Origin of the sequence: Citrobacter sp. RHB35-C21, assembly GCF_013816515.1 — a bacterium.
Taxonomy (GTDB): domain Bacteria; phylum Pseudomonadota; class Gammaproteobacteria; order Enterobacterales; family Enterobacteriaceae; genus Citrobacter; species Citrobacter braakii.
Genome location: NZ_CP057147.1, coordinates 3,561,013 through 4,022,385, shown reverse-complemented (window position 1 = coordinate 4,022,385; position 461,373 = coordinate 3,561,013). Strand labels below are relative to the sequence as shown.

At 52.8% G+C, this 461,373-nt stretch carries 418 protein-coding genes, 8 tRNA genes, 1 other RNA gene, 4 pseudogenes and 1 other annotated feature (2 of these 432 cut by a window edge); of the genes and pseudogenes, 207 read left to right on the top strand and 224 right to left on the bottom strand.

All coding sequences use genetic code 11. From position 1 onward, the window contains the following. A protein-coding gene (locus HVZ39_RS19585; RefSeq protein WP_047498299.1) for an APC family permease crosses the window boundary here: on the top strand, positions 1–1,218 show its 3' portion. 171 nt of this gene lie to the left of the window's left edge; 1,218 of the gene's 1,389 nt are visible here — the last part of the coding sequence; the start codon falls outside the window, past its left edge; the stop codon is at positions 1,216–1,218. A gap of 165 nt (positions 1,219–1,383) precedes the next feature. Next, a complete protein-coding gene (locus HVZ39_RS19580; RefSeq protein ID WP_049281633.1) occupies positions 1,384–1,947 on the top strand; it encodes a DJ-1/PfpI family protein in 564 nt (187 codons plus the stop codon). 49 nt (positions 1,948–1,996) lie between these two features. Here the strand turns inward: HVZ39_RS19580 and HVZ39_RS19575 are convergent, their stop codons facing one another. Together HVZ39_RS19575 and HVZ39_RS19570 are read right to left on the bottom strand one after the other, a co-directional pair. Beyond that, positions 1,997–2,743, bottom strand: coding sequence for a class I SAM-dependent methyltransferase (locus HVZ39_RS19575; protein ID WP_047417017.1), 747 nt, complete (start codon positions 2,741–2,743; stop codon positions 1,997–1,999). Between the two features lie 15 nt (positions 2,744–2,758). After that, on the bottom strand, positions 2,759–3,016 hold the full coding sequence (locus HVZ39_RS19570; RefSeq protein ID WP_016151932.1) for a YjhX family toxin: 258 nt from the start codon (positions 3,014–3,016) through the stop codon (positions 2,759–2,761). A 1,318-nt stretch (positions 3,017–4,334) separates the two neighbouring features. On the opposite strand from HVZ39_RS19570, the gene pepT reads away from it, so the two are divergent. From pepT to foxA, 7 genes are all read left to right on the top strand, one after another. Continuing rightward, positions 4,335–5,591 (top strand): peptidase T, encoded by a 1,257-nt coding sequence (pepT, locus tag HVZ39_RS19565; protein WP_016155790.1) that lies wholly within the window; start codon positions 4,335–4,337, stop codon positions 5,589–5,591. Then, a complete protein-coding gene (dcuC, locus tag HVZ39_RS19560) occupies positions 5,588–6,949 on the top strand; it encodes a C4-dicarboxylate transporter DcuC (protein ID WP_016151934.1) in 1,362 nt (453 codons plus the stop codon). The genes pepT and dcuC (HVZ39_RS19560) overlap by 4 nt, the downstream gene beginning before the upstream one ends. Before the next feature lie 527 nt (positions 6,950–7,476). Then, positions 7,477–8,112 carry a DUF2913 family protein gene (locus HVZ39_RS19555; RefSeq protein ID WP_046275632.1) on the top strand — a complete coding sequence of 212 codons (636 nt, stop codon included), beginning with the start codon at positions 7,477–7,479 and terminating at the stop codon, positions 8,110–8,112. Positions 8,113–8,203: 91 nt separating this feature from the next. Beyond that, positions 8,204–8,443, top strand: coding sequence for a hypothetical protein (locus tag HVZ39_RS19550; protein WP_153646534.1), 240 nt, complete (start codon positions 8,204–8,206; stop codon positions 8,441–8,443). Between the two features lie 208 nt (positions 8,444–8,651). After that, positions 8,652–10,232, top strand: a complete 1,581-nt coding sequence (locus tag HVZ39_RS19545) for a methyl-accepting chemotaxis protein (RefSeq protein ID WP_181632862.1) — start codon at positions 8,652–8,654, stop codon at positions 10,230–10,232. 279 nt (positions 10,233–10,511) lie between these two features. After that, positions 10,512–11,495, top strand: a complete 984-nt coding sequence (locus tag HVZ39_RS19540; RefSeq protein ID WP_032931274.1) for a helix-turn-helix transcriptional regulator — start codon at positions 10,512–10,514, stop codon at positions 11,493–11,495. Positions 11,496–11,616: 121 nt separating this feature from the next. Continuing rightward, positions 11,617–13,725, top strand: coding sequence for a ferrioxamine B receptor FoxA (foxA, locus tag HVZ39_RS19535; RefSeq protein ID WP_181632861.1), 2,109 nt, complete (start codon positions 11,617–11,619; stop codon positions 13,723–13,725). Positions 13,726–13,831: 106 nt separating this feature from the next. Here the strand turns inward: foxA and HVZ39_RS19530 are convergent, their stop codons facing one another. The 4 genes from HVZ39_RS19530 to HVZ39_RS19515 all read right to left on the bottom strand — a co-directional run bounded on the left by HVZ39_RS19530 (position 13,832) and on the right by HVZ39_RS19515 (position 17,939). Next, complete coding sequence (locus HVZ39_RS19530; RefSeq protein WP_223307927.1) at positions 13,832–14,341, bottom strand: hypothetical protein; 510 nt, start codon at positions 14,339–14,341, stop codon at positions 13,832–13,834. A gap of 184 nt (positions 14,342–14,525) precedes the next feature. Further along, positions 14,526–15,620: a 4Fe-4S binding protein gene (locus HVZ39_RS19525; protein WP_181632860.1), complete on the bottom strand. Its 1,095-nt coding sequence runs from the start codon at positions 15,618–15,620 to the stop codon at positions 14,526–14,528. A gap of 218 nt (positions 15,621–15,838) precedes the next feature. Further along, positions 15,839–17,227 carry a diguanylate cyclase gene (locus HVZ39_RS19520; RefSeq protein WP_016151942.1) on the bottom strand — a complete coding sequence of 463 codons (1,389 nt, stop codon included), beginning with the start codon at positions 17,225–17,227 and terminating at the stop codon, positions 15,839–15,841. A gap of 79 nt (positions 17,228–17,306) precedes the next feature. Beyond that, positions 17,307–17,939 carry a LysE family transporter gene (locus tag HVZ39_RS19515; protein ID WP_016151943.1) on the bottom strand — a complete coding sequence of 211 codons (633 nt, stop codon included), beginning with the start codon at positions 17,937–17,939 and terminating at the stop codon, positions 17,307–17,309. Between the two features lie 273 nt (positions 17,940–18,212). On the opposite strand from HVZ39_RS19515, the gene yahO reads away from it, so the two are divergent. After that, positions 18,213–18,488 carry a DUF1471 family periplasmic protein YahO gene (gene yahO / locus HVZ39_RS19510; RefSeq protein WP_016151944.1) on the top strand — a complete coding sequence of 92 codons (276 nt, stop codon included), beginning with the start codon at positions 18,213–18,215 and terminating at the stop codon, positions 18,486–18,488. Positions 18,489–18,520: 32 nt separating this feature from the next. Here the strand turns inward: yahO and prpR are convergent, their stop codons facing one another. Then, positions 18,521–20,131, bottom strand: a complete 1,611-nt coding sequence (gene prpR / locus HVZ39_RS19505; protein ID WP_181632859.1) for a propionate catabolism operon regulatory protein PrpR — start codon at positions 20,129–20,131, stop codon at positions 18,521–18,523. A 251-nt stretch (positions 20,132–20,382) separates the two neighbouring features. Here prpR and prpB point away from each other — a divergent pair, with 251 nt between their 5' ends. From prpB to prpE, 4 genes are all read left to right on the top strand, one after another. After that, positions 20,383–21,264: a methylisocitrate lyase gene (gene prpB, locus HVZ39_RS19500; RefSeq protein ID WP_016155797.1), complete on the top strand. Its 882-nt coding sequence runs from the start codon at positions 20,383–20,385 to the stop codon at positions 21,262–21,264. Between the two features lie 64 nt (positions 21,265–21,328). Next, on the top strand, positions 21,329–22,498 hold the full coding sequence (prpC, locus tag HVZ39_RS19495) for a 2-methylcitrate synthase (RefSeq protein ID WP_016151947.1): 1,170 nt from the start codon (positions 21,329–21,331) through the stop codon (positions 22,496–22,498). A 37-nt stretch (positions 22,499–22,535) separates the two neighbouring features. Beyond that, positions 22,536–23,987, top strand: a complete 1,452-nt coding sequence (locus HVZ39_RS19490) for a bifunctional 2-methylcitrate dehydratase/aconitate hydratase (protein WP_181632858.1) — start codon at positions 22,536–22,538, stop codon at positions 23,985–23,987. Positions 23,988–24,026: 39 nt separating this feature from the next. Beyond that, complete coding sequence (gene prpE, locus HVZ39_RS19485) at positions 24,027–25,913, top strand: propionate--CoA ligase (protein WP_016151949.1); 1,887 nt, start codon at positions 24,027–24,029, stop codon at positions 25,911–25,913. A 44-nt stretch (positions 25,914–25,957) separates the two neighbouring features. On the opposite strand, the gene HVZ39_RS19480 is transcribed toward prpE, so the two are convergent. The 4 genes from HVZ39_RS19480 to HVZ39_RS19465 form a co-directional block, all read right to left on the bottom strand. Next, positions 25,958–26,230 (bottom strand): YceK/YidQ family lipoprotein, encoded by a 273-nt coding sequence (locus HVZ39_RS19480; RefSeq protein ID WP_016151950.1) that lies wholly within the window; start codon positions 26,228–26,230, stop codon positions 25,958–25,960. Positions 26,231–26,385: 155 nt separating this feature from the next. Beyond that, positions 26,386–27,639: an MFS transporter gene (locus tag HVZ39_RS19475; RefSeq protein WP_046275623.1), complete on the bottom strand. Its 1,254-nt coding sequence runs from the start codon at positions 27,637–27,639 to the stop codon at positions 26,386–26,388. 52 nt (positions 27,640–27,691) lie between these two features. Next, positions 27,692–30,775, bottom strand: coding sequence for a beta-galactosidase (locus HVZ39_RS19470; RefSeq protein WP_181632857.1), 3,084 nt, complete (start codon positions 30,773–30,775; stop codon positions 27,692–27,694). A 121-nt stretch (positions 30,776–30,896) separates the two neighbouring features. Next, complete coding sequence (locus tag HVZ39_RS19465; protein ID WP_016155802.1) at positions 30,897–31,979, bottom strand: LacI family DNA-binding transcriptional regulator; 1,083 nt, start codon at positions 31,977–31,979, stop codon at positions 30,897–30,899. Positions 31,980–32,143: 164 nt separating this feature from the next. Between HVZ39_RS19465 and HVZ39_RS19460 the strand changes: the two genes are divergently transcribed. Next, positions 32,144–32,752: a class I SAM-dependent methyltransferase gene (locus HVZ39_RS19460; protein ID WP_181632856.1), complete on the top strand. Its 609-nt coding sequence runs from the start codon at positions 32,144–32,146 to the stop codon at positions 32,750–32,752. On the opposite strand, the gene HVZ39_RS26785 is transcribed toward HVZ39_RS19460, so the two are convergent. Then, positions 32,749–32,874, bottom strand: a complete 126-nt coding sequence (locus HVZ39_RS26785; RefSeq protein WP_256434452.1) for a hypothetical protein — start codon at positions 32,872–32,874, stop codon at positions 32,749–32,751. The two genes, HVZ39_RS19460 and HVZ39_RS26785, sit on opposite strands and share 4 nt — an antisense overlap. Positions 32,875–33,184: 310 nt before the next feature. Here HVZ39_RS26785 and HVZ39_RS19455 point away from each other — a divergent pair, with 310 nt between their 5' ends. The 3 genes from HVZ39_RS19455 (at position 33,185) to HVZ39_RS19445 (ending at position 34,663) form a co-directional block, all read left to right on the top strand. Further along, complete coding sequence (locus HVZ39_RS19455; RefSeq protein WP_019076120.1) at positions 33,185–33,430, top strand: DUF2543 family protein; 246 nt, start codon at positions 33,185–33,187, stop codon at positions 33,428–33,430. A gap of 86 nt (positions 33,431–33,516) precedes the next feature. Beyond that, on the top strand, positions 33,517–33,993 hold the full coding sequence (locus HVZ39_RS19450) for a cold shock domain-containing protein (protein WP_016151966.1): 477 nt from the start codon (positions 33,517–33,519) through the stop codon (positions 33,991–33,993). A gap of 295 nt (positions 33,994–34,288) precedes the next feature. Next, on the top strand, positions 34,289–34,663 hold the full coding sequence (locus HVZ39_RS19445; protein ID WP_202633421.1) for a hypothetical protein: 375 nt from the start codon (positions 34,289–34,291) through the stop codon (positions 34,661–34,663). Between the two features lie 146 nt (positions 34,664–34,809). Here HVZ39_RS19445 and HVZ39_RS19440 read toward each other — a convergent pair whose 3' ends face one another. From HVZ39_RS19440 to HVZ39_RS19430, 3 genes are all read right to left on the bottom strand, one after another. After that, on the bottom strand, positions 34,810–35,331 hold the full coding sequence (locus HVZ39_RS19440) for a hypothetical protein (protein WP_181632855.1): 522 nt from the start codon (positions 35,329–35,331) through the stop codon (positions 34,810–34,812). Positions 35,332–35,350: 19 nt separating this feature from the next. Further along, positions 35,351–35,656 carry a putative quinol monooxygenase gene (locus HVZ39_RS19435; protein ID WP_101700596.1) on the bottom strand — a complete coding sequence of 102 codons (306 nt, stop codon included), beginning with the start codon at positions 35,654–35,656 and terminating at the stop codon, positions 35,351–35,353. Positions 35,657–35,791: 135 nt separating this feature from the next. Beyond that, positions 35,792–36,604, bottom strand: a complete 813-nt coding sequence (locus HVZ39_RS19430; RefSeq protein ID WP_046275638.1) for a DNA-binding transcriptional regulator — start codon at positions 36,602–36,604, stop codon at positions 35,792–35,794. Between the two features lie 193 nt (positions 36,605–36,797). Between HVZ39_RS19430 and HVZ39_RS19425 the strand changes: the two genes are divergently transcribed. The 9 genes from HVZ39_RS19425 to mmuM all read left to right on the top strand — a co-directional run bounded on the left by HVZ39_RS19425 (position 36,798) and on the right by mmuM (position 46,965). Beyond that, complete coding sequence (locus HVZ39_RS19425) at positions 36,798–38,462, top strand: bifunctional 3-(3-hydroxy-phenyl)propionate/3-hydroxycinnamic acid hydroxylase (RefSeq protein ID WP_049282020.1); 1,665 nt, start codon at positions 36,798–36,800, stop codon at positions 38,460–38,462. Position 38,463: 1 nt separating this feature from the next. Next, positions 38,464–39,408 carry a 2,3-dihydroxyphenylpropionate/2,3-dihydroxicinnamic acid 1,2-dioxygenase gene (gene mhpB, locus HVZ39_RS19420; protein ID WP_016151972.1) on the top strand — a complete coding sequence of 315 codons (945 nt, stop codon included), beginning with the start codon at positions 38,464–38,466 and terminating at the stop codon, positions 39,406–39,408. Positions 39,409–39,436: 28 nt separating this feature from the next. Then, positions 39,437–40,303, top strand: coding sequence for a 2-hydroxy-6-oxonona-2,4-dienedioate hydrolase (gene mhpC, locus HVZ39_RS19415; RefSeq protein ID WP_181632854.1), 867 nt, complete (start codon positions 39,437–39,439; stop codon positions 40,301–40,303). A gap of 9 nt (positions 40,304–40,312) precedes the next feature. Further along, positions 40,313–41,122, top strand: a complete 810-nt coding sequence (mhpD, locus tag HVZ39_RS19410) for a 2-keto-4-pentenoate hydratase (RefSeq protein WP_016151974.1) — start codon at positions 40,313–40,315, stop codon at positions 41,120–41,122. Next, positions 41,119–42,069, top strand: a complete 951-nt coding sequence (gene mhpF, locus HVZ39_RS19405; protein WP_181632853.1) for an acetaldehyde dehydrogenase — start codon at positions 41,119–41,121, stop codon at positions 42,067–42,069. Before mhpD ends, mhpF begins: the two co-directional genes overlap by 4 nt. Beyond that, positions 42,066–43,079: a 4-hydroxy-2-oxovalerate aldolase gene (gene mhpE, locus HVZ39_RS19400; protein ID WP_181632852.1), complete on the top strand. Its 1,014-nt coding sequence runs from the start codon at positions 42,066–42,068 to the stop codon at positions 43,077–43,079. The genes mhpF and mhpE overlap by 4 nt, the downstream gene beginning before the upstream one ends. Before the next feature lie 68 nt (positions 43,080–43,147). After that, positions 43,148–44,359, top strand: a complete 1,212-nt coding sequence (gene mhpT / locus HVZ39_RS19395) for a 3-(3-hydroxy-phenyl)propionate transporter MhpT (RefSeq protein ID WP_016155816.1) — start codon at positions 43,148–43,150, stop codon at positions 44,357–44,359. 274 nt (positions 44,360–44,633) lie between these two features. Next, entirely contained in the window at positions 44,634–46,037 is a 1,404-nt protein-coding gene (gene mmuP, locus HVZ39_RS19390) for an S-methylmethionine permease (RefSeq protein ID WP_032946968.1), read from the top strand. Beyond that, on the top strand, positions 46,024–46,965 hold the full coding sequence (gene mmuM / locus HVZ39_RS19385) for a homocysteine S-methyltransferase (protein ID WP_181220770.1): 942 nt from the start codon (positions 46,024–46,026) through the stop codon (positions 46,963–46,965). Before mmuP ends, mmuM begins: the two co-directional genes overlap by 14 nt. Positions 46,966–47,034: 69 nt before the next feature. Here mmuM and fbpC read toward each other — a convergent pair whose 3' ends face one another. The 6 genes from fbpC to HVZ39_RS19355 all read right to left on the bottom strand — a co-directional run bounded on the left by fbpC (position 47,035) and on the right by HVZ39_RS19355 (position 54,829). Beyond that, positions 47,035–48,081 (bottom strand): ferric ABC transporter ATP-binding protein, encoded by a 1,047-nt coding sequence (fbpC, locus tag HVZ39_RS19380; RefSeq protein WP_046275613.1) that lies wholly within the window; start codon positions 48,079–48,081, stop codon positions 47,035–47,037. 11 nt (positions 48,082–48,092) lie between these two features. Then, complete coding sequence (locus tag HVZ39_RS19375) at positions 48,093–50,171, bottom strand: iron ABC transporter permease (RefSeq protein WP_047357661.1); 2,079 nt, start codon at positions 50,169–50,171, stop codon at positions 48,093–48,095. Positions 50,172–50,240: 69 nt separating this feature from the next. Then, on the bottom strand, positions 50,241–51,272 hold the full coding sequence (locus HVZ39_RS19370; RefSeq protein WP_016151983.1) for an ABC transporter substrate-binding protein: 1,032 nt from the start codon (positions 51,270–51,272) through the stop codon (positions 50,241–50,243). Next, the gene (uhpC, locus tag HVZ39_RS19365; protein ID WP_181632851.1) at positions 51,269–52,573 is read right to left on the bottom strand and encodes an MFS transporter family glucose-6-phosphate receptor UhpC; all 1,305 of its coding nucleotides are present in this window, start codon (positions 52,571–52,573) and stop codon (positions 51,269–51,271) included. The genes HVZ39_RS19370 and uhpC overlap by 4 nt, the downstream gene beginning before the upstream one ends. 85 nt (positions 52,574–52,658) lie before the next feature. Further along, the gene (locus tag HVZ39_RS19360; RefSeq protein WP_053389831.1) at positions 52,659–54,200 is read right to left on the bottom strand and encodes an MASE1 domain-containing protein; all 1,542 of its coding nucleotides are present in this window, start codon (positions 54,198–54,200) and stop codon (positions 52,659–52,661) included. Next, positions 54,200–54,829: a response regulator transcription factor gene (locus HVZ39_RS19355; protein ID WP_029139427.1), complete on the bottom strand. Its 630-nt coding sequence runs from the start codon at positions 54,827–54,829 to the stop codon at positions 54,200–54,202. The genes HVZ39_RS19360 and HVZ39_RS19355 overlap by 1 nt, the downstream gene beginning before the upstream one ends. A 256-nt stretch (positions 54,830–55,085) precedes the next feature. On the opposite strand from HVZ39_RS19355, the gene tauA reads away from it, so the two are divergent. From tauA to tauD, 4 genes are read left to right on the top strand one after another with little or no spacing between them, the layout of a single operon-like run. Then, positions 55,086–56,048 carry a taurine ABC transporter substrate-binding protein gene (gene tauA / locus HVZ39_RS19350; RefSeq protein ID WP_049042255.1) on the top strand — a complete coding sequence of 321 codons (963 nt, stop codon included), beginning with the start codon at positions 55,086–55,088 and terminating at the stop codon, positions 56,046–56,048. Between the two features lie 14 nt (positions 56,049–56,062). Next, entirely contained in the window at positions 56,063–56,830 is a 768-nt protein-coding gene (gene tauB, locus HVZ39_RS19345) for a taurine ABC transporter ATP-binding subunit (protein WP_016155825.1), read from the top strand. Next, entirely contained in the window at positions 56,827–57,657 is an 831-nt protein-coding gene (gene tauC / locus HVZ39_RS19340; protein ID WP_016155826.1) for a taurine ABC transporter permease TauC, read from the top strand. Before tauB ends, tauC begins: the two co-directional genes overlap by 4 nt. Continuing rightward, positions 57,654–58,505, top strand: coding sequence for a taurine dioxygenase (gene tauD / locus HVZ39_RS19335; RefSeq protein WP_049042258.1), 852 nt, complete (start codon positions 57,654–57,656; stop codon positions 58,503–58,505). The genes tauC and tauD overlap by 4 nt, the downstream gene beginning before the upstream one ends. A gap of 78 nt (positions 58,506–58,583) precedes the next feature. Here tauD and hemB read toward each other — a convergent pair whose 3' ends face one another. Further along, positions 58,584–59,558 carry a porphobilinogen synthase gene (gene hemB, locus HVZ39_RS19330; RefSeq protein ID WP_181632850.1) on the bottom strand — a complete coding sequence of 325 codons (975 nt, stop codon included), beginning with the start codon at positions 59,556–59,558 and terminating at the stop codon, positions 58,584–58,586. A gap of 510 nt (positions 59,559–60,068) precedes the next feature. Here hemB and ehaB point away from each other — a divergent pair. Next, positions 60,069–62,993 (top strand): autotransporter adhesin EhaB, encoded by a 2,925-nt coding sequence (gene ehaB, locus HVZ39_RS19325; protein WP_181632849.1) that lies wholly within the window; start codon positions 60,069–60,071, stop codon positions 62,991–62,993. Between the two features lie 90 nt (positions 62,994–63,083). Continuing rightward, a complete protein-coding gene (gene iprA, locus HVZ39_RS19320) occupies positions 63,084–63,707 on the top strand; it encodes a hydrogen peroxide resistance inhibitor IprA (RefSeq protein WP_047357670.1) in 624 nt (207 codons plus the stop codon). 1 nt (position 63,708) lies between these two features. Here the strand turns inward: iprA and ampH are convergent, their stop codons facing one another. Then, positions 63,709–64,866 carry a D-alanyl-D-alanine-carboxypeptidase/endopeptidase AmpH gene (ampH, locus tag HVZ39_RS19315; RefSeq protein ID WP_016151995.1) on the bottom strand — a complete coding sequence of 386 codons (1,158 nt, stop codon included), beginning with the start codon at positions 64,864–64,866 and terminating at the stop codon, positions 63,709–63,711. A 383-nt stretch (positions 64,867–65,249) separates the two neighbouring features. On the opposite strand from ampH, the gene sbmA reads away from it, so the two are divergent. After that, positions 65,250–66,470: a peptide antibiotic transporter SbmA gene (gene sbmA, locus HVZ39_RS19310; RefSeq protein WP_016155831.1), complete on the top strand. Its 1,221-nt coding sequence runs from the start codon at positions 65,250–65,252 to the stop codon at positions 66,468–66,470. Positions 66,471–66,486: 16 nt separating this feature from the next. Beyond that, positions 66,487–67,590: a DUF1615 domain-containing protein gene (locus HVZ39_RS19305; RefSeq protein ID WP_181632848.1), complete on the top strand. Its 1,104-nt coding sequence runs from the start codon at positions 66,487–66,489 to the stop codon at positions 67,588–67,590. Here the strand turns inward: HVZ39_RS19305 and HVZ39_RS19300 are convergent. Beyond that, positions 67,575–67,898, bottom strand: a complete 324-nt coding sequence (locus HVZ39_RS19300) for a DUF2755 family protein (RefSeq protein ID WP_016151998.1) — start codon at positions 67,896–67,898, stop codon at positions 67,575–67,577. The genes HVZ39_RS19305 and HVZ39_RS19300 overlap by 16 nt on opposite strands. A gap of 264 nt (positions 67,899–68,162) precedes the next feature. On the opposite strand from HVZ39_RS19300, the gene HVZ39_RS19295 reads away from it, so the two are divergent. After that, the gene (locus HVZ39_RS19295; RefSeq protein ID WP_019076140.1) at positions 68,163–68,384 is read left to right on the top strand and encodes a DUF2754 domain-containing protein; all 222 of its coding nucleotides are present in this window, start codon (positions 68,163–68,165) and stop codon (positions 68,382–68,384) included. Between the two features lie 25 nt (positions 68,385–68,409). Here HVZ39_RS19295 and ddlA read toward each other — a convergent pair whose 3' ends face one another. Further along, complete coding sequence (gene ddlA, locus HVZ39_RS19290; protein ID WP_131405659.1) at positions 68,410–69,504, bottom strand: D-alanine--D-alanine ligase; 1,095 nt, start codon at positions 69,502–69,504, stop codon at positions 68,410–68,412. A 301-nt stretch (positions 69,505–69,805) separates the two neighbouring features. Here ddlA and HVZ39_RS19285 point away from each other — a divergent pair, with 301 nt between their 5' ends. The 5 genes from HVZ39_RS19285 to adrA all read left to right on the top strand — a co-directional run bounded on the left by HVZ39_RS19285 (position 69,806) and on the right by adrA (position 74,639). Beyond that, complete coding sequence (locus HVZ39_RS19285; protein ID WP_181626408.1) at positions 69,806–71,002, top strand: multidrug efflux MFS transporter; 1,197 nt, start codon at positions 69,806–69,808, stop codon at positions 71,000–71,002. Between the two features lie 249 nt (positions 71,003–71,251). After that, positions 71,252–71,494 carry a sigma-S stabilization anti-adapter protein IraP gene (locus HVZ39_RS19280; protein ID WP_016152002.1) on the top strand — a complete coding sequence of 81 codons (243 nt, stop codon included), beginning with the start codon at positions 71,252–71,254 and terminating at the stop codon, positions 71,492–71,494. Between the two features lie 104 nt (positions 71,495–71,598). Beyond that, positions 71,599–73,014, top strand: a complete 1,416-nt coding sequence (gene phoA, locus HVZ39_RS19275) for an alkaline phosphatase (RefSeq protein ID WP_181632847.1) — start codon at positions 71,599–71,601, stop codon at positions 73,012–73,014. A 97-nt stretch (positions 73,015–73,111) separates the two neighbouring features. Next, complete coding sequence (gene psiF, locus HVZ39_RS19270) at positions 73,112–73,432, top strand: phosphate starvation-inducible protein PsiF (protein ID WP_003830956.1); 321 nt, start codon at positions 73,112–73,114, stop codon at positions 73,430–73,432. Between the two features lie 91 nt (positions 73,433–73,523). Then, entirely contained in the window at positions 73,524–74,639 is a 1,116-nt protein-coding gene (gene adrA, locus HVZ39_RS19265; protein ID WP_181633711.1) for a diguanylate cyclase AdrA, read from the top strand. 17 nt (positions 74,640–74,656) lie between these two features. On the opposite strand, the gene proC is transcribed toward adrA, so the two are convergent. After that, entirely contained in the window at positions 74,657–75,466 is an 810-nt protein-coding gene (gene proC / locus HVZ39_RS19260) for a pyrroline-5-carboxylate reductase (protein WP_016152005.1), read from the bottom strand. A 148-nt stretch (positions 75,467–75,614) separates the two neighbouring features. Between proC and HVZ39_RS19255 the strand changes: the two genes are divergently transcribed. The 5 genes from HVZ39_RS19255 (at position 75,615) to ppnP (ending at position 78,300) form a co-directional block, all read left to right on the top strand. Further along, on the top strand, positions 75,615–76,070 hold the full coding sequence (locus tag HVZ39_RS19255) for a YaiI/YqxD family protein (protein ID WP_016155837.1): 456 nt from the start codon (positions 75,615–75,617) through the stop codon (positions 76,068–76,070). A gap of 185 nt (positions 76,071–76,255) precedes the next feature. Continuing rightward, on the top strand, positions 76,256–76,801 hold the full coding sequence (gene aroL, locus HVZ39_RS19250) for a shikimate kinase AroL (protein WP_016152007.1): 546 nt from the start codon (positions 76,256–76,258) through the stop codon (positions 76,799–76,801). 26 nt (positions 76,802–76,827) lie between these two features. Continuing rightward, positions 76,828–77,019 carry a protein YaiA gene (gene yaiA / locus HVZ39_RS19245; RefSeq protein ID WP_016155839.1) on the top strand — a complete coding sequence of 64 codons (192 nt, stop codon included), beginning with the start codon at positions 76,828–76,830 and terminating at the stop codon, positions 77,017–77,019. A 247-nt stretch (positions 77,020–77,266) separates the two neighbouring features. Next, positions 77,267–77,944, top strand: coding sequence for an AroM family protein (locus HVZ39_RS19240; RefSeq protein WP_016155840.1), 678 nt, complete (start codon positions 77,267–77,269; stop codon positions 77,942–77,944). 71 nt (positions 77,945–78,015) lie between these two features. Then, positions 78,016–78,300, top strand: coding sequence for a pyrimidine/purine nucleoside phosphorylase (gene ppnP / locus HVZ39_RS19235; protein WP_016152010.1), 285 nt, complete (start codon positions 78,016–78,018; stop codon positions 78,298–78,300). Positions 78,301–78,350: 50 nt separating this feature from the next. Here ppnP and rdgC read toward each other — a convergent pair whose 3' ends face one another. Continuing rightward, positions 78,351–79,262 (bottom strand): recombination-associated protein RdgC, encoded by a 912-nt coding sequence (gene rdgC, locus HVZ39_RS19230; RefSeq protein ID WP_003021479.1) that lies wholly within the window; start codon positions 79,260–79,262, stop codon positions 78,351–78,353. A 91-nt stretch (positions 79,263–79,353) separates the two neighbouring features. On the opposite strand from rdgC, the gene mak reads away from it, so the two are divergent. Further along, positions 79,354–80,262, top strand: a complete 909-nt coding sequence (gene mak / locus HVZ39_RS19225) for a fructokinase (protein ID WP_046275382.1) — start codon at positions 79,354–79,356, stop codon at positions 80,260–80,262. A 27-nt stretch (positions 80,263–80,289) separates the two neighbouring features. On the opposite strand, the gene araJ is transcribed toward mak, so the two are convergent. The 3 genes from araJ to sbcD form a co-directional block, all read right to left on the bottom strand. Next, entirely contained in the window at positions 80,290–81,462 is a 1,173-nt protein-coding gene (gene araJ, locus HVZ39_RS19220) for an MFS transporter AraJ (RefSeq protein ID WP_032931035.1), read from the bottom strand. A gap of 187 nt (positions 81,463–81,649) precedes the next feature. Then, positions 81,650–84,796 (bottom strand): exonuclease subunit SbcC, encoded by a 3,147-nt coding sequence (gene sbcC / locus HVZ39_RS19215; protein WP_181632846.1) that lies wholly within the window; start codon positions 84,794–84,796, stop codon positions 81,650–81,652. Next, positions 84,793–85,995, bottom strand: coding sequence for an exonuclease subunit SbcD (gene sbcD / locus HVZ39_RS19210; RefSeq protein ID WP_047357681.1), 1,203 nt, complete (start codon positions 85,993–85,995; stop codon positions 84,793–84,795). The genes sbcC and sbcD overlap by 4 nt, the downstream gene beginning before the upstream one ends. A 190-nt stretch (positions 85,996–86,185) precedes the next feature. On the opposite strand from sbcD, the gene phoB reads away from it, so the two are divergent. The 5 genes from phoB to malZ all read left to right on the top strand — a co-directional run bounded on the left by phoB (position 86,186) and on the right by malZ (position 93,356). Next, the gene (gene phoB, locus HVZ39_RS19205; protein ID WP_003021496.1) at positions 86,186–86,875 is read left to right on the top strand and encodes a phosphate response regulator transcription factor PhoB; all 690 of its coding nucleotides are present in this window, start codon (positions 86,186–86,188) and stop codon (positions 86,873–86,875) included. 50 nt (positions 86,876–86,925) lie between these two features. Further along, the gene (gene phoR / locus HVZ39_RS19200) at positions 86,926–88,221 is read left to right on the top strand and encodes a phosphate regulon sensor histidine kinase PhoR (RefSeq protein WP_047357682.1); all 1,296 of its coding nucleotides are present in this window, start codon (positions 86,926–86,928) and stop codon (positions 88,219–88,221) included. Positions 88,222–88,626: 405 nt separating this feature from the next. Then, positions 88,627–89,946 (top strand): branched-chain amino acid transporter carrier protein BrnQ, encoded by a 1,320-nt coding sequence (gene brnQ, locus HVZ39_RS19195; protein ID WP_016152017.1) that lies wholly within the window; start codon positions 88,627–88,629, stop codon positions 89,944–89,946. An 80-nt stretch (positions 89,947–90,026) separates the two neighbouring features. Continuing rightward, a complete protein-coding gene (proY, locus tag HVZ39_RS19190; RefSeq protein WP_016152018.1) occupies positions 90,027–91,400 on the top strand; it encodes a proline-specific permease ProY in 1,374 nt (457 codons plus the stop codon). A gap of 138 nt (positions 91,401–91,538) precedes the next feature. Continuing rightward, positions 91,539–93,356 (top strand): maltodextrin glucosidase, encoded by a 1,818-nt coding sequence (malZ, locus tag HVZ39_RS19185; protein ID WP_181632845.1) that lies wholly within the window; start codon positions 91,539–91,541, stop codon positions 93,354–93,356. Here the strand turns inward: malZ and HVZ39_RS19180 are convergent. After that, on the bottom strand, positions 93,350–94,252 hold the full coding sequence (locus HVZ39_RS19180; protein ID WP_016152020.1) for a LysR family transcriptional regulator: 903 nt from the start codon (positions 94,250–94,252) through the stop codon (positions 93,350–93,352). The two genes, malZ and HVZ39_RS19180, sit on opposite strands and share 7 nt — an antisense overlap. Positions 94,253–94,525: 273 nt before the next feature. Between HVZ39_RS19180 and HVZ39_RS19175 the strand changes: the two genes are divergently transcribed. The 5 genes from HVZ39_RS19175 to HVZ39_RS19155 all read left to right on the top strand — a co-directional run bounded on the left by HVZ39_RS19175 (position 94,526) and on the right by HVZ39_RS19155 (position 101,946). Further along, a complete protein-coding gene (locus HVZ39_RS19175) occupies positions 94,526–95,167 on the top strand; it encodes a hydrolase (RefSeq protein ID WP_003021513.1) in 642 nt (213 codons plus the stop codon). A gap of 173 nt (positions 95,168–95,340) precedes the next feature. Beyond that, positions 95,341–95,886, top strand: coding sequence for an antibiotic biosynthesis monooxygenase (locus tag HVZ39_RS19170; protein ID WP_016152022.1), 546 nt, complete (start codon positions 95,341–95,343; stop codon positions 95,884–95,886). 21 nt (positions 95,887–95,907) lie between these two features. Then, positions 95,908–97,776, top strand: a complete 1,869-nt coding sequence (locus HVZ39_RS19165) for an amidohydrolase (protein WP_016155848.1) — start codon at positions 95,908–95,910, stop codon at positions 97,774–97,776. Between the two features lie 136 nt (positions 97,777–97,912). Continuing rightward, positions 97,913–100,555 carry a DUF2339 domain-containing protein gene (locus tag HVZ39_RS19160; RefSeq protein ID WP_181632844.1) on the top strand — a complete coding sequence of 881 codons (2,643 nt, stop codon included), beginning with the start codon at positions 97,913–97,915 and terminating at the stop codon, positions 100,553–100,555. Beyond that, positions 100,552–101,946, top strand: coding sequence for a DUF3999 domain-containing protein (locus HVZ39_RS19155; RefSeq protein ID WP_181632843.1), 1,395 nt, complete (start codon positions 100,552–100,554; stop codon positions 101,944–101,946). Before HVZ39_RS19160 ends, HVZ39_RS19155 begins: the two co-directional genes overlap by 4 nt. A gap of 48 nt (positions 101,947–101,994) precedes the next feature. Here the strand turns inward: HVZ39_RS19155 and HVZ39_RS19150 are convergent, their stop codons facing one another. Both HVZ39_RS19150 and acpH read right to left on the bottom strand, forming a co-directional pair. After that, entirely contained in the window at positions 101,995–102,597 is a 603-nt protein-coding gene (locus HVZ39_RS19150) for a peroxiredoxin (protein WP_003021524.1), read from the bottom strand. Positions 102,598–102,765: 168 nt separating this feature from the next. Further along, positions 102,766–103,350, bottom strand: coding sequence for an ACP phosphodiesterase (acpH, locus tag HVZ39_RS19145; RefSeq protein ID WP_181632842.1), 585 nt, complete (start codon positions 103,348–103,350; stop codon positions 102,766–102,768). Between the two features lie 217 nt (positions 103,351–103,567). Here acpH and queA point away from each other — a divergent pair, with 217 nt between their 5' ends. From queA to HVZ39_RS19110, 7 genes are all read left to right on the top strand, one after another. Further along, a complete protein-coding gene (queA, locus tag HVZ39_RS19140) occupies positions 103,568–104,638 on the top strand; it encodes a tRNA preQ1(34) S-adenosylmethionine ribosyltransferase-isomerase QueA (RefSeq protein ID WP_181632841.1) in 1,071 nt (356 codons plus the stop codon). A 55-nt stretch (positions 104,639–104,693) separates the two neighbouring features. After that, complete coding sequence (gene tgt, locus HVZ39_RS19135; RefSeq protein WP_130714924.1) at positions 104,694–105,821, top strand: tRNA guanosine(34) transglycosylase Tgt; 1,128 nt, start codon at positions 104,694–104,696, stop codon at positions 105,819–105,821. Between the two features lie 22 nt (positions 105,822–105,843). Then, positions 105,844–106,176 carry a preprotein translocase subunit YajC gene (gene yajC, locus HVZ39_RS19130; RefSeq protein ID WP_003021544.1) on the top strand — a complete coding sequence of 111 codons (333 nt, stop codon included), beginning with the start codon at positions 105,844–105,846 and terminating at the stop codon, positions 106,174–106,176. A 27-nt stretch (positions 106,177–106,203) separates the two neighbouring features. Continuing rightward, positions 106,204–108,051, top strand: a complete 1,848-nt coding sequence (secD, locus tag HVZ39_RS19125) for a protein translocase subunit SecD (protein WP_003021547.1) — start codon at positions 106,204–106,206, stop codon at positions 108,049–108,051. A gap of 10 nt (positions 108,052–108,061) precedes the next feature. Further along, positions 108,062–109,033: a protein translocase subunit SecF gene (gene secF, locus HVZ39_RS19120; RefSeq protein ID WP_003021550.1), complete on the top strand. Its 972-nt coding sequence runs from the start codon at positions 108,062–108,064 to the stop codon at positions 109,031–109,033. Positions 109,034–109,202: 169 nt separating this feature from the next. Continuing rightward, complete coding sequence (locus HVZ39_RS19115; protein WP_016152028.1) at positions 109,203–109,568, top strand: VOC family protein; 366 nt, start codon at positions 109,203–109,205, stop codon at positions 109,566–109,568. A 23-nt stretch (positions 109,569–109,591) separates the two neighbouring features. Then, positions 109,592–110,284, top strand: coding sequence for a YafY family protein (locus HVZ39_RS19110; RefSeq protein ID WP_016155852.1), 693 nt, complete (start codon positions 109,592–109,594; stop codon positions 110,282–110,284). Positions 110,285–110,329: 45 nt separating this feature from the next. On the opposite strand, the gene HVZ39_RS19105 is transcribed toward HVZ39_RS19110, so the two are convergent. Beyond that, positions 110,330–111,214 carry a nucleoside-specific channel-forming protein Tsx gene (locus HVZ39_RS19105; protein ID WP_016152030.1) on the bottom strand — a complete coding sequence of 295 codons (885 nt, stop codon included), beginning with the start codon at positions 111,212–111,214 and terminating at the stop codon, positions 110,330–110,332. Positions 111,215–111,512: 298 nt separating this feature from the next. Continuing rightward, positions 111,513–112,052, bottom strand: a complete 540-nt coding sequence (locus HVZ39_RS19100; protein WP_181632840.1) for a DUF3251 domain-containing protein — start codon at positions 112,050–112,052, stop codon at positions 111,513–111,515. A gap of 153 nt (positions 112,053–112,205) precedes the next feature. Between HVZ39_RS19100 and nrdR the strand changes: the two genes are divergently transcribed. The 6 genes from nrdR (at position 112,206) to pgpA (ending at position 116,309) form a co-directional block, all read left to right on the top strand. Beyond that, complete coding sequence (gene nrdR, locus HVZ39_RS19095) at positions 112,206–112,655, top strand: transcriptional regulator NrdR (protein ID WP_016152032.1); 450 nt, start codon at positions 112,206–112,208, stop codon at positions 112,653–112,655. A 3-nt stretch (positions 112,656–112,658) separates the two neighbouring features. After that, positions 112,659–113,762 (top strand): bifunctional diaminohydroxyphosphoribosylaminopyrimidine deaminase/5-amino-6-(5-phosphoribosylamino)uracil reductase RibD, encoded by a 1,104-nt coding sequence (ribD, locus tag HVZ39_RS19090; protein ID WP_181632839.1) that lies wholly within the window; start codon positions 112,659–112,661, stop codon positions 113,760–113,762. An 86-nt stretch (positions 113,763–113,848) separates the two neighbouring features. Beyond that, the gene (gene ribE / locus HVZ39_RS19085; RefSeq protein WP_016152034.1) at positions 113,849–114,319 is read left to right on the top strand and encodes a 6,7-dimethyl-8-ribityllumazine synthase; all 471 of its coding nucleotides are present in this window, start codon (positions 113,849–113,851) and stop codon (positions 114,317–114,319) included. A gap of 19 nt (positions 114,320–114,338) precedes the next feature. Then, on the top strand, positions 114,339–114,758 hold the full coding sequence (nusB, locus tag HVZ39_RS19080) for a transcription antitermination factor NusB (RefSeq protein WP_000801129.1): 420 nt from the start codon (positions 114,339–114,341) through the stop codon (positions 114,756–114,758). 77 nt (positions 114,759–114,835) lie between these two features. Next, the gene (gene thiL, locus HVZ39_RS19075; protein ID WP_181632838.1) at positions 114,836–115,813 is read left to right on the top strand and encodes a thiamine-phosphate kinase; all 978 of its coding nucleotides are present in this window, start codon (positions 114,836–114,838) and stop codon (positions 115,811–115,813) included. Then, positions 115,791–116,309 (top strand): phosphatidylglycerophosphatase A, encoded by a 519-nt coding sequence (gene pgpA, locus HVZ39_RS19070; RefSeq protein ID WP_016152036.1) that lies wholly within the window; start codon positions 115,791–115,793, stop codon positions 116,307–116,309. The genes thiL and pgpA overlap by 23 nt, the downstream gene beginning before the upstream one ends. A 100-nt stretch (positions 116,310–116,409) precedes the next feature. Here the strand turns inward: pgpA and yajO are convergent, their stop codons facing one another. Genes yajO through xseB form a run of 4 tightly spaced genes read right to left on the bottom strand, consistent with a single transcriptional unit; the run spans position 116,410 to position 120,470 of the window. Further along, positions 116,410–117,384 carry a 1-deoxyxylulose-5-phosphate synthase YajO gene (gene yajO / locus HVZ39_RS19065; protein ID WP_094760932.1) on the bottom strand — a complete coding sequence of 325 codons (975 nt, stop codon included), beginning with the start codon at positions 117,382–117,384 and terminating at the stop codon, positions 116,410–116,412. 56 nt (positions 117,385–117,440) lie between these two features. Beyond that, positions 117,441–119,303, bottom strand: a complete 1,863-nt coding sequence (gene dxs, locus HVZ39_RS19060; RefSeq protein ID WP_181632837.1) for a 1-deoxy-D-xylulose-5-phosphate synthase — start codon at positions 119,301–119,303, stop codon at positions 117,441–117,443. 24 nt (positions 119,304–119,327) lie between these two features. After that, positions 119,328–120,227 (bottom strand): (2E,6E)-farnesyl diphosphate synthase, encoded by a 900-nt coding sequence (gene ispA, locus HVZ39_RS19055; protein WP_016152039.1) that lies wholly within the window; start codon positions 120,225–120,227, stop codon positions 119,328–119,330. Continuing rightward, a complete protein-coding gene (gene xseB, locus HVZ39_RS19050) occupies positions 120,228–120,470 on the bottom strand; it encodes an exodeoxyribonuclease VII small subunit (protein ID WP_016152040.1) in 243 nt (80 codons plus the stop codon). 208 nt (positions 120,471–120,678) lie between these two features. On the opposite strand from xseB, the gene thiI reads away from it, so the two are divergent. Then, on the top strand, positions 120,679–122,127 hold the full coding sequence (thiI, locus tag HVZ39_RS19045) for a tRNA uracil 4-sulfurtransferase ThiI (protein WP_005125147.1): 1,449 nt from the start codon (positions 120,679–120,681) through the stop codon (positions 122,125–122,127). Between the two features lie 99 nt (positions 122,128–122,226). Here the strand turns inward: thiI and HVZ39_RS19040 are convergent, their stop codons facing one another. Genes HVZ39_RS19040 through panE form a run of 3 tightly spaced genes read right to left on the bottom strand, consistent with a single transcriptional unit; the run spans position 122,227 to position 124,802 of the window. Next, entirely contained in the window at positions 122,227–123,306 is a 1,080-nt protein-coding gene (locus HVZ39_RS19040; protein WP_181633710.1) for a hypothetical protein, read from the bottom strand. Between the two features lie 31 nt (positions 123,307–123,337). Further along, positions 123,338–123,928: a protein deglycase YajL gene (yajL, locus tag HVZ39_RS19035; protein WP_016152043.1), complete on the bottom strand. Its 591-nt coding sequence runs from the start codon at positions 123,926–123,928 to the stop codon at positions 123,338–123,340. Continuing rightward, on the bottom strand, positions 123,891–124,802 hold the full coding sequence (gene panE / locus HVZ39_RS19030) for a 2-dehydropantoate 2-reductase (protein WP_016155860.1): 912 nt from the start codon (positions 124,800–124,802) through the stop codon (positions 123,891–123,893). Before panE ends, yajL begins: the two co-directional genes overlap by 38 nt. Positions 124,803–124,976: 174 nt before the next feature. Between panE and HVZ39_RS19025 the strand changes: the two genes are divergently transcribed. Beyond that, positions 124,977–125,468 carry a YajQ family cyclic di-GMP-binding protein gene (locus HVZ39_RS19025; protein WP_003831002.1) on the top strand — a complete coding sequence of 164 codons (492 nt, stop codon included), beginning with the start codon at positions 124,977–124,979 and terminating at the stop codon, positions 125,466–125,468. 94 nt (positions 125,469–125,562) lie between these two features. Here the strand turns inward: HVZ39_RS19025 and HVZ39_RS19020 are convergent, their stop codons facing one another. Then, a complete protein-coding gene (locus HVZ39_RS19020; RefSeq protein WP_016152045.1) occupies positions 125,563–126,927 on the bottom strand; it encodes an MFS transporter in 1,365 nt (454 codons plus the stop codon). A gap of 182 nt (positions 126,928–127,109) precedes the next feature. Here HVZ39_RS19020 and tssD point away from each other — a divergent pair, with 182 nt between their 5' ends. Genes tssD through HVZ39_RS19005 form a run of 3 tightly spaced genes read left to right on the top strand, consistent with a single transcriptional unit; the run spans position 127,110 to position 128,382 of the window. Continuing rightward, entirely contained in the window at positions 127,110–127,592 is a 483-nt protein-coding gene (gene tssD, locus HVZ39_RS19015; protein ID WP_046276105.1) for a type VI secretion system tube protein TssD, read from the top strand. Positions 127,593–127,603: 11 nt separating this feature from the next. Further along, entirely contained in the window at positions 127,604–128,053 is a 450-nt protein-coding gene (locus HVZ39_RS19010) for an STM2901 family protein (protein ID WP_047357696.1), read from the top strand. Next, positions 128,053–128,382 (top strand): DUF1493 family protein, encoded by a 330-nt coding sequence (locus HVZ39_RS19005; RefSeq protein ID WP_047357697.1) that lies wholly within the window; start codon positions 128,053–128,055, stop codon positions 128,380–128,382. Before HVZ39_RS19010 ends, HVZ39_RS19005 begins: the two co-directional genes overlap by 1 nt. Before the next feature lie 59 nt (positions 128,383–128,441). Here HVZ39_RS19005 and cyoE read toward each other — a convergent pair whose 3' ends face one another. The 7 genes from cyoE to HVZ39_RS18970 all read right to left on the bottom strand — a co-directional run bounded on the left by cyoE (position 128,442) and on the right by HVZ39_RS18970 (position 135,793). Next, on the bottom strand, positions 128,442–129,332 hold the full coding sequence (gene cyoE, locus HVZ39_RS19000; protein ID WP_003831005.1) for a heme o synthase: 891 nt from the start codon (positions 129,330–129,332) through the stop codon (positions 128,442–128,444). 11 nt (positions 129,333–129,343) lie between these two features. Further along, complete coding sequence (locus HVZ39_RS18995) at positions 129,344–129,673, bottom strand: cytochrome o ubiquinol oxidase subunit IV (protein ID WP_003831006.1); 330 nt, start codon at positions 129,671–129,673, stop codon at positions 129,344–129,346. After that, positions 129,673–130,287: a cytochrome o ubiquinol oxidase subunit III gene (locus HVZ39_RS18990; RefSeq protein WP_003831007.1), complete on the bottom strand. Its 615-nt coding sequence runs from the start codon at positions 130,285–130,287 to the stop codon at positions 129,673–129,675. The genes HVZ39_RS18995 and HVZ39_RS18990 overlap by 1 nt, the downstream gene beginning before the upstream one ends. Continuing rightward, a complete protein-coding gene (gene cyoB, locus HVZ39_RS18985) occupies positions 130,277–132,268 on the bottom strand; it encodes a cytochrome o ubiquinol oxidase subunit I (RefSeq protein ID WP_003831008.1) in 1,992 nt (663 codons plus the stop codon). The genes HVZ39_RS18990 and cyoB overlap by 11 nt, the downstream gene beginning before the upstream one ends. 19 nt (positions 132,269–132,287) lie before the next feature. Continuing rightward, positions 132,288–133,235 carry a cytochrome o ubiquinol oxidase subunit II gene (gene cyoA / locus HVZ39_RS18980; protein ID WP_003847580.1) on the bottom strand — a complete coding sequence of 316 codons (948 nt, stop codon included), beginning with the start codon at positions 133,233–133,235 and terminating at the stop codon, positions 132,288–132,290. Between the two features lie 459 nt (positions 133,236–133,694). Continuing rightward, positions 133,695–135,170: a muropeptide MFS transporter AmpG gene (gene ampG / locus HVZ39_RS18975; RefSeq protein WP_047357698.1), complete on the bottom strand. Its 1,476-nt coding sequence runs from the start codon at positions 135,168–135,170 to the stop codon at positions 133,695–133,697. Between the two features lie 44 nt (positions 135,171–135,214). Continuing rightward, positions 135,215–135,793, bottom strand: a complete 579-nt coding sequence (locus HVZ39_RS18970; protein ID WP_016152050.1) for a lipoprotein — start codon at positions 135,791–135,793, stop codon at positions 135,215–135,217. 306 nt (positions 135,794–136,099) lie between these two features. Between HVZ39_RS18970 and bolA the strand changes: the two genes are divergently transcribed. The 9 genes from bolA to fadM all read left to right on the top strand — a co-directional run bounded on the left by bolA (position 136,100) and on the right by fadM (position 146,519). Continuing rightward, positions 136,100–136,417 carry a transcriptional regulator BolA gene (bolA, locus tag HVZ39_RS18965; RefSeq protein ID WP_016152051.1) on the top strand — a complete coding sequence of 106 codons (318 nt, stop codon included), beginning with the start codon at positions 136,100–136,102 and terminating at the stop codon, positions 136,415–136,417. 344 nt (positions 136,418–136,761) lie between these two features. Further along, a complete protein-coding gene (gene tig / locus HVZ39_RS18960; RefSeq protein WP_003021622.1) occupies positions 136,762–138,060 on the top strand; it encodes a trigger factor in 1,299 nt (432 codons plus the stop codon). Between the two features lie 247 nt (positions 138,061–138,307). Next, positions 138,308–138,931 carry an ATP-dependent Clp endopeptidase proteolytic subunit ClpP gene (clpP, locus tag HVZ39_RS18955; protein ID WP_003021624.1) on the top strand — a complete coding sequence of 208 codons (624 nt, stop codon included), beginning with the start codon at positions 138,308–138,310 and terminating at the stop codon, positions 138,929–138,931. Positions 138,932–139,057: 126 nt separating this feature from the next. Next, positions 139,058–140,332 carry an ATP-dependent protease ATP-binding subunit ClpX gene (gene clpX, locus HVZ39_RS18950; RefSeq protein WP_003831013.1) on the top strand — a complete coding sequence of 425 codons (1,275 nt, stop codon included), beginning with the start codon at positions 139,058–139,060 and terminating at the stop codon, positions 140,330–140,332. Between the two features lie 184 nt (positions 140,333–140,516). Continuing rightward, the gene (gene lon, locus HVZ39_RS18945) at positions 140,517–142,871 is read left to right on the top strand and encodes an endopeptidase La (protein WP_016152052.1); all 2,355 of its coding nucleotides are present in this window, start codon (positions 140,517–140,519) and stop codon (positions 142,869–142,871) included. 208 nt (positions 142,872–143,079) lie between these two features. Then, a complete protein-coding gene (gene hupB / locus HVZ39_RS18940) occupies positions 143,080–143,352 on the top strand; it encodes a nucleoid-associated protein HU-beta (protein ID WP_003021629.1) in 273 nt (90 codons plus the stop codon). Positions 143,353–143,619: 267 nt separating this feature from the next. Then, positions 143,620–145,494, top strand: a complete 1,875-nt coding sequence (gene ppiD / locus HVZ39_RS18935; RefSeq protein WP_016152053.1) for a peptidylprolyl isomerase — start codon at positions 143,620–143,622, stop codon at positions 145,492–145,494. Positions 145,495–145,640: 146 nt separating this feature from the next. Continuing rightward, positions 145,641–146,015 (top strand): helix-hairpin-helix domain-containing protein, encoded by a 375-nt coding sequence (locus HVZ39_RS18930; RefSeq protein WP_181632836.1) that lies wholly within the window; start codon positions 145,641–145,643, stop codon positions 146,013–146,015. A gap of 105 nt (positions 146,016–146,120) precedes the next feature. After that, positions 146,121–146,519: a long-chain acyl-CoA thioesterase FadM gene (gene fadM, locus HVZ39_RS18925; protein WP_016152055.1), complete on the top strand. Its 399-nt coding sequence runs from the start codon at positions 146,121–146,123 to the stop codon at positions 146,517–146,519. Between the two features lie 107 nt (positions 146,520–146,626). On the opposite strand, the gene queC is transcribed toward fadM, so the two are convergent. Further along, entirely contained in the window at positions 146,627–147,322 is a 696-nt protein-coding gene (gene queC / locus HVZ39_RS18920; RefSeq protein ID WP_003021638.1) for a 7-cyano-7-deazaguanine synthase QueC, read from the bottom strand. A gap of 64 nt (positions 147,323–147,386) precedes the next feature. Continuing rightward, the gene (locus HVZ39_RS18915) at positions 147,387–149,087 is read right to left on the bottom strand and encodes an SgrR family transcriptional regulator (protein WP_181632835.1); all 1,701 of its coding nucleotides are present in this window, start codon (positions 149,085–149,087) and stop codon (positions 147,387–147,389) included. Positions 149,088–149,304: 217 nt separating this feature from the next. Between HVZ39_RS18915 and cof the strand changes: the two genes are divergently transcribed. Further along, positions 149,305–150,123 (top strand): HMP-PP phosphatase, encoded by an 819-nt coding sequence (gene cof, locus HVZ39_RS18910; protein WP_047416875.1) that lies wholly within the window; start codon positions 149,305–149,307, stop codon positions 150,121–150,123. Positions 150,124–150,173: 50 nt separating this feature from the next. Here cof and HVZ39_RS18905 read toward each other — a convergent pair whose 3' ends face one another. After that, positions 150,174–151,229 (bottom strand): PLP-dependent cysteine synthase family protein, encoded by a 1,056-nt coding sequence (locus HVZ39_RS18905; protein WP_094168793.1) that lies wholly within the window; start codon positions 151,227–151,229, stop codon positions 150,174–150,176. Positions 151,230–151,345: 116 nt separating this feature from the next. Here HVZ39_RS18905 and decR point away from each other — a divergent pair, with 116 nt between their 5' ends. From decR to amtB, 5 genes are all read left to right on the top strand, one after another. Further along, positions 151,346–151,804, top strand: coding sequence for a DNA-binding transcriptional regulator DecR (gene decR, locus HVZ39_RS18900; protein WP_016152059.1), 459 nt, complete (start codon positions 151,346–151,348; stop codon positions 151,802–151,804). 44 nt (positions 151,805–151,848) lie between these two features. Beyond that, positions 151,849–153,621, top strand: coding sequence for a SmdA family multidrug ABC transporter permease/ATP-binding protein (locus tag HVZ39_RS18895; RefSeq protein WP_181632834.1), 1,773 nt, complete (start codon positions 151,849–151,851; stop codon positions 153,619–153,621). Continuing rightward, positions 153,614–155,392 (top strand): SmdB family multidrug efflux ABC transporter permease/ATP-binding protein, encoded by a 1,779-nt coding sequence (locus HVZ39_RS18890; RefSeq protein WP_016152061.1) that lies wholly within the window; start codon positions 153,614–153,616, stop codon positions 155,390–155,392. The genes HVZ39_RS18895 and HVZ39_RS18890 overlap by 8 nt, the downstream gene beginning before the upstream one ends. A 256-nt stretch (positions 155,393–155,648) precedes the next feature. Beyond that, positions 155,649–155,987, top strand: coding sequence for a P-II family nitrogen regulator (gene glnK, locus HVZ39_RS18885; RefSeq protein ID WP_003021657.1), 339 nt, complete (start codon positions 155,649–155,651; stop codon positions 155,985–155,987). A 31-nt stretch (positions 155,988–156,018) separates the two neighbouring features. Next, the gene (gene amtB, locus HVZ39_RS18880; protein WP_008783954.1) at positions 156,019–157,305 is read left to right on the top strand and encodes an ammonium transporter AmtB; all 1,287 of its coding nucleotides are present in this window, start codon (positions 156,019–156,021) and stop codon (positions 157,303–157,305) included. 49 nt (positions 157,306–157,354) lie between these two features. Here amtB and tesB read toward each other — a convergent pair whose 3' ends face one another. Continuing rightward, complete coding sequence (tesB, locus tag HVZ39_RS18875) at positions 157,355–158,215, bottom strand: acyl-CoA thioesterase II (protein ID WP_016152062.1); 861 nt, start codon at positions 158,213–158,215, stop codon at positions 157,355–157,357. Positions 158,216–158,427: 212 nt separating this feature from the next. On the opposite strand from tesB, the gene HVZ39_RS18870 reads away from it, so the two are divergent. Next, positions 158,428–158,997: a YbaY family lipoprotein gene (locus HVZ39_RS18870; RefSeq protein ID WP_016152063.1), complete on the top strand. Its 570-nt coding sequence runs from the start codon at positions 158,428–158,430 to the stop codon at positions 158,995–158,997. Between the two features lie 31 nt (positions 158,998–159,028). On the opposite strand, the pseudogene HVZ39_RS18865 reads toward HVZ39_RS18870, so the two are convergent. Next, a pseudogene (locus HVZ39_RS18865) lies at positions 159,029–159,352 on the bottom strand (MGMT family protein); the annotation flags it as partial. Positions 159,353–159,502: 150 nt separating this feature from the next. On the opposite strand from HVZ39_RS18865, the gene ffs reads away from it, so the two are divergent. The 3 genes from ffs to HVZ39_RS18850 all read left to right on the top strand — a co-directional run bounded on the left by ffs (position 159,503) and on the right by HVZ39_RS18850 (position 160,263). Next, positions 159,503–159,599, top strand: an RNA gene (ffs, locus tag HVZ39_RS18860) — signal recognition particle sRNA small type. Between the two features lie 197 nt (positions 159,600–159,796). Further along, positions 159,797–160,048: a hypothetical protein gene (locus HVZ39_RS18855; RefSeq protein WP_047501909.1), complete on the top strand. Its 252-nt coding sequence runs from the start codon at positions 159,797–159,799 to the stop codon at positions 160,046–160,048. Further along, a complete protein-coding gene (locus HVZ39_RS18850) occupies positions 160,045–160,263 on the top strand; it encodes a hypothetical protein (protein ID WP_016152066.1) in 219 nt (72 codons plus the stop codon). Before HVZ39_RS18855 ends, HVZ39_RS18850 begins: the two co-directional genes overlap by 4 nt. 59 nt (positions 160,264–160,322) lie before the next feature. Here HVZ39_RS18850 and HVZ39_RS18845 read toward each other — a convergent pair whose 3' ends face one another. Then, entirely contained in the window at positions 160,323–161,750 is a 1,428-nt protein-coding gene (locus HVZ39_RS18845) for a PLP-dependent aminotransferase family protein (protein WP_029139437.1), read from the bottom strand. Between the two features lie 87 nt (positions 161,751–161,837). On the opposite strand from HVZ39_RS18845, the gene HVZ39_RS18840 reads away from it, so the two are divergent. Further along, positions 161,838–162,467, top strand: coding sequence for a membrane protein (locus tag HVZ39_RS18840; protein ID WP_016155872.1), 630 nt, complete (start codon positions 161,838–161,840; stop codon positions 162,465–162,467). A gap of 64 nt (positions 162,468–162,531) precedes the next feature. Further along, on the top strand, positions 162,532–162,885 hold the full coding sequence (locus HVZ39_RS18835; RefSeq protein WP_003831033.1) for a DUF1428 family protein: 354 nt from the start codon (positions 162,532–162,534) through the stop codon (positions 162,883–162,885). Positions 162,886–162,936: 51 nt separating this feature from the next. Here HVZ39_RS18835 and HVZ39_RS18830 read toward each other — a convergent pair whose 3' ends face one another. After that, positions 162,937–164,490, bottom strand: coding sequence for an EAL domain-containing protein (locus HVZ39_RS18830; protein ID WP_103928974.1), 1,554 nt, complete (start codon positions 164,488–164,490; stop codon positions 162,937–162,939). A gap of 188 nt (positions 164,491–164,678) precedes the next feature. Between HVZ39_RS18830 and HVZ39_RS18825 the strand changes: the two genes are divergently transcribed. Together HVZ39_RS18825 and ykgO are read left to right on the top strand one after the other, a co-directional pair. Next, the gene (locus HVZ39_RS18825; RefSeq protein ID WP_181632833.1) at positions 164,679–164,939 is read left to right on the top strand and encodes a type B 50S ribosomal protein L31; all 261 of its coding nucleotides are present in this window, start codon (positions 164,679–164,681) and stop codon (positions 164,937–164,939) included. Position 164,940: 1 nt separating this feature from the next. Beyond that, positions 164,941–165,081: a type B 50S ribosomal protein L36 gene (ykgO, locus tag HVZ39_RS18820; protein ID WP_005125190.1), complete on the top strand. Its 141-nt coding sequence runs from the start codon at positions 164,941–164,943 to the stop codon at positions 165,079–165,081. A gap of 78 nt (positions 165,082–165,159) precedes the next feature. Here ykgO and HVZ39_RS18815 read toward each other — a convergent pair whose 3' ends face one another. The 6 genes from HVZ39_RS18815 to acrA form a co-directional block, all read right to left on the bottom strand. Continuing rightward, positions 165,160–165,630, bottom strand: coding sequence for a YlaC family protein (locus HVZ39_RS18815; RefSeq protein WP_016152071.1), 471 nt, complete (start codon positions 165,628–165,630; stop codon positions 165,160–165,162). Between the two features lie 116 nt (positions 165,631–165,746). Next, positions 165,747–166,298, bottom strand: a complete 552-nt coding sequence (gene maa / locus HVZ39_RS18810; RefSeq protein ID WP_016155874.1) for a maltose O-acetyltransferase — start codon at positions 166,296–166,298, stop codon at positions 165,747–165,749. Between the two features lie 180 nt (positions 166,299–166,478). Then, positions 166,479–166,697 carry an HHA domain-containing protein gene (locus HVZ39_RS18805; protein WP_002892050.1) on the bottom strand — a complete coding sequence of 73 codons (219 nt, stop codon included), beginning with the start codon at positions 166,695–166,697 and terminating at the stop codon, positions 166,479–166,481. A gap of 27 nt (positions 166,698–166,724) precedes the next feature. Then, complete coding sequence (gene tomB, locus HVZ39_RS18800; RefSeq protein ID WP_019076175.1) at positions 166,725–167,099, bottom strand: Hha toxicity modulator TomB; 375 nt, start codon at positions 167,097–167,099, stop codon at positions 166,725–166,727. A gap of 487 nt (positions 167,100–167,586) precedes the next feature. Then, positions 167,587–170,736 (bottom strand): efflux RND transporter permease AcrB, encoded by a 3,150-nt coding sequence (acrB, locus tag HVZ39_RS18795; RefSeq protein ID WP_016152073.1) that lies wholly within the window; start codon positions 170,734–170,736, stop codon positions 167,587–167,589. Positions 170,737–170,758: 22 nt separating this feature from the next. Beyond that, positions 170,759–171,952, bottom strand: coding sequence for a multidrug efflux RND transporter periplasmic adaptor subunit AcrA (gene acrA, locus HVZ39_RS18790; protein WP_047416860.1), 1,194 nt, complete (start codon positions 171,950–171,952; stop codon positions 170,759–170,761). Between the two features lie 141 nt (positions 171,953–172,093). Here acrA and acrR point away from each other — a divergent pair, with 141 nt between their 5' ends. Both acrR and mscK read left to right on the top strand, forming a co-directional pair. Further along, on the top strand, positions 172,094–172,744 hold the full coding sequence (acrR, locus tag HVZ39_RS18785; protein WP_047416857.1) for a multidrug efflux transporter transcriptional repressor AcrR: 651 nt from the start codon (positions 172,094–172,096) through the stop codon (positions 172,742–172,744). Positions 172,745–172,871: 127 nt separating this feature from the next. Next, the gene (mscK, locus tag HVZ39_RS18780) at positions 172,872–176,237 is read left to right on the top strand and encodes a mechanosensitive channel MscK (RefSeq protein WP_047501900.1); all 3,366 of its coding nucleotides are present in this window, start codon (positions 172,872–172,874) and stop codon (positions 176,235–176,237) included. 74 nt (positions 176,238–176,311) lie between these two features. Here the strand turns inward: mscK and rsmS are convergent, their stop codons facing one another. Next, a complete protein-coding gene (gene rsmS, locus HVZ39_RS18775; RefSeq protein ID WP_181632832.1) occupies positions 176,312–176,473 on the bottom strand; it encodes a pleiotropic regulatory protein RsmS in 162 nt (53 codons plus the stop codon). Positions 176,474–176,487: 14 nt separating this feature from the next. Beyond that, entirely contained in the window at positions 176,488–177,015 is a 528-nt protein-coding gene (gene priC / locus HVZ39_RS18770; RefSeq protein ID WP_016152078.1) for a primosomal replication protein N'', read from the bottom strand. Positions 177,016–177,084: 69 nt separating this feature from the next. Here priC and HVZ39_RS18765 point away from each other — a divergent pair, with 69 nt between their 5' ends. The 8 genes from HVZ39_RS18765 to hemH all read left to right on the top strand — a co-directional run bounded on the left by HVZ39_RS18765 (position 177,085) and on the right by hemH (position 185,252). Further along, a complete protein-coding gene (locus tag HVZ39_RS18765; protein ID WP_181546133.1) occupies positions 177,085–177,462 on the top strand; it encodes a DUF454 family protein in 378 nt (125 codons plus the stop codon). A gap of 193 nt (positions 177,463–177,655) precedes the next feature. Beyond that, on the top strand, positions 177,656–178,207 hold the full coding sequence (apt, locus tag HVZ39_RS18760) for an adenine phosphoribosyltransferase (protein WP_006685676.1): 552 nt from the start codon (positions 177,656–177,658) through the stop codon (positions 178,205–178,207). Positions 178,208–178,325: 118 nt separating this feature from the next. Further along, positions 178,326–180,254, top strand: a complete 1,929-nt coding sequence (gene dnaX / locus HVZ39_RS18755) for a DNA polymerase III subunit gamma/tau (protein WP_181632831.1) — start codon at positions 178,326–178,328, stop codon at positions 180,252–180,254. Further along, positions 179,587–179,651, top strand: a sequence feature (DnaX frameshifting element). Its footprint overlaps the gene before it by 65 nt. Before the next feature lie 58 nt (positions 180,255–180,312). Next, positions 180,313–180,642, top strand: a complete 330-nt coding sequence (locus HVZ39_RS18750) for a YbaB/EbfC family nucleoid-associated protein (protein ID WP_003021764.1) — start codon at positions 180,313–180,315, stop codon at positions 180,640–180,642. Next, positions 180,642–181,247 carry a recombination mediator RecR gene (gene recR, locus HVZ39_RS18745; protein ID WP_016152082.1) on the top strand — a complete coding sequence of 202 codons (606 nt, stop codon included), beginning with the start codon at positions 180,642–180,644 and terminating at the stop codon, positions 181,245–181,247. Before HVZ39_RS18750 ends, recR begins: the two co-directional genes overlap by 1 nt. Positions 181,248–181,357: 110 nt before the next feature. Then, the gene (gene htpG, locus HVZ39_RS18740) at positions 181,358–183,232 is read left to right on the top strand and encodes a molecular chaperone HtpG (RefSeq protein WP_137352724.1); all 1,875 of its coding nucleotides are present in this window, start codon (positions 181,358–181,360) and stop codon (positions 183,230–183,232) included. Positions 183,233–183,464: 232 nt separating this feature from the next. Then, positions 183,465–184,109, top strand: coding sequence for an adenylate kinase (gene adk, locus HVZ39_RS18735; protein ID WP_003021773.1), 645 nt, complete (start codon positions 183,465–183,467; stop codon positions 184,107–184,109). A gap of 180 nt (positions 184,110–184,289) precedes the next feature. After that, the gene (hemH, locus tag HVZ39_RS18730) at positions 184,290–185,252 is read left to right on the top strand and encodes a ferrochelatase (protein WP_016152084.1); all 963 of its coding nucleotides are present in this window, start codon (positions 184,290–184,292) and stop codon (positions 185,250–185,252) included. Here the strand turns inward: hemH and aes are convergent. Next, the gene (gene aes / locus HVZ39_RS18725; RefSeq protein ID WP_181632830.1) at positions 185,249–186,208 is read right to left on the bottom strand and encodes an acetyl esterase; all 960 of its coding nucleotides are present in this window, start codon (positions 186,206–186,208) and stop codon (positions 185,249–185,251) included. The genes hemH and aes overlap by 4 nt on opposite strands. Before the next feature lie 152 nt (positions 186,209–186,360). Between aes and gsk the strand changes: the two genes are divergently transcribed. Beyond that, positions 186,361–187,665, top strand: a complete 1,305-nt coding sequence (gene gsk, locus HVZ39_RS18720; RefSeq protein WP_181632829.1) for an inosine/guanosine kinase — start codon at positions 186,361–186,363, stop codon at positions 187,663–187,665. 45 nt (positions 187,666–187,710) lie between these two features. Here gsk and ybaL read toward each other — a convergent pair whose 3' ends face one another. Continuing rightward, a complete protein-coding gene (gene ybaL / locus HVZ39_RS18715) occupies positions 187,711–189,390 on the bottom strand; it encodes a YbaL family putative K(+) efflux transporter (RefSeq protein ID WP_016152087.1) in 1,680 nt (559 codons plus the stop codon). A gap of 224 nt (positions 189,391–189,614) precedes the next feature. After that, on the bottom strand, positions 189,615–190,835 hold the full coding sequence (locus HVZ39_RS18710) for an MFS transporter (protein ID WP_181632828.1): 1,221 nt from the start codon (positions 190,833–190,835) through the stop codon (positions 189,615–189,617). 297 nt (positions 190,836–191,132) lie between these two features. Here HVZ39_RS18710 and ushA point away from each other — a divergent pair, with 297 nt between their 5' ends. The 3 genes from ushA (at position 191,133) to HVZ39_RS18695 (ending at position 193,664) form a co-directional block, all read left to right on the top strand. Further along, positions 191,133–192,785 carry a bifunctional UDP-sugar hydrolase/5'-nucleotidase UshA gene (gene ushA / locus HVZ39_RS18705; protein ID WP_181632827.1) on the top strand — a complete coding sequence of 551 codons (1,653 nt, stop codon included), beginning with the start codon at positions 191,133–191,135 and terminating at the stop codon, positions 192,783–192,785. Between the two features lie 289 nt (positions 192,786–193,074). Continuing rightward, positions 193,075–193,296: a type II toxin-antitoxin system prevent-host-death family antitoxin gene (locus tag HVZ39_RS18700; RefSeq protein WP_016152090.1), complete on the top strand. Its 222-nt coding sequence runs from the start codon at positions 193,075–193,077 to the stop codon at positions 193,294–193,296. After that, positions 193,293–193,664, top strand: coding sequence for a type II toxin-antitoxin system death-on-curing family toxin (locus tag HVZ39_RS18695; RefSeq protein ID WP_016152091.1), 372 nt, complete (start codon positions 193,293–193,295; stop codon positions 193,662–193,664). Before HVZ39_RS18700 ends, HVZ39_RS18695 begins: the two co-directional genes overlap by 4 nt. A 275-nt stretch (positions 193,665–193,939) precedes the next feature. Here HVZ39_RS18695 and ybaK read toward each other — a convergent pair whose 3' ends face one another. From ybaK to HVZ39_RS18645, 10 genes are all read right to left on the bottom strand, one after another. After that, positions 193,940–194,419: a Cys-tRNA(Pro)/Cys-tRNA(Cys) deacylase YbaK gene (gene ybaK / locus HVZ39_RS18690; protein WP_016152092.1), complete on the bottom strand. Its 480-nt coding sequence runs from the start codon at positions 194,417–194,419 to the stop codon at positions 193,940–193,942. 200 nt (positions 194,420–194,619) lie between these two features. Continuing rightward, positions 194,620–195,414, bottom strand: a complete 795-nt coding sequence (locus HVZ39_RS18685) for a TraB/GumN family protein (RefSeq protein ID WP_046276076.1) — start codon at positions 195,412–195,414, stop codon at positions 194,620–194,622. 202 nt (positions 195,415–195,616) lie between these two features. Further along, entirely contained in the window at positions 195,617–198,118 is a 2,502-nt protein-coding gene (copA, locus tag HVZ39_RS18680; RefSeq protein WP_049042603.1) for a copper-exporting P-type ATPase CopA, read from the bottom strand. Positions 198,119–198,264: 146 nt separating this feature from the next. Beyond that, positions 198,265–199,035 carry a heme ABC transporter ATP-binding protein gene (locus HVZ39_RS18675; protein ID WP_181632826.1) on the bottom strand — a complete coding sequence of 257 codons (771 nt, stop codon included), beginning with the start codon at positions 199,033–199,035 and terminating at the stop codon, positions 198,265–198,267. Next, entirely contained in the window at positions 199,032–200,024 is a 993-nt protein-coding gene (locus HVZ39_RS18670; protein WP_207388536.1) for an iron ABC transporter permease, read from the bottom strand. The genes HVZ39_RS18675 and HVZ39_RS18670 overlap by 4 nt, the downstream gene beginning before the upstream one ends. Positions 200,025–200,075: 51 nt before the next feature. Then, positions 200,076–200,699: an anaerobilin reductase gene (gene chuY / locus HVZ39_RS18665; RefSeq protein ID WP_016152097.1), complete on the bottom strand. Its 624-nt coding sequence runs from the start codon at positions 200,697–200,699 to the stop codon at positions 200,076–200,078. Continuing rightward, positions 200,699–201,193: a heme utilization cystosolic carrier protein HutX gene (gene hutX / locus HVZ39_RS18660; protein WP_016155886.1), complete on the bottom strand. Its 495-nt coding sequence runs from the start codon at positions 201,191–201,193 to the stop codon at positions 200,699–200,701. The genes chuY and hutX overlap by 1 nt, the downstream gene beginning before the upstream one ends. A gap of 3 nt (positions 201,194–201,196) precedes the next feature. Next, positions 201,197–202,543, bottom strand: a complete 1,347-nt coding sequence (gene hutW, locus HVZ39_RS18655; protein ID WP_181632825.1) for a heme anaerobic degradation radical SAM methyltransferase ChuW/HutW — start codon at positions 202,541–202,543, stop codon at positions 201,197–201,199. 18 nt (positions 202,544–202,561) lie between these two features. Next, positions 202,562–203,386, bottom strand: a complete 825-nt coding sequence (locus HVZ39_RS18650; protein WP_016152100.1) for an ABC transporter substrate-binding protein — start codon at positions 203,384–203,386, stop codon at positions 202,562–202,564. Positions 203,387–203,388: 2 nt separating this feature from the next. After that, positions 203,389–205,533, bottom strand: a complete 2,145-nt coding sequence (locus tag HVZ39_RS18645; protein WP_181632824.1) for a TonB-dependent receptor — start codon at positions 205,531–205,533, stop codon at positions 203,389–203,391. 290 nt (positions 205,534–205,823) lie between these two features. On the opposite strand from HVZ39_RS18645, the gene cueR reads away from it, so the two are divergent. Further along, positions 205,824–206,234 (top strand): Cu(I)-responsive transcriptional regulator, encoded by a 411-nt coding sequence (gene cueR, locus HVZ39_RS18640; protein WP_029139441.1) that lies wholly within the window; start codon positions 205,824–205,826, stop codon positions 206,232–206,234. Here the strand turns inward: cueR and HVZ39_RS18635 are convergent. Genes HVZ39_RS18635 through HVZ39_RS18620 form a run of 4 tightly spaced genes read right to left on the bottom strand, consistent with a single transcriptional unit; the run spans position 206,231 to position 210,453 of the window. Next, positions 206,231–206,947, bottom strand: coding sequence for a DUF3142 domain-containing protein (locus HVZ39_RS18635; RefSeq protein WP_047358025.1), 717 nt, complete (start codon positions 206,945–206,947; stop codon positions 206,231–206,233). The genes cueR and HVZ39_RS18635 overlap by 4 nt on opposite strands. After that, positions 206,917–209,061, bottom strand: coding sequence for a hypothetical protein (locus tag HVZ39_RS18630; protein WP_181632823.1), 2,145 nt, complete (start codon positions 209,059–209,061; stop codon positions 206,917–206,919). The genes HVZ39_RS18635 and HVZ39_RS18630 overlap by 31 nt, the downstream gene beginning before the upstream one ends. A 19-nt stretch (positions 209,062–209,080) precedes the next feature. Further along, on the bottom strand, positions 209,081–209,539 hold the full coding sequence (locus HVZ39_RS18625; protein ID WP_016152105.1) for an NfeD family protein: 459 nt from the start codon (positions 209,537–209,539) through the stop codon (positions 209,081–209,083). Beyond that, positions 209,536–210,453, bottom strand: coding sequence for an SPFH domain-containing protein (locus tag HVZ39_RS18620; protein ID WP_016152106.1), 918 nt, complete (start codon positions 210,451–210,453; stop codon positions 209,536–209,538). Before HVZ39_RS18620 ends, HVZ39_RS18625 begins: the two co-directional genes overlap by 4 nt. Before the next feature lie 134 nt (positions 210,454–210,587). Here HVZ39_RS18620 and fetA point away from each other — a divergent pair, with 134 nt between their 5' ends. Together fetA and fetB are read left to right on the top strand one after the other, a co-directional pair. Beyond that, positions 210,588–211,265: an iron ABC transporter ATP-binding protein FetA gene (gene fetA / locus HVZ39_RS18615; protein WP_019076194.1), complete on the top strand. Its 678-nt coding sequence runs from the start codon at positions 210,588–210,590 to the stop codon at positions 211,263–211,265. Beyond that, a complete protein-coding gene (fetB, locus tag HVZ39_RS18610; protein WP_181632822.1) occupies positions 211,252–212,031 on the top strand; it encodes an iron export ABC transporter permease subunit FetB in 780 nt (259 codons plus the stop codon). The genes fetA and fetB overlap by 14 nt, the downstream gene beginning before the upstream one ends. Before the next feature lie 78 nt (positions 212,032–212,109). On the opposite strand, the gene HVZ39_RS18605 is transcribed toward fetB, so the two are convergent. From HVZ39_RS18605 to tesA, 3 genes are read right to left on the bottom strand one after another with little or no spacing between them, the layout of a single operon-like run. After that, complete coding sequence (locus HVZ39_RS18605) at positions 212,110–212,964, bottom strand: co-chaperone YbbN (protein WP_016152110.1); 855 nt, start codon at positions 212,962–212,964, stop codon at positions 212,110–212,112. A 58-nt stretch (positions 212,965–213,022) separates the two neighbouring features. Continuing rightward, the gene (locus tag HVZ39_RS18600; RefSeq protein ID WP_094760906.1) at positions 213,023–213,793 is read right to left on the bottom strand and encodes an SDR family oxidoreductase; all 771 of its coding nucleotides are present in this window, start codon (positions 213,791–213,793) and stop codon (positions 213,023–213,025) included. A gap of 28 nt (positions 213,794–213,821) precedes the next feature. Beyond that, the gene (gene tesA / locus HVZ39_RS18595; protein WP_181632821.1) at positions 213,822–214,448 is read right to left on the bottom strand and encodes a multifunctional acyl-CoA thioesterase I/protease I/lysophospholipase L1; all 627 of its coding nucleotides are present in this window, start codon (positions 214,446–214,448) and stop codon (positions 213,822–213,824) included. Between tesA and ybbA the strand changes: the two genes are divergently transcribed. The 6 genes from ybbA (at position 214,416) to HVZ39_RS18565 (ending at position 221,641) form a co-directional block, all read left to right on the top strand. Continuing rightward, a complete protein-coding gene (ybbA, locus tag HVZ39_RS18590; protein ID WP_016155897.1) occupies positions 214,416–215,102 on the top strand; it encodes a putative ABC transporter ATP-binding protein YbbA in 687 nt (228 codons plus the stop codon). The two genes, tesA and ybbA, sit on opposite strands and share 33 nt — an antisense overlap. After that, positions 215,099–217,513 (top strand): putative ABC transporter permease subunit YbbP, encoded by a 2,415-nt coding sequence (gene ybbP, locus HVZ39_RS18585; RefSeq protein WP_181632820.1) that lies wholly within the window; start codon positions 215,099–215,101, stop codon positions 217,511–217,513. Before ybbA ends, ybbP begins: the two co-directional genes overlap by 4 nt. A gap of 187 nt (positions 217,514–217,700) precedes the next feature. Further along, complete coding sequence (locus HVZ39_RS18580; RefSeq protein WP_047416825.1) at positions 217,701–218,834, top strand: porin; 1,134 nt, start codon at positions 217,701–217,703, stop codon at positions 218,832–218,834. A gap of 245 nt (positions 218,835–219,079) precedes the next feature. Continuing rightward, a complete protein-coding gene (locus tag HVZ39_RS18575; RefSeq protein ID WP_016155899.1) occupies positions 219,080–219,910 on the top strand; it encodes a MetQ/NlpA family ABC transporter substrate-binding protein in 831 nt (276 codons plus the stop codon). A 62-nt stretch (positions 219,911–219,972) separates the two neighbouring features. Then, a complete protein-coding gene (gene sfbB, locus HVZ39_RS18570) occupies positions 219,973–220,989 on the top strand; it encodes a virulence-associated ABC transporter ATP-binding protein SfbB (protein WP_046276103.1) in 1,017 nt (338 codons plus the stop codon). Next, positions 220,982–221,641, top strand: coding sequence for a methionine ABC transporter permease (locus tag HVZ39_RS18565; RefSeq protein ID WP_003831085.1), 660 nt, complete (start codon positions 220,982–220,984; stop codon positions 221,639–221,641). The genes sfbB and HVZ39_RS18565 overlap by 8 nt, the downstream gene beginning before the upstream one ends. Here HVZ39_RS18565 and mnmH read toward each other — a convergent pair whose 3' ends face one another. From mnmH to ppiB, 5 genes are all read right to left on the bottom strand, one after another. Then, positions 221,642–222,727, bottom strand: coding sequence for a tRNA 2-selenouridine(34) synthase MnmH (mnmH, locus tag HVZ39_RS18560; RefSeq protein ID WP_080858970.1), 1,086 nt, complete (start codon positions 222,725–222,727; stop codon positions 221,642–221,644). Between the two features lie 97 nt (positions 222,728–222,824). Further along, positions 222,825–223,892: a 5-(carboxyamino)imidazole ribonucleotide synthase gene (gene purK / locus HVZ39_RS18555; protein WP_046276063.1), complete on the bottom strand. Its 1,068-nt coding sequence runs from the start codon at positions 223,890–223,892 to the stop codon at positions 222,825–222,827. Continuing rightward, positions 223,889–224,398: a 5-(carboxyamino)imidazole ribonucleotide mutase gene (gene purE, locus HVZ39_RS18550; RefSeq protein WP_016152120.1), complete on the bottom strand. Its 510-nt coding sequence runs from the start codon at positions 224,396–224,398 to the stop codon at positions 223,889–223,891. Before purE ends, purK begins: the two co-directional genes overlap by 4 nt. Before the next feature lie 173 nt (positions 224,399–224,571). Beyond that, a complete protein-coding gene (gene lpxH, locus HVZ39_RS18545; protein WP_046276062.1) occupies positions 224,572–225,294 on the bottom strand; it encodes a UDP-2,3-diacylglucosamine diphosphatase in 723 nt (240 codons plus the stop codon). 2 nt (positions 225,295–225,296) lie between these two features. Further along, complete coding sequence (gene ppiB, locus HVZ39_RS18540; protein ID WP_003021875.1) at positions 225,297–225,791, bottom strand: peptidylprolyl isomerase B; 495 nt, start codon at positions 225,789–225,791, stop codon at positions 225,297–225,299. 173 nt (positions 225,792–225,964) lie between these two features. Here ppiB and cysS point away from each other — a divergent pair, with 173 nt between their 5' ends. Continuing rightward, positions 225,965–227,350, top strand: coding sequence for a cysteine--tRNA ligase (gene cysS / locus HVZ39_RS18535; RefSeq protein ID WP_181632819.1), 1,386 nt, complete (start codon positions 225,965–225,967; stop codon positions 227,348–227,350). A 90-nt stretch (positions 227,351–227,440) separates the two neighbouring features. On the opposite strand, the gene HVZ39_RS18530 is transcribed toward cysS, so the two are convergent. The 3 genes from HVZ39_RS18530 to folD form a co-directional block, all read right to left on the bottom strand. Beyond that, complete coding sequence (locus HVZ39_RS18530) at positions 227,441–227,965, bottom strand: metal-dependent hydrolase (RefSeq protein WP_181632818.1); 525 nt, start codon at positions 227,963–227,965, stop codon at positions 227,441–227,443. A 123-nt stretch (positions 227,966–228,088) separates the two neighbouring features. Then, complete coding sequence (ybcJ, locus tag HVZ39_RS18525) at positions 228,089–228,301, bottom strand: ribosome-associated protein YbcJ (RefSeq protein ID WP_016152124.1); 213 nt, start codon at positions 228,299–228,301, stop codon at positions 228,089–228,091. A 1-nt stretch (position 228,302) separates the two neighbouring features. Further along, on the bottom strand, positions 228,303–229,169 hold the full coding sequence (gene folD, locus HVZ39_RS18520; RefSeq protein WP_003021887.1) for a bifunctional methylenetetrahydrofolate dehydrogenase/methenyltetrahydrofolate cyclohydrolase FolD: 867 nt from the start codon (positions 229,167–229,169) through the stop codon (positions 228,303–228,305). 575 nt (positions 229,170–229,744) lie between these two features. On the opposite strand from folD, the gene fimA reads away from it, so the two are divergent. From fimA to sfmF, 6 genes are all read left to right on the top strand, one after another. Beyond that, entirely contained in the window at positions 229,745–230,299 is a 555-nt protein-coding gene (gene fimA / locus HVZ39_RS18515) for a type 1 fimbrial major subunit FimA (protein ID WP_181632817.1), read from the top strand. Positions 230,300–230,376: 77 nt separating this feature from the next. Next, positions 230,377–230,910 (top strand): type 1 fimbrial protein subunit FimI, encoded by a 534-nt coding sequence (fimI, locus tag HVZ39_RS18510; RefSeq protein ID WP_047358036.1) that lies wholly within the window; start codon positions 230,377–230,379, stop codon positions 230,908–230,910. A 41-nt stretch (positions 230,911–230,951) separates the two neighbouring features. Then, complete coding sequence (fimC, locus tag HVZ39_RS18505) at positions 230,952–231,644, top strand: type 1 fimbria chaperone FimC (RefSeq protein ID WP_016152127.1); 693 nt, start codon at positions 230,952–230,954, stop codon at positions 231,642–231,644. A 7-nt stretch (positions 231,645–231,651) separates the two neighbouring features. Then, a complete protein-coding gene (locus HVZ39_RS18500; RefSeq protein WP_181632816.1) occupies positions 231,652–234,273 on the top strand; it encodes a fimbrial biogenesis usher protein in 2,622 nt (873 codons plus the stop codon). 49 nt (positions 234,274–234,322) lie between these two features. Continuing rightward, positions 234,323–235,285 (top strand): type 1 fimbria D-mannose specific adhesin FimH, encoded by a 963-nt coding sequence (fimH, locus tag HVZ39_RS18495; RefSeq protein ID WP_230675908.1) that lies wholly within the window; start codon positions 234,323–234,325, stop codon positions 235,283–235,285. Beyond that, positions 235,278–235,814 (top strand): fimbria assembly protein, encoded by a 537-nt coding sequence (sfmF, locus tag HVZ39_RS18490; protein WP_181632815.1) that lies wholly within the window; start codon positions 235,278–235,280, stop codon positions 235,812–235,814. Before fimH ends, sfmF begins: the two co-directional genes overlap by 8 nt. A gap of 49 nt (positions 235,815–235,863) precedes the next feature. Here the strand turns inward: sfmF and fimZ are convergent, their stop codons facing one another. The 3 genes from fimZ to fimW all read right to left on the bottom strand — a co-directional run bounded on the left by fimZ (position 235,864) and on the right by fimW (position 238,785). Continuing rightward, a complete protein-coding gene (gene fimZ, locus HVZ39_RS18485) occupies positions 235,864–236,496 on the bottom strand; it encodes a fimbria biosynthesis transcriptional regulator FimZ (RefSeq protein WP_016152131.1) in 633 nt (210 codons plus the stop codon). A 587-nt stretch (positions 236,497–237,083) separates the two neighbouring features. Continuing rightward, a complete protein-coding gene (locus HVZ39_RS18480) occupies positions 237,084–237,806 on the bottom strand; it encodes a hypothetical protein (protein WP_046276057.1) in 723 nt (240 codons plus the stop codon). A gap of 385 nt (positions 237,807–238,191) precedes the next feature. Next, positions 238,192–238,785 carry a fimbria biosynthesis transcriptional regulator FimW gene (fimW, locus tag HVZ39_RS18475; protein WP_016155913.1) on the bottom strand — a complete coding sequence of 198 codons (594 nt, stop codon included), beginning with the start codon at positions 238,783–238,785 and terminating at the stop codon, positions 238,192–238,194. Between the two features lie 36 nt (positions 238,786–238,821). Here fimW and HVZ39_RS18470 point away from each other — a divergent pair, with 36 nt between their 5' ends. Next, positions 238,822–239,001 carry a hypothetical protein gene (locus HVZ39_RS18470; RefSeq protein ID WP_016152134.1) on the top strand — a complete coding sequence of 60 codons (180 nt, stop codon included), beginning with the start codon at positions 238,822–238,824 and terminating at the stop codon, positions 238,999–239,001. Between the two features lie 39 nt (positions 239,002–239,040). Continuing rightward, positions 239,041–239,117, top strand: a tRNA-Arg gene (locus tag HVZ39_RS18465). An 8-nt stretch (positions 239,118–239,125) separates the two neighbouring features. Here HVZ39_RS18465 and HVZ39_RS18460 read toward each other — a convergent pair. Then, positions 239,126–239,416 carry an Hpt domain-containing protein gene (locus HVZ39_RS18460; protein ID WP_249419241.1) on the bottom strand — a complete coding sequence of 97 codons (291 nt, stop codon included), beginning with the start codon at positions 239,414–239,416 and terminating at the stop codon, positions 239,126–239,128. Between HVZ39_RS18460 and HVZ39_RS18455 the strand changes: the two are divergent. Next, a pseudogene (locus tag HVZ39_RS18455) lies at positions 239,394–239,675 on the top strand (molecular chaperone TorD family protein); the annotation flags it as partial. The gene HVZ39_RS18460 and the pseudogene HVZ39_RS18455 sit on opposite strands and share 23 nt — an antisense overlap. A 240-nt stretch (positions 239,676–239,915) precedes the next feature. Here HVZ39_RS18455 and uspF read toward each other — a convergent pair. Then, entirely contained in the window at positions 239,916–240,344 is a 429-nt protein-coding gene (uspF, locus tag HVZ39_RS18450) for a universal stress protein UspF (protein ID WP_016152141.1), read from the bottom strand. 528 nt (positions 240,345–240,872) lie between these two features. Here uspF and HVZ39_RS18445 point away from each other — a divergent pair. Then, positions 240,873–241,967, top strand: coding sequence for a NapC/NirT family cytochrome c (locus HVZ39_RS18445; protein ID WP_181632814.1), 1,095 nt, complete (start codon positions 240,873–240,875; stop codon positions 241,965–241,967). Between the two features lie 20 nt (positions 241,968–241,987). Continuing rightward, positions 241,988–244,432 (top strand): trimethylamine-N-oxide reductase 2, encoded by a 2,445-nt coding sequence (locus HVZ39_RS18440; protein WP_181632813.1) that lies wholly within the window; start codon positions 241,988–241,990, stop codon positions 244,430–244,432. A 69-nt stretch (positions 244,433–244,501) separates the two neighbouring features. On the opposite strand, the gene HVZ39_RS18435 is transcribed toward HVZ39_RS18440, so the two are convergent. The 6 genes from HVZ39_RS18435 to cusR form a co-directional block, all read right to left on the bottom strand. Further along, a complete protein-coding gene (locus HVZ39_RS18435; protein WP_155574041.1) occupies positions 244,502–245,305 on the bottom strand; it encodes an MBL fold metallo-hydrolase in 804 nt (267 codons plus the stop codon). Positions 245,306–245,385: 80 nt separating this feature from the next. Next, positions 245,386–245,637: a membrane lipoprotein lipid attachment site-containing protein gene (locus HVZ39_RS18430; RefSeq protein ID WP_019076216.1), complete on the bottom strand. Its 252-nt coding sequence runs from the start codon at positions 245,635–245,637 to the stop codon at positions 245,386–245,388. A gap of 14 nt (positions 245,638–245,651) precedes the next feature. Beyond that, positions 245,652–246,158, bottom strand: a complete 507-nt coding sequence (locus HVZ39_RS18425) for a hypothetical protein (RefSeq protein WP_047358081.1) — start codon at positions 246,156–246,158, stop codon at positions 245,652–245,654. A 368-nt stretch (positions 246,159–246,526) separates the two neighbouring features. Continuing rightward, positions 246,527–246,853, bottom strand: a complete 327-nt coding sequence (locus HVZ39_RS18420) for a copper-binding protein (protein WP_181633709.1) — start codon at positions 246,851–246,853, stop codon at positions 246,527–246,529. Positions 246,854–247,101: 248 nt separating this feature from the next. Next, a complete protein-coding gene (locus tag HVZ39_RS18415; RefSeq protein WP_181632812.1) occupies positions 247,102–248,553 on the bottom strand; it encodes a Cu(+)/Ag(+) sensor histidine kinase in 1,452 nt (483 codons plus the stop codon). Then, positions 248,543–249,226, bottom strand: coding sequence for a copper response regulator transcription factor CusR (gene cusR / locus HVZ39_RS18410; RefSeq protein ID WP_016152149.1), 684 nt, complete (start codon positions 249,224–249,226; stop codon positions 248,543–248,545). Before cusR ends, HVZ39_RS18415 begins: the two co-directional genes overlap by 11 nt. Before the next feature lie 195 nt (positions 249,227–249,421). On the opposite strand from cusR, the gene HVZ39_RS18405 reads away from it, so the two are divergent. The 4 genes from HVZ39_RS18405 (at position 249,422) to HVZ39_RS18390 (ending at position 255,708) form a co-directional block, all read left to right on the top strand. Then, positions 249,422–250,804: an efflux transporter outer membrane subunit gene (locus HVZ39_RS18405; RefSeq protein ID WP_181632811.1), complete on the top strand. Its 1,383-nt coding sequence runs from the start codon at positions 249,422–249,424 to the stop codon at positions 250,802–250,804. Positions 250,805–250,836: 32 nt separating this feature from the next. Further along, a complete protein-coding gene (gene cusF, locus HVZ39_RS18400; RefSeq protein WP_181632810.1) occupies positions 250,837–251,184 on the top strand; it encodes a cation efflux system protein CusF in 348 nt (115 codons plus the stop codon). 76 nt (positions 251,185–251,260) lie between these two features. Continuing rightward, positions 251,261–252,553 (top strand): efflux RND transporter periplasmic adaptor subunit, encoded by a 1,293-nt coding sequence (locus tag HVZ39_RS18395; RefSeq protein WP_016155926.1) that lies wholly within the window; start codon positions 251,261–251,263, stop codon positions 252,551–252,553. Positions 252,554–252,564: 11 nt separating this feature from the next. Then, positions 252,565–255,708 carry a CusA/CzcA family heavy metal efflux RND transporter gene (locus HVZ39_RS18390; protein WP_181632809.1) on the top strand — a complete coding sequence of 1,048 codons (3,144 nt, stop codon included), beginning with the start codon at positions 252,565–252,567 and terminating at the stop codon, positions 255,706–255,708. Between the two features lie 51 nt (positions 255,709–255,759). Here HVZ39_RS18390 and rclR read toward each other — a convergent pair whose 3' ends face one another. Continuing rightward, positions 255,760–256,614 carry a reactive chlorine-specific transcriptional regulator RclR gene (gene rclR / locus HVZ39_RS18385; protein WP_047415069.1) on the bottom strand — a complete coding sequence of 285 codons (855 nt, stop codon included), beginning with the start codon at positions 256,612–256,614 and terminating at the stop codon, positions 255,760–255,762. Between the two features lie 235 nt (positions 256,615–256,849). Here rclR and rclA point away from each other — a divergent pair, with 235 nt between their 5' ends. From rclA to HVZ39_RS18355, 6 genes are all read left to right on the top strand, one after another. Next, on the top strand, positions 256,850–258,175 hold the full coding sequence (rclA, locus tag HVZ39_RS18380; protein ID WP_103765983.1) for a reactive chlorine resistance oxidoreductase RclA: 1,326 nt from the start codon (positions 256,850–256,852) through the stop codon (positions 258,173–258,175). 163 nt (positions 258,176–258,338) lie between these two features. Further along, a complete protein-coding gene (gene rclB, locus HVZ39_RS18375) occupies positions 258,339–258,575 on the top strand; it encodes a reactive chlorine resistance periplasmic protein RclB (RefSeq protein ID WP_049282516.1) in 237 nt (78 codons plus the stop codon). A gap of 11 nt (positions 258,576–258,586) precedes the next feature. Next, a complete protein-coding gene (gene rclC, locus HVZ39_RS18370) occupies positions 258,587–259,147 on the top strand; it encodes a reactive chlorine resistance membrane protein RclC (RefSeq protein WP_075846848.1) in 561 nt (186 codons plus the stop codon). Positions 259,148–259,725: 578 nt separating this feature from the next. Continuing rightward, positions 259,726–260,412 (top strand): PilZ domain-containing protein, encoded by a 687-nt coding sequence (locus HVZ39_RS18365; RefSeq protein WP_016152158.1) that lies wholly within the window; start codon positions 259,726–259,728, stop codon positions 260,410–260,412. Positions 260,413–260,436: 24 nt separating this feature from the next. Then, the gene (locus tag HVZ39_RS18360) at positions 260,437–261,024 is read left to right on the top strand and encodes a helix-turn-helix transcriptional regulator (RefSeq protein ID WP_346011485.1); all 588 of its coding nucleotides are present in this window, start codon (positions 260,437–260,439) and stop codon (positions 261,022–261,024) included. 101 nt (positions 261,025–261,125) lie between these two features. Continuing rightward, entirely contained in the window at positions 261,126–261,893 is a 768-nt protein-coding gene (locus tag HVZ39_RS18355) for an EAL domain-containing protein (RefSeq protein WP_181632808.1), read from the top strand. 189 nt (positions 261,894–262,082) lie between these two features. On the opposite strand, the gene HVZ39_RS18350 is transcribed toward HVZ39_RS18355, so the two are convergent. The 3 genes from HVZ39_RS18350 to HVZ39_RS18340 form a co-directional block, all read right to left on the bottom strand. Beyond that, entirely contained in the window at positions 262,083–271,415 is a 9,333-nt protein-coding gene (locus HVZ39_RS18350) for an autotransporter outer membrane beta-barrel domain-containing protein (RefSeq protein ID WP_181632807.1), read from the bottom strand. Between the two features lie 196 nt (positions 271,416–271,611). Next, positions 271,612–272,190 carry a LuxR C-terminal-related transcriptional regulator gene (locus HVZ39_RS18345; protein WP_181632806.1) on the bottom strand — a complete coding sequence of 193 codons (579 nt, stop codon included), beginning with the start codon at positions 272,188–272,190 and terminating at the stop codon, positions 271,612–271,614. Between the two features lie 618 nt (positions 272,191–272,808). Then, a complete protein-coding gene (locus HVZ39_RS18340) occupies positions 272,809–273,984 on the bottom strand; it encodes a DnaJ family molecular chaperone (RefSeq protein WP_016152164.1) in 1,176 nt (391 codons plus the stop codon). A gap of 245 nt (positions 273,985–274,229) precedes the next feature. Between HVZ39_RS18340 and pheP the strand changes: the two genes are divergently transcribed. The 5 genes from pheP (at position 274,230) to HVZ39_RS18315 (ending at position 280,281) form a co-directional block, all read left to right on the top strand. Then, positions 274,230–275,624, top strand: coding sequence for a phenylalanine transporter (gene pheP / locus HVZ39_RS18335; protein ID WP_032931079.1), 1,395 nt, complete (start codon positions 274,230–274,232; stop codon positions 275,622–275,624). Positions 275,625–275,789: 165 nt separating this feature from the next. Beyond that, on the top strand, positions 275,790–277,031 hold the full coding sequence (locus HVZ39_RS18330) for an MFS transporter (RefSeq protein WP_047358056.1): 1,242 nt from the start codon (positions 275,790–275,792) through the stop codon (positions 277,029–277,031). 15 nt (positions 277,032–277,046) lie between these two features. After that, positions 277,047–278,075: a sugar phosphate isomerase/epimerase family protein gene (locus tag HVZ39_RS18325; RefSeq protein ID WP_181632805.1), complete on the top strand. Its 1,029-nt coding sequence runs from the start codon at positions 277,047–277,049 to the stop codon at positions 278,073–278,075. Continuing rightward, positions 278,072–279,223, top strand: coding sequence for a Gfo/Idh/MocA family oxidoreductase (locus HVZ39_RS18320; RefSeq protein ID WP_181632804.1), 1,152 nt, complete (start codon positions 278,072–278,074; stop codon positions 279,221–279,223). Before HVZ39_RS18325 ends, HVZ39_RS18320 begins: the two co-directional genes overlap by 4 nt. Before the next feature lie 77 nt (positions 279,224–279,300). After that, positions 279,301–280,281, top strand: coding sequence for a LacI family DNA-binding transcriptional regulator (locus tag HVZ39_RS18315; protein WP_016152169.1), 981 nt, complete (start codon positions 279,301–279,303; stop codon positions 280,279–280,281). A 3-nt stretch (positions 280,282–280,284) separates the two neighbouring features. On the opposite strand, the gene HVZ39_RS18310 is transcribed toward HVZ39_RS18315, so the two are convergent. The 4 genes from HVZ39_RS18310 to HVZ39_RS18295 all read right to left on the bottom strand — a co-directional run bounded on the left by HVZ39_RS18310 (position 280,285) and on the right by HVZ39_RS18295 (position 283,316). Beyond that, positions 280,285–281,529, bottom strand: coding sequence for a mechanosensitive ion channel family protein (locus HVZ39_RS18310; RefSeq protein ID WP_016152170.1), 1,245 nt, complete (start codon positions 281,527–281,529; stop codon positions 280,285–280,287). Between the two features lie 64 nt (positions 281,530–281,593). Beyond that, complete coding sequence (gene nfsB / locus HVZ39_RS18305) at positions 281,594–282,247, bottom strand: oxygen-insensitive NAD(P)H nitroreductase (protein WP_181632803.1); 654 nt, start codon at positions 282,245–282,247, stop codon at positions 281,594–281,596. 119 nt (positions 282,248–282,366) lie between these two features. Further along, on the bottom strand, positions 282,367–282,735 hold the full coding sequence (locus HVZ39_RS18300; RefSeq protein WP_016152172.1) for an MmcQ/YjbR family DNA-binding protein: 369 nt from the start codon (positions 282,733–282,735) through the stop codon (positions 282,367–282,369). Beyond that, positions 282,735–283,316, bottom strand: coding sequence for a TetR/AcrR family transcriptional regulator (locus HVZ39_RS18295; RefSeq protein WP_016152173.1), 582 nt, complete (start codon positions 283,314–283,316; stop codon positions 282,735–282,737). The genes HVZ39_RS18300 and HVZ39_RS18295 overlap by 1 nt, the downstream gene beginning before the upstream one ends. Before the next feature lie 189 nt (positions 283,317–283,505). Between HVZ39_RS18295 and HVZ39_RS18290 the strand changes: the two genes are divergently transcribed. Both HVZ39_RS18290 and HVZ39_RS18285 read left to right on the top strand, forming a co-directional pair. Beyond that, on the top strand, positions 283,506–284,618 hold the full coding sequence (locus HVZ39_RS18290) for an MBL fold metallo-hydrolase (RefSeq protein ID WP_016152174.1): 1,113 nt from the start codon (positions 283,506–283,508) through the stop codon (positions 284,616–284,618). A 17-nt stretch (positions 284,619–284,635) separates the two neighbouring features. Continuing rightward, positions 284,636–284,977 carry a RamA family antibiotic efflux transcriptional regulator gene (locus HVZ39_RS18285; RefSeq protein ID WP_003021996.1) on the top strand — a complete coding sequence of 114 codons (342 nt, stop codon included), beginning with the start codon at positions 284,636–284,638 and terminating at the stop codon, positions 284,975–284,977. Between the two features lie 21 nt (positions 284,978–284,998). Here the strand turns inward: HVZ39_RS18285 and HVZ39_RS18280 are convergent, their stop codons facing one another. Then, positions 284,999–285,247, bottom strand: coding sequence for a DUF1158 domain-containing protein (locus HVZ39_RS18280; RefSeq protein ID WP_016152175.1), 249 nt, complete (start codon positions 285,245–285,247; stop codon positions 284,999–285,001). 66 nt (positions 285,248–285,313) lie between these two features. Beyond that, the gene (locus HVZ39_RS18275; RefSeq protein ID WP_019076232.1) at positions 285,314–286,432 is read right to left on the bottom strand and encodes a YbdK family carboxylate-amine ligase; all 1,119 of its coding nucleotides are present in this window, start codon (positions 286,430–286,432) and stop codon (positions 285,314–285,316) included. 169 nt (positions 286,433–286,601) lie between these two features. Here HVZ39_RS18275 and HVZ39_RS18270 point away from each other — a divergent pair, with 169 nt between their 5' ends. Continuing rightward, positions 286,602–287,306, top strand: coding sequence for a GNAT family protein (locus HVZ39_RS18270; RefSeq protein WP_047358061.1), 705 nt, complete (start codon positions 286,602–286,604; stop codon positions 287,304–287,306). Between the two features lie 75 nt (positions 287,307–287,381). On the opposite strand, the gene HVZ39_RS18265 is transcribed toward HVZ39_RS18270, so the two are convergent. The 4 genes from HVZ39_RS18265 to HVZ39_RS18250 are packed head-to-tail and all read right to left on the bottom strand — an operon-like array spanning position 287,382 to position 292,149. After that, positions 287,382–288,890, bottom strand: a complete 1,509-nt coding sequence (locus tag HVZ39_RS18265; RefSeq protein ID WP_181632802.1) for an FGGY-family carbohydrate kinase — start codon at positions 288,888–288,890, stop codon at positions 287,382–287,384. Between the two features lie 32 nt (positions 288,891–288,922). Beyond that, complete coding sequence (locus HVZ39_RS18260) at positions 288,923–290,341, bottom strand: L-fucose/L-arabinose isomerase family protein (protein WP_181632801.1); 1,419 nt, start codon at positions 290,339–290,341, stop codon at positions 288,923–288,925. 37 nt (positions 290,342–290,378) lie between these two features. Continuing rightward, entirely contained in the window at positions 290,379–291,326 is a 948-nt protein-coding gene (locus tag HVZ39_RS18255; protein WP_016152180.1) for a transketolase C-terminal domain-containing protein, read from the bottom strand. Further along, positions 291,319–292,149 carry a transketolase gene (locus HVZ39_RS18250; protein ID WP_016152181.1) on the bottom strand — a complete coding sequence of 277 codons (831 nt, stop codon included), beginning with the start codon at positions 292,147–292,149 and terminating at the stop codon, positions 291,319–291,321. Before HVZ39_RS18250 ends, HVZ39_RS18255 begins: the two co-directional genes overlap by 8 nt. 316 nt (positions 292,150–292,465) lie before the next feature. Between HVZ39_RS18250 and HVZ39_RS18245 the strand changes: the two genes are divergently transcribed. Next, positions 292,466–293,416 (top strand): sugar-binding transcriptional regulator, encoded by a 951-nt coding sequence (locus HVZ39_RS18245; protein WP_047358065.1) that lies wholly within the window; start codon positions 292,466–292,468, stop codon positions 293,414–293,416. A gap of 82 nt (positions 293,417–293,498) precedes the next feature. On the opposite strand, the gene HVZ39_RS18240 is transcribed toward HVZ39_RS18245, so the two are convergent. The 6 genes from HVZ39_RS18240 to HVZ39_RS18215 form a co-directional block, all read right to left on the bottom strand. Continuing rightward, positions 293,499–294,587, bottom strand: coding sequence for an ABC transporter permease (locus HVZ39_RS18240; protein WP_016152183.1), 1,089 nt, complete (start codon positions 294,585–294,587; stop codon positions 293,499–293,501). A 1-nt stretch (position 294,588) separates the two neighbouring features. Further along, the gene (locus HVZ39_RS18235) at positions 294,589–296,115 is read right to left on the bottom strand and encodes a sugar ABC transporter ATP-binding protein (protein WP_181632800.1); all 1,527 of its coding nucleotides are present in this window, start codon (positions 296,113–296,115) and stop codon (positions 294,589–294,591) included. Next, the gene (locus HVZ39_RS18230) at positions 296,115–296,723 is read right to left on the bottom strand and encodes a DUF2291 family protein (protein ID WP_181632799.1); all 609 of its coding nucleotides are present in this window, start codon (positions 296,721–296,723) and stop codon (positions 296,115–296,117) included. Before HVZ39_RS18230 ends, HVZ39_RS18235 begins: the two co-directional genes overlap by 1 nt. An 11-nt stretch (positions 296,724–296,734) precedes the next feature. Then, a complete protein-coding gene (locus HVZ39_RS18225) occupies positions 296,735–297,676 on the bottom strand; it encodes a D-ribose ABC transporter substrate-binding protein (protein ID WP_016152186.1) in 942 nt (313 codons plus the stop codon). Between the two features lie 117 nt (positions 297,677–297,793). Further along, positions 297,794–298,456, bottom strand: a complete 663-nt coding sequence (gene entD, locus HVZ39_RS18220) for an enterobactin synthase subunit EntD (protein ID WP_047415103.1) — start codon at positions 298,454–298,456, stop codon at positions 297,794–297,796. A 50-nt stretch (positions 298,457–298,506) separates the two neighbouring features. Next, on the bottom strand, positions 298,507–300,780 hold the full coding sequence (locus HVZ39_RS18215) for a TonB-dependent siderophore receptor (protein ID WP_181632798.1): 2,274 nt from the start codon (positions 300,778–300,780) through the stop codon (positions 298,507–298,509). Between the two features lie 253 nt (positions 300,781–301,033). On the opposite strand from HVZ39_RS18215, the gene fes reads away from it, so the two are divergent. The 3 genes from fes to entF are packed head-to-tail and all read left to right on the top strand — an operon-like array spanning position 301,034 to position 306,387. Next, entirely contained in the window at positions 301,034–302,251 is a 1,218-nt protein-coding gene (gene fes / locus HVZ39_RS18210; protein WP_181632797.1) for an enterochelin esterase, read from the top strand. 30 nt (positions 302,252–302,281) lie between these two features. After that, on the top strand, positions 302,282–302,500 hold the full coding sequence (locus tag HVZ39_RS18205; protein WP_053388568.1) for an MbtH family protein: 219 nt from the start codon (positions 302,282–302,284) through the stop codon (positions 302,498–302,500). Then, complete coding sequence (entF, locus tag HVZ39_RS18200; protein ID WP_181632796.1) at positions 302,497–306,387, top strand: enterobactin non-ribosomal peptide synthetase EntF; 3,891 nt, start codon at positions 302,497–302,499, stop codon at positions 306,385–306,387. Before HVZ39_RS18205 ends, entF begins: the two co-directional genes overlap by 4 nt. A gap of 45 nt (positions 306,388–306,432) precedes the next feature. On the opposite strand, the gene fepC is transcribed toward entF, so the two are convergent. The 3 genes from fepC to fepD are packed head-to-tail and all read right to left on the bottom strand — an operon-like array spanning position 306,433 to position 309,247. Beyond that, a complete protein-coding gene (gene fepC / locus HVZ39_RS18195) occupies positions 306,433–307,254 on the bottom strand; it encodes an iron-enterobactin ABC transporter ATP-binding protein (protein ID WP_016152192.1) in 822 nt (273 codons plus the stop codon). Beyond that, complete coding sequence (gene fepG / locus HVZ39_RS18190) at positions 307,251–308,243, bottom strand: iron-enterobactin ABC transporter permease (protein WP_016152193.1); 993 nt, start codon at positions 308,241–308,243, stop codon at positions 307,251–307,253. Before fepG ends, fepC begins: the two co-directional genes overlap by 4 nt. Continuing rightward, a complete protein-coding gene (fepD, locus tag HVZ39_RS18185) occupies positions 308,240–309,247 on the bottom strand; it encodes a Fe(3+)-siderophore ABC transporter permease (protein WP_047358072.1) in 1,008 nt (335 codons plus the stop codon). The genes fepG and fepD overlap by 4 nt, the downstream gene beginning before the upstream one ends. 109 nt (positions 309,248–309,356) lie before the next feature. Here fepD and entS point away from each other — a divergent pair, with 109 nt between their 5' ends. After that, a complete protein-coding gene (gene entS, locus HVZ39_RS18180; protein ID WP_181500120.1) occupies positions 309,357–310,595 on the top strand; it encodes an enterobactin transporter EntS in 1,239 nt (412 codons plus the stop codon). A 58-nt stretch (positions 310,596–310,653) separates the two neighbouring features. Here entS and fepB read toward each other — a convergent pair whose 3' ends face one another. Continuing rightward, positions 310,654–311,610, bottom strand: a complete 957-nt coding sequence (fepB, locus tag HVZ39_RS18175; RefSeq protein WP_016152196.1) for a Fe2+-enterobactin ABC transporter substrate-binding protein — start codon at positions 311,608–311,610, stop codon at positions 310,654–310,656. A 187-nt stretch (positions 311,611–311,797) separates the two neighbouring features. Here fepB and entC point away from each other — a divergent pair, with 187 nt between their 5' ends. The 7 genes from entC (at position 311,798) to HVZ39_RS18140 (ending at position 319,210) form a co-directional block, all read left to right on the top strand. After that, positions 311,798–312,973 (top strand): isochorismate synthase EntC, encoded by a 1,176-nt coding sequence (entC, locus tag HVZ39_RS18170; RefSeq protein WP_016152197.1) that lies wholly within the window; start codon positions 311,798–311,800, stop codon positions 312,971–312,973. Positions 312,974–313,006: 33 nt separating this feature from the next. Further along, positions 313,007–314,617, top strand: coding sequence for a (2,3-dihydroxybenzoyl)adenylate synthase EntE (gene entE, locus HVZ39_RS18165; protein ID WP_181632795.1), 1,611 nt, complete (start codon positions 313,007–313,009; stop codon positions 314,615–314,617). 13 nt (positions 314,618–314,630) lie between these two features. After that, entirely contained in the window at positions 314,631–315,488 is an 858-nt protein-coding gene (locus HVZ39_RS18160) for an isochorismatase (RefSeq protein ID WP_181632794.1), read from the top strand. Next, positions 315,488–316,243 (top strand): 2,3-dihydro-2,3-dihydroxybenzoate dehydrogenase EntA, encoded by a 756-nt coding sequence (gene entA / locus HVZ39_RS18155; RefSeq protein ID WP_181632793.1) that lies wholly within the window; start codon positions 315,488–315,490, stop codon positions 316,241–316,243. Before HVZ39_RS18160 ends, entA begins: the two co-directional genes overlap by 1 nt. Positions 316,244–316,245: 2 nt before the next feature. After that, a complete protein-coding gene (entH, locus tag HVZ39_RS18150; RefSeq protein WP_029139447.1) occupies positions 316,246–316,659 on the top strand; it encodes a proofreading thioesterase EntH in 414 nt (137 codons plus the stop codon). A gap of 184 nt (positions 316,660–316,843) precedes the next feature. Further along, entirely contained in the window at positions 316,844–318,949 is a 2,106-nt protein-coding gene (gene cstA / locus HVZ39_RS18145) for a pyruvate/proton symporter CstA (RefSeq protein WP_016152202.1), read from the top strand. Between the two features lie 63 nt (positions 318,950–319,012). After that, positions 319,013–319,210 (top strand): YbdD/YjiX family protein, encoded by a 198-nt coding sequence (locus HVZ39_RS18140; RefSeq protein WP_019076244.1) that lies wholly within the window; start codon positions 319,013–319,015, stop codon positions 319,208–319,210. 104 nt (positions 319,211–319,314) lie between these two features. On the opposite strand, the gene HVZ39_RS18135 is transcribed toward HVZ39_RS18140, so the two are convergent. Continuing rightward, complete coding sequence (locus HVZ39_RS18135) at positions 319,315–320,403, bottom strand: oxidoreductase (RefSeq protein ID WP_016152204.1); 1,089 nt, start codon at positions 320,401–320,403, stop codon at positions 319,315–319,317. A gap of 132 nt (positions 320,404–320,535) precedes the next feature. On the opposite strand from HVZ39_RS18135, the gene HVZ39_RS18130 reads away from it, so the two are divergent. Beyond that, entirely contained in the window at positions 320,536–321,696 is a 1,161-nt protein-coding gene (locus tag HVZ39_RS18130) for a pyridoxal phosphate-dependent aminotransferase (RefSeq protein ID WP_115190838.1), read from the top strand. Here the strand turns inward: HVZ39_RS18130 and HVZ39_RS18125 are convergent, their stop codons facing one another. From HVZ39_RS18125 to dsbG, 4 genes are all read right to left on the bottom strand, one after another. Then, complete coding sequence (locus tag HVZ39_RS18125) at positions 321,697–322,314, bottom strand: ParB/RepB/Spo0J family partition protein (RefSeq protein WP_016155950.1); 618 nt, start codon at positions 322,312–322,314, stop codon at positions 321,697–321,699. Next, positions 322,299–323,522, bottom strand: coding sequence for a phosphoadenosine phosphosulfate reductase (locus HVZ39_RS18120; protein ID WP_181632792.1), 1,224 nt, complete (start codon positions 323,520–323,522; stop codon positions 322,299–322,301). The genes HVZ39_RS18125 and HVZ39_RS18120 overlap by 16 nt, the downstream gene beginning before the upstream one ends. Positions 323,523–323,671: 149 nt before the next feature. Continuing rightward, positions 323,672–324,592: a LysR family transcriptional regulator gene (locus tag HVZ39_RS18115; RefSeq protein ID WP_181598468.1), complete on the bottom strand. Its 921-nt coding sequence runs from the start codon at positions 324,590–324,592 to the stop codon at positions 323,672–323,674. A 204-nt stretch (positions 324,593–324,796) separates the two neighbouring features. Continuing rightward, positions 324,797–325,543, bottom strand: a complete 747-nt coding sequence (gene dsbG, locus HVZ39_RS18110; RefSeq protein WP_181632791.1) for a thiol:disulfide interchange protein DsbG — start codon at positions 325,541–325,543, stop codon at positions 324,797–324,799. A 374-nt stretch (positions 325,544–325,917) separates the two neighbouring features. On the opposite strand from dsbG, the gene ahpC reads away from it, so the two are divergent. After that, positions 325,918–326,481: an alkyl hydroperoxide reductase subunit C gene (gene ahpC / locus HVZ39_RS18105; RefSeq protein WP_004859485.1), complete on the top strand. Its 564-nt coding sequence runs from the start codon at positions 325,918–325,920 to the stop codon at positions 326,479–326,481. A gap of 154 nt (positions 326,482–326,635) precedes the next feature. Beyond that, positions 326,636–328,201 (top strand): alkyl hydroperoxide reductase subunit F, encoded by a 1,566-nt coding sequence (gene ahpF / locus HVZ39_RS18100; RefSeq protein WP_016152210.1) that lies wholly within the window; start codon positions 326,636–326,638, stop codon positions 328,199–328,201. A gap of 249 nt (positions 328,202–328,450) precedes the next feature. On the opposite strand, the gene uspG is transcribed toward ahpF, so the two are convergent. Together uspG and rnk are read right to left on the bottom strand one after the other, a co-directional pair. Then, on the bottom strand, positions 328,451–328,879 hold the full coding sequence (uspG, locus tag HVZ39_RS18095; RefSeq protein WP_016152215.1) for a universal stress protein UspG: 429 nt from the start codon (positions 328,877–328,879) through the stop codon (positions 328,451–328,453). A gap of 187 nt (positions 328,880–329,066) precedes the next feature. Beyond that, complete coding sequence (gene rnk, locus HVZ39_RS18090) at positions 329,067–329,477, bottom strand: nucleoside diphosphate kinase regulator (RefSeq protein ID WP_181632790.1); 411 nt, start codon at positions 329,475–329,477, stop codon at positions 329,067–329,069. A 275-nt stretch (positions 329,478–329,752) separates the two neighbouring features. Here rnk and HVZ39_RS18085 point away from each other — a divergent pair, with 275 nt between their 5' ends. Beyond that, positions 329,753–330,583, top strand: coding sequence for an alpha/beta hydrolase (locus HVZ39_RS18085; protein ID WP_181632789.1), 831 nt, complete (start codon positions 329,753–329,755; stop codon positions 330,581–330,583). Positions 330,584–330,679: 96 nt separating this feature from the next. Continuing rightward, complete coding sequence (locus tag HVZ39_RS18080) at positions 330,680–331,303, top strand: flavin reductase family protein (protein ID WP_131380900.1); 624 nt, start codon at positions 330,680–330,682, stop codon at positions 331,301–331,303. A gap of 41 nt (positions 331,304–331,344) precedes the next feature. On the opposite strand, the gene rna is transcribed toward HVZ39_RS18080, so the two are convergent. From rna to citC, 8 genes are all read right to left on the bottom strand, one after another. Further along, positions 331,345–332,151: a ribonuclease I gene (gene rna, locus HVZ39_RS18075; protein ID WP_181632788.1), complete on the bottom strand. Its 807-nt coding sequence runs from the start codon at positions 332,149–332,151 to the stop codon at positions 331,345–331,347. Between the two features lie 110 nt (positions 332,152–332,261). After that, complete coding sequence (gene citT, locus HVZ39_RS18070) at positions 332,262–333,725, bottom strand: citrate/succinate antiporter CitT (RefSeq protein WP_016152219.1); 1,464 nt, start codon at positions 333,723–333,725, stop codon at positions 332,262–332,264. A 25-nt stretch (positions 333,726–333,750) separates the two neighbouring features. Then, positions 333,751–334,656 (bottom strand): triphosphoribosyl-dephospho-CoA synthase CitG, encoded by a 906-nt coding sequence (citG, locus tag HVZ39_RS18065; protein ID WP_016152220.1) that lies wholly within the window; start codon positions 334,654–334,656, stop codon positions 333,751–333,753. Then, entirely contained in the window at positions 334,625–335,179 is a 555-nt protein-coding gene (citX, locus tag HVZ39_RS18060; RefSeq protein ID WP_181632787.1) for a citrate lyase holo-[acyl-carrier protein] synthase, read from the bottom strand. Before citX ends, citG begins: the two co-directional genes overlap by 32 nt. A gap of 3 nt (positions 335,180–335,182) precedes the next feature. Beyond that, complete coding sequence (gene citF, locus HVZ39_RS18055; RefSeq protein WP_047359500.1) at positions 335,183–336,715, bottom strand: citrate lyase subunit alpha; 1,533 nt, start codon at positions 336,713–336,715, stop codon at positions 335,183–335,185. Between the two features lie 9 nt (positions 336,716–336,724). Beyond that, positions 336,725–337,633: an aldolase/citrate lyase family protein gene (locus HVZ39_RS18050; RefSeq protein WP_046274582.1), complete on the bottom strand. Its 909-nt coding sequence runs from the start codon at positions 337,631–337,633 to the stop codon at positions 336,725–336,727. Continuing rightward, positions 337,630–337,926 carry a citrate lyase acyl carrier protein gene (gene citD, locus HVZ39_RS18045; RefSeq protein WP_003831276.1) on the bottom strand — a complete coding sequence of 99 codons (297 nt, stop codon included), beginning with the start codon at positions 337,924–337,926 and terminating at the stop codon, positions 337,630–337,632. The genes HVZ39_RS18050 and citD overlap by 4 nt, the downstream gene beginning before the upstream one ends. Next, complete coding sequence (gene citC, locus HVZ39_RS18040; protein ID WP_016152224.1) at positions 337,923–338,999, bottom strand: [citrate (pro-3S)-lyase] ligase; 1,077 nt, start codon at positions 338,997–338,999, stop codon at positions 337,923–337,925. The genes citD and citC overlap by 4 nt, the downstream gene beginning before the upstream one ends. Before the next feature lie 389 nt (positions 339,000–339,388). On the opposite strand from citC, the gene dpiB reads away from it, so the two are divergent. Further along, positions 339,389–341,050 (top strand): sensor histidine kinase DpiB, encoded by a 1,662-nt coding sequence (gene dpiB, locus HVZ39_RS18035; protein WP_046274583.1) that lies wholly within the window; start codon positions 339,389–339,391, stop codon positions 341,048–341,050. Next, positions 341,019–341,699 (top strand): two-component response regulator DpiA, encoded by a 681-nt coding sequence (gene dpiA / locus HVZ39_RS18030; RefSeq protein WP_016152226.1) that lies wholly within the window; start codon positions 341,019–341,021, stop codon positions 341,697–341,699. Before dpiB ends, dpiA begins: the two co-directional genes overlap by 32 nt. A 149-nt stretch (positions 341,700–341,848) precedes the next feature. Here dpiA and dcuC (HVZ39_RS18025) read toward each other — a convergent pair whose 3' ends face one another. Beyond that, entirely contained in the window at positions 341,849–343,231 is a 1,383-nt protein-coding gene (gene dcuC, locus HVZ39_RS18025) for an anaerobic C4-dicarboxylate transporter DcuC (protein WP_016152227.1), read from the bottom strand. A 451-nt stretch (positions 343,232–343,682) separates the two neighbouring features. Between dcuC (HVZ39_RS18025) and pagP the strand changes: the two genes are divergently transcribed. Together pagP and cspE are read left to right on the top strand one after the other, a co-directional pair. After that, the gene (gene pagP / locus HVZ39_RS18020; RefSeq protein WP_101699806.1) at positions 343,683–344,246 is read left to right on the top strand and encodes a lipid IV(A) palmitoyltransferase PagP; all 564 of its coding nucleotides are present in this window, start codon (positions 343,683–343,685) and stop codon (positions 344,244–344,246) included. Positions 344,247–344,435: 189 nt separating this feature from the next. Next, positions 344,436–344,645 carry a transcription antiterminator/RNA stability regulator CspE gene (gene cspE, locus HVZ39_RS18015; protein WP_000034825.1) on the top strand — a complete coding sequence of 70 codons (210 nt, stop codon included), beginning with the start codon at positions 344,436–344,438 and terminating at the stop codon, positions 344,643–344,645. A 51-nt stretch (positions 344,646–344,696) separates the two neighbouring features. Here cspE and crcB read toward each other — a convergent pair whose 3' ends face one another. After that, positions 344,697–345,080, bottom strand: coding sequence for a fluoride efflux transporter CrcB (gene crcB / locus HVZ39_RS18010; protein WP_003831281.1), 384 nt, complete (start codon positions 345,078–345,080; stop codon positions 344,697–344,699). 90 nt (positions 345,081–345,170) lie between these two features. Here crcB and HVZ39_RS18005 point away from each other — a divergent pair, with 90 nt between their 5' ends. Beyond that, a complete protein-coding gene (locus HVZ39_RS18005; RefSeq protein ID WP_019076256.1) occupies positions 345,171–345,959 on the top strand; it encodes a deaminated glutathione amidase in 789 nt (262 codons plus the stop codon). Positions 345,960–346,087: 128 nt separating this feature from the next. Continuing rightward, positions 346,088–346,291 carry a twin-arginine translocase subunit TatE gene (tatE, locus tag HVZ39_RS18000; protein ID WP_016152230.1) on the top strand — a complete coding sequence of 68 codons (204 nt, stop codon included), beginning with the start codon at positions 346,088–346,090 and terminating at the stop codon, positions 346,289–346,291. A gap of 76 nt (positions 346,292–346,367) precedes the next feature. Here tatE and lipA read toward each other — a convergent pair whose 3' ends face one another. The 10 genes from lipA to HVZ39_RS17950 form a co-directional block, all read right to left on the bottom strand. Further along, on the bottom strand, positions 346,368–347,333 hold the full coding sequence (gene lipA / locus HVZ39_RS17995) for a lipoyl synthase (protein ID WP_003022702.1): 966 nt from the start codon (positions 347,331–347,333) through the stop codon (positions 346,368–346,370). Positions 347,334–347,539: 206 nt separating this feature from the next. Continuing rightward, a complete protein-coding gene (lipB, locus tag HVZ39_RS17990; RefSeq protein WP_181598463.1) occupies positions 347,540–348,181 on the bottom strand; it encodes a lipoyl(octanoyl) transferase LipB in 642 nt (213 codons plus the stop codon). A 96-nt stretch (positions 348,182–348,277) separates the two neighbouring features. Further along, entirely contained in the window at positions 348,278–348,541 is a 264-nt protein-coding gene (ybeD, locus tag HVZ39_RS17985) for a DUF493 family protein YbeD (RefSeq protein WP_003022706.1), read from the bottom strand. 106 nt (positions 348,542–348,647) lie between these two features. Further along, positions 348,648–349,859: a D-alanyl-D-alanine carboxypeptidase DacA gene (gene dacA, locus HVZ39_RS17980; protein ID WP_003022711.1), complete on the bottom strand. Its 1,212-nt coding sequence runs from the start codon at positions 349,857–349,859 to the stop codon at positions 348,648–348,650. A gap of 142 nt (positions 349,860–350,001) precedes the next feature. Beyond that, positions 350,002–351,111 (bottom strand): endolytic peptidoglycan transglycosylase RlpA, encoded by a 1,110-nt coding sequence (gene rlpA / locus HVZ39_RS17975; protein WP_181632786.1) that lies wholly within the window; start codon positions 351,109–351,111, stop codon positions 350,002–350,004. 10 nt (positions 351,112–351,121) lie between these two features. Beyond that, complete coding sequence (gene mrdB / locus HVZ39_RS17970; protein WP_006685529.1) at positions 351,122–352,234, bottom strand: peptidoglycan glycosyltransferase MrdB; 1,113 nt, start codon at positions 352,232–352,234, stop codon at positions 351,122–351,124. 2 nt (positions 352,235–352,236) lie between these two features. After that, on the bottom strand, positions 352,237–354,138 hold the full coding sequence (mrdA, locus tag HVZ39_RS17965) for a peptidoglycan DD-transpeptidase MrdA (RefSeq protein WP_016152233.1): 1,902 nt from the start codon (positions 354,136–354,138) through the stop codon (positions 352,237–352,239). A gap of 30 nt (positions 354,139–354,168) precedes the next feature. Beyond that, entirely contained in the window at positions 354,169–354,636 is a 468-nt protein-coding gene (gene rlmH / locus HVZ39_RS17960; protein WP_003022725.1) for a 23S rRNA (pseudouridine(1915)-N(3))-methyltransferase RlmH, read from the bottom strand. Between the two features lie 3 nt (positions 354,637–354,639). Continuing rightward, on the bottom strand, positions 354,640–354,957 hold the full coding sequence (rsfS, locus tag HVZ39_RS17955; RefSeq protein ID WP_003022728.1) for a ribosome silencing factor: 318 nt from the start codon (positions 354,955–354,957) through the stop codon (positions 354,640–354,642). A gap of 254 nt (positions 354,958–355,211) precedes the next feature. Next, a complete protein-coding gene (locus HVZ39_RS17950; protein WP_046274589.1) occupies positions 355,212–355,823 on the bottom strand; it encodes an adenosylcobalamin/alpha-ribazole phosphatase in 612 nt (203 codons plus the stop codon). Positions 355,824–355,919: 96 nt separating this feature from the next. Here HVZ39_RS17950 and cobD point away from each other — a divergent pair, with 96 nt between their 5' ends. Then, entirely contained in the window at positions 355,920–357,014 is a 1,095-nt protein-coding gene (cobD, locus tag HVZ39_RS17945; RefSeq protein ID WP_181632785.1) for a threonine-phosphate decarboxylase CobD, read from the top strand. On the opposite strand, the gene nadD is transcribed toward cobD, so the two are convergent. The 4 genes from nadD to leuS are packed head-to-tail and all read right to left on the bottom strand — an operon-like array spanning position 356,989 to position 361,853. Next, positions 356,989–357,630 (bottom strand): nicotinate-nucleotide adenylyltransferase, encoded by a 642-nt coding sequence (gene nadD / locus HVZ39_RS17940; protein ID WP_087121840.1) that lies wholly within the window; start codon positions 357,628–357,630, stop codon positions 356,989–356,991. The two genes, cobD and nadD, sit on opposite strands and share 26 nt — an antisense overlap. 1 nt (position 357,631) lies before the next feature. After that, on the bottom strand, positions 357,632–358,663 hold the full coding sequence (gene holA / locus HVZ39_RS17935; RefSeq protein WP_181632784.1) for a DNA polymerase III subunit delta: 1,032 nt from the start codon (positions 358,661–358,663) through the stop codon (positions 357,632–357,634). Beyond that, positions 358,663–359,256, bottom strand: coding sequence for an LPS assembly lipoprotein LptE (lptE, locus tag HVZ39_RS17930; RefSeq protein WP_181546041.1), 594 nt, complete (start codon positions 359,254–359,256; stop codon positions 358,663–358,665). Before lptE ends, holA begins: the two co-directional genes overlap by 1 nt. Before the next feature lie 14 nt (positions 359,257–359,270). Further along, complete coding sequence (gene leuS, locus HVZ39_RS17925; protein WP_142417695.1) at positions 359,271–361,853, bottom strand: leucine--tRNA ligase; 2,583 nt, start codon at positions 361,851–361,853, stop codon at positions 359,271–359,273. A gap of 235 nt (positions 361,854–362,088) precedes the next feature. Here leuS and HVZ39_RS17920 point away from each other — a divergent pair, with 235 nt between their 5' ends. Next, positions 362,089–362,571: a zinc ribbon-containing protein gene (locus tag HVZ39_RS17920; protein ID WP_003022748.1), complete on the top strand. Its 483-nt coding sequence runs from the start codon at positions 362,089–362,091 to the stop codon at positions 362,569–362,571. Positions 362,572–362,620: 49 nt separating this feature from the next. Here the strand turns inward: HVZ39_RS17920 and HVZ39_RS17915 are convergent. From HVZ39_RS17915 to miaB, 12 genes and pseudogenes are all read right to left on the bottom strand, one after another. Next, a pseudogene (locus tag HVZ39_RS17915) lies at positions 362,621–362,812 on the bottom strand (type VI secretion system tube protein Hcp); the annotation flags it as partial. Between the two features lie 194 nt (positions 362,813–363,006). Beyond that, positions 363,007–363,423, bottom strand: coding sequence for a hypothetical protein (locus HVZ39_RS17910; RefSeq protein ID WP_181632783.1), 417 nt, complete (start codon positions 363,421–363,423; stop codon positions 363,007–363,009). Positions 363,424–363,594: 171 nt separating this feature from the next. Continuing rightward, positions 363,595–364,530 carry a pyrimidine-specific ribonucleoside hydrolase RihA gene (rihA, locus tag HVZ39_RS17905; protein ID WP_080858997.1) on the bottom strand — a complete coding sequence of 312 codons (936 nt, stop codon included), beginning with the start codon at positions 364,528–364,530 and terminating at the stop codon, positions 363,595–363,597. Positions 364,531–364,646: 116 nt separating this feature from the next. Next, a complete protein-coding gene (gene gltL, locus HVZ39_RS17900; RefSeq protein WP_003022754.1) occupies positions 364,647–365,372 on the bottom strand; it encodes a glutamate/aspartate ABC transporter ATP-binding protein GltL in 726 nt (241 codons plus the stop codon). Further along, positions 365,372–366,046, bottom strand: coding sequence for a glutamate/aspartate ABC transporter permease GltK (gene gltK / locus HVZ39_RS17895; RefSeq protein WP_003022757.1), 675 nt, complete (start codon positions 366,044–366,046; stop codon positions 365,372–365,374). The genes gltL and gltK overlap by 1 nt, the downstream gene beginning before the upstream one ends. Continuing rightward, positions 366,046–366,786: a glutamate/aspartate ABC transporter permease GltJ gene (gene gltJ, locus HVZ39_RS17890; RefSeq protein WP_016152241.1), complete on the bottom strand. Its 741-nt coding sequence runs from the start codon at positions 366,784–366,786 to the stop codon at positions 366,046–366,048. The genes gltK and gltJ overlap by 1 nt, the downstream gene beginning before the upstream one ends. Positions 366,787–367,074: 288 nt before the next feature. Next, complete coding sequence (gltI, locus tag HVZ39_RS17885) at positions 367,075–367,983, bottom strand: glutamate/aspartate ABC transporter substrate-binding protein GltI (protein ID WP_016152242.1); 909 nt, start codon at positions 367,981–367,983, stop codon at positions 367,075–367,077. 357 nt (positions 367,984–368,340) lie between these two features. Further along, entirely contained in the window at positions 368,341–369,879 is a 1,539-nt protein-coding gene (lnt, locus tag HVZ39_RS17880) for an apolipoprotein N-acyltransferase (RefSeq protein ID WP_181632782.1), read from the bottom strand. A 24-nt stretch (positions 369,880–369,903) separates the two neighbouring features. Further along, entirely contained in the window at positions 369,904–370,782 is an 879-nt protein-coding gene (corC, locus tag HVZ39_RS17875; protein WP_005121418.1) for a CNNM family magnesium/cobalt transport protein CorC, read from the bottom strand. 162 nt (positions 370,783–370,944) lie between these two features. Next, positions 370,945–371,412 (bottom strand): rRNA maturation RNase YbeY, encoded by a 468-nt coding sequence (gene ybeY / locus HVZ39_RS17870; RefSeq protein ID WP_003835559.1) that lies wholly within the window; start codon positions 371,410–371,412, stop codon positions 370,945–370,947. Beyond that, positions 371,409–372,455 (bottom strand): PhoH family protein, encoded by a 1,047-nt coding sequence (locus HVZ39_RS17865; RefSeq protein WP_019076268.1) that lies wholly within the window; start codon positions 372,453–372,455, stop codon positions 371,409–371,411. Before HVZ39_RS17865 ends, ybeY begins: the two co-directional genes overlap by 4 nt. Before the next feature lie 191 nt (positions 372,456–372,646). Further along, on the bottom strand, positions 372,647–374,077 hold the full coding sequence (gene miaB / locus HVZ39_RS17860; RefSeq protein WP_103766019.1) for a tRNA (N6-isopentenyl adenosine(37)-C2)-methylthiotransferase MiaB: 1,431 nt from the start codon (positions 374,075–374,077) through the stop codon (positions 372,647–372,649). Positions 374,078–374,222: 145 nt separating this feature from the next. Here miaB and ubiF point away from each other — a divergent pair, with 145 nt between their 5' ends. Next, positions 374,223–375,398 (top strand): 3-demethoxyubiquinol 3-hydroxylase, encoded by a 1,176-nt coding sequence (gene ubiF / locus HVZ39_RS17855; RefSeq protein WP_181632781.1) that lies wholly within the window; start codon positions 374,223–374,225, stop codon positions 375,396–375,398. A 103-nt stretch (positions 375,399–375,501) separates the two neighbouring features. Here the strand turns inward: ubiF and HVZ39_RS17850 are convergent. From HVZ39_RS17850 to nagB, 12 genes are all read right to left on the bottom strand, one after another. Continuing rightward, positions 375,502–375,576, bottom strand: a tRNA-Gln gene (locus HVZ39_RS17850). Positions 375,577–375,612: 36 nt separating this feature from the next. Next, positions 375,613–375,687: transfer RNA gene (locus tag HVZ39_RS17845), tRNA-Gln, on the bottom strand. 43 nt (positions 375,688–375,730) lie between these two features. Next, positions 375,731–375,807: transfer RNA gene (locus HVZ39_RS17840), tRNA-Met, on the bottom strand. Positions 375,808–375,828: 21 nt separating this feature from the next. After that, a tRNA-Gln gene (locus HVZ39_RS17835) sits at positions 375,829–375,903 on the bottom strand. Between the two features lie 37 nt (positions 375,904–375,940). Further along, positions 375,941–376,015: transfer RNA gene (locus HVZ39_RS17830), tRNA-Gln, on the bottom strand. A 23-nt stretch (positions 376,016–376,038) separates the two neighbouring features. After that, positions 376,039–376,123, bottom strand: a tRNA-Leu gene (locus HVZ39_RS17825). A gap of 8 nt (positions 376,124–376,131) precedes the next feature. After that, positions 376,132–376,208 (bottom strand) — tRNA-Met (locus HVZ39_RS17820). Positions 376,209–376,430: 222 nt separating this feature from the next. After that, positions 376,431–378,095: an asparagine synthase B gene (gene asnB, locus HVZ39_RS17815; protein ID WP_003835552.1), complete on the bottom strand. Its 1,665-nt coding sequence runs from the start codon at positions 378,093–378,095 to the stop codon at positions 376,431–376,433. Between the two features lie 252 nt (positions 378,096–378,347). Further along, the gene (gene nagD / locus HVZ39_RS17810) at positions 378,348–379,100 is read right to left on the bottom strand and encodes a ribonucleotide monophosphatase NagD (protein WP_005121413.1); all 753 of its coding nucleotides are present in this window, start codon (positions 379,098–379,100) and stop codon (positions 378,348–378,350) included. A gap of 157 nt (positions 379,101–379,257) precedes the next feature. Continuing rightward, entirely contained in the window at positions 379,258–380,478 is a 1,221-nt protein-coding gene (locus HVZ39_RS17805) for an N-acetylglucosamine repressor (protein ID WP_016152247.1), read from the bottom strand. An 8-nt stretch (positions 380,479–380,486) separates the two neighbouring features. After that, a complete protein-coding gene (gene nagA, locus HVZ39_RS17800) occupies positions 380,487–381,635 on the bottom strand; it encodes an N-acetylglucosamine-6-phosphate deacetylase (protein ID WP_032931096.1) in 1,149 nt (382 codons plus the stop codon). A 60-nt stretch (positions 381,636–381,695) separates the two neighbouring features. Continuing rightward, on the bottom strand, positions 381,696–382,496 hold the full coding sequence (gene nagB / locus HVZ39_RS17795; protein ID WP_003022803.1) for a glucosamine-6-phosphate deaminase: 801 nt from the start codon (positions 382,494–382,496) through the stop codon (positions 381,696–381,698). A gap of 342 nt (positions 382,497–382,838) precedes the next feature. Here nagB and nagE point away from each other — a divergent pair, with 342 nt between their 5' ends. Both nagE and glnS read left to right on the top strand, forming a co-directional pair. Then, complete coding sequence (nagE, locus tag HVZ39_RS17790; protein ID WP_016152249.1) at positions 382,839–384,788, top strand: PTS N-acetyl glucosamine transporter subunit IIABC; 1,950 nt, start codon at positions 382,839–382,841, stop codon at positions 384,786–384,788. A gap of 187 nt (positions 384,789–384,975) precedes the next feature. After that, the gene (gene glnS, locus HVZ39_RS17785) at positions 384,976–386,643 is read left to right on the top strand and encodes a glutamine--tRNA ligase (protein ID WP_181632780.1); all 1,668 of its coding nucleotides are present in this window, start codon (positions 384,976–384,978) and stop codon (positions 386,641–386,643) included. Positions 386,644–386,701: 58 nt separating this feature from the next. Here glnS and HVZ39_RS17780 read toward each other — a convergent pair whose 3' ends face one another. The 3 genes from HVZ39_RS17780 to HVZ39_RS17770 are packed head-to-tail and all read right to left on the bottom strand — an operon-like array spanning position 386,702 to position 391,163. Next, the gene (locus tag HVZ39_RS17780) at positions 386,702–387,985 is read right to left on the bottom strand and encodes an extracellular solute-binding protein (protein WP_181632779.1); all 1,284 of its coding nucleotides are present in this window, start codon (positions 387,983–387,985) and stop codon (positions 386,702–386,704) included. Positions 387,986–388,018: 33 nt separating this feature from the next. Beyond that, the gene (locus tag HVZ39_RS17775) at positions 388,019–390,127 is read right to left on the bottom strand and encodes an ADP-ribosylglycohydrolase family protein (RefSeq protein WP_181632778.1); all 2,109 of its coding nucleotides are present in this window, start codon (positions 390,125–390,127) and stop codon (positions 388,019–388,021) included. 34 nt (positions 390,128–390,161) lie between these two features. After that, the gene (locus tag HVZ39_RS17770; protein ID WP_181632777.1) at positions 390,162–391,163 is read right to left on the bottom strand and encodes a LacI family DNA-binding transcriptional regulator; all 1,002 of its coding nucleotides are present in this window, start codon (positions 391,161–391,163) and stop codon (positions 390,162–390,164) included. 636 nt (positions 391,164–391,799) lie between these two features. Between HVZ39_RS17770 and chiP the strand changes: the two genes are divergently transcribed. Together chiP and chiQ are read left to right on the top strand one after the other, a co-directional pair. Then, a complete protein-coding gene (gene chiP, locus HVZ39_RS17765) occupies positions 391,800–393,206 on the top strand; it encodes a chitoporin (protein WP_016152254.1) in 1,407 nt (468 codons plus the stop codon). Between the two features lie 49 nt (positions 393,207–393,255). Beyond that, a complete protein-coding gene (gene chiQ, locus HVZ39_RS17760; protein ID WP_094760692.1) occupies positions 393,256–393,588 on the top strand; it encodes a ChiQ/YbfN family lipoprotein in 333 nt (110 codons plus the stop codon). A 51-nt stretch (positions 393,589–393,639) separates the two neighbouring features. Here the strand turns inward: chiQ and HVZ39_RS17755 are convergent, their stop codons facing one another. From HVZ39_RS17755 to ybfF, 9 genes are all read right to left on the bottom strand, one after another. Next, positions 393,640–394,935, bottom strand: a complete 1,296-nt coding sequence (locus HVZ39_RS17755; protein WP_181632776.1) for an MFS transporter — start codon at positions 394,933–394,935, stop codon at positions 393,640–393,642. 53 nt (positions 394,936–394,988) lie between these two features. After that, entirely contained in the window at positions 394,989–396,128 is a 1,140-nt protein-coding gene (gene tcuB, locus HVZ39_RS17750) for a tricarballylate utilization 4Fe-4S protein TcuB (protein WP_016155982.1), read from the bottom strand. After that, positions 396,115–397,518 carry an FAD-dependent tricarballylate dehydrogenase TcuA gene (gene tcuA / locus HVZ39_RS17745; RefSeq protein WP_181632775.1) on the bottom strand — a complete coding sequence of 468 codons (1,404 nt, stop codon included), beginning with the start codon at positions 397,516–397,518 and terminating at the stop codon, positions 396,115–396,117. The genes tcuB and tcuA overlap by 14 nt, the downstream gene beginning before the upstream one ends. Positions 397,519–397,615: 97 nt before the next feature. Then, positions 397,616–398,542 (bottom strand): tricarballylate utilization LysR family transcriptional regulator TcuR, encoded by a 927-nt coding sequence (gene tcuR, locus HVZ39_RS17740; RefSeq protein ID WP_047501718.1) that lies wholly within the window; start codon positions 398,540–398,542, stop codon positions 397,616–397,618. A 128-nt stretch (positions 398,543–398,670) separates the two neighbouring features. Further along, a complete protein-coding gene (fur, locus tag HVZ39_RS17735) occupies positions 398,671–399,117 on the bottom strand; it encodes a ferric iron uptake transcriptional regulator (protein WP_003022836.1) in 447 nt (148 codons plus the stop codon). Beyond that, positions 399,110–399,196, bottom strand: a complete 87-nt coding sequence (locus HVZ39_RS17730) for a ryhB-regulated fur leader peptide (protein ID WP_049259739.1) — start codon at positions 399,194–399,196, stop codon at positions 399,110–399,112. The genes fur and HVZ39_RS17730 overlap by 8 nt, the downstream gene beginning before the upstream one ends. Positions 399,197–399,406: 210 nt before the next feature. Continuing rightward, a complete protein-coding gene (gene fldA / locus HVZ39_RS17725; protein WP_003022839.1) occupies positions 399,407–399,937 on the bottom strand; it encodes a flavodoxin FldA in 531 nt (176 codons plus the stop codon). Between the two features lie 155 nt (positions 399,938–400,092). After that, on the bottom strand, positions 400,093–400,380 hold the full coding sequence (gene ybfE / locus HVZ39_RS17720; protein ID WP_003022842.1) for a LexA regulated protein: 288 nt from the start codon (positions 400,378–400,380) through the stop codon (positions 400,093–400,095). A gap of 128 nt (positions 400,381–400,508) precedes the next feature. Then, on the bottom strand, positions 400,509–401,282 hold the full coding sequence (gene ybfF, locus HVZ39_RS17715; protein WP_181632774.1) for an esterase: 774 nt from the start codon (positions 401,280–401,282) through the stop codon (positions 400,509–400,511). Positions 401,283–401,476: 194 nt separating this feature from the next. Between ybfF and seqA the strand changes: the two genes are divergently transcribed. Both seqA and pgm read left to right on the top strand, forming a co-directional pair. Next, the gene (gene seqA, locus HVZ39_RS17710; protein ID WP_016152261.1) at positions 401,477–402,019 is read left to right on the top strand and encodes a replication initiation negative regulator SeqA; all 543 of its coding nucleotides are present in this window, start codon (positions 401,477–401,479) and stop codon (positions 402,017–402,019) included. A 24-nt stretch (positions 402,020–402,043) separates the two neighbouring features. Further along, complete coding sequence (gene pgm / locus HVZ39_RS17705; RefSeq protein ID WP_016152262.1) at positions 402,044–403,684, top strand: phosphoglucomutase (alpha-D-glucose-1,6-bisphosphate-dependent); 1,641 nt, start codon at positions 402,044–402,046, stop codon at positions 403,682–403,684. A 71-nt stretch (positions 403,685–403,755) separates the two neighbouring features. Here pgm and potE read toward each other — a convergent pair. The 7 genes and pseudogenes from potE to kdpF all read right to left on the bottom strand — a co-directional run. Further along, positions 403,756–403,971: pseudogene (gene potE, locus HVZ39_RS17700) on the bottom strand (putrescine-ornithine antiporter); the annotation flags it as partial. 15 nt (positions 403,972–403,986) lie between these two features. After that, complete coding sequence (kdpE, locus tag HVZ39_RS17695) at positions 403,987–404,664, bottom strand: two-component system response regulator KdpE (protein WP_016152265.1); 678 nt, start codon at positions 404,662–404,664, stop codon at positions 403,987–403,989. Beyond that, positions 404,661–407,345 (bottom strand): two-component system sensor histidine kinase KdpD, encoded by a 2,685-nt coding sequence (kdpD, locus tag HVZ39_RS17690; protein ID WP_019076279.1) that lies wholly within the window; start codon positions 407,343–407,345, stop codon positions 404,661–404,663. The genes kdpE and kdpD overlap by 4 nt, the downstream gene beginning before the upstream one ends. 10 nt (positions 407,346–407,355) lie before the next feature. Beyond that, positions 407,356–407,922: a potassium-transporting ATPase subunit KdpC gene (gene kdpC / locus HVZ39_RS17685; protein ID WP_016152267.1), complete on the bottom strand. Its 567-nt coding sequence runs from the start codon at positions 407,920–407,922 to the stop codon at positions 407,356–407,358. An 8-nt stretch (positions 407,923–407,930) separates the two neighbouring features. Continuing rightward, positions 407,931–409,979 (bottom strand): potassium-transporting ATPase subunit KdpB, encoded by a 2,049-nt coding sequence (kdpB, locus tag HVZ39_RS17680; protein WP_101699821.1) that lies wholly within the window; start codon positions 409,977–409,979, stop codon positions 407,931–407,933. Between the two features lie 20 nt (positions 409,980–409,999). Continuing rightward, positions 410,000–411,679 (bottom strand): potassium-transporting ATPase subunit KdpA, encoded by a 1,680-nt coding sequence (gene kdpA, locus HVZ39_RS17675; protein WP_181632773.1) that lies wholly within the window; start codon positions 411,677–411,679, stop codon positions 410,000–410,002. Next, positions 411,679–411,768: a K(+)-transporting ATPase subunit F gene (gene kdpF / locus HVZ39_RS17670; RefSeq protein WP_001670793.1), complete on the bottom strand. Its 90-nt coding sequence runs from the start codon at positions 411,766–411,768 to the stop codon at positions 411,679–411,681. Before kdpF ends, kdpA begins: the two co-directional genes overlap by 1 nt. A 308-nt stretch (positions 411,769–412,076) precedes the next feature. On the opposite strand from kdpF, the gene HVZ39_RS17665 reads away from it, so the two are divergent. The 3 genes from HVZ39_RS17665 (at position 412,077) to HVZ39_RS17655 (ending at position 414,930) form a co-directional block, all read left to right on the top strand. Then, positions 412,077–412,283 carry a YbfA family protein gene (locus HVZ39_RS17665; protein WP_003022870.1) on the top strand — a complete coding sequence of 69 codons (207 nt, stop codon included), beginning with the start codon at positions 412,077–412,079 and terminating at the stop codon, positions 412,281–412,283. 124 nt (positions 412,284–412,407) lie between these two features. After that, positions 412,408–413,826, top strand: coding sequence for a deoxyribodipyrimidine photo-lyase (phrB, locus tag HVZ39_RS17660; protein ID WP_181632772.1), 1,419 nt, complete (start codon positions 412,408–412,410; stop codon positions 413,824–413,826). A gap of 159 nt (positions 413,827–413,985) precedes the next feature. Beyond that, positions 413,986–414,930: an Rpn family recombination-promoting nuclease/putative transposase gene (locus HVZ39_RS17655; protein ID WP_181632771.1), complete on the top strand. Its 945-nt coding sequence runs from the start codon at positions 413,986–413,988 to the stop codon at positions 414,928–414,930. Positions 414,931–414,979: 49 nt separating this feature from the next. Here the strand turns inward: HVZ39_RS17655 and dtpD are convergent, their stop codons facing one another. After that, the gene (dtpD, locus tag HVZ39_RS17650; RefSeq protein WP_016152272.1) at positions 414,980–416,461 is read right to left on the bottom strand and encodes a dipeptide permease DtpD; all 1,482 of its coding nucleotides are present in this window, start codon (positions 416,459–416,461) and stop codon (positions 414,980–414,982) included. A 289-nt stretch (positions 416,462–416,750) separates the two neighbouring features. Here dtpD and ybgI point away from each other — a divergent pair, with 289 nt between their 5' ends. The 8 genes from ybgI to nei are packed head-to-tail and all read left to right on the top strand — an operon-like array spanning position 416,751 to position 423,046. Then, entirely contained in the window at positions 416,751–417,494 is a 744-nt protein-coding gene (gene ybgI, locus HVZ39_RS17645; RefSeq protein WP_181633707.1) for a radiation resistance protein YbgI, read from the top strand. 15 nt (positions 417,495–417,509) lie between these two features. Continuing rightward, positions 417,510–418,166 (top strand): 5-oxoprolinase subunit PxpB, encoded by a 657-nt coding sequence (gene pxpB / locus HVZ39_RS17640; RefSeq protein WP_046274709.1) that lies wholly within the window; start codon positions 417,510–417,512, stop codon positions 418,164–418,166. Further along, positions 418,160–419,092 carry a 5-oxoprolinase subunit PxpC gene (gene pxpC / locus HVZ39_RS17635; RefSeq protein WP_016152275.1) on the top strand — a complete coding sequence of 311 codons (933 nt, stop codon included), beginning with the start codon at positions 418,160–418,162 and terminating at the stop codon, positions 419,090–419,092. Before pxpB ends, pxpC begins: the two co-directional genes overlap by 7 nt. Beyond that, positions 419,082–419,816 carry a 5-oxoprolinase subunit PxpA gene (gene pxpA, locus HVZ39_RS17630; RefSeq protein WP_104651690.1) on the top strand — a complete coding sequence of 245 codons (735 nt, stop codon included), beginning with the start codon at positions 419,082–419,084 and terminating at the stop codon, positions 419,814–419,816. The genes pxpC and pxpA overlap by 11 nt, the downstream gene beginning before the upstream one ends. Before the next feature lie 55 nt (positions 419,817–419,871). Then, on the top strand, positions 419,872–420,594 hold the full coding sequence (locus HVZ39_RS17625) for a DUF969 domain-containing protein (protein ID WP_019076288.1): 723 nt from the start codon (positions 419,872–419,874) through the stop codon (positions 420,592–420,594). After that, a complete protein-coding gene (locus HVZ39_RS17620) occupies positions 420,591–421,586 on the top strand; it encodes a DUF979 domain-containing protein (RefSeq protein ID WP_047359479.1) in 996 nt (331 codons plus the stop codon). The genes HVZ39_RS17625 and HVZ39_RS17620 overlap by 4 nt, the downstream gene beginning before the upstream one ends. Positions 421,587–421,595: 9 nt before the next feature. Beyond that, entirely contained in the window at positions 421,596–422,240 is a 645-nt protein-coding gene (pcp, locus tag HVZ39_RS17615; RefSeq protein ID WP_019076289.1) for a pyroglutamyl-peptidase I, read from the top strand. Between the two features lie 14 nt (positions 422,241–422,254). Further along, positions 422,255–423,046 carry an endonuclease VIII gene (gene nei / locus HVZ39_RS17610; RefSeq protein WP_181632770.1) on the top strand — a complete coding sequence of 264 codons (792 nt, stop codon included), beginning with the start codon at positions 422,255–422,257 and terminating at the stop codon, positions 423,044–423,046. Here nei and HVZ39_RS17605 read toward each other — a convergent pair. Together HVZ39_RS17605 and HVZ39_RS17600 are read right to left on the bottom strand one after the other, a co-directional pair. Continuing rightward, the gene (locus tag HVZ39_RS17605; RefSeq protein ID WP_181632769.1) at positions 423,043–424,089 is read right to left on the bottom strand and encodes an AbrB family transcriptional regulator; all 1,047 of its coding nucleotides are present in this window, start codon (positions 424,087–424,089) and stop codon (positions 423,043–423,045) included. The genes nei and HVZ39_RS17605 overlap by 4 nt on opposite strands. Positions 424,090–424,263: 174 nt before the next feature. Next, positions 424,264–425,547: a citrate synthase gene (locus tag HVZ39_RS17600; protein ID WP_016152281.1), complete on the bottom strand. Its 1,284-nt coding sequence runs from the start codon at positions 425,545–425,547 to the stop codon at positions 424,264–424,266. A gap of 697 nt (positions 425,548–426,244) precedes the next feature. On the opposite strand from HVZ39_RS17600, the gene sdhC reads away from it, so the two are divergent. The 8 genes from sdhC (at position 426,245) to sucD (ending at position 435,889) form a co-directional block, all read left to right on the top strand. Next, positions 426,245–426,649: a succinate dehydrogenase cytochrome b556 subunit gene (sdhC, locus tag HVZ39_RS17595; protein ID WP_016152282.1), complete on the top strand. Its 405-nt coding sequence runs from the start codon at positions 426,245–426,247 to the stop codon at positions 426,647–426,649. Continuing rightward, the gene (gene sdhD, locus HVZ39_RS17590; protein WP_005122550.1) at positions 426,643–426,990 is read left to right on the top strand and encodes a succinate dehydrogenase membrane anchor subunit; all 348 of its coding nucleotides are present in this window, start codon (positions 426,643–426,645) and stop codon (positions 426,988–426,990) included. Before sdhC ends, sdhD begins: the two co-directional genes overlap by 7 nt. Then, complete coding sequence (sdhA, locus tag HVZ39_RS17585) at positions 426,990–428,756, top strand: succinate dehydrogenase flavoprotein subunit (protein WP_003022919.1); 1,767 nt, start codon at positions 426,990–426,992, stop codon at positions 428,754–428,756. The genes sdhD and sdhA overlap by 1 nt, the downstream gene beginning before the upstream one ends. 15 nt (positions 428,757–428,771) lie before the next feature. Then, positions 428,772–429,488: a succinate dehydrogenase iron-sulfur subunit SdhB gene (gene sdhB, locus HVZ39_RS17580; RefSeq protein ID WP_003022921.1), complete on the top strand. Its 717-nt coding sequence runs from the start codon at positions 428,772–428,774 to the stop codon at positions 429,486–429,488. Positions 429,489–429,723: 235 nt separating this feature from the next. Further along, positions 429,724–432,525: a 2-oxoglutarate dehydrogenase E1 component gene (gene sucA, locus HVZ39_RS17575; RefSeq protein WP_016152283.1), complete on the top strand. Its 2,802-nt coding sequence runs from the start codon at positions 429,724–429,726 to the stop codon at positions 432,523–432,525. Between the two features lie 14 nt (positions 432,526–432,539). Beyond that, the gene (gene odhB / locus HVZ39_RS17570) at positions 432,540–433,763 is read left to right on the top strand and encodes a 2-oxoglutarate dehydrogenase complex dihydrolipoyllysine-residue succinyltransferase (RefSeq protein ID WP_016156001.1); all 1,224 of its coding nucleotides are present in this window, start codon (positions 432,540–432,542) and stop codon (positions 433,761–433,763) included. Between the two features lie 90 nt (positions 433,764–433,853). Further along, complete coding sequence (gene sucC, locus HVZ39_RS17565; protein ID WP_003022927.1) at positions 433,854–435,020, top strand: ADP-forming succinate--CoA ligase subunit beta; 1,167 nt, start codon at positions 433,854–433,856, stop codon at positions 435,018–435,020. After that, positions 435,020–435,889, top strand: a complete 870-nt coding sequence (gene sucD / locus HVZ39_RS17560) for a succinate--CoA ligase subunit alpha (protein WP_181632768.1) — start codon at positions 435,020–435,022, stop codon at positions 435,887–435,889. Before sucC ends, sucD begins: the two co-directional genes overlap by 1 nt. A 94-nt stretch (positions 435,890–435,983) precedes the next feature. On the opposite strand, the gene HVZ39_RS17555 is transcribed toward sucD, so the two are convergent. From HVZ39_RS17555 to otnK, 8 genes are read right to left on the bottom strand one after another with little or no spacing between them, the layout of a single operon-like run. Continuing rightward, positions 435,984–436,637: an aspartate/glutamate racemase family protein gene (locus HVZ39_RS17555; protein WP_181632767.1), complete on the bottom strand. Its 654-nt coding sequence runs from the start codon at positions 436,635–436,637 to the stop codon at positions 435,984–435,986. Beyond that, complete coding sequence (locus HVZ39_RS17550; RefSeq protein ID WP_016152289.1) at positions 436,634–437,053, bottom strand: heme-binding protein; 420 nt, start codon at positions 437,051–437,053, stop codon at positions 436,634–436,636. Before HVZ39_RS17550 ends, HVZ39_RS17555 begins: the two co-directional genes overlap by 4 nt. 5 nt (positions 437,054–437,058) lie before the next feature. Further along, positions 437,059–438,405 carry a bile acid:sodium symporter family protein gene (locus HVZ39_RS17545; RefSeq protein ID WP_047359475.1) on the bottom strand — a complete coding sequence of 449 codons (1,347 nt, stop codon included), beginning with the start codon at positions 438,403–438,405 and terminating at the stop codon, positions 437,059–437,061. Between the two features lie 21 nt (positions 438,406–438,426). After that, positions 438,427–439,239, bottom strand: a complete 813-nt coding sequence (locus tag HVZ39_RS17540) for a 3-keto-5-aminohexanoate cleavage protein (protein WP_181632766.1) — start codon at positions 439,237–439,239, stop codon at positions 438,427–438,429. 28 nt (positions 439,240–439,267) lie between these two features. Further along, entirely contained in the window at positions 439,268–440,044 is a 777-nt protein-coding gene (locus HVZ39_RS17535) for a TIM barrel protein (RefSeq protein ID WP_181632765.1), read from the bottom strand. After that, the gene (locus tag HVZ39_RS17530) at positions 440,025–440,831 is read right to left on the bottom strand and encodes a DeoR/GlpR family DNA-binding transcription regulator (protein ID WP_046274719.1); all 807 of its coding nucleotides are present in this window, start codon (positions 440,829–440,831) and stop codon (positions 440,025–440,027) included. Before HVZ39_RS17530 ends, HVZ39_RS17535 begins: the two co-directional genes overlap by 20 nt. Before the next feature lie 9 nt (positions 440,832–440,840). Next, on the bottom strand, positions 440,841–441,485 hold the full coding sequence (locus HVZ39_RS17525; RefSeq protein ID WP_016152294.1) for an aldolase: 645 nt from the start codon (positions 441,483–441,485) through the stop codon (positions 440,841–440,843). Then, a complete protein-coding gene (gene otnK, locus HVZ39_RS17520; RefSeq protein WP_181632764.1) occupies positions 441,482–442,738 on the bottom strand; it encodes a 3-oxo-tetronate kinase in 1,257 nt (418 codons plus the stop codon). The genes HVZ39_RS17525 and otnK overlap by 4 nt, the downstream gene beginning before the upstream one ends. A gap of 371 nt (positions 442,739–443,109) precedes the next feature. Here otnK and HVZ39_RS17515 point away from each other — a divergent pair, with 371 nt between their 5' ends. Continuing rightward, on the top strand, positions 443,110–444,003 hold the full coding sequence (locus HVZ39_RS17515) for a PocR ligand-binding domain-containing protein (protein ID WP_181626328.1): 894 nt from the start codon (positions 443,110–443,112) through the stop codon (positions 444,001–444,003). Here the strand turns inward: HVZ39_RS17515 and cobA are convergent. Then, the gene (cobA, locus tag HVZ39_RS17510) at positions 443,982–444,770 is read right to left on the bottom strand and encodes a uroporphyrinogen-III C-methyltransferase (RefSeq protein ID WP_019076302.1); all 789 of its coding nucleotides are present in this window, start codon (positions 444,768–444,770) and stop codon (positions 443,982–443,984) included. The two genes, HVZ39_RS17515 and cobA, sit on opposite strands and share 22 nt — an antisense overlap. Before the next feature lie 405 nt (positions 444,771–445,175). On the opposite strand from cobA, the gene HVZ39_RS17505 reads away from it, so the two are divergent. Then, positions 445,176–446,078: a LysR substrate-binding domain-containing protein gene (locus HVZ39_RS17505; RefSeq protein ID WP_016152298.1), complete on the top strand. Its 903-nt coding sequence runs from the start codon at positions 445,176–445,178 to the stop codon at positions 446,076–446,078. Positions 446,079–446,160: 82 nt separating this feature from the next. On the opposite strand, the gene cobO is transcribed toward HVZ39_RS17505, so the two are convergent. The 10 genes from cobO to glmS all read right to left on the bottom strand — a co-directional run bounded on the left by cobO (position 446,161) and on the right by glmS (position 457,314). Continuing rightward, the gene (cobO, locus tag HVZ39_RS17500) at positions 446,161–446,763 is read right to left on the bottom strand and encodes a cob(I)yrinic acid a,c-diamide adenosyltransferase (protein WP_016152299.1); all 603 of its coding nucleotides are present in this window, start codon (positions 446,761–446,763) and stop codon (positions 446,161–446,163) included. A gap of 9 nt (positions 446,764–446,772) precedes the next feature. Continuing rightward, positions 446,773–448,425 (bottom strand): class I fumarate hydratase, encoded by a 1,653-nt coding sequence (locus HVZ39_RS17495; protein ID WP_016152300.1) that lies wholly within the window; start codon positions 448,423–448,425, stop codon positions 446,773–446,775. 58 nt (positions 448,426–448,483) lie between these two features. Continuing rightward, positions 448,484–449,485, bottom strand: a complete 1,002-nt coding sequence (gene glsA, locus HVZ39_RS17490) for a glutaminase A (protein WP_181632763.1) — start codon at positions 449,483–449,485, stop codon at positions 448,484–448,486. 125 nt (positions 449,486–449,610) lie between these two features. Then, positions 449,611–450,915, bottom strand: coding sequence for a dicarboxylate/amino acid:cation symporter (locus tag HVZ39_RS17485; RefSeq protein ID WP_181632762.1), 1,305 nt, complete (start codon positions 450,913–450,915; stop codon positions 449,611–449,613). 168 nt (positions 450,916–451,083) lie between these two features. Next, positions 451,084–451,401, bottom strand: a complete 318-nt coding sequence (locus HVZ39_RS17480; RefSeq protein WP_016152303.1) for a DUF4387 domain-containing protein — start codon at positions 451,399–451,401, stop codon at positions 451,084–451,086. Next, complete coding sequence (locus tag HVZ39_RS17475; protein ID WP_016156013.1) at positions 451,398–452,768, bottom strand: acyclic terpene utilization AtuA family protein; 1,371 nt, start codon at positions 452,766–452,768, stop codon at positions 451,398–451,400. The genes HVZ39_RS17480 and HVZ39_RS17475 overlap by 4 nt, the downstream gene beginning before the upstream one ends. A 3-nt stretch (positions 452,769–452,771) precedes the next feature. Continuing rightward, a complete protein-coding gene (locus HVZ39_RS17470; protein ID WP_016152305.1) occupies positions 452,772–454,013 on the bottom strand; it encodes a methylaspartate ammonia-lyase in 1,242 nt (413 codons plus the stop codon). Beyond that, complete coding sequence (locus tag HVZ39_RS17465) at positions 454,013–455,458, bottom strand: methylaspartate mutase subunit E (protein WP_016156014.1); 1,446 nt, start codon at positions 455,456–455,458, stop codon at positions 454,013–454,015. The genes HVZ39_RS17470 and HVZ39_RS17465 overlap by 1 nt, the downstream gene beginning before the upstream one ends. Before the next feature lie 18 nt (positions 455,459–455,476). Next, complete coding sequence (gene glmL / locus HVZ39_RS17460; RefSeq protein WP_016156015.1) at positions 455,477–456,865, bottom strand: methylaspartate mutase accessory protein GlmL; 1,389 nt, start codon at positions 456,863–456,865, stop codon at positions 455,477–455,479. Then, positions 456,865–457,314: a methylaspartate mutase subunit S gene (gene glmS, locus HVZ39_RS17455; protein WP_016152308.1), complete on the bottom strand. Its 450-nt coding sequence runs from the start codon at positions 457,312–457,314 to the stop codon at positions 456,865–456,867. The genes glmL and glmS overlap by 1 nt, the downstream gene beginning before the upstream one ends. Before the next feature lie 1,218 nt (positions 457,315–458,532). Between glmS and cydA the strand changes: the two genes are divergently transcribed. The 3 genes in view from cydA to cydX are tightly spaced (at most 15 nt apart) and all read left to right on the top strand, a layout consistent with a single transcriptional unit that may run on beyond the window. Further along, a complete protein-coding gene (gene cydA, locus HVZ39_RS17450) occupies positions 458,533–460,101 on the top strand; it encodes a cytochrome ubiquinol oxidase subunit I (protein WP_016152309.1) in 1,569 nt (522 codons plus the stop codon). A gap of 15 nt (positions 460,102–460,116) precedes the next feature. Then, positions 460,117–461,256: a cytochrome d ubiquinol oxidase subunit II gene (cydB, locus tag HVZ39_RS17445; RefSeq protein WP_016152310.1), complete on the top strand. Its 1,140-nt coding sequence runs from the start codon at positions 460,117–460,119 to the stop codon at positions 461,254–461,256. A 14-nt stretch (positions 461,257–461,270) separates the two neighbouring features. Continuing rightward, positions 461,271–461,373, top strand: the 5' portion of a protein-coding gene (gene cydX, locus HVZ39_RS17440) for a cytochrome bd-I oxidase subunit CydX (RefSeq protein WP_003022970.1). 11 nt of this gene lie beyond the right edge of the window; only the first 103 of its 114 coding nucleotides appear in the window; the start codon lies at positions 461,271–461,273; its stop codon lies beyond the right edge, outside the window.

The window sequence follows — 461,373 nt, the reverse complement described above, 5'->3', positions numbered from 1 at the left end:
TCCTATCTGCTGGCCCTGGCGGGCGTGCTGTTTACTGCCATCAGTTACGGAAAGCTGGTACGCCAGTTTCCACAAGCCGGTTCGGCCTACACCTATGCGCAAAAAGCGATCAACCCGCATGTGGGGTTTATGGTCGGCTGGTCGTCACTGCTTGATTACCTGTTCCTGCCGATGATTAACGTCCTGCTGGCGAAAATTTACCTTTCCGCGCTGTTCCCGGGCGTTGCGCCATGGATTTGGGTAGTGATGTTTGTAGCGATCCTCACCGCGGCCAATTTGAAAAGCGTTAATCTGGTGGCGAACTTCAATGCGCTGTTTGTACTGGTGCAGGTCGCGATAATCGTGGTGTTCATTGTTCTCGTGGTGCAGGGGCTGCACAAAGGCGAAGGGGTTGGGACCGTCTGGTCGCTACAACCGTTTATCAGCCAGAATGCGCATTTGATCCCGATTATCACCGGGGCGACCATCGTCTGCTTCTCGTTTCTCGGTTTTGATGCGGTAACCACGCTCTCTGAAGAGACACCGGATGCCGCGCGTACCATTCCAAAAGCAATTTTCCTTACCGCGCTTTACGGCGGACTGATCTTCATTGCTGCCTCGTTCTTTATGCAGCTGTTCTTTCCGGATATTAGCCGATTTAAAGACCCGGACGCGGCGCTGCCGGAGATTGCGCTGTACGTCGGCGGCAAACTGTTCCAGTCTATTTTCTTGTGTACGACCTTTGTGAATACGCTGGCGTCAGGTCTGGCGTCCCATGCCAGCGTTTCGCGTCTGCTGTACGTGATGGGCCGCGATAACGTCTTCCCGGAGAAGTACTTCGGCTATGTCCATCCGAAATGGCGTACACCCGCGCTGAACGTCATTATGGTCGGGATTGTGGCACTCTCGGCCCTGTTTTTTGACCTGGTGACCGCCACGGCGTTGATTAACTTTGGCGCGCTGGTGGCCTTTACGTTCGTTAATTTGTCCGTGTTTAACCACTTCTGGCGTCGTGAAGGGCGTAAGCATACCTGGCAGGAAAAGTTGCACTACCTGGTATTGCCAATGGTCGGCGCCGCCACCGTTGCCGTACTGTGGGTGAACCTGGAGGTGACATCGCTGACGCTGGGACTGGTATGGGCTGGCGTGGGGTTGGTGTATCTCGCCTACCTGACCGGACGTTTCCGCAAGCCGCCGCCGCAGTTTGACTCCGCGAAATCTGAGCAAGCCTGGGAGTGATAGAAACTTCAGGTATTAACAACAGGGCGCGCCGTCAGGGGCAACCCCCTTCAGACGTCCGGTGACGGCGTGTCCTGCGGTATTTATTAATGTCGTGAAATGCGTGGGCTATAGTAAAGATGGCCGTTATTTCTCATCATTAATAACCGTGAGCGGGGGATGTGAATGAAGAAGATACTGATGCTGGTCGGCGATTATGTCGAAGATTATGAAACGATGGTGCCTTTTCAGGCGTTGCAGATGCTGGGCCATCGTGTTGATGCCGTCTGTCCGGATAAAAGTCAGGGGGACTACGTTCAAACCGCTATTCATGATTTTGATGGGGCGCAGACCTACAGTGAAAAACCGGGTCATCGTTTTACGCTGAATGCGAATTTTGCCGAGGTGCGGGCCACCGATTACGACGCGCTGCTGATCCCCGGCGGACGTGCTCCGGAATATCTCCGGCTGAATCCGGATGTCATTAAGCTGGTGCAAGATTTCAACGCTGCCGGTAAGCCTATCGCCGCGGTCTGTCATGGACCTCAGCTATTAGCGGCGGCGGGGGTGTTAGAAAACCGGACCTGTAGCGCCTATCCGGCCTGTGCGCCAGAAGTTCGTCTGAGCGGCGGGCATTACGCAGATATCGGCATTGATCAAGCCCACGTGGATGGCAATCTGATTACCGCGCCTGCATGGCCCGCGCATCCGCAATGGTTGGCTAAATTTGTTGAAGTATTAATGAAGTAAGCAATGAAAAAAGTCGGTATAACCTGCCTGGTTATACCGACAGTAGATATTACCTCTGTATGAGTGCGAACACGCCCCAACCAATGTACTCCCGGGTGAAGGCTACGTGGCGTGCTGGTGAACTCCTCAGTTGCTCTCTGACTTCCGGGGCAAATTCATCGTCCGGATTTGCCTCCAGCCACCGGCGCATCGTCAGCCATTTGGCCGCCTCGTATCTGTCCCAACCCTCCTGGTCAGCCAGTACCATTTCAACCACGTCATAACCGAGCAGGTCGAAAGATGAAACGAGCTCTGGCAGAGAAAGAAAATCGGTCACTGAAGTCGCGCCGCAAGCCTGGGCGATCTTCTCCGTGGCGGGTATTTGACGCCAGTACGGTTCGCCGATGAGTATGATCCCACCTGGTTTGAGACTTTGTTCCAGTTGTCTGATCGTTCCAGCGACGCCGCCGGCAATCCAGGTCGCACCAACGCAGGCGGCAATATCGAATTTTTCTTCGGCGATATAACCTGTTGCATCGGCATGAATAAAACGCACGTGCTCATTGACACCTAACTCTTTGGCCCGCAGGGTGGCTTGCTCACTGAACAGCCGGCTCATATCGATACCCACGCCGGAAATACCGTGATCGCGTGCCCAGGTGCACAACATCTCACCCGAACCGCTGCCGAGGTCCAGAATGCGTGTTCCCGGTGCCATCCGTAAAACCTGGCCTAACGTGGCGTATTTCTGTGCGGTGAACGGATTATGAATGCGATGTGCGCTTTCGCTGATGGTAAAAATCTTCGGGATATCCATCTCTCTCTCTCTCCTTTAGCGATTATCAAGTTGGGCGCGAACGTTGTTCAGGCCGGTCGTATTAATACGGTAGGGCTGACCATTGACGGATTTGATCAGTTTCTTGGTTCTGAGCTTTTTGAACACCTCGAGCGTGCAGTCGCAGAGCAGCAACCCTTCACGGCTATAGCATTCGACGGAAGTGACGCGGCCAGAGGCATCGCGGACGTGAGCAATACGGCCACCTTTGGCGAGAACGTGTAAGGTACGTTGTTCCTGACGGGATAAATTCATACTGGAAAACCTGTTTAATCATCATGTGCAAAACGTGCAAACACACAGCGGTGTCCGCATTCGAATTCGGCGCATTGATAACCAGTCCGGCCTGAAAAGGTCGGGAAGCTGATTATCAGATGATTACATTCTCCAGCATCAAAGCCTCGGGTTGAGTTGAAAGGTATTTACATGATGAATAATACCTGCAAGAAACAGTAGGGGAACCTCCTTGTAGTGGAAGTGTGATCTGTAACGAAAAATTGTATTTCTTTTATTTAATGACTTTTTAATTCTCGTTATGTAAATCGCATTTATTCATTAAATTAATTTAATGTTTCAGCGTCGCCAGAAACGCTATCGGTAGCCATACAGCATTGCTATTCTTTTTTTATCACCTCATTGATTAGTATGATTTACTCTTTTTGCTGGTTAATTTTGTTCTTTGATAAATGCTCCTTTATCATAATTGTGGTTTTAAATGAAATTTGCAATTTAATGTTTTTAAGAATTTTCTTAACGTGGCTAAGTGTGTATACTCGGTCCTGCAAGAAGCGCTTCTGTTATCATTAAAACTATAAGTATGTCCTTAACACCCGTATTACCTCTGCCCTGAATCTCTTCTCGGGGGAGAGGTTTTTTTTTGCCTTCATATTATTTGGCTTATCGTCATAAATGGAAATTTTAATATTATCGTTATTGATGTTCACATTATTGGTTACGCCGATTTAGCTCTACTGACCCCTACGGCAATATTGAAATAGTATCACCCTGAATCTATTTCATAGTGAATAGTATAGTTCTGGCTATGTTTATGTGGGTATTATATAGCTTTCCTTATAACTGCCTTTTTTTCAGCGCGATAGAAGTTTTTTGCTTTTGAGGTAATTGTGATTTTGTTCACGGATTTTAGTGCGCGAAGTGGCTATTTGTAGAGAGGTGCAAACGGTTGCATGTTGCTGATACAGTATTCGTTCATTAAAAAAATATAGCGATGGTATGTCTTATGCCAGTACAGAGTACAGGAATCTAAATGATTTCTATTATCTCATAGGTATAGGGATGCCGTTTATGACTTCTGTTAGCTTAACACCATGGGAAATAGCAGTAAAAACAGACAGGGAATATGATTTAATCAATCAGAAAGGAGTTTTTTAATCGCAGGTATAATCACTAGCCTTTTTATCTTCCTTTATATAAATCGTTGTCGTAATGCCCATAAAATCAGCGTTCTGGGATGAACGCTGATTTTATTTGGTTCTCAGATTATTTACTCCACGCTGCATGCAGAATACCTCTCGCAGTACCTCATAAATGATACATTAAAGGATCTCCTGGAATGGATATTGTTGAACGCTTTATTAACTACACGAAAATCAATACCACGACATCAAGGGAAAACGGCGCTAATGGGATAATGCCTTCTTCTCCTGGTCAAATGGAACTGGCAAAACTGCTTGCAGCAGAACTTGAAGCATTAGGAATGGAAAACATTGAGGTCAGGGATACCGCTATAGTGACGGCAACCTTACCTGCAAATACTGATGACACGATCCCGGTGGTCTCTTTTTTTGGTCATCTGGATACCAGTGCGGAACAGACCGCAGACACCAAAGCACAGCGCCTGCATTATCACGGTGGGGATTTATGCCTGAACAAAGAGCTGAATATTTACCTGCGCGAAAGTGAATTTCCGGAACTGAAAAATTATATCGGTGATGACCTGCTGGTGACCGACGGGACCAGTCTGTTGGGCGCTGATGATAAAGCAGCCATCGCCGCGATTATGAATGCTCTTGAGTATCTGGTCGCACACCCGGAAATAAAACATGGGCCGGTAAAAGTGGGTTTTGTCCCGGATGAGGAACAGGGCTTGCGTGGCGCAAAAGCGTTTGATGTTGCCGCGTTTGGTGCTGATTTTGGCTATACCCTGGATTGCTGCGGTATCGGTGAGTTTGTTTACGAGAACTGGAATGCGGGCGATGCGGAAATCATCTTTACCGGCCAGTCCGCACACCCGATGTCGGCCAAAGGTAAGTTAAAGAATTCGCTGCTGATGGCGCATAAGTTTATTGCCATGCTCCCAGGGGGAGAAGCGCCTGAATATACGGAAGGGCGCGAAGGGTATTACTGGGTAAAACAGCTACAGGGTAACAGTGCCCGCACGGTACTTAAGCTGGATATCCGCGATTTCAGTGAAGAAGGTTATAAGGCGCGTATGGCGTTTATTCGCCAGCTTGCCGTCAGCACCTGTGCCCTGTGGGGGGAAAACAGCGTGGTCTGTCATTTAGCCGATCGCTACGCGAATGTGTTGAACAGTTTGCAGGGGGATGCTCACTACCCGATTGATATTGCATTCCGCGCGTATCAGAAATGCGGCATAACGCCCGCACCTGTCGCCATGCGTGGCGGGTATGATGGCGCGGTACTGTCGCAGAAAGGATTGCCGTGCCCGAATATTTTTACCGGTGCTCATAACTTCCATTCAATTTATGAGTATCTGCCGGTGCGTTCTCTGCGGGCCGCCAGTGATGTGGTGGTGGCGGTGATTGAGGAAACTTATACTGAGTTCGCGCAGCGGAGAGCTCAGTCATGATTCAGGTGTTAATCGCACTTCTGGTGATCGTGGTGGTCGCGCGTCTGATTCTGAAAGGTTACCGCGCTGAACCGGTGCTCTTCATTGCGGGCTTAGTCTTGATGATTTGCACCGCGTTAACCGGATGGGGGTCCGTATTACCGAAGGGGGTTGCCAGTACGGGAATTTCCTTTCTCGATCCTTTCGAGGTAATGCGCGATCTCTTCAGCACGCGCGCCGCCGATCTCGGCCTGATGATCATGGCGTTAATGGGATTTGCGCATTACATGGATCATATCGGCGCAAATGAGGCGGTCGTGCGGGTAGTAACGAAACCCTTACGGGCGCTGCGTTCACCCTATGTGCTCCTCTTTTTCTCCTACCTGCTCGCCAGCCTCCTGCAGTTGGCCATTCCTTCTGCAACTGGGCTTGCCGTGTTGCTGATGGGGACGATGTTCCCCATTATGCTGGGGTTAGGGCTCTCAGCGGCCTCGGCTGCCGGGGTCATTGCTACTTCGCTTGGCGTGGCTTACACCCCGACGGCAATCGATGCTATCAGGGGCTCTAAAGCAGTGAATATGGATGTAGTGGAATATGTTGTTTACCACCAGGGACCCGCCGCGCTGGCAACGGTTCTGGTTGTCGGCGTGTGCCATTTTTTCTGGCAGCGGCATTGCGACCGTAAAGCAGGGACGTTACCGCGGGAAATCGGTAGCGCAGAAGTGACTGATTCAGGAAAATCCCCGGCTTTTTACGCACTGCTCCCCATGCTTCCGATACTGATGGCAGTAGGGTCATCCGAAATGTTCGTCAGGGGTATCAACCTGAATATTATCACCATTGTCCTCATTTCAATGACCATCTGTATGCTGATTGAATGGCTGCGAGTGCGTGATTTAAAGTCGGTCTGCGAAGGTTTCAGCCATTTCCTGAAAGGAATGGGCACTGCGTTTACCGGTGTGGTTGGACTGTTGGTTGCGGCAGGGGTTTTTGCTCATGGAATTAAAGTCATCGGTGCGATCGATCAGCTCATTCTGATGGCCGAACACGTGGGATTACCGCCGTTTGCCATGGCGGTAGTATTTGCGCTGGTGACGCTGGCCGCGGCTATCATTATGGGGTCGGGGAATGCGCCATTCCTCGCCTTCGTTGAGCTCATCCCGCAAATTGCCGCCAGTATGGGCGCTAACGCTGTTGCCATGATCCTGCCGATGCAGCAGGCATCGCATATGGGACGGGCCATTTCACCGGTATCCGGCGTCGTGATTGCCGTTTCCAGCGGAGCGAAAATAACCCCATTCGATGTGGTGAAGCGTACCGCCGTACCGCTGATTGTGGGGTTCGTTACTCACACCCTGATCATTGGTATTTTCTATTAACCGTACCAGCGACAAGCCAACTTCCGGTTCATTGAATCCGGAGGTTGGCTTTTTGAATTAGGCGAAATTTAAAAGCGTTAATATTACTGATACCTGTATAAAAAGCCTTGCCTGCTACTGTGAGGCTGACTGTCGCTCAGCGGAGGATAAAATGCGATTCCATTAGGATTTTTAATGGCTGTTTAGCGTTGGAATGGGTGTTTGTCTGGGGTGTCTGGTCAAAACTATCAGGATATTTCTTCTAATCAGCAATTTTTGAATTTTTATGATGATCATATTTTTAACAGTAGGTGGAATTGATAACCTGTGAGTATTATTAGTTTTTATCTTTATCGTATAATTCTTATTATTTATCGCTGAGCCATCCGGGCATCAATGATTAATAAGAGTGATGTGTTAAGTTTGCAATTTTATTACATAGGGATTAATTAATCTGGATCATATTTTGATGTTTTTAGTTGTAGTATTTTTTAAAATGAAATAATGCAAGATTTACATGTAATAATGATTTATTTGGGCAGGTTTAAGTGGTAAGGGATTCAGGAAAAGTTAGTACGTTACGACACCATTATCAGGATGACCTGGAAGCGTTTACCTGGAGTGCATTGGTAGCAATTGGTATCGCAATACGGGACCGTAAGATTCATTCTAAAATGTCAGAGCATCTTTTTATTATGCAATGGCTGGCCATCGCTAAAAAAAGAAAACTCTTCTCAAGGAACGTAGTCAATGAACTTCAATGGCTAATTGATGAAGGCAAGAAAAAAAGCCTCAATGCACAACTTAAATTTAAAATAGAATATCTATACTCGACTTCGAGTGGCGATGTATCGATGCAAAACGACTATTTTAAGTTTACTCATACGATTGAGGTGTTGAGAAATAATGGCTGGGAAAGCTTTCTGCTTACGCCAGAGAAATGGCGAGATCTGCATGAAAAGATTAAGGTAAGAGAAGGTAATTTTATTTTTATGGATGACACTCGGCTGCAGGCGTGTTTTGGCGTGCAGGGTGAGATTGTCAAACCCTTCTGTATCCGGGTATATGGCGATGTTGAGTTTGCAAAGTTAACGTTCATTAAACATAACCTTCCGGCTGAATTTGTAAAGCACGTTTCAAATGAGTTTTATCACTTCCATTTTCTTCTGGTAAGTAATGCTTAACTGACGATGTGAACAATGTGCTGTTAATACAAAGAATAGATTGATCAACTTGTAAATTTATCGGATAGAAACCACGCGCCAAGGACAGCGAATGTTTACTCGAAAGTTAGTGATTGCCAACGAATGGATAAGGTTGTCTGATATTCCAGACAGTGTGTCCATTTCTTTTCGGGGCGTTCTCGAGATAACTGAAAGTGCAGGTGTGCCAGACGCCAGCACGCCGTTGTTACGTTTAGAAAATGAAATGGCACCGATCACCGTCGATTCGTTGTCCTGGGTGCGGGTGCCTGTCGATAGTCAGAAAGACATTACCGTTTATATCCATAAATAATATTAATGTTGAATGGTTTTGGCCTTATTTTTGCCAATGTTAGAGGGCTGCTGTTTATCGCAGTATGTCCCCCTGAGTAATTAATTTACTACCTGAGAATGAATGCGGAAACTTTCTAATAATTAACCATTTTACAGGTTAAGGTATTACGTGATGTGTCGATAACAATTAAGTCGTAGAGGATTTTTATTGTTATGGAGATGTTTAAATGTTAAAGAATATGAGAATTAAAACCAGCCTGTTATTATTGCTGTTGTTATTTACCTTCATGCAGTTCTTTTCCAATGGATTTGAGTTGGTTGATCTCAAAGGAAATCAAAAAAATACGTTATTACTACATAATATTATTAAGGAGCAGGATACTCTGCATAAGGTCGTTGAGGCCGTTTATAAAGTCAGAAGCGTTCGTGATAATATTCAACAACATAATGCGACCGATGCCCGACAGACAGTGAATCAAATGCAAGAACAGATGGCGTATGCCAGAAAACAGTTCGATATTTTCTGGGGTATTCCTGGATTGACGGCTGACGATCCGCAAATCGGTAAAGTCATCAGAACGGCTTTTGAGCAACAAATGAATGCTGAGCAAAAGTCTATTGATACATTAAATCAGACGCTTTCCAGCAACAGTATTATTAATGCACAAGAAAATGCTAATGCGGAACTGCTCGCGGCTCGCAAAAATTTCGATAACGAAGTGACGAATTATTACAAATCAACAATGCTGATTGGTGAGAAGATCGTTGCACAAACACACGTTCAGTTTAATACCTCGATCCTGAAAGTATCCGTGATCCTGGTCATTACGGTACTTATCTTCTTTATCTGTAATTTCTGGTTGAACCGGACCATCATTCAGCCTTTAAAAATCGTATCTGAACATTTTGCGCGGATTGGTAAAGGCGATCTCAGCCATCCTGTTAAGGTATCGGGTAACAATGAAATCGGCGTACTGTGCTTAAATTTGCATAATATGCAAAAAGGCCTACGCGAGACTGTCAGCACTATTCGCGATGGCGTTGAGTCTATTAATATCGGTATGCAGGAAATTGCTTCCGGTAATTCCGATTTATCAACCAGAACGGAACAGCAGGCTGCGGCAGTCGTTGAAACGGCGGCCAGTATGGAACAGATTTCAGTGACAACAAAAAATAATACTGATAAGTCACATCAGGCATCCGTCATGACCAGCGAAAGCACGGAAATGGCATTGCGTGGCGAGCGTTTAATGAGTGATATGGTTGAGAAAATTCACCTGATCAGCCGTAATGCGCAAGGCGTGAACGAAATATCCAATGTTATTGATAGTATTGCTTTTCAAACCAATATCCTGGCATTAAACGCGGCGGTGGAAGCCGCACGCGCTGGTGAGTCCGGGCGTGGGTTTGCCGTTGTGGCGAGTGAAGTCCGAACGCTTGCTCAGCGCAGCGCCTCCTCGGCGAAAGAAATCAGTGAACTGGTTGCCAAAGCGGCAATTAGCGTTAAGGAAGGGGTAGAGATAGCCGAAAACAGTGGCGCCATGATGGCGGATATTGCGAAGGCAATACGCAACATTAATGTCTTAATGGAAGATATCTCTGGAGCCTCAGGGGAACAGAGTCGCGGCATCGAACAGATCCGGGTTGCGGTAACGCAAATGGAGCAAGTGACTCAGCAAAACGCCTCGCTGGTTGAGGAGATTGCCGCCACGACAGGCAGTGTGGAAGAGCAGTCGGCAATGCTATCCCAGGCTGTGGCGGTGTTCCAGGTGGAAGAAAACCAGCCTGAAATTCAGCATAATAAGTAGAGTACAAACTCGGCGGGTATCGTGGTGCGTTTGACGTGCCCGTTTATGACAGTGAGAAAGGTTGAGCTGCACACGGCTCACAGACCGCAGCTCATCAGGTGTCAATGTTGCCTGATGAGCTGCGCGAGAAGAATATCGGGAATGACGTTCTCCAGCGCGATTTGAAATCGCATACGTCATATTGATAATAATTCTCATTATTATTGTTGTGTTGTACAGGTAATGGTAATGTTGCTTCAGTTATCAACCGTTAATCCCATTTCCTGTGCAGAAGACAGCATGAACAACACCACCGCCCTGAATACGTCCAGACGCGTAGCCCGCACCTTCTCCGTCAGCGAGTTTATGGATTTTGGTGAGCGTTACGGGATCGATTACCGTTTTCCCCTGCTGGCGCAAAAGCCGGATTTGTCGTCTTGCAGCCCCGTTCTGCAGGGAGAGGTAGAGGAGATGACGCTCCCCTGCGGGATGTGTGTCACGCACTCTGATGTGCAGGTGCTACAACCCTACGAAACCACCTCCCGCCACAGCAGTCCTCTGTATATGCTGGTGGTTCTGGAAGGCTGCGTCATCCTGACGCTCAACGGGCAGGAGCATGTGGTACGTTCCGGGATGGCGTTTAGCTCACGCCTGAGCGAGCATCAGACGATGCGTGCCCGCCATCATGCTGACTGCAAACTGCGCACGTTATCGCTCGGTCTGTATCCCGACGGCGCGTGGCGCACGGGGTTGCTCGAATCGTTGATGCGTGAGTGGGAAAGATGCGAAACGCCGACGCTTATCTGGCAGGTGCCGGGGTTTTTACTCAGCGGCCTGCAGTATGCGCAGCGGAGCACGATCGGCCATGTTTCTCGCCAACTGATGCTGGAAGGGCTGATATTACAACTGTTCGGCCATGGCCTCAGCGTGTGTCAGGTCGAGAGTGGCAAGCGGCTTGCGGCAAGCGGTGAACAGCAGCGGCTGGAGGTCGTTCGTCGTCTGCTGGAGCAGAGTCCCGAGAATGACTACACCCTCAATGCCCTGGCCCAACGCGCGGCGATGAGCCCCAGCAGCCTGCGCAGCAAGTTCCGTGCGGCCTATGGCTGTTCCGTCTTTGACTACCTGCGTGATTGCCGTCTGGAACGCGCGCGCGGCTATTTACTGGAAGGATACAGCGTACAGCAGGCGGCCTGGATGTCGGGTTATCAACATGCTACCAACTTCTCTACCGCATTTCGGCGTCGTTACGGCTTTTCGCCTGGCGATGTGCTCAAACTTTGCTAATCCATTTTTACGTTTTTCGCACGTGCCTTCCCGACAATTTGGCACTGCGCATAGGCAACCTGGCATCCTGCATAGCTATCTCCGTTAGCAAAAAGGTAATAATTCTCACTTACAATTAGACATGCCTTTGGAGATATTCATGTTCGCGAAGACTCGGTTGGCGCTAGTGGTGGGATGGGTGACCGGTAGCGTGGCTTTTCCTCTGCTGGCGCAGGAAACAACAAAAAACGATACGGTGGTTGTCACCTCGCAAATGCAAAGCGGGGCCACGAAGCTCGCCACGCCGGATCTTGAAACGCCTCAGTCGGTATCGATCATTACCCGTGAACAGTTTGAAGAGCAGGGCGCAACCAGCGTGCGCCAGGCCGTGAGCTATACGCCGGGGGTGTACAGCAATCAGATTGGTGCCTCCAACCGCTTTGACTATATTGTGCTGCGTGGTTTCTCGGATGGTAGCCTGGACAACGTCTATCTCGATGGCCTGAAGATGATGGGGGACACCAACTCACACAGCTCGCTGGTGGTTGATCCGTGGTTCCTCGAAGATATCGAAGTGGTACGCGGCCCGGCTTCCGTACTGTATGGCCGTTCTTCTCCGGGCGGTATTGTCGCGCTGACATCACGTAAGCCGTCGTTTGATGCTGGCGGAGAAGTGAAACTGTTTGCTGGCAACAATAACCAGCGCGGCGCGGCGTTTGACGTCACCGGGGCGCTGGATGATAACGATCGCGTGGCGGCACGACTGAGTGGAATGACGCGTTACGCAGACTTGCAGTTTGGCCCATTGAAGGAAGAACGTTATGCGCTGATGCCCAGCCTGACCTGGCGCATCACCGACCAGACGCGTCTGGATCTGATGGCTTATCTGCACCGTGACCCGGAAGGCGGAAGCCACTCCGGTCTGCCGTATGACGGCACCGTGGTTCCACATTACGGGCAAAAGATCTCCAACACCTTTTACGAAGGCGAGGATGATTACGACAAATACGATCGCCGTGAAAACATGGTGGGCTACAACGTTGAGCACCTGTTTGATAACGGCTGGTCGGTGCGGCAAAAACTGCGCTACCTGCATACCGACGTTGAGCTGAATCAGGTGTATGCGGCGGGCTGGCTGAATGAAACCGAGCTTAACCGCGGCTACTCCGGCTCCGATGAAAAAATGTCAGCGATTACGCTGGATAACCAACTCGACGGCAGCTTTGATACCTGGCAGGTCAACCACCGTGTGCTGGTGGGGATCGACTATCAGGATCGCAGCAACAATACCACCGGTTACTACGGTGCATTCCCGCCGATTGACGCCTTTAACCCGGTATACGGCGCGCAGCCTGATTACATCAACATGTATGCGCGTGAGAAGCACAAGCTGCGCCAGACAGGCTACTATTTGCAGGATCAGATGTCATGGGATCGCTGGCGTATTACGCTCGGCGGTCGCTACGATCAGGTGAGCGTTTCTAACATTGATAAGATCAACGATACCCGTAGCGATCTGGACAAAAACAACTTCAGCACCCGTGCTGCGCTGCTCTATTTGTTCGATAACGGCTTTGCGCCGTATGTGAGTTATTCCACCGCCTTTACGCCAACCAGCTTTGCCGATGAGAACGGCAATTTGCTGGATCCGATGAAAGGCAAGCAGTGGGAAGCCGGGCTGAAATATGAGCCGGAAGGACTCAACAGTCAGTTCAGCGCGTCGGTATTCCGTATCAATCAGACGAATATTGCCACCAAAGAAGAGCCGACCGATCCGTACCGCTCGATTGGGGAAATTGAGTCTGAAGGGGTGGAGCTGGAGGCCATTAGCCAACTGACGGAGAGCTTCCGTCTGCAGGCGGCGTATACCTATACCGACATTCGCTATAAGAAAAGCAGCCCGGAAGAGCAGGGTAAGCGCGCAGTGTACGCACCGCGTAACCAGGCCAGTACCTGGCTGAGCTACGATGTGAAAAGCGGTCCGCTGGATGGCCTGACGCTGGGCTCAGGCGTGCGTTATGTCAACGGTATTGCCAGCGATCGCCTGAATACTCACACTCTGCCGTCCTACACGCTGGTGGATATGGCAATTGGCTACGACTTAACGAATATCGGTATTAAAGGGTTGAGCGCCCAGTTGAACGTCAACAACCTGACCGACAAGCGCTACGTTGCGGCTTGTAATTCGCTCTCATACTGCTACTTCGGCGCCGAGCGCAGCATTGTCGGCAGCGTTTCATGGAAGTTCTGAGTATCGTTTTTTAGCCGGATGGCGGCGCTGGCGTCTTATCAAGCCTACAGATGCGTGCAAATTGTAGGCCTGATAAGCGCAGCGCCATCAGGCTGGGGGATTGCGGTTATTGCGTAAAACCGTTTTGCATACAAATCTGCGCGCTGGTTCTCAGGGTAAAGGCGACTTTGTCTGGGTACTGGCTGTAATAGTTATGCTCTTCTTCCAACCCTTTCGCCTGCGCCAGACGTACCGTTTCCAGCGAGCAGGTACGGTAGATCAGGTCTTTATTCATATTGGTCTGCTTTTCACGCTGTTTATCTGCGGACAGCGCCAGCCAGCTCTCGGACAGCGAGTAATCGTAGACCACCCGGTTTCCTTTCGCCTGCACATTTTCAATGGTAATGAATTCGTCGATTTTCAGTCTTGGTTGCCCACGCATTTTTTTCTTATCTTCTGCTGCGGCATATTGGGCCAGCGCATTAATATCCATGCCTGCTATTTTCTGTTTATAGATATCGACATAAGCGGCGGGCTGCTGATAACGCTGAGCGTAAGCGTTTCTTAATTCTCCATCGCTTACCGTACAACCCGCCAGAAACAGAGGTAAAAGCAGCGCCAGTTTTATTTTAGTCATGATGTTTTCCCGTTCATTATTGTGGTCCCAGTCGCCCATAACATAATAGAAAAAATGATTACGGGTGATATTTAAGGTTGTATAAATGCGGACACGATGACACAAGTGCAATAGTCTTAAAATGGCGTTACAGGCAGGAAACCCTGCCAGAATTGGCAGGGGTTTTGAACATACTGGTAAAGAATTAATGGCCGATCATTTTTGCTTTCGGAATCAGCTGGAAATACAGGTGATCCGGCACCGGCGTATCCCAGACGTTGGCATAAACCGCGTAACCAATGGTGGCAAACAGAATCCCCAGCACCAGTATTGTCATGGCAATACCCGACAGTGCCGTTTGTCGCCATAACGCTTTACCGCTGCCTTTTGCACCCGGCGGTGTCTGCAGGGAAAAGCTCAATGTTGAAGCCACCGGGCAGGATTCAACACAGGTCATGCAGCCAGTGCATTCCACAGTACGCACCTGAATCAGTCTGTCGACCGGGATTTTCGATGGGCAATTTTTCGCGCATTTCCCGCAATCAATGCAACTGTCGGCGTTGCGGCGGATTTTAAACGGCGAGAACAGCGAGAACAGACCAAGCAGTGCGCCGTAAGGACACAGATAACGACACCAGGCGTTGCGAAAAAACAGGCTCAGGAGACTGATAACCACCACGGAGATGAGCGTGGCGGAGCCAATATGGCGAAAGAAATCGAGCATCTTCACATCGATGATGATTCCATAGGCTGACGTCAGAAAGTACTGAATCCCCTGGGCGGGCATCGACAGGGCGATATACAAGAAGAAACTCAGCAGCAGATACTTCAGGCTGAGCAGCGGGATATCCAGCCAGCGCGGTAGCGTAAAGTTACGACCGAATAATTTTCTCCCCAGATTACCGAGCAGTTCGGAAAGCGTCCCCACCGGGCATAACCATGAACAGAAGGCTTTTTTTAACAACAGGCTAATCAGGATAAACGCAACTAACAGCAGCATAGAGGCGGCATGGATGGGCGGAAGAAAACCGGTCTCTAGCGTATAGCGGAAATTCATCAAACCCGCTATCGGCAGCCATCCCTCAATACCGCCGGGCCTTGGAATATAAACGCTGGTGCCGGCGGTTTCGAAATAGCGGACCCAATACCAGAACGCCACGCCAATATAAATATTGATAGCCAGCAGGAGAAACTGGGTGGCTTTTCGCCAGCTGCTGGCGTTGCGCCAGTCATTCCACGGCAGTTTGCCCCCGGTCGTGCCTGGGCGGCGCTGCCAGCGCGTTCTCATCTTCCCGTTCATGGTTTTATAGTATCCCTCATATTTCCCCTTCTGCATTCAGAAGGCGTCATCACCGGGATATGCTAGCGCTATTCAGATTTGGTGTATTTGATTTGCATCTTATTACGCGGCTGTTATTTTCTTCATGCCAATATGCCTGAAAATAATAACAGCCCGATATTTATCACAGGTCAGATAAATACCCTGAACGGGGTATTTATTTCTCTGCTGGGCAACGATTATTCCTGATAAACCTCAACGCGGTCGCGGCCATTACTTTTCGCCAGATAAAGTGCGCGATCGGCTTTATCAACCAACTGTTTATAGTCGGGATGATAGTCATATTCGGCAATACCAATACTGACGGTAATAGAAAACGTTTCTGTCGCTGAGGCTGCCATGCGCATCTCGGCAATTTTCATACGCAGCGTTTCCAGAATAATACTGGCCTGTGTTTCATCTGACTCGACGAGCAGAATCATAAATTCTTCGCCACCGTAGCGGAACACGTAATCGCTGCTGCGGATATGATCGTAAATGACCGCCGCGACGTTTTTGAGCGTCAGATCGCCAGTATTATGCCCGAAGTTATCGTTAATTTGCTTGAAGTAGTCGATATCCAGCATCGCCAGGGTAAAAGGCTTACGCGTATGTAACGCCAGCGAGATCTCGCGCCGCATGATGGTCGGAATAAAGCGGCGATTAAGCAACTGGGTCAGCGAATCTTTACCATTTTCCTGCTTAACCAGCGCGTCGAACATTGAGGCGAGCAGGAAATGGATTTTTGCCGATAGCTGGCGTACATCCTGCAATAAGCTCATCCGCTCGGGTTCTGTCGGCTGATGCTGATGCGACAGGGTTGTTGTCAGACGACTGTCGATCTCTGCAATCAGTGATTCCATCTTATTCAGCAGATTGCTGTTGCCGAGGATATGTTTTCCCTTATGTGATAACCACATACCGAAGTCAGAATTCGCCAGAAACACCATCTCACCGAAAGGCATTCCGGTGGCGATGTTATAGATAAACTGGTTTTCCCAGTCGGTAAACGAACGGATTTGCCGCTCGCGCTCGACGTTAACGTCATCGTAAATAGTCTGTAGACGGTACTGCTCCTGCGTGTGCATAGAGTTTTGAAAACTGGGGGAATAGGAGACCGTCATGGCCTCCAGCGCAGTATCCATTGCCAGACTGCTGAAACAGATAGCATCGCTCAGCAAGGCGGGAGTGGAATCTGCCTTTGTTTTTAACACCCTGTACAGCTCATCTTTCAGCTTGCGCGCGCCGCGGTTAACCAGATCGATGGGCAGGCCGATACGGGCATGCACCACACCAATTTTGCGCTGTTTGGCCAGCAGTTGTGAGAGATCTTCGTGGGCGCTGCCAAGTACGCTGCGCAGCCAGTCAAACATGCTGCCGCTGAGGCGGGTACTGACCTGTTCTGTATTGAGGAACAATGCGCTCTCCGCATGGGAGAGCATATAGTCATAAAAAACGGTTACTAAATGGCGGATCTCTTCATCGCTTAACGATGTCAGGAGCGTGTGAACTTCAGGCGATGTTTGACGTAACAGCGCCTGCCATTCTGTAAGGAGTAATGTGTCGTTTACCGGTTCAACCTGTTCCATCTTACTGCCACTCAACGTGCGATTAAAAATTCAGGCGGTATTACGGACAATTACCTCACGATGGTCAAGTTAAACTCTCTTATCGATGGCTAATACCTTCATAAATAAGCCTGAGCGCGAAGACACCAATAATGGCGCCAATCACCCGGCTGGCAACCCGTTGGATTCGGCCATACGCACGGCGCACGGCGGGCAACGAAAACGCCTGGCTGAGAAAAATACGCCAGATAACGGAAGACAACACAATGCCGGCCCAGGCCATCAACCTGGCCCACGTTGGCGTGTCTGCGCTTAAGGTGACCGAGAAGATACTAATAAAAAACAGCACGGTTTGCGGATTAGATAAATCCGTTAATAACCCACGGCGGAAAAACACATACCAGGGGGCGGAAAGCGGCTGCTGTAGCGTTGGCATTTGCGGTGTAGCCTGATGCCGGATGCTGTTCCAGGCGAACCACAGCAGATAGGCGCCGCCGACAATCTTAATCAACGAAAAAATCTCTTCACACTGAGTGATAAGCGTCGCCATGCCAAAGAGCCCGAGGCCGGAGTAGAACGCATCGCCTAAGGCGACGCCCAGACCGGTTATCACGCCCGCGCGTCGCCCTGACGCCAGGCTGGTTTGCACCACCACAAACAGGTTCGCGCCGGGGTTAAAAAAAGTTAAAACAAACAGGCTGACGGTGAGTACGACGGCGTGCAGAGGTTCCATAGACAACAATTCCTCAGATTCTCATAAAGTTAACACTATAATTTCAGTGCGCTGCCTGTTCTGAGGATCAACTCACACTGGCTATTGAAACTTTGAACAGGTTGACGCGCTGCTACCCGGTGACCGGTTTTTTCTGCGCCGCAAAATCTCTATATATTCCTGCTGAATGTGGATTTTTTATCCAGGCTGGACTAGTTATTAATCATCCTTGAATCGCGTTATGTAATGTTCAGGGATCGATGATGGCGTAATAACAAAACCTGGAGCTGGTCTATGAAAACTGGAATTAAAGTACTTATTGGTGCATTAGCTTTTGTCGTGACCAACGCATATGCCGCGGAATTTATGACAAAACTTGAATTTGAAAAGGTTGAGTCGCAGTACACAAAAATCGGTGATATCTCAACGAGTAATGAAGTTTCTGTCTCAGACGCTAAAGAAGAGCTGCTGAAGAAAGCAGAAGAGAAAGGGGCCGATGTGGTGGTATTAACCTCCGGTCAAACGGATAATAAAATCCATGGCACAGCCAATATCTACAAGAAAAAATAATACGCTACTGTAAAAATCACGATACCCGCCGGTCATTGTATCGGCGGGTTTTCTTTTAATCTGCGCCAGAAGGTGGTTCGGCTTACCCCGAGATATCGTGCAGCCGCGGTTTTATCGCCATTGAATTGCGCCAGCACCTGCTGCGGCGTGAGCGATGAGGATACCTGCGGCGCGTCAGCAGCAACGGCCAGTTCCGGTAACAGCTGCTGCAGGAATTGTTCGTTCAGCTCCGGCTGCGGCTCGACGCTTAAAAACAGCGCCAGGCGCTCCATCATATTACGCAGTTCACGGATATTCCCAGGCCAGCCATAATTCAGTAACGTCGGTTGACTCAGACCCAGCCCCTTGCGCACAGGTTCAGAAAACGGCACCTCCAGTTCCGCCAGCGACTGTTTTAAAAAGCCTTCCGCCAGCGGCAGGATATCGGGCAATCGCTCGCGTAGCGGCGGTAGCGTGAGGCGCAAAATACTCAGGCGATAAAACAGATCGGTGCGAAATTCTCCCTGTTTTATCTCCTGCTCCAGATGACAGTGGGTGGCGCTAATCACCCGTACATCGACTGGAATTGGCTGATGTCCTCCGACCCGGGTGACCTCTTTTTCTTCCAGCACGCGCAGCAGTCGGGTTTGTAACGGCAGCGGCATTTCACCTATCTCATCAAGAAACAGCGTTCCGCCGTGGGCGATTTCAAACAGGCCCGCGCGTCCTCCCCGACGGGAGCCAGTAAAGGCGCCATCCTCATAGCCGAACAGCTCCGCTTCCAGTAATGATTCGGTGATTGCCCCGCAGTTGACGGCAACAAACGGCGGCGAAGGTTTACCGCGCCGGTTCTCCTGACGGGTGAAAAACTCACGATGAATTGCCTGCGCCGCCAGCTCTTTGCCCGTGCCGGTTTCGCCCTGAATCAGCACCGGTGCACGCGAACGGGCATAAAGCATAATGGTGTGCCGCACCTGTTCCATCTGTGCCGAGTGACCGCGCATATCCCCCAGCGCATAGCGGGTGCGCAGCGTATCGCCGGAAACGTACGGACCGTTTCTGCGCAGCGTCAGACGAGTCATATCGAGCGCATCGACAAAGGCCTGGCGCACGGTGGCCGCCGAATAGATAAAGATGCCGGTCATGCCTGCTTCTTCAGCCAGGTCGGTAATCAACCCCGCGCCGACGACCGCCTGCGTGCCGCTGGCTTTCAGCTCGTTGATTTGCCCACGGGCATCTTCTTCCGTGATATAGCTGCGCTGTTCAAGCTGCAAATTGAAGGTTTTTTGAAAAGCGAGCAGCGCGGGGAGGGTTTCCTGATAGGTAATGACGCCAATCGACGAGGTGAGCTTTCCCGCTTTGGCCAGCGCCTGTAGCACGTCAAACCCGCTGGGTTTAATCAGGATCACCGGAATCGATAAACGGCTTTTCAGATACGCCCCGTTGGAACCCGCGGCAATGATGGCATCACAACGCTCGGTGGCTAACTTCTTGCGGATATACGTCACCGCTTTTTCAAAACCAAGCTGAATAGGGGTGATGGTTGCCAGGTGGTCGAACTCCAGGCTGATGTCGCGAAACAGTTCGAACAGGCGCGTGACCGAAACGGTCCAGATAACCGGTTTGTCGTCGTTCACCCGCGGCGGAAGATGCGTATCAGCCATAACCATCCTAAAAAATAAGGCACCGAGTATTAGGGTTTAGTTGTGTTTCATGAATGTTGCAATGAAACGTGAAGGAACGTTTCATGAAACGATAGCTGACACGCTTTTGTGCAACAAAGATACAAAGATTTAATTTAATATATTGTTTTTAAAGGTAAATATATAAAATAATTAAAAATTAAAGTCTTTGGCATACCCCTTGCTTTAAATAAATCAACGAATGATAACAAGTTGATAACAAAGGACGGGATATGTCTCTACACTCCCCAGGGCAGGCGTTTCGCGCCGCGCTCAGCAAAGAAAACCCATTACAAATCGTTGGCACCATCAACGCCAACCACGCTCTGCTGGCCCAACGCGCCGGATATCAGGCGATTTATCTCTCCGGCGGCGGCGTCGCGGCTGGGTCTCTGGGTCTGCCGGATCTCGGTATTTCTACCCTTGATGATGTGCTAACCGATATTCGCCGCATTACTGATGTTTGCCCGCTGCCATTGCTGGTGGATGCGGATATCGGTTTTGGATCGTCAGCTTTCAACGTGGCGCGGACCGTGAAGTCGATTTCCAAAGCCGGTGCCGCCGCGCTGCATATTGAAGATCAGATCGGCGCCAAACGCTGCGGTCATCGCCCGAACAAGGCGATCGTCTCGAAAGAAGAGATGGTTGACAGGATCCGCGCCGCCGTGGATGCGCGTACCGATCCCAACTTTGTGATCATGGCGCGAACCGATGCCTTGGCGGTGGAAGGGTTAGAGGCCGCCATCGAACGTGCCCAGGCGTACGTCGAAGCAGGCGCGGATATGTTGTTCCCGGAAGCCATTACCGAGCTTGCCATGTACCGTCAGTTTGCCGATGCGGTACAGGTGCCGATCCTCGCCAACATTACCGAATTTGGCGCTACGCCACTGTTCACCACTGATGAACTGCGCAGCGCGAACGTCGCGATGGCGCTGTATCCACTCTCGGCCTTCCGCGCCATGAACCGCGCTGCGGAAAAGGTTTACAACGTGCTGCGCCAGGAAGGAACGCAAAAGAGCGTTATCGACATTATGCAGACGCGCAACGAGCTGTACGAAAGCATCAATTACTACCAGTTCGAAGAGAAACTCGACGCGTTGTATACCAAGAAGTAACCGTCGTAGCCGCCATCCGGCAATAAATTTGTACCCTACATATTATAAAAATGACGAGGACAACATGAGCGACACAACGATCCTGCAAAATAGTACCCATGTCATTAAACCTAAAAAATCGGTTGCGCTATCAGGCGTCGCCGCCGGAAATACCGCGCTGTGTACCGTAGGCAAAAGCGGTAACGACCTGCACTATCGCGGCTACGATATTCTCGACCTGGCGCAGCAGTGCGAATTTGAAGAAGTCGCGCACCTGCTGATCCACGGGAAATTGCCCACCCGTGATGAGCTCACCGCCTATAAAAGCAAATTAAAAGCGCTGCGCGGGCTGCCCGCAAACGTGCGTACCGTCCTGGAAGCGCTGCCTGCTGCCTCGCACCCGATGGACGTGATGCGCACCGGCGTCTCCGCGCTGGGCTGTACGTTGCCGGAAAAAGAAGGGCACACCGTCTCCGGTGCACGCGATATTGCCGACAAGCTGCTGGCATCGCTCAGTTCTATTCTCCTGTACTGGTATCACTACAGCCATAACGGCGAGCGTATTCAGCCTGAAACTGACGATGATTCCATTGGCGGCCACTTCCTGCATCTGCTGCATGGCGAAAAGCCGTCGCGAAGCTGGGAAAAAGCGATGCATATTTCGCTGGTGCTGTACGCCGAACACGAATTCAACGCCTCCACCTTCACCAGCCGCGTGATTGCAGGGACCGGATCCGATATGTATTCCGCGATTATCGGCGCGATTGGCGCATTGCGTGGTCCGAAACACGGCGGGGCGAATGAAGTATCGCTGGAGATCCAACAGCGCTACGAAACGCCAGACGAAGCGGAAGCGGATATCCGTAAACGCGTTGAAAACAAAGAAGTGGTGATTGGCTTTGGTCATCCGGTTTACACCATCGCCGACCCCCGTCATCAGGTGATAAAGCGCGTGGCGAAACAGCTTTCTCAGGAAGGCGGTTCGCTGAAAATGTACAACATCGCCGACCGTCTGGAAGACGTGATGTGGGAAACGAAAAAGATGTTCCCCAACCTCGACTGGTTCTCGGCAGTCTCCTACAACATGATGGGCGTCCCGACTGAAATGTTCACACCGCTGTTTGTCATCGCCCGCGTCACCGGCTGGGCGGCGCACATCATTGAACAGCGCCAGGACAACAAAATTATCCGTCCTTCCGCCAATTACACCGGCCCGGAAGATCGTGTCTTTGTCGCGATAGATCAGCGTTGCTAATGCAAAACCTCTAAATATAAAAACAGGAACCCTTGTTATGTCTGCACATATTTCGAACGTCCGCCCGGAATTTGACCGTGAAATCGTTGATATTGTTGATTACGTCATGAATTACGAGATCACTTCGACGGTAGCGTATGACACCGCGCATTTTTGCCTGCTTGATACCTTAGGCTGCGGCCTGGAAGCGCTGGAATATCCGGCCTGTAAAAAACTGCTGGGGCCGGTAGTCCCAGGGACTGTGGTGCCGAACGGCGTGCGCGTTCCGGGCACCCAGTTCCAGCTCGATCCGGTGCAGGCGGCGTTTAACATCGGCGCGATGATCCGCTGGCTGGACTTTAACGATACCTGGCTGGCCGCGGAATGGGGGCATCCTTCCGATAACCTCGGCGGCATTCTGGCTACGGCTGACTGGCTGTCACGCAATGCGGTAGCGGTGGGGAAAGCGCCGTTAACCATGAAAAAAGTGCTCACCGGAATGATTAAAGCCCATGAAATTCAGGGCTGTATCGCGCTGGAAAACTCTTTTAACCGCGTCGGTCTCGATCACGTCCTGCTGGTCAAAGTGGCCTCCACGGCGGTGGTCGCCGAGATGCTTGGCCTGAACCGGGATGAAATTCTCAACGCCGTATCGCTGGCGTGGGTTGACGGGCAGTCGCTGCGTACCTATCGCCATGCGCCAAATACCGGCACGCGTAAATCCTGGGCAGCTGGCGATGCAACTTCGCGCGCGGTACGTCTGGCACTGATGGCGAAAACCGGTGAGATGGGGTATCCGTCTGCGCTGACGGCGAAAACCTGGGGCTTTTATGACGTCTCTTTCAAAGGCGAATCGTTCCGCTTCCAGCGCCCGTACGGCTCTTATGTGATGGAAAACGTGCTGTTTAAAATCTCCTTCCCGGCCGAGTTCCACTCGCAGACTGCGGTAGAGGCGGCGATGACGCTGTACGAGCAGCTACAGGCTGCAGGGAAAACGGCGGCGGATATCGAAAAAGTGACCATTCGTACGCACGAAGCCTGTATCCGCATCATCGATAAAAAAGGCCCGCTGAATAACCCGGCGGATCGCGATCACTGCATCCAGTATATGGTCGCCATTCCGCTGCTGTTCGGGCGCTTAACCGCGGCAGATTATGAAGACGGCGTGGCGCAGGACAAACGCATTGATGCCCTGCGCGAGAAGATCAACTGCTTTGAAGATCCGGCCTTTACAGCCGATTACCACGATCCTGAAAAACGCGCCATCGCGAATGCCATCACCCTGGAATTCACCGACGGCTCACGTTTTGAAGAAGTGGTGGTGGAGTACCCAATCGGCCACGCGCGCCGTCGTAACGACGGGATGCCGAAGCTGGTCGAGAAGTTCAAAATCAACCTGGCGCGTCAGTTCCCGACCCGTCAGCAGCAGCGCATTCTGGATGTCTCCCTGGACAGAACTCGCCTGGAGCAGATGCCGGTCAATGAGTATATGGATTTGTTTGTTATCTGAAACCCGACTCATCAGGCGTAAGTTCAACAGGAGAGCATTATGTCTTATAGCGAGTTTTATCAACGTTCTATTACGCAGCCGGAGTCGTTCTGGGCCGAGCAGGCCCAGCGTATTGACTGGCAGCAGCCGTATACGCAGATACTGGACCATAGCAATCCGCCGTTTGCCCGCTGGTTTTGCGGCGGGACGACCAATCTGTGCCATAACGCCATCGACCGCTGGCTGGAGAAACAGCCCGAGGCGCTGGCGCTGATTGCTGTGTCATCAGAAACCGAAGAAGAACGCACGTTTACCTTTCGTCAGCTGTATGACGAAGTGAATGTTGTGGCAGCGATGCTGTTGTCGCTCGGCGTACAGCGCGGGGATCGGGTACTGGTTTATATGCCGATGATCGCCGAAGCGCACATTACGCTGCTGGCCTGCGCACGCATTGGGGCGATCCATTCGGTGGTGTTCGGTGGTTTTGCTTCGCACAGCGTGGCGGCGCGCATCGACGACGCCCGACCAGTGGTTATCGTTTCGGCGGATGCCGGGGCGCGCGGCGGCAAGATCCTGCCCTATAAAAAGCTACTCGATGATGCGATCGATCAGGCTCAGCATCAGCCGCGTCATGTGGTGCTGGTCGACCGCGGTCTGGCGAAAATGGCGCGGGTGGAGGGGCGTGACCTCGACTTTGCCGCGCTACGCCAACAGCATCTCGGCGCACGGGTGCCGGTTGTCTGGCTGGAGTCGAACGAAACGTCCTGCATTCTCTACACCTCCGGGACAACCGGTAAACCGAAAGGCGTCCAGCGCGATGTTGGTGGCTATGCGGTCGCGCTGGCGACCTCGATGGACACCATTTTCGGCGGCAAAGCGGGCGGCGTCTTCTTCTGCGCGTCGGATATCGGCTGGGTGGTTGGGCATTCCTATATCGTGTATGCCCCGCTGCTGGCGGGGATGGCGACGGTGGTTTACGAAGGGCTGCCAACGTATCCGGACTGCGGCGTATGGTGGAAAATTGTTGAGAAGTATCAGGTCAGCCGGATGTTCTCGGCCCCGACCGCCATCCGCGTGCTGAAAAAATTCCCGACCGCGCAAATCCGCAATCACGATCTCTCCTCGCTGGAGGTGCTGTATCTGGCGGGTGAGCCGCTGGATGAACCGACCGCCAGTTGGGTAACGGAAACGCTGGGCGTCCCGGTTATCGACAACTACTGGCAGACTGAATCCGGCTGGCCGATTATGGCTATCGCCCGCGGGCTGGACGACCGACCGTCGCGGCTGGGCAGTCCTGGCGTGCCGATGTACGGCTATAACGTGCAGTTGCTCAATGAGGTGACCGGTGAACCTTGTGCGGCGAACGAGAAGGGGATGCTGGTGATTGAAGGGCCGCTGCCGCCGGGCTGTATTCAGACTATCTGGGGGGATGACGCGCGGTTTGTGAATACCTACTGGTCGCTGTTTTCCCGCCAGGTGTACGCCACCTTTGACTGGGGCATTCGCGATGCCGATGGCTATTACTTCATTCTGGGCCGTACGGATGACGTGATCAACGTGGCCGGACACCGGCTGGGGACGCGCGAGATAGAGGAGAGTATTTCCAGCTATCCAAACGTCGCCGAGGTGGCGGTAGTTGGCGTGAAGGATGCGCTGAAAGGGCAGGTGGCGGTCGCGTTTGTTATTCCAAAACAGAGCGACAGTCTGGAAGACAGCGACATTGCCCATTCGGAAGAGAAGGCGATTATGGCGCTGGTGGATAGTCAAATTGGTAATTTTGGTCGTCCGGCGCACGTCTGGTTTGTGTCGCAACTGCCGAAAACACGCTCCGGCAAAATGCTCAGACGGACGATTCAGGCGATCTGCGAAGGCCGCGATCCTGGCGATCTGACGACCATTGACGATCCCGCATCGTTGCAGCAAATCCGTCAGGCGATCGAGGAGTAACGTCGTGTGATGCCCGGTGGCGCAATGCTTACCGGGCCTACGTGTTAATCAACTTTCTTATACGGCCCGTGATAGTAATCAAACGGCGCATAAACCGTATCGGCCACGAACGATAACGGCACATCAACAAATAACAGCGCTAAATCGAAATAGTTATAATCGTAAGCGCCCGGGTTTTTTAGTTTATCAATATCATGGCGCATTCCCACGTAATACGTATCTGAATCCTCGCCTGCCGTGCGCGCATCAATGCTGCCACATCCTGTAAGTAATACGCTGATAAAGAGCGTTGTTACCGCAACCGTCTTTTTGCTCATGCTATGACCTGGCTTCTCGCCCCGTTTTACCATAACGATAAAAAAGCGGCGTGTTGTCCTCGGAACTTAAACCACCAGGTCAGGACTCATCGTGTGAGGATGGCACATCGAAGGCCGGATAAACCACGTGAGTGGTGTATCCGGCAAAGAGGCTTTTACAGCGTGACGCTTTCGCGACGACGCAGCAGAGAAAACGGCCCCGGTCCACTTAGGGTAAATACGGAAATCAACGTGAAGCTCAGCGCAATTATCCCAAGCACCAGATACGCCCCCTGGAAACCAATGCTCTCATACATTTTTCCGGCCAGAACTGACATGAAAATCATTGCTAACTGTTTGAAGAAACAGAAGCACACCAGGTAAATTGTGGCCGAGAAGCGCACTTCAAACTGACTGGTGATGTATTTGAAGCAACCGACGATCAGGAACGGTATTTCAAACATATGCAGCGTTTTGAGAATGACGACCTCCAGCGCAGAGGTGGCGAAGGAGGAGCCGATGATCCGCACCGACATTATCGTACCGGCCAGCAGTAGGGCGTTCTTTCCGCCAATGCGGTTCACAATCAGCGGCGCAAAGAACATGATAGAGGCATTAAGTAATTCTCCCATGGTCGTGACGTAGCCAAACACACGGGTACCCTGTTCGCCGGTGGCAAAGAACGAGGTAAAGAAGTTGGCGAACTGCTGGTCAAACACATCATACGTACAGGAAACGCCGACCACGTACAGGGAGAGGAACCAGAGTTTCGGTTGTTTAAATAACTCCAGCGCCAGCTTCAGACTGAATGCTGAGTTGTTGGCGCCTACCGCATCCGCAACTTTTGCAGAAGAGGGGACATCTGTTTTTGAAAAGAGCAGCAGCAATGCCAGAATGACCGCACAGCCTGAACCTAACCAGAAGACAAACTGGTTATTGATGGTGAACATAATCCCGGCAATCGAGGCGCACAGCGCCCAGCCTACGCAGCCAAACATGCGCGCGCGACCAAATTCAAAATTGCTTCGGCGGCTGGCTTTTTCAATATAGGCTTCAATCGCCGGGGCGCCGGCATTGTAGATAAAGCCAAGGTAAATCCCGCCGACAATCGAACCCAGTAAAATATTAACCTGTAATAACGGGCCAAAGACGTAAATAAAGAATGGGGCAAACATTACCAGCATTCCGGTAATTACCCACAGCAGGTGTTTACGCAGGCCAAGCTTATCGGAAAGCAGTCCGAAAACAGGCTGGAATAATAACGAAAATAGTGAAATACAGGCGAAAATGATCCCGGTGTCACCTTTACTAATATGGTTTACATCGTGTAACCAGATAGGGAAGAAGGGGAAATAGGCACCCATAATGAAAAAGTAAAAGAAAAAGAAGAAGCCGAACATCCAAAAGTTAGTGTTTTTCAAATAATACATAATGGACTTCCTTACGATGAATGCGGGCAGGGGGGAACCTGCCCGATTATTATTATTTTTGACCCCAGACCAGCTGGTAGTGGTAGCGTCCGGCACTCAGCAGGAACTCTGGTGAAACGGAAGGACTCCAGGAGTCGTCACCGCCCACGCCCATATGGAAGCCATCAATATTGACCCAGGTACCTGCCTCCGGTTGCAGCAGATGGCGGTGGCTGGTTTCCATCAGTTGCTTCTGGCTAAAGCGGCTGATGTTGAACAGGAAGTCCCCTCGCCATTGATGCGCGCCGTAGCGTAGCTCACGCGTGTTGCAGCGCAGACCGTTTTCGCCAGGGAAAACATACGGGGTGTACATCTCATCAAGCGACAAATCCCAACGATCAAAACAGGCGGCGCTCAGGCGGTCCGGGTAGTTCTCATGTGGGCCGAGACCTAACCAGTTCACGCGCTCAGCGACCTGCGCCAACTGGCAGCTCAGGCCGATGCGGGCCGGATGTGGCGTGCCGCTGGCGACGTCGACATCCACCGTTATCTGCATTTCACCATTGCCGTTAATGCGATAGCTTTTTCGGCTGACGAACAGCGTTTCGCCCTGATACTGCCACGCATGTTCGGTGGCGATCAGTACCGCATGGCTTAGCGTGTCGGCAGCACAGTGCAGTAACGTTGCTTCGACCAGATAATGACCGGCGGCTTTCCAGCGTTCGACCCAGGCGTTAGGGTCGATGCGGGTTGACTCGCTCACGCCGATGTCGTTGTCCAGCGGCGCGCGGGTGAACTGGTCAGTAAGCGGGGTTAACAGCTGAGCTGCGTCGCCAATCCAGTACTGTGTCAGCAGGCCAGACTGACGGTCGAATTGCCAGCGCTTGTCGTTTACCTCAACAGTAAAGGTGTTTTCGCTCACGTTCAGCAGTGGTGCGGTACGGGCAATTGGCCGTGGCGCCAGGCTGAGTTTCTCTTCCAGCTTCCATTGCTGCCAGGCGCTAATGTGCCCGGCATCTGACCATGCGGTGGCCTGAGGTTGCTCTACGCGTACCGTTAGCCATAGCTGGCCGGCGGTTTCCGGCAGCGGGACATCTGGCAGGGTAATCACCTGGCGACTCTGTGGGGCGATATCCAGCACGATTTCTCCGGCGGCCAGCGGGTTGCCATCCTGGGCAATCGACCAGTGCAGAACTTCGTTATCGCTGTGGCGGAACAGATATTCGCTGGTTACTTCAATCTGCCGTTTGGGTCCCGGCAGCAGCGTAAACTGGAAAAACTGCTGCACATGTTTGGCCTCGTATAATGCCGGATGCGGGGTGCGATCGGCGAACACCAGGCCGTTCATGCAAAACTGACGATCGTTAGGCGTGTCGCCAAAATCACCACCGTAGGCAGACCATGCCTTGCCGTTCTCATCATATTTAATCAGCGACTGATCTACCCAGTCCCAGACAAACCCGCCCTGTAGGCGCGGAAATTGACGGAACGCTTGCCAGTATTTGGCGAAGCCGCCAAAACTGTTGCCCATGGCGTGGGCGTATTCGCAGAGGATCAGCGGACGCTGCTCGCCGGGCATCGACAGCCACTTTTTAATCGACCATTTGGGTACCGCGGGGAAGGGCTGATCCTGATCGACGCGGGCGTACATCGGGCAAATAATGTCGGTCGCCGTGGTATTTGCGCCGCCGCCTTCATACTGTACCGGGCGGGACGGATCTTCTGATTTTATCCAGCGGTAGAGCGCGTCATGGTTGGCGCCATGCCCGGATTCATTGCCCAGTGACCAGATGATGATGCTCGGGTGGTTGCGATCGCGTTGCACCATGCGCGTGACGCGCTGGCTCATGGCTGGCAGCCACGCGGGATCGTCGGTGAGGCGATTCATCGGCACCATGCCATGGGTTTCAATGTTGGCTTCGTCGACCACATACAGGCCGTAGCGATCGCACAGGGTGTACCACAATGGATGGTTCGGGTAATGGGAGCAGCGCACGGCGTTAAAGTTATTCTGCTTCATCAGCAGAATATCCTGCACCATCGTCGCCTCGTCCATCACCTGACCGTTGACCGGATGGTGCTCATGACGGTTGGTGCCGCGAATCAACAGCGGCTTACCGTTGAGTAACAGCAGGCCGTTTTCAATACGAACCTGACGAAAGCCGACATCACAGGCTTCCGCTTCAATCAGCACTCCGTCAGCGGTACGTAACTGGACCACAGCGCGGTACAGATTAGGCGTTTCGGCACTCCACAGCGCCGGGTTTTCGACGTTCAGACGCAGGGTAACCCGATCATGATAAGCGCCGCGTTCATCAATAATTTCGCTGCCGAGCGGGGAAGTCGTTTCGTGAGTGAGCGTTTCACCGTCCCACAATTGCAGGGTGACGCGTAAATCTTCGCTCTCGTTGTCCGCCACTCTGACTTCTGTTTCCAGCGTGGCGCGGCTGAAATCGTCGTTAAAACGGGTGTTAATGCGCAGGTCGCGGATTTGCGTAGTGGGCTTATGCAGCAAAGATACATCGCGAAAGATCCCGCTCATGCGCCACATGTCCTGGTCTTCCAGATAACTGCCGTCGCTCCAGCGCAGCACCATCACAGCCAGGCGGTTTTCGCCTGGCAGCAGATAATCGCTAAGATCGAATTCAGACGGCAGGCGGCTGTCCTGACCGTAGCCAACCCAGCGACCATTGCACCACAAATGAAACGCGGAATTCACCCCGTCAAAAATAATGCGCGTCTGACCTTCATCTAACCACGCGTCTTCGATATTAAATGTGAGCGAGTAACATCCTGTCGGATTCTGCGCTGGAACGTACGGGGGGTTAACCGGGATCGGGTAGGTGACGTTGGTATAAATTGGCGCGTCGTAACCGTCCATCTGCCAGTTAGAGGGGACGTTGATAGTATCAGCCTGTGGCAGATCGCTCGTCAGCCAGCTTTCCGGCACGGCCTCAGGCGCGGAAAACCAGGCGAACTGCCACTTGCCATTTAGCGAGCGTAACTGAGTTGATCGCTGATTGATGCGCGCATCATCCGCTGAGCGCCAGCTACAAAACGGCGGGTGCGCCTCCAGGCGGTTGAGCTGCGTGACGCCGGGATTTTCCCAGTCACGGCGGGCCAGTACAGCGGAGAGTGAATCTGTGTTCAGGTTCATAACGGTATCCTGTTTGAATTTGTTATTCGCTCACAATTTCAATCAAAATACGAATAAGCGATCCCAACTGTAAAGGATGGGGCGCTCAATGAGTGAACTGACTCACACAATTGTTATGCGTTCACAATTTAGGTGTGAGCTGCGAAACTTGCCGCGCTAGCTGGATCAGTGAGTCGGCCAGCACCTGGGGTGAGGGGGTTTGCGTATCGGGAGGCAGAACCGTATTGCGCTTAACCAGGGTTACGGGCAGCAGTTGGTTGCCCACGCTTGAGGTCCCGCGGGGAAGTTGCAGCAGTCTGTCGACGCTGGTTTCACCCAGTAACGGAAAATCCTGCCTGATGGTGGTCAGTGGTGGGATGTAGCAGGCGCTGTCTTCGGTGTCATCGTAGCCGATCACCGAGATATCAACCGCCACCCGCAGACCGAACTCACTGATTGCCCGCATCGCGCCCAGCGCCATTTGATCGTTAGCGACCAGCATGGCGGTGGGGAGATTACCACCATTAAGCATATGCAGCGTTTGCTGAAAACCTGACATCGCGCTCCAGTCGCCTTCCAGCTCCGCGGTGGGTTGCAGCTGGTAGTGTGCCAGATATTTATGCCACCCCGCATGGCGAAGCCTTGCCGAAACCGAAGTGTGTGGCCCGCTCAGCAGGGCGATACGCTGATGCCCATGCTGCACCAGATGTTCAACGCCGAGACGTGCGCCGTCGTCATGGGAGAAAATCACGCTGTTAATTGGCGTCTGATCTGAGACATCGAGAAACAGCACCGGCACCGTACCGCAGGCGGCAGCCACGGCAATGGCGTCTTCTTCATCCAGCGGGTAGTTGATGATAAGCCCGGTTACGCGTTGAGAAAGCAGGTTGTGGACTGCGGCTTTACATGCCTCAACGCCGCTACGTTCGACCATGGCGATCACCACGCTGGCCCCGGACTGGTCGGCGCGGGATTTTATGGCGGCAACGATTTGCGAGGGGGCGTGCAGGGCAAGGTTCGCCGTCACGACGCCAATCAGCGGCGTCTGTTTGCCCGCCAGCTGCTGTGCGACACGGTTGGGGATGTAATTGAGCTCCGCCATCGCGGCCTCAACTTTCTGTCGGGTTTTTGCGGAAACGTGGCTGGCCTGATTCACGACGCGCGAGACGGTCTGGTAAGAGACTCCTGCATGGTCTGCCACATCGTATAGCGTTACCGGTTTCACGTTTATCACCCCTGTCATGACGTTATCTGCGCGCTATGATGCCACAGCGGGACGGTTTTGGGGTATTTGCGCATTGGTTCTGCGAGGCGCATTCCAGGGTTGCAGATCGTGTGCTGGAGGATTTATCGTCGTGATGCTTAACAACATAAAAAAGTGAGGACATCGTGAGCGACTCTGCGGCAAACAACATTCTGTCCATCTACCAACGTCATGCGGAGGCCTTTGCCAGCCAGCGTTCACGCGCACTGTTCGAGAAAAGCTGGCTGGATAAGTTCATCACCGTGATGGGCGGACAGGGCAGCATTGTGGATATTGGCTGCGGCAACGGTCAGCCGATTGCTGGTTATTTTATTCAGCAAGGCTTTCCGCTTACGGGAATTGATGGTTCTGCGGCGATGCTGGCGCGGGCCCGGCACTCTTTTCCCGCACAGCGCTGGCTGGAGCAGGATATGCGCGAGCTGGGACTTAACGAGACTTTCGATGGTCTGATCGCCTGGGACAGCTTTTTCCATTTAACTCAGCAGGATCAGCAAAAGATGTTCCCGATTTTTGACCGACTCAGCCGTCCCGGCAGCGCGCTGATGTTTACCAGCGGGACGGAAAACGGTATCGCGATGGGGCAATTTGAGGGCGAGTCGCTGTTTCACGCCAGCCTCGCGCCGAATGAATACCGCGCATTGCTGTCAGCGCACGGTTTTGTGGTGGTAGAGATGGTGATGGAAGATCCGCACTGCGCCGGGCATACCATCTGGCTGGCGCAAAAACGTGGCTAATCGCCGCCAAAGGTGATGCGCTGAGTGGCGTTACGGATTTGCGTGATGTTCATGGTGTTTGCTCCACATGTTGGGTCAGTGGTGTCATCGTAGAGTGTTGCCCAGAAGATGAATGTGGACAAATGGGCGACTAGCGATGAGATTGGGCCAATAGCAGATGGCAGAGAACGATAATGTAATTAGAATTAAAGTAATTGAATATTTCCTTTGCGACTCTTTATTTAATTCGCAGCCATTATCTCGTACTGAAAAAAAACGTCATTTAAATAAGAGTAGATTTATTAAATACGAAGCGGCTCCAGAAAATAGTGTTGATATATGCAACGTATTGCAGCCAATAAAACATATCGCGAACCATGAAATAAGAATGCTATCATTCACACCAGACGCGGCAGGCAACTGCTGGCACACGCATTTACCCCGGAGCACCCGATGAACAACGACATTCCGCTAAAATTTTATGATATCGCCGACGAATACGCGACTGAAGCTGCAAAGCCGGTGAGCGATACAGAACGCGACGCACTGGCACTCTACTTCCAGCAGTTGATCACTCGTTTGATGAACAATGAAGAGATCAGCGAAGAAGCGCAGCAGGAGATGGCAACCGAGGCTGGAGTCGACGCACAGCGTATCGATGATATCGCGGAGTTCCTCAATCGTTGGGGTAACGAGTAGCCAAAGACATGGCCTGTGTTTTACACTGCGCGCAAATTGAGTAGGTATACTCTACAAGTAATAGGTTTAATCAGGCGGAAACAGCAATGAACGGAACAATCACAACGTGGTTTAAAGATAAAGGCTTTGGATTTATCAAAGATGAAAACGGCGACAACCGCTATTTTCATGTGATTAAGGTTGCTAATCCTGAGCTGATCAAGAAAGACGCGGCGGTGACCTTTGAGCCCACCACTAACAACAAAGGCTTATCTGCCTACGCGGTAAAAGTCATACCCGATAGCAAATACATCTATATCGCCGGTGAGCGTCTGAAGCTCACGGCGATCAAGTCTTACCTGGTCTACAGCGAAGAAGTCCCTGCTGAGACTCGTATCGACAAAGAAAATGCGGTGCTGTCCGTTGGTGTGCTGATGAACAGCATCCGACCGAAATCAGACGTGAAGCCTGGTGAAATGCGCACGCTGAAAAAGCTGGCCATCACCACCTTCCAGGGCACGACGCTGATCTTCTCGGAAGATGAAATCGATATCGACGAGACGGTGAAACTGCTTAAGGTCTGAAGCCCTTCAGAGTGAATGAAAACCGAAATCCTGCTCTTTTTTGAAGCGGGGTTTCGGTTTAGTACTGTGTGAATGGGGTGAATTGAGAATAGCTTTCTTTGACAACTCGAATCCCACTTGCAGCAGTATAAGAATTCTTTTGATTATATTGAATTGTTTTGTAAGTATTCCAGATGATACAGTTATCCCTTCAGTGACAAAGCCGAGGTCTGATGCTTACCTCATTATGAGGACATAAATAACTGTCGGAGTTGGTCACTTCGTAATGAGTTTATATGAATTTTTCGGGCGAAAGATGAAAATATATAAAATAGCGATCATTGTAGCAGGTTTGTTTATTTTGCAGGGTTGTGATAGTCAGGAAACGAAAGTTAAAAAGTTACTAAAGTGTGGTTTGGCAGTTAATGAGGTAGGTAATTCCCTGGCACAAGAAAATTACAAAAAAAACGGTGTCACTGCTATATTTGGACGCTCACCACCACATATTAGCTCTTATGACATGATGAGAATAGGTCAGGATGCCAGAGATGAGTTATGGATGAATGGCCGAAACCGTAGAGGAGAGGCCCAAAAAATAATTGAAGAGTATGAAGAGAGCTACTGTGTTGACATACACCAGGTTCCGGATGATGAAAATATTAAAAAATTAAAATTGATGTTGCGCATATGAAAAGAAGAAGGAGCGACTGTTGACGCTCCTCTTTATTGATATGACTCCGGCTTCATAATTAGGGATAAGAACTCTTGTTCGCTGACCATAGTTCTATTATTGAGAATATCCTGGCCTCTTTACAAGAGACCAGGGTCAGCATCTGGCTACTTAAGCTTGCCTCTCAATCCTTCATAGACATCCAGCGCTTTCTGCACATTTGCCTCATTCATCGATATCTCAGAGAAGTCGATAAACCAGGTACCGGAGCTGTGTTTGTTAATGACAAAGATTTTTTTGCCCTGAACAAAACGATACTCAACGTCGTATTCCTTGTTAAACGTTGAGCCAGCATCTGGGATGGTGAACGTTGTTGTTACACTCGAATTTTGTGGATCCCATTTTAAGAAGTTTGAATAAAGTGCAATCCAGTTATCAAGATTGCTTTTCGTGACATAGCCGAACTGATTAACGACATTCCCGCCGTTATAGATAACTATCATCGCATAATCGCCATCGTCGTCGAGGCGTAAAGTCCCATGGAAAGCATCATTATATTTAGGGGCTTTCGGCAACTGGATATCGATGCCCGTTTTGTACTGCGTCCAAGGGTAGTAAAAGGCTGGTTTGCCTGGTGTGGAGCATCCTGTTAAAAACATAATTAATAGTAATCCAAGTACTTTCTTCATTATCTATCCTGTTTCTTAATTATGATGAGACCGTCGGATTTACCACGTCATCCATCAGTATGTAACGTGCTTCCTGGCGCGTGTATTGATCGATTAACGGCACAAGTCGCCGGAAATGCTCACTGGCACAATGTTCATCGAGAGCCGCGTGGTTTGGCCATTCTTCGATAAAAATAAAATGCCCCGGATCTTTTTCATCAATATAGAGGTCATAAGCAATGCATTGCGGCTCTTTCTTCGTCGCCGATATTAGCTCACGGTACCAAGGGAGAACGGTTTCAATATACTCAGGTTTGATGAAATCTTCGGCAATGACCTTTAACATGCAGCCTCCTGGCAGAAAACGAATGCACACTATGTGATGAAGATATATTTAGGGCAAGACGCCACAGTGTTATATCGGTCGGTGAGTGAGTTATCTCAGCTATTAATCAGATGATCCGCTTAACTGTGATCCATCTCACCTCCCGGCAACCAAAATCTCCTGCGACTCAACGCCATCTTCTATCTGTTTCGCCACCTTTTGTAAGGCCGGAAGATGTTTTTCCGCGGCCTGTTCGATGGTCATGGCGCTGGCCATATACACCAGATTCAGGCAGCCGATTACCCGCTGTTCACTGCGAATGGGGACGGCGATGGAGGCGATTTTCTCCTCCTGATCCCAACCGCGAAAGTTCTGGCCAAAACCGTCTTTTCGCGCACGGCTCAAAATGGCGTCGAGCTTCAGCGGTTCGCGCGCCAACTGGAACTCATCTCCCGGTCGTGAAGCCAGCATTTCAATCAGTTCCTGACGTTCATTCTCCGGGCTAAATGCCAGCCAGGTCAGGCCGGATGCGGTTTTCAGCAGCGGCAAACGACGCCCGACCATCGCCCGATGAAACGACAGGCGGCTGAAGCGATGGGTGGTTTCACGCACCACCATCGCGTCCACATCCAGCGTGGAAACGTCGGTCGGCCAGATGACCTCGCGCAGCAAATCCCCCAACAGCGGGGCGGCGAGCGCAGAAATCCACTGCTCGTCACGAAATCCCTCACTGAGCTGACGGACCTTAATGGTTAAGCGAAAGCTGTCATCGGACAGACTGCGCCGGACGTAACCCTCATCCTGCAGGGTTTCCAGTAGTCGCCTGACCGTGGTGCGGTGCAAGCCGCTCAGCTCTGCCAGCAGGCCAACGCTGGCCCCGCCGTCGAGACGATTTAACATATTTAATAACATTAGTCCGCGTGTTAACCCGCGCACGGTTTTGTATTCAGTACCGTCGTCACTTTTCATATTTATTGACAAATCTACAGTTAAAACAACGTTGTGCACTTGGTGCACATCCAGGCATGTTTTGATTGTAGCGCAAAAACTCACTTCTATACTGACCGCACAATAAAAAATTATTCACATTCTTTTAACAAAAAAACAATTGCGCCTCACCAGGGTCTGCAATTGCATTTTGTCCGAGTAGTGAGGTTCTGAAATGACAACAATAAATCCAGATATCCAACCCGCTGTGCAGCACACCGTGCAGGTAGCGATTGCCGGAGCCGGTCCGGTAGGGCTGATGATGGCGAACTATCTTGGCCAGATGGGCATTGAGGTGCTGGTGGTGGAGAAGCTCGATACCCTTATCGACTATCCTCGCGCCATCGGCATTGACGATGAAGCGCTGCGCACCATGCAGTCCGTCGGTCTGGTCGAAAATGTTCTGCCGCACACCACGCCGTGGCATGCGATGCGCTTTCTCACCCCGAAAGGGCGCTGTTTTGCTGATATCCAGCCGATGACCGACGAATTTGGCTGGTCGCGCCGCAACGCGTTTATTCAGCCGCAGGTGGACGCGGTGATGCTGGAAGGGCTGTCGCGTTTTCCCAACGTGCGCTGCCTGTTCTCCCGAGAACTGGAAGCCTTCAGCCAGCAAAATGGTGAAGTGACGTTGAACCTGAAAGCGCCGGATGGCCAGCGTGAAACGGTGAAAGCTCAGTGGCTGGTGGCCTGCGACGGTGGGGCCAGCAACGTCAGACGTTCGCTGAATGTGCCATTTGAAGGCAAAACCGCGCCGAATCAGTGGATTGTGGTGGATATCGCTAACGATCCGCTCAGCACGCCGCATGTGTATCTGTGCTGCGATCCGGTGCGCCCGTATGTCTCCGCCGCGCTGCCGCACGCGGTGCGCCGCTTTGAATTTATGGTGATGCCGGGGGAAACCGAAGCGCAGCTCAGCGAACCGCAGAATATGCGCCAGCTTTTGAGCAAAGTGCTGCCGAACCCGGACAACGTCGAGCTGATCCGCCAGCGCGTATATACCCATAACGCACGTCTGGCCGAACGTTTTCGCATTGACCGCGTGCTGCTGGCGGGCGATGCGGCGCACATTATGCCGGTCTGGCAGGGGCAGGGGTACAACAGTGGCATGCGCGATGCTTTCAATCTGGCGTGGAAACTGGCGCTGGTGATTGAGGGCAAAGCCGGTGATGCGCTGTTGGATACCTACCAGCAGGAGCGCCGCGACCACGCCAAAGCGATGATCGATCTCTCGGTGACCGCAGGCAACGTACTTGCGCCGCCGAAACGCTGGCACGGCGCGGTGCGCGACGGGGTTTCCTGGCTGCTGAACTACATTCCGCCGGTCAAACGCTACTTCCTTGAAATGCGCTTTAAGCCGATGCCGCAGTACCACGCCGGGGCGCTGGTGCGTGAAGGCGACGCGAAAACCTCCCCCGTTGGCAAGATGTTTATCCAGCCGAAGGTAACGCTGGAATCAGGTGAAGTGACGCTGCTCGACAACGTCATCGGACCGAATTTCGCGGTGATCGGTTGGGGCTGTAACCCGCTGTGGGGCATGAGCGAGGCGCAGATCCAACAGTGGCAGGCGCTGGGGGCGCAGTTTATCCAAGTGGTGCCGGATACACAGATACAAACCGATCAGGATAACCACGACGGCGTTACCCGCATTGGCGATACGCAAAACCGCCTGCGCGCGTGGTTTGCCCAGCACAACGCCGCGCTGGTGGTGATACGCCCGGACCGCTTTGTGGCCGCCATCGCCATTCCGCAAACCCTGGGCAGTACCCTGAATAAACTGGCTTCGGTGATGACGCTCACCCGCGTTAATGCCCACATTCCCGCTGAAAAGGTGGCCTGATATGCACGCTTATCTTCACTGTCTTTCCCACTCGCCGCTGGTGGGTTACGTCGACCCGGCGCAGGCCGTGCTCGACGAGGTTAACGGTGTGATCGCCAGCGCCCGGGCACGTATTGCGGCGTTCGACCCTGAACTGGTGGTGCTGTTTGCCCCCGATCACTACAACGGATTTTTCTACGACGTGATGCCGCCGTTCTGTTTAGGCGTAGGCGCTACGGCGATCGGCGATTTCGGTAGCGCGGCGGGGGAACTGCCGGTGCCGACAGATCTCGCTGAAGCCTGCGCCCACGCGGTAATGAAAAGCGGCATCGATCTCGCCGTGTCCTACAACATGCAGGTCGATCACGGCTTCGCGCAGCCGCTGGAGTTTTTGCTCGGCGGTCTGGATAACGTGCCGGTGCTGCCGGTGTTTATTAACGGCGTCGCCACGCCGCTGCCGGGCTTTCAGCGTACCCGCATGCTCGGTGAAGCGATTGGCCGATTCGCCAGCTCGCTGAATCAGCGTGTGCTGTTTTTAGGCTCCGGCGGCCTGTCGCATCAGCCGCCGGTCCCGGAGCTGGCGAAGGCTGATGCCCATATGCGCGACCGCCTGCTCGGCAGCGGCAAACAACTGCCTGAAAACGAGCGCGAGCTGCGCCAGCAGCGGGTGATCAGCGCTGCTGAGAAGTTTGTGGCCGATCAAAACACGCTGCATCCGCTTAACCCTGTCTGGGATAACCGCTTTATGACGCTGCTTGAACAGGGGCGTTTGCAGGAGCTGGACGCGGTCAGTAACGAAGAACTGTCCGCGATGGCGGGCAAATCAACGCACGAAGTTAAAACCTGGGTTGCTGCCTTCGCCGCTATTTCTGCCTTTGGCAACTGGCGCAGCGAAGGCCGTTATTACCGCCCGATCCCAGAGTGGATCGCTGGATTCGGCTCCCTGAGCGCCACCACACAGAACTGAAACAGAACTGAATATGCAGGAGAACATCATGACTTACCAACCGCAAACCGAAGCCGCAACCAGTCGTTTTCTGCAGGTGCAGGAAGCAGGCGAAACGCTGCGTGTGCATTTCAATGACTGTGGGCACGGCGAAGAGACTGTCGTGCTGTTGCATGGATCTGGTCCGGGTGCGACGGGCTGGGCGAACTTCAGCCGCAATATCGAGCCGCTGGTGGAGGCTGGATACCGGGTGATCCTGCTGGATTGTCCTGGCTGGGGCAAAAGCGATGGCATCGTTAACCGCGGTTCGCGATCCGATCTCAATGCTCGCATCCTGAAAAGCGTGGTCGATCAGTTGGATATTCAGAAAATCCATCTGCTGGGCAACTCGATGGGGGGCCACAGTGCCGTGGCGTTCACCCTGAGCTGGCCGGAGCGTGTGGGCAAGCTGGTGCTGATGGGCGGCGGGACGGGGGGCATGAGCCTGTTTACCCCGATGCCGACCGAAGGCATCAAGCGCCTGAATCAGCTGTACTGCGAACCGACCATCGAGAACCTGAAGCTGATGATGGAGATCTTTGTCTTCGACACCAGCGACCTGACCGAGGCGCTGTTTGAGGCGCGTCTGAATAACATGCTGTCGCGTCGCGATCACCTGGAAAACTTTGTCCGCAGCCTTGAAGCCAACCCGAAACAGTTTCCGGATTTCAGCCCGCGCCTGGGTGAAATCAAAGCCCAGACCCTGATTGTCTGGGGACGCAACGACCGCTTCGTGCCGATGGACGCCGGCCTGCGCCTGCTCTCCGGGATTGCCGGGTCTGAGCTGCACATCTACCGCGACTGCGGGCACTGGGCACAGTGGGAACATGCGGATGCTTTTAACCAACTGGTGCTGAACTTCCTCGCACGCCCTTAAGGAACGGACATGACGAATCTTAATCTTGAGCAGTTAGCCGCCGATTTACGTCAGGCTGAGGAAAAAGGGGATGCTATCGCCCCGTTGCGTGAACTGATCGGCGTGGATAACGCCGAAGCGGCCTACGCCATTCAGCGTATCAATGTGCAGTATGACGTGGCGCGCGGGCGTCGCGTCGTCGGGCGCAAAGTGGGGCTGACGCACCCGAAAGTGCAACAGCAGCTGGGCGTCGATCAGCCGGACTTCGGCACGCTGTTCGCCGACATGTGCTACGGCGACAACGACACCATTGCGTTTGCCCGCGTGCTACAACCGCGTATTGAAGCGGAGATTGCGCTGGTGCTGAACCGCGATCTGCCCAATGCCGATACCACCTTTGACGAGCTGTACAACGCCATCGAGTGGGTGCTACCCGCGCTGGAAGTGGTCGGCAGCCGTATTCGCGACTGGTCGATCAAGTTTGTTGATACCGTGGCGGATAACGCCTCCTGTGGCGTGTATGTGGTCGGCGGTCCGGCACAGCGTCCGGCAGGGTTAGATCTGAAAAACTGCGCGATGAAAATGACGCGCAATAACGAAGAGGTTTCCAGCGGGCGCGGTAGCGAATGTCTGGGACATCCGATAAACGCCGCCGTGTGGCTGGCGCGCAAAATGGCCAGCCTCGGCGAGCCGCTGCGTGCCGGGGACATTATTCTCACCGGGGCGTTAGGCCCGATGGTGGCGGTGAATGCGGGCGATCGTTTCGAAGCCCATATCGACGGTATTGGTTCAGTTGCCGCCACCTTTTCAGCGGCGGTTACAAAAGGAAGTCAGTCATGAGTAAGCGTAAAGTCGCCATTATCGGCTCTGGCAACATCGGCACCGATTTGATGATTAAAATTCTGCGTCACGGCGTACGTCTGGAGATGGCGGTGATGGTGGGGATTGATCCGCAATCCGACGGTCTGGCACGCGCCCGGCGTATGGGCGTTGCCACCACCCATGAAGGGGTGACGGGGCTTCTTGCGATGCCAGAATTCGCTGAAATCGACATCGTGTTTGATGCCACCAGCGCGGGCGCGCACGTGAAAAATGACGCCGCGCTGCGCGCCGTAAAACCGGGGATCCGTCTGATCGACCTGACACCCGCAGCGATCGGCCCGTACTGCGTCCCGGTGGTGAACCTGGAGGCTAACGTTGACCAACAGAACGTCAATATGGTGACCTGCGGCGGGCAGGCGACCATCCCGATGGTGGCGGCGGTTTCTCGCGTGGCAAAAGTCCATTACGCCGAAATTATCGCCTCGATCGCCAGTAAATCTGCGGGACCGGGCACCCGCGCCAATATCGACGAGTTTACCGAAACCACCTCGAAGGCGATTGAAGTGGTGGGGGGCGCGGCTAAAGGCAAAGCCATTATCGTACTTAACCCGGCTGAGCCGCCGCTGATGATGCGCGACACGGTGTATGTGTTGAGCGAAGCGGCCTCCCAGCTTGAAGTTGAAGCGTCGATTAATGACATGGCGGCGGCGGTGCAGGCGTATGTGCCGGGCTATCGCCTGAAACAGCGCGTCCAGTTTGAAGTCATCCCGCAGGATAAACCGGTGAATCTGCCGGGTATTGGTCAGTTTTCCGGGCTGAAAACCGCGGTGTATCTGGAAGTGGAAGGTGCGGCGCACTATTTACCCGCCTATGCGGGCAACCTCGACATTATGACCTCCAGCGCGCTGGCGACCGCTGAGCAGATGGCGCAGTCACTCACCCGTCAGGCAGGAGAAGCAGCATGAACGGTAAAAAACTCTATATCTCAGACGTGACCCTGCGCGACGGCATGCATGCGATTCGTCACCAGTATTCGCTGGAAAACGTGCGCCAGATTGCCAAAGCGCTGGACGACGCGCGGGTTGATTCCATTGAGGTGGCCCACGGCGACGGTTTACAAGGTTCCAGCTTTAACTACGGCTTTGGCGCGCACAGCGATCTCGAGTGGATTGAAGCGGCAGCAGACGTGGTTAAACACGCAAAGATCGCCACGCTGTTGCTGCCGGGCATCGGCACTCTTCATGACCTGAAAAACGCGTATCAGGCCGGCGCGCGAGTGGTGCGCGTGGCGACCCACTGCACCGAAGCGGACGTGTCGGCCCAGCATATTCAGTACGCGCGTGAGCTTGGCATGGATACCGTCGGCTTTCTGATGATGAGCCATATGACCACGCCGGAGAATCTGGCGCAGCAGGCGAAGCTGATGGAAAACTACGGCGCGACGTGTATCTACGTGGTCGATTCCGGCGGGGCGATGAATATGAGCGATATTCGCGCCCGCTTCCGCGCCCTGAAAGCGGTGCTGAAGCCGGAGACGGAAACCGGAATGCATGCGCATCACAACCTGAGCCTCGGCGTGGCGAACTCGATTGCCGCGGTGGAAGAGGGCTGCGACCGTATCGACGCCAGCCTGGCGGGTATGGGCGCTGGCGCGGGCAACGCGCCGCTGGAAGTGTTTATCGCCGCTGCGGATAAGCTCGGTTGGCAGCACGGCACCGATCTGTATGCGCTGATGGACGCCGCCGACGATCTGGTGCGTCCACTGCAGGACCGTCCGGTGCGGGTGGATCGCGAAACGCTGGCACTGGGCTATGCCGGGGTGTACTCCAGCTTCTTGCGTCACTGCGAAGTGACGGCGGCGCGTTATGGCCTGAGCGCGGTCGATATTCTGGTTGAACTGGGCAAACGCCGAATGGTGGGCGGCCAGGAAGATATGATCGTCGACGTGGCGCTGGATCTGCGCAATAGAAAATAAAAATGATTACGCGGCTGGCAACGTATCAGCCGCGACTCACCTGCATCGTGACCTCAGAGGTACATCTTATGACTACCCGTACCCCCACATCTTACCGCCTGACGTTAACCGTCGGGCTTTGCTTTTTAGTCGCCCTGATGGAAGGGCTGGATCTACAGGCCGCCGGGATCGCTGCCGTCGGTATCGCCCAGGCGTTTGCGCTGGATAAAATGCAGATGGGCTGGATCTTCAGTGCGGGCATTCTCGGGCTGCTGCCCGGCGCGCTGGTGGGCGGCATGCTGGCCGATCGCTATGGCCGCAAGCGTATTCTTATTGCCTCCGTGGCGCTGTTCGGCCTGTTCTCGCTGGCGACGGCGATTTCCTGGGATTTCTCGTCGCTGGTGTTTGCCCGTCTGATGACCGGCGTCGGGTTGGGCGCGGCGTTGCCGAATCTGATCGCGCTGACCTCCGAAGCGGCGGGCCCGCGTTTTCGCGGTACGGCGGTGAGCCTGATGTACTGTGGCGTGCCGATTGGCGCGGCGTTAGCGGCGGCGCTCGGGTTTAGCGGTCTGGCCGCCGCCTGGCAAACGGTGTTCTGGGTTGGCGGAGTGATCCCGCTGCTGCTGGTGCCGCTGTTGATGCGCTGGCTGCCAGAATCACAGGTTTATGCCCAGCAAACGCAGGTGGCCGCCGCGCCGTTGCGCGCCCTGTTCGCACCTGCTACAGCCACAGCCACGTTGCTGCTGTGGCTGTGCTATTTCTTCACCCTGCTGGTGGTGTATATGCTGATCAACTGGCTGCCGATGCTGCTAGTGGAGCAGGGCTTTCAGCCCTCGCAGGCGGCTGGCGTGATGTTTGCTCTGCAAATCGGTGCGGCCAGCGGCACGTTAATTCTCGGGGCGTTAATGGACAAACTGCGCCCGGTGGTCATGTCGCTTCTGATCTACACCGGGATGTTGGCTTCGCTGCTGGCGCTGGGGACGGTGTCGTCATTGAGCGGTATGCTGATGGCCGGATTTGTGGCGGGGATGTTTGCCACTGGAGGACAAAGCGTGCTGTATGCGCTGGCTCCGCTGTTTTACAGCACGCAGATCCGCGCGACAGGCGTGGGTACCGCCGTCGCCGTTGGGCGTCTGGGGGCGATGAGCGGCCCGCTGCTGGCAGGAAAAATGTTAGCGCTCGGCACTGGAACGGTAGGCGTGATGGCAGCTTCTGCGCCGGGCATTTTACTGGCAGGGCTGGCGGTATTTTTCCTGATGAGCCGTAAATCGCAGATGCCGATCCCGACCAGTGGCTCATAAGCAATCGTTCGGTTGTATGAGTGGGGAGATACGGTTCCCACTTCCGGGTGAACGCCAGCCGGCGATGACGTTGCCAGAGTTTATGTAAAGCCTGGCAACGGAGGCGTTATGAGCTGGCGGCCCTTTTTATATTTGATAATTAACCCCCACCCGGTATTAAGCGCCCGGCGCGGTCATCTGCGTCTGGTGCAGGGTTGATTTTGCATTGTGTTAACAAACGCGGTATAACACACCTTCTTTGGATGTTTAGATGTCCATACGTTTGGAAGGTTATATGCAAACAACACAACAAAATGCGCCACTGAAGCGCACGATGAAAACGCGTCACCTGATTATGCTCTCCTTAGGCGGCGTGATTGGCACAGGGTTATTCTTCAATACCGGCTACATCATCTCCACTACCGGGGCCGCGGGAACGCTGCTGGCCTATCTGATTGGCGCGCTGGTGGTCTGGCTGGTTATGCAGTGTCTGGGCGAGCTGTCGGTCGCGATGCCGGAGACCGGGGCGTTTCACGTCTATGCCGCGCGCTATCTCGGCCCGGCGACGGGGTATACCGTGGCCTGGCTCTACTGGCTGACCTGGACCGTGGCACTTGGTTCGAGTTTTACCGCTGCCGGATTCTGTATGCAGTACTGGTTTCCGTTGGTGCCAGTATGGGTCTGGTGCGTGGTGTTCTGTGTGATTATTTTTGGCCTGAATGTTATCTCCACGCGCTTTTTTGCCGAAGGGGAGTTCTGGTTCTCACTGGTGAAAGTGGTCACTATCATCGCCTTTATTATCCTCGGCGGGGCGGCGATTTTTGGCTTTATCCCGATGCAGGATGGCTCGCCCGCGCCGGGGCTGAGTAATATCACGGCGGAAGGTTGGTTCCCGCATGGCGGCTTACCGATCCTGATGACTATGGTGGCGGTGAACTTTGCTTTTTCGGGAACCGAGCTTATCGGTATTGCCGCCGGTGAAACGGAAAATCCGCGCAAGGTGATCCCGGTGGCGATTCGTACCACCATCGCGCGACTGATTATTTTCTTTATCGGCACCGTGTTTGTGCTGGCGGCGCTGATCCCGATGCAGCAGGCGGGCGTGGAGAAAAGCCCGTTTGTGCTGGTGTTTGAGAAGGTAGGTATTCCGTACGCCGCCGATATTTTTAACTTCGTGATCCTGACAGCCATTCTTTCTGCGGCGAACTCCGGGCTGTATGCCTCCGGGCGCATGCTCTGGTCGCTGTCGAATGAACGTACGCTGCCAGCCTGTTTTGCGCGAGTAACGAAAAACGGCGTGCCGCTGACGGCGCTGTCGGTCAGTATGCTCGGCGGCGTACTGGCGCTGTTTTCCAGCGTGGTGGCCCCGGACACGGTATTTGTCGCGCTGTCGGCAATCTCCGGGTTTGCGGTGGTGGCGGTGTGGCTGAGCATCTGCGCTTCGCACTTTGTTTTTCGCCGCCGTCATCTGCAACAGGGTAAGGCATTGAGTGCATTACATTATCGTGCGCCGTGGTATCCGCTGGTGCCGGTATTGGGATTTGTGTTGTGCCTGGTGGCCTGTGTAGGGCTGGCATTCGATCCAGCGCAGAGAATTGCGTTGTGGTGTGGGTTACCGTTTGTTGCGTTGTGCTATGGTGCATATTTCCTTACTCAACCCCGTAACGCAAAACAGGAGCCAGAACATGTCGCAGAATAATCCGTTACGCGCTCTCCTTGAGAAACAGGATGTCCTGTTACTGGATGGCGCGATGGCGACGGAGCTGGAAGCGCGAGGGTGTAACTTAGCCGACAGCCTGTGGTCAGCCAAAGTGCTGGTAGAAAACCCGGAGCTTATCCGCGAAGTGCATCTTGATTATTACCGGGCGGGGGCGCAATGCGCGATCACCGCCAGCTATCAGGCGACACCGGCGGGCTTTGCCGCGCGTGGCCTGGATGAAGCGCAGTCGAAAGCGCTGATTGGCAAAAGCGTGGAGCTGGCGCGTAAAGCGCGTGAAGCGTATCTGGCAGAGAACCCGCAAGCGGGCACGCTGTTGGTGGCGGGATCTGTCGGACCTTACGGCGCGTATCTGGCGGACGGCTCTGAATACCGTGGCGATTACCAGCGCAGCGCCGAGGCATTCCAGGCGTTTCATCGCCCGCGCGTGGAAGCATTGCTGGATGCCGGGGCCGATCTGCTGGCCTGCGAAACTCTGCCGAATTTTGTCGAGATTGGCGCACTGGCTGCGCTGTTGACCGCGTACCCGCGTGCGCGTGCCTGGTTCTCATTTACTCTGCGTGACAGCGAGCACCTGAGCGACGGTACGCCGCTGCGTGACGTGGTCGCGTTGCTGGCGGATTATCCGCAGGTGGTGGCGTTAGGCATTAACTGCATTGCGCTGGAAAACACCACCGCTGCGTTGCAGCATTTACACGGCTTAACGGCGCTGCCGCTGGTGGTGTATCCGAATTCGGGCGAGCAGTACGATGCCGCGAGCAAAACCTGGCATCATCACGGTGAGTCTTGTGCGCAACTGGCGGATTATCTGCCACAGTGGCAGGCCGCTGGCGCACGATTGATTGGCGGGTGCTGTCGCACCACGCCCGCGGATATTGCCGCGTTAAAAGTTCAAGTTCAGGCTCGATAAGACGTAAGCCGCCATCGGGCATTTTTGCCGGATGGCGATACGGTATGAACCGGAAACATGGGTAACACTTTATGCCGCATCCGCCAGCACAAACATGCCGTACGGATGGATTTCGAGATAATACTGCTCGCCGACGTCCGGCTGCAGACGCGTAGCGTTGACCTGCAATAAAATCTCCTGTCCGTGCCACTCCACCGTGACCTCATATTGGGGTCCCATATACGCGACGTGGCGGATCACGCAGCGCTGGCTCTCTTCGCCGCGGTCGCTGAGGGTGATCGCTTCCGGGCGCACGCCTACCATGCCCTCGCCTTGATCGCTAAAGTGCAGTGGGCGCGGCAGATGATAGCCGTAGATATCAACGTATCTGTCGCTGAAGGTGGCCGGGAACAGGTTGGCATCGCCCATAAAGCTCGCCATAAAGCGGGAGGCGGGCTGGCGATAGAGATCCTGCGGCGAGCCGATCTGCATGATGTGTCCCTTGTTCATCACCAGTACGGTATCGGAAACCGCAAAGGCTTCGCTCTGATCGTGGGTGACGTACAGCGAGGTGATATCAAACTGCTTTTGCAGCTCGCGGATCTTGTCGCGCATACTGCGACGCAGGTTGGCATCCAGGTTACTTAACGGTTCATCAAACAGCAGTACTTTCGGTTTGAGGATCAACGCACGGGCCAGCGCCACGCGCTGCTGCTGACCGCCGGAGATCTGATCGACAAAGCGGTCTTCAAATCCTTCCAGATCCACCATCGCCAGCGCCTCTTTGACGCGGGTTTTCACCTCCGCGCGCGACACGCCGAGCATCTTCAGGCCATAACCGACGTTCTCCCCTAACGACATGTGCGGGAACAGGGCATATGACTGAAACACCATACAGATATCGCGCTGCTGAATAGAACGATGGGTAACGTCTTCGCCATCAATGAAAATTTGTCCTTCGCTCGGTTTTTCCAGCCCGGCAACCAGACGCAAGATGGTGGTTTTACCGCAGCCGGACGGGCCGAGCAGCGTTACCATTTGCCCCTGCGGAATAGTGAGATTGATATTGTCGATAACCGTGTTGCTGCCAAATCGTTTAGTGACGTTGCGCAGTTCAACGAAATTTTTCTGAGTCATAGTGCGCTCCATTACGCCTGGTTTTTGGCTTTTGAACGGGAGGTACGTGATTCACCGATCAGCCAGTCAAAGATGAAAATAATCGCCAGCATCACCACGATCAAAATGGAACCGTAGGCAATCGCCACGCCGTATTCGCCGTCTTCTACGCGGTTCAGGATGTAGGCCGTGGCCACGCGGGTATCCGGCGTGACGAGGAACACAATGGCGCTGACGGTGGTAATGGCGCGCACAAAGCTGTAGATCAGCGCTGAGAGGATCGCCGGGCGCAGCAGCGGCAACAGGATATGCGTAATGGTGCGCAGGGAACCGGCACGCAGACTGAGCGAGGCTTCATCCAGCGATTTATCGATTTGGCCTAAGCCCGCAATGCCCGCCCGGATACCGACCGGGACGTTACGCATCACCATTGAGATAATCACGATGGCGGCGGTGCCGGTGAGGTATACCGGGGCGCTGTTAAAGGCCAGAATGTACGACACGCCCGCTACGGTGCCCGGAACGGCAAAGCACAGCATAGTGGTGAACTCGATGGTCTTTTTGCCTTTAAACTGCTGACGCACCACAACCCATGCGATCAGCAGGCCGAAGATAGCGGTGATCGGCGCGGCAATCCCGGCGTAGAGCAGGGTGTCGAGCAGTGAAGGCCACGCGCCGTCGCTCATTCCCTGACCGAACAGTTTGGTAAAGTTCGCCAGCGTCAGGGTGTAGTCCACGCCCCAGTTTACGGTGAAACTGCCGTAGAAAATGCTGCCGTAGAGCAGGGCGTTAAAGGCAATCCACACCGCCAGCAGCGCGACCACGCTCCATACCAGCGTTACCGGCAGCGGCTGCACGTCGCCCCGATAGGATTTACCGGAAACGGTGACGTACGAGCGTTTACCAATCCACATGTACTGCACGCAGAACACCAGCAGCGAGAACAGCAACAGGAAGGCACCCAGCGTACTGGCGGCCTGGTAGTCGAGCTGGGAGCCGGTGATATAGAAGTAGATTTGTGTTGCCAGCACGTCAAAGTTACCGCCAAGCACCAGCGGGTTACTGAAGTCGGCCAGCGACTGCACCACCACAATTAAAAAGGCGTTTGCCAGTGCCGGTTTTAGCAGCGGGACAAACACGCCGTTAAAGGTTTGCCAGCGGCTGGCGCGCAGGGTGTATGACGCCTCCTCCAGCGACGGATGAATGGTTTTGATCGCCCCGTCGAGGATCATAAACGCCATCGGAGTGAAGGCCAGCACCTGCGCCAGCCAGATGCCGGTAAAACCGTACAGCCAGTTGGTGTTGGTCAAACCAAACCATTCGACCATAAATTCGGTGATGTAACCGGAGCGTCCCATCATCAGCGTTACACCTAAACCCACAACAAACGGCGGGGTGACGATCGGCAGAATCGAGAAAATACGTCCGATAATGGCGCTGCGTTTCGCGATTCGGGTGGTGTAGATAGCCAGCACCAGGCCAAAGAAGGTACAGCCGACGCCGACGGCAATCGACAGCATAATCGAGTTGAGGATCACCTGAATGATATGCGCCTGCGACAGCACATTCATAAACGCCAGCGGAGCAAATTCTCCGGCGTCGTTGGTGAACATCGGAATGAAAATAGCGATACTTGGCCAGACGATAAAAATACCGATCAGCGCGACAATCGCGGTGAGCGAGCCGATGACGAAACGGTCGCCGCCCAGCCATTCCAGACGGGTGAGCGCCAGGGTCATGATCGCGCCAAGTGCCACAAACAGCACGATGGTGGCATAGCCTAAGCCGCGCCCCTCAAGAGTCGCGCTGGCGACGATAAACGCCATACAGAAAAACGCCCAGCCCGCGTCAAAATAATGGCGGCTGCGCTGTTCGCGTCTGGCTTCATGGAACGGGCGCACCAGCAGCAGGCTTGGCAGCAGATACCAGAGCCAACTGATATTGAACTGTGACCAGCCGTAGGCGGCGAGAATTTCTTCGCGCGTCGACTCCAGCAGACCGTAGTCCAGGCTCCAGCTCGGCAGCAGGGCAAACGCCAGCCAGCCGAGTAAAATCCAAAGAAATATCGCATCCCGTTTTTTCACGGGATGGAGTGCAAGTGTGTGTGACATAGCGGTTCCGGTATTTCAGGCCGGATATGGCGTTAAGGCCTTATCCGGCAAATGAACGCAAATCTGGGGTTATTTACCCATCTTCACTTCGCTGACCCACTTATTGATCAGGGCTTTACGCACGTCGGTCGAGCCGTACTTATCCATGTCGTAATTGATAAGCTTCAGGTCGTCGAGCTTCAGCGAGTTAGGGGACGTCTCGGCGGTGGTGTTGGTCAGGATCTGATAGGATTTACCTTTCTTCCACGCCAGCTCCTGCGCGTCTTTCGACAGTACCCAGTCAACGAACAGTTTGGCGTTATCGAGGTTACGCGCGCCTTTCAGGATGCTGACACCGCCGATTTCATAACCGGTACCTTCGCACGGTGAGACAAGTTCCAGCGGTGCGCCCTGTTCTTTTTCCAGTGAGTAGTCGTGCAAGAAACCGATGCCGATAGCCGTTTCGCCACGGGCGGCGTTACGCGCCGGGGCAATGCCGGATTTGGTGTACTGGGAGACGTTGGCGTTGAGCTGTTTCAGGTAGTCAAAGGCCTGATCTTCCCCCCACAGCTGGGCAAAGGTCGCCAGTGCGGTATAGGCGGTACCGGAGCTTTGCGGATCAGCAATCTGGATTTCGCCTTTGTATTCCGGTTTGGTCAGATCCTTCCAGCATTTTGGCACCGGTAGGTTTTTCTCTTTCAGGCGCTGGGTATTGACGCCAAAGCCCAGAATACCGACATAAACCGCCGAGGAGAGGTTGCCTTTCACTTTTGCCGGATCGCGAAACTTCTCCATGATTTGTTCGAGGTTTGGTGATTTATACGGCTGCAGCAGCCCCATTTCACCGGCCTGAGACTGTGGATCCAGCGTACCGCCGTACCAGACATCCGCTTGCGGGTTTTTCTTCTCGGCATCCACTTTCGCCAGCGTACTGCCTGAGCCGTTGCGAATGAATGAAGTCTTCACATCATATTTTTCACCGAAGGCTTTGGTTTCGGTTTCGCACATTTCGTTGGTGGCGCTGCAATACACCACCAGACGACCCTGCGCCTGAGCTGCACTGCTGAAGGCTGCCAGCGTCAGAGCGGAGGCAATTAGGGTAGAGGTAAGCGTCAGTTTCATTGTTTTATCCTTTGACTGAGAGAAGGGGGAATGCCCGCAATGAGCAATGGCATCAGCAATAAACCCATAAAGACAGCGGCAACCGAGAGCAAACTGAACATTCCCGACCAGCCGTAGTGTTCTATGACCAGCGACAGCGGCCAACCCGCCAGCGCGGCCCCCAGATAGGCGAATAGCCCAAGAAAACCAGTAATTGAACCTGCCGCCGCCTTATGTCCGCATTCCACGGCCGCGAGGCCAATTAGCATCTGTGGGCCAAACACAAAAAAGCCCACGGTAAAGAAACACACTGCCAGTAGCGCGTAGTGGTGCACCGGCGCCAGCCACAGCGCGGCGACGGAGACCATCAGCCCCAGTGTGAACAGCAAAATCATTGGGGCACGCTGACCGCTGAAAAGCAGATCCGATCCCCATCCGGCAAACAGCGCCCCCAGCAAGCCGCCGACTTCAAACAGCATTACCGTGGCATTGGCGCTGAGCAGGTTCACACCGTGGCTTTCCGTCAGCCAGATGTTGCCCCAGTCGTTGAGCGCTATGCGGATCAAATAGACCAACACATATGACACGTCGAGTAGCCAGATCATCGGGTTCTTCAGCATGGTGGTGCGCAACATTTGCCACAGTCCCATCGGCGGGCTTTGCTGCTCCTGACGCAACTCCAGCGGGTCTTGCCGCCATTCCCCAACCGGGGGTAAGCCTTCTTCCCGGGGTGTGCCTTTCAGTTGCAGGGTGAGCCAGATGCCTAACGCCATGCTGATTATCCCCGGAGCCAGCATGGCTGCCTGCCAACCCCACCAGTGGGCGGCAAAGGCGCTAATCAGCGGGATGATGGCCCCTCCGATGTTGATCGACATATTCCAGCAGCCCCACCAGAAGCCGCGTTCGTTACGCGAGTACCAGTGGGTCAGTAGTCGGGCGCAGGGTGGCCAGCCCCAGCCCTGAAAAAATCCGTTCAGCGTCCAGACCACCAGGAGCAGCGTCAGCGATTCACCAAAGGCGAACAGCACGTTTAAAACGCCGGTGGCAAACAGGCCAATGCCCATAAACGCGCGCTGTCCGTGGCTGTCGTGCCATAGCCCGGCGGTGAATTTCGACAGGCCATAGGTCAGATAAAACAGCGATCCCAGCAGGCCGATATCGCCTTTATCCAGACCCAGATCCGTTTGCAGCGCCGGGAGGACGTAGTTAACGCTTTTGCGCGTCAGATAAAACGCGGCGTACCCAATCACCATACACATCAGCAGCCGGGGGCGTAGCGCCCGGTATTGTTGGTCTGTCTCGCGTGATGCACGTGTATGCATGGCAGCCTCCGTTTGTGCTGACTATAGGAAAGTGAAAGCAAAATGGGATGAGATAAAGTCCGCAGTGACTAAGACTTTTTCCTGGTTAACGGCTGATTTGTTGCAAATTTGTGGGCAGGTTAACAATTACCCGCGTGCCGTTGTTCGATTCGAGCGTCAGTTCGCCGCCAAGGGCGCTGACCCGCTCACGCATCCCCTGGATACCGAACCCGGGGATTTTCTCTGCGAGAATACCTACACCGTTGTCAGCGACGTGCAGAAACACGCGGTGTTCCTGCTGGCGCAGCGTAATCGACACTTCGCTGGCGTCGGCATGTTTACAGACGTTATTGAGCAACTCCTGCAGCAGGCGATACAGTGTGAAACGCACCGTTTCATTTTCTGGCGTATTTTCAAGCTGATAGTCAAACCAACAGCGAATGCCGCGTTCGGCAAAGGCAAATTCATTCACCAGATGATGCAGTGCATCTTTAAAGGCCAGTTCATCGAGCGCGGGCGGTCGCAGCTGGCGCAACAGTTGGCGGGTGGAGTGGTGAATGCGCCGGGCAAGGTCGTTGATCTGATTTGCCGCTTCAAGCGTTTGCTCGCGACCCGGCGCGCGCTTGACCAGTTGCGACTGAATTTGAATGGCGGTGATGTTCTGACCAATTTCGTCGTGTAGCTCCCGCGCCAGGCTTTTGCGCGTATTTTCCTCGGTGCGGATCAGTTGTTCGGTCAGCGCGCGTCGCGCTGCCAGTTCGGCTTCCAGACGCTGGCGATAATGGTGCAGGTTTTGCGCCAGATGCTGCTGGCGGCTGATAGCGATCCCCAGCCCTATGCCCAGCAGCGCCTGGGTGGCGAGGAAAATCTCCAGCTCCAGTAAATTGCTGAACCCGACGCCGATTTGCCGGGCGATGGTGATCATCATGCTGCCGAGCAGTCCGGACAACACGCCGCCCTGCCAGCCAAATTTCCACGCCATCACCACGTTTGGTAAGAACACTACGATTAGCAGCAGGCGCTCGATCTCAGGTGACAGCACCATCTGGGTACCTATGCCAATAATGAAAAACAGACTGCACCAGATGATAAGCGAGGTACGCAGGGGGGGATTGGTGGTATCCAGTCCGAGCAAATGATAGCGGTGCTGCTGGCGCAGAAATTCATAGATCAGATAGACAAACGGCGTCAGCAGCACGCCGCCGGTAAACGACGCCAGGCCAATTAACGTTGCCGGGCTTTGGATAAACGGTGAAAGCAGGAGGGTATTGAGCAATGACGTGATCGTCACCGCGGCCAACAGCAGCGTTAAGCGCTGCCAGTAAAGGGGGAAGCGGTGCCAGTATGACTGGCCGATACTCGCCGGTATCAGGCTAATCAACGGCGCAACCAGCAGGATATAGCCATTCACTAATTGCTCGCTGTGCAGCCAGAACAGCATCAGCACCGGCGGCAGTACCAGCGCGGGCCAGTAACGGCGAGAAAGCAGGATTAGCAGAGCGAGATAGACGCCGTGCGGCAGGAATAGCGCTGCCTGCTGGCCGTTGTGGGTCAGGTAAAACCCCAGCGTCCACAGCATCAGCCAGCCCGATCCCCAGGCCAGCAGAATAAACAGAGAAATAACCCCATGACGAAGGCTGCGTGACATTAATGCCCCGTCAGCAACTGGTGGTCGAGTGCAAAATGCACCAGATCGATGGTGCTGTGGCATTGCAGTTTGCCCAGCACGTTCGCACGATGAACGTGCACCGTTTTATGGCTGAGGTCGAGCTTGAAGGCGATCTCTTTTACGCTGTCGCCTTTGACCAGCAGATCAAACACTTCGCGCTCGCGTGGGGTCAGTACCTCCAATACCTGCGCGGGCTGTTCGCCGCCGCGTAGCGCCCGTAGCGCGTCGGCGCACAGGTAATGCCCGCCCATACCAACCGAACGTACCGCCTGCACCAGTTCCTCTGGCCCGCAGCGTTTGGTCAGATAACCGCTGGCACCGGCATCCAGTGCGCTTTGCACAAACGTGGGTGAGTCATAGATGCTGAGAATAATGGCGCGAAAACCGGGCTTCTGCGCCCGCAGTCGTTTTAACAGGCTCAGGCCATTTTCATCCGGCATGGCGATATCCATCACCGCAACGTTGACGTCATCATGCAGTAGTGCAGGCCACGCCTGGGCCGCGCTGCTGTACTGGCCAGCAACGTTGAGATCGTCTTCGAGACTGAGTAATTGCGCAAAGCCGGAACGCACCACCACATGGTCATCCACCAGCACAACATGAATCATGATCTTGCTCTCTTGCCTGACAATGGCATCTATGATGCCTGCCAGCGCCGCGCTGGCAATCCCCGTGGCGCGGATATGTAACGAATGTAACAAAATCGCAATAATTTGCCGGCCTGCAATCAAATGCATTTCCGGGCTAAGCATTGCCGCTTTTTTTCTAAAAACAGATCGCTATTAGCCAGAATTTTTAATTCCTTTATCAAATTGTGCCGCAACGAAATACTGCCCCCATAACAAGACAGGGGAGCAGACAATCATGGCTATTTCATCGCGTAACGCACTACTTGCCGCACTGGCATTCATCGCATTTCAGGCACAGGCGGTGAACGTCACCGTTGCTTATCAGACCTCCGCTGAACCCGCCAAAGTGGCGCAGGCGGATAACACCTTTGCTAAAGAGAGCGGGGCTACCGTTGATTGGCGCAAATTCGACAGCGGTGCGAGCATCGTCCGTGCGCTGGCATCCGGTGATGTGCAGATCGGTAATCTTGGCTCCAGCCCGCTGGCGGTCGCTGCCAGCCAGCAGGTGCCTATTGAGGTTTTCCTGCTGGCGTCAAAACTCGGCAATTCTGAAGCGCTGGTGGTGAAGAAAAACATCAGTAAACCGCAAGATTTGATTGGTAAGCGCATTGCCGTGCCGTTTATTTCCACTACCCATTACAGCCTGCTGGCGGCGTTGAAACACTGGGGTATCAAAGCAGGGCAGGTGGAGATTGTGAACCTGCAGCCACCCGCGATTATTGCCGCCTGGCAGCGCGGAGATATTGATGGTGCTTATGTCTGGGCGCCTGCGGTAAACGCGCTGGAAAAAGATGGCAAGGTATTAACCGACTCATCGCAGGTTGGCGAGTGGGGCGCACCGACGCTGGACGTGTGGGTGGTGCGCAAAGATTTTGCCGAGAAGCATCCTGAGGTGGTGAAAGCCTTTGCCAAAAGCGCCATCGACGCCCAGCAGCCTTATATCGCTAATCCCGATGAATGGCTGAAACAGCCGGAGAATATCAGCAAACTGTCGCGTTTGAGTGGCGTACCGGAGGCGGATGTGCCGGGCCTGGTGAAAGGTAACACCTATTTGACGGCACAACAGCAAACCGCTGAGCTAACCGGCCCGGTGAATAAAGCGATTATCGACACCGCGCAGTTCCTCAAAGAGCAGGGCAAAGTCCCCGCCGTCGCGACGGATTACAGCCAGTATGTGACCGATCGCTTCGTGCAATAAATAAGGAGGCGCTGATGCTGCAAATCTCTCATCTTGCCGCCAGCTACGGTGGAAAACCGGTGCTGGAAGATATCAACCTGACGCTCGATAGTGGCGAACTGCTGGTGGTACTCGGACCTTCTGGTTGCGGAAAAACCACGCTGTTAAATCTGATTGCCGGGTTTGTGCCGTATCAGCATGGCAGCATTATGCTGGCGGGCAACAAAGTTGAAGGTCCAGGCGCAGAGCGCGGGGTTGTGTTCCAGAACGAAGGCCTGCTGCCCTGGCGCAACGTGCAGGACAACGTGGCCTTCGGGCTGCAACTGGCGGGGATGGAGAAGCCCCAACGTCAACGAATCGCGCGGGAGATGTTGCAGAAAGTTGGGCTGGAGGATGCGGGAAAACGTTTTATCTGGCAGCTCTCTGGTGGTCAGCGTCAGCGCGTAGGCATTGCGCGGGCGTTGGCTGCCAACCCGCAGCTGTTGTTGCTGGATGAACCCTTTGGCGCGCTCGACGCCTTTACCCGCGAGCAGATGCAAACCCTGCTGCTGAAGTTGTGGCATGAGACTGGCAAACAGGTGCTGTTGATTACCCACGATATTGAAGAGGCCGTTTTTTTGGCAACGGAGCTGGTATTGCTGTCGCCAGGCCCTGGCCGGGTACTGGAGCGTCTGCCGCTGAATTTCGCTCGTCGCTTTGTGGCCGGAGAGCCGAGCCGCAGCATTAAGTCCGACCCGCAGTTTATCGCCATGCGCGAGTATGTGTTAGGTCGTGTCTTTGAACAACGGGAGGCATTCTCATGAGCGTGGTGATTAATGATAAACCCCGTCGCCAGCGCGCGCTGAACTGGCGCTGGCCGTTCTCGCGGCAGATTACCTTAAGCTTCGGTACGCTGGTCGTCATTCTGGCGGTGTGGTGGACGGTGGCGGCGCTGCAGTTAATCAGTCCGCTGTTTTTACCCCCGCCGGGCCAGGTTTTGCAAAAACTGATGGTTATTGCCGGGCCGCAGGGGTTTATGGATGCCACGCTGTGGCAGCATCTGGCGGCGAGCCTGACGCGTATTGTTATCGCGCTGCTGGCGGCGGTACTGCTCGGCGTTCCGGTTGGGATCGCTATGGGGCTGAGTCCGACGATGCGCGGCATTCTCGATCCGATCATTGAACTGTATCGTCCGGTTCCGCCATTGGCCTATTTGCCGCTGATGGTTATCTGGTTTGGCATTGGTGAGACCTCCAAGATCCTGCTGATCTATCTGGCGATTTTCGCCCCTGTAGCGATGTCGGCGCTGGCGGGGGTTAAAAGCGCGCAGCAGGTGAGAGTGCGTGCCGCACAGTCGCTGGGAGCCAGCCGTACGCAGGTGCTGTGGTTTGTTATTTTGCCGGGGGCATTGCCGGAGATACTCACAGGGTTGCGTATCGGGCTTGGCGTGGGCTGGTCGACGTTGGTGGCAGCAGAGCTGATTGCCGCCACGCGAGGTTTAGGATTTATGGTGCAGTCAGCCGGTGAGTTTCTGGCAACGGATGTGGTGCTGGCGGGGATCGCGGTGATTGCCGTTATCGCGTTTATTTTAGAACTGGGTCTGCGCGCGCTTCAGCGCCGCCTGACGCCCTGGCATGGAGAAGTACAATGAGTGAACGTCTGAGCATTACCCCGCTGGGGCCGAACATTGGCGCACAAATCACCGGTGCGGATTTGACGCGCCCGCTGAGCGATAATCAGTTTGAACAGCTTTATCACGCCGTACTGCGCCATCAGGTGGTGTTTCTGCGTGAGCAGGTGATTACGCCGCAACAACAGCGGGCGCTGGCGCTGCGTTTTGGCGATCTGCATATTCACCCTGTCTATCCGCATGCCGAAGGGGTTGAAGAGATTATCGTGCTGGATACTCATAACGATAATCCGCCGGATAACGACAACTGGCACACCGATGTGACCTTTATCGACACTCCGCCAGCGGGCGCGATTCTGGCGGCAAAAGAGCTGCCATCGACAGGGGGAGACACCCTGTGGACCAGCGGGATTGCCGCTTATGACGCATTATCTGAGCCGTTTCGCCAGTTGCTGAGCGGCCTGCGGGCAGAGCATGATTTTCGTAAATCCTTCCAGGAATATAAATACCGCCAGACGCCAGAGGAGCATCAGCGCTGGCTGGAGGCGGTGGCAAAGCATCCGCCCCTGCTGCATCCGGTGGTGCGCACGCATCCAGTGAGCGGGAAGCAGGCGCTGTTCGTGAATGAAGGATTTACCACGCGAATTGTCGATGTGACGGAAAAAGAGAGCGAGGCGTTACTGCGCTTTTTGTTCGCGCATATCACTAAACCGGAGTTCCAGGTGCGCTGGCGTTGGCAGCCCAACGATGTGGCGATTTGGGATAATCGCGTGACGCAGCATTATGCGAATGCGGATTATCTGCCCCTGCGGCGCATTATGCACCGGGCGACAATTTTGGGAGACAAGCCGTTTTTTCGGGCGGGGTGATTATCGGAGACGCTTCATTTACCGGGCCTACGACCTGTAGGTCCGGTAAAGCGAAGCCGTCATTAGGCAACAAAGTGATTAGCGCAGGATTTTTTTCTCAGCCAGATCCAGTGCGAAGTAGCTGAAGATCAGATCCGCGCCAGCGCGTTTGATCGAGCCTAAGCTTTCCAGCACCACTTTCTCTTCATCTATTGCACCCGCAAGGGCTGCAAACTTGATCATCGCGTATTCACCGCTGACCTGATAAGCGCCAATCGGCAGCTCGGTGCGCTCGCGGATATCGCGCAGAATATCGAGGTATGCGCCAGCCGGTTTGACCATCAAGCAGTCTGCGCCCTGGGCTTCATCCAGCAGCGATTCGCGGATCGCTTCCCGACGGTTCATCGGGTTCATCTGATAGGTTTTACGATCGCCCTTCAGCGCGGTACCTGCGGCTTCACGGAATGGGCCATAGAAAGAAGAGGCAAATTTGGTGGAGTAGGACATGATCGCGGTATCGGTAAAGCCCGCGGCATCCAGCGCCTGGCGAATCGCCTGTACCTGGCCGTCCATTGCGGCGGAAGGGGCGATGAAATCTGCGCCCGCAGCGGCGGCAACGACCGCCTGTTTGCCGAGATTGACAAGGGTTAAATCGTTATCAACGCCGTGCTCGCATAATACGCCGCAGTGACCGTGCGAGGTGTATTCACAGAAGCAGGTGTCGGACATGACGATCATCTCCGGTACGGTCTGCTTACAGATACGCGACATGCGCGCCACCAGACCGTCTTCTTTCCAGGCATCGCTGCCGGTGTCATCGGTGTGATGAGAAATGCCGAAGGTCATAACCGAGCGGATGCCTGCATTAGCAATGCGTTCAATTTCGCGCGCCAGATGCTTCTCTGGAATGCGCATCACGCCGGGCATGGCCTCGATAGCTTTGTAATCGTCGAGTTCTTCTTCAACAAAGATCGGCAACACCAGGTCATTTAAGCTGAGTGTTGTCTCTTCAAACATAGCGCGCAGCGCAGGTGATTTGCGCAGGCGGCGAGGGCGTTGGATTAGGTCTGTCATGGTATGCCTGATGTTTGTGGAATCGAAGTCCGTAGTATACCCGAACCTGAGGGTGGGTGGTTTACGAAAGTTGGCGTTATATCTGGATTTTCCATCGTGGAAGGCTGAATCATTAGAGCAATTTATTCACATTTATGGCAGGTTATTTATATTCATTATTTTGCTTGTTTCTGTTTTTATTATTTTAAATATCGATGCGTTTATTTGTGTAGGGCTGGTGATAATCCCTCTTTATTTATTGTTTATTTGTTTGGGTGTGTGGTGAGTTATTTGTTAATTATATGCTTCAGAGATGTGTTGTGCGGTATTTCATTGAAAGAATGAGTTTTTTTGTTTTTTGTGTCAGAGGTGAGGGTATTCGTAGTGTTGTCCGGTTTCGGACGACTAGCAAAGAATAATTGAACCTTTACTTTGTGAAACCGCATAATCGTCCCCGCGAAACATAAAATGTTTTCTTTGCATTGATAATTAATGGATCAACTATATTACGTCCCTGAGGAGGGATGACAAATGCACACTTGGAAAAAGAAACTAGTAGTCTCACAATTAGCATTAGCCTGTACTTTGGCAATCACTTCTCAGGCGAATGCTTCTACTGATATTTCTGGAACCACATACACAACGTTCACCCATTATAATGACGCATCACATGTTGATGACGTTTACTTCGATGGATATGTCGGTTGGAACAATTACGGCACTGATAGTATTTATAATGGTGATATTTATCCGGTAATCAATAACGCTACTGTCAACGGCGTTATTTCTACTTATTATCTGGATGATGGACTGTCAACTAACGGCAATTATAACAGCCTGACGATTAAAAACAGTACCATTCACGGTATGGTGACATCCGAGTGTATGACCACGGATTGTACTAACCGTACGGGTACCGACTATTACTACGACCGTCTGGCAATGAACGTCATCAACTCCACTATCGATGACAACTACGAACATTATACCTACAACGGTACCTATAATGACGTGGCTGATACGCACGTTGTCGACGTTTATAACCTGGGCACGGCTATCACTTTGGATCAAGAAGTTGATCTGTCTATCTCCAACAACTCTCACGTCGCGGGTATTACCCTGACTCAGGGTTATGAGTGGGAAGATATTGACGATAATACCGTCATCACCGGCGTAAACAGCGGCGAAGTGTTTAACAACACTATCGCTGTTACCGACTCTACCCTGACCTCAGGTTCCTGGTCTGATGAAGGAAGATCCGGCTGGTTTGGTAACACCAGCAATGCGAGCGACTACAACGGTAACGGTTGGAACGCGAATGATATCGCATTGGCGGTTATTGCTAATCCCAATGTAGATAACGCGATGCAGACCACCGCCACGTTTGATAACGCTACGCTGATGGGCGATGTGCTGTTCTCCAGCAACTTTGATGAGAACTTCTTCCCGAACGGCGCTGATACTTACCGCGATACCGATGCCGATCTGGATACCAACGGCTGGGATGGTACTGACCGTCTGGATCTGACCCTGAACCACGGCAGCAAGTGGGTTGGTGCGGCAATGTCCGTCCATCAGGTTGACGTTGATGGTGATGGCGTTTACGAAAGCTATGCTGAGGGTACTGAAGCCACCCCTACGCTGATTGATATCGCTGCCAACAGCCTGTGGCCTTCTTCAACCTACGGTATCGATAGCGACACATCCTCTTATGACGAAAATGGTCATGTGGTTGGCAATACCGTTTATCAGAGCGGTCTGTTCAACGTGACGCTGAACGGCGCTTCCCAGTGGGATACCACCAAAACTTCTCTGATTGACACTTTGAGCATCAACAGCGGTTCCGTTGTCAACGTGGGTGATTCTGCGCTGGTTTCTGACTCCATCACTCTGACCGGTGCTTCCGCACTGAACATCAATGAAGATGGTCGTGTTGCGACTAATACGCTGTCTATTGACAACAGTACCGTAACGATTGCTGATGATGTCTCTGCCGGCTGGAATGTGCTTGATGCCGCGCTGTATGCCAATACCATTAACGTCACCAACAACGGCGTTCTGGATGTGGGCAACAGCACCGGGAACGCGCTGCAGGTTGATACCCTGAATCTGACCAGCTACACCGACGCTTACAACCATGTTAATGCGGGTGTTTTCGACATCAACAGCGCTAACTATGTATTGAATGCTGACCTGACCAACGATCGTACCAACGATACGCGCCAGGCTAACTACGGTTATGGCGTGATAGCGATGAACTCTGATGGTCATCTGACTATCAACGGTAACGGCGATTCTGACACCTCAGGCGATCAGTCTGAAGTTGATAACTACGGTGATCACGTAGCAGCGGCAACCGGTAACTATAAAGTTCGCATCGATAACGCCACTGGCGCAGGTTCTGTTGCTGATTACAACGGTAACGAGCTGATCTACGTTAACGACACGAACAGCACCGCAACTTTCTCTGCAGCCAACAAAGCAGACCTGGGTGCTTACACCTATCAGGCTCAGCAGCAGGGTAACACCGTTGTTCTGCAGCAGATGGAGCTGACCGACTACGCGAACATGGCGCTGAGCATTCCGTCTGCCAATACGAATATCTGGAACCTGGAACAAGACACCGTTGGTACTCGTCTGACTAACGCGCGTCATGGTCTGGTAGATAACGGTGGTGCATGGGTGAGCTACTTCGGCGGCAGCTTCGATGCGGATAACGGCAACATTAACTATGATCAGGATGTTAACGGCATCATGGTCGGTGTTGATTCCAAAATCGATGGTAACAACGCTAAGTGGATTGTCGGTGCTGCGGCAGGCTTCGCGAAAGGTGACATGAGTGATCGTACCGGTCAGGTAGATCAGGATAGCCAGACTGCCTATATCTACTCTTCTGCTCGTTTTGCGAACAACATCTTTGTTGACAGTAACTTAAGCTACTCCCACTTCAACAATGATCTGTCTGCCAGCATGAGCAACGGTCAGTATGTTGATGGCAGCACCTCTGCTGATGCCTGGGGCTTTGGCTTGAAACTGGGTTATGACCTGAAGCTGGGTGATGCAGGTTACGTAACCCCTTACGGTAGCGTATCCGGTCTGTTCCAGTCTGGTGATGACTATAAGCTGAGCAACGACATGAAAGTTGACGGTCAGTCTTATGACAGCATGCGTTATGAACTTGGTGTCGATGCAGGTTATACCTTCGCCTACAGCGATGACCAGGCGCTGACCCCGTACTTCAAACTGGCCTACGTTTACGACGACTCTAACAACGATTCTGATGTAAACGGTGATTCTATCGACAACGGCGTAGAAGGTTCTGCGGTACGCGTTGGGCTGGGTACTCAGTTCAGCTTCACCAAGAACTTCAGCGCGTACACCGATGCTAATTACCTCGGTGGCGGTGATGTCGATCAAGACTGGTCTGCAAACGTTGGTGTTAAATATACCTGGTAAAAACTTTCTTGCAGAGAAATAAAAGGTAATTTTATTTAGAAATAATGCCCGTCACGCATTTGACGGGCATTTCTTGCAAGGAATTCGCACATGCTATCTTCAAATAAACCTCTTCTTGAGTTTGGTAAGCTTGATAAATGTTTAGCGAAATATGGTAAGCACTTTGAGTGTGATAACGACAAAGAAATAATTTTTTCCAGCGATATTAATAGTGACGAAACTTTTGTTATTTTAAGTGGTGTTGTTTCCTTACGTAGAGGGGAAAGCGTGCTGGTCGGGATTGCACAGGCGCCTTTTATTATGGGCCTTTCTGATGGTGTGATGAAAACAGATGTACAATACAGATTAATAACCGAAAATAATTGTACGGGATACCACCTGCCTGCTTCGCAAACGATAAATATAATTGAACAATGCCAGCTTTGGCGTGAAGCCTTTTGCTGGTTAGCATGGCAAAATTCCATGTTTGAGTTGCGCGATCTGCAGCTGATCGGCAATAACTCCTACGATCAGATCCGCGCGACGCTGATATCCATGATGAAATGGGACGACGTACTGCGTTCGCGTATCGGCGTCATGAACTATATTCACCAACGCACGCGAATTTCACGCTCAGTTGTCGCTGAGGTTCTCGCGGCATTGCGTAAAGGTGGTTACATTGAAATGAATAAAGGCAAACTGGTGAGCATTAACCGTTTGCCTTTTGAGTATTAAGTCAGGATGCAGGAATAACCTGCGGTTTATTCCCGCTCAGCTCTGCAACCAGATCGTTGATACCGTCGCTCATATTGGTAAATCGGGTTAGCGGAGAACGGGTTACCACGATAAATGCCCCGACGTTTTGCTGTGGGATCATCGCCATATAGGTAATGAAGCCGCCGCCGCCACCGGTTTTTTGAATAATTCCTGGTCGCCCATTCTTCGGCGCCATATAGACCCAGCCCAAACCCAGCGCATCGGCTCTACCCGGAACATCCATCCCTATCACTTTGGTTAACTGCGTCCGCTGATAAATCAGCGTCTGCATACGGTCGGCCTGCTGGCTACGATGGTAAAAATCAGATGAGAGATACTGCTGCATCCAGCGCATCATATCACCGGGCGTTGAATAAACACCACCGCTACCCATTGCCGCCAGGGTATTGTTGCAAGGACTGGCACCTTTTTCCGCGACCATCAGGCGTCTGCATTGATCGGGGGATGGGGTAAAGGTGGTGTCTTTCATCCCCAGCGGACGAGTAATTTTTTCTTCAAACAGCTGCGGATAAGGCTTTCCGGATGCGGTTCCCAGCGCATCGGCCAGCAGGTCAAACGCCAGGTTGGAATAAGAAGCCTGCGAACCCGGTGCGGCTTTAAGCGTGGCGGTTGAGAGATAGCTCCAGCGCTGTTCACGGGTTGGCCAGACAAACACCGGGCGCTTCGCCGCGCCGCCAGGCTGTTCGCGCGGCAGCGCGCTGGTATGCGTCGCCAGATTCACCAGCGTAATCGGCGTGCCCTGATAAGTCGGCACGCGCGCGCCAGGCGGCGCATATTTGCTCAATGGATCGTTGAGTTTAACCGTACCCTGATCGAGTAATTTCACCAGCATTTCGCTGGTCATTAATTTAGTAATAGAGGCAATTCGAATAACGGAATCCAGCTGCGGATGAACGTTATTGCCAGGGCGTGTTTCGCCGAAGCTGCGAAATACGCGCTGGTTACCATCAATCACCACGAGCGCCATCCCCGTAGCACCGCTGCCGTAAAATATATGGTCGGCATAACGATCGACGATATCAGAGGCGAAGACCGGATCGGTTATAGGCTGTGCCGCCTGGACAGATGTCAATGACGCCGCACACAGCGCGGCAGAAAAAAGCAGACTACGTTTCAACGGTGGTGTCCATGAGTTAGAGAAAGTGAAAAAGGATGTCGTGCGTATGCGTATTTATACTACTCATCGGCGTATTGCAAAGCGCTTATCAGCCAATGATAGTGTGAAAAACGTAACGATGAGTAAACGCGAGCGTTTCCCGGATTACGGATGTTCGCTTTTGTGATCTCACGCTGTGATAATCTGCACTTGCTGGAACGTTGTCGAGTGTGAAAATCACAGAAACAATTCTTCATACCCGGATGCGAACTAAGTGCCGCGGTTTTGGTCACACTTGTCGGTTTCAGCTTGTGTTTTTGGGCGTAAGCCGTCTGGCCGCCGCACTCCACGGTGGCAAATACACAGCAGTCGTCATAACGATAAGAAGTTAGCAGGAGAGCACTATGTTTAAGTCTTTTTTCCCAAAGCCGGGGCCGTTCTTTATTTCGGCATTTATTTGGGCACTGGTCGCCGTTGTATTCTGGCAAGGAGGTGGGGGAGCCTGGGTTGCGCATATTACCGGCGCGTCGGGAGACGTACCGATTAGCGCGGCCCGATTCTGGTCGCTGGATTACCTGATTTTTTATGCGTATTACATCCTTTGTGTTGGTGTGTTTGCGCTGTTCTGGTTTATCTACAGTCCGCACCGCTGGCAGTACTGGTCCATACTGGGCACGTCGCTGATAATTTTCGTGACCTGGTTTCTGGTTGAAGTTGGCGTCGCCGTCAACGCCTGGTATGCGCCATTCTATGATCTGATTCAATCCGCGTTGAGTGCGCCGCATAAGGTGAAGATTGAGCAGTTCTATCATGAAGTAGGCATCTTTCTTGGCATTGCGCTGATTGCCGTGGTCATTGGGGTGATGAACAACTTCTTCGTCAGCCACTATGTATTCCGCTGGCGTACCGCAATGAACGAACACTATATGGCGCACTGGCAGCATCTGCGTCATATCGAAGGCGCGGCGCAGCGTGTGCAGGAAGATACCATGCGTTTTGCCTCCACGCTTGAAGATATGGGGGTCAGCTTTATCAATGCGATTATGACGCTGATTGCCTTCTTACCTGTCCTGGTCACACTCTCAGCCCATGTGCCGGACCTGCCTATTGTTGGACATGTTCCTTATGGCCTGGTGATTGCCGCGATTGTCTGGTCGTTGATGGGAACCGGCTTGCTGGCGGTAGTCGGCATCAAACTTCCGGGGCTGGAGTTTAAAAACCAGCGCGTGGAAGCGGCTTACCGTAAAGAACTGGTTTACGGTGAAGATGACGCTAATCGTGCGACCCCGCCGACGGTGCGTGAACTGTTCCATGCGGTGCGCCAGAACTACTTCCGCCTCTATTTTCACTATATGTACTTCAATATCGCCCGCATTCTATACCTGCAGGTTGATAACGTTTTCGGCTTGTTCCTGCTGTTCCCGTCGATTGTTGCCGGTACGATTACGCTCGGCCTGATGACGCAAATCACCAACGTGTTTGGCCAGGTGCGCGGCTCGTTCCAGTATTTGATTAACTCCTGGACAACGTTAGTCGAACTGATGTCTATTTATAAGCGTCTGCGCAGCTTTGAACGTGAGCTTGATGGCCAGGATATTCAGGAAGTTACCCATACGCTTAGTTAATAAAAAAGGAGATGTTATGTCGACGGTTTCCCGTCTTTACCCCTTGTCCGGTCTGGCCGCTCTGGTGCTGGTGGGATGTAGTAGCCAACCCGCGCAGCCGCTAAAAAAAGGGGAGAAAGCCGTCGATGTGGCGAGCGTGGTGCGCCAGAAAATGCCCGCCAGCGTGAAAGACCGGGACGCATGGGCGCAGGATTTAGCGAAGACGTTTGAAAGCCAGAAGCTGGCGCCGACGGTTGAAAATATCTGTTCGGTGCTGGCGGTCGCGCAACAGGAGTCAAACTATCAGGCGGATCCGGCCGTTCCAAACTTAAGTAAAATCGCCTGGAAAGAGATCGACCGGCGCGCCGAGCGTATGCATATCCCGCAGTTTGTGGTGCATACCGCACTGAAGATTAACTCGCCAACGGGGAAAAGCTACAGCGAGCGTCTGGATACGGTGAAAACGGAAAAACAGCTTAGCGCCATTTTTGATGATTTTATCAATATGGTACCGATGGGGCAGACGCTGTTTGGTTCGCTTAATCCGGTACATACCGGTGGGCCAATGCAGGTCAGTATCGCGTTTGCCGAGCAGCACGCCGACGGGTATCCGTGGAAAATGGCGGGAACAGTACGTCAGGAAGTGTTCAGCCGCCGCGGTGGGCTGTGGTTCGGTACGTATCATCTGCTTAACTACCCGGCGAATTACAGCGCGCCAATCTTCCGTTTCGCCGATTTCAATGCAGGATGGTATGCCAGCCGCAATGCGGCTTTCCAGAATGCGGTCAGTAAAGCCAGCGGAGTGAAGCTGGCGATGGATGGTGACTTGATTCTCTACGGCAGCAGCGAGCCGGGCAAAACCGAGCTGGCGGTACGTAAACTGGCCGGGAAGCTGGGGATGAGCGAGAGTGAGATCCACCGTCAACTGCAAAAAGGTGACAGTCTGGCTTTTGAAGATACCGCGCTGTACGAGAAGGTCTATAAGCTGGCGGAAGCGAAGACTGGGAAAGCGCTACCCCGTGAAATGCTGCCAGACATTCAGCTGGAAAGCCCGAAGATTACACGTAATCTGACTACCGCGTGGTTTGCGAAACACGTGGACGATCGTCGAGCGAAATGTATGGGTCAGTCATCATTATGATGACGGCGGCGCCAGCGCACGAATGCCGCTATGGCGCCAAGAATCAGACTTCCGGCAAGGAAAGGGACCAGCCCAAAAAGGGTACCGACGCCTAAGCCAATTTCAACTCGTGGGCGTCCTGTCTCTTGCATTTGCAACTGCATCAGCTGTTCATAGATGCCGGGAGCGTGGGCCAACAGATTTAAAACCTGCGCGCCTGCCCAAAAGCAAAACAGCACAAATACGGCATACGCAATGTTGCCGGGCAGGGAGGAGGTATCCCGATGCTTGCCCTTAAACAGGGATTTTGAGAGCGTAAAATCAGCCATAAAGACCTCCGGAAATAACCTGCTTTTTTTGACGTGATGCCTGGAACTGACTGTGAGTCTGACAGGTGATCGGCAATGTCAATATCAGAATGATGGTAATTTCAGGTAGAGATTATTCCTGGATCTCGGTTTTTTGCTGATTGTCACAATTAAGTAACCTTAAGTGAAATCAAGTTACATTTCAGAAATTCCGCACAGGCCACAGACGTCTATGAGGAAATGTGCGAGGATGCGCTTTCACGTTGTATTTCCACCGGAGCCGTTATGAACCTGCCTGTTAAAATTCGCCGAGACTGGCACTACTATGCCTTCGCTATTGGGCTTATCTTTATTCTGAACGGTGTGGTCGGCTTACTGGGTTTTGAAGCGCAGGGATGGCAGACCTATGCGGTGGGGTTGGTGACGTGGGTGATTAGCTTTTGGCTGGCCGGATTAATTATCCGTCGCCGCGTGGAAGATGAAGAAGAAGCAAAGGATGCCCAATAGCTATCGATCAGGCATCCTGGCGGGTTTACATACTGGTTTTCAACGCGCTATCCGCCGCATGACGTTCCAGTGCCAGTTCGATCAGGCGAGTGATCAAATCGGTATAGCCTAAGCCGCTCGCCTGCCACAGTTTTGGATACATGCTGATGTTGGTAAAGCCCGGCAGCGTGTTGATCTCATTGATCACAACATCGTTCTCTGCGGTTAAGAAAACGTCCACGCGCGCCATACCGGCGCAGCCCAGCGCCTGATAAGCCTGAATAGCAATGTCGCGGATCTTATCGTTAATTTCCGGTGCGATCGCTGCCGGAACAACCACTTTGGCACCGTTATCGTCAATGTATTTGGTGTCGTAAGCGTAAAAATCACTGTTCAGCACGATCTCGCCACAGGTACTGGCCTGCGGTTGATCGTTGCCCAGCACCGCGCATTCGATCTCGCGGCCCTTGATCCCTTGTTCCACCACGACTTTATGGTCGAATTCAAATGCCAGCGCGACGGCCTGATTGTATTGCGCCTCGCTGGTCACTTTACTGACGCCAACGGACGAGCCCTGGTTGGCTGGTTTCACAAACAGCGGCAGGCCAAGGCGGGATTCCACCTCGGCAAAGCTGATGCGGTTGCGATTGGCGCGAGTGAGCGTAATAAATGGCGCGATGTTTAATCCGGCATCGCGCAGTAGACGTTTGGTCACGTCTTTATCCATACAGGCCGCAGAACCCAGGACATCAGAACCGACGAACGGCAGATTCGCCACGCGCAGCATACCCTGCAGAGAGCCATCTTCACCCAACGTGCCGTGTACGATCGGGAAAATAACATCGACCGTTGGCAGTGGCTGACCGTTTTGCGCATCGATCAACTGGTGCTCTTGTTTACCCGGGACCTGAGCCAGGCTGGTCGCGGAAGGACGCAGCGCAATATGCGCTGGATCATCTGAATTGAGCAGATAGTTACTGGCATCGCTAATGTGCCATTGTCCTTGCTTATCAATACCTAACAGCACAACGTCAAAGCGAGTCTTGTCGATGGCATCGACAATATTTTTTGCCGATTGCAATGACACTTCATGTTCCGCTGATTTACCACCAAATACGATTCCTACCCGCAACTTTGCCATCTTAAAAACCCATTCCATGAATGCAAAGCACATACATTACCACGACAAAACGCAGGTTTCCTCGGCTTCTGGCAGATTGTTTTGGTGGGCAACAAAGGAACAGATAAGCGCAAACGCGCAGAACGGACGCGGAGCATAAACCCCTGCTGATATTGTGGGGTTGATGTGAGGTATATCACAAATATGATGAGCGGGAAGATAAAATTCTAAACTGTGATATATCGCACCTGTGGACCCTTATTTGGCTAAGTAATTTGTTAAGCTACTCACAGTTTTCAGCTACTTATCGTTATGAGTCCCTATGGAATCCTGGAGAGTAAACCTCATTTCCGTATGGTTCGGTTGCTTTTTCACCGGCCTGGCAATCAGCCAAATCCTGCCTTTTTTACCGCTCTATATCTCCCAACTGGGGGTAAGCTCCCATGAAGCACTCTCAATGTGGTCCGGCTTAACGTTTAGCGTCACCTTCCTGATTTCAGCCATCGTCTCTCCGATGTGGGGGAGTTTAGCCGACCGTAAAGGACGCAAGCTAATGCTGCTGCGGGCCTCTTTGGGTATGGCGATTGCGATTTTACTGCAGGCCTTTGCCACTAACGTCTGGCAGCTTTTTCTGCTGCGTGGGGTCATGGGGTTAACGTCTGGCTATATTCCCAATGCGATGGCGCTGGTAGCCTCACAGGTTCCGCGCGAACGCAGCGGGTGGGCGCTGAGTACGCTCTCGACGGCGCAAATTAGCGGCGTTATTGGCGGACCACTGATGGGGGGCTTTATTGCCGACCACGTTGGCTTACGGGCGGTATTCTGTATTACCGCGGCTTTGCTGGTAGTGAGTTTTCTGGTCACGCTGTTCTTAATCAAAGAAGGTGTGCGCCCGACAATCAAAAAAAGCGAACGCCTGAGCGGGAAGGCCGTCTTTGCCTCGCTGCCTTATCCGGCACTGGTGATCAGCCTGTTTTTTACTACGATGGTGATCCAGTTATGTAACGGCTCAATTGGGCCGATTCTGGCGCTGTTTATTAAATCAATGGTCCCAGACAGTTCTAATATTGCCTTTCTCAGCGGGCTGATTGCTTCGGTTCCGGGCATCTCGGCGCTGATTTCTGCGCCCCGGCTAGGTAAATTAGGCGATCGTATTGGGACCGAGCGGATTTTAATGGCAACGTTAATCTTCGCCGTCGTGTTGTTTTTCGCCATGTCATGGGTCAATACGCCGTTGCAGTTGGGGATCTTACGTTTTCTGCTCGGCTTTGCCGACGGCGCGATGTTGCCCGCGGTGCAGACGTTGCTGGTGAAATACTCCAGCGACCAGATAACCGGGCGCATTTTTGGTTATAACCAGTCATTTATGTACCTCGGCAACGTAGCCGGGCCATTAATGGGAGCAACGGTTTCGGCAATGGCGGGCTTTCGCTGGGTGTTTATTGCCACGGCGTGCATTGTGTTAATCAACATCTGGCAACTGGCTATCGCGTTGCGACGTCGGCGCTGCGCACGCTGAGTACCTGATTAACAACGCTGCCCGTCAGCGTTGTTAATCCATCATTATGCATTTATATATCCAGGTGATTATTAATCCCCTTACCCTTTTATATGGAATAATTCTGCGCTAAGACACCTTCTCCCTTATTTTGTGTTGTGATTGTTTTCGCAAAACGTTTTATTTCTTATGAAAATACAACTTTCATCCACTAGGCAGTTGTGAGTCTTAATGATAACGTGGCCTATATTTGGTTAAGGGAATACGTAAATGAAAAATCTCGTCACTGAGTTGTTACTTAAGCTCGCCCAAAAAGAAGAAGAGTCGCAAGAACTGACGGCGCAGGTTGAAACGCTGGAGCAGGTAATCATCGAAATGCTGCGCAATATGACGTGTAACGATCGGCAAATATTTATTCGCCAAATTGAGGGGGCTTTGGCTGGAGAAGGCCGTATGCCTGCGTTTCTGACCAACGTTCATAACGCTGGCGAGAGTGTGCCAAAAGCGTTTTGAGTAATCCGTGGTGCGTCATCCACAAATTATCATAAAAGTGTCACATCAAATACTTATAGTCGCTTTGTTTTAATTTTACCGTATTTATACATGGAGAAAATAAAGTGAAACAAAGCGCACTCGCTATTGCCCTGTTACCTTTGCTGTTTACCCCGGTTATTAATGCAGAAACCTCTGCCATAGCGGTTATGGATAATCGTGCCGCTCAGGGTGATATCACCACGCCGGGCGGCGCCCGCCGATTGTCTGCCGATCAAACGGCGGCTCTGCGCGAATCTCTGAGCGATAAACCGGCCAAAAATATTATTTTATTGATTGGCGATGGGATGGGTGACTCAGAAATAACGGCCGCGCGAAATTATGCCGAAGGCGCAGGCGGCTTTTTTAAAGGGATTGATGCTTTACCGTTGACCGGACAATACACGCACTATGCGTTGGATAAGAAAACGGGTAAACCCGATTATGTGACGGATTCTGCGGCATCCGCGACGGCGTGGACCACCGGTGTGAAAACCTATAATGGCGCGCTGGGCGTTGATATTCATGAAAAAGATCACGCCACAATTCTTGAAATGGCAAAAGCGGCGGGGCTGGCAACGGGCAACGTTTCTACCGCTGAATTGCAGGATGCTACCCCGGCGGCGCTGGTTGCCCATGTGACTTCGCGTAAGTGCTATGGCCCAGGCGTGACACGTGAAAAATGCCCAACCAATGCGCTGGAAAAAGGCGGTAAAGGGTCAATCACCGAACAATTACTGAATGCCCGGGCTGACGTTACGCTGGGCGGCGGGGCCAAAACGTTTGCGGAAACCGCTGCGGCGGGCGAGTGGCAGGGTAAAACGTTGCGTGAACAAGCCCTGGCCCGCGGTTATCAGATGGTGAGTGATACCGCGACGCTGGCGGCGATTACCGAAGCTAATCAGGTTAAACCGCTGCTGGGCCTGTTCTCTGACGGCAATATGCCCGTGCGCTGGGAAGGTCCGAAAGCGTCTTATCATGGCAATCTGGATAAGCCGGTTGTGACCTGTACGCCAAATCCAAAGCGTGACGACAGCGTGCCAACGCTGGCGCAGATGACGGATAAAGCGATTGAGCTGTTAAGCAAAAATGAGAAAGGTTTCTTCCTGCAAGTGGAAGGGGCGTCAATCGATAAACAGGACCATGCCGCCAACCCGTGCGGACAGATTGGTGAAACGGTCGATCTGGACGAAGCGGTACAGCGTGCGCTTGCCTTTGCGAAGAAAGATGGCAACACCCTGGTGGTAGTAACCGCTGACCACGCACATGCCAGCCAGATTGTCGCGCCGGATACCAAAGCACCAGGTCTGACCCAGGCGCTGAACACCAAAGATGGCGCGGTCATGGTCATCAGCTACGGCAACTCTGAAGAGGAATCTCAGGAGCACACCGGCAGCCAGCTGCGAATTGCAGCCTATGGCCCGCACGCGGCGAATGTGGTCGGCCTGACCGATCAAACCGACCTGTTTTACACCATGAAAGCGGCGTTAGGACTGAAATAACCCGACGCCCGGCGGCAATACTTTTGCCGCCGGGTGGTATTTTTATCGTTAGCAGCCAAACTTACCTGTGTGTTGTCGTTCAGAAAAGAAGGATGCTATGAAAATTACATTATTAATGACGCTGCTTTTTGGTCTGATTTTTTTAACTACCGTCGGTGCTGCCGAGAAGACTTTAACCCCGCAACAACAGCGTATGACCACCTGCAATCAGCAGGCAACGGCGCAGACCTTAAAAGGGGATGCGCGTAAGACATATATGAGTGATTGCCTGAAAAACAGTAAATCTGCGCCGGAGGAAAAGAGCCTGACGCCGCAGCAGCAAAAAATGCGTGAATGTAACGTTAAGGCGACGGAGCAGTCTCTGAAAGGTGATGATCGTAATAAATTTATGAGCGCTTGCCTGAAGAAATCTGCGTAGCACTTACGGGTGAGCAGGTAAAATCGCTCACCCGAAATATCATACTTCCGCCACCAGACCCCTTCCTATAATTTGGGAAATTTGTTTCAGAATATTCCCAAATACAATGAATGATGAAAACTTTTATCAAAAGAAGGTCGTCCCGAATGAAGCATTTTTATCGCTTCATCAAAATGACCACCAACGTTCCGGTATGCGATTCGCCCGACGAATCAGGCTGCCGCGAGCGGTGGGATTGGGGGGGATGTTTTTCCCTATCGCGTCGGTATTAGTTGCTCAGCCCATTACCGGTGGCTGGTGGCTATTACTGGTGGGATGGGCGTTTGTCTGGCCGCATTTGGCCTGGCAGTTGGCCAGCAAAGCCGACAATCCTCTGCATAGCGAATTTACCAACTTAAAAGCCGATGCCATTCTTGCCGGTATGTGGATAGGGATTATGGGCGTAAACCTGTTGCCATCCACGGCGCTGCTGATGATTATCTGCATCAACCTGATGGGTGCAGGCGGGATGCGAATATTCATCGCAGGCGCCGTTTTGATGATGGTTTCATGCCTGGTGACGTTACAGTTAACCGATATCTCCGTCGCTTTTAGCAGTACTCAACTTAGCGTGCTATTGACGCTGCCGGTGCTGGTGATTTATCCGCTGCTGTTTGCCTGGGTCAGCTACCAGACGGTCATCAAGCTGGCGGAACATAAACGCCGTTTACAGGTGATGAGTACGCGAGATGGCATGACTGGGGTGTACAACCGCCGCCATTGGGAACTGTTACTGCGTAATGAATTTGATAATTGCCGCCGCTACCAGCGTGACGCCACGTTACTGATTATCGATATCGACCATTTTAAGAGCATCAATGATACCTGGGGTCATGACATTGGGGACCAGGCGATTGTCGCGCTGACCCGCCAGTTGCAGATGACCTTACGCGGTAGCGACGTGATCGGGCGCTTTGGCGGTGATGAGTTTGCGGTGATTATGTGCGGCACGCCGGCAACCAGCGCGATTGCGGCGATGTCTCGTGTTCACGAACGACTTGGCCAACTGCGTTTATCCTGCGCGCCGCAGGTTGCTCTGCGGATCAGCGTGGGGGTTGCGCCGCTGACCGCAGAAACCGAGCATTATCGAGAATGGTTAAAGTCGGCGGATATGGCGCTCTACAAAGCAAAGAATTCCGGACGTAACCGCACTGAGGCGGCGGCCTGACGTCCGGCGGTGTTAACTCAGGAGCGGCTGAGTTTTTCCGACTGCTCCATGCACTTAATCATCGCTTCAATCACTGATGAACGGAAACCACGTTCTTCCAGGACGCGTACCGCTTCAATGGTGGTTCCGCCAGGCGAGCACACCATATCCTTCAGTTCTCCGGGATGTTTACCCGTATCCAGCACCATCTTTGCCGACCCCATTACTGCCTGCGCCGCGAATTTATAAGCTTGCGCGCGAGGCATGCCACCCTGCACGGCGGCGTCCGCCATCGCTTCAATAAACATAAACACATAGGCCGGGGCTGAACCACTGACGCCAACGACCGGATGAATCATTGCCTCCGCAATGACTTCCGCTTCGCCAAAGCAGCGGAAGATATTCAGCACGTCGGCGGTGTCTTCTGGCGTGACTAAGGCGTTCGGCGTGACGGAGGTCATTCCGGCATTCACCAGTGACGGCGTGTTTGGCATCGCGCGAATGATTTTACGATCATGGCCCAGCGCGCGGGCGAGCTGATCGAGGGTGACGCCAGCGGCAATCGAGACGACCAGGGAGTCTTTGTTCAGGCTGGAGGTAATTTCGCTCAGCACTTTAATCATGATGCCTGGTTTTACGGCCCCAAAAACGATGTCAGCGATTTGCGCGACCTCTTGCGCAGACTGCGCCGCATTAATACCGTACTGGTCGTGCAATGCAGCGACTTTATCGGGGGAAGGGGTGTAGACCCAGATTTGTCCGGGGAGAACCTGGCCGCTGGCGATCATGCCGCCAAGTATCGCTTTGCCCATATTACCGCAGCCGATAAAACCGATTTTCTTGTCCATTTTGTCACTCCCTATGCGTGATATTCATTGTTTTACCTGGGAAAGCTAAGCTTAGCGCGGATTGAATATGTGCAGAAGGATAAACAGCACTTTGCCTGCAAGTAAAAGCACGCGACAATGTGCAACTGCACATCAGTGGGGAGAAATTATGACAATATGGGTGGATGCCGATGCGTGTCCGAATGTGATTAAAGATATTTTGTACCGCGCTTCTGAGCGCATGCAGATGCCGCTTATTTTGGTAGCCAACCAAAGTTTGCGCGTCCCGTCTTCGCGGTTTATCCGCACATTACGTGTTCCCGCCGGGTTTGACGTGGCGGATAACGAGATTGTGCGCCAGTGTAGTGCCGGTGATTTAGTGATAACGGCGGATATCCCGCTGGCGGCAGAAGTCATTGAAAAAGGTGCGGCGGCGCTTAATCCGCGCGGTGAACGTTATACCGAAGCCACGATCCGTGAGCGTCTGATGATGCGTGATTTTATGGATACGCTACGCGCCAGCGGTATTCAGACCGGCGGGCCGGACAGCCTTTCACCACGAGACAGGCAGCATTTTGCTGCTGAGCTTGATAAGTGGTGGCTGGAAGTACAGCGCAGAAAATAAAACGTGTAATTTATTATTTACACTTTATTCATGGTGAATTCTTGTTATAGTAGGGGTTAATAGGTATCGCTACCCTGTATGTAATTTTTTCTTTACGTTTTGGCGGTGTACTAGTTTGGTGATATGATTATATCTTTAACCGCATCAGATCCCGCTAGCTCGCGGCTCCCTGGGGAATTTCTGTAATGACGCAACCTCTTTATCTTGTCGGCCCCCGGGGGTGTGGTAAGACAACTACCGGTATGGCGCTGGCGAAGGCTATCGATTTCCAGTTTGTCGATACCGATCGCTGGTTACAATCGCACGTGCAGATGACCGTGGCGGAGATCGTCGAAAGGGAAGGATGGGAAGGGTTTCGTGCCCAGGAGACGAGCGCTCTGCAGGCCGTCACAGCCCCGGCGACGGTTGTTGCGACCGGCGGCGGCATCATTCTTACCGAATTTAATCGTCATTACATGCGCAGCCACGGCGTGGTTATCTATTTAAGCGCACCGGCATCAGTACTGGTTGATCGTCTGGAGGCCACGCCTGAAGAGGGATTGCGCCCAACCTTAACCGGTAAGCCGTTGACTGAAGAGGTGCAGGAAGTGCTCGCTCAGCGCGATGTTCTGTACCGTGAAGCTGCGCACTACATCGTTGATGCCACCCATAAACCTGCGCAGGTGGTGGAAGACATTCTTGAGATACTGGCGCAGGCAGCGCCACGGTTACAGGGCGGTGTCTATACTTAATGTTCATCCAGTGAAAAGGAAGAACTATGCCGACAAAACCACCTTACCCACGTCAAGCGAACATTGTTACGGTTGAAAAGGGGACGCCAGGCCAGACGGTAACCTGGTATCAACTTCGAGCCGATCACCCTAAACCGAATACGTTGATCAGTGAGCATCCTTCTGCGCAGGAAGCCATGGATGCCAAAAAACGCTACGAAGACCCCGATAAAACCTGATATTAAGCACCGTCCTGGCACGAGTCTGAAAAGTGCCAGGACGGGCGTTCATCACATTTTCTTAAATTTCGCCGTATACCGTTAAAATTGAAAATTAAGCAATAACAATCCAGTACCGGAATGATTTGGAATCTTTACACAATACACCGCCGATCAGCTGCTACGCTTTTGAGCATTTGTAGCGCAGGTCAGCGCCCGGCACTTGCCCGGGATTTCACAGCAAAGTAAGAAGATGGTGGAGCAACAAATGAGTGCGTCGTTGGCTATCCTCACGATTGGCGTGGTGCCGATGTGTGAGGTGTTACCGCTCCTGACGGAATATATCGATGAACAGCACATTACTCACCACAGTCTGCTTGGACAGATGCGGCGAGAAGATGTGATGGCTGAGTACGGCGTTTCGCCCGGTGACGAGCCTTTATTAACGCTGCTCAGCGACCACCAACTTGCGCATGTCTCACGCCAGAAGGTAGAGCGCTCGTTGCAAAGTATCGTGGAGGTGCTGGATAACCAGGGCTTTGACGTGATCCTGCTGATGAGTACCGCCTCAATCGCTCGCCTGACCGCCCGCAATAGCATTCTATTGGAGCCGTTACGTATTATCCCCCCGCTGGTGGCCTCGATTGTCGATGGGCATCAGGTCGGGGTTATTGTCCCCGTCACCGAATTGCTCAAAGCCCAGACGCAAAAATGGCAGGTGTTACAAACTCCACCAGTGTATGCCGTGGCGAATCCGATCGAAGGTACCGAACAACAATTGATTGATGCCGGGAAAGAACTGCTGGAGCAAGGCGCGGATGTGATCATGCTGGATTGTCTGGGGTTCAATCAACGCCATCGCGATTTACTGCAAAAATCGCTGGATGTCCCGGTTCTTCTGTCTAATGTGTTGATTGCCCGACTGGCTTCGGAGCTGCTGGCGTAATTTTGCGTGACAGGTGGAACGTCAGCCCCCTATATTGGTTCTCAACTTAATCACGAGATAGGGCCAGTTGTATGCTTCAAAGTAATGAATACTTTTCCGGCAAAGTAAAATCGATCGGTTTTACCAGCAGCAGTACTGGCCGCGCCAGTGTTGGCGTGATGGCTGAAGGCGAATATACCTTTAGTACTGCGGCGCCTGAAGAGATGACTGTCGTTAGCGGCGCACTGAACGTGCTGCTGCCGGGGGAAACCGAGTGGAAGGTGTATGCCGCAGGGGACGTGTTCAACGTACCGGGCAACAGCGAGTTTCATCTGCAGGTGGCAGAGCCAACATCCTATCTTTGCCGCTATCTGTAAGCATAGAAATGACGAATGGCGACATTGTGCCGCCATTCGGTAAGTACGGCTTAACGTTGCGCTTCGCCGCCTAATCCTTCCACCAGACTTTTAATCAGCGCCGCCAGTTCACCCGTCATCAGGATGAAATCGGCATCAAAACGCTGAGCATAATCTTCGCGGTCAATATCTTCGTTCTGATCGCGCAGCTCGTCGCTAAACTTCAAACGCTTAATAGAGCCGTCGTCACACATCACGAACTGAATGCGCTGCTGCCAGTCTAGGGCCAGTTTGGTGACCAGTTTGCCCGCTTCGATATGCACGGCGATTTCGTCGCAGACCAGATCCTGCTTTTTCGCGCGGATCACGCCGCCGTCTTCAAGGATCGCTTTTAGTTCAGCTTCATCCAGTAACTGGAATCCCTGTGCCGTTGTACCGGAACGAACCCATTCTGTCAGCGTCAGCTCAATGGGGTTTTCCATCGTCAGCGGAACGACCGGCAGCGAACCGAGACTCTTACGCAGCAGCGCCAGGGTATCTTCGGCTTTCTTCGCACTCGCGCAATCAACCATGATCAGATCGTTGACGGTATCGATCCACATCATCGTCTGGCTGAAACGGCTAAAGGCGCGCGGCAGCAATGAGTGCAGAACTTCATCTTTCAGCGAGTCTTTTTCGGTCTTCTTGAGTTTGCGACCTTGCTCAGCTTCCAGTTTGAAAATTTTGGCTTCCAGCGCCTGTTTGATAACCGGCGACGGCAGAATTTTTTCTTCTTTGCGGGCGCAGATAATAATTTGGCCATTGGCGGTATGCGTTAATGCATCGCTGTGCGATCCCATCGGCGGAACCCAGCCCATTTTTGCCATATCCTGGCTACCGCAAGGGGTGAACGTCATTGATGCCAGCTGTTTTTCCATCTCTTCGGCACGCAAAGAAACATCGCGGCTAAGACGGTAAACCATTAAATTTTTGAACCACAGCATGATAATTTCCACGGCCTTGTCGTTAAATCCAGCGGGCATGATAGCGAATTGTCGCTATGCTTGCATTGTTAATCGGGAAGAGGAGCAAACAGTGCGTATAGGTATCGATTTAGGCGGTACGAAAACGGAAGTTATCGCGCTTGGCGATGCAGGCGAACAGCTTTTTCGCCATCGCCTGCCCACGCCGCGTGATGATTATCGGCAAACGATAGAAACCATCGCCGCGCTGGTGGAGATGGCGGAAAAGGCCACCGGGCAGTCGGGAACCGTGGGGATGGGCATTCCCGGTTCAATTTCGCCTTACACCGGAGTGGTGAAGAATGCCAACTCGACCTGGCTTAACGGGCAACCTTTTGACAAAGACCTGAGTACGCGTCTGAATCGCGAAGTGCGGCTGGCAAATGATGCCAACTGCCTGGCGGTTTCTGAAGCCGTTGATGGTGCAGCGGCGGGGGCGCAAACCGTGTTTGCGGTGATTATCGGTACAGGATGTGGCGCTGGAGTGGCGCTGAACGGCCGGGCGCACACGGGCGGGAACGGTACTGCGGGCGAGTGGGGGCATAATCCGCTGCCGTGGATGGACGAAGACGAACTGCGTTATCGGCAGGAAGTGCCCTGCTATTGCGGCAAGCAAGGCTGTATTGAAACCTTCATTTCCGGAACCGGTTTTGCCACCGACTACCAGCGTCTGAGCGGTAAGCCGCTCAAGGGCAGTGAAATTATCAGTCTTGTTAATGCCCGGGATGCCCAGGCGGAACAGGCGTTGAGTCGGTACGAGCTGCGTCTGGCGAAATCACTGGCACATGTGGTGAATATTCTCGATCCGGACGTAATCGTGCTGGGCGGCGGAATGAGCAATGTCGACCGACTGTATCAAAACGTGCCAACGTTGATTAAACAGTTTGTCTTTGGCGGCGAGTGCGAAACGCCTCTACGCAAGGCGCTGCACGGTGACTCCAGCGGCGTGCGCGGCGCGGCCTGGTTGTGGCCGCAGGAGTAATGTTCGCGTTGCCGGGTAGCGCAGAGGCTATCCGGCAACGGGAGTCATCTGGGATACGCTGCGCTTCAGGCGACCGTAGAGCAGCAGCGACGACATTGCAGAAAACGACAGCAGCGCCGCCGGTAACGTCACGTAGTTGTAGGCAAAGCCCAGCGTCAGCATCATACCACCGCACCAGGCGCCAATCGCGCTGCCGAGATTAAAGGCAATTTGCCCCCCAGCCGCACCCAGCAGCTCACCCCCTTTAGCATTTTGCAGCAGCAAAATTTGCAGCGGCGCCGACAGGGCAAACAGGCCCGCGCAGCAAATAAAGGCGAAGATCAGCGACGCGGCTTTGATCCCGCCAAAGGCAAAGAGCAGCAGCAGAGCCAGCACAATTACAAAGTCGGTTATTACCGCAATACGCAGCGGCGTATAGCGGCCAGAAAGGCGACCGCTCAGCAGATTTCCCAACACCATCCCCAATCCTACCAGCATCATGATGAAGGTCATCAGCGCTTCGGAAAAGCCGGAGATGAACATCATGTACGGTTTGACGTAGCTGAACCAGGCGAAAACCCCGGCGTTACCAAACATGGTGGCGGAAAAGATGAGCCACGGGGCGGGGGTTTTCAAAAAGTGAAATTGTTCGCGCAGTTTCCCTTTTGCTTCATCGCTGATGTTGGGTACCCAAAAAGTTATCGAGACCATCACGGCGATATTAAAGACGGCTATCAGCAGAAACGTGTAGCGCCAGCTAAATTCCTGACTCAGCCAGGTGCCGATGGGAATACCAATCAGATTAGCAACGGTCATACCCGAAACCATGCCCGCGACGGCGGCGGTGACTTTTCCCGGACGGGCCAGCTTCGACAGGATAATCGCGCCAACGCCAAAAAACGCGCCGTGTGGAAAGCCGGAAACCAGCCTGCCCACCGCCAGCATTAAATATGAGGAGGAGAGGGTGAAGATGGCGTTGCCGATCACGCACAGCGTGACCAGAAACAGCAGAATATGCTTGAGAGAAAAGCGGTTGGAAAAGAGCGCAATAATAGGCGCGCCCAGCACCACGCCAAAAGCGTAAAACGAAATCATATGGCCAGCGGCAGGGATGGAAATTCCCACGTCCCGCGCCAGCTCGGTGAGTACACCCATGATGCCAAACTCGGCCATGCCCAGCCCAAATGTCCCCAGAGCTAAAGAGAAAATGACTTTTTTCATACCACCTGCCAACAAGAAAGACGCACGATATGCGCCATAGCGGCGAACGTTCGCCGCCAATAGAGATAGCTTGCGGATAAGCGAAGTGGAATGCCATTTCATATCCGTCTTTGTGTATTCACGATCGTGCTATGTGCCGTGCCGGATAGCGCTGGCGCATATCCGGCCTCCAGGAACTGAGATGCTATCAGGCATCAACTGCAAACATTTTATCGAGTTTGCTGTAGCCCAGTCCGTTGATTTTTTTGACCTTGATCTGCACCGGAATGCGTTCTTTCATCGCTTCAACGTGGCTGATGACACCAATGGTTTTGCCAGTGGCGTTGAGCGCATCGAGCGCATCCAGGGCGGTATCCAGCGTTTCGCTGTCCAACGTGCCGAAACCTTCGTCGAGGAACAGGGAGTCAATTCGCGTTTTGTGGCTGACCAGATCGGACAACGCCAGCGCCAGCGACAGACTCACGAGGAAGCTCTCGCCGCCGGAAAGCGTACGCGTGTCACGCACGGCATCGGCCTGCCAGGTATCAACCACTTCCAGCTCCAGCGCTTCGCTGGCCTTGCGCTGCAACAGATAGCGACCGTGCAGACGGGTCAACTGGTTGTTGGCAAGCCAGACCAGATTATCCAGCGTCAGCCCCTGGGCAAACTTGCGGAATTTATCTCCCTCTTTCGAGCCGATCAGCGCGTTCAGATAGCCCCAGTCTTCGACCTGCTGTGCGACTTTTGCAATCTCGAGCATCAGCGCCTGCTGCTGCTGGCGGTTTTCTCCATCCTGCTTGAGCTGCTGGCGAATTTCGCCCTGACGAGTGGTGTTCTCCCGTAGCTGCTGGGTGAGTTGCGCCAGCGCGTCGTGAAGATGTTGCACGGTGAGCGTGAGATCCACCCCGGTTGGTAGCTGTTGTTGATGAGTCGCCAGCGCCTGCTGCGCCTGATTAAGCAGCGTTTGCGCCTGCTGTCGCTGGCCTTCCAGTGATTGCTTCAATTGTTCAAGGCGGTTAAAGGTCTCTTCATCCAGCAGGGCGGCAACAAAGGCGTCGCGATCGGCAAAGATGCTGACCTGCAATGCGGTATCAAACTGCGCCTGAATTTCTGCAGCGCGCTGAACCTCCTGCGCCTCCTGCTGCTGTAAGGTTTGCCACTGCCCCTGTAAAGAGAGGCAATCGTCGTGCACCTGCCGCCAGTTTTCCAGCGACAGATTCTCAATGTTTTCACCAAGCGCATCGGTTTCAGGCAGCGTTTCCAGCACCGGCGCAAGCTGGGCGATTCGGGCCTGTAATTCAGTCAGTTCGTTCTGGCGCTGCTGCCACATTTGCGCTTCGTTCGCCCGTTCGCTCAGCCATGAGGCGACTTCACCCTCGGCCGGAAGGGACAGACCATGACGGGCCAGCTCGGCGGTTAACGTTGCCTGACGCTGGTCAATATGCTGCTGGAGCTGAGTAATCTGCTCTGTGTGTGCGGTGATTTGCGCCTGCAGGGTATGACGCAGACTCAGCTGGTGAAGCTGCTGCTCGTGCTCTTCCTGGGCGGCAAGCCACGGGGCGATGTCATCCTGCGGTTGCAGCGTCACGTTGAGGCTGTCGGTGACGGTCTGCCACTCTTGAGTAAGTGCTTGCTCTTCCTGAGAAAGCGTTTGTACTTCGCGTTCATCGTGCTGAAGTTGCTGGGTTATCGCCTCAAGTTGACCGCGTAGCGTTGAACCCTCATCGGCCAGCGTTTTGACCTCTTTTTCCAGCGCTTCACGCCGTGTCTGATTCACACTCAGTTCGAGCGTTTGATAGCGCTCAATCGCCGGGTGCGTGGTGGAGCCGCAAAGTGGGCAAGGCATGCCGGATTGCAATAATGCCCGCTGGCTTTCCAGATCTTTGATGCGGGCTTCCTGCTCGCAAATGATTCTCACATCGGCAAGCTGCTGATTTTTATCTTTATAGCGCTGACGCTTTTCTGTAAGCACCGCATTGCGCTGGGCCAGCTCCTGCTGACGCTGCACAAGCGTGGCGCGTAGCTGCGCCAGTTGCTTTTGCTTCGGGGCGATTTGCCCATGCAGATTACTCAGACGCTGGCGTAACTGACGAAGCTGCACATGTTGCGCCAGCGCTTCCGTTACCTGTTGTGCCGAAAGGGTCAGCGTGGAAAGCGCCAGCGCATCGAGCTTGCGCGTGTCGTTCTCCCGCAACTGCTGCCACTGGCGCAGTTGGGCGCTGGCGTCGGACTGTTGGGCCAGCAGCGCTTTCCATCCTGCCAGTTCGCTACTCCACAAACGGAAGCGGTCATGTTCCTTCAACCAGTCGGTTAACGTTTGCTGTCCGGCGAGCATAGCGGCCGACTGCGTTTGTGCCTGCTGACGAATACGTCCGCGCAGCGCTAAGCTGCTTTGTAAGCGAGCATTCACTTCCTGAATCTTCTGTCGCGTACGGTCAATCGTAGCCGTTTGTTCCTGGATTCGCTCCCAGTGTGGGCGTAACGCTCTGGCCGGGAGTGCCAGACTCAGCGCCGCCAGTTGCGGCTGCGCCTCTTCCTGCGCCTGAAGTGCAGCCTGTAATGCCTGCTGGTGGCGGTTTATCTCCGCCTGTAGCTCATTTTGCCGCATGAGCCAGTTGAGGTGCTGCTGCTGGGCTTGTTGGCTGGTAAGGTATTGTTTTTCTTCGTCAGTAAGTACCTGCAAACTTTCTGTCAGAGATTGCAGCTGTTCTGGCGCTAACAGCGCAACACCGCTGGCCTGGGCCTGCAGTTTTTCCAGTTCCGTACGCGCTGATTTGTGCTTTTCAAATACCATGGCGGAGATTTGGCCGTAGATCTCAGTGCCGGTCAGCTCTTCCAGCAGCTCGGCGCGCTCTTTCGGTTTGGCATTGAGAAATGCGGCAAACTGCCCCTGAGACAGCAGCATCGAACGGGTAAAACGTCCGTAATCCAGCCCGGTAAGCTCGGCGGTCATCTCCAGCTTATCTTTGACCTTATCGGCGAGGATTTTACCGTCGGAGCAGCGGGCCAGCTCTACGCGAGGGACCTGCAGATTGCCCTCCGGCTGATTGCGTGCCCGGTTCTGGCTCCAGAATGCGCGGTAGGCTTCGCCCCGCACCTCAAACTCGACCTCGGCCAGACACTCCGCGGTGTCGCGGGTCATCAGGTCGTTTTGCGACTGTGACACGGTATTCAGGCGCGGCGTTTCGTGGTACAGCGCAAGGCAAATTGCGTCCAGCAGGGTCGTTTTCCCCGCACCCGTTGGCCCGGTGATGGCGAATAACCCGTTGCTGGCAAACGGTTCTGCCGTAAAATCGACTTTCCATTCTCCCTTCAGGGAGTTGAGGTTTTTCAGGCGCAGGCTGAGAATTTTCATGCTTCAGCCTCCCCGGCGAGCGTTTGTAAGGTTGCGCTAAACAGCTGGTTAAGCCGCTCACGCTGCGGTTCTTCGAGTTCTTCCAGCGCCAGACGGCGGTCAAAAACCTCTGCCACGCTCAGCTCGCTTAACGTTTCACGTCGTTCATTGGCCATAATGCGTTCGCGCTGTTCTCGACTGCGGCGCACCAGTAGCACTTCTACCGGTAAATCTTCGGTTAAGGCCTGGATCTTACGTTGCATATCATGCAGGTAGTCGTCGGTGGTGATTTCAATATCCAGCCACACCGGTGGCTCTTGCTGCACGCCGCGCCACTGCTCAAGCTGGGTAGTAATGGCGGCTAAATCGCCTTTCAGTACCGCAAGCTGCTGCGTAACCGGCACGGTGAGATTTTCAACGGCGCTGAGTTTCCCCGCGTCAAAGCTCACCAGATGTACACATTTGCTTTTGCCGCACTCGTCAAAACTGAGGGCAATCGGCGAGCCGCAGTAGCGAATATGTTCCGTGCCGCCGATAACCTGCGCCCGGTGAATATGTCCCAGCGCGATGTAGTCTGCCGGTGGGAAGTTTTGCGCCGGGAAGGCGTCCAGCGTACCGATATAAATGTCACGTACGGCGTCGCTTTTACTGGCTCCGACGGTGGTCAAATGCCCGGTCGCAATGATGGGAAGATTGTGGTCGCCGCGCAGCGTGCAGGCATCCTGATACTGCTGCTGATAGTAGTCGGTGATTGCGCCCAGTAAATGCTGTTGTTTTTCTTGTCCTGTCAGCCCGGCTTGGCTGGTGATGATGTCGCGCGGACGTAAAAAAGGCACCGGACACAGGATCGCCCCCGGCGTACCGTCGCGTAGCGGCAGTATCTGCGGCCCATGACCAGCGCTGGCAACCACCGTGGTGTTGAGAAACGCCAGAATATCTCGGGATTCATTGAGTGTGGCGACGGAGTCGTGGTTGCCTGCCAGCACCACCAGATGACAGCCGGTTTGCTGCAGTTTGACGACAAAACGGTTATACAGCTCACGGGCATAGCTAGGCGGTGAGCCGGTATCGAAAATGTCGCCTGCCACAATAATGGCATCCACCTGCTGGGATTGTGCCGTTTCCAGCAGCCAGTCGAGAAAGGCCTGATGCTCGGCGGCGCGGCTCTTGCTGTAGAAATTTTGGCCCAGATGCCAGTCAGACGTGTGAAGGATGCGCATAAGAGTTCCATGACGGTAAAACAATGGCGGGGATTATAACCCTTCACGAGTGGGAATATCTTGTCTCCGGGCTGTCATAATTCGCCGGGCTGCGTTAAACCTGGACTATCTTTTCATAAATCTGTCATAAAACTGACGCATAATGGCACTGTATTGATGGCAAACGATTTAATTACAAACAGGGCAAATCATGGCGAGACGTATTCTGGTCGTAGAAGATGAAGCTCCAATTCGTGAAATGGTCTGCTTCGTGCTCGAGCAAAACGGATTTCAACCCGTTGAAGCCGAAGACTATGACAGTGCTGTGAACCAACTCAATGAACCCTGGCCGGATCTCGTCCTGCTTGACTGGATGCTTCCCGGCGGCTCGGGTCTACAGTTTATTAAACATCTCAAGCGCGAAGCGATGACGCGGGATATCCCGGTGATGATGCTGACGGCGAGGGGGGAAGAGGAAGATCGCGTCCGGGGGCTGGAAACCGGCGCGGATGACTATATTACCAAGCCTTTTTCTCCCAAGGAGCTGGTGGCGCGTATTAAAGCAGTTCTGCGTCGTATTTCACCGATGGCGGTGGAAGAGGTTATAGAAATGCAGGGGCTAAGCCTTGATCCCACCTCGCATCGCGTGATGACCGGCGAGGATCCGCTGGATATGGGGCCGACCGAATTCAAACTGTTGCACTTCTTTATGACTCATCCCGAGCGTGTCTACAGTCGCGAGCAACTCCTTAATCATGTCTGGGGAACCAATGTGTACGTGGAAGACCGGACAGTGGATGTGCACATCCGCCGCTTACGTAAGGCGCTGGAGCACAGCGGACACGATCGTATGGTGCAGACGGTTCGCGGGACGGGATATCGTTTTTCAACCCGCTTCTGACTGTCAAGAATCAGGGCCTGAAGGATTAGGCCGTATAGGGAGTAAGACGTTTGCTAGAACGATTGTCATGGAAAAGGTTGGTACTGGAGCTGATCCTGTGCTGCATACCGGCATTTATCCTTAGCGCTTTTTTCGGTTACCTGCCCTGGTTTTTACTGGCGTCGGTAACGGGCCTGCTTATCTGGCATTTCTGGAATTTATTACGTTTGTCCTGGTGGCTATGGGTCGACAGAAGCATGACGCCGCCGCCGGGGCGAGGCAGTTGGGAGCCGTTGCTGTACGGGCTGCATCAAATGCAACTGCGCAACAAAAAGCGCCGTCGTGAACTGGGTAATCTGATTAAACGTTTTCGCAGCGGGGCGGAATCGCTACCCGACGCGGTGGTGCTGACCACTGAAGAAGGCGGTATCTTCTGGTGTAACGGACTGGCCCAGCAGGTTCTGGGACTGCGCTGGCCGGACGATAGCGGGCAAAATATTCTTAACCTGTTGCGCTACCCGGAATTTACACAATATCTGAAAACGCGCGATTTTAGCCGACCGATCAATCTGGTACTCAATACCGGACGGCATCTGGAAATTCGCGTGATGCCCTATACCGATAAGCAACTGCTGATGGTGGCGCGCGACGTTACCCAGATGCATCAACTGGAAGGTTCACGACGTAACTTTTTCGCCAACGCCAGCCATGAACTGCGTACGCCGCTGACGGTGTTACAAGGGTACCTGGAAATGATGCAGGAGCATCCGCTGGAAGGGACGACGCGTGAAAAAGCGCTGCATACCATGCGCGAACAAACGTATCGCATGGAAGGGCTGGTGAAACAGCTGCTGACGCTGTCAAAAATTGAGGCTGCTCCGACGCTACTGCTGAATGAGAAGGTCGATGTGCCCATGATGCTGCGCGTGCTCGAACACGAAGCGCAAACGCTGAGCCAGCAAAAACATACGTTTACCTTTGATGTTGATAATAGCCTGAACGTGCGGGGTAACGAGGAGCAGTTGCGTAGCGCTATCTCGAATCTCGTCTACAACGCGGTGAACCATACGCCAGCGGGAACGCACATTACCGTACGCTGGCAGCATGTGGCGTCGGGGGCGGAGTTTTGCGTGGAAGACAACGGTCCAGGCATTGCCGCCGAGCATATTCCACGCTTAACCGAACGTTTTTATCGTGTGGATAAGGCGCGATCGCGGCAAACGGGCGGCAGCGGACTTGGCCTGGCCATCGTTAAGCATGCGCTGCATCATCACGACAGTCGCTTGAATATCGAAAGCGAACCAGGCGTTGGGACGCGATTTAGTTTCGTGATCCCGGAACGTTTAATTGCCAAAATTAACGGTTAAGGCGCATTCGTAAGATAATCTTTCCAAAAGCCAGCGCAAGCTGGCTTTTTCTATGCGGTCAATATAACCATCCTGAATTTTACGACGTTTGGTTGTTTTTTGTTCGAACTATTACCCATACCTTTTTCCATGAAATGGTGTTTTGTGCTAACCCCATTTTTCATATCGCTATATTGTTCTGGTTTTTGGATCCCACCTTGCTTTAAAACGTTATAAGCGTTTAAATTGCGCTCCAGGTGCTGTCATACCGACTGCATTTACGCGGTAAATCGAAAAACTATTCTTCGCCGCGCCAGTCTGGGAGTGTTTCCCGCTGGAATTGAGCAAAAATGCCGCTGTATTGTCCCCCAGGGAAAGGCAAAAATTTATTATTTTCAACACCACATCCACAGGCAGTAAGACTTTATGACCCATCAGTTAAAATCGCGCGATATTATCGCTTTGGGATTTATGACATTTGCACTGTTCGTTGGTGCAGGTAACATCATCTTCCCCCCAATGGTTGGTTTGCAGGCAGGTGAACACGTCTGGACTGCGGCTTTTGGCTTTTTGATTACCGCCGTTGGCCTGCCGGTACTTACCGTTGTCGCGCTGGCGAAAGTCGGTGGTGGTGTGGACCGACTGAGCACGCCTATCGGTAAAGTCGCTGGTTTGCTGCTGGCGACCGTGTGCTACCTGGCTGTTGGACCGTTATTTGCTACGCCGCGTACCGCGACGGTCTCTTTCGAAGTCGGGATTGCACCGCTGACCGGTGACTCCGCGCTGCCACTGCTTATCTACAGCGTGGTCTATTTCGCGATTGTGATTCTGGTTTCGCTGTATCCGGGCAAACTGCTGGATACAGTTGGTAATTTCCTGGCTCCGCTGAAAATCCTGGCGCTGGTGGTCCTGTCTGTCGCCGCAATCGTCTGGCCAGCAGGCCCGATCAGCAATGCGATGGAAGCCTATCAAACTGCTGCGTTTTCTAATGGCTTCGTGAACGGGTATCTGACCATGGATACGCTGGGCGCGATGGTATTTGGTATTGTTATCGTCAACGCCGCTCGCTCGCGTGGCGTTACTGAAGCGCGTCTGCTGACCCGTTATACCGTTTGGGCGGGTTTGATGGCGGGTGTGGGCTTAACGCTGCTGTATCTCGCGCTGTTCCGTCTGGGTTCAGATAGTGCAATTCTGGTCGATCAGTCTGCTAACGGCGCGGCAATTCTGCATGCGTATGTTCAGCACACCTTTGGTGGCGCAGGGAGCTTCCTGCTGGCGGCGTTGATTTTCATCGCCTGTCTGGTCACCGCTGTTGGCCTGACCTGCGCGTGCGCAGAGTTCTTTGCCCAGTACGTTCCACTGTCTTATCGTACGCTGGTATTTATCCTCGGCGGCTTCTCGATGGTGGTCTCTAACCTGGGTCTGAGCCATCTGATTCAGATCTCTATTCCGGTGCTGACGGCTATCTATCCGCCATGTATCGCACTGGTTGTATTAAGTTTTACCCGCTCATGGTGGCATAATTCTTCCCGCGTCATTGCACCTGCGATGTTTATCAGCCTGATTTTTGGTATCCTTGATGGCATTAAAGCTTCTGCAATTGGCGACGTGTTACCGGCCTGGACCCAGCGTTTACCGCTGGCGGAGCAGGGGCTGGCGTGGTTGATGCCAACAGTCGTGATGGTGGTCCTGGCAGTTATCTGGGATCGTGCAGCGGGTCGACAAGTGACCTCCAGCGCACACTAATATCACTGACAATAAGTTTTAACCACGGGGCTATTAACATGGCCCCGTGGTTTTTTATTGTGTTAACAGGTTAGGAATCGATGGAAAGTAATAACAAGCTAAAGCGTGGGCTGAGCACCCGGCACATTCGCTTTATGGCATTAGGTTCAGCAATTGGTACCGGGCTGTTCTACGGCTCGGCCGATGCCATCAAAATGGCGGGGCCAAGCGTGTTGCTGGCCTATATTATCGGCGGCGTAGCGGCGTATATCATTATGCGCGCGCTGGGCGAAATGTCCGTTCATAACCCTGCAGCCAGCTCCTTCTCGCGCTATGCGCAGGAAAACCTCGGACCGCTGGCAGGCTACATAACCGGCTGGACCTACTGTTTTGAAATCCTGATTGTCGCCATTGCCGATGTGACTGCCTTTGGTATTTACATGGGCGTCTGGTTCCCGGCCGTACCACACTGGATTTGGGTACTCAGCGTGGTATTGATTATCTGCGCCATCAACCTGATGAGCGTGAAGGTGTTTGGCGAGCTGGAATTTTGGTTCTCGTTCTTTAAAGTCGCCACCATTATCATCATGATTGTCGCCGGTTTTGGCATCATCATTTGGGGGATTGGTAACGGCGGACAGCCTACCGGTATCCATAATCTGTGGAGCAACGGCGGTTTCTTCAGCAACGGCTGGCTCGGCATGGTGATGTCGCTACAAATGGTGATGTTCGCCTACGGCGGGATTGAGATTATCGGGATTACCGCTGGCGAAGCCAAAGACCCGGAAAAATCTATTCCGCGCGCCATCAATTCCGTACCGATGCGTATCCTCGTGTTTTACGTGGGGACGCTGTTCGTCATCATGTCTATTTACCCGTGGAACCAGGTCGGCACTGACGGTAGCCCGTTCGTTCTGACGTTCCAGCATATGGGGATTACCTTTGCCGCCGGGATCCTCAACTTCGTAGTCCTGACCGCGTCGCTGTCGGCCATCAACTCTGACGTCTTTGGCGTGGGGCGTATGCTGCACGGTATGGCGGAGCAGGGCAGCGCGCCGAAAATGTTCGCCAAGACGTCGCGTCGTGGCGTGCCATGGGTGACGGTGATGGTGATGACCATCGCGCTGCTGTTTGCGGTGTATCTTAACTACATCATGCCGGAAAACGTCTTCCTGGTGATCGCCTCTCTGGCGACCTTCGCAACGGTATGGGTGTGGATTATGATCCTGCTGTCACAAATTGCCTTCCGTCGTCGTCTGCCGCCGGAAGAGGTTAAGGCGCTGAAATTTAAAGTGCCGGGTGGGGTTGTGACGACCGTCATTGGCCTGATTTTCCTGGTCTTTATCATCGCGCTTATCGGCTATCATCCGGATACCCGCATTTCGCTATACGTCGGCTTTGCGTGGATTATCCTGCTGCTTGCCGGCTGGGTTTTCAAGCGCCGTCGCGAGCGCCAACTGGCTGAAGCGCAGTAATATTTTTGCCGGGTAGCTTAATGTTACCCGGCAATTTTCTCCTCCCCCACACTCCTCCCCCAATAAACGTTAAGATGATGAGTGATCCTGCACTTCGCTATGGCAAGGTGACGTCATTATCATCAAAGGGGATACGTGATGTTGAACGCCTGGCACCTTCCGGTTGCCCCATTTGTTAAGCAAAACAAAGATCAACTGACGATTACATTATGGCTGGCGGGGGAAAATCCACCCCAGCGGGTGACGCTACGCGCAGAAAACGATAACGAAGAGATTTCGCTGGGTATGCACAAGCAACGCAGCCAGCCGCAACCGGGCGTGACCGCGTGGAGAGCGGCGATCGATCTCTCCAGCGGACAGCCTCGTCGACGCTATAGTTTTAAATTACTTTGGCTCGATCGTCAGTTGTGGTTTACCCCGCAGGGATTCAGCCGTTTTCCGCCTGCGCGTCTGGAGCAGTTTGCTGTTGATGTGCCGGATAACGGTCCGCAGTGGGCCGCCGATCAGATTTTTTACCAAATTTTCCCGGACCGTTTTGCCCGCAGCCAGTCGCGTGAAGCGGCTCAGGATAACGTCTATTACCACCACGCTGCCGGACACGATATTGTGCGGCGCGAGTGGGATGAACCGCTTACGGCCCAGGCCGGTGGCTCCACGTTTTATGGCGGCGATTTGGACGGCATCAGCGAAAAGCTGCCGTATCTGAAAACGTTAGGCGTCACGGCGCTGTACCTGAATCCGGTATTTACCGCGCCGAGCGTGCATAAATACGATACCGAAGATTACCGTCATGTTGATCCGCAGTTTGGCGGCGACAGGGCGCTGCTGCGCCTGCGTCACACTACCCAACAGCAGGGGATGCGCCTGATTCTCGACGGTGTTTTTAACCATAGCGGCGATTCACACGCCTGGTTTGACCGACATAATCGGGGAACGGATGGCGCGTGCCATAATCCGCAATCCCCCTGGCGCGACTGGTATCATTTCTCAGCCGACGGCGTCGCGCTCGACTGGCTGGGGTATTCCAGCCTGCCCAAACTGGACTTTTCCTCTGAAAGCCTGGTGAATGAAATTTATCGCGGCGAAGACAGTATCGTTCGCCACTGGCTGAAAGCGCCGTGGAGTATGGACGGCTGGCGTCTTGACGTGGTGCATATGCTGGGAGAAGCCGGTGGTGCGCACAACAACCTGCAGCACGTGGCCGGAATTACGCAGGCGGCGAAAGAGACCCAGTCAGAGGCGTATGTGGTGGGCGAGCATTTTGGCGACGCGCGCCAATGGTTGCAGGCCGACGCGGAAGATGCCGCCATGAACTATCGCGGTTTTACCTTCCCTGTATGGGGATTTCTCGCCAATACCGATATCTCATACGATCCGCAATTCATTGACGCCCAGACCTGTATGGCGTGGATGGATAACTATCGTGCGGGTTTGTCGCATCAGCAGCAGTTGCGGATGTTCAACCAGCTCGACAGCCACGATACCGCCCGTTTTAAATCTCTGCTCGGTAAAGACGTCGCACGTTTACCGTTGGCGGTGGTGTGGCTGTTTACCTGGCCTGGCGTGCCCTGTATTTACTACGGTGACGAAGTGGGACTGGATGGGAACAACGATCCGTTTTGTCGCAAACCATTCCCGTGGCAGCCTGAAAAACAGGACGCTAACCTGCTGGCGTTGTATCAGCGGCTGGCAACATTACGCCACCAGAGCCAGGCGCTGCGCCATGGTGGTTGTCAGGTGATTTACGCCGAGGATAACGTGGTGGTGTTTGTACGCGTGCTAAACCGCCAGCGTGTATTGGTGGCGATTAACCGTGGCCACGCCTGTGAAGTGGTCCTGCCAGCCTCGCCATTACTGAGCGTCAGTCAATGGCAGCACCAGGAGGGCAAAGGCGTGCTTGCCGAGGATATCCTGACGCTGCCGGCGATTTCCGCCTCGGTGTGGATGGGTCATTGATATAAGCGCGTAACATCCGGGCTTGCCAGCAGCGTTTCCCGCCACCAGCGCTGCGCCAGTCCATCGCGGTTATTGCGCCAGGCCATATAGGCCACGTCTTTTTGGCGAAATGAGATGACCGTTTTTTCCACCAGCTCGCCCGTGGCAAGCCACGGGTTAGCAATATGGCGGGGGAGAAATCCGCAGCCCAAGCCGGCCCGCAGTAGCATCACCTTACTGTGGAAATCATCAACGCGAATCTGCGCCTGCTCCTCCATCAGATTGGTTTGTAACGGATGACAAAAGCGGGCGCTGTCGCTAATAACAATCGCCCGGTGCAGGCACAACTGTTCGTTAGTCAGGCCATCCGGTGCTGCGGCCAGCGGATGCTCAGGCGCAACGACAAACACATTGTCCAGCGTGCCAAGCATTTTGTAGGACCAGGCCGCTGACGTAGGCGGTTCATTAATCGCCCCCAAAATAATATCTGCTCCATTATGCGTCAGCTCCTCCCAGGAGCCCGCCAGCGTATGGTGGGTGAAGTTAAGGCGGGTTTGCTTATTCAGCGCGTGAAATTCATCGATAATGGGCAACAGCGAGGCGAAAGGGAAGGAGTCGTCCAGCGCAATCGCCAGCTCTTTTTCCCAGCCTGAACTCAGCTGCACCGCCTGCTTTTCGAGATCTTTTGCCGCACTCAGCAGCAAACGTCCCTTTTCCAGCATCATCTGACCGGTGTCGGTAAATTTTGCCCGGTGACCGGAACGGTCAAGCAACTCGATATTCAAATCACTTTCCAGCTTTTGAATCATATAGCTGAGTGCTGCAGGGGTTTTAAACAGCGATTCGGCCGCCGCGGCAAATGAACCCTGTTTATCAAGTGCGTCGAGAATTAGCAAAACATCCAGATTGATGCGCATAAGCAGAAAATATCCTGAAAATTAAACCCCTCTGTTGTACCGAATGGAGAAAAACAATGCCAGTGAATAAATTAGATGAGTCATGCGCATTTTTTTGATGTTGTTTAGGATATATCGCAACACAAAATTAATAGTTTCACTGGATGGTAAGTTTTCTTTAATAACTCGTTAGAAATTTCCCGCTATACTCAACAAGCTTTCTGATTCAGGATCCTGCTGCTGACGGCAGATACAGACCGTTGCCTTTTAACTTATTGATTAAGAAGGTGTGCTATGTCTATTCGGGAACTGATTGACCCTCAAAACTCAACGCTTATTTTTATTGATCATCAGCCGCAAATGTCATTTGGTGTGGCGAATATTGACCGCCAGACTTTGAAAAATAATACCGTGGCATTAGCGAAGGCCGGGAAAATATTCAATGTTCCGGTGATTTATACTTCTGTGGAAACGAAAAGTTTTAGCGGTTATATCTGGCCGGAATTGTTAGCGGTTCATCCTGATGTTAAACCAATTGAACGCACCTCGATGAACTCCTGGGAAGATGCGGCGTTTGTGAAAGCCGTGGAAGCGACCGGGCGTAAAAAATTGATTATCTCCGCGCTGTGGACCGAAGTATGCCTGACGTTCCCGGCGCTGATGGCGCTGGAAGCGGGTTACGAAGTTTATGTGGTAACTGACACTTCCGGCGGCACATCCGTGGATGCCCATGAGCGTTCTATCGACCGCATGGTACAGGCGGGTGCCGTACCAGTGACCTGGCAACAGGTTCTTCTCGAGTACCAGCGCGACTGGTCCCGCAAAGAAACCTACGACGCCGTCATGGATCTGGTACGTGAGCACAGCGGCGCCTACGGTATGGGCGTGGATTACGCCTACACCATGGTGCATGGCGCGCCGGAACGTAAAGCCTAAATACACCTCATCCTTCATGTTGCCTCTTTGTAGGCTTCGTTTGCGTACCCCGGTCACTCACTTTGTCAGCTTCCGGGGATACACAATCTTGCCGCTTCGATGCGCCATGAATGATTTTGTGTATTGCTTCCGTGGCCTAAGCGGGCCTGTTTCCTCTCAACAAGGAACCCTTTATGGCGCAGAACAAACATGTGACGTTGGTGATTTCCCACACCCTGCTGCCTGAACAAGCGCAGCGGTATGAGCAGTGGCTGGGGAAAATCATGCCAGTGGCGGCCGAGTTTCCCGGTCATCTTGGGGCGAATGTGATTCGTCCTGCAGATGGCAACAATCTGTGGAACATCATTATCCGCTTCGACACGCTTGAGCATCTGTATAACTGGACCCAGTCCGATACGCGCCGCGTGCTGGTCGAAGAGATTGCCCCGCTGCTGGCGGAGGGGGATAAAACCGAAATCCGCACCGAAGCAGCGTTCTGGTTTACGCCGCCCGCGCCCCATGTACGTCAGCCCAGGCGCTGGAAACAGTTTCTGATAACCCTGCTGGTGATTTTTCCCAGCACCAATCTGGTGCCGTGGTTGACCGGCATTGTGCTGCCTGCCATGAAGGGCTCGTTACTCCTGCATCTGATCAATGATGCCTGTGTGGTTGCGCTGGTGGTCTGGTTCTGGATGCCCATCGTAACCCGTCTGTTTGCCGGATGGCTGAAAAAAGCCTGACCGGTTTCTCAGGAGATTGTTATGTCTCAAACTGCCACACTGATTCTGACTCACGGAAAAATTCATACTCTCGAAAGACAAAACCCGCAGGTCGAGGCGGTGGCGATCGCCAATGGTAAGATCCTGGCGACCGGTAGCCACGATCGCATCATGAGTTTTGCCACCGACGGGACGCAGGTTGTCGATCTGCAGGGACATACGGTGATCCCGGGCCTGAACGATTCGCACCTGCACCTCATTCGCGGCGGTCTGAATTACAACCTGGAATTGCGTTGGGAGGGCGTACCGTCGCTGGCGGACGCGCTACGCATGCTCAAAGAGCAGGCTGACAGAACGCCATCGCCGCAATGGGTGCGCGTGGTGGGCGGCTGGAGCGAATTCCAGTTTGCCGAACGTCGCATGCCAACCCTCGAAGAACTGAATGAAGCTGCCCCGGATACCCCAGTTTTTGTTCTGCACCTCTACGACAGAGCTTTGCTGAACCGTGCCGCACTGAAAGCAGTCGGCTACACCAAGGCGACGCCGGACCCGGCGGGTGGTGAGATTGTGCGTGATAGCAACGGTAACCCAACTGGGATGCTGATCGCCAAACCCAACGCCATGATCCTTTATTCGACGCTGGCAAAAGGACCAAAACTGCCGCTGGAAATGCAGGTCAACTCGACCCGGCAGTTTATGCGCGAGCTGAATCGTCTAGGGCTGACCAGCGCCATCGATGCAGGCGGTGGTTTTCAGAACTACCCGGAAGATTACGAGATAATTGAGCAGTTACACGCCAACAAACAGATGACGGTGCGCATCGCCTATAACTTGTTTACCCAGCGTCCGCAGCAGGAACTGGAAGACTTTGAACGCTGGACCGATATGCTCAAACCAGGGCAGGGGACCGACTTCTACCGTGCCAATGGGGCAGGGGAAATGCTGGTCTTCTCGGCCGCGGATTTTGAAGACTTCCTCCAGCCACGCCCGGATCTGCCGGAAGGTATGGAAGATGAGCTGGAGCGCGTGGTGCGCCACCTCGTGGAGCACCGCTGGCCGTTCCGGCTGCACGCCACCTACGATGAATCCATCAGCCGTATGCTCGACGTATTCGAGAAGGTGAATCGCGATATCCCGTTCAATGGCCTGCACTGGTTCTTCGATCACGCTGAAACGATTACCGAACGGAATATCGAGCGCGTAAAAGCGCTGGGGGGCGGGATCGCTGTTCAGCACCGTATGGCGTTTCAGGGCGAATATTTTGTCGATCGCTACGGCAAAGATGCGGTCAAACATACCCCGCCGGTGGCGAAAATGCTGGCGGCTGACGTTCCGGTAGGGCTGGGGACTGATGCCACCCGCGTGGCCAGCTACAACCCGTGGACAGCGCTCTACTGGCTGGTTTCGGGACGTACTGTGGGAGGGATGGCGATGTACGATGATAACAATCGCCTGCCGCGCGATGTGGCGTTGGAACTGTGGACGGCCGGTAGCGCCTGGTTCTCCAGCGAACAGGGTAAGAAAGGGCGCATCGAGAAAGACCAACTGGCCGACCTGGTGGTGCTGTCTAAAGATTACTTCAGTGTGCCGGAAGAAGAGATCAAAGGCATAGAGTCGGTGATGACCATTGTCGATGGCAAAGTGGTGTATGCGGCCGGGCATTTCACTCCGCTGGCGCCGCCGGCCATCCCGGTTGTACCTGACTGGTCGCCGGTGGTAAAAGTGCCGGGGCACTATCGCTCAGCGCCGCCTGCTGCGGCGAAAATTGGCGCAATGGTGCAGATGCACCAGTGTTGCGGCAGCTGCGGCGTACACGGTCATCAGCATGATATAGCGCGTAAATCGGCAATTCCGGTGTCAGATGACCGGGCTTTCTGGGGCGCGCTTGGCTGCTCCTGCTTCGCGTTTTAATCCCTCATCACAGCCCCTGGCCAAACCCAGGGGCTGATTGTCTATTCTGAAAAGCGGTTCATCGTGTTAACCGATATGGCGCAACTGCAACAATTTGTGTCATTCTGGTCTGTCTTTATACAGTGAAGGTGGAAACATGGATGAGCTGCTAACCCTTGGCTGCATTGTATTATTCTTCGCGCTGGTAGTGGTTCCCGGCCTCGCGATCGTGGCATTCAGACGCAGTGCGGCTGTACGTTCTGAGCTGATGGCCTTGCGCCGTCGGGTAGAGGAGCTGGAGCTGCGCGGTGTGGCGCAGACCAGCGCCGTTGAGCCAACGGCAGCAAAAGATATTGTTCCTGCCGATGCGCCAACGGCTGCGATGAGCAGCGTATCGCCGGAGCCTGTAACTGAGCCGCCTCCTGAGCCCGTTAACCCGTGGGCTTCACAGCCGAAGCCGGATAATGCGGCGGTATCTACGCCCGACGTCGAGCGGCCTTCTGCTTTTGGCGGGGTAATGTCATCGCTGGTGCGCTGGTTTATGCAGGGTAACCCGTTGGCAAAGCTCGGTATTTTGCTCCTGTTTTTGGGGCTTTCTTTCCTGCTGCGTTATACGGTCGAACATTCTTTGTTTCCGCTGGAGCTGCGTCTGGTGGCGGCCGCGCTGTTCGCTATTGTGCTGTTGGCGTTGGGCTGGCGGTTGCGGCATAAGCAACTGATTTATGCGCTGATATTACAGGGGGGAGCTACCGGAGCACTCTATCTCACTGTGTTTGGCGCGTTCCGGCTGTGGCAAATGCTGCCAATGACGCTGGCATTTGCGCTGCTGGTGGTGATTTGTGCGGCGAGTGTGGGGCTGGCTATTCTGCAAAAGGCGCTCAGCCTGGCGATGCTGGCAAGTCTTGGCGGTTATCTCGCGCCGCTGTTGCTTTCCACCGGCGGCGGCAGTCATATCGCGCTCTTCTCATTCTATCTTCTGCTCTCGGTCGGCATTCTCGCCATCAGCATCTGGCAGCACTGGCGGGAGCTTAATCTGCTTGGCCTGTTGTTCACCTTCGGCGTTGGCGGGGTGTGGGGCCTGGAGGACTATCGACCAGAGTATTACCTGAGTTGCCAACTGTTCCTGATCGCCAACACGATTATTTTTGGCGTGCTGAGCGTGGCGTTGTCGCTCCGGGCGCAGGAAAAAGGCAAACAGATAATTGACGGCGTACTGCTGTTTGCCCCACCGCTGATCGGTTTTGGAATGCAGTATGCCATTACCCGGCATATGGCTTATGGTCCGGCGCTTAGTGCGCTGGGCTACGGTGGTTTCTATCTGGTGTTAGCAAAGTTTGCGTTGCGCCGTTCCTCTTCTCTGGGGAGACCTCTGGTATTGTCCGCCCTGGCGCTCGGTGGTGCGTTTACCACGCTTGCTATCCCGTTGGCGCTTTCAGCCCGTTGGACGGCGATGGCCTGGTCGCTGGAGGGGCTTGGGATCCTCTGGCTGGGCGTGCAACAACAGCAACGACGCATGAGTTATAGCGGTTCGGCGCTGCTCGTGCTGGCCGTGGGGAGCGCGCTATGGGCGCTGGCGAACGGAACAACCGCGCTCTCAGTCATGCTGATTTTTGCCGTGCTCAGCCTCAGTTGGCTGGTTGCTGCATGGCTATGGCGCAACATTTGGATGCCGGGCAGTTGGGCGCTACTCGCTGGTGGTTTGGTTTTCTGGATTGTTGCGCTCGTTGCGGCATCGCAACTCGTTCTGAAACAGGAGCGGTGGGTACTGTCTGGCGTGCTGGCATTAATGGCGGTATCGAGCTGGGGCTGGCGAAGTATTGCGGGTCGCCTGGCGTGGCGGGAGCTGGATGCCAGTAAATGGCTGCTGTGGCCGATTATGCTGGTGATGCTGATGTATCAGATCGCTGTACAGCAGATTTTTGCGGCGGGCTGGCTGAATCTGGCCTGGTGCGCGGCGCTAATTGTTGCGGTAGCGCTGCTCTGGCGTGACGCACAAATATTACCGCCAATGCTTTCCAGACTGGCGCATTTATCGTTCTTCTGGATGATTTTACTGGCGCTCGCGGTTGAGCTGTTCTGGTTCGCGCAGGGGCTGCCGTGGGGAAGGGCAGCGTGGGGTAGCGGCCTGATGATGGCGGCTGGCGGGCTGCTTATTTTCCTGATTTATCAGTCTGTTCATCGACAAATCTGGCCGTTTCGCATCTGGCCGGCCCTCTATTCTGTTCAGGCGATGGTTCCCGTTGTGCTGGTGCTGGTCGGTCTGCTCGTGCTGACGAATTTACAAGATGGCGTGGTTTATCGTCAGACTTATCTGCCGTTGCTCAACCCGCTGGAAGAGGGCGCAGCTTTTGCCCTGCTGGGCTTGGTGGTGTTTTATCGCGCGTCTGAACGCTATTTCCCGGCGCAGCTTTCGGTATGTCGCCCATGGCCGGTTGTGGCGCTGATGGCGCTCAGCTTTTGGTGGCTCAATGGTGTGCTGCTGCGCGCATTGTCCTGGTATGGCGAGGTTGCGTGGCGTGTAGACGCACTATGGGATTCACGGCTGATTCAAACCTGTTTTGCTCTGTTCTGGATGCTGGCGGCATTGGTGGTGATGCTATGGGCGACCCGGCGTCGCTCGCGTCGGGAATGGCTGTGTGGCGCGGTATTGTTGGGGATAGTCATTGTGAAACTGATGCTGGTGGACAGCGCAGGAGGCGGCGGCCTGGCGCGCGCGGTTGCGTTTATCGGTGTGGCCATTCTGGTGTTGATTATCGGGTATTTTTCACCATTACCGCCCAAAGCTGGAGAAGAAAAATGAAATGGATGAAAGCGGTGTTATGCAGCGTACTGCTGGGCGTGACAGGCGCGGCGGTAAGCAGCGATGAAGTGAAAGAGTCTCCGGCGGACTACGTAACGGGGGTGACGCTGGAAACTACGGGCACATCGCCGTGGTATCGCCTTTCGCTACCTCCGGCGGTGTATCCGGGTACCGCCTGGGCGGATTTGCGCGATGTCCGGGTCTTTAACCATCTGGGGGAGACGGTGCCGTTTACTCTGGTGGCGCAGAAAACCCAGCCCGTTACGCCAGAGGCAGTGGCGCTGCGTTTTTTCCCGCTTGATATGTCACCGGTTGCGCCGCGTGAGGAGGGGCAACGAGGCGGAGACGCTATTGTTTTACGCTCGAAGAGCGGCATTGAAATTCATTTGCAAAGTGATGATGTCAAAGCGCTCGGCCAGAGCTATTTACTGACGCTCCCGGAAGAGACGAAAGATGCCTTTTCACTGGCGCAGTTACGCCTGAACTGGGACTCGCAGGCGGGCAACTGGCAGGGGAAAGCCTCGGTTTATGCAAGCAGTGATTTGCGCTACTGGCGACCCGTGCAGGAAGATGCGCCGTTAATGGATCTGACGCGTGATAACGATCGCCTGAAAATGGACACCATCAGCGCCAGCCTCACGCTTTCTGTGGAGGCGACTCGCTACCTGCTGGTGATCCTCGACTCGCAAAGTCCGGCGCTGACGTTAAACAGCGTGAGCGCGATAGCGGCCAGCAGCGAGCCGGAATCCGAGCGTATCGTGATTGAAGCCCAGGGGATTAAGGTTTCGGATGACGAAGCCGTCTGGCGATGGGCGCAGCCCCAGCCGCTGACCTCGCTTCGCATCGATCTGGAAAGTGAAGGTGTTTTACCGGTGGAACTGGCCTGGCGCAGCGCTGAAAAAGAGCCCTGGCAGCCGCTGACAAAAACCATGCTTTACAATCTGGACTGGAGGAGTGCGGAAGATATTCGTCTTTCCGGTCAGTTGGTTGAGGCCGTCCGGATGACGACCATTAACGCCCGGTTGCCAGAGAGGCTGCCTGAGTTGAGCGGCATGCGCGACAGTTATCAACTGGTGTTTAATACGCAGGGCAAAGGGCCTTATATGCTGGCGTGGGGAAACCGGGCGGCGAAAAAGGCAGATGTTGGTCTCGATATGCTGATCCCGGCGTCGCTGCGTAAATCGCAGGAGATAAATTATCTACCGTGGGCGACTCTTCAGGGGAGCGTGGCGCTTGGTGGTGAAGCGCGATTGACGGCAACGTCAGTAGCTGAGCAACAAAGCCAGTGGAAAACGCTGTTGGTGTGGGGGGCGTTAATTCTTGGGGTCGCCGTACTGGCGCTTATGGCGTGGCGAATCTGGCGTGAAGTGAAAAAGGGTAATCCGACATAAACCAATAAAAAAGGCCCGCATTTGCGGGCCTCTTACGATTCATGCCAATTACAGGCTGGAAACGTTCTCGGTCAGGTATTTTGCCACGCCGTCCGGAGACGCGTTCATACCTTCTTTACCTTTTTCCCACTGTGCCGGGCAAACGTCGCCGTGCTCTTCGTGGAACTGCAGCGCGTCAACCATGCGCAGCATTTCGTCGATGTTACGACCCAGCGGCAGATCGTTAACCACCTGGTGGCGAACAACGCCGTTAGCGTCGATCAGGAAAGAACCGCGCAGAGCAACGCCCGCTTCCGGGTGCTCGATGCCGTAGGCTTTCTGGATTTCGCGTTTGATGTCAGCAACCATTGCGTATTTCACTGCACCGATGCCGCCTTTGTCGACAGGGGTGTTACGCCATGCGTTGTGGACAAATTCAGAGTCGAAGGAAACGCCAACAACTTCCACGCCGCGCTTCTGGAATTCTTCGTAACGTTTGTCGAAAGCGATCAGTTCAGACGGGCAAACGAAGGTGAAGTCCATCGGCCAGAAGAACAGAACGGTAGTTTTACCGTTGGTATGCTGTTTGAAGTTGAAGTTTTCAACGATCTCACCGCTACCCAGTACCGCAGCTGCTGTGAAATCCGGAGCCTGACGAGTTACCAGTACCATATAATTCTCCTGCAATGTTAAGGGGTTTTTGGAACGCAACGCGGGCCAGTATAGAGAGTGTTCGGGAATAAGACAAAGAGGCGCTGGCAATCAATGAGACAGGTTTTGTCTATCAATCTTTTGCCGGATGGCGGCTACTGCTTATCCGGCGGCTAATACGGGCTGTAGTCAAAGGGTTTTACGCTGCGCCTGTTCCATCATTTGCGGATAAAACTGCCAGAATCGTTCCTCTAACGCATCGTAATGCGTATCCAGGTCATACCATGAGTCACGCAGGGCATCGAGTCGTGGGCGGCGGCTGGCCATGCCATTCAGGACGTTCTGGATAAAATCCATGTCCCGATAGCGCTCAAGCCATTTCTCTGACCATATATAGTTGTTTAAATTGATAAAGCGCGGTGGCGATTCAGGCAAAAAAATAGTGGTCACCTGGGTGCGAGCATAGCGCACAAAGTCCGCCAGCGGGAAGTCGGGGGATATTTCCGACCAGTGGCGTGACAGAAAATGATCCCACATTACGTCCAGCGTAATCGGCGCGACACGGCGCGTTTCGCTGCGAAACCACTCTTTGGCTTCACGCACCTGCGGCAGGTTATCGGTCATCACGTCGATACGACGGTGCATGAAGATGCCTTCCACCACGTCAGGCGAATAGTGCGTTTCCGGATTGCCCCGGACAAAGTCGGCCAACAAATTGCCGGAAAGCGAGCTGTCGGCAAGGTGAGCCAGATGCAAATGTGCAAGAAAATTCATATCCACTTCATCCTTCAAACTGCCTCTTTGTTGGCTGCCTTCACTCACCCCAGTCACTTACTTGAGTAAGCTCCCGGGGACTCATTCAGCTGCCGCCTCGATGCATCTTGAATGATTTTGTGTATAGATTATGTCTTTTAACTTGAGGGGTAAAGGTTGCAGGGAGGACGCCCCGGCACTAGACTACCCGCCTCTTATTTTAGTCTGAGTCAGTGTCATGCGCGTTACCGATTTCACCTTTGAACTACCCGAATCCCTGATTGCCCACTATCCGCAAGCTGAGCGCAGTAGTTGCCGCTTGCTGTCTTTGGACGGGCCGACGGGCGCGCTGACGCACGGTACTTTCACCGATTTGCTCGATAAGCTCAACCCTGGCGATTTGCTGGTCTTTAACAACACCCGCGTTATTCCGGCGCGTCTGTTTGGCCGTAAAGCCAGCGGCGGCAAGATTGAAGTGCTGGTCGAGCGTATGTTGGATGACAAACGTATTCTGGCGCATATTCGCGCCTCGAAAGCGCCGAAGCCGGGGGCCGAGCTGCTGCTGGGCGACGACGAAAGTATTAAAGCAACGATGGTGGCACGCCATGACGCGCTGTTTGAAGTCGAGTTTAACGACGAGCGCTGCGTACTGGATATCCTTAACGCCATCGGCCATATGCCGCTACCACCGTATATTGACCGTCCGGATGAAGATGCCGACCGCGAGCTGTATCAGACCGTGTATAGCGAAAAACCGGGTGCGGTCGCCGCGCCGACTGCGGGTCTGCACTTTGACGATCCGCTGCTGGCTAAGCTGCGCGATAAAGGCATTGAAATGGCGTTCGTCACGCTGCACGTGGGCGCGGGGACTTTCCAGCCGGTGCGCGTAGACACCATTGAAGATCACATCATGCACTCCGAATATGCGGAAGTGCCGCAGGATGTTGTTGATGCTGTGCTGGCGGCGAAAGCGCGCGGCAACCGCGTGATTGCGGTGGGCACCACCTCCGTACGTTCACTGGAAAGCGCGGCGCAGGCGGCCAAAAACGACCTTATCGAGCCGTTTTTCGGCGATACGCAAATATTCATTTATCCTGGCTATAAATATCAGGTGATTGATGCCCTGGTAACCAACTTCCACCTGCCGGAATCAACGCTGATCATGCTGGTTTCCGCGTTTGCTGGTTATAAAAACACCATGCACGCCTATCATGAAGCGGTAAAAGCGGAATATCGCTTTTTTAGTTACGGTGATGCGATGTTTATCACGTACAATCCGCAGGCTATTTCTGAGCGTGTCGGGGAATAAATCCGCGATATGAGTATTTAAAACGTCGGACTGTTTTTCTGACGCAGGAGTTAAGATGAAATTTGAACTGGATACCACAGACGGTCGCGCTCGCCGCGGCCGCCTGGTTTTTGATCGTGGCGTAGTAGAAACACCTGCTTTTATGCCGGTCGGTACTTACGGTACTGTGAAAGGCATGACGCCGGAAGAAGTTGAAGCAACTGGCGCGCAGATTATCCTCGGTAACACCTTCCACCTGTGGCTGCGCCCGGGACAGGAAATCATGAAACTGCATGGCGATCTGCACGATTTTATGCAGTGGAAAGGGCCAATCCTCACCGATTCCGGCGGCTTCCAGGTTTTCAGCCTGGGTGATATCCGTAAGATTACCGAGCAGGGCGTGCATTTCCGTAACCCGATCAACGGCGATCCGATTTTCCTCGATCCCGAGAAATCAATGGAGATTCAATACGATCTCGGTTCCGATATCGTCATGATCTTCGACGAATGTACACCGTATCCGGCCGACTGGGACTATGCTAAACGCTCGATGGAGATGTCTCTGCGTTGGGCGAAGCGCAGTCGGGATCGTTTTGATAGCCTCGGCAACAAAAATGCGCTTTTTGGCATCATTCAGGGCAGTGTTTACGAAGATTTACGTGATATCTCCGTTAAAGGTCTGGTAGACATCGGTTTTGATGGCTACGCTGTCGGCGGTTTGGCTGTCGGTGAGCCGAAGGAAGATATGCACCGCATCCTGGAGCATGTATGCCCACAGATTCCGACAGATAAACCTCGTTACCTGATGGGCGTCGGCAAACCAGAAGATCTGGTTGAAGGCGTACGTCGCGGTATCGATATGTTTGACTGCGTGATGCCAACGCGAAATGCCCGTAATGGTCATTTGTTTGTGACTGACGGCGTGGTAAAAATTCGTAACGCGAAACATAAAAGCGACACCAGTCCGCTCGATGCTGAGTGTGATTGCTACACCTGTCGCAATTATTCGCGCGCTTACTTGCATCATCTCGACCGTTGCAACGAAATATTGGGCGCGCGACTCAACACGATTCATAACCTTCGCTACTACCAGCGTTTGATGGCGGGTTTACGCAAGGCTATTGAAGAGGGTAAATTAGAGAGCTTCGTGACCGATTTTTACCAACGTCAGGGTAGACCAGTTCCACCTGTGAACGTTGATTAATTTTAATAATGAGGGAATTTGAATGAGCTTTTTTATTTCTGATGCGGTAGCGGCAACAGGTGCTCCGGCGCAGGGCAGCCCGATGTCTCTGATTCTGATGCTGGTGGTGTTTGGTCTGATTTTCTACTTCATGATCCTGCGCCCGCAGCAAAAGCGCACTAAAGAACACAAAAATCTGATGAACTCCATTGCGAAAGGCGATGAAGTGCTGACTAACGGTGGTCTGGTGGGTCGCGTGACCAAAGTAGCAGAATCTGGCTACATCGCTATCGCGCTGAACGACACCACTGAAGTGGTTATTAAACGTGATTTCGTAGCTGCCGTTCTGCCGAAAGGCACCATGAAGGCGCTGTAATTTATTGTTTTCCCAAAGGGAACTGCCGTGTTAAACCGTTATCCTTTGTGGAAGTATGTCATGCTGATCGTCGTTATTGTCGTCGGTCTGCTCTATGCGCTTCCCAACCTGTATGGTGAGGATCCGGCTGTTCAAATCACTGGCGTGCGCGGTGCCGCCGCCAGTGAGCAAACGCTGATCCAGGTCCAGAAAACGTTACAAGAAGATAAAATCACACCTAAGTCTGTGGCTCTGGAAGAGGGTGCTATTCTTGCGCGCTTCGACTCCACTGATACCCAACTGCGCGCACGTGAAGTGTTAATGGGCGTATTGGGCGATCAATACGTCGTGGCGCTTAACCTTGCTCCGGCAACTCCACGCTGGCTGGCAGCCATTCACGCAGAACCGATGAAACTCGGTCTTGACCTGCGTGGCGGCGTTCACTTCCTGATGGAAGTGGATATGGACACCGCGCTGAGTAAGTTGCAGGAACAAAATATCGATAGCCTGCGCAGCGATCTGCGTGAAAAAGGCATTCCTTATACTACCGTTCGCAAAGAAGATAACTACGGTCTGAGCATCACCTTCCGTGATAGCAGCGCCCGTGATGAAGCTATCTCTTACCTGAGCAAGCGTCACCAGGATCTGGTTATTTCCAGCCAGGGCAGCAATGCTCTGCGTGCGGTGATGACCGATGCGCGCCTGAGCGAAGCCCGTGAATACGCGGTACAGCAGAACATCAACATTCTGCGTAATCGTGTTAACCAACTGGGTGTTGCTGAGCCGGTGGTCCAACGTCAGGGTGCTGACCGCATTGTGGTCGAACTGCCAGGCATTCAGGATACCGCGCGTGCGAAAGAAATTTTGGGCGCTACCGCGACGCTGGAATTCCGTCTGGTGAACACCAACGTTGACCAGTCTGCTGCGGCATCCGGGCGTGTACCGGGTGATTCGGAAGTGAAACAGTCTCGTGAAGGTCAGCCGGTTGTGCTGTACAAACGCGTGATCCTGACCGGTGATCATATCACCGACTCCACTTCCAGCCAGGACGAATACAATCAGCCGCAGGTTAACATCTCGCTGGATAGCGCGGGTGGTAACATCATGTCCAACTTCACCAAGGACAACATCGGTAAGCCGATGGCGACCCTGTTCGTGGAGTACAAAGACAGCGGTAAAAAAGATGCCAACGGTCGCGCAGTGCTGGTGAAACAGGAAGAGGTGATTAACATCGCCAACATCCAGTCTCGCCTGGGCAACAGCTTCCGTATCACCGGTATTAACAACCCGAACGAAGCGCGTCAGCTTTCTCTGCTGTTACGTGCCGGTGCGTTGATTGCGCCGATTCAGATTGTTGAAGAACGTACCATCGGTCCTACCCTGGGTATGCAGAACATTAAACAGGGTCTGGAAGCGTGTCTGGCCGGTCTGGTGGTGTCTATCCTGTTCATGATCTTCTTCTATAAGAAGTTCGGTCTGATCGCGACCAGTGCGCTGATTGCTAACCTGGTACTGATTGTCGGTATTATGTCGCTGCTGCCGGGCGCTACGCTGAGTATGCCGGGGATTGCGGGGATCGTCTTAACCCTTGCCGTCGCGGTCGATGCGAACGTACTGATTAACGAACGTATCAAAGAAGAGTTGAGTAACGGGCGTTCGGTGCAGCAGGCCATCAATGAAGGTTATGCGGGTGCATTTAGCTCCATCTTTGATGCGAACATTACGACGCTGATTAAGGTCATTATCCTGTACGCAGTTGGCACCGGGGCAATTAAAGGGTTCGCGATTACTACCGGTATTGGTGTGGCGACGTCGATGTTTACCGCGATTGTCGGTACACGTGCCATCGTAAACCTGTTGTATGGCGGCAAGCGCGTCAAAAAGCTGTCAATCTGAGGAGTGCGAAGTGGCACAGGAATATACTGTTGAACAATTGAACCACGGCCGTAAAGTCTGGGACTTTATGCGCTGGGACTACTGGGCTTTCGGCATTTCAGGTTTCCTGCTGATTGCGGCCATCGTGGTGATGGGCGTACGCGGGTTTAACTGGGGTCTCGATTTCACCGGTGGTACGGTAATTGAAATCACGCTGGAAAAACCGGCCGATATGGACGTGATGCGCGATGCGCTGGAGAAAGCGGGCTTTGTTGATCCGCTTCTGCAGAACTTCGGCAGCAGCCACGACATTATGGTGCGTATGCCGCCAACTGAAGGCGCAGACGGCGGTCAGGTACTGGGCAGCAAAGTGTTGAGTGTGATTAACGAATCCACCAACCAAAACGCCGCGGTGAAACGAATTGAATTCGTGGGTCCGAGCGTGGGTGCAGACCTGGCGCAAACCGGTGCAATGGCGCTGATGGCGGCGTTAATATCCATCCTGGTGTACGTCGGTTTCCGCTTTGAGTGGCGACTGGCGGCAGGGGTAGTTATCGCTCTGGCGCACGACGTGATTATCACACTTGGGATCCTGTCGTTGTTCCATATCGAGATTGATCTGACTATCGTCGCATCGTTGATGTCGGTAATCGGTTACTCGCTGAACGACAGTATCGTCGTATCTGACCGTATTCGTGAAAACTTCCGCAAAATTCGTCGCGGTACGCCTTACGAAATCTTTAACGTGTCATTGACTCAGACGCTGCACCGTACGTTGATTACGTCCGGTACGACGTTGATGGTTATTCTGATGCTGTTCCTGTTCGGTGGTCCGGTACTGGAAGGCTTCTCGCTGACGATGCTGATCGGTGTTTCCATCGGTACTGCATCTTCTATCTACGTAGCATCGGCGCTGGCGCTGAAGCTGGGTATGAAGCGTGAGCACATGCTGCAGCAGAAGGTTGAGAAAGAAGGGGCGGATCAACCGTCAATTCTGCCTTAAACTATTAAGAGTGAAGATACTGGAATCCCGATCGCAAGGTCGGGATTTTTTTTGCCTGTGATTTGGTAGCAGTCCATTATCTTTTCCGGTCGCCATACTACTGACAGTATGCTGTCAGTAGCCCTGTCGTATAGTCCTTCTGAGATTACCCACACAGGCTGGAGGAAGTATGAATAACGTAATTAGCTGGTTTGAAATCCCCGTGGCACAAATGGAGCGCGCCATTGCTTTTTATGAGCCAGTGATGCAGGTTTCTTTGCGTCGTGAGAATATGGACAGCGCGGAGCTGGCCGTATTTCCACATCAGGATCCCGCTCCCGGCGGGGCGCTGGCTAAATTTGACGGTATTACGCCTTCAGCGCAGGGCGCTATTATTTATCTGCATACGGACGATTTGGCTGCAACGCTTAAACGCGTCGCCACCGCTGGCGGTCAGTGCGTGTTTGGTCCGCTCGAACTGGGGCAGGATATTGGCACTATTGCGCTGTTTACTGACAGCGAAGGCAATCGTGTTGGTTTACATCAACCCGCGTAATATTTTCAGGACTGAGGATTAAAATGACCAGACGCGCCGACCGCTTGTTTCAGATTGTACAAATCCTGCGTGGCAGGCGAGTGACAACGGCGGCGCTGCTGGCAGAACGTCTTGAGGTTTCTGAACGAACGATTTATCGCGATATCCGCGATCTCTCTTTATCCGGCGTGCCCATTGAAGGAGAAGTGGGCAGTGGATACCGCTTAATGGCGGGGTTTGATCTGCCGCCGTTGATGTTAACGCATCGCGAATCAGAAGCGTTAATGGTAGCGATTCGTTTGCTGAAAACATGGGGCGGGGATTCACTCTCACAGGCGCTGGAATCCGCGCAGGAAAAAGTGCTGGCGATATTGCCGCCAGAGTGTCGGCGCAGAGCCGAGCAAACGCGGGTTTTCGCGCCAGATTTTGGCAATCAGCCGCATTCACGCAGTGCTTTTGATCTCATACATCGCGCGGTTTCGGCGCAGCAGGTGCTGGCGCTGCATTATCGCGACGAGTCCGGGAATCTCTCCTGGCGCGACGTTCAGCCGCTGGGGTTATTTTTCTGGGGTGAGCACTGGTTGCTGGTTGCCTGGTGTGAGAAACGTGACGATTATCGCTGCTTTCGTGTTGATCGGTGTCTGAAGATCACGCCGCTCGACAGGCATTTTCGTGAATCTGCAGATCGCTCGCTAAGTGACTTTTTACGTAAAGTACGCTGTGAAGACCAGCCATAAAAAAGCCAGCGGTTAAGCTGGCTTGTCTGCGATAAATTGGCAGGATTAGAAGTTGTAACCTACGACCAGGTAACCACCCCAACCGGTAGAACGGACGTTAAAGTTGCCTTTATTGAAGTTCAGCTCTGCATCATCATTCCATTGACCCCCGTTGTGCCAGTAACGAGCGACGACGGAATAATGCCAGTGATCGTAATTCAGCGCCAGAATATGGCTGGAAGCGATAGAGTTGTTAGTACGCGCTTTATTGCCATTAAGATCGGAGAAATCATCGTCGCCCAGATCGGATCCCCAATCGAAGTTGGTAAAGCCAATGTAGCTAAGATTACCGCCCCACAGTTCAGTGATTGGTACAAAATATTTCACTTTGAAACGATAGCCGTCCCACTCGTTTTCGTTGGCTGCACCGTAGTTCTGCCACTGATATTTGGCATACACGTTAAGAGACAGGCTCATCGGCAGACCGGTATCGATATCGGTACCCAGACCCATATACCAGGTGCTCTGGCGGCCATCTTTGTTACGACCCATATCGTAGATGTAGTTATTGGCGAAGTACCACTCTTTGAATGGACCGAAGCTCAGGTCGGTGCCGGTCAGTTTATCGATGGAGAAGCGCGGTTCAATTTCCATAAACAGCGGAGAACCGTGGTTCCAGATACCTTTCGCATCAGTGTTACCACCAAAGAAGACAGGTGCATCCATGTAACCATAGAAATCGAACCAATCTTTTTTTGCAAAAGCTTCATATTCCAGGTAGGTATCGTTGCGAATCTGCGGTCCGAAACGGGTGTGGTAGCTACCCACCACGTTGACGCTCTGGTGCCACCAGTCGGACAGATATTGCGGTTTGTCATTTTCTGCAGCGTTGGCAGTAAAAGACGAGGAGAGCGCCAGCACTGCACCGGCTGCAAGTAATGTTTTTTTCATATGTATGCCACTGTTTGAAATCCCTTTCGGGAGTGAAAAAGGCGCAAATTGCGTTTCTAAATATTTCGTGTTTCTTCGGAGCCTATTATAAAAATCATTGTTCACAAAAATATGTGTTGTTTCACAGTTCTATCATTTACGTAATCGATTGCGTTCACGTTTGCTTACTTTAGGCGGCGAATTGTACTGGCTCCCATGAATGTTGCCAAGTTTTACCAGAAATATCGGTTATGTCAGGTGAGTAACAAAACGGGCCGGAGTGATGTTGCGGAACGCACAAAACGTCCCGCAAAAAAGTTTATTGATTAACAGGCTGGATGTCGTGGATACGAACAAATCCTAACTGGTCCGGAGAAAGGCCATTTATCTGCAGCGGAATGTCTACGTCGCTGGGAGCAAGGATACTTGCCGGGGCCGTTACCAATTGGTTCTGAACGTTCGTTTCCTGATAGTTATCCGTGGTGCCCTGAATTTGTCCATACTCGACGGTGGCGCTAAAGGCGGGTAAAGGCGTAGTGGATTCACCCTGAATACGTAATGTGAGCCGCGTGCCGTCGGCGTTCGGCGCAATATTGACAAGTGACATCCGTAACATGCCAATTTGGCTGTCCAGTCGGGCTGGTGTACTGGAACCCGGCAGCAGATAGGCTCCGCTGGTTGATTTGGCATTCAACATATTTTGTTGTGTAATTTTTACCGTTTCCTGATTTAGCTGTGTCATCTCTTTATTCAACGTGCTAACACTTTGATGCATCTGGCGTACTTCGCTTTGCTGTGCGCATGCGCTAAGACTAAAGAGACTTCCCACCAGGAGAATTCTTAGGTAACGTCTTGTCATTGTGATTACTTCCTTCATTGTCGCGATAGCATAATGGTAGTGCGCACCGAGCACGAAGGCATCGATCCTTTGTCTCAAAAGCGCTGCGCCTTTGTTGTCACGCCAGTTCAGGGTAAAATAGATTTCTGTTAACCACTGAGGACAGGACGCCGTATGCATTGCCCATTCTGTTTCGCCGTAGACACTAAGGTAATTGACTCTCGTCTTGTAGGCGAGGGCTCCTCAGTACGCCGCCGTCGGCAGTGTCTGGTCTGTAACGAACGTTTCACCACTTTTGAAGTGGCTGAACTTGTCATGCCACGCGTTGTGAAAAGCAACGATGTGCGTGAACCCTTTAATGAAGATAAGCTGCGCAGCGGCATGCTCAGAGCGCTTGAGAAACGTCCGGTCAGCTCAGATGACGTCGAAATGGCGTTGAACCATATCAAATCACAACTGCGTGCGACTGGCGAGCGTGAGGTGCCGAGCAAGATGATCGGCAACCTGGTGATGGAGCAGTTGAAAAAACTCGATAAAGTCGCCTACATCCGCTTTGCCTCGGTTTACCGGAGTTTCGAAGATATCAAAGAATTTGGCGAAGAGATTGCTCGCCTACAGGACTAAGCCATGCAGGATGAATTGTACATGGCGCGCGCGCTGAAGCTTGCTGCGCGCGGACGTTTTACCACTCACCCCAATCCCAACGTGGGCTGCGTGATTGTCAAAGATGGGGAGATCGTCGGTGAAGGGTATCATCACCGCGCGGGCGAACCGCATGCCGAAGTCCACGCTCTGCGCATGGCTGGAGAAAAAGCGCAAGGGGCGACTGCCTATGTAACGCTTGAACCCTGCAGCCATCATGGTCGTACCCCCCCGTGCTGCGATGCGCTGATTGCCGCAGGCGTGTCACGTGTGGTTGCAGCGATGCAGGATCCCAATCCGCAGGTAGCAGGTCGTGGTCTCTACCGTTTGCAGCAGGCGGGCATTGACGTCAGTCACGGGCTGATGATGAGCGAGGTTGAGCAGCTTAATAAAGGCTTTCTCAAGCGTATGCGTACGGGATTCCCCTACGTGCAGCTTAAACTTGGTGCGTCGCTTGATGGGCGTACGGCGATGGCCAGTGGTGAAAGCCAGTGGATAACCTCGCCACAGGCGCGTCGCGATGTGCAAAGATTACGGGCGCATAGCCACGCCATCTTAACCAGCAGCGCTACGGTGTTGGCTGACGACCCTCAGCTTACCGTGCGTTGGTCGGAACTTGGGGAGTCAACCCAGGCGAGTTACCCGCAGGAAAATCTGCGCCAGCCTATCCGCATTGTTGTTGATAGCCAGAATCAGGTCACGCCGGAACACCGTATTGTGCAACAGCCTGGAGAAACCTGGATTGCCCGGACAAAAGATGATCCTCGTAGTTGGCCGGAGACGGTGCGCAGCCTGAAGGTGCCGGAACATAACGGGCACCTGGATCTGGTGGTGCTGATGATGCAACTGGGCAAGCAGCAAATTAACAGCATTTGGGTTGAAGCAGGTCCAACGCTTGCGGGCGCGTTATTACAGGCCGGACTGGTCGATGAGCTAATCGTGTATGTTGCGCCTAAACTGTTAGGCAGCGATGCACGAGGATTATGTGTGCTTCCAGGCCTTGAGAAACTGGCTGACGCCCCCCATTTCAAATTCAACGAAATACGCCATGTAGGTCCGGACCTTTGCCTGCATTTAGTGGGCGCATGATCTCCCGGTTCGAAAGGGAAGCAGCGCACAGATTATTATGATAAAATCCGCCCCCCTGCGGGGTCTAGTGAATCCGAAGGAAGAATATGAACATTATTGAAGCTAACGTTGCTACCCCGGACGCTCGCGTCGCCATCACCATTGCGCGTTTCAACAACTTTATCAATGACAGCCTGCTGGAAGGTGCGATCGACGCCCTGAAACGTATTGGTCAGGTTAAAGATGAAAACATTACCGTCGTTTGGGTTCCGGGCGCGTATGAGCTGCCGCTGGCAGCCTCAGTACTTGCAAAATCCGGTAAATACGACGCGGTGATTGCGTTAGGTACGGTGATTCGTGGTGGTACCGCGCACTTCGAATATGTGGCTGGCGGTGCAAGCAATGGCCTGGCGCATGTCGCTCAGGACAGTGGCATTCCGGTAGCCTTCGGTGTTCTGACCACCGAAAGTATTGAACAAGCCATCGAACGTGCTGGCACTAAAGCTGGCAACAAAGGCGCAGAAGCTGCACTGACTGCACTTGAAATGATTAATGTATTGAAAGCCATCAAGGCCTGATTTTTGTAAGGGGAAATCCGTGAAACCTGCTGCTCGTCGCCGCGCCCGTGAGTGTGCCGTCCAGGCGCTCTACTCCTGGCAGTTGTCCCAGAACGACATCGCTGATGTTGAATACCAGTTCCTGGCGGAACAGGACGTAAAAGATGTCGACGTTCTGTATTTCCGTGAACTGCTGTCCGGGGTGGCGACTAACAGCGCGTACCTGGATGGATTAATGAAGCCTTATCTGTCTCGTCTGTTGGAAGAGCTGGGTCAGGTAGAAAAAGCCGTGCTGCGTATTGCGCTGTTTGAACTGTCTAAACGTAGTGATGTGCCGTACAAAGTGGCCATCAACGAAGCGATTGAACTGGCGAAAACCTTCGGCGCTGAAGACAGCCATAAATTCGTGAACGGCGTACTGGATAAAGCAGCACCTGTGATTCGCCCCAACAAAAAGTAATCCCGAGGCCGGCTGGATGGTGGAACTTGTTTCCGCTGCCCCCGGCTTTTTCTTTTTTTTCTGCTGAGGCATAACGTATGGCATGCGGCGAATTTTCCCTGATTGCCCGTTATTTTGACCGCGTAAGAACGTCTCGTCTTGATGTCGAAACCGGTATTGGTGACGATTGCGCACTTCTGAACATCCCTGAAAAACAGACGCTGGCGATCAGCACCGATACGCTGGTGGCAGGCAACCACTTCCTCCCCGAAATTGATCCCACCGATCTCGCCTGGAAAGCGCTGGCAGTGAATTTGAGCGATCTGGCGGCGATGGGAGCCGATCCTGCGTGGCTGACGCTGGCGCTCACGCTGCCTGACGTCGATGAAGCCTGGCTTGAAGCCTTCAGCGATGGCCTGTTTGAACTCCTCAATTACTATGATATGCAGCTGATAGGTGGTGACACCACGCGTGGGCCACTGTCGATGACGCTGGGTATCCACGGCTACGTCCCTGTTGGACGGGCCTTAAAACGCTCCGGTGCGAAACCGGGGGACTGGATTTATGTGACCGGTACGCCGGGCGACAGCGCGGCCGGGCTGGCGATTTTGCAGGATCGCTTGCAGGTGGCAGATGCAAAAGACGCAGACTATCTGCTTAAACGTCATCTGCGTCCAACGCCGCGTATTTTGCAGGGACAAGCCCTGCGCGATCTGGCCAGTGCTGCTATCGATATTTCCGACGGCCTGATTTCCGATCTGGGGCATATCGTCAAGGCCTGCGGCTGTGGGGCGCGGGTTAACGTCGATGCGTTGCCATACTCTACGGCATTTGCCCAACACGTTGAGCCGGAACAAGCCCTGCGCTGGGCGCTCTCGGGTGGTGAAGATTATGAGTTATGCTTTACCGTACCGGAAATTAACCGTGGCGCACTGGACGTGGCGCTGGGAAATCTCGGCGCATCGTTTACCTGCATTGGGCAGATGAGCGCGGACGTGGAAGGCATTCACTTTACGCGCGACGGAAAACCCGTCACGTTCGACTGGAAAGGATATGACCATTTTGCCGCGCCTTAAAAAAGATGTCGCCAAAAGCCGCCTGAGTATGCGCAATCCGTGGCACCTGTTGGCCACCGGTTTTGGCAGCGGGCTGAGCCCAATTGTTCCAGGCACGATGGGATCGCTGGCGGCGATCCCTTTTTGGTATTTAATGACGTTTCTGCCGTGGCAGCTGTATTCACTGGTGGTCATGTTGTCTATCTGTATCGGTGTTTATCTGTGCCATCAAACGGCGAAAGATATGGGCGTGCACGATCACGGTAGCATTGTCTGGGACGAGTTTGTCGGGATGTGGATAACCCTGATGGCGCTGCCGACCCACGACTGGCAGTGGGTCGCCGCCGGATTTGTGATTTTCCGTATTCTGGATATGTGGAAGCCGTGGCCGATCCGTTGGTTCGATCGCAACGTGCATGGCGGTACGGGGATCATGATTGATGATATTGTGGCCGGAATACTCTCCGCCGGAATTTTGTATTTTATCGGCCATCACTGGCCGGTAGGTATCATTTAAATAGGTTTGCCGGATGGCAGCGTAAACGCCTTATCTGGCCTGGAAACACGATGGCGGTTTCGTAGGCCCGATAAGCGTAGCGCCATCGGGCAATGCCAGATTATTTAAATCCGACCACCGGATGCTGTTTGTACGGCGTTTCCAGCTCGGCAATCTGCTCTGGCTTCAGCGTCAAATCCACCGCATTAAGTAACTCATCCAACTGTTCCTCGCGTGAAGTGCCGATAATCGGCGCAGCCACCCCCGGTTTGCTCAGCAGCCAGGCCAGCGCAACCTGCGCACGCGTTACGCCTAATTCCTCACTGACACCGGTCAGCCGCGCGGCAATTTGCGCGTCGTTTTCATCGCTCTCAGAGTATAAATTTTTACCGACTTCATCAGAAACCAGACGTGCGGTCGTTTCTCCCCAGGGGCGCGTCAGGCGACCACGCGCCAGCGGACTCCAAGGGATCACCGCGACGCCTTCCTGATAGCAAAGCGGCAGCATTTCGCGTTCTTCCTCACGGTAGATCAGGTTGTAGTGATCCTGCATGCTAACGAACTGTGCCCAGCCGTGTTGTTTCTGTAAGGCCAGCGCCTGAGCAAACTGAGACGCGTGCATGGATGAGGCGCCAATATAGCGAGCTTTACCGGCTTTCACTACGTCGTTAAGGGCTTCCAGCGTTTCTTCGATAGGCGTATTGTAATCCCAGCGGTGAATTTGCAGGATGTCCACATAGTCCATACCCAGGCGTCTGAGGCTATCGTCGATTGAGCGCAAGATTTGTGCGCGGGATAATCCTTCCGCTAAATCATCAACCTGGTGAAAAACCTTGGTGGCGACCACGACCTCTTCTCGGCGGGCGAAATCACGCAGCGCGCGGCCGACAATCTCTTCGCTGCTACCAGCGGAGTAGCTGTTGGCGGTATCAAAAAAGTTAATGCCGCCTTCAAGGGCGTGTTTGATTATCGGGCGGCTGCTTTCTTCAGGTAGCGTCCAGGCGTGATTGCCGCGATTGGGCTCGCCAAACGTCATGCAACCCAGGCAAAGGCGGGAGACCCGTAGGTCGGTTTTTCCTAAGGTGTTGTATTTCATTAATCCACTCCTGCTTAGCTCGTGATGAGTTAAGCATAGCAGGAGCGGGGAGGGGATTATGCCAGCCAGGCCTTGATTTTGGTCTCAATTCCGGCGGCATTAAGTCCCAGTTCGGCGCGAGCCTCGTCCTGAGTCCCCTGCGGGATGAAGAAGTCAGGCAGGCCAATGTTCAGCACCGGAACAGGCTTGCGATGGGCCATTAGCACTTCGTTTACGCCGCTACCAGCGCCGCCCATAATGGCATTCTCTTCGAGGGTGACCAGCACCTCGTGTTGGGCTGCCATTTCGAGGATCAACGTTTCATCCAACGGTTTCACAAAGCGCATATCAACCAGCGTGGCGTTCAGTGATTCTGCGACCTGATCGGCTTCCGGCATTAGGGTGCCGAAGTTGAGAATTGCCACTTTCGCACCGTGACGCTTCACGATGCCTTTGCCGATTGGCAGATGTTCCAGCGGCGCCAGCTCAACGCCCACCGCGTTACCGCGCGGATAACGTACGACCGTTGGACCGTCGTTGTAGTGATAGCCGGTGAACAGCATCTGGCGACATTCGTTCTCATCGCTTGGGGTCATAATGACCATTTCCGGGATACAGCGCAGGAAAGAGAGGTCGAACGCCCCTTGGTGGGTTTGTCCATCTGCGCCAACGATACCCGCCCGGTCGACGGCGAACAGGACCGGCAGTTTCTGGATGGCGACATCATGCAGTACCTGATCGTAAGCGCGTTGCAGGAAGGTGGAGTAAATAGCCACGACCGGCTTATAACCGCCAATCGCCAGACCGGCCGCAAACGTCACCGCGTGCTGCTCGGCAATCGCCACATCAAAGTAGCGGTCCGGGAACTTACGTGAGAACTCCACCATACCGGAGCCTTCGCGCATCGCCGGGGTGATCGCCATCAGCTTATTGTCTTTCGCCGCGGTCTCACACAGCCAGTCACCGAAGATTTTTGAATAGCTCGGCAGGCCGCCGCTGCTTTTCGGCAGGCATCCGCTGGATGGATCGAATTTGGGTACCGCGTGGAACGTAATCGGATCTTTTTCCGCTGGCTCGTAGCCACGACCTTTTTTGGTCATGATGTGCAGGAACTGTGGACCTTTGAGATCGCGCATGTTCTTAAGCGTGGTGATAAGCCCCAGCACGTCGTGACCGTCCACCGGACCAATATAGTTAAAGCCCAGCTCTTCAAACAGCGTACCCGGCACAACCATGCCTTTGATGTGCTCTTCGGTACGTTTGAGCAGTTCTTTAATCGGTGGTACACCGGAGAACACTTTCTTCCCGCCTTCGCGCAGCGAGGAGTAGAGTTTGCCTGAGAGCAGTTGCGCCAGGTGATTGTTCAGCGCGCCGACGTTCTCTGAAATCGACATTTCGTTGTCGTTGAGGATAACCAGCATGTCGGGCTTAATATCACCCGCGTGGTTCATCGCTTCAAATGCCATGCCTGCGGTGATTGCACCGTCCCCAATCACACAAACGGTACGGCGTTCCTTGCCTTCTTTCTCGGCGGCAACCGCAATACCGATACCTGCGCTGATGGAGGTTGAGGAGTGCCCAACGCTCAGTACGTCATATTCGCTCTCACCGCGCCATGGGAATGGATGCAAACCGCCTTTCTGCCGAATGGTGCCGATTTTATCGCGGCGGCCGGTCAGAATTTTGTGCGGGTAAGCCTGATGTCCCACATCCCAGATTAACTGGTCAAACGGGGTGTTGTAGACGTAGTGCAGCGCTACGGTGAGTTCCACCGTGCCCAGACCAGAGGCGAAGTGCCCGCTGGAACGGCTTACGCTGTCGAGCAAATAGCGGCGCAGTTCGTCGCAAAGCTTTGGCAGGCTCTCTTTTGGCAGCAGGCGTAACTCCTGAGTGGAGTCGACCAGCGCCAGGGTCGGGTATTTGGCTATATCAAAACTCATCGCAAGCTCATGGGATATGTTGGTTTATTTATCACGCTGGATTATGTAGTCCGCTAGCGCTTCCAGTGCCGAGGTATCGAGTGACTGTGCGGCCAGCAAACTTAGCGACTGGCGGGCATCCTCAATTAAATCCCGGGCTTTATTCTGGGCTTGCTCAAGACCCAGAAGTGCAGGATAGGTACTTTTGCCAAGCTGCTGGTCAGCACCCTGACGTTTACCCAATGTTGCAGTATCGCCTACCACATCCAGGATGTCATCCTGAACCTGGAAGGCCAGACCGATGCTTTCTGCGTACTTGTCGAGTATTGCCAGGCATTCTCGCCCTTTATCGCCTGCGCTTAACGCACCCAGACGCACGGCAGCGCGAATCAATGCCCCGGTTTTATGGCGGTGAATACGCTCCAGCGCATCCAATTCTACCTGATGGCCTTCAGCGTCCAGATCCAACGCCTGACCGCCGCACATACCGGCGATACCGCTGGCCTGGGCCAGTTCAGAGATCATCGCGATGCGGTCACGATCAGAAACTTCCGGCATCGGGGCGTCGCTGATAATGGAGAACGCCAGCGTTTGTAGCGCATCTCCGGCCAGGATCGCATTAGCCTCGCCAAATTTTACGTGGCAGGTCGGCAGACCGCGGCGCAGGTCATCGTCGTCCATCGCGGGTAAGTCATCGTGCATCAGCGAATAGGCATGGATACACTCGACGGCGGCAGCGGGAGCATCAAGCGTACTCAGGCTGACGCCAAACATCTGACCGGTCGCGTACACCAGAAACGGGCGCAGACGTTTACCGCCTAATAATGCGCCATATTGCATGGTTTCGACCACGGGAGTGTTCTGAAAGGGCAATGGCGCGATAAAACGGCTCAGTGCCTGGTTGGCCTGCTCAACGCAAGCCTGTAGCTGCTGCGTAAAATCCATTTACTCATTATCCGGTGTGAAAGGCGTAAGGGCGGCGTCTTCAGTATCTGACAGCAGGATTTGTACGCGCTGTTCAGCCTGCTGCAACTTGACCTGTCCCTGACGTGCTAACTGTACGCCACGTTCAAATTCGTTCAACGCTTCTTCCAGCGGCAGGTCGCCGCTTTCCAGACGGGTAACAATCTGTTCCAGGTCGCTCAGCGCTGTTTCAAAACTGGCTGGCGCTTCATTTTTCTTCGGCATAATGAATGTCTGACTCTCTGTATTGGCAGCACAAGGCTATGGTAACGGACTCGCACTGATAAGCAAATAACGCACAATGGTAAGGCGATGTGCACAGGATGACCATGATGGTGGTATACTTGCGCGCCTGGATGCAGCCGCAGGGTATGGGCTGCTGTATTTTTTCCCATTACAAGTCATTCAGACTTGCCAAAGAACCATTGCCGCCATGAAGTTTATCATTAAATTGTTCCCAGAAATCACCATCAAAAGCCAATCTGTGCGTTTGCGCTTTATAAAAATTCTGACAGGGAACATTCGTAACGTTTTAAAGCACTATGATGAAGACCTTGCCGTTGTCCGCCACTGGGATCACGTTGAGGTTCGCGCTAAAGATGAAAGCCAGCGCCTGGATATTCGCGACGCGCTGACCCGTATTCCGGGGATCCACCATATTCTCGAAGTTGAAGACGTGCCGTTTACCGATATGCACGATATTTTCGAGAAAGCGCTGGTGCAGTATCGCGATCAACTGGAAGGCAAAACCTTCTGCGTACGCGTTAAGCGTCGCGGTAAGCATGAGTTTAGCTCTATTGAAGTGGAACGCTATGTTGGCGGTGGACTGAACCAGCATATTGAATCCGCGCGCGTGAAGCTGACGAAGCCGGACGTGACGGTTAATCTTGAAATCGAAAACGACCGTCTGCTGCTGGTTAAAGGCCGCTATGAAGGTATTGGCGGTTTCCCGATCGGGACGCAGGAAGATGTACTGTCGCTGATTTCCGGTGGTTTCGACTCCGGCGTGTCCAGCTATATGCTGATGCGTCGCGGCTGCCGTGTGCACTACTGCTTCTTTAATCTCGGTGGCGCAGCGCATGAAATCGGCGTTCGTCAGGTGGCGCATTATCTGTGGAACCGCTTTGGTAGCTCGCATCGCGTGCGTTTTGTCGCGATCAACTTTGAGCCGGTGGTTGGCGAGATCCTGGAGAAAGTCGACGACGGTCAGATGGGCGTGGTCCTTAAACGTATGATGGTTCGTGCAGCGTCGAAAGTCGCTGAGCGCTACGGCGTACAGGCGCTGGTAACCGGTGAAGCGCTGGGCCAGGTGTCCAGCCAGACGCTGACCAACCTGCGCCTGATCGATAACGTTTCTGACACCCTGATCCTGCGCCCGCTTATCTCCCATGATAAGGAGCACATCATTAATCTGGCGCGTGAAATTGGTACTGAGGACTTTGCCCGTACCATGCCGGAATACTGCGGTGTGATTTCAAAAAGCCCGACGGTGAAAGCGATTAAAGCGAAGATTGAGGCCGAAGAAGAAAACTTCGATTTCTCTATCCTCGATAAAGTGGTTGAAGAAGCGAACAATATCGATATTCGTGATATCGCCCAGCAGACGCAGCAGACCGTGGTGGAAGTGGAAACCGTGAGCGGCTTCGGCCCGAACGATGTGATTCTGGATATCCGCTCTGTGGATGAACAGGATGACAAACCGCTGAAGGTTGACGGTGTGGACGTCGTTTCTCTGCCGTTCTACAAACTGAGCACCAAATTCGGCGATCTGGACCAGAGTAAAACCTGGCTGCTGTGGTGTGAACGCGGGGTGATGAGCCGTCTGCAGGCGTTGTATCTGCGCGAGCAGGGCTTTGAAAACGTGAAGGTATATCGCCCGTAGTGACTTTTGCCTGAGGGTGCTGCGCTTATCAGGCCTGCAAGCGGTATGTTTTGTAGGCCTGATAAATTGTTTACGCTGCCATCCGGCAATATAACAATATTATTCAAAACGGATGGGGAGCTTTTTCCCGTTCGACTCCCAGACACCCTGATAGACGCCGTCTTTTAACTCCAGCGTTATCTTCTCTTCCGATTGTTCAGCGGCAGAGGTCTTCAGTACATAATGTTGATTGTCGGCTGTGTCGCATTTACCGTTTAATTCAATCGGTGCGCCAAATTTCTGGTAAAAGTAAGCCCCTTCAAAAAAATCACTGTATTTGCAGTCGACCTTCAACACAATACGCATGCTTTTTCCCAACGTGCCGTACATGACCTTGCCGTCAATGCCGGGCGCTGGCGAAACCGGTGTAGATCTCTTTGCGGCAGTCAGATACTGGCCGTAAGGCGTGAGCTGATTATGCAGTTCAACGGTCGGGATTTTCGTGGTGAAATCGCCCAGTTCGTCACCCGCGCGATTGGCGTGGTTGCTACAACGTCCGTTCAGGAAAGCCAGATGGTCTTTTTGCAGGGAGAATTTGTCGATGTAGTACAGACCGTCGGTGTAGGTTGCACACGATGCGTAGAATTCGGCAAAGCCAGAATCTCCACCGTCTTCTTTTATTTGCTCCGGCTTTTGTGATTTCTGTGCGGCAACAAAGGTATCAATTTGGCTGCGGATATCTTTTCTGATACGGGTGTTTAATTCGGTCATCGTGGAGCGGGAAAAGAGGTCGTTAAGGGTAATTGTCGCGCCGTTGGCTAAATCGAAGCTGATCGGTACATTGTACGACTCGCAATACGCCCCGCAGCCTTCGACAAACATGTTGAGGGTCAACACTTTGGCGTCGCGATACTCAACCGTGTAGTCAAGGTTTGCGGTGGGATTCATCTCTGATTTCGCAAACTGATTCACGGTCGCTCGTGGATTATTTCCCGGTAGCTGATTGATAAAGCTTGTGAAAATATAATCGTTAATGCGTTTTGCAACCTGTGGGTTATCCGTTGAGGTAAACCACGGCACGCGATATTGCATCTCAGTGCTTGCGGGATAGCGATACTCAAGGCTCTCAATTTCAAGTTGAGTCGCACTGGCGTAGCCGGAAAGGAGCAGTAAAGCCACTCCGCTCAGATATCCTTTCATCATAATTCCTTGAATGCGAGTGGCCTGAAGATTACTCGTAGTAGTTATAAATTCCCGCTGCCATCACCAGTTGTGATGCCACTTCGTAAGCTTTTTCGCGACTCACCAGGAGATCAATGATTTTTAAACCGAAATCGATTGAGGTTCCCGGTCCCTGGCTGGTTAACAGATTGACGCGCGGATCCCATACGACGCGCTTATCCTGCCACTGGTCAGTGGGAATATTGTCTTTCAGCGCCGGAAAACCGGTCATGTTACCGATGGGAAAAATATCGTGTGGGACGAGGACTGTGGCGGCAGCGGCGCAAATTGCCGCGACAATGCGCCCGGAGCGATGAAACTGTTTCACGGTTTCGACAAGCAGAGGGCTGTCGCGAAAACACTCGGCGCCTTTAATACCGCCGGGCAGCACGATAATGTCGAAATCCCCGTCAGCAACTTCCACTAATGGTGCATCCGCCAGTAGTTTTACGCCGCGTGAGCACACGATCGTCAGGCCGCCATCGCTGGCGACGCTGGCGGTCGTGACCTTAATTCCGCCGCGAACCAGCAGATCGATAGTGGTGACCGCTTCGGTCTCTTCACTACCAGGGGCGAGACATACCAGTGCTTGAGCGCTCATACTCACTTTCCTTTCTCTTAACCATTTCAAACAGGCGGGCATTTTCCGGGACGGCGATGCCGTGCGCGCGGGCGCGTTTTAGCAAATAACCGGTAATGTAGTCGATCTCAGTATGGCGCAGGGCATGTATGTCTTGCAGCATTGATGAGATATTTTCCGCCGTACTGTCAATCACTTGCTCAACATAATAGCGTAAATCATCTGCTGATGTGTGGTGGCCTTCGCGTTCAATGACCGCCGCCACCTCCTCGCAGATGAGTGCTATTTTTTCAGGATGATGGCGTAACTCTCCATTCGAGCAATCCCATAATGCGGTCAGCGGGTTAATGACGCAGTTGACGGCCAGCTTGCGCCACAACTCAGCGCGAATATTGTTGTGCCAGGCGACGTCCGGCAGCACCTCTTGCAGGACTTCAGCCAGATAACTGAAATCACCGTCTTGTTCACGCGCCGGACCAATCCTTGTTGTTCCCTGAGCGACATGAATGATGACGTTGCCGTCACGGCGTGCCGCGTGGGTTGTGGTGCCCATCAATAGAGGTTGCTTAATGTTATGCAACTCTTCAATCGTCCCCATACCGTTGTGAATCAGCAGAATGGGAGTGGTGTCAGGCAGAATGGCGGCCAGGCCTTTGACCGCATCAGAAACCTGCCAGGCTTTCAGAGTGACAAGCAACAGGTCGCTTTTCGCCAAAAAATCGGGGTCGTTTGCCGTCAGGGATTCATTGAATACTGACCCATCCGTGTCGATCAGGTTAACGCTGCAATAGGGTTGCGGTACGCGTAGCCACCCCTGAACCTCATGTCCATGTTTGCACAGCGTGGTTAGCCAAAGCTGTCCTAACGCTCCACATCCCAGTACGGTAATTTTCATTCTTCCTCCTCACCTGCAACATCACCAGGTGTTAATCCATATCGGCCGTACCCCATTATTGTTCGCCGGTATCAGTACCACGTACAATTAAAGGATACAGCCTAGTATAGCGCTGTCTGTTGTGTAACTTTGCAGGTATTATGCTTCGCATCAAAAATGAAGGGAGAGGAAAAGATGCCATCTTTCGATATTGTTTCTGAAGTTGATCTTCAGGAAGCCCGTAACGCGGTAGATAACGCCAGCCGCGAAGTGGAGTCACGCTTTGATTTTCGTGGCGTTGAAGCGACTTTTGAGCTGAACGAGTCGAATAAGACGATTAAGGTGCTAAGCGAGTCTGATTTCCAGGTCAATCAGTTGCTGGATATTTTACGTGCCAAGCTGCTGAAACGTGGTATTGAAGGCACTTCGTTGGACGTACCAGAAACCTTCGTGCATAGCGGTAAAACCTGGTTTGTTGAAGCTAAGCTGAAACAGGGCATTGAAAGCGCGGTGCAAAAGAAAATCGTTAAGCTGATCAAAGACAGCAAACTGAAGGTGCAGGCGCAGATTCAGGGCGAAGAAATCCGCGTGACCGGCAAGGCGCGTGACGATCTGCAATCCGTTATGGCGCTGGTTCGCGGCGGCGATCTCGGCCAGCCGTTCCAGTTTAAGAACTTCCGCGATTAAGTCGTAATGCCTGATGGCGCTACGCTTATCCGGCCTACAGGTTGCACACGCTATTTGTAGGCTGGATCAAACGATAGTCGCCATCTGGCACTCTTCACGCCTGGCTGATGGCCTGTTCAACCTCAAATCGATTCGTCACTTTGCTGTCGATTTTCACGTAAGCCGAATGCTCTTTCGCAACAATTAACACTTCGCTTATCCCTTCTTTAGCCAGTAGACGCTGCTTAAGGGTGTCATCTGCGGCAATCTCAGGTGGGATTTCCACTCGCAGGCTACTGACATACGGCGGCTCTTTCATTGTGCTTGCCACCAACAACCAAACTGCCGCCAGAAGCGCGCCGGCCAGGAATACCGCCTGACCATCAAACATTTCGACCACCCAACCGCCGAGCGAACCGCCAATCGCCACGCCAAGAAACTGGCTGGTGGAGTAAACGCCCATCGCCGTGCCTTTATAGCCAGCCGGAGACTCTTTGCTGATAAGCGAGGGGAGGAGGGCCTCCATCAGGTTGAAGGCGAGGAAGAATATCTGAACGCCCGCAATCAGCCCCCAAAAACGCACGTTAGCGCTCCACAATACAATCTCTGCGATAAGGATCAGTAACACGCAGGCGAGGAATACGCGCTTCATCCGCCGCTTCACTTCTGCGTAAATGATGAACGGCACCACGGAAACAAAGGACAGCAGCATCGTCACCAGATAAATTTTCCAGTGCTCTGCGGCGGGGAAACCGGCTTTCGCCAGTTGGCCCGGTAAGGCGACGAAAGTGGACATCAACAAAATGTGCAGACACATGATGCCAAAGTTGAGCTTGAGCAGTTTGGGCTCCGCCAGCACTTTGCTGAAGCTGCCTTTTACCATGCCAGATTCGCGGTTCAGCACGTGGCTGGTGCTATTGGGAACGACCCAAATGGTTAGCACGATGCCGGTGGTTGCAAGAGCTGCAATCATCCAGAACAGCGCGTGTAGTCCCAGCGCATGGGTAACGATCGGTCCTAGCACCATCGCAATGGCGAAGGTGATACCAAAGCTGACGCCGATAAACGCCATCGCTTTGGTACGGTTTTGCTCACGGGTTAAGTCGGAAAGCAGCGCCATCACGGCGGCGGCAATCGCGCCAGAGCCTTGCAAAGCGCGACCGAGAATAATGCCCCAGATTGAATCGGAGAGGGCGGCAATCACGCTGCCGAGAACGAATACCGCCAGCCCGCCGACGATAAGCGGCTTACGACCGATGCGGTCTGAAAGCAGACCAAAGGGGATCTGGAAAACGGCTTGCGCCAGACCATAAATGCCAATAGCAAGGCCAATCAGCGCTTCACTGGCCCCCTGTAGCGCCATACCGTACGTGGTCAGAACCGGCAGAACCATAAACATGCCAAGCATGCGCAACGAGAATACGGTCCCTAAACCCCAGGTGGCGCGCAACTCACCGGGCGTCATTTTGTAATCGTTCATTCCCACCTCTGTATTAATTTCGCGCCTAGTGTAAAGCGGGGAAGGAGTGCGGTAAACCTCTACGATATGTGGAATTGTGTAGTGGGAAAATTGAAATAATTACAATTGCGACTAATTTACTTGCGATAATTACAGGTGTAGTCTTTTTGTGGTTATTTCTAATGGAAAGAGGGAAAAGGAAAATGGCGATTCCGGGCAATATGTGGATTTATGACGATGGTGGTGCGCTGATTAAGGGCGGGTGTGATGTAGAGGGAAGAGAATACAGTATTGAATTTAAAGGCTTTCATCACAATTTGTCTATTCCCACTGATAACGGTACAGGCAAGCCAACAGGCACACGCCAACATTCACCGATGATGATCATCAAAGAGTTTGACTACTCTAGCCCGTATTTATACAAAGCTGTCGCTTCTGGTCAGAATCTTAAGTCTGCAGAGATTCGTTGGTACAAAATCAATGATGCCGGTCAGGAAGTTGAATACTTCAATATGTTTCTGGAAGGGGTGCGGATTGTCTCCGTTTCTCCCTCGATGGCTGGTCCAGAGGACATGAATAATAACCATCTTGAAACCATAGAATTACGCTACGAAAAAATCACCTGGAAGCATTGCGACGGGAACATTATCTATACCGACGCATGGAATGACCGGCAGACGGCATAATGGGGGATTGAATGGACACAACTGAAGAGGCGAATGGAACCTATTGGTATCATGGTCACAGCAATCTGTCCGCTGGCGAATTGTTCGATCTCATCTTTCTGGAACAGTTTTGTGATGAGTTAGGTATTGGTATTGAATCGGGAGCCGCTATTCTGGCTGGTCAACCCTGGTTGAAGACGAGACAAAAACCTTCCGGGGCTATTGAAGGAACAAGTGTTGTTTCCAAATACGGGAGAATGCTTCTGAAAGATGCGCGGGTACCATTTGGTATTAAAGTCCCCACTCCGGTGGGGTTAAGGATACAAAGCACTAACAAACTCGCTGCTGTGATTGCTCGTTATGTACCCTGGCTTGGGTGGATTGGTCTTGTAAATGCACTTGTGCAAGTATCCAGAAAGACTCAGATAAAATACAACTTAATTGCTCGCTCTAAAGATCGCATTCAGTGGACATCATTCTAATGAGTATTCAAGACGATGTGTTAAAGCTTTTCAGGGAAGAAATACCTGGGTATTTGGATGAAAACTGGAAAGAGGTTCCTTTAGAACTCGACTCAGATTTGTTTGATGCCCCCGGTGATGATCTTCACAGTGCTCTGGATCGATATGAGAAAGAGTTCAAAGTCGATTTATCATGTGTGAACTGGAAACCTTATTATCCATGGCACAATCTGCCACTATTCACTAGATGGTTCAAAGCTAACCGGGAAGAAGTGGAAGCAACACGCATACCGCTAACCGTAAGGATGTTTGCTGAGTCGGCTGAAGCGGGGAAATGGCTTTATGACTGAATAACATCCCTGCCAATAAAAAAGGGTGCCGGAGGCACCCTTTTCGTATCAGCAGATCGTTACCAGACGTAAGTCAGCAGGTTCTGCGAGTTTGGCACCATAAAGTCAACGGACATCATCACGGAAAGCGCGGTAATGGCGATGATGGAGAAACCGAACAGCTTGCGTGCCCAGACCCTGTCATCTTCCACTTTATAACCGCGCAGCGCCATGCCCAACCACCAGACACTCACCGCCGCAGCAACAATCAGGTATTTATAACCAGCATAGCCGCCCAGGGTTAGCATCAGCGTGGCGATAGCAAACGCCACGATGTACAGCGTGATATGGTTCTTCGCGACCGAAATACCTTTCACCACCGGCAGTACCGGGATGTTGGCTGCCTGATAATCCTTAAAGCGGAAAATCGCAATCGCGTAAGAGTGCGGCATCTGCCACAGACTGAAAATAGCCAGCAGAATCAGCGCACCGCTATCGAACTCACCGGTTACGGCGCAGTAGCCAATCACCGGCGGCGCAGCACCGGAGAGTGAGCCAATCAGCGTGCCATAAACGGAATGGCGCTTCATGTACAGGCTATAGACGCCCACATAGACCACGAAGCCCATTACCCCCAGCCAGCAGGCCAGAGGGTTCGCGCCAAACCACAGCAGCATAAAGCCAGCAATACCCAGCAGGGTGGCGTATACCAGCGAGACCGCAGGGGAAATCAGACCTTTAACCAGCACGCGGTTTTTGGTCCTCTCCATCTTCCTGTCGATATCCCTGTCGATGTAGTTGTTAAATACACAACCCGACGCCACAACCAGTGACACCCCAACCAACGTGTAGATAAACAGGGGATAATCAATGCTGCCTTTCGAGGCCAGCAGGAATCCCCCAATCACCGAGATCAGGTTGCCAAAGATGATGCCTGGTTTTGTTACTTGCAGGTATTGCTTAAACATCATAATCGCCGCTCTTAGTGCATCATCATGTTGTAGTTAAGGTTCCACATAATCCAGATGGAGCCCACAACCAGGATGGCGATGATTAGCACAGTAAAGACAAAGGCTGTCATGTTCCAACCTTCATCAGATTTGCTATTCATGTGCAGGAAGCACACCAGGTGCACCAGAATCTGTACCACTGCCATTGCCAGAATAGTTCCCAGAATGACGGCAGGAGAGGCAGAACCTGTCATGACCATCCAGAACGGAATAACCGTCAGGATTATCGACAGGATAAAACCTGTCATGTAGGTTTTTACGCTGCCATGGGATGCGCCGCCGCTCTCGTTAGAATGACTCATTACATCGCCCCCATCAGATAAACAACAGTGAACACACAGATCCACACCACATCCAGGAAGTGCCAGAACAGGCTCAGGCACATGATGCGGGTACGGTTAGTACTGGTCAGGCCGCGACGAGCAACTTGCACCATCAGCACTGCCATCCAGATAAGACCGGAGGTGACGTGCAGACCGTGCGTGCCGACCAGCGCGAAGAACGCAGACAGGAAGCCGCTGCGATCCGGGCCCATACCGTTAACAATCAGGTGATGGAATTCATAGAGTTCCATCCCGATGAATCCGGCACCGAACAAGAAGGTCAACGCCAGCCAGGAGATAACCTGGCTCTTGTTGTTCTTGTACATGGCGATCGCCGCCATGCCGTAAGTAATAGAGCTGAATAACAGCAGGAATGTTTCAACCAGAACGAACGGCAGTTCAAAAATGTCCTTACCTGTTGGACCACCAGCGGTGCCGTTCACCAGAACGGCATAGGTTGCAAACAGAATAGAGAACAGAATGCAGTCGCTCATCAGGTAGACCCAGAATCCGAAGATCTTGGTCTGGCCTGCATCGTGGTGCCCGTGTTCGTGCGCGTGGGCAGTCGCGTGCGTTAAAGTATCAGTTGCCATTTTTCAGCCCTGCCTTAGTAATCTCATCGAAATGCTGGTTTTCCAGTTTTTCGACTTCCGGGACCGGCACGTAGTAATCCACGTCTTCATCAAAGCTTTTCACAATCCAGCTGATGATCATGCCTGCGAAGCTTGCAATCGCCAGCCACCAGATATGCCAGATCATGGCGAAACCAAACAGTGTTGCGAAGGCGGTAATGACGATACCGGCACCGCTGTTTTTCGGCATATGAATTTCTTCATAGTGCGCAGGCTGCTTGTACGCTTCACCTTTTTCTTTCATTTCCCAGAAGGCATCACGCTCATGAACGTGCGGCACAACGGCAAAGTTGTAGAACGGAGGCGGGGAAGAGGTTGCCCACTCCAGCGTACGACCACCCCATGGGTCACCGGTCAGGTCGCGGTTCTGCTCGCGGTCGCGAATAGAAACGAAGATCTGAATCAGCTGGCACAGGATACCCAATGCAATCAGCGCGGCACCGCAGGCGGCAACGACCAGCATCGGATGGAACTGCGGGTCAATCTGCTGGCTGAGGCGACGGGTCATCCCCATAAAGCCCAGCACATACAGCGGCATAAACGCCACGAAGAAGCCGATGATCCAGAACCAGAATGCGCGTTTACCCCAGGTTTCGTTCAGCGTGAAGCCAAACGCTTTTGGCCACCAGTAGGTCATACCTGCGAAGCATCCAAATACGACGCCGCCGATGATAACGTTATGGAAGTGCGCAATCAGGAACAGACTGTTGTGCAGCACGAAGTCCGCACCCGGAACCGCCAGCAGTACGCCGGTCATGCCGCCGACTGAGAAGGTAACGATAAAGCCAATCGTCCACAGCATCGCTGAGTGGAATACGATACGACCCTGGTACATGGTGAACAGCCAGTTGAAGATCTTCACCCCGGTCGGGATGGCGATAATCATGGTGGTAATACCGAAGAAGGCGTTTACGTTAGCGCCTGCACCCATGGTGAAGAAGTGGTGCAGCCAAACAACGAACGACAGAACGGTGATACAGACGGTTGCCCACACCAGTGAGGTGTAACCAAACAGACGTTTACGTGAGAAGGTTGCAGCGATTTCGGAGAACACACCGAAGACCGGCAGAACCAGAATGTACACTTCCGGATGGCCCCAGGCCCAAATCAGGTTGATGTACATCATCATGTTGCCGCCCATATCGTTGGTAAAGAAATGGGTGCCCAGATAGCGATCCAGGGTCAGCAACGCGACGGTAACCGTCAGGATTGGGAAAGACGCGATAATCAGGATGTTCGCACACAGCGATGCCCAGCTAAATACCGGCATCTTGAACATGGTCATTCCTGGCGCACGCATCTTAATGATGGTCACAAAGAAGTTGATCCCGGTTAGGGTTGTACCAATACCGGACAACTGGACTGCCCATATCCAATAATCGACCCCGACGCTTGGACTGTACTCTATTCCCGAGAGTGGCGGGTACGCCAGCCAACCGGTCTGTGCGAATTCACCCACGCCCAGAGACAGGTTAACCAGGATTACGCCGACAACGGTGAACCAGAAGCTCAGGTTGTTCAGGAACGGGAATGCAACGTCACGTGCGCCGATCTGCAGCGGAACCACCAGGTTCATCAGACCGATAACAAATGGCATTGCCACGAAGAAGATCATAATCACGCCGTGAGCCGTGAAGATCTGGTCGTAGTGGTGAGGTGGCAGGAAGCCCGCTTCACCTGCAGAAGCCAGCGCTTGCTGACTACGCATCATGATGGCGTCGGCAAAGCCACGAATCAACATGACGATTGCGACAATGACATACATGATGCCAAGACGTTTGTGGTCAACCGAAGTTAGCCACTCTTTCCACAGGTAGGTCCACTTACCGAAGTAAGTGATTAGGCCCAGTAAGGCCGCACCACCGATGATAATGGCAGCGATCGTAACCATGACAATTGGTTCATGGAACGGCACTGCATCCAGCGTCAATTTTCCGAACATCGTATTCTTCCTCGGCCCCTTAGTGAGCGGATTCCGCGTGGCTCATGTCCATGCCTTCCATTCCTTCGTGTGCGCTGTGCTCACCTTCGGGTTGGGTCATGTCCATGCTCTTACCGTGAGCCATAAATTTGTTAATAACGTCTTTAAACAAATCTGGTTTCACGTTGGAGAAGTATTCCACCTGGTTGTATTCGCTTGGCACAGCCACTTTTTCGAACGCAGCCATGTCGCTCATGGTGTTCGTGGACTGTTTAGCTTTAGCAACCCATTGGTCGAATTCGGCGCGGTCCTTTGTTGCGATAGCCTTGAACTTCATACCGGAGAAGCCTGGTCCGCTATAGCTTGCGGAGATACCATCATAAGTACCGACTTCGTTGGCGATCAGATGCAGTCGAGTCTGCATACCGGCCATGGCATAAATCTGGCTACCCAGACGCGGGATAAAGAAGGAGTTCATCACGGAGTTGGACGTCACTTTGAACTCAACCGGAGTATTCGCCGGGAAGGCGATTTCATTCACGGTAGCGATACCTTGTTCCGGATAGATGAAGAACCATTTCCAGTCCATGGAAACCACTTCAATGGTAATGGGCTTCTCGTCATGCGCCAGCGGTTTGCTTGGCTCAAGAGCGTGAGTAGTTTTCCAGGTCAGTACTGCAAGGAAAATGATGATTAAGATCGGCACCGTCCAGACCACAGCTTCCACTTTATTGGAGTGTGACCAGTTCGGGCTGTACTTCGCATCTTTATTGCTTGCACGATACTTCCAGGCGAAACCAACAGCCATCAAGATGGCAGGAATAACGACAATCAACATCAGGCCAAATGCCGTCAGTATCAGTGAACGTTGTTCCAGTCCAATCTGTCCTTTAGGGTCAAGCAGCGCAGAATTACAGCCACTGAGTAATGCAGTGCCTGCAATTAATGACAACCATCCCAAACTTTTATTGTATTTCCTGAGTCTCATTTAACGACCTCAATTCCACGGGACCGGGTGGCGTTTAAAGTGTGAGGGCATTTTACGGGAAGGTTACATTACTGTAAACATCCTTGGATCTGTGTTACTGGGTTCTGCCGGGCATGTCACATATGTTGCAATATATGTCGTTTTGACTTTAAGAACCTGTTGCAACATCACGTTATAACGAAAGCGGGCAAGCGGGAGACGTGCTGAGGGCAATTGGTATAACCAATACGAAAATAAAACAATTGTTTAACAATTGATTATCAATAAAAAGACAATTGAAGAACAAAAAATAAATCTGTAGTGGCTGAATCGAGTAAGGGAAATAGTATATATAAAAGGCGTCAATAATTTCCAAATTCTTTGGCGCACAAAATAACAAATAATATTTTTAATAATTGTTGTTTATTTAGCCGTTATAATTACGCAGGGTGATTACAACGGCGATATTAATGTGGGTTTTTACGCCAGGCGGGTTTTGCGCAGTGCCAGGTAATCCAGCAATCCACCAAAAACGACCCCGCAGACCGCGACCACCACCGAGATTTCCAGCAGTTCCGGCAGGAAGGAGAAGTGGGTGTAATCCAGCGCGTTCATGGTTAACAGCAGCAGCCAAACTACCAGCAGACAGCAGCCCGCAACCAACGTCATTAATGCCAGGCTGTACGCGCCACGAAATTCCGTGCGCGGAATAAAGCTCTCATTTTGCCAGCTATGTTCCAGAGTCTGACGACAAACCAGCAGCAGTATGAGGCCGGGGATAGCGGCAAACACAGAGAACAAATAAAACGTTGGCCACCCGTGCGCTTCAACAAACCAACCTGCTACCGGGCCAACGTAAACGCGACCAACGGCGGAAAGCGCGGAGAGCAGAGCGAACTGGGTCGCTGAGAAGGACTTATTGCACAGCGTCATTAATAAGGCGACAAACGCTGCCGTACCCATGCCACCACACAGGTTTTCAAAGAAGACGGCGGCGGCCATACTGAACATGTGTTTGTCAGTGATGGACAATAACCAGTAGCCCGCATTCGACGCCCCCTGCAGGATGCCGAAAATCAGCAATGCGCGAAACAGCGAAAGGCGTTGCATCAGGATCCCGCCGTACAGCGCGCCAACGATGGTTGCCAGCAGTCCGAGCGTTTTATTCACCACGCCTACTTCACCCGCATCAAATCCGACGCCGCGGATTAAAAAGGTTGTAGTCAGGCTCATGGCAAAGGCATCCCCGAGCTTATATAGAACGATAAGCAGCAGAATTAGCCAGGCGTTGTTACGACCAAAGAAGTCGCGCAGCGGGGCCACAACCGCTTGCTCCAGCGTTTTGGGCACCGGAATGGCATCAGTCGGTTCGGGCGCTAGCAGGGTAGCGATGATGCAAGGTATCAGCAGCGCCGCCATCAGCCAGTACATTCCTTGCCAGCCCAGCCAGCGGTCGGCCATCCACAGAGCCAGCCCACCGGAAACCAGCATCCCTAAACGATAGCCCAGCACGCTGATAGCCGCGCCGGTGCCGCGTTCTTCGGCGGGTAGCACGTCGGTTTTCCATGCGTCAAAGACGATATCCTGCGATGCCGAGCAAAACGCGATCACCACCGCAAGCGCGGCCATCCAGCGTAGCTGCGTGCCAGGCTCCAGAAAGCCCATCGCGGCGATAGAAATCAGTAACAGCACCTGAGTTGCCAACAGCCAGCCACGGCGTCGACCTAAAAACGGCGGCGTGTAGCGGTCCATTAGCGGAGACCAGAGGAACTTAAACACGTAGGCCTGGCCGACCAGAGAAAAGAAACCGATAGTTTTAAGATCGATATTCTCGACTGTCATCCATGCCTGAAGCGTACCCGAGGTCAGTGCGAGTGGTAAACCGGAGGCGAATCCCAGTATGAGCAGGATAGCTGAACGTGGTTGCTGAAAAATACGTAAGTAATGACTGGACATGGGCTTCTATAGGCCCGACGAACGCCGGGCCATATGGGCAGAAATTAACGAGCGTTCTGCTTGATGAAATCGTGAACGCTGGTGTCCTGAGACATATCAGCGATGGTATCGGTCAGCACGCTGTTAACGGCGTCAGCGATATTTTTGTTAGAGGCCTGCAGTGCGCCTTCAACAGAATAGCTTGCGCGGTAGTTTTTGGTCATCTTGTTGCCGTTAGCAGCGGTCGCAATGATGGCGATGTCTGCCTTGGTGGCGATGTTATAGCGCACGCTACCCTGGGACACGTCTGCATACAGCTGGCTAACAATGATTTGCAGGTTAACAGCACCGTTTGGCCCAATCATATAACCGCGTGCGGTCATCTGTTTTTCCAGTACTTCTTGCAGCAGGAAGCGCAGATCGCGGGACGCGGTCAGGGTAACAAGCTGGTTGTCACGGGTAACTTTTGCCAGCGCCTGATCCTGACGCTGGTCGGCACCGTTGATGCTAACGGTCACACCCATCAGGCTCGGGTCCTGCTGTGGCAGGGTAATTTTCGGGGAAACTTCAATAGTGGTCGGCGGCGTTGCGCATCCAGCTAACATAAACAGCGCGACAAACGGGACGAGGATTTTTTTAAACATGCCAGGGCTCTCAGCGAATCTAAATTGTATGGTTGGAGAAAATTCCCGCCATCATAACATCGCCAACGATGAGGGGAAGTGGGTAACGCATGTAAATTCATTGTGTTGTCAGTTTTATGTCTTTGTGGAGACCATAAACGGACTTTTTGCAATAAATCCAAGTGAGGATTTAGTGAACTTCATCCATTTGGCTGAGAAAATCAGACAAACGCTAATTTTTTGTTGCTAAGGTGTAATGAAAGCGGTAAAAGCGGCTAGTATTTAAAGGGATGGGTGACATCTCAGCGTTGTCGGAGGAAAAACTTCATGATGATTCGTGAGCAAATAGAAGAAAAATTAAGGGCAGCGTTCCAACCCGTGTTCCTCGAAGTTGTGGATGAAAGCTATCGTCACAATGTCCCGGCAGGTTCTGAAAGCCACTTTAAGGTTGTGCTGGTTAGCGATCGCTTTACAGGTGAGCGTTTTCTGAATCGTCATCGGATGATTTACAGCACCTTAACGGTGGAGCTTTCCACAACCGTTCATGCACTTGCCCTGCATACCTACACCATTAAGGAGTGGGAAGCGTTGCAGGATACGATTTTTGCATCGCCTCCGTGTCGTGGGGCGGGAAGCATCGCGTAAAAACGGATTTGCAACAACCGACGCTTTTCCAGTATGTTGCTACAGATTATGTGAAAACGGCCTGCGGGCCGTTTTGTTTTGTCTGAATTCTGGGGCAGTCGTACAGTATTCAGACAAAAATTAGCCGGGAATTGTGAAAAAAGCCGCAGCAACGCGCGATAACCGTTCTCGACTCATAAAAGTGATGCCGCTATAATGCGCGTCTTATTTTTCGGAATGTCTTCGGGATGATTCTGACGACAGGGAATGTGATTGCTTATGAGAACATCCCAGTTCCGCGAAGCCAACAACCTGTGCTTGCGGAGAAGAGTTGACCGAGCACTGTGATTTTTTGAGGTAACAAGATGCAAGTTTCAGTTGAAACCACTCAAGGCCTTGGCCGCCGTGTAACGATTACTATCGCTGCTGACAGCATCGAGACCGCTGTGAAAAGCGAGCTGGTCAACGTAGCGAAGAAAGTGCGTATTGACGGTTTCCGCAAAGGAAAAGTACCGATGAATGTTGTTGCTCAGCGTTATGGCGCGTCTGTTCGCCAGGACGTTCTGGGCGACCTGATGAGCCGCAACTTCGTTGACGCGATCATCAAAGAAAAAATCAATCCGGCTGGCGCACCGAACTACGTTCCGGGCGAATACAAACTGGGTGAAGATTTTACTTACGCGGTAGAGTTCGAAGTTTACCCGGAAGTTGAGCTGACTGGCCTGGAAGCAATCGAAGTTGAAAAACCGGTTGTTGAAGTCACCGACGCTGACGTTGACGTGATGCTGGACACCCTGCGTAAGCAGCAGGCTACCTGGAAAGACAAAGACGGCGCTGCTGATGCAGAAGACCGTGTAACCATCGACTTCACCGGCTCTGTAGACGGCGAAGAGTTCGAAGGCGGCAAAGCGTCTGACTTCGTACTGGCGATGGGCCAGGGTCGTATGATCCCAGGCTTTGAAGAAGGCGTTAAAGGCCACAAAGCTGGCGAAGAGTTCACTATCGATGTGACCTTCCCGGAAGAGTACCACGCTGAAAACCTGAAAGGTAAAGCCGCTAAGTTCGTTATCAACCTGAAGAAAGTTGAAGAGCGCGAACTGCCGGAACTGACTGAAGAATTCATCAAACGTTTCGGCGTTGAAGATGGTTCCGTAGCGGGTCTGCGCGCTGAAGTACGTAAAAACATGGAACGCGAGCTGAAAGGCGCTGTGCGTAACCGCGTTAAATCTCAGGCGATCGAAGGTCTGGTAAAAGCTAACGACATCGACGTTCCGGCTGCTCTGATCGACAGCGAAATCGACGTTCTGCGTCGTCAGGCTGCACAGCGTTTTGGCGGCAACGAAAAACAAGCTCTGGAACTGCCGCGTGAACTGTTCGAAGAACAGGCTAAGCGTCGCGTAGTTGTAGGTCTGCTGCTGGGCGAAGTGATTCGTACCAACGAGCTGAAAGCTGACGAAGATCGCGTTAAAGGCCTGATCGAAGAGATGGCTTCTGCTTACGAAGATCCGAAAGAAGTTGTTGAGTTCTACAGCAAAAATAAAGAGCTGATGGACAACATGCGTAACGTCGCTCTGGAAGAGCAGGCTGTTGAAGCCGTTCTGGCGAAAGCGAAAGTGACTGAAAAAGCCACTTCCTTCAACGAGCTGATGAACCAGCAGGCGTAATTCGTCGCTTATTTAGCACGAATTTCGTACGCAAGCCCGTCACCTTTTGGTGGCGGGTTTTTTTTTGTCACGGATTTTGCATGGGAAGAGTGCGAAAACAGCGTTTCAGTGTTAGCGTTACAACAAAAGATTGTTATGCTTGAATTATGGCGATGTCGTACCCATTACAGAGGGACTAGCTGATAATCCGTCCATAAGGTTACAATCAGCACAGCAGGTTTTTTCAAATTTTATCCAGGAGACGGAAATGTCATACAGCGGCGAACGAGATAACTTTGCACCCCATATGGCGCTGGTGCCGATGGTCATTGAACAGACCTCACGTGGTGAGCGCTCTTTTGATATCTATTCTCGTCTACTTAAGGAACGCGTCATTTTTCTGACCGGCCAGGTCGAAGACCATATGGCTAACCTGATCGTGGCGCAGATGCTGTTCCTGGAAGCAGAAAACCCAGAAAAAGATATCTACCTGTACATCAACTCCCCTGGTGGAGTGATCACTGCCGGGATGTCTATCTATGACACCATGCAGTTTATTAAGCCGGACGTCAGCACCATTTGTATGGGCCAGGCGGCCTCAATGGGCGCGTTCCTGCTGACTGCCGGGGCGAAAGGTAAACGTTTTTGCCTGCCTAACTCTCGCGTCATGATCCACCAGCCTCTGGGCGGTTACCAGGGCCAGGCAACGGATATTGAAATTCATGCCCGTGAAATCCTGAAGGTAAAAGGGCGCATGAACGAACTTATGGCGCATCATACGGGTCAATCTCTTGAGCAGATTGAACGTGATACCGAGCGCGATCGCTTCCTCTCCGCTTCTGAAGCGGTAGAGTACGGTCTGGTCGACTCGATTTTGACCCATCGTAATTAATGCCCAGCGCGCAGGTGTACCGCTATAATTACCTGGAGCGGCACAACGCTGACTAGCGTCTTGCGCCTGAGAATGGCATTTGCGTCGTCGTGTGCGGCACAAAGAACAAAGAAGAGGTTTTGACCCATGACAGATAAACGCAAAGATGGCTCGGGCAAATTGTTGTACTGCTCTTTTTGCGGCAAAAGCCAGCATGAAGTGCGTAAGCTGATTGCCGGACCATCCGTGTATATCTGCGACGAATGTGTTGATTTATGTAACGACATCATTCGCGAAGAGATTAAGGAAGTAGCACCGCACCGTGAACGCAGTGCGCTGCCGACGCCACATGAAATTCGCAACCACCTGGACGATTACGTTATCGGTCAGGAGCAGGCGAAGAAAGTGCTGGCGGTCGCGGTATACAACCATTACAAACGTCTGCGCAACGGCGACACCAGCAATGGCGTCGAGTTGGGCAAAAGTAACATCCTGCTGATTGGCCCGACGGGTTCCGGTAAAACGCTGCTGGCTGAAACGCTGGCACGCCTGCTGGACGTTCCGTTCACTATGGCCGATGCCACCACGCTGACCGAAGCTGGTTATGTGGGTGAAGATGTTGAAAATATTATTCAGAAACTGCTGCAGAAGTGCGATTACGACGTGCAGAAAGCACAGCGCGGGATCGTCTATATCGATGAAATCGACAAGATTTCTCGTAAGTCTGACAACCCGTCCATTACCCGTGACGTTTCCGGCGAAGGCGTACAGCAGGCGCTGTTGAAACTGATCGAAGGTACGGTTGCTGCCGTTCCACCGCAGGGGGGGCGTAAACATCCTCAGCAGGAATTCCTGCAGGTTGATACCTCCAAGATCCTGTTTATCTGCGGCGGTGCCTTTGCCGGTCTGGATAAAGTCATTGCTAACCGTGTTGAAACGGGCTCCGGCATTGGTTTTGGCGCAACGGTAAAAGCGCAGTCTGATAAAGCCAGTGAAGGTGAACTGCTGTCGCAGGTGGAGCCGGAAGATCTGATCAAATTTGGTCTGATCCCTGAGTTCATCGGGCGTCTGCCGGTTGTAGCGACGCTGAGCGAACTGAGTGAAGAAGCGCTGATCCAGATCCTGAAAGAGCCGAAAAATGCCCTGACCAAGCAGTACCAGGCGCTGTTCAATCTTGAAGGTGTTGATCTGGAATTCCGCGAGGAAGCGCTGGATGCGATCGCCAAGAAAGCGATGGCACGTAAAACCGGTGCTCGTGGTCTGCGTTCTATCGTCGAAGCCGCGCTGCTTGACACCATGTACGATCTGCCTTCTATGGAAGACGTCGAAAAAGTGGTGATCGATGAGTCGGTGATTGGCGGCCAGAGCAAGCCATTGCTGATTTACGGTAAGCCGGAAGCGCAGCAGGCATCTGGCGAATAATTCATCAATTCATACAGACATTTAATTAATAAGGGGGGATTTTATCTCCCCTTTTATTTTTCCGTAAACATGGCGTTGAATGTGTGGGAAACATCCCCATATACTGACATACATGTTAAAGGTGGTGTGGAGCACAGTCGTACCACCTGATTACCTGGCGGAAACTAAACTAAGAGAGAGCTCTATGAATCCTGAGCGTTCTGAACGCATTGAAATCCCCGTATTGCCGTTGCGCGATGTGGTGGTTTATCCGCACATGGTCATACCCTTATTTGTAGGGCGGGAAAAATCTATCCGTTGTCTGGAAGCGGCTATGGACCATGATAAAAAAATCATGCTGGTTGCCCAGAAAGAAGCGTCAACGGATGAGCCGGGTGTAAACGATCTTTTCACCGTCGGGACCGTGGCCTCTATTTTGCAGATGCTGAAACTGCCTGACGGCACCGTAAAAGTGCTGGTCGAGGGGTTACAGCGCGCGCGTATTTCAGCGCTGTCTGACAACGGCGAGCACTTCTCTGCGAAAGCGGAGTACCTCGACTCGCCTGCTATTGATGAGCGCGAACAGGAAGTGCTGGTGCGTACCGCTATCAGCCAGTTCGAAGGCTATATCAAGCTGAACAAGAAAATCCCGCCCGAAGTGCTGACGTCGCTGAACAGCATTGACGATCCTGCACGTCTGGCGGACACCATCGCTGCGCACATGCCGCTGAAGCTTGCTGACAAGCAGTCCGTACTGGAGATGTCCGACGTTAACGAACGTCTGGAATATCTGATGGCGATGATGGAATCTGAAATCGATCTGCTGCAGGTTGAGAAACGCATTCGCAACCGCGTGAAAAAGCAGATGGAAAAATCCCAGCGTGAGTACTATCTGAACGAGCAGATGAAAGCCATTCAGAAAGAGCTCGGCGAGATGGACGATGCGCCGGACGAAAACGAAGCGTTGAAGCGTAAAATCGACGCGGCGAAAATGCCGAAAGAGGCAAAAGAGAAAGCGGAAGCAGAACTGCAGAAGCTGAAAATGATGTCTCCGATGTCAGCGGAAGCGACCGTAGTCCGTGGCTACATCGACTGGATGGTTCAGGTGCCGTGGAATGCGCGTAGCAAGGTCAAAAAAGATCTGCGTCAGGCTCAGGAAATCCTCGATACTGACCATTACGGTCTGGAACGTGTCAAAGACCGTATTCTTGAGTATCTCGCGGTTCAAAGCCGTGTGAATAAAATCAAGGGGCCGATCCTGTGCCTGGTTGGGCCGCCGGGGGTAGGTAAAACTTCTCTGGGACAGTCCATCGCTAAAGCAACCGGACGTAAATACATCCGTATGGCGCTGGGTGGCGTGCGTGATGAAGCTGAAATTCGCGGTCACCGCCGGACCTATATTGGTTCGATGCCGGGTAAACTGATCCAGAAAATGGCTAAAGTGGGCGTTAAAAACCCGCTGTTCCTGCTTGATGAGATCGACAAAATGTCTTCCGACATGCGTGGCGATCCGGCTTCCGCACTGCTTGAGGTGCTGGATCCAGAGCAGAACGTGGCGTTCAGCGATCATTACCTGGAAGTGGACTACGATCTCAGCGACGTGATGTTCGTTGCGACCTCTAACTCCATGAATATTCCCGCACCGTTGCTGGATCGTATGGAAGTGATCCGTCTGTCCGGGTATACCGAAGACGAGAAGCTGAACATTGCTAAACGTCACCTGTTGCCGAAACAGATTGAGCGTAACGCGCTGAAAAAAGGCGAGCTGACGGTCGACGATAGCGCCATTGTGGGCATTATTCGTTATTACACCCGTGAAGCTGGCGTGCGTAGTCTGGAGCGCGAAATTTCCAAACTGTGCCGTAAAGCGGTGAAACAGCTGCTGCTCGACAAGTCGCTGAAACATATTGAGATCAATGGCGACAACCTGCACGACTACCTGGGCGTACAGCGCTTTGACTATGGCCGCGCGGACAACGAAAACCGCGTAGGTCAGGTAACCGGTCTGGCATGGACGGAAGTGGGCGGCGATCTGCTGACCATCGAAACCGCTTGCGTACCGGGTAAAGGTAAGCTGACCTACACCGGTTCTCTGGGTGAAGTCATGCAGGAATCCATTCAGGCTGCGCTGACCGTGGTGCGCGCGCGTGCGGAAAAACTGGGTATTAATCCGGACTTTTACGAAAAACGCGACATCCACGTTCACGTACCTGAAGGGGCGACGCCGAAAGACGGTCCAAGTGCAGGTATTGCCATGTGTACCGCGCTGGTTTCTTGTCTGACCGGTAACCCGGTTCGCGCCGACGTGGCGATGACCGGCGAGATCACCCTGCGTGGCCAGGTTCTGCCTATTGGTGGTTTGAAAGAAAAACTGCTGGCAGCACACCGTGGTGGTATTAAAACGGTCTTAATTCCAGACGAAAACAAACGCGACCTGGAAGAGATTCCGGACAACGTAATTGCCGATCTGGACATCCATCCGGTGAAACGCATTGAGGAGGTTCTGACGCTCGCGTTGCAAAATGAGCCCTCCGGAATGCAGGTTGTGACCGCAAAATAGTGACCTCGCGCAAAGAGCACTAATAAAAACAGGGCTGGCAGGCCATTTCGGACTTGCCAGCCTTTTTTTGTATAGCTAATTTAGATGACGGATTGGGCTTGCCATCATTAACGGGTGTTGTAAGGGCATGGCAGGCCTGATATAACTGCTGCGCGTTCGCACTTTGAAGGATTCAGGTGCGATATAAATTATAAAGAGGAAGAGAAGAGTGAATAAATCTCAACTGATCGACAAAATTGCTGCAGGGGCTGATATCTCTAAAGCTGCGGCTGGACGTGCGTTAGATGCAATTATTGCTTCTGTTACCGAATCTCTGAAAGAAGGTGATGACGTAGCGCTGGTAGGTTTTGGTACTTTTGCCGTTAAAGAGCGTGCTGCCCGTACTGGTCGCAACCCGCAAACAGGTAAAGAGATCACCATCGCCGCGGCTAAAGTACCGGGCTTCCGTGCAGGTAAAGCACTGAAAGACGCGGTAAACTAAGTGATTTCCCCTTTGGGGATGTGACGAAGTACAAGGGCGCATCGACTGATGTGCCTTTTTTATTTGTAATTCCGGTACTTTCTACGCGTTGTGGGCTGACAATTGCCCCTGTTTCTTGTCACAATAGGCCTTTGTACGCAGCATTCAGGAAACGCTATGCTGCGTGAAGCATATATACTCAAAATCCTTGCCGCCGCTGTGGTGACAACGCGCAGGCGGCTTGAGAGATAACGCGTATAGTCATCTACAGCGGAGTGTGGTTACACCATGATGGACAGCTTACGCACGGCTGCTAACAGTCTCGTGCTCAAGATTATTTTCGGTATCATTATCGTGTCGTTCATTTTGACCGGCGTGAGTGGTTACCTGATTGGCGGGGGCAATAACTTCGCCGCCAAAGTGAATGGCCAGGAGATTAGCCGCGGGCAGTTCGAGAATGCGTTCAACAGCGAACGTAACCGCATGCAGCAACAGCTGGGCGATCAATACTCCGAGCTGGCTGCGAACGAAGGCTACATGAAAACGCTGCGTCAGCAGGTGCTGAATCGTCTTATTGACGAAGCGCTGCTGGATCAGTACTCCCGCGAGCTTAATCTCAACATCAGCGACGATCAGGTTAAACAGGCTATTTTCGCCACGCCTGCGTTCCAGGTGGACGGTAAATTTGATAACAATCGCTACAACGCGATTGTTAATCAGATGGGAATGACCGCAGACCAGTACGCTCAGGCATTACGTAATCAGCTTACTACCCAGCAACTGATTAACGGCGTTGCCGGTACGGACTTCATGCTGAAAGGCGAAACGGACGAGCTGGCGGCGCTGGTCGCACAGCAGCGTATCGTTCGCGAGGCGACAATTGACGTTAACGCACTGGCCGCGAAGCAGTCTGTTACCGAGCAGGAAGTTGCCAGCTACTACGAGCAGAATAAAAACAACTTTATGACGCCGGAACAGTTCCGCGTGAGCTACATCAAGCTGGATGCTGCTGCTATGCAGGAGACGGCCAGCGATGCTGATATTCAGGCTTATTATGACCAGCATCAGGATCAGTTCACTCAGCCGCAGCGTAACCGCTACAGCATCATTCAGACCAAAACGGAAGATGAAGCCAAAGCGGTACTGGACGAGCTGAACAAAGGCGGTGATTTCGCTGCGCTGGCAAAAGAAAAATCTGCTGACATCATCTCTGCCCGTAAAGGCGGTGATATGGGATGGCTGGAAGATTCCACCACCCCGGATGAGCTGAAGAATGCCGGTCTGAAAGAGAAAGGCCAGCTGTCAGGTGTGATTAAGTCTTCCGTTGGTTTCCTCGTTGCGCGTCTTGACGACGTGCAGCCTGCGCAGGTTAAACCGCTGAGCGAAGCCCGCGACGACATTGCGGCGAAAGTGAAGCAGGAAAAAGCGCTGGATGCCTACTATGCGCTGCAGCAGAAAGTGAGCGATGCCGCCAGCAACGATAACGAATCCCTGGCGGGTGCGGAGCAGGCGGCGGGTATGAAAGCGGTTGAAACGGGCTGGTTTAGCCGTGACAGCCTGCCGGAAGAGCTGAACTTCAAACCGGTCGCTGACATCATTTTCAATGGTGGTTTGGTTGGTGAGAACGGTACGCCAGGCAGTAACTCTGACATCATCACCGTGGATGGCGATCGCGCGTTTGTACTGCGTATTGCAGAGCACAAAGCTGAAGCCGTTAAACCACTGGCTGAAGTGAAAGATCAGGTAACTGCGCTTGTTAAGCACAATAAAGCAGAGCAGCAGGCGAAGCTTGATGCCGATAAACTGCTGGCGGATCTGAAAGCTGGTAAAGGCGATGAAGCCATGAAAGCGGCGGGTCTGAGCTTTGGCGAGGCGAAAACGCTGAGCCGTACGGGTCAGGATCCGCTGAGTCAGGCGGCCTTTGGCCTGAGCCTGCCGGCGAAAGACAAACCGAGCTACGGCGTGGCGAACGACATGCAGGGTAACGTTGTACTGCTGGCGCTGGACGAGGTGAAAGCCGGTTCTATGCCTGAAGAGCAGAAGAAAGCGATGGTTCAGGGGATTACCCAGAACAATGCGCAGATTGTCTTTGAAGCGCTGATGAGCAACCTGCGTAAAGCCGCAAAAATTAAAGTCGGTGACGCACTGGAACAGCAGCAATAACCGAGGCTACTCGCAAAAAATTGCAAAAAGTTGTATCAACCAAAGGCCGCTTTCGCGGCCTTTTCCATTTCTGATATTTGCCGTTTGTCTGCCGTTCTGCACCTCGCTATCGTGATTCCACTGTTAACAAACAAGGAGAAAACAGTATGAAACATGGAATCAAAGCCCTGCTTATTACCCTTTCATTGACCTGTGCCGGTATGGCTCAAAGCGCACTGGCTGCAGAGCCAGTAGCCAAAAGCCCGGCGACTCAAGCCAAAGCGGATGCTACGGGAGTAGCACAAAGCAAAGCCACGCAACCGGCTAAAGCGAGCGATGATGAAGGCACCAGGGTAAGCATCAACAGCGCTTCTGCGGAGGATTTAGCGCGAGTCATGAATGGCGTAGGTCTGAAGAAAGCGCAGGCGATTGTCAGCTATCGTGAGGAGTACGGGCCGTTTAAAACGGTGGAGGACTTAAAGCAGGTGCCGGGCATGGGGAGTTCGCTGGTAGAGCGCAATCTGGCAGTTTTAACACTTTAATAACTTGCAGAGTGCTGAAAGTTTGCCAGACTGTAGAGGTCATACCAGTTATGACCTCTTACCCTGAAGTGTGTTCCTATAAAAACAACGTAAGGCTCCTGCGCTATGCAAACACAAATCAAAGTTCGTGGTTTTCATCTTGATGTCTATCAGCACGTTAACAATGCTCGCTATCTTGAGTTTCTGGAAGAAGCCCGCTGGGATGGCCTGGAAAACAGCGACAGCTTTCAGTGGATGACCGCACACAACATCGCTTTTGTGGTCGTGAATATTAACATTAACTACCGCCGCCCTGCGGTGCTGAGCGACCTGCTGACCATTACCAGTCAGGTGCAACAGTTAAATGGCAAAAGCGGTGTGTTGAACCAGACTATCACCCTGGAGCCGGAAGGACAGGTGGTGGCAGACGCGTTGATTACCTTCGTCTGTATTGATTTGAAAACGCAAAAGGCGCTACCGCTGGAAGGGGAGTTGCGCGAAAAACTGGAGCAGATGGTGAAGTGATGGAAGGAAGCCTGACGGCGCTTCGCTTATCAGGCTTATGGGCGATATTGACCACGGTGAATGTCGAAAGCCGGATAAGGTGCGTGCACCGCCATCCGGCAAAACGATCACTTTAGTCCTGTTTTCTGCTTCATTGCCGCCATCACTGCCGGTTTATCTGCCAGATAATGGTTCAGGCCGTTGGCGCGCAGATTACAGGCCGCGCAGTGACCGCAACCGTCACCTTTGATGCCGTTATAACAGGTCAGCGTTTCTTCGCGTACCAGGTCCAGCTTGCCCCAGTAATCGGCCAGTGCCCAGGTTTCGGCTTTATCGATCCACATCAGCGGGGTTTCAAAGCGGATATCTTTCGCCATTCCCAGGCTTACGGCATGGTTCAAGGCTTTGACGAACTCATCGCGGCAGTCCGGATATCCAGAGAAATCCGTTTCACAAACGCCGGTAATGACCGCCTCCGCCTGCACCTGATACGCGTAAATCGCCGCCAACGTTAAAAACAGAATATTGCGCCCAGGCACAAAGGTATTGGGAATGCCGTTCGCATCCGGTTCGTAATCGGGTACCGGAATGTTATCGCGGGTCAGGCTGCTGACGGCCAGTTCGCTGAGCAGCGTTACATCAAGTACCTTGTGCGCACGCGCGCCAAGTTTTAAGGCCAGGTCACGTGCGACATCAATCTCAGCGCGATGGCGCTGACCATAATCAAAGGTCACGCAGTGCACTTCATCATATTGATGCAGCGCTTGCGCCAGACAGGTTGTGGAGTCCTGACCCCCACTGAATACAACAACGGCACGTTTCATGGTTTTTCCTGACAAATAACGAAACCCTTATGGTAGCGCCAGGGCGTGTCGCCGACCAGCTTCTTCACGCCGACGGAGGCGGTAGCCAGGCTTCGGTAAATTCAAACCAGCCGCGAGGATTCAGGCGTACGCCGTTCACGCCCGGCGGAGCGCTAATACGATAGTGATAATTGAACAGCGGTGTCAGGGTCGCGTCATGCATCAGCGAGGCGAAAACGTGTTGTAAAGCCGCATGACGATCGTCCTCATCGGCCTGGATTTGCAGGGCATCCAGGGTGGTTTGCAGATGAGTATATGCTGGCGAGCTCAATACATGTGACCAGAGTTGATCGCAGCGCAGCCACTGTTCGAGGGTATATTCAGGTGCTTCGCCAATCAGCCTGTCGCCCATCATCAGGTCGGCCTGGGCTAAAGGATGGTTGCCATCCCAGTTTTTAGCATTATGAAAAATAAGCGTTAATTCACAGCCGAGTAGCGCCAGCGCCTGGCGAAGCTGTTCAGCCATGGCGTGCAACTCTACCGGCAGGTGATAGGCCAGCGTAAGTTTTTCCGGTAGCGGCACGTCGTCCAGTTCATCCCATTGGGGGATCGTCCATCCCGGCAGCAGCGCATTGCTTGGCGTGATCAGGTTTTCATCCACGTCAAGCGTTTGTAGCAGGGAAGAGCGGTGGATAATATTGACCAGGCGACGGGCCTGCTGCGTATTCAGCCGCGCGCTTTTTCTGAGCGTGAGATAGCAGAAACCGAGGCTGATCCCGCTGCTTACCTGGCTTAGCATGGGAAGCTCTTCGGGTTTACCAATTGCAATTTGAACCGGATGGCGACAGCTGGTGCCCAAATCCTGGGAGAAAAGCTGCGGGGTTATCCAGTATTCAATGGCTTTTAGTAGCGGATGACTCAGGTGGTAGTGATCGTGACTCTCGATGCGCACCAGGTCAGGGGTAAACAGCGTCAACCGGAACGGACCGGTACCAACAAACGGGAGTTCGGGATGTGCCAGGTGACTGCTGTAGCTTGCCAGACGATGCGCCAGCCAGAAGTCGGGGCGATGCAAAATAAAGGTTAGGCACTGGGGATGCGTCACCTCAATGCGCTTTACGCTGATAAACAGCTTATTTAACGCGGGTAGCTCTAACAGCTTCAGCAACTGTTGATGTAGCTGTGTGCTGCTGACCGCATCGCCGTTATGCCAGTACAGGGTGGAACGAATATAGAAATCCCAGCGCTGGCCGTCGGCGGAGATATTCCAGTGGTGGGCTAAATCTCCGCAGGGGCGTTGCGTAATACTGTCGAACCGGGTCAGGCCCGAGAATATTTGTCCGGCGAGGTGTTGTTCTGCGCGACCAGGGAGAAATCCAGGGTGCAAAGGGTCGAGCTGGCGGTAATAGGGGATGCGCAGGGTTGGCGTGTCGTTTTGCCACTGCCCGCCCATAAACGGCTGGAGCAGCGTTCTTAATTCTCCCGGCGCCAACTGAGCCAGCTCCAGTACGCTAAGTTGCTCCCCCTTTTGCAGCGCTTGTTCCATCATAATGCTGCGTAGCGAATCTGGCGTCACCAAAAAGCGCAGCTGCCCGCGTTTCCCACGCCCCGACTGGGCGTGCCACTCCAGCCAGCCAGCATCCTGCGCTTGCTTCAGCAGGGTACGCACGTGGCGCTCGCTGCAAAAACAGCGTTCTGCCAGCTCCCCGACGGTCACCGACTGCGGTTCTCCCGCCGACGGCTGCCACAGGCGTTGGTACTGATTCAGGCGATTCAACAATCTCATATACACGTCATCCTTCAAGCTGCCTCTTTGTTGGCGGCGTTAATTCATCCCAGCCACTGCATGCTCCTGGACGTTCATTCACTTGCCGCCTGGATGCAACTTGAATGATTTTGTGTAATAAACCCGGAACAATTCATTTTATCTATTCACTATTACTTCCGTATATCTCAGGTGATACTGAATCACAAGTTAACCGCGTCACAGTGTGGAGAAAGAAATGGCTCGTCTGGCTGCATTTGATATGGATGGCACCCTTTTGATGCCGAATCACCATTTAGGTGACGAAACGCTTTCAACGCTGGCGCGCCTGCGTGAACGCGAGATCACCCTGACATTTGCCACCGGCCGCCATGTGCTGGAGATGCGCCATATTTTGGGTTCTATCTCACTGGACGCCTTTTTGATCACGGGTAACGGCACGCGCATTCACTCTGTTGAGGGCGATGTATTGCACCGTCAGGATCTGGATCCGACTGTGGCGGATATTGTGTTACATCAGAAGTGGGATACTACAGCCAGCATGCATGTCTTTAATGACAACGGTTGGTTCACCGGACAAGAGATCCCATCGCTGCTACAGGCGCATGTGTATAGCGGATTTCGCTACCAGATCGTCGATGTGAAACGTATCCCGGCTCATCAGGTAACGAAAGTCTGTTTCTGTGGGGATCATGACTCCCTGATCCAATTACGCATTCAACTGAATGAGGCGCTGGGTGAGCAGGCAAATCTCTGTTTTTCCGCGGTTGATTGCCTTGAGGTGCTGCCGGTGGGCTGTAACAAAGGATCGGCGCTGGAGGTACTAAGCGACCACTTAGGTTATTCAATGGCCGAATGTATGGCGTTTGGCGATGCCATGAACGATCGCGAAATGTTAGGTAGCGTTGGGCGCGGCCTGATTATGGGAAACGCGATGCCACAACTGATTGCTGAACTGCCGCATTTGTCGGTGATTGGGCATTGCCGCAATCAGGCGGTGTCACACTTTTTGACGCATTGGCTGGACAATCCGCATCTACCTTATTCCCCCGAATGAGAGATCCCTTCCAGCAAGCCAGACTTCGCGTCTGGCTTTTTTTTATCCCATTAATGGGTGTTCAGAAGCCGGGTGAGTTCCGCTTTCCACGGCGTTAAATCACCGATGTGCGTGTCGATCCACTGCGGGTTGTAGTAGGTTTCAAGATAGCGTTCGCCGCTGTCGCACAGCAGCGTGACCAGTGAACCGCTTTCTCCGGCATCGCGCATACGGGCGGCAAGTTGCAGCGTTCCCCACATGTTGGTGCCGGTTGAAGCGCCCACTTTGCGGCCCAACTGCGTTTCCAGCCAGTGTGCGGTGGCCACGCTTGCAGCATCCGGCACGCGCAGCATTTCATCGACTACGTCAGGAATGAAGGAGGGTTCGACACGTGGGCGGCCGATGCCTTCGATTTTGCTTCCTACCGGGCTGCGTAACGTTGCATCGCGATCCTGCCAGAAGGGCAGAAAGACTGAGTTTTCCGGATCCACCACCATCAGGCGGGTGTCGTAGCCCTGACAACGAATATAGCGGCCAATGGTTGCAGAGGTGCCGCCGGTTCCGGCGCTCATTACAATATGGCGGGGGACGGGGTTGGGCTCGCACTGCATCTGACGGAAGATGCTGTCAGCAATATTGTTATTGCCACGCCAGTCGGTAGCGCGCTCAGCATAAGTGAACTGGTCCATGTAATGACCGTTCAGCTCACGCGCCAGCTGTTCAGAGGCCGCATAGATTTCACAGGCGCTTTCCACGAAATGACAGCGACCGCCGTAAAACTCAATCTGTTCAATTTTACGCTTCGCCGTACAGGAAGGCATGACGGCAATAAACGGCAGCCCTAACAATCGGGCGAAATAAGCCTCGGAAACCGCCGTTGAACCGGACGATGATTCAATGATGGTGGTGCCTTCTTTAATCCAGCCATTGCACAATCCGTACAGAAACAGTGAACGCGCCAGACGATGCTTCAGGCTCCCGGTGGGATGCGTGCTCTCATCTTTTAAATAGATCTGAATGCCCGGGAACGCCGGTAGCGACAGACGAATGAGATGCGTATCCGCAGAACGCTGATAATCCGCGTTGATTTCATTGATGGCGTTTTTAACCCAGGAGCTATTCATCATTAATAGATATCCATTTGTCATTTTGTGCCAAGAATAGCGAAAAGCACGGAAAAAATTGTTGCCATTTAGCCTTTAAAATAGAATGTAAGGAGAAAATTCTTCTCTGTGGAGTGGATATGTTAGACAAAATTGACCGTAAGCTGCTTAGCTTACTGCAACAGGACTGCACCCTTTCTTTGCAGGCGTTAGCAGATGCCGTTAATCTGACTACCACCCCCTGCTGGAAACGCCTCAAACGGCTTGAGGATGACGGTATCCTGCTGGGTAGAGTCGCCCTGTTAGATCCAGAAAAACTGGGGCTGGGGCTGACCGCGTTTGTGCTGATTAAGACTCAGCATCACAGCAGTGAATGGTATTGCCGCTTTGTCACCGAAGTCACCGGTATGCCGGAGGTTCTGGGGTTCTGGCGTATGGCAGGGGAATATGATTACCTGATGCGAGTGCAGGTCGCCGATATGAAAAGCTACGATGAATTTTATAAGCGCCTGGTGAACAGCGTACCGGGCCTGTCTGACGTCACCTCCAGCTTTGCGATGGAACAGATTAAATACACAACTGCGCTCCCTATTGAATAACTCTCCCGGCGCTTATTGCCGGAAATCTTGTCAGGACATAACGCGTGCGATTATTTGCTCAATTAAGCTGGTACTTCCGCCGGGAGTGGCGTCGCTACCTCGGGGCGGTGGCCCTGCTTATCATCATCGCTATCCTTCAGCTTATTCCGCCGAAAGTGGTCGGGATCATTGTGGATGGCGTGACGACTCAACGCTTCACCACCGAGTGGCTGCTGATGTGGGTGGGAACAATTGCCCTGATTGCAGTGGTGGTTTATTTGCTGCGCTATGTCTGGCGCGTGCTGCTGTTTGGCGCATCCTACCAACTGGCGGTTGAGCTGCGGGAAGATTATTACCGTCAGTTGAGTCGCCAGCATCCAGAATTTTATCTGCGTCACCGCACGGGCGATCTGATGGCGCGTGCGACCAACGATGTTGATCGGGTCGTATTTGCCGCCGGAGAAGGCGTGCTGACGCTGGTAGATTCGCTGGTAATGGGATGTGCGGTGCTGATCGTGATGTCAACGCAGATAAGCTGGCAGCTGACGTTAATTGCGCTGCTGCCGATGCCGGTGATGGCGTTGATGATCAAACGTTACGGCGATCGACTCCATAATCGCTTTAAGCTGGCGCAGGCGGCGTTTTCCAGTCTCAACGACCGTACTCAGGAAAGCCTGACCAGTATTCGCATGATTAAGGCCTTCGGTCTGGAGGATCGGCAATCGGCATTATTTGCCGCCGATGCCGAAGATACCGGTAAGAAAAACCTGCGCGTGGCGCGCATTGACGCCCGCTTTGATCCCACGATTTATATCGCCATTGGCATGGCTAACCTACTGGCGATTGCTGGGGGAAGCTGGATGGTGGTGCACGGTTCGCTGACGCTCGGCCAGCTCACCAGCTTTATGATGTATCTCGGTTTGATGATTTGGCCGATGCTGGCGCTGGCATGGATGTTTAACATCGTCGAACGTGGCAGCGCGGCCTACAGCCGTATTCGCGCCATGCTGTCTGAAGCGCCGGTGGTGGATGACGGCACTGAACCGGTACCGGAAGGGCGTGGGGAGCTGGCGGTGGCGATTCGCGAATTTTGCTACCCGCAAACGACACACCCGGCGCTGGAAAATGTGAACTTCCAGCTTAAACCTGGGCAGATGCTGGGCATTTGTGGGCCTACCGGCGCGGGGAAAAGTACGGTGCTGTCGCTGATTCAGCGTCATTTTGATATCACCCACGGCGATGTGCGCTTTCATGATATCCCCTTAACGCGATTACAACTGGATAGCTGGCGCAGCCGGCTGGCAGTTGTCAGCCAGACGCCATTCCTGTTTTCGGATACCGTTGGCAATAACATCGCGTTAGGACGCCCTCAGGCCACGCAGGAAGATATCGAGTATGTGGCACGCCTTGCCAGCGTTCATGAGGATATTTTACGTCTTCCGCAGGGCTACGACACCGAAGTGGGCGAACGTGGGGTGATGCTGTCTGGTGGGCAAAAACAGCGTATTTCTATCGCTCGAGCGCTACTCCTGAACGCTGAAATCCTGATTCTGGATGATGCGCTGTCGGCGGTAGATGGTCGTACCGAGCATCAGATCCTGCATAACCTGCGCCAGTGGGGCGAAGGCAGAACCGTCATTATTAGCGCCCACCGTTTATCGGCCCTGACGGAAGCCAGTGAGATTATCGTGATGCAGCATGGGCATATTGCCCAGCGCGGCGAGCATGATGCGTTAGTGCAGCAGCCTGGCTGGTATCGCGATATGTACCGCTATCAGCAACTGGAAGCGGCGCTGACTGATGCACCAGAGATAAACGAGGAGGCGGCTAATGCGTAGTTTTGGGCAATTATGGCCGACCCTGAAAAGATTGCTGGCGTATGGCTCTCCATGGCGAAAACAGCTGGCTATTGCGGTAGTCATGCTGTGGGTGGCGGCTGCGGCGGAAGTCAGCGGTCCGCTGCTGATTAGCTATTTTATCGATAACATGGTGGCGAAGAATAATCTGCCGCTGGCGATGGTCGCCGGGCTGGTTGCGGCATATATCGGTCTGCAACTGCTGGCGGCTGGCCTGCATTACGCGCAGTCATTGCTGTTTAACCAGGCGGCAGTTGGCGTAGTACAACAGTTGCGCACCGACGTAATGGACGCTGCGCTGCGCCAGCCGCTCAGCGCCTTTGATACTCAACCCGTCGGGCAGCTAATCTCCCGCGTGACCAACGACACCGAAGTTATTCGCGACCTGTACGTGACGGTGGTAGCAACAGTCCTGCGCAGTGCGGCATTAATTGGCGCCATGCTGGTAGCGATGTTCAGCCTTGAGTGGCGTATGGCGTTAGTGGCGATGGCCATTTTCCCGGCCGTGCTGGTGGTGATGGTGATTTATCAACGCTACAGCACCCCGATTGTGCGCCGGGTTCGCGCTTATCTGGCGGATATTAACGATGGCTTTAACGAAGTCATCAACGGCATGAGTGTTATCCAGCAGTTCCGCCAGCAGGCGCGATTTGGCGAGAGAATGGGCGAAGCAAGCCGCTCGCACTATATGGCGCGTATGCAAACCCTGCGACTGGATGGTTTTTTGTTGCGCCCGCTGCTTAGCCTTTTCTCGGCGCTGATCCTCTGCGGATTGCTGATGCTGTTCAGTTTTACCTCTGGCAGCTCGATCGAGGTTGGCGTGCTATACGCGTTTATCAGCTACCTCGGCCGTTTGAACGAACCGCTGATCGAGTTGACCACTCAGCAATCAATGCTGCAGCAGGCGGTTGTCGCCGGTGAGCGAGTGTTCGAACTGATGGATGGGCCACGTCAGCGCTATGGTGAAGATGAGCGACCGCTAAAGAGCGGGGACATTGAGGTGGATAACGTTTCATTTGCCTATCGCGACGACAATCTGGTGCTGCAAAATATCAGTTTGTCCGTGCCTTCGCGCAGCTTTGTTGCTTTGGTCGGACACACCGGCAGTGGTAAAAGCACGCTCGCCAGCCTGCTGATGGGTTACTACCCGCTGACGCAGGGGGAAATCCGCCTTGATGGACGGCCGCTGTCTTCACTGAGCCACGGTGCGTTACGTCAGGGCATCGCCATGGTGCAGCAGGATCCGGTGGTGATGGCAGATACCTTCCTGGCGAACGTCACGCTGGGCCGCGATATCTCAGAAGAGCGGGTATGGCAGGCGCTGGAGACCGTGCAACTGGCAGAACTGGCGCGAGGTCTGAGCGAGGGGATTCATACCCGGCTGGGCGAGCAGGGCAATAATCTCTCCGTTGGTCAAAAACAGCTGCTGGCGTTGGCGCGGGTGTTGGTTGAAACGCCACAGGTGTTGATCCTCGACGAAGCCACGGCCAGTATTGACTCCGGTACTGAACAGGCCATTCAGCAAGCTCTGGCGGCGGTACGTGAACACACCACGCTGGTGGTGATTGCGCATCGGTTATCGACGATTGTCGATGCGGACACCATTCTGGTGCTGCATCGCGGTCAGGCGGTTGAGCGTGGTACGCACCAGCAATTACTCGCGGCGCAAGGCCGTTACTGGCAGATGTATCAGTTGCAGCTGGCGGGTGAAGAGTTAGCCGCCAGTACGCAAGACGATTCTGTTATCGCCTGATGGCGCGGCGCTTACCCGGTCTGGGGCCAGCGCGGTCTCGTAGCCCGGATAAGGCGTTTACGCTGCCATCCGGCAATCAACAATCTGGTGCAAAAATGTAACGCACTATGCACCGTTATAGTGCGTTTTTTCTTTTTCTCTCCCGGAAGTACCCTGAGAACCTGAATCATCCCGCCTTTTTCATTTCTGGCACATCCCTTGCAATATTCCTCTCGTGTATCTGCAGCCACTACTGAATTCTGACTGGAGGGGATCTATGAAGCTGGTTACCGTGGTAATCAAACCGTTCAAACTGGAAGACGTCCGTGAAGCATTGTCGTCTATTGGTATTCAGGGGCTGACCGTCACCGAAGTGAAGGGGTTTGGCCGACAGAAAGGTCATGCTGAGCTGTACCGTGGGGCTGAATATAGCGTCAATTTTCTGCCGAAGGTGAAGATTGATGTGGCGATTGCCGACGACCAACTGGATGGCGTGATTGATGTCATCAGTAAGGCGGCATACACCGGAAAAATTGGCGACGGCAAAATCTTCGTCGCCGAGCTGCAACGTGTGATTCGTATTCGTACCGGCGAAGCCGACGAAGCCGCACTGTAACGTCTGGCACACAGTGATAGGAAACCAAAAAATGAAGATAGCAACGATGAAAACAGGTATTGCTTCACTGGCGCTGCTGCCGGGACTGGCGATGGCGGCACCGGCGGTTGCGGATAAAGCGGATAACGCTTTTATGATGATCTGTACCGCGCTGGTGCTGTTTATGACCATCCCTGGCATTGCGCTGTTCTACGGCGGTTTGATTCGCGGTAAGAACGTGCTGTCGATGCTGACTCAGGTTACGGTGACATTTGCTCTGGTTTGTATTTTATGGGTGGTTTATGGCTACTCACTGGCCTTTGGCGAAGGAAATAATTTCTTCGGTAACTTCAACTGGGTATTGCTGAAGAATATTGCGCTGACGGCGGTAACGGGGAGCTTCTACCAGTACATTCACGTTGCTTTTCAGGGCTCGTTCGCCTGCATCACCGTTGGGCTAATCGTCGGTGCGCTGGCTGAACGTATTCGCTTCTCCGCGGTGCTGATTTTTGTGGTGGTATGGTTAACGCTGTCGTACATCCCCATTGCGCATATGGTCTGGGGCGGCGGCTTGCTGGCTTCCCACGGCGCGCTGGATTTTGCCGGCGGAACGGTTGTGCACATCAACGCGGCGATTGCCGGTCTGGTAGGCGCGTATCTGATTGGCAAACGTGTCGGTTTTGGCAAAGAAGCTTTTAAACCGCATAACCTGCCGATGGTCTTCACCGGTACCGCTATTCTCTACATTGGTTGGTTTGGCTTTAACGCTGGTTCAGCGGGTACGGCAAATGAAATCGCCGCACTGGCCTTCGTCAATACCGTGGTCGCCACCGCTGCAGCCATCCTCGGATGGATCTTCGGTGAATGGGCGCTGCGTGGTAAACCGTCTCTGCTGGGCGCCTGCTCTGGCGCCATTGCGGGTCTGGTGGGCGTAACACCTGCATGTGGCTATATCGGTGTCGGCGGCGCGCTGATTATCGGTGTCGTTGCGGGTCTGGCAGGCCTGTGGGGCGTGACCATGCTGAAGCGTTTTCTGCGTGTGGACGATCCGTGTGACGTGTTTGGCGTTCACGGCGTGTGCGGCATTGTCGGCTGTATCCTGACCGGAGTTTTCGCTGCCAGCTCTTTGGGAGGCGTGGGCTTTGCCGAGGGCGTGACCATGGGGCATCAGCTGCTGGTGCAACTGGAAAGCGTGGCGATCACCATCGTTTGGTCTGGCGTGGTGGCTTTCATTGGCTATAAGCTGGCGGATATGACGGTTGGTTTGCGCGTACCGGAAGAGCAGGAGCGCGAAGGTCTGGATGTAAACAGTCACGGCGAGAACGCTTACAACGCCTGATTCTCAATTTGCCGGATGGCAACGCTTTTGCGCCACCATCCGGTAATTCTCAATTGCGATTACGCATTACCCCTTCCTGTACGGTAGAAGCGACCAGCACGCCATCCTGGGTATAAAACTCTCCGCGTACAAAGCCCCGGGCACCGGATGCCGAAGTACTCTCGACGTTATACAGCAGCCATTCATTGATATTAAACGGACGGTGGAACCACATGGAATGGTCAATGGTGGCGATCTGAATCCCTTTTTCCAGGAAGCCAATCCCGTACGGTTGCAGCGCAACAGGCAGGAAGTTCAGGTCTGAGGCATAACCCAGCAGATACTGATGGACGCGCAGATCGTCCTGCAGCACGCCGTTAGCTCGGATCCATACCTGGCGCGTCGGAGGTGCGACGTGACCTTTTAGGGGGTTATGAAACTCGACAGGGCGTACTTCCAACGGACGATCGTTGATAAATTTTTCTTTCAACAGCGGCGGCAGCAAATGCGCCACTGAGCGGGCAATTTCCGTTTCTGATTTCAGCTCATCGGGACCCGGCGCATCTGGCATGGTTTTCTGATGTTCAAATCCGTCTTCCGGTGCCTGAAAAGAGGCAGTCATGTAAAAAATGGGTTTACCATTCTGGATCGCGGCAACGCGGCGCGCGCTGAAGCTGTTACCATCACGCAGGACTTCCACATCATAGATGATGGGCTTTTGGCTATCGCCGGGGCGTAAAAAGTAGCTGTGAAAAGAGTGTACCAGACGCTCTTCCGGTACGGTTTCTTTTGCGGCATATAGCGCCTGACCGACAACCTGTCCCCCAAAAACCTGACGTAACCCTAAGTCTTCACTTTGGCCCCGAAAGAGTCCTTCTTCAATTTTTTCCAGATTTAACAATGTCAGCAAATTTTTCAGTGCCAGACTCATACGTGCTCTCCAGGTGATATCGATGTCGCAGCGAGGTAGGCAGAGTATAACGCAATTTTAAAAGTGGTCCGATGGGTGCAATTGTCTGAATTACTGGCCTATTACAGGCAAAAATAGCTGTCTTGTGCCACACTTAGTCACGTTATGTTTTTGTTAACCACTCTTCTGGCGAGGAAAGTTCTCGCTGGTGCATAGATGATAAGGAGAATTTAATGAAACTCGTGCACATGGTAAGTGGTTTAGCGGTTGCAGTCGCTCTGGCGGCCTGTGCCGATAAAAGCGCTGATATTCAGACACCTGCGCCAAGCCCTAATACCTCAATTTCTGACACACAGTCTAAAATTCAGCAGCCAAATGTCTCCGGTACAGTATGGATCCGTCAGAAAGTGGCCTTGCCACCCGATGCGGTGCTAACCGTTACACTGTCAGATGCTTCACTGGCCGATGCGCCGTCAAAAGTGCTGTCGCAAAAAGCGGTTCGTACTGAAGGTAAACAGGCGCCTTTCAGCTTTGTATTACCGTTCAACCCGGCAGATATTCAACCTAACGCCCGTATTCTGCTGAGTGCGGCTATTACGGTAAATGATAAACTGGTCTTTATTACTGATACCGTTCAGACGGTCATCAATCAGGGTGGGACTAAAGCTGACCTGACGCTGGTCCCGGTACAGCAAACAGCAGTACCGGTTCAGGCGAGCGGTGGGGCTACAACCACGGTTCCGTCTACTTCACCAACCCAGGTGAATCCATCATCTGCGGTTCCGGCTCCCACGCAGTACTAAGGTCGTTGTAACCCTCTCCGCCTGGAGAGGGTTAGTACACCCAGCGATAGCGCTGTAAATCGATCTGTCCGCTTCCTGAAACCACTATTCCTTCTGCCAGCAACGCCTGACGTTGTCGTTGCAGGTCGGGACCTGTCAGCGAAATGGCCCCATGGCGATTGACCACCCGATGCCAGGGCAGGGTGCTACCTTCGGGGAGACGCTTAAGCACGCCGCCTACCTGACGCGCAGCGCGCGGCGATCCCGCAAGCCGGGCAACATCGCCATACGTGGTGACGAAACCTTCGGGGATTGAAGCGACGATTTGCCAGACGCGTTGGGGGAAAGAGTCCTGTATATCCATCATTTATTCCTGCGCTAATCCTCCAGCATAATGCCGAATGGCGAAGGAGTGAAGCCGCATTGCACAAGAAAACAGCATCCGATGCTGGATGGGTTGCAATTACAGGGTGCAGCAGTGATAATGCGCCTGCGCGTTGGTTAACAACGCTCTCAATGGGGGCTCTGTTGGTTCTCCCGCAACACTACTCTGTTTACCAGGTCAGGTCCGGAAGGAAGCAGCCAAGGCAGATGACGTGTGTGCCGGGATGTAGCTGGCAGGGCCCCCACCCAATTCTGCCGTTCGGCAATTTCTCTTCTGTTTATCTTCTTTTCTTTGTCATCGTATCGTCATTTTATTGTCATCAAATACTGTCACTGTGTTTTGGGGATGTTATTTGAGCTTTTGCCGCCGCCATTGCGCTGTAATGACATGGTCTTACATCCGGTGTGTTGTGGCTGACCACAAGGATTTTCTACGATGTCGACCGCTGTATTGAATGTCAAAGTTGATGAGACGCTAAAAGAAAAGCTTCGCCATTATGCTGAAGTGCATAATGAAAATTTGAGTATCGCCACGGAAAAACTGCTACTGATCGCGTTTTCCGCCATTGAAGAGGTGGGAGTCTCCGCTGAGGATATCGATAGCCAGCATACGGAAGAATCCGTAGTTGACGCACTGACTCCTAAAGAAATCAAAGCATTGCGAAGATTACTGAAGAAGAAAAAATGAAACAACAATCGCTCTCAACCGCCTGTAATTATGGCGAAGCCTGTGAAATGCTACGCTCCGGTTATGTGAAACACGTTCGTCTGAGCTGGAATGTCGGCAGCGATGAGTTCTTCCGTATTGCCTCCGACTGGTGTGATGCTGGGGCAAAAATTAAGAAAGATGGTGAGAATTTCGTGATTTCCCTGAAGGGTTTTCCGGTTCCTCCTCAGCGGTAGTATTGCCAGGACCTCCTCGTCCATCACGGCATTCAAGAGCGAGTCCTTTAACTCGTCGTTTAGATTATTTTACGCATTTTCCCACTGCTGGCCTGCAAGCGCAGGCTATCCCAAATGGGTTGCAACACTCTGAAGGCGGCACACGCTGTGTCATCCGGCAACGTGAAGGGCATACGCAAAAATCGGTCGAATGCGCCATCAAGGCCGAACCGCGTACCGGTTCCCAACTGAATGCCTGCACTTTCGGCGCGCGTGGCAAAGAGCGTCGCCAGCGTATCAGGCAGTTCAACCCAGAAAGAGAGTCCTCCTTGTGGCTGGGTAAATTGCCATTCCGGAAAATGTGAGTTCATCAGGCGCGAGCACAGGTCTCGCTGTGATGTGAGCCGGCGTCTTCTGTCAGGAAGAAAGTCCTCAGCGTTATCCAGCAGCCAACTGGTGGCGAGTTGTTCAAGCACCGGGGAGCCCAAATCGAAGGTGTCGCGGGTTTGGACCAGCGCGGCAATGGTACGCGCCGACGCCCGAATCCAGCCCAGACGTAATCCGCCCCAAAAGCTTTTCCCTGCTGAACCGAGCAGGATGATCGGGGCATCGCGATTGAATGCGGCAAGCGGCGGTGGCGGTGGGGCGTCATACCACAGGTTCACCATGGTCTCATCGACCACCAACGTCGTGCGGGTTCTTTCAGCAATATCCGCCACGACCTGGCGAGTAGCGGTGTCCATACAGCGCCCGGTCGGGTTGTGAAAATCCGGCATCAGATAGGCCATTCTCGGTGCAGTTTGCGCGATGGTGGCGACCAGACCCGCCGTATCCCAACCGTGCTCGGGCAGCGACACGCCGACGGGGCGACATGACGCCCCTTGTATTGCTGCAATGGCCAGCGGATAAGTGGGGTGATCTACCACTACGCGATCGCCGGGGCCGGTGAGTAAACGCAGGATCAACGCCAGACCGCTGACCGCGCCGTTCACGACCATTATTTCGTCGGGCTGCGTCGGGAGTCCGCGTTCGCAATAATGCCGGGCGATGGATTCACGCAAAACCGACAGTCCCTGCGGTAGATACCCGGAGCTCAGCAGATGCTGCGGCATTGCGAACAGAGCCTGCTGGTAAGCCTGATGAATTTCAGGACCGGCACTCAGCGCTGCCGTGGACAAATCAAGCGCTGTGCCAGTGCTGGTCCGCGTTGGCACATGGCGAATGTGTTCCGGCAGGATCACCCGTGAACCGCTACCATGTCGGCTTTCCAGATATCCCTCCTCACGCAGTTGCGCCATGGCGCTGGCGACGGTGGTTCGGCTGACTTGCAGAACGGCAGCGAGTTCGCGTTCACCGGGCAAGCGGCTATCCAGCGCCAGTCGTCCATCGAGGATCAGCAAACGTAACGCTTCTGCCAGCTGTCGCCAGATGGGCGTTCGCGAGGGACTTTCCTGCCAGTGTCCGAGCAGGCGTTGCAAAGACTGGCTTCCGTAACGGCGAGATGACATAGCAGTCCACTTTTTGAAAACTGGACATTAATCATAGTGCCAATTGCGGTGAAGATGAAAGTTATCTGAGAGTAAGAGGGGAAGAACATGCTGCGTCGTTTACTTCAGCTGTTTATTGGGCTGACGCTGTACGGTGTGTCGACGGCGATGTTTGTCCGTGCCGATTTAGGGGCCGATCCGTGGAACGTGTTTCACCTGGGGGTGGCAAATTTACTGTCGATGAACATCGGCGTGGTGATTATTGCCGTGGGTGTGTTGGTGCTTCTGGCGTGGATACCGCTACGCCAGCGCCCAGGTTTTGGCACGTTGAGCAACGTGATTATGATTGGACTGGCGGCAGATGTCGCGCTGCTGGTGATTCCGGGATTTGAATCCCTGCTGGCGCGCAGTGGGCTACTGGTGTCAGCGGTGATACTGAATGCGTTAGCAACCGCTCTGTACATTGGTGCCGGTTTTGGCGCGGGCCCGCGTGACGGTCTGATGACTGGAATTCACGCGCGTACCGGCTGGCCAGTACGACGAATTCGAACCGCAATCGAAGTGTCCGTGTTGCTTATTGGTTGGCTGCTGGGGGGAACCGTTGGGTTTGGAACGGTGCTGTATGCACTGGCTATTGGGCCGCTGATTCAAATTTGCCTGCCATGGTTTTGCCATCAGCCGCAGGCGCGTATTCGTATCAGGAATGCGCCTGGGGCACGATCGCCTGCTGGCGACTAAACTTAACCTCGACTGACGCGGCCGGAATCGGCTTGCCGCGCAGTACACTTCGGAGGTTTTTCTCATGAAGTATGTTGATGGCTTTGTGGTTGCCGTACCCGCTGAAAACAAGGAGGCGTACATTGCGATGGCGGCAAAAGCAGCTCCGCTTTTCAAGGAGTTCGGTGCATTGCGCGTGGTGGAGTGCTGGGCAGATGATGTCCCCGACGGCAAACTGACCGATTTTCGCATGGCTGTGAAAGCGCAGGATCATGAAGAAGTGGTATTCAGCTGGATTGAATACCCTTCCAAAGAGGTCCGCGATGCGGCGAATCAGAAGATGATGTCCGATCCCCGTATGAAGGAATTCGGTGAATCTATGCCATTTGATGGCAAGCGAATGATCTACGGTGGATTTGCGCCCATTATGGAAGAGTGATGTGACTGGCTGTGCGGCGTGCCGCCAGCCATCTCACCATCAACAGCCATGCTAAAGCCGTTTTTCTGCCCACAGAATAAATTCCGCTTTCGGCAGCGCTTTACTGTAGAGCCAGCCCTGACCGTACTGCACGCCGTGCTGGCGTAGCCAGGCTTCCTGATTCTCGGTTTCAATACCTTCTGCCACCATCTCCAGCTTCAGCGTTTTCGCGATCTCGATGATATGCGGCGTGACGTTGTTGTACTCCAGCGCATCGACGAACGATTTGTCGATCTTCAAGATATCCACATCCAGATCCTGCAAATAGCTAAGACTCGAATAGCCGGTACCAAAATCATCAATATAGATCGAATGGCCTGCCTGTCGGTATTTAGCAATAAACGGCGCGCTGTTTTTTGGGTCGGCAAATTCGCGTTCGGTCAGTTCCAGCGCGATTTGTGCAGGCTTAAGTTGCCAGTGGTTCACCTTCTGGCTTAACAGAGCTGGAAGCGTTTCGGAGGTCAGATCGGCTGACTCAAGGTTAATGGATATATGCTGGTGGGGATATTGACGCAGCCATTTTCCTAAATCGTCAAATACGCTTTCAATAATCAAACGGGTGAGCGGCTCTGAAAGTCCGGTCTCTTGCGCCAGTGCGACGAAAATCTCAGGCGACAGATAGCTCCCGTCGGCCTGTGGCCAGCGAGCCAGCGCTTCTGCCCCGACCACTTTCCCCGTTTTGAGCGAGATAATCGGCTGGTAGTAGACCTTGATATCCCGATGCTGGATAGCGTTCTGCAACTGGTGATGAGGGGACTGTAAACGGCGCAAAATACGCAGAATAAAGGCTGCGGTGAGTAAGCCGAGGAGGATCCCTGCCGGCAGCCAGATTAGCGCTTGTCGGTGCCAGCTCTTTTGCAAAGGTACAGTGGATGCCCAGGTTACAACCGTAATGCCCAGTTCGGGGAAGGGGCGGGCGTTATAAATACTGCCGTCTTTCTGAAGATGGGTAATCGAATGCTCTAGTTGCATATGTTGTAAAACATCCGGTGGCAGATCGGTGCTACTGGCTACCACCGTGTTACGCGCGGTACCAATGATAGCAACTTCAATCGGCCATGAGCCAAACGGGATGACATCAATAAAAGAACCGGGATCGATCATCACGACGTAATGCTTGCTACCTAATGCCGCCATAAAACGCTTGATGCCCAAATCGTTTTGCATGGTCAACCATGCGTGGTAGCCATCGGGCGTGATTTTCATTGCTGGAGGAAACGCGGCTGCCCGGCTTCTTTTTTCCAGGGATGAGCATTGTGGAACGTTATCTTTGAGGTACAGCACTTCCTGAATATAGCGATAGCTATATGACAAACGACGCATTTCAAGCAGATGCTCTTCACTACAAGGTTCACCCTGAAAAGCTTCAATATGGCGCAACGCTTTTTTGGCCTGTTCACCTACGCGTTCCGTACGTAATGCGACTCGGGTTGAGAACATATCGAGTTCATCGATAAATTTCGTTTCGACCTGACGATGCGCCAGCCACAGGCTTAAACCTACGGGCGCGAGGATGGAAAGAAACAGCACCCCAGTCACCAGGCTTATCAGATGTCGTGTTATCACAGTGATATCCTTATTAACACAGCGTAGGGAAAGTATATCCGAAAGCCGAAAAAGCTATTCGATTGGCATCATATATTTACGGCCACTTATCATCCCGTTTAACTCTTAATCACGTAAACCAGGTTGTGATTTATACAAGAGTGGTGTATTTTGGTGGTTATGTTATAACGTAACAAATTGAGGTTACCATGAAGCCGGATATTCATCCTTTTTACCGTACTGTGGTGTTTCACGATACCAGCGCCAATGAATTTTTTAAGGTCGGCTCGACCATTAAAACGGAACGTGAGATTGAGTTTGAGGGGAAAATATATCCGTACGTGACCCTGGATATCTCTTCCAAATCGCATCCGTACTATACCGGGAAACAAAAAACCTTTGATAATGAAGGCAGTGCAGCACGTTTCCAGAAACGTTTTGGTCATTTTATTGGCACTAAGCGAGGTTAAGATGCAGGTACTCAATTCACTTCGTAGTGCAAAACAGCGTCATCCTGACTGCCAGATAGTGAAACGCAAAGGGCGTTTGTACGTAATCTGTAAAACGAATCCGCGCTTTAAAGCTGTTCAGGGGCGTAAAAAAAGACGTTAGTTTCTTTACCAACATTTCAGGGATTAAAGTGCGTTTCCTTCACCGGGACGCACTTTTTTTATCTGCGTTGAGATGTGGTTACTGGCTGGTCTGGGGGCGGGTTAGCGTAAAGACATCGTAGAACGAGAGTTCTCCCTTACGCGATATCATCTTTTGCAGCTGCGCTTTATGTTCGCTATCGACGGAAGGTGAGTGCAGGATGGTATCGATGAGTGAAGGGGGGACAAAGCGCGTGTTATACCATTCCCCGTTATAGCAAACTCTGAAATCCAGTACGTCGATATCTTCAAAGCGGTATCGCGGCGCAACGTCGAAAAAGAAAAACGCGTTGAGTATGACGAACAGAACCACCAGCAGCCATACTGAATCGACTAACGTTTCTGACTGCAGCATCACCGCCAGTGTGGCAAACCACGCAACATACATGCCGATGAACAGGCCGGGATGTTTGCGAATAAAGCTGATGCTAAAGCGCGGTTTGTTGTCGCGCTTTTCGCGAATATTTAAGTCGTCGATGGTTTCGGTAAGCAGGCGCTGTATTTCTGTCATCTCTTGCCTTTGTGGTGTCTACGATATTCAGATGCTATCGCCCTATTTTAAAAGGGGATACCTTGTGAAGAAAGTAACAGATTAACCACAATTTAGCATAACAGTTACATTTAAGATCACAGCGTTTTGATAATTCTGGCGGGATTGCCCCCAACCACGCAGTTTGCCGGAACGCTTTTCGTGACCACCGCGCCTGAGGCCACAACCACGTTATCACCCAACGTTACGCCAGGGTTTATCACTGCGCGTCCACCTATCCAGACGTTGTGGCCAATAGTCACAGGTTTGCCGAGCTCCATGCCACTGTTTCGCTCGGTGGCATCCAACGGGTGGGTGGCGGTATAAATATGGACTCCTGGGGCTAACATGCAGTTGTCGCCAATATGGATCGGGCAGACGTCGAGCATAACGCAGTCGAAGTTGGCGTAAAATTCTTTACCGAGATAAATGTTATAGCCGTAATCACAACGAAAAGAGGGTTCAATGTAAGCCCCTTCGCTCTGGCCCAACAGCTCATGCAGGATAGCTTGTCGCGCATTTTTTTCATCGGGAGCGGTGAGGTTGTAGCGATGGGTCAACTGACGAGCGCGTAGTCGGTCGTGGCGCAATGTTTCATCCGCCGGGCGATAAAGTTCACCGGCGATCATTTTTTGCTTTTCATTACTCATTACGAATTTCCTGTGTACTGGAGGTCATTTCAACACAGTAAAACGCAATGCAAACAAGGGGAACGTTCCCACTTCTTCGCTGTGATCGTAGTCACGTGATTTGATTTAAATAACCATTGTAAATACGAAAATGGTCAGCCAGACAAATGTACCGCTATACCTGACTTAACCCGTGAGCAATTAGCGAATGAATTTCCAAACAGAAGTTGGAATCTTGTCGTAGAGCTTATTCATGGTCAATTCCGCAAGGCGGTGATCTGCTGCTGAGTAAAATACAGCCAGTTCGTTGTCGGACAATTCATATTTATTTTTTTCAATAACGCGCTCAAGTGTGTCAATTGTCTGACAACGTCGCAGGCGCATCAAATAATCAGTTTTAGTTAATGGTTTATCGGACATAAATCTTACCTATGATTGTAATAATTTTTAACAAGACAAACTAACAGGATTAGCCCTGGTGGCATTGACAAAACAGCGAAACAGTCGATTACCTGACTTCCGCCATTTCTGCAGATCCTGCGTATTAATACCATAACTGCTGAACAACATAAAAGTGTCATCCAGGTATTCATCTATCTGCGCGACCAGCTTATTGTCCTCATTGTACTTAATTTTATAATTAAGTGCGAAGGTTGCAATATGCTCTATCAGTTCATTGAGCTGCAAGCTGGTGGCAGAGGTAGGGTCATTAACCCAGCCATGGTTACTTTGTTCAAGGTTTGCAAGACAGTCATGATACAGGGTTTCGCAGAGAAATTTAAGCTGCGCGATATCATGTCTTTTGGGTGAGTATTCATCCATAACGCATCCCCTTCTTCGTGGCTTAAACTAACCGAACACCTTCGGGATGGATACAACAGACTACCTGGAACTTGCCCGCGACTCCTGATGATTTAACTATAATCTAGTCTAAAAAAGATTTCATCGTCATATCACGAAAAATTACAATTATGCAAACTTATGATGTCAGGTCATTTTTACATTTTAACAGATAAATGCGGTTATTCGGAATCGGACAATTTCTTTATTCTTCGGGCAATCATCGAGTTATCTTGATTAGGTTTAGCAACGAAAGGTAACAATCGACAATGTGAACCGCTTACCAGGAATAATCTTAATATTTATTAAAGTAAATAAGAACTCTCAATGATTTTTAAGAATAGCCTTTAAGGCTACAGGGATTATATCGCTTATTTACCCTGGAGAAAATAAACGAAATAGCAATAAGTGATTTTTATGATTTTTCCAGAAAAAAGGCCGCTTGCGCGGCCTTATCTTTAGAGATCAATCAATGATGGTCTACTGAGTGGCTATGCTCAAGATCTTCACTTTTGCGGCTAAAGCGGCGGCGTACCACCACAAAGAACACCGGAACAAAGAAGATAGCCAACACGGTTGCCGTCACCATCCCGCCCATTACGCCAGTACCAACGGCGTTCTGCGCGCCGGAGCCTGCGCCGGAGCTGATAACCAGCGGCATTACGCCCAGAATAAAGGCCAGCGATGTCATCAGGATCGGACGTAAACGCATGCGGACCGCATCCAGCGTCGCCTCTATCAGACCTTTACCCTCTTTATCCATCAAGTCTTTGGCGAATTCGACGATAAGTATCGCGTTCTTCGCCGACAACCCAATGGTTGTGAGCAGGCCTACCTGGAAGTAAACGTCGTTGGTCAGGCCGCGGAACGTTGCCGCCAGCAATGCACCGATAACACCTAACGGTACCACCAGCATGACGGAGAACGGAATTGACCAGCTCTCGTACAATGCCGCCAGACACAGGAATACGACAATCAGTGAAATGGCATACAGAGCAGGGGCCTGGTTGCCGGACAGTCGTTCCTGGTAGGACATACCGGTCCAGTCATAGCCGATACCGGATGGCAGTTTGCTGGCCAGTTCCTCCATCATTGCCATGGCTTCACCGGTACTTTTACCCGGTGCGGCCTGGCCTAAGATTTCCATGGAAGGCAGACCGTTATAGCGTTCCAGACGCGGTGAACCATATTCCCAACGTGAGGTAGAGAAGGCGGAGAACGGTACCATCTGTCCATCGCTGCCGCGGACATACCAGTTTCCAATATCTTCCGGCAACATACGGTATTTCGCTTCAGACATGATGTAAACTTTCTTCACACGACCACGGTCGATGAAGTCATTTACGTAGCTTCCGCCCCATGCTGCACCCAGCGTTGTATTAATATCACTAATGGATACACCCAGAGCCTGCGCTTTTTCCTGATCGATATCGATCTTGAACTGTGGCGTATCTTCCAGACCGTTAGGACGTACGCCGACTAACAGATCAGGATGTTTTGCAACTTCACCAAACAGCTGGTTACGCGCCTGGGTTAGCTTCTCATGACCTAAACCTGCCTGGTCAATCAGCTGGAAGTCGAAACCGGTCGCGGTCCCTAACTCCACAATCGCTGGCAGGTTAAAAGCAAAGACCATCGCGTCTTTAATCTGCGAGAATGCGCCCATCGCACGTTGAGTAATTGCCTCAACCTTGTTCTCCTCGCCTGGACGTTCACTCCAGTCTTTCAGAGACACGAACGCGATACCGGTGTTCTGACCACGTCCTGCAAAACCGAAGCCGTTAACGGCAAACACCGATTCAACGTTCGCTTTTTCTTTGGTCAGATAGTAATCCGTCATTTCGTCCAGCACCTTCTGGGTACGCTCTTGCGTTGCACCCGCTGGCAGCTGAGCCATTGACAGGAATACCCCCTGGTCTTCATCCGGCAGGAACGAGCTTGGCAGACGAACAAACAGATAGGCCATACCCACGACGATGATCAGATACAGCGCCAGATAACGACCGGTGCTGCGCAGAATTCCGCCCACGCTGTCGGTGTAATGGTGCGTGCTCTTATCGAACATGCGGTTAAACCAGCCGAAGAAACCTTTTTTGCCTTCTCCGTGATCGCCTTTAGCAACCGGTTTGAGCATGGTCGCACACAGGGCAGGGGTCAGAATCAATGCCACCAGGACTGATAACGCCATCGCCGAAACAATGGTGATGGAGAACTGACGGTAAATTGCACCGGTAGACCCCCCGAAGAAGGCCATCGGAATAAATACCGCTGACAGCACCATAGCGATACCAACCAGTGCGCCCTGAATCTGGCCCATCGATTTACGCGTTGCTTCCTTCGGTGGTAGCCCTTCCTCAGCCATTACACGTTCAACGTTCTCGACCACAACGATGGCGTCATCCACCAACAGGCCGATGGCGAGCACCATCCCGAACATCGTCAGCGTGTTTATCGAGAAGCCGAAAATCGCAAGGACGGCAAACGTACCCAATAGCACCACCGGCACGGCGATAGTCGGAATCAGCGTCGCGCGGAAGTTCTGCAGGAACAGATACATTACCAGGAACACGAGGATGATGGCTTCCGCCAGCGTTTTCACTACTTCGTGAATAGAGATTTTCACGAACGGCGTGGTGTCATACGGGTAAACGATCTTCAGACCTGACGGGAAGAACGGTTCCATCTTCTTCAGTTCATCGCGGATAGCGTTTGCGGTGTCCAGGGCGTTAGCGCCTGTCGCCAGCTTGATACCCAGACCGGATGCCGGTTTACCGTTGAACTTCGCAATGATGTCGTAGTTCTCGCCACCCAGTTCGACTTTCGCTACGTCACGCAGACGCACCTGGGAACCGTCCTGATTCACTTTCAGCAGAATTTTGCTGAACTCATCGGCGGAGGTCAGACGGGTTTGCGCGATGATCGAAGCGTTAAGCTGCTGGCCTTTCACCGGCGGCGTACCGCCTAACTGACCGGCTGCAACCTGGGCGTTCTGCGCTTTGATGGCGCTGATCACATCAACCGGCGTCAGCTGGAAGTTATTCAGTTTGTTCGGATCCATCCAGATGCGCATCGCGTACTGGGAACCGAACAGCTGAACATCACCCACACCTGAAGTACGGCTGATGGCGTCCTTCATGTTGGCGCCCACGTAGTCGGAAATATCCTCCTGCGTCATGGTGCCGTTGGTGTTGATAACGCCGACAACCATCAGGAAGCTACTGGATGATTTCTCAACGCTCACACCCTGTTGTTGTACTTCCTGCGGCAGAAGCGGCATTGCCAGCTGCAGTTTGTTCTGCACCTGTACCTGCGCGATATCCGCATCAGTACCAGACTGAAAGGTAAGCGTGATCTGCACGGTACCCGTGGAGTCACTGTTTGAGGACATGTACATCAGGTTATCGATACCGTTCATATTCTGTTCGATAACCTGCGTAACAGTATCCTGTACTGTTTTGGCATCAGCGCCAGGGTAGGTCGCGGAGATCGTCACTGCTGGCGGTGCAATAGTCGGATATTGCGCTACCGGCAATTTGAGGATCGCGAGCCCCCCTGCCAACATGATGATAATGGCGATCACCCACGCAAATATTGGGCGATCGATAAAGAAATTAGGCATGTCTTAACGGCTCCTGTTTAAGTTAAGACTTGGACTGTTCAGGCTGGCTACCGCTTGCAGCTTGCTGGTTGTTTTCAGCGGTGATTTCCTGCGCTTTTACCTGCGCGCCAGGACGTACTTTTTGCAGCCCAGTGACAATCACGCGGTCGCCCGGTTTAAGTCCATCAGTGACTAACCATTTGTCGCCAATCGCTTGTGCGGCGACAATTTGACGGGTTTCAACTTTGTTGTCTGCACCGATAACCAATGCACTGGCATCGCCACGCGGTGTGCGGGTAACGCCTTGCTGTGGAACCAGTAATGCAGTTGGGTTAGTCCCTTCTTCCAGACGAGCACGGACGAACATACCCGGCAGTAAGGTGTGATCCGGGTTAGGGAAGATTGCGCGTAACGTAATCGACCCGGTGGTTTGATCTACCGTGACATCAGAAAATTCCAGCGTACCGGACTGCGGGAATTTAATGCCGTCATTGGTCACCAGTTCGACTTTCGCTTTACCGTTTTCCTGCTTCAGCGTGCCGTTGGCCAACTCTTGTTTCAGGCGCAGGAAATCGTTGCTTGACTGCGTCACGTCCACATAGATGGGATCCAACTGCTGAACGGTTGCCAGTGCGGTTGCCTGACCGTTTTGCACCAGAGCGCCTTCAGTAACGGATGATTTACCAATGCGGCCGCTGATCGGCGACGTCACTTTGGTATAAGCCAGATTGATGCGTGCAGTTTCTACCGCGGCTTTCGCGGCGACAACGGAGGCGTTCGCCTGCTGTGCGTCTGCCAGTGCACTATCGTAATCCTGTTGACTGATGTACTTAGTACCCAACAGTTTCTGATAACGCTTGACCGTCAGTTGAGCGATATTTGCTGCGGCTTGTGCTTTTGCCAGATCGCCTTTTGCGCTTTCATAAGCGGCCTGGTAAGTAGCAGGATCAATCTGATAGAGAGATACACCCGCTTCGATGTCACCACCTTCCGTGAAATTACGCTTCAGGATAATACCGCTAACCTGAGGACGAACTTCTGCAATGCGATACGCACTGGTGCGACCCGGGAGTTCGGTTGTTATCTGTAGAGGTTCAGTTTTGAGCGTAACAACTCCAACCTCTGGCATCTGCTGGCCCCCTTGTTGGGCCTGTTTGTCGTCACATCCTGTTAGCGCTAAGCTGCCTGAGAGCATCAGAACGACTGCCAGAGGCGTTAACCCTCTGTTTTTGTTCATATGTAAACCTCGAGTGTCCGATTTCAAATTGATCAATGGCTGAAAGCCCATAAACCCATTGCTGCGTTTATATTATCGTCGTGCTATGGTACATACATTCACAAATGTATGTAAATCTAACGCCTGTAAATTCACTGACCTATGGCACGAAAAACCAAACAACAAGCACAGGAAACTCGACAGCACATTCTCGATGTCGCTCTGCGTTTGTTTTCGCAACAAGGGGTATCATCCACCTCGCTTGCGGAGATCGCAGCAGCCGCTGGTGTCACGCGCGGCGCGATCTATTGGCATTTCAAAAACAAATCGGATTTATTCAGTGAAATCTGGGAGCTAGCAAAACCTAACATTGATGAGTTAGAGACTGAGTATCAGGCAAAATTCCCCGACGATCCACTATCAGTATTAAGAGAAATTTTAATTTACGTTCTTGAAGCTACCGTGACAGAAGAACGCCGACGTTTATTGTTGGAAATTATATTCCACAAATGCGAATTTGTCGGGGAAATGGCCTCAGTTCAGCTAGCTCAACGTAGTTTGTGTATTGAAAATTACGACCGTATCGAACAAACATTGCGGCACTGCATGAACGCCAACATGCTACCGGAAAATCTGAACACGCGTCGCGTGGCGGTGCTGCTGCGTAGTTATGTTACCGGAATTATAGAAAATTGGTTATTTGCCCCTGAATCTTTTGATCTGAAAAAAGAGGCTCGGGAATACGTCGCCGTGCTGCTTGAGATGTGTCTTCTCTGCCCAACCTTGCGGGTTAACGTAACGGAAACCTGTTAACTCTCTGGGTCTGTACCAGGAATTCTCCAGGTCATTTTGCCTCCTGCTATTCTGCCGGTCACAGCCGTGATATTCTTGCCGCTTGACTATTTTCGGTCACTTTTCCGGTTCAGAAACCTTCATTCTCATGACTATGTTGCAGCTCTATAAACGTTCACAGCATCTTATTGCTATTACCATTCTTTTCTTCATTCTTTTGCTATCCTGCCAGTCATCTGCATTTGCGCGGGCGCAACAGAGTGGTGAACTGCCGACGAAAGCGGATATTCAGAGCCAGTTAGACACGCTGAATAAACAAAAAGATCTCTCCGCACAGGATAAGCTGGTTCAACAGGATCTCATCGATACCATTGCCACGCTGGATAAAATCGATCGTGTGAAGGATGAAACCGTACAGCTTCGGCAAAAAGTTGCCCAGGCGCCGGAGAAAATGCGTCAGGCGACGGATGCGCTAAATTCGCTTAGCGATGTTGATAATGACGATGAAACGCGAAAAACGCTGAGTACGCTCTCCTTACGACAGCTTGAGTCGCGCGTGTCGCAGGTCCTGGATGACCTGCAAAGCTCGCAAAACGATCTGGCTGCTTACAACAGCCAACTGGTATCGCTGCAGACACAGCCAGAGCGCGTACAAAATGCGATGTACACCGCGTCGCAACAGATGCAGCAAATCCGCAATCGACTCGATGGCACAACTGTGGGAGAGGCGGCTTTACGCCCCAGCCAGCAGGTGCTGCTGCAGGCGCAGCAAGCGTTGCTGAACGCGCAGATCGACCAGCAGCGTAAGAGCCTCGAAGGGAATACCGTTTTGCAGGATACCCTGCAAAAACAACGCGATTATGTGACGGCGCACAGTAACCGCCTTGAACACCAGCTCCAGCTCCTGCAAGAGGCGGTGAACAGCAAACGACTGACGTTAACCGAAAAGACGGCACAGGAAGCGGTAACGCCGGACGAAGCCGAGCGTATTCAGTCCAATCCGTTAGTGAAGCAGGAGCTTGATGTTAACCATCAGCTCAGCCAGCGCCTGATTGCCGCGACTGAAAACGGCAACAGCCTGATGCAGCAAAATATCAAGGTCAAAAACTGGCTTGACCGCGCGCTGCAATCCGAACGCAACATTAAAGAGCAGATCGCCGTTCTGAAAGGCAGTCTGCTGCTGTCGCGCATTTTATATCAGCAACAACAAACGCTGCCGTCGGCGGATGAGCTTGCCGATATGACCAACCGGATCGCCGATTTGCGTCTGGAGCAGTTCGAAGTTAACCAGCAGCGCGATACGTTGTTCCAGAATGATGCGTTTGTTGCCAAACTGGAAGAAGGGCACAGCAACGACGTTAATCCTGAAGTCCATGATGCCCTGCTGCAGGTCGTGGATATGCGTCGTGAACTGTTGGATCAGCTAAATAAGCAGCTGGGCAACCAGTTGATGATGGCGATTAATCTGCAAATCAACCAGCAGCAGTTAATGAGCGTGTCGAAAAACCTGAAAGAGATCCTCACGCAGCAAATCTTCTGGGTTAACAGTAACCGTCCGATGGACTGGGACTGGATCAAAGCCTTCCCGCAAACCCTAAAAGACCAGTTTAAGTCGATGAAAATCACGGTGAACTGGGAAAAAGCCTGGCCCGCCGTGTTTATTGCGTTCCTGGCAGGGCTGCCGCTGCTGCTTATCGCCGGGTTGATCCGCTGGCGTTTGAAGTGGCTGAAGGATTATCAGGCAACATTAGCCGCCGCGGTGGGGAACCTGCGCAATGACAGTCAGCTTAATACGCCAAAAGCGATTCTGATCGATCTCATCAGAGCCTTGCCGGCGTGTCTGATTATCCTCGCGGTGGGTCTGATTCTGCTGACTATGCAACTGAATATTAGCGACCTGCTGTGGGCGTTCAGTAAGAAGATGACCATCTTCTGGCTGGTGTTTGGTCTGTGCTGGAAGGTGCTGGAAAAAGATGGCGTGGCGATACGTCATTTTGGCATGCCAGCGAAGCAGACCAGCCACTGGCGTCGCCAGATTGTGCGTATTAGCCTTGCGCTGTTGCCGCTTAACTTCTGGTCGGTCATTGCTGAGCTGTCGCCGCTTAATTTGATGGACGATGTGCTTGGCCAGGTGGTCATTTTCCTCAACCTGCTGCTGATCGCCTTCCTGGTATGGCCAATGTGCCGCGAAAGCTGGCGTGACAAAGAGTCGCATGGTCTGCGTCTGGTCACTATTACCGTGCTGTCTATTATTCCGATTGCATTAATGGTGCTGACGGCGACAGGGTATTTCTACACCACGCTGCGCCTGGCGGGCCGCTGGATTGAAACGGTCTATCTGGTTATCCTCTGGAATCTGCTGTACCAGACGGTGCTGCGAGGGTTGAGCGTAGCGGCACGCCGTATCGCCTGGCGTCGTGCGTTAGCGCGTCGTCAGAACCTGGTGAAAGAAGGGGCCGAAGGCGCAGAGCCGCAGGAAGAACCGACTATTGCGCTGGAACAGGTTAACCAGCAAACGCTGCGTATAACCATGCTGGTGATGGTTGCCCTGTTTGGTGTTCTGTTCTGGGCCATTTGGTCTGATTTGATCACCGTGTTCAGCTATCTCGACAGCATAACGCTCTGGCATTACAACGGCACCGAAGCGGGTGCGGCAGTGGTGAAAGACGTCACCATGGGCAGCCTGTTGTTTGCGATTATTGCGTCAATGGTCGCGTGGGCGCTGATCCGCAACTTACCCGGCCTGCTGGAAGTGCTGGTGCTCTCGCGACTGAAGATGCGCCAGGGGGCTTCTTATGCGATCACCACGATCCTGAATTACGCCATCATCGCCATCGGTGCGATGACGGTCTTCGGATCGCTCGGCGTCTCGTGGGATAAGCTACAGTGGCTGGCCGCTGCTCTCTCGGTTGGTCTTGGTTTCGGCTTGCAGGAAATTTTCGGTAACTTTGTTTCCGGTCTGATTATTCTGTTTGAACGCCCGGTACGCATCGGCGATACCGTGACCATCGGTACGTTCTCCGGAACGGTCAGCAAGATCCGTATCCGTGCCACCACCATTACTGACTTCGATCGTAAAGAGGTGATCATCCCGAACAAAGCATTCGTGACGGAGCGTTTGATCAACTGGTCGCTCTCCGATACCACCACGCGTCTGGTGATCCGCATTGGCGTGGCCTATGGTTCGGATCTGGACAAAGTGAAGAAGGTGCTGCTGCAGGCGGCGACAGAACACCCGAAAGTGATGCACGATCCGGAGCCTGCAGTGTTCTTTACCGCCTTCGGCGCCAGCACGCTGGATCATGAGCTGCGTTTATACGTGCGTGAATTGCGCGATCGTAGTCACACGGTTGATGAACTTAACCGGGCGGTCGATCGTTTGTGCCGTGAAAATGACATTGATATCGCCTTTAACCAGCTCGAAGTTCACCTGCATAACGCGAAAGGTGACACCGTGACCGAGGTTAAACGTGACATCATTAAAGGTGACGATCCGACGCCTTCGGTAGGTTAACAGAAATAATCATCAGGCCTGCGAGCTTCGATTCATTCGTAGGCCTGATAAGTGCAAAGCCATCAGGTTTTCAGTTACAGCTCTTTTTTAGATAAAAAGAGCAGTTTCTTCTCGTAATCTTGCTTCACAATCTCCAGTGCTTTCAGAACTGTTTCAGGCTCCATCTGATTCTCTTCAAGCAGAACAATCAAATCGACGGCCAGTTTGACTTCATCTGGGGCGTTCTTTAATGACATAAATTCTCCGGGGATTAGCGGGTTAAACGCGCCAGCACATTATCTATTCTTGCCAGTGCATGACGACAGCGTGCCAGTCGTGCCTCGAATGCCTCTACTTCTCGATGCAGTTTTTGCTGTTCTTCAAAGCCTGTAACCTGTGCCAGGCGTTCTTTACGTTCACGCGTCATTTCAACCAGGCGGCGCTCAAACTCCTGGTGTTGAACTCGCTTACGCTGCCAGCGCGCCAGGCCAGGAGAGGCGCTGTCCCACTCCCGGAGCGACCAACTGGCGGTTTCACGTGAAATCGCTTCTAACTGTGAGGCAAGGTGTTCCGTAAGCCAGGTAATTTGTGGTAGTTGTTGCTGTTCAACTGCGCGACGTAGAGCAGTGAGATTATCATCAGCTTCATCCAGACAGGCCTGTAGCAACGTGCTGCGGGTGTGAAACAGATGCCTGTCAAAGCGGGCGCTAAGCGTGGCATGGTGTGCCAGTGGGGCACAACGCTGCCGCAAGCGGTTAAGCTGGTTTTCGAGCGTCTGAAGCAGCATGACGGTTTTCACGACAACACTCCGATGAAAATGAGAACTGTTATGATAAAGTAGCGATTCTCTGTGTTAAGTATTCATATTATGCAACGCATTATTCTAATCGTCATAGGCTGGATAGCGGTAGTGTTAGGAACGCTGGGCGTTGTATTGCCTCTGTTGCCGACAACGCCGTTTATCTTGCTGGCCGCCTGGTGTTTTGCTCGCTCATCGCCGCGTTTTCACGACTGGTTGCTGTACCGTTCGTGGTTCGGCGGGTATCTGCGCCACTGGCAAAAACACCGCGCGATGCCGCCGGGAGCAAAGCCGCGCGCTATTTTGTTGATCCTGGTAACGTTTAGTATTTCACTGTGGCTGGTCAATATGATGTGGGTACGCGGCCTGCTGCTGGTTATTCTCGCCTGTTTACTGATTTTTATGTGGCGGATCCCGGTGATTGATGAAAAACAACAAAAGCAGTAAAGCGCAATAAACGCTGTTGCAATTGTCTCTCACAGCCAGTAAATTCGACCGTTTTCGAGCACAGGCGCAGGTGGTCAAAGGTTAAGCAAATATAACCTTGGCTCTTATACAGACACAAAATCATTCAAGATACGTCGAGGATGAAGTGTATAGTGCGCCGTGAAGTAATACTGTATTAATCAGGCACAAACTTATGACCGCGACTGCACAGCAGCTTGAGTTTCTCAAAAATAGCATCAAAAGCATCCACGATTACCCAAAACCGGGCATTCTTTTTCGTGATGTCACCAGTTTACTGGAAGACCCGAAAGCCTACGCCCTCAGTATTGAATTGCTGGTTGAACGCTACAAAAATGCGGGTATCACTAAAGTGGTTGGTACCGAAGCGCGTGGCTTCCTGTTTGGCGCGCCGGTAGCGTTGGGTCTGGGCGTTGGTTTTGTTCCGGTACGTAAACCCCGTAAGCTTCCGCGTGAAGTTATTGCTGAGAGCTATGAGCTGGAATACGGCACCGATCAACTGGAAATCCACGTAGATGCCATCAAACCTGGTGATAAAGTTCTGGTTGTGGACGACCTGCTGGCAACCGGCGGCACGATTGAAGCAACCGTGAAACTGATCCGCCGTCTGGGTGGCGAAGTGACCGATGCTGCATTTATCATTAACCTGTTTGATCTGGGTGGCGAGCAGCGTCTGGAAAAGCAGGGACTGACCTGTTATAGCCTGGTTCCATTCCCGGGCCACTAATTTCGGGCTATCTTATCTCGGCAGATTAATACCGAGACACACAACCTCGCCGTCGCTGCGAGGTTGTGTTAGCATTATCTCCCTGTGAATCCACCCTCCAGCCTTTCAGAGCCTGCCAATGAGTTATCAGGTCTTAGCCCGAAAATGGCGCCCACAAACCTTTGCTGACGTCGTCGGCCAGGAACATGTGCTGACGGCACTGGCGAACGGCTTGTCGTTAGGGCGTATTCATCATGCTTATTTGTTTTCCGGCACCCGTGGCGTCGGGAAAACGTCAATCGCCCGTTTGCTGGCGAAGGGATTAAACTGTGAAACCGGCATCACCGCTACGCCGTGCGGCGTGTGTGATAACTGCCGTGAAATCGAGCAGGGGCGCTTTGTCGATCTGATTGAAATCGACGCCGCCTCACGCACCAAAGTCGAAGACACCCGTGACCTGCTGGATAACGTCCAGTACGCGCCAGCGCGCGGTCGCTTTAAGGTCTATTTGATTGACGAAGTGCACATGCTGTCGCGCCACAGTTTTAACGCCTTGCTGAAAACGCTCGAAGAGCCGCCCGCGCACGTTAAGTTCCTGCTGGCGACTACCGATCCGCAGAAGCTGCCGGTGACTATCCTGTCGCGCTGTCTGCAATTCCATCTTAAAGCGTTGGATGTCGAACAGATTCGCCATCAGCTTGAGCATATCCTCAAAGAAGAGCATATCGCCCATGAACCACGTGCGTTGCAACTGCTGGCTCGCGCCGCGGACGGCAGCCTGCGCGATGCGCTGAGCCTGACCGATCAGGCGATCGCCAGCGGCGATGGTCAGGTCTCGACCGACGCGGTCAGCACCATGCTCGGCACGTTGGACGACGACCAGGCGCTCTCGCTGGTTGAAGCGGTTGTGGCTGCGGACGGCGAACGCGTTATGACGCTGGTGAACGATGCCGCCGCGCGCGGTATTGAATGGGAAGCGCTACTGGTTGAGATGTCGGCTCTGCTGCATCGTATTGCCATGGTTCAGCTTTCACCTGCCGCGCTCGGCAGCGATATGGCCGCCATTGAACAGCGCATGCGCGAACTGGCGCGAATCGTCCCGCCAACCGATGTGCAGCTTTACTACCAGACCCTGTTAATCGGGCGCAAAGAACTGCCGTATGCGCCGGACAGGCGAATGGGCGTTGAAATGACGCTGCTACGTGCGCTGGCTTTTCATCCGCGCATGCCGCTCCCGGAACCTGAAGCCCCGCGGCACTCGTTTGCCCCGGTCGCACCCACTGCGGTGATGAACCCGACGCAGGTGCCGCAGCAGCCTGTGGCAGCGCAACAGCAACAGAATGTGCCGCTCTCCGATGCTACCAGCCAGGTGCTGGCGGCACGCAGCCAACTGCAACGCGCTCAGGGAGCAACCAAACCAAAAAAGAGTGAACCGGCAGCCGCTTCCCGCGCGCGGCCGGTGAATAATGCTGCGCTGGAAAGACTGGCTTCGGTGTCGGAACGTGTTCAGGCGCGTCCAGCGGTCTCTGCGCTGGAAAAAGCGCCAGCGAAGAAAGAAGCGTATCGCTGGAAAGCGACCAATCCTGTTGCAGAAGTCAAAGAAGTCGTCGCTACGCCGAAAGCGCTGAAAAAAGCGCTTGAGCATGAAAAAACGCCAGAACTGGCGGCAAAGCTGGCGGCTGAGGCCATCGAACGCGACCCGTGGGCCGCACAGGTAAGCCAACTCTCGCTGCCTAAACTGGTGGAGCAGGTGGCGCTTAATGCCTGGAAAGAAGAGAATGGCAACGTGGTTTGCCTGCACCTGCGTTCCACGCAGCGACACCTTAACTCCAGCGGCGCGCAGCAAAAACTGGCCGAAGCATTGAGTTCCTTAACAGGGTCAACGGTTGAATTGACCATCGTTGAAGATGATAATCCAGCGGTGCGCACGCCGCTGGAGTGGCGTCAGGCAATTTATGAGGAGAAACTCGCGCAGGCGCGTGAGTCGATTATTGCGGATAATAACATTCAGACGCTGCGTCGTTTTTTCGATGCGGACCTGGACGAAGAGAGTATTCGCCCCATTTGATCGTCAGCCATTACGGTTTGACGGTCGTCATCCCTTAACGTGATTGAGAGAGAAGCCTATGTTTGGTAAAGGCGGTCTGGGTAACCTGATGAAACAGGCCCAGCAGATGCAAGAAAAAATGCAGCAGATGCAGGAAGAAGTCGCCAAGCTGGAAGTGACCGGCGAATCTGGCGCGGGTCTGGTAAAAGTAACCATCAACGGCGCGCATAACTGCCGTCGTGTGGAGATCGATCCAAGCCTGCTGGAAGACGACAAAGAGATGCTGGAAGACTTGGTTGCTGCGGCATTCAACGACGCCGCGCGCCGTATTGAAGAGACGCAGAAAGAGAAGATGGCCTCTGTTTCCTCCGGAATGCAGCTGCCGCCTGGCTTTAAGATGCCGTTCTGATGCAAACCAGCCCGCTGTTAACTCAGCTTATGGAAGCTCTGCGCTGTCTGCCGGGCGTTGGCCCGAAGTCTGCGCAGCGCATGGCGTTCACGCTGCTTCAGCGCGATCGCAGCGGCGGGATGCGTCTGGCGCAGGCGTTAACGAAGGCGATGTCGGAAATCGGCCACTGTGCCGATTGCCGCACATTCACAGAACAAGACGTCTGCAACATCTGCTCGAACCCGCGTCGCCAGGAAAATGGTCAGATTTGCGTGGTGGAGAGTCCGGCGGACATCTACGCCATTGAGCAAACCGGGCAATTTTCTGGACGTTACTTCGTGCTGATGGGACACCTGTCGCCGCTGGACGGTATTGGTCCTGATGATATCGGGCTGGATCGTCTCGAGCAGCGGCTGGCATCTGAGCAAATCAGCGAACTGATCCTGGCGACCAATCCCACGGTCGAAGGAGAGGCGACCGCCAACTATATTGCTGAGCTTTGCATGCAATATGACGTTGAAGCCAGCCGTATCGCCCATGGCGTTCCGGTTGGTGGCGAGCTGGAAATGGTCGATGGCACCACGCTGTCGCACTCTCTGGCAGGACGACACAAGATTAAATTCTGAACAAACGGAGGCCGCGACGGCGGCTTCCGCTTGAAATCCTTCCCGCTTGTCCCCATTTCACCCTCAACCTGTTTTTACCATTGAAAATGGCATTGTTGAGGTAGACCTACATGAAAGGACAAGAAACTCGTGGTTTTCAGTCAGAAGTAAAACAGCTTCTGCACCTGATGATCCATTCTCTGTATTCCAATAAAGAAATCTTCCTGCGTGAGCTTATCTCTAACGCCTCGGATGCGGCAGACAAGCTGCGTTTTCGCGCACTGTCTAACCCGGACCTGTATGAAGGTGACGGTGAGCTGCGTGTGCGTGTTTCCTTCGATAAAGATAAGCGTACGTTGACCATTGCCGATAACGGCGTGGGGATGAACCGTGATGACGTTATCGATCATCTGGGGACCATTGCGAAATCCGGTACTAAATCTTTCCTTGAATCCATGGGATCCGATCAGGCGAAAGACAGCCAGTTGATCGGCCAGTTCGGGGTTGGCTTCTACTCTGCGTTCATCGTGGCGGATAAAGTCACCGTGCGTACCCGCGCAGCGGGCGATAAACCGGAAAATGGTGTGTTCTGGGAATCTGCGGGTGAAGGTGAGTACACCGTTGCCGACATCACCAAAGACGATCGCGGCACCGAAATCACGCTGCATCTGCGCGAAGGCGAAGACGAGTTCCTTGATGACTGGCGCGTACGTTCCATCATCAGCAAATATTCCGACCATATCGCGCTGCCGGTAGAGATCGAAAAATCCGAAGAGAAAGACGGCGAGACCGTAGTTTCCTGGGAAAAGATCAACAAGGCGCAGGCGCTGTGGACCCGTAACAAGTCGGAAATCAAAGACGACGAGTACAACGAATTCTACAAACATATCGCGCACGACTTCACTGATCCGCTGACCTGGAGTCATAACCGTGTGGAAGGTAAGCAGGAGTACACCAGCCTGCTGTACATCCCGTCTCAGGCTCCGTGGGATATGTGGAACCGCGATCACAAGCATGGTCTGAAACTGTACGTTCAGCGCGTGTTCATTATGGACGACGCCGAGCAGTTCATGCCGAATTACCTGCGCTTTGTGCGTGGCCTGATAGATTCTAACGATCTGCCGCTGAACGTTTCTCGTGAGATCCTGCAGGACAGCACCGTCACCCGTAACCTGCGTAGCGCGCTGACCAAACGCGTACTGCAGATGCTGGAAAAACTGGCGAAAGACGACGCGGAAAAATACCAGACCTTCTGGAAACAGTTCGGCCTGGTGCTGAAAGAAGGCCCGGCGGAAGACAACGCTAACCAGGAAACGATCGCTAAGCTGATGCGCTTCGCGTCCACGCACACTGACTCCTCCGCACAAACCGTGTCGCTGGAAGACTACGTGTCGCGTATGAAAGAAGGGCAGGAGAAAATCTACTACATCACCGCAGACAGCTATGCGGCGGCGAAGAGCAGCCCGCACCTGGAACTGTTGCGTAAGAAAGGCATCGAAGTGCTGCTGCTTTCTGACCGTATCGATGAGTGGATGATGAACTACCTGACCGAGTTCGACGGTAAGGCATTCCAGTCCGTAGCCAAAGCTGACGAGTCCATCGACAAGCTGGCGGATGACGTTGACGAATCGGCAAAAGAAGCGGAAAAAGCGCTGACGCCGTTCGTTGAGCGCGTGAAAACCCTGCTGGGCGATCGCGTAAAAGAAGTGCGTCTGACTCACCGTCTGACCGACACGCCGGCCATCGTTACCACCGATGCGGACGAAATGAGCACCCAGATGGCGAAACTGTTCGCTGCTGCCGGCCAGGCCGTACCGGAAGTGAAATATATCTTTGAACTCAACCCGGACCACGTGCTGGTCAAACGCACGGCGGATACCCAGGACGAAACGCAGTTCAAAGAATGGGTTGAACTGCTGCTGGATCAGGCGCTGTTTGCTGAACGCGGCACGCTGGAAGATCCAAACCAGTTCATTCGTCGTATGAACCAGTTGCTGGTGTCCTGATAGCCGTAAGGTAATGCCGGATGATGCTAACGCGTGTCCGGCTTACACCATCTCGTCGATCCCTGGCCGGATACGGTGTTTACACCGCGATCCGGCATTTTCTCTCCTCATTTTTAATTTTCCCACCGTTAACCGTTTCAGCGTCGGGCGTCTTCCTTGAGCCAATTGCGTGATGGTGGTATCGTTTAGCGCTTTTTAAAAAATATCGACAACCTTTAAGGGGATTTTCGTAATGCGTATCATTCTGCTTGGCGCTCCGGGCGCGGGTAAAGGAACTCAGGCTCAGTTCATCATGGAGAAGTATGGTATTCCGCAAATCTCCACCGGTGATATGCTGCGTGCTGCCGTGAAATCTGGCTCCGAGCTGGGCAAACAAGCGAAAGACATCATGGACGCCGGTAAGCTGGTGACTGATGAGCTGGTGATCGCGCTGGTAAAAGAGCGTATTGCTCAGGAAGACTGCCGTAATGGTTTCCTGCTTGATGGCTTCCCGCGTACTATTCCGCAGGCTGATGCCATGAAAGAAGCAGGCATCAACGTGGACTACGTTCTTGAATTCGACGTTCCGGACGAGCTGATCGTTGACCGTATCGTGGGTCGTCGCGTACACGCTGCTTCTGGCCGCGTTTACCACATCAAATTCAACCCGCCTAAGGTTGAAGGCAAAGACGACGTGACCGGCGAAGAGCTGACCACCCGTAAAGACGATCAGGAAGAGACCGTACGTAAGCGCCTGGTGGAATACCATCAGATGACCGCTCCGCTGATCGGCTACTACTCTAAAGAAGCGCAGGCGGGTAACACCAAATACGCGAAAGTTGACGGCACCCAGGCTGTGGCTGACGTTCGCGCAGCGCTGGAAAAAATCCTCGGTTAAGTTTTAGCGCAGTCAATGCCGGATGGCGGTGTAAACACCTTATCCGGCCTACGATTTTATGTAGGCCTGATAAGCGCAGCGCCATCAGGCAAATTCTCGTCATACCTTTCACAGCAATTAGTTCTTCTTTATCGCTTTTCCGCTACAATTATCAACAATTTGAATCGATAAGAGGCGGTAATGCGTCAGACGAAAACCGGTATCCTGCTGGCAAACCTCGGCACTCCCGATGCCCCAACCCCCGAAGCCGTTAAGCGCTACCTGCGCCAGTTTTTAAGCGATCAACGCGTAGTCGATACGTCACCTGCGCTGTGGTGGCCGCTGCTGCGTGGTGTGATTTTGCCGCTGCGTGCACCACGCGTGGCAAAGCTGTACCAGTCAATCTGGATGGAAGACGGTTCCCCGCTGATGGTCTACAGCAAGGCGCAACAGCAGGCGCTGGCACAACGTCTGCCAAATACGCCTGTCGCGCTGGGGATGAGCTACGGTTCACCGTCGCTTGAAAGCGCGGTCGATGAACTGCTGGCAAGCGGAGTTGAACACATGGTGGTGTTACCGCTGTACCCGCAATATTCCTGTTCTACCGTGGCGGCGGTCTGGGACGAACTGGCGCGAATCTTAGCGCGTAAACGCAGTATTCCTGGCATCTCATTTATTCGTGATTACGCCGATGACAGCAGCTACATTGATGCGCTGGCCAAGAGCGCCCGTGATTCATTTGCTCAACATGGTGAACCCGATTTGCTGCTGCTTTCCTACCACGGCATTCCGCAGCGCTACGCCGATGAAGGCGATGACTACCCGCAGCGCTGCCGCGATACCACTCGTGAGCTGGTTTCAGCGCTTGGCTTGCCGCCGGAAAAAGTGATGATGACCTTCCAGTCTCGCTTTGGCCGTGAACCGTGGTTAACGCCATATACCGATGAAACGTTAAAAATGCTGGCGGAGAAAGGGACCCGACATATCCAGGTCATGTGTCCGGGCTTCGCGGCTGATTGTCTCGAAACGCTGGAAGAGATAGCGGTGCAAAACCGGGAGATTTTCCTTGAGGCAGGCGGTAAGCAATATGAGTATATTCCGGCGCTGAATGCCACACCGGAACATATCGAAATGATGGTTAAACTGACCGCAGCCTACCGTTAAAGCTGCGCTCTGAAGTAACGCGCGCCCTCCCGTAACGCATCGTCGGCGGTTTTCATCATCCGCGAATAGTGCAGGAAGGCGTGCAACGTGCCGGGGTACATTTTGTACTGGCAGGGCTGCTGATGCGCCTGTAGCGTCTGGAATAATAAGCGGCTATCGTCAATCAGCGGATCAAACTCCGCACCGGCGATAAAACACGGCGGCACGTCGCGCGTCAGGTCGTTATTAAACAGGCAATAGTATGGTGATTCGCGATCGTCGGCGCTACGCAGGTACGCGTTTTCGTACATCAGCAGATCCTCGCGAGTTAAACCATCCCAGGCGCCGCCCATTAGCCGTCGGCTCAGTGAATCCTGCAGGCCGTAAAGCCCATACCACAACAGCACGCCAGCCACCTTGCCGCAGGCAATTTGTTTATCCCGCAACCACAACGCGCTGGCAAGCGCCAGCATGGCCCCGGCGGAATCGCCCGCAAAACCAATATGATTCACATTAAGGGAATAATCGCCAGCGTGCTGATAAAAGTACTGACACACGGCGACAATCTCTTCGATGGCTTGCGGGTAGCGGGCCTCTGGCGCAAGCGAATAGTCGATGCCAATGATCGTGCACTGCGTATAGCGCGCCAGTAAACGCATAATGCGATCGTGGGTATCCAGATTACCGAGAATAAAACCGCCGCCGTGCAGGTAATATAGCGTCGCCTGGCTATGGGGCAGCGGAGCGTAAATTCGTGTGGCAACGGGGCCGCATGCGGTGGAAATAACGCATTCTCGGGTATTCATCTGTGGGGCATCGGCATTCCACAACTGCCGTTCATGAATGTAGTGTTTACGCTGGGCCACAAAGTCATCGGCAGCGGGCCACGGCGGCAAATCTTCGCGATGAAAATTCACCACACTTTTCATTTCATCCGAAATGTTGTCGAGTACGGGGATCTTGTTTTCCGGCTTCATAAAGCGCTCCTTGTGAAGGTGAGTTATTGTAGAAATTCATCCCGGATAAACTGCGATCTCACCGTCCGATATTGAAACTCAGCGCCGCATCGCATGCGCAGCGGGGAATGTGCTACCATGCATCGCTCAGCTAACCACCCGTAAAATCGACCATGAAATTTCCCGGTAAACGTAAATCCAAACACTATTTCCCCGTCAGCGCGCGCGATCCGTTGCTGCAACAAATTCAGCCAGAAAATGAAACCAGCGCAGCCTGGGTGGTGGGTATTGACCAGACGCTGGTGGATATTGAAGCCAAAGTTGATGATAACTTTGTAGAACGTTATGGATTAAGCGCCGGGCACTCTCTGGTGATTGCAGATGATGTCGCTGAAGCGCTCTACCAGGAACTGGTGCGTGAAAATTTGATTACCCATCAGTTTGCGGGCGGTACTATCGGTAATACGATGCACAACTACTCCGTGCTGGCGGATGACCGCTCGGTGCTGCTGGGTGTGATGTGCAGCAATATCGAGATTGGCAGCTATGCGTACCGCTATTTATGCAATACCTCCAGTCGTACCGATCTGAACTACCTGCAGGGCGTAGATGGACCGATTGGTCGCTGCTTTACGCTGATTGGCGAGTCCGGTGAGCGTACCTTTGCAATCAGCCCAGGGCATATGAACAAGCTGCGGGCGGATAGCATCCCTGAATCGGTGATTGCCGGAGCGTCCGCGCTGGTGCTGACGTCTTATCTGGTGCGCTGCGAGCCGGGCGAGCCAATGCCGGAAGCGACCATGAAGGCGATCGAATTTGCTAAAAAACACAATGTACCGGTGGTACTGACGCTGGGCACCAAATTTGTCATTGCCGATAATCCGCAGTGGTGGCAGGCATTCCTGAAAGAGCATGTTTCAATTCTGGCGATGAATGAAGAAGAGGCCGAAGCGCTGACCGGCGAAAACGATCCGCTGCTGGCGTCCGACAAGGCGCTGGATTGGGTGGATCTGGTGCTGTGCACAGCGGGTCCGGCGGGTCTTTATATGGCGGGCTTTACGGAAGAAGAAGTCAAACGTAAAACCCAGCATCCGCTGCTGCCTGGGGCCATTGCCGAATTCAACCAGTACGAGTTTAGCCGCGCTATGCGCCATAAAGATTGTACCAATCCGCTGCGTGTGTATTCTCACATCGCACCGTATATGGGCGGGCCAGAGAAGATCATGAATACCAACGGCGCTGGCGACGGCGCGCTGGCGGCATTGCTGCATGATATTACCGCTAACAGCTATCACCGCAGCAACGTGCCTAACTCCAGCAAGCACAAGTTCACCTGGCTGACCTATTCGTCGTTAGCCCAGGTGTGTAAATATGCGAATCGCGTGAGTTATCAGGTACTGAACCAGCATTCCCCGCGCCTGACGCGCGGTTTGCCGGAACGCGAAGATAGCCTCGAAGAGTCGTACTGGGATCGTTAAATCACGCACATGCCGGATAAGCGATAGCGTCATCCGGCAACGACATCAGCCTGTAACGACCACCTCACCTGCAGGCGGCGTTTCAATCAGCTCCAGCATGGTACGGGCGATTTCACGCTCACCCATGACGACCTGATTGGCGCCGCGTTCGGTAATGTATTCCACCTCGTCGTCATAATGCGCGCGGGCGATAATTTCAATCGACGGGCACTTCTCGCGTGCTGAAGCGACAATTTCACCCGCTTCATAGCCATTGGGAATAGTCAGCAGCAGCCAGCGTGCGCAATCCAGATGCGCCAGATTCATAATTTCTTCGTTGGCGGCATTTCCCAGCACCGCGCGGATCCCGCGCTCGCGCAGTTCATCCACTCGGGTGCGTGAGGTTTCGATAACTACCAGCGGGATCCCCGCAGCCATCAATTTCTCGCCCAGCAGGCTACCGACGCGCCCAAAGCCAACCAGCAGGGCGTGATTGCAGATATCCACCGGAATTTGCTTCTCTTCTTCAATAGCCTCTTCCAGCGTCTGTTCTTCCAGCGTTTCTGTTTTGGCGAGATATTTTTCTAACACCGCGAACAGCACTGGGTTAAGCATGATGGACAGGATCGCCCCCGCCAGCACCAGATTCTGTCCGGCCTGCGGCAGCAGGTTTAACGCCATGCCCAGACCCGCCAGGATAAAGGCAAATTCACCAATCTGCGCCAGGCTGGTGGCAATGGTGAGCGCTGTGCGTTGGGAGTGACCAAACAGGCGCACCAGGAAATAGGCGGCAAGGGATTTACCAAAGATGATAATCGCCAGCGTGCCCAGCACCGCCAGCGGCTGCTGAATCAGAATCATGGGATCAAAGAGCATCCCGACGGAAACGAAGAACAGTACGGCGAACGCATCGCGCAGCGGCAGGGTGTCATGCGCCGCACGGTGACTCAGTTCAGATTCGTTCAGCACCATGCCGGCGAAGAATGCCCCCAGTGCAAAGGAGACATCGAACAGCTCCACTGCGCCAAATGCGATACCTAATGCGAGGGCGAGGACTGACAGGGTAAACAGTTCGCGTGAGCCGGTTGCGGCGCTACGGGCCATAATCCACGGCACCAGGCGACGACCAACCAGCATCATAATTGCGATAAACGCCACCACCTTACCGATGGTAATGCCCATATCTACGGCCAGCGAGGCAAAGCCGACATCTTCTTTTTCCAGCATTCCAGCGACGGCTGGCAGGAGAACCAGCGTCAGTACCATCATCAGGTCTTCGACAATCAGCCAGCCAATGGCGATTTGCCCGCGCTGACTGTCAATGAGCTGCCTTTCTTCAAGCGCACGCAATAGCACCACGGTACTGGCGGTTGAAAGACACAGACCAAACACGATCCCAACCATCAGCGACCAGCCCATCACCGCTGAAAGCGCCATGCCCAGCAGCGTTGCCACCGCTATCTGGGCAATCGCGCCGGGAATGGCGATAGACTTTACCGCCATCAAATCCTTCAGCGAAAAGTGCAGCCCCACGCCGAACATCAGCAGGATTACGCCAAGCTCGGCCAGTTCAGGCGCTAGCTTGGTATCAGCAACAAAACCAGGTGTAAATGGACCGGCCAGAACGCCCGCTAACAGATATCCCACCAGAGGAGAAATACGTAGTTTATTGGCAATCATGCCTAATATAAAAGCGAGCACAAGGCCGCCGACAATGGTGGTGATAAGCGGGGTGGCGTGATGCATTCCGTCTCCTTTGGTTGCTGTGATAATCCTGAAAACTCAAACGACGAGTAATAGTTTATGACAATTTTGATGTTTTTGTTTGTGAATAATTATTGAATTTTGATGAAAATAGGATTTTAGACGTAAAAAAGCACGGATCGGAAAAGTACAGCGGTATGTGAGAGGCAAAGGCTGATGGCTACTGTAAGTCTGACGGCCAAAATTTACTTTTGGCCGTCAGAAAATCAGGCTTTATGTCGGTTATCAGGTAAGAATATGGTCAGTATCCCCAGTAGTGGCAGGAAAGCACATATTTTGTAGACCAAATCGATGCTGGTATGGTCGGCAATCAGCCCTAACACCGCGGCTCCCAAGCCGCCCATGCCGAAAGCAAAACCGAAAAATAGCCCAGAAACCATGCCGATACGGCCAGGAAGCAGCTCCTGCGCGTAGACCAGAATGGCAGAAAACGCCGATGCGAGGATAAAACCAATGATCACGGTTAAAATCCCGGTCCATTCCAGCGTTGCGTAGGGTAAAAAGAGGGTAAAGGGTGCTACGCCGAGGATAGAGCCCCAAATAACATATTTTCTGCCAATTTTATCGCCCAATGGTCCACCAATCACCGTCCCGGCTGCGACGGCAAACAGGAAGGCAAACAGGTGAAACTGGGCATTTTGTACCGATAATCCGAATTTTTGCATCAGATAAAAGGTGTAATAGCTGCTGATGCTCGCCATATAGAAGTATTTGGAGAAAATCAGCACCAGCAGGATGCTTACCGCCAGTACCACTTTATTCCGTGGTAACGGATTCACGATGGCGACTTTCGGTTTTCCTTTACTCATCCGGTGCTGCGCGGCATACCAACGGCTGATTTGCGCCAGGACGATAATCGCTAATAACGCAGCCAGCACAAACCAGGCCACATTACCCTTACCATATGGCGCGATGATGACAGCCGCCAGTAACGGTCCCAGAGAGCTACCAAAGTTGCCACCAACCTGGAAAATTGATTGGGCAAGACCGTGACGACCGCCGGAGGCCATTCGCGCCACGCGGGATGATTCCGGGTGAAATACCGAAGAGCCGGTACCAACCAGCGCTGCGGCGAGCAGGACCATATGGAAACTGCCGGCCATGGCCAGCAAAACAAGCCCACTCAGCGTGAAACACATCCCAATGGGCAGCGACCACGGCATTGGGTATTTATCCGTCCAGTAACCCACAACCGGTTGCAGCAGTGAGGAAGCAAGCTGGAAGGTCAGGGTAATCATCCCTATCTGCATAAACGTCAGCGAGAACTCTGACTGCAATAGCGGATAAATCGCCAGGATCAGCGACTGGATCATATCGTTTAGCAGATGGGAGAGGCTGATTGCCCCTAAAATGCCAAATGAGGTGCGTGCTTTAGCAACCGACGCTGACGCGCCAGCCACTGGCTGGGTTGGTTCACTTATTGCCATAGAAAGTCACTTCTGTTTGGGTTGCGATTATGAGGGTAATCTAATTTGTTATTATTACCTGACTAACATACCTGCGGAAGGTGTTTGAAGGAAGTCTCATTTCTGAAAACATTTTCGGCTATTATTTTCAGTAGCTGTAATTTTATGCCCGAACTAATTCGACTTACAGGTAGGCGGCAAACGCGAGAGTCCCGGGAGCTTACTGCATAAGCGACAGGGGGAAGTGAGCGCAGCCAACGCACATGTAATTTGAAGGATAACGGGTATGGCGGTTGATATTGAGTCAGGGAGTGAAATATGAAGTTTTTAAAACGGGGCGTGGCGCTGGCGTTATTAGCCGCATTTGCGCTGGCAGGTCAACCTGCACAGGCGTACGAAAAAGATAAAACCTACAAAATTACCATTCTGCATACCAACGATCATCACGGTCACTTCTGGCGCAGCGAATATGGTGAATACGGGCTGGCGGCACAAAAAACGCTGGTGGACGGTATTCGTAAAGAGGTGGCTGAGGAAGGGGGCAGTGTACTGCTGCTTTCCGGTGGCGACATTAATACCGGCGTACCGGAGTCCGATCTGCAGGATGCGGAACCTGATTTTCGCGGAATGAACCTGATTGGCTATGATGCTATGGCGGTCGGAAACCACGAGTTTGATAATCCGCTTAGCGTATTGCGCCAGCAGGAAAAATGGTCCAAATTCCCATTTCTCTCGGCCAATATCTATCAGAAAAGCACCGGCGAGCGTTTGTTTAAGCCGTGGGCCATCTTTAAGCGTCAGGATTTAAAAATTGCCGTACTCGGTTTAACCACTGACGATACGGCGAAAATTGGCAACCCAGAGTTCTTTACCGATATTGAGTTCCGTAAACCTGCTGATGAAGCCAAACTGGTTATCCAGGAACTGAATATGGGGGAAAAGCCGGACATCATTATTGCGACCACCCATATGGGACATTATGACAATGGCAATCACGGCTCGAACGCGCCTGGCGACGTAGAAATGGCGCGCAGCCTGCCGGCGGGATCGCTGGCAATGATTGTGGGTGGTCACTCGCAGGATCCGGTATGTATGGCCGCGGAAAACAAGAAGCAGGTTGATTACGTACCGGGTACGCCGTGTGCGCCAGACAAGCAAAACGGGATCTGGATTGTGCAGGCGCATGAGTGGGGGAAATATGTGGGGCGGGCGGACTTTGAGTTCCGCAATGGCGAAATGAAAATGGTTAACTACCAGCTCATCCCCGTCAACCTGAAGAAAAAAGTGACCTGGGACAACGGTAAAAGTGAGCGCGTACTCTACACCCCGGAAATTGCAGAAAATCAGCAAATGCTTTCACTGCTGACGCCGTTCCAGAATAAAGGTAAAGCGCAGCTCGACGTGAAAATTGGTAGCGTCAATGCGCGCCTCGAAGGCGACCGTAGCAAAGTCCGTTTCGTACAGACCAACATGGGGCATTTACTGCTGGCTGCGCAAATGGCGCGAACCAGCGCTGATTTTGGCGTGATGAGCGGCGGCGGTATCCGTGACTCCATCGAAGGCGGTGATATCACCTATAAGAGCGTGCTGAAGGTGCAGCCGTTCGGTAATATCGTGGTGTACGCCGACATGAGCGGGAAAGAGGTGATTGACTATCTGACCGCCGTGGCACAAATGAAGCCGGATTCCGGGGCCTATCCGCAGTTTGCCAACGTCAGCTTCGCGGCGAAAGACGGCAAGCTTAACGATTTGAAAATTAAAGGCGAACCCGTTGATCCAGCCAAAACCTATCGCATGGCAACGCTGAGCTTCAATGCCACCGGCGGCGATGGCTATCCGCGAATTGATAACAAGCCTGGCTATGTGAATACCGGGTTTATTGATGCGGAAGTGCTGAAAGAGTACGTACAGAAGAACTCACCGCTCGATGCCGGTGCGTATGAGCCGAAGGGTGAGGTAAGCTGGCAGTAACAGGGCAATTTGGGGCATCATTTTATCCGCTCCTCCGGGCCGCCCTTCATGGCGGCCCAATAATCCTACTTATTACCTCTATGCTCCGGTTCCTGCGCGCTGGCCGAGTCCAAACTGTCTTCACCCATCACACCCTGTATCGGACGGTTGGGCGCAATCTCGATATTGAGTTGCGCCTATGTTACTCATTTTTAGTCAATCCTAACGAGAGTTGTGTAATCAGTGGATACGATGCCTGTTATGCCCTATGCTATATGTACATGTTTAACGTACTTATAAGGTGTACCATATGAAAACACTGGCAATGACCGAAGCCCGTAAAAACCTGTTCGCGCTGGGGGATGAGGTGGCGCGGGGTGAAACCGTTATTCTCCAGCGTCGGGGCGGTGAGGATCTGGCACTCGTTACCGCGCGGGAACTGACGGAGCTGCGCAAAGAGCGTAACCAGCGGAAGATTGATACCTTGCTGGGCCGCATTCATCCGTTAATGGTGGAGCTGGCTGATAAATGAATTACAACTTTCTCGCACCGGAGCTGGTGATCCAGTTGCATGACTCCATCCTTGCGATCACTAAAGGGCTACCAGGCGTGAAAGAGCCGGAACTGGTGGAGGCGGTATGTTCCCGCGTCCTCAATCTGGCGCACTATGAAGGCATTGACGACGTTTACACCCTGGCGGCGATGTATCTGGTAGCCATTGCCCGCGGTCACGTCTTCAATGACGCCAATAAGCGCACTGCCGCCGCTGCCGCGCTATTTTTCCTGGCGGATAACGGGATTGATACGCCGGACTTTATGCGTCTGTCGGAGCCTACCGTATTAGCCGCACAAGGTCTTATGACGGTTGATGATATCGCCGCCGTTCTGCGTACACTTTAATGAATTTCAGAAGATAGGGTATATGGTTCAGGTTATTGTTGCGCCTCCCTCAATTTCTCGGGATTGAACATAGCCGACTGGTGATGAGTGTCAGTCGTCAAACAGCTTTTCAAAATATTTAAATCAAACAAGCGCATGAGGCTGAGCCGGAGACTCCGGGAACTTTTGGCGTTACTGTGCACGGTATGAAACATATCTTTCAGCGTAAGGTGAGAGTCGTAGAAAGACCCTACGTTATAGTAGGCGCAATCGCCGTATCACCGGGCAAAAGACAATTAATCACGGCGTGCGATATCGGCGAATTTCGCATCCAGAATTTTCGCCAGATCGCCCGCTGCCAGTTCAATATCCAGCCCGCGTTTACCGCCGGACACATAAATGGTGTCAAACGTCTGGGCGGGAGCGTCGATGAGCGTTGGCAATCTTTTTTTCTGCCCCAGCGGGCTGATGCCGCCTACCAGATACCCGGTGGTTCGCTGCGCGATCATCGGATCGGCCATATCGACCTTTTTGGCTCCCAACGCCCTGGCGACTTTTTTGAGATCCAGTTGACCGGCTACCGGCGTAACGGCAACCGCCAGGTGCTTCATATCGCCATTCACGGCAACCAGTAGCGTTTTGTAGACCTGGTCCGCATTCAGACCTAACTTGCGTACCACTTCGTCACCAAAGTTCGTCTCGGACGGATCGTGATCGTAGGTGTGGATCTGGAAAGAAATTTTGTTTTTTTCGAGTAATTTAACGGCGGGTGTCATAGCAATTTTCCTGGCCCAGACAAAATACGACACAAGCATACGCCTGATGTCTGTCTAAAAAATAGTACCATCTTGCGCAATAGTGTTGGCAGGATGATGACTTTGAGCGACAATCGAACTACACCGATGCTTTAAGCGTCGGGATCATAATAATGATGAAATTCCTCTTTGACGGGCCAATAGCAATATTGGCCATTTTTTTACCGTAACATCTCCGGCAAATTTCCTTCTCCATACAAATGCAGCGCGCCAACGGCTACAACATAGTGACCGGCGGGCATCGCCCTGAGTCGATCGCGCCAGGCCGCATTACGCTGATGCATCAAAACGTCATACAGCGACTGGCTAAAAGTATTGGGTAGAGTGAGTTCGCTATTGCGTGGCGGCGTTTTAAGCCACCAGCCCATCATCTGTTGTAGCAGTCTGGCATTGGTATGCCAGTGCGTCAGGGTATCGTCCAGCAGAGCCAGTCCGTTATCGGGTAACTGACATAACAGCTCGATTTGGCTGGATGCGCCTTCCAGCTCGATTATGGGTTTATGCACCTGTTTTGCCGCATTCAGTAGTTGGTAATCAATGCCGTATTCCGCCCGTAACCCCAACTGCTGCGCCTGCGTTGCCTGCAAGACCATGGCGATTTGCCACAGCGGCTGGGTAGACAGCAGGGAAGAGGAAATACCCAGCTCGTCGGTGACTTTGTGCAGATTATCTAGCAGCTCTGGGCTGATGCGCTCTTCCAGTGCGGCAAAGGTCGGAAGGTTGGCAAACGGCGCGTCGTCGCCGGAAACATCGGCTTCGACAATGAGCGCATCGGCACGCTGGAGCTTTTTGAGTAATTTGGCAGGCAGAGGCGCCATATCGCGGCTGCCCATGTGAATACTGCCAATCAGATGAAAATGGCGGTTTCCGGGCAAGGAGATGTCGATGGCAGGCCAGGTATAGTGGTTGCCGCGTAGCGCGGTGAAAAATGATTTTACCCGGTACAACAGATCCATACGGCCTCCCTAAGTAGACTTCCATGCTAGCGCGTGGTCCTGGAAGGTGCAAATACACTTCATCATTCCCTCAGCCTCTTTGTTGGCAGCGTGCAAAAACCCCAGTCACATAGTTGGCCATGCTCCTGGGGTTTTTATACTTGCCGCCTTAATGCAACGCGAATGATTTGGGGCTCCGTTCAGAGCGCCATCCGGTAAAGGCTTACTCTTTAGGTTTGAAGCGCAGCAGTCGGTTAGCGTTGCTCACCACGGTAATGGAGGAGAGCGCCATCGCCGCCCCGGCAACGACCGGGTTGAGCAGCGTTCCGGTGAACGGCCACAAAATCCCGGCGGCAACGGGGATACCGATGCTGTTATAGATAAACGCGCCGAGCAGGTTCTGCTTCATATTGCGCAGCGTTGCCCGGGAGATAGACAGCGCATCGGCAACGCCCATCAGGCTATGGCGCATCAGCGTAATCGCGGCGGTTTCAATCGCCACATCGCTGCCGCCACCCATGGCAATCCCTACGTCAGCCTGAGCCAGCGCAGGCGCATCGTTGATACCGTCACCGACCATGGCAACCTGACGCCCCTGGCTCTGCAGACGTTTAATCGCCTCGGCTTTACCGTCCGGCAGAACGCCAGCAATCACCTCATCAATACCCGCCTCTTTGGCAATGGCGTTGGCGGTCGTTGGGTTGTCGCCGGTGAGCATCACCAGACGATACCCGGCGCGGTGCAGACGCTGGAGTGCTGCCACGCTGTCGCTACGCAGAGGATCACGTACCGCTAACAGCGCTGCCGCTTTACCGTCAATCGCTAACAGTACTGGGGTTGAGCCTTGGGAAGCCTGAGCGGTGATTTCAGCCTCCATTTCAGTGGTATCTACCTGCTGTTCATTGAGCAGCGCCTGGTTTCCCAGCAGCAGCGAATGACCTTCCGTTTCGCCACTGACGCCTAAACCGCGCAGCGTACGGAAACCGTTGACCTGCGGCAGCGTGACATCACCTGCTTTGTCCAGAATCGCCCTGGCTAACGGGTGGCTGGAACCCTGTTCAAGGGCCGCTGCCAGACGAATTGCCAGCGCTTCGTCGGTATTGCCAAACGTTTTGATGGCGACAACCTGTGGTTTGCCTTCAGTTAGCGTCCCGGTTTTATCAAACACGATGGTATCGAGCGTGCTGGCGCGCTGCAGCGCATCGGCATCACGTACCAGCACCCCAAATTCAGCGGCACGCCCAACGCCGGAAATAATCGACATCGGCGTTGCCAGACCCAGCGCACAAGGGCAGGCAATAATCAGGACGGTGGTGGCGATTACCAGCGTATAGACAATCTGCGGCGCCGGTCCAAAGAAATACCAGATAGCCGCACTGACCAGCGCAATGGCGACCACGACCGGAACGAACACCGAGGAGATGCGGTCGGCCAGTTTGCCAATTTCCGGTTTGCTGCTTTGCGCCTGGCGCACCATACGAATAATGCGCGACAGCGTGGTGTGACTGCCAACAGCGTTGGCGCGGAACAGCACGCTACCGTCCTGTACGACCGTACCGGCGTGGACGCTATCGCCTGCGCCTTTTTGCTGTGGAATCGGCTCCCCGGTCAGCATGGCCTCATCCAGCCAGGCTTCACCCTGAGTGATTTCGCCATCAACCGGAACGCGGTCACCGGTGGTCAGGCGCAGCAACATTCCAGCCTGCACCTCTGCCAGCGGCACGTTCTTTTCACCTTCGTCAGTGACGACGCGTGCGGTCGGCGGTGTCAGATCGAGCAGTTTTTCCAGTGCTTTAGACGAGCGTTGGCGAGCCCGCGCTTCCAGCATGTGTCCGAGGTTAATCAGACCGATAATCATGGCACTGGCTTCATAATAGAGGTGTCGTGCCTCCATCGGGAACCATTGCGGCCAGAGGTTGACGCTCATGGAATAGAGCCATGCCACCCCCGTACCCAGCGCCACCAACGTATCCATGGTCGCGGTGCCGTTCATCAGGCTTTTCCACGCATTGCGGTAAAAGTGACCGCCCGCGAAAACCATCACGGCAAGCGTTGCCAGACCAATCATCAGCCACAGGCTGCGGTTGTCGTCGCTCACCATCATGTTGTCGCCAATCATGCCCCATACCATGACCGGGATACCCAGGAGCAGCGCGACGGCTGCCTGCCAGCGAAAACGTTTCATGGTTGCCACGGCAGTTTCTTGCTGACGCTCGCGACGCTTAGCATCATCTTCAATCGCTTCTGCGCCGTAGCCCGCTTTTTCAACCGCCTGTACTAAATCTGCGGCGGAGGCACTGCCCATTACCAGCGCAGTGCGTTCCGCCAGGTTTACCCGTGCCTGCGTGACGCCCGGTACACTTTGCAATGCATTTTGTACGCGGGTCACACAACTGGCGCAGCTCATGCCGTTTAACAGCAACTGTTGGCTGTCATCATCAGCCGTAGCTGCCGGAAGCTCGGAAGGGACCGCTGCCAGTGCTTCCGACGGGATTGATGACTCCGTCAGCGGTTTAGCCTTTGGGTGGCTTAACTCCGCGCCGTAACCGGCTTGTTTAATGGTTTCAATCAGCGCTTCTGCGCTGGCGCTCCCGGTAACATGCGCTTCTGTCACGGTGACATCCGCTTGCTCAACGTCCGGACGTTGTTCCAGACTTTCTTTAACGCGTTTTACGCAGTGACCACAGGACAGGCCGTCCAGGGTTAGATCGATTGTTTGAGACATAACCAACTCCTTTTTTGCAGGATTAACTGACTGTGATAAAGGTTAAACCTTCCAGCAAGGGGAAGGTCAAGGGCGTTTTTAGAAAAGGTGAAAAAAGGGTGTAAAGGGAGAAAAACGGGAACGCCATGTCAGGGGTTCCCGGTCTGTTATTGATTGAGGACGATAATCGGCGTTCGATGCTCCGGTTCATTTATGACCGTGAGATCGGCACCGTACAGCGCGTTCAGCGACCGTTGCTTCAGAACATCCTGCGGATATCCGTTATCAACTATCCTGCCGCGTTCCATCAATACCACACGGTCGGCATAGCGCGCCGCGAGGTTGAGATCGTGCAGGACGCAGCAGACGTTAAACTGTCGTTCACGCACCAGACGACGTAGCAGACGAAAAAGGTGCTGCTGGTGGTGAATATCCAGCGCGGAGGTGGGTTCATCAAGAAACAACCATTTCGGCCCAGGCTCGGGCTCCCAAAGCTGAACCAGCAGGCGCGCCAGTTGTACCCGCTGTTGTTCTCCTCCCGACAGATGCCGGTAATCGCGTGCGGCCAGCGTCTGGCAATCACACAATGCCATGATGTACTCCGTTTCATCGCCCGTGTTGCGCGTACGATACGGATGTCTGCCCATGCGAATGACCTCCTGAACGCTAAACGGGAAGGCCATATGACTATTCTGGCGCATCACGGCACGGGTTTTTGCCAGTTCGGTGATTGACCACTTGTCCAGCGGCTTGCCAAACATGCTACAACGCCCACTGTGGGGCTGCAGATATCCCGTAAGCTGGCGTAGCAGCGTCGATTTCCCGGCTCCGTTCGGGCCAAGAATCGCGATGATCTCTCCATCAGGTAGCGTCAGGGAAACTTCGTCGGTCAGTCGTCTTCCCTGAATGTGGTAGACCAGATTTTCAGCGACGATCATGACACCCTCCGGCTACGCAGTATTAACCACAGGAAATACGGTCCACCGATCAGGCTGGTTAACAGGCCAACGGGCATTTCGGCTGGCTGAACAAGTGTGCGGGCCAACGTGTCGGCAATCAGGAGTAAACAGGCACCGGCCAGCGTAGAGCAGGGAATCAACCAGCGATGATCGGCACCGGTCGTCATTCTGATCAGATGTGGGATCACCAGGCCAATAAAACCAATTACGCCGCTGACGGAAACCGCAGCGCCAACCAGGAGCGAACTGAGCAACAGTAACTGCTGACGCTTACGTTTGACGTTTACGCCGAGGTAATGCGCCTCTTCATCACCCAACTGCAGTAAATTAAGCGTTCCCGCCATGCAGACGGTTACAACAATGGCTGGAAGAACAAACGTGCTGGCAACCAACAGCGTTGGCCACTGGGCCTGGCCGAGATTTCCCATCATCCACAATGTAAGTTGACGTAGCTGCTGCTCGTCGCCCACATAGCTCAGTACGCCAATAGCCGAACCGCACAGGGCATTGATAGCGATACCGGCTAACAGCAGTTGCATCATTCCACCGTGGTTATGACGCTGGCTTATCAGGAAAATAATCGTGCAGACCACCATGCTGCCTGCGACGGCAAAAATCATCTGCTCATACAGCACCAGCACTACGGGGAACGAAAATGGGATAACTATCGCGATGCCGACCATCAGCGCGGAGCCGCTGCTGACGCCAAGCAGGCCAGGATCGGCCATCGGATTGCGAAAAAGTCCCTGCATGATGACCCCTGCCGTCGCCAGCGCAGCACCGACCAAAACGGCCAGCAGCACGCGAGGCAGGCGGATGTTTAACCAGATATCACGGTATTCGTCGTTGAACAGAGCGCTGAAGCTAATGTTCAGCGCCCCCTGGCTGGCACCGAAGAGCATCAGAGCAACCAGCAAAAGAGAAAGACCCGTCAGGATGCTGACGGAAGAAAGCGAGTCCTTAAGCACGTAACGCTCCATAACGTCTTTGCGGCGCGGAGTTCCCGCGCCGTGAGGGGTTTACGCGGGTTTCAGTCCCGGCTCAACCAAACTGTAAATCTGGTTATTAAGTGCTGGCGCAGTGGCCAGTTCGTGAATATGCTTCGCAACATCTGCACGCATTACAAAGCCGTGACACTCCTGAGCCTGTATTCGTTGTGCCTGGCCGGTGGCTGCACCGTTCAGCAAACCGCCGGGGCGGAGAATGGCGTAGTCCAGTCGACTGGTTTGTAGCCAGCTTTCAGCCAACGATTTTTCCCGTACAGCCTGACCAAATGCGGCCTTTGCGCGTGAAGAAAGAAAAGGCCAACTGTCACCGCAGCCGAGTGAGGTCACCAGAATCATGCGCTTGATCTCCGCTTTTTCTGCTTCATCAATGACGGTTCTGTGCGCCAGATAATCCTGGGCGCCGCCCATGGAGGAGATCACCGTGGCATGTTGACCCGCTGCGCGACAGGCACAGGCGGTGACCTGACTATCGCAGGCGTCGCCGATGAAGACCTGCACACCTTTTTCCTGCAACCCAGCAGCGACCTGTGCGTTGCGAACGACGGCAATCACCGGACGTTGTTCCGCCAGTGCGAGTTCAAGCGTTTTCGCACCGACGCCGCTACCACCCGCACCAAAAATGAGCCATGGAGCCATCAGGCATGTTCCTTTAAAGATGAAGACAACGCGTGAAAGGCGCTGACCTGTTCGGCCAGTAACTGTCGATGCTCATCCCGACCGAGGAAAATTTTGAACATCGCGCTACCTGCTTGGTTAAAGAAGAGAATGGACGCGGTGTCCATTCCCATAAATTTGCGTTCAATCAGGGCAATATGCGTACAGTTTTCTGCCTTGATATGACCGGTCATGCCTTTTTTACCGCGCAGGTTGAAGTAGCCATGACGGTGGAATCCGGAAGGTAATTCACCGGTGAATTCCAGAATGACATCAGCAGTATGGACCAGGGTGGTGACTTTGCCCCATTCGCTGACGGTTTCCCAGACGGTATCAAATTGATCGCCGGAAACCAGCGTCGGGGAGGGGAGGTTTTTCACCACCTCCAGCAGCGTGGTGTTGTACTGGGCAGCGATAGCTTCCAGCGTACCGTCCGGTTCAGTTTTCAAAAAATCCTGTAAAGAGACATGGCTCATAATTCACTCCTGGTATGGTTGTTCTACCGCAATGCGCGGCGCGTTAAGTGCCTGAATAAGTTCATCAAGAGACTGCAAAATATTGCTCGCCCAAAAACGCCCTTCATTGGTCAGGCGCACACAGGTGCTGGCATCTCGCGTCAGTCCTGCGTGATGCCATTGGGTCAGTAGCGGGGTCAGTTTTTGTGCATGAGGAGTCAGTTCATCCAGCGGAACGCGGGCCGTTTCAATGCCCGCCTGGAGAGTGTGTCGCCACTGGAAACCACGCTCGGCGGTACGCATCATCATCATTAGCGGTTTTTTCCCGGCGGCGACAGATTCATGCCATGTCGTCAGATTGCGCTCGACCATCCAGGAATAGCCATTGACTGATCCCCCGGCGCCTGAGCCGAATGCCAGACAGTCCGCTCCCTGTTTAATCAGCAGGTTGTACAGATTGCGTTCACGCGTGGTACGCGCCCAGTGGCTGTTGCTGATGCAGCGCCAGCCCGCGCTGTCCATGAAATCGCAACCCTGAAGATAGAGATCGCGACGTTCGGCGGGAGAGGGAACGGTTGTGCGCCCGGTTTCAACTGCTTTGCCAAGCGGTGTATTGGGGATCAGGTTAAGCGCATAAAGATCTACGCCGTCGAGGCCGATGTCACGGGCAATCGCCAGATCGTCGCCCCACAGTTTTGCATCTTGTCCTGGCAGACCAAACAATAGATCGCATACCACGGCGGCACGATCCCGTTTTACCAGCCCCTGCATAAAGGCAATTGCGGTCGGGCCGTCCGAGGTGCGCGCCATTTTCTTGCGGATCCGGCTGTTAAAAGATTGAATACCGATCGAAAACCGATTGGCGCCAGCGTCAAGGCAGGCATCAATTCGCGCATCGTCAAAATTGAGCACTCGTCCCTCAATGGTAATTTCGCAGTCCGGCGCCAGCGGTAACTTTTCACGCAGCGCGGTGATGATTCTGCCCAGATCCCGTGCTGACAGCGCTGAAGGCGTACCGCCGCCAAAATAGACGGCGTGAATTGGGGCTGACTGATGTAACGCGCTATCGGCTTCCATCTCGATTTCGCGCAACAGCGCGTTGGTGTAGCGGGCGCAGTGATCTTCTTCGAACCGGTTTTGATAAAAACCGCAGAAAGTACAATGCGTTGCACAAAAAGGGATATGCAAGTACACCAGCCGTTTACGCGGCGGGGTGGGCTGGCTGATAACATCCTGCCAGGTTTGTGACAATAGCTCTTTGGCAATCGGGATCGCCCCGCGCCATGGCATTGTGGCGCGGCGATCCTTAAAGGGCTGACTTCCCTCAAGCGCAAAATGCGCGGTGAGATCCAGCGAGTGTTCAGTTTTCATTCTTTTTTATAAATCCAGTTAGTGAGGCCAGAATTGCTGGTGCAGGGCTTCAACCGCATCGGCGACGCGAGGCCCCATTCCCAGAATCAGCGCCTGGTCTACCGCCACAATGCGCTGATTTTTCCAGGCCGCAGTGTGGGTAATTCCGGCAATCGCGCTCAGACGAGCCAGATCGCCATCCACCATTTGCGACGTCACCACGATCACCTCCGGGTTGGCGGCGATCAGCGACTCCGCGCTGTAACTTTTATACTGCGCGTGGGTGGCGACATTTTGTGCGCCCGCAAGGGTCATAATGGCATCTGCAACGCTGCCCTTGCCGGCGACCTGCGGCGCGCTGCCGCCAGCGGAGAGAATGAACATGGCTTTGACCGGCGCATTCTTCGCCGCCACGCTGTGCTGAACACGATCCAGACGTTGATGCAGGCGATTGACCAGCGCTTCACCTTGTTCAGGAATGCGCAGCGTTTGAGCCAGCTCCCGAATGTTGGCGTACATCTGCTCGACGGTGGCCGGTACGCGCGGCAATGTAACGACGTTAACTTTCTGCGCCCGGAGCTGATCCAAAACGATTTGAGGGCCTGCATCCTGCCAGGTGATAAAGCTGTCCGGGTGCAGCGATAAAATGCCCTCGCTGCTTAACTGCTTCCAGTAGCCGATATGCGGGAGTGCGGCAGTTTCAGGTGGGTATGAGGTGGTTTCATCGACGCCAACCACCCGGTTGCCGACGCCCATGGCGTAAATCAGTTCGCTAAGCGAACCGCCCGCCACCACCAGGCGGTCAGCGGACTGGGCGCTGAAAACACAGGCGAGGCTCAGTAAGCCAATCATGAGTTTTTTCATCGTCAGAAATTCCACGCAAAGCCAACAGCGGCATTGAAACCAGCGTCTGGGATAGATTCATGCGCGGTTCTGTAACGCTTGTCGGTCAGGTTGTTGAGCGCGAGGTTGACCTGATACTGGTCCTGCGGACCAAACTCGGTGTTGAATGCGAGGTTAAGCGTGGCCCAGCCTGGGTAGTTTATTTCCGTGGTGCCGGTATTATCTTTGGCGCGGGACGCCGCGCGAATAAAGACATCGGACGTCACGTTAGCGACATTCATCAACCAGGTATGTTTCAGGCCAACGCGCCCGGTCAGCGTGGGTTCGCCGGTATCCCAGGTTTTTATGGCGTTGCCTTCGTATTGACGGCGAATGAGATTACCGCTCAGGTAGGGGGAAACCGCCCAGCCGTTGTATTCTGCGGTTAATTCCATGCCCCAGGTTTTGGCACGATCGATGTTGTCGTAGTAGTAATAGCCGCCGCGGGAAGAGGTGGTGTTGCCGTTGCAAACGGGTTGGCCTGAACAGGCCAGACTGGCGATATAGTCTTTGGCTTCAGAGTAATAAATGGCGCCGTCAATCAGCCACATATTCCCTTTATACCGCGCGCCCAACTCATAGTTATTCGAGTGTTCAGCCTTCAGGTTTGGGTTGCCGTAGGTAACGCTGCCGCCGGCGGATGTCTGCATGAACAACTGAGTAAGCGTGGGGAAGACATAGCCCTGGGCGTATGCAGCCCGGAGTTCAAGATCTTCAAAGCCGGAATAGCGCAGGCTGGTCGAGGTCACCAGTTCATCATCGTGAACGGAATTTCCCCCGGTGGATTGCCAAGTGGTGCCGCTGCTTTGGATGGTTTGCGTATCGTTGCGATTGAGTTTCGAAGACAGCCAGTACTGGCGTGCGCCCACGGTCCACGTCCAGTCATCAGCAAAGCGCCAGTCGTTTTGCGCGAACAGTGAGGTGTTGCTTTGTTCCGCTTCGTTATATGACAGGGTACGGGTTTGCGTATCGAAGAAGCCGGTAGCCGCGGTCTGGCGCGTACTGCCGTCCGTGTCCTGTTTTATTTTGTCATGCTGATACTGAGTGCCAATCACCAGCGTGTTGTTAGCCGGAAGGGAGATATTGCCCTGCAGCGTTACACCCTGGGTATATTGTTTGTCGTTGGTATTGGTTTGATTGCTTACCGTCAGCGCTTTAATCATCGGGCTGGGGATAATCTGGGTCGTTTTGACCCGGTTTTCAAATTTGCGCTCTATTGTCTGGGTGTATGCGTCAAAATGGATGTTCTTCAGGTAATCCCCGTCGGCCGCGTAGTCGTAGAAAAGACCGATTTTCTCGCGTTCCAGCTTAGGAATTTTGACACTAAAGTCGTCGAACTGACCTTCGGGATCGTCAAACCAGGTTTGAGTGGATAGCTTATAACGGTCGAGTGAGAGCCCAATTTTGTGGCGATCGAGGTTGTAACCAAGCCACACTCCCTGACCGTTATTACGAAAGTTGGTGTCGGGCAATCTTCCGTCAGGTGTATCGCGATCCCCCTGGTCGGAATAGCTGCCATTGATGCGATAGTCAAAGTTACCGATGCTTCCCCAGGCTGCCGCTGACTCTTCCCATCCTGCCGTTGCGGAGTTATAAACAGCCTTAACGCTACCACCCAGAGGCTTATCGCCGCCTTTTTTGGTTATAAAGTTCACGACGCCGCCAATTGCCTGCGAACCATAGAGGACAGAATAAGGGCCTTTGACCACTTCAATGCGTTCCAGCGCGGATTCGTCAATCAGTAAACCAGCTCCGTAGTTTTGTCCGGCACGTTGGTAGCTGACGACCTGGCCGTCTATCAAAATCAGCACCCGCGAAGAAGCTTCGCCACGGATACGAATTTGTTTCCGACCTGCGAGAGCGTTATCGGTAACTTCGACGCCGGGGATATCTTGTAAATCATCAGCAAGAGAAACGCTGGTGGAATTTTGTAGCGTCTGGCGATCGATAACCTGAATGGTTGCCGGGCTATCCCAGAGACTACTTTCTGTGCGGTTAGCCGTAACGATCACCGTATCTTCGTCGGACGTTGAACCGTGTGTTGGAGAGGTCGCTGCAAAAGTAGCGCCGGACATGCATAATGTCAGGGCTGAAAGAATAAATGGCCTTTGGTTAATCCGTGGCAACATAAGAGAACCTTTATTGAATGTAAATGATCATCATTATCATTCGCGTTTGTATATAAAATTGTTTCCCTTTGTTCAAGATGAAAGGTGCAGAACCAATGCATCTTTTGATTTGAGTCAATTTTGCGTGGTCAATAAATGCTGAAATGTGATCTGAATCGGATATAACAATGTGAATTAAAAGGATTTGTGCATCGCTGTGATGGTGGAAGATGCGCGGGGTTCTTGGGTAAAGGATTACGGCAATGTGGGCTATAATGTGGCTCAGTACCAACAAGATCAGCGGGGGAAATGTGAATATTAGCGATGTTGCGAAAAAAACCGGTTTAACCAGCAAAGCGATACGCTTTTACGAAGAAAAGGGGTTAGTGACGCCGCCGCTGCGTAGCGAAAATGGCTATCGCACATACAACCAACAGCATCTGAATGAGCTTACGCTGTTACGACAGGCACGACAGGTTGGTTTTAACCTGGAAGAGTGCGGCGAGTTGGTGAACCTGTTTAACGATCCGGCGCGTCACAGCGCAGATGTGAAAAAGCGTACGTTAGAAAAGGTGGCGGACATTGAGCGCCATATCAGCGAGCTGCAGGCTATGCGCTTGCATTTGTTGGCGCTGGCGGAGAGTTGCCCTGGCGATGACAGCGCCGAATGCCCGATTATTGATAATCTCTCCGGCTGCTGCCACCATAAAGCGAAGGCTTAACGAAGTGGCGGATTAAGCATAAACACCACCGTGCCGCGGTACCACGGTGATTTCTCAAGTTGCGCTTCAGCCTGCGGGTCCCGGCTACCGTTTTGTACCAGCCCCAGCTTAAATGGAATGCGCAGACGACTGAGGGCGGGCAGATACGCCTGATAATTCGGTACCGTGTGACGTCCCTGATAACTCTGGACCACCAGTTCATCGACCGCCAGCGCGTTCAGCGTGGCGACGTCGCCCGTTTTTGCCCAATCCAGTAGTCCGGTTACGCCAAGTGCAAACTCGGTCGGTAGCCGTTGGCGTAACTGCTGCAGAAAGTAGGCGTAATCGGCAAGCTGATGGGTCGCCGCGTCAAAATCAACCTGCAGGCCGATGACGTGATTCCCGGCCGCCTGCCAGCGTTGCATCAAGCGTATGATGCGCGCCGGGATCTCCTCCGGTACGTCGAGTGTGGTAAAGCGCACGGTCAACCAGATAGAGGGGAAAGTCAGGCGATTAACCGGCAGTCCGAGACGCTGGAACACCACGTTACCTGAACGAACCAGGACTTCGCCCTGATGCAGATAGACTGTTTGTGCGTTTTTCAGCTCGTCACTGGCCTTCACTCCGGACCATAGCCAGAAGGCCGGATGTTCACGGGCGGCGACGATCTCCGCCGCCTGCGCCTGGCCGAGTAGCAGCGCAGTTACCAGTAGTATTTGAGTTTTTGCGCCCACGGACTTCCCGGATACTGCGTTTTCAGTTGGGTGAACCAGCCTTTACGCTGTAGTTTATCTACTTCCTCACCGCCGCACTCGTTAGAGCCTGACGGCGCATAGCACATGATGGCGCGATACAGCGCAAAGCTCTTATCTTCAACCTCTGCTTTTGGCGATGTGATCACCTGCTGGTAGTAGCTTTGCCTGTCGAACTGGCCGAACGGTTTCTTGCGCGAGATTGCTGATTCAAGCACATCGTTGCCGGAACTGTTTTTCCATAAATCAACGTGGGTTTGCGTAGTGCGGAAAAATTCGCCTAAGCAGTTCAGGGCGTGGGCATCATGCGCTTGTTTGCTCAGAACTGTTACCGTTTCATTGAGGCTGCGACAGGTATAACCGCTCTCGGCAGAGTCTCCGTTCCAGTCGAAAATACTCAGATTAACGTCATCAAACGCTTCGCCAATGACCGGCGGCGTAATGGCGCTGGCCAGTTTTCTGTCATTCAGCCAGTCGTCAAAGCGATGCTCAGTGAGATCCCGCACCAGCAGCGTATGCAGGGCGATGGTACGCTCTTCGTTATTAGGACCGTGGACGGCTTGCTGGCGCAGTAGTTCAGGCGTGGCCTGGGTTTTCAGCACCTGCGAGCGAAAGCGCAGGTTGGTTACTGCGCTTTCTGGGGCGAAAATTGCCGCCACGTCGCCGCTATAAACCAGCGTCGCGGCTAGCTTAGCCTGCACATACTGCTGCTGTTCGTTGTCCTGGCTGAGCTTCAGCAATGTCTGCCAGAAATCACGTGCCGTGGTCCATTTCTGCTGGCCCATCAGCGCTTCGCCGTACAGCACCTGTTCGCTGAAGGCCAGCGTATCGTGGGCCGGAAGTTTCTGCGCCGGAGTAACTGCCGAACTAATCGCCGCGTAGTTGCCCGTTGCCAGCCACAGATTCAGCTGCAGATCGCGCCATAGCGGCAGTTTTTGGTTCTGCTCAAACACCGGTTTGCTGGCGTCAAGCTGGGCCTGCGTCAGCGTTGGTTTGTTGTTGTTATTCAGGCGCAACGCGCGCAGCAGTTCGATATAGCTGACAAGCGGCGCATCGGGGAAAGCCTCCACCACGGACTGTTCGTAGAACGTCATGCCGTAGATATTATCGTATTCGATGACGATCTCACGCAGTTGCTGTGCGTCAGCCGACTGCTGGAGCGTCTGCTCATACAGCCCCGCCAATTGCGGCCACGCCTGTAAATACCAGTTGATACGACGCAGCATACCGTGCGAGGAAGCGGCGTACAGGCCTTGCGGGTAGTGTTGCAGATAGGCTTGCGCCAGCGTCTGAGCCTGAGAAGCGTCCTCGCGGTTAATTTTTGTGATATCAAAATCGCCGTACTCGCCCACGCTGTTCTGGCTGCTTTTGTTCAACGCCGCACGTATCAGCATGTATTGCGCCGTCTCAGCCAGCCACGGACGATCGCTTTTGGCTAGCTGAGCGAAATCCTGTTCGGCGCTGGCATAATCACCGGCATAAAAACTGGCGGCCGCTGCCAGATAGCTTTTGTAGGACTGAGCTGGAGAATCTGCCGGGAGAGTGGCAAGCGATGACTCAATCTGCTCGCGGGTTGCCCCGGATAACAGTCCTGTACGCGCCTGGGCCAGGGCCTGACGCTGATTTGCCGTTAACGTTGAGTCGGCCAGCAGTGCGGCAAAAAACGCGCTGACGCTCGCGGTATTGTTCGAAACATGACGGTTCTCAAGCTCAGCGTCGTTGACGTTTATTTCGTCTGCGCTAATGTTCAGTTCGGCTATCTGTCGGGACAGGGGGCTGTCTTCAGCAGATACCTGCGCTGCGGCTGGCGGCGGGGCAATGTCATCCCACTGCGGATGATACGCAAAATAGAAATCGCGGGAGCGGGTGATGTCCGCCGGCATCGACTGCACCGGCAGAGCAAATGATTTCTCCTGGCTCAGCAGCCGCAGCAGGTTATCACGGCTGTCGTTTTCCGGATTGAAGGTGGGCGTGCCTTTCAGCAGGCAGCTGTCGTCGCTCCATTTGCAGTCTTCCATATCGAAAGAGGCGAATACCTGCGGGGCGGCGACCAATAATGAGCAAAGGGCAAAGGCAAGGGGTGTCTTCCTGACCATAGTCTTATTTCCTGTCTTTTTAGTGTGATACCGCTGTAATAATCAGGGTAATTCCCTCAACGGCAATAACTTCAACCTGCGTTCCGGCGCTCAAATCGTCGCGGGCGCTGACGGGCCATGAGCTGTCGCCGACGCGCATATGTCCGCGGCCATTGACCAGGGCAGTTTCCAGAATAAATCGACGGCCAACCAACTGTTGCCCGCGCTGGTTAAGATGGCTGTCGGCGGGTTTCTGATCTTGTACACGCCTTGCCAGCCACTTCCACCACAGCCAGGCCGCCAGCAGGGTGAGTACGGCGAACATCGCCCCCTGCCACGCCCAGTCAAGCGGGATAAGCCACACCACCAGGCCGGTAATCACCGCCGCCACGCCGCTCCACAGCAGATAGCCGTTACCGCCCAGCATCTCGGCGGCGAGTAGCAGACCGCCGAGGCTGAGCCAGAAGATGTGCGGGTGCACCAGAATCATCGCTATCATGATTTTTTCCGTTCGCTGGCGCTGTCTTTCACCAGTTCGGCGATCCCGGCAATAGACCCCATCAGGCTGCTGGCATCCAGCGGCATCATCACCACTTTGCTGTTATTCGACGAACCGATGTGCTGCAGCGCTTCGGTGTATTTCTGCGCCACGAAGTAGTTCACGGCCTGAATATCCCCGGCGGCAATGGCCTCCGAAACCATCTGCGTCGCGCGGGCCTCGGCTTCTGCGGAACGTTCACGCGCTTCAGCCTGTAAAAATGCCGACTGGCGTTCACCTTCCGCTTTGAGGATTTTCGACTGCTTCTCACCTTCGGCCTTGACGATTTCTGCCTGACGGATCCCTTCCGCTTCAAGAATATAGGCGCGCTTGGTGCGTTCGGCTTTCATCTGCGCATTCATGGCGTCGATAAGTTCTGCTGGGGGACGCACATCGCGGATTTCAATACGGGTGATTTTAATGCCCCAGGGATTCGTGGCCTCATCAACGATATGCAGCAGGCGCGTGTTGATGTTGTCACGCTGGGAGAGCATTTCATCGAGTTCCATCGAGCCGAGAACGGTACGAATGTTGGTCATGGTCAGGTTGATGATCGCCAGTTCCAGGTTGCTGACCTCATAAGCCGCTTTTGGCGCGTCGATCACCTGAATAAAGCAGACGGCATCGATCGCGACGTTGGCGTTGTCTTTGGAGATGACTTCCTGAGAGGGGATATCAAGCACCTGTTCCATCATGTTGATCTTACGACCGATGCGGTCCATGAACGGTACAACAAGGTTTAAACCCGGTTGCAGGGTTTTGGTGTAACGGCCAAAACGCTCGACCGTCCACTGATATCCCTGCGGGACGATTTTGACGCCAGCACCGACGATGACCAGCGCGACAAAAATGAGAATAGGAATAAAAATGAGCATTGATGAAACCTCCTGTTGTGTTGTCCTTTACTGCCTCATTAGTCAAATTATACCCGATTTATCAGGGGGGGCTCCCCTATAATAAATTACAGGGATAGACTGTCTGCACGAAAGAGGTAAAAAAGGGATTGGTAATGGAAGAAAGCAGCATTCTGCTTCAGTTAAAAAATGTCGCATGGCAGGCAGGGGCGACGCAGGTTCTCAATAACATCTGTTTTAATCTCCGGGCCGGAGAATTTAAGCTGATTACCGGCCAGTCTGGTTGCGGTAAAAGTACGTTACTCAAGATAGTGGCGTCATTAATTAGCCCGACTGCCGGTGAAATTCTCTTTGAGGGCAAGGAGATAAACACTCTTAAGCCTGAAACATATCGCCAGCAGGTCTCTTATTGTGCGCAAACGCCCGCGTTGTTTGGTGACACCGTTTACGACAACCTCATTTTCCCCTGGCAAATCCGCGATAAACGTCCGGATCCGGATGTGTTTCTTGCCGATCTGGCCCGTTTTGAGCTACCCGAAACGATCCTCAAAAAAAACATCAATGAGCTGTCTGGCGGCGAAAAGCAACGCGTCTCGTTAATTCGTAATTTACAGTTTCTGCCAAAAATCCTACTGCTTGATGAAATTACCAGCGCGCTGGATGAAGCCAATAAACGGAATGTGAACGAATTAATTCACCACTATGTTCGCGATAAGAATATTGCTGTGCTGTGGGTGACGCACGACAAAGATGAAATTAATCATGCGGATAATGTCATAACCCTTCAACCGCATGCCGGGGAAATGCAGGAAGTCAGCAATGAACGAGCATAATATTACCAATGAATCACTGGCGTTAGCGATGATGCTGGTGGTGGTCGCGATACTGATCAGCAACAAAGAAAAACTGGCGCTGGAAAAAGATATTCTCTGGAGCGTTTGCCGGGCGGTGGTTCAGCTTATTATCGTTGGTTATGTGCTGAAATATATTTTCGGCGTTAACCACAGCGTTCTGACCTTATTGATGGTGCTGTTTATCTGTTTCAACGCGGCTTATAACGCGCAAAAGCGCAGTAAATATATTGATAAAGCTTTTCTCTCGTCATTTATCGCCATCACGGCGGGGGCGGGGTTAACGCTGGCGGTGCTGGTTCTGTCAGGCTCTATCGAGTTTACCCCAATGCAGGTGATCCCAATTTCCGGCATGATTGCAGGCAATGCGATGGTTGCGGTAGGGCTGTGTTACAACAATCTGGGGCAGCGGTTTAACAGCGAACAGCAGCAAATTCAGGAAAAACTCAGCCTCGGTGCGACGCCGAAAGTGGCCTCCGCGCCGCTGATTCGCGACAGTATTCGCGCTTCGCTTATCCCGACGATCGATTCAGCGAAGACCGTGGGACTGGTGAGTTTACCGGGGATGATGTCCGGGTTGATCTTTGCAGGTATTGATCCGGTAAAAGCGATTAAGTATCAGATTATGGTGACGTTTATGCTGCTTTCGACCGCCAGTCTGTCAACCATTATCGCCTGCTACCTGACCTATCGGAAGTTCTATAATTCACGTCACCAACTGGTGGTGACGCATTTGAAAAAAACCTAATGGAGTACCGGATGGCGCGGGCCTACGGGGAGATTGTAGGCCCGATTAGCACAAGCGCCATCAGGCACATGCAGCGGATTAGTACAACAGCGCGTACAGCTGGCGGCGGTATTTCGAGGCCAGCGCATCGCCGGTACCCAGTGCGGCAAGGATCTCCTGGAAGGTTTTACGCGCCTGACCGTCGGCTGCAGTGAGATCTTTCTTCAGGTGACTGAACAGCAATTCCAGCGATTCCTCGTTACGTCCGACCTGGTGTAACTGAATGGCCAGTTGAGTTGCCAGCGCCGCATCCTGTGGATTGCTGGCGACCTGCTGCTGCAACTGTTGGATTTCAGGTGTATCAGCCGCCTGCTTCAGCAGTTCGATCTGTGCCACCAGGCCCTGATAACGGGTGTCCTGATCCTGCAATGGGATAGTTTTCAGCACCGCTTCAGCTTCGTCTGAACGGTTCAGGGCGATTTGCGTTTCCGCCAACAGCAGGCCAATTTCGCTGCTCTGATTGGAGATCTGCCAGGCTTCTTTCAGCAGCGGCAGCGCATCAGCGTGATTGCCGGCTTCGATGAACTCGATCGCCTGGCGCGCTTTCAGCTCTTCCTCGCTCGGTAACACTTTCTCCAGCAGCGCGCGAATAACTTCTTCCGGCTGCGGGCCCTGGAATCCATCTACCGGCTGACCGTTCTGGAACAGATAAACCGTGGGGATCGCGCGCAGACCAAACTGGGAGGCGATCATCTGCTCGGCGTCGCAGTCTAACTTGGCGAGAATAAACTGACCGTTGTACTGAGCAACAAGGCTCTCCAGTACCGGCGTTAATTGCAGACAATGCTGGCTGCGCTCAGACCAAAAATAGAACAGGACCGGCGTGGTCATCGACTGTTCAAGGGTCTGCTGGAGGTTCGATTCGTTAATGTTAACAATATTCTGTGTGGACATGGAGTTACTCTCTTTTGTCGATTTCTTGTTACATGGGGGCTGACGCGCGTGCTTCAACTCAACCGTGTAAAATTTTGTCCATTATGCGGCCTGGCAACAGGCGCTTCAGTAGCATAACTGCCCAGGTCACCAGCGTAACCGGATAACGCAGCTTTGGTTTGTCGCTCTCAAACGCATGACGCACTTTGGCGACAACCGCTTGTGGCCCCAGCGTAAAACGCGCGGCAATTCCGGGGTTTTCCACGGGAGCATCGCTCTGGGTCTGGTTGACGTTTTCGGTAAAGCGGGTGCGAATAGGGCCAGGCTCAATCAGGCTGACCTTAATCCCGCTGTGGCGCAGCTCCATACGCAGCGCGTCGGACCAGGCTTCCAGCGCATATTTGCTGGCGGCATAGGCCCCGCGCCCCGGCGTTGAGATCAATCCCATTACCGACGAGGTCATCACAATTCGTCCTTCGCCGTGGGGTAGCATGGCAGGTAACAGGCGCATGGTAAGCTGATGTGCGCCAAAGAAGTTGGCGGAAAACTGCTGTTCCATCTGCTCGCGGCTGATGGTGGGCAGTGGGCCATAGACGCCGTATCCGGCGTTGTTAAAGATCCCATACAAACGATTATCGGTCAGGGCGATCACCGCATCAGCCGCGCGATCTACGCTCTCGGGTGAATCCAGATCCAGCAATATGCCGGTGAATCCCATGCTGTTCATACGCGCCACATCGTCAGGTTTGCGACAGCCTGCCAGAATTTGAAAACCCTGGCGCTTTAGCTCAAGCGCGCTTTCCAGACCGATTCCGCTGGAACATCCTGTTATTAAGACCGATTTTTGCATAACTTTACCTGTCAGGATCTCCGTTGTTTTACGAGTCGTGATTTACTAGAGGAGTGAGATGTTGCGCCATCCAGTCGGCAATAAACGGCTGGGCGTCACGGTTAGGATGAATACCATCATCCTGCATCCACTGGGGTTTCAGATAAACCTCTTCCATAAAAAAGGGCAGCAGAGGTATATCAAACTCTTTGGCGAGTTTTGGATAAATCGCGCTAAAGCTTTCATTATAACGGCGACCGTAGTTTGCCGGCAGACGAATTTGCATCAGCAGCGGTTCGGCATTTGCTGCTTTCACATCCTGCAGAATCGTGCGCAGGGTTTGTTCGGTTTGCGCAGGCGCAAAACCGCGCAGACCGTCGTTGCCGCCAAGTTCGACCAGCACCCAGCGCGGCTGGTGCTGCTTCAGTAATGCAGGCAGACGGGCCAGACCCTGCTGCGAGGTGTCGCCGCTAATACTGGCATTCACCACCGGCGTTTTGGTATGCCATTTATCATTAAGTAGCGCAGGCCATGCGGCGCTGGCGGACATACGGTATCCGGCGCTCAGGCTGTCACCCAGAATTAATAACGTGTCCGCTGCGGCGGCGCGGAAAGTTAACAGGACCAGGAACAGGAAAGGCCAATGCCAGCGGAAAACATTGTTGAAGTTCATCATCTTAAGAAATCCGTCGGTCAGGGTGATCATGAGCTATCCATCCTTACCGGAGTTGAACTGGTTGTCAAACGCGCCGAGACCATTGCGCTGATTGGCGAGTCGGGTTCAGGAAAATCCACACTGCTGGCGATCCTCGCCGGGCTGGACGATGGCTCCAGCGGTGAAGTCAGCCTGGTGGGGCAGGCGCTGCACACCATGGATGAAGAAGCCCGGGCACAGCTGCGGGCGCGACACGTGGGTTTTGTCTTCCAGTCATTCATGTTAATTCCGACCCTTAACGCGCTGGAAAACGTCGAGTTGCCCGCGTTGTTGCGCGGCGAAAACAGCGGAAAAAGTCGCGACGGGGCAAAAACGTTGCTGGAGCAACTGGGGCTGGGAAAACGTCTTGATCATCTTCCGGCCCAGCTTTCCGGCGGGGAGCAGCAGCGCGTGGCGCTGGCGCGGGCGTTTAACGGTCGCCCTGACGTGCTGTTTGCCGATGAACCGACGGGCAATCTGGACCGCCAGACCGGAGACAAAATCGCCGACCTGCTGTTTTCTCTGAACCGGGAACATGGCACCACCCTGATTCTGGTGACCCATGATTCTCAACTGGCGGCGCGTTGCGATCGGCGTTTACGCCTGGTGAACGGACAGTTGCAGGAGGAGGCATGATTGCACGCTGGTTCTGGCGCGAATGGCGCTCGCCTTCATTACTGATTGTCTGGCTGGCGCTGAGCCTGGCCGTGGCCTGCGTGCTGGCGCTGGGCAATATCAGCGATCGTATGGAAAAAGGGCTGAGCCAGCAAAGCCGTGAGTTTATGGCGGGAGATCGGTCGCTACAAAGTTCGCGTACCGTGCCGAAAGCGTGGATTGACGAGGCGCGACAGCGTGGCCTGAAAGTGGGCGAACAGCTGACCTTTGCCACTATGACCTTTGCCCGGGATACGCCGCAGTTGGCGAACGTCAAAGCGGTGGATGATGTGTATCCGATGTATGGCACGTTGCAAACCAATCCGCCGGGACTGAAACCTCAGCCAGGCTCGGTGCTGCTGGCTCCGCGTCTGATGTCGTTGCTGAACTTAAAAATCGGTGATTCCATCGACGTTGGCGATGCCACGCTGCGCATCGCCGGGGAAGTGGTGCAGGAGCCGGACGCCGGTTTTAATCCGTTCCAAATAGCGCCGCGCCTGATGATGAACATGGCGGATGTCGAAAAAACGGCGGCGGTCCAGCCGGGGAGCCGTGTGACCTGGCGCTATAAATTTGGCGGGACACCGCAGCAACTGGAAGCCTATGAAAAATGGCTGCTCCCGCAGTTAAAGCCTGAACAGCGCTGGTATGGGCTGGAGCAGGATGAAGGGGCGCTGGGGAAATCACTGGAGCGTTCGCAACAGTTCCTGCTGCTGTCGGCGCTGCTAACCCTGCTGCTGGCGGTCGCTGCGGTTGCCGTGGCGATGAGCCATTACTGCCGCAGTCGTTACGATCTGGTGGCTATTCTGAAAACCCTTGGCGCGGGCAGAGCACAGTTGCGCAGGCTAATTGTTGGTCAATGGCTGATGGTGCTGGTGCTGTCTGGCGTGACCGGAGGGTTATTCGGGCTGTTGTTTGAACGCGTGCTGGTGGTATTACTTAAGCCGGTACTGCCCGGCGAACTGCCGCCTGCCAGTCCCTGGCCGTGGCTATGGGCATTAGGCACCATGACGGTCATTTCTCTGCTGGTGGGGTTACGCCCTTACCGTTTGCTGCTGGCGACTCAGCCACTGCGGGTACTGCGTCGTGACGTGGTGGCAAACGTCTGGCCGCTGAAGTTTTATTTGCCGGTGGTATTGATAGTCGTGATTGCCCTGCTCGCCGGACTGATGGGCGGAAGCCCGCTGCTGTGGGCCGTGCTGGCCGGAGCGGTAGTGCTGGCGCTTTTGTGCGGGGTGCTCGGCTGGATGCTGCTCAACGTGCTGCGTGGCCTGACGCTCACCTCGCTGCCGCTGCGTTTAGCTGTCAGTCGGCTGTTGCGCCAGCCGTGGTCAACGCTCAGTCAGCTGTCGGCATTTTCGCTTTCCTTTATGTTGCTGGCGCTGCTGCTGGTACTGCGTGGCGACCTGCTCGACCGCTGGCAGCAGCAAATGCCGCCGGAAAGCCCGAACTATTTTCTCATCAACATTGCCACCGAACAGGTGGTTCCACTCAAGGCTTTCCTGGCTGAGCATCAGGTGATCCCGGAATCGTTCTATCCGATTGTGCGGGCGCGTCTGACGGCGATCAATGAGAAGCCGACCGAAGGCAATCACGATGAGGCGCTGAACCGTGAGCTTAATCTGACCTGGCAGGATACCCGACCGGATCATAACCCGATCGTTGCCGGAAGCTGGCCGCCAAAAGCGGGCGAAGTCTCGATGGAAGAGGGGCTGGCGAAACGGCTGAACGTCAAGCTTGGCGATCGGGTGACCTTTATGGGCGATACCCAGGATTTCAGCGCCACGGTTAGCAGTCTGCGCAAAGTGGACTGGGAAAGCCTGCGCCCCAACTTCTTCTTTATCTTTCCCTCCGGCGCGCTGGACGCTCAGCCGCAAAGCTGGTTAACCAGCTTTCGCTGGGAGAACGGCAACGGCATGCTGACGCAGCTTAACCGCGAATTCCCGACTATCAGCCTGCTGGATATTGGTGCAATCCTCAAACAGGTGAGCCAGGTGCTGGAGCAGGTGAGCCGGGCACTGGAGGTGATGGTGGTGCTGGTTACCGCTTGCGGTATGTTGCTGCTATTGGCGCAGGTCCAGGTCGGAATGCGTCAGCGTCATCAGGAACTGGTGGTCTGGCGCACGCTGGGCGCGGGTAAGAAGCTGCTGCGTACCACGCTATGGTGCGAGTTTGCCATGCTCGGGATGGTCGCCGGACTGGTGGCTGCCATCGGTGCGGAAACCGCACTGGCGGTGCTGCAAACCCGAGTGTTTGATTTTCCGTGGGAGCCCGACTGGCGACTGTGGGTCGTGTTGCCGCTTTGTGGGGCATTGTTGCTCTCGCTATGCGGCGGATGGCTCGGTTCACGTCTGCTAAAAGGCAAAGCGCTGTTCCGTCAATTCAGTAGTTAATTCATATTCGTGATGATTACGCACCGGTTTTTTAAATCGGTGCGTTTTTTTATCTATGTAGCACAAATTGATAACTCATTGATATTTAACAGCACAGAACAATAAAAACCCGACAACACGAGTGTATTAATAAACGTTAATATTTGTATGCTGAATAATTGGCAGGCTATCTATCAAGGTACAAATAATGACTATAAAAAAAACGGCGCTGGCGGTATCGATCGGCGCAGCAGTGGCATTAACGACGTTCGCCTCCCAGGCGGAAATCACGGTCCTGAAACAAGATCCACAGGCGGGCAACCCGCTGAGCCGTCTTAACTTCACCGTCGGCGGGAGTATTCGTCCGCAGTTCCAGAATATGGCCGGTGACGATGGTAAGAATGGCTACAAACGTAATGGTTTCGACGGCGGGACGCGTTTCCGCTTCGCCGCTGATTACTATCTGTTTGATGACATCAGCTGGGTGAGTTATTACGAGCTGGGCGTTAACTTCCCGGCAATGTTCAACTGGGACAATCACTATGCTAACGGCGCCAACGATACCACGCGTCGTATGTTGTACACCGGTCTGAAGAGCGCGACCTGGGGTACGCTGACCTTCGGTCAACAGAACAGTATTTACTATGATGTGGTTGGTGCGAAAACGGATATCTGGGACTACGACATGATCGGTCAGGCACCAGGTAACGGTATCAATGGCGACTATGACGGTTCCTATCGTACGCGTAAATCACTGAAGTATAAGAAAACGGTTGGCGATGTTGATCTCTACGCATCTTATCTGTTCAGCGATGATTATAACCCGAACAACGGTCTGCGCTACAAGCGTAAAGGCGGTGGCTCGCTGGGTGTGGATTATCACATCACCGATGACCTGACCTGGGGTACGGCGTGGAACTACACCCGCGCGGAAATGCGTGGCGACACCAGCAAAACCTACGATCAAAACATCGTCGGTACCGCGCTGAGCTGGAAACCGGACAACTGGACCTTCTCGATGGGCGGCGGTTGGTATCAAAACTTCATGACCACCAAAAAAGTCTCCGTTAACGATTACTTTGCCGGTGATGCCTGGGGTCTGGAATACTTCGCGGGTTACACCTTCCCGGTTGGTCAGTATGCGCTGAAATCCGTTCAACCCTACGTTATGGGCGACCGTATTGAATACGTGAATGGTCGTAACTACCTGCGTACCGACAATGGTGTGGGTATCAGCTTCCAGCTGGACTACGGTTTCCGTGTGGATTACGAACACGTCTTCACCTCCAGCACCGACGATCTGGGTGATATGAACCTGGTTCGTCTGCGTTACGACTTCTAAGTCAATTTCCCTGCCAAAACCGGGTAACCAGAAGGTTATCCGGTTTTTTACTATCCTTTGCTGAAAAACACATTAGTACCTTCAACGTACATTCAACGACATATCCCGCAACATCATGAAATAATTTCAAGGACAGCAGGTTGTGATCTGTGTCATGTTAACAATCAGCCTGTTAACAGGCCAACAAGAACAACGCCGCAAGAACGGCGTGAGACATGACACCACAACGTTAAAATGGAGAAATTATGGGATTGCGTCAGAGTTTACGCGTCGCGACCGGAGCGCTGTTACTGGCCTGTGGATTACAACTTGCTCATGCGAACAGTGACCCGCATACCATCGTGTTTGGCGTCGCACCTGGTCCGTACGGCGATATGGTGAAACAGGCCATTGCCCCTACGCTGAAAGAGAAAGGCTATAAGGTAGTGGTGCGCGAATTCAGCGACTACGTGCAGCCGAACATGGCGCTTTCCAACGGCAGTATTGATGCCAACTTGTTCCAGCACTCGCTCTACTTTGACAAATTCACCGCTGATAAAGGACTGAAGCTGAGCAAGCTGATTGTGGTCCCGACGGCCGGGATGGGTTTTTACTCACATAAAATCAAAAGCCTGGATGAGTTAAAAAAAGGGGATGTGATCACGCTTTCCAATGATCCAACCAATCTGGCTCGCGGTCTGCGTTTCCTGCAGTCTATTGACCTTATTACCATCAAAGACACTATCGATCCGACTAAAGCCTCTGAGCGCGATATCGCCAGCAACCCGAAAGGGCTGGTGTTTAAACCGCTGGAAGCGGCACAACTGCCGCGTACCCTGGACGGTGTGACCGGCGCGCTGGTCAACGGTAACTTTGCCGTGGCGGCGAAACTGGATCTCGCCAGCGCCATCAAGCAAGAGCATCTTGATGAAAATCTAAAAAATATCATAGCGGTACGCAGTGAAGATGCGGATAAACCGTTCGCGAAAGATATTGTGGCGGCGGTGAAATCTCCGGCGTATCGCGCGGTGATCGACGATCCGCAAAATATCTACAGCGCCTTCCAGAAACCGGAATGGATGTCGGCAGCCCAATAATCGCTGCGCACAAGGTTAACAGGGGCAGCGGCGACTGCCCTTTTCGCATTTCTGAGGTGGCTATGATTGAGATAGAAAAGGTTTGCGTGGATTTTAGCGCAGGCCGTGGACCATCAACCCGGGCGGTTGATGACGTCAGCTTGCGCATAGGCGCAGGCGAGATATTTGGCATTGTCGGGACCAGCGGCGCGGGGAAAAGCACGCTGCTGCGCACCCTGAACGCCTTAACGCGACCAAGCCTGGGAAGCGTAAAGGTTAACGGCGTAGAAATTTCCGCGCTGGAAGGGGCGCAACTACGTAAAGCCCGTCAGCGTATTGGGATGATTTTTCAGCATTTTAATCTGATGCATACCCGTACCGTGGCGCAAAACGTCGCTTTCAGCCTGAAGGCTGCCGGATGGGAGCGCAGTAAAATTGGCCCACGCGTCAGCGAAATCCTGACGCTGGTGGGGCTGTCTGACAAGGCAAACCGCTTTCCTGTGCAGCTCAGCGGCGGGCAAAAGCAGCGCGTTGGTATTGCCCGTGCGATTGCCAATCACCCCGATGTGCTGCTGTGTGATGAACCGACCTCTGCGCTGGATCTGGAAACATCGGCCACTATTCTGGCATTGCTTAAGCAGATCAACCAACAGCTGGGGATCACGATCGTGCTGATCACTCACGAGATGAACGTGATCAAATCGATTTGCGATCGTGTGGCGGTGATGTCCGGCGGCAAGGTGGTGGAGTCCGGTGAGGTGTTTGACGTTTTTGCTCACCCGCAGCACGCTTTCACGCAGCAACTGGTGTCGCATACCCTCAATCTGACGCTACCCGAACGCTTGCGCCAGCATTTGCCTGGCCAGTTGCTGAAAATTCTGTTCATCGGCGATTCGGCGGAACAGCCGGTGTTGTCTGAAGTCGCGGTTAAATTTGGTGTGGCGGTGAACATTCTGCACGGCAAAATTGAATATATCGGCGAGCGTGCTCTGGGGATTCTGGTGGTGCAACTGACCGCGCCGCATAACCCTTCTGCGGTGGATGTCGCCGTGGAACATATTCGTCAACGCACGGCACAGGTGGAGGTGATTCGTGGATGATTTATTGCCTGATTTGACGCTGGCGTTTAATGAAACCTTTCAGATGCTAAGTATCTCTACGGTGCTGGCGATTATTGGCGGTCTGCCGCTCGGTTTTCTTATTTTCGTCACCGACCGGCATTTATTTTGGCAAAACCGTTTTGTGTATCTGCTCAGCTCCGTGCTGGTGAATATCATCCGTTCGGTGCCGTTTGTGATCCTGCTGGTGCTGCTGCTGCCGCTCACTCAGTTTTTACTCGGAAATACCATTGGGCCGATTGCGGCGTCGGTCCCGCTCTCGGTGGCGGCAATCGCTTTTTATGCCCGTCTGGTCGACAGCGCACTGCGTGAAGTCGATAAAGGCATTATTGAAGCGGCGGAAGCCTTTGGCGCCAGCCCGATGCGTATCATCTGCACCGTTCTGTTACCTGAAGCGAGCGCGGGTCTGCTGCGTGGGTTGACGATAACGCTGGTGAGTCTGATCGGTTACTCCGCGATGGCTGGAATCGTTGGCGGCGGTGGGGTAGGCGACCTGGCGATTCGCTTTGGTTATTACCGCTATGAAACCCAGGTCATGATCGTCACCGTGGTGGCGCTGATTATTCTGGTGCAGGTCGTTCAGGTGCTGGGCGACTGGCTGGCGAAACGCGCGGATAAGCGCGACAGACACTGATCACTGTGCGTTAAGCCAGTCGGCAGCGTCCTGCCATGTGCCGCGAAAGACGACTTTCGCGGCTTTCTTTTCCAACTGATAGCGATACATCGGGTCGTAATACTCGTTGAGCAACGGCACCAGCCAGCCCATATGGGCGTCGGTACTGCCCGTCGCTTGCTGTTCGCGCAGAGCCACGTCGAGCAGGGCGGTCAGCTCGGCAAAACGTTGTAAACCCAGACGGCGGCGAATAGCAAACAGGCCGTGGTGCAGATACTCGCTATACTCCTGCCAGCCCTGACTCTCGCCATAAGCATGGGTAAAATCGTGGTGCATCCGCACGAAATACTCTTCGCGCAGTCGCTCCAGACGACGCTCAAAAGGATCGTCCACCACTGCAATAGATGCCTGGGTCATGCGTTCACGCAGGCACTCAGGAAGATGATTAGCCCCGATCATGCGGCCTTCATCTTCCAGTACCCACAGACGCAGATCCTGACGGCTGTCGGTTCTGAGCATTTCGACCGCCAGCAGGTTTTCAAAACTCGCCTGACTCAACTGCGGTTCAACGGTGCGACCAAACGAGGAACCGCGATGGTGCGCCAGACCTTCGAGATCCACGCCGTTCGGCTGCTGTTGCACCAGCTGCGTTTTACCGTTCCCGGTACAGCCGCCAATTAAGACGATCGGCTTTTGCACTAACTCTTCAGTCAGCTGAATCGCCGCCTGACGCAGGGCTTTGTAGCCGCCGTGTATCAGCGGGTAGTCAATCCCGGACTCGTGCAGCCACTGCTGCACAATGTGCGAACGCTGACCGCCGCGCGCGCAGCATAAATAACCCGCAGGATTTTGACGACAGGCATCCAGCCAGGCCTTCATACGTTGTTGGCGAGTCTCGCCGCAGACCAGTTGATGGCCGAGTGTGAGGGCTGCCTCGGGTCCCTGACGTTTATAACAGGTACCCACGGCGGCACGTTCGTCATCGTTCATCAGGGGAAGGTTGATTGCGCCCGGCATTGCGCCTTGCAGAAATTCGACGGGGGCGCGTACATCGATTATAGGCGTACCAGCGAGCAAAATTGCGCGATAGTCCGTTCCATCGTTCATGTGTGATCCTGAAAATACAAAAACAGCAATGGAGGGGATTTTACGCGCCAGAGGAGGGGCCGGGGAAGGATAAAATCAAATCCCCGGCATTAATGGCTTATTTCAGCGTTGACTGCGCCCAGATAATACCGCTGGCATATTCCGGCGGCAGCAGGGGGATAAGCGCTTCCAGCGTCGCACTAAGACGCGCGGTATCGCTGTCGCTCAGGTTCAGGTGTCCCACCTTACGCCCTTCACGCACCTCTTTGTCATACCAGTGCAGATGCACCAGCGGAAGCTTCAGCCAGTCATAGTTCAGGTCGCTACCAATCAGATTTACCATCACCGAAGGAGTGTTCACTACCGGCGTGGGTAACGGCAGGTGGGTAATGGCGCGCAGGTGCAGCTCAAACTGGCTGATGCTGGCACCGTTTTGCGTCCAGTGCCCGCTGTTGTGCACGCGTGGAGCCAGTTCGTTAATCAGCAGGCCTTCCGGGGTGATGAAACATTCCATCGCCATCACGCCGACATAGCCCAGCTCCTGCATGATGGCAGAGAGCATCGCTTCGGCCTGTTTCTGCTGTTTGGCGTTAGCCTGCGGGAAGACCACGCTGGTGCGCAGAATGCCGTCCTGGTGCAGGTTATGGGTCAGCGGATAGAAGACGGTGCTACCGTCGTGCGCACGAGCGCCAACCAATGAGACTTCACCAGAGAAGTTGATTCCCCGCTCAACGATGCACTCGCCGTAGCAGTCGTCCGGCAGTTGTTCGGTTTCATTTACGCGCAAACGCCACTGCCCACGACCGTCGTAACCGCCGACGCGACGTTTCACGATCGCCAGCTCACCGAGTTTGTCGAATACTGCAGGCCATTCGCTTTTATCCGCCAGCAGCTGCCACGGCGCAGTTGCCAGGCCGAGCTTGTCAAAAAGCTGCTTTTGCGTCAGACGGTCGGCAATAATTGGGAAAACGTCGCGGTTGACAAATGCCGGATGGCGCGCGAGCTCGCGGGTGAGCGCCGTTTCCGGCCAGCGCTCAATCTCAGCGGTGATCACGCTTTGCTGAAAAGGGACCGCTGCTGGTTCGGCATCCAGCCCGACGGGCCAGACCGCAATGCCCAGCGGCTCACCGGCCTGGCGCAGCATGCGCCCTAGCTGACCGTTACCGAGTACGCAGACCTGCTTCATGCCGCACCTCGCGGGTCCGGATTCTCCAGCACCTCGTCGGTTTGTGCTTTGCGCCAGTCGTTCAGACGCTGGTGTAATGCTTTGTCGTGTGTTGCCAGAATTTGTGCTGCCAGCAGGGCCGCATTTGCCGCGCCCGCTTTGCCGATAGCCAGCGTTCCGACCGGAATACCGCGCGGCATCTGTACGATGGAGTAAAGGCTATCTACGCCGCTCAGCGCCGCGCTTTGCACCGGGACGCCTAAAACAGGCACCAGCGTTTTCGCCGCAATCATGCCCGGCAGATGCGCAGCGCCACCCGCACCGGCAATGATCACCTGATAGCCGTTTTCTTCTGCGCTTTCGGCGAAGCTAAACAGCTTGTCAGGGGTGCGGTGGGCGGAGACGACTTCAACATGATGCGGCACGTTCAGAATTTCGAAGATTTCGGCGGCGAACTGCATGGTAGCCCAGTCGCTTTTGGACCCCATCACGATGGCGACACGCGCCGGGTTATTGCGGGAAGACATGCGTCTGAAAACTCCTGTGATGCACTACACTCGACTTTTGAGGCCACAGAGAATAGCATAATTCGCCGTCAAGGAAAACGATTGCGCGCTTTACACTTCACCCTTCAAGCAGCCTCTGTAGTTGGCTACATCTCAATGAGTTTTGTGTAAAGAGGAACTGGATATCTGCGGAATTAAAACGGAAATGCGATCAGTTCAACGTCATCTGGCGTGACTTTGATCATCGACCCTTCGGTGTGCCATGCGCCTAATACCACGCGGAAAGCGGGTTGCTCATTGGCCGTAAGTTCGTGGACTGCCGGGCGGTGGGTGTGGCCGTGAATTAACCACTGGACCTGATGCTTTTCCATCTCGGTGATGACGGCCTGCGGATTCACATCCATGATCGCCAGTGACTTGCTGCTGTTGGCCGCTTTGCTGTTGGCGCGCATTTTCGCGGCGATACGTTGGCGAACGAACAGAGGTAGGGAGAGGAACAGCTTCTGTAGCCAGGGTTGATGTACTTTGGCGCGAAACGCCTGATAGCCTGCATCGTCGGTGCACAAAGTGTCGCCATGCATGATCAATACCTTGCGGCCATACAGGTTGAGTACTTTTTTCTCAGGCAGCAAGCTCATGCCGCTTTCACGGGCAAAACGTTTGCCGAGCAGAAAATCTCGGTTGCCGTGAATAAAAAAGCAGGGAACGCCGGAATCAACCAGTGATTTTATCGCCGCGGCTATTTCATGATGCAGTGGGGTTGGGTCGTCGTCGCCAATCCAGGCTTCAAACAGGTCGCCGAGAATGTACAGTGCATCAGCTTTTCGTGCATCACCGGCTAAAAAACGCAGAAAACCGGCGGTGATCGCCGGTTCTTCTGTGCAGAGGTGAAGATCTGCAATAAACAGTGTCGTCACGATTACTCGCTGACGGTCACGTTTTCGATGATGACGTCTTCTTTTGGCACATCCTGGTGCATACCGCTGCGACCAGTGGAAACGCCTTTGATTTTATCAACCACGTCCATGCCTTCAACAACTTCGGCAAACACGCAATAACCCCAACCCTGCATGCTTTCGCCGGAGAAGTTCAGGAAGTCGTTGTCTGCAACGTTGATGAAGAACTGTGCGGTTGCGGAGTGCGGAGCCTGAGTACGCGCCATCGCCAGCGTACCACGGGTGTTTTTCAGACCGTTGTTCGCTTCGTTTTTGATCGCTTCTTTCGTGGCTTTTTGCTTCATGCCCGGTTCGAAACCGCCGCCCTGGATCATGAAACCGTTAATAACACGGTGGAAAATGGTGTTGTTGTAAAAACCTTCGCGGCAGTAGTCCAGGAAGTTTTTAACTGTTTCAGGCGCTTTATCATCAAACGTTTTGATTACGATATCGCCGTGATTAGTGTGGAAAGTAACCATTTTTGCATCCTGTTCCGATAGATTGGTGCTTCGACCCCGTGGAGGGTCAGAGTTAGGGGGGTGTTATAGCATAACCGCAAGCTGCGATCACCTCGCAAAGTGTGCTGCTTCCGGTCTAAATTATGGGTATTATACAGACTTTACTATCCACACACGTCTACACGGAATCTTCGATGTTAAAAATCTTTAATACACTGACGCGCCAAAAAGAGGAATTCAAACCTATTCATGCCGGGGAAGTCGGCATGTACGTGTGTGGTATTACCGTTTACGATCTCTGTCATATTGGCCACGGACGTACCTTCGTTTCTTTCGACGTTGTCGCGCGCTATCTGCGCTTCCTCGGCTATAAGCTGAAGTATGTGCGCAATATTACTGATATCGATGACAAAATCATCAAGCGCGCGAATGAAAACGGTGAGAGCTTTGTGGCGTTGGTCGACAGAATGATCGCGGAAATGCATAGCGATTTCGACGCGCTGAATATTCTGCGTCCGGATCTGGAGCCGCGCGCTACGCACCATATCGCTGAGATTATTGAAATCACTGAACAGCTGATTGCCAAAGGTCACGCTTATGTCGCTGATAACGGCGACGTGATGTTCGACGTGCCGACTGACCCGAATTATGGTCAGCTGTCACGTCAGGATCTGGATCAGCTGCAGGCGGGCGCACGCGTTGATGTGGTTGATGTGAAGCGCAACCCGATGGACTTCGTGCTGTGGAAAATGTCCAAAGAAGGCGAGCCGAGCTGGCCGTCTCCGTGGGGCGCGGGTCGTCCTGGCTGGCACATCGAATGTTCGGCGATGAACTGCAAACAGTTGGGCAACCATTTTGATATTCATGGCGGTGGTTCGGATCTGATGTTCCCGCACCATGAAAACGAAATCGCTCAGTCCACCTGTGCGCATAACGGTGAATACGTTAATTACTGGATGCACTCCGGGATGGTGATGGTTGACCGGGAGAAAATGTCCAAATCGTTGGGCAACTTCTTTACCGTGCGTGACGTGCTGAAATACTACGACGCCGAAACCATTCGCTACTTCCTGATGTCTGGTCATTACCGTAGCCAGTTAAACTACAGCGAAGAGAACCTGAAGCAGGCGCGCTCTGCACTGGAGCGTCTGTATACCGCGCTGCGCGGCACCGATAAGTCCGTTGCCCCAGCCGGTGGCGAAGCCTTTGAAGCACGCTTCATTGAAGCGATGGACGATGACTTCAATACGCCGGAAGCCTACTCCGTGCTGTTTGATATGGCGCGTGAGGTTAACCGCCTGAAGGGTGAAGATATGGCGGCGGCTAACGGTATGGCTTCGCATCTGCGTAAGCTTTCCAGCGTGCTGGGCCTGCTGGAACAGGAGCCCGAAGCATTCCTGCAAAGCGGTGCGCAGGCGGATGACGGTGAAGTTGCTGAAATTGAAGCGTTAATCCAGCAGCGTCTGGATGCCCGTAAAGCCAAAGACTGGGCGGCAGCTGACGCCGCGCGTGACCGTCTCAATGAGATGGGTATCGTGCTGGAAGATGGCCCGCAGGGCACTACCTGGCGCCGTAAGTAATGATATTGATTGCCGGATGGCGGCTCGCGCCCTGTCCGGCAATCAATGTACGAATGTCGGTCGGATAAGACGCTTGTCGTATCCGGCAAATTAATATTTCCGATACCACCACAGCACACCCATCATCATAACTCCCGGTAGCCATACCCATATCAACTCCGAAATTATCACCTGGTGCCCGTATGGTGTGGCGTAGCGTGATAGCGCAAACGGGGCGACTTTAATCACCTGCCACGGTGCAAAGAAGCGTTCATCCGACCACGGCCACAGCCAGCCGACGCCTTTGCCGCCAGTGGTGACCGAATCCAACAGGCTGTGCGACAGCAGTGAAACCGTCAGGAATAGCCAGCAGCGAATTAAGCCTGCCTTAAACCATCGTCGACCCATCCATATGCAGAGCAGCGGTACCACGAAGGCGAACAGCAGCGAATGGGTAAAACCACGGTGACCAAACACGTTGCCGTAGGCGACGCCAAGCTTAAACGACAGTACGTCGGCATCCGGCAGTATAGCCAGAATGACGCCAGTAAACAGTAATTGCGGGGGGATGACTTTACGCCCGAGACCTAATCCTAAACAGAGTGGAACGGCAGCGTGGGTAACGATTGTTGGCATGATGATCGCTTCGTGTGGAAAAACAACATGCTAACAGTTCACTGTGAAGTGGTGATGAAGTCATTATCTGAAAAGGAGAGAGGAAGTGGCCGGACAGGGGTTAACCTCATCCGGCACCTGGGATCACGCCACGACGTTAATGCTGTGGCCTTCAAAGCTGACGGTCTGTCCTGCAACGATTTTGCAGCGTTTACGCGTTTCTACCGCACCATCGACCTTCACTAACCCTTCGCCAATAGCAATTTTTGCCTGGGCGCCGCTTTCGCTCCAGCCTTCCAGCTTCAGTAAATCGCAGAGTTCAACGTGTGGGTGTTTACCCAGTGAAAATGTGGCCATCTTAAACGTCCTTTACATCATGATATTCAACACACGCCTGCAGCGTGTTTTCGATAAGTGTGGCGACCGTCATTGGGCCTACGCCGCCGGGTACCGGCGTGATGTATGACGCGCGTGCGGCAGCATCTTCAAAGACCACATCGCCAACAACCTTACCATTCTCCAGACGGTTGATGCCGACATCAATCACAATCGCACCTTCTTTGATCCACTCGCCGGGAATAAAGCCAGGTTTGCCGACGGCAACAATCAGCAGGTCTGCATGCTCTACATGGCGACGCAGATCTTTGGTGAACCGGTGGGTGACGGTGGTGGTGCAGCCAGCCAGCAGCAGCTCCATGCTCATCGGGCGGCCAACAATATTCGACGCGCCAATAACGACCGCATTCAGACCGTAGGTGTCGATATTGTAACGCTCAAGCAGAGTCACAATACCGCGCGGAGTACATGGGCGCAGGCGCGGCGCACGCTGGCACAGGCGACCAACGTTATACGGGTGGAAACCGTCAACGTCTTTATCCGGCGCAATACGCTCGAGAACTTTAACGTTGTCGATACCCGCAGGTAACGGTAGCTGGACCAGAATACCGTCGATGGTGGTATCTGCATTGAGCGTATCGATCAGCTCGAGCAGCTCCGCCTCGCTGGTGGTTTCAGGCAGGTCATAGGAGCGGGAGACAAACCCCACCTCGTCACAGGCTTTGCGTTTACTCGCGACATAAATCTGCGAAGCCGGGTTGCTACCTACCAGCACAACAGCCAGGCCTGGGGCGCGTAATCCAGCCGCTAAACGCGCCTGAACTTTTTGAGCAACCTCAGAGCGCACCTGCTGCGCAATCGTTTTACCGTCAATAATCTTTGCTGCCATCAGAGAGAGGATTCCGTCTGTTACGTTAAATCGAAGGGGATGCCGCTATTTTGTCAGAAGCGGGACGTGCTGTCAGTTTTCGTTTGCATTTTTACGTGCGCCAGGGGGCGTCACGATCTGCGAATGGGATCAGGACAAAGGCATAAGCCTTGCGGATAATTAATGAGCATGCTAATTAAAATTAACGTGAATGAAACAACTCATCACCCTGGTATAATCAGGGGTAATGCGCCACAAACCAGTCTGTTACGGTTAATTATGAGGGATTTTACCTCATTCCCACCCAGATTTTTCCTAGGTCCCATTAAGAATTAGCTAGGGTCATTAAAAGGATTTGCAGGTATTTTTCATTAATTGAAATGTTTAATTTATCGCTGTGACGAATAGTCATATTCGCGAGGAATAATTAGTGAATCAAATACTCAGGAGAATTGGGGTAAAAGGTTAGCTAATTCTCATGCGATATATATCTTTACAGGATGCAGAGATAATTAGCCTGACATTTAATGTCGATAATGATTCAAACGGATCCCGCAGGATGCTGGAGCCGGATGTGTGTAATTCAAGGGAAATCCATGAAACGTAAATTAATGACCTCTTCTGTTATTGCCAGCCTGATGTTAGTCGCCGGTGCAGCGGTTGCAGCCGATCCGGTAAGCGTTAGCGGCGGTACTGTGCATTTTGAAGGTGAACTGGTCAATGCAGCCTGTGCAGTCAGTACTCAGTCATCCGATCAGGTTGTGACGTTAGGCCAGTATCGTACTGCCAGTTTTGCCGCAGTGGGTGACACTACAGCACAAATTCCGTTCTCTATCGTGCTGAACGACTGTGACCCGAACGTTGCCGCAACCGCAGCCGTTGCTTTCTCTGGCCAGTCCGATAATACCAATAACAACCTGCTGGCCGTCTCTTCTGCAGACAACGGTACCACTGCGGGCGGTGTTGGGATTGAAATTCTGGACAATACGTCCACCGCGCTGAAGCCGGATGGCGCAACCTTCTCTACCGCTCAGGCGCTGGTAGAAGGGACCAACACCCTGCATTTCTCTGCGCGTTACAAAGCCACTGCCGCAAGCGCAACGCCGGGTCAGGCAAATGCCGACGCGACGTTCATCATGAAGTACGAATAAGCCGTTTTGATTTGCGCAAGGAAGACGTTCGCCTCAATGGATGAGGCAATATCCGGGGATGATGAAGGATGCGGCAGATGATAGGGAAAGGCGTGGCGCTGGCGGGAATGCTGTGCGTAATGCCTGTGCTTTCACATACGGTAATACTGGAAAGTGGCCGTGTCCACTTACGGGGGCAGCTCGTCAACGGCGCCTGTACGGTGGCCACTGACAGTCAGGATATGCGGGTGCAAATGGGGCAGTATCGCACCAATGCTTTCTCTGGGACGGGAAGCTTCGCCTCTACCAACGTACCGTTTTCACTGCGCTTAACGTCGTGCAGCTCCGATGTTTATGACCATGTTGGGATTGCGTTTGCGGGCGTGACGCCAGCGGAAGATCCGCAGGTTTTTCTTGCCAGCGGCGATGCGTCTGCGGCTTCGGGGATTGGTCTGGCGTTATTTGACGAGCGCCAACGGCAAATTATACCGAATGCCCTGCCGCTTCATTATGCGCCGATTATAACGCAAGAGATGACGTTTCATTTCACTGCCCGCTATCGGGCTGTCTCGGAAAATATAACGCCGGGAACGCTTCGCTCAGACGTGTGGTTTACGTTGGTTTATCCCTGATTTATTTCCCAACGATAATCGCATCAAAGGTATTTTTAGCTATGTTTAATTATCTAAAATCAGGTTTTATCCTTTTACTGGCCTTATTTTCTGCTGCCAGTGTTCAGGCTGCCGGAGGCATTGCATTAGGCGCCACTCGCGTTATTTATCCGGCCGATGCCAAACAAACGTCCCTGTCTATTAGCAATAGCGATACCAAAGAACGTTACCTGGTAAATTCATGGATTGAGAATAGCGCCGGCGCTAAAGAAAAATCGTTTGTGGTTACGCCTCCGCTGTTTGTTAGTGAACCCAAAAGCGAAAACACGCTGCGTATCATCTATGCCGGTGAACCGCTGCCCAAAGACCGTGAGTCGCTGTTCTGGATGAACGTCAAAGCCATTCCGTCAGTCAATAAAAACAGCCTTGAGGGCAAAAACGTTCTGCAACTGGCGATTCTGTCACGCATCAAACTTTTCGTTCGTCCGAATAATCTGCCGCAAATCCCGGAAGATGCACCAGGAATGCTGACCTTTTCCCGCTCCGGCAACCACCTGAAAATCAACAATCCGTCAGCGTACTACGTCACGTTGGTCAATCTCAATGTGGGGAAAACGAAGGTCGATAACGTGATGGTTGCGCCGAAAAGCGATGCGCAGGTCCTGCTACCCACGGGCGTTCAGGGCAACGTCACGTTCCAGACGGTCAATGATTATGGCGCTGTGACCCCGGCCAAAACGGTTAGTGTGCGTTGAGATAACGATGAATAAGACAACGTATTTTCCTGGCCTGTTACCGGGGGTTACGCCACCGCTGGCGGGGGTGGCGTTGTCCACGCTGGCGGCGCTCTTTCCCTCTCTAAGCTATGGGGAAAGCTATTTTAATCCGGCCTTTTTATCTGCGGATACGGCAACCGTGGCGGATTTATCACGTTTTGAAAAAGGCAATCACCAGCCTGAAGGCGTTTATCGCGTGGATATCTGGCGCAACGATGAGTTTGTTGCCACTCAGGATATTCGTTTTACTACCAGTGCGGCAAAAGCCGGGGAGAAGTCCGGTGGGTTGATGCCGTGCTTTGGACTCGACTGGGTGAAGCGCCTTGGCGTCAATATCGCCGCGTTTCCGGCACTCAGTAAGGATCCGAACGATACCTGTATCAATCTACCTGAGGCGATTCCTGGCAGCGAGATTGCGTTTGATTTTTCTACCCTGCGCTTAAACGTCAGCCTGCCACAGGCGTCAATGTTAAACAGCGCGCGCGGCTATATTCCACCGGAAGAGTGGGATGAAGGGATCCCAGCCGCACTGGTTAACTACAGCTTTACCGGCAGCCGCGGCAGTGATACTGACAGTTATTTCCTCAGTACGCTCAGTGGTCTGAACTATGGCCCCTGGCGGCTGAGAAACAACGGTGCGTGGAGCTACTCCAAGGGCGACGGATACCACTCACAAAGCTGGAAAAACATCGGTACATGGCTTCAGCGCGCAATTATCCCGCTGAAGGGCGAACTGGTGATGGGCGACAGCAACACTGGCAACGACGTTTTTGACAGCGTCGGGTTTCGCGGTGCGCGGCTCTATTCCTCAGACAGTATGTATCCCGACAGCTTACAGGGCTACGCGCCTACCGTGCGCGGCATTGCGCGTACCGCAGCGAAACTGACCATTCGTCAGAATGGCTATGTAATTTATCAAAGCTATGTTTCACCCGGCGCTTTCTCGATAACCGATCTCAACCCAACGTCATCCAGCGGTGATCTTGAGGTCACGGTGGATGAGAAGGACGGCAGCCAGCAACGCTATACGGTGCCGTACTCCACCGTTCCCTTATTACAACGAGAAGGGCGTTTTAAATATGACGTTGTCGCCGGGGATTTTCGCAGCGGCAATAGCCAGCAATCTTCACCGTTCTTTTTCCAGGGAACATTAATTGCCGGGTTACCAGAGGGCTATACCGCATACGGTGGTACGCAGTTGGCCTCACGTTACACCGCGGTGGTTTTAGGCACCGGTCGAAACCTGGGGGACTGGGGGGCAGTTTCTGTCGATCTCACCCATGCGCGCAGCCAACTGGCGGATGACAGTACGCACCAGGGGCAGTCTTTGCGTTTCTTGTATGCGAAATCGCTGAACAATTTTGGCACTAACTTCCAGTTGTTGGGGTATCGCTACTCAACGCGTGGCTTCTATACCCTCGACGATGTGGCGTATCGCAGTATGGAAGGCTATGAGTACGAATACGACAGTGAGGGCAATCGCCACGACGTGCCCAATGTGACGAGTTACCACAACCTGAGCTACAGCAAAAAGGGCCGTTTCCAGATCAACATTTCGCAGAATCTGGGGGATTACGGATCGCTGTATATCTCGGGTAGTCAGCAGACGTACTGGAATACTTCAGACACCAATACCTGGTATCAACTAGGCTATGCCAGCGGCTGGCAGGGGATTAGCTATTCACTCTCCTGGTCGTGGAATGAATCGGTTGGCATCTCCGACACCGATCGTATTCTGGCGTTCAATATGTCTGTACCGTTCAGCCTGCTGAGCGGACGGCGTTACTCGCGTGATAACGCCCTCGATCGCACCTACGCCACCTTTAATGCCAACCGTAATAGCAACGGACAGAACAGCTGGCAGAGCGGGATCGGCGGTACGTTGCTGGATGGGCGCAATCTGAGCTACAGCGTGAATCAGGGGCACAGCAGCACCAATGGCTATAGCGGAAATGCCAGCGCCAACTGGCAGGCGGCCTACGGTACGCTGGGCGTGGGTTACAACTACGACCGTGACCAGCATGACTACAACTGGCAGCTCTCCGGCGGCGTAGTGGGGCATGCGGACGGCATTACGCTCAGTCAGCCTCTGGGCGATACCAACGTGCTGATTAAAGCGCCGGGCGCGCAGGGTGTACGGATAGAGAACCAGACCGGCGTTCAAACCGACTGGCGCGGATACGCGGTGATGCCGTATGCCACCGTCTATCGCTATAACCGCGTCGCGTTAGATACCAATTCCATGAACAACAATACCGATGTGGAGAATAACGTCAGTAGCGTAGTGCCAACGCAAGGGGCGCTGGTGCGGGCGGCGTTTGATACACGAATCGGTGTGCGGGCGCTGATTACCGCCAAACATGCCGGTAAACCAGTGCCGTTTGGCTCCGTCGTGCGTGAAAACACCAGCGGCGTGACCAGCATGGTGGGTGAAGACGGGCAAATCTACCTGAGCGGCTTGCCGCTAAAAGGCGAGTTGTTGATCCAATGGGGGGAAGGCGCAAACGCGCGCTGCGTGGCGCGCTATGCCTTGCCAGAGGATAGCCTGAAACAAGCGGTAACGCTCACGAACGTGACGTGCGAATCTCCGTCAGCACGACAGGAATAATACGATGAAACGACAAACGGGTTTGTTACTGGGAAGCGCTTTACTGCTGATGGCCCATTCGTCCTGGGCGACGGTCTGCCAAAACTCGAATGGCACGCCAACGGATGTTTTTTACGATCTGTCGAATGTCTTCAACAGTAGTAACAACCAGCCGGGACAGGTGGTGACGTTACCGGAAAAATCTGGCTGGATTGGCGTGAATGCCACCTGTCCGGCCGGGACAACGGTAAATTACACCTATCGAAGCTATGTCACTGAACTTCCGGTTCAAAGTACCGAAGGCGGATTCCAGTATCTGAAGCTCAATGACTACCTGCTGGGGGCCATGAGCATAACCGATAGCTATGCCGGGTTATTTTATCCCCCGCGTAATTACATTCGCATGGGGACTCACCCTAACGTACCTAAGCAGCAGCCTTTTGGCGTGATGGATTCAAAGCTGGTGTTTAAGCTCAAAGTGATCCGCCCGTTTATTAACATGGTGCCGATTCCGCGGCAGACGATGTTCAGCGTCTATGTCACGACCAGTACCGGAGATGCGCTAAGCGTACCGGTTTATACCATCAGCTACAGCGGCAAGGTGGAGGTTCCACAAAACTGCGAAGTAAACGCCGGGCAGATTGTTGAGTTTGATTTTGGTGATATTGGCGCATCGCTGTTTAGCAAGGCAGGAGCGGGAAACCGGCCTGAAGGCATCAATCCGCAGACCAAAACGGTAGCGATAAAATGCACCAACGTCGCTGCACAGGCCTACTTAACCATGCGTGTAGAGGCCGAGAAAGCCACCGGGCAAATGATGGTATCTGACAATCCCGATTTAGGTTTTATTGTCGCCGACAGCAGCGGTAAACCGCTGACGCCCAATAATCTGTCCAGCACTATCCCGTTTCAACTGGATGATAACGCCGCGGCGAGCGTGGGTATTCGAACATGGCCGGTTAGCGTGACGGGCAATAAGCCCACCGAAGGACCTTTTACAGCCCGTGGCTATCTGCGAGTGGATTATGACTAACAAGCAAACGCCAGCCGCAGCGACACTTCTGGCAATGGTGTGCCTGCTGACATTCAGCTCGTTGTGCCATGCCGCTTCGTCGCTGGGGGAAATCAATATTGAACTGCGCGGAAACGTGGTGGACTTTACCTGCGCGGTAATTGCCAGCGACAGCAATAAGTCCGTGGAGCTAGGCACCTGGCCGACCAAGCAGCTTCAGACTAGCGGAGATACTACTCAACCGGTCGCGTTTACGCTGAAGCTAGAAGGCTGCCCGCCGGGTTCCGCTTCGATAACGTTTTCCGGAACTCCGGCCCCGGGCACGACGTTGCTGGCGCTTGATGACGCAGTGATGGCGCAAAAGGTGGCGATTGAACTGCACGACAGCGACCGTACGCGATTGCCGCTCGAGCAGGCCAGTCAGACGGTGGGGATTGATGAGAACGGCAATGCCACGCTGACCTTTTTCGCAAACTATATCGCGTTAGCTGCTGGGGTTCAGCCTGGCATTGCCAGGGCTGATGCCACGTTCATGATTAACTATAACTAATCAATGCGCTAACAAAACACTCCCGAACGAAATCTCGCCGGGAGTGTTATTACATTAATTCATGCATTTTTGCGTAATCGATCAGCTCAACGATGGTGTGCAACCCGAGCTTGGAGTAGATATTAGCCTTGTGAGCGCTAATCGTTTTATTGCTGAGTAACAACTGCTCAGCAATTTCCTTATTGGATAGCCCGTTTGCCAGATAACGCAAAACGGTAACTTCACGGTTAGAGAGCGGCATGTCATGTAAGACGCCTTTTTGTGCATTTATATTGTTAATGAAATTAAGGGTATCCGAAGGAAAAAAGGAATATCCCGATAAAATCATTTTTACCGCATTGTAGATATCATTGAGATCCTTTCGTTTACTGACAAACCCATTTGCACCGGCCCGGATAGCACGCCCGGCATAAAATGACTCGGATTTTGAGGACAGAAACAGTACCCGAGTTTTCTCCTGCAATGACTTTATTCTTTTGAGTAATGTAAACCCATCAGAACCAGGCAGTTCAATATCCAGGATGACAAGATCGACCGGGTACGTGCGCAGATGTTCTATTGCCGTACGGCTGTCATCGGTTTTCAACACTACCTGAATATTACTGTTTTTCTCGAGTAGTACTTCTATCGACATTCTGACAATAGGGTGTTCGTCCATAATGATAACGGATGCTGGTTTCATTGTTGTATGCCTCAAACTGTTTGCGTATCTTGCGAATTTGATAAAACATCAGGCGTTATAATATTGTCAAATAGCCAAGAATTGTTCTGAGGGAGAGCCGAATAAATATTATTTCATCCTTGTTTATTCGGTTGTTCTTCTGCAGAACAATGAATTTGTGGAAAATCCATTTCACACCGGGAAAACTAACAATTAATCAGGAAACTGTGGGGATTATACCTGCTCTGCTCATTCGGAAAAGACTTACAACATCCTGGTTGTTAATGTCAGTTAGGATATTCTGAAAGATCCAGATGTGTTAATGACTATTGGTATTATTTATCTGTGGTTCGAATTATGGCAGATTGAAAATTTTTTTTAAACAGTAAAAACGACACAATAAACCAATTGTTTAGGTTTTGTTAAGATTGCTATAGGACTATTTTTTATTGAAATGCACAGGATCAGTAAGGTTAAGTGTGAGAATGGCTCCAAGTATAATACCAGGAATAGTTGTAAATATTAAATATTTGTAAAAATTAGATCTTTTTTCTTATTCAAGAATAAGTAATTTCCTAAAAAATCTTATAGCACAATGAGTTATGGTGTTAAATTAAATGGGGAGAGGTAACGTTGAGGCGGTGTATCAGATGCAAAAAGCGCTGCCTGCTGGGTAATCCAAGGCGCGTAATCAACTGGTTCAGGCGATAGATGATGCGGTGGTAGGGTTGTGCCTGTAACAATGCAATCTTTTTTAAGGAGTTACCCTGTAATAGCAAGGTAATCAGCTCCCAGTCGAGCTGATTTATACGCCTGGAATGAATATAGTTAAGAACCGGAGATAATAAAGCATGGCGCATCTCGGGGAGGCGCAAATTGCGTGGCAAGATATAAAATGGACCGGACAGTGAAATAAATGTAGTGAGGTCTTCATCGCGACTGGAAAGCATTATGAAGATTTGGATGTCATTATGCTTCTTAATTAGCTGGCGCAGGCTTTCAAGTATATCGAAATAAGGGATTGTTAAGCTTTCAATGTCAATCACTAACTGGCTAATTACCGGCTCTTGCATGCTGAGCAAAGTCGATTCAACGCTCTGGAAGATCGCCGTGCGAGTACCTGAGAATAAATGTCGACTCAGCGCATAGGCCAGATAGTAGTCTGTCGTAATTATCGCCTGAGATATAGTGCCGTCCGGTAAGGTGTATTCGAGTTTTTGCGCCAGATACTCGATCCGGTCAAATACCTGTGAGGTACAGTGGGGAAATTGCCAGCTACAGTTAGCGTTTCGTATACGGCGATAGCGGTCCCGGCGTTTTGCACTGTGCATCCTTTTCCATTCCATTTCTGTTGCGGCAGGTCTGGATAAATTGCTGACTACAGGCATCCCTGAACCAAACTTTTGTCAGCGCAAAGGTGAGTTGACTTGTGCCGTTGGGTTTCAGTGCTTCAACAATCATCAGACTGGCAATTGCGTACTCCATCAGAATAATCTGCCGGAAGTTTTCTGATGTCTTACTCAATGCCCAAAAGATCGTTTTATCCAGTTCAACCTCTCTCTGAGATTAGATAAAATATTACCGGGTGTGTCTTTTTGTTACCCCGGAAATAGTATGGCCGGATTATTCTCGCAGCCTGAAGCCAGGTACAGTAGGAGCCGATGCTTAATCGATGATGAGATATTTCTCAATAAAAATTAGGCAGAGATACCCCGTCTAATTTTGCAGAAAGTTCAGATGGGCGCGGATGTATCTTAAGAATTGCTGATCGTTTTTCACATGCAGCTTTTTCATAATGCTGCGGCGGGTCGCTTTGGCCTGGATATCACTGACTGAGAGCAGATGAGCCGTTTCGGCTAACGTATACCCGCTGGCGAGAAACATTAAGAACTGGCGTTCTTCGATAGAAAAGTTGCGGGTGGTGCAGTAATGGCAGATAGTCGCGGGCACGCTAGTGCGCAGTGCGCGTTTTTGCAGGATGAGGACCAGTTTTTTGGTTATCTCGTCGACGTCATCTTCCCGATAAATCAGTGGCAACATGTACAGGCAGGGACGGAACATTAGCTTATCTTTGTCGTTTTTGCTACAGATGACCACCCGGTGTTGGCGCCTGGTGTGGACAGGAACCATGTAACAATCGGCGCTGAGCCAATCTTCATCCAGTGAGATAAACGCGATTTCAGCGCGATCGATATCTTCGACAGGTAAAAAGCTAATCTCCTGATGCCACTGATTTGCCAGATGGGAGATGATGATTTTCAGTCCATGTTCGAAGTGACTGTTTTCTTCCTTGATGGCGATACTTAACATTAAAGAGTTCCTGACCACTGGAGAGGGGATAAGGGAATGTTAAGCAAAATCATAAATATTCTAAATACATGTATCCCTAAATCTGACGTTTTGCGGGCTGAGTTGTTACCAGGTGATTTCCTGGATACCTTTGAACGAGCAGAAAAAATCAACATTCGTACACTTCGCCAGCAACCGAAACAAAAGGCATTGACTCAGCAAGCGCTGACCGTATAATTCACGCGTTTCATCTGCATGAAGTAATCACTTCGCAATGCGCCCTTAGCTCAGTTGGATAGAGCAACGGCCTTCTAAGCCGTAGGTCGTAGGTTCGAATCCTACAGGGCGTACCATTTCAACGTCACTTCTGATGTTCAGCTTCAGTTAATCGCGACAAATTTTCTTTTGCCAACCACATTTCCACTTCTGTAAGACTTAGTTGTACTTCCTCTCTGAGTGAAAAATCAGCTAGCGGCTGCTGTTCAAGCGCTGCGCACATCCTGCTGGCAGAACGCATCCCCATGCTGGCGCAGCTGCTTTTTAGCTGATGTGCCAGACGTTTTATCTTCTCGTACTCATATGCTGCGCGCGCTGCGTCAATCTCATCTAATACAGGAAGGGTGTGTTGCAGATTGTTAGCCGATGCTGGCATGCAGGTAAGCGAAACGTTTAGCGAGTCAGCCGATCATCTGGCAATTTTTATCGAACTGCTGAGTCATCTGCATTTTTCTCTGGGAGAGTCCGGGCTTAGCCGCCAGCGTATTGATGCGCTGCGCAGAGAAACGCTGGTGGGGCTGTTACGCTGGTTACCGGAATTCACCGCCAAATGCCGCCGCTATGATGACTTTGGTTTCTACGGTGCGCTGAGTCAACTGTTGCTGGCACTGGTCAGGCTGGATATTCAGAACTGAGTGATGGCCTAAGCCACAGAAAAACGGAAATACATTCGTTCTAATGCTTGTCATTTTAACGAAAATGAATGGCCGTAATGAGTAACTGAGAGTAGGACATCCGGAGGCAATGAATCTGTTGCCTCCGGTATATTGCTACATTTACCGCTGAGGTGAACGGAACCCTGAGCAAGAATCACATGTGCTCAATAATGCTTAACCTATAAACGTTAGTGCAAATTCGCCCCCATTTTGACCCTATCACCGCACAACCAGCACGGGACATTTTGCATGGCGTACTACGGCAGCCGCCGTTGAACCCAGCAGATAAGTGCTAAAACCAGGCTTATGTGAGGCAATAACAATAAGCTCAGCGTCTACCGCTTCCGCCAGTTTGAGGATCTGATCCTTCGGCGGGCCGTAAACGACGTGAGTCTGACTCCTGCCTGCAGGAATATTGAACTGCTTAATAATCTCTTCGAGTTTTTCGCTGGCCTTGGCCTGCAGACCGCTTCTGTCCGGGAATTCTGTTGAGTAAGCCAGCCCCAGCGAGGCATAGAACGGAACGGTAGGAATAACGGCTAAAAAGTGGACCTTAGCGGTTTTGGCATGCGCCAGGACCTGTGGAACAACATGGCGGGTTAAATCGGTTTCAGAGATATCAATGGGCACCAGAATTGAGCGATACATATTCACTACCTCCTGTTTGTTTACCTCTACCCAGAGTGTAGCGAAAATCGAATCTGTATAATAAGTGACCAGATCAAGGTTGCATGCATAAATGCGCGTCAATGATAGGTGTGTGTCACAAGTCTTGTCGTGAATGTATATCTGAGCACAACCACAAGAGGGGTATCTTCATTAATACGTGTTATCACGTAATAGAAAAGGGTTCGTTTTTATGTTTTTTCATTATATATTTTATTATATAGCGACTATTGCCAAGGGCATAATTTTAATGCCATTCAGCACTCATCAAACTTTTATTCTGACGTTTCCATAATTAATGGTTAATTAAACCTTGGATTTGGTTTAATTATCTGAATTTAAAAAGGTATTTTATATTTAATTTCGTTCGTATTAATTATGCGAGCGCCTTCAAACTTACCCACATGCTGATTCTCATTTCCCTCTGCGTTTGATGAATATCAATAAGTAGCCGCGTTAGGGTAATTATTGTCTACCCATTAAAGGGTATTCATCTTGTGGGAATAAAAGATGAGAAAAATAAATAAAACCATCCTCGGGACGATGCTGCTGTGCATTGTTCTTGGTGCTGTTATCGTTTTGGCAGGGCAATGGACGTTGCACAAAACCTCAAGCACGGAATTCTGTTTATCGTGTCATACGATGCAGGCACCGTATGAGGAATATACCGGTTCGGTTCACTTTCAGAATCAGAAAGGTATTCGTGCAGAGTGTGCTGATTGTCATATCCCCCAGGGCGGCCTGGATTATCTGGTGGCTAAACTGCGGGCCTCAAAAGATGTTTATCATCAGTTCATAACCAAAAAAATCGATACCCCAGAAAAATTTGAAGAACACCGTCTGGAGATGGCGCAAACCGTTTGGGCACAGCTAAAAGCGAGCGATTCTGCGACCTGCCGTAGCTGTCACAGCATGGAAGCGATGGATCTTGCCGCACAAAGCGCGGAGGCCCAGAAAATGCACAAAATGGGCATCGAGGAAAAGCAAACCTGTATTGATTGCCACAAAGGCGTCGCCCATTTCCCACCTGAAATAAAAATGGATGACAGCGCGCTCAAAGGGCTTGAAGCGCAGTCCGCCTCCACCCCTGCTTCGGCAACAGAGCTTTATGCCGTAAGCAACACCGCGCTGGGCGATTTGGGAACCGTTTACCCGGCAACAAAAATGCAGGTTCTGAAAACAACGGACAATACGCGACAGGTCGAGATTCGCGGTAGCCAGATGCAGGGAAATGAACAGGTCATTTACTACGCGGCAGGACAGCGTTTGATTCTTGCCAGCCTGAGTGAAAAAGGTCAGCAATCGCTGAAGATCCTCTCCGACTGGAAAAAAGATGATTACGGCAATGTGTGGCGAGATGTCGTGCTGCAGGGTGAATGGAGCGGTTCCGCTCTCGCCAGCCGTGAACCGATGTGGGATTACGCACGCAAACTCGACAATGTGTACTGCGCGGGCTGCCATGCGCCAATTCCGGCGAATCATTTCACGCTCAACGCCTGGCCTTCAGTAGCAAAAGGGATGGGCGCTCGCACCAATATCAGTGAAAACGAACTGGATATCCTGAGCCGTTACTTCCAGTACAACGCTAAAGACATGAACAAATAAGCGATAAATCAGGAGAAATCATGAAACTCACAAGACGTGACTTTATTAAGACGGCTGGCGCGGCAACCGGGACAATGGCGATTTCTTCGGTGATCCCAATGCCGGCCTGGGCCGAAGGCCAAAATGGCGGAGCGATTCTGACGGCAGCGCGTTGGGGCGCGGTATACGTGGAAGTAAAAGATGGCAAAGTGGTTTCCTCAAAAGGCGCGTTACCTAAAACGGTGCCGAACTCGTTACAGCAAACCGCACCGGATCAGGTCCATACCAATATCCGCGTAAAATATCCGATGGTGCGCAAAAGCTATCTGGAAAACCCGGGTAATGCGGATGGTAAACGTGGAAGCGATCCTTTCGTGCGGGTTAGCTGGGAGCAGGCACTGAAACTGATACATGAGCAGCATAGCCGGATCCGTAGCAGCTATGGCCCGGCGTCGATATTTGCTGGTTCTTATGGCTGGCGCTCCAGCGGCGTTCTGCATAAAGCGCAAACCTTACTGCAACGCTATATGAGCATGGCCGGTGGTTACGCAGGTCATACCGGAGATTATTCAACCGGTGCCGCGCAGGTGATCATGCCTTACGTTGTGGGATCGGTTGAAGTCTATGAGCAGCAAACCACCTGGCCGATGGTGCTTGAGCACAGTCAGGTCGTGGTGCTGTGGGGGATGAACCCGCTCAATACCCTCAAGATTGCCTGGAGCAGCACGGATGAACAGGGGATTGAATACTTTAATCTGCTGAAGAAATCAGGGAAAAGCGTTATCGCCATCGATCCGATGCGTTCCGAAACCATTGAGTTCTTTGGTGATAATGCAACCTGGATTGCGCCACATATGGGGACCGATGTGGCGATGATGTTAGGGATCGCCCATACGCTGGTGAAGAAAAATCTCCATGACAAAGCCTTCCTGGAAAAATACACCACCGGATATCCGCAATTTGAAGAGTATTTGCTCGGCAAGAGCGACAAAATAGAGAAAACCGCCGAGTGGGCTTCCGGCGTGTGCGGCGTGCCTGCTGAGCAACTGGAGAAGCTGGCGGAAATTTTCTCCAGCAATCAAACCATGCTCATGGCAGGTTGGGGGATTCAGCGTCAGCAATACGGTGAGCAAAAACACTGGATGCTGGTGACTCTGGCGGCGATGCTGGGGCAAATTGGTACCGAAGGCGGTGGTTTCGGATTCTCTTATCACTATTCCAACGGCGGTAACCCAACGCGTACCGGGGGAGTATTGCCAGCCATCTCCGCCCAAATTGAGGGTGGGTCATCTGCGGGTAACGACTGGGCGGTTTCCGATGCGGTGATCAGCCTGCCGGTAGCGCGAATTGTCGAAGCGCTGGAAAATCCAGGCGGCAAATATCAGCATAACGGTAAAGAGCAAACCTTCCCGGATATCAAAATGATCTGGTGGGCGGGCGGCGCTAACTTTACCCATCATCAGGATACTAACCGTTTAATCAAAGCCTGGCAGAAGCCTGAACTGGTTGTCATCTCTGAGTGCTACTGGACCGCAGCGGCCAAACATGCCGATATAGTCCTGCCGATCACCACGTCGTTTGAGCGCAACGATCTGACCATGACCGGTGATTACAGTAACCAACATCTGGTACCGATGAAGCAGGTCATTGAGCCGCAGTTTGAAGCACGCAGTGATTTTGACGTATTTGCCGATCTGGCGGAGATGCTCAAGCCTGGCGGTAAGGCGGTCTACACCGAGGGCAAAGATGAAATGGCGTGGCTGAAGCAGTTCTATGATGCCGCGCAAAAAGCCGCCCGCGCCCAGCGTATCGCCATGCCTCAGTTCAACGCGTTTTGGCAGCAAAACAAACTGATCGAAATGCGTGAGAATGAAAAGAATAACAAATATGTACGCTACGCGGATTTCCGCAGCGATCCGGTGATGAATGCGCTTGGAACGCCGAGCGGTAAGATAGAAATCTACTCAAAAACGATTGAAGGCTATCAATACAAAGATTGCCCGCCGCATGCGTCATGGATTGAACCCGATGAATGGAAAGGAACTGCGGATAAAGATCAACTGCAGCTACTGACGGCGCACCCGGCACATCGTCTGCATAGTCAGTTGAACTACGCTTCGCTGCGCAAAGAGTACGCGATTGCCAATCGTGAGCCGGTAACGATTCACCCGGATGATGCGAAAGCCAGAGGTATTGCCGAAGGCGATCTGGTACGCGTATGGAACGCGCGTGGACAGGTGCTGGTGGGGGCACACATCAGTGACGGTATCAAACCGGGAATTATCTGTATCCATGAAGGCGCATGGCCAGATATTGAGAACGGTCTCTGCAAAAATGGCGGCGCGAACGTGCTGACGGCGGATATCCCAACCTCAAGGCTGGCGAATGGCTGTGCGGGGAATACCAGCCTGGTATACGCAGAGAAATTCACCGGCGAAGCGCCAAAACTCACCGTCTTTGATGAGCCAGCAATCGTCACTCTGTAATGATGGTTGAAAAGCGGGGGCCGTAAGGCTCCCGCTTTTTATTGCTGTTTCGGCAATGTCTTATCGCCGTTACTCTGCCAGCACAATCACATCTCCCGTTGCCGGGGCGTCAGTTCCCGGTAGCCACAATCGACCCCACGAACCGGTGCAATGACAGCCGAGTAGTTTTTCTGGTTGTTGTTGCTTAATAAATTGTCGGGTTCGCCATAGCTTAGCGGGGGAGGCAGCGCGTAAATGGAACCCACCGACGAGGGCGTAAATTTGGTTAACGCCGGTGATGTTTTGGCAATGGCGTACGATATTCTCTATTCCCCGATGCCCGCATCCGGTAATGATGACTAACCCGCGATCAGATTTATAGATCAATACGCCTTCGTCGCTGATGTAATCCGGTTGAGGTGTTTTCTCGCTAATAACGCCATAGGCCTGTGGAGTGGCGACACTAATTTCCCCGGACCACAAAAATCGATCGCTGATCGCCAACGGTTCACGGGTGTATTCCATGATTAGTCGAGAGTAGTCGTTATCACGCGAGAGTTTTTTTATTTTTCTTGGCGTTCCCGCCAGGGTTATTGAGGCATACCGTTCGCAGGCTATTTGGGGATGGCAAATGATACGACTGTTATCCGCCAGCCACGGCACGCCGCCACAGTGATCGTAATGGCCGTGCGAAAGAACCACGGCGGTCAATTGCGTCAGGTCTACGCCCATTTGCGCGGCGTTAAGTATGAAGCTGTCGTCCGGGCCGGTATCAAATAGTATGGTGGTGGTTTCATCCTGAACTAACAGACTTAGTCCAGGCTTTGCCCGTAATGATTTATCTGCGCTCGCAGCGCGCCTGTTTTCAAGCAATACCGTGAGGGTTAATGCCATGCCTGACTCCAGTATTAAAACGGCATACTGTAATACATGACCGTTGAGAGCGCTGTGATCGCAGCGCTCTTTGTGCTGACTTAGCGGTGATAGTAATGGCCGTCATCATCGGAGTGATGGTGACTATGCCGCCACGCATGCTGGTTCTCCCTTTGCTCGCGCTCCTGGCGTTCATGCTCTTTATCACGGTTGGCTTCACGATTTTTGTGATTAGCGATCGCCGTGGCAACTGCTGCGGCCCCAATACCAGCAGCGGCTGCAGAAAGATAAGGATGTTCGGCACAACCCGACAGACTAGCCATAATAACCAACGTGGAAATCAGTTTTTTCATTGTGGCGGTATCCGTTACTCGCGCACAATTTTGCCAGCATTCCCGGCATCGCTGTCATTCCAGCTACCGCGACCATTCGTTTTAATGGTGTAAGTGGCATAGCCGACACGGAAGGTCATCGTATCCTGATAGGTATTTACGTCACGCACTTCATTACCATTGACGTACACGCTGGAACCCTCGACGTGAATATCAACGCTGCGTTGACCATTGGCAAATTTGGCTACGTAATTTCCGCTGAATTTGCCGTAAATATCGGCATTATCGTGGTTATCCCGGTCAGCGGTATTTTGCTGCTCTTCACCATGACGATGATGACGGCTCTGCTGGCTGTTGCCGTTCTCAATAAAGCCATGATCGCGGTTCCACTGATAGGATTTATTGATATCGCAGCCATTGAGTTCACTCATTTGTGTACAACCTGAATGTTCATACTTTTTCTGCATTGCCGGGGTAATTGCGCATGCCGTTGTGGCCGTTGTCAGGCCGAGGACAAAGAGGGTCAGCAGACGTTTTTTCATTTTTTGCTCACTATCATCATTAAGTTTATTTATAGGAATACGAACTGTTTGAATGTCATGTTTACGACGACGGCAGTCTCCCATTAAATATTAATGACGCATACCAGGGGGAATCCTAATTTATATTAATGGTGAGGGTGTGGGGGCTGTAATATGCAACATTACAAGCAGGTGAATTACGTAGTTTATACAAGTAAGATAAAACGCTTAATTATATTTACTTTTTAATGAAGTGTTTAAAGAAATATTAATATTGACATTAACGGCAGGAACGCAGGCTTGTAAATGTACAGGCCTGCGTGGCGCGTTTTGTCCGCAATATTCATACATAGCGTATTGATGGACATTTTATTCAACACAGGACAAGGTTACCCTTGCGCGGGGATCTGTGCGCGGTGCTGCCTGGCCTGAGCCTCATGGGCATATGAATGACCGTTATTCACTGACTGGTGAACGACCATCGCTTTTTCATGTTTATTCATTTGTGAAAAGGGGCGTGCCTGGGATGGCGTTGACGTTGAGTTATTCGTCTGCGCGACGTGTTCTTGCGCCATTTGTTGATGTGCAGGGGCACTGCTGTTATTCATCATTTCATGGGCTGCTGCGGCCTGCTGATGCATTTTGGGGGTGTCGGCCGCATTAACGCCAGCTGAAATAAAAAACGCGATAGCGAAAAAAGAGGATATCTTATTCATCATATTTCTCCTGTTTGGGTTTACGGAAGAAATTATAATTGGTGAGGGCTGTCAGCGGCGTGACAGGATTATGACGGTTATGTCAGAGAATCGGTGATGATATATATACCGGTCATACTTCAAGCTGCATATGCGCAGGCTGCGCTCGTTCACCCCAGTCATTTACTTAAGTAAGTGACCGGGGATTCCCTCTCTTGCCGCCTTCCTGCAACTCGAATTGTTTAAGGTATAAACGCCATTACCATAAATTACATCGCATGTTTGGGCAGCGTCAGAATAAAACGGGTGGCAAGCTGATCGGATGTCACCGAGACTTTCCCCTGATGGGCGATAACAATCGATTTCACAATCGCCAGGCCAATACCGCTGCCTTCGCCTTTACGCTGTCGCGAAGGGTCAACCCGATAAAACCGATCAAATAGCCGCGATAGATGCTGTGGGGGAATGGGGGGGCCGGGATTTTCCACGACTATCTGGACCAGGCCATCCGCCTCTTTCACCCGCACGGTTACCGACTCGCCCTTTGGCGTGTAGCGCATGGCATTTGAAAGCAGATTACTCATTGCCCGGCGTAGCATTAACGGATCGCCTGAAACCCAGCATGCGCGTCCTTCAAAACGTAAGCTAACCTCGCGCTCTTCTGCCCAGGCTTCGAAAAAGTCGAACACTTTACCAACCTCATCGGCCAGATTAAGCGCTGTCTTTTCCGGGATAAGCTGATTGTTGTCTGCCTGCGCCAGAAACAGCATGTCGCTTACCATTTTCGACATACGACCAAACTCTTCAAGATTGGAATACAGCACGTCTTCCAGCTCTTTTTGGCTACGGGTTTGGCTGAGCGCAATTTCCGTTTGTGTGACCAGGTTGGTTATTGGCGTGCGGATCTCATGGGCAATATCCGCCGAGAAGTTCGACTGACGTTTAAATACATCCTCAATGCGTTCGATCATGTGATTAAACGAACTTACCAGCTGTTCCAGTTCAATAGGGACCGCTTGCGGATCGAGGCGCACATCAAGATCTTTTGAGGTGATATTTTGGATGCGCCGACTGACATTACGGATCGGTTCATGGCCTTTATACACAGCGAACAGCACGATAAATACAATCATCATGCTAATCAGCGATGCCGTCATAATCAGTTTGTTTTTCAGGTCGTTAATATAGTGCAGATGAAAATCGATCGATAACGCCAGATACAGCGTATACGCCGCTTTTCCATCAGTCAGCTTTCCTACCGGCAGGCGAATCATTCGCCAGTTAGACGACGTTTTTTGTCCGTGAATATGTTTGGCCGTTTGCAGTGTTGGGCCGGATATAATAAAAACATCGCTGGCATGGGCATTTTTATCCGGTCTTGCGCTGGCGATAAATTGCCGGAGATCCGGCGCATTTGGCGAATGAAAAATGGCTTTCTGCTTACTGTCTTCCAGAGAAATAATGACGTTCGAGTAGCCCTCTACCACGTTTTTCAGCGTTTCCAGGCGGCGTGATTCTGGCTCGTTGGGTTGGTTAATAATCCGCTCCAGCGTGGCGCTGATCTCTTGTAAATCATTGATGTCCTGCTCGGCGAAATGGACCTTCACGGAGTGGATCATTATCCATGCAAAGGCGAAAAATGAAGCGATCGTCGCCAGACTGATAAAAAAGGTCAGTCGTGTCGCCAGCGAAAAAGGGCGCCGCCATCGTTTACTGGGCATCAGGAACCTCAAGCATATATCCCACGCCGCGTACGGTCTGAATCAGTTTCGGCTCAAAATCGTTATCAATTTTGGCGCGCAGACGCTTAACGGCGACGTCGATGGCATTGGTATCGCTGTCAAAATTCATATCCCAGACCTGGGAAGCGATCAGCGAGCGGGGTAAAACTTCCCCTTGATGACGCAGGAAAAACTCAAGCAGCGTAAACTCTTTGCTGGTCAGGGTAATACGCGTCCCGCTGCGGGTGACTTTTCTGCTGACCAGATCGACCATTAAATCCGCGACCTGAAACTGGCTTTCGACAATCACCGCCGCACCCCGGCGCAGCAGCGTTCTGACCCGCGCCAGCAGTTCGGCGAAGGCGAACGGTTTGACCAGATAATCATCAGCGCCTAATTCCAGACCCTTAACCCGATGTTCAATGGTACCCAGCGCGGTGAGGAGAAGAATGGGCATCCCTTTGTTAGCGGAACGCAGCATCCGTACGATATCCCAGCCGTTTACATCCGGCAGCATGATGTCGAGTATGAGCAGGTCGTAATCGCCGGTCATCGCCAGGTGGTACCCGTTCAGGCCGTTATCCGCTAAATCCACGACAAAACCCGCTTCCGTCAGGCCTTTCGTCAGGTATTCACCGGTTTTTTTCTCATCTTCGACTATCAACACCTTCATCGCATTCTCCTTCTCACACGGGTTGTGCGGACTTTCAATTCTAGGGAAGCGGGATCGGATAGCAATCGGTTATTGGGAAAATGACAGTTTTGTCATTTTCCTGTCACCGCTTAAACAGAGTCACTTCGTTAAAGTACAACACTATAAATTCCTACATTTTTTAGGGCCATCAGTCCGGTCAGGACGAGAAGAACTATGAGCAAATTTAAGCTTCTTACCCTCAGCGCTGTATTCGTTCTCGCCGGTTGTTCATTGGCGCCGGACTATCAGCGTCCGACATTGCCTGTGCCGCAGCAATTCTCCTTAAGCCAGAATGCCCTGGTTTCTGCACCGGTGGGATATCAGAACACGGGCTGGCGGAGCTTCTTCGTTGACTCTCAGGTAAAGGCGCTGATTGGCGAGGCGCTGGTCAATAACCGCGATTTACGTATGGCAGTGCTAAAAGTTCAGGAAGCGAGAGCGCAATATGGCGTCACGGACGCTGACCGCTATCCGCAAATCACGGCAGGTTCCAGCGGTACTTACAGCGGCAAATTAAAAGGCGATAGCAGCACCGATCGTGAATTCGAAGCTGGACTCAATCTTAGTTTCGATCTGGACTTCTTTGGTCGGCTGAAAAATATGAGTGAAGCTGAGCGACAGAATTTCTTTGCCAGCGAAGAGGCGCGTCGGGCGGTGCACATCTCATTAATCTCCAACGTATCGCAAAGTTATTTCAATCAGCGTCTGGCTTATACACAACTGCAAATTGCCGAAGAAACGCTGCAAAACTATCAGCGTTCTTACGCTTTTGTTGAGAAGCAGTTGCTGACCGGAAGCACCAACGTGCTGGCGCTGGAACAGGCGCGGGGCGTGATTGAAAGCACGCGCAGCGAAATCGCGAAGCGTAAAGGTGAACTGGCGCAGGCGAACAACGCGCTGCAACTGTTGCTGGGTACGTACGGGAAATTACCCAACGACCAGATGCGCAGCAGCGGGGATATCAAACCAGTAACGCTGCCGCCATCGCTCTCGTCGCAAATCCTGTTGCAGCGCCCGGATATTTTGGAAGCTGAACACGGATTAATGGCGGCGAATGCCAATATCGGCGCCGCACGAGCAGCGTTTTTCCCGTCGATTACCTTGACCAGTTCGGTTTCCAGCAGCAGCGGCGATCTCTCCAGCTTATTTAATGCGACCAGCGGCATGTGGAATTTTGTCCCCAAAATAGATATTCCCATTTTTAACGCCGGACGTAATCAGTCCAATCTCGACCTCGCTGAAATTCGCCAACAGCAGTCGGTGGTTAATTACGAACAAAAAATTCAGAACGCGTTTAAAGAGGTGGCGGATGCGCTGGTGTTGCGCCAAAGCATTGCCGATCAAATTAGTGGTCAGCAGCGCTACCTGACGTCATTGCAAATCACCTTACAACGCGCCAGAGCGCTTTATCAAAATGGTGCGGTTAGCTACATCGAAGTACTGGACGCCGAACGTTCTTTATTCGCTACGCAGCAATCGCTGCTCGATCTTAATTACGCCCAACAGGTTAATGAAATTAAGCTGTTTGCTGCCTTAGGCGGCGGTTGGGTGGAGTAATCCTTAATATTAACTTTTCAGGAGCATCAAGTATGAATACTACCGCCAAAGCCGTGTTGTTTAGCTTTTTCTCTGTGGTCATGTTTAACGCTCAGGCCAATGAGCATCAGCATGGCGAGATGATGAACATGCAGCCAGCGGCCCAACAGGAAGACGTCATTAGCGCCACCGGGGTGATTGAAGCTATTGATAAAGAAAGTAAAAAAATCACGATCAAGCATGATCCCATTGCCGCGGTGAACTGGCCTGCCATGACGATGCGTTTTACGCTGGTTGCCGACACCAAGGCTGACGATATTAAACCCGGCGATAAGGTTGCGTTTACGTTTGTTCAGCAGGGAAATCTCTCTGTGTTACGCGATATTCACATCAGTAAATAACGTTCTCGCTGGTCTCTTTTATTCTTGCCCGGATTCTTCGAAATGCGGGTGAGACTATCGCGCAATGGAAATCACTATGGCGTCTTTAAATATTAAAAATACCGCGCTTATTCTCGCTGGCATGATTGTCGGTGGGGTTATTTCTGTCGGTATTTATACTTATTATTCATCAGCAAACGTAACGGCTGAAACCGGGCAGGCTTCGCAAAAAGAAGCCAGAAAAGTGTTGTTCTGGTATGACCCCATGTACCCGAACACGCGCTTTGATAAGCCGGGTAAATCACCGTTTATGGATATGGATCTGATCCCCAAATATGCCGATGAAGAGACCGCGAGCGCGTCAGCGCCTGGCGTGCGTATCGATCCTACTCAGACCCAAAATTTGGGTCTGAAAACAGAACCTGTGCGCCGTGGCCCGCTGCACTATGCGCAAACTTTCCCGGCTAACGTTAGCTATAACGAATACCAGTTTGTTATTGTCCAGGCTCGCTCCGCAGGCTTTATCGAAAAGGTTTACCCGCTAACCGTGGGCGACAAAATTAAGCAAGGTGCGCCGCTTATCGATCTGACGATTCCCGACTGGGTTGAGGCGCAGAGCGAATATTTGTTACTGCGGGAGACCGGCGGCAGCGCGACACAGGTGGAAGGGATTCTGGAGAGATTACGTCTGGCCGGTATGCCGGAAGCGGATATTCAGCGCTTAAAATCGACGCGTAAAATTCAGACCCGCTTTACCCTGAAAGCCCCTATTGATGGGGTGATTACCGCATTCGATTTGCGTACCGGCATGAACATTTCCAAAGACAATGTGGTTGCGAAAATTCAGGGGATGGACCCGGTATGGGTCAGCGCGTCGGTCCCGGAATCTATCGCCTGGCTGATCAAAGACGCCTCGCAATTTACCATCACCGTGCCCGCCTGGCCGGATAAGCCTTTCACCATTAGCAAGTGGAATATCTTACCTAGTGTCGATGCCACCACGCGTACGCTGCAGATCCGTTTGCAGGTCAATAACCCTGATGAGGCGCTCAAGCCGGGGATGAATGCTTACCTGCAACTGAAAACGCAAAGTGAACCGATGCTGCTGATCCCCTCAAAGGCGTTGATTGATACAGGCACCGAGCAACGGGTGATCACCGTCGATAACGAAGGTCGATTTGTACCGAAGCAGGTTGCGGTATTCCATGAATCTCAAGGGCTGACGGCTATCCGCTCAGGCCTGACTGAAGGTGAAAAAGTGGTGTCCAGTGGTCTGTTCCTGATTGATTCCGAGGCGAATATCTCTGGCGCACTGGACCGTATGCGCGCGCAGAACAGTGGTGCGCAAGACGCATCCGCAAAGCCAGCCCAGGCGACCCATTCACACTGAGGACATGATAAATGATTGAATGGATTATCCGCCGTTCGGTGGCAAACCGTTTTCTGGTGATGATGGGGGCGCTGTTTCTCAGTATCTGGGGAACCTGGACTATCATTAATACCCCGGTTGATGCGTTGCCCGATCTCTCTGATGTTCAGGTGATCATCAAAACCAGCTATCCAGGGCAGGCACCGCAAATCGTTGAAAATCAGGTGACTTACCCGCTGACCACCACCATGCTGTCGGTACCGGGCGCGAAGACCGTGCGTGGTTTCTCGCAGTTTGGTGATTCCTATGTGTACGTCATTTTCGAAGATGGCACCGATCCTTACTGGGCGCGCTCGCGCGTACTGGAGTATCTCAACCAGGTTCAGGGAACATTACCAGCAGGGGTCAGCGCGGAGATGGGACCGGACGCCACGGGCGTCGGCTGGATCTTTGAATATGCGCTGGTCGATCGCAGCGGTAAACACGATCTGGCAGAGTTACGTACTCTTCAGGACTGGTTTTTAAAGTATGAGTTAAAAACGATTCCGAACGTGGCAGAGGTGGCCTCGGTAGGCGGCGTGGTTAAACAGTACCAGGTTGTTATCGACCCGATGAAGCTGACGCAATATGGCATCAGCCTGGCGGAGGTGAAATCTGCACTGGATACGTCGAATCAGGAGGCGGGCGGCTCGTCTGTTGAGATGGCTGAAGCGGAATATATGGTCCGCGCCAGTGGGTATCTACAAACGCTTGATGACTTCAATAATATCGTCCTGAAAACAGGGGCCGACGGTGTACCTGTTTACCTGCGCGATGTCGCGCGTGTGCAAATTGGGCCGGAAATGCGCCGTGGGATCGCCGAACTGAATGGTGAAGGCGAAGTGGCGGGCGGGGTGGTAATTCTGCGTTCCGGTAAAAATGCGCGTGAAGTGATCTCCGCCGTTAAAGCCAAACTCGACACGCTGAAAAGCAGCCTGCCGGAAGGCGTTGAGGTAATTACAACATACGATCGCAGTCAGCTCATCGATCGCGCTATTGATAACCTGAGCTATAAGCTGCTGGAAGAGTTTATCGTTGTTGCGCTGGTATGCGCGCTGTTCCTGTGGCATCTGCGTTCGGCGCTGGTAGCGATTATTTCCCTGCCGCTGGGACTGTGTATCGCGTTTATCGTGATGCATTTCCAGGAGCTGAACGCCAATATCATGTCGCTTGGGGGCATTGCCATTGCCGTTGGGGCGATGGTCGATGCCGCGATCGTGATGATTGAAAACGCCCATAAGCGGCTTGAAGAGTGGGGACATCAGCATCCGGATGAAAAACTGGATAACGCAACGCGCTGGAAGGTTATTACCGATGCCTCGGTAGAGGTCGGCCCGGCATTGTTCATCAGCTTGCTGATTATCACCCTGTCGTTTATTCCTATTTTCACGCTCGAGGGGCAAGAGGGGCGACTGTTCGGCCCGCTGGCGTTCACCAAAACGTATGCCATGGCAGGCGCGGCGTTTCTGGCTATTGTCGTCATTCCGATCCTGATGGGATTCTGGATCCGTGGCAAAATACCGGCGGAAAGCAGTAACCCGCTTAACCGTTTCCTGATCCGTATTTATCATCCGCTGTTGTTGAAGGTGCTGCATTGGCCTAAAACCACCCTGCTGGTGGCGGTGCTTTCAATACTGACGGTTATCTACCCGCTGAATAAAGTCGGTGGTGAATTCCTGCCGCAGATTAACGAAGGCGATCTACTGTATATGCCGTCAACCCTGCCGGGGATTTCGGCGGCGCAGGCGGCGGATATGCTGCAAAAAACCGACAAGCTGATCATGACCGTTCCGGAAGTGGCGCGTGTGTTTGGTAAAACCGGTAAGGCGGAAACCGCAACGGATTCCGCGCCGCTGGAAATGGTCGAAACAACGATCCAACTGAAGCCGCAGGATCAGTGGCGTCCGGGGATGACGATGGACAAAATCATCGCCGAACTCGACAAAACCGTGCGCTTGCCAGGGCTGGCGAATCTGTGGGTTCCGCCTATTCGTAACCGTATCGACATGCTTTCTACCGGCATCAAAAGCCCGATTGGGATAAAGGTGTCAGGTAACGTTCTGGCTGATATCGACGCCACGGCAGAACAAATCGAAGAGGTAGCCAGAACCGTGCCGGGCGTCGCTTCGGCGCTGGCTGAGCGGCTGGTGGGCGGGCGCTATATTAATGTGGACATTAATCGGGAGAAAGCAGCCCGCTACGGTATGACCGTCGGCGCGGTACAGTTGTTTGTCACCTCCGCGGTCGGAGGCGCGATGGTGGGCGAAACGGTGGAAGGGATTGCACGTTATCCGATTAACCTTCGCTATGCGCAGAGCTATCGTGATAGCCCGGAAGCGCTGCGTAATCTGCCTATTCTGACGCCCATGAAGCAGCAAATCACGCTGGCTGATGTTGCAGATGTGACAGTGGTTTCTGGTCCGTCGATGTTGAAAACCGAAGATGCGCGACCCACCAGTTGGATTTATATCGACGCCCGCGACCGTGACATGGTTTCGGTGGTGAACGATCTGAAAAAAGCGATCGCTGAAAACGTACAGTTAAAGCCGGGGACCAGCGTGGCGTTTTCCGGGCAGTTCGAGCTGCTTGAACGCGCCAGCCATAAGCTCAAACTGATGGTGCCGATGACGCTGATGATTATCTTCGTCCTGCTTTATCTGGCTTTTCGTCGCTTTGGTGAAGCGTTGCTGATTATTACCAGCGTGCCCTTTGCGCTGGTAGGGGGGATCTGGTTCCTCTACTGGATGGGGTTCCATATGTCGGTTGCGACCGGAACCGGGTTTATCGCCCTGGCCGGCGTTGCCGCGGAGTTTGGCGTAGTGATGCTGATGTACTTGCGCCATGCTATTGAAGCCGAGCCTGCACTGGAAAATCCGCAAACCTTTACGGCGGATAAGCTGGATGAAGCGTTGTATCACGGCGCGGTGCTGCGCGTGCGTCCGAAAGCGATGACCGTGGCGGTGATTATCGCGGGCCTGTTGCCAATCTTGTGGGGGACAGGGGCAGGCTCAGAAGTGATGAGCCGCATTGCCGCGCCGATGATTGGCGGCATGATTACCGCGCCATTGCTGTCGCTGTTTATTATTCCGGCAGCTTATAAGCTGATGTGGCTGCACAGGCATCGCAGCCAAAAGTAATGCCTTGAAGCGCTCGCCTGCGTCGGTTTTGTTGCCGAAGCAGGCGGTGCGTTATGCCGCCAACGCTTTCACGCGTTTGCGGTACTCGCCCGGCGTGCAGCCAAATCCCCGTAAAAAGACTTTGTGAAACGACGATTCGCTGGCGTAACCCACCGACTCGGCAATAACGATCAACGGCTGCGATCCGCGTGACAGCATCTGGGCGGCGAATTGCAGGCGTAGCTCGGTTAACACCGCCAGCGGCGTGGAGTTTGATACTTCACGGAATAGCTGCGCAAAGCTGGCCCGCGACATATGGGCACGCTTTGCCAGTTCTTCGACGGTCCAGGGAAAAGCCGGTGACTCCAGCATCATGAAGACAACGGCACCCAGCCTTGGGTGCAGCAGTAAATTCAGCACATTTTTAGCGGGTGTCGGCTGGGCTAGCCACTCGCGAACGGCTAACGCGAACAGCGTAGCGCATTGCTGGCTGCAAACGATGTTGGAGCCAGGCAGATCGTTGATGTATTCCTGCTGCATCAGCGCAATCATGGCTTTCAGCCAGTGGCTAATGGGACTGTCATCTTCTGGTGCCAGTATTAATACTTCCGGAAGGGCAGTTAAAAAATAGCGTGAAGATGCCTGCAATCGCAGGCTTCCGCAGACAATATGCGTTTGTTCTTCCCCTGTCTGGCACAGCCGATGCGCGGAGTTTTGAGGCAGAATGACTATTGTTCCTGGACGTAACGTAGAAGACGTTCCGTCTGGCATATCCAGTTGAGCAAAACCCTGGGTTACCGTATGCCAGCGGATAACGGACAGCTCACCCGCCGCGTGCGGCAGTTGCCAGTCCCTGCTCAGCAGGCAGTTTTGATCAATCGAGCCCTGCGGGTCGTTAAGCATAAGTAATCGGCTAAGTGCATCCATAAAGACTCCTGAGCAGTTCTTGTTGATGCTTGTCGAGATAAAGTAACGCTGTTACTCATTATTTCTTAAATAAATTTATGGTGTTAGTTTATTGTCCCGATGGATTGAGTGGAAGAGAGATAGTAGTTATTTAGACGATTTGACAGTGATTTGCGCGATATGGATACATTGTTCATGCATCGTTAAACCTATACTTCAGTTCAACAAACGAACAGTGATATGGCGGAGAGACAGCATGAATCAGTATCAGGCGATTATTATCGGATTTGGCAAAGCGGGTAAAACGCTGGCGGCTACCCTGGCGAAAACGGGCTGGCGAGTGGCGATTATTGAACAGTCAAACACCATGTATGGCGGGACATGTATCAATATCGGCTGCATTCCCACCAAAACCCTGGTACACGATGCTGAACTTCAGCATGACTTTGCTGCGGCGATGCAGCGCAAGGCCTCCGTTGTCAGCTTTCTGCGTGATAAAAACTTCCATAATCTTGCCGATCTGGAAAATGTAGATGTGATTGAAGGTCGTGCTGAATTCATTGATAACCATACGGTGCGGGTCGTGCAGCCAACAGGCGCGATTGAACTAAGCGGCGAAAAGATCTTTATTAATACCGGCGCACAGGCAACGATGCCAAACGTGGCAGGGTTAATGACTACACCGGGCGTGTTTGACAGCACCGGGTTGTTAAATTTGACGCAACGTCCGGAACGTTTGGGGATTTTGGGCGGCGGTTATATTGGTGTTGAATTCGCATCAATGTTTGCCAACTTTGGCAGTAAGGTCACCATTTATGAAGCCGCCCCACTGTTTTTAGCCCGCGAAGATCGGGATATTGCCGACGCTATCGCCAACATTTTACGCGACAAAGGGGTTGAGATTATCCTCAATGCCAGGGTGCAGGCGGTTTCGTCCCATGACGGCGCGGTGCAGGTGCAAATGCCGGAAGGCGTCCAGACTGTGGATGCGCTACTGGTGGCATCGGGTCGCAAACCGGCAACTGAAAATCTGCAGTTGCAGAATGCGGGTGTGGATGTCAACGAGCGCGGTGCCATTGTGGTGAATAAATATCTGCGTACTTCGGCAGACAATATCTGGGCCATGGGCGATGTGACGGGGGGGTTACAATTCACCTATATCTCGCTGGATGACTTCCGTATTGTGCGCGACAACCTGTCAGGCGAGGGATTACGTAACACCGGCGATCGCCAAAACGTACCGTATTCTGTTTTTATGACGCCGCCGCTTTCCCGCGTGGGGATGACAGAAGAACAAGCTCGCGCCAGCGGCGCGGCGGTCCAGGTTGTCACCCTGCCTGTCGCGGCTATCCCGCGTGCACGGGTGATGAATGACACGCGTGGCGTACTTAAAGCGGTGGTAAATCGCGAAACGAAACAGATATTAGGCGTATCGCTGCTGTGCGTGGATTCTCATGAGATGATTAATATCATTAAAACCGTTATGGATGCTGGTTTACCTTACACGACATTGCGCGATCAAATATTTACTCATCCGAGTATGAGCGAATCACTGAACGATCTCTTCTCTCTTATAAAATAATAATATAGCCTGCATGATTGCCCCACCTGTGTGGGGCTTTTTTTATCATATATAAAGAAATACTCATGAACAGCTATTCTGGCGTTATGGAGGAAATAAGATAAGCAACAATGTTTTATTCTATTACGAGTGAAATCACTTGTTAATGGAAATAGAAATGAACATGCTTAAAACTTCATTATTGTTGACTGCTTTACTGACTGCGCCGGTGACATTTTCTGCACTGGCACAACAGCCGGTCGAAGTAGCCCGCGTCAGCGTGTCGGCAATTGCCGCCGCACCTTCTGTTGTTGAACATGCAATCGCCAGACTGGCGCAGGAAAATAAGGCAACTTCCTGGAAAATCACCTCAATGCGCATTGATAGCAGCACTCACGCAACCGCAATTTTGTACAAGTGAGGAGAGTCTGAATGGAAAAGTATCTGCGTTTACTCAGCAAGGGCGATAGAATTGGATTAACATTGATTCGCCTGAGTATTGCCATTATTTTTATCTGGATTGGCTTATTGAAATTTGTACCTTACGAAGCCGATAGTATTACGCCATTTGTTGCCAATAGTCCGGTAATGTCATTTTTTTATGAACATCCAGAAGAATATAAGCAGCATTTAACCCACGAAGGTGAGTTTAAACCGCAGGAGCGGGAATGGCAGAAGGCGAATAACACCTATACGTTCTCCAATGGTCTGGGCGTAGTCGAAGTGCTGATCGCATTGCTGGTGCTGGCTAATCCTGTTAGCCGTTGGTTGGGATTAATTGGTGGCGTACTGGCATTTGCTACTCCGATTGTGACTTTATCATTTTTAATTACCACACCGGAAGCATGGGTGATGCCACTGGGCGATTTGCACCACGGTTTTCCGTACTTGTCCGGAGCCGGGCGTCTGGTGTTGAAAGACACATTAATGCTGGCGGGAGCGGTGATGATCATCGCAGATTCATCGCGATCAATTATTAAGCAAAAGTATTGAATTTTTAACGTGGTACCCTCTGTAAGACAGTAAGCCTCTATAGTTCGATTCGGTAATTACCGGGCCAGCAGGATGCTGGCCTTTTTTCTGCCCTAAGGTAAATTTATTTTACAGGTGAAATATAATTATTCACTTTTTCACAATAACTAGTCGGAGCTATATTCCTGGTTAATGATATAGTGCCGTAAGCATTTTCTCTTCTTCTTGCGATAGCACGCCAGTCCGCATACTGCGTGGTCCTTTCATCAAAACCCATTCATTTCCCTCTATTTTTTTCTGTGTAGTTCTTGCTATTTGTTATCTCAAAATGACATCTCAAAAAATTTTATTATTCTCTTTTGTTATAGTTAGCCAACAACTTCATGTGGTTTTAGGCATGGCTTCAGCTAGAATTAACTTTGATTAAATGTTTTTACGTATCAATAAATGGCTAAAGATAGTTAAAAACTTAATTTTTAACCAACTGTTCGACATGGAATCCACTATGGTAATTAAGCACCAGGGGTGGATGCTGATCTCGCGTTTTGTGAGTAACCAAAAGCGAGACATATCTTAAATATGGAAATAAGGGTTTTAGAATGAGCTTTGGATTAGCAAAGGACAACAAGTTTGAAATCATCGCTACCCTTCGTGAAGAGTTGCACAAGAAAACGAAACTTGAAGTTTTATGTGAAAACCATAGTGTTATCACGCAGTTAGAGAAGATTGATTTCGAGCGGTTTGTCATCTCTGGACACGAAGACATTGTTCCTGAAAAGGTCCAGTACTTTATCCTGCACAGTGAAAGTGGGATTGTAAAATTTAGTGCCAGATTCGAACAAACCTTATCAGCAGGTGCACAAGCAGGATTATCCTACTTCATCCCGGATATGATTTTCTTTGCCCAGCAGCGACAAAATCAGCGTTTTTCCTTCCTGAAGGGTTACGACTTTTTCTGTTTTGGTCGTTACAAAAACGGAGAAAACTACTCTCTGAAGATTAAAAACATCTCGCAGGGCGGTTGTGCATTAATTGTTAAAGATGTGAACTCCCGTTTTCTCTATAAAGATGCGGTGATTAAAAATGCCGCGCTGGATTTTGATACGTTTGGCAGTTTACAGCTGGATTTGAAAGTGATCGATGTCGTCATGATCAATGAATTTGATGAGGATAATCAATTGTATGCCTGTCATCAGATCTCATGTGAGTTCGATTTTAAAAATCGTCGTGAAGAGGCAGAGGTCGAAAAGATTATTATTAAATTTTTAATGAGTAACAAGATTTGATGCTGATAAGGAGCGATGAACAGGATGTTGATGTGTGGCAGTGATAATTTTGTGGGCAATGGTTTGTTCGCCTACCTGACAAGCAAACATGTACCGATACAAACATTCCAGTTTGAGGATATGTTGCATCAGTCATCATTATGCCAGCATCAAACCATGGTTTTTAATATCATTGATAACGAACAACCATGTTCAACTATCGTGCAGTTTTTGAATAAAAACCGCTTCAAGTTTTATAATAATGTCGTGGTAATTATTGCTGATAGTTTGGTGGCGAAATTATGTGTAGAGTTATTATATGTTGAAAAAACGATAGTTTTGACGGAGAAATCTTCACTGCGCGATTTCGGTCAACTGGCGTCGTTAACGGCCGGGAAATGGAATCCCCGGCTGTATCGTTCACAGAAAAGATTAACCGAGAGAGAGCAGCAGATTCTGAATTTATTGGTAAACGGATATACCGCCAGAGAAATTTCAGAGTTAGTCAGCCTGAATTATAAAACTATCCAGGCGCATAAAATGAGGGTCGTCACCAAGCTGGGAATGACCAATACCTCGGAATTAAATAAATTAATTGTCAGATTTACCCATCGTATGTCTTTTTTACCCTAACCTGGCCATTCTATTCTGATGTAACACACCTAATAGTAGATACAATTCGGGAGTGATATTGACTGGTTTTTAATTTTTATGATTTGTTGAGGGAGAGAGGAATGTTTAATTCTAGTGAGGTGTTAACCGCGCTTGAAAAGGCATTGAATACCAGTCAGCTTTATATGGTTTATCAACCAATTTTTAATTTGCGTAATCAGCGTATTAGCGGGTTTGAAGCATTAATGCGTTGGAATAGCCCCCAGATGGGGATGATCTCTCCCGATGTTTTTATTACCTTGCTGGAAGACAGCGGCAATATCATGTCAATTGAAGATATGGTTACCCACACTCCCTGGGATGTGGCAACCCGTTGGCCAGAGCCCCTTGTATTGTCCGTCAATATTTCCGCGCTTGAGTTCTGCGATCCGCTGTTACCCCAACGCGTCAGAAAAAATCTTACTGTATGTGGTCTCCCGCCCCATCGATGCCAGATAGAGGTCACGGAAACGTCGCCGCTGTGCGACAGTCAGGTCGCGGCTAAAAATATGACGGAGCTGAAGGAGATAGGGGTCAAAATTGCCCTTGATGATTTTGGAACCGGCCACGCCAATCTTAACTATCTGTTGAAATATCCTTTTGATACCTTAAAAATTGATAAGGAATTTATCGCCGGCATTGAACCCGATACCCGCTCAACAAAGATTGTCGAGGGTATAATTTCACTGGCGCACAATTTTGGTATTGAAGTTCTTGCTGAAGGGGTGGAAACCCAGTCCGAACTGGACCGGCTGATGCAGATTGGTTGTGACAAAATTCAAGGCTTTTTCATTTCTCCCCCGGTGTTGGCAGAAGAGATCCCGTTACTCCTGACGCAGTATAATCCTTAATCTTCTCCCTCTCTGTTGTTCCCCTGAACCTCGATTGTTTCGCGTTGCCAGAGGGCCGCTCCCGCGCTTTTCCTGCCTATAAAAATAAGTCCGTAGGCCTGATACGTTAAGCGCATCAGGTAGCTTTGTATCCGGGACAGGCAAAAAAAAGCCCCCTGTTAAACAGAGGGCTAGCGAGTTTATGTCAGCTTAGAACGATTTCTTAAAGCCAATTGATGCATTAACCGGCGCTTCAACCTGCGACTTACTGCCACCGTTGCTAAATTGCGTACCCAGTTCTCCGTAAACCTGCAGGTTTCTGTCGATAGACCATGACAGACCGGCTGCAACTTCAGTGCTGGAGTACTGTTGTGAAGACTCAAGCGTGGTGGTGGCTACCGCATTGCTAAAGTGCGTTTTGTCTTTTGAACCCAGACCCTGCCAGACGTTGACCCTGCCGTAAGGCTGGAATTTGCCATGGTTGGTGTCATAGTCAGCGACCAGACGCACGCCCAGACGGGCGGTAAAGGAATCCGCGGTATCCATTTTCACTTTCGTTTGGGTTACACCATCAAGCCGCCCGTTATCAAAGTCGCTGTATTGATAGATCAACTGAGCCTGAGGTTCCAGACTCCATGCGCTGGCGCCTAAACGGAACGATTTACCCACTTCTGTTGACGCCGTCAGCGTGTTGCCTCTGACGGTATACGAGCCGTTGTTACCGGTCGCCGCCAGGCGGGATTTATGGTTACCGTATTGCAGGACGTTATCAACATACATCCCGTCGCCCGAGAACCAGGTGGCGTAGCCGCCGACATAAAACGCGTTGTCGTCGATGTTGCCGCCTTTGCCGTCGCTGCCTGTCTTCGTGCCTTTCACGTTGCTGTCGATATCAAGAATGCTGGTATACATCCCGGCTTTCCAGCTTTCGTTGGCATACATATCGACGCCAACCTGAATCCCCATGGTATGGGAGCTGGTTTGCGTTCCAGCCGCATCATCCAGTTTGGTTTTACCGGAGTAGCCAATCATTCTTGCCCAGGCGCGATTGTCTTCATCAATACCCGGTTTAACCTCGTCCCCCATACGCTGGTGCATGTTGCCTAACAGGCTGATGTCGCCCTGACGAACGACGCTGGCGAGACCAGAATACAGCATAGTTTCTGGACGATATTCGCTTCTCAGATACCAGTTTTCACCCTGACCCTGAGCGTTACCCGCATGCAGTTGATACTCAAATGCGCCTGCTGCCATACGATCGGCGGCAAGATGGAAGGCGTCTCGTGACGTTTGTGCCGTAGTGGTTGCGCCATTGAGCGCGGTTACCACTTCGATACCATCACCAATAGTTGGTGCGCCGAGACCAGAACCATCGACATCCAATAGCGTACTACCGCTGGCTTTACCGCCATCGATAATCAGACGGTCGGCAATGCCTGCGCCGCTGCCATTTTGTGTGGCCGCCATGTTGATAGTCCCTTTTTCGCCGGTGTAATCCCCTTTGACGGTTAACGTTGTGCCAGTCTGCTGGCCGATGAGTGAAACATCGCCGCCGTTGCTCAGTCCCGCTACCGTCTGGTTGTAACCTTGCGTGTTGAGGGTAGTGTCAGCGACAACGTAGTGGTGTGATGCGCTACTCAGAGTGTTGGTATTACCCGCCTGCAGTACACCGTTGGCAATCAGCGTTGCGCCGCTGTAGCTGTTTTCACCATGCAACTCCGTAACACCGCTGCCGGTTTGATGCAGCTGGCCTTCGCCGCTGATATTACCGGTCAGCGCCAGGGTATCGCCACGATTGACGTTGAGTACGCCGTTATCAACGATATCCCCCTGAATGCTGCCGATATCACCGCCGTTACCCAGCTGTAAAACGCCTTGCTCGATGGTGGTGCCACCGGTGTAGGTGTTATCCAGCGTCAGGGTGAGGGAGCCTTTACCGGTTTTGGTCAACTGACCGTTACCTTCGACTTCCGTCAGCAGAGAAACGTTATGTCCGTTGGTGTCGAATGTCCCGCCGCCGGATTCCAGAGTCACCTGACGAGCGGTATCAAACGCTTCACCATATTTCAGCGTACCACCATTAAAGGTAATTCCCGTCTCTGGTGCGCCAAGGTTGGTATCACCCGCCACCTGCAGCGTACCTGAGGTGATGGTGGTTCCACCGCTGTAAGTATTGTCGCCAGTGAGGATGAGCGTACCGAGGTCGCCTTTATTCAAGCCGCCGGTGCCGCGGATCACGCTGTCGATAGTCGCGGTGTAGTTAGCGCCGTCTACTGTGCCATCGCCGACGCGAATCAGCGTATTAGCCGTATCGGTGGTAATGGCTTCTCCGCCCACGCGATAACCATCGGTGGCGAACTGTGCGCCACTGATGATGACGTCGCCTTTGCTGTTATCGACGGTTACGTTGCCCGCTTCACCCTGGAAGACGGCGAACGCGGCATCGGTAAACGGTGCATTCAGCGCGCCTTCTGGCGTTGATTCATCCGTAGTCCAGTTGTCATTACCCTGGCTGGATTGCCAGATACCGTCGCCGCCGTTGATGACGCCGTTGTTTTTCAGCTCGCCATTCTCACCGCCGGTGCCGTCCCAGAAACGTAGCGTCAGCCCGGCATGGTTGACCAGGTTAACCTGGTTTTTAACCGAGGTTTGTACGTACAGGCTGTCCGCAGCTTCCGGCGCGTCGGCAATGTCCATCACATTGTTGGTTAATGTGCCGGTGTAGTTGATGACGCGGTAAACACCAACGTCAAAGCTTCCGCCTGGAGAGGTCTGGATATTGAGCTTACCATCGAGCGTCAGATCGCCATTGACATCAATCAGGTCATTGAAGGCTCCGCCTGGGGTATAGGCTTGACCAAACTGGTAATCAAGCTGTGCGTTATCGCTGAGCGTCAGTGAACCGGTAGTCAGTTTACCCACGCTGTTGATGGCCGCACCCGCGGTAATATGGCCGTCATCCAGTACATCAACAGCGCCGCCGATAATACCGTTCCCGCCGAGCGTTGACCCAGATTTCACCGTCACCTGACCGGTCGCGGCAGACTGATTACCGTTGACCAGCAGTACGCCTTCATTGACGTCCGTGGTGCCGGTCCAGGTGTTATCGCCGGTCAGCGTTAACGTGCCGTCACCGATTTTCACAAGGCTGCCGTCGTTGCCGCTGATAATGCCGCTGATGGTGTCATCAAGGTGCAGATTACCCAGCGACAACTCTTTATTGCCCAGTTCGACATTCCCCGCGCCGGACAACGAGCCGATAGATGTTGCGCTGTCGACTGCGCTGATATCGACCTTGCCGCCCGCCAGGTTTTTAACGACGGTATTCTCTGCTAACGCCTGGTCCGCAAAGGTCATCAGTCCGCTGTTATTCACGCTAGCAGAACCACCGCTGGCGTTTTCTTCCAGCGCCAACGTACTGTCTTTTGACACGTTAACCGTCGCCTCGCCCGCGGTGGCGTTATCGGTTAACAGCGCTTTCGCTGTGCCCGTCAGGTTCAGTTTTGCGCTCGCGGCGGTGACGTTATCCGCCAGTGTTAACAGGCTGTCGGCGATGTTCATGGTCAGGGATTTCAGACTGGTCTCTGTTCCGCTGACATTGAGCGTCGCCCCGTTATTGACGTTCACGGTGCTGTTTTCATTGCTACCAAAGGCCCCGGTTTTGCTGACGTTGACCGTCACATTGTTGGCATTTCCGGTACCGGCAATTTCTGTGTCGCCTTTATAGCTGTTCGCGCGATTGAGCGACAGAGTACTGCCCGCATCGCTTGAGCTGCTGGTGACTTTCAGTTTACCGTCGCCGGTAATCTCACCGGTTGGCGTGAAGTTATGTGAATTGAGGTCAAACACCGCCGCGTTATCATTCGCGCCCAGCGCAATGGTGCGATTGCTGGTCAGGTCCGCGCCCATCTGCAGCGTGGAGCCGTTGTTGATAGCCAGGTCGGTTCCGCTCTGACCGAGGTTGCTGTCGGCGGAAATCTGCAACGTACCGCCATCAATGCGTGTGCCGCCGCGATACGCGTTATCACCGCTGAGGATCAGACGGCCAAGGTCGGTTTTCACCAGCGTCAGCTTGTCAGTCGTGCTGGCTTCGCGGATGACGGACTCAATGGTCGCGGTATAGTTTTGCCCCGCGCCACCCGCGCCAACGCGCAGCAGCAGTTCACCGGTTCCCGGCGTCTGGCCGGCGTGAGTCGCGTTTTCCGTGGTGGCATAAGCGTTAAGTGCGTCGCCTTTAACGACATAGCCATCGGCGTCAAACTGTGCCCCGGAGAAGTTAACTTCTCCCGCGGCGTTATCCACGGTAACGGTGCCACCTTTGGTGGTGAAGACGGCAAAGGACTTCTGCGCCCAAGGTGCGTTACCTTCGCCCGTTGCCGTGGTCCAGTTGTTATCACCCTGACTGCCGATCGCCATCCATTTGCCATCGCCACCGTCAATTTTGCTGTCGCCCTCAATGCCCGACGCGCCGTGGCTCTGACTTACCGTCGCCCCGTCCCAGAATTGCAGGGTAACGCCGTTGGCGTTCACCAGGTTGACCTGTTTGTCGATAGAGGTCTGGACAAAAATATTGCTCTTATCCTGACTGTCCGGTATTGCGCCCAGCTCCAGCGTCTGGTTATCCAGCGTACCGCCGTAATTATAGATACGGTACACGCCCGGTCCGAAGTTACCGCCTTGCGAAGTGGTAACATCCAGGGTCCCGTCCAGTTGCAGATCGCCTGCCACGTTCACCAGATCGTTTAGCGCACCGCCTGGCGTAAAGGCCTGCCCCAGTTCGAAAGCGGAGGTCGTTTTGCTGCCAAGCTGCAGATTACCGTTAACAGATAGCGTACCCGCACCGCCGTCACCGGCGCTGATGGTTGTGGCATCGTTCATCAGCACGTTACCGCCGATAATGCCCTTACCGCCAAGTGTGGACGTGCCGCTGACGGTGGTGACGCCGCGCGCCGCGCTTTGATCGCCATTCACCAGCAACGTGCCGTTGGTAACGGTGGTGTTACCGGTATAGGTATTGTTACCGTTCAGACGGGTAATGCCGCCGCCGATTTGCTGTAGCGCGCCGATACCGGAGATCACACCGTTGAGCAGCACGGTGTTGGCGCGATTAATCGCCAATACGCCGTTGTCGATGATGTCAGAGACGGTGCTCACTTCGCCTTCATTTCCACCGTCACCTAACTGCAGCGTACCGGTTTGATCAATGGTGGTAGAGCCGGTGTAGCTGTTGTTGGCGGTAAACACCGTGGTGCCGCCCGCCGCACGTTCAAATTTCCCGTCGCCGCTGATGATGCCGCGATAGATCTGTGCTGCTGAGGTATCCCCCTGAGTATCGAAGATAACCTTGCTGTCTGCGCCCTGGGTGGTGACATTGTAATCGCCAATGCTTGCGGCAGTGCTGGTTGGTTCGACGTGATCGCCGGTACGCAGCGTGGCGCCATTGTTTACAGCAAGGGTTTCGCTCGCCAGATTCAGGTTTTCAACGATGCGTACATCTGCATTTGACCCGCTGATGGTCAGTGAATCCCAGCCGGTGCCAATGTTGGTACCGGTATTCAGGTTGTCGCTAGCCAGCGTACCAATCTTCGCATCTTTTGTATCAGTGAAGGTGAGGGCGTTGCCCGTACCCGCTGCGGTGAGAATGTGGCGCGTTTTATCCAGCGTCACATTGCCGATGTTGGCTTTATTGTTACCGCCAGTACCCGCGAAATTCACTTCGCCAGCATAAGAGCCGCTACGCCAGTTGAAGGTATCTGTACCTTCGCCGGTGTTGATTACGCCGCTGGTCACACCGCCGCTGATATCGATGGTGTCATTGCCTTTACCAGACTGAACTGCCACGGCCGAGTCGTTGATGGCCTGCAGGGTTCCCGTGTTGGTGATGGCTTTACTGCTGTCGCCGCTGGCGTCTATTACCGGTGAGGTGGTACTGGCAGAGATAATCTTGCCGCTGTTGGTCAATGCGCTAACGTTTTTCGCGATGATTGCTGAACCACCTGCGCTGTCATGCACGTTGATGTCGGCATTGGTGGTGATACGACCGTCCGTATTGGCGCGGATACCGCTGCCTTCGCTGTTGAGTACCTCAATGGTATAGCCTTTGCCGATGGTTAGATTGCCCGTCACCGCGTCGCCATTACGTTGTTCAAAGGCGAAGCCGGTACCTTTACCGTTGACGTTGAGGATGTTGTTCAGCCCATCGTTCATGGTCAGCGCCACGCTGGTGCGGATCCCTGGGCCATCGTTGGAGTCGATGGTGACATCACGCAGCGTGATATTGGTGTTGTTGGCATCGTTTTGAATACCGGCACCGGTACCATCAGCGCGGATCATCACGCTTTGCGCGGCCAGAGCGCCAGCGCCTTCGGCCAGGCGAATACCGTCCGCGGAGCCATCGGTGGTAATGCTGTCACCAGTCATGCCGTTAATCAGCAGGCTTGCCCCTTGGGTTAACAGAACGCCAGCGGTGCCATCATCAACCTGAATTTTGCCCAGCTTATTAATCTGCGCGCTGGAGCCTGAGGCGCGTACGCCGATGCCGTTGCTGACATGCAGGGCGAGGGAGGAGTTATTGGTTAAGCTACCGCCTTTTTGAACATCGACACCAATGCTGTCGACGCTGGCCAGATCGATAATCGATTTGGTATCGAGGATCAGGTTGCCCAGATTCCTCGCCACATAGGCGATTACCTTGTTGCCGCTGGCTTCAGAGGTGATCTTCGCGTTTGAGGTCAGGGTCGTGCTCGTGGCATTGCCCTGCGTATTACCATTCAACTGATGCGCCTGACCATCCACAACCCCGGCAACGGTTCTTTCACCGGTTAAATTGATGGTGGTTTTATCGCTGATGGTCCCTTTCGCGCCGCCTTCGATAACCAGCGCCGCAGAGTCAGTACCCTTAACGGTAAACGTTGCTTCACCGGTATCTACGCTACTGCCTGCGCCGGTGGCGAGAACGCCCACGGAATTGTTACCGCTGAGAGTCAGATCCAGGTTGGAAGTGGACTGATCTTTCGGGTTAGTGGTATTACCGGCCAGCAATGCGCCATTGGCGATACGGAAAATGGTGGTGCGATCCTGACCGTTGTCATTCATCACCGCCTGACCAATATTGGCGGTAGCGCCCTTACCATACAGGTAATAACCAATCTGATCGGTGCTGTTAAATGAGGGGCTACTTAAGCTGTCAACGTTAGCGATGGCGTTATCACGCACGTGGACGCCGATGTTACCGGCTTTATCCAGCGTAATATTGGAATAGACGTTAACCACTGCCTGACCGTTGGCGTCACCTTCCGCCCAGATGGCGTAGTTACGGTTACCGACGCCGCCTTCACCGTCCACCACGATAGCGCCTGCAGCGCTGGTGGTGACTTCGGCATTTTTGTTATTGGCGCTAACGTGGATCCCTACGTTGTTGGTGCCATTCACGTTAATCTTGCCGTCGTTACGGATTTCCTGATTATTTTCTGCGCCGCTGTCGTGTACGGAGATGCCGTAGTTCTTACTGCTGCCCCCTGTAGAACCGCCATTGATCACGATATTGCCGGTATTGAGGACGTTGCCCGTGGCATTTCCGACCAAAATCCCCGCGGCGTTACGGACGCCGGTTCCCAGCGTGATAAGGCCGTTGTTAATCACCTCTTTGGCGCTCTTGATCATAATACCGGCGCTCAGGCTGGAACCGCCTGCCATAGTGACATCTTTAGCCGGATCGCTTGCGTCGCGACCAAGAGAAATAGAGGCATTCTGAGCGTTGGTAAAGGTGGCATTCCCGGCGACTTCTACGCCATAAGCGGTGCCGCTGGCAAAGGATGTACCGCTTTTACGTCCGTCTACGACGTTAATCTCGCCATTGTTGACCCCTTGCGCATCGTCAGACAATTGCATACCAATCGCCAGCGTCAGCGAAGAAGCGGGGACGTCTTTGCTCCAGGGATCGGCTGCCGAAGCGGTACCAAAGTTATCGGTGGTGATCGCCTGGTTGATGATGCCGTTGTTAGCGAGCTGGCTGGTGCCTTGACCTTGCATACCAAATGCGCCATAGCTGTTGACGTTTTGGTTGCCGTCTTTATCGATAAACAGCCCGGAGTTGATCATCCCGTTGTTGGTTGCCGTCGCGTCTTTTGCCAGCATGCCAATCGCCAGGCTCTGCCCGGTAGACGTTCGTAATGCGTTCAGTTCGCCAAAGTTTGTGATAACCCCGCCATCAACGGCTTTCATGACGCCATTAATACTGCCGTCAACGGCAAGAATCGCATCTTTGTTCAGGGTGCCGGAGGTGCCTGCGCCGTTGGCGTAAATAGCATGCAGCTCACCGCGGTCAGCGGTCGCGTTATTGGCATGCGATAAGCCGTCTGTCCAGACGTCGTAATCCCAACTGAGCACGTCAGAGGGCTTGCTGGAATTGATCAGACCATCAATCAGCTCGGCATACTTCGTTTGTGCTGCGGTGACGGTAGTGACTTCATCCGTTTCCAGCCACAGCTGGATTTGGCTGACTTTTTCGCCTTCCGGGTTTTCCGCCGCGTCGCTGCTATTGCCCAACAGCCAGTCGTTAAATTCGGCCAACTCCTGCGTGTTGGTGATGTTAAATGTGCGCTCACCCGTTTCGACGACTTTGCCGTCCGTATCATAGCCGTAGGTCATGAGCGTGACATCATCGCCAAACACGGAGGTTTGCGCTGAGCCGGCGAAGGTTTTTTCAGGAATAACCGGGGCGGCGTTAAATTTGATAAAGTTATCGGATTGCCAGTAAACCTGGCTACCCGCGTCCTGAGCCTCCAGTAAGGAGGAGTCTTTGGCCAGTAATTCGATGGTATTGGTTTTGGCGCGTACATTGAGCGTGTCGTCGCCCAAATTCAGATTGGCCGTGGAGCCGTTTGTCGCCAGCGCGATGCCAAATTGTTTGTAGATTTTAGACTGCGTCGGATCGTAAGTGTTTAATGCCGAATCGCCAATCTGTGATTCGGTAAGAAAGTTACTTAACGCGTTGGTATCAAAGACTTTAATGGTTGTTTTTTCGCCGGGGAACGCCGGGTCGTTAATCTCAAATTCTGTGCTCTGCGAAGGCGTTGATGATTGGTTATAAGTCAGGTATTCCGCCAGCTCCTCGGCGGTAGTAATCGTTTTTACGCCCTGGTCAGGGCTGGTGGCCTGCAGGGTGATTTTGCCGGTTTGCAGTAGCTCTCTGATGGTCGTTGATTCAACAACGCCACTTTGACCCGGACTGATGGTTGGGATCGCGCCGCTGATATTGAGCGCCTGACCAGCAGTGATATCTTCATATAAGAATCCGTAGTCGTGGACACCCTCATAATCCCCAACAGAAATACCTGTCTGGTAGTCGGCGAAAATATTATGTTCACCGATGTCGATGATCGGAGTTGCTGAAGCTTGCATTGAAGCAGCGCTTAATGCGCCGGCCGCCAGTACGGCGACAGTTTTACGCGAGCTGCTTTTTTTCTTTCCTTTGGTTAATTCGGAAACGACCACCCAGATACCGAGCACCGCGTTCCAAATAATGCTGTAAACTTTGTTCATATATAACCCTCGTCTACATTCCTGTTATGTGTATTGTTAATACATTGAGTTGTTGGCTATGGTTGGCACGCGGATGTGCTACCCGGTAATAGATTTTTGGAAATAGGATTCCCTTCCGTGCGATGCGGAATTAAAAAGTGAGCCGAAAGGAAATCTTTTAAATAATAACCGTGATAATTGTCCTTAAATAAGTCAGTTACGGCTGGCTATAGTGAGAAATGGTGTACTTGAGTCGGGAGTTATTTTTCCCGAGTTTTCTGGCAATGTTGCTTTTGTACGCTCCGATGGTTTTTTCACTTTTTTGTGATGCCCCAGCGATTTGAGTCAACGACCAACCCCGGGCAAGCATCATCATTACGTTAAATTCGTTTGCTGTGATTTTGTTATTTATTTCTTTGATATTAATTGGTTTTTTGTTTTGTGATATGCACGTCACGGCACGCAGTAACCGATCAAGGCTGGCGTCTTGATCGAGGAACTGCATGTTCCTCCCGCAAACGGTTTGAAAAATAGAAAAAGTAGCTTCATCTGCCAAAACAATAATTTTTGTGGCAGGGCGTAAAGCCATGTTGCGGATAATCCTGGCATATTTTAAAAAATCTGAGTTGTCAGGATTAATAATGATGCAATCCATTTCATAAGGGATTATGTTGACGGCAGAAAGCGTCTGAGAGGAGTAGTACGCGATATCAATATATAATGATGAACCACGTAGGATTTCTCGCATGCCTAGCCAGGGATAAATTGATTCACCCAAAAAAATAGCCTTAGACATAACGATCTCCTTGAAATTTTGGTGCAGGCGGTCGCCTCTTTTTTTAGTCTAAAAAAAGAGTTTCTTGCGACGCATGAAATGTTAATTAAATCTCGTATGACGTTCTTTGGTGTGAACGCATCCTTATTTATTGCAGATTCAACAGATATTTTCTGTATTAATTTGAATCATTAACTATTCTTAAAGTAGATATTACACTTTGTTAAAATTTAAGATAAATCGTTTATTTCAGCTCTGAGTAAATGATTGATAGATTTCGCTTATGGATCACGCGAATAATGTTTCAGCCATTTCTATAAAGACAGGGTATTCCTATTTATACTGGAGGGGATTTATATGAAAAACCTTATATTTCAAACAGATAACCATTCTTCTTAATGGGACTATTGGCAGGTAGGAGAATTCTTAATCAAGGCCAGGATAAAGAGAGAGGGAGAGCGGTGGGAGAGAGAAATATTGTCTTATTTGCAGTTATCGACCTAAAATTCGAGTATTTAAGTTGATAACTCTGACTTATCTTAATGACTAAGCATTTTGTGCTATTTTTATCATTTGGTGCTTAATCTTCAAATCTCGCTTGAAGATGTTGTATTTTCTGCTTGCTATCGCTGATAGCGCTTAGCCCGCCAACAGCTCCTGCTCAACCTGTTGCACCTGTTGTTCCAGCGTATTGCGGATTTCCGTAAGCGCCCGTTGTTGATCGGAGAAGTAAGCCTCTTTATCCGTCACGGAGGTGGCAAGGCGCCAGGCGTTCTCAGCTTCCAGTTCGGTAATCTCTTTGAGCAGTGCGTTAATTTGTTCTCTGAGCTGCTGTATTTTGCTGCGTAAATGCTGCAGATCGTTCAATCGGTCACTCGCCATCATCGGTTCGAGGCCGCTTTGCAATTGAGTCAGTAGCGCCCGAACGGCAGCAAGGTCGGCATTCTGGCGCGCCTGGTTAAGCTGCACCATCATCTGATGCGCTTTCTCTTTCAGATCGTCTGCCACCACGTCCGGATGACAAAGACGGCTGGCCTGACGCCACAGGCGTTTTAACTCATTACGCTCTTCAGAAGAAAGTCGTTGGTCCCGGCTAAAACGATGTTGCGCATCCTGCTGCTGCTCCTGATATTCATCATATTCATGGCTGGCTTCTTCCTGTGCCTGACGGGCTGCGCTGTCGTCCTGGCGAGAAAAGTCGTTTTCCAGCTCACGAATCTCCGCCAGCAGGGCGGTAATAAGCTCCGTTTGTTGCTGAATTCGTTGACGTGTTTCCACCGATTCGCGCGAATCTGAATTCTGGTTCATCCAGAGCTGCTTAAGCCTGGCCAGTTGATCAACGGCCTGGGAAATATAGTGCTGGCAGGATTGATAGTCTTGTTCCCGGCGTTTTCGCTCCGCTTCCTGTTTGCGCTGGGCGCTGGCGGCGAGCTGTTTACGCAACTCGAGGATCCGGCTCATCAGAGGTCCAAGGCGAAGATGATACAGATCGTTGAAATCATCGAGGATTTGAATGCGCGTGTTGCGCTTATCGATCAGGTCACGCAGCTGTGTTTCGAGCGCTTTTAGTTCCAGTTTACTGGCGGCAATGGCAGGATCCTGCCACGTTGAGACTGCCCGTTGAGATTGCAGCCAGGCCGTGATTTCACGTAGGGCATCACTAAAGCGCCGTGCTTCGAGCGCCTGAACGATGGCACCTGGCAAGACTGACATAGGCTCATTTTTCAGATGATCTACCTGCTGGAAAATAATCTCCTCATCTTCCAGTTCAATAGCGCTTTTGACGATTTCCAGTCGTTTGATGATCTTATTCATGACAGTCGTTGCCTGGCCTGGCTCAAAAACGAGTGGCTGAAACACAGCGGGTTCACCCGTTTGAAAATGTTAGAAAAACAGTAAAGCGCATTCTGTGGCCTGCGATGCCTTTTCGTCCAGAATAATTCACTGTAATTATGAACAAACGCAATGCCACGGGCACAGCGGGTCCTATTGCGCCTTGCGACAACCAGGTTGAAATGTTAAAAGAAGCCCCTTCAATAAAAACGACACAGGGGAAGGGCGTGAAAAACGCGTCAACTGCATCTGACACCAGCGTGTCTGATGCCGCGTCAACGAATGAGCCGACGCTTCAGCGGGGGTTGCAAAACCGCCATATTCAATTAATTGCGCTGGGCGGCGCAATTGGTACCGGCCTGTTTTTGGGCATTGGCCCGGCTATTCAGATGGCGGGACCTGCGGTGTTACTGGGTTACGGCGTTGCCGGGATCATCGCTTTTTTGATTATGCGTCAACTGGGCGAAATGGTGGTGGAAGAACCCGTTTCCGGATCGTTTGCCCATTTTGCCTATAAATACTGGGGACCGTTCGCGGGTTTTCTGTCCGGCTGGAACTACTGGGTGATGTTTGTGCTGGTTGGCATGGCGGAACTGACCGCGGCTGGGATCTACATGCAGTACTGGCTGCCCGATGTCCCGACCTGGATTTGGGCCGCGGCATTCTTCGTGATCATCAACGCGGTTAACCTGGTCAACGTACGTCTGTATGGCGAAACGGAATTCTGGTTTGCGCTGATTAAAGTGCTGGCCATTATCGGCATGATTGGTTTTGGCGTGTGGATGCTGTTTTCCGGTCACGGCGGGGAACATGCAAGCATTGATAACCTGTGGCGTTACAACGGCTTTTTTGCCACCGGCTGGAACGGGTTGATCCTGTCGCTGGCGGTGATTATGTTCTCCTTTGGCGGACTTGAGCTTATCGGGATTACTGCCGCAGAAGCGCAGGATCCGCAGAAAAGCATTCCAAAGGCGGTAAACCAGGTGGTGTACCGTATTCTGCTGTTTTACATCGGTTCTCTGGTGGTGCTGCTGGCGCTGTACCCATGGGTGGAGGTGAAATCCAACAGCAGCCCGTTTGTGATGATCTTCCATAATCTTGATAGCAACGTGGTGGCTTCTGCGCTGAACTTTGTCATTCTGGTGGCTTCGCTGTCGGTATATAACAGTGGCGTCTACTCTAACAGCCGTATGCTGTTTGGTCTCTCTGTCCAGGGGAACGCGCCGAAGTTCTTAACCCGCGTCAGCCGTCGCGGCGTACCGGTAAATTCACTGATCCTCTCCGGTGCTATTACGTCTCTGGTCGTACTGATCAACTATGTCCTGCCACAAAAGGCCTTTAGCCTGCTGATGGCGCTGGTTGTGGCGACGCTGCTGTTGAACTGGATTATGATCTGCCTGGCCCATTTGCGATTCCGGGCGGCGATGCGTCGTAAGGGACGTGACACGCAGTTCAAAGCGCTGCTGTACCCGGCAGGGAACTATCTGTGTATTGCTTTCCTTGGCATGATTCTGGTGTTGATGTGTACGATGGACGATATGCGCCTGTCAGCTATCCTCCTGCCGGTGTGGATCCTGTTCCTGTTCGTTGCCTTCAAACTGCTGTGTCGTAAGTCCCGCTAAGTTTCTACCGATCCCATCGTCAGGATGGGATCGGATCTTCTCTCAATGTTTATCGTGACCGCTCTCGCAATTTTGCCTTTGCTGGCAGGATCTTTGTTTTGTAATCGATTACTTTTCTATTGAATCTATTTTGTAATCGATTACTTTTTAAAGGTGAGGCAAAAAATGGTGTCAACAACCGAAAGTAGTGGAAAACAGAGCGTACAGTACCGGCTGCTGGTACCCCGGCTGTCGCTAATGATGTTCTTACAGTTCTTTATCTGGGGAAGTTGGTCCGTCACGCTGGGGCTGGTGATGAGCCAGCACAACATGTCGCTGCTGATTGGCGATGCGTTTTCAGCCGGGCCCATTGCTTCTATTCTGTCGCCGTTCGTCTTAGGGATGCTGGTAGACCGCTTTTTTGCCTCGCAAAAGGTGATGGCGGTGATGCACCTTGCAGGCGCGGCGATCCTCTGGTTTGTTCCGCAGGCATTGGTGGCGCAAAACGGTGCGCTGTTGATTGGTCTGCTGTTTGGCTACACGTTGTGCTACATGCCAACGCTGGCGCTTACCAACAACATTGCTTTTCATAGCCTGTCGGATAAAGACAAAACTTTCCCGGTGGTGCGGGTGTTTGGCACCATTGGCTGGATTGTCGCGGGGATTTTTATCGGCGTAACCGGAATCTCGGATACTACCGGCATCTTTACGCTGGCGGCGGTTATTTCTGTGATTCTGGCGCTCTACAGCCTGACGTTGCCCAACACGCCCGCACCGGCGAAAGGACTGCCGGTAAAAGTGCGCGATCTGTTTTGTGCGGATGCTTTCGCCTTACTCAAGGTTCGTCACTTTTTTGTCTTCTCGCTCTGCGCGACGCTTATTTCTGTACCGTTGGGAACCTATTACGCATATACCGCGTCGTTTCTGGCTGATGCGGGCGTTGGCGATGTCAGTACGGCGATGTCGTTTGGTCAGATGTCTGAAATTTTCTTCATGCTGGTGATCCCGTTCCTGTTCAGGCGTCTGGGCGTGAAATACATGTTGTTAATCGGGATGTGCGCCTGGTTTGTGCGCTACGCATTCTTTGCTCTCGGCATCAGCGAAGAGGGCCGATTCCTGCTGTATCTCGGCATTCTGCTGCACGGCGTGTGCTACGACTTCTTCTTCGTGGTCGGCTTTATTTACACCGATCGTATCGCCGGGGAGAAAGTTAAAGGTCAGGCGCAAAGCATGATCGTTATGTTTACCTATGGGATCGGTATGCTGCTTGGTTCGCAAATTTCAGGCGCACTTTACAACCGTCTGGTGGCGGGGCAAACGGTGCCTCAGGCGTGGACCACATTCTGGTGGATCCCGGCAGTGGCTGCCGCAGTGATTGCCGTGATTTTCCTTTTCTCTTTCAAGTATGACGACAAAGAGCAGGCGTAATTTTCAGGAGGGGTTATGAAAACCATCAAGGGGCCTGGCATTTTTCTGGCGCAATTTATCGGGGAGCGTCCCCCATTTAACACCCTGGAAGGCGTGGCAAAGTGGGCGGCGGAGCTGGGCTATAAGGCATTACAAATCCCGTGTAATCACAAGTCTTTGTTTGATGTCGAACAAGCAGCCATAAGTCAGGCCTATTGTGATGATATTCGTGGGATGCTGGCCGGGCATGGGCTGGTGATTAGCGAACTATCTACCCATCTTGAAGGCCAACTGGTTGCCGTCCATCCGGCTTACGATGACGCTTTTGACGGATTTGCTCCGCCATCTGTACGCGCTAATCCGCAGGCCAGGCAGGCGTGGGCCGTCGAAACCCTCCACCAGGCTGCTGCGGCTTCGCAAAGACTGGGGCTGACGGCGCATGCTACGTTTTCAGGTTCGCTCGCCTGGCCCTTCTTTTATCCGTGGCCACCGCATAACCGTCAGCGCTTCGAAGAGGCTTTTCTGGAGCTGGCGCGCCGCTGGAGGCCCATTCTCGATCGCTTTGATCATCATGGGGTGGATGTTTGCTTTGAAATCCATCCCGGTGAAGATCTGCACGATGGCGTAACGTTTGAGCGCTTTCTGGCGCTGGTTAATCATCATCCTCGCTGCAACATTCTCTATGACCCGAGCCATCTGTTATTGCAGCAGATGGATTACCTTGGGTTTATCGATGTTTACCACTCGCGCATTAAAGCGTTTCACGTCAAGGACGCTGAGTACCACGCCAGTAGCCGCAGTGGTGTCTATGGCGGTTATCAGCCGTGGCTCGATCGCGCTGGGCGTTTCCGTTCCCTGGGGGACGGTCAGGTCGATTTCAAAACCATCTTCAGCAAGCTCACACAATATGATTTCCCTGGCTGGGCGGTACTGGAATGGGAGTGTTGCCTGAAAGACGCGCAAACCGGGGCGCGTGAGGGGAGCGATTTTATACGCCGCCACATTATTCCGGTTTCTTCACGCGCATTTGATGATTTCGCCGCTGGCGATGAGGTACGCAAATGATACAGGTTGGCATTATTGGCAGCGGTTTTATTGGGCCTGCACATATCGAGGCGTTGCGTCGACTCGGCGGTGTGAACGTGGTGGCGCTCTGCGATAGCTCGCTGGCGGTTGCCCAGGAACGTGCAGATGCTCTTCATATTCCTCACGCGTACGGCAGCGTTGAGGCGCTGCTGGCGCATCCCGGACTGCAGGTGGTGCATAACTGTACGCCGAATCATCTGCATGCCGACATCAATCGGCAGATTTTACGCGCGGGTCTGCACGTGTTTTCAGAAAAGCCGCTGTGTATGACGCCTGAGGAGGCTCGTGAACTGGAAACGCTGGCGGAGCAGGTAGGAGTGGTGCACGGCGTGAGCTTTGTCTATCGTCAGTTTGCGATGGTACAACAGGCTGCCAGCATGGTCAGGCGCGGTAGCGTGGGGCGTCTGTTTGCCGTCCAGGGGAGCTATTTGCAGGACTGGATGCTGCTGGAAACTGACTACAACTGGCGGGTCGATGCCAAACAAGGCGGCAACTCACGGGCGGTTGCGGATATCGGTTCCCACTGGTGTGACACGGTGCAATTCGTCACTGGAAAACGTATTGTCGAGGTGATGGCCGATCTGGCTATCGTCTGGCCGGTACGAAAAGCCAGCATCGCCAGTAACGCTACGTTTGGCCAGCAAACGGCTGACCTGCAATTTGAGAATAAAGCGGTGACGACTGAAGATTGTGGATCGGTGCTGGTACGTTTTGACGATGGTAGCAAAGGCTGCTTTAGCGTTTCACAGGTGAGTGCCGGGCGCAAGAATCACCTGAGCTTTGAAATTAACGGTAGCCAGAGTTCACTGCACTGGGATCAGGAAACGCCGCAACAGCTTTGGATCGGGCACCGTCAGCAGGCGAACCAGATCCTGACCGATGACCCAGGATTGATGAATGCGGATGTCGCTGCCAGCGCGCACTTTCCGGGTGGGCATATTGAGGGCTGGCCGGATGCGTTCAAGAATATGATGCAGCAGTTCTATCAGGCGGTGCAGGCAGGCAAAATGCCCGCGACGGCGGAGCGTCGATTTGCGTCATTTTCTGATGGTGCGGATGTGATGTATATCATTGATGCGATTATAAAAAGCCATCAGCAGCAGCGCTGGGTATCAGTGCAGCGCTAAACACGCACCCGGTTCGCCGGGCAGTGATTTTATGGTAGCCTCAACGTAAAGCCTAAACCGCAGGACTTGTCGTCGTTATGTCTATTCAAAAAATCGCCCAGCTTGCCGGTGTGTCGGTGGCGACGGTATCGCGTGTGCTGAATCACAGTGATACCGTTAAAGCCAAAAATCGCGAGCGCGTGCTACAGGCTATTAAAGAAAGTAATTATCAGCCCAACCTGCTGGCTCGTCAGCTGCGTACGGCACGCAGTTCGATGATTCTGGTGATGGTTTCCAACATTGCCAACCCTTTTTGTGCAGAGGTTGTTAAAGGCATTGAAGAAGAGGCGGAAAAGAATGGCTATCGCATTTTGCTGTGTAATTCCGGCTCGGATACCGCCCGCTCAAAATCGGCGTTAAAGCTGCTGTCGGGGAAAATCGTTGATGGCATTATCACCATGGATGCATTCTCAAAATTACCGGAACTGACCACGCTGATTGGCGACGCTCCCTGGGTTCAGTGTGCGGAATATGCTGATAAAGGCGCGGTTTCCTGCGTAGGGATTAACGATGTTGACGCTGCGCAGTCGGTAATATCTCACCTGGTGGAAAAGGGCTATCGACGCATTGCGCTAATCAATCATGATCTGAGTTATAAATACGCCCGGTTGCGTGAACGTGGCTATAAGGCGGCGCTGCATGCGCTGTCGCTTGAGTATCAGGCCGTAGAATACGCCAGCGAGTTAAGTTCCAGCGCAGGAATTGCGGCGATGAAAACATTGCTTGCCGCAGAGGTGAAACCCGACGCGGTGTTTGCCGTATCGGACACGCTGGCAGCTGGCGCGATGCGTGCTATTCTCAATGCCGGATTACAGATCCCGCAGGATATCGCCGTCGTGGGATTCGACGGTACGGAACTGGCAGAAATGGTTTCCCCACAGCTTTCGACCATTGAGCAGCCCTCGCGGGATATAGGCCGCAAAGCGGTAGGATTGCTGCTGAATAAAATAGAAAATCCTGACGCGCAGACGGAAAGGGTGATGATGGACTGGCGCTATATTTCACGCGCCAGTACCTGAGCGTTATCGTTGAAACGCGCCTGACAGCGCGCGAATATCATTTCCGGTGGGCGACTGATGAATGCGCAAGCCAAATTCTTCGATCACGGCGAATATATGGTCGAAAATATCAGCCTGAATACTTTCATATTCCAGCCAAACCACCGTATTAGTAAAGGCATAAATTTCGATCGGTAAGCCGTGATCGTCTGGCGCAAGCTGGCGCACCATTAACGTCATATCTTTGCGAATCCGCGGATGATGACGCAAATATTCGTTCAGATAGGCGCGGAAGGTGCCAATATTCGTCATTCGACGGTGGTTTAATACCGATTCAGGCGCATCTAACTGCTGATTCCACTCGTCAATTTCCTGATGGCGCGTGGTCAAATACGGTTTCAGCAGGTGCGCTTTATGCAGCCGCTGACGCTCATCCTCATCAAGAAAATGAATGCTGGTAGCATCAATGCTGATGCTGCGTTTAATGCGTCGCCCACCGGAAGCCGACATCCCACTCCAGTTTTTAAAAGAGTCCGATACCAGTGACCAGGTTGGGATAGTGGTGATGGTGTTATCCCAGTTGCGCACTTTTACGGTGGTTAAGCCAATATCAATCACCGCGCCATCTGCGCCGTATTTAGGCATTTCCAGCCAGTCACCCAACTTCAACATATCGTTGGCTGAAAGCTGTATTCCGGCCACCAGCCCGAGGATCGGATCTTTAAACACCAGCATTAACACGGCGGCCATGGCACCCAGACCGCTTATCAATATTGCCGGTGATTGACCAATCAGCAGGGAAATCATCAATATTCCGACGACAATAGCGCTGATGAGCTTGATGCCCTGAAATATGCCTTTTAGCGGCAATTGCGATGCGGCAGGGAATTTTTGCGACAGATTGAGAATGACGTCCAGCAAGGAAAACAAGGACAACAGGGCGTACATCATGATCCACAGCTGTGCGCAGGTTACTAATATTTCTGCTGCTTCACTGCCTTTCTGTAACCAGAGTGCGGCCTGTATATTGACAATGATACCCTGCAGGGTGAATGCCAGCCGGTGAAATAACTTGTTCTGCGTGATGATTTGTAGCCACAGGCGGGAGCTGGCGTTGGCGCGCTTTTCAAATGCGCGTAATACCACCCAATGCAAAATAACGTGAACAATAATGGCGGTGATAAAAATAATGCCAAAAATCATCACCAGTGAGGTGGTGTGATTTATTTCAATGCCGAGTTCTTCTACCTGAGATATCAATTCCTGCATAACGTCTCCTTAATAAACAGCGGTCTATGATGACCGCTGTGTAGAGCTTATGCAAATGCGGGGATTAAACTTCCGTCAGTGTTGTTTCCAGCGGCAGACGAGATTTTGGCAGCGCGGCGTTGAAATCTTCTACGCTGTGATGACCCACCGGGACCACAACTACGCTGGTGAAACCTTTTTCTTTCAGGCCAAATTCTGCATCCATCACCGCCGCATCGAAGCCTTCGATCGGCACCGCATCCAGACCCATCGCCGCCACGCCCAGCAGGAAGTTACCGACGTTCAGATACACCTGTTTTGCCATCCAGTGGTTGTCATCTTTCAGCTCTTTGCGATGCATGTCGGCAAAGAAGGTACGGCCTTTGTGGTTTGCGGCTTTGGCTTCAGGGGTGGCGAAACGGCCATCGCGCTCTTCTTGATCCACCACGCGCTCCAGCCAGACATCGTCCATCGCCGTTTTGGCGCAGAACACCACGACGTGGGAAGCATCCAGCATTTTACGTTCGTTGAATACAAAACCGCCGGCTGCGGATTTCGCCACGCGCGCTTTACCTTCGTCAGTGCTGGCAACGATAAAGTGCCACGGCTGAGAGTTGGTGCTGGACGGACTAAACTGCAGCAGCGTTTTTAATTTTTCGGCCTGCTCAGCGGTCAGTTTTTTATTCGGATCGAATGCCTTAGTGGAGTAACGTTTTAAGGCGACAGAAACAATATCCATAACTACTCCTGGTGATTTTTCATACCCTGCGGGTGCGTTTTGTTTCAGCAGGGTACAGGATTAGCAAGAAAAAGATAAGACAGGAAAATGCAAAAACACTTATCGGAGTTAACGATAAATCAACCTGGACGCAGGCGTTTTTGATCCCGCTTCGCCAGGCCGTCTACGACGCGATGCCATGAATCATTTACCAACTCCGTCAGTAATGACTCGGTAATGTCGTCGCCTGGGTAGACCGATATCCAGTGCTTTTTATTCATGTGATAACCGGGTTCAATGCTGGGGTAGATCTGCTGATTTAACAGTGACTTTTGCGGATCGGCTTTCAGGTTAACCAGCGGGCGTCCGCGAAGCTCTGAGACCAGCATAAAAATTTTGCCGCCGACTTTGAAGACATCGTATTCCGGGCCGAATGGCCAGCAGTGCTCGGTAAAAGGCAGTTCGAGCGCAAGGCGCTTTGCACAGGCATGTAAGGTCTGGCCGTCCATTATTTTTCCTCACGGGTGAGTGCGCGCCACATCGCCTCAAATCCCATCGAAATATATTCTTTTGCGCGAGCCGCGTCGCGGGCGGCGAACTCCATGGTGGTCTCTGCCAGAGAAAGAAACAGCGCGTCGCCAAAGGCGCGATACTCGTCAGACATAAACTCAGGTCGTACGGAGCGATGACAAAGATCGCGCAGTTCCGGGAACATATCGTCAGCCTGCTGTTCCGTTTCTTTGCTGATTTTCTCGCTGACGGCCAACTGGCGAATCGTGCGATGCCCGCAGGTATGGTTCAGGCCCCAGCTAATGTAGCTGTTCCAGATGTAGTGAGTCATGGTTTTGGCATCGGTCACCGATCGATCCAAATTTGCCATCATCGACTGACAAAGGTCTTGCTTCAAAAAGAGGTAAAGCTCGTTGATCAAATCATCTTTGGTCGCAAAATAGCGAAACAACGTCCCCTCCGCAACCCCTGCATTGCGGGCTATCACGGCGGTAGATGCCGCAATGCCTGATTGTGCAAATGCTGTGGTTGCAGCTTCCAGTAATGCCAGTTTTTTGTCTTCACTCTTCGGACGAGCCACTACACTTTACCCTTAAGTCTGTAAAAAACATGATTGAATCACGGCCTTTGCAGCACCGCAACGGCGAATGTCAAAGATTGAAAATCATCTTGACGGCGAACTTTCGATTTCTATAATGAGTGCTTACTCACTCATAATCAAGAGTCAGTCGCGCAAACCAGCGGAAAGGGGCGCGTTTAAGGTCAGGATATGAAGCGTCTCACAGTTTGTGTGGTTGTTATTATGCTTATTGCCGCAGCTGCAAGTTTACCGTTTGTACTCAATGCCGGGTTTGGTCAGGCCCCGCAAGGGGCACAACTGAGTTTGGTTGAACAGTCACCTCACTATCGTGATGGACAGTTTCATAACCAGGTGCCGACACCGGGCTATACCGGCAACAAAGGCATGCTGGCGGCCTGGTGGGAGTTTCTGGTCGCTAAGCGTGATAATGCGCGCCCGGCGCAGCCGTTACCGCTGGTGGCAACCGATCTCGCCGGACTTTCGCCACAGCAGGATACTCTGGTCTGGCTGGGTCATTCCTCATGGTATTTGCAGCTGGCGGGTCAACGTATCCTGATTGATCCGGTATTTAGCAATTATGCCGCACCGTTTTCATTCCTGAACAAAGCCTTTGCCGGGGATTATCCGTGGACTGCGCAGACGATGCCGGAGATCGATCTGCTCATTATCTCGCACGATCACTATGACCATCTGGATCTCGCCACTATCAAGGCGTTAATGCCGAAAATTAAGCGGGTGATTACGCCGCTCGGCGTAGGGTCGCATCTGCGTTACTGGGGGATGCGCAGCGAGATAATCGAAGAGCGGGACTGGAATCAGTCCGTCAGAGTCACGGATTCACTGATCGTTCATGTGCTGCCTGCTCGTCATTTTTCGGGGCGCGGTATCAAGCGCAACCAGACGCTATGGGCGAGCTTCATGTTCGAAACGCCGGAGCAGAACGTTTATTACAGCGGAGATTCCGGCTATGGACCGCATTTTAAAGCCATCGGTGAGCAGTTTGGCTCGGTTGATTTGGCGATTATGGAGAACGGTCAATATGACCAGGACTGGAAGTTTATTCACATGATGCCAGAAGAGACGGCGCAGGCCGCGGCCGATCTGCATGCGAAAGCCGTGTTGCCAGGGCATGCCGGCCGTTTCGTTCTGGCGAAACATACCTGGGATGATCCCTACAAACGACTGGCGCTTGCCAGCCGTCGTCAGGATTACCGACTACTGACGCCAATGCTGGGTGAACCGGTAATACTGTCCGAACCGGACCAACCGTTTACGGCCTGGTGGCAACAGGCGACTCAATGAATACAGGGGAGAGCATGATGACGATTTCTGCTCAGGTCATTGATACGATTGTTGAATGGATTGATGATAATTTGAATCAGCCATTGCGCATTGATGATATTGCACGCCATGCGGGATATTCCAAATGGCACCTGCAGCGTCTTTTTATGCAGTACAAAGGCGAAAGCCTCGGGCGCTACATCCGCGAGCGTAAGCTGCTATTGGCGGCCCGCGATCTACGCGATACCGACCAGAAAGTGTATGACATCTGTTTGAAATACGGATTTGATTCGCAGCAGACCTTTACGCGAATTTTCACCCGTACGTTCAGCCAGCCGCCGGGCGCGTATCGCAAAGAAAATCATAGCCGAACGCATTAACGGCAAAGGGTTCTCGCGGGCCTAATCCGCCAGCGAGAACCAGCGCCGCCAGATAAAACGCAGTACAAAATATTCAATCACCCCCAGCAGTAAAAACCACAGACAAAACAGTAAAGTATAAAATTGGTTGAGATCCATTAGATGAAAGGTGGCGACGAGTTTTTGCGCCAGCACAATGCCCAGTGAGGGGGCGGGCAGCAGCAGGCAAGACAAAAAAGCCAGCAGCAGGATCCCTGCGGCGGTCATCAGTGATTCAAGCGGGTGTTTCATGGCATTGTTAAACTTGAGTTAAAAAGCCATTGTCCGGGATCTCTGTGGGCAACGCAAACGCCACGCTTACAGCCCGGCCCAAATCTCACAATGTTTTTTCACCAGACCGCTTAGTGATCCGCCATCGGCGACAAAATCACGCATGCTCTGCGCTTCATCATGACCATTTTTAACCTGCAGGCGTAAGGATTCAATCGCGCTGGTCGCGCCTACTTTGTCCGCAGAAGCGGCGACATTCTCCAGTAGCCGTAGCGTGTCATCTGACAGGCGGTGCCCATCGCCGGTATTGACGTCGGTGATGATTCCCGCCATGCCAAAGCGGCAGGCCTGAAAACGGTTAAATTTATACAGCAGGTAATCACGCTCCTGGTGCTTGAATGGCCGTTTAGTGAGCAACCAGTGGGCGGTAGCCTGAATAAGTCCCGCCATATTGACTGCGTGTTCAAGGGTTAGCGGAGTGTCCATGACGCGAACCTCTACCGTACCAAAGTGCGGGCTGGGGCGGATATCCCAGTGTAAATCTTTAATGCTATCAATCATGCTGGTGTAAGCCAGTCGACGAAATAACCCCTCAAATTCCTGCCAGTTATTCACCCACGGCATCGGGCCATTATCGGGAAATCCAGAGAAAATATTCAGCCGCGCGCAGGCAAACCGCGTGTCGGACGTTTGCATATAAGGTGAGGCGGCAGAGAGCGCAATAAAATGGGGAACAAATCGCGACAGGCCGTGCAGGAGGTAAATAGCATCATCGCCGTTTGCGCAGCCGATATGCACATGTTGGCCGAATACCGTCGCCTGCTGAATAAGATAGCCAAAATTTTCCAGGTTGCGCCGATAGCGTTCGTCATCGCAGACTTCCTGACGTTGCCATTTTTGAAACGGATGCGTACCGCCGCCACAGATGGCGAGGTGATGCTCGGCAGCAACCCGCGATATTATCTGCTGCATGGCGGATAATTCAGCACTCGCCTGGTCGATATTGCGACAAACCCCGGTCGCCATCTCCAGCATACTTTCAGTGATATCGTGCTTTACTTCTCCGGCGGTGAGCTGCGGCTTTACGGCGTCAATCAGTCGGGAAGAGTCCTGGCTCAGGTCGTAGCCCGGAGGATTGACCACCTGCATTTCCAGTTCAATGCCTAACGTAAAAGGGTCAGAAACATGAAAATCGGGTAGGGACATAGTGTTCTCTTCAGCGTTGATTTTTAATCAGTATAGACGCGTCATCTTGCAAGCTGCATATAGAAGGGCCGCTGATTTTCTGTTCGTTGTCAGAAATCCCCCCGCGATGCTTTGAAGGCGAAATGGCCGGTGTTATAACTATTTTTTACTTCGCAACAGGGGTTGAATCGTGCCGGAAATTAATCTTTATGGACAGACCGTCGGCGATATTGTGCCTGACTGGAATGGTGCCGCCGTACTGCCGCGGGAAGAACTTGCAGGGCAATATTGTCGACTGGTTCCCCTGGATGCCGACAGCCATGCCGCCGATCTGTTTGATGCTTACGCGCAGGCGCCAGACGATCGCGACTGGACCTGGCTTGCAAGTTCTCGCCCCATGAGCGTTGAGGCCACAGCTTGCTGGGTAGAGGGCAAATCCACGGATGCCTCTCTGGTTCCCTATGCTGTCATTGAACAGGGTTCCGGTCGTGCGGTGGGACTGGTGTGCTTTATGGCGATCGAACGGGAGCATGGTTCGGTTGAAATTGGTCATGTAACCTGGTCACCGCGCATGAAAAATACGGTACTCGGCACCGAAAGCATCTGGCTGTTGCTGCGCCAGGCGTTTGCGTTGGGCTATCGTCGCGTGGAGTGGAAATGTGACTCTCTGAACACGGCTTCCCGTCGGGCGGCGGAGCGCCTTGGGTTTATCTTCGAAGGACGTTTTCGCCAGAAGATTGTGCGCAAGGGGCGTAATCGCGACAGCGACTGGTTATCGATGATTGATAGCGAATGGCCCCAGTGCGACGCTGTTTTGCAGCGCTGGCTGGCTGCCGATAACTTCGATGAAAAAGGGCAGCAACGCCGATCGCTGGCGGCGTGTCAGCCGCAGTAGCTCGCTTTTGAAGAATTAACAGTGCGCCCACAGTCAGTTATGGCTGCGGGCGCATTTATCATTAGCGTTGATTTATTAACGGGTTTGCCAACGGGTGCGTTCGACGGCTCCTTGCCATTCATGCCAGCGTTTTTGCAATCTCCCATGCCGCGCCATGTTTGGCTGGAACGATACGTGTTCGGGCAGATAATCTCGCAACTGGCTGGTAGATGCACCTTGCAGCTTCTTGCGTGCCAGCAATCCGGCACCGATAGCGGAAAGTTCAGGGATATCGCTGCGCATCACCGGACAGCCCAATAAATCGGCTTGATACTGCATTAGCCAGTCATTTTTTGTTGGCCCGCCATCAACCATTAACGCGCTGAGTCGAAAACCGTTGTGCTGGCGCATCGCTAAAACAACATCGGCAATCTGATAGGTAATCGACTCCAGTGCCGCACGTACCAGATGTGCGCGTTTCACTCCGCGGCTGAGACCGTGAATCAACCCCCGGGCATCTTCATCCCACCAGGGCGCGCCCAGCCCGGTAAGGGCCGGAACAAAATAGACGCCCAGCGTGGAGTCAACCGTGGCGGGCAGCGTATTGAGCTCATGAAGCAGTTGCTCTTCCGGTAATTCGCTAAGACCTGTGCTATCGGCCATCCACGCGACGGCATCTCCCGTATGCGGAATATTACCTTCCAGTCCGTAGACCAGGGTGTCAGCGTCATGCCAGGCAATGGTCGTTGCCAGCGCGCTCACCTCGGACTGCGCCGAGAATACGGGTGCCATAATGGAAGATCCGGTGCCATAGGTCGCTTTGACGCAGCCTTCCATACCCAGCCCATGGGCAAAAAGCGCAGCATGAGAGTCGCCAATCATCGCCAGAATAGGGATTCCATCAGGTATCCTCTCCAGACCTTTTGTTACGCCAAAATGGTGGCTGGAAGGGCAAACTTCGGGCAACGCCTGCTGCGGAATACCGAATAGAGCCAACATCTCGTTATCCCATTGTCCGCTGTTGAGATTGAGCAACTGCGTGCGTGAAGCGTTGGAGATGTCGCAACGAAATTCCTCGCCGTGCGTTAAGTTCCACAGTAACCAGCTATCGATGGTCCCGAGACATATTTCCCCTTGCTGTGCGAGCGTCATACCGTTGGGAACTGACTCCAGCAGCCAGCGCATTTTAGAGGCGGAAAAGAGTGGGGCAACGGGTAATCCGGTGATGGATTTTATGTACGCCTCGTGCCCCTGTTCACGTAATGCACGGCAAAAATCGGCCGTGCGCGAACATTGCCAGGTGATAGCAGGGCCGAGAGGGCGACCGCTGGCACGATACCAGCCTATCGCCGTTTCACGTTGATTGCTGATCGCCAGCGCTGCGACGCGTTGTGCGCCGACGCAGGCAATGGCTTGTGCCACAACATCCAGTGATGCGTCCAGAAGTGCATCACCTGACTGCTCAACCCAGCCTTCACGGGGCGTGTGGATCGCCAGCGCGCGGGAGAACTTCGCGACCACGTTTCCCTGACCATCCAGCGCTACGGCTTTGGCATTGGTGGTGCCTTCATCAAGCGCAATAATAATGTCTTTTTGTGCTGACATTGTTTTCTCCAGCCCTTCGGTTTCCCTGAGTATTAGCGATGGAAAAAGGTATCCACCCCGAGATAGCGGGTGAAAGCTTCATGCAGTACCTCTGCGCTGGCGGAATGGTTCATTGCCACGTGATGCTCAAAGCCATTACGACAAATCCATGCCAGTAGGTTCTCCAGATGAGGTACCTGGATTACCGCTCGGCAGCCGACAGTGTCCAGCGGATCGTCAACCGATAGTCCTTCGCCGACGTAGGCTTTGATTTCGCCGGTTAAATCGTCGGTACTCAGGCGGAAGTAGGTCAAGGCACCGCTTTTCATACGACCGTGAACTGCACCGCAGGTGTTCTCTTTACCGACGGTGGTACCGATGATATCCGCCGTCCCCATCTTCGGGCTGTCCAGACTGGCTGATGCGAAATTACCGCAGTGAAAAAGAACGCATTTATCACGATCGTCGCCGAAATTATTGTTCCAGTCGGCAATGGACGCTGGACTTAAGTTGCTGCTGGCGAGGGCGTACATTGACAACGCGCCCATCACATCCACTTCGCAGGCACTGGGCATTAACTGCCCGGACATCACGCTCATGATTGAGCACACGTTGATGCCTAAATTTTCCTGCAGCGAGGTCCAGCACTGGATGGCAGTCGTATCAATATCATTAGCGATAACCCATTCGCTGATAACGACAAACAGTTTTGCCATGGTGACCAGTTTGTCGGCTGGAATGGCGCTGGCGTCGGCGTTATCCATCAACAGGCGGCGTTTTTCATCCACCCGGATATCGTTGTCGCGCAGTCGTTTGATGCGGGTAAAGACTTCAGACAGATCCAGTGTTTCGACGGCAATACCCAGTCTTTCGAGCAATTTTTCGCTGTAGCGGACGGTGTTAAACCCAGCTGGACGTGCGCCGATAGCGCCGACGCGAACTCCGCGCATGCTGGCGACCACGCGACAGATTTGTTCGAAACGTTTCAGGTCTTGTGCAAACACCTCGCCTGACAGGTCGCAGACATGCTGGGTGGTTAGCGTAAACGGTATACCGTACTGGCGCATGTTATTGCACAGGGAGATCTTGCCGCAGAAGCTGTCACGGCGAGTGGCAAGCCCCATTTTATCCAGGTTGTCTTCCTGCGCCTGGATCAGAACCGGGACATCTAAACCGGAAAGTCGCAGCGTTTCCGCTATCGCTTTTTCATCGCCAAAGTTCGGCAGTAGTACCACCACACCGTGAATCTTGTCGCGGTGAGCGCGGAAAAGTTCAGCACAAACTTTCGCATCCTGACGGGTTTCAACACCGCCGAGTTCTGTCTGCGTATCGTTGATCATAATGGTGTTAATGCCCAGCCGCTCAAAGAGCACGCTGGCTTGTTCGCGGGCTTCAGCAACCAGATAGCTCGGGAAAAATCCCCGATTGCCAATAATCACCGCCATGGTCAACTGATGAGGAATTCGTGACATCGCTTTCTCCAGTAAGTGTTCTGTTGTTGTTATTGTTTTATCGTGTTGCCAGCAACAGTGCGGTGGCGTTTTTCACGACACCCGCCGCGTCAATTTCATGGTGCGCGCGCGTTGCTGCACGATCGGCTGCGATTGCATATTGGCCATCGGCAATCCCCAATCTACGCAGTGGAATGGCACAGCCTGCTTCTGCCAGCACTTCAGCCACCAGACTTCCCACGCCGCCATTAATGTTATGTTCTTCCACGCTAACCACTGCCTTGCAGTGGGTTAAAGCCGCCAGTAACTGTTGGGTATTGCAGGGACGAATTGACGGTACACTGATTACGCTGGCATCAATACCCGCCTGTTCCAGCACTGTGGCAGCCTCGACAATTTCATGCACAGTTGAGCCCATTGCCACCAGTGCGACATCTTTTCCTTTGCGCAAAATATCGATATTACCCGGCGCGAACTGGTAGTTTTCATCGTGTAATTCGGGTAAGGCTTTGCCATCCAGGCGAATATAAACCGGACCTATGTGGCTTAAGGCGTAGTCGAGAATCTGTCGGCATTCCACCGGACAGGATGGGGCGTAAATCTCAATATTGCCAAAACCGCGTAGCACGGAAATATCATCAATGCTGTGGTGCGTACTGGCGAGCGGTCCGTAGCTGGCCCCTGCGTTCAGGCCAATCAACTTCACGTTGGTATTGTTGTAGCAAATGTCGACTTTAATTTGCTCATTGGCCCGTGAAATCAAGAAGGGCGCAGCGTTACAGGTGACGGCGATTTTACCGCCCAGCGCCAGTCCGGCAGCAGCACCGACCAACGTCTGTTCGGCAATACCCACGTTGACCAGACGACCGGGAAATTCCTTCATAAATGGGGCGATTTTTGCTGTTGATGTTGAGTCAGCCACCACCGGCACAACATCCATTCCACGTTTGACCGCGGCAATTAACGTGTTCACCATGACGGTGGCGAGGTGTTCGCTATTACGCATCTTTCAGTTCCTCCAGCGCCAGTTCAACTTCTTCTCCTTTTGGCACGCGGTGGTGCCATTCCGGGCGGCCCTGGATAAAAGAGATCCCGGCTCCTTTGGTGGTGTGTGCAATGACGACATATGGCTTGCCTTCAGGGGTTAATCCTTCCAGCGTGCGCACCACATCGCTCATATCGTTCCCGCGACACTCTGTGACTTGCATACCGAAGGCTCGCCATTTTTCATCCAGCGGATCGGTGTTCATGATCTCTTTGGTTGATCCGGCAAGCTGGAGGTTATTTTTGTCGTTGATGATAATCAGGTTATCCAGTTTATAGTGGGCAGCGACCAGTGCCGCTTCCCAGTTGCTGCCTTCGGCCAGTTCACCATCACCGGTGACGACAAACACCCGGCGTTTGCTGTTGCTGCGTTTAGCCGCCAGCGCAATCCCTACTGCAACCGGCAGACCGTGACCAAGAGCTCCGGTATTCAGTTCAATTCCTGGCGTTTTATGTTTTACCGGATGTCCCGGCAGATGCGAATCGGCGTGTTGATAGGTCGCCAGCCAGTCCACAGGAATAAAACCGGCTTCTGCCAAGACACAGTAGTAACCGCCCACAGCGTGACCTTTTGACTGGATGTAGATATCGCGCTCGTCGCTCTCTTTAATCTCCGGGGAGCAATTCAGGATGCGAAAATAGAGTGCTGTCAGCAGTTCAACCTGCGACAGGTCTGCGCCAGTGTGCCCGCCAGCCGGGCTTTCAGCATTCAACACGATAATGCGGCGACGCACGGCACGTGCTTTCTTTTCTAGCTCTGGTATTGAGAGCGAAAACGGATTCATAAGACACCTCTTGAATGTTTAATCTTGAATGAATAAATATTCCATGTGAGTGCAGTAGTGCAACTGTCTCTCTACCCACTACGTAATCTGCAGATAAAACAGTCAGTCGTTATTGGTTAGAATAAATATTCACTACTGATTTATTATTCACGATTAAAGATATGCCTTGTCTGGCGGTTTGTCTACGGCTTGTGCCACCAAATTTTGGAGAAAAGAGAAAAGGATCACACTAACGTGATAACTGGAAAGGTACTGATGACTTGTTATCTATTCAGGTATGAATAAAAATAACAGGCAGTTTATCAGGGGGAATGCCATGTCAAAGCAGGATGAACAGCGGTTGCTGGTTAAGATTGCCACGCTTTACTACGCCGAAAATAAAAAACAGTCTGAAATCGCCACGCTGCTGCATTTGTCGCAGTCCTTTGTCTCCCGTGCTTTAACGCGTTGTCAGAAAGAAGGGCTGGTGAAAATCACCGTCGTACAGCCGACCAATATCTTTGTGGCGCTGGAAAAAGCCATTGAAGAGCAGTTTGGTATTCGTCAGGCGATTGTCGTGGATGTCGGTGACAACCCCAGCAATACGCAAATTAAGCATGCTATTGGCAGCGCGGCGGCGCATTACGTTGAAACCCGCTTGCGAGCCGAGGACCTGGTTGGAATTTCCTCCTGGAGTAGCACCATTCGCTGTATGGTCGATGAGATGCACCCGCAAAATATCCGTGCGGCGGGGGTGATCCAACTGTTGGGCGGCGTAGGGCCGAATGGTAACGTGCAGGCCACGATTCTTACGCAACAGTTGGCAGCGCACCTTGGCTGTCCGGCCTGGCTGCTGCCTTCACAAAGTATTGAGCATTCGGTTGAAGAGCGTACACGGTTGGTTAACAGCCCTGACGTTGCCGCGGTGGTTGAAAAGTTTGCTGAAGTGGATGTGGCAATTGTCGGTATTGGCGAACTGGAGCCTTCTCAATTGCTGAAAAACTCAGGCAACTACTACAACGAAGAAATGTTGCGACTGCTCGCCGAGCGCGGCGCAGTAGGCGATATCTGTCTGCATTATTACGATGCAGCAGGTAACCCGGTACTCAGCCATGAGGAAGACCCGGTCATCGGAATGGAGCTTTCGCAGATCCGGGAGTGTAACCACGTGATTGCTTTGGCTGGTGGTGTGGAAAAACAGAATGCGATACGCGGGGCATTGCAGGGGAATTATATTGACGTATTGATCACCGACTATCCGACAGCCCGCAGTCTGGTGAAAGGGTGATGTCACGGTGAGTTAAACAATTGACAGCCCCAGGAGGTTCCTGGAGCTGTCTGGTTGTGCATATCAGACTTTTCAGAGGCGATTACTGACTTTCCATCGCCGCCTTTTGTGCTACCACCGCGGCTTTTTGCTGCATCCGGTTTTGCATCTGGTCGATGATGACCGCGACGATAATCACGATACCTTTAATCACCATTTGCCAGAACTCGCTGACGCCCATCATCACCAGACCATCGGCCAGAAAACCGATAACGAAAGCGCCAATCAGCGTGCCTAAAATCGTGCCCCGTCCACCGGCCAGTGACGTACCGCCGAGAACCACTGCGGCAATGGCGTTCATCTCAAATGCCGTACCGTTGGCCGGATGGCTGGCGGAAAGCTGTGCCGAGACCACAATTCCAGCAATCGCGGCACACAGTCCGGATAGGGTATACACCCAGATTTTCACCTGTTTTACTTTTACCCCTGACAGCTCAGCAGCGCGTTCGTTATCCCCGATGGCGTAAACGTGGCGACCAAAGGGTAGACGACGAGCGACGTAAGCAATGACCAGTGCCAGCACAATCATCATCCAGATGGCCCACGGAATCCCAAACAATGTACCGGCACCAATCTCATCAAAACCGGTATTGCCGAGCTGCGGATTGCCGGAAAGCCCGGGAAAGGTTTGCCCATCGGAGGTCAGCATCGCCGCCCCGCGCAAAACGTACATGGTTCCGAGCGTACAAATAAACGGTGCGACGTTATAGTGGGTGATGATCCAACCATTCGCCGCGCCAATCAGCCCACCAATCAACAAGACGACAGGCACAATCACCCAGACGCTGGGGAAAATTGCGATGCCGAACATTGGCAATACAATGCCTTTAGTGATTAGCCATCCCGCGACCATGCCGCACAGCCCAAGCGTAGCGCCAATTGAGAGATCAATCCCGGCGGTAATAATGACAAACGTGATCCCCAGCGCCAGAAAGGCGTTAATGGCGATATGCTTGATCATAATGACCATGCTGCCGCCAGAGAGAAATCCCGGTACGGTGAAGGCAAAGAACCCGACGATTAAAAACAGTGCAATAAAAGTGCGCAGTTTTAGGATTAGTAGCAGGATATTTTCCCGAGAGAAGGCGACTGTGGAGCGAGGCGCGATGGCGGCAGATTGTAGTGTTTTCATATCAGAACCCCTGAGCACTTGCGGTTACCAGCGCCGATTCTTCGGCACGATCGCGGGCGATATCGGCAGTTAGCTTGCCGCCGGACATCACCAGAATGCGGTCAGAAACCGCCATAATTTCTTTTAAATCTGAGGTGGAGAAGACTACAGCAATACCTTGCTGGGAAAGCTGGACCATCATGCGGAACACATCGGCTTTCGCCCCGACATCGATGCCGCGTGTGGGTTCGTCAAGAAATAGAATTTTTGGATTGGTGAGCAGAGAGCGACCAATCACCACTTTTTGCTGGTTCCCCCCGCTCAGCGCCTGAATTTCAACCTCTGGCGAGGAGACTTTTATCGACAGATTGCCAATTGTGCTGGCGACCACGGCCTCTTCATCTTTGCGGGCAATGGCAAAGCCACGTTGCAGACGCCGCCAAAGGCTGGCAATGGTCAGATTGGTGGCGACGGATGAAATGGGGAAAATCCCTGTGCGCTTGCGATCCTCCGGCACCAGACTCATTCCCATACGGATGCGATCGGCGGTGGTTAAGCGCTGCGGGACCGGTTTGCTGTCGAGCCACAGTTTTCCGAGGTAGTTGCGCTCAGTACCTAACAAGCACTCGAACAATTCGGTTCGCCCAGCCCCCATAAGTCCATAGATACCGACAATTTCACCGGCGTGAACGTTAAAGGTGACGTCATTGACGACTGCGCTGCCAGCGGTATTCACGCAGGTGATATGTTCAGCTTCCAGAACCGGAGCTCCAAACGTGCGGCCGGGTTCGAGAAAGTTGCTTACCGGATCACTGCCCAACATCTCACGCACAATCCACGGGACATCGATGTCGATAACCTTGGCTTCGGCTTGAAATTTACCATCGCGTAAAATAGTGATCACATCGCCAATTGCCATCAATTCTTCGAGACGATGGGAGATATAGATTATCGACACGCCCTGGCGAGTAAGTTCACGGATCACGCGAAACAGAATCTCGACTTCAGTTTTACTGAGCGCTGAGGTGGGTTCATCAAGAATCAGGATATCTGCATCTTCAGCCAGTGCTTTGGCGATTTCGACCAGCTGTTGCTGCCCTACTTTGAGATTGCCAACCAGGTCGCGCGGTGATATCGGCTGATCGAGCCGGGTTAATAATTCCGCGGTGCGTTTCTCTTGCTCGGCCTCATTAATGGGGGCCATGCCTTTTTGAATCTCCCGACCGAGGAAAATGTTTTCCGCGACGGTGAGGTTCTCAAACAGGTTTAACTCCTGATGCACCATACCAATTCCATGTGCCGCAGCATCCCGGGTGCTGGCAAAGCGCACGGGATTTCCATTGAGCGACATCTCACCGCTACTGGGTTGCTGAACGCCAGCGAGGATCTTCATCAACGTCGATTTCCCCGCACCATTCTCACCAATAATCACATTCACCTTGCCACGCCAGACCTGGTAATCGACGCTGTCCAGCGCAATTGTGCCGGGAAACAGCATTGAAATGGCATGCGTGCGCAGGATGATGTCATCAGCTGAGGTATTGCGCATTAGTGAGCCTCCTGTTCCAGCGTCAGTGCTGCTGCGTTTTCCGCTTTTCCAGCATTCAACGTCACGGCAAACAGCACCGTGGCAGTTTTCCCTTGCCAGCTAGTGTCAACGGCGGGTAACTGTTTCGCCGCTTCACGGTTATAAGCCCGTGACAGTTGGGCAAACTGAACCTGGTTAGTAAAATCTTCAAACTTGAAACCACTGGCATCGCGAATAGCATTGCCACGCATTACCGGGCCAATCTGAATCGTGACGGGCATATCATTGACCCTCACCACGATGGTGTGCTCTCGCCCATTGGTGGTGTCGACGCTATCAATCTGGCTGGTCAGGCGTACAAACACGCTTTCGGGAGCGGGTGAGGGGGTCTTCAGGCGAGTGGTCAGCGCTGAAGCATCCAGAACATGTTGCTGTGCCGCTTCCAGGACGCGGGATTGCCAGGTTTGTTGCGCGATCTGATCGGGAGTCTGGTTGTCGAAACTGGCTTTGGCCTGAGGATCGGCCGGGATAATTGGTTTGCCGTTTTCGTCGAGGTCAACTACCGTACAGGCCGTCAGCAACAGGGTGGCGCATCCAACCAGCGCGGCACCCCATTGTGTTAACGACATAGTGCCTCCGCTTAGTGGCTCAGGTTGAACTTGTTCAGCTTGCTGGCATTGGTTTCGTCAATCAGCACGCAATCCATGAGCTGTTTTTCTTCTTTCTGGGCTTTGCCGTTTTTCAGATAGTAATCCGCCTGCTCAACAGCCATTTGTGCCTGTTGCCAGCCGGGCTGCAGTACTGTCGCTTTAATATTGCTTTTATTAATGATTGAATCGCGGGTGTAGTCGCTGCCATCAAAACCGACCACGATGACATTATTTTTCCCCGCCGCTTTTAATGCGGCTTCTGCACCCAGCGCCATAGTGTCGTTACCTGAGATCACACCTACGATATCTGGGTTGGTTTGTAGAATGGCTTCCATTCGGGTAAAGGCTTCGGTTTGGCTCCAGTTTGCCGTCTGCTGGGCTACCATTTTCATGTCCGGATAGTCATCGAGTACATCGTGATACCCCTGCGAGCGTACATGGGCGTTGGTGTCGGATTGACGTCCCAACAATTCAACGTACTTCCCTTTTCCGTCCAGTAACCTGGCGAACTTCTCTGCGCCGAGCTGTGCGCCTTGATAGTTATTCGACACGATTTGCGCCACCGCGATACCGGTTTTATTGATTTCGCGATCGATCAGAAAAGCAGCTACACCCGCTGCTTTGGCTTTTTCCAGCGGCCCTACGGTGGCATCTGCACCCGCATTATCGAGAATGATCGCTTTCGCTTTACGAGCAATAGCAGTCTCAATCAGTTGGTTTTGTTTATTGACGTCATCATCATGAGAGGCAACCAGCGTGGCGTATCCCAGCTCTTTTGCTTTGGCGACTGCACCGTCGGCTTCGGCTTTAAAAAACGGGTTATCGTGAGAAGGGGTAATAATCGCAATCAGTCCGTTGTCGGCAGCATACAGCGAACCCGATGTGGTAAGGATCGAGGCCAGTAATACGGATTTAATCAAGGTCTTGTTCATCTCTTTCTCCACTTTGAATATTTATTCAAATATGATTTATTATTCAAGTTAACGATAAGTCGAGATAATCGAACTGTCTACGATTTGCGCAGCTAATTTCTTAAAAAGAGAAAAGGATCACGATCCTGATGGTGAGAATGGAAATAGCGTCACGATATTTTTATCACGCTGAAACCAATGAACGTTAACTTCTTGATTGCCGAGGTTTGCCGAAAATGACGGCATGATTTGTAATGTTAATTGCTGAGTCGTGAGTGCGGTGATTTTTGCGCTGGTGAAACCTGGTAGCCCCGATGCCTGATTGGAAAACGCCTTATACAGGCTCTCCTTTGCGCTGAATACCAGGGTTAAGGCGAGCGGAAAGGGCAGGCAGGCATGCTGCAAAATCTGATGTTCGTGGTTATCAATAATGCCATCAGCCAGCTCAACTGCGGTTTGTGGTGTAAAAATAGCTTCTATATCCAGCCCAATGGGATGCGTTGATACGACCGCCAGCGCCGTTGTTGCGCTATGGCTGATGCTGCCAAACAGATCCTGCGGCCACAATGGTTGGCGTTGCACACCGATGCCGGGCACGGTTTTGTGGCCAAATTCACGCAGTGCGTGGACTGCAGCAATACGCCCCGCTAAGTGCTCAGCTTTACGCTTACGCCCACTGGAGTGGAGCTGAGTGTGGTGGGGAAGCCAGAGCAGGTCGTGCTCATGGAAAGTGTCGGGATCAAATTCGACAATGTGCAGCGTATGATCTGCGAAAGGGAGCGGGATGTGCGTTGTGTGCATGATTTCTTACGGTTTCCCTCTCCCCGCAGCGAGGAGAGGGAAAAACGTTATCAGAAGTGTGTGTTAACGCTCATGAACCACGTCCGGCCCGGTTCGTTATAGGTGCGCGCGCCTGCGCCCGCCATATAGTTCCCGGTCACGATATCGCCCGTGGTCTGGGCATTCCCTTCACGCCATAAACGTTTGTCAAAGACGTTATCCACGCCGCCGGTCAGGCTGACGTTTTTCGTCACATCCCAGGTCGCACTCAGGCCGACGATGCTGTATGGGCTGACTTCACTGGCCGAGCTACCGGTAACGGGTTTACCCTGGTAATCGTATTTTTTCGGCTGCTGTTTGCCGTACCAGGTGAAGGTGGATTGCAATGACAGATCTTCACGTGCCTGCCAGCTCAGGGTCGAGTTCAGCGTGTATTCAGGAATAATCGACAGACGCTCGCCGGTCTCTTTATTCTTACTTTGCAGCATGTAGGTGATGTTGTTAGTCCAGTTAACGGTTTCGCTAACCGGCACGTTCAACGTCCCTTCCAGACCTTCAACTACCGCTTTAGGAATGTTTTCCCACTGATAGATATCGGTATAAGTCGTTTTCCCTTTGTTGGTGATAGACGTTCTGTCGAACGGGACCGTACCTGCTTCAATCTTGTTACGGTAATCGTTGCGGAACCAGGTTACCCCAGCCAGCCAGCCGTCGCGCTTGAACTCCAGACCAATCTCTTTGTTGATACTGGTTTCGGCCTTCAGATCATCGTTGCCCATCATGTAGCAACCAATACCGGTCGCGGATCCGGTGGCGTAGCAACCCTGACCTTTACTGTACAGAATGTAGTTCGGGTTGAGCTGATACAGGCTTGGCGCTTTATAGGCGCGCGCAATCCCCATCTTCAGGGTGAAGTCATCGCCCAGACCTTGGGAAAGGTTCAGGGACGGACTCCAGTTATCGCCCACAATGCTGTGATGATCGAAACGCAAACCCGGCGTCAGCATGGTGCTGTCGGTCAGTTCCATGTTGTTTTCAGCAAACAGAGAGAAAATCTCTGCGTCTGAGTACGGGCTGCGGTTGGTGCTGCTGGACCCTGGAATATCACCGCCCATAAAGGTCTGCGAATTGGACAACATGTCCTTCATGCGCTGCTGGTTCCATTCGGTACCGAGCGTCAGATTTTGGTTAACCAGCAGATCTAACGGAATGCTGATTTCACTGTGCAGCATGACGTCACTCAGGTCGGCGTCGAGGTATTTTTGTGATGCATTCGGGTCGAAAATCCCTTCGGTACCCCCCGCCAGGCCCTCCGGCGTACGGGAGTTACGCGTATGTTCATACTGCACCCAGTTACTGGTAGTGACGCCGTTATCCCAGCCGCCGTTCCAGGTCAGAGAGTAGTTCTGGCGGTAAAGACGGTTGGTCTCTTTCCCGTAGTTATCTTTCACCAGTTGGTTGGTGTTGGTGTTTTGGGTATCGCCCGCATACAGGTTGCCCTGACGGCTATAGCCAGCTTCCAGTTCCAGTGACTGGAGCGGGGCGAAATCCCAGCGAACCACGCCGTTAATGTCTTTGTTGATCACCCCTTCACGACCGGCCGGTAAAGTATTTGAATACGTGCCGGTACGTTCTGACTGATGACCCTGGTTGATATCCCACGCGTCGGCCTGGGTTTTATCGAGATTACCGTACAAACGGAAGCTGAAATCCCCGCCCAGCGGACCGTTCAGGCTAAAGTTGGTGCGTTTGGTCGAACCTTCGTCTTTATGTTCCGGGGCGTTGAAATAGGTATCCCAGGAGCCGTGCCATTCGTTGCTGCCTTTTTTGGTGATGATATTCACCACGCCGCCCGCCGCACCGTTGCCATAGCGTGCCGCGGCAGGACCACGCAGCACTTCAATACGTTCGATCATTTCCGGAGCAACCCATGCGGTATCGCCGCGGGTATCACGCTCGCCGCGCCAGCCCTGACGCACAGAGTTACGGCTGGTTACCGGTTTGCCGTCGATCAGAATTAGGGTGTTTTCCGGCCCCATGCCGCGAATATCGATCTGGCGGTTGTTGCCGCGTTGACCGCTGGTTGAGTTACCGGTCAGGTTGACGCCTGGCATGGTACGGATGATTTCCGACACATCGCGAGCGGGAGGATTCTTACGAATTTCATCAGCGGTAATGGTTGAAACGCCCGGTGCCTGAAGGTTCTGCTGGGCGGCGGTAACCACGATGGTGTCTTCATGAGAGACAGCGGCGCTATCGGTTTGATCTTCTGCCATCGCTGGCAGGGCTACCCCGTAAATCCCTAAATTGACCAATAAGGCCAGTGAATGAATCTTGTTGTTCATTGTATGTCCTGCTGTTCTTTTAGCCACGAGTACCAATGTGCCGTGGTGCGGCATTTGGTCTGATGTCGCCCGCATCCGCGTAAACCCTCCATTCCAGAAAAAGTACGCAGCGCCAGGCCGGTTTATAAGTGGTGAAAAACTGTGCGCGCTTCCCACAGCGCGACAATACGCTATTGCAAATGCAAATAGTTATCAATAATATTATCAATATATTTCACGCTAGATCATAAAATTTGACAATAAACATGGGGTTATGGCGGTGACGACGTTAAAGATGGGAAGCGAGGCGTGGTGGCAGTCAAAAAAAGGCCCGGAGTGGGAGCGTGAAGACAACGGAAATTATCGGGTAACCTTCTGGTGGCGCGACCCGCAGGGAACGGAAAAAGAGTCAGCCATTCATCGCGTATGGGTCTATATCACCGGCGTCACCGACCACCATCAAAATGCCACCCCGCAGTCGATGCAACGCATTGACGGAACAAATGTTTGGTGCTGGAGTGTTTCCCTCAGCGCCAACTGGCGCGGCAGTTACTGTTTTATCCCAACAGAACGAAATGATATTTTTGCCGCGCAGACGCCGGGCGAAGCGCCTGACCGAACCGTGCTGCGTGAAGGCTGGCGGCAATTGTTGCCGCAGGCTATTGCCGATCCCCTCAATCCGCAGAGCTGGCAGGGCGGTCGTGGCCATGCGGTGTCTGCGCTGGAAATGCCTGATGCACCTGTACAACCGGGATGGGATCGACCTGAAAACCCCGACTCACCCGCAGTTTGCCTGCAATGGCGTAGCGCCAGGCTCGGTAATACACGCCGCGTGTGGGTGTTTACCACTGGTGAAGCCCAACCGGAAGCGCGTCCGCTGGCTATCCTGCTGGACGGACAGTTTTGGGCACAAAGTATGCCGGTCTGGTCTGCGCTGACTTCACTCACCCATCGCGGACACCTCCCGCCCGCCGTTTATCTCCTGATTGATACCATCGACACGGCTCACCGCAGCCGCGAACTGCCGTGTAATGCGGATTTTTGGTTGGCAGTACAGCAGGAGTTATTGCCGCTGGTGAAGACCACGACCGCGTTCAGTGACGACCCGCAGCGTACCGTCGTCGCTGGGCAAAGTTTTGGCGGGCTGTCATCGCTGTATGCCGGGCTGAACTGGCCCGCGCGCTTTGGCTGCGTGCTCAGCCAGTCGGGCTCTTATTGGTGGCCGCATCGCGGTGGTCATCAGGATGGGGCGATCGTTGAGCAACTGAAGAGCGGAAAGATAAGCGCCCAGGGGCTGCGTATTGTCCTGGAAGCCGGGATCCGCGAGCCCATTATTTATCGCGCAAATCAGGCGCTATATGCCCAGTTACCCTCTGCACCACAGTCTATTTTCTGGCGTCAGGTTGATGGTGGACACGATGCGCTTTGCTGGCGCGGCGGACTGATGCAAGGGCTGATCACGCTCTGGCAACCGCTTACCGACACGATTTAACCGGACGATGTTCCACGACAGGAGTTGAGTATGGAATTCAGTAACCCCTTCGATAATCCGCAGGGCCAGTTTTACATTCTGCAAAATCCCCAACGTCAGTTTAGCCTTTGGCCGCAGCAATGCTCACTTCCTGTTGGCTGGACGGTCGCGTGCGAACCCCAATCACAGGAAGCCTGCCAGCAATGGCTGGATGCAAACTGGACCACGCTGACGCCAGCGAACTACGTCGATGTGCAGGAGGCTCCATGACTCAACGTTTACCGTTAGTTGCGGCTCAGCCGGGGATCTGGATGGCGGAAAAACTCTCCACATTGCCCTCTGCGTGGAGCGTGGCGCACTACGTAGAATTAACCGGCGAACTGGACGCACCGTTGCTGGCGAAAGCGGTAGTGGCGGGTCTGGAGCAGGCCGATACTCTAAGGATGCGGTTTAGCGAAGATAACGGCGAGGTCTGGCAATGGGTAGACTCTGCGCTTGCCTTTGCGCCACCAGAAATTATCGATCTGCGCGAAAAATCCGATCCGCATGCGGCAGCGCACGCCTTGATGCAGTCAGACCTGCAGCAGGACATCCGTGCTGATGGCACTAAGCCGCTGGTTTTTCACCTGCTCATTCAGGTGGGAGAAAAGCGTTGGTATTGGTATCAGCGTTACCATCATCTGCTGGTTGATGGCTTCAGTTTCCCGGCCATTACCCGCCAGATAGCCGCGATTTACCGCGCATGGCTGCATGGCGAGCCCACGCCGGAATCACCTTTTACGCCATTTTCTGAGGTGGTGGAAGAGTATCAACAGTATCGGCAAAGCGATGCCTGGCAACGCGACGGCGCCTTCTGGACCGAGCAGCGAAAGCAACTCCCACCTCCTGCTTCGCTGTCTAACAAACCCCTGCCAGGGCGGTCGGCCAGCGCGGATATTATTCGTCTGAAGTTAACCGCGCCTGAAGGGGAGTTTCGCCGGCTTGCGGCACGTATGCCAGACGTTCAGCGTGCGGATCTGGCCCTTGCGCTGGTGGCGCTGTGGCTCGGACGTTTATGCAGCCGAATGGAATATGCCGCCGGGTTTATCTTTATGCGGCGTATGGGCTCGGCGGCGCTCACGTCCACCGGACCGGTTTTAAACGTCCTGCCATTTGGCGTGCAGTTGAATGCGGCAGAAAGCTTGCCTGCACTTGCCCAACGACTGGCCGCACAGTTGAAGAAAATGCGCCGACATCAGCGATATGATGCTGAGCAAATTGTTCGCGACAGCGGGCGCGCAGCCGGTGCCGAACCGCTGTTTGGCCCGGTACTGAACGTGAAAATATTCGACTATCAACTGAATATTCCTGGCGTTCAGGCGCAAACCCATACGTTGGCGACAGGTCCGGTGAACGATCTGGAGCTGGCGCTGTTCCCGGATGAAAACGGCGGGCTGAGTATTGAAATCCTGGCCAATAAACAGCGCTACGATGCCGCGACGCTGGCGCAACATGCATCACGTTTAACCGCGCTTATCGCGCAGTTTGCCGACAATCCGTCGCTATGCTGCGGCGATGCCGGGATGCTGTTGCCGACAGAACATGAGCGGCTGGCGAAGATTAACGACACGACCGTGGCGATCCCGTCCACCACGCTGAGCGCGCTGGTGGCACAGCAGGCCGATAAAACGCCGGATGCCCCGGCGCTGGCTGATGCCCGCTATCAGTTTAGCTATCGTGAAATGCGCCAACAGGTTGTGGCGCTGGCGCGCCGCCTGCGCGAGCGTGGCGTACAGCCTGGTGACAGCGTTGCCGTGGCATTACCGCGTTCCGTGTTCCTCACGCTGGCGCTGCACGGTATTGTTGAGGCGGGAGCCGCCTGGCTGCCATTGGATACCGGATACCCGGACGATCGCCTGCGGATGATGCTCGAAGACGCGAAGCCAAAATTGTTGATCGCGACCGAAGAGCAACTGGCGCGCTTTAGCGATATTCCGGAGCTGGAAAGTCTGTGCTACAACGCGCCGCTGCCAGAAGAGGATGCTGCACCGCTGGCGCTATCTCAACCTAATCATACGGCCTATATTATTTTTACTTCCGGTTCTACCGGCAGACCAAAAGGGGTGATGGTTGGGCAAACCGCCATCGTTAACCGTTTGCTGTGGATGCAAAATCACTATCCACTGACCGCGGATGATGTGGTGGCGCAAAAAACGCCGTGCAGTTTTGACGTCTCGGTATGGGAGTTTTTCTGGCCGTTTATTGCCGGGGCAAAACTGGTCATGGCAGAACCTGAAGCGCACCGCGATCCGCTGGCGATGCAGCAGTTCTTTGCGCAGTCAGGGGTGACGACCACGCACTTTGTTCCCTCTATGCTGGCCGCTTTTGTTGCTTCACTGACGCCGGAAACCGCGCGGGAGAGCTGTGCCTCGCTGAAACGGGTATTCTGCAGCGGCGAAGCCTTACCTGCAGATTTATGCCGCGAATGGGAACAGTTGACTCATGCGCCACTGCACAATTTATACGGGCCAACGGAAGCGGCAGTCGATGTGAGCTGGTATCCGGCCTGGGGGGACGATCTCGCTGCCGTAACGGGCAATAGCGTGCCGATTGGCTATCCGGTATGGAATACCGGTTTACGGATCCTGGACGCCATGATGCGCCCGGTGCCCTTTGGCGTGGCAGGTGATCTCTATCTGACGGGGATCCAACTGGCGCAAGGATACCTGGGGCGAGCGGATCTAACCGCGAGCCGCTTTATCGCCGATCCATTTAACCCTGGTGAACGCATGTACCGTACCGGGGATGTGGCGCGCTGGCTGGAGAATGGCGCAGTGGAATACCTCGGGCGCAGCGATGACCAGCTTAAAATTCGCGGACAGCGCATTGAGCTCGGTGAGATTGATCGGGTGATGCAGCAGCTGCCAGATGTCGAACATGCCGTTGCCCACGCCTGCGTATTCAACCAGGCGGCGGCGACAGGTGGCGATGCACGACAGTTGGTGGGGTATCTGGTGTCGCAATCGGGGTTACCGCTGGATACGTCTGCATTGCGGGAAACTCTGCGTGAAAAACTGCCTGCGCATATGGTGCCGACGGTATTGTTGCAACTGGCGGAGCTGCCGCTGAGTGCAAACGGTAAACTGGATCGTAAAGCGCTGCCGATGCCGCAGTTGACGTCGCGTACGTCAGGACGTGCGCCGCGAGCAGGGACTGAAACCGCCATCGCGCAGTCTTTTACGGCTTTGCTGGATTGCGAGGTTAATGACGTAGAGGCTGACTTCTTTGCGCTTGGCGGACATTCGCTGCTGGCGATGAAACTGGCAGCGCAGTTGAGCCGGATTTTTGAGCGTCAGGTAACGCCTGGGCAGATAATGGTGGCTTCTACTGTTGAACAACTGAGTGCACTGCTGGAGAGCAATGATGATGAACAGTCGCAGCGTCTGGGATTCGAAACGCTGCTGCCGCTGCGTGAAAGTCATGGCCCAACGCTGTTTTGCTTCCATCCGGCGTCGGGTTTCGCCTGGCAGTTTAGCGTGCTGTCGCGTTACCTCAGTCCGCAGTGGTCGATTATTGGCATTCAGTCGCCGCGACCGGATGGCCCTATGCAGACGGCGGAAAACCTTGATGCGGTATGCGAACATCACCTGGCAACGCTGCTCAGCCAGCAGCCTCATGGTCCCTATTATTTATTAGGCTACTCGCTGGGGGGGACGTTGGCGCAGGGAATCGCCGCACGCTTACATGCCAGAGGAGAGACAGTTGCATTCCTGGGGCTTCTGGATACCTGGCCGCCGGAAACGCAAAACTGGCAGGAAAAGGAGGCCAATGGGTTGGATCCCGCGGTACTGGCCGAGATCGAGCGTGAACGTGAAGCGTTTCTGGCAGCGCAGCAGGGGAATGCGTCAGAGGCCTTATTTAATGCTATCGAAGGCAACTACGCCGATGCGGTTCGCCTGCTCACCACGGCACACAGCGTGCCGTTTGCTGGTCACGCCACGCTGTTCGTTGCTGAGCGCACCTTAGTGCCGGGTGTCAGTCCTGAACGCAGTTGGTCACCGTGGATATCCAGTCTGGATGTATATCGTCAGGACTGCGCGCATGTCGATATCATAACCCCTGAAGCGTTTGAGAAGATTGGGCCTGTCATGCGTGACCTGCTCCAAAATATCCAATAAACGTCATCGGGTCAGCGTGTTAAACGCTGACCCGTGTAGTCATCCCTATAGAGATGACTGGGTATGAATTTTCGGTGTACGCCCAAGCGGCACCACTAACGGCGTTCCGGCAACCGGATCGTCGATAATCATACAGCGCAGACCATAGATTTTTTCAATAAGCTGCGCTGTGACGATCTCCTTCGGCGCACCCTCGGCAACAATTTTTCCGTCACGCAGCGCAATCAGATGTGTCGCATAGCGACACGCCTGATTAAGATCGTGCAGAACGGCGGCCAGCGTATACCCTTTCTCCCGGTTTAGCTCACTCAGCAGCTCCAGCAGATCGATCTGATGGCTGATATCCAGCCAGGTGGTAGGTTCGTCGAGCAGCATAATCGACGTTTCCTGCGCCAGCACCATCGCAATCCATGCGCGCTGGCGTTGTCCACCGGAAAGGGTATCCACACTTTGTGACGCAAGATGAGTGATTCCCGTCGCCTGCATTGCGTTTGAGACCGCGATTTCATCCTCATTTCGCCAGCGAGTAAACAATGGCTGGTGCGGGTAGCGCCCACGGGCAACCAGTTCCTGTACCGTAATATCACCTGGCGTGGTGGCGTTCTGCGCCAACAAACCTATTCTGCGAGCAACCTCTTTGCTGGCATAGTGCTGGATATGCTCGCCGTCGAGCCAGACCTTACCGTGCGCGGGCGTCATCAGACGACTAAGCGTGCGCAGTAGCGTTGATTTTCCGCAGCCGTTTGGCCCGATAATTGCGGTGAAGTGACCGTCTGGAATCGACACATTGAGGTTTTCCGCTACGGTAAATTTGCCATAACCCAGCGTTAACTGGTCGCCACGCAAACGGGCTACTGATTCGATCATTTTTTGCGGGACTCCTGAATTAACAAGACGATAAGATAAATACCGCCGAGGCTTACGGTGACAACGCCCACCGGAAGCTGATAAGGCATAAACAGCTGTTGGGCGCATAAATCCGCCATCAACAGCAGCAACGCGCCACACAGCGCCGACAGGGTTAATCCCCAGCGCGATGTGCCGCTAATCCGCCGCGCGATATGTGGGGCGACAAGGGCAATAAACGAGATAGGGCCAGCCAGCGCGGTGGCGGCAGCGGTCAGTACAACCGCAACCAGCATCATCATCAGGCGTGAGCGCTCTACGCTGACGCCAAGCGCACAGGCGCTGTCATCACCCATTTCCAGTAAACGCATCCGGCGCACCAGCAGCGTGGCGCACACCAGCATAAGGATAATCAGCGGGGCAGAAGGCCAGGTTTTGGCCCAGGTCAGGCCATTGAGCGATCCGGCGTTCCACAGTCCGGCGGTCAGCGCGGTTTCTAATGATGCCTTCAGCAGTAGCCAGGTGTTGAACGCAACCAGCATGGCGCGTATGCCGATCCCAATAATAATCAGCCGGAAGGTGTCGATACCATTGCGCCAGGCGAGCGCCCAGACCACCAGAGACGTCAGGACCCCGCCAACCATGGCCGCAAGCGCGATAGCGGTGAGATGCTGTCCGAACAGCACCATTGCCACCAGCACACCGCTCCAGGCACCGGTATTGAAACCCATCACATCCGGGCTGCCCAGCGGGTTGCGCATCAGCGACTGGAATATTGCACCGCTCACGCCGAGCGCCGCGCCAATCAATAGCGCCATCAGCACGCGTGGCAAACGCCATTCGGTCACCACCAGCGTAATACTGCGCGGCGCATCGCCAAGCAGGGCTGCAATAATTTGCTGGGTTTCCAGCGTCACGACGCCGCTACGCAGGCTCCACAAGCCAACGGCGAGACAACCTACAACCAGCAGCAGGCTGCTGACTATCAGGCGGCGGGAGAGGTGCATCATGCGCCACCCCCGCGCGGTTTCCGGCGTACCAGAAAGATAAGCACCGGCGCGCCGATAAATGCGCTGACCACTGAAACGCGCAGCTCGCCGGGGACAATCAGGCGACCGATGATATCGGCAATTAGCAACAGAGAGGGGGTTGCCAGCAGGGTAACGGGCAGCGACCAACGGTGATCTGCCCCCACCAGCCAGCGCGCCATATGCGGCATCATCAGGCCGATAAAGGCGATAGGGCCGACAATCGCGGTCGCACTGCCGCACAGTACGGTAATCACCAACAGGCCAATAAACTGCGTGCGAGCGACTTTGCTGCCAAGCGCGGTGGCGGTGTCGCTCCCGAGGCTCAGGCTATTCAGAGCACGGCTAAGGAACAACGCGATAGCCGCGGCAATCAGTACCGGCACCAGGACGACCTTCAGCGTTTGCAGGCTGCGGATATCCAATGAACCGGCCTGCCAGAAACGCAACTGATCGTAGACATCCGGGTTGAGCAGGGCGATTCCGGTGGATAATCCTTCCAGCACCGCGCCCAGCGCAACGCCCGCCAGCGTCAGGCGTACCGGGCTTAACTGCCCGCCGCCCTGGCTGCCGGTAAAGGCCACTATAAGCGACGCGACCAGCGCCCCGGAAAAGGCCATCAGCAGTTGCTCTTGCGCAGAGGAAAAACCGAACAGCGCGGCTCCCAGCACAATAGCGAAGCTGGCTCCGGAGTTAACGCCCAGAATGCCGGGATCGGCGAGAGGGTTACGCGTGAGCGTTTGCATTAATGCGCCAGCCAGACCCAGCGCCCCACCGGCGAGCAGCCCCGCCAGCGTGCGCGGCAGTCGCGCGTCCAGCACGATGGTGCAATCAGCGCTTTGACAACTGCCGGTAAGTGCATCCAGCACCACGGAGGCAGGTAGCGACTTGGCGCCAATAACCAGACTTAATACCGTGGTGAGAACAAGTAATAACAATAGTCCGGGCACGGCGAAGGCACGTGTCGCGGAAACAGAGCATGACATATCAACTTCCCTGATAATGATAGTAATTATCGTTATCGATCTTATTTGGATATGTTAGCATGTGCAGCCATCGAATGGATATTGAAAAAGTACCTGGTAAGGCTCTGTAATGAATCGACAATCCTGGCTGCTCAATCTCAGCCTGTTAAAGACCCACCCTGCATTTCGCGCCGTCTTCCTCGCCCGTTTTATTTCCATTGTCTCTCTGGGGCTACTCGGCGTGGCGGTTCCGGTACAGATCCAGATGATGACCCAGTCGACCTGGCAGGTCGGTTTGTCAGTAACGTTGACCGGCAGCGCAATGTTTATTGGTCTGATGGTGGGCGGGGTGCTGGCCGACCGCTATGAGCGTAAAAAAGTGATCCTGTTGGCTCGTGGAACCTGCGGAATCGGCTTTATTGGTCTGTGTCTGAATGCGCTGCTGCCCGAACCGTCGTTACTGGCGATTTATTTGCTTGGCTTATGGGACGGTTTCTTTGCCTCGCTGGGCGTGACCGCGTTGCTGGCGGCTACACCGGCGCTGGTTGGGCGGGAGAATTTGATGCAGGCCGGGGCGATTACCATGTTGACGGTACGCCTGGGTTCGGTTATTTCGCCGATGCTTGGCGGGGTATTGCTCGCGACCGGTGGCGTGGCGTGGAACTACGGTCTGGCGGCGGCGGGCACTTTCATTACCTTGCTGCCGTTGCTGAGCCTTCCCGCGCTGCCGCCTCCGCCGCAGCCGCGCGAGCATCCGCTAAAATCACTGCTGGCAGCATTTCGCTTTCTGCTTGCCAGCCCGCTGATTGGCGGCATTGCACTGCTTGGCGGTCTGTTGACTATGGCGAGCGCCGTGCGCGTGTTGTATCCCGCGTTGGCGATTAACTGGCAAATGTCGAGTGCGCAAATAGGTCTGCTGTATGCGGCCATTCCTCTTGGCGCGGCGGTGGGCGCGTTGACCAGCGGACAACTGGCGCACAGCGTTCGTCCGGGACTGATCATGCTGGTATCGACCGTGGCTTCGTTCCTGGCTATCGGTCTGTTTGGGTTGATGCCGATCTGGGAGCTTGGCGTTGTCTGCCTGGCGCTGTTCGGCTGGCTGAGTGCGGTCAGCTCTTTGTTGCAGTACACCCTGTTACAGACGCAGACGCCAGAAGCGATGCTCGGGCGAATTAACGGTTTGTGGACTGCGCAGAACGTTACAGGAGATGCGATCGGCGCGGCGCTGTTAGGGGGATTGGGGGCGATGATGACACCGGTTGCTTCGGCAAGCGTAAGTGGGTTTGGGCTGGTGATTGTCGGTCTGCTACTGCTGCTGTTGCTGGGAGAAGTGCGCCGATTCCGACAAATGCCTGTGAATGCCGGATAGCGTTGTCTTCTACGGTTTGTAGGCCGGATAAGGCGTTAGCCGTATCCGGCGCTGGCGATTAAAAGAGAGCTGACAGACGTTGCAGCAGCAAGGTCGCGCTGTAGTAGTCGAGACGGAAGGTTTCCGTACCCAGGGCGTAAACACGTTTATTCTGCACGGCAGGCAGATGCGCCAGCAGCGGATTAGCATAAATGGCGTCGGCATCTTTGTTGTCGCCAGCGAACAGGAACAGCGCTTCGCCGTTCAGGCCTGCCGCCAGGTTCTCACCGCCAAGCTGGATGATATCGTGGCGTTTGCCCTGACTCTGGCTGGTGTGCAATCCGGCAGGCAGCGGTGCCAGGGTGAAACCTAACTGCTCCATCAGCTTGCCCTGCGCCGACTCAGGCGTCCACAGGTTGGCGCTGTGCGCTGCAGCGGTGTACACCAGCGCGCTGACCGGTTGCGGCGGCAGGGTAATACGCTGCTTTACCGCCTGCAGTTGCTTATCAAACTCGGCAATACGCGCAGCCGCCTGTTGCTCCTGACCGGTAATTTCACCTAACTGCGTCAGCAGCGACTGCCAGCTTTTGTCGTCGTAATTAATGATTAGCGTTGGCGCAATGGTGGACAGCTGATCGTATAGCGCGAGGGCTGAATCTCCCCCGGTGGCGCTGATCAGAATCAGATCCGGCATTTGCGCCGCCACGGCCTCAGCGCTCGGTTCGCCGATATACAGGCGGCTCAGTTTGCGCGCTTTTGCCACTTCGCTCCACTGGCGTAAAAAGCCCTGTGCATCGCCGATGCGATTGTTCGGCGTAGTGGCGCCGCTGGCGATGACCGGGGCATCAATTGCCAGCAGCGAGCCGGTGAGGGTGACGCTGGTGGAGACAATTCGCTGTGGCTTATGTTCCAGCGTATGCGTACCACGACTGTCGGTAACCTGACGCGGCCAGTCGGCGGCATAACCTGAAGAAATTCCTGAAATAGACAAACCTGCCAGTAAGAGCACGGTGCGGCAAAAAGAGGGGAGACTCACGAATCAGCATCCTGTTATCAGTATAAGTAATGCTTCTCATTTTCATTGTTAGTGGACAAGGATGCAAGCCAAAGTCGCACATTGTGCTGCCACAAGAGTTGACATACCGCCGCTTTGCTTTTAGGTTAGCGACCGAAAATATAAATGATAATCATTATTAGAGCTTTTATCATTTTTGGAGGATGATATGGAAACGTCACTGGCCGAGGAAAAAACGCAGACTATGCCGACGCTCGCTCCCGACAGTTTTTTCTTTATGTCGCCGTACCGTAGTTTTACGACGTCAGGATGCTTCGCCCGCTATGCGGAACCGGCAATTGATGGCGATTCGCCAGACAGCCCTTTCCAACAAAAAATGCATGCACTGTTTGCTGATGCCAAAGCGCAGGGTATCGCTAACCCCATCATGGTCGGGGCGATTCCTTTTGACACCCGCCAGCCGTCATCGCTGTTTATTCCCCAGTCATGGCAGACGTTCTCCCGAACGGCGAAGCAGCAATCATCTCGTTACTTTAACGCGCATCAGTCGCTGAACGTTGTTGAACGTAAATCGATCCCGGAACAGAACTTCTTTGAAGATATGGTCGCTCGCGCGGCTGCGCTGACGGCAACCCCGGAAGTCGACAAAGTGGTGTTGTCACGCCTGATCGATATCACCGCTGATGCCAATATTGACAGCGGGGCGCTGCTGGAGCGCCTGGTGGCGCAAAATCCGGCGAGCTACAACTTTCACGTTCCCCTTGAAGACGGTGGCGTATTGATTGGCGCCAGTCCGGAACTGCTGTTACGCAAAGAAGGCGATCGTTTCAGCTCATTACCGCTGGCAGGCTCGGCACGTCGTCAACCGGACGATGTGCTGGACCGTGAGGCGGGCATCCGCCTGCTGGCGTCCGAAAAGGATCGCCATGAGCACGAACTGGTGACGCAGGCCATGAAAAATGTCCTGCGCGATCGCAGCCGTGAACTGCAACTCCCTTCTTCTCCGCAACTGGTCACCACGCCTACGCTCTGGCACCTCGGCACGCCGTTTGAGGGTAAAGCCAACGCGCAAGAAAACGCCCTGACGCTCGCGTGCCTGCTGCATCCGACGCCTGCGCTGAGCGGCTTCCCGCATCAGGTTGCGCGCAAACTGATCGCCGAGCTGGAGCCGTTCGATCGCGAACTGTTCGGTGGCATTGTCGGTTGGTGTGATGCCCAAGGCAACGGCGAATGGGTGGTGACGATCCGTTGTGCGAAGCTGCTGCGTAATCAGGTACGTTTCTTTGCCGGTGCCGGGATTGTTCCGGCCTCGTCTCCGGTTGCGGAATGGCGTGAAACGGGAGCCAAACTCTCCACGATGTTGAATGTTTTTGGACTGCATTAAGAGCCTTATTGACCAGGCCTCTAAGGAGCGATAATGAGTATTCCTTTCACCCGTTGGCCGGAGGAGTTTGCCCGCCGCTATCGTGAAAAAGGTTACTGGCAGGATTTGCCGCTGACCGACATTCTGACCCGTCACGCCGACAGCGACCATACGGCGGTGATCGATGGCGAATGCCACCTGAGCTATCGCCAACTGAATCAGGCCACTGACAATCTCGCCTGCAGCCTGCGCCGTCAGGGGATCAAACCCGGCGAAACCGCGCTGGTGCAACTGGGCAACGTGGCTGAGTTGTATATCACTTTCTTTGCGCTGCTCAAGCTGGGTGTAGCTCCGGTGCTGGCATTATTCAGCCATCAGCGTAATGAACTTAACGCCTATGCCAAACAGATTGAACCGGCGCTGCTGATTGCCGATCGTCAGCATGCGTTGTTTAGCGGAGACGATTTTCTTAACGCTTTTGTGGCTGAACACAATTCAGTGCGCGTGGTGCAACTGCGCAATGATGAAGGCGAACACAATCTGCAAACGGCGATAAGCCAGCCTGCGACTGATTTTTCCGCCACGCCATCGCCTGCTGATGAGGTGGCCTATTTCCAGCTTTCTGGCGGGACTACCGGGACGCCAAAGCTGATTCCTCGTACCCATAACGATTACTACTACAGCGTGCGTCGCAGCAATGAGATTTGCCGCTTCACCGGGGAAACGCGTTATTTATGCGCGATCCCGGCGGCGCATAACTACGCGATGAGTTCGCCAGGCGCGTTGGGGGTATTCCTGGCTGGCGGCTCCGTCGTGCTGGCGGCTGACCCGAGCGCCACCCTGTGCTTCCCTCTGATTGAACAGCATCAGGTTAACGTCACGGCGCTGGTGCCGCCAGCGGTGAGCCTGTGGCTGCAGGCAATTGCGGAGTGGGGGAGCAATGCGCAATTGGCTTCGCTGAAGCTGCTACAGGTCGGTGGGGCTCGGCTTTCCGCCTCGCTTGCGGCGCGTATTCCGGCGGAGATCGGCTGCCAGCTGCAGCAGGTCTTCGGCATGGCGGAAGGACTGGTGAACTACACCCGTCTGGACGACAGTCCTGAACGCATCATCAATACCCAGGGCCGTCCGATGTGTCCCGATGATGAAGTCTGGGTAGCTGACGCTGACGGCAACCCTTTAGCCGAGGGAGAAACCGGGCGCCTGATGACGCGTGGCCCATACACCTTCCGCGGTTACTTCAACAGTCCTGAGCACAATGCCAGCGCCTTTGACGCCAACGGTTTTTACTGCTCCGGCGATCTGATCGCCATCGATCGAGATGGCTACATCACCGTCCAGGGACGCGAGAAGGATCAGATCAACCGCGGTGGAGAGAAGATCGCTGCAGAAGAGATTGAAAACCTGCTGCTGCGCCACCCGATGGTGATCCATGCCGCGCTGGTCAGTATGGATGACGAACTGATGGGCGAGAAAAGCTGTGCCTGGTTGGTGGTAAAAGAGCCGCTGCGAGCGGTGCAGGTGCGTCGTTTTCTACGCGAACAGGGCGTAGCGGAATTTAAATTACCTGACCGCGTGGAGTGCGTTGAGTCGTTACCGCTGACTCCGGTTGGGAAAGTAGATAAAAAACAATTACGTCAGTGGCTGGCATCACGTTCACTGGCCTGAAGGAGAATAAGAGATGGCAATTCCTAAACTACAGGCTTATGCGCTACCCACGGCGCTTGATGTTCCGGTGAACAAAGTGGACTGGGCGTTTGACCCCGAACGCGCCGCGCTGCTGATCCACGACATGCAGGACTATTTTATCGGCTTTTGGGGCGATAACTGCCCGATGATGGAGCAGGTCGTCGCTAACATCGCCGCACTGCGTCAGTACTGCAAAGAGAATAACATTCCGGTGTTTTACACCGCTCAGCCGAAAGAACAGAGTGATGAAGACCGCGCTCTGCTCAATGATATGTGGGGACCGGGACTGACGCGTTCACCGGAACAGCAGAAAATCGTTGAGGCGCTGGCGCCGGATGAAGCGGATACCATTCTGGTGAAATGGCGTTACAGCGCATTTCATCGCTCCCCGCTGGAACAGATGCTTAAGGAAACCGGACGTAATCAACTGATCATTACCGGCGTGTATGCGCATATTGGCTGTATGACCACCGCAACAGACGCCTTTATGCGCGACATCAAGCCGTTTATGGTTGCCGATGCGTTGGCAGACTTTAGCCGTGACGAACATCTGATGTCGCTGAAATACGTGGCGGGACGCTCCGGGCGTGTGGTGATGACTCAGGAATTATTACCGACGCCGGTACCGGCCAGCAAAGATGCGTTACGCAGCATTATTCTGCCGCTGCTGGATGAGTCCGAAGAACCGATGGATGACGAAAACCTGATCGACTACGGACTGGATTCCGTGCGCATGATGGCGCTGGCGGCGCGCTGGCGTAAGGTTCATGGTGATATTGACTTCGTGATGCTGGCGAAAAACCCGACCATTGACGCCTGGTGGACGCTGCTCTCTCGCGAGGTGAAGTAATGTCTGGATTTGACTTCGCAGGGAAAACCGTCTGGGTAACCGGCGCGGGAAAAGGGATTGGCTACACCACCGCGCTGGCGTTTGTGAAAGCGGGTGCTGAGGTGACAGGATTCGATCGTGAATTTTCTCAGGATAATTACCCGTTTGCCACCGAAGTGCTGGATGTGGCGAATGCTGAACAGGTGGCTGAGGTGTGTCAGCGCGTCCTGCAAACGCGCGAGCGGTTGGATGTGTTGGTCAATGCGGCGGGTATTTTGCGTATGGGGGCCACCGATGCGCTGAGCATTGAGGAGTGGCAGCAGACGTTTGCGGTTAACGTTGGTGGGGCGTTCAATCTGTTTCAGCAGACGATGGCGCAGTTTCGTCGCCAGCAGGGCGGGGCAATCGTGACCGTCGCGTCGGATGCGGCGCACACGCCGCGTATCGGTATGAGCGCATACGGTGCGTCAAAAGCCGCGCTGAAAAACCTGGCACTGACCGTCGGACTTGAACTGGCAGGCAGCGGTGTGCGTTGCAATGTGGTTTCGCCAGGCTCGACCGACACCGACATGCAGCGTACGTTGTGGGTCTGCGATGACGCGGAGCAACAGCGCATTCGTGGGTTTGGCGAGCAGTTTAAGCTCGGCATTCCACTGGGAAAAATCGCTCGTCCACAGGAAATCGCTAACACGATTTTATTCCTCGCTTCCGATCTGGCGAGCCACATTACGCTTCAGGATATCGTGGTGGACGGCGGCTCCACGCTGGGGGCATGACGATGATCTGGAAACGTCATTTAACGCTGGATGAACTGAATGCCACCAGTCAGAACACGATGGTGGCGCATTTAGGCATGGTCTATACCCGACTGGGGGATGATGTGCTGGAAGCCGAAATGCCGGTGGATAGCCGGACGCATCAGCCGTTTGGTCTGCTGCACGGCGGCGCGTCGGCGGCCCTGGCGGAAACATTGGGTTCGATGGCGGGTTATCTGATGACTCGCGACGGACAGTGTGTGGTGGGTACGGAACTGAACGCCACGCACCATCGGGCGGTTGCGCAGGGGAAAGTGCGCGGCGTTTGCCAGCCGTTGCACCTCGGGCGTCAGAGTCAAAGCTGGGAAATCGTCATCTTTGATGAGCAGGGACGACGCTGTTGCACCTGTCGTTTAGGCACTGCGGTGATGGGGTGAGTCGCCCGACAAAGTAAAATGAAATTGCAGGGTTAACGGCTAAATGAAGTGATCCAGTTAACAATGCAATGTAAATACTCAGTGATACTTCGGGTTTACATGGTTGTCAGGTTGTTAAATTCAGAAAAGATGTTATAGAAACAAAATGTAACATCTCTCTGACCAGGACAACGGAAAACCAAGTATGAATAAATCAGGGAAGTACCTCGTCTGGACAGTGCTCTCCGTTATGGGAGCATTTGCCCTCGGCTATATCGCATTAAATCGTGGCGAACAGATCAACGCGTTGTGGATAGTCGTGGCGTCGGTCTGTGTCTACCTTATCGCTTACCGTTTCTACGGCCTGTACATCGCGAAAAATGTACTGGCGCTGGACCCGACGCGTATGACGCCTGCCGTGCGTCATAACGATGGTCTGGACTATGTTCCTACCGATAAAAAAGTGCTGTTTGGCCACCATTTCGCGGCGATTGCTGGAGCGGGTCCATTAGTTGGACCGGTGCTGGCGGCGCAAATGGGCTATCTGCCGGGTATGATCTGGCTGCTTGCCGGGGTGGTACTGGCGGGGGCGGTGCAGGACTTTATGGTGCTGTTTGTTTCTACCCGTCGCGATGGTCGTTCCCTTGGCGAACTGGTGAAAGAAGAGATGGGCCCAACGGCGGGCGTCATTGCGCTGGTGGCCTGTTTTATGATCATGGTGATTATCCTCGCGGTACTGGCGATGATCGTCGTGAAAGCGCTGACCCACAGCCCGTGGGGAACCTACACCGTCGCCTTTACTATCCCGCTGGCGATCTTCATGGGGATTTACCTGCGTTATCTGCGCCCGGGCCGCATTGGTGAAGTGTCGGTCATCGGTCTGGTATTCCTGGTGTTTGCTATTATTTCCGGCGGCTGGGTGGCTGAAAGTCCGACCTGGGCACCGTACTTTGACTTTACCGGCGTACAGTTGACCTGGATGCTGGTGGGATACGGCTTTGTCGCCGCCGTACTGCCGGTGTGGTTGCTGCTGGCGCCGCGTGATTATCTCTCTACCTTCCTGAAAATCGGTACCATTGTTGGTCTGGCGGTAGGGATTCTGATCATGCGTCCGACGCTGACCATGCCTGCGCTGACCAAGTTTGTTGACGGTACAGGCCCGGTCTGGAGCGGTAACCTGTTCCCGTTCCTGTTTATTACCATCGCCTGCGGTGCGGTCTCTGGTTTCCACGCGCTGATTGCCTCCGGCACCACGCCGAAGATGCTGGCGAATGAAGGTCAGGCCTGTTTTATTGGCTACGGCGGGATGCTGATGGAATCCTTTGTCGCCATTATGGCGCTGGTGGCGGCCTGCGTTATCGACCCGGGCGTCTACTTTGCGATGAACAGCCCGATGGCTGTACTGGCACCTGCCGGAACCACCGATGTGGTTGCGTCAGCGGCACAGGTTGTGAGCAGTTGGGGCTTTGTTATCACGCCTGATACGCTGCATCAGATTGCGAACGATGTCGGCGAACAATCCATTATCTCCCGCGCAGGCGGTGCGCCGACGCTGGCGGTGGGCATGGCGTATATTCTGCATGGTGCGCTGGGTGGCATGATGGATGTGGCGTTCTGGTATCACTTCGCCATTCTGTTTGAAGCCCTGTTTATTCTGACGGCGGTAGACGCCGGTACCCGTGCCGCACGCTTTATGCTGCAGGATCTGCTGGGCGTGGTGTCACCGGGTCTGAAACGTACCGATTCGCTGCCTGCGAACCTGCTGGCAACGGCGCTGTGTGTGCTGGCCTGGGGTTACTTCTTGCACCAGGGCGTGGTGGATCCATTGGGTGGTATTAATACCCTGTGGCCACTGTTTGGTATCGCCAACCAGATGCTGGCCGGTATGGCGTTGATGCTTTGCGCGGTGGTGCTGTTCAAGATGAAACGTCAGCGCTACGCGTGGGTGGCGCTGGTGCCAACGGCCTGGCTGCTGATTTGTACCCTGACCGCCGGCTGGCAGAAAGCGTTTAGCCCGGATGCGAAAATTGGCTTCCTCGCCATCGCTAACAAGTTCCAGGCGATGATCGACAGCGGTAATATTCCGGCGCAGTACACTCAGTCGCAGCTGACGCAGTTGGTGTTTAACAACCGCCTGGATGCGGGTCTCACTATCTTCTTCATGGTAGTCGTTGTGGTGCTGGGTCTGTTCTCCATCAAAACTGCACTGGCAGCACTGAAAGAGGACAAACCTACGTCGAAAGAAACGCCATACGAACCGATGCCTGAGAATGTCGAAGAGATCGTGGCGCAGGCGAAAGGCGCGCACTAATATTCTCTTAACCAACGAGCCCTCTCCTGAATGGGGAGGGCGTTTGTTCGACAGGGAACCACTATGTTTGAAACGCTCTCTAAAGCCGGGAAGTATTTGGGTCAAACCGCCCGATTAATGATAGGTGTGCCGGATTACGACAACTATGTTGAGCATATGCGCGTCACGCATCCGGACCTGACGCCAATGACCTACGAAGAATTTTTCCGCGAACGCCAGGATGCGCGCTACGGGGGGAAAGGCGGCGCACGCTGCTGTTAATGCTCTTCATCATTCAAGCTGCAGGCGTGTTCACCCTGGTTACTTACCTTTGTAAGCTCCAGGGGGTTCGCTGCGTTGCCGCCATCAGGCATCCCACACCATAATCACACCGTAAACGATTCTACTTTTTCGAACGCTGCGCGCAGCGTCTGTGGCGTTAACGTTACCGGCAGCGCATGAATGGACTCCACCGGGCGCAGGGTGTGCGCAATCACGTTGTCGATTTCGGCGCGGTTGTTGATGTCCACTTCCAGTTGAGCCAACCGGGTTGGCAGGTTGAAGCGCTGATAGGCGGTAATTAACTGCGCCAGCACATCATCTTGTCCCAGCAGCGCGCTCTGCACCAGTATGCCGTACGCCACTTTGGTGCCATGCAAAAACTTCTCGGTCTGCGGGAGCACGGTCAGGCCATTATGTACCGAATGCGCTGCCGCCACGCGGGTGTAGCGCTCACCCAGACCGCCGACCATGCCGCCTCCGGCAATAATTGCATCCACTACATCGCAAAACGTGCGGCTTAACGTACCTTGTTGCTTATCGACCAGCGCCTGCTCGCTGCTTTCCAACAGGACGTCGCGGATCGTCTGCGCAGCATGGATACCCAGACGTACGGTCAGAGGCAGGTTTTCCGGCTCAGGCGCGAGCACAACGGCCTCGTACCATTTCGCCAGCGTGTCGCCGATCCCCGCCAGTAAGTATTCTTCAGGCGCATTGAGAACGATCTCTGGCTCGACCAGCACGAGGAAATTGGCGTCAGCGAAAATTTCGAAATGCAGCGCCTGGCCTGCATCGTTGTACCAGACGGAGAGCGGTGTCCATGCGGCGCAGGTCGCTGCGATAGTAGGAATACCGACAAAAGGCAGACCCAGACGACGAGCCAGCGCTTTGGCCGTGTCGAGCAATGTCCCGCCGCCCACACCAATCACCACGCTGCGATTCTCTCCTGACTCTTTTGCCAGTTGAGTAACATCGGTTTCACTGCAGTGTCCCGTAAACAGCAGGTGTCTGGCATCGGCAAGATGAAATGCCTCAGGCAGATAAGGGCGGGCCGCGTCGATGGCGCGTTCACCGTAAACCCAGACGGCGCGTGAGAGTTGCTCTGCGGTGAAAAAATCGTTGAGTCTTGACAGGCTGCCGGGATGGGAAAAATAGTTGGCCGGGCCGGTGACGACGCGAATCTCGGTATTACTCATGTTGTGTTGTCCTTTTGGCTGTCCTGTCAATGTAGGTTATTTTTATATAGACGTCTGAACGTCTTGATTGCCAAATACTAGCATCGTGCTATAGTGGCTTCAACCACAACATCACCCGCTGGGATAACAATAATGAGTAATAACCCGCTGATTCCGCAAAGCAAACTGCCTAATCTTGGCACCACTATCTTCACGCAAATGAGCGCGCTGGCGCAGCAGCATCAGGCCATTAACCTCTCGCAGGGATTTCCTGATTTTGACGGCCCACTTTTTCTGCAGGAACGTCTGGCGTATCACGTCGCGCATGGCGCAAACCAGTATGCGCCGATGACGGGCGTACAGCCGTTGCGCGAAGCCATTGCGGATAAAACCGCGCAGTTGTACGGCTATAAACCTGATGCGAATAGTGAAGTGACCGTGACGGCGGGGGCCACAGAAGCGCTGTTCGCCGCAATTACGGCGCTGGTGCGTCCTGGCGATGAGGTGATTTGTTTTGACCCGAGCTACGACAGCTATGCGCCCGCGGTCGAATTATCCGGCGGCGTAGTTAAACGTATCGCGCTGCAACCGCCGTCTTTTCGTGTCGACTGGCAGGAATTTAGCGCTGTACTCAGCGAACGTACCCGACTGGTGATCCTTAACACGCCGCACAACCCTTCCGCCACCGTATGGCATCACGCCGATTTTGATGCCCTGTGGCAGGCAATTAAAGAACGCGAGATCTTTGTCATCAGCGACGAAGTTTATGAGCACATTTGCTTCGCCGGACAAGGACATGCCAGCGTGCTGGCGCATTCACAGCTGCGCGAACGCGCCGTTGCAGTTTCATCGTTTGGGAAGACCTACCATATGACCGGCTGGAAAGTCGGCTACTGCGTTGCGCCTGCCGCCATTAGCGTTGAATTACGCAAGGTACACCAGTATCTGACGTTCTCAGTTAATACGCCGGCTCAGCTGGCGCTGGCGGATATGCTGCGGGAGGATCCAACACACTATCGTGAGTTGCCAGCCTTTTATCAGAAAAAACGCGATGTGTTGGTGAACGCGCTGCGTGACAGCCGACTGGAAATTTTGCCGTGTGAAGGCACCTATTTTCTGCTGGTCGATTACAGTGCCGTCTCCACGCTTAACGACGTTGAGTTTTGCCAGTGGCTGACCAAAGAAGTGGGTGTTGCCGCGATCCCGTTGTCGGTTTTCTGCGCCGATCCTTTCCCGCATAAGCTGATTCGCCTATGTTTTGCCAAGCAAGAATCGACGCTGCTGGCGGCAGCCGAACGTCTGGTTGCGCTGTAGTTATTTTACTGTCCAGGCTTTGGAGAAGCGACGGTCGGCAAATAACTCTTGCAGACCGTTAATTTGTTTCAGACGTAAAACTTCATCGTCGTCCATACCTAACTCTTTACTGATTTTCTCTTCGCTCCATCCCAGTAGCGATAATTCACGAACGATTTCCGACATGGCATGAATTTTATGCCGCCCACGGGCACGGTTATGACGAATTGTCGCTGCCATGCGTTCATGGCGTTCACGCTGTAAACAGGTGACCGGCAGGTAGCCATGCAGGCGTGATTTCAGCGACGGTTTGCTTTTTCCTAGCTCATGACGGTGGAAACCATCGACAATTTCGTACTCTTCCGCCGTGGAGTGAACCACCACGATGGGCTGCGTGAATCCGTCTGCTTCGAGGGATTTCTGCAGCAGTTTTTTCTCCGGAGGCGCAACGTTATTGGGGTTATAGTCATTGGGTGAGATATGCTCATTTTTAATCCATAGTACACAATCTACTGGCTCTTCGCGAAAAGGGCTGACGCTGTGGATAGCCATTCTGAATTGGTTGATTGCTTCAATTCGCTCTTCTTCTGACAGCCCAGAAAGAAAACCAGTGAGTTCTTGAGTTAGTCGGTGTTGCATAAGATTCCCCATTGCTGGCGTTTTATTTTCATGCGTTCATTATAACGTTGGTAGTTTTTGGGTTTTGTGGGGCTGAATGACAGCGCCCGGCACCAGTAGTCGTTATTCAGCAGGACTTTACAGATACGCCGCCACGACGGAATATCCGCTGAGCCAATATCTTTTTCCTGAGTTTGCGGGATATTGTCCATGCCCTTTTTCTTATACCACTGCAAATAGATGGCGATTTTATTGCGATAATGCTCAGCGGTCTTTTCCGGCATGCTATTGAGTAGCAGCATGGCGTATTCCTGCCAGTTTAAATGTTCGGGTTTTAATATTTTGCGGTGCCCGTAAAAATGGTTGTCCTGACCGGCATAAATTCCGCCACTTTTTACACCGCTGACACGGGCGCACATGGCTGCCCAGCGCTCGGGTTCAATGACGTGATATAGCCATAATCCCTGACGCTGTTCCGGGCCAAAGGGTTCACAAATACGCATGTAACGTGTTGGGACACCGGCCTGATACATGAGATTGTATAAGGGATTGCACGACATTCTGGTTTTGGCGAACCAGGTCCAGATATCGGCAGTTTTCCAGTCATAAATCGGGTAAATATACCAGGTATGCCCGCCGGGGGCGCTGGTGGTCCAGGGTTTATCATCGGCAAAGCGCTGCTTTTGCGAATTGGCAATGGCGACAAAACGGTTATATGACTCATCGGCGCGGATCCCGACCATCATGCCGGCTGGACGTTTCTCTGAATACCAGTCAGCGAACTCGCGAACAAATTGTTCAAAGGTCATGCCGGGTTGATAGAAGGAGAAATACTCTGGATCGGTTATGGCATCCGTGGGAGGCTGGCGAACCCACGGAGCACCTGTTTCCCAACACTGCCATTCTGGCTGAAATTGAGAGAGGGAATTCTGGGTGGTGAGCGGTAAAGCCACCCAATAAAAGCGCTCGATGACATCGGAATAACGTGCACGAAGCGCCTCAACATAATCAATAGTGCAGGAAAACTGGGCTTCCCAGTCGATAAATAGTACATCAATTTTTTTATGCAGTTGGCGTGCAAGCATAGCTGTCAGATGTAACATCAGTCCTGAATCTTTCCCGCCGGAGAAAGAGACACAAACCCGAGGCAGAGTTTCCAGCGCCCAGGTTATGCGCTCCAGAGCGGCGTCCAGCACGTTTTGAGCAAGCGGGATTTTATAAATAGACATATTAAGCTCATATCAGAATTATTATTCAAAACAATAACAAATGCTGACAATAAGATATGCTAATTTTTTTCAGGTGCAACGTTTTAATACATTCATGGTTGTTTTGAATTACCTTCATTCATAAAAATATAAAATGAATAGGTAAGGCTCTATTTGTTAATCCTTTGGTCATTTTTATCATTTATTTTATTAATTAAATTAACGAAGCCAGTATTGTTGAGTGATGCTCTGTTATACATCAAAAATAAATTTATTTTGGGTAAGGGGATATCGATACGGATCTCTTTTAAATTAAATGAGCCGGTATATTGCTCGTAAACATCTCTTGGTAACAGACCTATGATATCTGTGTTTGAAATAATATTAATGATCGTTATTAATGAGTCGCTGCGGAAACCAATATCTCGATTAGCCAGCAAGGCGCTGGTTTTTTGCCAGTATTCTTTAACGCCAGGATCTTCAGAAATAAGTTGCGTGAACTGTTCTTTTAATATTGTTTCAAGCGTGCTTTCTCCATTAATTCTTGGATGGTTTTTGTTGCAAACTAATATTGTTTCAGCAGTTTTAAATGGTGAGCATATTATCGAGCGATTACTCACTGGGGCGGTAGCAATGACTAAATCTGCTTTTCTGTAAGCCAACAGATTTTCCGTACTTTCAGCAGTGATGAGTATGTTATGGTGCTCAATTTCGACATGCGAGTCTTCTCTGAGAAAATGAATAACTTCCTCGATGTTGATAATGGTTGGCAGTTGTGGACAGTAAATAATGAATTTTTTCTTCAGACTGGAGTTATTCATGATGTTTATTGTCTGCTCCAGACTGTTGAGGTTTTTCTCAAGATGATGATGGAGGTTAATCCCCATAATCGTTGGCGTTAGGCCTTTTCCGGAGCGGATAAACAGTGGGTCATTAAATTGTGTGCGTAGCCGTTGCAGTGACTGGCTAACGGCAGAGGGGGTGATATACAAAGTTTCAGCAGCTTTAGTGATACTCAAATGTTGATAAATACACTCAAAGATAACCAACAGATTGAGATCGAACTTTTTGAGGTCATAGAGGTTAGCCATGCATACCTTCCTGTGATGGTCATGTTTTGAAAGATTTAATTTTTAAATATTTTAAGGTGTGATTATTCTTGTGATTTATGTTTGTGTGCTTAATGAATTATTAATTTAAACTAAAATAGCACATATTGCATAATTTTGACCAAAAAAGTTAATTTAAATGAGTGATTGACATGAAAATGATAACAACCACTCATTTTGTTACTTTTATTTATTACCCATGATAATGTTTAATTTCTCCTTATCCGGCAAGCCGACTTCCTGTTGTAACGTATCGTCTTTACTCATGTAATAGATAGCCGGCGTGACGTTGGCGCCTAAATCATCCATCAACTTTTGATTGATATTCAATACCTTCATCTGCTCCGGTGAAATGGAGGTCGGGATTTGTAGCTTCATTTTCCCACCAGATGCCTCATAGTCATGCCAGGTCTTGGCCGGATCTTTTGAGGCCAGAATCGCAGCGGCGGTAGCCGGGCTTTCGGGTTTAATTACGCCAACCATTATTGTGCGCAACTGAACTTTACCTGAGTCTACCCACGGACGAGCCTTTTGCCAGAACTGTTTGCAATAGGGACAGAAGGGATCGGCAAACACGTAGACAATGACCGGAGCCTCTTTTTTCCCGTCCAGAATCCAGGATGCTTTTTCCATTCGCTGCCACATTTCGCGCCCGGCAGGGGCGTAGATCTCTTTTTCTATCAGCGCATTACTGAGGTTTTCACCTTTTTCGTTATACATATAACCGGAAATGGCGTGTTTACCGTCAGGCGTAACATAGATAGTAACGCCCATATCCTGGTATTTTCCCAGGTAGCCCTTCATTCCACCCGGCGCGTCGAAGGGTTTCAGAATAGTAATGCCCTGTTTCTCAATAGCTTTAACGGGAGCAGGAAGTTCTTCGGCGTGCACCACGGCAGGAAGCAGGGTTAAGAGTAAGGTACGTTTAAACATTGATTTTCCTTATAAAATCAGAAGGAAAGGGGGCTAAGTTGCAAAACCTATCGCAGCCATAGGTAAGATCGACCGTCTGTCGATTGCCCTTTCTTGAGTGGGGTGATGTAATCCCAATCGCTGTTACGACCTTTGTTAAGGTAATGTAGAGCGCAACACATAGCCAGCCCTGCTGGCACTGACGTTACCTGCGGGTAGCTCGGGTAATGAGGCTCCCTGCAAAGGGGGCCTTTTTTACTTTTATCTTTAGGTTCACAACATGAGTTTGAGTGGGTTGTTAGTTAACGCTTATTGATTTGATAAAGGAAACGCATTAGCCCTGCGAAGAGATTTTCGTTAACTTATCTCTCAACGAAAACACGGAGGAAGTACAGATGTCTTTGATTAATACCAAAATTAAACCTTTCAAAAATCAGGCGTTCAAAAACGGTGAGTTCATCGAAGTAACCGAGAAAGATACCGAAGGTCGCTGGAGCGTCTTCTTCTTCTACCCGGCTGACTTTACTTTCGTTTGCCCGACCGAGCTGGGTGATGTGGCTGACCACTACGAAGAACTGCAGAAACTGGGCGTAGATGTCTATTCCGTATCTACTGACACCCACTTCACCCACAAAGCATGGCACAGCAGCTCTGACACCATCGCGAAAATCAAATACGCGATGATCGGCGACCCGACTGGCGCCCTGACCCGTAACTTCGACAACATGCGTGAAGATGAAGGTCTGGCTGACCGCGCAACCTTCGTTGTAGACCCGCAGGGTATCATCCAGGCAATCGAAGTTACCGCTGAAGGTATCGGCCGTGATGCGTCTGACCTGCTGCGTAAAATTAAAGCCGCACAGTACGTTGCCTCTCACCCTGGTGAAGTTTGCCCGGCGAAATGGAAAGAAGGCGAAGCGACTCTGGCTCCATCCTTAGATCTGGTCGGTAAGATTTAAGTCGCATAATTTGTAGGCCGGATAAACGCAGTGCATCCGGCCATTCCACAGGCGCAGTTTGCGCCTGTTTCATTCCAGCACCATGACGCAAGTTGCATTAATGCAGTCCCGCAAAGTCGGCTTGCATGATGATGTTTTCAGAGAGGGAAGAAGAATGCTCGACACAAATATGAAAACCCAGCTCAAGGCTTATCTTGAGAAACTGACCAAACCTGTTGAGCTGATTGCTACGCTGGATGACAGCGCTAAATCGGCAGAAATCAAGGAACTGCTGACTGAAATTGCTGAACTGTCAGAAAAAGTCACCTTTAAAGAAGACAATACTCTGGCGGTACGCAAGCCATCGTTCCTGATCACCAATCCAGGTTCTCACCAGGGGCCGCGCTTTGCCGGTTCTCCGCTGGGCCATGAGTTTACCTCCCTGGTGCTGGCGCTGCTGTGGACCGGTGGTCATCCGTCAAAAGAGGCGCAGGCGTTGCTGGAGCAGATCCGCGATCTCGACGGTGATTTTGAGTTTGAAACCTATTATTCGCTTTCCTGTCATAACTGTCCGGACGTGGTACAGGCGCTGAACCTGATGTCGGTACTGAATCCACGCATCAAGCATACGGCGATTGACGGCGGTACATTCCAGAACGAAATTACCGATCGCAACGTGATGGGCGTTCCGGCGGTGTATATGAACGGCAAAGAGTTCGGTCAGGGGCGTATGACGCTGACTGAGATCGTGGCGAAAGTAGATAGCGGCGCAGAAAAACGTGCGGCACAAGAGCTGAACAAACGTGATGCTTATGACGTGCTGATTGTCGGTTCCGGTCCTGCGGGGGCGGCAGCGGCAGTGTACTCTGCACGTAAAGGTATTCGCACCGGTCTGATGGGCGAACGTTTTGGCGGTCAGGTTCTTGATACCGTTGATATTGAAAACTACATCTCGGTACCGAAAACCGAAGGCCAGAAACTGGCGGGCGCGCTGAAAGCACACGTTGATGACTATGATGTTGATGTGATCGACAGCCAGAGCGCAAGTAAACTGGTTCCGGCGGCGCAGGAAGGCGGTTTGCATCAGATTGAAACGGCATCCGGCGCGGTGCTCAAAGCACGCAGCATTATCATTGCCACCGGTGCGAAATGGCGCAACATGAACGTTCCGGGCGAAGATCAGTATCGCACCAAAGGCGTAACCTACTGCCCGCACTGCGATGGCCCGCTGTTTAAAGGCAAGCGCGTTGCAGTGATTGGTGGCGGCAACTCCGGTGTTGAAGCTGCTATTGACCTGGCAGGCATTGTTGAACATGTGACGCTGCTGGAGTTCGCACCTGAAATGAAGGCTGACCAGGTGCTGCAGAATAAGCTTCGCAGTCTGAAAAACGTCGATATTATTCTGAATGCACAAACGACAGAAGTGAAAGGCGATGGCAGCAAAGTCACCGGCCTGGAGTATCGCGACCGCGTGAGTGGCGACGTTCACAGTGTGGAACTGGCGGGTATCTTTGTACAGATAGGTCTGCTGCCAAACACCAACTGGCTGGAAGGTGCCGTCGAGCGTAATCGCATGGGTGAAATCATCATCGATGCCAAATGCGAAACCAGCGTGAAGGGGGTTTTCGCCGCTGGTGACTGCACCACCGTACCGTATAAGCAGATCATCATCGCGACCGGTGAAGGCGCGAAGGCCTCATTGAGTTCGTTTGATTATCTGATTCGCACGACAGTAGCATAAAAAAGTAAGACTCACCTGCAATGCCAAAACCGTCAGCCATCCGCTGGCGGTTTTTTATTTCCACGCTTTCAGATTGTCAATTCTTGAAACAATAAACCGCGTAACACATTCATTTAATGAGTCTGATCATTAGTTTCATCAAAGAAAGATGAGGCGTTTTCTTTATTATATCAACCTGCATTACATTTTCATGGTCACCCCTGTCAGGCGCTAACCAGGCAGGGGTTTTCTTTAGCAAATTAGAGGCTATTAACGTACAACCAGCACTGGCAGAGTAGCGTGGCGAACAACGCTGGAAGCGTTTGAGCCGAGCAGATGAGTGCTGATTGATGGGTTGCGCGATCCAATGACGACCACATCCGCATTCAACTCTTCACCCAACTCGTTGACGACGTCACGTACGCTGCCAAAGCGGACGTGTTGTTTAATACGGGAAGGGTCGATGCTGAAGTGACCGACCATCGTTTGCAGACGAGTTTCCGCTTCGTGTTGTAGATGCTCTTCAAAACGACGGACATCGGCTGCAAAGCGGTGCAGGCTTAAGCTTGCTGAGCCTGGCAGCACATGCAGCAGATGAATAACCCCGTTTTCCTGTGCCAGAAATTCTGCATGGCGAATAGCCTTATCGCTCAGTTCCATTTCGAATACATCAACAGGCATTATGATTGTGTTGTACATAAACATTCTCCTTGTCATTACATGAACACATATCAGCATAGTATTAAAAATGATTCTGTCAGTCACGACACAGATTTATGTTTTGCGAACAGGAGATAAGGTGAGAGTCAGGAGCTGGGGACTAACCGGAAAGAGGATGCGGATGCATCCCCTGTAAGATAAAGCGAGTGGCTTTGATAAGACAGAGTTAGCGCAGGTAGTCGCCCGCAGCTTCAGGTTGGTACTCAAGCTCGATGACTTCGAGGTGTGTTGAGGTCCCGCCTGGTAGTTCCCAGTGAATGGTGTCGCCAACGCGCAGGCCCAGAAGTGCAGCGCCAACAGGTGCCATTACCGAAAGCTGTGTGCTGCTGTCAGTCATATTGGCCGGATACACCAGGGTACGCACACGGACTTCGCCATCACTCAGATTGCGGAATTTCACGCGGCTGTTCATGGTCACGACATCGTGCGGTATGGTTTCTGGTGAACACATTTGGGCACGATCCAGCTCGGCGTTCAGGGCGTCGGCAATCGGTAAACCAGCAAACGCAGGTTGCTCCAACAGGCGGTCAATGCGTTCCGCATCGAGGTCGTTAATGATGATAGTTGGTCTGGACATTTGTTACTCCATGTCGTCGATACTGCGGGTGCGCAGGTAAATAATCCCAAAAGAAAACCCTCACCGTCAGGCGGCAAGGGTTTAGCTTTTATGATGATACTGAGACTTACCCCTGGTTTGAAGTGATTTAGTTCACATTCAGGCAAATCATCAATATTGTTGCGTATGGTGTGATTTTAGCCGAAAAACGCGATCGTTCTCCAATTTGCATTATGCTTTTTAAGCGCTCGCTGCGGGCGCGTCAAACAACTCAGTGTTCCGCGACAGGAGATCTCATGAGCCAGTACGACAAACTTACCTTGAAAGACGGCAGCTATTTGCATTTTAAAGATTGGGGAAGTGGGCAGCCTATTGTCTTTAGCCATGGCTGGCCGCTGACGGCAGATGCGTTTGAAGATCAGATGCTGTTCCTCGGGTCGAAAGGATTTCGGGTGATCGCCCATGACAGGCGTGGGCATGGGCGTTCAGCCCAGCCCTGGGATGGTCACAATATGGATCAGTATGCTGACGATCTGGCTGAACTTACCGCGCATCTCAATCTTAAAGATGCCGTACATGTCGGACACTCTACCGGGGGCGGGGAAGTGGCGAGGTACATTGGTCGCCATGGAACGAAGCGGGTAGCCAAAGCGGTGTTAATCGGCGCGGTGACGCCCATAATGATCAAGACCGACTTTAACCCAAATGGTGTGCCGAAAGAGGTGTTTGATGGCATCCGTGAGGGAGTGATAAACGATCGCGCTGCCTTCTTCTATGAACTGACCGCTGCATTCTATGGCTACAACCGCCCGGGCGTAAATGCGTCGAAAGCCGTTCGTGAAAGCTTTGTTGAACAGGGCTTACAAGGTTCCATCAAAGCGTTGTACGACTGTATTCACGCGTTTTCAGAAACTGACCTGCGTGAGGATCTCAAAAAGATGACTATCCCGACGCTGGTGATCCATGGTGATGACGATCAGATTGTCCCGTTTGAAACCTGCGGAAAGGTTGCGGCGGAAATACTGCCGGACGCGCAGTTGAAGGTGTATGTTGGCGGTTCGCATGGCATTTGCACTACCCATAAACAACAGATCAACGGCGATCTGCTCAACTTTATTCAATCGTAATCTTTAGCGGATTGTTCTACGCTGATCTTCTTTTTCCAGGGAGATGAGCGAAGCATAATTTGTGCTGCGCTGATGTTAACTTCAACAGAGAACGCTATGTATTTCTATCAACCATCACAAGGACACGGCTTACCGCATGACCCGCTGAATGCCATCATTGGACCGCGCCCTATTGGCTGGATTGCCTCCCGCGACAGCGACGGTCGGCATAACCTTGCACCGTACAGTTTCTTTAACTGCTTTAATTATCATCCGCCGATTATCGGTTTCGCCAGTAGCGGCTGGAAAGATAGCGTGCAGAATATTATCGACACCGGTGAGTTTGTCTGGAATCTGACGACTCTTGAGCTGGCCAGCGCGATGAACGAAACGTCAGCCAGCTTGCCTCACGGCGAGGATGAGTTTTTTGCCGCCGGGCTTAGCAAAGTAGATAGTCGGATAGTCAGCGTGCCGCGCGTGGCGCAAAGCCCGGTCAATTTTGAGTGTCGCTTATCGCAAAGTCTGCAACTGACCACCGCTGATGGTTCGCCTGTTGAAACCTGGCTGGTGCTGGGAGAAGTGGTGGGTATCCATATTGATGAAACGCTACTGGAAGGCGGCATCTACCAGACGGCGAAAGCAAAACCGGTACTGCGTGCGGGCGGGCCAACGGCGTATTATTCGATCAGTGAAACACACCGCTTTGATTTAATTCGCCCGGATGCCCGTTCAAAACGCTAACCATATGGACCGACGCCAGCTTGCCGCGCCGGTCGTTATTTTCAGTATCCCACTTTGTCGATAATAAACTTTTTACCGCAGTTACCCGGATGCGGTTGCGGTAAGAATGACTGTGCGGATAACGTCTGGTTAATGGTGTCGGCTTTCAGGGACAACTGGATTTCTGTGAGATAGGCCGGATTGCCGTGGCAGCTTAGCTTCACGGCTTTAACGTTCTCTCTGCCCCAGCTTTTAGCGACGGCGGCGTCAAATGCGCTGCGGCTGACGGTTTTGCCGTAGTTTTCCGCGAGGAATTTGCCAGCCTCGCTGTTCTTAACCTCATTATTCATCCGTACCATCGTGCCGAAGTATGCGTCGGGATCAAAACCGAAACAGGCGCCATGCTTGGCATATTCGTAACGTTCCAGACACGATCTCCCGCCGGCACCGGGCATTACGGCACTGAGTTTTGCCGCGCTTTCCAGCGACAGGCCCGTTTCGGGAGCCGCGCATTTACGGCTGGCGCGCGCTTCAGGCAGGTTGGGAATAGGGCGAGTCGCGCAGCCAAAGCGCATCCAGCGGCGGTTGTCTACTCCACGGGCGGCGATGGATTTTGGCAGGCTGGGCCATAAACCGTGAACGGTCAGGAAATCTGCTTTGTCCGCGCTATCTTTTTGCAGACGACATTCGTCGGGCTCTTGACGATATCTCTCGTGTTGGCTCTGACAAAATCCGGTTTGCCAGGAGAGGGCCAGCACGTAGCTGTCAAAATCAGCGTACTGTTTTGCCTGAAGTTCGTCGGCCTGAGCTACAGAAACTGGGAGCAGAAGTGCTGCCAGCAGCGAAGAATAACGCCATCTTGATGTCATGATGATTTCGGATACTTATATCAATTCTGAATATCATCTATTTAATCATAAAAAATGCCAGTCAGGTTTAGCTGACTGGCATCATTTTCATCAGGCGGGAACCCGAATGATTAGCTCCACATTGCCAGAATCGGCCAGCCGACCAGCAGAAGCATAGAGATGTAGATAACGCCGAAGATAGCACCCAGACGCCAGTAGTCTTTGGACTTCACATAACCGCAGCCGTAGATAATAACGCCAGGGCCAGTTGCATACGGAGTCAGACAGCCCATGATACCGATGGACAGTACCAGCAGGATACACAGGTGTTCCATCGGAACGCCCGGGATGCCTTTGCCGACGGCCAGAATAACCGGCAGCATGGTGGCGGTGTGTGCGGAAAGGCTGGCAAACAGGTAGTGAGCAAAATAGAACACCAGCACCAGAACGATCACGGTCGCGTTAGGCGAGAAGCCTTCCAGGTGCGAGCTCATCGTGTTGGCGAACCAGTCGATGAAGCCTGAACGGGTTAAACCATTCGCCATAACGACCAGCGTGGCGAGGTTAACCAGGGTGTTCCATGCGCTGTTATAACGGGTGATGTCTTTCCACGGGACAACGTGCAGCGCCAGCATCAGCGAGACTGCCAGCAGACCCACAGCGGTCGCATCAATCAGTTTACCGCCAAAGACCCACAGACCCAGGCTGAGCAGAACCAGACCGATCAGGGTCAGCTCTTTACGCGTCAGTTTACCCATGGTTTTCAGTTCATCACCAGCCCACGCGGCAACTTCAGCACTGTGAGTAACTTCTGGCTTGTAAAGAACATAGGACAGCCACGGAGCAACGATCAGCAAAATAATACCAACCGGCAGGAAGCTGAGGAACCATTGCAACCAGCTGATTTGAATACCGGCAATTTTATTGACGAATTCCAGACCCAGCACGTTAGGTGCAGCGCCAGTAACGAACATAGAGGAGCTCAGGCTGGTACTGATTACCATCATCCACATCAGATATCCACCGATACGGCGCGCGGACGGATCGTTCGGGAATGATTTAAACAGCGGCGGCAGGTTTTTGATAACCGGGAATACGGTACCACCGGTACGCGCGGTGTTGGACGGTGTAAACGGCGCCAGCAGAATGTCGATGATGACAATCGCGTAGCCCAGCGTCAGGGTGCGCTTACCCATGAATTTTACCAGGAACAGCGCGATACGACGACCCAGACCGGTGACTTCATAGCCCAGCGCGAAGATAAACGCGCCAAACACCAACCACACGGTAGTGCTGGAGAAGCCTGCCAGACCCCATTTCAGCGCTTGCTTACCCGCTTTAAACGCCGGGTCGGCTAGCTCTGAAGCATCAAACAGCAGATAGTTGCTGCCGATGACGCAGATCGTTACGGCGATAAAGCTTATCGCTGTTGCCGGGATTGGCTCCAGGATCATCCCGACAATCATTGCCACGAAAACGGCAAAATAGTGCCAGGCTTGCGGGGGCATTCCATCAGGGACAGGGATAAGAAACATGACGCCCATTACGACCAATGGGGCCAGTAATTTCCATATTTTATCTTTTGCTAAAGACATGTGTGTGATTCTCCGGAAAGGATCTTTAATTGTGATAATGATGAACTTGTGAAATCTGAGCTAAGAACCAGGTGACGATCAGCAGATCGGCGCAGCCTCCTGGGCTGAGGTTGCGTTCAATGCACTGTTGGTCGAACTGGCGCAGGTATTCGAGATCGGCAGGGGTGCGAATCCCCCCTTGCTGCAATAGAGTTGTGGCCTGCTGCTGTAGCCAGCGCAGACCTTCTGCGCCGCCACGTGAAGCCACGTTGGTGTCGCCATTGATAGACATCAGCAGCAATAACGTGTCGAGTAGCGCCAGTTCAGGATCGCGGCCCTGAGTCAGCAGTGCGCGGTAGTGCGGCAGGGCATGCTGGATGACTAGCGGGTATCCCGCTTCGGCTTCGCCCCGTGCGCCGGTTAATCCCAGTTGCTGATAAAGACGTTGGCCAGCCGTGAGTTGTTGATTGTTCTGGCGCAGTTCGCGCTCGGTCAGGCCACGGCAAAATGTTGCTGCCGTAGAGCAAAGGGTTTCAGCGGTAACAGTCAGTTGGAGCTGGTGCAGGCGGCCAATGGCGGCACACAGCAGCCCCAGTGAAAAGATGCTCCCTTTATGGGTGTTTACCCCCTCGGTGGCGCGAAACATATCGGCTTCGCAGGCCATACCCAGTGGGCGCAGTCCTTTCAACACATCTTCAGGCGACAGCTGTGCGCTAAACGCCCCATATTCAATAAAACGCGGCAGCCAGGCCTGAATTGCCTCAGCGCTGCGATGAAAATCTTCCAGCGCCATATCTTTATGTGCGCCGTTGTTAATACGATCCACCAGACCCGGTTTGGGCGACAGGTTGACTTCAGTCAACATGGCCCGCCACGCAAGCGTTGCGTAAGCGTCAGGCAGATCCAGAGGAAGGACTGCGTTATTGGTTGATGTTGCGGGAATCGGCATCATGCAGCAGAGCCTCCATCTGAGAGAGTAAGTCGGAAAGCGCGTGGGTTTTACCCCGCGCACATTCGGCAGCGCTTTGCTTGCACAGCAGACAGCGGCGGGCAGGGAGTGCGAAATGACGCCGGGACAGAATTTCCCCTTCAGGGGTCAGGACATCGATGTCCCATAGCCGTCCCAGCGGATGTGAATGCTCAAGTTCAATCGTGGCGAGCTTGAGATCGTGGGCCGGGGCCTCAATAGCCAAAAGACCTTCCGGACCGCTGGCAGAAACCAGCGCCGTTTGCTCCCTGATAATCCAGGTGGATTTTTCCGCCAGCGCGAGCAGGGCGGCTACGCCGTGATTAAAGATGCAACGGGTTAATGCGCTGTCTTTAATCGGACCCGGTGCGACCACGGTAAATGAGACCAGTGGCGCGTGATGACGCGTCAGCCAGGCATGTTGCCTTGCTTGTCTCTCATCCCGGCTGGCGAGCAGCTCGGGAATCGAAACCGCGTGTTGGGTGGCGTGTTCAGGGAGCAGGCGCATGGCTTATTCCTTCACCTGATGCACAACGTCAATCACCGAGCCATCGCGGTAACGCACAACGGCAATCACGCGGTCGGTGAATTCGATAGCGCGTGGCTGACCGGTGAGCTGCTGTGCACGTTCGCGCAGCCATTCAATGGACACCACTTTCATACCGGCTTCTTTCAGACGTTCAGCCAGTTCCGGACGCGCAGGGTTAACGGCGATACCGTGGTCAGTGACCAGGATGTCTACGCTGGAGCCTGGGGTTACGCAGGTCAGGACGTTATCAACCAGCGTCGGGATGCGTCCGCGAACCAGCGGAGCGACAATGATGGAAAGCGCAGCGGCAACCGCAGTATCGCAGTGACCGCCGGATGCGCCGCGCAGTACGCCGTCAGAACCGGTCAGTACGTTAACGTTGAAGCTGGTATCAACTTCCAGCGCACTCAGCACCACGACGTCCAGACGATCGACGGAGGCGCCTTTTGAGCCCCAGTTGGCATACTGGTTGGCACTGATCTCAATGTGGTTTGGATTGCGGGCCAGCGACTCAGCCGCGTTACGGTCAAAGCTCTGTACGTCCAGCAGTTTGCGAATCAGGCCTTTTTCGTGCAGGTCAACGATGGTAGCGGTGATGCCGCCCAGCGCGAAGTCAGCACGGATATCGCGGCTGCGCATCTTGTCTTCCAGGAAACGAGTAACGGCCAGAGAAGCGCCGCCGGTTCCTGTCTGCAGTGAGAAGCCTTCATTGAAGTAACCGGAGTTAGCAATGACGTCTGCCGCGCTACGGGCGATTAACAGTTCACGCGGGTTGGTGGTCATGCGTGTCGCATCAGCACCGATTTTGTCCGCATCGCCGACCTGATCGATCTGTACAATCAGATCCACTTGATCCTGCGTAATGCTGGCCGGGTTATGTGGATAGGTCAGCAGCTGTTCAGTCAGCAGGACAACCTGTTTTGCATTTTCGGCATCGACGCGGGCATAGCCCAGTGAACCACAGCACGCTTTACCGGTATAGCCGTTAGCGTTACCAAACTGGTCACAGGACGGTACGCCGAGGAATGCCACATCAATGCTGAGTTCGCCACTTTGCACCAGGTGTACACGGCCGCCATGGGAGTGGACCTGCACAGGCTCGGCCAGCAGGCCACGGGAGATCTCTTCCGCCAGCGGGCCACGCAGCCCGGAGGTGTAAATACGGCTGACCACGCCCTGACGGATGTGCTCAACCAGCGGAGCATGGCAGTCGCTCAGGGAGCTGGAAGCCAGCGTCAGATTTTTAAAGCCCATTCTGGCGATGGCGTCCATCACCAGGTTAATCGTCAGATCGCCACCGCGAAAAGCGTGGTGGAAAGAGATGGTCATGCCATCCTGTAAACCTGAACGACGAATGGCGTCTTCCAGGTTAGCGCACAGCTTTTTGTCGCGCGGTTTTTGCGCCTGTAATTCTACTTTTGCGGTGCTCTGATAAGCGGAAAGCTCACTTTCTGCATGACGGCTCCAGGCCGCCACGCGATCCTGGCGTTGAGACTGTTCGATTTTCTGCGTCATTTTTTTGCCTTATTCTTCGCGAATGCCGGAAAGTTCTGCACGGGAGATAACCAGAAGGGCGCGCTCGATAACCGGGCTGTCGACCATTTTGCCGTTCAGGGAAACTACGCCACGGCCTTCGCGAGCGGCGGCTTCAGCGGCTTCCACGACCAGGCGCGCGTGAGCCAGCTCTTTGCGTGTCGGGGCATACAGGTTGTGCAGGAGCTCGATCTGGCGCGGGTTGATGAGCGACTTACCGTCAAAACCCAGTTGCTTGATGTGTGCGGCTTCATGCAGGAAACCCGCTTCGTTGTTGGCATCGGAATAAACGGTGTCGAACGCCTGAATGCCGGCAGAGCGTGCCGCCTGCAAAATAGAGCAGCGGGCAAACAGCAGTTCAGTCCCTTCCGCAGAGCGCTCAGTACGCAGGTTACGCACATAATCTTCCGCACCCAGTGCAATACCGATCAGGCGCTCGGAGGCGTGGGCAATTTCTACCGCGCGGGTAATGCCTAACGGTGATTCGATGGCGGCTAACAGACCGGTACTGCCGGGCTCACGGCCACAGGCTTTCTCGATACGCAGGATTTCGCTTTCGATGTCGATGACGTCCTGCGCGGTATCGGTCTTCGGTAAACGCACGATGTCAGCGCCGCCGCGTACCACGGCTTCGAGATCGTTAATGCCCCATTCGGAGTCGAGGGCGTTTACGCGCACGATAGTTTCAACGTCGTGATACAGAGGATGCTGCAGCGCGTGGTACACCATACGGCGAGCAGTATCTTTCTCGCGCAGCGCGACGGAGTCTTCCAGGTCGAACATCAGCGCATCTGCCGGATAGATGAACGAGTTGCTGACCATGGCGGCATTGGCGCCCGGTACGAACAGCATGCTGCGGCGGGTACGGGGTTTACGTTGCTGCAAAGATTCACTAATCACTGGCAATCCTCCCATGGCAGTGCAGGAATACCGCCAGCGCGGGCCAGTAGTGCTTCCAGTCGCGCACGTAAAATGCAGTCCAGTGCGCCTTTATCATCAACATTTAATTGCACGCCGCGTACGTTGTAGCGGGACAGAACGTCCAGAATGGTGGCCCGGATGGCATCACCGAACTGCTTTTCGACGCTACTGTTAACCTGCAGGTCAATATCCTGCGAATCGAGTGGGGCGATGCGAATCATCACATCACCGGACTCGAGTGTGCCTGCGACGGCTGCCTGGTTTATTTTCATTTTTCACCTGTTGCTAATGCGGGGGTATTTTGGCGGACTGCCGCACCCGATGAGGCCCGCTCAACCATGCTTTGCAGATAGTGCAGCGTGGCGTCAGGGACCAGGGATGCGATAGCCGTGAGATCTTTTTTAACCAGCAGCTTGCGCACCCAGGAGGCAGAAATCGGCATCTCCTGGAAGCACAGCCGCTCAATTTCCACCAGTTCAATCGGTGGGGCGGGAAGCGTTGGGGTCTCCAGCCAGTAGCGCATATCGTTGTTGTACTGGGAGGTGACGGTGCAATACGGCTCGGTACCGACGAAGCGGTGCGTGACGCCGAGAGCCGGGGCCAGATACTGGCGGAAGATTTTCAGGTCTATTTCGGTATAGCAGTGGTTAATAACGCTCTGCTCTTTGATGAAGTAGCACGGGAACGTGGCGCGGGAAATGATGTATTCCGAACCGCGATGAACGGTTAAACGTGGAATGTCTTTTGTCCCTTTAAGCACCAGATCCAGTCGGTCTTCATACGGAAAACGCGAGGTATCTTCTTTCACCAAAAACAGATGCAGCCAGTCACATTGCGCGGCTGCTTGTTGGATCAGAAAACGATGTCCGTTGGTGAAGGGGTTGGCATTCATGACGATACAACCAATTTTTTTCCCTTCATGGCGCTGTTTCGCCAGTGATTCAGCGTAGCGTTTCAGACGTGTGGTGCTGTTTTCCATCAGCACCATAATGCCGGGAACGCTGGTCAGCGTAGAAAAACCGCACTGCTTAAACAGCGACTCGTACTCGGTTTTGGTATAGATGAAGAGGTGCGTACAGTGGCGCTCATAGGCGAGGTTGATTAACTCGGTCGCCAGTGTCAGCGCTAAGCCTTCACCCCTTACGGATTCGCAGATGGCGACGCACTTTATGATATTGCCGGCAATGCCGCCGCAGGCAATCAGGCGGTCATCACGGGTGACGGTGATAAATACTTCGACAGTTGTATCAACGCTCAAATCATTCTCTTTCAGAAATTGCGCGATAGCCGCCATCTTTTTATTTTCTGAGCGTTTAACTTGCGTGAATATATTATTACCGAACATAGTGAATAGAGCCCCGATGCTATATTTGTTACTGGGTTTCTGTTTTTGTTGCTCTGTTTAGCAACCTGATAACTTCTTGTTTGCAATTGAAGGGAATGTTTTTTTATTACGGAGTATTTCTTTTTTTCCCTGCTGCATACATCGTAAGGAGTATTTTGGAGGTAATTTTTGATTTATTTCACAATAAGTTAGAAGGTTTTAATGTGTTTTATGGTTTTAAGTTTTTTAATTAATTTAACTCCGAAATAGCGTGTGGTTTTAATTTGTTTAATTGATTTAAGGTGGGGAATCTGCAACGATCCTGTTTTATACCGCGACTTGCAAATAAAACATTTTTATTACAACTACAATGAGAAATAAGTTTCGGGTAACGTCGCTGAGGAAGAAATATGGCAGAGCAGAAAAATAAAACACGGTTTCCTTTTTTTCGCAGTCTGGCGTTTCCATTGCGTATCTTTCTGCTTATTTTGGTCGTTTCTGTTTTTATTATCGCCGCGTTAGCACAATACTTTACCGCCAGTTTTGAAGATTATCTGGCAACGCATGTCCGCGATATGGCGATGAACCAGGCCAAAATCATCGCCTCTAACGACAGTATCATCGCGGCGGTGAAGCATCGTGATTACAAGCGTCTGGCGACCATTGCCGACAAACTGCAGAGCGGGACTGACTTCGACTATGTGGTGATCGGGGATACCAACTCTGTCCGCCTTTACCACCCAAATCCGGAAAAAATTGGCTACCCGATGCAGTTCACCAAACCCGGCGCGCTGGAAAGAGGGGAAAGTTACTTTATTACCGGCAAAGGGTCGATTGGGATGGCGATGCGCGCCAAAACGCCCATCTTTGATGACGATGGCAAAATCATTGGCGTGGTCTCAATTGGCTATCTGATCAGTAAAATCGATAGCTGGCGATCGGACTTTTTACTCCCAATGGCAGGGGTGTTTATCCTGCTGTTGCTGGTACTTATGCTGCTCTCCTGGTTATTTGCCGCCCATATTCGCCGGCAGATGTTGGGGATGGAGCCTAAGCAAATCGCGCGGGTAGTGCGTCAGCAGGAAGCGCTATTCAGCTCGGTATATGAAGGTTTGATCGCCGTGGACCCTGATGGGTATATCACCGCCATAAACCGCAGCGCGAGGAAAATGCTGGGGCTGTCTTCGCCTGGACGAAAGTGGCTTGGAAAACCGGTTAGTGAGGTGGTTCAGCCGACTGACTTTTTCACCCAGCAGATTGCGGAAAAACGACAGGACGCGATGGTGAACTTTAATGGCCTGAGCGTTATCGCTAACCGTGAGGCGATTCGCTCCGGCGATGAACTGCTTGGGGCAATCATCAGTTTTCGTAGTAAAGATGAAATTGCTACTCTTAATGCGCAATTAACGCAGATCAAACAGTATGTAGAGAGCCTGAGAACGCTGCGTCATGAACACCTTAACTGGATGTCGACCATTAATGGCCTGCTGCAAATGAAAGAGTATGACCGGGTGCTGGCAATGGTGCAGGGGGAGTCGCAGGCGCAACAGCAACTGATTGACAGCCTGCGCGGCGCGTTTGCCGATCGTCAGGTAGCCGGTCTGTTGTTTGGCAAGGTGCAGCGTGCGCGTGAACTGGGCCTCACTATGACTATCGTTCCTGGCAGTCAACTGCATCAACTCCCCGAGGGGCTGGATAGCACAGAGTTTGCAGCAATTGTTGGCAATCTGCTTGATAATGCATTTGAAGCGAGCTTGCGCACCCAGCAAGGCAACAAGATCGTCGAACTCTATTTGAGTGATGAAGGGGATGACGTGATCATCGAAGTTGCCGATCAGGGATGCGGTGTACCGGAAGCATTGCGTGAAAAAATATTTGAACAGGGTGTGAGCACCCGTACCGATGAACCAGGTGAACATGGCATCGGTTTGTATCTGATTGCAAGTTATGTGAGGCGCTGTAACGGGGTGATTACACTCGAAGATAACTCCCCCTGCGGCACCTTATTTTCTTTATTTCTTCCGAAAGTGAAAAAAAATAATGACGGAACCATTAACGCTATTGATCGTTGAGGATGAAACGCTACTGGCGGAAATGCATGCTGAATATATCCGCCATATACCCGGCTTCAGCCAGATTTGGCTGGCGGGTAATCTTGCGCAAGCGAGGATGATGATTGAGCGTTTTAAGCCCGGTTTGATTCTGCTCGATAACTACTTGCCGGACGGCAAGGGAATTACGTTGTTGCATGAGCTAACCCAGACGCGTTATCCGGGCGGCGTGGTGTTTACCACGGCGGCCAGCGACATGGAAACGGTCTCCGAGGCCGTGCGCAGCGGCGCGTTTGATTATCTGGTCAAACCCATTGCCTACGAGCGCCTGGGGCAGACACTGACGCGTTATCAACAGCGCAGACGCATGTTGGCCGGTAATGACAGCGCCAGTCAAAAGCAGATTGATGAAATGTTTAATGCTTATGCGCGCGGCGAACCGAAAGGCGATTTGCCGACCGGAATTGATGCGTTAACGCTGAATGCGGTGTTGAAATTATTTGCCGATCCGACGGTACATCATACTGCGGAAACGATCGCCCAGGCGCTCACTATCAGCCGTACCACCTCCAGGCGCTACCTGGAGTACTGTGCCAGCCGTCATTTGATTATTGCGGAGATTATTCACGGTAAGGTGGGGAGGCCGCAGCGTATTTATCACGGCGGCTAATTCACGTCATCCTTGAAGCTGCCTCTTTGTGGGCTGCGTGAAGAAACCCCAGGCACATAATTATCTATGGTACTGGGGATGTCTTCACTTGCCGCTTTGAGGCAGCTTAAATGATTTTGCGTATCAAGGTCAGATGCTGACAGTTATCGTTAACCGCCAATCAGGGCGGACGTCGCCGGCACCATCACTTCAGTTGCGATAATCACAACCAGCAGTCCAACCAGTACCGGAACCGAGGTACGTTTCACTACTTCGAACGGAGAGATCTTTGCCATCCCTGCGACAGCGACAACCACACCGGAGACCGGAGAGATTGTGCGTCCAAGGTTTGATGCCTGCAGCATCGGGATAGCAAGGTAAGCCGGGTTAATGCCAGAAGAGTGCGCCAGTTTCGGGATCATCTCAACGAAGGCATAGAACGGTGCGTTACCGGACCCCGTGGTCATTGCCGCCAGCATAGTCAGGATCACCAGTACCAGCATCAGAATAATGCTCGCGGAGCCAAACGAGGTGGCGATAGAAATCAGACTCTGAATAAAGCCGATTGTGCTCAGACCCTGGGCAAAAACGCCCGCCGCGACTAACAGCATCACCACGTTAGCAAAGGCATCCGCCATACCACGGTAGGCGACTTCCAGACCCGAGAAAACCTTCTGGGTGTTGAATCCTCGTACGAACTCCAGTACAGCAGCGATGAGCATGCACAGCACCAGAATCGTAATGATATGCAGCTGTGGGCCCCATTTTCCATCGAAAATCAGGACGCCAACGATCGGGGTAAATGGCAAGATGGCGTAAAACGACGGGGCGGTAGTGGTAATTTCAGCCACATCTAACATTTCATGAGAAATGTTCTCTTTTTTATCCAGATAACGCTGCCAGAAAAAGTGGGCAATCGCCATAGCAATGATGGCGGCAATGGAAATTGGCAGCGTGGTTTTAAACGCGAAATCGATCAGCGGCATTTCCGCGGCTTTTGCAGCCAGCACTACATCACCGGATGTTGGCGAAAGAATAATAGCGGCTGGGGAGGCGCAAATGGCCGCTGCGGCGCCACGGCTAATCCCAACGTTAACCATGACCGGGAACAATGTCGCCATCAGCAATACGCCCAGACCGGTTGCTGAAGAGACCGCCAGGGACATCAGGCAGGCGACAAAATAGGCGGCAATCATAAGCAGATAAGGTGAATTGATATACTGCAGCGGCTTAGAGGCCAGCTTAACCACCATATCATTCGCGCCAATATGCGTCATGTAGGCGGCAAAACCACACAGCATCATAATCATCATGCCGAGATCGCCGCCACGGCTCATCAGCAAAATTTTAATATATTCAACAATGTCTGTTGCCGTATAGCCCGTTGTTGCTGCGCTAGACGGCAAAACTTTATGGCCCATCAACGCACTGATAATCAGCAAAACCAGACCGCCGACAAACAGTACGCCTGTCGCGGAATAACCTTTAATGATGTAGCGCGCTACACCCACAATAACCACAACCCCAATAAGGAGTTCAATAAATGTCAACATTGTTTCCCCTGTCGCATTGCTGCCCAGAAAGTTAAAAAACTAAAAAAAGTAAAAAGTGGTGACAGAATGTGCCTAATAAACCGATAACTCTTGCTGATTGAAATCAATAAAAATACGGATTCAAGCGATGGCTAAGCCGTTTTTTCAGCATCGCGATTAAAAAAAGAATATCACAATAAAAAACTGTGAAGCGCAGCGTTGGTGTGTGTGTTTTGTGGTGATATTGATGCTTTATTGTTAATTTATTGTGATGTTATTTAACTCTCGCCGCAGGAAAGCACAATTTATTGGCAATAAAGAGAAAATAGTTCCTATGAAATGGCTCAGTAAATAAAGGGATAGGTTATAGGCTGAGGAATATTCTGATTTTTTATTTGCGCATTTTTGTTAAGCTGACATTAAGGTTGGGTTTGCTAAAATTAATATTAAATCCCAGGATGGTAATTAAGTTGTGATTTTCGCTAAACGATATTTTCTCATTTTTTCATTTATTTTTATTCAGTTAGCTTTCACTTCCCTGGCGGCTGCTGAAGATAAAGGCTGGTTTGCTACTTTTAAAGATAATGTTAGTGAAACCTGGCAGCAGCCGGAACATTATGATCTGTATGTACCTGCTATTACCTGGCATGCGCGTTTTGCCTACGATAAAGAAAAAACGGATCGCTACAATGAACGGCCGTGGGGTGCAGGATTTGGTCAATCCCGTTGGGATGATAAAGGTAACTGGCACGGACTTTATATCATGGCGTTTAAGGATTCCTACAATAAATGGGAACCCATTGGCGGCTATGGCTGGGAAAAAACCTGGCGACCGCTGGCTGATGAAAACTTCCATACAGGTCTCGGCTTTACCGCCGGTTTCACCGCGCGTGATAACTGGAACTACATTCCGGTACCGGTGCTGTTACCGCTGGCATCAATTGGTTATGGCCCGGCAACGTTTCAGATGACCTACATTCCTGGAACGTATAACAACGGCAACGTCTACTTTGCGTGGATGCGGTTCCAGTTTTGATGGACTACCTGTATTGTCAGGTAGTTTATTGGAAAGTCTTTTAAAAACATAGTGATAGGAAGTTTAACTGAAAAATAACGCGACATTTATCACTTTTTGATAAAGTTCGACTGGACAAAGTGCACCACAATTGTTGTACTGATACCCGACACAGCATTTGTGTCTATTTTTCATGTAAAGGTAATTTTGATGTCTAAGATTAAAGGTAACGTTAAGTGGTTTAATGAGTCCAAAGGATTCGGTTTCATTACTCCGGAAGATGGCAGCAAAGATGTGTTCGTACACTTCTCTGCAATCCAGACCAATGGTTTTAAAACTCTGGCTGAAGGTCAGCGTGTAGAGTTCGAAATCACTAACGGTGCCAAAGGCCCTTCTGCTGCAAACGTAATCGCTCTGTAAGCATACGACAGCAAGCATTCAAAACCCGCTTAATTGCGGGTTTTTTTCGCTTCAATGTGCGGGAGAAGCAGATACCAACCAGAATGCCAGGGCGGTCATCGCGAATGATCCCAACAGATTAACCAGTACATTCACCATAGCCCAACCAAAGCGTCCTTCCTGCAGTAAAAACACTACCTCAGCAGAGAAAGTGGAAAACGTTGTCAGTCCCCCGCAAAAGCCAGTAGTAATCAGCACCTTCCACATTGGATCAATATTTGTCATGCGATTAAACCATGCCAGACCCATACCAATGATAAATGCGCCAAGTAAGTTTGCAGCCAACGTACCGAATGGAATGGCCTGATGCAGCGGGTTAAACCGCATACTCAACATCCATCTTGCTACGCTACCTGTGCCACCACCAATAAAAACCGCTAAAAGGAGTTGTAACACTGCGTAATCCTGCTATTTGATTGTATAGAGGGTGAGTGTAACGCTGAATAATTGTTGTTGGCGAGCTTAACAAAGTTTTCTGGAGGGAATATGTTCGTTGCAGCAGGGCAATTTGCCGTGGGACCTTCATGGGAAAAAAATGCAGAAACCTGCGCCTTACTGATGTCTCAGGCTGCAGGAGAGGGGGCGTCGCTACTGGTATTACCGGAGGCATTGCTGGCGCGTGACGATTTAGACCCTGACCTGTCAGTGAAATCAGCTCAGCTTTTGGAAGGTGGGTTTCTGACGCGTTTGTTGCGAGAAAGCGCACAAAATGAGATGACGACAATCCTGACGATTCATGTTCCCTCTGTGCCAGGCCGGGCATTTAACATGCTGGTGGCGCTACGGGCTGGTCGGGTAGTGGCCCATTACGCTAAATTACATCTCTATGACGCCTTTTCGATTCAGGAATCACGTAATGTCGATGCAGGGGACGCCATAGCGCCGCTGCTGGACGTAGGCGGATTAAAAGTAGGGCTAATGACCTGCTATGACCTGCGCTTCCCTGAGCTGGCGCTGGCGCACGCGTTGCAGGGGGCTGAGATTCTCGTTTTACCTGCGGCTTGGGTGCGGGGATCTTTAAAAGAGCATCATTGGGCCACGCTTTTGGCGGCAAGAGCGCTGGATGCCACGTGTTATCTGGTTGCGGCTGGAGAATGCGGCAACAAGAATATCGGCCAAAGCCGGGTCATCGATCCCTTTGGCGTGACTATTGCGGCGGCGGCTGAAACGCCCGCGCTCATTATGGCCGAGGTTTCCGCCGAGCGGGTCAGGCAGGTCAGGGCACAACTTCCGGTGTTAAGTAACCGACGCTTTGCGCCACCGCAATTATTATGACGTTTTTTTAAACAAGGCTTGATTCACCTTGTTACAGATTGCTATTGTGTGCGCGCGTCGAAAGGCCGTTAATATTCTCAGGTTAATATGGCGCTTTATGTAGCCTGGTTTAAGTCAAGAAGGTATCTATGGGTGAGATTAGTATTACCAAACTGCTGGTGGTTGCCGCACTGGTTGTTCTGCTGTTTGGTACCAAGAAGTTACGTACTCTGGGTGGAGACCTGGGGACGGCAATCAAGGGCTTCAAGAAAGCAATGAACGACGATAATGCCGATGCCAAGAAAGAGGCTGATGGTAGTGTTCAGGCTGAGAAGCTTTCTCATAAAGAGTAATACTGCAAACTCTGCATGAAAAAAACCGGCGATTTGCCGGTTTTTTATTGCTGATATGTAAGTGAGTATTACACGATTACTTCACTTCCAGCCCTTTGGCCTGCATGTCAGCATGGTATGAAGAGCGCACGAATGGACCGCAAGCAGCGTGGGTAAAGCCCATAGCCATGGCTTCTGCTTTCATCTCATCGAACTCATCCGGGCTTACATAGCGTTGAACCGGGAGGTGATGGCGGCTTGGCTGTAAATACTGCCCCAGCGTCAGCATGGTCACGCCATGGCTGCGCAGGTCGCGCATGACCTCAATGATTTCAGCATTAGTTTCACCCAGACCCACCATCAGACCCGATTTGGTCGGAATCTCCGGGTGCGCTTCCTTGAAGCGTTCCAGAAGCTTCAGCGACCAGTTGTAGTCAGCCCCAGGGCGTACATTACGATAAATACGCGGTACGTTTTCGAGGTTGTGGTTAAACACGTCCGGCGGCGTGGCTGTGAGGATATCCAGCGCGCGATCCATACGGCCACGGAAGTCAGGCACCAGCGTTTCGATTTTAATCGACGGGCTTTTCTCACGAATCGCGGTGATGCAGTCAGCAAAGTGCTGAGCGCCGCCGTCACGCAGATCGTCGCGGTCAACGGAGGTAATCACGACATAGCGCAGCGCCATGTCCGCAATCGTCTGAGCCAGTTTTAACGGCTCGTTGGCGTCAGGAGCAACCGGACGGCCATGGGCAACGTCACAGAATGGGCAACGGCGAGTACAGATTGCGCCGAGGATCATAAAGGTTGCTGTTCCGTGATTGAAACATTCAGCCAGGTTAGGGCAGGAAGCTTCTTCGCAGACAGAGTGCAGGCCATTTTTGCGCATTGCCGCTTTGATGCCCTGGATGCGAGTGGAGTCCGCTGGCAGTTTTATTTTCATCCATTCCGGTTTACGCAGCAGGGCTTCACGCTCTGTTGCCACATTTTTTACCGGGATAAGAGCCATCTTATCGGCATCGCGGTATTTAACACCGCGTTCCATCACAATGGGTTTACTCATAGCTTGCGTGTTCCAGTTGCGAATTACGAAGGAAAGCGTTTCAATTCAAGGGAATGTTGCATTTATCAACTATTTTTGAATTAGTGATACGCAGTATATCATTGAAACGGGCCAGAAAGCAGCCTGACAGGCTGGCAAAATGTAAAATAGTTGTTGTTTTGTGCCATTTGCCACAACATATGCCGTGGCAAAGTATGACCGTATTTTCAGTCCGCGATGTACTCGTGCGGTGGGTTACCCAACAGCGCGAGAATGTTGGCCAGCAGGCGGGGGCGAATGCTCTCGGTCGTGGCTGTGCTATCCCACTGCGATACTTTCGCCATCTCCATCCCGGCATAACCACAAGGATTGATACGCAGGAAAGGCGACAAGTCCATATCCACGTTGAGCGCTAAGCCGTGAAATGAACATCCTCTACGGATACGTAATCCCAAAGAGCAGATTTTCTTCTCACCCACGTATACGCCAGGCGCATCGGCTCGCGGGTGGGCGTCAATGCCGATTTCCGCAAGGGTATTCACGACGGTTTGCTCCAGCAACGTAACCAGTTCGCGAACGCCAAGTTTACGACGCTTCAGGTTCAACAGCACATACATGACCTGTTGGCCTGGCCCGTGGTAGGTCACCTGACCGCCACGATCGCTCTGGATCACCGGAATATCTCCCGGCATCAATACGTGCTCAGCTTTACCTGCCTGACCCTGGGTGAAGACAGGATAATGCTCTACCAGCCAGATTTCATCATGACTGTTTTCATCACGGGTATCGGTAAATTCATGCATGGCCAGAGAGACTGGCTCGTAAGGTTGAAGACCGAGCTGGCGGACCAGAATTTTATCCTGATACAAAACGGCATCTCCGTAGAGAATGTTAAAGAGGGGAAAAGTATATCACAGGGGGGAGGGGTTACCCGAGCGGGGATGCAGCGGGTAACCGACAGGTTTTTACAGCACCATGCGTACGATATCGATATTGCCTAATTCTTCGTACAGCGTTTCAACCTGCTCAATGTGTGTAGCAGTGATGGTGATTGAGACCGAGTGGTAGTTGCCTTTGCTGCTCGGTTTTACCGTCGGAGAGTAATCACCTGGCGCATGGCGCTGTACCACTTCAACCACCTGATCAACCAGCTCAGGCAACGCCTGCCCCATTACTTTGTAAGTAAATGGAGTAGGGAATTCAAGCAGTTCGTTAAGTTTGGTTTTCATGTCAGATCCGGCGTTACATCAAAAAATAATAACTCCCACTGCGCGTGGGAGTTATCTGGATACCTAGTATATGGGGACGTAAATCACACTTTCAAGTGTTCGATTTTTAGCCAAACCAGTGATGGAACATTAATTTAATGTAATCAATGATTTTCCCAAAGAAGTTGCCTTCAGGGATTTCCTGCAGCACCACCAGTGGACGCTGTTCAATGGTTTTGCCATCCAACTGGAAGTTGATAGTGCCGACAACCTGGTTTTTCTGCAGCGGGGCGTGCAGTTCAGTGGTGTTCAACACATAGCTGGCTTTCAGGTCTTTCATGCGGCCGCGCGGAATGGTCAGGTAGACGTCTTTATCAACGCCTAACGACGCACGATCGGTGTTACCAAACCAGGCAGGTTCTGAGGCAAATTCTTTACCCACTTTCAACGGGTTCACGGTTTCGAAGAAACGGAAGCCCCAGGTCAGCAGTTTTTTACTTTCGGTTTCTCGGCCTTTATAGGTGCGACCACCCATAACGGCGGAGATCAGACGCATCTGGCCTTCGGTTGCGGATGCAACGAGGTTATAGCCAGCCTTATCGGTGTGACCGGTTTTGATACCGTCGACATTCAGGCTGTTATCCCACAGCAGGCCGTTGCGGTTTAACTGACGAATGCCGTTAAAGGTGAACTCTTTTTCTTTATAGATAGAGTATTCGTTAGGCACGTCGCGAATCAGAGCCTGACCAATCATCGCCATGTCGCGAGCCGAGCTGTACTGACCGTCAGCATCGAGACCATGAACGGTCTGGAAGTGGGTGTTTTTCAGGCCCAGCGCATTCACATAGCTGTTCATCAGGCCGACGAAAGCATCCTGGCTACCGGCTGCGAAGTCTGCCATCGCCACGCACGCGTCGTTTCCGGATTGCAGGTTAATTCCACGGATCAGCTGAGAAACAGGAACCTGCATGCCTGGCTTGAGGAACATCAGCGATGAACCTTTGAAGACCGGGTTGCCCGTAGCCCATGCGTCATTGCCGACGGTGACCAGATCGGTTTCTTTGAATTTCCCGGCTTTCATCGCCTGGCCGATGACGTAGCTGGTCATCATTTTGGTCAGGCTGGCGGGGTCGCGGCGAGTGTCAGCGTTCTGTTCTGCCAGAACTTTACCTGAATTGTAATCAATCAGGATATACGACTCCGCATCGATCTGCGGAACACCCGGGATCATGGTTTTAATATTCAGGTCATCGGCATGGGCAGCAGAGAGAGAGGCTGCGCAGAGAGCCGCGGTGAGCGCCATACGCTGCACGAAACGAGCGGAAAAAGTGGTCTTCATGGTCTGAACTACGACGTCCGTGATGAAATTAAAAAAAGTGCCCTACTATAGCAAATGCATAACTGGCAGGCATCTGACTTTCCGCGTGACTTTGTTAATGTCATTTACAGAAACTGACAGTTCAGATACCTGATTTACGTTATTACACGCCGGTGATGAAGGACTGTAATTGCGCCTCGGATTGAAGACGCTGCTGCAATGTGGAGGCTTCAGCTTTGCTGGCAAACGGCCCCATCTGGATACGCCAGACTGCGCCGTTTTGTACCACCCGGCCAGGAACGCCAAACTGCTGGCTTAAACGCTTTTGATACTGCTGCGCGCGCGACTGCTCGCTGACTGCGCCAACCTGAACCACATAGCGTCCGTTGGCAGTTGCCGCAGGCGCAGGGGCTGTGACGGCTGCTGGTGTTGTTGCCGGCGCGGTTGACGTGACCGGTGCGGTGGTTGTCGATTGCGGCACCGGAGTCGGCTCGCTGCTTTCCAGCACGCCTGATGCGAGCGTGGTTGGCGCACCGAGGAATCCACTGCTGTTTACTGGCGCACCGGTTGGATCATCGCTTTTCAGCGTGGAATTGCTGATCTGACGAATATCGCCTTGCGGCTGACCTGCATCCGATGGCGAAGGCATGCTTCCCATATTGCCGCCACCGCTTAAATCAGGACGCGCAGGCAAGGCATAAGTTTGTTTCGCGACCGTGGTACAAGCCATACCCGGTCCGGACAATGAACCATCCTGGGCGACGATGATTGGGTCGATACGCACTTTAGTGTTGTTGGAGGTGTTCAGACGATCGGCTGCGGCGCGTGAAAGTGAAATCACGCGATCGTTACCATAAGGCCCGCGATCGTTAATGCGCACGACGATCATCCTGCCGTTCGCCAGATTGGTAATTCTGGCATAGCTGGGGACAGGCAGCGTCGGATGCGCAGCGGTCAGCTGCATCGGGTCGAACGCTTCGCCAGACGCGGTTAAGTTGCTTCCTGGTTCCGCATCATAGATAGCGGCAAGTCCGGCCTGGCTAAAGCGGGAGGGATCCTGCACGATTTTGTAGCTTTTACCATCACGCTGGTAGTCCTGATTCGCCGTTGGGTTCAGGGGTTCAAAGCGCGGATCGGCCCCGCTGATTTCAACAATCGGACCATTACACACCGCAGGCTGCGGCGCGACAGCAACCTGTTGCTGACCATCATCACTCGAACACGCCGCGAGCATTCCTGCTGCGATGCAGATACCAAGCCACTGCTTACGCATTGCGTACCCCTTACACGCTTTTCGACAACATTTTTCTATGGGTGTGGATCGACATAACAATCCCGAACCCGGCCATCAGCACGATAAGTGCCGAGCCTCCGTAACTGACCAGTGGGAGTGGAACCCCAACCACGGGCAGAATACCGCTCACCATACCAATATTTACGAAGACATAAACGAATAATATCAACATTAAGCCACCCGCCATGACGCGACCAAAGGTGGTTTGCGCGCGGGCAGCGATCCATAATCCGCGCATAATCAGCAAAATGTAGAGCGTCAACAGAATCAAGATCCCCACCAGACCCAGCTCTTCCGCTAAGACAGCAAAGATAAAGTCGGTGTGGCGTTCGGGTAAAAACTCAAGCTGCGATTGTGTACCATGCAGCCAGCCTTTGCCGCGTAACCCGCCGGAGCCAATAGCAATTTTAGACTGAATTATGTGATAACCCGCGCCCAGCGGATCGGTTTCCGGGTCGAGCAGCATCATGACGCGCTGACGCTGGTAATCATGCATCAGGAAGAACCACAGTATCGGGATAAACGCCGCGACCAAAACCACCGCAACGCCGATTAAGCGCCAGCTCAAACCAGAAAGGAACAAGACAAACAGACCGGAAAGGGCGACCAGAATTGAAGTGCCGAGGTCAGGTTGGGCGGCGACCAGCAGCGTGGGCATAAAAATCAGCACCAGCGCAATGGCGGTATTTTTTAGCGATGGTGGGCAAACGTCACGGTTAATAAAGCGCGCAACCATCAGCGGCACGGCGATTTTGGCAATTTCAGAAGGCTGAAAACGCACGATACCCAAATCCAGCCAGCGCTGCGCACCTTTGGAAATGGCGCCGAAGGCATCTACCGCCACCAACAGAATGATGCAAAAGATATAGAGATAGGGCGCCCAGCCCTCATACACCCGGGGGGGAATTTGCGCCATCACTACCATGATGACCAGGCCCATTGCGATCTGGCCGACTTTGCGCTCCATCATGCCAATATCCTGGCCGCTGGCGCTCCAGATGACCAGTGAGCTGTAAACCAGCAGAGCCAGCAAAATAAGCAACATTGTGGGATCGATGTGGATTTTGTCCCAGAATGTTTTTTTGTTCGGATTATCCGTCACGATTATTGGTCCTCCGCTGCTGCAACCGCTGGGTTTTCCGCAGGCAGATTGGTGTTGTTGTCGCCCAACATAATATGGTCAAGGATCTGGCGCATAATGGTACCCACCGCCGGACCCGCACCACCGTTTTCAAGGATCATGGCGACAGCGACCTGGGGTTTATCATAGGGGGCGAAGGCCGTCATCAGCTTGTGGTCACGTAAACGCTCGGCGATCTTATGTGCGTTATAGGTTTCATTAGCTTTCAGGCCAAAGACCTGCGCGGTACCGGATTTCGCCGCAATTTTGTAAGGCGCGCCAGCAAAATACTTATGCGCAGTTCCGTTAGGGCGGTTCGCAACACCGTACATACCGTCTTTCGCGATTTCCCAGTAACCAGAATGAATATCGCCAACGGGCGGTTCGTGCGGCTGTACCCACGGCACCTGCTTGCCGTTTTCTGCCGTGCTCATCAGCAGATGCGGGACTTTTATCAAACCGTCGTTGATAAGGATCATCAGCGCTTTACTCATCTGGATTGGGGTTGCTGTCCAGTAACCCTGGCCGATGCCGACGGGAATGGTATCACCCTGATACCATGGCTTTTTAAACCGTTTTTGCTTCCACTCGCGGGTTGGCATATTGCCGGAGCGCTCTTCGGCAAGATCGATGCCCGTATATTTGCCGTAGCCAAATTTGCTCATCCACTCGGAAAGCCGGTCAATCCCCATATCATAGGCGATTTGATAGAAAAACGTATCCGCGGACTCTTCCAGAGAGCGGGTGATATTCAGATGGCCGTGCCCCCACTTTTTCCAGTCGCGGTAACGTTTTTCAGAGCCCGGTAGCTGCCACCAGCCCGGATCGAACAGGCCGGTATTGCGGGTGATAACGCCTGCGCTTAACGCAGAAACCGCAACGTAAGGTTTAACCGTCGAAGCAGGGGGGTAAACACCCTGTGTGGCGCGGTTAACCAAGGGGGTGTTCGGGTCATTGAGCAACCCGGAGTAATCTTTACTGGAGATACCATCCACGAACAGATTCGGGTCATAGCTCGGCATAGATACCAGCGCCAGAACGCCACCGGTACGCGGGTCGGTAACCACCACGGCGGCACGGCTGCCCGCCAGCAGCGTTTCAATATACTGCTGGAGTTTCAAATCAAGGGTGAGATAGATATCGTGCCCGGCCTGCGGCGCCACTTCTTTCAGTTGGCGAATGACGCGGCCGCGGTTGTTCACTTCTACTTCTTCATACCCGGTCTGGCCGTGAAGCACGTCCTCATAATAGCGTTCAATACCCAGCTTGCCGATGTCATGCGTTGCCGCGTAGTTAGCCAGTTTGCCGTCTTTGTCCAGGCGGTCTACGTCTTTATCGTTGATCTTCGATACGTAGCCAATTACGTGGGTCAGCGCAGAGCCGTATGGGTAATAGCGGCGTTTATAGCCTTTAACTTCGACCCCAGGAAAGCGATATTGATTCACGGCAAAGCGTGCGACCTGAACTTCAGTCAGGTTGGTTTTTACCGGAATTGAGGTGAAACGGTGTGAACGGGCGCGCTCTTTTTTAAAGGCAGCAATATCGTCGTCCGTCAGGTCTACGACGTTACGCAGCGCGTCGAGGGTATCCTGAATGTTGTCTACCTTTTCCGGCATCATTTCTATCTGATAAATGGTGCGGTTAAGGGCGAGAGGAATTCCGTTGCGGTCATAAATGATGCCGCGACTCGGCGCGATAGGCACCAGTTTGATGCGGTTTTCGTTCGAACGGGTCTGATAATCAGTGAAGCGAACGATTTGCAGATTATAAAGGTTGGCGATCAGCACGCCGGTTAGCAGCAAAATCCCCAAAAAAGCGACCAGCGCCCGGCGCACAAACAGCGCGGACTCAGCCGAATAGTCGCGAAAAGAATTCTGTAGTTTCATCCGCTGCTTAATCTACTCAAGAATCAATGATCACTCACGGTGATAAGGATGGTTGGTGGTAATGCTCCACGCCCTGTACAGACTCTCCGCAACCAGAACCCGAACAAGAGGGTGCGGAAGGGTTAATGCAGAGAGTGACCAGCTTTGTTCCGCTGCCGCTTTACAGGCAGGAGAGAGACCTTCCGGCCCGCCAATTAACAGACTGACGTCACGACCGTCCAGTTTCCAGCGCTCCAGTTCGGTCGCCAGTTGCGGCGTGTCCCAGGGTTTACCTGGGATATCAAGGGTGACGATGCGGTTTTTGCCTGCGGCAGCCAGCATCTGCTCACCCTCTTTGTCGAGAATGCGTTTAATGTCCGCGTTCTTGCCGCGCTTTCCTGCCGGGATTTCGATCAGCTCAAAGGGCATATCTTTCGGAAACCGACGGAGATACTCGGTAAATCCGGTTTGTACCCAGTCAGGCATTTTCGTACCCACAGCGACAAGTTGCAGCTTCACGCATTAACTCCAGAGTTTTTCCAGTTCATACAGGCGACGACTCTCTTCCTGCATCACGTGGACAATCACATCGCCGAGGTCAACGACGATCCAGTCAGCGACATTCTCGCCTTCCACGCCGAGCGGCAGCAGGCCAGCAGTGCGGGACTCCTGAACCACGTGGTCTGCAATAGACATAACGTGACGGCTGGATGTACCGGTGCAGATAATCATGCAATCAGTGATGCTGGATTTGCCCTGAACGTCTAAGGCGATGATGTCTTGACCTTTCAGGTCATCAATTTTGTCGATTACAAAATCCTGGAGTGCTTTACCCTGCAAGTGTTCCCCCTGGGTGAAAAGAGTTAAAAACGTCTGTTAGTATACCTGAACCAGAGGCGATATCGGGACAAATGTCTCCGAATGCGCTTGTGAAGTGCGCTATCATCCCACCCCACGCCACAGAATGCATCGCCATTTTTGTAAAACAATTTCTGCAAAGCTCTGAAGGGCGGGAAAAGTCAGGCTGCGGAGAATAACAGCCTGTCATGGGGTGTCAATGGGAGAGAGGCCCTTCGGCATAAAAAACAGCGCTTTCACTCCCCGTCGCGCCATACGGCCCGGCTGTTAAGCACTTTCAGAACCGCAAAATCGTCACAAAAATCAATTGCGCTCCAGCAGCCTTGTTCGACGCGGAAATGCCACATTGCCGCAGCGGGCATGGACAGCAGACGGGCGATCAACACGCTCAGCACGCCTTGATGACTCACCACCAGCAGATTTTGGCACGCTTTATAATCAGCAAGCTGGGCAATGAAACGTTCCACTCGCTGGGAAAACGCCTGAAAACCTTCGCCATTGGTGGGCGTCGCATTCTGCCAGTCGTTACACCACACGGCGTAATTTTCGGCGTCTTCGCGCGCCAGATCGCGATGGTGACGCATTTCCCAGTCACCAAAAAACATCTCATTAAGCTCAGGCATGTTGCGCACAGGAACTTCACGTTCCGCCAGAATCAACTGCGTTGTATGGCGGGCGCGTTCCAGTTCGCTGCACAGAACGTTGTCGACAGGGACATTGCGTAACAGCGTACCCAGCGTTTGCGCCTGAGCGATCCCCCGTTCCGTTAGCGGTGTGGGGGCGTGGCCGCTATATAAACCAGCGACATTGGCTTCGGTTTCGCCATGACGTACTAACCAGAGTCTCATGTTTTCCTCGTGAGGCTATTCGCACAAAATATGATGTTTGCCCTGATTGCGCAGTGATTTTTCACTAAAATACCCTTTTTTACGTGGAGCGGCACGATGTCATTATTGAAGAGCGCACATGGCGGTAACACCCGAGAAGCCGCCGAATTGTTGGGCATCTTGCCTGAGCAGTTGCTGGATTTTAGCGCGAATATTAACCCGCTGGGTATGCCGGTAAGTTTAAAACGGGCGATTATCGACAATCTGGACTGCACGGAGCGTTACCCGGATGTCGATTACGCGCAACTGCATGCCGCGCTGGCGGAGCATCATCAAATTCCGTCCTCGTGGATCCTGGCCGGGAACGGTGAAACCGAATCCATTTTTACCCTAGTGCATGGCCTGAAGCCACGCCACGCGATGATCGTGACGCCCGGGTTTGCGGAATATCGTCGGGCGCTGCAATGGGGAGAGTGTACGATCCATGAGTTTGCGCTGTGCGAAGACGATGGCTGGCAGCTTACCGATGCGATCCTCGATGCGTTAACGCCTGAGCTGGACTGCCTGTTTCTCTGTACGCCCAATAATCCCACCGGGTTGTTGCCCGAAACCCGCCTGCTGCGTGAAATTGCCACGCGTTGCGAGTCGCTGGGGATCGCCCTGATCCTTGATGAAGCGTTTATCGATTTTATTGCCAAGGAGTCGGGGTTTATCCCGTTACTGCACGAGAACCCGCATATTTGGGTGCTACGTTCGCTCACCAAGTTCTATGCGATCCCGGGACTGCGTCTGGGGTATCTGGTCAACAGTAACGAACAGGCGGTTGCACAGATGCGCAGCCAACAAATGCCGTGGTCAATTAATGCGTTTGCTGCCCTGGCAGGCGAGATTATCTTACGCGATAGCGCGTATCAGCGGGCGACGTGGAAATGGCTGGAACAAGAGGGGGAGCGGTTTGATCAACAACTGCAAGATCTGCCCGGCCTGACGGCGTATCCCGGCCGGGCAAATTATCGTTTATTACGCTGCGATCGTGCGGATATTGATCTGCAACTTGCGTTGCTGAAACAGCATGTCTTGATTCGCAGTTGCGCCAATTATCCGGGGCTGGATGCGCGCTATTATCGGGTAGCCGTTCGCAGCCAGGAAGAGAATAACCGCCTGCTGACGGCCTTACGCAAGGCGCTTAGCGGTACAGTCCCTGTTGATTGATATAGTCAAGCACCGCGTCTGGCATCAGGTCGTCGCACGGCTCGCCCTTTTCCAGGCGCTCACGGATGAGCGTGGCAGAGATGTTAAACCACGGCGTTTCGGCCAGGTAAATTTTCCCGCAAGGCAGGTTGTGCAGGTCATCTGCTGAATGGGTCAGATGATCCTCCAGCCATTGCTGGTGTTTTTCCTGCGCCATTTCGAGTGGATAGCCCGGACGTCGGCACACGATGAGGTGGGTATTACCCAGAATCGTGTGGTAGTCATGCCAGGAAGGGAAGGTAAGCAGCGAATCCTGACCAATGATAAACGCTAATGGCACGTTCGGGCCTTGCTCCTCGCGCCACTCTTTTAGCGTTTGCGCGGTGTAGGAGGCGGTATCGCGTTTCAGCTCGCGTTCATCCAGGGAAAACAGCGGCTTATCAGCAATGGCCAGTTCAACCATACGCTTACGTTGCTCACCGGACGCTTCGGGCTGCGCACGATGTGGCGGCACGTTATTGGGCATGATGATGACCCGGGAAAGGCCAATCAGATTCGCCAGAATTTCAACCGGTTTAAGATGACCGTAATGCACCGGATCAAAGGTGCCACCGAACAGAGCCTGCAATGATTTCATATCAACCATCAATAAAAACATCGGCCAGCGATTTATGACAGAGCAAAAGGGAAAGCCCCTCAAGTTCCGCCCACACTGACTGACCATAGTCTTGTTTAAGCGTAATTTCCGTACGCGTTAAAAGCGTAACAGCCTGACGCAGTTGCGCCGGGTTCAGCCGGTTTAGCGCATCTCCCATCATGCCCCGGCGATTTTGCCACACCCGGTGTTTGTCAAACAACGTGCGCAAAGGCGTATGGGCCGACTGCCGTTTTAAGTTAACCAGCAACAGCAACTCACGCTGTATCGTACGCAGCAAAATAACCGGCTCGCTACCTTCCAGGCGTAGCTGCTGCAGAATGTGCAGCGCGCGTTTGCTTTTGCCCATCAGCAGCGCGTCTACCCAGTGGAATGGGGTAAAGTGCGCGGCATCGTTAACCGCTTTCTCTACGCGAGGCAGCGTTAGTTTGCCGTCAGGCCAAAGCAACGCTAATCGTTCCAGCGCTTGCGCCAGTGCTAACAAATTACCTTCATAGCAATAGCACAAAAGCTGATTGGCCGCGTCATCCAGTTGCAGGTTGTTAAGTTTCGCCCTGGCGGCAACCCAACGAGGAAGCTGTGCTTGTTCCGGCGTCTGGCAGCTTACCTGCACCGCATTATTGGCAAGTTTGGTATACCATGCGGCGTTTTCCTGTGCCCTGGTGAGTTTGTTGCCGCGAACCATCAGTAGCAGATCGTCATGTAACAGAGTGACGAGTGACGCGAGCTGTTCATTAATGGCGGCATTTGGGCCATTTTCAGGCAACTGCAGAAGCAGGGTTTGATGGCTGGCAAACAGGCTCATCGCCTGGCAGAGTGAAAATATCTCTCCCCAGTCGGTGCTGTTGTCCAGAGTGAAGGCGTGGTGTTCTTCGAATCCTTGCGTTGCGGCAGCCTGACGGATGGCATCCTGGCTTTCCTGCAATAAGAGGGGATCGTTGCCCAAGAGTAAATACGCCGCGCGCAGCCCTTCATTGAGCTGTGCGCGGAGTTGTTCAGGGTACAACTTGAGCATCAGTTACCCAGCGTGGTGGAGACACGCGCCGGGGATGACGCAGGCGCTGCGGTTTTATTCACCGCAGGCTCAGCATCAGCATTGGATGACTGAGTATCGGCCAGATGTACGCTTGGCAACTTACGAATCAACTGTTCAGCCGCTTTGTCATACATCTCTTTTATGATCATGTCCTGCTCGTTATCCTTCGCCAGTGCAGCCTGTGGGTTGTCAAAGAACGAACGATAAACTTTGGCGCTGATTGGGTAAATATCATGACCTGGAATCAGCACAGTAGCCCTTACGGACATCACCATCTGGTATTCAGCCGTTTGACCGTTCTGGAATACCGATGCCGTATCCTGCGAAATGCTGACCGCACCCAGACGTAAGGACGTCACATCTTTACGCATGGTACCGTCTTCAAGCAGCGTAACACCGTTCAGACGCAGCTGATTACGCACCGCGCGGCTTAACGGGCCGTTTGGATCGCCAGAGTTCAGGATCATGGTTTTCATTGAGGGTGGAACCTGCGTAGTGTTACGCAGATGCCAACCACACCCGGCGGTGACAAGCACCGCCAGCGATAACAACAATGTTGTCAGAAGTCGCACGCTTCCTCCCGCGCTTAGCCAACGACCAGATTGAGGAGTTTACCCGGTACATAAATCACTTTACGTACGGTAACGCCATCAAGATATTTTGCCACCAGATGCTCCTGGCCAGCACGTTCACGAACCTGCTCTTCAGTGGCGTTTACCGGAACGGTGATTTTGCCACGTACTTTGCCGTTTACCTGAACCACAACCAGCGTTGAGTCTTCAACCATTGCTGCTTCGTCCGCCACCGGCCACGGCGCGTTGTCGATATCGCCTTCGCCTTTCAGCGCCTGCCACAGGGTGAAGCAAACGTGTGGGGTGAACGGGTTAAGCATGCGTACAACAGCCAGCAATGCTTCCTGCATCAGGGCTCTGTCCTGCTCGTCTGCCTGCGGTGCTTTCGCCAGCTTGTTCATCAGCTCCATAATCGCCGCAATCGCGGTGTTAAAGGTCTGACGACGACCGATATCATCGGTGACTTTAGCAATGGTTTTATGTACGTCGCGACGCAGCGCTTTTTGATCTTCGCTCAACACATCAACGTTCAGGGCAGCAACATCTCCCTGGGACGTATGTTCGTAAACCAGTTTCCAGACACGTTTCAGGAAGCGGTTCGCCCCTTCAACGCCGGATTCCTGCCATTCCAGCGTCATATCAGCCGGAGAAGCGAACATCATGAACAGACGTACGGTGTCGGCGCCGTAGCGTTCAACCATGACCTGCGGGTCGATACCGTTATTTTTCGACTTGGACATCTTGCTCATGCCGGTATACACCAGTTCATGGCCTTCTGCGTCCTTAGCCTTAACGATACGACCTTTTTCGTCACGCTCAACGATGGCATCAACCGGAGAAACCCAGTTACGTTCGCCGTTGGTGCCAACGTAGTAGAACGCATCGGCCAGAACCATCCCCTGACACAGCAGCTGTTTAGCTGGTTCATCAGAGTTGACCATGCCTGCGTCGCGCATCAGTTTGTGGAAGAAGCGGAAGTAGAGCAGGTGCATGATGGCGTGTTCAATACCGCCAATGTAGATATCAACTGGCAGCCAGTAGTTCGCCGCGTCGGAATCCAGCATACCTTCCTGATACTGCGGGCAGGTGTAGCGCGCGTAGTACCAGGACGACTCCATAAAGGTATCGAAGGTGTCAGTTTCACGCAGCGCAGGCATACCGTTAACGGTGGTTTTCGCCCACTCTGGATCGGCTTTGATTGGGCTGGTAATGCCGTCCATGACTACGTCTTCCGGCAAAATAACCGGCAGTTGGTCTTCTGGCGTTGGCAGGACGGTACCGTCTTCCAGCGTCACCATCGGAATCGGCGCGCCCCAGTAACGCTGACGGGAAACACCCCAGTCACGCAGACGATAGTTAACTTTACGCTCACCCACGCCTTTAGCTACCAGCTTGTCAGCAATAGCGTTGAAGGCCGCTTCGAAGTCGAGGCCGTCAAACTCACCGGAGTTAAACAGCACGCCTTTTTCAGTCAGCGCTTGTTCAGACAGATCCGGCTCTGCGCCTTCAGCGGTCAGAATTACCGGCTTGATGGTCAGGCCATATTTGGTCGCAAATTCGTAATCGCGCTGATCGTGACCCGGAACGGCCATAACTGCGCCTGTACCGTATTCCATCAGCACGAAGTTTGCCGCCCAAACCGGGATCTCTTCGCCAGTCAGCGGGTGAACGGCTTTGAAACCAGTGTCGACGCCTTTCTTCTCCATGGTCGCCATTTCGGCTTCAGCAACCTTGGTGTTGCGGCATTCGTCAATGAAGGCAGCCAGTTCTGGGTTATTTTCAGCGGCTTTCTGCGCCAGCGGATGACCTGCAGCAACGGCCAGGTAGGTCGCACCCATAAAGGTGTCCGGGCGTGTGGTGTAGACGGTCAGCGTGTTGTCGTAATCGTTCACATCGAAGGTGATTTCCACGCCTTCAGAGCGGCCAATCCAGTTGCGCTGCATCGTTTTCACGGTGTCAGGCCAGTGATCCAGATTATCTAGGTCGCGCAACAGTTCGTCAGCGTAAGCGGTGATTTTGATGAACCACTGCGGGATCTCTTTACGCTCAACTTTGGTGTCGCAACGCCAGCAGCAGCCGTCGATAACCTGTTCGTTCGCCAGTACGGTCTGGTCGTTCGGGCACCAGTTAACGGCAGACGTTTTCTTGTACACCAGCCCTTTTTTGTACAGCTCGGTGAAGAACTTCTGTTCCCAGCGGTAGTATTCCGGGGTGCAGGTTGCCAGCTCACGGCTCCAGTCGTAACCGAAACCCAGCATTTTGAGCTGGTTTTTCATGTATGCGATGTTGTCATACGTCCACGGTGCCGGGGCGGTGTTGTTTTTAACCGCAGCGCCTTCGGCAGGCAGGCCGAACGCATCCCAGCCAATTGGCTGAAGTACGTTTTTGCCCAGCATACGCTGATAGCGAGCGATCACGTCACCGATGGTGTAGTTACGTACGTGGCCCATGTGTAGTCGACCAGAAGGATAGGGAAGCATAGACAGGCAGTAATACTTCTCTTTGCTCTCGTCTTCGGTAACTTCAAATGTGCGCTTCTCATCCCAGTGAAGCTGTACTTTGGATTCTATCTCTTCCGGGCGGTATTGCTCTTGCATGGCAGCCAGTGGTCCTGTTTTCAATACAGCTACAAACGTAGCTCTAGATGTGGTGTTTTAGATCCGCATAGCATAGCCCAAACGCCCGCGCCAAAACAGCCTTTCGCGCATTCAACGTTGAATTCCCGTAAGGATAATTCTTGCACGAATTTACACAGTCTGTGGACAGTCTTGCAAAGCGTAGCGTAAATAACGTCTATTATTATAGACAGTTAACGACCCAGGAGGCGAAGCGATGAACAAGGTTGCTCAATATTACCGTGAACTAGTGGCTTCACTGAGTGAACGCCTGCGTAATGGCGAACGCGATATTGATGCGTTGGTGGAACAGGCGCGTCAGCGCGTTATGCAGACCGGGGAGTTAACGCGCACCGAGGTGGAAGAGCTCACCCGGGCCGTCAGACGCGATCTGGAAGAGTTTGCTCTGAGCTATGAAGAAAGCCTCGATGAGGAGACCGACAGCGTCTTTATGCGGGTTATCAAAGAGAGTATCTGGCAGGAACTGGCCGATATTACCGATAAAACGCAGCTTGAATGGCGCGAAGTGTTCCAGGACCTCAGCCATCACGGGGTTTATCACAGCGGCGAGGTTGTCGGGTTGGGCAATCTGGTGTGCGAGAAGTGCCACTTCCATTTAGCGGTGTACACTCCTGATGTGCTGCCGCTATGCCCGAAATGCGGACACGATCAGTTCCAGCGTCGACCGTTTGAGCCGTGATTTTCACCTGAGAGCCGCTAACGCGGCTCTGTGAGGGATTGCGAATGTGTTACGCCACAACGCGTTGATTCCAGGCATCCGTATAGATGATATTTCCATCGCAATGCTTCCATGTGATGCTTTCATAGCGTAGCAGAATGGTTTCAAGATGTGTCCCGGTTGAAGCTCCAGGATAAAGATCTGCGGTAATGGATGTGATTTTCACATTGTTTAGAATGATATTAAAATACTCCTTTTCCATATAAATTTATAATATTGGGTCATTTGAATTTTTCGAATTTTTCTGTAATGAACGGATAAAACCAAAAAATAGCAATAATACTGATGAGCATTAACTCCCACCAGTATTCAGGAAATAAATATAACCAGAGCACGGCAAAAACTATCAAGATTGCTGGGAGTACAAGGTTATATAGTACAACTGATATTAGACTCTTAAACATCGAATCTTTCCATGATTTCGTCGGCAAGCTGATCGAGGTTAGAATAGACACCATCATGAACTTTCTGAATTATTTCTGAAAGAGCTGGCTCAACGAAGTAATAGAGCATCTCCAGCTTTGCTTGGTAAAGAATCCAATAATAACTTGGATCTATTGCTTTCAGTGCCCGGGCTGCCATAGCTGCTTTTTGCTGAAACCCATAGACCTGCAGAATATAAACGCCAACTGGCATTTTACCAGCCAGTTTTCGCGCAACGGCTTTTGACAGAACTCTGACTGTGCAATAGCTTCCGCCATAGCTGAGGCTACAGTAAACCGTGTACATCGTATTTGTGAATCCATTCTCAATATATATGGATAACTGCCTGTCATTCTGAAACCTTACCCTGAGATAATCTGAAGCATTCATTCAATGTTCATCTGATTTGTTGTGCCGGGTGCTGCATGATACATTAATCTGCTGGGGGGTTTATTCAGTATTACCTGACAAATTAATGAAGTAACGCAGTATTCACGTTCGCTATTAGCTAACAGTAAAATCGCTATGATTCAACATAGCGATCTTACTCAATGATAAATTTCAGGCGTAAAACTTCAACCGTTCTGCCAGCAGATCGACAAAACCTTCGCGATCCACGTCCACCATTACGGTGGCGTTTGGCTTATTGCCGCTCAGGAAGTAGTAGTCAACCACGGTCATTCCCTGGGTGTATTTGCCCTGAGTTTCCACACCAACCCAGCGTTCAACGGTGGTAAACAGTTCAGGTTTCAGCAGCCAGGCAATGGTGCATGGATCGTGCAACGGCGCGCCAATGAATCCCCATTTTTCATCTTTGTGATATTCAAAGAAGAAGTCGAGTAGTTCAGCAACGATTGTCGAAATGGGATTGCCGATAGCGCGGAACCGTTCGGTATCTTCACGATGTATTTGTGCTTTATGCGTGACATCCAGTCCAGCCATCACCACCGGAATGCCCGACTGGAACACGATTTCAGCGGCTTCTGGATCCACGAAGATGTTGAACTCAGCGGCGGGCGTCCAGTTTCCGAGGCCCATTGCACCACCCATGATCACGATACGGGCGATTTTGGGGTGCAGTTCAGGATGGCTATTCAGTAGCAATGCCACGTTAGTTTGCGGCCCGGTGGAGACAATCGTCACCGGTTCCTGACTGTTACGCAGGATTTTCGCCATCAATTCCACGGCGGTGCAGTCCTGTGGAGCAAAAGCGGGTTCAGGCAGCGCCGGGCCATCAAGCCCGCTCTCACCGTGGACGTTATCGGCAATTATCAGGTCGCGCATCAGCGGTTTGACTGCGCCACCAGCCACTGGGATATCCGTACGGTTGAGCAACGTTAACATACGCAATACGTTACGCAGTGTTTTGTCGGGGGTCTGGTTACCGGCAGAGGAGGTTATCGCTTTCACATCCAGTTCAGGTGAAGCGAGGGCGAGAACAATTGCGATAGCGTCGTCATGACCTGGATCGCAATCAAACAGGATAGGAAGTGCCATTGTTGCTCCTTGTAAGTGGGACTTTGTGACAAGGTTAACGCTGGGCTGTGCCTGTTTCGAGAAGTGAAGAGATAAATCGTGAGGTGGCGCGCACATGGAGGTGCGCGCCAGCAAGATTAGTGCAGGATTTTCGCGAGGAAGTCTTTGGCACGGTCAGATTTTGGATTAGCGAAGAACTCTTCTTTCGGTGAGTCTTCAACAATCTTCCCTTCATCCATGAAGATCACCCGGTTCGCCACTTTACGCGCAAAGCCCATTTCGTGGGTAACTACCATCATGGTCATCCCTTCATTGGCCAGTTCAACCATGACGTCCAGTACTTCGTTGATCATTTCTGGGTCGAGTGCTGACGTCGGTTCGTCAAACAGCATAGCGATAGGATCCATGCACAGCGCCCGGGCGATGGCGACACGCTGTTGCTGGCCCCCGGAGAGCTGAGCTGGAAACTTCTCGGCATGCGCTGACAGACCAACGCGTTCCAGTAACTTTTGCGCTTTGTCGCGGGCAGGCTTTTTATCGCGTTTAAGCACTTTTACCTGCGCCAGAGTCAGGTTCTCAATAATCGACAGATGCGGGAACAGTTCAAAGTGCTGGAACACCATGCCAACGCGGGAGCGCAGTTTGGCCAGATCGGTCTTTTTATCATTCACCACGGTACCATCAACGGTGATGACGCCCTGTTGTACCGGCTCCAGCCCGTTCACCGTTTTGATAAGTGTTGATTTACCTGAACCTGACGGGCCGCAGACCACCACCACTTCACCTTTTTTCACTTCCGTGGAGCAGTCGGTCAGCACCTGAAAGTGACCATACCATTTAGAAACATTTTTCAGGGTAATCATTAAACTGTCCTTTTCTTCAAATAGCTGACCAACAACGATGCGCTCAGACTGAATACAAAATAAACGGCGCCAGCAAACAGGATCATTTCAACCTGCGTGCCGTCACGCTCGCCAATGGTGGAGGCGGTACGGAAGAAGTCTGCCAGACTCAATACATAGACCAGCGAGGTATCCTGGAAGAGTACGATGCCCTGGGTAAGCAGCAGCGGCACCATCGCGCGGAATGCCTGCGGCAGAATGATGAGTTTCATCGACTGCCAATGGGTCATCCCCAGCGCCAGCGCGGCACTGGACTGCCCGCGAGAAATACTCTGGATACCGGCGCGGATAATCTCGGAATAGTACGCGGCTTCAAACATCGAAAATGCGACCATCGCTGAGATCAGGCGAATATCGGTTTTTGGCGACAGACCCAGCACGTTTTGCAGGAAGCCGGGCACAATCAGGTAGAACCACAGCAGCACCATCACCAGCGGAATGGAGCGGAATACGTTGACGTAGCCCTTCGCAAACCAGGCAATTGGCGCGAAGCTGGACAGACGCATTACTGCAAGGATGGTCCCCCAGACGATACCAATGACGACTGCCGTGACGGTGATTTTCAGCGTGATGATCAGCCCATCCAGCAGATACGGCAGGGAAGGGACGATAGAACTCCAGTCAAATTCGTACATTATTTGCCTCCCAAATTGCCAGGCAGGCGGATTTTGCGTTCGACGAGATTCATCACCAGCATGATGACGGCGTTAATCAGTACGTAGGCCAGAGTGATGGCCGTAAACGATTCCCATGCGTGGGCGGAGTAATCCAGTAGTTTACCCGCTTGCGCAGCCATATCGACCAGGCCGATAGTGGAGGCGATCGCGGAGTTCTTTACCAGGTTCATCATCTCTGAGGTCATTGGCGGAACAATCACGCGGTAAGCGTTTGGCAGCAGAACATAGCGGTAGGCCTGCGGCAACGTCAGTCCCATCGCCAGCGCGGCATTTTTCTGCCCGCGAGGCAGAGACTGAATAGCGGCACGAACCTGTTCGCAGACGCGCGCAGCGGTAAACAGCCCCAGACAAAGCATGGATGAGAGGAAGAACTGAATGTTGGGATCCAGTTCTGACTTAAACCACATCCCGATGTTTTCCGGCAGCAGTTCAGGAATGACCAGATACCAGGTAAAAAACTGGACGATGAGCGGAACGTTACGAAACAGCTCGACGTACAGCGTGCCGATCCCGGAAAGGAAACGATTTGGTACGGTACGTAAGATGCCGAATAAAGAGCCGATGAGGAAAGCGATAACCCAGGCGGTGATAGATAACGCGACAGTGACCTGGAAACCACTCCAGAGCCAGCCGAGATAGGTGGTGTTGCCGAACGGGGCTTGTTGTAAAAAAATACCCCAGTTCCAGTCTATAGACATAAATCTACTCCAGAAAAAAAAGGGTAGCAGCGCTACCCCCGAAGATTGTTATTCAGCGTTTTGCGGTTTTCAGGCCTGATGGGGAACGACCATCAGGCTTATAGTCTGTCCGTGCTGAGTAGCAATCGAGAGGGAGGGGAAGCCTCCCTGATTACACTTCATCCTTCAAGATATCTCGTTGTTGGCTGCCTTTATTCATCCCGGTTACTTACTCATGTAAGCGCCCGGGAATTCGCTCAGTTGCCGCCTCGATATAACTTGAAAGGTTTTGTGTACTCTTCTAATTAATTAGTTAAGCGCTTTATCATTCGGTTCTTTGAACAGGGCTTTCATCTCGTCTGACAGTTCGAAATTCATGTTCAGGTTCTTCGGTGGAATTGGATTTTTAAACCACTTATCAAACCATTTCTCAGCTTCGCCTGAGGTCTGCGCCTTGGCGATAGTGTCATCCATCAGCTTTTTGAACTGAGGGTCATCTTTACGCAGCATGCAGCCGTAAGCTTCCTGAGACTGCGGCTTGCCGACGATCTCCCAGTTGTCTGGTTTCTTCGCCTTCGCGCGCTCGCCAGCCAGCAGGGCGTCATCCATCATAAAGGCAACGGCGCGGCCGCTTTCCAGAGTACGGAAAGAGTCACCGTGGTCTTTCGCGCTGATGATGCGCATATCCATTTTTTGCTCTTCATTCAGCTTGTGCAGCAGCACCTCTGAGGTGGTACCCGAAGTCACGACTACGGCTTTACCTTTCAGATCGGCGAAATCTTTGACGTCGCCGCCTTTTTTCGCCAGCAGACGAGTACCAACAACGAAAATGGTGTCAGAGAAAGCCGCTTGTTTTTGGCGCTCGACGTTGTTGGTGGTGGAGCCACATTCAAAGTCGAAGGTGCCGTTTTGCAGCAGCGGGATACGGTTTTGTGAAGTAATCGGGATCAGTTTCACCTGCAGGTCAGGCTTGTTCAGCTTTTTCTTCACGGCTTCAACGATCGCGTTGGAGTAATCCTGTGAATAACCGACCACTTTTTGTTGATTATCGTAGTAAGAAAACGGTACCGATGATTCACGGTGGCCGACCACAATCACGCCGTTTTTGGCGATCTTGTCCAGCGTGCTGCCTGCCGCTGGTGCTGCGTCTTCTGCGTGCGCCAGACCGGCGGACATTCCCATGACCAGCATGGCAGTGGCGAGCTTACGTAATTGCATATCCAACTCCTTTATCGTCTGCGCCAGGGACGCATTGATACCCATTGTGATGTTGTTATTGTTTGCTACTAAAACGTGCAGTCTTGTATATGTTTGTTAACATTTAGTTTGGATGAATGTAAAGAATTTGCTGTTTTATTGTTTATTTTTGCGAGGTGCGCCGCACCATTTGGGGGCAAAAATATCTTGTTGCACTTTTCAGGTGCTACCGGCGCTCAACGTTGGTGCGACCAGGTTGCACATTCAGCCAAAACTGCATTTGTCTTGTAGAACAAAGCAATAGACGTGCCAGAATGGGGAGCGGGAAATGTTTTGTGGGCCGGATAAGCGAAACGTTATCCGGCCAGGAAAGGAAGGTTACTTACGACGCTGGCGCAGGCTCATTACCACTGCACCAAAGCCAAACAGCGCGGTAAGCAGCCAGAGCGGCCAGTTACCGGTACGGGCATAAGGGGTTAAGCCCGACGTTGGCGTCACGCTGGTGGTCAGGACCTGGCGGGTAAACTGCGGGATCATCGCCTGAATCTCACCCTGTGGACCAATCACCGCCGTAATACCGTTGTTGGTGCTACGCAGCAGAGGGCGCGCCAGCTCGAGGGAACGCATACGCGCCATCTGGAAGTGCTGCCACGGGCCGATGGATTTACCAAACCAGGCATCGTTGGAAATCGTCAGCAGGTAGTCCGTATCCGGGCGGAAATTATCCCGTACCTGTTCGCCAAGAATGATTTCATAGCAGATGGCAGCCGTCAGCTTAAAGCCGTGCGCATGCAGCTGTGGCTGCACATAAGGCCCACGGCTGAAAGACGACATTGGCAGGTCAAAGAACGGCGCTAACGGGCGCAGGATCGATTCCAGCGGGACGAACTCGCCAAACGGTACCAGATGGTTTTTGTTGTAGCGGTTGCTGGAGTCGTAACTGTACGGGCTGTCTTTACCCAGCGTGATGATGGTGTTGTAGGTGTCGTAACGATTCTGCTTGTTCAGCCGCGCGTCAACGATACCGGTAATCAGCGTGCTGTTTTTCGATCTCAGCAGGCCATCCATCATGCCCAGAAAACGCTGCTGATTAATTTCCAGGTCCGGAATAGCGGATTCTGGCCAGATGATCAGCTGTGATTTGCCCATCTCAGGCTGGGTGGCGTCGAGATAAATCTTCAGGGTGTTGAGTAACTGACCTTCATCCCATTTGAGCGACTGCGGAATGTCACCCTGCACCATCGAGACCTGAGTGGTTTTTTCCGGCTCAAGCGTGTACCACTGGATATAGCGCAGCGGAAAGGGCAGAGCAAAGAGCAATAGCGCGGCAATCAGCGGCTTCCAGTTACGCGTCACCAGCGCCAGCGCCAGCAGGCCGCTAACCACCATCAGCAGGAAGTTAATCGCCTCAACGCCCATCACCGGAGCCAGCCCTTTTAACGGACCGTCGATCTGACTGTAGCCGAACTGTAGCCACGGGAAGCCGGTCAGTACCCAGCCGCGCAGGAATTCGGTTATTTGCCAGACGACCGGCGCGGCAATCGCCACGCGTATCCAGGTGGTTTTCGGCCACAGACGCGCCAACACGCCGGCAAACAAGCCGGTGTAGAGGGAAAGGTATGCGGCAAGAAGAACCACGAGGAACACATTAATGGGGCCCGGCATACCGCCAAACTGCGCGATGCTGACGTAAACCCAGTTGATGCCGGAGCCAAACAGCCCCAATCCCCAAAAGTAGCCGATTGCGGCAGACTGGAGCGGACGGCGATTGAAGGTAAGAGCCTGCAGGCCCATCAGCGAAACGATCGCAGCGGGCCAGATGTCATACGGAGAGAAAGCCAGCGTCCCGCAGGCACCGAATAATAACGCCAGCAGCAGGCGAATGCGCTGGCGTTCAATTAATGGGGCAAATGCCATGTAGTCTTAGATCCAGTTTCGGGTTTATTCGTCCAGTTTGGGCTGGGGTGAGTCGTCCGGAATTCTGACATGAACCTGAATAATACGACGGCTGTCGGCCATTGCCACTTTGAACTGGTAACCATCAATGTCGATAGTCTCCCCGCGCGCGGGCAGATGACCAAAGGCCTGCATGACCAGCCCGCCGATGGTATCTACTTCTTCGTCGCTAAAATGGGTACCGAAAGCGTCGTTGAAGTCTTCGATCGGCGCCAGAGCGCGAATGGTCCAGGTGTGGCGACTGAGCTGACGGAAATCGATATCGTCTTCTTCGTCGTACTCATCTTCAATTTCACCCACGATCAGTTCAAGGATGTCCTCAATGGTCACCAGACCTGAGACACCGCCGAATTCGTCGATGACGATAGCCATATGATAACGCTGGGAGCGGAACTCTTTCAGCATGCGGTCAACTCGCTTGCTTTCAGGTACGACAACCGCCTGGCGTAACACTTTCTCCATGCTGAAGGCTTCGGCATCGCTGCGCATAAACGGCAGCAGATCTTTGGCCATCAGAATCCCTTCAATGTGATCTTTGTCTTCGCTGATCACCGGGAAACGCGAGTGGGCAGACTCGATAATGACATCGAGACATTCGTCCAGGGTCTGGTTGCGTTTCAGGGTAATCATCTGAGAGCGAGGGATCATGATGTCGCGCACGCGTTGGTCCGCAATATCCATCACCCCTTCGAGCATATCGCGCGTATCTTCATCGATAAGGTCGTTTTGCCCGGAATCACGGATCAGCTCCAACAGTTCGTCGCGGTTTTTTGGTTCACCGTGGAAAAGTTGGCTCAGTAACAGGGAGAAAAATCCCTTTTTGCTGTTTAAGGTGTCACTACTGTGTGAATTGTCGTCGCTCATGGCGTCGTATGGGTTCTCATGTTAGTTAATACAAAGCTCGTCATGCGTATATTCAGCTGTTGACGGCATGTCTCTTCATCGTACTTCAAACCAGGTAAGCCGGATAAGGCGCAATACCTGATGGCGGCTGCGCCTTATCAGGCTTACAAGATTTCGAAATGCTTATTCTTTCTCGGCAATGTACGGATCCTCATAGCCCAGAGCAAGCATAATCTCTGTTTCGAGGGATTCCATCTCTTCCGCTTCATCGTCTTCGATATGGTCGTAACCGAGTAAATGCAGGCTACCGTGCACCACCATGTGCGCCCAGTGGGCCTCAAGCGGTTTGCCTTGTTCCTGCGCTTCTTTCTCGACTACCTGACGGCAGATGATCAAATCGCCCAGCAGCGGCATTTCAATGCCCGGCGGGGCTTCAAACGGGAAAGAGAGTACGTTGGTTGATTTATCTTTCCCGCGATAGGTCAGGTTCAGCTCGTGGCTTTCCGCGTCATCGACCAGACGAATGGTAACTTCAGACTCTTCCTGAAACTGTGGGATCACCGCATCCAGCCAACCCTGAAACTGACTTTCTGTTGGTAAACCGGATTCGTCTTCACATGCCAGCTGTAAATCGAGAATAACCTGACTCATTTTTGTTCCTGCTCCTGAGCTTCGCGCTTGCGTTCTGCAGCCAGCTCGGCTTTGCGTTTCTGTTCTGCTTCTTCCCAGGCTTCATACGCCGTGACGATACGGGCGACCACCGGGTGGCGAACCACGTCTTCGCTATGGAAGAAATTAAAACTAATTTCGTCGACTTCAGCCAGTACTTCAATGGCATGACGCAGACCGGATTTGGTGCTTCGCGGTAGGTCAATCTGGGTGATATCGCCGGTGATAACCGCTTTGGAGTTAAAGCCGATACGGGTCAGGAACATTTTCATCTGTTCGATGGTGGTGTTCTGGCTCTCATCAAGAATGATGAACGCATCGTTTAATGTACGACCACGCATGTAGGCCAGCGGCGCAACTTCAATGACGTTACGCTCAATCAGCTTTTCGACCTTCTCAAACCCGAGCATTTCGAACAGTGCGTCATACAGCGGTCGTAAGTAGGGATCGACTTTCTGGCTGAGGTCACCCGGCAGGAAGCCGAGTTTTTCGCCCGCTTCCACTGCCGGACGGGTCAGCAGAATTCGACGGATCTCCTGACGCTCAAGCGCATCAACCGCAGCGGCAACCGCAAGATACGTTTTACCCGTACCCGCAGGGCCAACGCCAAAGGTGATGTCGTGGTCGAGGATATTCGCAATGTATTGTGCCTGGTTCGGCGTACGCGGCTTAATTACCCCGCGCTTGGTTTTGATGTTCACCGCTTTGCCAAATTCCGGCACGCTGTCTGCGCTTTGCTCAAGCACTCGCGCTTCTTTAATTGCCAGATGAATTTGTTCAGGCTCAATGTCCTGCGTCTGACCGCGCATTGGGGCAGTATCGACGTACAGGCTACGTAAAATATCTGCCGCCGCGGTGACGCAAATTGGGCGACCGGTCAGCTTAAAGTGGTTATCACGACGGTTAATTTCGATGCCGAGGCGACGTTCCAGCTGCTTGATGTTGTCATCAAATGGGCCGCAAAGGCTCAACAGGCGGGCATTGTCTGCGGGTTCAAGGGTGATTTCACGAGTGTCTATGTTCAAACTGTTCCTCTTTTGCATGTCTTGCCGGACGCTGAACATTTACCGGCATCTAAGGAAATTATTCACGCCATGGGGGAAAGGCGCAAGCATTGCGATAAATATGGGGATGATGAGGTAGATTACAAGGCCCGCCGGGGCAGCGAGCCCAGAAGAGTAAGCCCGACAAGCGTAGCGCCATCGGGCATTGAAGATTAAGGCTGATAAATACCGACGCCCAGATCGTTTTCTTTGCGGGTACGCGCAATAACTGACTCAGGGGATTCAGCGATGCGCAGACCCATTTCGTCTTCGGTGCGCACCACTTTACCGCGCAGGGAGTTCGTCCAGACATCGGTAATTTCTACATCCACGAACTTACCGACCATTTCCGGGTTGCCTTCAAAGTTCACCACTCGGTTATTTTCGGTACGGCCAGACAGTTCCATGATGCTTTTACGCGATGTGCCTTCAACCAGAATGCGCTGGGTCGTGCCGACCATGCGACGGCTCCAGGCCATGGCTTGCTGGTTAATACGCTCCTGCAGAATATACAGGCGCTGTTTTTTCTCTTCTTCCGGCACGTCGTCAACCATATCGGCGGCAGGGGTGCCAGGACGCGCAGAGAAGATAAAGCTGTAGCTCATGTCAAAATTGACGTCTGCAATCAACTTCATGGTCTGCTCGAAATCCTGCGTAGTTTCGCCTGGGAAGCCAACGATGAAGTCGGAGCTAATCTGGATATCCGGACGCGCTGCGCGCAGTTTGCGGATGATCGCTTTATATTCCAGCGCGGTATGGGTGCGTCCCATCAGGTTCAGTACGCGATCTGAACCGCTCTGTACCGGCAGGTGCAGGAAACTCACCAGTTCTGGCGTGTCACGATACACTTCAATGATATCATCGGTGAATTCGATCGGATGGCTGGTGGTGAAGCGGATACGGTCAATGCCATCGATCGCCGCGACCAGCCGCAGCAGATCGGCAAAAGATCCTGTCGTGCCGTCGTAGTTTTCACCGCGCCAGGCGTTCACGTTTTGTCCCAGCAGGTTCACTTCACGCACGCCTTGCGCCGCAAGCTGGGCGATTTCAAACAGAATATCGTCCGCCGGACGGCTCACTTCTTCACCGCGGGTGTATGGCACCACGCAGTAAGTACAATATTTATTACAACCTTCCATGATTGACACGAAAGCGCTTGGACCTTCTGCACGCGGTTCCGGTAGGCGGTCGAATTTTTCGATCTCCGGGAAACTGATATCAACCACCGGGCTACGGGTGGTACTTCCACGCACTTTGTTAATCATTTCCGGCAGACGATGCAGGGTTTGCGGCCCAAAAATAATATCGACATAGTGCGCGCGTTGGCGAATATGGTCGCCTTCCTGAGACGCAACACAACCACCGACACCGATAATCAGCTTGGGGTTTTTCTCTTTTAACAGCTTCCAGCGGCCCAACTGATGGAAGACTTTTTCCTGAGCCTTCTCACGGATAGAGCAGGTATTCAGCAGCAGCACATCCGCTTCTTCGGCCACGTCGGTCAGTTGATACCCATGGGTGGCATCCAGCAGATCGGCCATCTTCGATGAATCGTATTCGTTCATCTGACAGCCCCAGGTTTTAATATGGAGTTTTTTGGTCATCGACTTGCTCTTGCGAAATTGTGGCTGAAATGCAGGGCGCATAGTGTACTGCTTTGGCGCGGTTGTGACCAGTATGACGGATGTCAGCCTCAAGGGGTAAAAAATCCTGTAAACTTACACAATACATGTAACAGGATAATTGACCATGACAAATCAACCAACGGAAATTGCCATTGTCGGCGGGGGGATGGTCGGCGGCGCGCTGGCGCTAGGACTGGCGCAGCATGGATTTACGGTAACGGTCATTGAACATGCCGTTCCCGCGCCGTTTGTGGCTGACGGACAGCCAGATGTCAGAATTTCGGCCATCAGCTCCGCCTCCGCGTCGTTGCTAAAAGGGCTGGGCATCTGGGATACGGTTCAGGGGATGCGCAGCCATCCTTACCGTCGTCTGGAAACGTGGGAATGGGAAAATGCCCATGTGATGTTTGATGCCGCCGAGCTTAAGCTGCCCTTGCTGGGCTATATGGTGGAAAACACGGTCCTGCAACAGGCGCTCTGGCAGGCTCTGGACGTTCACCCCAAAGTCACGCTGCGCGTGCCTGCGTCGCTGATCTCTCTGCATCAACATAACGATCGGCATGAGCTTGAGCTGGCTGGTGGCGAAAAAATCAGCGCGAAGCTGGTCATCGGCGCCGATGGCGCAAATTCTCAGGTGCGGAAAATGGCCGGGATTGGTATCCATGCCTGGCAATATGCGCAGTCCTGTATGTTGATAACCGTACAATGCGAGAATTCGCCGGGAGATAGCACCTGGCAGCAATTCACCCCTGACGGTCCGCGCGCATTTTTACCGCTGTTTGATAACTGGGCCTCGCTGGTGTGGTACGACTCACCGGCGCGTATCCGTCAGTTGCAAGGTTTGAATATGTCGCAACTGCAGGCGGAGATCGCCAAACATTTCCCATCGCGACTCGGTAACGTTACGCCTGTGGCAGCGGGGGCATTCCCGCTAACGCGCCGTCACGCGCTGCAATATGTGCAGCCAGGACTGGCGCTGGTGGGTGACGCCGCGCATACCATTCATCCGCTGGCGGGGCAGGGCGTTAATTTGGGGTTCCGTGATGTGGATGCGCTGATTGACGTGCTGGTGAATGCGCGCAGCTACGGTGAGTCCTGGGCAAGTCAGCCGGTGCTGAAGCGCTATCAGAACCGTCGTATGACTGACAATTTCATCATGCAAAGCGGCATGGATCTGTTCTACGCAGGATTTAGCAACAACCTGCAGCCGCTGCGTATCATGCGTAATCTTGGGCTAATGGCCGCAGAGCGCGCCGGCGTGCTGAAACGCCAGGCACTCAAGTACGCGTTAGGATTGTAATTCAGACAGGCCTACAGAGAACGTTGTAGGCCTGGTAAGCATAGCGTCATCAGGTAATAAATGCAGAAAAGCAAAAAGCTCGCCGAAGCGAGCTTTTTTAATATGGCTGGGGTACGAGGATTCGAACCTCGGAATGCTGGTATCAGAAACCAGAGCCTTACCGCTTGGCGATACCCCAACGGGTGCATCCACAGAATGGACGGCTTTTTGAAATTGGCTGGGGTACGAGGATTCGAACCTCGGAATGCTGGTATCAGAAACCAGAGCCTTACCGCTTGGCGATACCCCAACAATTTTTTGGATTTACCGAACGAGTCGATACGTCCTTAATATGGTGGCTACGACGGGATTCGAACCTGTGACCCCATCATTATGAGTGATGTGCTCTAACCAGCTGAGCTACGTAGCCAGATATTATCATATTCTTCGATGGCTGGGGTACCTGGATTCGAACCAGGGAATGCCGGTATCAAAAACCGGTGCCTTACCGCTTGGCGATACCCCAATGACCGTTGCGGTGAACCGCTACATCGAAGAAAAAATGGCTGGGGTACCTGGATTCGAACCAGGGAATGCCGGTATCAAAAACCGGTGCCTTACCGCTTGGCGATACCCCATCCGTGCAACGCTTACGGGTGAATGGTGCGGGAGGCGAGACTTGAACTCGCACACCTTGCGGCGCCAGAACCTAAATCTGGTGCGTCTACCAATTTCGCCACTCCCGCAAAAAAGATGGTGGCTACGACGGGATTCGAACCTGTGACCCCATCATTATGAGTGATGTGCTCTAACCAGCTGAGCTACGTAGCCATCTTTTTTTCGCGTAACCTTATCGGCGTTGCGGGGCGCATTATGCGTATTGAGCCTTGAAGCGTCAACCCCTTTTTCATTGAAAATAGCTGGAATGTGACTGTTTGGTTAGGTTGCGAACAGCATGACGCAATATTCGGCAATTATTAGTTATTAATTGTTTTTTTGCACAGAAAATAGACATAAAAAAGAGCCCCGCAGGGCCCTTTTCTAAGGATTAACTTATTTATAAGCGGACTGATGTACGCCAACCGCACGACCAGAAGGATCGTTCATGGTTTTAAACGCCTCATCCCATTCGATTGCTTTGGCAGAAGAACAGGCAACAGACGGCCCGCCAGGCACACATTCCGCAGCGCTCGCAACCGGGAACAGCTCTTCGAAAATCTCACGGTACAAATACGCTTCTTTAGAAGATGGCGTATTGTAAGGGAAACGGAAGCTGGCGGTTTCCAGTTGTTGGTCAGAAACTTGCTCAGCGGCCACCTCTTTCAGGGTATCAATCCAGCTGTAACCGACACCATCGGAGAACTGCTCTTTCTGGCGCCATGCAACGCTTGCTGGCAGGTAGGACTCAAAACATTCACGCAGAACATGTTTTTCCATTTTGCCGTTGCCGCACATTTTGTCCTGTGGGTTGATGCGCATCGCCACATCAAGGAATTTCTTATCCAGGAAGGGCACGCGAGCTTCCACGCCCCAGGCCGACATGGCTTTGTTGGCACGGGCACAGTCGAACATATGCAGCGCCTGCAGCTTACGCACGGTCTCTTCGTGCAGCTCTTTTGCATCTGGTGCTTTGTGGAAATAGAGATAGCCGCCAAATACTTCGTCAGAACCTTCGCCCGACAGCACCATTTTAATGCCCATCGCTTTAATTTTACGCGACATTAAGTACATCGGGGTCGAGGCGCGAATCGTCGTAACATCGTAAGTTTCGATGTGATAAATCACGTCGCGGATAGCATCCAAACCTTCCTGCACGGTGAAGTGGATCTCATGGTGTACAGTACCCAGATGGTTCGCCACCTCTTGCGCGGCTTTCAGGTCCGGAGCGCCTTCCAGGCCTACGGCGAAGGAGTGCAACTGCGGCCACCAGGCTTCGCTACGCTCCTGATCTTCAACACGACGCGCGGCGTATTTTTTGGTGATTGCGGAAATGACGGATGAATCCAGACCGCCGGACAGCAATACACCATAAGGAACATCTGACATCAGGTGGCTTTTCACTGCATCTTCCAGTGCCTGACGCAACTCGTTTTTATCGGTAACGTTGTCTTTTACCGCATCGTATTCAAACCAGTCGCGCTGGTAGTACTGACGAATTTCGCCGTCTTTACTCCATAAATAGCTCCCGGCCGGGAATTCTTTGATCGTGCGACACACGGGAACCAGGGCTTTCATTTCAGACGCAACGTAGAAGTTACCGTGCTCGTCGTAACCCATATACAGCGGGATGATCCCGATATGATCGCGACCGATCAGATAAGCGTCCTGCTCGCTGTCGTACAGAGCAAAAGCAAACATGCCTTGCAGGTCATCCAGAAACTCTGGGCCTTTTTCCTGATACAGCGCAAGGATAACTTCGCAGTCGGAACCGGTCTGGAACTGATAGCGATCGCCATATTCAGCGCGCAGCGCCTGATGGTTATAAATTTCACCGTTAACCGCCAGGATATGCGTTTTCTTCACGTTGTACAGTGGCTGAGCACCGGCGTTGACGTCGACGATGGACAGACGTTCGTGCGCCAGAATGGCGTTATCACTGGCGTAAATACCTGACCAGTCCGGGCCGCGATGGCGCATCAGACGAGACAATTCCAGGGCTTTTTTACGCAGTTCAACTGCGTCAGTTTTAATATCGAATACGCCAAAAATAGAACACATAACCTTCTCCGTTAACCTGTTGCGTGATGCTTTTTATGTTTGCTTGATAAAGAAAATGCCGCAAAGCTGGAGAGGGCGCAAGTGAATTACGTGTCAGAAAATAAAAAACGCAATGGTCATTGTAGATTGGTGAAAAAAGATTACAGAATAGACGGGTTTATTAATGAATCGATAATTTTATGGCGGTTTTATTAAATGGAAGGACTTCTTCTGGCCGGATATGACGCGGGGGCGTCTTATCCGGCTTACGCATCAAATCACATCAATTTCTGCAACGGACGGGTAAATCCAGCTTGGTCTAAACGGCATGCTGTCAATGTCGTCGAGCGTCGAAACGCCAGACAATACCAGGATGGTTTCGAGACCCGCCTGGAAGCCCGCCAGAATATCGGTACGCAGGTTGTCGCCCACAATAACGGTCTCTTCCGAATGCGCCTGCATTTTGTTGAGCGCCGCGCGAATAATCCACGGGCTGGGTTTGCCCACATAAAATGGCTTGCGGCCAGAGATTTTTTCGATACCGGCGCACAGCGCACCGCAGGCAGGATAAAAACCGCGTCCGTGAGTATCTGGGTTTGTGGCGATGAAACGCGCACCGTTGGCCACAAAATATGCCGCTTTATGCATCATGTCCCAGTTATAGGATCGCGTCTCGCCAACAATCACAAAATCGGGGTTCACGTCAGTAATAGTAAACCCGGCTTTATACAGCTCGTGAATTAACGCACCTTCACCTACCACGTAGGCCTTTTTCCCTTCCTGGCGGCGAAGAAAATCAGCGGTAGCCATGGCGGAAGTATAAAAGACGCTATCAGGGACATTCACACCCGCGGTGGCGAAGCGGTTTGCCAAATCCTGCCCGGTCTGTGAAGGATAGTTAGTCAGCAAAACTAACGGCAGGCCTTTTTCCAGGATCCCAGTCAGAAATTCTGCCGCACCCGGTACGGCAACATTGTCGTGCATCAGCACGCCGTCGATATCACAAATTACATTCTTAATGGCCATGGACAATCCGACATCAAAAAAAGAAGGCATTACTATACACAAAATACACTAAATCATTCGAGTTGCATCAAGGCGGCACAAGTCTGAGAACCCCGGGAGCTTACTGAAGTAAGTGACAGGGGTGAGCAGATGCAGCTAACGCAGAGGCTGCTTGGTATTAGCTTTCCAGCAAACGTTGCAGCAATGTACCGTTGAGCATCGCACGCTTCACCAGCGCAAAGGCGCCAATGGCTGAACGGTGATCCAGCGTGGAACGAACCACCGGTAAATTGTGGCGAAACGCTTTCAACGCCTGCGTGTTGATACAGCTTTCGATAGCAGGCAGCAGCACTTTATCAGCCTCGGTAATTTCGCCCGCAATGACGATTTTTTGTGGGTTAAACAAGTTGATGGCGATGGCGATGGTTTTACCCAGGTGACGACCAACGTGCTCAATGACTTCTGATGCCAGGTTATCGCCTTTATTAGCCGCCTTACAGATGGCTTTAATGCCGCAATCATCCAGCGTGAGTCGGCTTGGATAACCCTGTTTCAATAAGTTCTGCACGCGGTGTTCAATAGAGGCATTAGCGGCAATTGTTTCCAGACAGCCGAAATTACCGCAGTGACAGCGCTCACCCAGCGGCTCTACCTGAATATGGCCAATCTCACCCACGTTGCCATTGCGACCAATAAAAATTCGGCCATTGGAGATGATTCCCGCCCCGGTTCCGCGGTGAACACGCACCAAAATGGAGTCTTCGCAATCCTGGCTTGCCCCGAAATAGTGCTCGGCCAGCGCCAGACTGCGAATATCGTGACCGACAAAGCAGGTGACCTTAAAGCGTTTTTCGAGTGCTTCGACCAGCCCCCAGTTTTCGACCTGAATGTGCGGCATATAGCGGATGACGCCGCTTTCAGGATCAACCAGGCCTGGCAGAATGACGGAAATCGCAACCAGCTCGCGGATTTTCCGCTGGCAGTTCTCAATAAAGGTGGCAATGGTGTTGAGCAGCGCATACTCCAGCGTTTCCTGGGTGCGCTCCGGGAGGGGATAATGCTCTTCAGCGACCACTTTACTGCTCATATCATAGAGCGTGAGCGTAGTATCGTGGCGGCCTAAGCGAACGCCAATCGCGTGGAAATTGCGGGTTTCGGTGACGATAGAGATAGCGCGGCGGCCCCCGGTGGAGGCCTGCTGGTCGACTTCTTTGATCAGCCCGCGTTCGATCAATTGACGCGTAATTTTCGTTACGCTGGCGGGGGCAAGCTGGCTTTGCTCGGCAATTTGAATTCGCGAGATTGGCCCATGCTGGTCAATCAGGCGATAAACCGCCGCGCTGTTAAGCTGTTTTACGAGATCAACATTACCTATTTGAGCTTGTCCGCCTGGTGTCATTCTTTCTCTTACTCAGTAACGACCTCGTTGCCATTAACGATGGTCTTGATAATTTTAAAGTCGTGCGTGAACGCAGTCAGGTTGGCTACTTTGCCTGGCGCGATGCTGCCGAGTTGTTTGTCGACGCCAATGGCGCGAGCAGGGTAGAGCGTTGCCATACGTAAGACCTCGTCGAGAGCGATATTCGCATGTTCGACCAGATTGCGTACGCCTTCAATCATGGTTAATGATGAGCCGCTCAGTGTACCGTTCTCATCAACGCACAATCCATTACGGTAGTATATTGTTTTACCAGCGAAAATGAACTGTTCAATGTTTGCACCTGCTGGTGCGGTTGCGTCGGTGACCAGGCACAGCTTGTCGCCTTTCAGGCGTTTGGCATTACGAATGTTAACGTAATCAACGTGGAGGCCATCAGCGATGATACCGCAGTAGATATCGGCTTCATCAAGAATAGCGCCCGCCAGACCAGGTTCGCGACCAGTAATGTAAGGCATCGCGTTGAACAGATGTGTCGCAAAGGTGATGCCTGCGCGGAACCCGATTTTTGCTTCTTTTACCGTTGCATTTGAGTGACCCGCAGAAACCACAATACCCGCATTCACCAGTTTGGTAATGACCTCTACCGGGACCATTTCTGGTGCCAGCGTTACTTTGGTGATCACATCGGCATTATTGCACAGGAAATCAACCAGCGCAGCGTCCGGTTGACGGACAAATCCCGGATTATGGGTGCCTTTTTTCACCAGATTCAGCCACGGACCTTCCAGATGAAGCCCTAGTGCCTGATTCGGGTGTTTCGCCAGGTATTCACGCATGACGCGAACGCCTTGTTTCATCAGGTCATCGCTGGTGGTGATAAGCGTTGGCAGGTAGCTGGTGCAGCCAGATTTTTCATTGGCTTTCTGCATGATTTCCAGCGTTTCAACGGTCACGGCTTCTGCCGTATCGTTAAACTGTACGCCGCCGCAGCCGTTTAGCTGTACATCGATAAAACCGGGGGAAACAATGGCCCCATTCAGTGAGCGCTGTTCAATTCCTGACGGTAACTCAGCCAGTGGGCAAACGCTGTCAATCAGGCCATTGGCGACAACAATCGCATGGTCATCAAGAATTTCGTGACCGGTAAAAATCCGGCCCTGGGTTAAAGCATACATTCCGACCCCCGATTTCAAAAAATGCCGCCCTGCAACTTATCGACAGGGCGGAGACATCAATTACAGACCTTTAATATTTTCCGCTTCTAACTCGTTAAAGTATTTCAGCGTCTTCACTTTCAGTTCCATGGTGGAAGGCTCATCGCAGACCACAACGGCTTTCGGATGCAGCTGCAGACAGCTGATGGTCCACATATGGTTAACGTTGCCTTCAACGGCGGCTTGCAGCGCCTGCGCTTTCTGGTGGCCCAGTACCAGGATCATCACTTCTTCGGCATCCAGCAGGGTGCCCACGCCAACGGTCAGCGCATATTTAGGCACCTGGCTGACGTCGCCGTCAAAGAAGCGTGAGTTCGCAACACGCGTGTCGTGAGTCAGCGTTTTGATGCGGGTACGGGAAGCCAAAGAAGAGGCTGGTTCGTTGAACGCGATGTGACCATCGTTGCCTACGCCGCCCATAAACAGGTGGATTTTACCGTAAGAACGGATTTTCTCTTCATACTGACGGCATTCTGCATCAATATCCGGTGCGTTACCATTGAGGAGGTTGATGTTTTCTGCTGGAATATCAACGTGATCAAAGAAGTTGCGATGCATGAAGCTATGGTAGCTTTCCGGATGCTCTTTCGGCAGGCCAACATATTCGTCCATATTGAACGTTACAACATGCTTGAAGCTTACCTGGCCCGCTTTGTGCATTTCAACCAATGCTTTGTAGGCTGTCAGCGGAGTACCGCCAGTCGGCAGGCCCAAAACGAACGGACGATCAGCCGTTGGTTTGAACGCGTTAATACGGTTAACGATATGGCGAGCAGCCCATTTGCCGACTTGTTCAGCGGTATTCAGGGGGATCAGTCTCATTCTTCACCTCAAAAGTAAATGTAAGCAATTGGCGGATTGAGTCTCTGTGCAGTATTAAGCGTAACCTGGTTTTGCATCGGTAAGGATCAATCCGTTTCGATTTTTTGAATGATAAAATAAGTTTTCGTAGTTAGCCAGTGGAAGGGAGGGTTAATAACGATATTTGGTGACTGGAATCACAAAAAACACGCATTTAATTTGCGATACGAATTAAATTTTCACACACTCTGAATGTAGATGAATGGTTAATATTGTTGTTCCAGAATCTTGCTGTCAGGAATGGTCGCACAATAAAAATATGGCTTCAAAGAAGCCTAATCGGGGTCTCGTAGGGGGAATAAAATGAATATTTTAGGTTTTTTCCAGCGGCTGGGTAGGGCGTTACAGCTCCCCATCGCTGTGCTGCCAGTCGCGGCACTGCTGCTGCGATTCGGCCAACCAGATTTACTTAACGTACCCTTCATCGCGCAAGCGGGTGGGGCCATCTTTGATAACCTGGCGTTAATTTTCGCTATCGGTGTGGCTTCCAGCTGGTCAAAAGACAGCGCGGGTGCTGCAGCGCTGGCGGGTGCGGTCGGTTATTTCATATTGACCAAAGCAATGGTTACCATTAACCCGGCCATCAATATGGGCGTGCTGGCAGGTATCATCACTGGTCTGGTCGGCGGTGCGGTATATAACCGTTGGTCTGGTATCAAACTACCTGACTTCCTGAGCTTCTTTGGCGGCAAACGCTTCGTGCCGATCGCCACTGGCTTCTTCTGTCTGGTGCTGGCTGCTATCTTCGGCTACGTGTGGCCGCCGGTGCAGAACGCCATCCATGCGGGAGGTGAGTGGATCGTGGGCGCTGGCGCGCTGGGTTCCGGTATCTTTGGTTTCATCAACCGTCTGCTGATCCCAACCGGTCTGCATCAGGTGCTGAACACTATCGCCTGGTTCCAGATTGGTGAATTCACTAACGCTGCAGGTACCGTATTCCACGGTGACATCAACCGCTTCTACGCGGGTGACGGCACTGCGGGTATGTTCATGTCTGGCTTCTTCCCGATCATGATGTTTGGTCTGCCGGGTGCGGCGCTGGCAATGTACTTCGCCGCTCCGAAAGCACGTCGTCCGATGGTTGGCGGTATGCTGCTGTCCGTTGCGATCACCGCGTTCCTGACCGGTGTTACCGAGCCGCTGGAATTCCTGTTCATGTTCCTGGCGCCATTGCTGTACCTCCTGCACGCACTGTTAACGGGTATCAGCCTGTTCGTTGCAACACTGCTGGGGATCCACGCGGGCTTCTCCTTCTCCGCAGGTGCTATCGACTACGTGTTGATGTACAACCTGCCGGCGGCGAGTCAGAACGTCTGGATGCTGGTCGTTATGGGCCTGGTGTTCTTCGTCATTTACTTTGTGTTGTTCAGCGCGGTTATTCGTATGTTTAACCTGAAAACGCCGGGCCGTGAAGATAAAGAAGACGATATCGTTACTGAAGAAGCGAACAGCAATACTGAAGAAGGTCTGGCTCAACTGGCAACCAACTACATTGCAGCAGTTGGCGGTACCGATAACCTGAAAGCGATTGATGCCTGTATCACTCGTCTGCGTCTGACCGTTGCCGACTCCGGTCGCGTAAATGATGCGATGTGTAAACGTTTAGGCGCATCTGGAGTGGTTAAGCTGAACAAGCAAACTATCCAGGTCATCGTGGGTGCGAAGGCCGAATCTATCGGCGACGAAATGAAGAAAGTTGTTGCGCGTGGCCCGGTGGCTGCAGCGTCTGGTGAAAGTGCGCCAGCAGCAGCGGCTCCGGTTGCTAAACCGCAAGCTGTAGCGAACGCAGTAACCGTTGAAACTTTAGTTTCTCCGATTACCGGTGACGTGGTTGCGCTGGAGCAGGTACCTGATGAAGCCTTCGCCAGCAAAGCTGTAGGCGACGGCGTGGCGGTGAAGCCAACGGATAAAATCGTGGTTGCTCCGGCTGCCGGCACCATCGTGAAAATCTTCAACACTAACCATGCGTTCTGTCTGGAAACCGTTAAAGGCGCGGAAATCGTGGTCCACATGGGTATCGATACAGTAGCGCTGGAAGGTAAAGGCTTTAAGCGTCTGGTTGAAGAAGGTGCGGAAGTGACTGCAGGTCAACCGATTCTGGAAATGGATCTGGAGTTCCTGAACGCCAACGCACGTTCCATGATTAGCCCGGTTGTGTGCAGCAACAGCGATGATTTCGGTGCTCTGGTCATTAAAGCCGAAGGTCATGTGGTTGCTGGTCAAACACCACTGTATGAGATTAAAGGTAAATAACTGCTCCTGAGTAAAGTGAGTTAAGTGCCTTAAGCGGCGGGGGATATTCCTCCGCCGCTTTTTTTTGCAGCAAATATCCACATATATCCTGTTGAAACACCTTTTTTGTGCAACTAATAGTTGTCTCCTGGCGTCGCTTATAAGATCATGTTCCGTTATACGTTGTTTACGCTTTGAGGAATCCACGATGAGTGAGGCTGAAGCCCGCCCGAGTAACTTTATTCGTCAGATCATCGATGAAGATCTGGCCAGTGGTAAGCACACCACTATCCATACACGTTTTCCGCCGGAGCCAAATGGCTATCTGCACATTGGCCACGCGAAATCCATTTGTCTGAACTTTGGCATTGCGCAAGATTACCAGGGCCAGTGCAACCTGCGTTTTGATGATACGAACCCGGTTAAAGAAGATATCGAGTACGTTGAGTCGATTAAAAACGACGTTGAATGGTTAGGTTTCCACTGGACTGGCGATATTCGCTACTCTTCGGATTACTTCGATCAGCTTCACGCCTATGCGGTAGAGCTTATTAATAAAGGCCTGGCGTACGTTGATGAACTGTCAGCGGAGGAGATCCGCGAATACCGCGGCACTCTGACGCAGCCGGGTAAAAACAGCCCGTTCCGCGATCGTAGCGTCGAAGAGAACCTGGCACTGTTCGAAAAAATGCGTACCGGTGGTTTTGAAGAAGGTAAAGCCTGCCTGCGCGCGAAAATCGATATGGCTTCGCCGTTTATCGTGATGCGCGATCCGGTGCTGTACCGTATTAAGTTCGCCGAACACCACCAGACCGGCAACAAGTGGTGCATCTACCCGATGTACGATTTTACCCACTGCATCAGCGATGCGCTGGAAGGCATTACGCATTCACTGTGTACGCTGGAGTTCCAGGATAACCGTCGTTTGTACGACTGGGTGCTGGACAACATCACCATTCCGGTTCACCCGCGCCAGTACGAATTCTCGCGCCTGAATCTGGAATACACCGTGATGTCCAAGCGCAAGCTGAACCTGCTGGTGACCGACAAGCACGTTGAAGGCTGGGACGATCCGCGTATGCCGACGATTTCTGGCCTGCGTCGTCGTGGTTATACCGCTGCCGCTGTTCGTGAGTTCTGCAAACGCATTGGCGTGACCAAGCAGGATAACACCATTGAGATCGCTTCTCTGGAGTCCTGCATTCGCGAAGATCTGAACGAAAACGCCCCGCGCGCGATGGCAGTTATCGATCCGGTGAAACTGGTTATCGAAAACTACCCGCAGGGCGAAAGCGAGTTGGTTACCATGCCTAACCATCCGAACAAACCGGAAATGGGCAGCCGTGAAGTGCCGTTTAGCGGTGAAATTTGGATCGATCGCGCAGACTTCCGCGAAGAAGCGAACAAGCAGTACAAGCGTCTGGTGATGGGCAAAGAAGTACGTCTGCGTAATGCTTACGTGATCAAGGCTGAACGTGTAGAGAAAGATGCAGAAGGGAATATCACCACCATTTTCTGCACCTACGATGCCGACACCCTGAGCAAAGATCCGGCTGATGGTCGTAAAGTAAAAGGTGTTATTCACTGGGTGAGCGCGTCCCATGCGCTGCCGATTGAAATCCGTTTGTACGATCGTCTGTTTAGCGTGCCAAACCCAGGAGCGGCGGAAGACTTCCTGTCCGTTATCAACCCGGAATCGCTGGTCATTAAGCAGGGCTACGGTGAGCCGTCACTGCAGGCTGCGATTGCAGGTAAAGCGTTCCAGTTTGAGCGTGAAGGCTACTTCTGCCTGGACAGCCGCTATGCAACGGCTGACAAGCTGGTATTTAACCGCACTGTAGGTCTGCGCGATACGTGGGCTAAAGTCGGCGAGTAATTGCTGTCACACTGCCTCAAACGCCGCCAACGCGACGTTTGAGGCGGATTTTTCTGTTTTACTTATGCTGCATTAACGCCTGAACCCGCTGCTGGCTGCGTTCCAGCACCACCGATGTCTCCTGCTTACCCACCGTCGCCTGATTGACCATTTCACTGAGGATCATGGAGCCGGTAATATCCCCCATCCGCGTAAAGTTCTTCTCGCCGACCGATCCAAAGACCTGCATATTCGGGTACTGGGCAATCAGCTGTTCAGGGAGAGTTCCAAAGACTTTGACGGCAGGGTTGTCCTTCCAGCTGACGTTTTGCGCGGCGGCCTTCGTCACTGGCAGCATCGCCCCCGGCGACATCAATACCCAGTCAGCCGCGCTCTGCGCCTGTCCCATAAAGCTGATAAATTTTTCGGCGGCTTTCGTTTCTGCCTCAGTCTGACCGGCTGTGAGCGTTAATGATGTGATAACGCCAAATACGGCAGGTGATTTTTCGCTCGGCACGACAAAGCCTAAATCCGCCAGCGAACCATCCTGATAAATCGCCGGCAGGATATAGGTCGAATAGACCGCCATCGGCGCGGTGCCGTTCATAAAGGCGTCTTTGATCTCTGTTACGTTGTTCGAGCCGGGCATGGTATAGCGGGCCAGTTCGCGATAATAGTTCAGCGAGGCCTGCATTTCTGCTGAGTTAACCGTGATGTCGCCGTTTGCGTTGAACACATTGGCACCGTTTGAAAGTGCGAACTGAGAGAAGGTTTGTTCGCTCATGACGCTTTCAGCCGTCGGCAGCGCGATGCCATATTTTTTACTGGCGCTGTCGGTCAGCCTGCGTGCCGCTTCCAGCAGCTGCGTCCAGTTTTTGGGTTCGTCGATTCCCGCTTTAGCCAGTACCGATTTCCGATACCAGACTCCCTGCAGCCAGGCGCTGATCGGCACGCCGGTATAGGCTGTTCCGTCTTCGGTTCGAACAATGCGCAGCACACCGTCGTAGAAGGCGCTTTCACCTTGCCTGTCGATCAGCGTTTTCACCGCTTTGTGGTCGATAAGCTGCTCTTTATCCATGACTTTGGCATAGTCATGGCTGACCTCGACGACCTCCGGCAGTGAGCCTGAGCGGGCAAGGGTAATGATTTTGGTATTATAGGCATCCTCTTCGACGGGAACCTGCTTCACAATAATATCCGGATTCTCTTGCTGAAAGCGGTTGATGATCCCGGCAATGACGGTCTGGCGCTCCTGCTCAACGGCGGAGTGCATAAATTCGATGGTCACCTGCTGCGGTTTATCCTCACAGCCTGAAAGCAAAACGGCGGTTACCAGCGCCAGCATTGTTTTTGGTATGTTCATTTTTAATCCTTTGTTGTCGTCCATTTCCGTTGATTAGCAACTGGCGCTGATATGGATAGCGTCCGTCGACAGCGCACCTGCACAAATCAGTAAACCGATCCCGCCATCCATCAAGGCTTCGCGTTCAGCGTCCTCCACGCGCAGCGTTTTACCGTCAACGGTCGCGGAGATAATCTGCCCGTTGACGCTGATATCGAACGACACAGGGCGCTCGTACACGTTGGACAAAGCCGCTTCTGCCAGAACTTTGGTACTGGTGTCGCGCACGCGGACGATCTGTAATTTTCCGTCGCGCAGGATGCGTGCGGCGTAATAGCGCCTCATCCCCTGCACCCGAAAAGCCAGACCGCCGTACTCCCCTGAATGCAGCGTAATGTCACTCTGAACGCGGTAGTTATCCCACTGCCGCGTTCCGTGAATAATCAATCCCTCGTCGTACTCTTTGGAGATGCGAAAGCTGGTGGGATAGTGGCGTGAAAAGAGATCCACGCCGTTTACCCAGGCCCGCCACCAGAAATTATTTTCCCCTGTGGGTTTACGCAGGGTCAGCTCAGGTGTGCCATCCCAGCGCATACTGTCGATGAGCAGGCGACCGCGGGCAACGCGGGCATCGGTGCTGATTGTTACGCCAATCTCGCCGATCGGTTGGCCCTGGCAGTCCGGGAGATCCAACGCCAGCGTTAGCGATTCACCCGGGGCTATACTCTGCGCGTCGCCGTACTGGGGCGTCAGCTGATTGTTGTCATCATAAACCCGGTAGCAGAGCCGCACGTTTAACGCGGATGTGTTATCCGGTGGCGCAATCAGGGTGGCCTGAAGACGCTGGCCTGGGTAGATAAGTGGGGTAGCCATTAAATCGTAGCTGCGCATTTCCACGATTTCAGGCGGGGTAAAGGTTTGCGTGGTCACGCTGGCGTGAAGCCCGGGCGCAAGATGGCGATAGTGCAGACTCAACATCTGCCGCCCCAGGTGCACCTCATTCTTAACCTCAACCGCGGCCGCATTTTCTTCATTAAGCCAGCGGAAACCCTGCACGCTGCCCGGTAGTGAGAAATGGTACTGCGCGCCGGATTTTTTGGCTTCAGGGCGCGGCAGACCGGCAATTTGGTGTCCCAGACCGACCAGGTAATCGGTGATCCGCACGGCGTTGTTTATGGAGAACCCCCCGTCGGCTGAGGAGATCAGCATTCTGTCCGCCAGCGGCCCGCGCCAGTCCGGGCCTGCGTCAATACCCTGGAGTCCCAGCATAATGCCGGACAGACAGCCGACATTCCCCGCATTGCAGTCGGTGTCCCATCCTGACGTATTGACGATGCACTGGGCCTGCTGGAAGTCGTCCGGCGCGTAAAGGATCGCCATAATCATCAGCGCATGATTAGGGATGATGTGACAATTGCTGGGATATTTGTGATAGCCATAGTTGTCGTCGATTCGCTGGCGGGTCGTCTGCCAGTCGTTATCTTCCCGTCGCCAGCGACGGATATCGCCAACCAGCTGGGCTATTTGCGACTCTGCCGGGATCACGGATAGTCCAACGTCAATAAGCTGTTCGATCCCCTGGCAAATAAAGGCCTGTGATTCCATCGCGGCCCAGAGCATAGCGGCATACACCGCTTCACCGTCATGGCTCACGCTGGCGGCGTTTTTGGCAAGTTCTGCCGCCAGACGGGGTTGTCCCGGTGCGACAAGCGCCCAGCTATCAATAAAGATTTGTGCGCCAATCTGTTCGGCAATCGTTTTCCCGTTGGTCGCAATGGCTCCGCTTAGCGGAGCCGGAATGCCTTTTTTGAGATTCAGCCAGGCGGTGTGTTCCGTCGAATTACCGTTGCCGCCCCACCAGAGAATGGTGCGCTTATCAATGATGTAATTAAGCCAGCAGTGACCCATCTGTTCCGCGCTCAGATCCGGCGGCAGGGCATAATCTTCCAGTGCGCGGATAAAGGTAAAGGTTCCGGCGACATCATCGTCGGTGACAACCAGCGGACGGTTAAATTTTTCGTGGACGTAATACTGGATCGGCCCCAGCTCCTGCATAATTTTTTCGTAGGTCCACCCTTCGAAAGGGCGGCCAAGGTAGACCCCGATTAGCTTCCCCAATACCCCTGCATAAACGCGCGACTCATAATCTGAAGGCAATTCCATCTGTTTGATCCTTGTGTGGTGTTTTATCAGCCGGTCAGGCGGATTCTCTTTTTACCAGGCCCCAGGGCATTTCTGTGGTGCTGCCCTGGAGCGGCGCGGTGATATCAGTTTGCGCCAGGAGGAGGGCGGCCGCTTTTTGCCCAAGCTGCTCCGGGTACTGGGCGATAGTGGTCAGGGAAGGGGTCACCAGCCCGGCGGCGGGAATATCATCGAAACCCATCACCGCAAGCTGCTCCGGGATAGTGATGCCTTTCTCCCTTGCGGCACGCATCACGCCGATAGCCATTAAATCGTTGGCGGCGAAAATCGCATCCGGGAGCGTGCCGTCATTAATCAGCTGCATCGCGATCTGATAGCCGCTCTGTTCGTTAAAACCTGGCAGAATTTTGATGCGCGGAAGGCGGCCGGCCTGGGTCATCGCCTGGCGATATCCTTCCACTCTGGCAGGCTCAGGACCGCCAGCGCTGGCGATCATCGTGATATCTCGGTGCCCCTGTGCCAGCAGATATTCGACGGCGCTGCGCGCGGCAGCGGCGTTGTCGATATAAACATTATGCAGCGGTAGCGGGCCGCTTTTTTTCATCCTGGCTTCAATACGTGCAATCGGGATCCCTGCCTGAAGATACGGGGCAAAATCTTTCATCCCGACGTTAAAAAATGTCCCTACCACGGCGTCGACCCGCCCCTGCGCTGACCAGCGCAAAAAATGCAGCTCTCTTTCCCGTAATCCATCGGTGCTGGCCACGATCGCATCGTAGTGATACCTATCCGTCACCGACTGGACACCACGGACGAGCGAGGCATAAAAAGGGTTGGCGATATCCGGCACGATGCAGGCGATCGACATGGTTTTATTGGTTTTCAGCGCTTGTGCAAAACGGTTCGGTATATATCCCAGCTGATTAGCCGCTTGCTCAACCCGGCTCACTGTCTCCTGTGGATAGGTGTGATTTCCTTTAGTGAGTACCACGGATACCACTGCCTGTGAAACGCCAGCCAGGGCCGCAACGTCTTTCTGCGTGATGCGTTTTGTCATTTATTTATCAACTTATACGTATAACCTGCATCTTTGAATAATGGGGCACCCGGTAGCTGTCAATAAAAACCTTATAAAGTGAGTGTATTTGTGTGGAAAATCCGAGGACGGTCACATCAACGACGGAGAGTGAATTCAGGAGCTCGAACGTTCTGTTTGCAGAGCGAATTAATGACGTTCGAGAATTAATTTGTTTTGCGAATGCAAAGACAATTATTAGGGGTGGAATTATATATATAATAATAAAATTGAAGATATCTATATGTATATAAAGTGTTTTTTCTTGTTTTTGTGACTTTTTTTACTACCAAAGCAAAATGTAACAGAAAACAAGAAAATATGTGCGGTTGCTCATACTATTACATACTCGTTACAGAAAGAGATTGATAATTCGCGTCGCGAAAAATAGTCTATTCATTGTAGTCACTGAGGTTTTCTCAGCGCTACTTTTTTAATTTTTGTTTTTTCGCTGTCCGCTTTTGTCGGCAGCATTTTATACCCAATGGATTTCGAGTTGTATCAAGGCGGAGACGCAGCGCGTGCGCTGTCCCCGAAGGGGCGAGGCCAAAGGCCGAGTAAAGCCAACACCGATGCAGCTTGAAAAACGAAGGGTTATACGTCAAAGAGGATTAACATATGCGTACGTTTAGTGGCAAACGTAGTACGCTGGCGCTGGCTATCGCCGGTATCACAGCAATGTCGGGTTTCGTTGTCGCTCCCCAGGTACACGCCGAGGGATTTATTGATGACTCAACCTTAACCGGCGGCATCTATTACTGGCAGCGTGAGCGTGACCGTAAAGATGTGACCGATCACGACAAATACAAAACCAACCTTTCTCACTCCACCTGGAACGCTAACCTCGACTTCCAGTCCGGTTATGCGGCTGATATGTTTGGTATTGATATCGCAGCATTTACCGCTATTGAAATGAACGAAAGTAGCGAAAGCGGTCATCCAAACGAAATTGCATTCTCGTCAAAAAATAAAGGCTATGATGAAGATTACTCCGGCGATAAGAGCGGAATTAGCCTTTATAAAGCAGCAGCCAAATTTAAATTCGGCCCAACCTGGGCGCGCGCTGGTTACATTCAACCAACCGGACAGACTCTGTTGGCTCCGCACTGGAGCTTTATGCCAGGTACCTATCAGGGTGCTGAAGCCGGAGCCAACTTCGACTATGGTGATGCTGGTGCACTGAGCTTCTCCTATATGTGGGCCAACGAATATAAAGCACCATGGCACACTGAAGTCGATAAATTCTATCAGGCTGATAAAAAGACCAGCGTAGATTATCTGCACTCAATCGGCGCGAAATATGACTTCAAAAATAACCTGTTGCTGGAAGCCGCATTTGGTCAATCTGAAGGCTACGTCGATCAGTACTTCGCAAAAGCCAGCTATAAATTCGATTTAGGCGGTAACCCGTTTACCACCAGCTATCAGTTCTACGGTGCGCGCGACAAAGTTGATGATCGCACCGTGAACGATATTTATGACGGTACGGCCTGGCTGCAGGCGCTGACCTTTGGCTACAAAGTGGCGGAAGTGGTTGACCTGCGTCTGGAAGGGACCTGGGTTAAAGCGGACGGGCAGCAGGGGTACTTCCTGCAGCGTATGACCCCGACCTACGCCTCATCAAACGGTCGCCTGGATATCTGGTGGGATAACCGTTCCGACTTCAACGCCAACGGCGAAAAGGCTGTCTTCTTCGGCGCAATGTATGACCTGAAGAACTGGAATTTGCCGGGCTGGGCAGTGGGCGCGTCCTACGTTTACGCATGGGATGCCAAGCCATCAACCTGGCAGATCAATCCGGATGCGTACTACGACAAAAACCGGACTATCGAAGAATCTTCTTACAGCCTGGATGCGGTCTATACCCTGCAAGAGGGTCGTGCGAAAGGCACCATGTTTAAACTGCACTTCACCCAGTACGACAACCATTCAGACATTCCGAGCTGGGGCGGTGGTTACGGCAACATCTTCCAGGATGAGCGCGACGTGAAATTCATCGTTATTGCTCCGTTCACCATCTTCTAATGCCAACAGCGGCAGGCCGGGCGCCTGCCGCCTCGTTGAGGAAAGTGCTATGAAAAAACTGATACTCATCGCTGTTATGGCAACCGGGCTGGTGGCTTGCGCGCAATCCCCGGCACCAAAAGAAGACAGCCGTCTGAAAGAAGCCTACAGCGCGTGCATTACTACCGCGCAAGGATCGCCGGAGAAAATCGAAGCCTGCCAAAGCGTGTTGAATGTGCTGAAGAAAGAAAAGCAGCATCAGCAGTTTGCCAATGAAGAAAGCGTACGCGTACTGGATTATCAGCAATGCATCCAGGCTACGCGCACAGGTAATGGTCAGTCCGTTAATGCTGATTGCGACAAGGTCTGGCAGGAAATTCGTAGCAAGAATACTGCGCAGTAAATCGAAAAATGAAACAGACAACGGGCGGAGAGTTTTCCGCCCGTTTGCATTTCAGGGTTTATATTCCACCGGTTGATAATTACGACTCAGCCGGACAAACAGCATTGCCGTGGCGGCGAGCCCGCAAAGTGCCGCACACATCAGCCACCACCCCGGTGAGCTTTTATCCCCGGTTAGCTGGACCAGCGCTGTGGAGATGACTGGAGTAAGGCCGCCAAAAATCGCCGTGGCAAGACTGAATGCCAGTGAAAAGCCCACCGTACGCACATAGACAGGCATCACCTCGGTGAGTGCGGCGACCATTGCCCCGTTGTACATACCAAAAAAGAACGAGAACCAAAGCAGGACCATCGTCATGCGCGTGAAATCTGGCGCGGCGGTGAGCCAGTGCATAACCGGCCAGGTGGTGATCAGTGCAAGGATGGTAATCCCCATCAACACCGGACGACGACCAATTCGGTCAGAAATCGCCCCGCCAATCGGCAGCCAGATAAAATTAGAAATACCGACCAGCATGGTGACGATCAGGCTGTCGCGAGCGCTCAGGTGAAGTACAGCCCTACCATAGGTCGGTGTGTAAACGGTAATAAAGTAGAACGTCGTTGTGGTCATCGCCACCAGCAGCGTACCCGCAGCGATGAGACGCCAGTTTTTGATGATGGTAGTAAAAATTTCCCTGGTGTCGGGACGGTGCGTACGTTGTAAAAAGGCGTCTGTTTCCTGAAGCGAGCGGCGGAGCACGAAGATCAAAGGAATAATCATGCAACCAATAAAGAATGGAATACGCCAGCCCCATTCAGAGATCTCATCGTGTCCCAGGGTGGCGTTCAGGCCGTAACCAATCAGAGCCGCCACCACAATGGCGACCTGTTGACTGGCGGACTGCCAACTGGTGTAGAAGCCTTTATTGCCAGGGGTGGCGATTTCAGAAAGATAAACCGAGACGCCGCCCAGTTCCACCCCTGCAGAAAAGCCCTGTAATAATCGGCCGAGTAATACCAGGACAGGGGCCAGCAGACCAATACTGTGATAACCGGGTACCAGGGCAATCAGCAGGGTACCGCAGCCCATAATCGCCAGCGTCACCATCAGTCCTTTACGGCGACCAATTCTGTCGATGTAAGCACCCAGCACAATTGCGCCAACAGGCCGCATTAAGAAACCTGAACCAAACACGGCGAAAGTTAACATTAGCCCGGCAAATTCACTCTCTGCAGGAAAGAAGGTCTTTGCGATATAGGTGGCGTAAAAACCGAACAGAAAAAAGTCAAACTGTTCGAGGAAATTACCGCTGGTTACCCGCAGTATTGCGCCGAAAGTTCCGGCGCGCGATGGTTGTTGTGTCATTGGGTTTGCTCCACTGTCTTATCATAATATTTATAGAGGTAAGAGTTTGCGGGTTAGTCGCCTGCGACCCCCGCCTGTTTGCCGCGCCGTTTCTCAATCGCCCACTTGAGTAAGGCTGCGCAGCGGTAAAATCCGTGGGCAAATTTTCCATAAGGAATGGTCAGAAAGAGCGCCATGACCACGCCGAGGTGAATGGCGAGCAAAATAGCCATCCAGGAGGTGTCTCTTCCCGCCAGCAGCGCTAAACCGGTCAGACTGGTCAGGAGCAGCAGCAAAATAAAACCGCGATCCATCGGTTTTTGCCGTGCGTCGCCATGCAGCGGTGAGCGCTTAAAATTGAGCCATAGCAAGCCAGCCGGGCCGACAACCAGGCCAATGCCGCCCAACGTGCCCAGCATTACCGGAACGCTGAAGAACGGATAGGGCGCTTCTATACCTGCAAAGTAGTGATATCCCGTTGCCACCACGGTGGCGGCAAAGCAGAGCATAAAACCGTAGAAGGTGAAGTGATGGAAACGGCGGCGCATCAGGGTGAAGGCATCATCTGCTTCGTTACAACCTTTGCCATGCCCACCATCGAGATACTTCAGCGTCAGCGCATTGTGTGAGGCTTCAGCAATTTCAGCGGAACGCGGCACACCCGGAGAGATTTCGCGCCAGAAGCGCAGAACACCCGCCATCAGCAGACCTATCGCCAGAATAAATACCGAACCAAACATCCATGCGAGCAGGTTATGCGGGAAAATCTGATAAAAATCCCCGGCCAGCGGAGGATGGAATAACGAGCCCTTTAAACTCATGGCGAGGAGTAAAAACAGGATCAGACCGAAAACCAGCGCCAGCGTCACAGTGATGCCTGCGCGACGATAAAGCGCGCCAAAGGCGGCGGGTTGCGCGTAGTGCTGATAGGTTTCGAGCCGCACTTCCGCCATCGCCTTCGGTACGTTGATGGCAAATTCATGAGGTGGGGCATACTGACACGCGTGCAGGCAGGCGCCGCAGTTATGGCACAAGTTCGCCAGATAATTGATATCCGCTTTACCGAATTCCAGGCGCTGAGTCATTGCCGGGAACACGGCGCAAAAACCTTCACAATAGCGGCAGGCGTTACAGACCTGCATCACACGTTCAACTTCTGCTTCCGGCTCGGTGATAATTTGTGCTTCGATGATCAGTTTCTCAAGCTGCTTCATGACGTGCCTCCTTACGTGCTGCCAGCGCGGCTTCTTTTCCGGCAATGCGGCCAAAGGTTGTCCCGATCGACATGCCCACGCCAGCGGTGTAACCCTTGCCCAACACGTTGCCCGCCATCATCTCTCCGGCGACGAACAGGTTGCGGCTTGGCTGCCCGGCAAAGTGTACGGCAGCGCGTTCGTTCACTTTTAACCCAAGATAGGTGAAGGTGATCCCTGGCCGCAGGGCATAGCCGTAGTAAGGTGGCTGGTCCAGCGGTCGCGCCCAGTGTGTTTTCGCGGGGGTTAACTTCTTCGTCGTGCAGTTGTCCAGGACGGTATGGTCGAACTGACCTGGCTGGCAGGCGTTGTTGTACGCCGTCACGGTGTGGGTAAAGCGTTCGGCATCCAACCCCAACTGATGCGCCAACTCCGCCAGCGTATTCGCCTGTGCGCCGGGGAATACCGGTGGCATAAAGTGGCCGATGGCTTTACTGTCGATAATGGAATAGCCAATCTGTCCTGGCTGTTGGGCGACCAGGCGTCCCCAAATGGCGTAGCGTTTGGGCCAGAAATCTTCGCCTTCATCATAAAAACGTTCTGCGTCACGGTTGACTACTATGCCGAGTGAAACGCAGTCCACGCGGGTGCAAATTCCGCCGTCATATAATGGCGCTCTGGCATCAATGGCGACGCAGTGTGACTGGGAGGGGGCGCCGATGATGTCCGCCCCGGCATCCATCATAAATTTAAGCAGTACGCCCTGATTAAAGCGCGTGCCGCGAATCAGGAAGTTATCCGCAGGCCACTCGCCGCGGGCGTTTTCTCCCCAGGCTTCGCGCAGCCATTCGCGGTTTGACTCAAATCCGCCAGCGGCAAGCACGCAGGACTTAGCGGTTATGCGCTCTTCGCCTGCCAGCGCTGCCACAAACTCACCGTTATGCAGTTCAAGCGCCTGCACTGGTGTGTTATAGCGGATTTGCACGCCTAACTTTTCTGCGCTGCGATAATAGGCATTCACGAGGGCTTTCCCGCCCCCCATAAAAAAGGCGTTGGTTCGCGCTACGTGTAAAGCACCGGAGAGAGGAGGTTGAAAATTAACGCCGTGTTGGCGCATCCAGTCGCGGCATTGTGAAGAGGTGCGGATCACCAGACGCGCCAGGGCTTCGTTAGTATTTCCCTCGGTGACGCGCCGCAGATCCTGCCAGAACTCCTCTTCAGGATAGCTTTCCACCAGCACATCCTGCGGCGCGTCATGCATACAGCGCAGATTACGCGTGTGTTGAGAATTTCCCCCGCGCCACTCCCGTGGAGCCGCTTCGAGCAGGAGTACCGAAGCTCCTTGCTCCCGGGCGGTTAGGGCAGCACATAACGCGGCATTGCCACCGCCAATCACCAGAACATCAACCATCGTATACTCCATTACCATTTAACTAATTGTTAAATTTGTAATTGAAATGTATACGCATAGCTTGTGCGGGCGCTATGACGAAGTGCTAAAGAGGGCTTTAGTTATTGTAAAGGATGGCGCCTGGCCAGCTTCCTGCTTCCACCAGTTGATGCATCACTTTTGTTAGCACGACGCGGGCGGCGAGGCCCGCGGGGGTGAGCTCATCGTCCGAGAGGCTGACCAGAAAGTTGGGGCGACTCAGTATTGGATTATGGACGCCGATCACTCTTAGCGTCTCTTTATCGAGATGGGAAATCGCCGCGCCGGGCTGGAGAGTAGCGCCGATTCCACTGCGAACGGCGCGCATTAGCAGCGCCAGACCATCAATTTCTGTGGCGATCTCAATGCGCAGTGCGTGTTCCTGACAAATTGCTTCCAGCCTGCCGCGCAGACCGTGGCCTGGGCTGGGCATTATCAATGGGATACTTGCCAACTGGGCTGGCGCAATATTGTCATCGGCAATATCGGCCAGTAAGGCATGAGTCCCAATCAAAAACAGGCGCTCTTCGAGAATCGGTCTGGCGCTCCAGCGCAGGAGCTTTTCTTTTTGAAATACCACGGCCAGATCAATCTGGCGGGTATTAATCATCCGTTCCAGGTTGCCAGAGAGGCTTTCCACCACATGCAGGCGGACATCACTATAGCTTTCCCGCATGGCGTTAATAAAAGGCATGCCGAGAACGGAAGCGGTACTGGGGGCCATACCGACGCTGACGTGCCCGGAAAGCCGGGACTCTCGCGCGGCGAGGATTGCATCGTCTGCGTGGCGGAGCGCCAGCTGCGCCTGGGAGTAAAAAGCCAGTCCGGCGCTGGTGGGCGTCACGCCACGCGAGGTGCGCTGCAGCAGGCGAATAGCGAGTTCGTTTTCCAGGCGGGACATTTGCTGGCTGAGTGCCGAAACCCCAATATTGAGATCGAGCGCCGCGCTACCCATGCTGCCGGTTTCTACAATGCGAACAAAATAGCGTAGCTGGCGAAGTTCCATTTCGACTCTCCGGGAAGGGACTATTGATTTTACATTAAAGCAACACAGGAGTGGAGGGAAGGGGAAAAGGGGTGATAACGCCCATAAAAAAAGCCAACCGAATGGTTGGCTTTTCAGAAAGCATCACATTATTTACCGTCGTGAGCATGCTCATCTTCGCGGCAATCGCCTTCGGCGCAGTGACCGTAAAGATAGAGGCTATGGTTGGTTAAACGAATACCATGTTTAGCCGCAATCTCACGCTGGCGCGCCTCGATGGAATCATCGCTGAACTCGACCACTTTGCCGCAGTCGAGGCAGATGAGGTGATCGTGATGATGCTGTTGAGTCAGTTCGAAGACGGATTTACCACCTTCAAAATTATGGCGGGTCACGATACCGGCATCATCAAACTGGTTCAGCACGCGATACACGGTCGCCAGACCAATTTCTTCACCCATATCGATCAGACGTTTGTATAAGTCTTCCGCACTGACGTGATGGTTATCCGGTTCCTGAAGAACTTCCAGAATTTTTAAACGAGGAAGCGTTACTTTCAGGCCAGCCTTCTTTAATGCGGTATTGTTGTCAGTCATGCGGAATCTGTCCTGTAGCTAAACGATTCACTTCATTAACAGAAGTGACAGAAATTGCACTTGAGATAATGCGATTCATTATAGAACTGCCATGGCTAAATGAAAACTGCAAGTCTCTGGCATATATTGTTAATCAAAACGTGGTATCGCCGACAAACACACTGTGCAATACCCGATTGGCATCCGGCCATTGTACAGGGTCAGACGAAAAAGTTACAAATTTGTAGCAATTATTTTGATTGGTTTTATCTATTGATGTGGCGCAGATGGAAATCTGCGCCACACAAAATCAGGCATTGATGATTTCGTCGAGGTGCAGCTCCTCAGAGATCTGCTTAACCCATTTTTCTACGCGTTCGGCGGTCAATTCAGGCTGGCGATCTTCATCAATGGCCAGACCCACAAAGTGGTCGTCGTCAGCCAGGCCTTTGGACGCTTCAAAGTGATAACCCGCCGTTGGCCAGTGACCGACGATGGTTGCGCCGCGCGGTTCGATGATGTCGCGAATTGTACCCAACGCATCGCAGAAATATTCTGCGTAATCTTCCTGGTCGCCGCAGCCGAACAATGCAACCAGTTTGCCGTTAAAATCAATGTCTTCGAGGGTAGGGAAGAAATCGTCCCAGTCACACTGCGCTTCACCGTAGTACCAGGTTGGAATGCCGAGCAGCAAAATGTCATACCCTTCGAGGTCTTCTTTGCTGCTTTTTGCAATGTCATGTACATCGGCAACGTCTTTACCAAGCTGTTTTTGAATCATTTTTGCGATGTTTTCGGTGTTACCGGTGTCGCTGCCGAAAAAGATGCCAGTGATTGCCATGAGTAAAATAACCTCTTGAAACTTATTGAAATGGTGGTGGCGCATTGCCCACGGATAAGGGCAATCATAGCAGAACAGTCAGGCATGCGGAAACAGCAAACACGCAGGACTGCACTCTGTGCTACACGATTTATGATTTAGAGCAGAAATTCAGACTAAGCCTGACCGCGCAATGCGCTGAGTTGGTTCATCAGCATCTCTTCGATGAGTTCACTGCGACTCATGTTGCGCGCCTCGGCCAGCTCGTTCAGAGCGTCAACAGCATCAGCGTTCAGTTTCAGTTCGACACGCTTAAGCCCGCGAACTTTATCGCGTTTAAGCTGATTACGTTTGTTAATACGTAACTGTTCATCACGCGAGAGCGGATTAGTTTTGGGTCGTCCCGGGCGACGCTCCTGCGCGAACAGATCTAATGTCGTACGGTCCGTTTGTTCTTTGGCCATGATCTTGGTGACTTCGGGGAAACAATCAGCCAGGCGTCTGCCCGGATGGATAGCCCGCCATAATACATCAGCAGGGGAGACACGCCAACGCCCACGCGCGTAATCACGCGCAGACGCTGAGTTTTTAATCAGTTAGCCTGTTCGCTCAGATAACGACGGATGGCGCGCAGTACCGCCTCCGGTTTTTCCGCATGCACCCAATGGCCCGCGCCTGCAATAACGTGCGCCCGAGCCTGCGGGAATTGCGCCAGCAGTTGTTCGCGATACGCTTCGGTTACATAAGGTGAGTTGCCACCGGGGATAAACAGCGCCGGGTGTTCCCACGCCGGGATGGTCTCCCAGCCGACAATATGAGGATATTGCTCCCACAGCACGGGAACATTAAAGCGCCATTCGCCGTCCACGAAGGATTTGAGCAGAAACTGGATCACGCCTTCCTCTTGCAGATGCTGGCGCATGACGCTCGCCGCCTGCTGACGCGAAGAGGACTGCGCGTCAGTTACTGCGTTAATGGCAGCAAAAATCTCATCGTGACGGCGAACATGATAGTCAACGGGGGCAATGTCGATGGCTACCAACCGTTCGACCCGTTCCGGGGCCAGCGCGGTTAACGCCATGACGGCTTTACCCCCCATTGAGTGACCAATAAAGATCGCTTTTTCGATCTGTCGATCGTCCAACGTATCCAGCAGATCTTGCGCCATGGCCGGATAATTCATCTCAGGTGAACGCGGGGATAGGCCATGATTTCGCATATCAACCTGGATGATATCGTGATCGGCCACCAGATCGCGCGCCAGGATCCCCAGGTTATCCAGACTGCCAAACAGGCCGTGCACCAGGACGATGGGAGAATTATTGTGCAGGTTTTGCGCAGATTGCGCTCGGATATTCAATTTCATGGCAAAGTTCTTTTTTTCACACTCACGGGTTAGGGTATCATGTTGACCATTCTGCCACATGGCTGCAACAACTACGGTTACTCTGAGTTTTGCCAGCCACCAGGCTTGACGCTATCCGCTGTTGGGATTTGCCTTTACACTACGCGTGTTGACCCCAACAACTTGTATTCAGCTAAACACTGCACTGGATTAAGATGAAAACGATTGAAGTTGATGATGAACTCTATAGCTATATTGCCAGCCACACCAAGCATATCGGCGAGAGCGCATCCGACATTTTACGGCGTATGTTGAAGTTTTCCGCCGCATCACAGCCTGTCACTCCGGTAGTAAAAGAAGTCCGCGCTGTGCAAGCTGTCGTGGAAGCGAAGCCGGTTAACCCCGTAAAAGATAAAGTGCGCGCGATGCGTGAACTGCTGCTGTCCGACGAATATGCGGAGCAGAAGAAAGCAGTAAATCGCTTTATGCTGGTGCTGTCTACACTCTATTCACTGGATCAAAACGCGTTCGCCGAAGCAACGGAATCGTTGCATGGTCGTACGCGCGTTTATTTTGCAGCAGATGAACAGACGCTGCTGAAAAATGGTAATCAAACCAAACCGAAACACGTGCCAGGCACGCCGTACTGGGTGATCACCAATACCAATACCGGCCGTAAATGCAGCATGGTTGAGCACATCATGCAGTCAATGCAATTCCCTGCGGAATTGATTGAAAAGGTTTGCGGAACAATTTAATCCTTGCATTAGAAGGACCAGGCAATGGCAATCCACAACCGTGCAGGTCAACCTGCGCAACAGAGTGATTTGATTAACGTCGCCCAACTGACGGCACAGTACTATGTACTGAAACCAACAGCAGGGAACGCTGAGCACGCCGTCAAGTTCGGTACGTCCGGACATCGCGGCAGTGCAGGTCGTCATAGTTTTAACGAGCCGCATATTCTGGCTATCGCTCAGGCGATTGCTGAAGAACGTGCGAAAAACGGGATCACTGGCCCGTGCTATGTGGGCAAGGATACCCACGCGCTGTCTGAACCGGCTTTTATCTCTGTACTGGAAGTGCTGGCAGCGAACGGCGTGGACGTCATCGTGCAGGAAAATAACGGCTTTACGCCAACCCCTGCCGTGTCGAATGCTATCCTGGTCCACAACAAAAAAGGCGGCCCGCTGGCTGACGGCATTGTGATCACGCCATCCCACAACCCGCCGGAAGATGGTGGCATTAAATACAACCCGCCAAACGGTGGTCCGGCAGATACTAACGTCACCAAAGTGGTGGAAGACAGGGCTAACGCTCTGCTGGCTGACGGTCTGCAAGGCGTGAAGCGTATGTCGCTGGATGCTGCGCTGGCATCTGGTCATGTAAAAGAGCAGGACCTGGTTCAGCCGTTTGTTGAAGGACTGGCCGACATCGTCGACATGGCGGCGATCCAGAAAGCGGGCCTGACGCTGGGCGTCGATCCGCTTGGCGGTTCCGGTATCGAATACTGGAAGCGTATTGCCAAGCACTACAACCTGAACCTGACTATCGTTAACGATCACGTTGATCAGACTTTCCGCTTTATGCATCTCGACAAAGATGGCGCAATCCGTATGGACTGCTCCTCCGAGTGCGCGATGGCGGGACTGTTGGCGCTGCGTGACAAGTTCGATCTGGCCTTTGCCAACGATCCTGACTATGACCGTCACGGTATCGTCACCCCGGCGGGTCTGATGAACCCGAACCACTACCTGGCGGTGGCGATTAACTACCTGTTCCAGCATCGTCCGCAGTGGGGCAAAGACGTTGCCGTTGGTAAGACGCTGGTCTCTTCGGCGATGATTGACCGCGTAGTGAATGATTTAGGGCGTAAACTGGTCGAAGTTCCGGTTGGCTTTAAGTGGTTCGTTGACGGTCTGTTTGACGGCAGCTTTGGCTTTGGTGGTGAAGAGAGCGCGGGCGCTTCTTTCCTGCGCTTTGACGGTACACCGTGGTCGACCGACAAAGACGGCATCATCATGTGCCTGCTGGCGGCAGAAATTACCGCAGTGACTGGTAAGAATCCGCAAGAGCACTACAACGAACTGGCAGCCCGCTTCGGCGCGCCAAGCTACAACCGCCTGCAGGCAAGCGCGACCTCCGCGCAGAAAGCGGCGCTGTCTAAGCTGTCTCCGGAAATGGTGAGTGCCAGCACGCTGGCGGGCGATCCGATCACGGCACGTCTGACGGCGGCACCGGGTAACGGTGCTTCTATCGGCGGTCTGAAGGTGATGACTGACAACGGCTGGTTTGCTGCGCGTCCGTCAGGTACTGAAGACGCCTATAAAATCTACTGCGAGAGCTTCCTTGGTGAAGAACATCGCAAGCAGATCGAAAAAGAAGCCGTTGAGATTGTCAGCGAAGTGCTGAAAAACGCGTAAGTCTTGTTTGTACTGACGCGTTTTGTAGGCCCGGTAAGCGTTAGCGCTACCGGGCTTTTTTATGCCAGGATTTAACTATGGTTATTTTTCAGGTCAAAACGCGGTGATACCAGGCCATACAGCGTCCAGCCGAGGGAGGTCACGATAGAACCATAAAGCATTGCTTCTTCGCCAGAGGAGTAGAGCGCATAGAAGCTGTACAATGCGCCAACAAACGCCACGAAGTTTGCCGGTTTCGCTTTCGACGACGGAACATTCGCCATTTTTTGAATAATTACCAGCGCGGAAAAATGAACAAAGATTCACGGCATAAACCGATAGCCAATTCCGGTTTCGGTCAGAAAATGACGCGGACGGGCCGGGTCCAGTTCCAGCTTCTGGCGCAGGTGTCCCATATAAATACGTAGATAATGACTATGTTCGACGGCGTTTGGTCCCCAAACCTGATTTAACAACTGGCGTTGCGTCAGTACCTTCCCGGCATTATTTAGCAGAACCGCTAACAGGCGAAACTCAATCGGCGTCAAATGAATTTCCTCGTCACCACGGTGTACGAGGCGTGCGGCAATATCCACTTTGACGTTGGAAAAATGTACCACCGGTTCGGGAGACGCACCGCTGGCGTGGCGACGCAATGCCACGCGCAATCTCGCCTGTAGCTCGCCAATACCAAAGGGTTTACTGAGATAGTCATCGGCACCGGCATCCAGCGCAGCAATTTTATCGCTTTCCTCACTGCGGGCTGAAAGCACAATCACCGGAATTGCGCTCCATTGTCGCAGGTCGCGAATAAAATCAATGCCGTCGCCGTCCGGCAGGCCGAGATCGAGAATGATGAGATCGGGTTTTCGCGTGGCGGCTTCCAACAGACCACGTTGCAGCGTTTCCGCTTCATATACACGCAGGCCATCGGCTTCCAGCGCAGTGCGCAGAAAGCGGCGAATGGCATGTTCATCTTCAACAATCAGTACGTTCGTCACATATCCTCATGAAAATCTTCAAGTTCAGGGGGGATTTCCTGGGGCAGTGTAACACGAAAACAGGCTCCTCCTTGCGCGCGATTGTGGACCGAAATAGTACCGCCGTGCACGTCCACAATAGCCTGACAAATTGCCAGCCCCAGCCCAACGCCGGGCACCGATGACTCTTTATTTCCCCGGGAAAATTTGTCAAAAACGCGCTGTTCCATACCCGACGGAATACCCGGCCCATTATCCCAGACGTCCAGTTGCAGATGTGCGCCATCGACGCTGGCATTAATACCGATTTGCGCCTGTGGCCCCGCGTATTTGACGGCGTTTTCCAGCAGGTTAATCAGCACCCGTTCAAAGAGCGGACCATCGACGTGAATCAGTGTTAACGGTTCAGGTAACGACAGATTTATCGGGGCAGAGAGACCGGGCTCCAGCATCTGCAGGGCGCTGCCGACCACCTCTTCCAGCGTTAACCACTCCTTCTTAAGATTAAAGCCGCCAGACTGAATTCGCGCCATATCCAGCAGGTTATTAACCAGTCGGGTAGTATTCAGAACGTGCTGGCGAATCTCACTGGCCTGGCGCGCGTGCGGCGATCCCTCGCTGGCCAGATCCAGTGTTAAGATTTCCGCCTGACCGAACAACACCGTCAACGGCGTGCGCAAATCGTGGGACAGAGCAGCGAGCAGGGCGTTGCGAATGCTTTCGCGCTCGCTGGCAAACCGGGCCTGCTCTTCGCTGGCGGTCAGCGTCAGGCGCTCCAGCGCACTGGCTACCAGTAGAGTGAAGGTTTCCAGCAGGCGTTGCTGTTCGGGGATCATAAGCTGGCGTAAATTTCCCGGTTCGACCACCAGCAGCCCATGCGTTTTATCGGCGCTTTTTAACGGTAAAATCTGATACGGCACGCCCGGTAACGTGTCGGTGCCTGCACCGGCCGGTTGCCCTTTGTCAAAGCTCCATTGGGCAATGGCGTCATCCCACGGCGTCATGCCCTGTTGATGGGTGAGCGGGGCCAGCTTGCCGTTCTCACCGGGCAGTAAAACCTGGCTGCGGGCCTGAAACGTTGAAGCGATAAACTGTTCACTGGTGGCGGCGATATCCGTCTGACTCCGACCGACGGCCAGCGCTTTCGACATCTCATACAAATGACGCGTACGCTGTTCACGATAACGCGCAACCCGCGCCTGATAACGCACCCCGGCGGTCAGATTACCAATAACCAGCCCTACCGTTAGCATTACGGCAAAGGTGAGCAGGTACTGAACGTCTGAAACGGCCAGCGTCCCGCGTGGGGCAATAAAGAAGAGATCGAAGCTGGCGACGTTAATAAAGGTTGCCAGTACTGACGGCCAGCGTCCGTAAAAGAGTGCGATAACCACCACACCCAATAAATAGATCATCACCAGGTTGGCGGCGTCAAAGGCCATTAGCCACTGCATGGCGATTAGCGTAATAATGGCGCACAGCGCAACGGCAACCACACAACCCTGAATTTGTACCCGCCATTTATCCTTAAAGGTGCGACTATCAGCCGTTTGCAGCACAGGGCGTGAAGGGGGCTCATCGAGCGCAACAATCATCAGGTCGAGATCCGGTGCGCGATGAGCGAGTTTGTCGGCAAAGGAATCGCTACGCCACCAGCGACGCGTAGTCGGACGCCCGAGCACAATTTTTCCCAGATTATGCTCACGGGCATAGTGGATGACCGCTTTGTCTTCGGCGGGGTCGGAAAGGGTAGCTGTTTCTGCGCCTAACTCCTGAGCCAGCCGCAGAGCGCTTAAAATTGCGCGGCGTTGTTTTTCGGGCAGTCGGTGCAGCGCTGGCGTTTCGACATACACCGCATGCCAGACGCTGCCGAGACGCGCCGCCAGACGTGCGGCGGCGCGTACCAGTTTTTCGCTGCCGGTATTGTGCCCAATGCACAGTAAAATAGCGTCGCGGGTATGCCAGACTTTCTCCTCTCCCGGACGTCCTCGCCAGGCGCGCATCTGATCGTCTACCCGATCAGCCGTGCGGCGCAGGGCAAGTTCACGTAGCGCGATCAGATTACCTTTGCGAAAGAAATGCTCGATTGCTCTTTCTGCCTGACCGGCGATATAGACCTTGCCTTCGTTCAGGCGCTGGCGCAAATCGTCGGGGGGGAGATCGACCAGCACCACATCGTCGGCGGCATCGAAAAAAGGGTCGGGTACGGTTTCACGAACCTGAATGCCGGTAACGCCGCTGACCACGTCATTGAGACTTTCCAGATGCTGCACGTTAACGGTAGTAAAGACATCAATCCCGGCTTCCAGCAGCTCTTCAATGTCCTGCCAGCGCTTAGGATGCCTTGAGCCTGGCGCATTACTGTGCGCCAGTTCATCCATCAAAATGAGCGCCGGACGGCGAGCCAGCGCCGCGTCGAGATCGAACTCATTGATATGGCGACCGTGACGCGCTTGTCGCTTTAGCGGCAAGATGCTGAGGCCGTCCAACAACGCGGCGGTCTCTTTGCGTCCATGGGTTTCCACCACGCCAATCAGCACATCTAACCCTTGCGCCCGCAGTCGCTGGGCCTCTGCCAGCATGGCCCAGGTTTTGCCGACGCCAGCACAGGCACCGAAGAAAATTTTCAGTTTTCCTCGGTGCGGGGCCGTGGTCTGCTCCAGCAGGCGATCGGGGTCGGGGCGTAAGGGTTCGTTATGCATGTCCTTTTTCTCAGTGCTTATCCAGCGCTAAATTAAGTTCCACCAGGTTCACCACCGGCTGACCGATAAAACTGACCAACGGCTTGTGCGTATATTGTGCAACCAACCGCGTTACCTCTTCAACGCTGAGGTTGCGAGCCTGCGCCACGCGGGGAATTTGCCAGGCCACCGCGGCTGGCGTCAGGTTGTTATCCAGCCCGCTGGAAGAAGCCGTTACCAGCTCTACCGGGACGGCAGGACTTGCCTGCGGGTTGGCGGCACGCAGCGCGGCAATCCGGCTTTGCAGCTGTTTATCCAGTTCCGGGTTGCTGGCTGCCAGATTACTGCCGCCTGAAGCCATTGGATTATAGGGCATTTCAGCTGTGGCAGACGGACGCCCCTGAAAATAACCGGCAGCGGTAAAATGTTGCCCGATGAGCTCTGAGCCGCGAACAACCTGACCTTCGCTAAGAAGGGAACCGTTAGCCTGGTGGGGAAACCACCACTGCCCCAGCGCGGTCGTCAGCAACGGGTAAGCCCCGCCGGTGATAAGCATCAGGAAAATCAATGTTGATAATGCAGGACGTAATCCACTCATCTGAAACCTCACACCAGACCCAGCAGGGTCAGCAGTAAATCAATCGCTTTGATACCGATAAACGGCACAACCAAACCGCCCAGACCATAGATCCACAAATTGCGGCGCAACATCGCGGATGCGGACAAAGGTTTGTAGCTCACGCCTTTTAGCGCCAGCGGGATCAGAAAGACGATAACCAGCGCGTTAAAGATAACCGCGCTGAGGATCGCCGAGTCTGGCGAATGCAGTCCCATCACGTTCAGCGCATTGAGCTGCGGATAGGTGGCGGCGAAGGCGGCCGGGATAATAGCGAAATACTTCGCGACGTCGTTGGCAATACTGAAAGTGGTCAGCGAACCGCGCGTCATCAGCATTTGTTTACCAATGTGCACTACTTCAATCAGTTTGGTGGGGTTGGAGTCGAGATCCACCATGTTACCTGCTTCTTTCGCTGCCTGGGTTCCAGAGTTCATGGCGACCGCAACGTCCGCCTGCGCCAGGGCAGGAGCGTCATTGGTTCCGTCGCCGGTCATTGCCACCAGACGACCTTCCGCTTGATACTGACGAATCAGCGCCAGCTTGGCTTCCGGCGTGGCTTCAGCTAAGAAGTCATCCACTCCGGCCTCAGCGGCGATCGCGGCAGCGGTCAGGCGGTTATCGCCGGTGATCATCACCGTTTTAATCCCCATTTTGCGCAGTTGGGCAAAACGTTCTTTGATCCCGCCTTTCACGATATCTTTCAGCGCAATCACGCCCAGTACGCGGGAGCCTTCGGCAACCACCAGCGGCGTTGCGCCAAGGCGAGCGACGCTTTCGACCTTCTGCTCCACATCGGCGGGAAAGTGGCCGCCGTTGGCTTCAACGTGCCGACGAATGGCATCGACCGACCCTTTGCGGATCATTCGGTTGTCGATGTTGATGCCGCTCATCCGGCTTTGGGCGGTAAACGGCACAAAGGTAGCGTGTAGCGATTGCACGTCGCGAATACGCAGATTAAAGCGCTGTTTTGCCAGGATCACGATGCTGCGGCCTTCCGGCGTTTCATCGGCCAGCGATGAAAGCTGTGCGGCGTCGGCCAACGTTTTTTCGTCCACGCCGTGGGCGGGCAGAAAATCTGAAGCCTGACGGTTACCCAGCGTAATGGTGCCGGTTTTATCCAGCAGCAGTACGTCTACGTCACCTGCCGCCTCTACTGCACGTCCGCTGGTAGCGATGACATTTGCGCCCAGCATGCGGCTCATCCCGGCGACGCCAATCGCTGAGAGCAGCCCACCTATCGTTGTAGGGATCAAACACACAAGCAAGGCAACCAGCACCGTGATGCTGACCGCACTACCACCCCAGGCGGAAAACGGCCATAGCGTGGCGGTCGCCAGCAAAAAGATAATGGTCAGGGCAATCAGCAGGATCGTCAGGGCGATTTCATTGGGCGTTTTACGCCGCTGAGCGCCTTCAACCATGGCGATCATCCGGTCGAGGAATGTTTCACCGGGGTTTACGCTGCATTCGATAACCAGCCAGTCGGAGAGGATGCGGGTCCCGCCGGTGACGGAGGCGAAATCGCCACCGGATTCACGAATCACAGGCGCGGATTCACCGGTAATGGCACTTTCATCTACTGATGCGCCACCTTCAATGACCTCGCCGTCACACGGGATAATATCGCCAGCTTCCACCAGCACGATATCCCCTTTCCGTAAATCATCGGCAGGAACGTGATCCATTGCCGCACCGTATTTGGGTTCGCGAAGTTTACGGGCAAAGGCGGTTTTTTTGACTCCCTTTAGGCTGTTAGCCTGAGCTTTACTGCGACCTTCTGCCAGCGCCTCAGCGAAGTTGGCGAACAGAACGGTAATCCACAGCCACAGACTTATCGCGCCGGTAAACCACGGGCTGCCCTGCATATGACCTGTTGCCATCGCCACCGTTAACAGGGTTGTTAACAAACTGCCCAGCCAGACGATAAACATCACCGGGTTACGCCACTGGGTATGTGGGCTTAATTTTTTCACGGCGTCCATCAGCGCCTGTGCGACCAGAGAGGGTTCGAACAGCGCCAGTTGCTTGCGACTCATAGTAATGTGCTCCGCATCACTCAGTGTAATGACAGGTATTCTGCGACCGGGCCAAGCGCCAGGGCAGGAACAAAGGTGAGAGCGCCAACCAGTAACACCGTACCGATTAACAACCCGACAAACAGCGCGCCGTGGGTAGGTAGCGTGCCTGGGCTTGCTGGCTGGATCTTTTTACTGACCAGCGACCCGGCAATAGCCATCACGGGGATGATCACGCCGAAGCGACCGAAGAACATGCACAGGGCCAGCAGGCAGTTCCAGAACGGGCTATTGGCGCTTAATCCGGCAAAGGCGCTACCGTTGTTGTTCGAGGCAGACGACACGGCATACAGGACTTCACTAAAGCCGTGAGGACCTGGATTAAGCATGGCGCTGCGCCCGGCATCGCTCATCATGGCGATCGCTGTCCCGAGCAGGACCAGCGTAGGGGTGACCAGAATCGCCAGCGCGGTCATTTTCATTTCGCGCACGTCGATTTTCTTACCGAGATACTCCGGCGTACGGCCAATCATTAACCCGGCGATAAATACCGCCAGCAGCACGAACAGCAGCATGCCGTACAGACCTGAACCCACACCGCCGAAGACCACTTCACCAATCTGCATCAGCCACATAGGTACCATGCCGCCCAGTGCGGTAAAGGAGTCATGCATCGCATCGACAGCCCCGCAGGATGCTGCTGTGGTGACGACGGAAAAGAGACTCGTGGCCAGCACGCCAAAGCGGCTCTCCTTGCCCTCCATGTTGATATTGCTGTCGGCACCGAATGCCATCAGGTGCGGGTTGCCCTGAACTTCGGCCCACATCACGACGGCAACGCAGACCGCAAAAATCAGTGACATGGCCCACAGTAAGGTCCGCCCCTGACGACGATCGCCCACTACATCACCAAAGGCAAAACACAGCGCGGTGGGAATTAAGAAAATAGCCAGCATCTGTACCAGATTGGTCAGTGCGGTTGGGTTTTCAAATGGATGTGATGAGTTAGCGTTAAAGAATCCCCCTCCGTTAGTGCCGAGCATCTTAATCGCTTCCTGTGAGGCGACTGGCCCCATTGGCAGCAGCTGTTTCACCCCTTCAAGGGTGGTGATGGGCTGATAAGGCAATATGTTTTGCAACGTACCTTGCTGAATGAAGAACAGGGCAATGAGCAACGCAATAGGGACGAGGATCCACAGCGTAATGCGAACCAGATCGACCCAGGCGTTGCCCAGCGTGTTCATACTCTGGCGTGTGAAAGCGCGGGTCAGGGCAAAAATCACCGCAATTCCGGTCGCCGCAGACAGGAAATTCTGCACGGTCAACCCGGCCATCTGGTTGAAATAGCTTAAGGTGGTTTCGCCAGCATAGGATTGCCAGTTGGTATTAGTGACAAAACTCACCGCCGTGTTGAGCGCCAGATCCCACGAAAGCCCTGGCAGTTGTTGGGGATTTAACGGTAGCAGGTTTTGCGCCATCAGCATCGAAAACAGGACCAGCAGGCCCAGCGCATTGAGAGCAAGGATAGCCAGCAGATACTGCCGCCAGTTCATTTCCTGCTGCGAGATGCCCAGACCGCGCCAGAGTAAATGCTCCGCGCCAACCAGACCTGGCAGGGGCGTATTGTTGATCAGTCGAGCCAGCCCAAATCCCAACGGTCTGGCGATGACAAATAGCACCAGCAAGAAACTGGCAATGAGTAAAAATCCTTGGGCCGCCATCAGAACGCCTCCGCATTGATCAGGGCATAGACCAGGTAACCTAATAATAAAAAGACCAGCACAATGCCGGTTATCACGCCTGCACTCACAGTGCACCTCCAGTGGCATAAATGTGATAACCAGAGCGTAGGTTTTTGCTTGCAAAGATTTCGCAAAAATCAGCGGGTGGGGTGTAAAAAAAGTATAAAAATGGCAAAAACCATTATTTAACTGATGGTTAGTATTAATTTAACTTTTATGTAACTTAATTACAGTTTTAAGCTAAACGGAGCATTAATAGATAAAAATAAGTGGTCGGATGAGTAGCAAAATTACACACAAGGCGGTATTATTTTCATCAGTTAACCAAGTTTATTTTTCCGGTGCTATTCACCGAACAGATATATGGGAGAGGATTATGGACTTTTATAAAGAATATCCAGCACACATTGTTTTCTTGCGCCGTACCTTTGCCGTAGTGGCGGGCGTGCTGGCGCTACCGGTCATGCTGTTCTGGAAAGACCGCGCTCGTTTTTACAGCTACCTGCACCGCGTCTGGTCTAAAACCAGTGATAAACCGGTGTGGATGGAGCAGGCTGAAAAAGCCACCTGCGATTTCTACTAAGTTATCGTTCTTGCTCAAGAAAACCGCTCACAGTAATGTGGCGGTTTTTTTTATGCGCTGACGTCTACACTTGTCGGTGTAATAGATAACGAGTGGCAATGATTAATTTATATCCGGGAGTATTATGACCACCCATCTGGTCTGGTTTCGACGTGATTTACGTCTGCATGACAACCTCGCGCTGGCGGCGGCTTGTCGGGATCGTACTGCGCAGGTCATCGCGCTATATATCTCTACTCCTGAGCAGTGGAAGGCGCATGAAATGGCCCCACGTCAGGCGGCATTTGTGAGTGCGCAGTTGAATGCGTTGCAGACGGCGCTGGCGGAAAAAGGCATCCCGCTTCTGTTTGATGAAGTCGCAGATTTTGCGGCCAGCGTGGAAACCGTCAAAAACGTCTGCGCACAGCATAGCGTCAGCCGATTGTTTTATAACTATCAATACGAAATAAACGAACGTCAGCGTGATGTCGCCGTTGAGAAGGTACTACCCCATGTGGTGTGTGAAGGGTTTGACGATAGCGTGATCCTGCCTCCGGGGGCGGTCATGACCGGCAATCACGAGATGTATAAAGTCTTTACACCGTTTAAAAATGCCTGGCTGAAGCGGATTAAAGAGGGTGTTCCAGAATGCGTTAGTGCGCCGAAGGTGAGAGAAAGCGGCGCTCTTGACGCTCCGTTAACATCAATAACGCTGAGCTATCCGCAGCAAGATTTTGATGCGCAGCGGTTTGTGGCAGAAGAAAAACTGGCTATCGCGCAATTACGCCAGTTTTGCCAGCAGGCCGCGCGCGAATATGAGCAACGGCGTGATTTCCCCGCGGTTGATGGTACCAGTCGATTATCCGCGAGCCTGGCGACAGGGGGATTGTCGCCGCGCCAGTGCCTGAATCGACTGCTCGCGGAGCAGCCGCAGGCGCTTGAAGGAGGGGAAGGCAGCGTCTGGCTGAACGAACTTATCTGGCGTGAATTTTATCGTCATCTGATGACTTACCATCCGGCGCTGTGTCGGCATCAACCGTTTATCCGTTGGACCGATCGCGTGCAATGGCAGAATAATCCTGCACATTTGCAAGCCTGGCAAACAGGGAACACGGGATACCCGATTGTGGATGCGGCGATGCGTCAGCTCAACGCTACGGGCTGGATGCATAATCGATTACGCATGATTACGGCCAGTTTTTTAGTGAAAGATCTGCTGATCGACTGGCGTAAAGGCGAGCAATATTTTATGTCGCAACTGATCGATGGCGATCTGGCGGCCAATAACGGCGGCTGGCAGTGGGCGGCCTCAACCGGGACCGACGCCGCACCGTATTTCCGTATCTTTAACCCCACGACTCAGGGCGAAAAATTTGACCGCGACGGCGAGTTTATCCGCCAGTGGCTGCCGGAACTGCGCGATGTGCCGGGTAAAGCCATTCATGATCCGTGGACGTGGGCTGAAAAAGCGCAGGTTACGCTTAACTATCCTCGTCCGATTGTCGATCATAAACAAGCAAGACTGGCGACGCTGGCGGCCTATGAGGCGGCGCGTAAAGAGTAGGCATGGTGGATTTCTGCGTAATGCCTTCCAGCAGAGTGAACATGTTGCAGTCGGGAGCTTTTAGCGCTGAAACGTGCTCTCAGTACCGTGAATACCCTGCTGCATAAGTTTTCCCTCAGCAGTAAATTTCCGTCATCTTCATTCAGATGACGAAAATTAATGACAACGCCAACGCCAACGACATCCACACCGCACGATGCGGTGTTTAAAACGTTTTTACATCATCCCGAAACTGCGCGGGATTTTCTCGACATTCACCTGCCAGCTGAACTGCGGACACTTTGCGATTTGAATTCGCTGAAGCTGGAGTCAGAAAGCTTTATTGAAGCGGATTTACGTTCGCGCTACTCAGACGTGCTCTGGTCTTTGCACACTCGCGACGGCGACGGTTATGTCTATGTGGTTTTAGAGCATCAAAGTTCAGCCGAGCCGCATATGGCTTTTCGTCTGTTGCGTTATGCGATGGCGGCGATGCAGCGCCATCTGGACGCAGGGCATAAGGAACTGCCGCTGGTGATACCGATGCTGTTTTATCATGGCTGCCGAAGCCCTTACCCGTACTCGTTGTGCTGGCTGGATGCCTTTGCCGACTCCGTGGCGGCAAGACAACTTTATTCCAGCGCATTTCCGTTGGTGGACATAACGGTGGTACCCGATGATGAGATCATGGCTCACAGGCGAATGGCGCTGCTGGAATTAATGCAAAAACATATCCGTCGGCGGGATTTGATGGGACTGGTAGAGCAACTGACCACGCTGCTACTTACTGGATGCGCTAATGACACGCAATTACAAGCGATGTTTAATTACATTCTACAATCTGGCGATGAATCTCGCTTTAATGAGTTTATGCAAGAGATGGCACAACGGATCCCCCAACACAAGGAGAGGCTGATGACTATTGCAGAGCGGTTACGGTTAGATGGATTACAGGAAGGACTACAACAAGGACTACAACAAGGACTACAACAAGGCAAAGAAGAAGGAAAACAAGAAGCGGCATTACGTATAGCGCAAACCATGTTGGAACAGGGAATAGAACGCGAAATGGTAAAACTGGTGACTGGTGTTTCAGAAGCGGATTTGGCTGTAAACCATGCATAATCTCCAGAAAAACAGGCCCGAATCTTATTACATCATCGGGCCTGTAAACTCAGGACTCTACCGCCAGCGGACGATTTCTGAACTTCAACGACTGGTACAGCCAAATCAGCAGCACCAGCACCACACAGGCCAGCGCGCCCCAGGTTATTTCGCTAAAGACATCAATATATGCATTGATGGAATAGTTGATAGCGCCCGCTGAGTCAAACGAACCTTGTGAGGTTTGATCGGCGATAACGCCGGCCAGGTAGTTGGCGATGGCCCCGGAAAGCAGCATGTAGATACCCGTTAACACGCCGGTCACTCCTGGGATCTCGATACGTGTAATCTGAGACATAGCCACCGGATCGATAAACAGCTCGGCAAAGCCCATGACCGCCAGCCCCAATACCATCAGCGGCATGGAAGAGTGACCGTAAGCCGCAGACCAGCGGGCGCTCAAGGTCAGAATACAGAATCCGGCGCTCATTAAACCGAGGCCAAGGGCAAATTTACCCCAGATACGTACGGTACGATTACCGCTCACGCTTTCTTTGACCACCCAGGCCAGCACGATACCGCACAGCATAACGGCAAAGGCGTTAACCGACTGGAACATCGCGGTAGGGACGGAATATCCCAGAATATCGCGATTAACGAAGCGGTCGATATACAGGCTAATCGAACTGCCGCCCTGTTGAGCAAAGGCCCAGAACAACAGACTGAAGAAGGTCAGCGTAACGATAAGCCCCAGTTCTTTACGCTGTTTCTGGGTCTGCGCCTGGCGGTAAATCTTCGCCAGAACCGCCAGACCAATAACAGTAGCAACGATCAGTGCGTAAACGGACCACTCTTTCCAGAACAGAACGGTAATCAGCAGCGGTGCTGCAACCAGCAGAACTAACAACCAGGCCCAGTTTGGCAGCATATATTTTTTCGCACACAGAACGGCCTTGTTGACGCCGGTGGTATGGGCGAAATGGCGATTACCGCATACGAAAATCACCAGCCCCGCCAGCATGCCAATCGCCGCCAGCGCAAAGCCCATTGCCCAGCTGTACTCTTCCTGCACGTAGCCGCAGGCAATGGGCGCGATGATTGAACCAATATTACCGGCAGCGTAGAGCAGAGAGAATCCACCGTCACGGCGAGGGTCTTCAGGCTGATACAACTCGCCTAACAGGCAACTGATGTTGGATTTAAACAGACCGTAGCCACAGACAATAATCGCCAGCGATAAATAAAGGAACGCCGGGGCCATTTCGCTGGCGCCCAATACCAGATGCCCCACAGCCATTAAAAATGCGCCGATCATCACCGCCATTCGATTGCCGAGCACTTTATCGGCCAGGTATCCCCCAAGAATGGGCGTAACGTAGACCAGCGAGCAGTAGGCGCTGAACAGTTCATATGCGTGATTATCGTCGTACTTAAGCTGGTTAGTGAGATACAGGATCAGCAATGCACGCATGCCGTAAAAACTGAAGTATTCCCAAATTTGTAGCGCAACGACGTAATAAATCGCCCGTGGTTGAGATGCTTGTTTATTCATTATTTTCTCGAAGTAAATGCCTCGCGACAGGCTGAACGTGCTGCGCGAGTGTGTTTCCTTAAAGTTTTAACTTTGATACAGATCTGATTATTTTTGCAATATGCTGTCTGATTGCATAAATATACATGAATTAGATCGCGTGGGGGTAAGCAAATTGCGTTCAAATCGGGTGTGATTGTTTCTTGATGTGTCAGTGAAATGTCTATCGACGAACGCAAGCGGGAACGCTATTTTAACCTAAGCTGTGTTGCTGATTGGGCAGGCAGAATTTATGACTACGAGGACGATGATGAAAAACACCGAACTGGAACAACTGATCAACGACAAACTGAACAGCGCCGCCATTAGCGACTATGCGCCGAATGGTTTGCAGGTTGAGGGCAAAGAGACGGTGCATAAAATCGTGACCGGCGTGACTGCAAGTCAGGCGTTACTGGACGAGGCGGTACGCCTGCAGGCGGATGCGGTCATCGTTCATCACGGTTATTTCTGGAAAGGCGAATCTCCGGTTATTCGCGGAATGAAGCGCCATCGTCTGAAAACGCTGTTGGAAAATGATATCAACCTGTATGGCTGGCACCTGCCGCTGGATGCTCACCCGGAACTGGGTAATAACGCGCAGTTGGCAGCGCTGTTGGGGATCTCCGTCATGGGTGAAATCGAGCCGCTGGTGCCATGGGGAGAACTCTCTATGCCGGTTCCGGGGCTGGAGCTGGCATCGTGGATTGAAGCGCGTTTAGGCCGTAAACCGTTATGGTGTGGTGATACCGGGCCGGAAAAAGTTCAGCGCGTCGCCTGGTGTACAGGGGGCGGTCAGAGTTTCATTGATAGCGCAGCCCGGTTTGGTGTCGATGCCTTTATCACCGGTGAGGTTTCAGAGCAAACCATTCACTCAGCCCGCGAGCAGGGGTTGCATTTTTATGCTGCTGGTCACCATGCGACCGAACGCGGCGGCATTCGCGCATTGAGCGAATGGCTGAATGAAAATACCGATCTGGACGTAACCTTTATCGATATTCCTAATCCAGCGTAATAAAGAGGGACGAAAGTGCAGCGAGCGCGTTGTTATCTGTTAGGTGAAAGTGCGGTGGTTCTTGAGCTGGAACCTCCCATTACGCTGGCGACTCAGAAACGCATCTGGCGTCTGGCCCAGCGTCTGGTTGATGCCCCGAATGTGCTGGAAGCTATTCCGGGAATGAACAATATCACGGTTACCCTGCGCGACCCGAAAACGCTGGCGCTGGATGCGATTGAACGCCTGCAGCGCTGGTGGGAAGAGAGTGAGGCGCTGGAGCCGGACTCGCGCTTTATTGAAATTCCCGTGACCTATGGCGGTGAGTTCGGCCCCGATTTGGCAGAGGTCGCCCGGCACAGTGGATTAAGCGACAAGCAGGTCGTCGAACTTCATGCGTCGGTTGATTATGTGGTGTGGTTTATCGGTTTTCAGCCGGGATTTCCCTATCTCGGGAGCTTACCTGAACCGCTCCATACTCCGAGGCGTGCGGAACCGCGTCTGCTTGTTCCGGCAGGTTCTGTAGGTATTGGCGGATCCCAAACGGGGGTCTATCCGCTTTCCACGCCAGGCGGATGGCAATTGATTGGCCGTACCTCCGTTGCGTTATTTGATCCAAAACGGCAGGAGCCGATTCTGTTACGGGCTGGCGATACCGTGCGTTTTGTCCCGCAGAAGGAGGGGATATGTTAAACATCATTCGCGCTGGCATGTACACCTCAGTACAGGACGGGGGACGCCATAGTTTTCGTCAATCCGGAATCAGTCACTGTGGCGCGCTGGATAAACCGGCGCTGAACGTTGCTAACCTGCTGGTGGGTAATGATGCGAATGCCGCTGCGCTGGAAATCACACTGGGGCAGTTGGTGGTGGAATTTGAAACCGATGGCTGGTTTGCCCTGACCGGTGCGGGATGTGAAGCGCACCTGGATCGTACTCCCGTATGGAGCGGATGGCGGCTACCGGTAAAAGCCGGGCAACGTCTGACGCTAAAACGTCCACACCACGGCATGCGCAGCTATCTGGCGGTAGCGGGCGGTTTTGATGTGCCCGAAGTAATGGGCTCGCGCAGTACCGATCTCAAAGTCGGAATTGGCGGGCTGGAAGGGCGTCTGCTGCGCGATGGCGATCGGCTGCCAATTGGCGCATCGACCCGGCAATTCAGCGGGCCGCAGGGCGTAAAACAGCTGATGTGGGGCAACCACATTCGTGCGCTCCCCGGGCCTGAATACCAGGAGTTTGACGAAGTATCGCAGGCTTCTTTCTGGCGCTCCCCGTGGCAACTGAGTCCGCAAAGCAACCGTATGGGGTATCGCTTGCAGGGGCAGTCGCTGACGCGCACGACCGATCGCGAGTTATTGTCGCATGGTTTGCTCCCTGGCGTAGTGCAGGTTCCGCATAATGGTCAGCCCATCGTGCTGATGAACGATGCTCAGACGACGGGCGGCTATCCGCGTATCGCCTGTATCATCGAAGCAGATATGTATCATCTGGCGCAGATCCCGCTCGGCCAGCCGATCCATTTTGTGCAGTGTTCGCTGGAGGAAGCGCTTAAGGCGCGCCACGATCGGCAGCGTTATCTGGAACAGTTAACATGGCGACTTAACAATGAAAATTGATCTCAACGCAGACCTCGGTGAGGGATGCCCTAACGATGCAGCGCTGCTGCAACTGGTGTCATCAGCCAACATCGCCTGTGGGTTTCACGCCGGTGATGCGCAGACGATGCTTTTAAGCGTGCGCGAAGCGCTAAAAAATGGCGTAGCGATAGGCGCGCATCCGAGTTTTCCGGATCGGGAAAATTTTGGCCGTAGCGCCATGACCCTGCCTGTGGAAACGGTGTATGCGCAGACGCTGTATCAAATTGGTGCGCTGGCTGCCATCACGCGTGCGCAGGGCGGCGTAATGCGTCATGTTAAACCGCACGGTATGCTTTATAACCAGGCGGCGAAAGATCCTCAGTTGGCGGATGCTATTGCTAAAGCGGTGTATGCCTGCGATTCGTCGCTGGTTCTGGTAGGACTGGCGGGAAGCGAACTGATTCGTGCCGGAGAACGCTATGGTCTGGTAACACGTCAGGAGGTTTTTGCCGATCGGGGTTATCAGGCGGATGGCAGTCTGGTGCCGCGCAGCCAGCCGGGCGCATTGATTGAGGATGAAGAGCAGGCGCTGGCGCAAACGCTAGAAATGGTGCAATCCGGGAGAGTAAAAAGCCAGAGTGGAACGTGGGCGAGCGTGACAGCCCAGACGGTATGCATTCACGGGGATGGTGAGCACGCACTCGCTTTTGCCCGTCGCTTGCGAGCCGCATTCAATGCATGCAATATTCAAATTAGCGCATAAATTTATTCATATAAAACAATAATATATTACACAACAACATATACAGGACTGAATTATGGGAGAGGTAATTTCTCTCTGGCCATTGACGGGGATCGCCGTCATCGTGGTCGGATTTCTTTTACGTTTTAACCCGGTATTGGTGGTCATTATTGCCGGGATCGTCACGGGGCTGGCGGCGCATATGCCGGTAGCCACTATCCTTGAGAAGCTGGGTGAAGGTTTTCTTAACACCCGCAACCTGCCATTTATCCTGCTGATCCCGCTGGCGGTTATTGGCCTGCTGGAACGCCACGGACTCAAAGAGCGTGCTCAGGCGTGGATTGCAAAAATCCGCAGCGCCACCAGTGGCCGTCTGCTTATTGTCTATCTGTTCATTCGCGAAGCGACCGCTGCGTTAGGGCTGACCAGTCTGGGGGGGCATCCGCAGATGGTGCGTCCGCTGCTGGCGCCGATGGCGGAAGGGGCCGCAGAGAAAAATCACGGCGAGATACCTGGGGCGGTACGCTATCGTCTGCGCGCCATGTCAGCTGCGACCGATAACGTCGGACTGTTCTTCGGTGAAGATATCTTTGTTGCCTTCGGCGCCATCATTTTTATGCACAACTTTATGCTGGAGTCTGGTGGGATCCAGACCGAACCGCTGCATATTGCCTTGTGGGGGATCCCAACGGCAATTTGTGCATTCCTGATCCACGGTACGCGTCTGTGGCGTCTGGATAGCTATTTGCAACGTGAGGTGGCGAAAGCGAATGCCGCAGCGAAAGGGGAAGCGAAATGAATTTTCAACAAAGCTATCTCTACTGGCTGGCGGGAGCGGTATTACTGATTGTGGCGCTGATGTCCTGGCAGGACAAAGCGAACCCGCGTCGCTTCACCACCGGCCTGTTTTGGGGCATATACGGCGTACTGTTTCTGCTTGGCGACTGGACATACTCGCTGTTTGGCGACAAACGCACGGTGCATATTGCCGTTGGCGTCGCGGTGGTCGTGCTGGCCCTGATCGCCGGTTTTGGCGGCGTGAAGCTGGGAAGCTACCATCAACGAACGCAGCAACAGCGCGAAGAAAGCGCCAGTCGTCTGGGTAACCGCCTGTTTTTCCCGGCGCTGGCAATTCCGGTGGTAACGGTTATTGGCGTGCTGATGTTCAACCATATTCCGGGCTTACAGGATGCGCTGTTTGGGCCGGGTAATCACGCCACGCTGGTGACGCTCTTTTCTATGACCGCAGGCTCGTTGATTGGTCTGGCGATGGCGATAAAAATGACCCATGAGCGGGTTCATCAACCGATTCAGGAGGCGCGCCGTCTGCTGGACTCCATCGGCTGGGCGTTCATCCTGCCGCAGATTTTGGCCACGCTCGGGCTGTTGTTTACGGCAGCGGGCGTAGGCAGCGGTATTTCCTGGCTGACGCAAGAATACCTGGCGGTGGATAGCCGCTTTATCGCAGTGACGGTGTACACCCTCGGCATGGCATTGCTGACGATGGTCATGGGCAATGCGTTTGCCGCTTTCCCGATCGTGACCGCCGGAATTGGTATTCCGATCCTCGTGCTGCAGCACGGCGGCAATCCGGCAGTAATGGCGGCAATTGGTATGTTCTCTGGCTATTGCGGGACGTTAATGACGCCGATGGCGGCAAACTTTAACATTGTTCCTGCAGCGCTGCTGGAGCTGCCGGATAAAAACGCGGTGATTAAAGCGCAGGTGCCAACCGGCATACTGCTGTTGCTGGTCAACGTGTTCCTGATGTATTTCCTGATGTTCTTGTAAGGTGACAGGATGAAAACAGTACTCATCACGGGATTTGAACCCTTTGGCGGCGAGTCAGTTAACCCTTCCTGGGAAGTGGTCTCGGGCCTCGACAATGCTATCATCGGCGGATGCCGCGTCGTTGCCCGCCAACTGCCGTGCGTCTTTGGCGAGTCTCTTGCCGTACTCAATGGTGCGATTGACGCGCTGTCGCCATCACTGGTGCTGGCTGTGGGGCAGGCGGGTGGGCGCGCGGATGTCACCGTGGAGCGCGTGGCGATCAACGTTGACGATGCGCGTATTGCGGATAATCAGGGTCAACAGCCGGTAGATGTGCCGATTGTGGCCGATGGTCCGGCGGCGTGGTTTAGTTCGTTGCCGATCAAAGCGATGGTTGTTGCCATGCGCAACGCGGGAATTCCGGCTTCGGTTTCCCAGACCGCGGGCACTTTCGTGTGTAACCACGTGATGTATGGCCTGCTGCATAAACTACGTGACGTTCCGGCGGTGAAGGGAGGATTTATTCATATCCCTTATTTGCCGCAACAGGCTGCACAGCACCCCGGGGCGCCAAGTATGGCAGCGGACACGGTGCGCCGGGCGCTGGAAGTTGCGATTGCCACCGCGTTGCAGGTGGAGAGTGATATCGCAGTGACGGGCGGTGCAACACATTAAAAAAGGACAGTATTATGCCTGAAGGCCCGGAGATCCGCCGCGCGGCGGATAACCTGGAGGCGGCAGTCAAAGGCAAACCCCTGACCGATGTCTGGTTTGCCTTTGAGCAGCTAAAACCGTATCAATCTCAACTGATTGGGCAGAGTGTTACCCAGCTTGAAACGCGGGGTAAAGCATTGCTGACCCATTTTTCTAATGGATTGACGCTGTACAGCCACAATCAGCTCTATGGCGTGTGGCGAGTAGTGGATACCGGAAAAATACCGCAGACTTCGCGGGTTCTGCGTGTCAGGTTGCAAACACACGACAAAACTATTCTGCTCTATAGCGCCTCTGATATCGACATGCTGACGCCGAAACAGCTCGCTACCCACCCGTTCCTGCAACGGGTTGGGCCGGACGTCCTGGATTTACGTTTAACGCCCGATGACGTGAAAGCGCGTCTGTTATCCCCGCGTTTTCGCAATCGCCAGTTTTCTGGCCTGCTGTTGGACCAGGCGTTTCTGGCGGGATTAGGTAACTACCTGCGGGTAGAGATTCTCTGGCAGGTAGGGCTGACCGGGCAGCATAAAGCGTCGACGCTCGGAGATGAACAGTTGGATGCGCTGGCGCATGCGCTGCTTGATATTCCTCGTTTGTCCTATAACACCCGCGGGCTGGTGGATGAGAATAAACATCACGGCGCGCTGTTTCGCTTTAAGGTCTTTCACCGGGATGGTGAAGCCTGTGAGCGCTGTGGCGGAATCATCGAAAAAACGACGCTCTCTTCACGACCCTTTTACTGGTGTCCAGGATGTCAGCACTAAGCGGGATGCTTTGGCGCGTGTAGCGAAATAAACCGCGCCACCGCCGGGCCAGTCAATAAAATACTGAATAGCCGTAGGGTTTGCATCGCCATGATCAGCGCCATATCGGCGTGGCTCCCCGCGGCAATCGCCGCAACAGAATCCACGCCGCCTGGACTGGTCGCCAGATAGGCGGTAAGAAAATCTATCTGCATGTAATGCGCCAGTCCCCAGGCCATAGCGGCGCAGATCGCCATCAGTGAAAAAATGGACAAGAGGATTTGCGGTAAGGGGCGCAACGCCATTAAAAAGATCTGCTTGTCAAAACCCAGGCCAATTTGCCAGCCGATGGCCATATAGGCAATCGCCAGCAGCCATTCCGGCAGTTCGATCACCATCACGCCACCGGCATTCAGCAATGCGCCTGCCAACATCGGTAGCAACATGACGCCAGAGGGGATACGCAATAGACGCCCGGCCGTACCGGCAACGGCGGCCAGCGCCAGGGTACTGAACAGATTGCTGCTCAGCGGCGGAAACCAGACGATTTGCTCACTGACCGTTTGGGCCTGGTCGCCCATCATCACTCGGGTGACCAGTGCCGCCGCACCAACCACCAACAGTACGCGCAGATACTGCATAAACGCCACCAGCCGGATGTCGGCACCATATTCCTGCGCCATCGCCACCATTGCCGCCGCACCGCCAGGTGACGAGCCCCATGCACCGGTGTTTCCCGGTATGTTACTGTAGCGAACCAGCAGCCAGCCGATTACCGCGCTGCTCATAAGGGTCGCCAGCAGGATGATAATCACCATCGGCCAGTGGGCCGTAAGGGTCGTTAAGATTGAGCCAGTCAGGTTTTGGGCAATCATGCAGCCGAGAATCGCCTGCGCGCCAAGAAATGTGCAGCGGGGAGGGTGCAGTGAGATGCCGCGCATACTGAATATGATGCCGACGATCATCGAACCGAGCAGCAGCGGTCCTGGAAGGTGTATAAACAAAAAGAACAGGGAAAGAAGGAGCGATAGCAGAAACAACAGGCTCCACTGCAAAACAGGCATCCCATGCTCCTGAGTGAAATGACGGAAATCTCAGTAAATCATAGAGAAAGCATGATGAGAATAAAATAATATGCATCAAAAAAAACAGGTCGGATTCTGGCTTCAATGCCTTGTCCGACCCGGGAGAATTAATGGCTGTAAGCCGGACAGGCGCTGGCGCCATCCGGCAGACAATTAACGCTTAATATCAGACTTAAAATCGCGCTTATCGTAGCCGGTGTACAGCTGACGCGGACGAGCGATTTTCATGCCGTCGGTGTGCATTTCGTTCCAGTGTGCAATCCAGCCCACGGTACGCGCCATGGCGAAGATAACGGTGAACATGGAGGACGGAATACCCATCGCCTTCAGGATGATGCCGGAGTAGAAATCTACGTTCGGGTAGAGTTTCTTCTCGATGAAGTACGGGTCGTTGAGCGCAATGTGTTCAAGTTCCATCGCCACTTCCAGCAGATCATCTTTGGTGCCCAGTTCTTTCAGTACTTCATGGCAGGTTTCACGCATGACGGTGGCGCGCGGGTCATAGTTTTTATAAACACGGTGACCAAAGCCCATCAGGCGGAAGGAATCATTCTTGTCTTTCGCGCGGCGAACAAATTCCGGAATGTGTTTAACAGAGCTGATTTCTTCCAGCATTTTCAGCGCAGCTTCGTTTGCGCCGCCGTGTGCTGGTCCCCACAGGGAAGCAATACCGGCCGCGATGCAGGCAAACGGGTTAGCGCCAGAAGAACCGGCGGTACGAACGGTAGAGGTTGAGGCGTTCTGTTCGTGGTCAGCGTGCAGGATCAAGATACGGTCCATTGCGCGTTCCAGAATCGGATTCACTTCGTATTTTTCGCACGGCGTGGAGAACATCATGTTCAGGAAGTTACCGGCGTAGGAGAGGTCATTACGCGGGTACACGAACGGCTGCCCGATGGAATATTTGTAGCACATCGCTGCCATGGTCGGCATTTTGGACAGCAAACGGAAAGCGGCGATTTCACGGTGACGCGGATTATTCACATCCAGCGAGTCGTGGTAGAACGCAGCCAGCGCCCCGGTAACACCACACATAACGGCCATCGGGTGAGAGTCGCGGCGGAAACCGTGGAACAGGCGGGTGATCTGCTCGTGGATCATGGTATGGCGAGTGACTGTGGTTTTGAACTCGTCGTACTCCTCCTGCGTCGGTTTTTCGCCGTACAGCAGGATATAACACACTTCCAGATAGTTTGACTCGGTCGCCAACTGATCAATCGGGAAGCCGCGATGCAGCAAAATACCTTCGTCACCGTCGATGAAAGTAATTTTGGATTCGCAGGATGCGGTAGAGGTGAAACCTGGGTCAAAAGTAAACATCCCTTTTGAGCCAAGACTACGAATATCAATAACATCTTGACCGAGCGTACCTTTCAGCACATCCAGTTCAATAGCAGAGTCACCATTTAGAGTGATTTTTGCTTTAGTATCAGCCATTTACGGTCTCCTTAGCGCCTTATTGCTTAAGACTGCTGGAACTCACATTTGCCTTCGTACATCAATGAACCGTTACCAGTTTGTTATTTGGCTCGCCGCTCTGCGAAAGAGGGGATAACCTGGGTACAGAGCTATGGGCGCTTGCAGGTAAAACGGTCTTTTCATGGCGAATAAACTGCAAATCAAGAACTTAGCAATCCGAATTATTAAACCTGTCTATCACTAATAACTGTCCTGACTGTATTGGTCAATACTTCCACACTGTTACATAACTAAATGTCCGGTGAAAGAGTGACCCCATAACTTTTACGCATTATATGCTTTTTCTGGTGTCGTTTGTAACAACTTTGTTTAATGATTGTCAAATTAGATGGTTAAAAATTAAAATAATGTTGTTATCGTGACCTATGTCACTGTTCGGGATAAAACCCGACAAACTATATGTAGGTTAATTGTAATGATTTTGTGAACGTCCTATACTGCCGCCAGGTCTCCGGAATACCCTGCAATCCCGAGCCAACCAGCGTTGTAACGTGTCGTTTTAGCATCTGGAAGCAGTGTTTTATATGACGCGTAGTTATAGTAAGGACGCTGTCTGACCCGCACGCAGACCGGAGGAAGGAAATCCCGTCGTCTTTCAGGCTACAGGTGTCTTCATCTTCTGTACCCGAAGTCCAAAGGGAATAATAAGAACAGCATGTGGGCGTTATTCATGATAAGAAATGTGAAAAAACAAAGACCTGTCAATCTGGATCTACAAACGATCCGGTTCCCAATCACGGCGATAGCGTCCATTCTCCATCGCGTATCCGGAGTGATCACCTTCGTGGCGGTCGGGATTCTGTTGTGGTTATTGGGTACCAGCCTTTCCTCCCCTGAAGGTTTCCTCGCGGCGTCATCCATTATGAATAACTTCTTTGTGGAGTTAATTCTGTGGGGGATCCTGATTGCGCTGGCATATCACGCCGTAATGGGCATTCGCCATCTGTTGATGGATTTTGGCTATATCGAAGAAACCCTCGAAGCAGGGACACGTTCCGCCAAAATTTGTTTCGTTATCATTGTCGTGCTTTCACTTCTCGCAGGAGTCCTCGTATGGTAAGCAACGCCTCCGCATTAGGACGCAACGGCGTACATGACTTCATTCTGGTCCGTGCTACCGCTATCGTTCTGACGTTATACATCATCTATATGGTCGGCTTCTTCGCCACCAGCGGCGAACTGACGTTTGAAGTCTGGACCGGTTTCTTCTCATCGGCATTCACCAAAGTCTTCACCCTGCTGGCTCTTTTCTCCATCTTGATTCATGCCTGGATCGGCATGTGGCAGGTGTTGACCGACTACGTTAAACCGCTGGCCGTGCGCCTGATTCTGCAACTGGCTATCGTCGTTGCGCTGGTGGTTTACGTCATTTATGGATTTGTTGTGGTGTGGGGTGTGTAATGAAACTGCCAGTCAGAGAATTTGATGCTGTTGTGATTGGTGCCGGCGGCGCAGGTATGCGCGCGGCGCTGCAAATTTCCCAGAGCGGTCAGACCTGTGCGCTGCTCTCCAAAGTGTTCCCAACCCGTTCCCATACCGTATCTGCGCAAGGTGGCATCACCGTTGCGCTCGGTAATACCCATGAAGATAACTGGGAATGGCACATGTACGACACCGTAAAAGGGTCGGACTACATTGGTGACCAGGACGCTATTGAATATATGTGTAAAACCGGTCCGGAAGCGATTCTGGAGCTGGACCACATGGGGCTGCCGTTCTCTCGCCTCGATAATGGCACAATTTATCAACGTCCGTTTGGCGGCCAGTCGAAGAATTTCGGCGGCGAGCAGGCGGCACGTACCGCGGCAGCGGCAGACCGTACCGGCCATGCGCTGTTGCACACGCTGTATCAGCAGAACCTGAAAAACCACACCACTATCTTCTCCGAGTGGTACGCGCTGGATCTGGTCAAAAATGCCGATGGCGCGATTGTTGGTTGTACCGCGCTGTGTATTGAAACCGGTGAAGTGGTTTACTTCAAAGCTCGCGCAACCGTGCTGGCGACCGGCGGTGCTGGCCGTATTTATCAGTCCACCACCAACGCCCACATCAACACCGGTGACGGCGTCGGTATGGCTATCCGCGCTGGCGTGCCGGTGCAGGATATGGAGATGTGGCAGTTCCACCCAACCGGTATCGCTGGCGCGGGTGTTCTGGTAACAGAAGGCTGTCGTGGTGAAGGTGGCTATCTGCTGAACAAACACGGTGAGCGCTTCATGGAGCGTTATGCCCCGAATGCGAAAGACCTGGCGGGTCGTGACGTGGTGGCGCGTTCCATCATGATCGAAATCCGCGAAGGTCGCGGCTGCGACGGTCCGTGGGGGCCGCACGCCAAACTGAAACTCGACCACCTGGGTAAAGAAGTGCTGGAGTCCCGTCTGCCGGGTATTCTCGAACTGTCCCGTACCTTTGCTCACGTTGACCCGGTGAAAGAGCCGATCCCGGTTATCCCAACCTGCCACTATATGATGGGCGGTATTCCGACCAAAGTCACCGGCCAGGCGCTGACCGTGAATGAGCAGGGCGAAGATGTGGTGATCCCAGGGCTGTTTGCCGTCGGTGAAATCGCCTGCGTATCGGTTCACGGTGCTAACCGTTTGGGCGGCAACTCACTGCTTGACCTGGTGGTATTTGGTCGTGCTGTGGGTCTGCATCTGCAGGAATCTATCGCAGAGCAGGGTGACCTGCTGGATGCAACCGAAGATGAAATCGACGCTTCTCTGGCGCGTCTGAATCGCTGGAACGGTAACCGTAACGGTGAAGACCCGGTGGCAATTCGTAAAGCGCTGCAAGAATGTATGCAGCATAACTTCTCGGTATTCCGCGAAGGCGATGCGATGGCGAAGGGCCTGGAAGAGCTGAAAGCGATTCGCGAACGCTTGAAAAATGCCCGTCTGGACGATACCTCCAGTGAGTTCAACACCCAGCGCGTTGAGTGTCTGGAGTTGGATAACCTGATGGAGACCGCGTACGCCACTGCAGTATCTGCAAACTTCCGTACCGAAAGCCGTGGCGCGCATAGCCGCTTCGACTTCCCGGAACGTGATGACGAAAACTGGCTGTGCCATTCCCTGTACCTGCCAGAGTCGGAATCCATGACGCGACGTCAAGTCAATATGGAACCGAAGCTGCGCCCGGCATTCCCGCCGAAGATTCGTACTTATTAATGCGGAGACAGGACAATGAAACTCGAGTTTTCAGTTTATCGCTATAACCCGGATGTTGACGACGCTCCGCGCATGCAGGATTACACCCTGGAGGCGGAAGAAGGGCGCGACATGATGCTGCTGGATGCGTTGATGCAGCTGAAAGAAAAAGATCCGTCGCTGTCGTTTCGTCGCTCATGCCGTGAAGGGGTTTGCGGCTCCGACGGTCTGAACATGAACGGCAAAAATGGACTGGCCTGTATCACACCTATTTCTGCGCTGAATCAGCCGGGCAAGAAAATTGTCATTCGCCCGCTGCCAGGTTTACCGGTTGTGCGCGATTTGGTGGTAGACATGGGGCAATTCTACGCACAGTATGAGAAGATTAAGCCTTACTTGTTGAATAATGGGAAAAATCCTCCGGCTCGTGAGCATTTACAAATGCCAGAGCAGCGTGAGAAGCTCGATGGGCTGTATGAATGTATTTTGTGTGCATGCTGCTCAACGTCCTGCCCATCATTCTGGTGGAACCCGGACAAGTTTATTGGCCCGGCAGGCCTGTTGGCCGCGTATCGCTTCTTAATTGATAGCCGCGATACCGAGACCGACAGCCGTCTGGAAGGTTTAAGTGACGCTTTCAGCGTATTCCGCTGTCATAGCATCATGAACTGCGTCAGCGTATGTCCTAAAGGGCTGAATCCGACGCGCGCCATCGGTCATATTAAGTCGATGCTGCTCAAACGTAGTGCATAAGTAGTTGTAGTTGCCGGGGAAGAGATTCCCCGGCCGTGCAGGGAAACCTCTAAAAACTGCCACATTGATAGCAATAATCGCAGCCTGAACGACGACGATTATTAGACAGTTTTTAAAGGTTCCTTAGCGGACGCAGATGACACGACAGTCCGCAACAAGTGAACCCCGGCACGCACATCGGTGTGCGTGGTAGTATCCACGGCGAAATAAGCATACAAATGCTTAAGGGATCACGATGCAGAACAGCGCTTTGAAAGCCTGGTTGGACTCTTCTTACCTCTCTGGTTCTAACCAGAGCTGGATAGAACAGCTCTATGAAGACTTCTTAACCGACCCTGACTCGGTAGATGCTAACTGGCGTTCGACGTTCCAGCAGTTACCTGGTACCGGAGTCAAACCGGATCAACTCCACTCAAAAACACGTGATTATTTCCGTCGACAGGCGTTGATTACCCCACGTTACTCTTCTTCTATTTCCGACCCTGATGCCAATGTGAAGCAGGTTAAAGTCCTGCAGCTCATTAACGCCTATCGTTTCCGCGGTCATCAACATGCGAATCTCGATCCGCTGGGACTGTGGCAGCAAGAAAATGTGGCCGATCTGGATCCCTCCTTCCACGATCTGACCGATGCGGATTTCCAGGAAAGCTTTAACGTGGGTTCTTTTGCCGGTGGCAAAGACACGATGAAGCTGAGCGACCTGGTTGTCGCGCTGAAACAAACCTACTGCGGCCCGATTGGCGCCGAGTATATGCACATCACCAGCACCGAAGAAAAACGCTGGCTTCAGCAGCGTATCGAGTCTGGTCGTACTGCGTTCAGTAGTGAAGAGAAGAAACGCTTCCTCAGCGAACTGACCGCAGCGGAAGGTCTGGAACGCTACCTGGGCGCGAAATTCCCGGGCGCGAAACGCTTCTCGCTGGAAGGCGGTGATGCGTTAATCCCAATGCTCAAAGAGATGATCCGCCACGCCGGTAACAGCGGTACCCGTGAAGTGGTACTGGGTATGGCGCACCGTGGTCGTCTGAACGTCCTGGTTAACGTGCTGGGTAAAAAGCCGCAGGATCTATTCGACGAATTTGCGGGCAAACATAAAGAACACCTCGGCACCGGTGACGTGAAGTACCACATGGGCTTCTCATCGGATATCGAAACCGAAGGCGGTCTGGTGCATCTGGCGCTGGCGTTTAACCCGTCGCACCTGGAAATCGTTAGCCCGGTGGTTATCGGTTCCGTACGTGCACGCTTGGATCGTCTGGACGAGCCGAGCAGCAATAAAGTGCTGCCAATCACTATTCATGGTGATGCGGCAGTAACCGGGCAAGGCGTGGTTCAGGAAACCCTGAACATGTCGAAAGCGCGTGGTTACGAAGTGGGCGGTACCGTTCGCATCGTTATCAACAACCAGGTGGGCTTCACCACCTCTAACCCGCTAGATGCACGTTCTACACCGTACTGCACCGACATCGGTAAGATGGTTCAGGCGCCGATTTTCCACGTGAACGCGGATGACCCGGAAGCGGTCGCTTTCGTAACGCGTCTGGCACTGGATTTCCGTAATACCTTTAAACGCGATGTCTTTATCGATCTGGTGTGCTACCGCCGTCACGGCCACAACGAAGCCGACGAGCCAAGCGCAACCCAGCCGCTGATGTATCAGAAAATCAAAAAGCATCCGACCCCGCGCAAAATCTACGCTGACAAGCTGGAAGCGGACAACGTCGCTACGCTGGAAGATGCGACCGAAATGGTCAATCTGTATCGTGACGCGCTGGACGCAGGCGAATGCGTGGTGAAAGAGTGGCGTCCAATGAATATGCACTCCTTCACCTGGTCGCCGTACCTCAACCACGAATGGGATGAAAACTACCCGAACAAAGTTGAGATGAAGCGTCTGCAGGAGCTGGCAAAACGCATCAGCACCGTGCCTGAAGCGGTGGAAATGCAGTCGCGTGTTGCCAAAATTTACGGCGACCGTCAGGCCATGGCCGCAGGCGAGAAGCTGTTCGACTGGGGTGGCGCAGAGAATTTGGCTTACGCCACGCTGGTTGATGAAGGTATTCCGGTACGTCTGTCGGGTGAAGACTCTGGCCGTGGAACCTTCTTCCACCGTCATGCGGTGATTCATAACCAGGCGAATGGTTCAACGTACACTCCGCTGCAGCATGTGCATAACGGGCAGGGCACGTTCCGCGTATGGGACTCCGTGCTGTCTGAAGAAGCGGTGCTGGCATTCGAGTACGGTTATGCCACGGCAGAACCGCGCACCCTGACTATCTGGGAAGCGCAGTTCGGTGACTTCGCCAACGGTGCGCAGGTGGTTATCGACCAGTTCATCTCTTCCGGCGAGCAGAAATGGGGCCGTATGTGCGGTCTGGTTATGCTGCTGCCACACGGCTATGAAGGTCAGGGTCCGGAGCACTCTTCCGCGCGTCTGGAACGTTATCTGCAACTTTGCGCTGAGCAAAACATGCAGGTTTGCGTCCCGTCTACCCCGGCACAGGTTTACCACATGCTGCGTCGTCAGGCGCTGCGCGGAATGCGTCGTCCGCTGGTAGTGATGTCACCGAAGTCGCTGCTGCGTCATCCGCTGGCGGTGTCCACGCTGGACGAACTGGCAAATGGCACCTTCCTGCCAGCCATTGGCGAAGTAGATGAACTTGATCCTAAAGGCGTTAAGCGTGTCGTGATGTGTTCTGGTAAGGTTTATTACGACCTGCTGGAGCAACGCCGCAAGAACGACCAAAAAGATGTCGCCATTGTGCGTATCGAACAGCTCTATCCGTTCCCGCATAAAGCGGTGCAGGAAGCGCTGAAACCGTTTGCTCATGTACATGATTTTGTCTGGTGCCAGGAAGAGCCGCTCAACCAGGGCGCATGGTACTGCAGCCAGCATCATTTCCGTGAAGTAATTCCATTTGGGTCAGCTCTGCGTTATGCAGGTCGCCCGGCCTCTGCCTCTCCGGCAGTAGGATATATGTCCGTTCACCAGAAGCAGCAACAAGATCTGGTTAATGACGCGCTGAACGTCGATTAAATAAAGGATAAATAATGAGTAGCGTAGATATTCTTGTTCCCGACCTGCCTGAATCCGTAGCGGATGCAACGGTTGCAACCTGGCACAAAAAACCGGGCGATGCAGTACGTCGTGATGAAGTACTGGTAGAAATCGAAACTGACAAAGTGGTACTGGAAGTACCGGCATCAGCGGACGGTATTCTTGATGCGGTTCTGGAAGATGAAGGGACAACCGTCACTTCTCGCCAGATCCTCGGTCGCCTGCGTGAAGGCAATAGCTCTGGCAAAGAGACCAGCGCCAAGTCTGAAGAGAAAGATTCTACTCCGGCACAACGCCAGCAGGCGTCTCTTGCTGAACAGAACAACGATGCCCTGAGCCCGGCGATCCGTCGCCTGCTGGGTGAGCATAATCTCGAAGCCAGCGCCATCAATGGCACCGGCGTCGGTGGTCGTATCACGCGTGAAGATGTTGAAAAGCATCTGGCCAAAGCGCCGGCTGCGAAAGCAGAAGCCAAAGCGCCGGCCGCCGCGCCTGCACCACAGGCTCAACTGGGCGCTCGTGGCGAAAAACGTGTTCCGATGACCCGTCTACGCAAACGCGTAGCTGAGCGTCTGCTGGAAGCGAAAAACTCCACCGCCATGCTGACCACGTTCAACGAAGTCAACATGAAGCCAATCATGGATCTGCGTAAGCAGTACGGTGACGCGTTCGAGAAACGTCACGGTATCCGTCTGGGCTTTATGTCTTTCTACGTGAAAGCGGTTGTTGAAGCGCTGAAACGCTATCCGGAAGTGAACGCGTCCATCGACGGTGATGACGTGGTTTACCACAACTACTTTGATGTCAGCATGGCGGTCTCCACGCCGCGTGGCCTGGTCACGCCGGTCCTGCGTGATGTGGATCTGCTGGGTATGGCTGACATCGAGAAAAATATTAAAGAGCTGGCAGTTAAAGGTCGCGACGGCAAGCTGACGGTCGACGATCTGACGGGCGGTAACTTCACCATCACTAACGGTGGCGTGTTCGGTTCCCTGATGTCTACCCCGATCATCAACCCACCGCAGAGCGCCATCCTGGGTATGCATGCCATCAAAGATCGTCCGATGGCCGTAGACGGCAAGGTTGAAATCCTGCCGATGATGTATCTGGCGCTGTCTTATGACCACCGTTTGATCGATGGTCGTGAGTCAGTAGGCTTCCTGGTAACCATTAAAGAGTTGCTGGAAGATCCGACGCGTCTGCTGCTGGACGTGTAGTAAATAAGAGTATCACCTGCCCCGTAGGTCTGGAGGCTTATCAGGCCTACGGGTAAAAGATAACGATTACCTGAAGGATGGACAGAACACATGAACTTACATGAATATCAGGCAAAACAACTTTTTGCCCGCTATGGCTTACCGGCACCGGTGGGTTATGCCTGTACTACTCCGCGTGAAGCTGAAGAAGCTGCATCTAAAATCGGCGCAGGCCCGTGGGTAGTGAAATGTCAGGTTCACGCTGGTGGCCGTGGTAAAGCGGGCGGTGTGAAGGTTGTGAACAGCAAAGAAGACATTCGCGCTTTTGCTGAACACTGGCTGGGTAAACGTCTGGTCACTTACCAGACAGACGCCCATGGTCAACCGGTAAATCAGATTCTGGTTGAAGCAGCGACCGACATTGGTAAAGAACTTTACCTCGGCGCAGTTGTTGACCGTAGTTCCCGTCGCGTGGTCTTCATGGCCTCTACCGAAGGCGGCGTGGAAATTGAAAAAGTGGCGGAAGAAACGCCGCACCTGATCCACAAAGTAGCGCTCGATCCGCTGGCCGGTCCGATGCCTTATCAGGGTCGTGAACTGGCGTTCAAACTGGGTCTGGAAGGTAAACAGGTTCAGCAGTTCACCAAGATCTTCATGGGTCTGGCGACTATCTTCCTTGAGCGCGATCTGGCGCTGATCGAAATCAACCCGCTGGTGGTGACCAAGCAGGGTGATCTGATCTGCCTCGACGGCAAACTGGGCGCTGACGGTAACGCGCTGTTCCGCCAGGCTGACCTGCGTGAAATGCGCGACCAGTCTCAGGAAGATCCGCGTGAAGCACAGGCTGCACAGTGGGAACTGAACTACGTCGCTCTGGACGGCAACATCGGTTGTATGGTTAACGGCGCGGGCCTGGCAATGGGCACCATGGACATCGTTAAACTGCACGGCGGCGAACCGGCTAACTTCCTCGACGTTGGCGGCGGTGCGACCAAAGAACGTGTAACCGAAGCGTTCAAAATTATCCTCTCTGACGACAATGTTAAAGCCGTACTGGTTAACATCTTCGGCGGTATCGTACGCTGCGACCTGATCGCGGACGGTATCATCGGCGCGGTAGCAGAAGTGGGCGTTAACGTTCCGGTCGTGGTACGTCTTGAAGGTAACAACGCTGAACTCGGCGCGAAAAAATTGGCTGATAGCGGCCTGAATATTATTGCAGCGAAAAGTCTGACGGATGCAGCTCAGCAGGTTGTTGCCGCAGTGGAGGGGAAATAATGTCAGTTTTAATTAATAAAGATACCAAGGTTATCTGCCAGGGCTTCACCGGTAGCCAGGGGACATTCCACTCTGAACAAGCGATTGCTTACGGTACGCAAATGGTCGGCGGCGTTACGCCGGGCAAAGGCGGCACCACGCATCTGGGTCTGCCGGTGTTCAACACCGTACGTGAAGCGGTAGAAGCGACCGGCGCAAACGCCACCGTTATCTACGTTCCGGCTCCGTTCTGCAAAGACTCCATCCTGGAAGCTATCGATGCAGGCATCAAGCTTATCATCACCATCACCGAAGGTATCCCAACGCTGGATATGCTGACTGTGAAAGTGAAGCTGGATGAAGCTGGCGTGCGCATGATTGGCCCGAACTGCCCAGGTGTTATCACCCCTGGTGAATGTAAAATCGGCATCATGCCGGGCCATATTCACAAGCCTGGTAAAGTCGGTATCGTTTCTCGTTCCGGTACGCTGACCTATGAAGCGGTTAAGCAGACCACCGACTATGGTTTTGGTCAGTCTACCTGTGTGGGTATCGGCGGCGACCCGATCCCTGGCTCTAACTTCATCGATATCCTGAAGCTGTTCCAGGAAGATCCGCAGACTGAAGCGATCGTCATGATCGGTGAGATCGGCGGTAGCGCGGAAGAAGAAGCAGCGGCGTACATTAAAGATCATGTGACCAAGCCGGTTGTGGGTTACATCGCGGGTGTGACGGCGCCGAAAGGTAAACGTATGGGTCATGCTGGTGCGATCATCGCAGGTGGTAAAGGTACGGCGGATGAGAAATTCGCTGCGCTGGAAGCCGCTGGCGTGAAAACCGTTCGTAGCCTGGCCGATATCGGCGAAGCGCTGAAAACAGTGATTAAGTAAGAAAAAAAACAGCCCTGACTCTCTGCATAGTCAAGGGCTGGTCCCGTTTCGACATGGTTGGCCATCTGATGATGGCCTTTTTTTGGCCTGTAATTCAGCTTTCAGCCAGTGTTTTCAACCAGCGAATTCCGCTTTCCGGCGAGGTCATTACCGGCACCGACGGGGAAGGGAGCTGCTGTAAAACGCGCGCCATCGAGGCCTGCGCCAGCATCACAACATCTGCCTGGGTAAAGGCGCTCTGTAACCCTTCACTGACGATACGGTCATGAGTATCCATGTCTCCCGCCAGCAGCGCGTGGAATGCCTCCTCCATTAATATAGGCGTGATGGTTCGCGATTTACCGCTCTGCTGCACTTTGCGCTGTACGTAATCCAGCGTTGGCTTCAGCGTGGTTGCCACGGTCGCCAGTACGGCGATCCGCTCACCTTTTTCAATCGCCTCTTCCACCATTGCGCAATCAATGCGTGCGAGCTGCAGTGGGGTCATAAACTGGCATTGCTCCACCGCAGTACCAATTGAGGAGCAGGCGGTAATAAAGATATCGCAGTCCGCCTTTTCGGCAATATGTACATAATCGGCGATGCGGGCGGCAATATTGGGCGTCACGCCCTGGGCCTTCATTACCTGCTTGATCATGGATTCTTCCACCAGGTGCATGACTTCAACATCCGGCATGATGTCGGCAATCAGCTGTTGCATCATCGTAAGCGTGGCGGCACTGGTATGCAGCATGGCGACCTTTTTCATTGGGCAATCTCCTTAAGTAACGTTTCCGCGACGGCCAGCGCCGCATCATGATCTTCCTGCGCGGATAAACCGCCTACCGCGACGGCCCCAAGGCATTTTCCTTGGTGCAGAATCGGGATCCCGCCCGGCAGCGCCGTAAACAGCGGGTCGGCAAAATAACCAATATCCAGTTGCTCTTTCTGCAGTCGCTGTAAAAATGCCTGCGTGGTACAGCCCAGGCGGCTACTGGTGCGTGCTTTGCGCTGGGTTAACTCGATGGTTAACAGTTTGGCGTTATCCATCCGCGCAAAGCTGAGTAGTTCGCCATTGGCGTCGCATACGGCCACGCTTAACGGGCGTTTTGCGTAACATGTTTCGGCAAGGTCGAGCGCAGAGGCCACGGCGCGCAGGGCATGCCCCAGAGTGAGAGTTGTCATCGTGATTATCCTTTTGACAGATTTTCGCAAGCGGGTTGAACGGGATCTTTGGCTGCGGCGGCCTGCGCCTGTTTGGCGTCTTTCTTGCGCCAGTAGTTCGCGAGCAGCGAGCCGCTGACGTTGCCAAGCGGAGTCATCACCGCCGAGGCCAGGCCAACCGTTGCCAGTTTGCCCATCGCTGCGGCAAGCCCGGACGCCATGCCGCCGTTTTGCAGGCCGACTTCAAAGGCTACGGTGCGGGCAGACTGTACGTCCATGCGGAAGATCCAGCGGCTCATCAGATAGCCAATCAGGAAGCCGCCGAGGTTATGCATCAACATGGCGAAGCAGAGCAGGAAGCCGACCTGCACCAGATTCTCGCGCCCGGCTGCGGCTGCGGTGGTCGTAAAGAAAATGATCCCCATCATTGAGATGGTCGGCATGATTTTCTTCACGCCCGCCACGCGGCCATACAGCCAGTTGTAGAACAATGCCCAGACGAGACCGCCTGCCACGAAGTTGAGCACCACCGCGTACATTTGCGCGTCGGCGCTGGCGTGACCAAACAGCGCGTCCCAGCCGCCAGCAATCATATACAGCAGCCAAAGAGCGCCGATCCCGGCCAGCATCTGGACGACACGGCGTCCTCGCACGCCCGCATAGGTTTTCAGATAGTCATGCAGAATTGCCGCGCCGATGGGGATTAATACGATTTTCACCACATCCATTACCATCGCGGTGAGCTGGATATCGATCATCGACCCCGCCAGCAGATTAACCCACAGCGGCGTCATCACCGTCGCCGCCAGCGTTGAGACTGCGGCGATCGAGACCGCCAGCGCCAGGTTGGCGTTCGCGATATAGACCATGACGGTAGAGGAGAGTCCGCTTGGGCAGGCGCCAATCAGCAGAATCCCGACCGCTACCTCAGGCGGAAAGTTAAAGATAAGCGTAATGCTCAGGCCGAGCAGAGGCATGATAACGAAGTGGCAGAAGGTGCCAATAAACACCGCCCACGGCATTTTGGCGACGTCAATAAAATCCTGGATCGTTAGCTTAGTGCCCATGCTAAACATGGTGGCCTGAATGACGAGGAATACGATCCATTTATGGGTGATATTGAAACCGCCCCAGACGATCAGATCCGTAGACCAGGTCATGGCGGCGACAAACCCGGCGATGATCCATAGCGTAAACTGATAGCTGCGTAGACCCGGCCAGTAGCCTGCACCGGCGGCGAATCCGGCGGTGAACATCACCAGCCCGGGCTGCCAGAGCGCCGCGGACTGGATTAGCGCACCGATAATCGCTAGCGCCGCGCCCGCAACGCTGACGCCGAGTCCGGTTTTGTGAATAACAGTGGTCATAGTCATGTTGAAATGTCCTTGCTGTTGTTATTGCTGCCGGGATGGAATAGATAACATGTGCCGCGCAATTTCTGGCGTGGCGACTTTTTTATCCATGCTGCGAATGAGCGTGGCGAGTTTGGCAACCTGCTGGTAATTATGCTGTGCTTTTTCTTCAGCGCTTAAATAATAGCTATCCTCAAAGCCGATTCGTACTTCACTGGCCCCCATGCCGACGGCGGCGGCAATAATATCGAAGTTCTTTCTGCCAAAATGAGTAATACCCCATAAGGCATCGCGCGGGATCATGCTACGCAGAGCAATTAAAGCGTCAATGGTTGCTGGCGTACTGCCGCGATGGCCGAGGACGATATTAAAGAGCATGGGTTTTTGGAATTTTATTTTATCTTCAAGGTTCAGGATGTTATTAATCATGCCAATTTCAAAAACTTCAAACTCGGGAATAATATTGTGCTCGACAATTTGCCGGGAGCAATATTCCACGTCCGGACTGGGATTAAAGTACACCGCATCTCCGAGGTTGACGGAACCGACGTTCAGCGAAGCCATCTCTACGCCGGGGCAGGAGAGTGGCGCGCAGCGTTCGGCGATGGACATTGAAGAGACGCCGCCGGTAGATGCCTGAATAATCAGGTCTGAATGGCGCATGACGCTATCAATGGTCGCCTGAAAATCGGTGGTATCCGGCGTCAGGCGACCCTGTTTATCGCGAACGTGTAAATGCACGATGGACGCGCCATGCTCTACGCTGGCGAGTATTTCCTGCGCCAGTTCTGCGGGTATAACTCTGGGGCAATCCGCGGCAACGGGTGCCAGCGAAATAATAACAGTATCCGACATATTTTCCTCCGGTACAGAGATATTTAAATTATAGGTAAGGCTTTATCCAGTTTAATGAGTCGGGCCCTGATGTTGATGGTTGATATTCACAGCCAATCCAGCCCTGGTAATTCATTTTTCTAATAAAATCGAATAGCCATGTTTCATTTAATTCACCTGTTCCCGGTTCATGGCGATAGGGGACAGAAGCAATTTGAAAATGTTTAATTAAGGTGAAGTAGCGTTCAATATTTTTTGCCACATTGCCATGAATTTTCTGACAGTGGTAAATATCAAACTGTAAACCGATATTTTTCTTGCCAACCTCTTGAATAATAGATTCGGCCAACGGAAAGTTGTCAATAAAATAACCGGGCATATCCTGAGAATTTAACGGTTCAATCAGCACATCGATTTCCGCTTCAGCCATCATATCGCAGGCGATACGCAGCCGGTTGGTCAGGAGAGTGCGCTGAGCGTGAAGCGTCAGATCGTCGCAGCGCGAACCGGCCATAATGTGAACCCGACGACAGCCCAGCGCCGTGGCGTAATCACGCGCCACGTTGAGGCTATGGTGAAATTCCGGGTCTCGACCGGGCTGCGCGGCCAGTCCCCGCTCACCTTGTGCCCAGTTACCCGCCGGTGCGTTCATCAGCACCACCGGCAGGGATGTTTCCCGCTGTGCAGCGTGCAAATGCGCCAGCGGGTGCTGCCAGAGAAATAGCCCTTCAACGCCGCGAAAACCAGCCGCCTGCGCCGCCGCAAATCGCGCCGCTATTGGTAAATCTGTAAACAACCAGTCGAGGTTAGCCGCTAACTTCAGCATGGCGCGCACCCTCCCGGTTATCAACCAGATGCAGCTTAACGCCCTGGCTGGCAAGAGTTTGCTGGGCGTTTTCCGGTAACCGGTTATCAGAAATAATGTCGGTTAACTGTTCCAGCCCACAGATATGGAACATGCCGTATTTGCCAAACTTACTGCTGTCGCAGACCAGCACCCGACGCCGGGAAACGGTGAGTACCGCTTCTTTAACCGAGGCTTTCCCTTCGCTCGGCGTCGACATGCCGCGTTCGGTATCCCACGATGAGGAGCTCAGAAACGCCACGTCAATATTAATGGTGCGCAGAAAACTGGCGGCGCTTTTTCCAAGGCATGAGCGGTTACGCTGATCCACCAGACCACCGGTGTGATAGAGCGTGATGTGCGGCATATCCATCAGATAGTGGCTGATGGAAAAATCGTTGGTTACTACCGTCAGATTGAAACAATGGCTGGCGGCGACCGCTTTCGCCACTTCAAACAACGACGTTCCGGCATCCAGATACAGCGTTTGTCCGGGCTCAATGAGCATGGCGGCGAGCTGGCCCATTTTACGTTTCACGTCATGATTCAACTCGGCTTTTTCCCGCCATGGCAGCTCGGATTTCAGCAGGTTATTGAGCTTCACTCCGCCGTTAATGGCGATAACTTTGCCTTCTTCTTCCAGCAACTGGATGTCGCGACGCACGGTCATATGCGATACGCTCATCAAATCTGCCAGTTCATTAAATGAGGCGGCATTTTTTTCGTGCACGTAGCGGTAGATAAAATCACGTCGTTGCTCGGGGATCATTATGTCACCTCACGCTTGCCGGGAATGTTCAAGTTCGGCCACCGCTTCTTCTGAGAGCGGAACATAGCCAAGCGGTTTTAACGTAAGCCAGATGCGGGCGCTGTCTTCCAGTTCTTCAGCGTTAAACACCGCCTCACGCAGCGAGCGACCGCTTACTACCGGCCCGTGATTGGCCAGCAGCGCGGCCGTATGGTCTGCCGCGATTTCACTCAGTGCGCTGGCAATGCCTTCATGGCCAGGCTTGAAATAGGGCAGCAGCGGTAACTGCCCGACGCGCATCACATAGTACGGCGTTAACGGCGGCAGGCAGTTTTTCGGCGTGGTGCACGGCAGGCAGGAGAGCGCGGTCAGCCATGGAGAATGCAGGTGCACGACCGCGCCGCAGGATGGCCGATGTCGATACCACGCCAGATGCATGGGCACCTCTTTTGAGGGTTTGTCGCCGCTAAGATGAACGCCGTTGGCATCCAGCCGACTTAGCGTGGCAGGATCAAGCTCGCCCAGACAAGAGTTGGTCGGGGTCACCAGATAGCCGCCATCCGGCATTTTGACGCTAAGATTGCCGGAACCGCCGCTGCTGTAACCGCGCATAAACAGGGAACGGCCATAGTGGACGAGTAGTTCGCGCAGTTGGTGTTCACTCACCGAATTCATAATGCGTACTCCTGGGCAGTAAAAAAGAAATCGTCGTCACCAAAGTTGCCTGACTTCAGCGCCAGCGCCAGACCGGAGGAAAATACCCACGGCACGCCTGGCGCAATGGCTTTGCCGACGGACAGACGCTTCACCTGCAAGGCTTCCACAACGGTGCCGGAGGTTTCTCCGCCCGCGACGATAAAGGTGTTTACACCCGCAGTTCGTAGCTTTGTACTCAGCCGGGCAAAAGCGTGTTCGATTGCCTGGCTGGCGACCTGTTCGCCGTGCTCCTGTTGAATACGTTTGAGTACGTCTGGCGGCTGGGTGGCGTATATCAGTGGCGCTAATGGGTCGCTGATATGCGTCATCGCCCAGGCGCTCAGTTCATCGGTGTAGCGTTCGGCATCAGACAGGCAGCGGGACACATCAAGCAAACGAGACGCTGCCGCGGCCTTGTAGCGATTAACCTGACGATTGCTCATTGCCGAACAGCTACCGGAGAACACCACCGTTTTGGCAGGCAGTGGAAAAGAGTCCGGCGGCATGGATTGCTGGCCTCCGCTGCAGGCGGCCAGCGCGCCGCCGAGCCCGGAGCCCCCGGCTAACAGAGGGCTGGCATGGAGAGCTTGCGCCAGCGTGTTGAGATCTGCTTCATCCAGCGTATCGACGATAACGTGACGCGTACCTTCAGCCTGAAGTTGGGCCAGGGCGTAAGTGACCGCTTCCACACCTTGACGCAGGGTCGTGAGGTTGATGCAACCAACCGCGCCTGGCGTTTGCGCGCTCAGCAGGCGCGGCAGGCTGGCATCGTTCATTGGATTGAGCGGATGCTTTTCCATTCCGGATTCGTTAAGCAGTACACCGTGTACAAAAAGATGACCATGCACCACTGTGCGTCCGTTTTGCGGCAGAGCAGGGCAGTGGACGATCAGCGGAACCTGCAGGTCGTTCATCAATGCATCGCTGACCGGGCCAATATTGCCTGTTGGCGTGGAGTCAAACGTCGAACAATATTTAAAATAAATCTGGCGGACACCTGCATTTTGTTTCAGCCAGCGGGCACAGGACAGGGATTGGGCGACGGCCTGTTCTGCGGGTAATGAGCGGCTTTTCAGCGAGATGACGATAGCGTCAACCTCTTCATTCCAGCATTGCGCGGTATCGGGCATACCGGGCAGAAGCGCGACGCGCCACCCCTGCTGCGCCATAAAGCTTGCAATGTCCGTTGCGCCGGTAAAATCGTCGGCGATAACGCCTGTGGTGACGGCCATGGATCAACTCCGTTCAGATTGTTTGCTAATTGAACATATTATTCAGGAGGGCCTTTCACATTCACATGATGATTATCACAAATAAGCACATCATCGATTCAGATTAAAAACGGGTAATTTATTGAAAATAATGAAGTTAGGTGTTGAGTGTTGCGAAAAGAGTTTCACAAGAGGGTGTGAAGATTCGTTAATCTTTGAGAAAGCGAAGTCGCGGTGTGCTGCAGAGTATTATCGTGGTCGCTATAATTTTCTTGCCAATTGATCATAATCATCTGCACAAATGAGATTATTTTTTGCGGTGAGCATCATTCTTTCCTGAGGCTAATTTTTGCATATTAGCGGCCTTAATATTATTAATGCCGGAGGATAACGTGCCGCTGAAAATCCAGGATGACTATTTACAACGTTTTTTCTCTATCGCAGAACTCTTCTCCCGAGCCACTGGGTTAGCCACAGTCGTCGTTGATATTAACGGTATAGCGTTGTCTAAATGTCATAATTTTAATTCGTTTTGCACATTAATGCGTGCGGATGAGCGCTATCGAGCAGGTTGCCAAAAGTGCGACAAGTACTGTGCTTTTGAGGCATTAAAACAGCTTAAACCCAGAATACTCACCTGTCATGCAGGGCTAAGCCTGTTCTCGATGCCATTAATCCATGAGGGACACCTTTACGGTTTTATTATCTGCGGGCAGGTGCGGGTAAAATATCAGGAATATAAAACTATCGCTATTGATAACAAAAACTCATGGATTAATAACCCCGAAATTAAAGCTGAGTGGGGCCAGTCTGCGGTGGTGGATAATAATGTGCTGGTGGCGTCGGCAAATTTGTTAAGTTTTATTGTTGATAATTTTGAGAAAGAACAATTGATCTCTGAGAAGATTGAGGTTCCGGCAACCCGATACGCTCATCATTATTTCACTGAGCCTTCACGTCACGAGAAAAAACTTATGGCGGCGCTGCGTTATATTGACGAGAATTTGTATGGTGAATTGTCTTTGGAATCTGTCGCGGCTCATGTGTGCTTAAGCGCGAACTATTTCAGCCGGTTTTTCAAGAAACGCCAGGGTGTTAATTTTAAAACCTGGGTGAGTCAGAAAAAAATGCAAAAAGCAGGGGAGTTATTACACGATCCGGTTCATTCCATAGACAGTATTGCCAGGAAATTGCAATACGCGCAAACCAGTTACTTTTGCCGCGTTTTCCGGGCGGCGCATCAAACGTCGCCCCAGTCTTTTCGTCACGCCAGACTTTCGCAGTAAAGATTGTCTGGCAGCGTGATGGCTTCAGGTATAAAAGAGAGCCGATCGCTCAGGGTCACCACATCTCCGATTACAATCAGCGCCGGTGGAACAATATTAGCTTCCTGCGCCTTGCTCAATAATGAACCGAGCGTGCAGGTCAGGCGGCGTTGATTTTCCCGGGTCGCAGACATAATTAGCGCGGCGGGCGTGTCTGCTGATTTTCCGCCCATCAACAGCTCTTCACAGATAAACGCCAGATTGGCGATACCCATGACGATGACCAACGTGCCGTTAAGTTTCGCCAGTTGACGCCAGTCCTGCTGCTGATTGCCTTCCCGCGTGTGGCCTGTCACCACGTGAAAACCGGAGGCAAAATCGCGATGCGTCACCGGGATACCGGCATAGGTCAGGCCGCCAATCGTAGAACTAATACCCGGTACAACTTCAAAAGGGATGCCCATTTCAACCAGATCCTCCACTTCTTCAGCCCCACGGCCAAAGACATACGGATCGCCACCTTTGAGGCGCACAATGTTGTGGTGTGTTTGGGCATACTGGACCAGCAGTGCGTTGATTTCATCCTGGGGAACGCAATGGAAGCCTGGATTTTTGCCGACATTGATAAGCAGGCAGTCAGGTAATGCCCATTCCAAAATTTTAGGATTGACCAGCCGATCGTAAATAATGACGTCGGCCTGTTTAATGCACATCATTGCTTTGAGGGTCAGTAATGAAATATCACCAGGACCTGCTCCAACGAGCCAGACCTTTCCGAAAGTTTTCACAATGTGTCCTTTATCACGTCTGTCAAAAAATGGCACAAACGACATCAATAAATGATTAAAAGCAGTCGTTTGCCCGTAAGTTATAACGTGAAATTATCCAGGATTAGCGCATGGATAATATTGATTAATCTCGCAAAGTTTTTTCTGCAATAAACAAGAAGACTTGAAAAATTATTAAGAACTTATTGGCACTATTTACTTAGGTTTAACCTTATTTAAATTGTGTTTATTGTTGTGCTTGAGTATTATTGGTTAATATTTATCCGCCATCAGTGTGAGCAAATCATGGATTGGATCAATGACATCAATGGAGAAAATAAAATATAACTCTCGGTGCTTATCTGGGTGCCTTGAATTATTTTTTATAAATTAAACTATTTTTGTACGCTGCATATGGAAGAGGTTATGAGAGGAAAAATACCCAAAACGGAGTTGCTGGTAACTTTTGAAGTGGTTGCGCGTCACGAAAGTTATACCCGGGCAGCTGAAGAGTTGGCGTTAACACAAAGTGCTGTTTTCCGCCAGGTGAATGCACTGGAGGATTTTCTTAATACCGCGCTATTTAATCATGCCAAAAAACGTATTTTTTTAAATGCGGCCGGCAAACACTATTTAAGTATCGTTAAAGAAACGTTAAATAAACTCGAGCGCGATACGACCACAATAATGACCTGGCAACCGACCGTACAGGTTATTGAGCTGGCGGTAAATCCGACGTTCAGTACGCATTGGTTGATCCCCAACCTGCGCGAGTTTAACAAACTCAATCCTGATATTATCGTGAACATCCATTCGCTGGCGAATATCGGTGATTTTCTTAATCGTGAGTATGATGCGGCAATTATGCGCGAAGATTTCTACTCACCGTGGTCAGAGGTTGAGTACCTGTTTGAAGAGGAAATTCTGCCAGTATGCAGCCGCTGTCTGCTGGCTGAACCGGAACGGAAACTGTCAGTCCACGAACTGCTGAACGAATACCCGCTGTTGCACCAGAGTACGCGAATCAAAGGCTGGCAGGAATGGTTTGCGCTGTCCAACGTCAGCAGCCCGCTGGTAAATAAAGGGCCGAGATTTGATCTGTTGTCGATGTTGATTGCGGCGGTCCGTTCTAATCTGGGGGTTGCGCTGCTTCCTCGTTTTGCCATTCAGCACGATCTGGACAATGGTGATATGGTCATTCCTTGCGATGTTCCGATGCGCACCGGGAACCGTTTCATTATGACGTGGCGTGAAGAGAAATCGGAGTCTGCGCATTTACAGACATTTCGTAACTGGTTGCTCAGTAAGTCCGTGGTGTCGGCTACCTGATGGTGGTTTGCGCTTTATCAGGCCTACAAAGATTGGTAGGCCGGATAAGACGCGTTAGCATCGTTATCCGGCAAAAGAACGGCTACCAGTCGATTCCAATCTGTGCCTGAATCCCGCGGTCAAACGCGTGCTTGACCGGGCGAATTTCACTGACCGTATCGGCCAGTTCCAGTAACAGCGCATGGCATCCGCGCCCGGTCACGATGACGCTTTGCTCCACAGGGCGATTTTCGATGGCGCTGATAACCTCCTGGGTGTCCAGATAGTGGTAAGCCAGCATGTAGGTGAGCTCATCCAACACCACCAGATCGTACTGCGGATCAGCCAGCATGCGCTTACTTTCCTGCCAGACTACCGTTGCCGCCTCGATATCCGCTTGCCGATTTTGGGTTTCCCAGGTAAATCCGGTGCCCATAATATGAAATTCGACACCGAGCGGTTGCAGCGTGTTGTACTCGCCATTATCCCACTGGCCTTTAATAAACTGCGCGATGCCAACGGTTTTTCCGTGACCAACCGCGCGCGTTGCCGTACCAAAGGCTGCGGTGGATTTTCCTTTACCGTTGCCGGTGAAGACAATCAGGATCCCTTTCTTCTCCGTTGCCGCCGCCACGCGGGTATCAACCTGTTCTTTCAGTTTCTGCTGACGCTGGCGGTGTCTGTCATTATTGGCTCGCGCTTCCATGGTGACTCCTTAATGTCCTGCCGGACAGGTTGCGCAGCGATGCTGCTGCTCAAACTGGCTAAAGAAGTTATTGCCTTTGTCATCCACTAATACGAAGGCCGGCATATTTTTAACTTCCATCATCCACACCGCTTCCATTCCGAGCTCGGGATATTCAAGGCAGTGCAGGCTCTTCACGTACTGCTGCGCCAACAAGGCTGCGGCGCCGCCAATGCTGCCAAGGTTAAAACCACCATGTTTGCGACACGCATCCGTGACTTGCGCGCTGCGGTTGCCTTTCGACAACATGATCAGACTGCCGCCCGCGGCCTGGAAAGCATCGACGTAACCGTCCATGCGCCCGCCGGTTGTAGGACCGAGCGAACCGCAGGCCAGATTACTGGGGGTTTTAGCCGGGCCCGCGTAATAGACGATATGGTTTTTCATGTAATCTGGCATCGGTTCGCCGTTATCCAGGCGCTCTTTGATTTTGGCATGCGCGATATCGCGAGCCACAACAATCGGGCCGTTTAACGATAAACGCGTCCCAATTGGCAGAGTGGTGAGATCCTGCAGGATCTCGCGCAACGGACGATTCAGATCCAGTTGTACGGTCTGAGCGCCATTTTCCACCCGCTGCGAATCGGGAATAAATTTGCCCGGATTATGCTCGAGTTTCTCCAGCCAGATTCCGTGTTTGTTGATTTTGGCCTTGATGTTGCGGTCGGCTGAGCAGGAGAGAGCCATGGCGATAGGGCAGGAGCCGCCGTGGCGTGGCAGGCGGATCACCCGGATATCGTGGGCAAAGTATTTGCCGCCAAACTGCGCGCCGATGCCAAACTCGCGGCTGGCGTTGAGCAGCTCGGCTTCCAGCGCCGTATCGCGGAATGCCTGACCCAGTTCATTCCCGCTGGTGGGCAGGTTATCGTAATATTTAGTTGAAGCCAGTTTAGCAACTTTCAGCGTCTGGTCGGCGGACAAGCCTCCAACGACGAAAGCGATGTGATACGGCGGGCAGGCGGCTGTACCCAGTGATTTCATTTTTTCGATCAGAAACGCGGTGAGCTTTTCCGGCTGCAGAATAGATTTGGTTTCCTGGAACAGCGCCGCTTTGTTAGCAGAGCCGCCGCCTTTGTTGACGAACAGGAAACGGTATTCATTACCCGGCGTGGCGCTGATGTCGATTTGCGCCGGCAGGTTAGTCTGTGTATTGACCTCGGTATACATGTCCAGCGGGGCATTTTGCGAGTAACGCAGGTTGTTTTCGGTGAAGGTGGTGTACACGCCTTTGCTTAATGCTTCTGCGTCATCGCCGCCGGTCCAGACATGCTGTCCTTTGCAGGCCACAATGGTTGCCGTCCCGGTATCCTGGCAGTTGGGCAGGACGCCTTTGGCCGAAACCTCAGCATTGCGTAGCAGTTGCAATGCGACGTACTTATCGTTACTGCTGGCCTGCGGATCGTGCAGAATGCTGGCTATCTGTTTTAAATGTCCGGCGCGCAGGAAAAATGAAGCCTCATAAAATGCCTGCTGGGCTAATAAGGTTAGCGCTTCTGGCGCAACCTTAATCACTTCCTCTCCGTCTAACTCCGTTACCGCAACGTGCTGGTTACTCAGTAATTCATATTCGGTATTATCTTTACTCTGAACAAAGAGTTCCTGCCAGACAAATGGTTTAGACATGTTTACATCTCACCTTTTAGTTAATATGTCGGATGGCGCTCACGCCATCCGTAATTGCTTAATGCGCTAAAAAGACATTGGCTTTTGTCGCTTCGGCGACATATTCGATCGTTTTCTGGGCGCGAACGCTGTTACCGGCTTCATCCAGCGGCGGAGAATAGACGGCAATTGCATATTTGCCCGGGACAACGGCGACCATACCGCCGCCGACGCCGCTTTTTGCTGGGATGCCCACGGTGTAGAGCCATTTACCGCTGCCGTCGTATAGTCCGGCAATCGCCATTTCTGCCAGCACCTGCGGAACATATTTTTCATTCAGCAACTGCTTGCCGTTGAATGGAGATTTGCCTTTGTTCGCCAGTACCGCCCCCATTTTGGCCAGTTGCTCAACGGTGATATCCACCGAGCACTGACGAGTATAAATTTCGACAGCTTCGTCGGTATTGCCATAGAAGCTGTTATAGGATTCCATCAGCTTCGCCAGCGCCTGATTGTGCTGGTTGGTTTCCATCTCGGATTTAAAGACCGGCTCATTAACCGTGAGCGTGGCGTCGGCCCAGACGTTCAGGTTGTCGAGGATTTTGTTCCAGCGATCGGTTTTGTCTTTGGCTTCAATCAGGCTAACGGTGCTCATCGCCCCGGCGTTTACCAGCGGGTTCTCAGGCGCGCCTTTGGTCAGCTCAACCGCTAAACCGGAGTTGAAGGGCATGCCGGTGGCATTGGCCCCGAGTTTATCCAGCACCACCTGAGGGCCGTGCTGTTCCATGGCGAGCGCCATGGTGAAGACTTTGCTCAGGGATTCCATGGGGAAGGGTTTGTTAACATCGCCAACCTGGTAGATCTTGCCGTCCACCGTGGCAATGGTGATGGCAAAGTTATTCGGGCTGTAGGTCGCCAGGGCAGGGATGTAGTCGGCGACTTTTCCATCGTGGTTACTTTTATATTTTTGATGTGCCTGGTCGATAAGCTTTGCGTAATCCGGCGTGATTTGCGCGAGAGTCGTTGCGCTGAACAAAACGCTGAAGGAAAAAATACTCACGCCGAGAAGAGTTTTAGTCATGGTGCAATCCTGTTGGTGTACTCATCATGGTGCCGGATGGCGGCTTACCGCCTTATCCGGCCAACGGATAGTTAAACGTTATGCAGGCCGGATAAGCGCAAACGCCATCCGGCAATAACGTGGTATCAGGACAACGCGACTTCTGTTTCGGTAACCGGACGTTCTTGTTCCGGGGTCTTCACTGGCGCAGTGCCACGACAACCCTGGCCGAAGTGTTCTCCTTCCCAGCGACTTACAATGGCAGCACCCATTGCGTTACTCATGACGTTGGTAGCAGAACGACCCATATCGAGGAACGGATCGACGCCCATCAACAGGATCAGACCAGCTTCAGGAATGTTGAACTGGTTCAGGGTTGCGGCGATAACCACCATTGATGCACGCGGTACGCCCGCCATCCCTTTAGAGGTCAGCATCAGGATTAACAGCATGGTAATTTGCTCGCCCATGCTCAGCTCAATGTTGCACGCCTGAGCAATAAAGACGGTGGCAAATGAGCAGTACGCCATGGAGCCGACCAGGTTAAAGGAATAACCGATAGGCAGAACGAAGCTGGCGATTTTTGAAGAAACGCCGAATTTTTCCAGCTTGTCCAGGGTGCCCGGGAAGGCGGCTTCTGAGCTGGAGGTAGTAAAGGCCAGCAGTGCAGGCTCGAGGATTGATTTGGTCAAACGCGCGATGCAAGGCCCGACTATCATGGTTGACAGGCCAATCAGGATTGCCCACAGCATACCCAGGGTCAGATAGAATTCACCCATGAAGATCCCGGCGCTGACCATCACCCCCAGACCACGTTCGGCAATCAGACCAGAAATAGCGGCAAATACGGTCAGTGGTGCAAACAGCATGACGTAGCCCGTCAGCTTCAGCATCACGTGTACCAGTGAATCCAGAACCTTCACGATAGGCTCGGCTTTTTCACCAATCGCGGCCAGGCTGCAACCGAGGAAAATTGAGAACACCACGATCTGCAGAATTTCGTTACGCGCCATCGCATCGACAATACTGGTCGGTACCGCGTGCGAGATGAACACTTTCAGCGTGAATGGCTCTGACTTAACGGCGGCAACGGCCCCGACGTCATGTGGCACGAAGTTGATCCCCGCGCCTGGCTGGAAGATGTTAACGATAACCAGACCCAGTGCAATTGACACCAGAGAGGCGCAAATAAACAGGAAGAAGGTTTTCGAAAATATACGTCCCAGCGTTTTGGCATCGCCCATTTTGGCAATACCAACAACCAGAGTTGAAATAACCAATGGCGCGATAATCATTTTTACCATGCGTAAGAATATAGTGGTAAAAATAGAAATATCTGCTGCATAGGATTTTGCGGTTTCAGCCGCGGCCATATTATTTATGGCCACCCCGGCAATCATGCCGAGTATCAGGCCTAATATGATCATCTTCGTTAAACTTATTTTCTTCATGTGTACTCCATCGGATAAAGGCTGGTAATTGGAATTGTGTAGGGTGGCGTGCGCCTGAGCCTGGACAGCAGCTCAGACGCACGCCTGTTGTGACCAACCGCATGAATAATTCGAAGCACTGTGATACCGCTGAATTCTGTGCTCCAATGGTTGTTATTGTGTGTTTTGTTACAAGTCGAACTCAATACTTAATAATGGAGCGTGTTGCTGAGCACCATAAACATCATTATCACCGACGTTGCCGGAAATAATATCGCGCGGCATGACGATTTTTACGGCATTCGCCGGATCGAACCACACGATATTGTGAATGAAGTCAGGTTCAACATTATATAAACTGGCAATGAGCTGCGGTGTTAATTGCTCGCAGGCTTTTACCCGCTGATAGTCTTCCCTGGTTTTAAATAAAATATCTAAAACCAGTTCGTACGGTCCGGCGTTTTTGGAGCGAATAACCTGCGCCAGTGAACAAATTGAGTGTTTCATGCCTGAACTCCTTCTGGCGTCACCTGTTCAATGTGAAAATCAAATCGCAGCGCATCGCTCGCTTCAATCAGGTGATAGATCGAGAACTCATACACCGGTCCACTTTGAATATCAGATGGCGAGAACGGGAAGGCGAGGTTGCCCGCAGTCGCAATGCGATTTTCATAGCCGTAGTGCAACAGGGTAGAGCGTACCAGCGAGCAAACGCTGTTGGCGATATCCTGCGTCGGCGCAACGACATCCAGTAAAATCCCCAGCTCATGACCGGCGGTTTTCATCGGTTCATGGTTGCCCATCACACCGTTCTTACCATACAGGTGGAACGTCATGCGGATACTGTCGTCATTCAGTGAGAGGTTACGCGCCACACTTGCTTGTACCTCTTCGAGAATGGTGTCAATCCCGGCAATCATAATTGGGTCGCGCGTTCCGGCGATGGTCAGGCAACGGAAGCCAACCTGACGCGCGCCTTCCAGTTTCAACGCATACGGTGTTTCTTCATGACGTGAACCACTGACATACACTTCGCCCTCGTTAACCTGGGTAAAGGTGCACGCTTTCAGGTTCAGCACGCCGCCTGGTCCTGGCAGGAAGTACGGATCGGACTTCTCATACAGGGTGTGCGCCGCAGCGGAAGTTTCAGTGAACTTACGCTTGGGATTGAACGCCTTCAGCGTAAAGCCGTTGTCATCAATGATCCCCATCGCACAATCTGAGCCGGAGCCAGGGGTGGCGGCAATGGCAGCACACTCAAGGATCTTCCCGCAATGAAGTGCCAGACCTTCATCAAAGCCCTGCATTATTGGCAGCGCGGCGAAGCAGGCCGGATCGTAGGCACGTCCGCCCAGAACCACCTGCGCGCCAGCTTCGAGCGCACGCTGAAAAGGCTCGACGCCCATCTGCGCGACAATGTAGGTGCTCTCTTCAATTGCATCGTGAGTCAGTTCAGGCACAAAATCGAGCGCGGTGATTTTGCCGTTATCCAGCGCCTGATGAACGATTTCTTTGTCGACATCAGACGGGATTAACGCCATTGAGAAGGACAGTTTTTCTTCCTGTGCGATCTCATGGATTATCTGGCGACACCACTCCAGATGCGGAGCTGCGCCAGAACCACCAGCCGTGCCGATCACTACCGGGATGTTGTTCTTCACGCCTGCCACGATCATATAGCGCAGATCGCGTTTCACACCGGCCCGGTCGGTAAAGGGTTTACCCGCCCCCAGATAGTGGGGGCCTGGATCGGAGGAACCTGCGTCAACAGCAATAAGATCCGGTGACTCTTCCATGGCTTTACGAAAACTTTCTTCCGGGAAGCCATAACCCAGGATAGCCGTAGGCGATAAGATCTTAAATGTGCGTGCCATCTCTTAATCCTTAGTTTGCAACAGCGCGATGGTGCGGTTCATTTCGTTAAACACGATGTTGAGACCTTCATCGAAACCCATACCCGGCTTGATCAGCATGCGCATTGGACGCGCAGCCAGCGCGACGTGTACGCAGGTACGCGCACTGATTTCCGTTTCGTTACAGGTACCACCCTGATAGGCTTCCATTCCGTGTTTGTTGCAATACAGCACCGCATCGACGATGTTGTGAATACCGCCCAGATCCGGGGTCTTGATCTGCACCATGTGGCAACTGCCCGCGTCGGTGAAGTCCACGATATCCTGATAGGTGTTACACCATTCATCCGCAACAATTTTCACGCCGGAACCCAGACGGGTAAGCTCCTGAGTGATCTCGGTGAGCATGCGGATCTGATCCGGCTTGTTACCGGCATCTACCGGGCCTTCAATGTACAGCGGCAGGCCTTGAGCTTCGGCTTCCAGGCTGGCGATATATTCGGCGCAACGCACCGGATCCATATCGAAGATCAGACCGATGGTGCCGTAGACATCAATATGCAGCGTCGGGTGATAGGTTTCGTTGGTGCGCAGGCTCAGGATGCGGTTAGACAACCAGCGGACGTACTCACGCAGTTTTTCGCCTTTGAAGCCCAGCTTCTCTTCTACGTTATTGATCAGCGCATGCGGCAGGACGTCCACACCTTTGAGGATCATCTTGTCGACGGCGATATAACGGTCGTCGCCGCTCTGGCCAAATAATGGAATGGCTTCCGGGACGCACGGCAGTTGCCATTCATCACAAACCACTTCTGCTTTCAGACGACCGGTAGCCAGTGCCGCCGCGTCGAGCAGCGCCTGAGACAGACCATAACGTACGGCGGTATGCAGCAGATGGCCGTCAATACGCAGTTCGTCAAAGAAACGGGCGTTGGTCAGGAACGAATCAACGTCACGGCCTTCCAGCAGCGGTTTGATGTGATCGTTGAGAAACGGAATGAAGTTTTCAGCCAGGAACAGCGGATCGCGTCCACCTGCACCTGAATATTGCACCGCTGCACAATCGCCCACCGCTACCGCGCCGTTTTCCAGAATCAACTGTACGGATACGCATTCACCCGCCTGACGAACAGACGTAAATCCAGGCGTTACCGGAGCGCCGGTATAGATAAACCCGTCATGACCAGCGCCGTTTTTGATGGCCTGCTGATCGTCAAAATAAAATGAGGAGTAGCCAGCTGTGAAAAGGGCCTGTTTAATTTTCATTATGGTCTTCCTATTAATTTACTGTGGGATACGGCGTTGATGTCATCAATGACCATCTGGAAAGAAGGCTTGCGGCCTTCGAAATGCGCGCGCTCTGCGACGTAGTCGTGGTGCAGGGCGAGAATGTCTTTCGGCAGCGGAACGGCACCGGCTTCGAGAATACGGATGGCGCCTGTGTTATCGCGAACAGGCAGGATCTTACCGGCGTTACAGGCGGCAGGCGCGAAAGGTACATCCAGTACGCCTGCTTCAAAGGCCAGCACCGTACCGCGCGCAATGTCGCCATTGCCCAGTTCGAAGACTTTCTTCAGCACCGCGCGGACTTCGCTCTTAATCAGATCAACTTCCTGCTCCACGGCAGCGCACTGCGGGAATTTCTGGTCGCTGACCATGTTGAGCATCTGGCGTGAAGCTTTCAGACCCTGGGCGTTCGCTGCCGCCGTTGGGATACCGAACGCTTCGTGCGGGCTTTTGGTGATCACTTTGGTGGCACCTGACATACCAGCAACCGCTGCGCCCCAGGCGATAACGGAGAAGGCTTTTGCTTCATCTTCCGGGAATCCGCCCATCCACTGGTGGAAAACGGTACTCAGTTCGTAATCGTCGAAGCCGTGGTTATGGAAATATTCGTGGGAAAGTTCGCGCAGCGCCTGAATCGCTGCAATATCCTGCGTTAGGCTACCGACCTGGCCGTAGCCAACGGTAATTGACTTGACGCCTTGTTCCAGAGCCAACAGACCTTCGATAATCGCCACCGAGTGGGACATAAACGGCGGGATCAGGGTGCCGGTCAGTGGGCCAAATGGTTCACGGTTGATACGAATACCGTTCTCTTCGTACAGGCCCATCAGGCGGTCGCAGTACTGCCAGTCGCGGATGGATTTTTCCAGAGTGACACGTTTAGCGTAAGGAATGTTGTAGGAGATGCCGCCGCCTTCGTAGCTGGTAAAGCCACTGGCCATGGCGATTTCTGCCAGCAGGCGCGCATCCGGCGTGCCGTGACGAACCTGGATCGGTTTTTCCAGCGCTTCAGTCATACGACGGCAGGCAGCAACCCCGTGATTGACGACCGGTAAACCATTCAGCTTAGAAGTACCTGCTTCGATAGATTTCTGGATCCCGACGGCGGCTTCTTCATAGCGGTTCAGACGGGTATAGGCATCGATAGTACTCGGCAGGAGGTCGCACTCTTCCTGCAATGTTTTGAGCAGCGCAATATGCTCATCCATTAATGCTACGCCTGCGCGCGGCTGGCTCAGGGTTTTCCCTTCCTGATCGGCCTTCAGCAGAGCAAGGGAGAAGCGCTTTTTATCCGGGATTGATTGCTGGTACTTCACGCCATCTTCGAAGTTCTCAACGTCTTTGCCGGTTTCCCAGGTTTGTAATACCTGATGCCTTTCGGTCATGAATTCGTCATGGGTCAATTTTTTATTTCGAAGTTCCATTCGTAGCTGCCTTAAGTTTTATAGGGTTAAACACTGAATGCTGGTGCGAGCAGCGGCTTGCGGGTACAGCCTGGCGACGTTTGCCAGTAGCGGGAGCAGGCCATTTGAATCGCGGTAATACTCAAACTGATTCGGTAACAAAATTCTTTTACCCTGGTCGTCCAGCTCCCGGTATTTGAGCCAGTTATGGATATCGAACTGGCTGGCGCGAGAGAGCCATCCCCCTGAACCGACGACTTTGCGTACGGTGGTGAGATCGCGACCCATCTGTAAATCCACGTTACCCACGCAGGTGCAAACCTGCTTCTTAGTGCCCGCGTGGCGCTCAGCGGCATAGCCCACGCACAAACCTGCCAGCAGGGTGTCGAAATATTTCTCCTCCTCGCTGAGCGGCAGGTAATCCGGTTGCCCCACCAGATGACGCAGATAGCGGTAAAACGCTTCCTCGCGCTGCGGTTGTTGGGCGAAGATGACTTTCACCATATCCTGCGTACTTTCTCCCACCACGACGGCGGAAACGCGCATTCCCAGGTCGCCTTCAACGGTACGTTTGACGAACGGTTCAGGAACACCATGCAGGACGGTATCGGGGGAGAGGGTATTCGCGCTGGCCGAATAGACATCCGTGGTGGCTCCGCCCATATCAATCAGCATGAATTCCTTCCATGCGCTGTCGTAATCGCTAATGGCTTTGACTAACTCATATACCGTCCATGGCGTCGGCATTGGCTCTTCGCCAGTTTCGCCGACGATGACGTCCAGACCTTTACCTTTGACAATGCGTGACAAGAACACATCGCAAATCGCCTGGCGCGCGGCAAACGGATTTGGGTGATCGAGATCAGGCAGAATGTTGTCTACCGTGGTCAGATCTTTATGTCCCAGAATCGTTTGTATTTCGTCCTGAATGTCCCGATTTCCAGCGTAGATAATGGCGCAATCAAGCGTTGAGCCTGCCAGCGCGTGCGCATTCGCCAGGCCGTAGCTTTCTTCGCCACCGTCTGTACCGCCGGTAAACAACAGAATGTCTGGCGGTGATGATTCCAGCTCCTGGATGTCATGCCGGTTCAGTTTGTACGAATAATATTGCGCGATTTTCGCTCCTGCCGAATGGGCGGTAACTTTTGCTGATTCCAGCGTAATGGAAGGCACCAGCCCCATTGCTGCAACGGCGAGCCCACCCTTGGCCGAGGAGGAGTATTTCAACTGCACTTCACCACTTTTCAGTAACGGGCGAGCATCGGCAACGTTCAGCACCTGATTCAGGCTGGCAAAAAAACCGTCTGCCAGATGATGTGTGGTGGTTGGGGTCAGGACATGGTTTACCAGGGTTAATTCCTCGCCTTCATGGGCGAAGAGGGCAGCCTTGGTCCATGTCGAGCCGATATCGACAGAAACTGTTTGCATCAGATAGCCTCTTCCAGGCAACGCTGCTCAAGGCCATTGTGTTGGCGAATATCATTGGTGATAAGCGCGCAGACATCTTCCAGGTCGTGGCTCGGTGCGAAGACGCGGTTAAAACCCATCTCCTTAAACTTCACTTCCACATCGCCGAAGTCATGTTTACCAACTACCAGGTTGCCACCGACGTACAGCAGAATGTCGCCGAGGCCGCGTTCGATGCAGCGCTCACGTAACCCGAGGCAGTCAATGTCGCCATGACCGTAGATAGAGGACACCACGATGGCATCGGCGCCTGTTTCAATCGCGGCATCAATATATTCATCCTGGCTCACCATCACCCCGAGGTTGATTACGTGAAAATCATGAGCAGTAAAAACGCGATCCAGAACTTTATTACCTACTGCATGGCAGTCAGCACCGATGACGCCAATAACAAGTGTAGATTTCTTCATGGGTAATCCTCTGTAGGGCTGATGGTCAATAAGTGAAAATTATTTTCTAATATTTAGAACATGGTTTGTGACAACCTCTTAATAGGGTCGGAGTTTCTGTGTAAGCGGAAAAGGAAGCAATTGATCTATTTTCAAAATATCCTGCGCAAAATGATTGTTATATTTTTTATTAATAAAAATCCTTGTTTATCAGGTAGTTGAATGTTGTTTTTGCGGGTTTTTTTAATTTACCAGGAAAATGAAGAATAAATGACTTGCCATGTTTGTGATCGAAATCTTATTTTGTTGTGCGCCTCATTTATGCGTCATTTTTTATAATTTAAAAAATTACCTTTACTAAATAACTTGTGAACGGGATAACGGTTTTTTATTGTTTAATCTTATATGACATAATTATATTTTGTTAAATTTAAGATAAAAATGATAATGAATTGTTTGTGGCATATTTAAACGTTGCCACATAAGAGAAAAAGAGAAGTGAGTGATAACTTTCAGTGATGCTTTAAGCGAAACGCCTGCGCTGTGCTGAGGAACGTCAAACCCAATGCGTCTGTCAATGAGGGACGCTTTCGCTTCCATTTGAGATAGTTACATCTTGGTGTTAATTATAAGTAAAATTTAAATGAATAATTTGTATGAAATAACAATTCCATGACTTGCTAAACAAAAAACTGTGAGCTACCCGGCAATAGTGACTCTTAATCTGCTGGCAATTTTGTCAGTCGGGCGGGTTAAAAGATCGTGTAGATTTAAACAAATATCCTATCATTTGTAGTAACGGCAATTACTCATTGAAAAACATACCGTTAACATGACGTTCACTAGTCGCCTGACTGTTAAACACTATTAACATTAAATTTGAAAATTGATTTAAATCAATGTTTAAAACTTGGTAAACAGCCTCAAAAGAGGTTAAATTGCTGCAGATCAAATTGGTCTGAAAGTGATAAATTAGCTATAAATTGATCACTATCGAAAAATGCAAATTTACCTCGATAAAAACCTGTTTATTGTAAGGATTTTACGGCGTAATATAATTGCGGGATCAATTTGAGTGTTTTATTAACATGTTTGTAACCTTTCATCATTGTCCTTTCTTCAAATGAGAAGAAAGAGCAGCGGCGGAGGGAAGCAGATAAATTTGTATTGGGGCATGCGTGTGACCCTTTCTAACGGGGTTCACTCTCGGAGTCTTCATGCGATGAGCAAGGAGTCATGATGTTAGATATAGTCGAACTGTCGCGCTTACAGTTTGCCTTGACCGCGATGTACCACTTCCTGTTTGTGCCACTGACGCTAGGTATGGCGTTCTTGCTGGCCATCATGGAAACGGTCTACGTCCTTTCCGGCAAACAGATTTATAAAGATATGACCAAGTTCTGGGGCAAGTTGTTTGGTATCAACTTCGCTCTGGGTGTGGCAACCGGTCTGACCATGGAGTTCCAGTTCGGGACTAACTGGTCTTACTACTCCCACTATGTAGGGGATATTTTCGGTGCGCCGCTGGCGATTGAAGGTTTGATGGCCTTCTTCCTCGAATCCACCTTTGTAGGTCTGTTCTTCTTCGGCTGGGACCGTTTGGGTAAAGTCCAGCATATGTGCGTCACCTGGCTGGTGGCCCTGGGTTCTAACCTGTCCGCACTGTGGATTCTGGTTGCGAACGGCTGGATGCAAAACCCAATCGCCGCGGATTTCAACTTTGAAACCATGCGCATGGAGATGCTGAGCTTCTCTGAACTGGTGCTCAACCCGGTAGCACAGGTGAAATTTGTTCACACTGTGGCATCTGGTTATGTTTGTGGCGCGATGTTCGTTCTGGGGATCAGCTCCTACTATATGCTGCGCGGTCGTGACTTCGCGTTTGCTAAACGTTCTTTTGCAATCGCCGCCAGCTTTGGTATGGCTGCTATTCTGTCTGTTATCGTTCTGGGTGATGAATCCGGTTACGAAATGGGCGACGTGCAGAAAACCAAACTCGCTGCTATTGAAGCAGAATGGGAAACGCAGCCTGCACCGGCTTCCTTTACCCTGTTCGGTATTCCGGACCAGGATGCGCAGGAAAACCATTTTGCGATTCAAATTCCTTATGCGCTGGGCATCATTGCCACCCGCTCTGTTGATACACCGGTCATTGGTCTGAAAGACCTGATGGTGCAGCACGAAGAGCGCATCCGTAACGGGATGAAAGCGTATCAACTGCTGGAAGAACTGCGTGCAGGAACTACCGATCAGGCCGTTCGCGACCAGTTCAACAGCATGAAGAAAGACCTGGGTTATGGTCTGCTGCTGAAACGCTATACGGATAACGTCACCGACGCGACCGAAGCGCAAATTCAGCAGGCAACGAAAGATTCTATTCCTCGCGTTGCGCCGCTGTACTTCGCTTTCCGTATTATGGTGGCGTGCGGCATTCTGATGCTGGCAATCATCGCAGTGTCCTTCTGGACCGTGATTCGTAACCGTATCGGTGAGAAAAAATGGCTGCTGCGCACCGCGCTGTATGCGATTCCTCTGCCGTGGATTGCCATTGAATCCGGTTGGTTTGTTGCAGAGTACGGCCGCCAACCGTGGGCGATTGGTGAAGTGTTACCAACAGCCGTAGCGAACTCTTCGCTGACCGCTGGCGACCTCATCTTCTCGATGCTGTTGATTTGCGGCCTGTATACCCTGTTCCTGGTGGCTGAACTGTATCTGATGTTCAAGTTCGCACGCCTTGGGCCGAGTAGCCTGAAAACCGGTCGTTATCACTACGAGCAGTCCACTGTGACTTCTCAGCCGGCACGCTAAGACAGGAGTCGTCAAATGATCGATTATGAAGTATTGCGTTTTATCTGGTGGCTGCTGGTTGGCATTCTGCTGATTGGTTTCGCGGTCACTGATGGCTTCGACATGGGGGTGGGCATGCTCACCCGTTTCCTCGGTCGTAATGATACCGAGCGTCGAATTATGATTAACTCCATCGCCCCGCACTGGGACGGTAACCAGGTTTGGCTCATCACCGCGGGTGGCGCACTGTTCGCTGCCTGGCCGATGGTGTATGCCGCTGCGTTCTCCGGTTTCTATGTGGCGATGATCCTGGTACTGGCGTCTTTGTTCTTCCGTCCGGTCGGTTTTGATTACCGCTCCAAGATTGAAGACATGCGCTGGCGCAACATGTGGGACTGGGGCATCTTCATTGGTAGCTTCGTTCCACCGCTGGTTATTGGCGTGGCGTTCGGCAACCTGCTGCAAGGGGTTCCGTTCCACGTAGACGACTACATGCGTTTGTACTACACCGGTAACTTCTTCCAGTTGCTGAATCCGTTTGGTCTGCTGGCGGGTGTCGTGAGTGTTGGGATGATCATCACCCAGGGCGCGACCTATCTGCAGATGCGTACGGTAGGTGAACTGCATCTGCGTGCGCGTGCAACGTCGCAGGTTGCGGCACTGGTCACTATGGTCTGCTTCGCGCTGGCTGGTGTGTGGGTGATTTACGGTATTGACGGTTATGTTGTGACCTCAGCACTGGATCATCATGCCGCCTCTAACCCGCTGACCAAAGAAGTGGCTCGCGTGGCTGGCGCATGGATGGTGAACTTTAACAATGCACCTATCCTGTGGCTGGTTCCTGCACTGGGCGTGGTTCTGCCGCTGTTGACCATCCTGACTTCTCGTATGGAGAAAGGGGCATGGGCGTTCGTCTTCTCTTCACTGACGTTAGCCTGCATCATCCTGACGGCTGGTATCGCAATGTTCCCGTTTGTGATGCCATCCAGCACCATGATGAACGCAAGTCTGACCATGTGGGATGCAACGTCCAGCCAGCTGACGCTGAATCTGATGACGTATGTAGCTTGTGTGTTCGTTCCGATCATTCTGCTGTACACCGGCTGGTGTTACTGGAAGATGTTCGGTCGCATCACCAAAGAAGATATTGAAAGCAACACCCACTCTCTGTACTAAGTAAGGAGCTTAAAATGTGGTATTTCGCATGGATTTTGGGAACGCTTCTTGCCTGTGCATTTGGGATAATCACAGCGCTGGCGCTTGAGCACGTTGAATCAGGCAAAGCCGGACAAG

Bases quoted from the DNA above. Each gene is read 5' to 3' on its own strand.
- HVZ39_RS19580 (WP_049281633.1), top strand. From the start codon at position 1,384: ATGAAGAAGATACTGATGCTGGTCGGCGATTATGTCGAAGATTATGAA.
- HVZ39_RS19575 (WP_047417017.1), bottom strand. From the start codon at position 2,743: ATGGATATCCCGAAGATTTTTACCATCAGCGAAAGCGCACATCGCATT.
- HVZ39_RS19570 (WP_016151932.1), bottom strand. From the start codon at position 3,016: ATGAATTTATCCCGTCAGGAACAACGTACCTTACACGTTCTCGCCAAA.
- pepT (WP_016155790.1), top strand. From the start codon at position 4,335: ATGGATATTGTTGAACGCTTTATTAACTACACGAAAATCAATACCACG.
- dcuC (WP_016151934.1), top strand. From the start codon at position 5,588: ATGATTCAGGTGTTAATCGCACTTCTGGTGATCGTGGTGGTCGCGCGT.
- HVZ39_RS19550 (WP_153646534.1), top strand. From the start codon at position 8,204: ATGTTTACTCGAAAGTTAGTGATTGCCAACGAATGGATAAGGTTGTCT.
- HVZ39_RS19545 (WP_181632862.1), top strand. From the start codon at position 8,652: ATGTTAAAGAATATGAGAATTAAAACCAGCCTGTTATTATTGCTGTTG.
- HVZ39_RS19540 (WP_032931274.1), top strand. From the start codon at position 10,512: ATGAACAACACCACCGCCCTGAATACGTCCAGACGCGTAGCCCGCACC.
- foxA (WP_181632861.1), top strand. From the start codon at position 11,617: ATGCCTTTGGAGATATTCATGTTCGCGAAGACTCGGTTGGCGCTAGTG.
- HVZ39_RS19530 (WP_223307927.1), bottom strand. From the start codon at position 14,341: ATGACTAAAATAAAACTGGCGCTGCTTTTACCTCTGTTTCTGGCGGGT.
- HVZ39_RS19525 (WP_181632860.1), bottom strand. From the start codon at position 15,620: ATGAACGGGAAGATGAGAACGCGCTGGCAGCGCCGCCCAGGCACGACC.
- HVZ39_RS19520 (WP_016151942.1), bottom strand. From the start codon at position 17,227: ATGGAACAGGTTGAACCGGTAAACGACACATTACTCCTTACAGAATGG.
- HVZ39_RS19515 (WP_016151943.1), bottom strand. From the start codon at position 17,939: ATGGAACCTCTGCACGCCGTCGTACTCACCGTCAGCCTGTTTGTTTTA.
- yahO (WP_016151944.1), top strand. From the start codon at position 18,213: ATGAAAACTGGAATTAAAGTACTTATTGGTGCATTAGCTTTTGTCGTG.
- prpR (WP_181632859.1), bottom strand. From the start codon at position 20,131: ATGGCTGATACGCATCTTCCGCCGCGGGTGAACGACGACAAACCGGTT.
- prpB (WP_016155797.1), top strand. From the start codon at position 20,383: ATGTCTCTACACTCCCCAGGGCAGGCGTTTCGCGCCGCGCTCAGCAAA.
- prpC (WP_016151947.1), top strand. From the start codon at position 21,329: ATGAGCGACACAACGATCCTGCAAAATAGTACCCATGTCATTAAACCT.
- HVZ39_RS19490 (WP_181632858.1), top strand. From the start codon at position 22,536: ATGTCTGCACATATTTCGAACGTCCGCCCGGAATTTGACCGTGAAATC.
- prpE (WP_016151949.1), top strand. From the start codon at position 24,027: ATGTCTTATAGCGAGTTTTATCAACGTTCTATTACGCAGCCGGAGTCG.
- HVZ39_RS19480 (WP_016151950.1), bottom strand. From the start codon at position 26,230: ATGAGCAAAAAGACGGTTGCGGTAACAACGCTCTTTATCAGCGTATTA.
- HVZ39_RS19475 (WP_046275623.1), bottom strand. From the start codon at position 27,639: ATGTATTATTTGAAAAACACTAACTTTTGGATGTTCGGCTTCTTCTTT.
- HVZ39_RS19470 (WP_181632857.1), bottom strand. From the start codon at position 30,775: ATGAACCTGAACACAGATTCACTCTCCGCTGTACTGGCCCGCCGTGAC.
- HVZ39_RS19455 (WP_019076120.1), top strand. From the start codon at position 33,185: ATGAACAACGACATTCCGCTAAAATTTTATGATATCGCCGACGAATAC.
- HVZ39_RS19450 (WP_016151966.1), top strand. From the start codon at position 33,517: ATGAACGGAACAATCACAACGTGGTTTAAAGATAAAGGCTTTGGATTT.
- HVZ39_RS19445 (WP_202633421.1), top strand. From the start codon at position 34,289: ATGAAAATATATAAAATAGCGATCATTGTAGCAGGTTTGTTTATTTTG.
- HVZ39_RS19440 (WP_181632855.1), bottom strand. From the start codon at position 35,331: ATGAAGAAAGTACTTGGATTACTATTAATTATGTTTTTAACAGGATGC.
- HVZ39_RS19435 (WP_101700596.1), bottom strand. From the start codon at position 35,656: ATGTTAAAGGTCATTGCCGAAGATTTCATCAAACCTGAGTATATTGAA.
- HVZ39_RS19430 (WP_046275638.1), bottom strand. From the start codon at position 36,604: ATGAAAAGTGACGACGGTACTGAATACAAAACCGTGCGCGGGTTAACA.
- HVZ39_RS19425 (WP_049282020.1), top strand. From the start codon at position 36,798: ATGACAACAATAAATCCAGATATCCAACCCGCTGTGCAGCACACCGTG.
- mhpB (WP_016151972.1), top strand. From the start codon at position 38,464: ATGCACGCTTATCTTCACTGTCTTTCCCACTCGCCGCTGGTGGGTTAC.
- mhpC (WP_181632854.1), top strand. From the start codon at position 39,437: ATGACTTACCAACCGCAAACCGAAGCCGCAACCAGTCGTTTTCTGCAG.
- mhpD (WP_016151974.1), top strand. From the start codon at position 40,313: ATGACGAATCTTAATCTTGAGCAGTTAGCCGCCGATTTACGTCAGGCT.
- mhpF (WP_181632853.1), top strand. From the start codon at position 41,119: ATGAGTAAGCGTAAAGTCGCCATTATCGGCTCTGGCAACATCGGCACC.
- mhpE (WP_181632852.1), top strand. From the start codon at position 42,066: ATGAACGGTAAAAAACTCTATATCTCAGACGTGACCCTGCGCGACGGC.
- mhpT (WP_016155816.1), top strand. From the start codon at position 43,148: ATGACTACCCGTACCCCCACATCTTACCGCCTGACGTTAACCGTCGGG.
- mmuP (WP_032946968.1), top strand. From the start codon at position 44,634: ATGCAAACAACACAACAAAATGCGCCACTGAAGCGCACGATGAAAACG.
- mmuM (WP_181220770.1), top strand. From the start codon at position 46,024: ATGTCGCAGAATAATCCGTTACGCGCTCTCCTTGAGAAACAGGATGTC.
- fbpC (WP_046275613.1), bottom strand. From the start codon at position 48,081: ATGACTCAGAAAAATTTCGTTGAACTGCGCAACGTCACTAAACGATTT.
- HVZ39_RS19375 (WP_047357661.1), bottom strand. From the start codon at position 50,171: ATGTCACACACACTTGCACTCCATCCCGTGAAAAAACGGGATGCGATA.
- HVZ39_RS19370 (WP_016151983.1), bottom strand. From the start codon at position 51,272: ATGAAACTGACGCTTACCTCTACCCTAATTGCCTCCGCTCTGACGCTG.
- uhpC (WP_181632851.1), bottom strand. From the start codon at position 52,573: ATGCATACACGTGCATCACGCGAGACAGACCAACAATACCGGGCGCTA.
- HVZ39_RS19360 (WP_053389831.1), bottom strand. From the start codon at position 54,200: ATGTCACGCAGCCTTCGTCATGGGGTTATTTCTCTGTTTATTCTGCTG.
- HVZ39_RS19355 (WP_029139427.1), bottom strand. From the start codon at position 54,829: ATGATTCATGTTGTGCTGGTGGATGACCATGTGGTGGTGCGTTCCGGC.
- tauA (WP_049042255.1), top strand. From the start codon at position 55,086: ATGGCTATTTCATCGCGTAACGCACTACTTGCCGCACTGGCATTCATC.
- tauB (WP_016155825.1), top strand. From the start codon at position 56,063: ATGCTGCAAATCTCTCATCTTGCCGCCAGCTACGGTGGAAAACCGGTG.
- tauC (WP_016155826.1), top strand. From the start codon at position 56,827: ATGAGCGTGGTGATTAATGATAAACCCCGTCGCCAGCGCGCGCTGAAC.
- tauD (WP_049042258.1), top strand. From the start codon at position 57,654: ATGAGTGAACGTCTGAGCATTACCCCGCTGGGGCCGAACATTGGCGCA.
- hemB (WP_181632850.1), bottom strand. From the start codon at position 59,558: ATGACAGACCTAATCCAACGCCCTCGCCGCCTGCGCAAATCACCTGCG.
- ehaB (WP_181632849.1), top strand. From the start codon at position 60,069: ATGCACACTTGGAAAAAGAAACTAGTAGTCTCACAATTAGCATTAGCC.
- iprA (WP_047357670.1), top strand. From the start codon at position 63,084: ATGCTATCTTCAAATAAACCTCTTCTTGAGTTTGGTAAGCTTGATAAA.
- sbmA (WP_016155831.1), top strand. From the start codon at position 65,250: ATGTTTAAGTCTTTTTTCCCAAAGCCGGGGCCGTTCTTTATTTCGGCA.
- HVZ39_RS19305 (WP_181632848.1), top strand. From the start codon at position 66,487: ATGTCGACGGTTTCCCGTCTTTACCCCTTGTCCGGTCTGGCCGCTCTG.
- HVZ39_RS19300 (WP_016151998.1), bottom strand. From the start codon at position 67,898: ATGGCTGATTTTACGCTCTCAAAATCCCTGTTTAAGGGCAAGCATCGG.
- HVZ39_RS19295 (WP_019076140.1), top strand. From the start codon at position 68,163: ATGAACCTGCCTGTTAAAATTCGCCGAGACTGGCACTACTATGCCTTC.
- ddlA (WP_131405659.1), bottom strand. From the start codon at position 69,504: ATGGCAAAGTTGCGGGTAGGAATCGTATTTGGTGGTAAATCAGCGGAA.
- HVZ39_RS19285 (WP_181626408.1), top strand. From the start codon at position 69,806: ATGGAATCCTGGAGAGTAAACCTCATTTCCGTATGGTTCGGTTGCTTT.
- HVZ39_RS19280 (WP_016152002.1), top strand. From the start codon at position 71,252: ATGAAAAATCTCGTCACTGAGTTGTTACTTAAGCTCGCCCAAAAAGAA.
- psiF (WP_003830956.1), top strand. From the start codon at position 73,112: ATGAAAATTACATTATTAATGACGCTGCTTTTTGGTCTGATTTTTTTA.
- proC (WP_016152005.1), bottom strand. From the start codon at position 75,466: ATGGACAAGAAAATCGGTTTTATCGGCTGCGGTAATATGGGCAAAGCG.
- HVZ39_RS19255 (WP_016155837.1), top strand. From the start codon at position 75,615: ATGACAATATGGGTGGATGCCGATGCGTGTCCGAATGTGATTAAAGAT.
- aroL (WP_016152007.1), top strand. From the start codon at position 76,256: ATGACGCAACCTCTTTATCTTGTCGGCCCCCGGGGGTGTGGTAAGACA.
- yaiA (WP_016155839.1), top strand. From the start codon at position 76,828: ATGCCGACAAAACCACCTTACCCACGTCAAGCGAACATTGTTACGGTT.
- HVZ39_RS19240 (WP_016155840.1), top strand. From the start codon at position 77,267: ATGAGTGCGTCGTTGGCTATCCTCACGATTGGCGTGGTGCCGATGTGT.
- ppnP (WP_016152010.1), top strand. From the start codon at position 78,016: ATGCTTCAAAGTAATGAATACTTTTCCGGCAAAGTAAAATCGATCGGT.
- rdgC (WP_003021479.1), bottom strand. From the start codon at position 79,262: ATGCTGTGGTTCAAAAATTTAATGGTTTACCGTCTTAGCCGCGATGTT.
- araJ (WP_032931035.1), bottom strand. From the start codon at position 81,462: ATGAAAAAAGTCATTTTCTCTTTAGCTCTGGGGACATTTGGGCTGGGC.
- sbcC (WP_181632846.1), bottom strand. From the start codon at position 84,796: ATGAAAATTCTCAGCCTGCGCCTGAAAAACCTCAACTCCCTGAAGGGA.
- sbcD (WP_047357681.1), bottom strand. From the start codon at position 85,995: ATGCGCATCCTTCACACGTCTGACTGGCATCTGGGCCAAAATTTCTAC.
- phoB (WP_003021496.1), top strand. From the start codon at position 86,186: ATGGCGAGACGTATTCTGGTCGTAGAAGATGAAGCTCCAATTCGTGAA.
- brnQ (WP_016152017.1), top strand. From the start codon at position 88,627: ATGACCCATCAGTTAAAATCGCGCGATATTATCGCTTTGGGATTTATG.
- proY (WP_016152018.1), top strand. From the start codon at position 90,027: ATGGAAAGTAATAACAAGCTAAAGCGTGGGCTGAGCACCCGGCACATT.
- malZ (WP_181632845.1), top strand. From the start codon at position 91,539: ATGTTGAACGCCTGGCACCTTCCGGTTGCCCCATTTGTTAAGCAAAAC.
- HVZ39_RS19180 (WP_016152020.1), bottom strand. From the start codon at position 94,252: ATGCGCATCAATCTGGATGTTTTGCTAATTCTCGACGCACTTGATAAA.
- HVZ39_RS19175 (WP_003021513.1), top strand. From the start codon at position 94,526: ATGTCTATTCGGGAACTGATTGACCCTCAAAACTCAACGCTTATTTTT.
- HVZ39_RS19170 (WP_016152022.1), top strand. From the start codon at position 95,341: ATGGCGCAGAACAAACATGTGACGTTGGTGATTTCCCACACCCTGCTG.
- HVZ39_RS19165 (WP_016155848.1), top strand. From the start codon at position 95,908: ATGTCTCAAACTGCCACACTGATTCTGACTCACGGAAAAATTCATACT.
- HVZ39_RS19160 (WP_181632844.1), top strand. From the start codon at position 97,913: ATGGATGAGCTGCTAACCCTTGGCTGCATTGTATTATTCTTCGCGCTG.
- HVZ39_RS19155 (WP_181632843.1), top strand. From the start codon at position 100,552: ATGAAATGGATGAAAGCGGTGTTATGCAGCGTACTGCTGGGCGTGACA.
- HVZ39_RS19150 (WP_003021524.1), bottom strand. From the start codon at position 102,597: ATGGTACTGGTAACTCGTCAGGCTCCGGATTTCACAGCAGCTGCGGTA.
- acpH (WP_181632842.1), bottom strand. From the start codon at position 103,350: ATGAATTTTCTTGCACATTTGCATCTGGCTCACCTTGCCGACAGCTCG.
- queA (WP_181632841.1), top strand. From the start codon at position 103,568: ATGCGCGTTACCGATTTCACCTTTGAACTACCCGAATCCCTGATTGCC.
- tgt (WP_130714924.1), top strand. From the start codon at position 104,694: ATGAAATTTGAACTGGATACCACAGACGGTCGCGCTCGCCGCGGCCGC.
- yajC (WP_003021544.1), top strand. From the start codon at position 105,844: ATGAGCTTTTTTATTTCTGATGCGGTAGCGGCAACAGGTGCTCCGGCG.
- HVZ39_RS19115 (WP_016152028.1), top strand. From the start codon at position 109,203: ATGAATAACGTAATTAGCTGGTTTGAAATCCCCGTGGCACAAATGGAG.
- HVZ39_RS19110 (WP_016155852.1), top strand. From the start codon at position 109,592: ATGACCAGACGCGCCGACCGCTTGTTTCAGATTGTACAAATCCTGCGT.
- HVZ39_RS19105 (WP_016152030.1), bottom strand. From the start codon at position 111,214: ATGAAAAAAACATTACTTGCAGCCGGTGCAGTGCTGGCGCTCTCCTCG.
- HVZ39_RS19100 (WP_181632840.1), bottom strand. From the start codon at position 112,052: ATGACAAGACGTTACCTAAGAATTCTCCTGGTGGGAAGTCTCTTTAGT.
- nrdR (WP_016152032.1), top strand. From the start codon at position 112,206: ATGCATTGCCCATTCTGTTTCGCCGTAGACACTAAGGTAATTGACTCT.
- ribD (WP_181632839.1), top strand. From the start codon at position 112,659: ATGCAGGATGAATTGTACATGGCGCGCGCGCTGAAGCTTGCTGCGCGC.
- ribE (WP_016152034.1), top strand. From the start codon at position 113,849: ATGAACATTATTGAAGCTAACGTTGCTACCCCGGACGCTCGCGTCGCC.
- thiL (WP_181632838.1), top strand. From the start codon at position 114,836: ATGGCATGCGGCGAATTTTCCCTGATTGCCCGTTATTTTGACCGCGTA.
- pgpA (WP_016152036.1), top strand. From the start codon at position 115,791: ATGACCATTTTGCCGCGCCTTAAAAAAGATGTCGCCAAAAGCCGCCTG.
- yajO (WP_094760932.1), bottom strand. From the start codon at position 117,384: ATGAAATACAACACCTTAGGAAAAACCGACCTACGGGTCTCCCGCCTT.
- dxs (WP_181632837.1), bottom strand. From the start codon at position 119,303: ATGAGTTTTGATATAGCCAAATACCCGACCCTGGCGCTGGTCGACTCC.
- ispA (WP_016152039.1), bottom strand. From the start codon at position 120,227: ATGGATTTTACGCAGCAGCTACAGGCTTGCGTTGAGCAGGCCAACCAG.
- xseB (WP_016152040.1), bottom strand. From the start codon at position 120,470: ATGCCGAAGAAAAATGAAGCGCCAGCCAGTTTTGAAACAGCGCTGAGC.
- thiI (WP_005125147.1), top strand. From the start codon at position 120,679: ATGAAGTTTATCATTAAATTGTTCCCAGAAATCACCATCAAAAGCCAA.
- HVZ39_RS19040 (WP_181633710.1), bottom strand. From the start codon at position 123,306: ATGAAAGGATATCTGAGCGGAGTGGCTTTACTGCTCCTTTCCGGCTAC.
- yajL (WP_016152043.1), bottom strand. From the start codon at position 123,928: ATGAGCGCTCAAGCACTGGTATGTCTCGCCCCTGGTAGTGAAGAGACC.
- panE (WP_016155860.1), bottom strand. From the start codon at position 124,802: ATGAAAATTACCGTACTGGGATGTGGAGCGTTAGGACAGCTTTGGCTA.
- HVZ39_RS19025 (WP_003831002.1), top strand. From the start codon at position 124,977: ATGCCATCTTTCGATATTGTTTCTGAAGTTGATCTTCAGGAAGCCCGT.
- HVZ39_RS19020 (WP_016152045.1), bottom strand. From the start codon at position 126,927: ATGAACGATTACAAAATGACGCCCGGTGAGTTGCGCGCCACCTGGGGT.
- tssD (WP_046276105.1), top strand. From the start codon at position 127,110: ATGGCGATTCCGGGCAATATGTGGATTTATGACGATGGTGGTGCGCTG.
- HVZ39_RS19010 (WP_047357696.1), top strand. From the start codon at position 127,604: ATGGACACAACTGAAGAGGCGAATGGAACCTATTGGTATCATGGTCAC.
- HVZ39_RS19005 (WP_047357697.1), top strand. From the start codon at position 128,053: ATGAGTATTCAAGACGATGTGTTAAAGCTTTTCAGGGAAGAAATACCT.
- cyoE (WP_003831005.1), bottom strand. From the start codon at position 129,332: ATGATGTTTAAGCAATACCTGCAAGTAACAAAACCAGGCATCATCTTT.
- HVZ39_RS18995 (WP_003831006.1), bottom strand. From the start codon at position 129,673: ATGAGTCATTCTAACGAGAGCGGCGGCGCATCCCATGGCAGCGTAAAA.
- HVZ39_RS18990 (WP_003831007.1), bottom strand. From the start codon at position 130,287: ATGGCAACTGATACTTTAACGCACGCGACTGCCCACGCGCACGAACAC.
- cyoB (WP_003831008.1), bottom strand. From the start codon at position 132,268: ATGTTCGGAAAATTGACGCTGGATGCAGTGCCGTTCCATGAACCAATT.
- cyoA (WP_003847580.1), bottom strand. From the start codon at position 133,235: ATGAGACTCAGGAAATACAATAAAAGTTTGGGATGGTTGTCATTAATT.
- ampG (WP_047357698.1), bottom strand. From the start codon at position 135,170: ATGTCCAGTCATTACTTACGTATTTTTCAGCAACCACGTTCAGCTATC.
- HVZ39_RS18970 (WP_016152050.1), bottom strand. From the start codon at position 135,793: ATGTTTAAAAAAATCCTCGTCCCGTTTGTCGCGCTGTTTATGTTAGCT.
- bolA (WP_016152051.1), top strand. From the start codon at position 136,100: ATGATGATTCGTGAGCAAATAGAAGAAAAATTAAGGGCAGCGTTCCAA.
- tig (WP_003021622.1), top strand. From the start codon at position 136,762: ATGCAAGTTTCAGTTGAAACCACTCAAGGCCTTGGCCGCCGTGTAACG.
- clpP (WP_003021624.1), top strand. From the start codon at position 138,308: ATGTCATACAGCGGCGAACGAGATAACTTTGCACCCCATATGGCGCTG.
- clpX (WP_003831013.1), top strand. From the start codon at position 139,058: ATGACAGATAAACGCAAAGATGGCTCGGGCAAATTGTTGTACTGCTCT.
- lon (WP_016152052.1), top strand. From the start codon at position 140,517: ATGAATCCTGAGCGTTCTGAACGCATTGAAATCCCCGTATTGCCGTTG.
- ppiD (WP_016152053.1), top strand. From the start codon at position 143,620: ATGATGGACAGCTTACGCACGGCTGCTAACAGTCTCGTGCTCAAGATT.
- HVZ39_RS18930 (WP_181632836.1), top strand. From the start codon at position 145,641: ATGAAACATGGAATCAAAGCCCTGCTTATTACCCTTTCATTGACCTGT.
- fadM (WP_016152055.1), top strand. From the start codon at position 146,121: ATGCAAACACAAATCAAAGTTCGTGGTTTTCATCTTGATGTCTATCAG.
- queC (WP_003021638.1), bottom strand. From the start codon at position 147,322: ATGAAACGTGCCGTTGTTGTATTCAGTGGGGGTCAGGACTCCACAACC.
- HVZ39_RS18915 (WP_181632835.1), bottom strand. From the start codon at position 149,087: ATGAGATTGTTGAATCGCCTGAATCAGTACCAACGCCTGTGGCAGCCG.
- cof (WP_047416875.1), top strand. From the start codon at position 149,305: ATGGCTCGTCTGGCTGCATTTGATATGGATGGCACCCTTTTGATGCCG.
- HVZ39_RS18905 (WP_094168793.1), bottom strand. From the start codon at position 151,229: ATGATGAATAGCTCCTGGGTTAAAAACGCCATCAATGAAATCAACGCG.
- decR (WP_016152059.1), top strand. From the start codon at position 151,346: ATGTTAGACAAAATTGACCGTAAGCTGCTTAGCTTACTGCAACAGGAC.
- HVZ39_RS18890 (WP_016152061.1), top strand. From the start codon at position 153,614: ATGCGTAGTTTTGGGCAATTATGGCCGACCCTGAAAAGATTGCTGGCG.
- glnK (WP_003021657.1), top strand. From the start codon at position 155,649: ATGAAGCTGGTTACCGTGGTAATCAAACCGTTCAAACTGGAAGACGTC.
- amtB (WP_008783954.1), top strand. From the start codon at position 156,019: ATGAAGATAGCAACGATGAAAACAGGTATTGCTTCACTGGCGCTGCTG.
- tesB (WP_016152062.1), bottom strand. From the start codon at position 158,215: ATGAGTCTGGCACTGAAAAATTTGCTGACATTGTTAAATCTGGAAAAA.
- HVZ39_RS18870 (WP_016152063.1), top strand. From the start codon at position 158,428: ATGAAACTCGTGCACATGGTAAGTGGTTTAGCGGTTGCAGTCGCTCTG.
- HVZ39_RS18855 (WP_047501909.1), top strand. From the start codon at position 159,797: ATGTCGACCGCTGTATTGAATGTCAAAGTTGATGAGACGCTAAAAGAA.
- HVZ39_RS18850 (WP_016152066.1), top strand. From the start codon at position 160,045: ATGAAACAACAATCGCTCTCAACCGCCTGTAATTATGGCGAAGCCTGT.
- HVZ39_RS18845 (WP_029139437.1), bottom strand. From the start codon at position 161,750: ATGTCATCTCGCCGTTACGGAAGCCAGTCTTTGCAACGCCTGCTCGGA.
- HVZ39_RS18840 (WP_016155872.1), top strand. From the start codon at position 161,838: ATGCTGCGTCGTTTACTTCAGCTGTTTATTGGGCTGACGCTGTACGGT.
- HVZ39_RS18835 (WP_003831033.1), top strand. From the start codon at position 162,532: ATGAAGTATGTTGATGGCTTTGTGGTTGCCGTACCCGCTGAAAACAAG.
- HVZ39_RS18825 (WP_181632833.1), top strand. From the start codon at position 164,679: ATGAAGCCGGATATTCATCCTTTTTACCGTACTGTGGTGTTTCACGAT.
- ykgO (WP_005125190.1), top strand. From the start codon at position 164,941: ATGCAGGTACTCAATTCACTTCGTAGTGCAAAACAGCGTCATCCTGAC.
- HVZ39_RS18815 (WP_016152071.1), bottom strand. From the start codon at position 165,630: ATGACAGAAATACAGCGCCTGCTTACCGAAACCATCGACGACTTAAAT.
- maa (WP_016155874.1), bottom strand. From the start codon at position 166,298: ATGAGTAATGAAAAGCAAAAAATGATCGCCGGTGAACTTTATCGCCCG.
- HVZ39_RS18805 (WP_002892050.1), bottom strand. From the start codon at position 166,697: ATGTCCGATAAACCATTAACTAAAACTGATTATTTGATGCGCCTGCGA.
- tomB (WP_019076175.1), bottom strand. From the start codon at position 167,099: ATGGATGAATACTCACCCAAAAGACATGATATCGCGCAGCTTAAATTT.
- acrB (WP_016152073.1), bottom strand. From the start codon at position 170,736: ATGCCTAATTTCTTTATCGATCGCCCAATATTTGCGTGGGTGATCGCC.
- acrA (WP_047416860.1), bottom strand. From the start codon at position 171,952: ATGAACAAAAACAGAGGGTTAACGCCTCTGGCAGTCGTTCTGATGCTC.
- acrR (WP_047416857.1), top strand. From the start codon at position 172,094: ATGGCACGAAAAACCAAACAACAAGCACAGGAAACTCGACAGCACATT.
- mscK (WP_047501900.1), top strand. From the start codon at position 172,872: ATGACTATGTTGCAGCTCTATAAACGTTCACAGCATCTTATTGCTATT.
- rsmS (WP_181632832.1), bottom strand. From the start codon at position 176,473: ATGTCATTAAAGAACGCCCCAGATGAAGTCAAACTGGCCGTCGATTTG.
- HVZ39_RS18765 (WP_181546133.1), top strand. From the start codon at position 177,085: ATGCAACGCATTATTCTAATCGTCATAGGCTGGATAGCGGTAGTGTTA.
- apt (WP_006685676.1), top strand. From the start codon at position 177,656: ATGACCGCGACTGCACAGCAGCTTGAGTTTCTCAAAAATAGCATCAAA.
- dnaX (WP_181632831.1), top strand. From the start codon at position 178,326: ATGAGTTATCAGGTCTTAGCCCGAAAATGGCGCCCACAAACCTTTGCT.
- HVZ39_RS18750 (WP_003021764.1), top strand. From the start codon at position 180,313: ATGTTTGGTAAAGGCGGTCTGGGTAACCTGATGAAACAGGCCCAGCAG.
- recR (WP_016152082.1), top strand. From the start codon at position 180,642: ATGCAAACCAGCCCGCTGTTAACTCAGCTTATGGAAGCTCTGCGCTGT.
- htpG (WP_137352724.1), top strand. From the start codon at position 181,358: ATGAAAGGACAAGAAACTCGTGGTTTTCAGTCAGAAGTAAAACAGCTT.
- adk (WP_003021773.1), top strand. From the start codon at position 183,465: ATGCGTATCATTCTGCTTGGCGCTCCGGGCGCGGGTAAAGGAACTCAG.
- hemH (WP_016152084.1), top strand. From the start codon at position 184,290: ATGCGTCAGACGAAAACCGGTATCCTGCTGGCAAACCTCGGCACTCCC.
- aes (WP_181632830.1), bottom strand. From the start codon at position 186,208: ATGAAGCCGGAAAACAAGATCCCCGTACTCGACAACATTTCGGATGAA.
- gsk (WP_181632829.1), top strand. From the start codon at position 186,361: ATGAAATTTCCCGGTAAACGTAAATCCAAACACTATTTCCCCGTCAGC.
- ybaL (WP_016152087.1), bottom strand. From the start codon at position 189,390: ATGCATCACGCCACCCCGCTTATCACCACCATTGTCGGCGGCCTTGTG.
- HVZ39_RS18710 (WP_181632828.1), bottom strand. From the start codon at position 190,835: ATGGCAATAAGTGAACCAACCCAGCCAGTGGCTGGCGCGTCAGCGTCG.
- ushA (WP_181632827.1), top strand. From the start codon at position 191,133: ATGAAGTTTTTAAAACGGGGCGTGGCGCTGGCGTTATTAGCCGCATTT.
- HVZ39_RS18700 (WP_016152090.1), top strand. From the start codon at position 193,075: ATGAAAACACTGGCAATGACCGAAGCCCGTAAAAACCTGTTCGCGCTG.
- HVZ39_RS18695 (WP_016152091.1), top strand. From the start codon at position 193,293: ATGAATTACAACTTTCTCGCACCGGAGCTGGTGATCCAGTTGCATGAC.
- ybaK (WP_016152092.1), bottom strand. From the start codon at position 194,419: ATGACACCCGCCGTTAAATTACTCGAAAAAAACAAAATTTCTTTCCAG.
- HVZ39_RS18685 (WP_046276076.1), bottom strand. From the start codon at position 195,414: ATGGATCTGTTGTACCGGGTAAAATCATTTTTCACCGCGCTACGCGGC.
- copA (WP_049042603.1), bottom strand. From the start codon at position 198,118: ATGTCTCAAACAATCGATCTAACCCTGGACGGCCTGTCCTGTGGTCAC.
- HVZ39_RS18675 (WP_181632826.1), bottom strand. From the start codon at position 199,035: ATGATCGTCGCTGAAAATCTGGTCTACCACATTCAGGGAAGACGACTG.
- chuY (WP_016152097.1), bottom strand. From the start codon at position 200,699: ATGGCTCCATGGCTCATTTTTGGTGCGGGTGGTAGCGGCGTCGGTGCG.
- hutX (WP_016155886.1), bottom strand. From the start codon at position 201,193: ATGAGCCATGTCTCTTTACAGGATTTTTTGAAAACTGAACCGGACGGT.
- hutW (WP_181632825.1), bottom strand. From the start codon at position 202,543: ATGAAAACTGAACACTCGCTGGATCTCACCGCGCATTTTGCGCTTGAG.
- HVZ39_RS18650 (WP_016152100.1), bottom strand. From the start codon at position 203,386: ATGAAAAAACTCATGATTGGCTTACTGAGCCTCGCCTGTGTTTTCAGC.
- HVZ39_RS18645 (WP_181632824.1), bottom strand. From the start codon at position 205,533: ATGTTGCCACGGATTAACCAAAGGCCATTTATTCTTTCAGCCCTGACA.
- HVZ39_RS18630 (WP_181632823.1), bottom strand. From the start codon at position 209,061: ATGGTCAGGAAGACACCCCTTGCCTTTGCCCTTTGCTCATTATTGGTC.
- HVZ39_RS18625 (WP_016152105.1), bottom strand. From the start codon at position 209,539: ATGATAGCGATGATTCTGGTGCACCCGCACATCTTCTGGCTCAGCCTC.
- HVZ39_RS18620 (WP_016152106.1), bottom strand. From the start codon at position 210,453: ATGCTCATTTTTATTCCTATTCTCATTTTTGTCGCGCTGGTCATCGTC.
- fetA (WP_019076194.1), top strand. From the start codon at position 210,588: ATGGAAGAAAGCAGCATTCTGCTTCAGTTAAAAAATGTCGCATGGCAG.
- fetB (WP_181632822.1), top strand. From the start codon at position 211,252: ATGAACGAGCATAATATTACCAATGAATCACTGGCGTTAGCGATGATG.
- HVZ39_RS18605 (WP_016152110.1), bottom strand. From the start codon at position 212,964: ATGTCCACACAGAATATTGTTAACATTAACGAATCGAACCTCCAGCAG.
- HVZ39_RS18600 (WP_094760906.1), bottom strand. From the start codon at position 213,793: ATGCAAAAATCGGTCTTAATAACAGGATGTTCCAGCGGAATCGGTCTG.
- ybbA (WP_016155897.1), top strand. From the start codon at position 214,416: ATGCCAGCGGAAAACATTGTTGAAGTTCATCATCTTAAGAAATCCGTC.
- tesA (WP_181632821.1), bottom strand. From the start codon at position 214,448: ATGATGAACTTCAACAATGTTTTCCGCTGGCATTGGCCTTTCCTGTTC.
- ybbP (WP_181632820.1), top strand. From the start codon at position 215,099: ATGATTGCACGCTGGTTCTGGCGCGAATGGCGCTCGCCTTCATTACTG.
- HVZ39_RS18580 (WP_047416825.1), top strand. From the start codon at position 217,701: ATGACTATAAAAAAAACGGCGCTGGCGGTATCGATCGGCGCAGCAGTG.
- HVZ39_RS18575 (WP_016155899.1), top strand. From the start codon at position 219,080: ATGGGATTGCGTCAGAGTTTACGCGTCGCGACCGGAGCGCTGTTACTG.
- sfbB (WP_046276103.1), top strand. From the start codon at position 219,973: ATGATTGAGATAGAAAAGGTTTGCGTGGATTTTAGCGCAGGCCGTGGA.
- mnmH (WP_080858970.1), bottom strand. From the start codon at position 222,727: ATGAACGATGGAACGGACTATCGCGCAATTTTGCTCGCTGGTACGCCT.
- purK (WP_046276063.1), bottom strand. From the start codon at position 223,892: ATGAAGCAGGTCTGCGTACTCGGTAACGGTCAGCTAGGGCGCATGCTG.
- purE (WP_016152120.1), bottom strand. From the start codon at position 224,398: ATGTCTTCCCGCAATAACCCGGCGCGTGTCGCCATCGTGATGGGGTCC.
- ppiB (WP_003021875.1), bottom strand. From the start codon at position 225,791: ATGGTTACTTTCCACACTAATCACGGCGATATCGTAATCAAAACGTTT.
- cysS (WP_181632819.1), top strand. From the start codon at position 225,965: ATGTTAAAAATCTTTAATACACTGACGCGCCAAAAAGAGGAATTCAAA.
- HVZ39_RS18530 (WP_181632818.1), bottom strand. From the start codon at position 227,965: ATGCCAACAATCGTTACCCACGCTGCCGTTCCACTCTGTTTAGGATTA.
- ybcJ (WP_016152124.1), bottom strand. From the start codon at position 228,301: ATGGCCACATTTTCACTGGGTAAACACCCACACGTTGAACTCTGCGAT.
- folD (WP_003021887.1), bottom strand. From the start codon at position 229,169: ATGGCAGCAAAGATTATTGACGGTAAAACGATTGCGCAGCAGGTGCGC.
- fimA (WP_181632817.1), top strand. From the start codon at position 229,745: ATGAAACGTAAATTAATGACCTCTTCTGTTATTGCCAGCCTGATGTTA.
- fimI (WP_047358036.1), top strand. From the start codon at position 230,377: ATGATAGGGAAAGGCGTGGCGCTGGCGGGAATGCTGTGCGTAATGCCT.
- fimC (WP_016152127.1), top strand. From the start codon at position 230,952: ATGTTTAATTATCTAAAATCAGGTTTTATCCTTTTACTGGCCTTATTT.
- HVZ39_RS18500 (WP_181632816.1), top strand. From the start codon at position 231,652: ATGAATAAGACAACGTATTTTCCTGGCCTGTTACCGGGGGTTACGCCA.
- fimH (WP_230675908.1), top strand. From the start codon at position 234,323: ATGGCCCATTCGTCCTGGGCGACGGTCTGCCAAAACTCGAATGGCACG.
- sfmF (WP_181632815.1), top strand. From the start codon at position 235,278: ATGACTAACAAGCAAACGCCAGCCGCAGCGACACTTCTGGCAATGGTG.
- fimZ (WP_016152131.1), bottom strand. From the start codon at position 236,496: ATGAAACCAGCATCCGTTATCATTATGGACGAACACCCTATTGTCAGA.
- HVZ39_RS18480 (WP_046276057.1), bottom strand. From the start codon at position 237,806: ATGCACAGTGCAAAACGCCGGGACCGCTATCGCCGTATACGAAACGCT.
- fimW (WP_016155913.1), bottom strand. From the start codon at position 238,785: ATGTTAAGTATCGCCATCAAGGAAGAAAACAGTCACTTCGAACATGGA.
- HVZ39_RS18470 (WP_016152134.1), top strand. From the start codon at position 238,822: ATGTTAAGCAAAATCATAAATATTCTAAATACATGTATCCCTAAATCT.
- HVZ39_RS18460 (WP_249419241.1), bottom strand. From the start codon at position 239,416: ATGCCAGCATCGGCTAACAATCTGCAACACACCCTTCCTGTATTAGAT.
- uspF (WP_016152141.1), bottom strand. From the start codon at position 240,344: ATGTATCGCTCAATTCTGGTGCCCATTGATATCTCTGAAACCGATTTA.
- HVZ39_RS18445 (WP_181632814.1), top strand. From the start codon at position 240,873: ATGAGAAAAATAAATAAAACCATCCTCGGGACGATGCTGCTGTGCATT.
- HVZ39_RS18440 (WP_181632813.1), top strand. From the start codon at position 241,988: ATGAAACTCACAAGACGTGACTTTATTAAGACGGCTGGCGCGGCAACC.
- HVZ39_RS18435 (WP_155574041.1), bottom strand. From the start codon at position 245,305: ATGGCATTAACCCTCACGGTATTGCTTGAAAACAGGCGCGCTGCGAGC.
- HVZ39_RS18430 (WP_019076216.1), bottom strand. From the start codon at position 245,637: ATGAAAAAACTGATTTCCACGTTGGTTATTATGGCTAGTCTGTCGGGT.
- HVZ39_RS18425 (WP_047358081.1), bottom strand. From the start codon at position 246,158: ATGAAAAAACGTCTGCTGACCCTCTTTGTCCTCGGCCTGACAACGGCC.
- HVZ39_RS18420 (WP_181633709.1), bottom strand. From the start codon at position 246,853: ATGAATAAGATATCCTCTTTTTTCGCTATCGCGTTTTTTATTTCAGCT.
- HVZ39_RS18415 (WP_181632812.1), bottom strand. From the start codon at position 248,553: ATGCCCAGTAAACGATGGCGGCGCCCTTTTTCGCTGGCGACACGACTG.
- cusR (WP_016152149.1), bottom strand. From the start codon at position 249,226: ATGAAGGTGTTGATAGTCGAAGATGAGAAAAAAACCGGTGAATACCTG.
- HVZ39_RS18405 (WP_181632811.1), top strand. From the start codon at position 249,422: ATGAGCAAATTTAAGCTTCTTACCCTCAGCGCTGTATTCGTTCTCGCC.
- cusF (WP_181632810.1), top strand. From the start codon at position 250,837: ATGAATACTACCGCCAAAGCCGTGTTGTTTAGCTTTTTCTCTGTGGTC.
- HVZ39_RS18395 (WP_016155926.1), top strand. From the start codon at position 251,261: ATGGCGTCTTTAAATATTAAAAATACCGCGCTTATTCTCGCTGGCATG.
- HVZ39_RS18390 (WP_181632809.1), top strand. From the start codon at position 252,565: ATGATTGAATGGATTATCCGCCGTTCGGTGGCAAACCGTTTTCTGGTG.
- rclR (WP_047415069.1), bottom strand. From the start codon at position 256,614: ATGGATGCACTTAGCCGATTACTTATGCTTAACGACCCGCAGGGCTCG.
- rclA (WP_103765983.1), top strand. From the start codon at position 256,850: ATGAATCAGTATCAGGCGATTATTATCGGATTTGGCAAAGCGGGTAAA.
- rclB (WP_049282516.1), top strand. From the start codon at position 258,339: ATGCTTAAAACTTCATTATTGTTGACTGCTTTACTGACTGCGCCGGTG.
- rclC (WP_075846848.1), top strand. From the start codon at position 258,587: ATGGAAAAGTATCTGCGTTTACTCAGCAAGGGCGATAGAATTGGATTA.
- HVZ39_RS18365 (WP_016152158.1), top strand. From the start codon at position 259,726: ATGAGCTTTGGATTAGCAAAGGACAACAAGTTTGAAATCATCGCTACC.
- HVZ39_RS18360 (WP_346011485.1), top strand. From the start codon at position 260,437: ATGTTGATGTGTGGCAGTGATAATTTTGTGGGCAATGGTTTGTTCGCC.
- HVZ39_RS18355 (WP_181632808.1), top strand. From the start codon at position 261,126: ATGTTTAATTCTAGTGAGGTGTTAACCGCGCTTGAAAAGGCATTGAAT.
- HVZ39_RS18350 (WP_181632807.1), bottom strand. From the start codon at position 271,415: ATGAACAAAGTTTACAGCATTATTTGGAACGCGGTGCTCGGTATCTGG.
- HVZ39_RS18345 (WP_181632806.1), bottom strand. From the start codon at position 272,190: ATGTCTAAGGCTATTTTTTTGGGTGAATCAATTTATCCCTGGCTAGGC.
- HVZ39_RS18340 (WP_016152164.1), bottom strand. From the start codon at position 273,984: ATGAATAAGATCATCAAACGACTGGAAATCGTCAAAAGCGCTATTGAA.
- HVZ39_RS18330 (WP_047358056.1), top strand. From the start codon at position 275,790: ATGGTGTCAACAACCGAAAGTAGTGGAAAACAGAGCGTACAGTACCGG.
- HVZ39_RS18325 (WP_181632805.1), top strand. From the start codon at position 277,047: ATGAAAACCATCAAGGGGCCTGGCATTTTTCTGGCGCAATTTATCGGG.
- HVZ39_RS18320 (WP_181632804.1), top strand. From the start codon at position 278,072: ATGATACAGGTTGGCATTATTGGCAGCGGTTTTATTGGGCCTGCACAT.
- HVZ39_RS18315 (WP_016152169.1), top strand. From the start codon at position 279,301: ATGTCTATTCAAAAAATCGCCCAGCTTGCCGGTGTGTCGGTGGCGACG.
- HVZ39_RS18310 (WP_016152170.1), bottom strand. From the start codon at position 281,529: ATGCAGGAATTGATATCTCAGGTAGAAGAACTCGGCATTGAAATAAAT.
- nfsB (WP_181632803.1), bottom strand. From the start codon at position 282,247: ATGGATATTGTTTCTGTCGCCTTAAAACGTTACTCCACTAAGGCATTC.
- HVZ39_RS18300 (WP_016152172.1), bottom strand. From the start codon at position 282,735: ATGGACGGCCAGACCTTACATGCCTGTGCAAAGCGCCTTGCGCTCGAA.
- HVZ39_RS18290 (WP_016152174.1), top strand. From the start codon at position 283,506: ATGAAGCGTCTCACAGTTTGTGTGGTTGTTATTATGCTTATTGCCGCA.
- HVZ39_RS18285 (WP_003021996.1), top strand. From the start codon at position 284,636: ATGACGATTTCTGCTCAGGTCATTGATACGATTGTTGAATGGATTGAT.
- HVZ39_RS18280 (WP_016152175.1), bottom strand. From the start codon at position 285,247: ATGAAACACCCGCTTGAATCACTGATGACCGCCGCAGGGATCCTGCTG.
- HVZ39_RS18275 (WP_019076232.1), bottom strand. From the start codon at position 286,432: ATGTCCCTACCCGATTTTCATGTTTCTGACCCTTTTACGTTAGGCATT.
- HVZ39_RS18265 (WP_181632802.1), bottom strand. From the start codon at position 288,890: ATGTCAGCACAAAAAGACATTATTATTGCGCTTGATGAAGGCACCACC.
- HVZ39_RS18260 (WP_181632801.1), bottom strand. From the start codon at position 290,341: ATGTCACGAATTCCTCATCAGTTGACCATGGCGGTGATTATTGGCAAT.
- HVZ39_RS18255 (WP_016152180.1), bottom strand. From the start codon at position 291,326: ATGCGTAATAGCGAACACCTCGCCACCGTCATGGTGAACACGTTAATT.
- HVZ39_RS18250 (WP_016152181.1), bottom strand. From the start codon at position 292,149: ATGAATCCGTTTTCGCTCTCAATACCAGAGCTAGAAAAGAAAGCACGT.
- HVZ39_RS18245 (WP_047358065.1), top strand. From the start codon at position 292,466: ATGTCAAAGCAGGATGAACAGCGGTTGCTGGTTAAGATTGCCACGCTT.
- HVZ39_RS18240 (WP_016152183.1), bottom strand. From the start codon at position 294,587: ATGAAAACACTACAATCTGCCGCCATCGCGCCTCGCTCCACAGTCGCC.
- HVZ39_RS18235 (WP_181632800.1), bottom strand. From the start codon at position 296,115: ATGCGCAATACCTCAGCTGATGACATCATCCTGCGCACGCATGCCATT.
- HVZ39_RS18230 (WP_181632799.1), bottom strand. From the start codon at position 296,723: ATGTCGTTAACACAATGGGGTGCCGCGCTGGTTGGATGCGCCACCCTG.
- HVZ39_RS18225 (WP_016152186.1), bottom strand. From the start codon at position 297,676: ATGAACAAGACCTTGATTAAATCCGTATTACTGGCCTCGATCCTTACC.
- entD (WP_047415103.1), bottom strand. From the start codon at position 298,456: ATGCACACAACGCACATCCCGCTCCCTTTCGCAGATCATACGCTGCAC.
- HVZ39_RS18215 (WP_181632798.1), bottom strand. From the start codon at position 300,780: ATGAACAACAAGATTCATTCACTGGCCTTATTGGTCAATTTAGGGATT.
- fes (WP_181632797.1), top strand. From the start codon at position 301,034: ATGGCGGTGACGACGTTAAAGATGGGAAGCGAGGCGTGGTGGCAGTCA.
- HVZ39_RS18205 (WP_053388568.1), top strand. From the start codon at position 302,282: ATGGAATTCAGTAACCCCTTCGATAATCCGCAGGGCCAGTTTTACATT.
- entF (WP_181632796.1), top strand. From the start codon at position 302,497: ATGACTCAACGTTTACCGTTAGTTGCGGCTCAGCCGGGGATCTGGATG.
- fepC (WP_016152192.1), bottom strand. From the start codon at position 307,254: ATGATCGAATCAGTAGCCCGTTTGCGTGGCGACCAGTTAACGCTGGGT.
- fepG (WP_016152193.1), bottom strand. From the start codon at position 308,243: ATGATGCACCTCTCCCGCCGCCTGATAGTCAGCAGCCTGCTGCTGGTT.
- fepD (WP_047358072.1), bottom strand. From the start codon at position 309,247: ATGTCATGCTCTGTTTCCGCGACACGTGCCTTCGCCGTGCCCGGACTA.
- entS (WP_181500120.1), top strand. From the start codon at position 309,357: ATGAATCGACAATCCTGGCTGCTCAATCTCAGCCTGTTAAAGACCCAC.
- entC (WP_016152197.1), top strand. From the start codon at position 311,798: ATGGAAACGTCACTGGCCGAGGAAAAAACGCAGACTATGCCGACGCTC.
- entE (WP_181632795.1), top strand. From the start codon at position 313,007: ATGAGTATTCCTTTCACCCGTTGGCCGGAGGAGTTTGCCCGCCGCTAT.
- HVZ39_RS18160 (WP_181632794.1), top strand. From the start codon at position 314,631: ATGGCAATTCCTAAACTACAGGCTTATGCGCTACCCACGGCGCTTGAT.
- entA (WP_181632793.1), top strand. From the start codon at position 315,488: ATGTCTGGATTTGACTTCGCAGGGAAAACCGTCTGGGTAACCGGCGCG.
- entH (WP_029139447.1), top strand. From the start codon at position 316,246: ATGATCTGGAAACGTCATTTAACGCTGGATGAACTGAATGCCACCAGT.
- cstA (WP_016152202.1), top strand. From the start codon at position 316,844: ATGAATAAATCAGGGAAGTACCTCGTCTGGACAGTGCTCTCCGTTATG.
- HVZ39_RS18140 (WP_019076244.1), top strand. From the start codon at position 319,013: ATGTTTGAAACGCTCTCTAAAGCCGGGAAGTATTTGGGTCAAACCGCC.
- HVZ39_RS18135 (WP_016152204.1), bottom strand. From the start codon at position 320,403: ATGAGTAATACCGAGATTCGCGTCGTCACCGGCCCGGCCAACTATTTT.
- HVZ39_RS18130 (WP_115190838.1), top strand. From the start codon at position 320,536: ATGAGTAATAACCCGCTGATTCCGCAAAGCAAACTGCCTAATCTTGGC.
- HVZ39_RS18125 (WP_016155950.1), bottom strand. From the start codon at position 322,314: ATGCAACACCGACTAACTCAAGAACTCACTGGTTTTCTTTCTGGGCTG.
- HVZ39_RS18120 (WP_181632792.1), bottom strand. From the start codon at position 323,522: ATGTCTATTTATAAAATCCCGCTTGCTCAAAACGTGCTGGACGCCGCT.
- HVZ39_RS18115 (WP_181598468.1), bottom strand. From the start codon at position 324,592: ATGGCTAACCTCTATGACCTCAAAAAGTTCGATCTCAATCTGTTGGTT.
- dsbG (WP_181632791.1), bottom strand. From the start codon at position 325,543: ATGTTTAAACGTACCTTACTCTTAACCCTGCTTCCTGCCGTGGTGCAC.
- ahpC (WP_004859485.1), top strand. From the start codon at position 325,918: ATGTCTTTGATTAATACCAAAATTAAACCTTTCAAAAATCAGGCGTTC.
- ahpF (WP_016152210.1), top strand. From the start codon at position 326,636: ATGCTCGACACAAATATGAAAACCCAGCTCAAGGCTTATCTTGAGAAA.
- uspG (WP_016152215.1), bottom strand. From the start codon at position 328,879: ATGTACAACACAATCATAATGCCTGTTGATGTATTCGAAATGGAACTG.
- rnk (WP_181632790.1), bottom strand. From the start codon at position 329,477: ATGTCCAGACCAACTATCATCATTAACGACCTCGATGCGGAACGCATT.
- HVZ39_RS18085 (WP_181632789.1), top strand. From the start codon at position 329,753: ATGAGCCAGTACGACAAACTTACCTTGAAAGACGGCAGCTATTTGCAT.
- HVZ39_RS18080 (WP_131380900.1), top strand. From the start codon at position 330,680: ATGTATTTCTATCAACCATCACAAGGACACGGCTTACCGCATGACCCG.
- rna (WP_181632788.1), bottom strand. From the start codon at position 332,151: ATGACATCAAGATGGCGTTATTCTTCGCTGCTGGCAGCACTTCTGCTC.
- citT (WP_016152219.1), bottom strand. From the start codon at position 333,725: ATGTCTTTAGCAAAAGATAAAATATGGAAATTACTGGCCCCATTGGTC.
- citG (WP_016152220.1), bottom strand. From the start codon at position 334,656: ATGATGCCGATTCCCGCAACATCAACCAATAACGCAGTCCTTCCTCTG.
- citX (WP_181632787.1), bottom strand. From the start codon at position 335,179: ATGCGCCTGCTCCCTGAACACGCCACCCAACACGCGGTTTCGATTCCC.
- citF (WP_047359500.1), bottom strand. From the start codon at position 336,715: ATGACGCAGAAAATCGAACAGTCTCAACGCCAGGATCGCGTGGCGGCC.
- citD (WP_003831276.1), bottom strand. From the start codon at position 337,926: ATGAAAATAAACCAGGCAGCCGTCGCAGGCACACTCGAGTCCGGTGAT.
- citC (WP_016152224.1), bottom strand. From the start codon at position 338,999: ATGTTCGGTAATAATATATTCACGCAAGTTAAACGCTCAGAAAATAAA.
- dpiB (WP_046274583.1), top strand. From the start codon at position 339,389: ATGGCAGAGCAGAAAAATAAAACACGGTTTCCTTTTTTTCGCAGTCTG.
- dpiA (WP_016152226.1), top strand. From the start codon at position 341,019: ATGACGGAACCATTAACGCTATTGATCGTTGAGGATGAAACGCTACTG.
- dcuC (WP_016152227.1), bottom strand. From the start codon at position 343,231: ATGTTGACATTTATTGAACTCCTTATTGGGGTTGTGGTTATTGTGGGT.
- cspE (WP_000034825.1), top strand. From the start codon at position 344,436: ATGTCTAAGATTAAAGGTAACGTTAAGTGGTTTAATGAGTCCAAAGGA.
- HVZ39_RS18005 (WP_019076256.1), top strand. From the start codon at position 345,171: ATGTTCGTTGCAGCAGGGCAATTTGCCGTGGGACCTTCATGGGAAAAA.
- tatE (WP_016152230.1), top strand. From the start codon at position 346,088: ATGGGTGAGATTAGTATTACCAAACTGCTGGTGGTTGCCGCACTGGTT.
- lipA (WP_003022702.1), bottom strand. From the start codon at position 347,333: ATGAGTAAACCCATTGTGATGGAACGCGGTGTTAAATACCGCGATGCC.
- ybeD (WP_003022706.1), bottom strand. From the start codon at position 348,541: ATGAAAACCAAACTTAACGAACTGCTTGAATTCCCTACTCCATTTACT.
- dacA (WP_003022711.1), bottom strand. From the start codon at position 349,859: ATGAAGACCACTTTTTCCGCTCGTTTCGTGCAGCGTATGGCGCTCACC.
- rlpA (WP_181632786.1), bottom strand. From the start codon at position 351,111: ATGCGTAAGCAGTGGCTTGGTATCTGCATCGCAGCAGGAATGCTCGCG.
- mrdA (WP_016152233.1), bottom strand. From the start codon at position 354,138: ATGAAACTACAGAATTCTTTTCGCGACTATTCGGCTGAGTCCGCGCTG.
- HVZ39_RS17950 (WP_046274589.1), bottom strand. From the start codon at position 355,823: ATGAGACTCTGGTTAGTACGTCATGGCGAAACCGAAGCCAATGTCGCT.
- cobD (WP_181632785.1), top strand. From the start codon at position 355,920: ATGTCATTATTGAAGAGCGCACATGGCGGTAACACCCGAGAAGCCGCC.
- nadD (WP_087121840.1), bottom strand. From the start codon at position 357,630: ATGAAATCATTGCAGGCTCTGTTCGGTGGCACCTTTGATCCGGTGCAT.
- holA (WP_181632784.1), bottom strand. From the start codon at position 358,663: ATGCTCAAGTTGTACCCTGAACAACTCCGCGCACAGCTCAATGAAGGG.
- leuS (WP_142417695.1), bottom strand. From the start codon at position 361,853: ATGCAAGAGCAATACCGCCCGGAAGAGATAGAATCCAAAGTACAGCTT.
- HVZ39_RS17920 (WP_003022748.1), top strand. From the start codon at position 362,089: ATGAACAAGGTTGCTCAATATTACCGTGAACTAGTGGCTTCACTGAGT.
- HVZ39_RS17910 (WP_181632783.1), bottom strand. From the start codon at position 363,423: ATGAATGCTTCAGATTATCTCAGGGTAAGGTTTCAGAATGACAGGCAG.
- rihA (WP_080858997.1), bottom strand. From the start codon at position 364,530: ATGGCACTTCCTATCCTGTTTGATTGCGATCCAGGTCATGACGACGCT.
- gltL (WP_003022754.1), bottom strand. From the start codon at position 365,372: ATGATTACCCTGAAAAATGTTTCTAAATGGTATGGTCACTTTCAGGTG.
- gltK (WP_003022757.1), bottom strand. From the start codon at position 366,046: ATGTACGAATTTGACTGGAGTTCTATCGTCCCTTCCCTGCCGTATCTG.
- gltJ (WP_016152241.1), bottom strand. From the start codon at position 366,786: ATGTCTATAGACTGGAACTGGGGTATTTTTTTACAACAAGCCCCGTTC.
- gltI (WP_016152242.1), bottom strand. From the start codon at position 367,983: ATGCAATTACGTAAGCTCGCCACTGCCATGCTGGTCATGGGAATGTCC.
- lnt (WP_181632782.1), bottom strand. From the start codon at position 369,879: ATGGCATTTGCCCCATTAATTGAACGCCAGCGCATTCGCCTGCTGCTG.
- corC (WP_005121418.1), bottom strand. From the start codon at position 370,782: ATGAGCGACGACAATTCACACAGTAGTGACACCTTAAACAGCAAAAAG.
- ybeY (WP_003835559.1), bottom strand. From the start codon at position 371,412: ATGAGTCAGGTTATTCTCGATTTACAGCTGGCATGTGAAGACGAATCC.
- miaB (WP_103766019.1), bottom strand. From the start codon at position 374,077: ATGACCAAAAAACTCCATATTAAAACCTGGGGCTGTCAGATGAACGAA.
- ubiF (WP_181632781.1), top strand. From the start codon at position 374,223: ATGACAAATCAACCAACGGAAATTGCCATTGTCGGCGGGGGGATGGTC.
- asnB (WP_003835552.1), bottom strand. From the start codon at position 378,095: ATGTGTTCTATTTTTGGCGTATTCGATATTAAAACTGACGCAGTTGAA.
- nagD (WP_005121413.1), bottom strand. From the start codon at position 379,100: ATGGCCATTAAGAATGTAATTTGTGATATCGACGGCGTGCTGATGCAC.
- HVZ39_RS17805 (WP_016152247.1), bottom strand. From the start codon at position 380,478: ATGACACCAGGCGGACAAGCTCAAATAGGTAATGTTGATCTCGTAAAA.
- nagA (WP_032931096.1), bottom strand. From the start codon at position 381,635: ATGTATGCTTTAACCCAGGGCCGGATTTTTACCGGTCACGAAATTCTT.
- nagB (WP_003022803.1), bottom strand. From the start codon at position 382,496: ATGAGACTGATCCCCCTGAATACCGCTGAACAAGTCGGCAAATGGGCT.
- nagE (WP_016152249.1), top strand. From the start codon at position 382,839: ATGAATATTTTAGGTTTTTTCCAGCGGCTGGGTAGGGCGTTACAGCTC.
- glnS (WP_181632780.1), top strand. From the start codon at position 384,976: ATGAGTGAGGCTGAAGCCCGCCCGAGTAACTTTATTCGTCAGATCATC.
- HVZ39_RS17780 (WP_181632779.1), bottom strand. From the start codon at position 387,985: ATGAACATACCAAAAACAATGCTGGCGCTGGTAACCGCCGTTTTGCTT.
- HVZ39_RS17775 (WP_181632778.1), bottom strand. From the start codon at position 390,127: ATGGAATTGCCTTCAGATTATGAGTCGCGCGTTTATGCAGGGGTATTG.
- HVZ39_RS17770 (WP_181632777.1), bottom strand. From the start codon at position 391,163: ATGACAAAACGCATCACGCAGAAAGACGTTGCGGCCCTGGCTGGCGTT.
- chiP (WP_016152254.1), top strand. From the start codon at position 391,800: ATGCGTACGTTTAGTGGCAAACGTAGTACGCTGGCGCTGGCTATCGCC.
- chiQ (WP_094760692.1), top strand. From the start codon at position 393,256: ATGAAAAAACTGATACTCATCGCTGTTATGGCAACCGGGCTGGTGGCT.
- HVZ39_RS17755 (WP_181632776.1), bottom strand. From the start codon at position 394,935: ATGACACAACAACCATCGCGCGCCGGAACTTTCGGCGCAATACTGCGG.
- tcuB (WP_016155982.1), bottom strand. From the start codon at position 396,128: ATGAAGCAGCTTGAGAAACTGATCATCGAAGCACAAATTATCACCGAG.
- tcuA (WP_181632775.1), bottom strand. From the start codon at position 397,518: ATGGTTGATGTTCTGGTGATTGGCGGTGGCAATGCCGCGTTATGTGCT.
- tcuR (WP_047501718.1), bottom strand. From the start codon at position 398,542: ATGGAACTTCGCCAGCTACGCTATTTTGTTCGCATTGTAGAAACCGGC.
- fur (WP_003022836.1), bottom strand. From the start codon at position 399,117: ATGACTGACAACAATACCGCATTAAAGAAGGCTGGCCTGAAAGTAACG.
- HVZ39_RS17730 (WP_049259739.1), bottom strand. From the start codon at position 399,196: ATGAATCGCATTATCTCAAGTGCAATTTCTGTCACTTCTGTTAATGAA.
- fldA (WP_003022839.1), bottom strand. From the start codon at position 399,937: ATGGCAATCACTGGCATCTTTTTCGGCAGCGACACCGGTAACACCGAA.
- ybfE (WP_003022842.1), bottom strand. From the start codon at position 400,380: ATGGCCAAAGAACAAACGGACCGTACGACATTAGATCTGTTCGCGCAG.
- ybfF (WP_181632774.1), bottom strand. From the start codon at position 401,282: ATGAAATTGAATATCCGAGCGCAATCTGCGCAAAACCTGCACAATAAT.
- seqA (WP_016152261.1), top strand. From the start codon at position 401,477: ATGAAAACGATTGAAGTTGATGATGAACTCTATAGCTATATTGCCAGC.
- pgm (WP_016152262.1), top strand. From the start codon at position 402,044: ATGGCAATCCACAACCGTGCAGGTCAACCTGCGCAACAGAGTGATTTG.
- kdpD (WP_019076279.1), bottom strand. From the start codon at position 407,345: ATGCATAACGAACCCTTACGCCCCGACCCCGATCGCCTGCTGGAGCAG.
- kdpC (WP_016152267.1), bottom strand. From the start codon at position 407,922: ATGAGTGGATTACGTCCTGCATTATCAACATTGATTTTCCTGATGCTT.
- kdpB (WP_101699821.1), bottom strand. From the start codon at position 409,979: ATGAGTCGCAAGCAACTGGCGCTGTTCGAACCCTCTCTGGTCGCACAG.
- kdpA (WP_181632773.1), bottom strand. From the start codon at position 411,679: ATGGCGGCCCAAGGATTTTTACTCATTGCCAGTTTCTTGCTGGTGCTA.
- HVZ39_RS17665 (WP_003022870.1), top strand. From the start codon at position 412,077: ATGGACTTTTATAAAGAATATCCAGCACACATTGTTTTCTTGCGCCGT.
- phrB (WP_181632772.1), top strand. From the start codon at position 412,408: ATGACCACCCATCTGGTCTGGTTTCGACGTGATTTACGTCTGCATGAC.
- HVZ39_RS17655 (WP_181632771.1), top strand. From the start codon at position 413,986: ATGACAACGCCAACGCCAACGACATCCACACCGCACGATGCGGTGTTT.
- dtpD (WP_016152272.1), bottom strand. From the start codon at position 416,461: ATGAATAAACAAGCATCTCAACCACGGGCGATTTATTACGTCGTTGCG.
- ybgI (WP_181633707.1), top strand. From the start codon at position 416,751: ATGAAAAACACCGAACTGGAACAACTGATCAACGACAAACTGAACAGC.
- pxpC (WP_016152275.1), top strand. From the start codon at position 418,160: ATGTTAAACATCATTCGCGCTGGCATGTACACCTCAGTACAGGACGGG.
- pxpA (WP_104651690.1), top strand. From the start codon at position 419,082: ATGAAAATTGATCTCAACGCAGACCTCGGTGAGGGATGCCCTAACGAT.
- HVZ39_RS17625 (WP_019076288.1), top strand. From the start codon at position 419,872: ATGGGAGAGGTAATTTCTCTCTGGCCATTGACGGGGATCGCCGTCATC.
- HVZ39_RS17620 (WP_047359479.1), top strand. From the start codon at position 420,591: ATGAATTTTCAACAAAGCTATCTCTACTGGCTGGCGGGAGCGGTATTA.
- pcp (WP_019076289.1), top strand. From the start codon at position 421,596: ATGAAAACAGTACTCATCACGGGATTTGAACCCTTTGGCGGCGAGTCA.
- nei (WP_181632770.1), top strand. From the start codon at position 422,255: ATGCCTGAAGGCCCGGAGATCCGCCGCGCGGCGGATAACCTGGAGGCG.
- HVZ39_RS17605 (WP_181632769.1), bottom strand. From the start codon at position 424,089: ATGCCTGTTTTGCAGTGGAGCCTGTTGTTTCTGCTATCGCTCCTTCTT.
- HVZ39_RS17600 (WP_016152281.1), bottom strand. From the start codon at position 425,547: ATGGCTGATACTAAAGCAAAAATCACTCTAAATGGTGACTCTGCTATT.
- sdhC (WP_016152282.1), top strand. From the start codon at position 426,245: ATGTGGGCGTTATTCATGATAAGAAATGTGAAAAAACAAAGACCTGTC.
- sdhD (WP_005122550.1), top strand. From the start codon at position 426,643: ATGGTAAGCAACGCCTCCGCATTAGGACGCAACGGCGTACATGACTTC.
- sdhA (WP_003022919.1), top strand. From the start codon at position 426,990: ATGAAACTGCCAGTCAGAGAATTTGATGCTGTTGTGATTGGTGCCGGC.
- sdhB (WP_003022921.1), top strand. From the start codon at position 428,772: ATGAAACTCGAGTTTTCAGTTTATCGCTATAACCCGGATGTTGACGAC.
- sucA (WP_016152283.1), top strand. From the start codon at position 429,724: ATGCAGAACAGCGCTTTGAAAGCCTGGTTGGACTCTTCTTACCTCTCT.
- odhB (WP_016156001.1), top strand. From the start codon at position 432,540: ATGAGTAGCGTAGATATTCTTGTTCCCGACCTGCCTGAATCCGTAGCG.
- sucC (WP_003022927.1), top strand. From the start codon at position 433,854: ATGAACTTACATGAATATCAGGCAAAACAACTTTTTGCCCGCTATGGC.
- sucD (WP_181632768.1), top strand. From the start codon at position 435,020: ATGTCAGTTTTAATTAATAAAGATACCAAGGTTATCTGCCAGGGCTTC.
- HVZ39_RS17555 (WP_181632767.1), bottom strand. From the start codon at position 436,637: ATGAAAAAGGTCGCCATGCTGCATACCAGTGCCGCCACGCTTACGATG.
- HVZ39_RS17550 (WP_016152289.1), bottom strand. From the start codon at position 437,053: ATGACAACTCTCACTCTGGGGCATGCCCTGCGCGCCGTGGCCTCTGCG.
- HVZ39_RS17545 (WP_047359475.1), bottom strand. From the start codon at position 438,405: ATGACTATGACCACTGTTATTCACAAAACCGGACTCGGCGTCAGCGTT.
- HVZ39_RS17540 (WP_181632766.1), bottom strand. From the start codon at position 439,239: ATGTCGGATACTGTTATTATTTCGCTGGCACCCGTTGCCGCGGATTGC.
- HVZ39_RS17535 (WP_181632765.1), bottom strand. From the start codon at position 440,044: ATGCTGAAGTTAGCGGCTAACCTCGACTGGTTGTTTACAGATTTACCA.
- HVZ39_RS17530 (WP_046274719.1), bottom strand. From the start codon at position 440,831: ATGATCCCCGAGCAACGACGTGATTTTATCTACCGCTACGTGCACGAA.
- HVZ39_RS17525 (WP_016152294.1), bottom strand. From the start codon at position 441,485: ATGAATTCGGTGAGTGAACACCAACTGCGCGAACTACTCGTCCACTAT.
- otnK (WP_181632764.1), bottom strand. From the start codon at position 442,738: ATGGCCGTCACCACAGGCGTTATCGCCGACGATTTTACCGGCGCAACG.
- HVZ39_RS17505 (WP_016152298.1), top strand. From the start codon at position 445,176: ATGAGAGGAAAAATACCCAAAACGGAGTTGCTGGTAACTTTTGAAGTG.
- cobO (WP_016152299.1), bottom strand. From the start codon at position 446,763: ATGGAAGCGCGAGCCAATAATGACAGACACCGCCAGCGTCAGCAGAAA.
- HVZ39_RS17495 (WP_016152300.1), bottom strand. From the start codon at position 448,425: ATGTCTAAACCATTTGTCTGGCAGGAACTCTTTGTTCAGAGTAAAGAT.
- glsA (WP_181632763.1), bottom strand. From the start codon at position 449,485: ATGACTAAAACTCTTCTCGGCGTGAGTATTTTTTCCTTCAGCGTTTTG.
- HVZ39_RS17485 (WP_181632762.1), bottom strand. From the start codon at position 450,915: ATGAAGAAAATAAGTTTAACGAAGATGATCATATTAGGCCTGATACTC.
- HVZ39_RS17480 (WP_016152303.1), bottom strand. From the start codon at position 451,401: ATGAAACACTCAATTTGTTCACTGGCGCAGGTTATTCGCTCCAAAAAC.
- HVZ39_RS17475 (WP_016156013.1), bottom strand. From the start codon at position 452,768: ATGGCACGCACATTTAAGATCTTATCGCCTACGGCTATCCTGGGTTAT.
- HVZ39_RS17470 (WP_016152305.1), bottom strand. From the start codon at position 454,013: ATGAAAATTAAACAGGCCCTTTTCACAGCTGGCTACTCCTCATTTTAT.
- HVZ39_RS17465 (WP_016156014.1), bottom strand. From the start codon at position 455,458: ATGGAACTTCGAAATAAAAAATTGACCCATGACGAATTCATGACCGAA.
- glmL (WP_016156015.1), bottom strand. From the start codon at position 456,865: ATGCAAACAGTTTCTGTCGATATCGGCTCGACATGGACCAAGGCTGCC.
- glmS (WP_016152308.1), bottom strand. From the start codon at position 457,314: ATGAAGAAATCTACACTTGTTATTGGCGTCATCGGTGCTGACTGCCAT.
- cydA (WP_016152309.1), top strand. From the start codon at position 458,533: ATGTTAGATATAGTCGAACTGTCGCGCTTACAGTTTGCCTTGACCGCG.
- cydB (WP_016152310.1), top strand. From the start codon at position 460,117: ATGATCGATTATGAAGTATTGCGTTTTATCTGGTGGCTGCTGGTTGGC.